Genomic DNA, 461,373 nt, shown 5'->3' with positions numbered 1-461,373 from the left:
CGTAGCGAATAATCTTACGCTTTGCCAAAGAAATAAAAGCATCATACAGCACCTTGCGTGTCACGTCGAGCTGATCAGCCAAGAAACCTTCGTCCACGTAAGCATCCTGCACGAAAATTCCGGCATAATTTCTCATCAGGAGAACCATAAGTCTTTCCAACAAGGGATCACCCGTCTCGAACTCGTACAACCGATCCCGTAACACGGTGAACATCACCCGGGAACGGGAATTTATATCCGTCGTGTACCCCAAGAACCCCGCGACCTCCAGAATACTGATGGCAGACATCACCCTCGCCTCGTTGAGTTTAAAATTACGGGCAAACAGTTTCAAATTGAACTCGAACGCCCGTCCCTGTCCTTCGCCCTCACCTAACTGGTAATAGTTCGCCAAGGCCTCGTACACCCTCAATATATAATCTTTCGGGGGAAAAGCATCATCAATCCGTTTTTGTAAACCACCCAAAGCTGCCCGGCTGGAAAGTAACACGGCGTATGCCCTTTTTCCATCCCGTCCGGCACGTCCCGCCTCTTGGAAATAGGCCTCCGGACTGTCCGGCACGTCATAATGCACCACCACCCGCACATCCGCCTTATCAATCCCCATCCCGAAAGCGTTCGTCGCCACCACCACGGGAACTTTTCCGCTTTTCCACGCCTCCTGCCGACGTGCCCGCTGCGCAGAAGACAACCCGGCATGATAAAAGTCAGACTTGATCCCCGACTTGTTCAGGAAAGCGGCAATCGAAGAAGCCTTCAACCGGGTACGCACGTACACGATCGCTCCCCCCTGCACCTTGGACAAAATATTGAATAATTCCAACGGCTTGGCCTCCGTGTCCCGGATCACGTAGGAAATATTTTCCCGCCGGAAACTTTTAGAGAGAACGTTCGGGGTCGAAAAGTGCAGCTGTTTCTGAATATCCTCCACGACCTCGGGGGTAGCCGTGGCCGTGAGCGCCAGGGTAGCCACCCCGGGAAAGAATTCACGCACCTCCGCTATTCGCAGGTACGGGGGACGAAAATCATACCCCCATTGAGAAATACAATGAGCTTCGTCCACGGTAATCAGACACACGTTCATCAACCTCAATTTTTCCCGGAACCGTTCCGAGTACAATCGCTCGGGCGACACGTACAAGAACTTAACCGTATCATATATACATTTATTAATGATCGACTCCACCCGGTCACGCCTCATCCCCGTGTAGATCGCCTCGGCTGGAATCTGCCTGTTCTTTAAATCCTCCACTTGATCCTTCATCAGGGCAATCAACGGGGTCACCACCAGACAGACACCCTCCATCGCTAGCCCGGACACCTGGTACGTGAGCGACTTTCCCCCTCCCGTGGGCATAAGGGCAAGCGTGTCCTTCCCGTCCAGCACGGAACGGATAATCTCTTCCTGTAAGGATCGGAAATCATCGTATCCCCAGTAAGTCTTTAATATCTCTTTTATATCACGGGTCATTCTTCGAATTCTATTCGCAAAAATACAAAATAGACGAAAAAACTCTCACAAACTCGTATATTTAAATCGCTTTTTATTATTTTCGCCCGAATATTAATCGCATAAAATCATGAAACTACAACATATACTGATTTTTATCCCCTTCCTATGGGCTTGTAACGATAAGTTCGCGAAAAACGAGCAACCCGTGGCAAAGGTTTTCGACAAATACTTGCTGAAATCGGAAGTTTCCGGCTTTATTCCCCAAGGAACCCCCTCGAAAGATAGTCTCATCATGGCACAAAGCTACGTGCGGAACTGGATTACCAAAGAATTACTGTTGCACAAAGCGACCCAGAACCTGAGCGACGAGGAAAAAAACATTCGGAAACAAGTGGAAGACTATTCCTCTTCTATCTTGATCCATAAATACAAGGAGAAACTGATTTCCCAGAAACTCAGCCGGGAAGTAAGCGAACGTGAAATCTCGCAATACTACGACGCGAACAAATTCAACTTCGTGCTGAACACCCCGGTCGTGAGAGCTTTGTTCGTGGTGATTCCCAAATCCGCCCCGAACATTGAAAATGCTCGTAAATGGTTCCGTTCCAAGGAAGCCAAAGACCAGGAAGCGTTGGAAGAGTATTGCATCACGTCAGCCAAGAAATTCGATAACTTCAACGACCAATGGATCGAACTGCGTAACCTGCTGAACCTCCTGCCCATCACGTCGGCAGAATGGGAAAGTAAATATAAAAACAAGGAGTCCATCGAGATCGAGGACGACGAGAATCACTATTTTCTCAAGATCAACGAGCTACGCCAAGCTCATGAAACGGCACCTCTCGGTTACGTGAAAAAAGAGATTGAGATATTGTTGCTGAACAAACGTAAAATCTCCTTCGAAGAGAATCTGGAAAAAGACATCAACACGGAAGGTCTTCGGAAAGATTACGTCAAAATATATTAACAGGATTAGAAAAATGAAAATAAAAATGCGAAAACGAACGGATTATTCGCGGATTTGAAGAAAAAGTATTAGTTTAGAGCGTTTTTATTGAGTATAACCTTATTCATAAATTATGAGATATTTATCACTGCTTGTACTGTTATTTTTAGCTAGTTACGCCTCGGCACAAAAAAACGTGATCGACAAGATTATCGCTGTCGTGGGTGAAGAAATCGTGTTGAAATCGGATATTGAGAACCAATTTTTACATGAACAATCCCAAGGATTAGTAAATTCTTCCGCCGACTCTCGTACCAGAATATTAGAAAATTTATTGGTCCAGAAACTGTTAGTGGCTCAAGCTAAGATAGATAGTATCGAGGTAACCGACACGGAAGTGGAAAACGCGTTGAATTCACAATTGGAGCAATACGTGCAACACATCGGTTCCCGGGAACGTCTGGAAACCTACTTCGGAAAATCATACGAGGACATCAAGAACGAAATGCGTAACCCGCTCCGCGAACAAATGATCACGCAACATATGCAATCCAAAATCGTCGGAAACGTTCGGGTAACCCCCTCGGAAGTCAGGTATTTCTACCGGAAATTCAACAAGGACAGTCTTCCGGAAGTACCCGATAAATACGAGATTCAACAGATCGTTATCAAACCGAGAATCAGCGATACCGAGAAGGAACGTATCCGTAACCGGTTGAGAGATTTCCGTGAAGAGATTCTTGCCGGCAAACAAACGTTCAACACGTTAGCTGTATTGTACTCGGAAGACCCCGGATCTGCCGCTAAAGGTGGTGAATTAGGTTACCAAACCAAGAGCGCGCTGGCCCCGGCATTTGCCGAAGCTGCCTTCAGCTTGAAACCCGGCAGGGTATCTAAAATCGTGGAAACAGAATTCGGTTTCCATATTCTTCAATACATCGACCGCCAAGGAGACAAAGTAAACGTGCGCCACATCCTGCTCCGTCCCCGGATTTCCGATGAAGAACGGCAAGAAGCAATCCAGCATTTGGACACCGTGTTGACTTACATCCACGACGGGAAAGCCACGTTTGAAGAAGCCGCGGCTTATTTCTCCATGGACAAAAAGACCAGAAACAACGGCGGATTGATTTTCAACGAGGAAGACGCTGATTCCAAACTCCCCAGAGAAACCATCGAAGGAGAAATGGCCCGTCAGGTAAACAAACTGAAAGTGGGTGAAATTTCCTCTCCTTTCTTGGATCAGACACGTACAGGCGAGGAATACAAGGTGATCAAAATCAAGGCTTACTATCCTTCCCACACGGCTAACCTAGACGATGACTGGATCAGTTTTGAAAACGGGTTGAAAAGCAAGAAACAACAGGAAGTACTTGATAAATGGATCAAGGAAAAACAAGCAAACACCTATATCCATATCGACGAAGATTACAAGAACTCCAAATTCCATTATGACGGATGGTTTAAGTAATTGACAAGCTAAGATTTACAATTAAAGATTGATGATTTTTCCGCGATGAGAGCAGGTTTATGGGTTGGGATATTATGTATTGTATGGGGACTATTCCCCTTGCATACAGTTGCACAGGGAAATAAAAAAGCTAAAGTCAAGATCGTTAATGCCGATAGTTTACTAGTGGGAACGCTGGGCAAACCGTCTAGGTTTATCGGGAACGTACACATGACGCATGAAAACACGCTCATGTGGTGCGATAGTCTCTACCAGTATGAACTACCGGACTCCAACTATCTTGAAGCATTCGGCCACGTGCGGGTGATCAAAAACGATAGCATCCGAATGTCCGGTGACTACATGTACTATGATGCCAACAAAAAACTGATTCAAGTCCGCCGGAACGTCACGCTGGAAGATCCCCAGATGATCCTGACCACCGATTTTCTGGATTATGACGGACTATTTGACATCGGGTATTACTTCAACTGGGGACAACTGAAAGATAGCCAGAACACGTTGGATAGTAAAAAAGGAAACTATTTTACCCAAACGAAGATAGCCCTCTTCAAAGACAGCGTGAAAGTGAATTCTCCCGAATACCTGATCTTCTCGGACACCTTGAAATATAACACGGACACCAAGCTGGTTTCCATTCTGGGCCCCACGAACATATACGGGAAAGGAGACGAAAATAACACCCTCTACTCCGAGGATGGATGGTATGACTCCAACTTGGGACACGCAGAACTGTACAAGAACAACCGGGTCACGCACCAGAGTTACGAGGGGGTGGCCGATACCATGGTCATCGACAGTATAACCGGGATGGCTTATCTCTACTGGAACGTCACGCTTGTGGACACCGTGAACAACGTGATTGTGAAAGGTGAATACGCGCAAATGGACCGGGAACAAAACAAGGCATTCGTCACCGACAGTGCCCTGTTAATCATGGTCGGAAAGCAAGATTCTCTTTTCGTACATGGGGATACCCTGTTCATGGATCAGGACTCTGCCAAGAACCAGATTTTACGGGCTTACTATAAAGTCAAGTTCTTTAGTCAGGACTTGCAAGGATTGTGTGATTCGATGGTCTACCTTTCTGTCGACTCCACCATCACACTCTACAATGAGCCTGTGGCATGGGCCAGTGGCAACCAAATGACCGCCGAAAAGATTTCCTTGCTCACGGGAAACGGAACGATTAAGGAATTTTATCTGAATACTAAGGCCTTCATGGTCTCTCGAAGGGAGGAAACCGAAATGTACGACCAGATCAAAGGGCGAAATATGACCGGTTATTTCCGAGATAACGAACTCTACATGGTGTACGTGAACGGTAACGGGGAAACCATCTACTTCCCCGATGATAAAGGAAACATCATTGGTGTTAACACCGCCAATAGCTCCAACATCCGTATCATGATCGACAAACGGAAAGTCACGGACATCGTCTTCATCAACAAGCCCGACGGAGAACTCAATCCCTTGTTCCTGGCCGATCCCGAAGAAGCCCGTCTGAAAGACTTCCGCTGGTTGAAATACATGCAACCATTGAATAAATTCGACATCTTCAAAGAAACCAAAGAACCCGACCCTGTCGAGAAAGAAGAGGAAGAAAAAGAATAATGTAATCAAATCAAACAAAGGATGCATTATGATGACAAACAAATCAAGATCATATAATTCCAAAGCCAAGAAACAATCATCACAGCATAAGCACCTTCAATCTATCAACACAAAGCACAAGAAGAGCATCAATCTTTATACCCAGCAAGCAATGATTGATGCAAAAGAAGGTAACACGATCAAATGTGATAACTTTGAAGATTATTTAAAGCATTTAAAATTCTCATAATCTTATCAGAATTCCCTACCGCTGTTCATAGTATATTTTTTTACATTTGTGAAAAATAAAACGATATGCAGCTCCGGAAAAACCTTAACCTCTACTTATCGGGCATCGTGGTCTTCATGCTGACCATACTCTTGTTGTCCACAGCCTTTGCCCTCGACGAGAGTTTAGGGAATCGGATAGCCAAAATCTTCTGGTTCTACAAAGTTATTATCGTGGCAGGAATTGCCTGCATACCGCTCGCATGGATGCGTCCTTTCCGTTTTTCGATAACAGACCTGCTGGTTCTCCTTTATGCGGGCTATACTCTCTGTAACGACTATTTCGCAGGGACAATCGCCCCCACCCGAACGAGCCTCTTCATCTTGATCATCGTCACGTATTTCATATTCCGACGGCTGACAACATTCGTCCCGCTCGGTTTCACGCACGCGGCACTCCTGCTCACCGGGGCAATAGAAGCCATCTGGGGACTCGCCCAACTATACGGTTTTACCCCCTCCCAACACAGCCGTTTCGAACTGACCGGATCATTCTTCAACCCCGGCCCCTATTCCGGATTTCTAGTTGCCATACTACCGTTAGCTTTATACTACACGCTTACTGCCTGCCGGATAGCCCGCATCCTGTCGGGAGTGATTCTCGTACTTCTCCTGCTCGTCCTGCCCGCCACGTTAAGCCGTGGGGCTTGGTTAGCCGCCATCGCGGGATGCGGAATTGTACTAGGTAACTACTTTCATCTCTATAACCGGTTGAAGTTTTTATTTCAAAAACATCGGCTCGCCTCCTTCATCGCAACGATCTGTATATTCCTCCTAGTCACCGGGACTCTCATCGGGATATACCAGTTAAAAAAAGAATCTGCCGATGGACGCCGACTCATCTGGAAAGTCTCGTCCACCCTCGTAGCCTCCCATCCGGCAACAGGCGTCGGGTTCGGGCATTTTGCCGGGGCCTACGGGGAAGCCCAAGCCGCCTATTTCTCTGCCACGGAGCGCTCTGCGGGAGAAGAACTCGTGGCCGATGCCCCCGAGACAGCCTTCAACGAATTCGTGCAAACCGCGACGGAAACCGGAATCATCGGTTTATTACTTTTCCTGACAATCATTTTTTGGGCCTTCAAAACCGCCCGGCATCCTGACAATAAAGTCACGGCAGGCGTGACCGGTTCGTTAGCCGCGTTCCTCGTTTTTGCCTGCTTCTCCTACCCGTTCAGCGTGTTGCCCCTTCTCGTCCTCTTCACGCTACTCTTGGCACAATGTACCTCGATACAACGGGGTTCCCGTTGGCTCTCCGGCATCTTCTACCTGTTCCTGCTTCTCCCGGTCTATTTCCTCGCCACCGGGCAACAGGAACGGGAACAAGCCTACAAATGCTGGAAATCCGAACAAATCTATTTTAACATGCAGATATTCGAACGCACCGTAGATAATTACAAGAAACTCTACCCTCTTCTGAAGGATCAACCCGCCTTTCTCTTTGAATACGGGCAATGCCTCTCCCGCACGGGACAACCCGAAGCCAGTAACCTCATCCTTAAAGAGGCTGCCCGCCTGTCTGCCGATCCCATGATCCGTAACATCATGGGCAAAAACTACCAAACCATGAAACAATATCCTCAAGCTGAATCTGCTTTCTTGAAAGCCTCCCACATGGTCCCCAACCGCCTCTACCCGCTCTACCTACTCGCCAAGATGTACCACGAAAGCGGCCAAACCGACAAGGCCATCGCCACCGCCCGCCTGCTACTCGAAAAAGCCCCCAAAGTCCCCTCTTCCGCCACCGAGGAGATGAAACGGGATATGCAAAAACTAATTAGAGATACACTTCACTTGACAAACTATTTCAAGATAGAATGTGATAATGTCGAAGATAAAAATACAATTGAAATATAGTACAAATATAGCAATTATTTCAAATACGATTGAAATATATTCCTTGAGTTTTGTCTTAATCATCAAATAAAAGCCATGAAAGCCAATCGTGCTAACCAAGGACTACATCATTGCCCTGCAACAAGACGAGGACACGGAACTACCCCGACCGGAACACACCAACGGAATCCGTGATTTTTCAAAAGTCCCCAACACGATTCTCGTGTACGATTACGAGTTCAACCTGCAAAAGATCATCAACATGAGTATGTCTATCCTGCGCATTGCGGGCAACTGCAATTCCAACACGCTATACGCAATAGGTATCGACTTGGACTTTTGCATCTTCACGTACGAAATATAAGCCCTTGTCATGATTGGAATATGTTGATACAGACCTTAAAATCTTATTCTCATTCTAAATCGCTGTTCCAATTCTTTCATCCGCCCTATGAGCTTATCAAACGAGATTGAGTCCCCGTAAATCATGCTCACTTGCATGTTGGTGTAGTCATTAAGCCATGTTTGATAATACACTGTCGGCGGAGTGAGCACAATACGATCTCGAATATCTGGAGTATAGTCCACATCGTGTATGTGGGTAAACACATCCCTGTGATGATGGATAGTATTCCAGAGATCATTGTCCTTCGTTGCATTTATTGCAAACTCTTTATCCATCATTCTTTCAAGGTCATAAAGGTGACGACTTTTGCGCTCAGCCTTATAGCAAGCATTAGTAGTAAACAACTCATGTAACAAGAATGCTTTCTCTAAAAATGTTTTGGCCGCTACAGCCGTTGTAATCTCTGTTTTCACAACCGAGGTATGTACTGTCGGGAACGCTGTTGTTACCATGCTGTTGATAGATACCTTTTGCGTGGGTTCAAACAACGAGCGGGCACCTATTTCAAGAATAATTTGCGGCTTAACGTATGATAATTCAGTATCAAACAACGATTTGTATTTGATAAAGATTTGTTGAGGTTCCGGATAAGTCTTATCACCTTCGCCATTTGGCTGCGCCTCAATGGTGAGGTAACTATCCAAACCGTATTGTTTGACGGCATTCTTTAACTCCTCACACAACTCATTACTAACAAATAGCGATGATACCTTGCGGAACTCCTTTAGTTGACGAATAGTTAAATCACCTTCAAGACCAAACAGGCCACGATCGACTGCAAGATCTATATCTTCGGAGAATCGGTCAATCACTCCCCATACCTTACTCAATGAAGTTCCCCCCTTGAAAACCAGCTTATCGGCAAACGGTAGTGAGAAAATAATTTCAAGCAATGTACTCACCCATAAGTCCTTTTCAATAATCTGTTTTGATAGCCCCCGTTCGAGTGCAGTTTGTTCAACTACGACTTTTTTAGAGGTTTCTGGTAATATATAAAAATTATTCATATAGTTTCGAAATTAATAGTTGTATCCAATTGGGCATCAAGGAATAATCTTTCTCGATAACGGATTTATCCTCATTCTTTAGGAGGTTGGCAATATACTGTTTTTGTTCCCCTGTAACGTTATTCTCTCCTATCTCTTTTAAAGCAAAAGTCAGTAACATAGCAAGCCTATTTTTGAAAGCAAGATTTTTCGGAGCAGTTTTTATAAACTTGATACCTCTACCCGATTTTAGGGTAATCTTTCGTGGGGAACCATCAGTAAGATAAACAATATTTGCCGGTACCTGAGTCGATAGTCCAAGTACGTTTAGAGCGTAACTGCCCGTAGGCACAATTCTCGCTTTATCACGCTTAGCAATGTACTGGGCGATTTCCTCAAATGCAGGATAGATGACACCTACTCCTAAAACCTTGTCAATTTTAGGATAACAATAGATGCCACGAGTGACACGTATAATTACCCCTGAGTTTGCCATTCTCTCTAACGCCTTTAGAACAGATTTAGGTTCTCCAAAGTTAGTAAAGTCGTTGGACGAAAATATCATACCTCTTCCGCATTTTTTAATCTTATTATATATCTTATCATCAATTGATTGCATATAATATTTTATTATATTTTGTCGTAAAAATAATCTTTTTTTGCGACAAAATACTCTTTCTCCTTGGATTATTTACGATAAATCTTAATTCTAGAATATTATTAAATTCCGACTTTCCCTATACACACATCTACCTCGCCCCCCTCGTCCGTCAACAAGTTGAGAGCAGGAACATCTTTACCAGTCACAATCTTTACCTTACCGTTCCAACACTTTGCGAGTAATTGCTCTACGTATTCGTTTCTATCTACTATCATAATAGTACCTTAGGATTGTTCTGAAATTTTAGTCGTATATTACAACTGTTTTGTCAGTACAAAAATATTTTTTCTTATGACTGACCAAAAAATGCAATAATAAATCAACATGAGTATGCCTATCCTGCGCATTGCGGGTAACTGCAATTCCAACACGCTATACGCGGTAGGTATCGACTTGGACTTTTGCATTTTAACGTACGAAATATAAATTTATTCCGGAGTAATTAATTGATAAAAACCTCCATATCCGCCACTTAACGTAATCGAATCATCCGGTTTTAAGAATTTCCGCAATTTGGACATATAAGTTGAGAGCTCATCTCTCTTTACTGCACTCTCACACCCCCATAACCTTTCGCATAATTCAATAGTGGAAACCTTTTCATTTTTTCGTGTACACAACATCCACATCACTTTCGCACACATGGGTTTCAGAAGATGCTTTTTCCCATCCACGATAAGAGTTCTTGTCACCCTATCATAAGTTGTCTTAGCCGACAATTTAAAAATCTGTTGCTCACCTCGCTCCACACGACTCAACGTATCCCGTAACCTTTTATTCAAACGGGTTACTAAAGTTTGATATGACCAATTTTTACTTACGAAGTCATCTGCCCCTCCATCCTCATCCAGCACGGAAAGATCATCCAGATTCAGCCCACTAAGAATCACGATAGGTACACGTCCCCCACTGTTACGAATTAACTTAATTACCCCTGCACCATCTATTTTCGGCATATCCATGTCCAACAAGACAATATCCCATCTCTCTTTTTGATAACAATCCCAAGCCTCCATCCCATCTTCAACAGCATGTACGTCAAAGCCTTTCCCCGACAGAATCCGCGTATAAAGTTCACGCATTGTCAATTCATCCTCTGCATATAAAAGCTTTATCTTTCTTTCCATGGTCATGTATTTTAATAGTAAATTTTGTACCACGTCCCAATGAACTCTCCACGAACACTTTCCCCCGGTGTCTCCGTACAATCTTCCTCACGGAAGCCAGTCCCAAACCATACCCGGTTGTTTTCTTTTCTTTACCAACCCGCCAATATTCCTCGAAAATATAAGGTAAATCCTTTTCAGCTATTCCTTTTCCCTGATCTGCCACGGTAATTATCAAATACTTCCTTTCCCGGTAAACAGTAATCGTCACCTCGGCTACATCTCCGGAATATTTCACCGCATTATCGACCAAATTACGAATAGCATAAACCAATTGCTTCGACAGTTTGAATTGTCCGGGCAAAGCATTAACATCTATATTCACCTTTTTTTTACCTCTATTAGCCAACTTAAACTCGCTAGCCAATTTATTCAATTCTTCCCGTAAATTCATTTCCTCCCACTCGACTCGTTTCGTGTACAACATGACTGCCATGTTCAAAGTTTCTGCAATCTCCTGTTTCACCATAACCGCCGTGTTCACCCCGGTTTCAAACCAACGCCTCTCATTTTCTTTCTTAAACACGTCAGGATTTTCTTCACGTATACTATGTAATATAACTTCAATAGCCGAAATAGGATTTCCTAAATCGTGTAGTCGCTGGCGAAACACTCTTTCTTGTAACATCTTCATTCGTCGGTGCTTTCTAATCTGCATCAAAAAAATAATAATCGACACATCAATGATACTCCCAACCACAATAACACCCAAGATTCCCCACCAAAACTGGTGTAAAAAATTCTTCCACGAATAGTTAAAAAGTACTCCAACCCTCTCCCCACTTATATATCCTAAACGTATATATCCAGCTTCTTCCATATCCATATAAGTAATATTTCCCCTCGGATATACCTCTCGAGTGTTTCCTAATGAATCAATCTTTCGAAAAACGATGGGAATATTTTGTGTTCTATTTTTCAATCGAGGTCTTACCAAACTATCCAAAATAGCTAATGTCAACGGATTTCTTAAATTCAAATCATAACTAACAATTGCTTCAACTTCAAAAGTACTTTCTAAAGAATCAATCTTAAATTTATACTTCTTATCTCCTAGATTTATAAACAACTCACGAGTTCTTCCAATATATCCGGAATTACGCGCAATTCCATCCGGACGATCCGCTTCTTTTCCACTCCAATAACCGATACACCATAAAGTAGTTTCGTACAATTCTTTCTGGATCATATATTTCTCTCTAGAAAACAATGTCTGAAGAATTGTAATTTGCAAAATAATTACGAGAATGACCATCATAATCGACATCACAACATATCCTTTTAGACAATTTTCTTTTATATGACTAAAAATTCTCATAATTCTATCAGAATTAAATTATTCACTTGTGAATCATTCTTCATATTTTTGTACACAACAACACCGATATTGGTGCAATGATAACATATATTTTTGAATTAAATAGCAATTATGAAAAGAATTTTATTATTAATCATCGGAACATTACTATTTGTACTATTCACAAGTTTCTCTACAACTATGGAAAATCATGAATTAACAGTACATAATATTGAAGCCCTTACGAAAGGAGAAAACACAGATACTCCACCAGATTGTGTAGTCGAAGAAGGTAGATGTAGAATTGGAAATACGACTCATCGAGGCATGACTTTAAAAAATTAATCCTGTTTATTATGAAAAAATACCTATTCATCTTAATTCATCTCTATTCATTTATATCTTGCACAATGAGTGACAACGCTATCTCTGTTGCTCCAGATATTCTTACACGAGGAAATGATGTTCCTTCTACTTATGTTGTTAACCTTTCTGATTACGGTATCAACACTCCCGTTAGGATTTCAAAACATGGGGACATTCTTGCCGTGGGACAGCGTTACGAACTTACAAACGTTCATCTTGTAAACCTTTCAACCCACTCCACACAACCTTGGCTACCCATGGGAGAAGGTCAAAACGAAGCGTACTCGATAGACAATCTTTCAATAAACAGTCATGGTGACATCTCGGCTTTTGACTTTGAAACAGGAAAATTACATCGCTGTAATCCATCCTCTTTAAGTCGTTCCACGACTCCTCCACTAACGTTAGCCAACACGGCTATCCACCTTTCGGCTGTTCAAGGTGACAATTTTGTCATTTCCACCGGATTGTACGAGCAAGGTCGTTATCGCTATTATTCTTTAGAAGACGAAAGTGAAGAATATTTTATTGATTACCCTGTTCATCCGGGGTACCCCGATCTATCCCCTTACTCGACCAGCATTCTTTGGGCAAGTACTGTTTTAAGCCTTCGCCCCGACAACCAGATGTTTGTCTGTACAGATATACGTAGTGGACAAATTGATTTTTGCCGGATCGAAGGGAAGAAAATTTCACTTGTTTGCCGCCATTGTTATTACTATCCACACGTGGATGCTCGTGACAAGGGAGATGTTCGTGTAGCGTACTACTCCGATAACATCACCGGATTCCGGGATGTCACGGTATCGGACGACCGGGTCTTCGTGCTTTATTCCGGGAAAACATACAAGGATGAAAAACAAAACATAGCAAACTGTTCAACCCTACTCGTCTTCGACTGGGACGGAACATTGCTGGAAACCCGCACTCTTCCCCAAATGGCAACGTTCATCTCTTACGACATGGAAGAAAACGCGCTCTACGGAACAACTCCCGACGCTCAACTGGTTCGCTATAATATATAGGTATAAAATCATGAAAAAGAATCACTCCATATTATTCATCACGTTAATGATTGCCTCCTTGGGTGTCATCACCACTTGGTTCGCGTTCACCACCCAACCCGACAACTTTAGTAATGCCCCGCTTACGACCATCGAAATCCCGCGGGATTCCATCAACCTGAAAACAATCCGCTACGATGAACAACCACAGGCTACCTTTACGTTGAAAAACACGGGAATGCATCCCCTTCTTATAAAAGACGTGCTTACCACCTGCGGCTGTACCAACCCGCGATGGGAAAAACGCCCCGTCCTACCCGGACAAACAAGGGAAATCATTGTCACGTTCAAGCCCAACTCGCTCGGACGTTTCACGAAAACAATACAGGTGTTATGTAACACCACGCTCAAGTTGCACGACCTGAAGCTAGAAGGTTTCGTGACAGAATAAGGAAGTCTAACGTTATTAAAACAATAAAAGGGGGTAAAATGGCAGTGCCGGAACAATCCTAGCAAGAAAGCCCCCCGACACCGCCTCATCTCCTAAAAAAGAAGAAAGTGTAAAGATAAAAAAAATTGAGACACACGTCATCTCTCTAGTTGAAAGGATATATACTTGAAAAAGGACGGAAAGGAATTTAAAATTATAAAATAATAACAGCTATGAAGAAAATACTTATCATTATTACTGGCTTCATATTCTCTATTGCCTTAGTTATGCAAATGAACATCACCCCCAATAATTCGTTTACTCTAATTTCATTAGACAATATAGAAGCACTTGCAAGCGGAGAAATAGACGAACCAGGTACAGGAACTGGAACAGAAAAAGTTCAATGTAACCCAGGTACAGTAACATTAAGTACAGCATTTCCTACTAAGAGATGGTGCGGAGACTGTAAAATGCATCGACTTGTTGTTAATGGAGATGGACATTGTAGTAAAATCATCTAAATATTACAACATATGAAAAAAGCACTTCTAATTTTAACATGTGGTTGTATTGCAGGTATAAACACAATCATATTATCTCCGTCAATTAAATCAAAATGTTATATTACATTCAATCAAATTGAATGTTTAGCTGATAAAGAGGAAGATGGAGGCGGTAAACCCTACATTAAATGCAACTCAGGAAGCTTAAATAATGGAATACATGGTGTATATTCTGTTGTATGGTGTGGTGACTGTCTAGCTCATCGAGTATTAATAACAGGCGATGGAGATTGTCGTATAAATTAAACATTATTTGAAGGATATGGAATTATTAATATGAATCCTACATATTTAATAAGTAACATATCCTTCCCTTTAAAATAACAAATATGGAAAAAACAATATATATATTTTTTTTATTTCTTCTATTGGCATGTGGTAAAGAAGAAAAAATCACACCATTAAACATTACACAAAATATTCAACCATCGAGAAAAATTCAAATACAAGAAAAATGTTTCTCAAATGGAGTATATCGTGATTCTGTTTTATTTTTTATTGCAGAATGTTCTCCTGAAGATCGTTATATTTATATGTTCAATGATTCTCTTCAAGAAATTTTCCGTTATGGAGAAAAAGGCCGATTATTCAACGAATTCAATATGCCTTTTTTTTACAGAAACTGTAAACTACACGAAGAAGATTCACTTATTCAAATATATGATCTTAATTTATTACATGAAAAATATTTGAATTGGCAACTTGTTAACACGGCTTATGATTTCATCAATGGGAGATACCTTCCATCAAAGTTATATTTCTCAGAAAATCTCAACCAAATTGATAGTAATACTATTATTGGTAATACAATAGAAGTAAATGATGGCATATTTTTCATTTACAATTATGATACAGATTCCATATATTGGGTTAATTATAATACAGGACTTTATTTAAAAAATCCTGAAATCGAATTTGCAGTTCATAAAAACATAACCTGTGCAAATTCTCAAAAAAAAGTCTTATATGTTGGATATAGATTCCTTGATCTTATCCAATTATATGACATAAATGGAACGTTATTAAAAAACATTCAATTTTCAAAATTGAAAAAACCATACCAATCCAAGCAATATACAGGAATATCATATGACAATCCCATATATATAATAGATATGTATGCAACTCCAGAATATTGTTATCTATTAAGAGTCAATATGCCCATTGAACAACTTAATGACAACCAAGATCATCCTTGCCAAATTCTTATCATGGACTGGGAAGGAAATCTAAAAAATGTACTGCAAATACCATTTTTTATAACTCCTTTAGTTGTCAATGAAGATAATACAAAATTATTTTCGATATATCCTAATACTAGCGATCCTGAATATGCATATTTAGTCGAATTTGATATTTAAAACATGAAAAACATATTATTAATCATTCTAATATTTTGCAATGTTAGTTTTATAATTATCAATTATAAACAAAAAAAGAATTGTGAAAACATTTCCACAAAATTAATTATTAAATACGAAACTCTTTTTAATGACTACAAAGGTTTTATCCATAAAACTTACAAATATGAAAATGTCGAATTAAACACAAATGATAGTACTTCAAAAATTTTATGTAGCTATATTGATAAATATGGAACATTACTCATATATAGAATTCCCTTTCCCTATTGTGAAAGTTGTATTATGCCAACATTGAAACAACTTAAAGAATTCACCCATGAAAATCAAATAGATAATATTCTTATAATCACATCATTTTTAGATATAAAAGCTTACAACAAATTTAGGCAAGAAATAGACACGAACAAATTCAATTATTTAAATATTTCCGAAATAGATTTAAATATAAATTCAAAAGAATCAGAAGGTTCATATACTTTTATACTTCAGCAATCAATGAAACCTCTATCTCTATTTTTCAATTCAAAATTCAACAACCAAATATTCGCATCATATCTAAACTCTATAAAAAATAAATTACAATAAGTATTATGCAATTTTATTATACTCCTATTTTTATATGTTTGACTTCTTTTTCGGTCACCAAAATAAAAGAGAAAAAGAAACCAAATAGTTTGATCCTTCAAAATCTCAAGACACATATGGTTATACGCATAGAGCGGCAGTACTCTTACCAAATATATGATACTGATTGTAAACATTTCCAATGGTCAAATTGTGCCCCAGCAACAGAAAAATACAAATAATGATATATAATACATTATTCTCCTATCCTCGCATAAAATCAAAAGATGATGCAAAACAAATATAATAAAATGGCTTAATCAAAAAAATTACACGACCCAAAGCTAGAAGGTTTCGTGACAAATAAGGAAGTTTAACGCTATTAAAACAATAAAGGGAAGATAAAGGCGGTACTGGAACAATCCTAGCAAGAAAGCCCCCGACACCACCTCATCTCCTAAAAAAGAAGAAAGTATAAAGATAAAAAAATTGAGACAAACGTCATCTCTCTCGTTGAAACGATATATACTTGAAAAAGGACTGAAAGAACTTAAAATTATAATAATAACAGCTATGAAGAAAAAAATAATTTGCATAATGGCTATTATCATTGTATCTATTGTAGGAGCAATGAACTTTAATGTATCGCTATCTTCTAACAGTTTACAATTGAAAAACATTGAAGCATTAGCTAATGGAGAAGACCACTCTGGTAGACACACTTGTTACGATGTTTTAGAAGGTAATAATGGTAATTCTGTACTATGCCGCGATTGTGGACTTCATACAGGAACTCCCCCATGGTTTGCTAAGGCAAGTTCTTGTATCTAGATACAAATATTCGCACAAAATGATACCATATATCTTGATGTTATTATATGGTATCATTTATACAAATATTTATTACAAGTATCATATCAAACAAATAAAATGAAAAAAATCATATACATCATACTAATATTATTAGCATATAATTGCCAAAATGAAGGAAAAAGTAATGAGAATATTTTTATTGGCGAAACTATTTTTATTGACAAGTTTCCTTTAGATCTTTCTCTGAAAGGAGAATACATTTCTCTCACTAGCTTAGGGGCTGAATCCATGTATTCTATTGATACATTTTTAATATTCATTAGTTCTAAAATAGATACCTTTTATTCTGTTTATTCCACAAAAACGGAGAAACATATTTTAAATCTCTTACCTAAAGGCCGTGGTATTAACGAGTTTAGTAATGCCAATAGTCCTTTATTTAATTGTATTGATTCAAATTGCATGAAAATTTATCTTTTTGATAGAACCCATTCATGTATAAGTACTTTGAATCTCACAAAATCACTTCAAAACCTTACTACGATATTAGATAGCAATACAATCGATCTGAATATTGAACCAGAAATAAAGGGAGCTTTTTTACTTAATGATTCTTCATTATTTTATCATTACTTCAGTTTTAGTAATAGAAACGAATATTATTCTATTTACAATAGAAAAACCAATACATTCATACAACAAGATTCTATTTATAGACATTCAATAAATAATATTGGAAATATTTTCCTATGGACTACCCATAGTTGTTACAATTTAGGAGAACAAAAATATGCAACAGCCATGGAATTTTTAAATCAAATCAATTTATATTCCTTACCTCAAAAGAAAGCGATCAGTTTAGTATATAATGGCAATATATCTGATCTAAAAAAAGTAGAAGAATGTCCTATGCCAGAAAAGTATACCTATTATGTGGATTTTACATCTACAACAAAACTACTTTTCGGACTTTATGCAAATCAAACACGAAAAGATTGGGCTCTAAAAGACAATATCACAACAGAAATTCACGTTATTGACTGGGAAGGAATTCCTAAATTTAAACTAAACATTCAAGAAAAACTTTCTAAAATTGCCATTAATGAAAAAGAAAAAATAATGTATGGCTTAACTCAAGAAGAAGAAGTTTATAAATACAATCTTGAAGAAATATTATAATTATGAAACTATTTCTATATACAATATTAATTTGTAACCTCATTTATAGCTGTTCATTCAATTCATCCAAGAATAAAATTGCATCTATAATAAAAAAATGGGAAAATAAAGAAATTATTTTTCCTCCTCAGTTAATTTCAAATTTTGAAAAACAAGATTCAACTTTTACATTAATGCTTAATAAACAATATAAAATACTTCACTTTATCGACTCGACAGGATGCACCCCATGCAAATTAACTTTATTTGAATGGAACCAACTATTGAAAGAATTTCCTAATAAAAATAAAATGGCATTCATCTTCATTATTTCAACTAAAGATAGTGTTACAATAGCCAAAACAAACCAGTGGAAACATCTTCATAAATTCATATATCCAATATTTTACGATATCAAAAATACATTCAATGACATGAATAAATTTAATGATGATCCTATGTTCCAAACATTCTTATTAGATCAAAACAATAAAATATTACTTATAGGCAATCCCATATATAACGCTGAAATTAAAACTTTGTACCAAAATATTCTAAACAAATAATATTGTGTAGAGGATTTATATATTTACAAATTATCCTCTACCCCATTTTGGTAAGATTGCAATAATAATTTTCTTGATATCGCTTATGAAATATATATTTAAAGACAGTATGAAAATTTACAAATACGATATTGGAGTACTTATTTTATATATATACATAAGACGGTATTTATTATTCATTCTCATCATTTTATCATGTTCAACCTCTCACAAAAAAGATGTTGCCACGATTACGATCAACTACGACCAAACCAACACTTACCTCTTGTCAGATTTCATTGCCAATTACAATATTATTCGATTGGAAATTTCGGATTCTATTCTAATCGGGGAAATCTCTGATATTGAATTCTACAATGACGATATAATCTTACTGGACAAAAAAAATAATACCATCCTACTCTTTAACCAACAAGGTGAGCTAATCCATCAACTTGCCAATTCAGGACGTGGTGCTGGAGAATACATATATCTCAACGATATAGCCATCAACTCGCAAGGCATATATCTTCTAGACTACTCGCAGCAAAAAGTTCTTATTTACGATCATGATTTAAAATTCAAGAAAGAATTTTATTTCCCGTTTTACGTTTCTGAAATGAAATGTATTAACGACCAGATGATCATTTATGCTGAAAGCAACGGGAAAACAGAAGATTATCAATTCTATCTTACAGATAATTGCGGGGAAACGCTAAACCGATACCTACCAAGAAATAAAATACTAGGTAATAATACCTTCATTTCCTCCAACGTGTTCACACAAAACAATGATTTACTTGTTTTTGCTCCAAGGTATAGTAATACGTTATATACCTTACACGATACGACAGTTATTCCAATATATTTCCTTGATTTTAAAGACAAAACATTTCCGGAAGAACATACAAGCATTACAAAATACAATATAAATGACAACAAATTTCCCTATATCGTCAGAAGAAACATATTTTTATGCAATAATTACCTGTTGATCGATTATATATACCAAGACGAACGCCACTTTTGTTTACACGACATGAACACCGGCGAATCTCGAAATGGATATATCACCAATGATCTTATCCATGACTTTCGCTTTTTCCCGCAATTCGTGAAAAGTAACAAGATCATCGACTGGATTGATGCTGCATCACTTATTGAATATTTTCCCCATATTGTCCAAACAATCCCCGTTCTAAACAATTTAAAAGAAACAGACAACCCGATTCTTTTCATTTATAATTCAAAATAGGAATATTAATCTACACCATAATTACCAGACTTATGAAATTAATCTATTCGCTTTTTATCATTTTCTCCGTTCTATCCTGCAAAAATTCTGAAAGGATCGAGATAGAAAAATTGCATATTGATAACATCATTCAAGTAAAAGGAGAAACCATTTCTCAAATCCCGGCAGGATGTTATATTGCAGGAATAATAAGAGATACATTCCTGTGTTTACAAAATGAATGTTTTGAAAAACGATTCCAAATTTTCAGTAACAACACCAAAAACATGCTGTACGAATTTGGCACTACCGGCAGAGGGCCTAATGAATATCAATTTCCGCTGATTATCAATAGTGATACTAATTCTTCATCCCTACTAATTCATGATTTAGTACAAAATCGTTTAACCCGGATTTATTTAAAAAATGACTCATCAATCTATACGACATTAGCCCCCGAACTAGCCAATTCTCAAAATCTAAACATCCTAGATTCAACCTTTGTCCTGTCTCCCATTGGTGAAGACAGCGCACTATTTTACCTTTATGATAAACACGTCGAGATCATAAAAAAGATCGATTACGAACCTCAATTTTATGTATCAAGGAGAGGCAATAAAAGCGATGCTTATTCTCATATACTTTCAGTAAATCCTCAACATAACAGTATCATCGCTGCATTCAGGTATATTAATTTGATTAATTTTTATCACCTTGACGGCTCCCTACAAAAAAGTCTTTCTCTTGACCTCGTAAATGACGAAGTTGACTACTCTGAATTTCAATTATCAGAGGATATGCTTGTTACGTCATACAAAATGTATTGCACTCCAAATTTTTGTTACATACTATGGTCTGGGTTATCCGTGAACGATGGCTATAATCGTCCTCCTTACATTCTAGTATTTACTTGGAACGGATCGCTAGAAAGAGTATATCAACTTGATACTTTTACAAATTTCATTTTCGTTGATGAAGCAAACAAGCAATTCCTAGGCGGTGTAGATTCTCAAAAGGAAGAACTGGTTGAAATCAAAAGATTCAAATATTGATACCATACAAATAAATGTCCCATGATCAACAAAATCTAATATTTAATAATCTTGATTCCTTAAAATAACATGAAAAAAAAGTTTCTCTTATACTCGTTGTGCTTATTGACACTCATAACTTGCAAAAGTGGTTCTACAGAGATTGAACGCCTAACATTATCTCCATCCTCCACAATCCAAGATAGTTTGTTTACACAACTACCCGGTTCATTAATTTTGTGCAACAATTATTTAGTTTGGGAAGATCCATTCAACCCTAATTATTTTTTACACGTTGTTGATATTAATGCAAAAAAAGAAATTGGAACGATGGGATTAATCGGACGAGGCCCTAAAGAATTTATTACGCCACTATCTATTAGCTCTATCGGTAATAAAATATTCACTTATGATCTTAACCAAAACAAGCAAGCCTATTATTCAATCGATAGTATGTTGGCAAATAAGGATCCATTTATTCTACTCCCGCCTTTACCCATCGAAGATTGCCTAGATATAGTTCAAATAGCAGAAGGAGAATTTATTTCAACACATCCTCAAAATGAACAACTCTTCCAATGGATTCATCAAGATTCAACTGTATCCTTTTTTGGCAAGAGTCCAATAAAAGAAAAACTCAAAGACTACTATAACTCTCGACAAGGAACTTTATTTTACAATCCATATAATCAAAAATTAATTTATAGTGCAAGCTTATTCCCTTACATTGCTTTATACGAAAAAGAAGGAAATAATTTCCAATTGAAATGGGAAAAAGTATCTTCTAAAAACTTTTATGAAATCAAAAACGGAAATATTCACTTTATTGAAGAAGCTCAAGTTCCCCACGAAATAATTCTTACAAAAGATTATATTATCACATTAGAAAAAGAAGAAAACACTCCTACCCCAACCAAACGTACAGCAGGTATTCGGGATCTTTCTCAAGTTCCTAATACAATATTTGTATACGATTACGATTTTAATCTAAAGAAAATCATTGATATGGGAATGCCTATTTTACGTATCGAAACTAAAGGAAACTCTAACACAATATATGCAGTAGGCATTGATTTAGATTTCTGTATTGTAACATATGAAATATAATATGACTATGTGAATTTATAGCAAGAACCGAACCCTAACAGACTCTCTAGAATCAAACCATATGAAAGCCCTAATTTATATCATAACAATCCTAACCGCACAATCTTGTACCCAACATGACATCATGCACGGTAAGAATATTCTTATTAAAGAATTTCCACAAGAAACCAGGTTTACAGGCGAAAAAATCGACATTGCAAGTATCGGGATTATCGGTTTACATGTTATCGACACGTTCTTAATATGCCATAAAGCAAATGGAGTCGATAATTTTTTTGATGTATATGATACCCAAACATTACGCCCATTAGGAAAATTTCTCCATGTTGGCAGAGGACCGAATGAATTCTTAAACGCTGTATATGAAGAACAATATTTTAAAGATTCCCTGAACACGTACATGTGGATCTGTGATGGCTCACTGATGAAATTAGTCTTGTTCAATTTAACGGAATCAATACGTCAACAAGAAACAATTCTTGACAGTTGTATTGATCTCCCGAAAGATTGTATCGGAAACCATTTCATTCTTGGAGACACGTTAATAAGTATTGTAAATTCTTCCGTCGGTCACACGTTAAGCACATACGATCTGAAAAAGGATATTCCATTACAACAGCCGATTGTCATGTTCAGCTTTCCATTTAATAACTGCACGTACGCTTTAAACATGGGCAACCGTTTACGTCCTGACCATGAAAAATTTGCATCGATCATGATATATTTCAACCAAATTAATATCTTTTCCCCCAGATTTACCGATGTCACGACGCTCTCCATCTATGAACCGACAGTTCCTATAAAGGAAATTAGCTTTACCCCGGAAAGAGAAAGAATCTGGTATTTTTCAGACCTAAGGGTTACCAATTCACACATTTACGCCCTATATATCAATAATCCAAGTCCTTATTTGCACGAATTCAACAAAAGAGTTGAAATACAGCAATTCGACTGGGAAGGAGCGCCTGTTCGTAAATTTACCATTTCCAACAGCCTTATTTCCTTCGCTCTCGACATGAATCATAAATGTATATACGGGAACACGATAAATGATGAAATCTATAAATACGACATTCAAAATTATTGTAATCAATAAAAAACACCCTACCATGAAACCCATCTTATACACCATCTTAATTTGTACCTTAGTACTCGCCTGCACCCGTTACCCGGCGGGAGTGGAAGAAACCCTGTCACAAGCCGGGAAAAACCGAAGTGAGCTGGAAAAAGTGCTGCGCCACTACCGGGAACACCCGGAGGATTCCTTGAAATACCAAGCCGCTTGTTTCCTAATCGATAACATGAAATGGCACTTGTCAACCGAACGGGCCGTTTTCCCCGATTCTTCCCTGTTCGAATGGCATACCCGTTTTGACAGCTTGTACACGAACATGATGGCCATAATTCCCGATACCGCCCTGTATTCCGACCGCCACCGGGAAAGATTCTGGCACTTCTCCTATGCGGCCCGGCAACTAGCAAGCGTGTTTCCTCCCGACACGCCCACGATCGTTAAAGGAACATTCCCTGACCCACAATATATACCTTCCACGTTTTTAATCTCTCACATAGAAAATGCCTTCCACGTGTGGCACGCCTCCCCTTACGCCTCCTATCTCACCTTCGAGCAATTCAAAGAGATGCTTCTCCCCTACCGGGCCGTAACCGGCTATTCCTTTTACGAAAACGGGCAAAAGCTGAACGATATGTTCAGCAAACACCTGAATAAAAGTGACGAAAAAACTTACGCCCGTTTCATCTCCCGCTACGACCACTACAAAGACTACATCCACCAAATGTATCCCTATTACCAACAGCTCCAACACGTGGGGACCTATGATATGTTTGTTGGTCAAAAATATGATTGCATATCCTTGGCCGACAATTTTTGTCACGTGTTCAGGGCCTACGGGATCCCGACCGTTGTCGATTGTAACATCTCTTTCCGGGAAAGAACGGGAAGACATTTTCACTGTACCCTGCTGGACAGCACGGGAAAATATTCCAAATACAACCAAACTAGAAATTATTCTGCCAGCAAGATTTCAACCGCAGCCTCCCCCAGCTTTTTCAGAAATACATTCGGCGCACAAGCCGACAGCCCGTTCATGCTGAAAGCGGAAGGGGAAACCCTGCCGGATTACTTCGACACCCCCTGCATCCGGGAAGTGACCGACGAGAACTACCGGGTAGCCCCGGTGCAACTCCCGATAGACAAAGAGCTATCCAATAACCTAGTTTACCTGTACACGTTCAATGTCTCGGAAGGTCTTGCTCCCGCCACGTGGGGAACGGTGGACCATCAACAAAAAAAGGCCTGGTTTAAAAACGTGGTCTATAACGTTCTCTACTTTCCCGTCTACCTGAAAGGCGACAGCATCATCCCGTTTGCCTCGCCCTTTTACATCACCTCGCCCGACACGCTCTACACTTCCGCCACGTTCGTACCCCTTTACCCGGAAGAACCGGAAAAAAAGGGAAAACTCCTTTTAAAACGTAAGTACCCGGAAAAAACAAGCCTCCAATACCGGGCAAGCCTCATGATCGGGGGACGTTTCGAGGCCGCCAACCGGGAAGATTTCAAGGATGCCGTTCTACTCGGCACCATCGAAACCACTCCCATCCTCAACTTGCAAGAACTGACACCCGAAATATGCCGCCCGTTCCGCTACTACCGCTACGTTGCCACGGACTCCTTCCCGACCAGCAACATGGGACTTCTGGAATATCTCACCGACGAGTACACCCCCGAAGATTCCCTCCCCCCGGCCACGGCTCTCCCCGTGTGTTCACCGGAGGAAATAAATCCTAACCGGACGGGAAAACGTTATTGTACGTTGCAGGTTGACACCAACAACTACCGTTACCTGCGATACTATTCCGCCTACAATCCCAACATGCAATACTCCTCTTACAGGAAAATAGACCTAATGCCGCTGAAACGGCCCATGAAAGTGAAAAAAATACGCTATGCCCCGGCAAACGCGGAAAATCATATCGTCGTGGGACATGCTTACCAGCTCATGTACTGGGACAACGGCTGGAAAAACGCCGGAACCCGACTGGCTCGCTACAACTTCCTGCAATTTGACAACGTGCCGCTCGACCGTATCTACTGGTTGCGAGACCTGACCGCCGGAAAAGAGGAACATCCTTTTTTCTACAAGGACGGGAAACAGCTATTCATCTACCATGATACCATCGTTCCCCGGGCGACTGAATTCTATCACATCGAGAATCATTTCTAATCACCCGACATAAATCCCTTTTTGCATCTAGTGATCCGGCAGGCCTACCCTCTTTCAGCCCCAAAACGCCGGATCACTACATGCACGACCGGAACACCTCCCACTCCATCTTCCCGTCACCGATTTTCACCCATTCCCATCAAATTTCCAGACATTACCTCAATTTTTCCATACCATCAACCCTATTGGCACGCTTTGGCACGGATTGACACACCTCGACCGTCACGCTCCCCGCCACGGTATGCCCTACCTTTGTCAACAGAAAATCACGAGATACCCGGCAACTCGAAAAGAGTTACGGGGGTGTTCAAGGAGAGATAAGGCACGACAAGGGAATGACGGACGTATCGCCCACGTTTCATAGCCGTTTGGCAACTGACTATGATCCCCCGGCGACACGTCAGCATGAAACCCGGGGAGGCCTTTTTCCTGCCGGATTGTCCCCATGATCCCGCGGATTTTCGGATAAACGAATGATGAACTTTAAAATTTTAATACCATGGCAAAACATTGCAACTCATTATTAAGAGGCCTGCGAGGCCGAATCGGTAACACTATTTTTTACCGGAATGGCGATCAGGATTGCATCCGCTCCTACCCGCTGGAATATCACGACGCAAACACGCCCGAACAACAAAAGAACCGGGCCCACCTGACCGTGGCCCTGCGTTTCTACCAACAGCTTAAAGAAACCTTGCTCAAAGAGGTGTGGAAAAGCGAAGGACATCGCCTGAAAACAAACGGCTACGCCCTCTTCATGAAAAAGAATTTCCACGTGTTCACCCCCGAAGGGAAAATTGCCGACTTCTCCCGCTTGCAAATCGGGATCGGCAGACGGCAAGATGTCAATAACATGACGCACTCCATTGCCCCGGACGACAAAGTTACCCTCCAATGGGACGACAACTCGGGTTCCCCGTCCGCCAAGGCTACCGACCGCCTGATCGTGGTCGTGTTGTACGGGAACCGCTCGTTTACCCCGGTCGTTCTCGACAAGCTCCCGTTCCTGCGGGAGGACGAGATCGCCACGTTCTCCCTGCAACGCAAAAAAGGGATCAAAGCACATATCTACTGCTTTTTCGCCTCGCAAGACTATAAACATTTTTCAAATGATAAATACTTTAAATTATGAATCAACACGAAATCTTAAAAGAGTACCTCACCGCCCTCTACCGGGCCGAAGTCGTGGTCACCGACAACCAGCTGGAACCCCTCTGTTTTAACGGGGTCCGTTCCCTGACCGATTACCGCATCCACCTGCTCGACGTGGAATTGCCCGCCATCGCCTGCCTGAGGGAGATCCGCCGGAAAGAAGAAGAGGACGACGTGCTGGCCGTCTCCGTGCGGGAAGCCCTTTTGGAACTGCAAACCATCTTCGGGGAAGAGGACGGACACGCCACCCACCGTTACCTGACGATCACGCACGAGGGGATGCCCGTCGAACGGGGCTACTTGGATTGCACGGAACGGGACCTGCTCGAAGAGTATCTCCGCCTGCAACAAGCCTCCTTTCTCCGGCAAAAGAAATGGTTTGAATCCCGGAAAATACCCCTGCCGTTTCCCGGCACGTTACCCGGGAACGACACGGACATCGCCGAGATCATGGCCCTGCACCTCCACACGTCACTAGCCATCACGCCCGACAACAAGTACCGCATCAAGGAATTCATCCTGTACTTCTGTCAAGTATGGAACTTGCCCACGGAGAAGGACTACTACACGCTGATCAGTCACACGCTGGCACGTCCCCACCCGACGGCTTACATTGAAAAACTATTGAAAGAATTACAGGAACACGTTGAACGACTAGACCGAAAAAGGAAATGATACAAACAGAAAACAACACGGACTCCATAGAAAAAATTGTCGCCATTCTATACCAAGTATCGGAACACCTTCAGGGTTTCACGCGAGAGTTCGCGGAAATCCGGGAATTCGTGAGAAAAGCCGCCGGGAACATTCCCCCGTTATTACTTGACAAGGAAACGCTGTGCCGGAAACTGAACATTGCCGAACGCACCTTGTACCGGGACATCAAAGACTACAACATTCCCGTCCACAAGCTCGGCAGCCGTCTCTATTTTTACTGGGAAGAAGTGGAACAATCTTTAAGTCGCGAAAAAGTATGAAAACGGTAACGAATCTGGTCAGCGCGGTAGGCGAAATCGTCGACCGCCTGACCCTCCCCGGAAGGGAGAAGAAACAACTGGAGACGGACATCCTGCAACTGCTGATTGCCGTCGAGGAAAAGACTATCACGGAACAGGCCGCCGCCATCCGGGAGGAAGCACGAGGCAACTGGCTGCAACGCTCATGGAGACCGATCGTGATGCTGGTCTTCACCCTGATCATTCTCGCCGGGACGTTCCTGAACCTGCCGATTCTCGCCGACACGTCCCGTTTCTGGGACCTGCTGGAAATCGGGCTAGGCGGGTACATCATCGGCCGAGGCAGCGAACAACTCGTCAGTTCCCTCCTCAAACGCCCCCGGCAATAACCCTCGTATTCATTCTAAATTTTAAATTCCAAATTCACCCCGTGGACATCCTAAACCACCGTCTGGTAGACTGCGAGGCAGTTCACCTGACATGCTCTAAAAACACCCGGCCGCTCGCGGCCCCGGACACCATCGTCCTACATTACACGGCCGGTTCGAACGGTCTAGCATCCGCTTACTACCTAACCCGACCGGACGTGGCGGCATCCGCCCATCTCGTGATCGACCGGAACGGGGACATTATCCAGCTCGTACCTTTCAACGTGGAGTCGTGGCACGCCGGGAAAAGTTTTCACCTCGGGAGGATTAACCTGAACCACTACTCCATCGGTATTGAACTCGACAATCTCGGTAAACTTCGTAAGGAGGGCAATACCTTCATCGCCGAATGTGGCAAGGAAGTACAACCGTCGGACGTGTTCGTCGACGAGGAGAACGGGCAACCCACCTATTGGCACCGCTACACGGACGAACAGCTTAAAACGGTCGTTCTCGTGTGCCTGCTACTAATGGACCGTTACCCGATCCGTTATCTCCTACGCCACTCGGACATCACTCCCCGGAAGATCGACCCAGGCCCGGCATTCCCGCAAGAGATACTGGAACTGAACCGGTAATTCAATAACGATAAACCTGCACCTCGAACGGGAGGCCCACGGGCGAGAGGCAAGGTCTATTTCCCAATTTATTCATCTTTAAATCTTAACATTATGGCAAAATTCAATTCTTACCTTTTAGGTAAAGTCAGAAAATCAGTAGGTAACATCACCACGTGCATTTTCAACAAGGAGAACATCGCTAAAGCCAAAATTTTCTCCCGGAAGGACGTGAAGACCCCGGAAATACTGGCGCAAAGGGCTAAAATGAAAGCCATCGTCAGCATTGCCCGCAAGTTACTCCCCGTCATCCGGAAAGGCTTTGTCGGCGTGGGACGAGGCACGACCTCGAACGCTTTTACCTCGCTCAACATGAGTAGGATTGAAGTCGACGAGAAATACTCCGCCACGGTAGATTTTGAACGTCTGCTCTGCGCTTCCGGCCCCCTCTACACGCCGAAAGTCAGCGTCAGTTACGACGAGTCGACCAAAATGTATTCCTTCACTCAAGAGATGCAGGACGACGAAGGTGACGGTTTCTCCTGCGCCAGCGACAAGGTGTACGCTGCCCTGTACGAGACCGCCCTCAGCCGGACAAAACTCGTGACTCTCCGGGAAAGAGGAGAAAACGGTAACACGAGCGTTAGCCTCCCGGAAGACTGGGACCCGGCCAAAGTTCACGCCTATTGTTTCGCCACGTCGAAAAACGGCCGCATGGCTTCCGACAGCCGACACTTGGCAATTTCTTGATTTATGATTTCAGATTAGATGATTTCCACTCTAAACTCTAAATTTTAAACTTTAAACTATTACCATGAACATTTACTTTTTAATTGGTATGTTTTCCACCTTAAGCCTGAACACGTTCCTCGCACAAGTATCCGACAGCCTGTTGGCCGGAACTGTGAGCCTGCTGGGCGGGGTGTTAAGTTCCATCATCGTCGCCTGGTTGAAGAATCGATGGCACGTGAAACGTTAGCACCCGTACCCTAGCGGCTACCCTCTAGAAGAAGGACCCCGAAAAGTTTTTAAGTGACTTTTCGGGGTTTATTTTTCCGAATCAACAAAAGCGTTTCGTGTTTTTGAGGTATTTCACTTCCTGTTTTTGAGGTTCGAATCAAATGTAAACTCTATCCTCCCATTTTTATATCAAAAAATATAAAATATTTGAATATTGTACCCATATTTTGATTATTTTTCATGCCACGTGAGAAATGGTCGTAACTAAAAAAAGAAGAAGATGTTATTCCATAAATATTGCACTATACTCCTGTTATTATCCGTTATTATCTCTTGTAAATCAAACCCTTCACGAGAGATGGAGAATTCTATCATCTGGAAAGTTGACCCACACACCAAACTATCCTCCTACATTGATTCAGTAGAATATATCGCGTTGGAAACACATCCGGACGGCCTGTTTAACATGGTCGAAAAACTCGTTGTGCAGGATGATAAAATATTTATTCTCGATTTCCGAAACTGCAAGCAAGTATTTGTATTCGATACCACCGGAAAATTCCTATTCCCGGTAGGAGCCTTGGGACGAGCCCCCGGAGAATTTCTTGAAACCCGCAATTTCACTGTGGATTCAAACTACATTTATGTCATTGATAACTTTCAGGCACGTCTATTACTATATGACTTAAACGGAACTTACATTGAAACCAAACAATTACCGGGAGTCTTCTACGACATCGCCATTCTGGGAAATGGCGACTACATGTTTAGCTGGCAACCCCTAAAAGACCTGCCAGTAAAAAAAGAGAATAAAATCACCATTACAGATAAAAACATGAACGTGAAAAAGGAATTATTACCCGCAAATGAATCCGATTGCTGTAATTCTACCAAGTTATCTTTTTTCACGCAAAATGCTGAAAACATCATATACCATACACTCTTATCCGACACGATCTACCTACTTGACCGTCACGATGCTTTCACATTCTCAACCTTGACGATAGATTTTACCAATCATTCCATTCCCATGAAATGGAGACAAGACTATTCTAAAGTCACTGAAAACTATCAATACCTATACACAACACCTTTTGTTACTCCAAAATACATTCTCGGAACTAACGATTCCGAACCATATCTTATTGATCGGAAAAATAAAAAAGTCATTTTGAACAGTAGAGAAAAAGATGATTATTTCCTATTAGATCCGGACTTCGTGGCAGGAAACAAAGTTTTCTCCTACCTCTTAAACGACACATACCAAGCCATGATAAAAGACGGTATGAAAAGAGCCCCAAAAGAAATAGAAGAAAAACTGGAAAAGGACCATTATGTCCTGATCAAATACATTCTCAAATAACATTAATCCTTCAAACATCCCAATGGAATAATTTTTACTCCATCTTCCCTTGTATATGCCAGTTCACCACCCGTCAAAATAATTAAAAGATCAGGAAGTCTCAACGGCATTTGCGTTTCTTTCTTGTTTCTTTCTATGATGAGATTTTTTAATTCAAGTAAATGCTTGGCACCATCCTCAATTTCACGGCTACCAAGTTTACATTCAATTAAAGCATATCGCCCATCATCCAAATGAAGAACGGCATCAGCTTCTAAACCATATCGATCATGATAATACGAGAGAGTGCCCCCCATTGCTTGTGAATAGATTCTTAAATCACGCACACACATGCATTCATAAATGAACCCGAATGTCTTCAAGTCCAGTTCGAGACTTTGCGGAGATGCCCCCATCGCCGCAACCGCGATGGAAGGGTCTACAAAGCAACGTTTTTTTCCAGTTCTAATAACTGTTGCAGAACGAATAGCCGGACACCAAGCCTCAATATCTTCAATGACAAACAATTTCTCCAATGCCTCCACGTAATCATCAAATGTTTTGGTGGAAGTTCCTTCCATTTCAACAGAAACATCTGCTAACATACTCGTCTTTTTGGCTAATGTACACAAATTCCTTGAATAAGAACGCAGGATTAGTTTCGCCAGAGCAGGATTACGTTGAACTTTATCTACTTTGGAAATATCTTCGCTACAAATAACATCTATATAATCTCTAGCAATCAACAATTTAGCGGCCATACTCATATCATCCAAAGAAGCCGGCCATCCTCCTCGACAAGCTGCAAAAATAAGCTCCTCTATAGACAAGTTCGACACTATTCCATCAATATCCAACTCCTTATTGTCAAAGAGTTCCCTTAATGAAATTTTCCCATTAGATTCTTTTGATTCATAAAGGCTCATAGGATACATTGACATTTTAGATATACGCCCTGTACCCGTATGCATAATTTCATCATCATCAATCACTGTTGAACCCGTCAATATAAACTGCCCCCTCAATCGTCTTTCATCCACAGCATGGCGAACAGCATCCCATAAAACGGGTGCAACCTGCCACTCATCAATCAATCTAGGTGTTTCTCCTTTAAGTAAAAGAGAAGGCTTGGTACGTGCAGCCGCCAGATACCCCTCTCGCGTATCCGGATCCTGCATTTTTATCACACTTTTGGCCTGCATCTCCGCCGTGGTTGTTTTACCACACCACTTGGGACCTTTTATCTGAACCGCTCCAAAAGCTTCAAGGCGTAGTTTCAACAGATCGTCAGCAATTCGTTTCAAATATTCCATAAGACAGGATTTTATTTTAAGCAAAAGTAGCTCATTTTTTTATACTAACAAAACCATTTCGTGTTTTTGAGGTATTTTACTTCCGTTTTTTGAGGCATTTCACTTCGTGTTTTTGAGGCGTTTCACTTCGTGTTTTTGAGGTAGCAACACTAAAGATAGCTGGAATTCGTTCCGACGGAAACATCCTTCCTTTGCCCACGATGTCGGGTAGAACCATAACCGAGGTGTAACCCGCGTACAAAAGATGCTCAAAGAAAACGGCAACACTCCGGCAATTTTTGATGTCAACACAATCACCGCTTTCCGCATGAACGTTTCGGCAACCGATGAATCTGACTTAGTCAAAAATCAAAAAGTAACTAAGTCAATGACTAAGTCAAAAAATAAATCCATTGAAGAGAGAATGGGGCTGAATTCTAAGTCTCATCAGCAACAGAAATAGCAGAATATATTGGTTTCCAACATCGTAGTAATTTCAAAAAACGATATATAAACCCATTATTAGGTAATCGGCTACAAATGACTATACCAGATAAACCAACGAGCCGTTTTCAAAAATATAAATCCATTAGATAGGAACGAACGTAATGCGTATATGCTATGTTTTCACAGAATACGAATAAAATGCACACCCCATTTACAAAGAAACCTCTATAATTGAATTACGATAAAATTCTCATAATTTTATCATATTTCCTTTGATTTTTCCAGAATTTTTAGTATATATTTGAGGCATTATCCACTTGAGGAAAAGCGTGAGACACCTGTATTGTAACTACATGTTATTTTTACTCTTGAATACGTGAAACATTGGATAAAACTATATTAATTTTATATGAATTTATCACTTATGAAAAAAGTCGTCTTCATTATAATCACGTTCTTTTGTATTGTTGCATGTTCATCAAACAAAGGACAAGATAATCTCATCACAATTCCCATAGACCCGACATCTAGCCAATCTGTGGACTGGGAACAATTATTCGACACGGCATCCATGCAGGTAATTCCACTTGAAACAACAGATCAATCTTTATTAGCATGGGTAGATAGAGTGATAATAACAGACACATTGTATTCCTTTTCCTCTGACAATAGCATATATACATTTAATCAAAATGGAAAGTTTTTATTCAAAATAGCCCATCAAGGAAGAGGTCCCGGGGAATATCTTGTACTAGATGATTTCTACATAGATGAAGATAATCATTATTACATACTTGACAATAACAGTTTCAAAATCATAGAATATTCCCCCAAAGGAGAGTTTGTAGATGAAATAAATACAGGACTATTCGGTCTCGCATTCACAAAAATATCCAATGATTTATGGGCCATATATATCGGCTCATCAAAATCTCCTAGCTCCCACTGCCGTTTAAATTACTTTTCTAAACAAGAGAGAAAAATCATACATGAATTTATCGAGATTTCGGACAATGAATTAAACTGGAGGCATTTTAAAGACAACAATAACTTCATACCCAGGGATTCAAAAAATTTATTTTTTACCTATTCCCTAAATGATACTATCTATCAATTAACGGAAAAAGAACTCATTCCCTGTTATCGATTTGAGTGTGGAAAACATCAAATGCCACAAAAAATGCTAAAAGACTCATACAATGATGTTACCGATTTCATCGAAACTATAAAAAATCATGATTACGTGGCCCGTATTACCCCGGTATTCCTCACGAACAAAGAAATCATGTTCGGCTTTCAATATCAAGACAATTATCTACATTCGCTTTATCAATGTCATGCGACAACAATCATAAATCACTATCGGAATTTCCTCGGGATTCCCCACTTCTCTATTTCAACCCGCGATGCAATTTTTCCCTCCGGGTATCAAAACGATTATTTCTATTATCTGATCGACCCCGCCTTTATTCCCGACAAATTTAAAAATGCTTTCTGCCAAGCGCATAATTTGTCACAATTAGATGAAAATTCAAATCCCATATTAGTAAAAGTCAAACTATTCACAAGATACCCATAATAAGTTCATGGTTCTATTATCAACATTTTTAATTTCAACGACATGAAAGTCTTTTACTTTATCATCTGTATTCTTATTTTCTATCAATGCAAAAATACAAAGAATATACAAGAATATCCCACACTTAATGTAACTGTAGAAGGAGACTTTCAAGGCATACCGGCCGATTCTCTTTTCTCGTCTGTAACTTATATTCCACTGGAAACATCAAAACATTCATTGCTTGCAAGCATGAATAAAGTTCAGATTCATGACAGCACCATATATATACTGGATAAAAAGCAAGAAATCATTTTTGCCTTCGATTCAGATGGAAAATATAAAAATAAATTAGATAAACACGGTAGAGGCCGTGGGGAATATCTTTCACTAGATGACTTTTTCATCACGGATAGCATCATTTACATTCTAGCATCCGATCAACAGAAAATATCCGTTTACAATTCAAATTTCGAGTTCAATTTCGATTTTCCTATCGCTACACACGGAACATCAATTACATTTAGTAATGACAGTTTATTCATTTTTACAAATTACTGTTCTAAAGAATTAAAAAATTTCTATATATACAACAGATTTACAGGAGAGTATTTAGACAAATTCGGAGATTTCTCCCAAAAACAGTTAGGAGTTGCATATAAACAGATGACATTTGCCAACTACCGGAATTCCGTGTATTGCTTTTTCCCGTATGACTACTCGATCTACAAATGCCATGGGAAATTAGAAAAAGTCTGTAACATCAATTTTGGAAAAAGTTACATGTACCCATCCGATTTAAAAAATTATTCAGATGAAGAACGTACAAACTATATAACGCGATATGCTGATCCTCTTCAACAGCCCATCGGAAGAATAAATAATCTATTTATATGCGACAATTTTCTCTTTTTCAATTTCGTGAAAGGCATCTTTCCATACATTTATTTCAAACATGCGAAACAGGAAGTAGCTCACGTTGGAAGTATTATCCATTCTCATCAATTTCCACTAATAAACAATGATTTTGTCTATATAGATGAAAATACATATATCTGCTTTTGTCAAGCAGAATCCATACTTTCCCTTGAAGAAAAACCTCACAATTTACAGTCCGTAAAAATAGACGATAACCCAATTCTTGGATTATACAAACTAAAATGTTATGAGATTGTTTACTCAAATCTACTTCCTCATTGTAAATGGAGTGGTTATCAGGACGATTATTGTCCATGGGAAAATTAAATTTTGTTGAGGATGATTTCAAATCATCCTCAATCTCAAAATGCTCAATACTAAAAATAAATTCATGAAAACTATATTATTTATATCAACAATTACATTACTTCTATCCTGTTCTAATTCACAAAATTCGAATTCAACTATTTCTATAGATTTAGATGCATCTAAATCTATATCTATCAATAATATATTTTCTAAAATGGAAATTATTCCATTGGAAACAAATGAAAAATCCATAATACAAAATATAGATAAAATTATTGAATACCAATCATTTATTTACATTCTTGATAGACGACAAAAAGCTGTATTAATATTTGACAGTCATGGAAAATTTATTTCAAAAATAAATACGATCGGTAGAGCTCCTGACGAATTTTATCTACTTGAAGATATTGTAATCAACAGATTTGCAAATACATTAGAATGCCTAGACCCCATGGGAAAAATTTTAACATATAGTTTACAAGGGCAATACCAGTCATCAATCTATTTACCCCACCCTCCTATGGCATATCATTATCTACATATCTTAAATCAAGACTCCATATTACTATATACAAACCCAACAAAATATAATGATTACACGTTTAGAATTTTCTCTCGACAACAAGATACTTTCGTATCTCAATTCATGAAACAAAAGAAAATTATAAATGGAGAATGTAGGCAGCCGATACAAGTCTATAAAGATTCAATCTATTTTACACAAGCATTTTCTAATGAAATATACAAAATCTCCAATGATACACTTTTACCAGCTTATCAATGGGATTTCGGAAAATATACATACAACTTATCAAAAATGAAATTTCCAGATTTAACAAATCCAGAAGAACAAATAAAATTTTACAAAGAAGTTATGTATTCTTCAAAAATACCATACACACTCGGATTTAATAGTCAAAACGATCGATATTTATTTTGTTCTTTATTTATGAAAAATAAAATTTTAAATATCCTTTACGATAAGACTACAAAAAGAAAAGTTGTATTTTCAAAATCAAAAGAAGATATAGGACTTTATCCTTTATACATGGATAATAATAAAATTATAGGTATAACTGATGAAACATTAGTTCCACTAGAACCTTTGGAAAATACTCAAAATATAGAAATAATAAAGAAAGAAATAATCTACACTTTAACAGATTATTCAAATCCGATTCTTATAAAATATATTTTCAAATAAAACCCTCTATTGAAAATTCTCATAATTCTATCATATTTCCTTTGATTTTTCCAGAATTTTTAGTATATATTTGAGGCATTGCTTTTACAGCTAAAAGATATAAGCAAATTTATAAATCCGAGAGTAAAGGCGATGCCGGGAAAGTCCATCGCAAAATGATCCCGACAATCGCCTGCCCTCTCCTAAACAATGAAAGGAGGTGAGACGAAGATAGAAAATTTCGAAAACTAAAACGAATTATATCTTCAATAATAAAAGAACTACATAAAAAATTAGAGACATATGTCATCTCTCAAGTTGAAAAGATACATACTTGAAAAAGACAATATCATTACTCCAAAAAAGAATAAATATGAAGAAAAAAATTTTAAGCATAAGTGCAATTTTTGCAACAGGGATTCTTATGTCTCTTATCTTAAATTACAAAGTAGAAAAAAATCATTCTAAACATCTATTTAACTTTGACAATATTGAGGCATTAGCTCGCGGAGAAGCGCCCGATGGTGATCACGTTGTCTGTCGTTGTTCAAGAATGACATCAGGAAGTTGTGCCGCCAATAACATGAGTAACGTATGCGGTGGTGGAGAAAACTATGATTGTTCTTTGCGTAATACTAGTTGTAATTAAGTCAAAAAATAACAATCAATATTTAACAAAGGAATAAGTTCAGTAAGTGGACTTATTCCCTTTAAAAATCTATATTTCCAATGAAAATTATACCAATACTAATTATTATTTTCCTATGTTCCTGTCAACAAGAGGATACAAACATATTTCCATTACCTCAAAATCATAGAAATATTCAATATCACCATCTTGATTTAGATACTCTAATTATGGAACATATTGAATCTTCTTATTTAGGTCTATCAGGAATAACCATTAATAATGAAATATATTTCATGGATACATATTATTGCTATTTCTTTAAATTTGATACGCTCGGCCATTTCAAAAATCGTTACCTTGGTCAAGGTCGCGCCCCCAATGAAGTCCCTGTAAGAAAAATTGCAGGCTGTGCCCCACTACCTAATAAAGGCTTATTTTTACTTGGATTTCAACTAGATCATTACATTTATGATTCAACATTTAATATCCAGAATTTGTTTTTTCTTAAAAGAAATGAAAGTAGCGATATAACAAAAACTTCAGCAATATATACACATCAATATGACCGATTAGTATGTAGGTATTATAAAGATAATATTTATTTTAACATGTATTCTGAACATCCTAATTTAGATTATATCGAACAAACAGATCGCTATATGAAAAAATGTAGGCACATCTCCGAAGTAAACATAGAAAAAGGAAAAGACGGGAGAATGTTAGGAGGAGGGTATCCTGAAATTTATCAACAAAACCCTCTAAAATATTTAATATTTTCTGGTGTCAACTTTGATATAGACCAACAAGGGAACTTCTATGTTTCATATGAAGCAGATTCTTTAATTTATAAATATGACTTCAAATATAATCCTATTTTATCATTTGGCTATTCTGGAAACAATATAAATACAAATTATAAAAAGATTCACAGCTATAAAGAATGCCGAAAATTCTATTATGACGAACGTGAGACTAAAGGTTATTATGGTTGGCTACAGTATATTAACGAAACAAACATATTATTCCGTTCATACTCAAAAGGGGACAAAGAGTCCACGGATGGATTACAAATCTATAAAAATTCAACATTATTAGGAGATATTGATGTACCCAAAAACTTTAAAATCATCGGATATATTAAACCTTATTATTATACTCAAGCAATAATCGAAGAAGAAGAAGAAAGAATAATTATATATCGATTTAAATTAAATAACCTATAAAGCTATCATGAAACTCTCAATATCCTATATCATCATATTAATGCAATGCTATTTTTTATGCTCATGTGATCATATTCAAAAAAAACAAATCACAACAAATTCTCAAGAGTCAATCCCTATATCAAATTTAAAATGGAAAAACAAGATTTATGATTTTCAAAAAGTTAGACAAGATACAATTATCACTGCCCGTTATACATTTTATAATACGGGTGATAAAGATTTGATAATACAATATGTCAATCCTGATTGCAATTGTACAACCTATCAATTATCAAAAAAAATGATTCCAGTAAACGATTCAGCATATATAGAATTGAGTTTAAACACGAAAAACAAAATAGGTAAACAACACCTTTACACAACAATTAAAGCAAACACGAAAGCTCAAATGTATAAATTAATTCTTAAAGGGTATGTTGAACATCATTAATATTAAAATTGCCTTTAAAAATTCTCATAATTTTATCATATTTCCATTCTTATTTCCAGAAAGTTTTCCCCAACTTTGAAAAATAATAAAGGATCGAAAATGTTTGTTATATGTATTATAGATTTATACTACCACTGACCCTCCTACTGTTGGCGTGCAACGGGAAAGAGAAACAGAAAGAAGAGAACGAGGATGAGCAATATGCCAAAATCGAACAACAAGACGAGAAGACGATCGTGAAAGTGCAGGTGGCACGGGAAGATCGGTTTAACTTGGAATTAGTGAGTAACGGGAAAGCCGAGGCGAATCGGAAAGCGGCTCTTAATTTCGAGGTGGCTGATGTCGTGAGAAAGGTGAACGTGAAAAACGGGGATCGGGTAAAAAAAGGGGATATTATTGCAGAAGTTGACGACGAAAAGGCCACGTTTGCACTGGAAGACGCTCGTTTGTCCTTACAGAAAGCCTTCCTCGATTTAAAACTGGCCATCATAAATGAAGGATTCAAAACATTGGATGACACCGTACAACTCCCCCCGCGACGCAAAGAAGCCATGTACTTGCAATGCGGCTACACGTCCAGCGTGAAAGCCTTCGAAAAAGCGCAAAAAGAGTATACCCTCGTAAAAACCAGAGCCCCTTTTGACGGGATTATCGCTGATCTTGAGGCCAAACCCTATAACCAAACCTCCGCCTATAAATCTTTATGCACGCTCATTGACGATTCGAAAATGGAAGTCGTGTTCAACGTGCTGGAAACCGAAATCGGAAATCTCCACTCCGGCATGGAGGTCGAAATAACTCCTTACGCTAATCACGAATATACCCTAACCGGAAAGATCATCGAAGTAAATCCCCGCATCGACGAAAATGGCATGGTTAAAGTGAAAGCTATCACGGATAACCACCAAGGGCTGTTGATAGACGGAATGAACGTGAGTATACTGATCAAACGACAAATCGATCACAAGATCATCATCCCCAAATCAGCCGTTCTTCCCCGACAAGGCAAAAAAGTCGTATTCGTCTGTCAAAAAGGAAAAGCAATATGGCGATACGTCACCACGGGATACGAGAACAGCATGGAAGTCAGCGTGGAAGAAGGCATCTCCCCCGGCGACACGGTAATTTACGAGAATAATCTTGGGTTGTCGCACATGAACACGGTGATAATTGAAAATTGAAAATCTAAAATCATAAATCATCAAATCTAAAATTAACATGCGTTTATCAGCTTTTTCGATTAACACGATATTTGTTGTCATGATGATTCTGGGGATCAGCTTGGTGCCGAGGTTGTCATTGCAATTGGAACCTTCGTCGAGGTCGAACAAGTTGAACGTCTCGTTTTCATGGACCAATGCTAACCCGGAATTATTAGAAACAGAAGTCACCACGAAACTGGAAGGAGCATTTGCCCGGATTCGGGGATTGAACGAGATACATTCCACCACGGGGAACGGTTACGGTGCCATCGAGTTGACCATTGACCCGAAAGAAAATATTGATGCCGTGAAATTGTACCTGTCCTCGATTATCCGTTCTGTCGCACCGGGCTTACCGGAGGATGTCCGTGTTTCGGGTGTCAGTGGCGGGGAAATACATGACGGACGGGTACAGGAAACAGAACGCCACCTATTGATGACATACGTGTTGACTGGTCCGGGCAACTCGAAAGAAGTGGGGAGTTTCGCGGAAGACCGGATCGTCCCGGTTATTTCCACCATGCCGGGAGTAGAAAGCATGAACGTAACCGGGATCGTCCCGTTCGAGTGGGTGATGCAATACGACCGGGAACTATTTGCCGACATCGGTCTCTCGGCAAACGATATATCCAACGCCGTTTCGGAATATTATTTCCGGAAAGACGGTGGAAAAATTCTCACGGAAACCGTCCCCGAAAAGAAATACTCGTACCTCGTGTTTAAAGGGAATTCGGATGATGACAAAACAGACATCATGAACCTGCCGATCAAGGTGATTAACGGTAAAATCATTTACCTGCACAATATCGTGACTCTGGATTACCAGGAAAGTGATCCCGGATCATATTACCGCATTAACGGGCTGAACCGGATAAACCTGAATGTATATGCCGAGAAGAACGCGAACATGATCGAACTCGCCGGACGGGTCAAAACAGAGATGGCACAACTGACGGAAAGTTTCCCGGCAAATTACTCGGTCAAACTCATCCGGGACAACAGCACCGAAATCAAAGACGAGTTGTCACAAATCCTCAACCGTACGGGAGTGACCATTCTGATCCTGCTCCTTTTCGTGTACCTCGTGAGCCGGGACTTCCGTTACCTCGGTATTATCAGCATCTGCCTGCTTGCCAACTTATCTATCGCCCTTGTGTTCTATTATTTTTTCAAAATAGAACTCCATCTTTACACGTTGGCAGGAATCACCGTGTCATTCGGTATCATCATTGACAGCGTGATCGTGATGACCGATCATTATCGCCATTTCCACAACCGCAAAGCCTTCCTCGCCGTACTGGCCGCCACGTTGACCACCGTGGGAGCGTTAACGGTGATTTTCAACATGGATAACAACATCATGAGAAACATGTGGGACTTTTCTGCCGTGATCATCATAAACCTAGGGGTGTCTCTTGCCGTGGCCCTCTTTTTCGTCCCGGCACTCATGGAAAAAATTCCGCTAAAACCACAAAATAGTAAACGCAAGATTCATCGCCGGAAACGAATTGTCCGTTTCAACAGAAGATACCTGCGTTTCGCTCGTTTCGCGAGGAAATATAAAAAAATCGCCATCATCATCACGATTCTCGGTTTCGGCCTTCCCGTGTTCCTACTCCCGTCAAGCGTGGATCGGGACAAATGGTACAGCTCGGCCTACAACACAGTTTTCGGCAGCGAAACCTATCTCACGATCAAACCCTATATCGACAAGACCTTGGGCGGGGCACTCCGTCTGTTCATGGAAGGAGGCGGTGACGCGTGGCTACAAAGCCGGAAAGCCGCGGAAAGCCAAAAAACACGGTTGACTTTAACCATGAGTATGCCACATGGGTCCACGATCAAACAGATGAACGAAGCTTTTGAAAAGTTGGAGAATTTTCTTTCCGGATTCGAATCGATTGCCACATTTACCTCCGACGTGTCATCAGCAAATCGAGGTGAAATGGCGATCACGTTCAAGGAAGAACACGAGAAAGACGGCTCCCCGGAACAGGTGAAAAACGAGCTGATACGCTTTGCCAACACGATCGGGAACGGGGACTCGGAAGTAAACGGCGTGGGACGGGGGTTCTCGAACCGGACAAGTGACGAGTTCCGGAGTGAAAGTATCAAAGTGATCGGTTACAATTACCGCAAGGTCCTGCAATACGCCGATATATTGAAACAACGTCTGGAAAAGAATATCCGGGTCAAGAAACTATACATCGGTAGCGACCGTTCGCCAAAAGCCAAAGCGTTCGCCGTGGAGGTCGATAAAGAAAAGCTGGCTCGCAACAATTCGAATATTAACAACCTGCTAGGTAATTTACACTCGTTGACCTATTCCGGCACCTCATCCACCCGGGCATACATAAATGACGAATACACCACGATTGACATCCGACCGGAGAAGAAAGTGGAGGCCAGCGTGTGGGACGTGAGGAATCGCCCCTTGCGGGGAGATAAATCGGTGTTCCGCTTGGAAGACGTGGGAGACATCACGGAAGAAAAGAATTTCGAGAACATCACAAAAAGAAATCAAGAGTACGAAGTTGAGGTTCAATACGATTTTATCGGGGCCTACCGCCTGTCGGAGAAGGTGAAAGAGCGAGAAATGAAAGCCATGAACCAGATGATGCCCGTGGGTTTCCGGGTGAAAGAAAGCAACGATTGGAAAAACTACTGGCAGAGAGACATCGGGGGAATTGATGCCCGCATACTTTATATATTGCTGGTCATCGGGATCATCTATTTTATTTGTGCTATCTTGTTGGAATCCTTGCGTCAGGCCGCTATCGTGATCTGTATCACACCCATCTCGTTTATCGGTTGTTTCCTAGGAGGCTATTTCTTCGGGGTCGGGTTCGACGAAGGTTGTCTGGCAGCCTTTATCCTGTTAAGCGGACTATCGGTGAATGCCGTGCTTTACATCCTGAATGATTACAACATCAAAGTCCGGGAAGGCGCTCCCCGGGGAATACAAACCTACATGAAAGCCTATAACGCCAAGATTATCCCGATCTTCCTGACGATAGCCTCGACCCTGCTGGGATTTATCCCCTTCCTGATCGGGGACATCAATCCCTTCTGGAAAAGTCTGGCCATCGGAACGATGAGCGGGTTAACCTTCTCACTCCCGGTTTTGATAATTTATTTACCGATGACATTCCGTTCGCCCGTAGCGAGTCACAAGTTAACAGGTTGCAAGTTACAGGTCAAGAAAAAGTGGTGGTTTGTGCGGCGAAATTTAAAATCTAAAATTTAAAATCTAAAATTAATCCATGGTCAAGTTTTTATTACAACGTCCGGTAGCAGTCATCATGAGTACGATAGCCTTTATCGTACTGGGAATCGTGGCCTCTTTTCGATTACCCGTGTCACTTATGCCGGAAATTGATATTCCGGAGATCACCGTACATTATACTTGGGACAACGCTTCGATCAACGAGGTGGAAAACACGCTCACGTCCGGACTACGGGGACAGTTACAACAAATTCCAAAACTGACGGAAATACAATCGGAATCCAAGGAAGGAAGCGGGCTGATCACGATGAAATTCGAGTACGGGACTTCACTGGATTACGCCTTTATCGAAGTCAACCAGAAAGTGGATGCCAGCGTGAACGGGTTCCCGAAAGAGGTGCAACGCCCGACGATCATCAAAGCCTCCACCTCCGACCTACCCGTGTTTTACATCAACATCAACCTGAAAGAAAACGATTCGGAGGAGAAATTCTTGGAATTTTGTGAATTCACGGATGCCGTACTGAAAAAAAGACTGGAACAGTTACCGGATGTCGCCATGGTAGATATTAGCGGGATGTACTCCCCCGAACTATATATATTCCCGGACGAGGCCAAGTTGAGAAGTTTGAAAATCACGCAGGATCAGCTAAAATCAGCCATAGACAATAATAACCAAGTTTCCGGAAGCCTCTCCGTGAAAGACGGGTACTACCAATACAGTATCAGTTTTGCCTCACAGATCACCTCCCCGGAAGAGCTGGAAAACGTTTACCTGAATATCAACGGCAGACTTCTGCAAATCAAGGATGTCGCCCGTACTGGTATCCGTCCGAGAGAAAAAAGAGGCATATTCTTTAACGGTGACAAACAATCCCTCTGCTTGGCCGTGATCAAACAATCCAATGCCCGGATGTCGGAAATGAAAGAAAAGGTCACGGGGCTACTTGACCAATTTCGGGAAGAATACCCGGACGTGGAATTTTCCGTTTCCCGGGATCAGGCACAATTACTGAATTACTCGATTGACAATCTGGTACAGAGCCTCTGGCAAGGAATTTTACTGGCCATCGTGGCCATGCTGTTCTTCCTGCAAGATGCCCGGTCACCCGTAATCATCGCGATCAGTATTCCCGTTTCGGTCGTGATCAGTATGTTATTTTTCCAGCTAATCGGAATCTCGATCAACACGATTTCACTATCCGGGTTAATACTGGGAGTCGGGATGATGGTGGATAACTCCATCATCACCATTGACAACATCAACCAACACCGGATGAGGGGGAAATCCCTGTTCCAAGCCTGTCTGGACGGGACAAACGAGATCATCACACCCCTCCTTTCCTCGGTACTGACCACCTGCGCCATATTTGTCCCGTTAATCTTCATGAGCGGTATTGCCGGAGCCTTGTTTTACGATCAGGCGATGGCCGTGGCAATCGGCCTGTTCGTTTCGCTGGCCGTTTCGATCACGATCGTCCCGGTCGTATTCCACCTGTTATTCATGTATGCCAAAGAAGGAAAAGCGACTCGCTTTATCCAACGAATCAGTTTCAAGCATCTGGATGATTACTACACGAATATATTTCATTTTATCTTTCATCACAAATTGATCGTCATGATCGGTTGTCTCGCGGTTCTTGTGCTGGGTTTCGTGTTAGCCTTTCAACTACGACTGGAACGTATGCCGACAATCGATACGAATGAGATAATCCTACGGGTAGATTGGAATTCCAGTATTCATATAGATGAAAACGAACACCGGGTAGAAGATATTATCAAACGATTTAGCGATAAATGCGAAGAAATCAGCTGTCACGCGGGAGAAAAGATGTTCTTCCTGAACCGGGAAAAGAACCAGAACATCAACGAGGCGGAATTTTATATACGTACCCTCCACGCCGAAGAACTGGAAAAGGTGATCTCTTCCATCCGGGAACACGTCAAAGCAAATTTCCCGATGGCAAAGGTCGATATCGCCAAAGTGGACAACCTGTTCGAACAACTGTTTAAGGACAACGACGTCCCATTGGTCGTGTACCTTAGCGGGGAATCCCGCCGGGGCGGTCCGGAACTGGATAGCGTGAACACGTTCATCGAATATCTTGATTCGCTCATGCCGACCTTACAATTGGATAAACCTTCAACGTCCGAACGCATCGTGGTCGAAATACTACCGGACAGGCTGGCCCTCTACAAAGTCAGTCAAGGTACCTTGATTAACGTGCTGGAAAAGAATATCAGTAAAATGAATATCGGGAAACTAAACACGGGTAGCCGGTATGTCCCGATCGTGATCACGGGAGAAGAAAAAACGATTCTGGACATCATCCGTTCCTCTTTCGTGAGTAATAACGATCAACTGGATATTCCCGTCTCGGCCCTGACCCGAATGGAAAAGAAACTGGATTACAAGAGTATCATCGGACGTAAAGAAGGGGTGGTCGTCCCGCTAAACGTCTATCACGTTGGTGATTCCACGGAACAAATCATACAGACCATAAAGACGGAAGCCGGAAACCGGAACTTAAACACCACGTTTGACGGACAATATTTTTCCGGTCAAGAAACCCTTTGGGAGATGGTCGTCGTGGTAATCGTGGCCATCCTCATGCTATATTTTATCCTTGCCGCACAATTTGAATCGTTGACCCTGCCGATAATCCTTCTCGTCGAAATCCCGCTGGACGTGGCTTTCACGATACTTATCCTGTGGCTATCCGGGATTTCCCTCAATTTGATGTCCATGATCGGTATCGTGGTGATGAGTGGTATCGTGATCAACGATTCGATCCTTAAAATTGACACGATCATACGTTTGCAACGATCGGGGCTTGCACTGGAAGACGCAATTCACGAAGGCGGGGTACGGCGATTAAAACCCATCCTGATGACCAGCTTGACCACGATTTTCGCCCTCGTCCCCATGCTGTGGGGAAATGACATCGGGACCCAGTTACAGCGCCCCATGTCGATCACGCTTATCGCCGGAATGACGGTCGGAACCTTCGTCAGTTTATTCATCATTCCCTTGTTTTATTACTATTTAGAACGTATTTTTATCTCAAGAAAAAAATGAAGAAAGTAATTAAATCCATATTCCAGTACGTGGGAGCCATCCTGCTGGCCATCGTGATTGCCGCCCTGTTGCGCTTTTTTATCGTGGACTTTTACAGCATCCCTTCCGACTCGATGTACCCGACGATCGAACCGGGAGATTTTATCGTGGTGAACAAAATGTACATGGGAGCCCGCTTTTACAAAAACTTCGATTTCTTGGACGGCGCACACCCGGAAACCGTGCGGGTACCGGGGTTCTCTTCACTGAAACGCAATGATGTGATCGTTTTCAACTTTCCCACGCACACGAACGGTCGCTGGGATATGGATTTAGGAACATTTTACGTGAAACGCTGTATCGCCCTTCCCGGAGACACGTTATCAATCATCACCGGAATCAATCATATCAACGGCAAAACCGGCTATGGGAACGTGGAAGAGCAACAACGCCTGCACCATTACCGCGGAGAATATGCCCCGGGAATTTACAACGCTTTTCCCTTCGATTACTGGCATCGCTGGAACATCCAAGATTTCGGCCCCCTGTACCTTCCCGCCGCGGGAGCCACGATCACCATTGACACGTTAAACTTTTCGCTATACCGCCACTTGATCGCTTACGAAACCCAAGCACCCGTACACTCACAAGATCGCCAACTCTACATCCGTGACTCCTCGATCCGTGAATACACGTTCCAAAAAAACTGGTACTTCGTAGCCGGAGACCAAATCTTCAACTCTAGGGATTCCCGATATATCGGTCCCATCCCCGAAGACTTTATCGTGGGCAAAGCCTCGTTCGTCCTCACGTCAAAAGATCCACACACGAAAAAATACGTGTGGCGACGCTTTTTCAAGAAAATAAAATGAGGATGTGTCAAAAGGTATTTTATCCTCAAAAAAACTCCTCCGTCACTTCGTGCCACCTCTTTCTTCCCCTGCCTGAGGGGAAGTACCCCGAAGGGGGGATGGGGAGGGAGAACAGAGGATGAGTTGGTGATTTATCCCGAATACAGGGAGTATTTCAGCTCTCCCTCTGTTTATAGAGGGAGCACCCCGAAGGGGGGAGGGAGTTTGAAAAATACCTTTTGTCCCCCCTCTATAAACTTATTTTTTTATCCCCAACTCCTCCCGCAAGAAAGGAGCCGTCACGGATTTTTTATTCCGAGCAACTTCTTCCGGGGTTCCGGTACAAACGACAGTTCCCCCCATTTTACCACCACCGGGTCCCATATCAATAAGATAATCGGCCACTTTTATCACGTCTAGGTTATGCTCGATGACAATCACAGTATTCCCTTTATCAACCAGCTTTTGTAGCACTCCCAACAATATATTTATATCCTCAAAATGTAGTCCGGTTGTAGGTTCATCCAGTATATATAGCGTACTCCCGGTATCTTTCTTCGAAAGTTCGGTAGCCAATTTAATGCGCTGGGATTCTCCCCCGCTTAACGTGGTACAAGGTTGTCCGATCTTGATATACCCCAACCCGACATCCTGTAACATCTTCAATTTGGATTGCAGGTGAGGCAGATTCTCAAAAAACTCTACCGCCTGATTGATCGTCAGGTTCAACACGTCACCGATGGACTTTCCTTTATAGCGAACCTCCAAGGTCTCTTTGTTGTAACGTTTACCATCACAAGCCTCACAATGCACGTAAACATCCGGAAGGAAATTCATCTCGATGGTCTTCACTCCCGCACCTTTACAAACCTCACAACGTCCTCCGCTCACGTTAAAGGAAAAACGTCCGGCCGTGTATCCCCGGATTTGTGATTCCGGTAACTTTTCAAATATCTTCCGAATATCGGTAAACAATCCCGTGTAAGTTGCCGGATTGGAACGAGGGCTTTTACCTAACGGGCTTTGATCCACCACCACGACCTTATCAATTTCAGTCATCCCTTCTATCGATTTATAAGGTAACGGTGCAGCCAAAGCATTATAAAAATAAGCACTCAATATCGGATGCAAAGTCCCGTTGACCAAAGAAGATTTTCCACTTCCGCTCACCCCGGTCACGCAAATCAATTTCCCCAGAGGAAAATCGACACTCACATTTTTAAGATTATTTCCGGTACATCCTTTCAGGGAAATCTTCTTTCCATTCCCTGCACGACGTTCCGCCGGGATAGCGATGACCTTCTCCCCTTTCAGGTACTGTGCCGTCAGACTATCACTTTTCAGAATATCGGAATACCCCCCGATAGCCGTGATCTCCCCTCCTTTTCTTCCCGCCTTGGGTCCCAGGTCCACGATATAATCGGCATTCTCCATCATCTCCTTGTCATGCTCCACCACGATCACCGAGTTACCGTTATCCCGCAATTCCTGCAAAGAATGAATCAACTTTCGGTTATCCTTCTGGTGCAACCCAATACTCGGTTCATCCAATATATAAAGGACGTTTACCAACTGTGAACCGATCTGTGTTGCCAGACGAATACGCTGAGACTCCCCTCCCGATAATGTCATGGACTGACGATTCAAAGCCAGATACTCCAACCCGACATCAAGCATAAACTTTAGGCGAGTCCGGATCTCTTTCAAAATCTCTCCCGCAATCTGTTTCTGTTTATCCTCTAAATGTTCCTCCACGTTACCGATCCACTCGTACAAATCAGATAACTCCATATTCGCCAATTCAGAAATATTCTTCCCGTTAATATAGAAATGCAGAGCCTCTTGGTTCAACCGTTGACCGTTACACACGTCACAGGTTGTCACGGAAATAAACTGTTCCGCCCATTTATTCGCTTTCTTGGAAGTCGAATTTTCCTCCTGCATGGTGACATACTTCAATATTCCCTCGTACGTCGTGAGGAAATTGGATGATACCCCGATCTCCGCATTCTCCAAACGGAATTGTCCCGGATAACCATACAGAATATCTGTCAAAGCCTCTTCGGGTAGGTCCCGAATCGGTTGTTTTATATCGGCACCATGTTTTCTCAGAATTGTTTCGATCTGGTAGAAAATAAGAGAAGCCTTATATTTTCCAAGGGGCAGGATTCCCCCGGCATGAATAGATAATGAATTATCCGGAATAATCTTTTCCATCGCCACCTCGTTGACAAATCCCAATCCCTTACATTTCTTACAAGCCCCGTGAGGCGAGTTGAAAGAAAAGGTATGCGGGGCCGGATCTTTATAAGAAAGCCCGGTATCCGGACACATCAAATGGCGGCTATAATATTTAATCTCGTCAGATTCGTAATCTTTTACCATCATCACACCCTTGCCGTGTTTCATGGCAGTACCCACGGAATTTTTTAAGCGTTTCAGATCAGCCTGATCCATGACAATCTTGTCCACCACGATTTCGATATCGTGCATCTTATAACGATCAACACTCATCCCGATCGTTATCTCCCGCAACTCTCCATCTACCCGTGCCGAAATAAAACCATTCTTCCGTAAATTCTCGAATAACTCCCGGTAGTGTCCTTTACGTCCTTTTACCACGGGAGCCAACAACAATACACGCCGTCCGGCAAAATCACGCTGCAACAATTCCAATATCTGTTCATCCGTATACTTTACCATCTTACTACCCGTGGCGTATGAGTAAGCAACACCCGCACGGGCATAAAGCAAACGCAAAAAGTCATAGATCTCAGTGGTCGTACCGACCGTAGAACGAGGATTTTTATTCGTGGTTTTCTGTTCAATTGAAATCACAGGACTTAACCCGGTAATCTTATCCACATCCGGACGTTCCATACCTCCCAGAAAACGACGGGCATATGCGGAAAAAGTTTCCAGATACCGACGCTGCCCCTCGGCATATATCGTATCAAAAGCCAAGGATGATTTTCCACTCCCGCTTAACCCGGTAATCACCGTCAACTTATCCCGTGGAATCGTCAGGTCTATATTTTTCAGATTATGCTCTCTGGCACCAAATATGGCTATATTGTTATCTTCTTCTTCTCTGTACTCCATGAATTCCTATTCCTTAAAAATCAACTTACAAAGATAGGGAAACTATTTCGAATGGAAGAAAAATTTATGATTTATGATTTACAATTTACGAATAAAAAGTGTAAACTTGATACCGTAAAAATCTAAAATCAGTAAATCTAAAATTCATGGAGTAATGTGTGGTAGGAATTTAAAATCGGAAATCAAAAATAAAAAAAAGGAGGGATTTCCTGTAGCGTCTTAAATGGAATACATTGGGACTGACGAAAAGATGTTGTATGTATGTGTGTGTGCGTGCGTCTGTGTGTGTGGTGTGTGTGCGTGGTGTCCCGTAGGATATATTCCAGTACTTTTAAGAACTCTATCAGAAAATCAGCTTAAACCCCAGTCAAAGCTATCCCCTCTCTTTATGCTAGATGATTCAATCTAATAACAGCTAAAAATAAATCATAAGTTCATCATCTATTCTACCTCTTTAACGTTACCGCTAAAGAAAGGTTTCGTTTTTTCTCGAAAAAAATCGAGAAATTTTATTTTTCAATTATTCAAACTAACTCTTCAGTTTTCAACCATCAAGAAGCATTCCTTGATTGTGAATACATAGAGTATAACGGGAATTATTGGGATAGGTTACACTTTTGAGTAAAAAAATCATGATTTTTTTTGTTCTGATGAAATTCGGAGGAAATATAAAGAGAAACTACCCCCTCTAACTCCCCCTTACACAGGGGGAGGACACGCTCATTGAAATATTGTGATGTTTGGTAATCAGCTCTCCCCCTGTGTAAGGGGGAGCTGGAGGGGGTAGTTCCCGAAACACACAAAAAAAAGAGCGCCTCACGACGCTCTTTCTTATATGAAGATTTTAAAATCTTATTTTTTCACGGCTTCTTTCACCTGATCGTTAGGAACCATTTGTTCCTTAAAAGTATAGGCACCGGTTTTTGGAGATTTCACCATTTTGATGATTTTTGCAAATCCCCTACCATCTGCTGTTTTAAGTGTTGCAACAACTTTCTTTGCCATAGCTTAATTATTTTATTTCTCTGTGTAAAGTTACTCTTCTCAGAATCGGGTTGTATTTACGCAACTCCATTCTCTCGGGGGTGTTCTTTCTGTTTTTGGTAGTGATATAACGAGACGTGCCCGGCATTCCGGATTCTTTGTGTTCCGTACACTCCAAAATCACCTGTATTCTGTTTCCTTTGCTCTTCTTTGCCATCTCTTCTTACTTTATACGTTCTTAATTAAACCATTGGCAGTAGCTTCCTTCAAACAAGCACTAATACCTTTCTTGTTGATTAGGCGCAATCCGGCTGCAGATACATTCAAACGGATCCATCTATCTTCTTCTGGCCAATAAAAATTCCTCTTAAACAGGTTGATCTCGAATGTTCTCTTCACTCTTCTTTTGGAGTGAGAAACATGGTTACCAACCATCGCTTTCTTTCCAGTTATTTGACAAATTCTTGACATCTCTCAATATTTTTATAAACGCTTTCCAAACAGGATGCAAATTACGCACTTTTTATTCAAACAATCAAATGTTTCGGTAAAAAAGTTTCAAGTTTTTTTTACCTCAATATAAAATATAATATCACGAGGAATATTGCCAAGGCAATAAATTCCCGGATCACTTTTTTCCTTCTCTCCGAACCCGCCTTTGTATCGGCCTTTCTCAAAATATCCAGCAACGCCCCGGTAGGACAAAAATAGTTACACCAAGGACGGGCAAAAAATACGGATAAGAGTAAAAATATGACAGCCAAAGCGATGACCCACCCCGTTGCAGCGGTCAATAAAAATGCCGGGAAGGGTTCCAACGATGCCAATTCCAACGGAATTCCCCACAACAACAGCGCGAGAATCACCATAAAATAGATCACGCGAGTATATTTAAATATATTCTTCCACACTCCCTTGGGGGCTATTTTTTTCTTACGAACTTTCCCTACCAATTCCTGCGCTGCCCCAAAAGGACATAGATACGCGCAATAATACCCCTTGTTCAAGAATAAGGGACAAGCCAAAGCCAGCACGGCAATCACGGGCAACAAAATACGAGCGCCCCAAGGTACCCCGTTCAACAACCAGTTAAATAACAACATTAGTGTCCACTAAAAAATCATAGTCGTTCTTTGAAATTGTTGAAATTCAGTTTGTTGTAATGGTATTTGGTGCGCAACGATTTGAAATTACTTTTGCAGTCTGAATCAGACTGTTATGAATAAAGACAAATATGTTTTTTCTCAATTAGTCACATTTCTTGATGAGTTCAAGTTCTTGCGTATCGTCAAGAAGTATGAAGGCAACAAATACATTAAAAGCTATACCTGTTGGAATCAGTTGCTTACGATGATGTTCGGTCAACTTTCCAACCGTGAGAGTTTAAGAGACCTCATCGTGTCACTGGAGGCTCACACCGGAAAACTCTATCATCTGGGAATCGGCAAGTCCGTAACACGAAGCAATCTTAGCAAGGCTAACGAGCAACGTGACTATCGCATCTTCCAGGAATATGCAACCTTCATGATAGCCGAAGCGCGCAAGCGTAGAATCGAAAGAATCTTTGAGCTTGACGGTCATGTCTATGCTTTTGATTCCACCACGATTGACCTTTGTCTGTCAGTGTTCGAGTGGGCTAAATTCCGCAAGCATAAAGGCGGAATCAAGATGCATACGCTCTACGATGTGGAAGCGGAAGTTCCTGCATTTGTGCATATTACTCCTGCTAATATTCACGATACAAAAGCGATGTCTGTGATTCCTTATGAACGTGGTGCGCATTATATATTTGACCGTGGTTACAACGATTTTGGCAACTTGTATACGATAGACCGCATAGGTGCTTTCTTCGTTGTACGAGCCAAAACCAATGTACGCATCAAGCCCAAAACGTGGAAGCGAAGATTGCCTGAAGGTGTCATTTCTGATGTCATCGGATGTTTTACGGTTTATAAAAGTTCCAAGGATTACCCCGATGAACTTAGAAAGCTCATTGTTGAAGACCCCGAAAGTGGCACACGATACATTTTCCTGACGAACAATCTTGACGCTTCGGCTGAGCTGATTTCTCGGTTATACCGAAATAGATGGAGTGTGGAGCTGTTTTTCAAATGGATTAAACAACACCTTAAGATAAAGAGGTTTTGGGGAACTTCGGAGAATGCTGTACGCATACAAATATATTGTGCCATAATTACTTACTGCCTTGTGGCGATAGTACAACACGATATGAAGTTAGAGCGAAGCATCTACGAAACCTTGCAAATACTCGGCATCTCGCTAACCGATAAAACTCATCTTAGAGATTTGTTCGACAAATCGAATTTCAAAAATATCAAAGAGCTAAATGATTCAAGTGAATCGAATTTATTTAATTTTTAACCGACTAGTGACCAAAAAATTTTTAGTGGACACTAGTGAAATAACAACTCTAATGAAACAAAGTACCCGGACCAGAAACCAAGAATCAACACGGAAGAAACCTGCAACACGTAACGCCAACGTTTCATCCGACTTCCCCAGAACATACTGGCTAACGCCAACAAAACCACAATTCCCCCCAAAGCGTGCTGTAACAATTTCATCCAATCCATGTCAAAACCACCCCCGTCACGTTCCAGGTAAAACTCCAGCGCTCTTTTCACACTCCCCCGGATGGCATCACTCGACATCGTGGCCCCACTCACGGCCTCCACGTTCAGTTGCTCGGCCTCCTCCAACGTCTTACCATCCCATGCCGAGAACAGATTCTTTTTCTCCAAACGCCTTAAAAACCCGGGCGACTCGCTATTATCTAACAGGGTAAGTCCTAAAATCACATCTTCCTCGGAAACCGCCAAGAACAAAGGCACATTCCCAGCATAACCGATCAGATCGTCCGCGATCGGGGTCGTAACAAGTAATTTACCAATCTCCTCCCCACCAGCTTTAACGGCATAATGTACTTCGTTCACTTTCTCAACGCTCGTACAAGTCGGAAAATATTTCTTCACCGCATCCAGCGGAACAACATTCGAAACCTCAGCTTTCACCTCTTGATTCTTCGGGGCCTCGTTGGTCGTCTTGAAATTCAACGAAATCAGGTAAATGATAACACACAACAAAATTACCTTAGGTAACTTCGTGATAAAAGTTGCAACATTTTCTTGTATATTCATATCAATCTTATCCATTTTTGAAAGACACAAAAATAAGGAGAAATTCATTCATTTGTATATTCTATCTGACTTAATTATATTTGTCACATTCTAAAACCAAATAATAAAATTCAAAATGAAAAAAGTCACTTACTTAGTTTGTTGCGTAGGACTAGCGCTGCAATCCTGCCAATCAGGGCAAGTGAAGAATGAAAATCCATTTTTCAACACGTATGAAACCCCTCACGAGGTTCCCCCTTTCCACTTGATTAAAAATCAACATTATCTTCCTGCTTACGAGGAAGGGATGAAACAACACCAAGCGGAAATCGACGCGATCATCAACAATCCGGAGGCTCCTACATTTAAAAACACGATCGACGCTCTCGAAACTTCCGGCGAATTACTGAACAAAGTAGCCTCCGTGTTCGGCAATCAACAAGGTGCGAACACGAACGATTCGATCAAGGCCATCGCCAAAGAGATTACCCCGAAACTCACCGCTCACTGGGATGCGATCAATTTAAATGACAAACTTTTCGAGAGAATCAAAACGGTATATAATAATAAGGAGAAAGAAAATCTGACTCCGGAACAATTGACTGTACTCGACAAATATTACCAAGGTTTCGTTCGGGGTGGAGCCAACCTCTCTCCCGAGGACAAGGAAACATTCAAGAAGTTGAACAGCGAACTATCTATGCTCAGCCTGCAATTCGGTGAAAACTTGCTGAATGAGACCAATAATTTCAAACTGGTCATTGATAACGAGAAAGATTTATCCGGTCTTCCCGAAAACGTGATTGCCACAGCTGCTACCGCTGCCAAGAATGCCGGATTGGAAGGGAAATGGGTGTTTACCCTCCACAACCCAAGCATGATTCCGTTCCTGCAATATGCTGACAACCGTGATTTAAGAGAAAAGATCTACAAGGCTTACATCAACCGTTGCAATAACGACAACGAGTACGATAACAAAGAGATCATATCCAAGATCACTTCCCTGCGAGTACAAAAAGCCCAGTTGCTCGGTTATGATACCCATGCGGCATTCATTCTCGACAACAACATGGCCAAAACCCCGGAGAACGTGTACGACCTCTGTAACCAAATTTGGAATGCCGCTCTCCCGATCGCTAAAAAAGAAGCCAAAGAACTTCAAGACATGATTCGCAAGGAGGGTAAAAACTTCAAATTGCAGCCTTGGGACTGGCGCTATTATGCTGAAAAAGTAAAGAAAGCCAAATACGGGTTAGACGAAAATGAACTTCGTCAATACTTCCCGCTAGAAAATGTCAGAGAGGGAGCCTTCTACACGGCCAATAAATTATATGGTATCACGTTCACGCAACGTACCGACCTACCCGTTCCCCATCCGGACGCTTTGGCATTCGAGGTGAAGGAAGCGAACGGAGACCATATCGGGATTCTATACATGGACTTCCACCCGAGAGAAAGCAAACGTTCAGGAGCATGGATGAATTCTTATCGCAAGCAATCCGCACTGGGTAAAAAAGTAACCCCGATCATCACGAACGTGTGCAACTTCACGAAACCCACGGGGGATGTTCCGGCATTATTGAGTTTTGACGAGGCACAAACCCTTTTCCATGAATTCGGTCATGCCCTTCACGGTTTATTGTCACAATGTACATATAATAAGGTATCAGGAACTTCTGTTCCTAGGGATTTCGTGGAACTCCCCTCTCAAATTATGGAAAACTGGGCCGCTGATCCCGAAGTATTGAAAGTTTACGCCCGTCATTACAAAACGGGAGAACCGATCCCGCAAGAGCTTATCGACAAACTGGAGAATAGCGGACATTTCAACCAAGGATTCGTCACGACCGAATTCATGGCAGCCGCTTTACTGGATATGGCTTACCACACGCGTAACACCACCGATCCCGTCAACCCGAACGAATTCGAAAAAGCCACGTTAGAAAAAATCGGACTTATCCCGGAAATCACGGTACGCTATCGCAGTCCTTACTTCCAGCACATATTTGCCGGAGGCTATTCTTCCGGGTATTACGCTTACACGTGGGCCGAAGTACTGGATGCTGATGCTTTCGAGGCATTTAAAGAAACCGGAAACATCTTCAATCCCGAAAAAACAAAAGCATTCCGGGAGAACATTCTTTCCAAAGGTGGCTCCGAAGATGCCATGACCCTTTACCAGAAATTCAGAGGTCAAGAGCCTTCTATTGATCCATTACTAAAGCGTAAAGGATTAAAATAAAAAAATTAGAGGATTGTGAATCACAATCCTCTAATTTTTTTATTTTTTCACGCAACCTTTTCAAAAATCCTGCATCTAATAAATAAATTCACACTAAGTAATAAAAACGGGTTTATTGCAAGAAAATGGATGCTCGAAGTAGTTCCAATTTTAGGGTTAGTAGTAAATAGTGAAAAAGCTGTCTCTCGTCAAGACAGCTTTTTTTGATTATATCTGCACCACTCGGCAATCCCACACTCTTCACACTTCGGCTTTCTTGCCACGCAAACATATCTTCCGTGCAATATCAACCAATGGTGAGCCGTGGACAGCCACTCGGCAGGAATATGCGCCACGAGTTGTTTTTCCGTTTCCAACGGGGTCTTGGCACCCGTTACCAGCCCGATACGGTCAGCTACCCGGAAAACGTGCGTGTCGACAGGCATAGCCGGACGCTTGAAAGCCACCGCTTCCATAACATTGGCCGTCTTCCGTCCCACCCCGGGCAACGTCTGCAATAACTCGAAATCATCCGGGACAATCCCATCAAAATCTTCCATCAGCTTTTTTGCCATCGCAGACAAATGCTTGGATTTATTATTCGGGTAAGAGATAGACTTGATCAACTCGAAAATCTCCTCCACGCTCGCCTTAGACATAGACTCCGCATCCGGAAATTGCTCGAACAAAGCGGGAGTCACCATATTCACCCGTTTGTCGGTACATTGAGCCGATAAAATCACCGCTACCAACAACTGGAAGGGATCATTATACTGTAATTCCGTGTCGGCTACCGGCATACGTTCCCGGAACCATGCCAACACCTTATCGTATCTTTCCTCTAATCGCATAATATTAATTTCTTTGCCTACAAAGATAAGTAAAGCTGAAAATTAAAAGCCTCTATTGCACTCTAATTTTCTCCCTTTTTTAATTTTGAGCCGATCAGTCCAGCCACCAATTGCTCTGTCTGAAGCCACAACTTCTGACAAGCCTCTGCATCAAGAACCGCTTTCGGTACCCCCACCTGACGTTTATTCCTAAAAAAGCCGCCCGATACATTCACGTACCGATCGGAAGTTGCCAAAAGTATAGCCGTCATCGCCCCTCGTTCCGGAGATTTAATAAACGGACGAAAAAAAACATCCGCCAAGGGATCGTACCATTTATGCATAGTAATCATTCCCGTGTTCACCACACCCGGATCAACCGCGTTCACGGTAATCGCACGCCCCTGTACCCGCCTTGCCAGTTCAGCCGTAAACATCAGTATCGCCAATTTTGAATTGGGATAAGCCTTAAAGCGACGGTAATGCTCCGGGTCCAATTCAAAGAAATGATCTCCGATCTCTCCCATCTTACAAGTAACCGATGATGTATTAATAATCCGGGTCTTCCCGGTTTTTCCCATATTCGGAAGTAACCAATTCGTCAACAACCAAGTCCCCACGTAATTCACCCCCACGGTCATCTCCAACCCGTCCTCGGTCGTCGTAAAATCCCGACACATGATCCCCGCGTTATTCACCAGCACGCTAACCTCCCGTCCGTTCAACCCGTCAACAAAAGAACGGATGGAAGCAACCGACGCCAAATCCAACTGATGCAACTCCACCCGACCGTTTCCCGTCTCCCGCACAATTTCATCCCTCACTCCTGCCGCCCGTTCAACATTCCGACAAGCCATAACCACGGGAACACCCGTCCCGGCTATCGCCTTCGTGATCGCCTTTCCCATGCCCCCATTGGCCCCGGTGATGATAAACAAACCTTTGTTCATTTTAGATCCTACGAATTATATGATTCTGCGATTTTCGATTAGATGATTATAAAATCACTTAATCATTAAATCGACAATCACTCAATTTTTTTCATTTTCAATTGCTTTTTTCACCTTCCTCATCACCCACCTCACTACCCCGTAAGGCAGAAAGAACAGGAAACCGATAAAGAAATAATTAATTACCCCGGGAATCATTTGGGATCGGTGACGGAACATCCCGTTAATTGCACGATGTGCAAGCGTGTCAGGTTTCATCATCACGCCGATTCGCACGGCCAAACGCTGCAAATGAAGAGGTAAATTATATAAATCGGTAGCGATCGCTCCCGGGCAAACCGTGGTAACGTTCACCCCATAATCAAGCATCTCCAAACGAAAAGCCCGGGAAAAACTCTTCAAAAAACACTTCGTGGATGCGTACAACGAAATTCCCGGATAAGGGAACCAAGCCGACATCGAAGACATATTGAGGATATACCCTTTTCCCCGTTTTCTCATATCCTCCCCGAAATAACGACAAAGCAAAACCACCGTGTTCATGTGCAACATCAGCATGGTTCGCACGACACCCACGGAAAGATTCACGATATGTTCGAACCGAAAAATACCGGCATTATTCACCAGCACCTCCACTTGTAACCCTAATGCCACGCAGAAACCATGCAGATGTTCCGCTGCATCAGGTAGTGATAAATCCATATAAAGAGGCCACGTCTGTACCTCGTACGTTTGTGATAACTCCCCGGCACATCGCGTAAGGCGCTCTTCCTCGTTACTGACCATCACGACATCATATCCCCGGGAACACAACTCCCGGGCATACTCCAAGCCGATTCCCGAACTGGCTCCCGTGACAATGGCCACCGGATGAACACTAGGCTGATCAATTACTTCCATAAATCATATTTCAATTTTTCTTGGAAGCCGATTCCAACTCCTTCAATAACTTCTTGGGTAAATCCGGAATATGCTTATGACAGGCCATCTCCCTAGAATACATACGGGCGATACAATAATTCGCATGTTCGCAAGCATTCCGGGCATTCTCTTCCCTCGCCATCCGGTTCACAAAATCCGGTTCATTCAACAAAGCACGAGCCATCGACACCCCGTCAAATCCGGCATCCAACACCATATCTATCTTTTCCCGGGAAACCAATCCCCCCACGTACACGAGAGGTAACTTCACCGCTTCCCGGAATTTCAATGCATCTTCGAAAAAATAAGCTTCTTTAAACGGTACCGTCGGAATCATCATATGCCCGGCAACCCGAACGCCTATCGGTAACCAGAATTGTTGCATATAATACGTCAGACTACGGATAGGCATGGCCCCCCTCATCACGTACATCGGGGCCCGACTGACAAAACCACCGCTCAAAATCAAGGCATGAACCCCTATCTCTTCCAGAGCCTTGGCCACCTCGATACATTCCGGCACCTCCATCCCACCCCGGAATCCATCTCGGGTATTCATCTTCACCAACACGGCCATGTCATCCCCCGCCGCTTTCATCACTTCCGCCATAGCCATACGCATAAACCGCATCCGGTTCTCCAGCGATCCCCCGAACTCATCCTTCCGGTGATTCGTGTAAGGGGAAAGGAACTGACTGATCAGATACCCGTGTCCGGCATGAACCTCCACGGCATCAAACCCTGCCTCCCTAGCCATATTCACCGCTTGTCCGAATGCCTTTGCCATCTCCACGATCTCCTCTTTCTTCATTCCCCGCACCAATGTCGGCGAGTAAATATTAAAACCACTCGAAGCGGAAATGGGCGTGCAGCCACAAATCCCCTTGTGCGACATATTCCCGCAATGCCCGATCTGTATGGATGCAGCCGCACCCGTGGCGTGTATATCATCCGTGAGTTGTCGTAATGCAGGAAGAATCTCCGGCCTTAACCACAATTGGTGGGGAAACGATAAACCGCTACGAACAATAGCAGCGTAAGCGATCGTCGTCATCCCGATTCCCCCCCGGGCCACCGAAAGATGATAATCATGTAACATTTCCGAAGGAGCATTCCCCGGACACATACCCTCGAATGCCGCGGCCCGTATGGTTCGGTTACGTAAAGTCAGCGGCCCTATCGTTAATGGCGTGAATAACTTGGATTCTCGTGTCATATCATTTTTCTTAATATATAAAAGGAATCACTCGTTTCAGACGACGTTTTTTCACCTCGTCCCCGAACATCCCCAAATATTTGTGATAAATTGTATTAGCTCTCGGTACTAAATTAGCGAACGTCCAGATGGCAAAAACTGCCCCGGAAAGCGACCATGTGAGAATGGCAAAACCGACCCATTCTACAATCTCGCCAAAATAATTTGCTGAAGTCACGTAACGAAACATCCCGCCCTTGGGTAAATAATGCCCCGTGTCACCGGGACGCCGCAAATGACGAATAATATGGTCCGACTGTATATTCGTGAACATCCCGGCAAAGAACAATACCGTTCCGATAATAAACTGCGGGGACGTCAACCACTCCGGGGTATAAAGATCCGACGGGGCGAAATAGAAAATCCACCCTCCCTGCATACACGCATTCAACACGTTAAACGTGATTCCCATCAACATGATTCCCATCGGCATTCTCCCCTTACCTTTCAGTAATAACGGGAAAATAAACGCACGCTGAAAATAATGTATCTCGAAAAAAATAAAGAAAATCAACGGCACCAACTCATACCCCCTATCCGAGAAATACCAGAAAAGTGCCATCGCGATAAAAACAGGAGCTTCCATCAGTACCCAGCCGATCCGGTTATCTATTGGTCGCCCCCACTTGGCATCGAAAAACATACCATAACCCGCTTTCACGAAGTACAGGGCTACAAAAACAATAACAGCAATTCCGGTCATCACGGCCAGAAAAATATGAAATGCATCCATCCTACAATTTTATTGATTACACGAATAATCAACAAATATCATGCCAACAAACAATAAATGTTAAGAACGATAGAAAAACTCAAATCCGATATAAAATACCTTTTCGTGGACGCTCACATATTCAGGTTCGGAAAACGAGGGTAATTCGGGAAAAGCAAAATCCCAAATAATGCCTCCCCTACTCCGCTCCTACCATAAATGCAAAATATTGTAATCAGATATTAGGTATTTATAAGTATATACCACCTGCTTTATAACATGGTCATAGTTATCTCGAATATAATATTCTCCCGATGAGTTAATTTGCAGATTCAGACCATTTTACTTTATCCCGCCATGCGGTCCCGGTAACCCGTCCCGGAAACGAATACTCACGTGCGTCCCGTCACAGAAAGGTTTGTTCGATGACGCCCCGCAACGACATAGTGTAACCCGGTTCCGAAGTTCGTACCTCACGCCCTCCGTGTCGTCAATCGGAATCCCGCCCCGTACGAACAAGGGACCGCTACAACGCTCCTGTGGGTCTTCCAACAGTACCAGTGATGGTTCCAGTTTATTTTCAATAAATTCCCCCTTATCCTTATCCCAAGCCTTCAAACGACCTGCCGGACAATAATTAGCCTCCCGGATCGTCAACTCCCTAGCCTCCGGATCATCGGACTCCTCCACGAGATTCCAAACCTTCCCGTAAGCATCACAAAAACGGGCAAAAGCACAATATTTCTCGTTATCCGTCAGTTCAAGCGTGGGCCCGTCAACCACATCGGCATCTTTCAATAAAGGAATATTATCGGCTGTCAGCGTGGGGTCCCAATTCGTGTTCAAGTGAGCCCCGTCGCAATACGGCTTATTGGCAGAAGCCCCGCAACGACATAAAGCCGTGGGTTCATCATTCATATCGTACTCAATCCCATCCCGATATGACCATGAACTTCCCTCGTCATTCTGCACGATAAACTGTTGTTTTAAAAGCGGATGACCATACACCAAGTAAGGCCCTTTTCTATCAACTACAATGGAATACTTTTTATTGATTTCAGGTGTTCCCGGTTCTATCTCTCGTTCTTTCATAGTTAAATCAGATTAATTATTACGGTTAGATATACCTACAAAAAGTCTTTTTTGTTTCTTCCCGGACCAAATATTTTAGAAAAAGTTGCAGACTGGGAGGCAACATGAAATATGTACCTGCAACTCTTTCTGTTTTACTTCTTTATTCGGGTAAAGAAATAACGTTCCTCGTCCGAGAGATCAGCATTAAACGTGTACCCATCCCAGTTGAAAGCTTTCAACTCCTCGGGTTCCTCAACACGATTCATCACGATATATCTCGTCATCGTCCCCCGTGCAATCTTGGCATAAGTACGAACTGTTTCGTATTTACCATCCCGCCATTCTTGAAATTCCGGTGTAATCACTCTCACCTGTTTCCTCAACTCGTCCATTTTCAAGGCTCCCTGAATATCCATACTGGCCAGATTCACCATAATCCCTCCAACCTTACGCACATCTTCCAATAATGGAGTCGTCAGCTTCGGAACCCAATAATCGTACAGGTTCGCCCCATCCAACTTCACGGCAAACGCGATCCGGTAGGCTTGGATCAAATCCAACGGACGCACCAAACCATAAAGTGTTGAGATAATCCGGACACGATCTTGAGCATACTTCAAGTCCTCTAAAGAAAAAGAATTCGGATCAATAGCTTTGAATACACTTCCGTTATAAGCCAACAATGCCTGTTTTCGAGGATTCGAAAGCGATCCGAACCTCTGATAACGTTCGTAATTCTCCGCCGCCAGCTTAGGACTGATCTTTAACATCTTTTCTAACTGGGATTCGGAAAAGCGGCGCATTTGCTCCGCCAGATATTCCGCCTCTGCCGTGTACTTCGGAGTGCTACCCGGAAACTCCTGTTCCACCACGGACATATCCATGGTCTTGGCCGGTGATAAAATAACTAACATCGTTTATCTGAACTCTTCAACTTTATACCCCGCGTTCTCGAACGCCTTCTTCACCGAGTGCGTATCTCCGGTCTTCAACATAACCGTCAGCACCTTGTCCGGATGTTGCAAATCCACGCTCCATTCCGTCACGTCTCTCAAACTATTCAAAAACGGAGTGACTTTCGATACGCAGCCACTGCATTTCAACGTTGTCTTAAATCTGAACTTTTTTTCCATGTTGCTTTCTTTTATTGGTTTATATAATAGCTACAATTTTTTCCATTTAATTCTCAAACTATTAGTCACCACGGACACCGAACTGAAAGCCATCGCGGCAGCCGCAATCATCGGGTTGAGTAAAAAACCGTTGATCCCGTACAACACCCCTGCCGCTAAAGGAATACCAATTATATTATAAATAAACGCCCAGAACAAATTTTGTCGAATCGCCCGCACCGTCTGATGCGAAAGCGCGATAGCACGGGGAATCACGTTCAGATCGGAAGTAATCAAAGTCACCTTTGCCACGTCCATGGCAATATCCGACCCTTTTCCCATGGCAATACTCACGTCAGCCTGTGCCAACGCCTGCGAATCGTTGATTCCGTCACCCACCATGGCCACCACTTTCCCTTCGTGCTGCAAGGCCTCCACGAAATTAGCCTTCTCACCCGGCATCACTTCAGCCTTAAAATGACGAATGCCTACCTGATCTGCCACGGCACGAGCCGTCAAGGCATTATCCCCGGTCAGCATATAGACATCAATTCCTTTTTCATGCAGCGTCGTAACCGCCTGACGAGAACTCTCCTTGATCTTATCGGCAATGGCAACCAATGCCAACACCCGACCCTCTCCGGCAAAAAAGACAACCGTTTTGCCGTCGCCTTCCCACCGGACAGCAAGCTTCTCGTTATCATCATCTAAAATAACATGACTCACTTCCAGCAAAGCCCGGTTCCCGACAAGGTATACCTTATCCCCGACTTTTGCCGTCACCCCTTTACCGGTCTGATTCTCGAAATCCGAAACCGATATTTCATTCACAACCTTCTCTTTAAACTTCTGCACCACGGCATCTGCCAGCGGATGTTCCGAACGCCGTTCGATCTCCAAGAGGATGGATGGATAACGCTCGTCTTCCGACCCCGGAGTCCAGTGAATATCCGTCACGACAGGTTTTCCCTCCGTGATCGTCCCCGTCTTATCCAGCACGATCGCGTTCACCCGGTACATCAGCTCCAAGCTCTCGGCATCCTTGATCAGTATATTATGTTCCGCCCCTTTACCGATCCCGACCATGATCGCTGTCGGCGTCGCCAATCCCAACGCACACGGGCAGGCAATAACCAACACCGTGATGGACGTCAGCAATGCATGAGTGAAAGCAAGGTCTCCACCTATCAGCATCCACACGATAAACGTGATTACCGCGATCCCCATCACTACCGGAACAAAAATTCCGGCAATACGGTCCACCAGTTTCTGCACGGGAGCTTTACTTCCCTGTGCCTCCTGCACCATCCGAATAATATTGGCCAAAACGGTTTCTCCCCCAACCTTATCGGCACGGAAACGGAAACTTCCCTTCTCATTTATTGTCCCGGCATACACGGGTTGTCCTTTCACCTTCTCCACGGGTATCGACTCCCCGGTAATCATACTCTCGTCGACAAAAGAAGACCCTTCCGTCACTTCCCCATCCACCGGAATCTTTTCCCCCGGTTTCACGACCAGAACATCCCCTACCGCCACCTCACGGATAGGCACCTCCTCTTCGCTGCCGTCGGCAAGAATTTTAGTCACCGTTTTGGGTTGTAACCCCATCAATTTCTTTATCGCGGTCGAAGTACTGAACTTGGCCTTTGCCTCCAGCAAACGCCCCAACAAAATCAGAGCAATAATCACCGCAGCGGCCTCGTAGTACACGTGAGCCTCCAATCCCCGACTCGTCCAATATTCCGGCCAAATCGTGTTGAACAGACTGAACAAAAATGCCACTCCCGTACTGACGGCCACCAACGTGTCCATATTCGCACGTCCGTGTTTCAACTGCATATAGGCATGGACAAAAAAGTCCCGTCCGAAAAATGCCATCACCGGAATGGTAAAAGCCAGCATAATCCAATTACCATAGGGCATATGCATAAAAAACATACCAATCACGAACACGGGTATCGCCAAAACAATAGCCCCGATCGTCTTTCGTTTTAACGCGAGAAACTCTTCACGCTGCAAACGATCCGCTTGATCCGTATCCTCCGTGTTTTCCACCACCAGTTCGTAACCGGCAGACTCCACGGCCTTTTGAAGTTCCACGGGTGTAATCACCTGCGGATCATAATCCACTAAAACGGTTGAACCGGCAAAATTTACCTTTGCCTCGTAGACTCCCTCTTGAGCACCGAGTGTTGTTTCCACATTCAAAGCGCAGACAGCACAACTCATGCCCAAAACTTGGAAAGTCTCTTTCGTATGAATTTCTTTTCCTGACATTTCACATTGTTTGAATATATGTTTACGGAATATCGTAACGTTTAGTTACAATCTTACCACTAACAACCCTTAACTTGCATCAAATCTTATACCAGCGAACTGTTTTATTTTAACATTTTCACAAGAAATGATCACGCACATTGACGAATTACGAGTATTTGACCTCCTCACTTACAAAAATAGCATTAAAATTACCTGTGCCATAATAACTCTCACGAACATCGTCAGCGGGTAAACCGTCGCGTAAGCCACCGAAGGCGTATCACTATCCACCGTGCTATTCACGTAATTCAACGCCATCGGGTTCGACATACTCCCGCACAACATCCCGGCCACCGAACCGAAATCAATTTTCATCCATTTAATAGACACGGCCGCAACAAGAATCACCGGAATCACCGTAATCGCAAATCCCAATCCGACCCACAACGCCCCTTCCGGACGGAACACGGTCTCGAAGAAATGAGTTCCCGCATCCAATCCCAAACAGGCCAAATACATGGAAAGTCCCAGCGCCCGCAACATCAGATTGGCACTTATTGTCGTGTAAGTTACCATGTGAATTCGGGGACCGAAAGCCCCCACGAGAATCCCCATTACAATTGGTCCCCCGGCCAATCCCAACTTTACCGGAAAACTGATACCCGGAATCGTCAAAGGAATTGATCCCAGCAACAACCCCAATACCATCCCGATAAAAACGGCCACCAGATTCGGCTCATCCAAATCCTTCACGGCATTCCCCACCACGTTCTCCACCTTTGCGATGGCCGATTCCTCCCCGACCACCGTCAACCGATCACCCAACTGCAAGGTCAAATCCGGCGTGGGCAACAACACGATACCCGCCCGGTAAATGCGGGTTATATTTATCCCGTATTGATTTCTCAACCGCAACGCTCCTAACCGCTTCCCGTTAATCTCCGGTCGGGTAATCACGATCCGGTGGGACACCAATTGACTATCAATAGCATCCCAGTCTATATCTTCCTTATTCCAATCCCTCGTATCCCGCTTCCCGATCAACATCGTCAGCGCCTCCACGTCCCCTTCCGTCGTGATCATCAACAAACAATCCCCCTCTCTCACCACGGTATCGGACGCCGGGATAATCACCTTCTCATCCCGCCACAACCGGGAAACCACAAACTTCTTCGACGATTGCCGGGCGATCTCTTGGATGGTTTTACCGGACACACCGGGATTGCTCACGAGAAATCCCATAACCACCGTCTTCTTGTGGCTATCTTCATCACTTTTCTTGAAAAATATACTGGATGCGAAAAGTTTACGTACAAAAATAATAGCCAGAATCACACCCACCACCCCTAACGGATAAGCCACGGCACACCCCAATGCCAGATCTGATTGTTGAATAGCGGGATCATTCAATTGTTTCAACGTCTGTTGAGCCGCACCCAAAGCAGGCGTATTTGTCACCGCACCACTCAGAATTCCCACCATATCCGGCAACGACACTCCCGTGGACCAATGAAATCCCAAGGTCATCACGATTCCCAACAAAACCACCAACATGGCCAGCATATTCAATTTCAGCCCTCCCTTTCCCAAGGAAGAGAAAAAACCGGGTCCCACCTGTACCCCCAAGGCATACACGAAAATAATCAACCCGAAACTCTCCGCGTAATTCAACATCTGCGGATCGATCGACAACCCGAAATGTCCTGCCATGATGCCCACGAAAAACACGAAAGTTACTCCCAACGACACGCCCCACATGCTGATTTTTCCTAAAGCCAGCCCCACCGCAGACACCAGTGAAACCACGATTACTGCCTGAATCACTGAATGTTCTGTTAATAAACTACTCAACCATTCCATAATCTTATCTTTGAACGCCAAAATTAATTAAAAAAACAGGAATACGTATCAAGAGCTATTTTGTTTTTAATTTCACTTTTCCTAACTTTGCAAACAACCAAAGCGGATTATGGAACGTGTGCAAGACAATAAACAAAGTAGCCTCGTGTTTGAACAATTATTCAAGCAACACTATCGTACCCTCTGTTTCCATGCCATGAGCTTGGTAAACGATCTGGATGCCTCCAAAGACATTGTACACGACGTGTTCCTCAGTTTATGGTATCACCGGGCCTCCATTGATTTCACCCGCCCCATATTTCCCTACCTGTTCAGCCTCACCCGTAACCGGGCGTTGAACTATTTGGAACATAAAAAAATCCAGAATAATCACGTGCGTCAACACCTTGCCGACGACCCGACTTACACGCTATCGGATGATTCCGCCCGGGAAGAATTGTTGGAACGCATTCTGGCCCGCATCGAACTCCTCCCCGAACGTTGCTCGCAAGTGATGAAACTCAGTTTTATCGAATGTAAAAAGTATAAAGAAATTGCCGAAGAATTAAATATTTCGGTGAATACCGTGAAAACTCACATCACGACAGGCCTAAAAACCTTACGGGACGAATTTCCCGCTTCTCTCCTGTTGCTTCTGTTCTCACATCCGCACCGGCATTTCGACTGATCCGGCATCAGTCATTCCCCTCGTTATTAAACACTCTAAACCTTTCTTTTGCCTTATCCAACTCTCCCTCATCGACCTCAATACCCGGTATAAAGAAAGAAGATTCTACCCCGAATTGTTTCTTCTTGGCTGCCTTATTCCAATTCCCGACAATCTTCCCGTTATGCAAAATCACCGGGTAGAAAATTCCAAAAGTATTAAAAGCCTTCCTATAATATTCCGGCGCTAATGCCATCGAACGATCTTTATAACTAATAAGATATTCATCATACGAGGGCAACAAATGTATAACCCGTTTCGCCCGTGCATTCCTTGTACATGAATGATGGATTAACCAGTCCGTCTCCCCGATTCTCTCCGTAATCAGTTCCGCATCAATCAACCCGACCGCCTGTTTTGCCTCCGTTATAGATAACCCCGACCACCAGATAAAATCCTGCAAACTGGCAGGGGAATGACTTCTGAAATATTTGATTGCCAATTTTGCTAAAGCCTCTTCCTTGTGTAACTCTTTCATCGGGGGCACCCGTTCATCCAGCAAAGCATACGTACGTTTATTTCCCTTATCCACGCCATTACAGATGATACTGTCAACTTCCGCCCTTCCCAGAAAATACCCGACCAGATCATCCCCCACGATAACACCCGCTCGGTTCAACTCCTCACCAATCTCCTGTCGGGTCAAGTAGCGATTCCCCTCCAAAGCCCTCACGATCACTTCAAGACTTTTGATATACAACTCTTCCGATATTCCATGATTTTTCCAATACGAATCGTACGCCAACTTCACCCGTCTGGCCGACAACTTCAACATCCATCGAATATCCTCCGCCACCACCAGATGCCAAGTCGGGCGCAACACGTGAGTCCGCAATATCTCCCCCTTCTCCAAAGCCGCCTCCACCTTCCGGATGTCCGGTTTCTTCAACCGTAACCCCACGGCCCACTTCGCCATACTATACTCCTGCCCCTGCAAAGCACCCATCCATGCTACAAGTTCCTTGGGATCATTAAAAGCCGGATTCACCAACTGCTGACTTCTCAAACGAATATCTGTAATCATATATTTGTATTTTTAGAACTACCTCGTTCATTTTTTCAAATATATAAAGAACTCTCTATAAAACAGCAGAACCGGGTAAAATAAAGTAAATATATCTTTCAATTAATATATCCTCACCCGTCTATCATTTTGATAAAACGTGCAGGAACACCGCCAACAATCGCATTCGCCGCCACATCTTTCGTAACGACCGCACCCGCACCGATAACAGCATTGTCACCAATGGTTACTCCTTGAAGAATTGTTGCGTTGGAACCTACCCACACATTTTTACCCAACACAATAGGAGCCGGATAAGTCGTTTTACGATCTTCCGGGGCTAACCCGTGGTTGAGCGTGGCGAAAACAACATTATGCCCAATTTGGCATCCATCGCCAATGGTCACCCCGCCATGATCTTGAAAATGACAACAGGCATTAATAAATACGTTCTCCCCAACAGTAATATTCTTTCCAAAATCCGCATAAAACGGAGGAAATACCCGAAGGGACGACGGCACTTGATAACCAAACAATTCGGAAAGCAACCCACGTACTTCGTCCGGTGTACGGTATGCCGTATTCAACAGGAATGTGATCCGTCTCGCCTCGTTACTCATGGCATCCATAAAACGATGTATTTCCTCTGTATTAAGCGCCTTACGCATCTTTACATACTCTTTAAATTCCTTCGTTGTCATATCTTTTTTTCCTTTCAAATCTTATGGGTACATCCCCATAGTACAAAATTAAAGTAGTATGGTAATTACATACTACTTTACAGTCCATGAAGGTAATGCTTGTTTTCATACTCAAACTCCTCCGTCACTTCGTGCCACCTCCTCTATAAACAGAGGAGGAGCTGATGACTCTTCCAGAAGATAGGAAGTATTTCAACTCTCCCTCTGTTTATAGAGGGAGTACGGCGAAGCCGGGAGGGAGTTTGTGTTCTGCAAATTCATATATAAGTTCCAATATTTATTATGCTTGGCATTCAATATTATAGAGTCGTTCCACTTCGGCCGGGGCGTGCAAATCAAGAATCGTGCTGCATCCCGTATCCATGGCATCAATTGCCGCCATATCCTCCACCGACAAAGTGAAATCTCCGATATTGAAATTCTCCTCCATCCGAGTCCGATGTACCGACTTCGGGATGGCAACAACACCGCGTTGCAAATGCCAACGCAGTACGACCTGTGCTGCCGATTTACCATATTTACGACCGATTCCGGTCAATATTTCATCGGTAAACAACCCGTTCCGTCCTTCGGCCAAAGGTCCCCATGCCTCCATCTGTACGCCAAGTTCCCCCATGATCCGCACCGCCTCACTTTGCCGGGTATAAGGGTGCATTTCAATTTGATTGACTGCCGGGATAACACGTACGTTGTGACACAAATCCAACAATCGATCCGGTTCGAAATTACAAACCCCGATGGCTCGTACACGGCCCGCCGAATAAAGTTCTTCCATTGCCCGCCACGCCCCGTAATAATCCCCCAAAGGCATATGTATCAGATAAAGATCAAGATAATCCAAACCTAAACGGGCTAACGAAACATCAAATGACCGTAACGTCCGTTCGTATCCCATCTCCGAAATCCACGCTTTGGTTGTAATAAACAACTCTTCCCGCAAAATACCACTGTTGCGAATAGCCGCCCCGACAGCCCGTTCATTTCCATATACCGACGCCGTGTCGATAAGCCGGTAACCGGTAGCGAGAGCATCGGTAACGACTCTCTCGCACTCGGTTGCATCGGGTACTTGGAAGACACCGAAACCTTGCATCGGCATCCTCACCCCGTTATTCAATTCCTTGAAATCCATAGTTACACAGGAATAATTATTTGGTCTGTTCGAGCTTGTTGTACTCTTCATCCATAACCGGTTCGAGCCATTCGTTGGAGGTTTTCTCTCCGGGAACCTCGAAAGCCAAATGAGCAAACCAACTATCAGCGGCAGCCCCGTGCCAATGTTTCACGTTCGCGGGAATATGGATGACCGTACCGGGCAGAATCTCCACGGGAGCCTTACCCTCTTCTTGATACCAACCCCGTCCGGCAACACCGATAAGCATTTGCCCGCCACCTTTCGTTGCACGATGGATGTGCCAATTATTGCGACAACGCGGTTCAAACGTAACATTGGAAATCGCAACTTGCTCACGAGAAACCGGGGCGAGGTAGCTATTACCAATAAAATACTTCGCGTATGCCGTATTCGGCTCGCCGATAGGAAAAATCATTTCACGTTGGAAAGCAGCTTTAGCATCATTACCTGTCGAATCTTCTGCCCACACTCCCTTGGCCAAATTAAATGCAGCCCACGCCTTCGGCCAACCGGCATAAAATCCTATATGGGTGATAATCTCGGCAATTTCAGTACGAGAGATTCCGTTCTTTTTTGCCGACTGAAGGTGAAAAACAAGCGAACTATCCGTAATACCTTGACTAATGAGGGAGGTAATGGTTACTAGACTGCGGTCACGCAGACCCAGTTTATCCGTGCGGCTCCAAACTTCACCAAAAAGTACATCATCATTAAGTTCCGCAAATTTAGGGGCAAACTCTCCGAGTTGATTACGCCCAGCCGTCTGTACGATCTTTTCTTGTGCCATAACATTGAATGTTAAAATACTGAATACTGAAAATAAGAGAAATTTATTCATAGCCGTTTTGTTTATTGAATGAAGTTATTAATTTGATTTGCAGGATTAAGGGGCGTCTGGTCAGAAAGCGTCAGTCTCTTAACCATGTGCAACGTTCCCTGTTTGTACTTTTGAAAATGTTTCGATGTGATATGTAACTCGTAAGCCTTTTGACTGGCATAGGTTTCGAGAATCGTTACCATACAGGGATTCTCTTTTTCGCTAACAGCATACATAGTCAACACCCCCGGTTCAGTGCGCAGGGAAACTTCGCCCACTTCCGTCGCGTATTTCATATACTCGTCAAGATACTCCGGATAAACCTCTATTTTCGACAGGCGCACAATACCATCGGCCGCCATCGGTTGTTTCGCACACATACCGGGTTCCTCATCCAGATTCAGACACTTCCCGATCACCTCCCCCGTGGCAAGGTAAGAGTAAGTCGGAAATTCAAACAACACAGGCTTTAACCGGGTATAGTCGAGTTTACCGTTATGATCAAGTACATCGGGAGTCGCATAGGTATTAACCACGGTGCAGATGAAATTATCAAACCCCTCGGTTTCGTAAATATCCACCACATTACACTCCATTGTCAAAGGCGACACGTCAATCACAGGCGTACCATTCTCCCCGATATGATAAGCGAACACGCTCGATTTATCAACCGTCTTCCCGCTCACACTACCCACATAATCCGCTTTAGGCAGCATCTCCCGGCTAACGAGATTAATGGAGAGTTTTTTCGATTGCTTAATTCCCTGATTGGAATAATGTTGTTTACTCATACTGACGAGTATGCGATCATGACCGATAACACCCGTATGTCCGACAACAAGCCAATTCACCTTTCCTTCCACCTTCGTACCAACAACTGTCATCGGCTTCGGATAGAGAGCCAACAGTTTGCCGAGATTTTTCTTTTCCACTTCCATTATATTGGGCTGGTCAGTATTCTCTTTCACTGTCGAGCTGCATGACAACATGGTAAGCAGCGCAAAACTCGATACTGTTTTCAAAAGGTTTCTCCCATCCATAATTTGCTATCTTTTATTGTTAAACTTCTGATGGCAAATTTACGGCAATGGAACAAGCGGGTTTGTATATGAATTACGGATATTCATACCCAAATTCCCGATTTTGTAATCACCCCCACGGGTGAATATGAATTTAAAAGGTGATCATGAATGATGTCCCCAAAGTAAGCGTATTCATGTATTCATTACTATTTTTACTATGCGACGGAAGTAAATTATAATCGAAGAAAAAACGGACTCCACAATATTCCTTTGCTTTGAATGTCAACGAAATACCACTTCCGAAACAAAACCCGTTTCTCGCGGGAACCAATCGGTCGGTGAGTTTCAATTGCGGATAATGTACATATCCTCCCAAAAGTTTACTGCCTATCAACCATCGTGAAGATAACGGATATGAAAAATAACTTCCCCCACAAAGCGATAAAGCATCGAACGTGTTATTCTCCGCCCGATCTTTATTGACTATTATTGATGTATTGGAGACCGTGAAGCGCCCACCAATACCCACGTACGGGTTGAAGAAATATGCCCCCTCCACACCAGCCGAACTACCCGATGAAGTACGGAACTCCGTTTGCTCGTCAATATCGTACCCACTTAACGGGATATTCAAACCGAGATACAGACTCACGAAAGAAGGCTTACCCATGCGATCGAACATATCTTCATTTGCAAAACGATTAATTCCTTTTTCCTTGAATATCAAATCCGCTAGATAATAACCTACCTCTGTTGAAAGTATACCAATACCCGCCCCGGTCAAGACATCACTCAACCAATGTTTGTTGTTTGCCATCCGCATCAATCCGGTAGCAGTAGCAACACCGTATGCCCCGATACCAACCCACGGACTCTTATGCCCGTATTCCTTATTAAACATGGTGGCAGTCATAAATGCCGTAGCGGTATGCCCGGAGGGAAAAGAGTGTTTATTTGACCCGTCCGGACGTTCAACATGAGTTGTTTGCTTCAATGAATTTACGACTCCCCCCATAAGAAGAATAGAAAAGGCATCGGAAACCAGCATCCTGTCCCATGAGCTACGACTTTGTACTCCTGCCACTTTCATGCCAAGCATTACCGCGGCAGGAGTATATTGTAGATAATCATCCAAATGTCGATCAAACTGCGGCAGATAAGTATCGCGCAAACCCCGAAAATGGTCGTCTTCACTTTTCACGATCAAGCCACCAACCACTAACGGCACACCGATATACGTCATTTGGTAAAGCCGGGAAGATGAGAACCTGTCAAGCCTTTTACTAAAGTTACTTGTCGCAGGAACACGCAAACTATCCTCTTCTACTAAATTTTGAGCCGATAAGAAAGCAAAGCTACAAATGCCAATGATACATAGTACAATCCTTTTCATGCTGTCATAATCTTATTGAATTAGGACCGTAAAAATATCGGACGATTTTGAAGAAAATTTGAAGATATATCTCGATCATGAATGAATCCTTGGGGATTAAATAAGGATTTTCTACTCTTAATCATGCAAATTACCAGGGAGTTACCAGACTATTGTCAGCCTGTTAGGCGCTCTCGCCGCATTGTCGCCGCCTTATCGCCCGATTATAGCCGCCATTTTAACAGATCATAAGTAAAGATAACATTTGCCTTATTTCTATTTCAACCTCTAACAAACAATCTACAAAGTAGCAAAAAGATTCATACACCCATATACTACCCCAAAGTAACCCTAGAATTAGGTATATCTATCGGAAGTAACAACATTTGTAATTTTCCTTTGAAAATATTTCATTTTTCACTCACCCATTTTTCAACCTCACCTGTGTATATAGTGTAAAAGATCAAACCAGAGACAAATGAAAGAAAAACTGGATAAAATAGAATTCATACTGGAACACCTCCGAGAACCGGAACGGCTACTGCAAGAAGAGTTCGTGAGCTGGTTGCAGGAAGAAGAGAATAAACACTTGTTCGAGGAAGTGACTACGAACCGGATGGCATTTTTGCAAAAAGAATACGGTCAACAAATAGAACCGGAACTGGAATGGCAAAAATTATGGCAACAAATGCAAAAGGATTCTCATACCCCCATTCCGGAAAAGAGAAAAATCAACCGAAGGGTATGGTATTCCGTGGCAGCAGGGGTATGCGTGCTGACGGCTTTAGCAGGAGGTTTGTTGTTACAACAAGGGAAAGAAAAAAAATCAGTTTCCCCTATGGTTCAAATTGAACACGTGGGAAAACGAAATGCCCAGTTGATCGTTTCCACGGGGGAAGTTCTTGATTTATCCCAAGAAAAAATTTACCAAAAAGCCGTGGACGGAACGTTGATCACGAATGACACGTTAAAACTACTCTCCTATCAAAGCAATGCAGGGGAAACATACACGACCGGAACCAATGCCCCGGAAAAGGTAAACAAAGAAACCGTGTATCACACATTACGTGTTCCGGCTGGTGCCGACTACCAAGTAACATTAGCAGACGGCACAAAAGTATGGTTGAATTGTGAATCGACGCTACGGTATCCCGTAGAATTCGGGGATGAAAAACGGGAAGTATACCTAGATGGAGAAGGATATTTTGAAGTAAACAAAGCCGCAGAGTGGCCCTTTATCGTCAACACGGAACAAATGCAAGTAAAAGTCACCGGGACAAAATTCAACGTGAAATCTTACACCACCGAACCCATCGTGCATACGACTCTCGTCGAAGGTTCTGTATGGGCTTACACCGATCAGGTACAAGTGGAATTAACCCCATCCGAGCAATTCCGATACGATAAGGAGACCGGAAAGACATCCGTACAAAAGGTTGACACGGAACTCTACACGGGATGGATTGAAGGTATGTTCGTGTTCCGGAACCAACGTCTGGAAGACGTGATGAATGACCTCGCACGCTGGTACAACATGACCATATTCTATTCCACGGCAGAAACCAAGGAAATCCGAATCTCCACGAATCTGAACAGGTACAAGAATATTGACGATCTATTGGTAATTATTAATGAAAGTGGTAAAGTGGTTGTCGCCCGCAAGGACAACACCATAACCATCCACGCCCGATAATAAGAAAGGATCGGGGCCTGCGCCAACATTTCCCGATCCTCTGTATTAATTAGTTATAATTAAAACATTTCAAAGGTATGAAAAAAAGATGGAAGAGTGATTTTCCGTTAGAGAGAAAATTGCAAAAAATTTTTAGATGTATGAAATTAACCTTTCTACTACTCACGTGTTTTGTCGTTCAGACTTTTGCTAGCCTGAATGCACAGACTGTCACGATCAAAAAACAAAACGCGTCACTGGAAGAAGTGATTTGGGAGTTAAAACAGCAGACCCGGTTCACGTTCATGTACAACAACGAAGACATTGCCCGGATAAAGGGGATCGATTTGAATGAAAAAGAAGTGGACGTGGAGAAGATTCTACAAAAATGTTTGAAAAACACGAATTTGGAGTATGTCGTGTTAAACAACGCCATTGTCATAAAACTTAAAATGGACACGTTGGACGAGAAAAAGTCCGTCACGTTAAAAGGTTGGGTTTATGACAAGAAAAAAGAACCCATTCCGGGCGTGACGGTCAAACTGACCAATATTAACCTCGGAACAGCCACCAATAACAAGGGATGGTTTTCACTTTCACTCCCGCTAACCAAAGGGACATTGGAATTTTCTTTCGTGGGCTTTAAAACCCAAAAAGTAAATTTCACGGAAAAGACAGATACCCTCCGGATCACTCTGGAAGAAGATATTCAAACACTGGATGAAACAGTGGTTGTCGCCTATGGAACAACCACCCGCCGGAAATCGACAGGTGCCGTTTCCGTGGTAAAAGCAGAAGAATTCAGAGGGATTCCTTCCGGTAACATTGCCAATCTTTTACAAGGTCGTGTAGCCGGACTGGACATTACAAATCTTTCCGGGGCCCCCGGAGGCGGTGACGTGGCTATTACCGTAAGAGGATATAACTCATTGGATGTAGAAGCCGGACGGAGATTCTCAAATCCGCTATGGGTAATCGACGGAGTACCTTTAAACACGTTTACTTCCCCGATCACAGGAACCAACCTACTCTCCGACTTGAACCCGGATATGATCGAATCCATACAAATATTGAAAGATGCCTCTTCAGCCGCCATATACGGTTCAAGAGCGGCTAACGGGGTCATCATCGTTACCACGAAAAAAGGAAGACAAAACCAAGATGCCACCTTTTCCGTGAATTTTTCAGAAACATGGAGTACACTCCCGGAATACCCGGCCTTGACGACAGGACGGGCTGAAAGATTGTTACGCTTGAAAAGTACGGAAAACAATTTTAGAGCCTATCTGGACAAGAAAACCAACAGTTACAAATACCCCCAAAGTCTGGCAGAACAATATGAAAACACGCAAAGCTATTATAACGGTTTCTGGCACCCGGACAAAAACAGTATGCCGGAAGGAAACGGGAGTATATATCAAGATAGTCTGAACTCATTCTACAATCATTCCACAAACTATTTCCCAATTTATTTCGAGACGGGAAAAATCACGAATGCGAATATACAAGCGTATGGTGGAAGTGAACGAATCACATACGGCATCGGACTAGGATATTACAATGAAACAGGTGTTTTCAAAGGCACCGGATTCAAACGAATTGATTTAAATTCTAACATGAGTGTCATTCCTATTCCCAAGCTAAGCGTTGACATTCGTTTCAACGCCTCGCTGGCACAAAAGAAAAGGGCATCATCCAGTGCCGACGACCACCTTCGTTTTAGTGGAGCTTTAGTCCCTATCGAAACCATTCCCGGAGAACCATATAAACTTTCATCTTTACTTCCCGGTGAAGAATCTGTCGTGTGGCAGGAAGTTCTGAAAGCATACAGAGGAACGAAAGAAACTAATCGAGCTATCCGTCTACGTAGTAATTTTCGTCTAGGGTACGATATTATTGACGGATTGAATATTTCCAGTTCTCTAGCCGCAGACTACGCTATAAGCCGAAGAAATTATTTCTCCCCTTCGTACATCGCAAGCGACAACAATTCTATCTCCATCGGAGAAACCGGGATCAACCTGATGGTGTTGAATGAAAACCTGTTAAGTTACAAAAAAACAATTCATGAAGATCATAACATTGAATTTATGGCAGGTTTTTCCTATCAATATGATCAAGAAGAATACAACGGAGGATCAGCCCGAAAATCCCCAAGTGACAAAATTTACTACGCTCCTTACGGTATGCCCGATCTGGAAACCGTTGGCTGGGGAGATTACGCAGAGATCCGGGCGCTTAAAGATTACCAGTCCGATATGCAGGAAAAAACACTGGTATCTTATTTTGCTCGCTTAGAATACGGTTTCCGGGAAAAATACCTCTTTTCAGCCAGTATCCGACGAGACGGGAGTTCCACGTTCGGGAAAAACAACCGCTGGGGAACTTTCCCATCTGTAGCCGCAGCATGGAGTTTCTCGGAAGAGCCTTTCGTGAGAGACAATCTCGGGTGGGTATCTTTTGGAAAAATACGAGCCAGTTGGGGACGTTCCGGGATGCACTTTTCCCAAAATTACTTAGCATTAGGAATTATGAACGTGGGAAGTACATCTTACCTCGGAAATAGTTATATCGAACCCCAATGGGGTGACGGGCTTTATAATGACAAATTATCATGGGAAGAAACGGACCAGTATGATTTCGGGTTAGATTTGGATATGTTTGATCACCGTTTAGGTATCACGATTGATTATTACTACCGTTATACAGACAAATTATTAGACCGGGTTCGCTTACCTAGTGCCGGGATAAACACCGGGTATGGTAGTCAATGGCGCAATGCAGCAGCCGTTTCCAACGAAGGTTTGGAAGTCATGGTCAAATACGAAATATTCAGGAAGTCCGATTTATATTGGAAAATATCCGTGAACGCTGCCCGTAATTGGAATCGTTTCGAAAAATCATATACTGGAAAAGATTTAGACTTGGTTCGAGTAATCGGAAAATCACTAAATGGAATATACGCCTTGAAAACAGACGGGTATATAGACTATCAGGATGAAGTCCCCGTTTTTTACAACCAAATAGGTATAAAAGCCCCTTTAGCATCTGAAATGGGAAGCTCCACGTTTTACAAACCGGGAGACTACAAATTCATTGACGTGGATGGAAATCGTAAAATAAATGCTTTTGACGATGAGGTATATTGTGGAAGTGCTTTACCGAAAGTCTCCGGGGGAATCGTGAATGAATTCCAATGGAAAAATTTCGATGTGAATATCCTATTAAGTTTCCAATTGGGACGACACATGTTGAACATCACCCAAACGAGGTGCCTATCTGGTTTTGGTGCGGCAGAATACCCGGCCATTGTCATGAACTTAAACAAAGTATCTTTCTGGGAGAAACCCGGCGATAATCCGGACTTCCCTAGATGGCAATATGATTGGGATACTTATTTATGGAGTGGACGATACGTTGATCGAAGGGTTGAAAAGGTCAACTGGCTGAAAATAAAAACAGTATCTATCGGTTACACATTGCCCAAAGCATGGATGCAAAAATGCGGGCTGGACGAGTTGAGGATCTTTGCCAGCGGGGAAAATCTACACACGTTCACCAATTACTCCGGTATTGAACCTGAAATCGTGGACATCCGCAATGGTGAAGACGTGGGGAGTTCCTACCCCTTAGCTCGCAAATTAACATTAGGTTTAACATTGAAATTTTAAGCGATGAAAAAACGATACTTATTTTTAACGCTAATCGGGGCATTCATGATGTGTGCCTGTGAAGAGTGGGTCGAATTAAAACCGGAAAACTCGGTCACCTTTGAAAACGCCTTTGACACGGAAAAAGACATAGAGGCAGCCTTATTCGGGGCAGAACAAAGTTTACGGGTAAACATGACCTCGGCCCCGTATTCACCGGAAATGCGAGGAGAATATTCAGACTATCGCCATAGTAATTCCTATGACTTTTTAAGAGAAGAAGATCCCGAAGCGTATGTCGCACAATGGAATTGGAATTACAACGTAATTGCAGCAGCCAATGTTGCTTTACCCTATATTAACAAAGTCGATATGCCACAAGAAAGACGGGACTTTTACAGGGGTGAGATCGCTTTTTTCAAAGCATTCGTTTACCTAGATCTAGTCCGTCGCTGGGGGGATTGCGTGATGATACAGGATGAAGTGGAGCTAAAACCTATCGGTAAAACAAACTGGCCCAAAGTGACGGATTACGCAATATCATTAGCAAAAGAGGCCGTACGCCTTCTCCCGGAATGGAACGAACTGAAAGAATCCAACGGAGCCTCCGTAACCCATAGGGCTCGCCCGTGCAAGGGAGCAGCCAACGCCGTGCTGGCCCATCTATGCGCTTGGAAAGCCGGATGTAAATATATGGCACAACCGCAAGACCGGGACTATGATGAACAACTATTATGGCGTATGGTTGATACAGCTTGTACGGCAATTATCAATAGACAGGATATTTATGATTTAGAATCAACACCTGACGAAGTTTGTACCAAAACATTCGTGGACGGTGGCAAAGAGTGTATTTTCGAAAGTGTATTTCGAGGATATTGGAATGAATTTGATGAAATGACAGAAAGTAACATGACCAACCTAGGCCGGCGCTACGAGGCTTACCCGGCTATTCCCGGTAAAAAAATCGGAGATAATAAAAAAACAGAGTACCGAATATTAAATTCAACCGTCCGGGAAATGTTTCAAGACTACACCGATGGAGGTACCCCTGTCACCGATTTACGCAGGGACGCTTGGTTTTACGAGTTCGAAACGATGGAACAAGAAGATGAAGAGATTACCGGCGGATACGCCTATCCTTACAAATGGCGCTATGCCCGAGTGGCCACGGACGGGTACATGGCCGGACAATTTATCAACTTCGACCAAAACAAAACATGGTGGAGACTGGCTGACATCTATCTATTACGTGCAGAATGTCGGGCCAGATTAAACGACCGGGCAGGAGCTATTGCAGACTTGAACAAAATACGCAATCGGGCAAAAGCTAAACGTTACAATGAATCCGAGTATGACGGCAATCTACGCTATGCCATATTCAAAGAACGAGAAAAAGAATTATTGATGGAAGGAACCCGCTATTTTGATGTATTACGGAACGGGTACTACAAAACGGAACTTTACGGAAACTTCCGAAATGTTTCTGACCAAGACGTGGTTGACGGAGTATTTTTCAATGCTTTGGAAAGCACCTTATACTGGGATAATCCATTAATGAGGCAGAATACCTATTGGCTAAAAAGACAATAAAAGAACACAAATAAAAATGAACATATCATGAAAACAGGAATAAATATATGGGTATACTTTCTGATTCTCGCGGGACTTTCCGCCTGTGATACAAAACAAGACTGGTTTGATTCCGGTATCAGTTCACCCTATCACGATTGCAGCATCATGGAATATTTACAGAAAGACACGGCCAACTGGAAATTAACCGTAGAATTAATTGAAAGGGCGGAACTCACCCAACTTTTCGAGGGGAAAGATCCAAATTACAAAGAAATCACGTTCTTTGCTCCCCCTTCCCTGTCCATTCTTCGTTACGTGTGGGATAAAGCTTCCGGAAAAGAACAATTTCCCGGAGAGCCTGAGCGTTGGAGAACGCTCTCAGAAGATGAAAAAAATCATCCGGAACATCTCGTTCAAGCTCTCGACAAAGATTGGTGCCGGGAGATGGTATTGCGCCACGTTATTAAAGGCAAACATTTGAAAGACGGAATTGCTTTCCGGGACCGGGATTACGAAATTGAATCAGAAGAACAAACCGGAGGAACAGATTTTACCTGCGAAAGTGGGAACAAATTACGGGCTTACCGAGAAAAAACAGATTATGGTGGTGTTAAGGATGCCGGAGCAATTTTCATGTACTTATACTCGTTTGATGTCATGGAAATGGTTCCATTAGCCTCCCCGGATATTCAACCGCTAAACGGGGTAGTACACGCATTGAACTATAATTATGTACTAGGTAAAATCTAACGTGGAACTTAAAATTTAAAATCATGAAGAATCTAATCATATTGGGAATATTCGTTCTTGCGACCTATCTGGGGTCGAGTTGCCAAGACGTAACGATCGGCTTTTTGCAAACAGAAGATGCCGGTTATAATCCCGACACGATGGTCGTTAAAAAAGAACTGGACACCACTCCCCCTCAATTAGAAGAAGTGGATAACCCGCTTTACTATGAATTACTGGCAGAAGACCCAAATTATTATACTCCGGAACTATTGATCAGTTGGGGCATCTTACCCACTCAAATTATAGAAGTTGGTGCCGGAGAAGATTATCAACGGGCCCAATGGGGCACGCCATGGGTAAGTAATCCAATCGAAGGAGTAGACGGAACTACCCAAATATACGTTTCCATAAAAGACATCAAAACGACAACGGGAAATGCCGAGAAGATGTGGGAATATTTGAAAGTATATGGTGACGGGACCTTCGAAGTGCCTTTAGAACATGATATTCCCACGGGACATTATTTAATTTCATTAAACTTCAAAAACGAGGGATATTCTAAAGACGTGAACGATTGTTTTACCATTATCGTGAAATAATCCTTCAAGTGTGTGTTTCAAGAATAGGTGGAAATTCTCCACCTATTCTCTTTTATACCTACATCACAAACTCGTCAAATAACTTATCAAAAGTAGCATCCGGATCAGTCAGAAAACCGGGATGCGGACGAGAGGTTTGGATAATCGTGCTACGAACGGCCGTCAGCCAACGAAAACGCTCCGGAATATCCAACCCGGCAATCGGTCCGCCATCACGAGAACCGGAACATATCCGATCGAAAATTTGCAGGTTCACCCGAATTTCTTCTATATCAATTTCCGGAAATAGCATCTTTAATTTTTCCTCGTGAAGCACGTACTTTGCCCGCAAAAATTTTTTCCGCTTGGAGAACAAAATGATCCCCACGTTAATAAATTCTTCCCGTTCCACCCGCGGGACAACCCGGATAACGGCATATTCATACAAGTATCTCTCTGGCATGTTGTGCTTCTTTTATAAATATTTCCGAATGTGCAACCCGTTCCGTTAAAAAACGAACATATGTCTCCCGTATTTCTTGATTTGTAATACCCAGATCATCCCAATTTAACCAATCCTCCGGGATCAACGCCACGATTTCCCTTATCTTTTCCGGGGTCAATCGAGCTTTCAATCCGGCATCGACTTCTGCCAGTTGACTTGCCCGAGGCAATAAAACATGATTCTTTATTTCCACAAAAGGACTCAAAGCGTGTTTCTGCCAATTTGTCCAAGAATAATGGAAATAGAGAGATGAACCGTGATCTATCAACCATAGTTCCTTGTGCCACATCAACAGGTTCGTGTTACGAACCGTGCGATCAATATTCGTCAGTAAAGCATCCAACCAAACGATTTTCGAGGCCAGTTCCGCATCAATCACGTTTACCGTGGGGTCAAATGCGAGAGCCCCGGATAAAAAGTGCAACCCGAGATTTAATCCCCGGCTCGCTTTCAACAAATCCTGTATTTCCTCATCTCCTTCCGCCTGCCCGAAAGCCTCATCCAGTTGTAGAAAAACCAGCTCCGGCACTCGTAACTCCAAAACACGAGCTATCTCCCCTCCGATCAGTTCGGCTATTAAAGCCTTCGTGCCATGCCCGGCACCCCGGAATTTCACCACGTACTTGAACCCATCCTCCGCCTCCGCCAATGCTGGTAATGAGCCGCCTTCTCGTAATGGCATGATGTATCTCGTCACATTTTCTGTTCGTAATTCCATTTCTATCTCCTTTTTACTTGAACAAAGATAATCAATAAAATCACAACACGCTATCTACATATCATGGGAATACACCCGGATAAATCCAATTCGCTCGACTAATGGAAGTATTGCGTCCCTACTCACGCAACACGTCCTACCGTTAACAAGGCCTGTTTATCCCCTATTAAATGAAATATACTAAATTTTCAACAAATATTATTCATACTTATATTATACCAACTCCCATTCAACTCCTATTCATTTCCAATTCAACTCCTATAAAAATAAGAAATAAATTATAACTCTATAATAATTATAAAATAAATATTATGTCATTACTATATCATATAATCAATTTATAATACACACTCAGGTATTAAATCCCCATATTTACCCGGTGAATACCCACGGATTACAGGTCATAGACAAAAATATCGTCCACGACCTCACTTGAAAAAAGAACCAATATTGATTTAGTAATTCACGATCAAATGATTAAACCTTCACTTCCCCTTTCACAATCAACTGGATCGTGGGTTGACGGGGATCGTTACAAAAGAGAGTGATGACTTTACGCTGTTTACCGTTTCGCCCGGCAGAGTGAAAGATGACATTCAAGTCCATTTCTTTACCGGGCAGAAGAACACGTTGACTGGGGAGTACCGCGGTACAACCGCAAGTGGTTTCTATTTTACGGATGATCAAGTTACGTTCTCCAACATTTTGGATTTTAAAAATCATCTTAGCCTCCTCTCCTTCCCGAAGTGTTCCAAAATCACGTTCCGTCGAATCCACCATGAAATGAGGGGCTTGTGCTTTTTCCTCTTCACTCCAATGTGCAAAATCCTCCCGTACAGGCACATCAATCATAAACCCGTAATCGTAATCCACCTCCCCGTTTATCATGAAACGCATCACATTATAATAATTACCTAACATGGACTCATTCTTTAAACGTAACGTCACGATTAACGTGTCACAAGTTCCGGGTTCTACGGTATATCCTCCTAGATTCCAATCTTGCTCAGAGTGCCCTATCTTCCGACAGGTGATCTCCGGGAAATGATTAAAACCTTCCAGACGAATCCCCGCTTTCGTGGGATTGTACACCAGCACCGTGTCGGCATACTCCTTATCGATATATACCTCACTCCAACTTGCCTTTTCCTTACTGAAAAATAAATCTCCTGCCGGGTAAATACACTTTTTAGAAGGCTTGTCCGAAGAACAGGCACCCATCAAAAGAGCAATAATGATTAACCCATATATTTTCATCCTCATGTCATATATCATTCACAAATTCAAAATTACTATTTAATTCTATTTTTTCTTCTTATACATGAATTTTTAATGCTAAAACGTACTTTTGTCCTGAAAAACAAGATCAATAACTGAAAAAAGGCAATAATTAATGATTTGTTAGCAGATTATTTATCGATCTGTTTACCCTTCGGGGATAAATTTGTTGATGGTAAAATGAATTAAAATCATTAATTATAAATATCAGTTCACTATGAAAACAAAACATCTATGCGTTGCATTCATTTTGTCCCTGCTCGCTTTTCAAGCCTGCACGACAGATGACGTATCATTTACCGAAGACTCCGGTCCGGATGACAAAAGCAATCTTTATACTATTAAAGATAACGCTTTCGGGGAGTATTTAAAATACCTGAAAGTGACAGGTGTTTATTCCCAAACCACTACGGAAGACGGAAATGCAGTGACCTCATACGTCATTGACACGGTAGAATCCAAAGAATTTACAGGAGATATTAATCTCAGTAAAACAGAGGCGTCTATCACAAAACTGCAAAAAGCCGGATTAACTACAGCCGCAGACAAGATTCAAGATGTTGATGGAATCCAATTCCTTACCGGACTTAATTCCCTTGCACTCACATCCAATAATATCACGTCACTCGATATAAGCAAACTGGTTAATTTAACCGAACTGAAAATGAACTTTAATAAAGTAGGTTCTTTGGATTTAACCCATAACACGAAACTCGTGACCTTCAATTATCGTGGTAGCGGTGAAGCGGCAGAAGGACAAAAACTGACCTCTATCGACCTATCAAAAAACACGGAATTAACCTCCCTCGATCTGCGTGTTCACGAATTAACAAATATAGATTTATCACAAAATAAAAAACTTACCTCGGTATCGTTATCAGATAATCCCGGTGCACCGTTTACAATTCCAGAAGAAATTTATAACAACCTAACGACAAAAGACGGTGTTGAAGGCGGTGATGTCCCAACACCCCCGGTAACTGACGAATACTATATTATTCCGGATAAGGCTTTGGGAGAATATTTAAATTATCGTCTCGAAGGTAAGGGGTTCGTGGTTGAAGAAAACGGTTCTTATAAAATAGACAAGAAAAAAGCAGCGACTTACACGGGAGAATTGGATTTAAGAAAGAGAAATGATGATAAGAAAGCTTTAGCCGCAGCAGGTTTAGCAACAGCACAAGATCCAATAGAAGATTTAAGTGGTATCGAATATTTCTCAAATGTAACCATATTAAGATTGGTTTCCAATAGTTTGACGAGCTTAGATATTACCAAATTGGTTGAACTCACGACATTGGATCTAAATAACAATCAGATTACATCTTTGGATTTAACCCAAAATACAAAACTGATAGACTTTAGTTACAATGCAAGCACTAAAACCGGAGCGAAGAAACTATCTAGTATAGACTTGACCAAAAATACGGAATTAACCACATTGTCAATGACAAATCATGAATTGACCACAATTGATTTATCCAAAAACACAAAATTGACTTCCATAAAATTAAGTGGTAACCCGGGAGCGCCGTTTACAATTCCGGCTGAAATATATGATAATTTATCCTCCAAATCTGACGGAGTACAGAAATAATTACAATCATGATTTACATAGGAGCACTTATATCCATTCAATTCATCGCCTTGACAGCTTATTGGCTGTTTAAGAAGTATCACGCCCAAGCGGTATTACTTTTCAGTGGACTGGCCATGTTGACATTGGCCTTAATCTTGGGATTTGACATCCCGGAACTGAAAAATGCCACGGGACTAAAAGAGTTCGACCTTTTCAAGGTGATACAAGAAATATTCAGCGAGAAAGGTGCGGGCGTGGGACTGATGATTATGACCATCGGGGGATTCGTGGCTTACATGAAACAAATCAAAGCAAGTGATGCTCTGGTATATGTTTCCATGCAACCGCTATCCATCTTCCGGAAGTACCCCTATCTGGCAGCATCGCTAGTGATCCCTATCGGACAACTTCTGTTTATCTGTACCCCCTCGGCCACGGGTTTGGGGTTATTGTTAGTAGCATCCATCTACCCCGTACTGGTAAGCCTAGGAGTCAGTAAACTATCCGCCGTATCGGTGATTTCAGCCTGCACGGTATTCGACATGGGTCCGGCATCGGCCAACACGGCCCGGGCATCGGAACTCGTGGGAATGAATAACGTGATGTACTTTATAGAACATCAAATGCCGCTGACGATCCCTATGACGATACTGCTCATGATCGTGTATTATTTCAGTAATCGCTATTACGACAAAAAAGACGCTTTGAAGAAACAAACAGAAGAAGTGAAACAGGAAGATTTCAAGGTTGACGTTCCGTTAATCTATGCCATTCTCCCGGTATTACCTCTGATTCTGTTGATCGTGTTCTCCAAATATATCCAGCTATTCAGTTTTTCGGTAGAACTCGACACAACAACAGCCATGCTGATGTCATTCTTCGTTGCCATCGTTTTTGAATTCATTCGTCAACGCAATATCAAACAAGTATTTGCATCTATCAAAACGTTCTGGGACGGGATGGGAAAAGTATTTGCCACAGTCATCACGTTGATCGTGGCGGCAGAAGTCTTTTCCAGGGGATTAATCAGCCTAGGGTTTATCGATTCACTCGTGATGCTTTCACAACACATCGGTTTTTCCGGTGCAGGGATCGCCATATTGATGACATTACTCATCTTCGCGGCCTCCATGCTCATGGGAAGTGGTAACGCATCATTCTTCTCTTTCGGTCCACTCGTGCCGTCTATCGCGGCAAAAGTGGGAGTTGAAGGGGTTCACATGATCCTACCCATGCAGTTGGCCTCCAGTATGGGACGGGCAGCCTCCCCCATCGCGGGTGTGATCATTGCAATATCGGAAATCGCGGGTGTATCTTCGTTCGATCTGGCCCGCCGGAATCTGATCCCGTTATCATTCACGATGGTTGTCATGCTAATTTATCACTTTTTTATTGCTTAAAATATGAATATAACAATCATAAAGAACGCAAATATATATGCCCCTGAAAAATTGGGGATAAAAGATCTGCTCGTGTGTAACGGGAAAATCGTTATGATTGACGATCAGATTGATTTAACGGGTGTAAAACACTCTATGATCGATGCCGGGGGCTTGATCGTGACCCCCGGTTTCATCGATCAACACATGCACATTATCGGTGCCGGAGGGAAAAGCGGCTACTTTTCCATCACCCCGGAAGTACAACCGAGTGAACTGATTCGCTGTGGAACAACCACGGTTGTCGGTATGCTGGGAACAGACGGGATCACAAAAGAATTGACCACGCTCTACGCCAAGTGTAAATCGTTAGAGCAATACGGTATCGGGGCATATATGCTCACAAGCTATTTTGCAGTACCACCCAAAACCATCATGCAAAGCGTTGCGGAAGATATGTTGTTTATCGACAAGATTATCGGTTGTAAAGTAGCCATCAGCGACGAACGGTGTTCATTCCCCACGAAACAGGAGTTACTGCGCCTAATCAACCAAGTACACGTGGGCGGTTTGACTTCCGGCAAAGGAGGGGTTCTGCACATCCACCTAGGCGCCTTACCTTCCCGGATGCAGATTCTCCTGGAAATTGCACGGGAATACCCGACTTTGGTAAAGCACATCTCCCCGACTCACGTGGGACGAACGACAGCACTTTTCGAAGAGGCCATTGAATTTGCCTCTTTAGGAGGAATCATCGATATATCCACGGGTGGGACCAAGTTCGATGAACCGTACAAGATTCTATTACACGGGTTGGAAAAAGGCGTGTCAATCGAACAAATGACCTTCAGTAGTGACGGAAACGCGGGAATGAGTAAAAAAGACCCGGAAACCGGAAATCTCATTTTCTACAAAGCTCCCTTACATCTGAATTTACAACAAGTACAGAAACTGGTAAAAGAAGGCGGTATGCCCATAGAGGATGCCATTCGCCCGGTTACAACGAATCCGGCTAAAAACATGACCCTACGGACGAAAGGACGTATCGCCCCGGATTACGATGCCGACCTGTGTTTCTTTGACAATGACTTGAACTTGCAAAATGTGATCGTGGGCGGTACCGTGTGGATGCAGGGAGGAAAATTAGTCAAGGCTGGAAATTTTGAATAGATAACTTGAAATTAAAAAGATGAAAAAATATAAGTTCATAGTCATGCTGTTCATCTTGATTCTGTGGTTCCCCGCTTTTTCTCAGGAAACGGATTCCGAAGATAGTGACACAGAAACTTTAACAGCAGATTCCGATGCAGCCAAGATCATCGTGAATAAATACCGTTTGGGAGACGGGATCACTTTCTCTGCCCCGGATGGTGGATATAATATAAACTTGAGAGGTTTCTTGCAAACCACGTTTGAAACCCGTAAATACGAGGGAGACGATCAGTTCTACTCCCGTTTTCGTATGAGACGTTTACGCCTACGCCTCTCCGGAGATGCGTGGGGTGGTAAAGTCAGCTACCGTTTACAAACCGACTTTGCACAAGCCAACGGGGGTGACGGTGAATTAAGCGGTATGTTACTGGATGCCTTTATTGCCTACAAACCCGTGAAAGGACTTACTTTAAGTTTCGGACAAAAATCCACGCCAACCGATAACCGCGAACTCGGAATCACTTCAAATACCTTACAACTCGTGGATCGCAGCAAACTATCCTCTTACTTCGGGTCCATCCGGGAAGTAGGTCTTTTCGTTGACGGATCATTCCGCATCGGTCATACGGCATACCTTCGTCCCTCTATTGTTATCACTGACGGTGACGGTAGTGCCACGTTTACCCGTCGTCACGGGGGACTCAAATACGGAGCCCGCATCAATTACCTGCCTTTCGGTTTATTCCGGGCATACGGGGAGAACCGGGGTGGAGACATGGCAAGGGAAGTTACCCCGAAACTCTCTGTCGGTACAACTTTTAGTTATAACGTGGGAATCAGTGACCGGAGAGGCCGGGAAAGCGGTTCCATTCTTTACCTGAATGACGAAAACAAGGAAGCCCTGCCGGATTACATCAAATTCGGTGCAGACTTCCATTTTAAATACATGGGTTTCTCCGTACTAGGAGAATTCGTGAAAACCTGGGCTCACGTTCCCAGTGAAATCACCCAGCGGGTGAGAAACGACGGGACCACGTCCACCGATTTCAGCGGAAACATGAAAGACTACGTGAAAGCCCGTATGATGCTGGGAACCGGGTATAACATTCAAGCGGGGTATATGTTCCAAAACCGCTTGTCTATCGACGCCCGCTACACACATTTCGACCCGGATAAAAACTCTTTCCTGCACAACGAACTCTATTTTAACCGTAATAACTTCTACGAAGTCGGTGTTTCCAAATACCTGACCAAATCATACGCGGTGAAAGTACAGGCCTCCGTCGTGTTCGTGGATGCCGAACCGGGAAGCAAGAACGTGAATAGCATCGTAACGGAAGGTAACGAGACTTTATTACAAGCCATGATTCAATTCTCATTCTAAAAACTGCAAAAGATGAATACAATGATAAAATACTTATTTACATTATTGATTCTCCTACAAGCAGGTGCTTTATGGGCCCAACAACCTGCCAAGGTGGCCAAAAAGTTCTTTGCCGATCCGGAAATGGATATTCACACGCCGTGGTTCCAGAAAGGGAATGTATGCACGACTTACGACGAAATGATGTCCTATATCAATAACTTGATTACCCGCCACCCGGAGACAGCAAGTTTGTCCTTTATCGGGAAAACCCAGAAAGGGGTAGAAATACCTGCCGTAAGAATTGCCGGAAAGACCCGAAATGTCAAATTACGAGTTTTATTTCTCGGCCGAGTACACGGTGACGAACCGGGAAGCACCGAAAGTATGCTCTACACAATGGATCGCCTATTAAACGATCCCGACTTGGCTTATTTGTTGGAACGCTTGGAAATCACCATTATTCCGATGGTAAACATCGACGGGGGAAGTCATTTGGAACGAGTGACAGCCAACACGCTGGACTTGAACCGGGATCAAAGTAAACTGGCTACTCCCGAGGCTGTTGTATTGAGAAATTTCTACAATCAATATGCCCCTCAAGTCGTTATTGATTTTCATGAATTTCAACCACTTCGTGCCGACTACACGCTAATCAGCACGGACAACATCACGAATTCATTCGATGCCATGTTCCTCTACACGGGTAACTTGAATGTTCCCCAAGAGTTACGGAACCTGACAGCCCAGACATTTGTCGGTAACGCCCGCAAAGCTCTGGACGCAAAACAACTGCGACACCACGACTATTTCACGACAGCCAAAAAGTTCGGAGAAATCATTTTCAACGTGGGTGGAATCAATCCCCGGTCAACAGCAAATGCTTTCTCTCTTGGAAACTCCGTTGCTATTTTGATGGAATTGAGAGGTGTGAAAATAGGTAAGACCTCTTTAAAAAGAAGAGTCTGCACGGCATTCACGCTGGCAGAATCTTACTTGAAAACAGCCTACGACCATGCTGATGAAGTAATGCGTGTCACCCGACAGGCCGCACAAACTCGGAATGACATTGTCGTTACCAGTTCTCCCAAGAGCGTGGATGACTACGTACTACCGTTTATCAGCATGAACACGAACCAAATGGTGAACGTGAAAGTATGCGCCAATCTATCTTTAGAGTCCACCCCTACTCTCGTTCGGAAACGCCCGGAGGCTTATTATATTTCAGCTCTCCAACCGGAGATCGCCCGGAAACTTCAGGAACTAGGAGTAAAGGTTGAAACATTGACCGTCCCCATGACGCTCGACGTTGAAACTTACACGGTGGATTCTTACAAAGAAGAATATTCACTATTTGAAAAATTCTACCCGGTAAAAGTAAAAACGACCGTGAACACGAAACAAGTCTTCTTCCCTGCCGGAACATTCGTGGTTCCCATGAACCAGAAAAATGGAAACGTGGCAGCCTCGGTTCTCGAACCGGAAGCCGCAAACGGATTTATCAATTACCGGATCTACGAAACAAAACAAGGAGAGGAATTACCGGTTTACCGAAAAATGAACAGTGACAAATAAGGGAATAACAGCATTATGAAAACATTATTTATAGCAATCATAACATTATTATCAGTAACCGCAACAATTGCACAGGATAATAAAAATACCGCCAAATTCGAATTAGGCAAAGGACTTGACATTAATTTGAATGGTGGCGAATATAACTTCAACCTAAACGGTTTTATCCAAGTTTACGGTGCCTACCGGAATGAAAAAGATGGCGAGGATGAATCATTATTCGGCGTGAAGAATGCCTTCTTCGGATTCAAAGGAGGTGCTTTACACAATAAATTCACGTTCATGCTGGAAGCCAATTTTGCCGACTCCAACCCTCTTATGGATGCTTGGGCTGCTTACAACCTAAAAGATTACCTGACCATTACCGTCGGGCAAAAACAAACATTCACCAATAACCGGGAAATGATCATGCACGAAAAGAACCTGAGCATGGCAGACCGTAGTATCGTGAGCCAGTACTTCTCAGGTACCGGACGTGAACTAGGACTCTTTTTTGAAAGCAAACTCTATCTTGGAAAAATAGCATTAAAACCTTCTATCGCCATTACCACGGGAGACGGAAGAAACTCTTTCGGTTCCAGTTCTATTGACGTCGATATGGGAGGTTTAAAATACGGGGGGCGTTTAGACGTACTTCCATTAGGAGAATTCAAATCAGGTAATGACGGTGTGGGAGCAGATTTTGCTCGTGAAGAATCACCGAAATTATTGGTTGGTGGAGCCATGAGTTACAATGACGGAGCAAGCAACAAAGTTGGTGAAGGACATGGAGATTTCGTTCTTTATGACAAAGACGGAAACTCTAAATTCCCGGCACTTCGCAAAATCGCTGCCGACTTATTATTCAAATGGCAAGGTTGGAGCATTATGGCCGAATATGTCAACGCATCGGCTACCGACTTGAAAGGTATTTACACAAAAAGCACGGGAGACCAACCCCTGCAACCGGAAGAGATTGCCAATTACCTAAATCTTGGAAACGGGTATAACGTGCAGGTGGGCTACCTTTTGAAAAGCGGTTGGGGATTCGATGCCCGGTTCAGCAAAGTGAAACCGGAATTCAAAGAAACGGAGACCTCCCCGCTTTGGGAGACCAATGAGTATGCAGTAAGCGTGGCAAAATATTTTATCGACAACCGCTTGATGTGTCAAGGAGCTTTTACCTACCTGAAGAACCCGAACTTCAAAACGGCAAACGAAAAGCTTAGCGCAGAATTTTCAGTTCAAATTATCTTCTAATTTCAGATACGATGAAAACCAATTTAATCATATCATTATTCATCACCTTCTTCTTGTGCAGTTGTGAATGGAAAAGTGACGTGGACGACCCGGTTTTAAATAAACTGGGTACGGGCCACGGGATTGTAACCTACACGGATTACGAGCCCCTGAAAGCGAAACCGATCAACCTGCATTTCTACATTCCGGAAGGAGACATCAAGACCATGCCGATCGTGTTTATCCTACCCGGAACCGGAAGAAACGCCAACGATTACCTGGCAGCGTGGATGAAGAATTTTAGGAGCAAGGAAGTTATTGCCATTGCTTTGGAATTTCCACAGGAATATTATTCCACCAGTGAATATATCGAAGGCAACATGTTCAAAAAGAACGAGGCTCTTCCCGAAGAGCAATGGTCTTTTTCCGTGATCGAGGCTATATTCAGTTACGTGAAGGCTGAAACCGGGAACCAAGTCAACCAGTACAGCCTGTTCGGTCATTCGGCCGGAGCTCAATTCGTACATCGTTTCGTGACCTTTAAACAGAACACGCATCTGAACAAGGCTGTTGCTGCTAATTCCGGCTGGTACACGGTTCCCGACGTACAGGTTGAATATCCCTACGGGTTGAAAAACTCTGGTTATACAGACAACACGACACTCTCCCACTTGTTCGGTTCGAGCCTCATTGTCGCATTGGGAGATCAGGACATTGATCCCAATGATAATTCCTTGCGGCATGACGAACAATCCGATGCCCAGGGATTGTATCGTTTTGCCCGCGGAGAATATTATTATAGCGAAGGCGAACGCATTAGTAAAGCCAACAATATGGTATTCAATTGGAAGAAAGTCATAGTCAAAGGTGTGGCACATGATTTTGAAGCTATGATGGTTCAAACCATAAACTATTTATTCTAGACTTTTTGCAACCAAAGTCTACTTGAGACTGCCCGACACCCCTCTATCTTTATTTGTCGGGCAGTCATTTTTTACTTTCGATTCTCGTCCGCAAATATTATATTTGCAGGGCATGAAAAAATCAAAGAAATATATAATTATAACAAATACCTATCTCGCACTATATAAACTATGCGTGAGCGTTTTAGTTATACTCCTGCTCGTTATTTCCAATCAAGTTACTTTATCCGCACAAACAAACAACAGCGAAACAGAAAAGAACGACACGATCCCGGCAGACAAAAACCGTTATATTTATTTGAAAAAACGTCTACTATTAGATTTTGATATTTTACTGCAACCTCGGCAACAAATTTATTTCGGGCCTATCTTACAGATCAAGTCCAATGAAAATGAATATTATAACGTATTTCTCGACTATCGCAGGGGAGAATTACAACAACTCATTGTTTATTCGAAAGAAAACCTAAGGAAACTTCCCATTCCCCAGTTTAAAACAACATCCGGAGAGCAGGAAATCAATATCAAGCTGACACTCTTTCAACAAAAGAAAGAGTTCATCATTCAACTCGGTGACACACTATACACCATCAACAACCTCGGTTTTAATCCCAAAGCCGGATATAAATTTACCTTTACCGCTGACAAGGAACAAGTGCTTGACCCGAGTGGAAATCCCGCTTTACAGATCAGCAATATCCGTTTCATTGAAACAACCGACAAACATATACCTAAAAGTATATGGTACTGGTTCGTGTTTATCTTGATTATCGATTTATTGATATTCAGCGGGGTTCATATCCGAAAGAAATTATTACGTCGGAAACAAACGGCCTCTGCTGTCCAACTGGAAAACGAACTGGAGACTATTCCTGATAGTCTGCCGGCCTACTCTCCCCGCACCACGAATGCCATCTACCTGTTTGGCGGGTTCCACATCTATGATGCGGAAGGAAATAATATTACCAAAAAATTCACCCCGCTCTTGAAAGAGCTGTTTTTATTGTTGGTGACCCACACTCCCGAAAAAGGAATCACCTCGGAACGCTTGAAAGAGATCCTTTGGTTTGATAAAACCGAACAAAGTGCCAAAAATAACCGGGCCGTCAACATTGGAAAGCTCCGGAGTATTTTGGACACCCTAGGTGAAAATGAAGTGAGTAATAAAACCGGAAGTTGGGAATTATTCTTAAACCCGGAAACCATCTATATCGATTATTATGACTACCTGACACTGTATAGCAAAGGAAAACTTTCCTCCCGGGAAGACATCTTGAAACTACTCCAACTCACCCGTCAAGGAGGTTTCCTCTCGGATACCGGATATGAATGGTTAGATCGTTTCAAAGCCACCGTGTCTGATTATATCATTGACACTCTTGTTAGTTACTCGACAATTTCCGTGAATACCATCATGGAACCGGATTTGGCATTACAAATCGCAGACTCCATATCCGTGTTTGACCAACTTAACGAACACGCACTTCAGTTGCGGATAAATGCCTATGCGGCTCTAGGGAAACACTCTTTGGCTAAAAAAAGTTACGAGAAGTTCACGAAAGAATATCTAAACGCATACGGGGAAAAATTCAACAAATCATTCACGGACTTCAGATAACACCTTGATTGACGCTTTTCTATTGGTATTCCCTATTTCTCGAAAAACTCAAGAAACACGGAGTGAAGGAAAGAAATCTTGAAAAAACGAAGGAAAGAGGCGGGATATAGATAAAAAAATCCTAATTTCGTGCCAATTTACATGACACAAAAATGCGTAATTACGATTATATCATTGTCGGGAGTGGTTTAGCGGGTCTTTACACGGCCTATCGTGCGTCTGCCTACGGGAAAGTTGCACTATTAACTAAATCAAACATCAGGGAAAGTAATTCTTATTTCGCCCAGGGAGGTATTGCGGCTGTCACCGGAGAAGATGACGCCCCGTTATTTCACTTTCAAGACACGATCACGGCAGGAAGAGGTCTATGTGACTATCCCGCAGTGAACGTACTGGTAAATGAAGGGCCTGCCCGCATACAGGAATTAATCAATGACGGTATGCACTTTGACACGGAAAACGGGGAGCTGGCTCTAGGGCTAGAAGGAGGCCACCACCAGAAACGAATTCTTCATGCCGGAGGTGATGCCACCGGAAGAATGATCACGAATTTCGTGATTGATAAAGTGGAGCATTGTCCTACCGTGGAAATATTCGATAATCATGCCGTCATCGCCCTGTTACAAGATGAACACGGATGTTACGGTGTCAGATGCTGGGATTTTAACGAGAACCGAGAAGAGATCTTCACGGGACACAACGTGTTCCTGACTTCCGGAGGGACCTCAGCCATCTATAAACGAACGACCAATCCTCACACGACCATTGGAGACGGTTTGGCTTTAACCTATAATGCGGGGTGCGAAATCGTGGACATGGAATTCATTCAATTCCACCCTTCCGCTATCTACACTCCTACCGGAGAGGCATATCTGGTGAGCGAGGCCGTTCGCGGTGAAGGCGCACACCTGTTGAACCAGCAAGGCGAACGCTTTATGGTGGGAAAACATGAATTGGCTGAACTTGCCCCGCGAGACATCGTGGCCCAGTCCATATTCCAACAAATGAAAGAACACCACGAGGACTACGTTTACTTGTCATTAAAACACCTTGACCCGGAAAAGATCAAGAAACGTTTCCCCAACATCTTCGAGAAATGTGCGGAATTAGGTATCGACATGACAGACCGTATTCCGGTGGCTCCTGCAGCACATTACACCGTGGGCGGGGTGAAAACGGATCTCACGGGACGTACCAATATCCCACACTTGTACGTATGCGGAGAACTCGCCTCATCCGGTATCATGGGTGCCAACAGACTGGCGTCTAACTCCCTGATCGAATGTTTGGTGTTCGGAAAACGTGCCGTGGAAGACTCCGTACGTAACCGACGGGAAGACCCGATTCCGGAAACCATACCTTCATTCTCCTTGGATCGAGAGAAACTAGATGCCTACCTGTCTTTAAAAAACAAGGTCGCCGACATCATGACTCAAGAGGCCGGGATTATCCGTACGGAAAACGGATTGCAGGAAGGATTGGAAAACTTGCTCCGTTTGGAACAAACCGAAATATTCGAAGAGAACGAATACTATTCGCTGGTAAGTAAAAACCTACTTACCGTCGCCGAATTAATCATCCGTTCCGCCCTCTTCCGTAAAGAGAGCCGCGGAGGTCATTTCCGTTCCGACTACCCCACCCCGAATGATGACTATGTTTGCCATATCATTCAACAGAAAGGCAAAGAGATCAAAACAACACCGGTAATCCTGAACAATTGAAAATGGAAAATGAAGAATTGAAAATGAGAACTCCTCCGCCCTTCGGGCACCTCCTCTATAAACAGAGGAGGAGTTTAGTTACTCTTCAATCTCAAGATGGTATTTTTAACTCTCCCTCTGTTTATAGAGGGAGTACGGCGTAGCCGGGAGGGAGTTTAATTTAAAATCATAAATCAAGAAATTAGTTGAATTTAAAATCTAAAATTAATATATGTACGATTCGCTCATAGACAGACTCATCGACCTTGCGATAGAAGAAGACATCGCAACGGGAGATATTACGACCAATGCCATTATCCCGGTACACGCTAAAGCGGTTGCCGAAATGAAAGCAAAAGCCGACGGTATTATTTCCGGACTGGAAATCGCGAAACAAGTATTTGAAAGATTTGAAAAAGATATAGTATGGGAGCCTCTCGTTACTGACGGGACTGCCGTAAAGAAAGGGGATATTATCCTGCGCATCGAAGCCAGCTACCGCACGTTACTTTGCGGGGAACGTCTATCATTGAATATCCTGCAACGAATGTCCGGTATCGCAACAGCTACCTCTCACTACATGAAAGAGCTGGCAGGAACGCATACCCAGCTATTGGACACCCGGAAAACAGCTCCTGGTTTGCGGGTATTGGACAAAATGGCCGTACACCACGGAGGGGGTTCCAATCACCGAATGGGACTTTACGACATGATCATGCTGAAAGACAACCATATCAAGATTGCAGGAGGTATTCCCAATGCAGTGAAAGCCGTGAAACAGAATCTTCCGTTAAGTATCAAAGTGGAAGTAGAAACCACCACCTTAGAAGAGGTACAACAAGCCATTGACGCGGGTGCAGACATTATCATGCTTGATAACATGAGTAATGAAACTATGGCCGAAGCAGTGAAACTTATTGCGGGCAGAGCAAAGACAGAGGCATCCGGAAACATGAGTATCCCCCGTCTCCAAGGTGTTGCCGCCACCGGAGTTGATTACATCAGTGTCGGTGCCCTCACCCACTCGGTTACAGCTTTGGATATTAGCATGAACATTAAGATGAACTAAAAGATTAAAACTAAAAGATAAAAATTGAGGATTATAAAACTTACTTTCGTAAGTTTCAATCTAAAATCATTAAATCTAAAATTATTATATCTTTGAAGTCTCAAAAAACAAGGTTATGACGCAGACAGAGATTATCGACAGGATAAAACAACTCAAGAAAGAGAAAAACGCCATCATTTTGGCGCACTACTATACTCGTCCTGAAGTACAAGACATCGCTGACTATTTGGGTGACTCTCTAGGACTTTCCCAGATGGCCGGAACCACAGAAGCCGATATTATCGTTTTTTGCGGTGTGCATTTCATGGCAGAAACAGCATCCATCATCTCCCCCAATAAGAAAGTGCTGATCCCCGCAGAAGGAGCCGGTTGCTCTTTAGCCGAGGGAGTAACCGGGTATGACTTGAGAGAATGGAAAAAAGCAAACCCGGATGGTCTCATTGTCAGCTACGTGAACACCACGGCTGAAGTCAAGGCTTACACGGACTATTGCTGCACATCTTCCAATGCCTTGAAAATAGTGCAAAGCCTGCCGAAAGACAAAAAAATTCTTTTCGTTCCCGACAAGAATTTGGGTGCTTATATACAAAAAGTTACCGGAAGGGAAATGGAAATTTGGAATGGAGATTGTTGCGTACATGACAAAATTGACACCCAGATGGTACTGGATAAATTGGAAGAATATCCCGATGCTGACGTGCTGATTCATCCCGAATCCAGTTGTTCGCACGACGACCGGGTATTAAATCATCCTCGTGCCTTCATGTATTCCACGGCAGGGATTATCAAACATGCCAAGGAATCCCCGAAACAACGATTTATCATTGCCACGGAATTGGAAACCATCCATAAACTCCAAGCGGACAACCCGACCAAAGAGTTCATCCCCATTCACCCGAAAACGATATGCGGACAGATGAAGAAGGTTACTTTGGAAAAAGTACTCGAAGCTCTTGAAAAAGAGCAATACGAAGTACGGCTCCCGGAAGACTTGAGAGAAAAAGCCTGGTTGCCCATTCAACGTATGTTAGACCTTAGTTAAAAGGATTCAGTGATTGACGATTAAAGACTAGGTGATTAACCTATGGGGAAAAATCACAGAATCAAGAATCAATAAATCACTCAATAAATAGAATCTAAAATTTAAAATCTAAAATTTAAAATCAAAATATGAACGTATCACTGAACTGGTTGAAAGACTATCTAAAGATCGACCAAAGCACTGAAGAGATTTGCAAAATTCTGACAAGTATCGGACTGGAAGTTGGCGGGTACGAAGAATTTGAGGCAATAAAAGGGGGATTAAAAGGATTGGTCATCGGTCATGTGTTAACTTGCGAGGCACATCCCGATTCGGACCATTTACACGTGACGACTGTTGATTTGGGAACGGGTGAACCGGAACAAATCGTTTGCGGGGCTCCTAACGTGGCTGCCGGACAGAAAGTAGTCGTTGCCACCGTAGGAACAACCCTTTACAAAGGTGATGAAGAGTTCGTGATCAAGAAATCAAAAATACGGGGTGTAGCCTCTAATGGTATGATCTGCGCCGAAGACGAAATCGGTGTCGGAACCGATCATGCCGGAATCATGGTATTACCCGAAAATACCCCGGTTGGAATACCAGCCGCAGACTATTTCAACGTTTACCGGGACACGGTTATCGAAGTCGATATTACCCCGAACCGGATTGACGGAGCCTCACACCTTGGTGTAGCTCGTGATTTAGCCGCTTATTTACAACAGACACAAGATATTCACTATACTCTTCCCTCCGTGGAAAATTTCCAACCGGACAGCACGGATGCTAAAATCACCGTACGAGTAGAACGTCCCGAGGCTTGCCGTCGGTACGCCGGAATATGTATCGAAGGAGTAACCGTTAAACCGTCTCCTGAATGGTTACAAAACCGAATGAAAGCTATCGGATTACACCCGATCAATAACATCGTGGACGTGACCAACTACATTCTTTTCGGTCTGGGACAACCTTTACACTCTTTCGATAAAGACAAAGTAAAAGGAAACGAAGTTATCGTGAAGAGTGTTGCCAAAGGAACTAAATTCACCACTTTAGACGGAGTAGAAAGAGAATTACACGAGGATGACCTGATGATCTGTAACACCGAGGCCCCCATGTGTATTGCCGGAGTATTTGGTGGACAGGAAAGCGGTATTTCGGACACAACAACAAACGTGTTCTTGGAAAGTGCTTGTTTCGACCCGGTATTCGTCCGCAAAACAGCTCGCCGTCATGGTTTGAACACGGATGCCTCTTTCCGTTATGAACGGGGAACAGACCCGAACATCGTGATCTACGCGCTGAAATTAGCCGCCATGATGATTAAGGAAGTTGCCGGAGGTAAGATTACTTGCGCTCCTATCGACATCTACCCGGAACCCGTGAAGGATTTCGAAGTGTCCATAAAATATGCTCACGTGGATCGATTGATCGGTAAAAAAATTGACCATGAGATAATCAAAAACATTCTCCGTTCTCTTGAAATAAAAATCGTGGAAGAGTGCGAAGAGGGTCTTTTATTGAATATACCCCCCTACCGTGTTGACGTGCAAAGAGAAGCTGACGTAATCGAGGATATTCTCCGCATCTACGGTTTCAACAACGTGGAAGTACCTGCCAGCGTAAGATCCACGCTAAGCTATTCCGAAAAGCCGGATGACTTCCAGTTGAAAAATATCATCTCAGACCTATTAGCAGCAAACGGATTCTGTGAAGTAATGAACAATTCATTGACGAAAGCTAGCTATTACGAGGACTTCAAGTGTTTCGATCCCACGCAGACGGTAATGTTATTCAACCCGCTTAGTGCAGACTTAGGAGCTATGCGTCAATCCTTGCTCTTCGGCGGACTGGAAAACATTGCTTACAACATCAACCGGAAAAACAACAACTTGAAATTATTCGAATTCGGTAAAGGCTACACCTTCAACAAAAAAGAAGGTATTGACAACCCGCAAAAACAATACAAAGAAGACAACTTGCTTTCTCTCTTCATCACAGGGAATAAAAACATGACCACCTGGAATGTCAAAGAGGCGAAAACTGACTTCTTCTATTTGAAAGCGTATTGCGAAATGATATTAACCCGTCTAGGACTTCACCCCGATAACTTGAAAATTGATGCCACTGACAAGGACATCTTCCGGGAAGGATTGACGTACAAAGCCGGGGATAAACATATCGTATCCATGGGTATCTTGAGTAAAGCCCCGCTGAAAAAAGCAGATGTTAATCAAGAAGTCTACTACGCTGAATTCTCGTGGGAAAACATTCTGAAAGCCATCAAAAACCTCAAGGTAACCTACACCCCGCTACCGAAATTTCCTTCTGTAAAACGGGATTTAGCCTTGTTGCTTGATAAGAAAGTCACTTTCAAGGAAATCAAAGAAACGGCGTTCCGTACAGAAAAATCATTACTGAAATCCGTCACGTTATTCGACGTGTACGAGGGAGAAAAACTCGGTGCAGACAAGAAATCCTACGCCGTCAGTTTCACCCTTCTCGATGAAGAGAAGACCCTCACGGACAAACAGATCGATAAAATCATGAACAAGTTGATGGGTACCTACAAACACCTGTTCAACGCTGAAATCAGATAGTTACAAGTTTACAGGCTACAAGTTATCATTCCACTTGTAGCCTGCTTTTTAATTTTCAATTCTCAATTTTCAATTGTATGAAGTCCCTTCTCCCCTCCTTTATCCTTATTCTTCTATACTTCATTGCCGAAGAGTTTTTTGGTCCGAAAGTCGGTTTGATAGCCGTAATCGTGTTAGGAGCCGGAGAGTTTTTCTATTCATGGATCAGGGAGAAACGTATCAACAAAATGACACTCTTCAACACCCTGTTCTTCATTGCCCTTGCGGCAGTCAGCGTGTTGCTCGAAGGAACTTCTTTTGAAAGGATACAACAAACCATCGTTGAGGCAGCCATGTGTGTACTAATCGGGATATTTGCATTTTCGAAAGCGGACATGACTCAGACATTGCCCGAATCATACCGTAAGACATTACAAATCACCCCGGAACAGCAACAAGCCATGCACCGGATGTTACGCCTGCTATTTTACCTGCTCGTATTGCATACAGTCCTAGCTTTCACTTCTGCCTTTATCTTTGACGAAGAAATACATCAATTCATAGAAGGACCTCTATTGTATATTCTGATTGCCCTGTTCTTCCTCACGTTATTTGTTAAGAACAGACTACTTGCCAAAGCAGCCAGTCAGGACGAATGGTTACCTATCGTGAACGAGAAAGGCGAAGTCGTCGGCAAAGCTACCCGTAGAAGTTGTCATTCCGGCTCCATGCTCCTGCATCCCGTCGTGCATCTCCACCTTATCAACGAACAAGGGGACATTTACCTGCAAAAACGCAGCATGAAAAAGAACTTTCTTCCCGGAATGTGGGATACTGCCGTGGGCGGACACGTCGCACTGGGAGAGAAAATAGAAGATGCCTTAAAACGGGAAACTTTCGAAGAATTGGGTATCACGAAATTCAAGGCCCGTTTCCTCGGTTCCTACGTGTGGGAGAGTTCCCGCGAACGAGAACTCGTATTCCCTTTTCTTTGTACCTCTCATGACGCCATTCACATCAATAACGACGAAGTAGACGAGGGGCGTTTCTGGTCACGCAAAGAGATCGAACAAAATGCAGCCGCCAACATTTTCACCCCGAACTTTTTACACGAATACAATCGTCTGTTGAAAAAGATCAAATAATCGATCAGCGTCCTAACTCCTGCAATTTGGTCTTCGCCCGATCCATACCTTGATCAGCCGCCTTGCGATACCATTTCACGGCCTCCTCAATATTCTTTGTCACACCGTAACCATATTCATATAGTAATCCCACGTTAAACTCTCCATACATGTTACCTTGTGCGGCAGCCTTACGATACCATTCCATTGCCTTACCATAATCTTGTGAAATCACCTCCCCGTTATAATACAGGTTTCCAAGACTATTCTGGGCAGAATCAAATCCTTGGTTAGCCGATTTTTCGTACCATACTTTGGCCATAGACAGGTCTTTCGAAACACCTTTCGCATACTGATACATCCGTCCCAAATTATATTGAGCATATTTGTTTCCCTTATTTGCGGCATTCCGATACCACCTTACCGCCTCCGTTAAATTCTGACCTACCCCGTTCCCATTCTCGTACAGGATAGCCAACTCATTCATAGCGGAAATATTCCCTTGATTAGCTGCCTTCAAAAGCCATTTAGACGCCTCTCTGTAATTCTGCGTTGTCCCCTTGCCATTTTTATACAACCATCCGACCATGTATTGGGCATAGGCATCATCATAGTCAGCCACTACTAAATAATTTTTTAGAGCCTCCGTGTAATTTTGCTCGTTATAATACTTAGCCGCCCGACTAGAATACTCCTTGAGTGCCGCTTCTGAAAGAGTTGCCCTTTCACCTGATAACAACTTCAGTCTTTCAGTAGCTTGCTCGTACCCTAACTCCGCAGCTTTCTCGTATAATGCCTTAGCCATATCTTTATCTTTACCAACCCCAACTCCAGTTTCGTACATCACACCAAGATTAAACAAGCCCCTGTTATATTCTTGATCAGCTGCTTTACGATACCACTTAACGGCTTCGGCTACATCCTCTTCAACACCCACTCCACACTGGTACATATATCCCAAACAGCACTGTCCTCTTGCATTCCCAAGCTCTGCCGATTTCCGATAACATCTCACAGCCTCAATCACATCCTTGACAACCCCTTTTCCCTCTTCATAAAGAAGACCTAGGTTACAATATGCTTCATCAAAATTCTGATCCGCCGCCTTACGAAACCACTTTGCAGCCTCCGCATAATTTTGAGCAATCCCCTCACCATCCTTGTACATTAACCCCAAATTATTCTGCGCATAAAAATCACCGTTCAAAGCAGCCTTCCGATACCATTTCACCGCTTCCGCGTTATTCTCCGGCACACCTAATCCTAAATCATATAGCAATCCGACCATATTCTGAGCTTCCGTATTCCCAGCATCTGCTGCCAAGCGATAGTATTTCATCGCCTCCCCGTAATTCTCCTCGTCGTAATGCTTCCCCGCTTGTTTCATCCAGTTTTGTACTCGCTCATCATCCTGCATGACCATACATCTTGCATGATTTTTACTTACATCATTTCCTGCCTCTCCGGCATATGAAACCGTGTTCACTCCCAGTAAGCACGACAACACACCTATCATACCTATTGTTCGATTTCCCATATCGTTCCAATTTTACACCTCTTTTTATATATATTCTCTTAATTTATAACCACGTAAACCTGCCCGGCCTGGTATTTAACCACCCGTACCACTTTTCCTCTCTCAATAAAAGCACCCGTGTCTGACACGGCGTCATACACCTCGTTTCCGATCATTACCTTCCCCGCCGGACGTAAATCTGTGAATGTAGTTCCCACCTTACCAATCTCCTCCTTTGCCGCCATATCCACGCCCACGAAACCATCCTCCACTTTCTGTTCTGCATGAAGAGCAAAATTCAATCGCCGGGAACCAAACAATTTTCGGCTCAACCAAATACTCCCGAATAGTGAAAGTAACGAACAACTCACCACGAAAAACAACGAGCGAATAATAGCACTTGTAAAATCCGGCAAGAAATCAAACGTGAAATCATCAATCCCCGCCAATACCAACGACGCCACCACGCAAACAATTCCCAGTACCCCAGTGACACCAAAACCCGGTATCACGAATATCTCCAGCAGCAACAGGATAATCCCCACCACAAACAGGATCATCTCCACGTAATTTGCCATCCCTTCCAAATACAACGGGGCAAAATACAACAAACACGCTGTTATCGCTGCTACCAAGGGGAACCCAACTCCCGGAGTCTGTAACTCGAAATAAATTCCCCCGATAATAATCATGATCAAAATCCCTTGCACGATCGGGCTAATCAGAAACCCTATAAACCGATCCATCGTCGTCGGTTTATACTCGTGCAACTCGTAATTCGTAATTCCCTCTTTCTGTAACACTTCCACCACGCTCTCCGCAATTCCGTCACAGAACCCGTATTGTATCGCCTCATGCGGAGTAAACGTTACCACTTTCCCGCTATCCGTTACCCCCTCAACTACAACCCTCTCGTCCACCATAGCTTCGGCAATCCTCGGATCCCGTTTCCAACGAATCACCCTTTGCCCGTTCTCTATCACAGTATCCTTCCCGTGCGCCTGAGCCGTGGCCCGAATCATCGATCGCATATATGACTGGTACTTATCGGGCATGGCATCCCCCGTTTGGTTCACGACTGTTGCCGCACCAATATTCGCCCCCTCCCGCATATAAATACGGTCACAGGCAATAGAAATCAACGCCCCCGCGGAGGCTGCATTATTATCAATAAACACCCACACCGGTTTCGGATAATTCAATATCAAACTACGCAGAGAATCGGCATATACTACCATTCCCCCGTACGTGTTCATGTGTACCAAAATAACATCTGCATTTTCGTCCGTGGCCCGGTCAAAAGACCTTTTCACCAACCGCCATATACTAGGACCAATCTCGTCCTTAATATCCACCTTGTAAACCAGTTCCCGATTCTCCCCCGAATCATTTTTTTCCTCCCCGGCAAACATCTGCAGGCTTCCCATCAACAAAACCAAAACAATCAACCACTTTCTCATCATGCTATATCTTTCAATTTTTGAATATTTTCCTCCCCCAACTGTTCCTCGACCACTACCGTTCCCGCCACTACTGAAAGTAACGACACGAAACTGCAAACCACGATACTCCCCCACGGGATCATCAACGACAAGGCAAACACAGTCCCGATAGCCGTCACGCTTCCCGCATTATGTCGCATATAACGAACACTCTCCTTTACCCGGAAACGCTTTCTCTCCACAGCATAATCCATAAAAGCGAACCCGTAGAAATAAGCCCCCACTCCAAAGGTCAGTACAGGCATAACCAATCCGGCCAAAGGAATAAAAGAGCCGAAAAACAACACAATCATCACGAGTAATTGCAGGATCATACAACGTAACGAAATCGCAATACCTCGTCCGATTTCCCAAACCAATTGTTTCAGGTTAAACGGGTACTCCCGTCCCGACACGATCGCTTCCGTCCGTTCCGAAAGCCACGAGTAAACGGGCGACATCACCACCATTACCACGTACCCCCCGAACGAAATAAATAGTATATAATACAGGAAACGGGTTAACAACTTTACCAAGAATCCGGCCACTCCCGACACCCATTCCAACCACGATATACCCTCGATCCACTCCGTCATTTTCGCCTCGATCACACCGGAAAGTCCGTCCCCCAAATACCCCACGGCATAATTACCGGCCACGAACAACACGATGACAATTACCACCGGGAAAAGCATAAAATACCACAACTTACTAGAAAACAACAAACTTATCGCCTTCCCGTATGCTCGTATTCCTCTCGAAAAATCTCGTGCAAAACCCATAAACAGTGCATTAAATTTCCCGTAAACTTAAACATTTTTTCGCAAACATCAAGGCAACGACGTGGCCTTAGAGTTCATAAAGTTTGTAAAGTCGAATCTTCGATTCTGAAAGTTCATAAAGTCCAAAATCACGGGCGTCCTCCGGACTGTATCTGTCGGCAGTTCCTGCAGCCATAGACAAAACGCCCTACTAGGAGTCCACAGACTTTACGAACCTTACGAACTTTATAAACTTTCCACTACTTTATAAACTTTACGAACTATTTTGTACTTTCGCGTGAGAAAGTAAATTCCTTGATTTAACAATAACGTGAAAAACAAATAACATATGCAAGCATTAACAGCAATTTCGCCGATTGACGGCAGATACAGGGACAAAGTAGATAGCTTGGCAAACTACTTTTCCGAGAGTGCCCTGATTCGTTACAGGGTAATGGTAGAGGTTGAATACTTCATCGCTCTCTGCGAGTTACCGTTACCACAACTACGGGGATTCGACCATGCGCTGTTTGACAACTTGAAAGAAATATACCTGGACTTTACCGTCGAGGATGCCCAAAAGATCAAAGACATCGAGAAAGTAACCAACCACGACGTGAAAGCCGTGGAATACTTCATCAAGGAACGGTTCGACGCACTGAACCTCCACGAGTACAAAGAATTCATTCACTTCGGGTTGACTTCACAAGACATCAACAACACGGCAGTACCCTGTTCTTTCCGTGATGCCATTCACGACGTGTACTATCCCGTGATTGACGAACTGATCGCCAAACTCGAAGAGCTGGCCGAAGAGTGGAAAGACGTACCCATGCTGGCAAAAACCCACGGGCAACCGGCATCCCCGACCCGATTGGGTAAAGAGATCCGTGTATTCGTCTATCGTCTGACCAAACAACTGGAACTACTGAAAAAAGTAGCTTGTTCCGGTAAATTCGGAGGTGCCACCGGGAACTTCAACGCCCACAACGTGGCTTACCCGGAGATCGACTGGACGGCATTTGCCAACAAGTTCCTTACCGAAAAACTGAAAATAGAACGGGAACAATACACCACCCAAATATCCAACTACGACAACTTTGCCGCCGTGTTCGACAACCTGCGCCGCATCAACAACATCGTGGTGGACTTGGATCGTGACTTCTGGACGTATATCTCCATGGCCTACTTCAAACAAAAAATCAAGGCCGGAGAAGTTGGCTCGTCAGCCATGCCCCACAAGGTAAACCCGATCGACTTCGAGAACTCGGAAGGCAACCTGGGAATAGCAAATGCCGTGCTTGACCACCTCAGCAACAAATTGCCAATCTCCCGTCTGCAACGTGACCTCACGGATTCCACCGTCTTACGTAACATCGGGGTACCCTTGGCCCACACGATCATCGCCTTCAAATCCACGCTGAAAGGATTGAACAAACTGATCATCAACAAGGCGGCCATCGAGGCAGACCTAGAGGATAACTGGGCCGTGGTAGCCGAGGCCATCCAGACCATACTTCGCCGCGAAGCTTACCCCAACCCGTACGAGGCGTTAAAAGCCCTTACCCGTACCAACAGCAAGGTAACACAAGCCTCCATTGCCGAGTTTATCGACACTCTTGACATATCTGCCGAGTTGAAAGAACAACTCAAACAAATCAGCCCATCAAACTACACGGGAAAACTATAAAACAATTGAAAATTGGAAATGGAGAATTGAAAATGTATTCTATTCTCATTTTCAATTTTCAACTTTCAATTTTCAATTATTATGCGTGATTTCATACAAATTTTGAAGAGGTTCATCCCTCCTTACAAATCCAGACTCGGAAAAAACATCTTCTACAATATTCTTTCCGCTGCTTTCGGCTCTGTTTCGTTCGTGCTACTCGTACCCGTGCTAAACATCCTTTTCAACGTGACGGAAGAAGTAACAGAACTCGTACCATTCGAACTAAACAAGGAGAGCTTGATGACGAACTTCAACTATTACGTCACGCTATCAAAACAACATTTTTCCGCATCAACCACCTTACTATTTGCTGGTGGTTTCTTCGTACTAGCCGCATTATTCAAAACGGGATTCTCCTATCTCGCCTCCTACGAGATCGTGTTCATCCGGAATGGTGTCGTGCGGGATATTCGTCGGAAAATATACCAAAAGATATTATCATTGCCTCTTCCCTTCTTCTCCGAAGAACGCAAGGGTGACATCATCGCCCGAACCACGGGTGACGTACAGGAAGTGGAGAACTCCATCATGAACTCGTTGGAAATGTTCTTCCAGAACCCCATCATCATCCTGATCTACCTCTCCGGAATGATCTTCATGAGCTGGCAACTAACCCTGTTCGTGCTGGTACTACTGCCCATCATGGGAACCTTGATCGGTAAGGTGGGAAAGACCTTGAAAAAGCGCTCCAAGGAAGGGCAGGACAAGATGGGTGAAATCCTATCCAACATCGAGGAAACCCTTTCCGGCCTCCGCGTGATCAAGGCATTCAACGCCGAGGATAAGATGGATAAGTTATTTACCTCGCATAATGAACAGTATCGCCAGATCATGAACCGCCTGATGTGGCGTCGTTCACTCGCTCACCCGATGAGTGAATTCCTCGGAACCATCGTCGTGGTAATCGTCGTGTGGTTCGGAGGCCTTCTTATTCTCGGGCAGACACCTCTCATGGATGCCTCAAGCTTTATCGCCTATATCGCTCTCTTCTACTCGATCATCAACCCGGCAAAACAATTCTCCACGGCACTATACAGCATCCAGAAAGGAGCCGCCGCCATGGACCGTATCGACCAGATACTAAATGCCGAATCAACCATACTGGAACCCGAACAACCGAAACCGTTAAACGGGTTCAATAAAGAGATCGAGTACCGCAACGTGAGTTTTGCTTACCGTCCGGACCGCGTCGTCCTAAAGGACGTGAATGTCAAAATAGGAAAAGGACAGACCGTTGCCCTCGTCGGACAATCCGGCTCCGGGAAGAGTACCTTTGTCGATCTCTTGCCCCGTTTCTACGACGTGATCAAGGGGGAAATCCTAATCGACGGCATCAACATCAAGGACGTGTCGTTACACGGCTTACGTGAACTCATGGGGAATGTGAACCAAGACCCGATCCTCTTTAACGATACTATCTTTAATAACATCGCCTTCGGCGTCGAATCGGCCACCCGGGAAGAGGTCGAACGGGCAGCCCGGATTGCCAATGCCCACGAGTTTATCATGCAAACCGAGAAAGGATATGACACCTGTATCGGGGACCGCGGGGGCAAATTAAGCGGTGGACAACGCCAACGCTTGAGCATCGCCCGGGCCGTGTTGAAAAACCCGCCCATCATGATCCTCGACGAGGCGACCTCCGCACTGGACACCGAGTCGGAAAAGCTCGTGCAGGAGGCCCTCGATAACCTGATGAAAAACCGCACCTCCATCGTCGTGGCCCATCGTCTTTCAACGATCCGCAACGCCGACATGATCTGCGTTTTCCACGAGGGTAAAATCGTGGAACGGGGACGCCATGAAGAACTGTTGGCTCTGGATGGCATCTACACGAAATTATACAACATGCAAAACTTCTGATCATGAGTATTGAATCCAAAGTCCTCGGCCAACAAGTTGCCTACCCGACCGATTATTGCCCGTCAATTCTCGTTCCGGTCCCGCGTAGCCTGAACCGGGAGATTTACGATATTCATACCCCGGAAGAATTGTTCTGGGGATTCGACACCTGGCACGCCTACGAGGCCGGATTCTTGGCCCGAAACGGCTTACCCGTGTGCGGCGTTCTAAAACTGGTATACCCAGCCAACAGCCCGTGTATCGTGGAAAGTAAATCGCTGAAACTATACTTGAACTCCTTAAACATGACCCGCCTCGGGGAAGACACTCCCTCGGGCGTAGAAACATACCTCCAAATCGTAAAATCGGACCTCGAACAAATACTGCAAACCCGTGTAGAAGCCACGTTTTTCCGTCAAGCCCCCGAAAAACCGTATTTCGATTTTCAAGATTACACGCTATTGGAAGCCACACCCGGCATCGAACGGGAAACCTTCACCGAGTACAATGAAAACCCGGCATTACTGGAAAGCCGGACAACCGGAAGAGGGGAAATCAAGGCATGTAGCCACCTGTTACGGAGTAACTGCAAGATCACGAAACAACCCGATTGGGGTAGCATCTACATCCACATACAAGCCGACTGCCTGCCGGATCATACCTCCCTCTTGAAATACATCGTCTCCCTGCGAAACGAGAACCACTTCCACGAAGAGATATGTGAAATGACCTACAAACGCTTGTGGGACCTCTTCCACCCGGAGATTCTCGCAGTATCCTGTATCTACACCCGTCGCGGGGGCATCGACATCTGTCCCTCCCGGGCCAACCAAGCGGAATATCTCCCGGAACACCTCCAAGCCCCGGAAACATTAACCCGGAAATTATTAAGACAATAGCAAAAGGACTGCCTAAACGATATTTAGACAGTCCCTGCAACCAGTCCCCACTTTACGGGTCTGACAACCACTTTACACTATCATTTTTTGATTCGTTAAACGAAGGTTTATAGAGATCGTCCAAAACGACTTTTAGAAAGTCATGTGCAAAGAACAATTACTATCGTTTAACCATTGATTACAAACATATTAAACCTTATGACAACTTTTTGGTAATTAAAAGAAATAACTACATTTGTAATATCAAAAAAGGTTCGTTAAATAATACTCGAAACAAGCCCTAGTTTCATACCTAAATCACACCTTCCAAGCCTCAAAATCAGTCATATTAATTATTCCCGTTGACTTACAAGCAACAATACGATATTAAATAAAAAGACCGCACCTGAATATTCAAAGTGCGGTCTTTTCAGTAAAACTCATCTATCTCACGTCATGAAACTTACGAGTTTCTATATTCCACAGTAAACGCCTAGAATTTCCAACCGGCTGATAACTGGAACACCCGATTCTGGTTATTACCACCGAATTTATCTTTCTCGATCACGTTCGTCAACCCCAAATTGTAACGGGCAGAAACGACCAATCCCATGTTGAAATCGTAAGACAACCCCATAGCAAAACTCAAATCCACCGTGTTTAAATGATCAATATCCGTTTTCACTTCCGTTCCCCCGGATTTTGTTTTATTCTTACCATTCAAGGCAAAACCCAGTTGCGGCCCGAGATCAACGCTAACCCCTTCCCAAACATAAAATTTAGCCAAAACAGGAATATTCAAATAATTCACGCGGGCCCATGTCTTCACACCCCCGGACTTTCCTTTATCTCCTTGACGAGAATAGATCAACTCCGTCTGCAAACCGAAAAGATCATTAAATTTAAACTCGGCAAAAGCTCCTAGATGGAAACTAAACTTACTCTTGTTCAAACCGTCACTGATACTTGCCACGTTAAACCCGAACTTCGGACCAAAATAGAATTCCGTCCCGGTTAAACCTTCCACCTTGTTTTTAAACGACGTTTGGGCCTGCACGCTACCTAACATGACCATGGCAAGCACCACTAATAAAAACTTCTTCATTCCACTAAATTTAAGGTTAATATGGTAGAACTGAAAAACGAGTTTTTCAGTTCGGTTACAAGTTAACAGGTTACAAGTTACAGGTTAAAATACCTCATACACGCCATAACTGTTAACATCAATAAATATTTGCAACAAAAAACAGGCCAAAGGGATGAACTAAAAAACAACTTTTTCAATTCGCTTACAAATTAACAGGTTACAAGTTGAGGCCAAAATATTCAAATCCCCGAAACCTGTAACCTGCCAACCTGCAACTTATCAAGTAACGTCCCGTTACTTGATAATCTTCCCATACGTCCCGTCATGCAATGCCTTCACGGCAGCTTTCAGTATCTTGTTCTCCTCGTTGGAGATTCGGTACAACTCGTTCATATTCCAAAGATCACGGGCAATCAGCGACTTCACGAACAACTTGATTTCCGGCACGATCGGGGTGAAAAGTTTCTCATCCTTCTTCACGCCTTGTTTTTCGCCGTTTTTCACGATCTCATCAATCATATCACTTGTCACCTGGAAATTCTTCTGGAACATCTCGAACTTCGGGTATTTCTTTTTAAGCGACTCCCGGTTCTTGTCCACGTAATTCAACACATATTCATTGATCACGCCCTTTGCCAGCAAACGATTAAAGTAGCTGTAATTGATCCCCGTGTCAATCGGTACAAACACGTCAGGAATAATACCACCCCCACCGTAAACCAGACGATGATCCTTCTTCGTGTAATATTTCGTGGAATCCGTCAACTCGATACTATCGGCACTGAACATCTCGCCACTATTATACCGTTCGAACACCTCGGCCTGATAATCCTTCCCCTTGTAAGGTTTCTGGATGCACCGACCCGACGGTGTGAAGTAATGCGACACCGTCAGACGAACCATAGAACCGTCCGTCAACGGGAACTGCCGTTGCACAAGTCCCTTACCGAAAGAACGACGTCCCACGATCAACCCACGGTCCCAATCCTGCACCGCTCCCGACACGATTTCGCTGGCAGAGGCCGAGTTCCCGTCAATCAACACGACCACCCGGCCGTCTTGGAACAACCCGGCCGGTGTGGACGACTCGCCCATACGCCCGAAAGCGGGACTATCCGTGTACACGATCAACTTCTCCCCGTCAAGCAAATGATCGGCCAAACCGATAGCGGCACCCATGTAACCGCCCCCGTTTCCTTGCAGGTCGATAATCAGGTCTTTCATACCCTGCGCTTTCAATTCGGTCACGGCCTTTTCAAACTCTTCCACCGTGGTTGCGGCAAAACGGGCAATCTTGATATATCCGATATTCTTATCGATCATGTAAGAGGCATCAACGCTATAAATCGGAATCATGTCACGCGTGATATTGAAATCAATGATCTCACTGCCTCTCTTCACTTTTACCTTCACGATAGACCCTTTCTCGCCTTTCAACCGTTTCCGCACGTCTGTGTTGCTAATCCCGATTCCGGCGATATTCTCCCCGTCAACGGCAATAATCCGGTCTCCGGCCAGCAAGCCCACCTTCTCGGAAGGTCCCCCGGCAACCACATCCACGACCAGCAACGTATCGTTAAGCACGTTAAACTGTATCCCGATCCCAAAAAAGCCCCCGTCCAGCGGTTCATTCGCTTCTTCAACCTCTTCTTTGGAAATATACACGGAATGAGGGTCCAAATCAGCCAGTACCTTCACGATGGCATCTTCCGTCAATTTCTTCAGATTCACGGTATCCACGTAAGCGGCATCAATCATTTGCATTAATCGCTGGTACTTAATCGCTTGTTCCTGCACCTCACGGGGCTTTCGTTGCGCATCAGCATTTTCCCAACTCAAACAGGCGATTAGCAATGCAACCGCCGATAGTAATACTCTTTTCATACTTTATTATATACTTTATGTTCTTCCTATTCTACGTGTAATTTGCACAAATGTAACAAACAGAAAGCATTAAATGTCCTAACAGACTCTTAAATTATTTATTTTTCTAACTCGATCAATTCAAGGTTTTCAATCCGTTCCCCGTTAATCTCGAAACGGGCTGCAGTCCGTACCGTGTGGAACCCGAATTTCCCGGCTGCCCCCGGATTGATATGCAAGCATCCCAACGCCTGATCATACTTCACTTTCGCAATATGCGAGTGACCGCACACGAAGAGCTGGGGACGTTCCCGCCGTAACGTCTCCGCGATCTTCCGGTCATAATGCCCCGGGTAACCTCCGATATGAGTGATGACCACTTTCACGTTCTCGCAATAAAACACCTCTTTTTCCGGGAATATCCGGCGTAATATACCCCCGTCAATATTCCCGTACACGGCGTGTAACGTGAACCGTTTCGCCAGTGCATCCGTAATCGCCACGTCCCCGATGTCCCCGCAATGCCACACTTCGTTACAATCCTTGAAAAACTCCACGATCTTCGGGTCCAACCACCCGTGAGTATCTGATAACAAACCGACCTTTACCATATTCAATTAAGTTTATAAAGTTCATAAGGTCCATAAAGTTTATAAAGTGACGGGTGTCCTTTGAACTGTGCTTATCGGCAGCTCAAGCTGCCGCCAGTAAAGCGCCCGCGGGGTCCATTAAACTTTATGAACCTTACAAACTTTACAAACCTTATGAACTCTTTCATTTTCAATTATCAATTATCACCACGCTCCCCCTCTCCACCGTGTTCTCCACGAATAAACACGCCGGAACCTCCTGCTGCATTTCCTCGACATGGGAGATCAGCCCGACCACCCGGTTCTCGGCCCGCAAGGATTTCAAGGTTTCGAAGACGACACTCAACGACTCCCGGTCCAGCGAGCCGAATCCTTCATCCAAAAAGAAAAAGTTCTGGCTACTCCCTGTCAGATGGCGGATATTATCCGTCAATGCCAAAGCCAACGATAACGAGGCTTGGAACACCTGTCCCCCGGAAAGCGTGCGGGCACTCCTCACCCGCCCCTCGTTCATGAAATCACGTACCACGAAATCATTTTCCTCGCTCAACTCCAGTTTCAAGCGCTGGCGGGTCATCCGGTAAAAACGCTCGTTCGCCGCATTACAGAGATTCTGTAAGTAAATCGACGAAACGAACTTCACGAAATCATTTCCCCGGAACAACCCCTTCAACATCTGCAAATTCGTCAACCGTAACTCCAAACCTTCCAACTCCCGCCCGATCTTCTCCCGGGCCGCCACACGGGTTTCCATATCCTTGATCTGGTTCCCTAAAGCTCCCTGTTCTGCCAGCATCTCCCGTTCCCGTACCAGCGCTGCCTCCACCCGTTGACATAGCGCAACGTGTTCTTCCTCGTTATAAGACACCCCAGCAAGCAACACCTCCAACTCCGCTTTCCGAACCTGCACGGCGTGAACCTGCTCCCGGTAACGATTAATCTCTCCCCGCACCCCGGGCAAATCCAGCTTAGCGGCTAGCACCTCCCGAACCGCTGCCAGATCGGGATAAGCCGAATCTTTCAACAAATGTTCCAACTCCTGTACTTCCTCTTCCAATTCCTGCTGCAAACGGGTCACCTCCTTACTTTTTTCCTCCACGCTCCCTTCCCACTTCCGGAAGTCCGCCTCGATCACCTGCAACCGTGCGGCATCCCGTTGATAATCCCGCCCGACCTGCTCAAAACGCTGCCTACATCCTTCCAGCTCCTTACCGACTTCCGTGTCGGGCAACCCCTCGTACTCCTTCCCATCGAACCCCGCCTGCTGCTCCCGCAACAATTCGGCCTGTGAATCCCGCTGCACGATCTCCCGGCTGATCTCGTCAAGACGGGCAACGTACTTTTCAAGATTCACTCGTTTCTGCTCGATGCTCTTCTCCGTGTTCCCGCACACCATCTCCCGCTCCCCTTCCTCCTTATTCAAGAGTGCCACCCGGTTCATCTCGTCTGTCAGGTGCTGCATATTATCGGGTGTAAACCCTTCCCACGCAAAACGGGTCAGATGCTCCCGTAACCGTTCCCGCACAACAGCCTGCTGTCGGGTGATTTGTTCTTTCCGTTCCCCTGCCAACCGCAACCGTTCCCCGATCACGACCAGACGGGACATCATCCGTTCCAACATCTTCCCTTCTTCCTCCAAGCCCGTGACACGGTCGGTCTTCTCCTTCAACTCACCCTCGACTTCCGTGGCGTGTAAGGGTGCGGGATGCGACAAGGCCCCGCAAAGGGGGCAAGGTTCACCCTCCGACAACTCCCTCGCAAAATCCACCAATCGCTGGCGGGTACTTAAATGTAACCACTCCTCCCGCGTCTTCTGCACGGTGGTGGCAAGTTGTTCCTGCCTCTCCCGGCAAGCCTTCTGCAACGCCTCGTATGTCATGGCCTGTAACGCCCCGAACGCGGGATATTGCTCCTGCACCATCCGCACCTCCCCTTCCTCCCGGGCGATTTCCTTATCCACCCCGACTAACTCCTCCTGCCAACGGGTCAACTCTTCCCGGAGATGCTGTTGTATATTATACCATTCCCGAATGTCCGATAACATCTTCATATCGGGAATCGACTGGTTTAACTGCTCTAACCTCTCTTTCTGTTCTCGTAACTGCTCCTGCAACACCTCGATCTCCCGCCTCGTCGCCACCACGATTTCTTCACCCTTACGGTGTCGCTCCTTCAGTTCATCCTGCTCCTTGCTTATCGTACGTAAATGCAGCAATCGTTCCAATTGTCCGGCACGCTCTTTCAACACATCCCGTCCCTCGTACGCCTGTTTCAATTGAGAGAATTGTCCGGAAAAACGGGTAAGCTCGGCCTGTTTAGCGGTCAGTTGCTCCCGGTAACCGGACAGCACCCGCACAGACTCTGCCAACCGCCGCCCCGTCTCGTCGTGGCGGCTCAACGGTTGCTGGAACTGTTGCAAACATCGCTCGTACTCGTCCACGCGAGCCTGCAAACCCGCCATCGCCTCCCGTCGTTCTAACAGCTTTCGTTCCTCTTCCTGTCGTGCCACCCGCTCGTCAGTGAGTTGTTTCACTTTCTTCCCCCTCTCCACTTGCTCCTGCCCCTCGTGAATCTCTTTTTTCACCCCGGCTATCTCTTCCTGCAAGGCCGCGTAACGCTGTTTCCGCTCGGCCAACTGCTCTCCGTTCACCTCGCCCAATCCCGTGAGTTGTCCCCGCAAATCGATCACCCGCCGGGTCGTCTCCCCCTCCAAGTAAGCCACCCGCCCACCCAGATCGTAGCGCCGGAGTTCTCCGAAAAGCTCCATCATCATATCGGTACGCTCCTTGTCCCGCAACATCAGGAACTCCTGAAACTTCCCCTGCGGGATAATCACCACCCGCTTGAAATTCTGTGCCGTCAGCCCGATCGCCCCGACCACTTCTTCCCGCGTACAGGGCAACCACTCGTCGCCCTCCCACACGTGGTAAAGGTATTTCGGCGAACTCACGTCAGCGAACCTCTTCTTGTTCCGCCTGCACTCCACCGTTGCCCGATACAATCGTCCGTCCTCTCCCGCCCGGAACTCGAAGTCCACGAACAGGCGGTCGGATTGCAGGTTCATCACGTTATATTTCACGTCATTATTCAAACGGTCAATCGTACCGTAAATGGCATAGATCATCGCCTCCAATATCGTTGATTTTCCACTCCCCACCGGACCGAATATCCCGAACAACCGGGCCTCCGTCAATCGAGTAAAATCTATCGTCTGGCGCTCCCGGTAGGAGTAAATACCTTCAAGGGTTAATTTAACGGGCAACATAGGAAATTGAAAATTAAAAATGATAGAACCTGTAACTTACCGAAGACAAACACGGGGGATAATTTAGAAAGTTTCATCTTTTAGTTTTTAACTTTTATCTTTTAACTGTCACTTTTCCTCGAATCGCCATCCATCGACAACGCTTCGCGGAAAAGTGACCTGATTTCTTCATTCGGTTCCTGTCCCTTGCGCTGGCGGAAGTACTCGGCAAAGAGGGCGTTAACGTCCGAGCGCAAGTCGTGGATAGAAGCCACACGATCGTTCACGAGAGAAGCGTCACGCACATCCGGGATGATACAAACAATACCGTCATGCGCGGCGTGCAGGGATTTTACTTCTTGCGCCGTGAGGAAAGTATCCGTGGCAACGGTCAGTTCCACCCACGTATCGGGATGTTCCGCAAGCCATTGCAAGGCTACCTCCACCCCCTCGAAACGACGACGCACCAAGGGACGCCCGCTCGTCAGCCGACGCTTCCTGATACGAGCCGGACATCCCGGTTCAAGGTCCACGAGCGTCACGTATTTATCCTGCTCGGCCTCGCTGAAACTGTAACTCAAGGGACTGCCGCTATATACTGCGGGACAAGGCTCCGTGTCCACCGTTTGCCGGCGATGCAAGTGTCCCAGCGCAACGTACTGTATGGCGGGGGGAATCAACGAAGTATAGACGACATCGGCACCACCGATATTGATCGGTCGCTCGTCCTCCGGCTCTTCGGGCAACTCACCGCCCTCCCTCGCCATGAAAAGATGGGCCACCAACAGGTTCACCCCCTCCGTGTCGCAATACTTGTCGGCCAACCCTGCCCAGTGATCCCGCAGGAAAACCCGCAACCCCTCGTCGACATCCTCTGCACCCATATAGCGTTTGGCCCGTTGCCCGTTCGTGTAAGGGGTAAGTAGCACCCGCAACGGGTAATCGAACCCCGGTAAGCGGAACTCGGCAAACCCCTCGTCCGACCGGACCAACGTCACCCCGCCTTCCGTTCGCATCTCCCGCAACACGATCATCGGGTTCCCGGCAAAGAAAATCCCGCTCTCCCGTGCCAGCACGTCGGGCGAATCCACCCGGTCCGGTGAATCGTGATTCCCGGCAATAGCCACCACCAGACGCTGCCCGCCCCGTGCCAACCGATGCAACGTGCGGTAAAGCAACTCGATCGCCTCCACGGGCGGGTTAAACGTGTCGAACAAGTCCCCCGCCACGATCACCGCATCCGCGGCCTCCTCGTCAGCCACCCGCACAATCTCGTCCATCACGGCCACTTGCTCCCCGGCACGCTCCCGGTCATTCAACCGCTTTCCAAGGTGCCAGTCTGAAGTATGTAATATTTTCATCCTCTATTTAATTAGAGCCTCCACGTTCCGGAGTCCCTCGTCAATACTCTCTTTCACGCCGGGCAAATCCCTAGCGTACTCTTCCGCGATCCTAAAATACTCCCTCGCCCGGATCAACACGGCCCGCGTCTTCCGGTTATAATTCAACAGGAAAACCGCCTCGTTATAGTACGTCACCGCCATCACCTCCTTGTTCCGCGAGTTAAAACGGTTCGCCCGCCGGGCAAAAAGCATCTGTCGTTCATCCCTCGGCAAGCGCCGGAAGGCCGCAATACTATCCGTGTAATTATAATAATCTCCCCGCTCGCCATCCGCCAAATTCCCCTCGATAAACGCATCCATGGCGTACGGCCTGTCGGTCAACTGCCACGCCGGATCAGCCGGCATGTGAGTGGTCAGAAATTGTTCACCCCGCGTCAACACGTACTCCGGGTTCCAGTGCCGTCTGAACACCCATTCCCCCGCCGCATCTCTCCCCAACGCTCCCACGGCCCACATCATATCGACGTGCCACCACTCTCCCGCCACTCGCACGGCGTTCCACACGTGATTCGTCCGGTGACACGTTTCCCCACGCTCCCGACCATCCTCCGCCACGTACCCTTCCACCCGCTCGTTCTCGATCCCCAACCTATTGCATAACTCCCCGAACAACCCCGTGAAATCCCCGCAAATTCCTTTCCTCTCCTTCAACACCTCGCGATAATCCCCGTCCGGCCCTCCCGTGAGGAACTTCCCGGCGTCAATCGCCATGTACTCACGGAACCATCCCGCCAGTACGATCACTTTCTCCCGTTCCGTCCGTCCCCACCGGGCCACGCTATCAACAAGCGCCTCCACGCTCACCTCACCGGGGAGGCGCCCTCCCCGTTCAAGCATACCCTCTTCCCCCGGCAAGACTTGTGCCACGAGAGGTACCCCAAAAAGGACAACCACCACCGTCAACAACCATTTCACAGACGCATGCATCGGTATCATTTCACGAAACCCTTCAACATCCGTATTTCCTCCGGCCACAACGCCTCGTCCGGCGTTTCCAGTATCAATGGAATACCGTCAAAGCGTTCGTCCTCCATGATCCACTTGAAAGGCTCTATGCCCAACGTTCCTTTTCCCAAACTATCGTGGCGGTCTACCCGTGAACCCAGCTCTTTTTTGGCATCGTTCAGGTGCATACCCCGCAGGTACTTGAACCCGATCACGTTGTCGAAATGCTCGAACGTCTCGGTGAATCCTCCCGATGTCGCCAAATCATAACCCGCAGCGAAAGAATGACAGGTATCAATGCAGACGCCCACCCGACTCTTGTCCTCCACCCGGTCAATAATATAGGCGATCTGCTCGAACGTGTAGCCGAGATTCGATCCCTGTCCCGCCGTGTTCTCGATCACCGCCGTCACGCCGCAGGTCTTATCCAGCGTCAGGTTGATCGACTCCGCAATCAGCGCCAGACATTCCTCGTCGCTGATCTTCTTCAACGTACTGCCGGGGTGAAAATTCAATCGATCCAGCCCCAACTGCTCGCAGCGTTGCATCTCGTCGAGGAAAGCCTCCCGCGACTTCTCCAACGCATCCGCGTCCGGGTTACCGAGATTAATCAAATAACTGTCGTGCGGCAATATCTGTCGAGGCGTGTACCCGAATTCCTCGCAGCGTTCTTTGAACAGTGCGATACTCTCCGCCGTCAGCGGTGCCGCCTTCCACTGCCGCTGGTTCTTCGTGAATAAGGCAAAAGCCGTCGCCCCGATCTCGTGGGCGTTCAACGGCGCATTCTCCACTCCTCCCGATGCACTCACGTGCGCTCCTATATACTTTTCCATAGCTTACTTTTTATATTATATGCAAAGCTACGATAAAGAATTGAAAGTAAAAATTCACCCCTGCCAAATTTTGGGTTACAAGTTGATACCTATCTCCTCCAAAATGAAGTACCCCCTGAAATTAGAGGAAGTGTAGCTTGTAGCCACTTCATAAGACTTGTTAGGCAACTTCTTTTTACAAAGAATCGAATAATAATTGAAATCGTTGTCCCCTGTTTTCTTTTATTTATTCGTTCTAGAAGAAGATTATAATTTTATCGTGATAATATAAACCAATAACTATGAAAAAAATCATTATTCTTTTGTTACTACCGTGGGTATTTTCATGTTCCAATGAAAATTCGTTCCCCTTCGAAGAAGAAATTATAGAAGAAAACGATGAAAGTCTATCTCGGTCTTATACCCTATATTGGGATATTTCAAATACTTGTGAATTAATTCTTCAAGAACCTATAAATGAAATTCTTTCTGAAATAATGAATATTCCAGAATATGAATATATGTATGATTTAATACTTATAAATAACACGAAAATAAACTATATTTATATATACCAAGACAACCATAATTCTGTTGCCGCTTACGAACCTAAATTCAAAATGATGTATTTCCGAGATGAATATGTTGTTCATGACGCTTTTCCTGAAGAATTCATACATTTTATACAAGATTTAGCTTACGATGGTATTTACGGAAGATCTAAAGCTGACATTGAATTTGAGGCAAAATTCTTCCAAGATTTATTAAATTTAAATAATGGTGCCGTTTTAAGAGGAACAGGGGATCAATATGGGGATTTATACACTAAGTGGATATTAAAAATCTATGACGAATTCTACATAACAGCATTTATTTATGATATTATAATGGAAGGAATATCTGGTCTTACCTATCATGAATTTCTTGAAGATTTTGCCGCAGCCAACACTTCTTATGGAACACCAGAGCATTTTGATCCTCAACTATTAAAATATTTATATTAATAATTTAAACCATATAACCATGAAAAAGATAATTTTACTATTTACCATCCTTATGACTGGCACCTCCGTTTTCGCACAGAAAAACAACGTGGAACGGGAACTAGATAAACGTTCAAAAATAAAGATCGAGAACACGGTCTATAAATACGACCGCACGCTAGAAATTTTACAAGACTCGACGAATGACGAGGCACGCTGGGTCATGAAACGCCGTGAACACTCTAACTTGGAACTAGCCACCGATCGTTCGACTTTTTTCCGTTCCGTGTTCACTGCCGAACGGATCAAGGAATTGAAAGGAAATCGTGTGTATATCAAGCTATTGCTTGATGACAAAGGCAACATCCTCGAGTTTAAGTTTTTCCTGTATAAAGCGCTGGACATCACCATCAATGACCTGCACACGCTAGCGAAAGCCCTAAAGAAAACGAAACTCTTCAAGACACGCCACGACACGGGAGCAGAGGAAGGCGGCGAGATCTGGGTCCTCCCTCTCGTCTTCGACGAACTATGACAGGATTGACACGTGATGCGTTGTCCCTGTCCCCAGGACAATGCGTCATATTATGATATTACCTGCAAAGCTACGATATTGATACCTATCTCCTCCAAAGACTTGTTAGGCAACTTCTTTTTACAAAGAATCGAATAAAAAATAGCAATCGTTGTACCCTGTTTTCTCTATTTATTCGTTTTAAAAAAAGATTGTAATTTTATCGTGATAATATAAACCAATAACTATGAAAAAAATCATTATTCTTTTGTTACTACCGTGGGTATTTTCATGTTCCAATGAAAATTCGTTCCCCTTCGAAGAAGAAATTATAGAAGAAAACGATGAAAGTCTATCTCGGTCTTATACCCTATATTGGGATATTTCAAATACTTGTGAATTAATTCTTCAAGAACCTATAAATGAAATTCTTTCTGAAATAATGTCTATTCAAGAATATAGATATATGTATGATTTAATACTTATAAATGACACGAGAATACAATATATTTATATATACCAAGATGACTATAATTCTGTTGCCGCTTACGAACCTAAATTCAAAATGATGTATTTCCGAGATGAATATGTTGTTCATGACGCTTTTCCTGAAGAATTCATACATTTTATACAAGATTTAGCTTACGATGGTATTTACGGGAGATCTAAAGCTGACATCGAATTTGAAGCAAAATTCTTCCAAGACTGCTTAGGTTTAAATGACGGTATTCCTTTGAGAGGAATAGGTGCTCAATACGGAAAATTGTACATGGACTGGCTATTAAAAATCTTTGATCAATTCTACGTAACGGCACGTGTTTACGATACCATAATGGAAGGAATATCTGGCCTCACTTATGACGATTTTCTTGAAGACTTTGCCACAAAAAACTCTTCTTATGGGATACCAGAGCATTGCGGGGCTCGATTATTAGAATATTTATACAATTAATAAATTACATATTATGAAAAAGACGATTCTACTACTTGCCATTCTTACGATTTGTGCATCCGTTCTAGCACAGAAAAACCGCATGGAACAGGAATTCGGTAAACGTTCAAAAGTAAAAATAGAGAACACGATTTACACGTACGACCGCACTCTACAAATCGTAGAAGACTCGACAAACAATGAGGCTCGCTGGGCCATGAAATGTCGCGAACATTCCAACTTAGAACTAGCTAAAGACCGCTTGGATTTCTTCCGTTCCGTGTTTACCACCGAGCGAATCAAGGAATTGAAAGGGAATCGCGTACATATCATGCTATTGCTTGATGATAAAGGCAACATCCTCGAATTTAGGTTTTTCCTGAGGAATGCACCGGATGTCACCCTCAAAGACCTGCACGCACTAGCAAAAGCCTTGAAAAAAACGAAACTCTTCAAGACACGTCGTGACACGGGCGCAGAGGAAGGCGGCGAGATCTGGACCCTCCCTCTTGTCTTTAGTGATCTGTAACAGGATACAAACGGTTCACGTTATCCCGGGTCTCCTAGTCCCGGGACAACTCTAGTTAATTTAAATAACTATACATAAATACTTTATATCCGTCGTGAACCCCATAGACTTTATTCCCGAGCGTTATAAACTTTCCGAAAAAAAAACTATCTTTGCACCCGCTAAAAAAAACACGTAATAAGCATGGGTTTCAAGGAAGAAATATTAAAACGACGCACGTTCGGTATCATCAGTCACCCCGACGCGGGTAAAACGACCTTAACGGAGAAATTATTGCTTTTCGGTGGCGCCATACACGTGGCAGGAGCCGTGAAGTCGAACAAGATCAAGAAAACGGCCACCTCCGACTTCATGGAGATCGAGCGCCAGAGAGGGATCTCCGTGGCCACCTCCGTCATGGGTTTCGAGTACAAGGACGTGAAGATCAACATTCTTGACACCCCTGGCCACCAGGACTTCGCCGAGGACACGTTCCGCGTGCTGACGGCCTGCGACAGCGTGATCATCGTCGTTGACTCGGCGAAAGGCGTGGAGACGCAGACCCGCAAGCTGATGCAAGTGTGCCGGATGCGCCGGACCCCGGTCATCGTGTTCATCAACAAGCTCGACCGCCCCGGTCAGGACCCGTTCGACCTGCTGGACGAGATCGAGAAAGAGCTGCAAATACAAGTCACCCCGCTAAGCTGGCCTATCGGTAACGGCGACCAGTTCAAGGGTATTTACAACATACACCGCGAGAACCTTTGCCTCTACTCGGCAAGCGTACAGACCATCCAGGATGGCATCGAGATCAACGACATCAACTCCGGCGAACTCGACGAGCATATCGGCGAGCGCCCGGCCGACAAGCTGCGAGAAGACCTCGAACTCGTTCGGGAAGTGTACCCCGCCATCGACCGGGAGGCGTACCTTAACGGGCAACTAGCCCCCGTGTTCTTCGGGTCGGCGCTGAACAACTTCGGTATCCGCGAGATGCTGGATTGTTTCATCGAGATCGCTCCCAGCCCGCTCCCCCGCGAGACGGACGAGCGTCTCGTGCAACCGGACGAGGAGAAATTCACCGGTTTCGTCTTCAAGATTCACGCCAACATGGACCCCAACCACCGCGACCGTATCGCTTTCGTGAAAGTGTGTTCCGGCGTGTTCCGGCGTAACACCAACTACCTGCACGTCGGCCTGGGCAAGAACCTCAAGTTCTCCACCCCCACGGCGTTCATGGCATCCAAAAAATCTATCATCGACGAGGCGTACCCCGGTGACATCGTGGGTCTTCACGACACGGGTAACTTCAAGATCGGTGACACGCTGACGGAAGGCGAGAAACTTCATTTCAAGGGTATTCCCAGTTTCTCCCCGGAACTCTTCAAGTACATCGAGAACGCCGACCCCATGAAATCCAAGCAACTGGCCAAGGGCGTTGACCAGCTCATGGACGAGGGCGTGGCCCAGTTGTTCACGAACCAGTTCAACAACCGCAAGATCATCGGGACCGTCGGCGCGCTCCAGTTCGAGGTCATCGAGTACCGTTTGCTGCACGAGTACGGTGCCGCCTGTCGCTGGGAAAATATCAATCTTTACAAGGCTTGCTGGATCGAGGCTCTCGACCCGAAGGAACTGGAAGATTTCCGTCTCCACAAGGCACAGTACATGGCCCGGGACAAGTGGGGCCGCGACGTCTTCCTCGCCGAATCGCAGTACATGCTGCAAATGGCACAGGTGAACTACAAGAAGCTGGTGTTTCACTTCACGTCGGAATTTTAGGGTTTATAAGGTTTATAAACCTTATAAACTAGGAAAACATTCAAGGCGCAATCTCACCCTAGAATCTCGTTGGCATCGCGGGCGACACGGAGATAGACGGAAGTGGAAAACTCGTCCTGCCCGGAACTCGCCACGTAGGGATAAAGGTGGACGATCTCGTCCGGGGAGAGGGGCTTGCCGGTTGCCGTCACTGGATCGGGCAGCGTGAATGTGGCTACCCGTCCGGCACGGGTGACGTTGGGCAAGTGAAGTACGCGGGGCGCATCGGGCAAGGAATCGTAGAAGTAGCCGATGACAAGCGTGTCTTTGTCCCTCGTCTCGTTGGGGACGCCGTGGGGTCGCCACTCGATGGTGATCTCCCAGCCGCGACGGGTGACGCAGGTGAAGAGCGGCACAGCGAGCCACCCGACGCTGAATATGAAGGCGCGGAAATTCGCCACGCCGTTCTCGTCGCACGCGGTGCCGTTGACCTTGTGGCAGAGATTCGCAGGAGTCATGTTCGTTGTCTTCGCGAGGGACACCCACGCATTGAGATCCTGCAGTTTTCGCGTGAGGATTTTCACGAGCCGCGACACGAGGGCGAACACGTTGGCCCGCTGGCGCTGGTTCAAGGTACGGGCGGCGCAGCGGCGGTCACGTTCCTCGCTCGACCCGGGGAAGCGTTTGCTACTGCAATGGCATACTTTACCTTTCCGGTAGTACGTGGTCACCCCGTCGCAACGGGTGGTTTCCGGTCGCTTGCCGGCCGGCCGCATGATTTTTTTCTTCTTTTTCATAACACCTCCTTGTTAAACGTTCCTGTAATCCTCCAATAATGCTTAAAGGCACCTTAACAACAAATATACTAAATTTTCGTTAAATTACCAAATCATGCATGGTAAGTGTTCGCTTCTGCATCGAACACTTGTCGAACACTTATCGAACACTTGTCGAACACTTACCGAATGACTACCGAAGGTGACGTTAACCTACAGTGAAGATAACCAGTATCTTACACGAGAACTGGCAGGAATCCCATTATTTCTTACTTTTGTCAAGAAAAAAGGCCCTATTTATACCCCCGCGCGTTCCTTGATTTCCCACCTTCATGCCCTGAAACGAAACGAGCCTGCACGAGCTGCTGTTATCGATAAATTTAATACCTTTACGCTGGAGCAAGAATTGAATATGGACGAAACATTACGGGAATTTTTCAACGACGTGTACGAGATCACCCGGCAGATCCCGCGGGGAAAAGTACTCACCTATGGCAGGATCGCCGCACTGGCGGGACGACCGCAACACGCCCGGTGGGTAGGCCGGGCAATGGCACAATCCCCGGACGACAAGACACTCCCCTGCCACCGTGTCGTGAACAGTGCCGGACAGACCGCACCGGGATGGACCGAACAACGGACGCTACTCGAAAACGAAGGGGTCACCTTCCGTCCCAACGGCCACGTGGATATGAAAAAACATTTGTGGGAAATCCTATCAGCCGATGAAGTCACAAGCTAAGGGGTATCATCTCCTGTAACTTTTTAATACTTGTCGTTGCAGGTATTAAAATTTATCCGTAGCTTTGTCATGAGATATTCTGAAGGGGTGCCTAAGAAGCGAGGGATTTTCCCGACACTTCTACCTGCCGCGAGAAGGCAGGGTAATACAACGGGCTGAGATTATACCCATGAACCTGATCCGGGTAATGCCGGCGGAGGGAAAGAGTTATAATACAAGCTGGATTTCATTGTAGACTTCCCGGAAGATTAAAAAAAGTTTAGAATTTAGAGTGGACTACCCCCTCTGGCTCCCCCTTGCACAGGGGGAGGACACGCTACATTGTAACATTGCGGCGTTTCTCGCGTCCGTTTCTCCCCCTGTGTAAGGGGGAGCTAGAGGGGGTAGTTGGAAATTAAAAATTTATATACAATGCAAGTATTTATAAACGATAAATCCTTCGAATGTGCCCCCGGCACGACACTCCCCGAAGTACTGGAAGCCAACGCCATCCCGACAGGCAACATTGCCATCGCCGTAGACTTCAACGTCATTCCCCGTCCCGACTGGGGAAAAACCGTGCTTCAAGATGGTAGCAAAATTATCATCATCAAGGCAGTACAGGGAGGGTGAAAGAAAAGATAAAAGTTAAAAACTAAAAGTTGAAAGATAAAATTAGTAAATTAATTAAGATATGAGCCAAGAATTTACCATTTCAAGCGGCCCGCTACCCGGGTCGGAAAAGATTTACGTGAAGGGTGAGATGTTCGACATCGAGGTGCCGATGCGCCGGATTAACCTCACGCCCACGGTTGACACGGACGGGACGAAGATCGAAAACGAGCCTGTCGTGGTTTACGATACATCGGGACCCTACACGGACCCGAACTACACGGTGGACTTGCACAAGGGACTGCCCAAGATCCGGGAACAATGGATTGCCGACCGGAATGACACCGTGAAACTGGAAGGACTGAGTTCCGAGTACGGCCGGGCGCGCCAAAATGATCGCTCGCTCGATGCCTTGCGTTTCGAACACGTGAACACCACGCCGAGAGTGGCGAAACCGGGACACCGCGTGTCGCAGATGTACTACGCCCGTCAGGGAATCATCACCCCGGAAATGGAATACATCGCCATCCGCGAGAACCAGATGGTCGACAAGATCCGGGAGGCCTACAAGAAAGAGAAAGGCGAGCCGCTGGGCGCGAACTTCCCGGAATATATCACCCCGGAATTCGTGCGTCAGGAAGTGGCCGCCGGGCGGGCCATCATCCCCGCGAATATCAACCACCCGGAGAGCGAGCCGATGATCATCGGGCGCAACTTCCTCGTGAAGATCAACGCCAACATCGGGAACTCCCCCATCACCTCGTCTATTTCCGAGGAAGTGGAAAAAGCCGTGTGGGCTTTCCGCTGGGGAGCCGACACGATCATGGACCTGTCAACCGGGAAAAACATCCACGAGACACGTGAGTGGATCATCCGTAACTCGCCCGTACCCGTGGGAACCGTGCCATTGTACCAAGCTCTGGAAAAGGTGCGGGGCAAGGTGGAAGACCTCACGTGGGAGATTTACCGCGACACGCTCATCGAACAAGCCGAGCAAGGCGTGGACTACTTCACGATCCATGCCGGGTTGCGCTGGCACCACGTGCCGCTGACACTGAAACGCCTCACGGGAATCGTGTCCCGCGGGGGAGCCATCATGGCACACTGGTGTACGACCCACAAACGGGAAAGTTTCTTGTACGAGCATTTCGAGGACATCTGCGAGATTCTCGCCAAATATGACGTCGGAGTATCCATCGGTGACGGGTTGCGTCCCGGTTGCATCGCCGACTCGAACGACGAGGCACAGCTTGCCGAGTTGAAAACGCTGGGAGAACTGGCCCGGGTGGCTTCCAAGCATGACGTGCAAGTGATTATCGAGGGACCGGGACACGTGCCGATGCAGAAGATCCGGGAAAATATGCGACTGGAACAGGAATGGTGTGACGAGGCCCCGTTCTACACCCTCGGACCGCTCGTGACGGACATCGCTCCCGGCTACGACCACATCACCTCCGCCATCGGTGGTGCCATGATCGGCTGGTTCGGGACATCCATGCTCTGCTACGTGACCCAGAAGGAACACCTCGGACTGCCAAACCGGGACGACGTGAAAGAAGGCGTGATTACCTTCAAACTCGCCGCCCACGCCGCCGACCTTGCCAAAGGCCACCCCGCCGCCTACTACCGGGATTACGCCATGAGCAAGGCCCGTTTCGAGTTCCGATGGAAAGACCAGTTCCATCTCGCACTGGATTCTGAAAAAGCCTTGCGTTTCCACGACGAGACGTTACCCGCCGAGGGACACAAAGAGGCTCATTTCTGCTCCATGTGCGGGGAACATTTCTGCTCCATGCGTGCCAGCGAGAAGTTGAGGAAAAAGATAAATGAACAGGAAGAATAAAGTTCATAAAGTCCATAAGGTTTATAAGGTTCGTAAGGTCTATGACGTACTTTGGTAACTTATATTGCTGACGAATGTTAAAACTACCCCCTCTGGCTCCCCCTTACACAGGGGGAGAAACGGATGCGAGAAGTCGCTCCAATGTGACAATGCAGCGCATCCTCCCCCTGTGTAAGGGGGAGTTAGAGGGGGTAGTTAAAACGTTGGCCTTGTGTGGCTGGAATCTAAAATCCCTAAATCTAAAATTAGTAAGGGGTAGTCAGCACGTGCAGAACCTTATAAACTTTATGAACCTTACAAATCTTACAAACCACATACACATGATCGTAATCATCACCCCTCCCCACACCCTGCCTGACGAAGAGCATATCGTGAACAGACTCTTTGAAAGCGGATTGCACTTGCTGCACCTGCGGAAGCCGGGAGCAGACCGGGACACGCTGGAACATTACATCCGGGGTATCCGGCCGCATTTCCGGGAACGTGTCGTCCTGCACGACCACTTCGAACTGGCTGAAGAGTACGGGTTAAGAGGGATTCACCTGAAATACAACGAGGCACGGACGTTCACCGGACGGGATCGACTCGCCCACGTGAGCGTGTCGTGTCACTCCTTCGAGGAAATCGACGCCTTGCCTTTCGAGCCGAACTACGTCTTTCTCAGCCCGGTATTTGACAGCATTTCCAAACCCGGATACCCGTCGGCCTTCGCCCCGGAATACCTGAAGGAAAACTTGCAAAAGAGACGCGTACCCGTGATCGCCTTGGGAGGTATCACCGCAGAAAAAGTCGCGGAATGCCGGAAAATGGGATTCCGCGGGGTCGCCTTGCTGGGACACGTGTGGGAACAGCCGTCGGAGGCCGTTGCCCGTTTCACCAATATCTTGCCCGACGAGGTGCTAAGTATTGCCGGATTCGACCAAAGTTCCGGGGCCGGGGTGACAGCTGACATCAAGACATTCGAAAGTTGCCGGGTATATGGACTTGGAACGAGCAGTTCCATCACCTTCCAGAATCAAAACACGTACCTCGGGACGAAGTGGCTCACGCCGGACGAGATCATCCGGCAATGCGAAGTCCTGTTCCGGGAGTTCAGCCCCGCTTACGTCAAGATCGGGTTGATCGAAAGTTTCGACACGCTGGAACAAGTGGTGAACTATCTCCGGACGGCTCTCCCCAAGGTAAGGATTATCTGGGACCCGATACTGAAAGCCAGCGCCGGGTTCCAGTTCCATGACGGGGAGAATTTAATACAGTTGCAGGATATACTTCGAGAGATATACCTGATTACCCCGAACACGGACGAGCTGAAAACACTTTTCGGGAATCACCCGGACGTGGAAAGCTTGCAAGCGCTAGCTCGCAGCCAGAACCTCAATATCCTCTGGAAAGGCGGTCATAACGACGGGGCGCTGGCCTCCGATCGACTGGTCACCCCGGACAAGGTGTACACCTTCTCGGTGACACGGGCAAGGCACGGGAAACACGGGACGGGATGCGTTCTCTCCTCGGCCATCGCCTCGTATCTCACGCTCGGCTACCCCCTCCCCGACGCTTGTCGGCTGGGGCAGCACTACGTGGCAGGATTTATCCGCTCCAACGACACGAACCTGGGGATGCATAACCGCGTGGAAAGTACCGCCCCGGAAGTTGACTTGTACCGGATTCCTTTGCAATACATCACCGACCACAAGGAGGGAGTTTCTATTCCCGAACAGGTGGAGGCCGTGTGCAAGGGAGGATGTCGATGGGTGCAACTACGGATGAAAGAGGCTGACAGGGAAGAATTTATCCGTGTCGGACGCACCGTGAAAGAGATTTGTAAACGTCACGGGGCCCTGTTCCTTGTCAATGACAACGTGGACATCGCCCTTGAACTGGATGCCGACGGGGTACACTTGGGAAAAGAGGACATGGATCCCCTCGAAGCACGCCGGATTCTCGGTTACTCGAAGATTATCGGGGGAACGTGCAACACGTTTGAAGACGTGGTGACCCGTTTTCGTCAACAGGTAGACTACATCGGTCTGGGACCATTCACGTACACCTCGACGAAAAAGCGTCTCAGCCCGGTCCTCGGTCTCGAAGGCTACCAAAAGATCATGGAGGCCTGCCAGGAAGAGGGTATCTATCTCCCCGTCCACGCCATCGGAGGTATCCGGGAGGACGACATTCAACCGATATTAAGCACGGGAGTAACGGGCATCGCCCTCTCTTCCCTGCTTAAAAACAGTGAGGATATAACGGGGAAAACGAGAGAAATGGTGGAACAATTGAAAATAAAAGAACTCCCTCCCCCCTTCGGGGTACTCCCTCTATAAACAGAGGGAGAGTTGAGTTACTCTTCATCTTTGGGAAGAGTCACCAGCTCCTCCTCTGTTTATAGAGGAGGTGGCAGCGAAGCTGACGGAGGAGTTCAATTTAAAATCTAAAATCTAAAATTAGTATGGCTTTAAAAATAGCAGACAAAGAATTTACCTCACGCTTATTTACCGGAACCGGTAAATTCGCGTCAAATCAACTGATGGAAGATGCCATTCTGGCATCCGAATCACAACTCGTAACCGTCGCGCTGAAACGCGTGAACATGGACGGTAAGAACGATGATATTCTGGCTCACCTGAAAGCACCTCATATCACCTTGTTACCCAATACTTCCGGCGTGAGAACCGCCAAAGAGGCCGTGTTCGCCGCACAACTGGCGAGAGAGGCTCTCGGCACGAACTGGCTGAAACTGGAAATACATCCCGATCCCAAGTACCTGTTGCCGGACCCGATCGAAACCCTGAAAGCGACCGAGGAATTGGCTAAACTGGGTTTCGTGGTATTACCCTACATTCAAGCCGACCCGGTACTTTGCAAACACCTTGAAAATGCCGGAGCCGCCACCGTGATGCCGCTAGGCGCACCGATCGGCACGAACAAGGGACTGGTGACTCGCGACCTGCTGGAGATCATCATTGAACAGAGTAACGTCCCGGTAATCGTGGATGCCGGAATCGGGGCCCCCTCCCACGCCGCCGCTGCCATGGAAATGGGTGCTGCCGCAGTGCTGGTGAATACCGCTATTGCCGTATCGCCTAATCCGGTAGAAATGGGACGGGCATTTAAACTGGCCGTGGAGGCCGGACGCATGGCATTCGAGGCAAAACTTGCCAAACAATACCGCCACGCACAGGCCAGCTCCCCGTTAACGGCATTTTTGGATTAAATGAGTTCATCAGGTTTATAAGGTTCGTAAAGTGACGGGTGTCCTTCGGACAGTGTTTTAACGGCAACTTATGTTACCGATAAAGATTAAACAACCCCCTCTGGCTCCCCCTTACACAGGGGAAGAAACGAACGCAAGAGGTCGCTTCAATATTTCAATGTAGCGCATCCTCCCCCTGTGTAAGGGGGAGTTAGAGGGGGTTGTTAGCACACGAAACAAAACCTTATAAACCTTATAAACCTTATGAACTTTACAAACTTTTAAACATCAAGTAAATGACTTCATTTTACGATACCTTGAAAACCTACGACTGGGACGATGTGAAACAGAACATCATGGATAAGTCGAAAAACGATGCTATCGCGGCAATCAATAACCCGCATCGCACGTTAGATGATTTTATGGCGTTGATCTCCCCGGCGGCAACACCGTTACTGGAGGACATGGCCGTGGAGGCTAACCGTCTGACTCTGGAAAGATTCGGGAACACGATCCAGTTGTACATTCCCTTGTACGTTTCCAATTACTGCACGAATTTCTGCGTGTACTGCGGTTTCAACCACGATAACGATATTCACCGGAAAATGCTTACTCTCGAAGAGGTACAGGCTGAAACCGATGTCATTACCGGATGGGGATTCAAGCATTTGCTGCTCGTGTCGGGCGAGGCGCCTGCCGTGACCACGGTGGACTACTACGAGAAAGTGATCCGTGCGGTACGGGACAAGTTCTCGCAGATCGCCCTTGAAGTGCAACCTCTCGACACGGACGACTACGCCCAGTTACACGAGGCCGGGTTGAGCTTCGTGTGCGTGTACCAAGAAACGTATAACGAACAACAATATCCCAAGTACCACCCCAAGGGACGGAAGGCAAATTACCGCTACCGTTTGGAAACTCCCGACAGGGTATGCACGGCCGGGGTTCAGAAAATGGGTATCGGGGCATTGCTCGGTCTGGAAGACTGGCGCACCGACTCGTTCTTCACGGCCCTGCACTTGAAATACCTGGAAAGAACCTACTGGCGTTCCAAGTACTCGATCTCTCTTCCCCGCCTGCGGCCACACGCCGGAGCCTTCATGCCGAAAGACCCGATCAACGACAAGCAGATGGTGCAACTGATATGCGCCTACCGTTTGCTCGACCAGCAGGCCGAAATCTCCGTATCCACGCGAGAAAGTCGGGAGTTCCGGGATCACGTGATGCACTTGGGAGCCACGTCCATGAGTGCCGGGTCAAGCACGGAGCCGGGCGGGTACGTCGTTCCCCACAAGGAACTGGAACAATTTGCCATCAACGATAACCGTACCCCGCAAGAAATGGTCGAGGCCATCAAAGCACAAGGTTATGAACCCGTGTGGAAAGATTGGGACGCTTGGATGTAGTTAACAATAATAGGGTTTGGTAGCCGCCAAACCTTATTATTATATGTTTGATAACTTCTTTTAACTTTTGAAAAACAATAAATATTCTTCTCCTTTTGTTACGTTTGTCTTTTTAATACTCTAAAATCATTTTAATTATGGTAGTTGCATATTTGCGAGTCAGCACAAACAAACAACATTTGGAAAACCAGCAGGAGGAGATCAAGAAATTTGCAGCCCACCGGGGACTTGATATTGACAAGTGGTATCATGACGTTGTCAGTGGAAAAGTACATAGTAATGACCGAAAACTAGGCGATCTTCTGGAATCTTTGCAGGAAGGTGATTGCCTTATCGTCACGGAAGTTTCGCGATTGAGCAGGACATTGATTGACATCATGAATATCATCAATACCTGTATTCAACGTAAAATTGTTCTTCATAGCACGAAAGAAGGGTACACTTTCGAGAATAACCTGAACAGTAAAATCCTGGGATTCGCATTCGGGCTAGTCGCGGAAATCGAACGTAATCTTATATCCATCCGGACAAGAGAGGCTCTCGCGGTAAGAAAGGCCGAGGGAAAAAAACTGGGGCGCCCGTATGGCAGTTGTCCGCAGTTGAACGTGTTGATACAAAACAAGGAGAAGATTATCGAACTCATGGATAACAGCGTACCTTACAAGAAAATAGCCAAGAAATACAAAGTATCCATCTGCACCGTCAACCGATTTGTCAAACAACACATTAACGAAAGCAAGTAACAAGAGTAGAATAAATTAGAATTTTCATTACCGATGCCACTGACCAATCAAGAACAAGAACGTTATAATCGACACATTATCCTACACGACATTAGAATTCAAGGACAAGAAAAAATTAAAGAAACGAGCATACTGGTCGTAGGAGCCGGGGGATTAGGCTCACCTATATTATATTACCTCACAGCAGCAGGAATCGGCCATATCGGCATCATGGACGACGATGTTGTTTCGGAATCCAACCTGCAACGCCAAATATTATACGACACGACTCACGTGGGAATTCCGAAAGTCACCGTCGCCGCCACGAAATTAAAACAATTAAATCCATTCACCCGGATTACACCATATTTTACCCGGTTATCACTGGATAACGCACTGGAAATCATTCCCGAATACGATATTGTCATGGACGCGACAGATAATCTCCACGCCCGTTACCTGATTAATGACGCTTGCGTGAAGCTGGGAAAACCGTTCGTTTACGGCAGCATTTGCGAGTTCAGCGGGCAAGTGTCCGTGTTTAATTACCAGAACGGCCCCACTTACCGGGATCTTTTCGAGTACAATGACGAGATCGAGAATTTCTCGCAACCGCTGGGTGTCATCGGGGCATTACCGGGAATTGTCGGTTCCCTTCAAGCGAACGAGGCAATTAAAATCATACTAGAGAAACCCGGCATACTTTCCGGGAAATTACTGACTATTGATATATTGAATAACACGTACCTTACTTTTGCCATCCGGAAGAAGGAACGAGGGGAGGAATCCCTGTTTAAATAAGTTTATAAAGTTTATAAGGTTTGTAAGGTAATGGACCCCTGGCGGGGCGCTTTGTCAATGTCAGCACGCGCTGACATTAAAACTACCCCCTCTAACTCCCCCTTACACAGGGGGAGAACACGTTCCATTGTAACATTGTAGCACCTTCTCGCGTTTGTCTCTCCCCCTGTGCAAGGGGGAGCCGGTGGGGGTAGTCCTTACAAACCTTATGAACTTTATAAACTTTTTATTTCTTCTCGTACCCCGGCTTACCCAGCAACATGAACATATTGTTCTTGTAGGCCTCCACGCCCGGCTGGTCGAAAGTGTTCACCCCGAGGATACCACCGGAGATGCCGCAAGCCAGTTCGTAGAAATAGAATAACTGACCCAAGTAATACTCCGTCAGTTCCGGAATAATAACCCGGATATTCGGTACCCCACCATCCACGTGGGCCAGTTGGGTTCCCAGTTCGGCCATCTTGTTTACCTCATCAACGCATTTACCAGCCAGATAATTCAGTTTATCAAGGTCATGGGCATCGCAAGGCACTTGCAAGCTGTATTTCGTTTTATCGATGGAAAGAACCGTCTCAAACAGATTGCGACGTCCTTCCTGTATATACTGTCCCATGGAGTGCAAATCTGTCGTGAAGTCAACGCTGGCGGGGAATATACCCTTATTCTCCTTTCCCTCACTTTCCCCGTAAAGCTGCTTCCACCATTCGGCAACGTAATGCAGTTTCGGGTTGAAGTTCACCGTGATCTCGATCACGTACCCCTTCTCGTAGAGGGCGTTCCGAACAGCAGCGTATGTGGCGGAAAGCTCTGCCCCGTTACCTTTGCTGTACGCCCGCATATCCACGGCCCCTTTGACTAAAGCCCGGACGTCAAACCCTGCAATAGCCACGGGGAGCAATCCCACGGGGGTCAGCACGGAATAGCGTCCCCCAACATTGTCCGGGATAACAAAAGTCTCGTACCCTTCCCGGTCCGACATCGTTCGCAAGGCACCCTTTTTCTCGTCGGTAATGGCCACGATTCTCTCCCTTGCCACGGCAACTCCCTCTTGCTCGATCAATTGATCCTTCAGTAAACGGAAAGCCACGGCAGGTTCGGTCGTGGTTCCCGATTTGGAAATCACGCATATACCGAATTTCTTATCTTTGAGGAACGCCTGTAACTCGTATAGATAGTCCTCGCTCACGTTATTTCCTGCGAAAACAACTTTCGTACCGGAATAAGCATCAAAACTACCGGACATGGCTTCGATCACCGCTTTGGCTCCTAGGTAAGACCCCCCGATGCCCACGATGACAACAACATCGGTTTGCTCCCTTAACTTATTGGCACAAGCGGAAATACGATTCAATTCATCATCCGTGATGTGGACGGGCAGATCGAGCCAACCCAAAAAGTCACTCCCTTTACAAGTTCCATCTTCCAAGTCCTTTAGAGCTTTTGTTGCTTTTTCTCGTTGCACGGTGATCTCTTCTTCCCCTACAAACGATAACACCTTCGAGTAGTCAAGTTTTATGCGATCCATTGTTTTCATGTTTTATATGTTATTCCTCCTTCCTGGCTTTCAGCATGTCCCTGAAGCGAGAGGCACTCTCGTAATCCTCGTTCTTCACGGCCTCATCCAGTAAACGGGTTAATTCTTCTATCGTGAAATTATACTCGGTTGTTTCGGATTTCTCCGGTTCAACAGGCTTTTGCCCACTAAATTCTCCCGCAGCAAGATCGGAGATCGGGATGGCTGTCTTGGCAATCACGCTGGCCGCAATGTAAATCGGACAATTATAGCGCAAGGCAAGGGCGACGGCATCAGAAGTACGCGAATCAATCTTCAGCAGTTCCTCGCCATTCCTGAAACGCAGTTCTGAGTAAAAGATGCCGGATTCCCAACGATATATATAAACCTCTTCCAGAACCACTCCCAGACTATCCGCCAGACTCTTCATCAAATCGTGCGTCAAGGGACGCTGCGAGTGCAGGTGTTCCATCTGTATGGCAATGGATTGAGCCTCCGCAATCCCGATAATGATGGGGATACGGAAGGCATCGTTCTCTTCCGCCAGAATCAGCGCGTACGCTCCGGTTTGTGACATACTCTGATAGGATAACCCGAAAACTTTTAACTTAATCCTGTCCATAAGCCTTGTATAACTTTAGATCTACGATTTTCTATTCTTAGTTGTTACAATTAATGTACCATTCCGGCTCGTCAGCCCCGAATTCAACGCTACGATTTTTTCAACGGAGCCCTGTATATACGGGCCAGACCACCGAGACTTGTCTCGCGATACTTGGCCTGCATGTCGCACCCCGTCTGCATCATGGTCTCCACCACGTCGTCAAAAGACACCTTGTGCCGGCCATCCGAGAACAAAGAATAGATCGCGCACTCCCGCGCTTTCTGCGAAATAAAGGCATTCCGTTCGATGCAGGGAATTTGCACGTAACCACCCACGGGATCGCACGTCAAACCTAAGTTATGCTCGAATCCCATTTCCGCGGCGTACTCGATCTGCATCGGGGAACCTCCCAGAATCTGGGCCGCCGCACCGGCTGCCATAGCGCAAGCCGTTCCCAGCTCTCCCTGGCATCCTACCTCGGCACCGGAAATGGAACCGTTGGTTTTCACGATGTTACCAATCAACCCGGCCGTGGCCAGACCTTTTATAATTCGTTTATCACTAATCTCCTGATCGTGTTTCAAAAAGAACAACACGGAAGGAACGACCCCGGCCGACCCGCACGTGGGAGCTGTCACGATCTTACCTCCTGCCGCATTCTCTTCGGCAACTGCCAAAGCGGCAGCAAATACCATTCCCATGTGGCGTAGGGTACCTGCCGATTGCTGGGCTCGCACGTGGTAGGAACAAGCCTTGCGTGCCAACCGCAGGTTACCGGGTAACACACCCTCGTTTTCCAAGCCGTTATGAATACTTGTAACCATCACTTTCCAAACCTCTTCGAGATAGTCGAAGATTTCCGGTCCCTCGTGCAGTTCCACGTACTCCACGAAAGAGCGCCCCTCGGCCTTGCACCAGTCCAGTATATCCGTCATTTTCGTGTCGGGATAGACATCTTCCTCCTTGAAGGTTCCCAGTTCATCCCATAAAGCACCACCACCGATACTGTATACCTCCCAACGATCCACGACTTCCCCGTTTCTTAAAGCCTCGAACAACATCCCATTCGGATGATGGGGCAGAGATTTCGTAGACTCCCATATAATTTCCGTGTCGTCCGGCCGATCGATCATCTTCTGGATGGCAACATCCGTTCCGTGCCCCACTCCCGTCAATGCCAGACTCCCGTACAAGGTCACCCGATAGCGCTCGGCATCCGGATTCTTTTCCTTGAAATAATACGCCGCCCGTCCCGGTCCCATCGTGTGACTGGAAGAAGGCCCGTACCCAATTCTAAATATTTCTCTGATTGATTTCACGTCCTAATTATTGTTATAGATTTTATTAATTTCCTGATTTATGATTTTAGATCAAGTGATTTCCACCTTATACCAATGTTTTTCTGAATCATAAATCGTAGTTCATAAATTGCGAATTAATCGGTTTTCAATAAAAAAAAGGCAGGCCTGTAAGCCGGGTTCTGTACCTTGCGGTTTCTATCATTTATCTACTCCGCGGATCACTCCGCAGCTCTAGCGACCTACCCCCTGGCATCGGTCGGGCAAACCTAAGCGCCAGTGTACATGGTCTTGCAACTCGTGAGGTGTACGGCTACCCCGATCACCCGGGATACCGGTGAGCTCTTACCTCACCTTTTCACCCTTATTCCGCGAACGGAACGGTTATTTTCTGTTACACTACTGCCCCCTCTCGGAGACCTTCCCGTTAAGAAGCACGATGCCCTGCGTTGCCCGGACTTTCCTCTCTCCCTCGCGGGACAGCGATAGAACGGCCTGCCTTTATATTTTAGATTTAATGATTTTAGATTTTAGATTCCAACCACACAAGGCCAACGCTTTAACTACCCCCTCTAACTCCCCCTTACACAGGGGGAGAACACACCACAATGTCACATTGTAGCGCCTTCTTGCGTTCGTCTCTCCCCCTGTGCAAGGGGGATCCGGTAGGGATAGTCCCCTCTAATCTCCAAACTCATCAAATCGTCTTCATTTTCAATTGTCAATTCTCAATTTTCAATTAATTAAGAATCGGGTCTTCCGGGAAATTCGCCCACAGCTTGTATCTTCCCCCCAGAGAACTCATGGCTTGTTCCCATAATCCCTCGTTCGGGATGGTAAACAGCGTGTCGGTAGGAATCGTCCCCACCATCCAAGAATTCTCCTTCAATTCATTCTCCAACTGGCTATCCGTCCAGCCACTATACCCTGCAAAGAAACGAATCTCTCCTTCCAATACCTTTCCGGCTTTCAACATCTCCGTCAAAGCCTTAAAATCACCACCCCAGTATATCCCCTTCGCAATCTCTTCCGAGTCCGGAATGTCATTTCGCCGATGGATGTAATACAACTGATTACGCTCCACGGGACCACCAATGTACACGGGGAAATGTACGCCTTCGAGTTCTTTTACCAACTCGGAAGTCGTGTAAGGTAACGGCTTATTCAATACAAAACCCACGCTCCCGCTCGGATCATGTTCCACCATGTAGACCACGGAACGGTTAAAATATTTACCTTCCAGAAAAGGTTCTGCAATCAACACCTTTCCCACCTCAACACGGTCATCATTGTGACGTATCTGAAACAGATCCTGAAATTCCTTTTCCACTAATTAATATTTTTACAAGTCAAATATATCTACTAACTTTGTATTGATAAAGCGTTAATGCAAAGATATAAAAATGTGCAAAATATTTATCATATCACTCCTATCTTTATTTATTAACAGCTTTGCAACAGCGCAGAGTGTTGTCCCGTCCGTGATTATGGGCAGTGATACCGTACCCCATGTTCTTCTCCATGAAGTAGATGTCGTCGCCCGATTGAAGAATCCCCGGAAATACGCTCGCCAGCAACAACGGAATCAAAGGATGGTTTATAACGTGAGAAAGGTGTTCCCGTACGCGAAAATAGCTGCCGCCAAGATCAACGAGATTGAAAATAAACTAGCGCAAACGGATTCCGAGGCAAAACGGAAGCAGATTATCAAGAAAGAGTACAAGGAACTCATGCACACGTTCAAGCAACCGTTGATGAAACTGACCGTCACGCAAGGGAAGATTCTCGTTCGCCTGATCTACCGGGAGACAAACAACACGTCGTTCAATCACATCAAGGAGTACAAGGGTACGGTAAATGCCTATTTTTGGCAATCGCTGGCCTTGTTGTTCGGGAATAACCTAAAAGCCGATTACGAACCGAACGGGCGGGACCGGGAAATCGAGCAGATCGTGCGCTCGATCGAAAAAGGAGGCCCTTCTCACATCACCCGGCGATAAATCCTGTTCTTGGCACTAAAATTACCACTCTTTGATATGATCAGAATTTAAAGTTTATTACTTTTGCCTTATGAAATACGAAGAGATAGTTGCAGATTTAAAAGCAGGGAAATATGCCCCGATTTACTTTCTATCGGGAGAAGAGTCCTATTTTTTGGACGATATAGCGACACGCATCGAGAAAAACGCCCTCACGGAGGACGAGAAGGCGTTTAACCAAACGATATTGTACGGGAACGATGTCTCCATGACCACCGTGACCGACACGGCCCGCCGCTTTCCCATGATGTCACAACGTCAGGTTGTCATAGTCAAGGAGGCCCAGAATATCCGGGATTTCGAGAATTTACTGCCTTATATTGATCATCTTCAACCGACAACGATCCTCGTGTTTCTCTATAAAAACAAGAAACCGGATAAACGTAAAGGAGTTTTCAAAAAATTAAGCAGTTCTTCGCATTGCATCTATTTCGAGTCGGCCAAACTTTACGACAACAAGATCCCGGACTGGATTATCTCGTACTGCAAAGACAAGAAATACATGATTTCTCTGAAAGCCGCGGGTATTCTCGCAGAAAGTCTGGGGAACGATTTGAGCAAGGTGGCCAACGAACTGGACAAGCTCATGCTCCTACTTCCCGGTGGCGGTGAAATCAAGGAGAATCTGGTGGAAGAACACACGGGGATTAGCAAGGAATTCAACACGTTCGAACTCACGGCGGCCATCATACAGATGGATCACCTGAAAGCAAACCGTATCGTGAATTATTTCGAGGCTAATCCCAAGAACAACCCTCTGGTTCTCACGATCAGTATGTTGTTCCGGTACTTTCTGAACCTGCTGACGTACCACTACCAGAAGAAAAGTACCCCAAACCAGCAAGAAATGGCCCGGTTACTGGGTATCAATCCCTATTTTCTGAAAGATTACACGGAAGGAGCGAAACGATATAACGCCATGAAATGTGCCAATATTATCTCTTGGTTACGGGAGTACGACCTCAAATCAAAAGGTGTCGGTAACGCTAACATTTCTGACGGCGAGCTTTTGAAGGAGTTAATATTTAAGATAATGCATTGAAATTCGCCACAGGTGAATTTTTGGTTACAAGTTGACAAGTTACAAGTTGGAAAGATAAAATCTAAAATGAACAAGGCTATATTTCTGGATCGGGACGGGACCATTAATTCTGATGAAGGTCATTATTACATATATAAGGTTGAAGACTTCGTTTTCAATCCCGGTGTTATCGACGGAATTCGTCGACTGAACGAGGCGGGTTATTTGATTATCGTGGTTACCAATCAAGGCGGGGTCGCTAAAGGGGAGTACACGATCGAAGACGTGGACAACCTTCACGTTCATATGTGCAAAGAACTGGAAAAACACGGGGCGCACGTGGATAAAATATACTACTGCCCTCATCACAGCAGCATTGCCCCCTGTAAGTGCCGCAAACCATCGCCTTACATGATCGAACAGGCTATCCGGGAGTTTGACATCGACAAATCTGCCTCGTGGTTAATCGGGGACGGTTCACGGGACATCGAGGCGGCGGAGGCTGCCGGAATCCGGGGAATTAAAATACCTAAAAACAGTGACTTAACCCCGGTTATAGACTCCATTCTCAAGCAATAAGAAGTCTAACGATACGTCATGTTCGAAATCTTGTTTGCCTTACTGCCAATGGTTATACTGGTCATATCCATGGGGATATGCAAGTGGCCCGGAGATAAGAGTAGTCTGCTTACCCTTGTTATTACCGTTATGTTGGCCACTTTCGCCTTTGGTATACCCGCGCAAGAGATCGGTTTCACTTTAATAAACAGTACCACACGTGCTTGTATCACCATTCTTTCCGTTATCTGGATGGCCGTGTTTAGCTATAATATTCTACTGGATTCCGGCAAGATTGAAGTGTTAAAAGACCAACTGGCAACGATTTCCACGGACAGGAGTGTACAGGTATTACTGATCACGTGGGGGTTCGGGGGGCTACTGGAAGGAATGGCCGGCTACGGGACCTCGGTCGCCATCCCGGCAGCCATACTCGTAACGCTGGGATTTCGCCCGTTGTTCGCCGTACTCGTGAGCCTCATCGCCAACAGTGAACCCACAACCTTCGGGGCCGTCGGTATCGCGGAAACCGTTCTCATGGAAGAGACCGGCTGCCCGTTACCTGAATTGTGTAAGGCTACCATTCAACAATTATATCCTTTTATATTCTTGATCCCGATAACTTTGGCTATATTGGCCGACAGACGCCGCCAAGCTTTACTCAAGAACATCTTGCTCGGTACGATTGTCGGGGGCGTATCCTTCCTAGCACAATACGCCACGGCCGTATATCTCGGTCCGGAGATGCCAGCCATTCTAGGCAGTATTTGTTCCATCATTATTATTATCGCATGGAGTAAATGGAACAAAAAAAGTGACACAATTCCCACGAAACACTCGCCCCGGCAAATATACCAAGCGTGGAGTGTCTACGGCCTTATCATTTTCTTTATATTACTAGCTATTCCCTTCAATTTCAAGGCAACGAGTTTATTGCTTTTTGCCGGAGCTTTTATCGGGGGACAAATACAGGGTATAACGACAAGCAGACAATTCACGTTACTAGGCCAAACTCTCGTACAAATCCGCAGTACCATTATTATGGTTATCGCCTTGGTCAGTATATCCGCACTCATGGAAATATCCGGCATGGTGCAATTACTGGCCAACACACTCACTTCCATCTCCGGGAAGTATTACGCTTTCTGGTCCCCTCTGGTCGGGGAAATAGGAACATTTATCACGGGTAGTGGTACTTCGGCAAACATTCTTTTCGGGAAGTTGCAAGCAGGAATCGCCGCAAACATGGACATCGCTCCTTCTTGGCTTGCCGCCGCCAACACCACAGGCACTACTGCCGGGAAAATTATCTCACCCCAGAGTATTGCCATTGCCGCCTCCGCATGTCAATTACAAGGCCAAGAAGGGGAAATCTTGAAACGAGCTTTTCCCTATGCACTGGTGTATGGAGTATTATTAGGAATTATAGTCTTTATAGGGTAATTAGAAAGCAGCCATCAATAAATCAATATCCCTGGAAACCAATCCATAGCGATCGGCAATCACCCGTTTCGTCAACACGCCATTATAAACATACACGCCATGCCGTAATCCCGCATCATTTTTTATGGCAGTATTAAAGCCTCCCGCCCGGGAAATCTTATCAAATAAAGGAGTGAATAAATTACTATAAGCGATAGATGCCGTACGAGCCACTCTCGACGGGACATTCGGGACACAATAGTGGATTACCCCGTTATATACATACGTCGGGTTCTCATGAGTCGTTGGCCCTGATGTTTCAATACATCCACCATGTTCAATGGACATATCCACGATCACCGCCCCCTGTTTCATCAACCTTACCTGTTCTTCGGACACGGTAATCCCGAAATCATCATCGAAGAAACGCAAAGCCCCGATCAGCACGTCGGCAGACAACAACGCCCGTTCCAAAACCGGCTTATGAAAAACAGAAGTATATACCCGTTGTCCCAGACAATGATTTATCCGGCGTAGACGCTCCAGCGAATGATCGAACACTTTCACCTCAGCCCCCAAAGCCAACGCCGTGCGAGCCGCATATTCCCCCAAAGTTCCGGCTCCCAAGATAACCACCTCGGCTGGAGTGATTCCCGTCACCCCTCCCAGCAAGATACCTTTCCCTTCCCGAGAATTGCTCAAGTACTCGCTGGCAATCATGATTGCCGAACTTCCAGAAATCTCACTCATCATCTGCACCACGGGATAAACCCCGTTCTCGTCTTTCAGAATATCGAACCCGACAGCCGTCACTTTCTTCTGCATCATCTCCACGACAGCCTCTTTTCGTAACTCGAAAAGCTCGATCGGTGACAGTATAACCTGCCGATCATGCATCATCTCCACGTCTGCCTGCATCACCGGAGTCGGTTTCAGTATAATATCCGCCGTGTACACTTCCTCGCAGGTATCCAACATCTGGGCTCCCGCATCGGCGTACTCCCGGTCATGGTAATGTGCTGCCTCTCCAGCTCCTCGTTGTATCATTATCGTATGCCCCATATCAACCATCATGGCCACGGCCTCCGGGGTTAAACACACCCGGTTTTCCCGTCGCTCGGTCTCGTTCGGTAAACCGATTGTCAATCGCTTCTGCCGGTATTCCCCGAATACCTCTTTTTCCTGATATAGAAACCACTCCCGATTAATTTGGGCTCCCAATAATTTACCCGAGTTATCCATAACCTACACTTTAAAGTTTTTCTTCAATCACCAATTCTCTCCGGCCATCTGCCAGTTCGGAAAACTTGCATATCAACGTGTTTTCCGGTAACAGAGGCTCCACCATCTCCGGCCACTCGATAAAACAACGATTCCCGCTATAAAAATATTCCTCGTAACCGAAGTCCATGGCCTCCTCAATATTCTTCACCCGATAGAAATCGAAATGAAAAACCGAGTCGCCCGTGGCCGTCAGATACTCATTTACGATAGCGAACGTCGGGGAATTCACATCATCCTCTATCCCCAAACACCCGGCTACCGCTTTCACGAAAGTGGTCTTTCCCACTCCCATCGGCCCGTACAAGGCATATATTGTGTTATTTCCGGTCCTTTCCAAAAACTCTTTTGCTACCCGATTCAAATCATCAACACCGTCAATTATCCAGCGCATAAACTTTCCTCTATTTTATGAATTGATTAATTACCTTTGTCATATACCCGATTGGAGTATACCACAAAGGTAATTATTAGTAAACGAAAAAACGAAACTAAAAGTTAGAATCTCCCCTACTTCTCAACTTCTTCAACGATCTCATCCTGTTGTCCGGCATCCGTGGTTTTCTCTTCCGTGGCGGCACCTTTCAGGAAAGTCGGTAGATTCAGCCCGGCCATGTTAAACAAATCATTCAACGGGGGAACTGATTTCATCATCCCCGAGATGAAGTTCGCCGTGGAGGTATTCCCGTTCCCGGCATTATTGCCATCCCAAACGGTAACCTTATCGATCTTGATATTCTTAACAGCCTCCACTTGTGTTCTCACCAGCTCCGGCAACTTATCGGTAATCAACATCATCACCGCCTTGTCGGGATCTCCGGCGGCGGCTTTCACGATTTGGGCATATCCTTCCGCCTGTTTTGTCAGCACCTCGTATAAACCTCGTGCCTCGGCATCCATCTTGGCAAAAATGGCATCAGCCTCTCCTTTCGCCAACCGGCGCAAACGTTCCGCCTCGGCCTCAGCATCTATAATCGCTTTCTCTTTGTCAATCTGTGCGGGAACCACGATATTAGCCGCTTGTGTGGCTTTTTCTCTTTCGGCACGAGCAATCTCGGCCTCTTTCTCTGCCATGTACGCCTCTTCCAAAGCCTTTGCAGCCTGCACTTTCTCTGCCGCGATAGCTTTACGGGCAGCCTCGGCCTCTCTCTCCCGACGGATGGCATCCGAATCGGCAATTAAAATCTTGGCATTGTTTTCTCCCTCCACCGCGGTTGCATTAGCCTCGGCCGTCCGGATACGAGTGTCCCGCACGGTTTCCGCAATACGAATATCTTTATCCCGATCTGCCTCGGCTTTACCGATCTCTCCAAATCGATTCTGCTCGGCCACGCTCTTCTTGGCATCATTGATCGCTTTCGCTGCTGCTTCTTTTCCCAAAGCCTCGATATACCCGGACTCATCCCGCAAGTCGGTCACGTTCACGTTGATCAGTTTCAAACCGATCTTCCGTAACTCGGCCTCCACGTTAGCACTCACGTTAGCCAAGAATTTATCCCGGTCGGAATTGATTTCCTCAATATCCATCGTGGCAATCACCAAACGTAACTGCCCGAAAAGAATATCCTTGGCCAAATCCTGAATATTTTCCTGCCGTTGCCCCAACAAACGCTCTGCCGCATTCGTCATGCTATCCGGTTCGGTAGAAATACCCACCGTAAAACGACAAGGCACATCTACCCGTATATTCTGTTTACTTAAAGCGTTCGTCAAATTACACTCGATAGAGATCGGAGTCAAGTCCAGAAATGAAAAACTCTGGAACACCGGCCAGATAAAAGCCGCCCCTCCATGAATACAACGTGCGGAACTCACTCCCCCGGTCGCATTCTTACCGGTCCGCCCGTACACGACAAGAATCTTGTCTGACGGACAACGTTTATAACGGGACAATATAGCCGCAAACGTAACAAATAACACCGCCACGATGGCGACAATCAAATACAAACTACCTTCCATACTTTCCATATATTCCTAAGATTAATAATAAATAGTCATTTAAAAACGCTCCACCAGTAAGGTGTTGTCGTTTATCACTTCCACGACCCGAATCGGGGCTCCCGTCTCCAATTCCTCGCCTGCTGTCAGGGCATCAAATTCCCGGATGGCTCCCTGTATCGAGATTTGTACTTTCCCCTCTCCCCGTTTTTCTCCCGGAATCTTCAGGTACACGTTCCCTTTGCACCCCACGGCATTTGCCATGTTGATCGTCCCGCTTTGTTCCATGCGGCTCATGAATCTGAAAATAGCCATCACGGCCATCACTAGCAACACACCGATCACGGCCGACACGAGAATCAACACGAACTGGTTTTCTATCGCTTTTTCAAAAGAGATGATCGACCAACCGAACCCCAGTAGGAAATTGATGAAATTACGGAAAGTAAATAACTGGAAAGGACCGCTATCCCCGTCAGTCGCTGTATCCGCACTCACGTCAACATCCATCCCCCCATCCGTATCCATCCCGATAAAAGTCATGATTGTCTGGATAACAAATACCAAACTGGCAAATAGCGTGATGCACCACACCGATTGCATAAATAACCCCAGAGAACTCCACCATTCTTCCATTACATTCAATTTTAATTAGACGATATTCACTAACTTCCCCACAAGCACACTACTACACAAATATAGACATTTTTACAGGACTTCCTACCCTCCATTAAAATTAAATATACATTCTACCGATCCGGGTAAAATACAAGATTAAATATCTAAAAATAAAAGAATAACAAATCAAAACTAGAGTTTAAAGTTTATTAACTATAAAAATTAGTTTTAAAACTAAATATTTTAGTTCTTTGTTGCAAAAGAAATAAACCATGAAAGGATTAACTAGCAAAGAAGAAGAAATCATGGGCTTTTTCTGGGAGAAAGGCCCTCTATTCGTGAAACAGATGCTTGCATTTTACGAAGACCCGAAACCGCATTTCAACACGTTATCCACCATCGTGCGCGGGCTGGAAGAAAAAGGTTATCTCGCTCACGAAGTTTACGGGAACACCTATCAATATTACGCAATCATTAGTGAGGAAGAGTTCCGCAAAGGCACCTTGAAGAACGTGATCAGCAAATACTTCAACAACTCGTACCTCAGTGCCGTATCTTCACTCGTGCAGGAAGAGGACATTTCATTGGAAGAATTGAAACAACTCATTTCCGAAGTAGAAAAAGCACACGATAAATAAACAATTTATGGGTACTTTCTTTGTCTATATACTAAAAACATCCATCTGTTTAACGGGATTCTACTTGTTTTACAGATTATTACTCAGCAAAGAGACTTTCCATCGTTTCAACCGGGTAGCATTACTGGGTATTCTACTGTTGTCCCTGCTTATCCCGTTCTGTGAAATAACCGTTCCCGAAGAATCGGAAGTACAACAAACATTAGTAACTATTGAACAGATTCTCACCCTGGCAGACCACGTTCCACAAACAGAAGTACAAGCCCTCCCTTCATCCATGCCGTTGTGGCTTCCCGTCCTACTGTGTATCTATTTACTGGGAATTCTTTTCTTCCTCGGACGTAATCTTTATTCACTGTTTCATATGCTCCGGCTATTGCATGGCGGAAGACAGGAAAAGTTAGAAAAAGGTATTACCCTCATCATCCATGACAAGAATATCGCTCCCTTCAGTTGGATGAAATACGTGGTCATTTCCGAGAAAGATTTGCAGGAAAATAGCAAGGAAATTCTCATCCATGAAATGGCTCACGTACATAATCGACATTCCATCGACCTGTTAATCAGCGATATTTGTATCATTTTCCAATGGTTCAACCCTGCCTCCTGGCTCTTGAAACAGGAATTACAGAACATTCATGAATACGAGGCCGATGAAACGGTTATCCGTCAAGGCGTCAACGCGAAACAGTATCAATTATTATTAATAAAAAAAGCTGTCGGCACAAGGCTCTACTCTATGGCCAACAGCTTTAATCACAGTAAACTTAAAAAACGAATAACTATGATGTTAAAAGAAAAATCCAGTCCTTGGGCCCGGATGAAGTACCTCTACGTACTTCCCGTTGCGGCAATCACATTAACCGCTTTCGCCCGTCCCGAAATCTCGAACGAACTAAACGAGATTTCAACTATCAAAGTTAATGATATTACTTCAATTCTCGATGCAAAAGAAGTAAATAATTCCCTTATGGCCGTTGATACGGCTCAAAAAACAGTAATCACAGAATCAACCTTTAAATCCACCCTGCCAGAGGATTCTATTCAAAGCAAAACACAACACTTCTTTTTGAAAATGGAAAAAACGAAAGCTACTTCAGTTCCTCTCAAAATAGGTCAAATAACACTCCAAGATTCATGTATTAGTACAATACCAGAGATTCCCGTTCTATTTATTGTCAATGGCAAAGAAGTTTCTGTCGATTCCGTGAAAATGATTGATCCAAACAAAATTGAAACGATCACGATTCTAAAAGATAAATATGCTATCACCCAGTATGGAGAAAAAGGGAAAGAGGGCGTTGTTTCAATTACTTACACTTCCGGGAGTCCGGACAAAAAAGTAACCTCTTATAAACTGGCAGACGGCACCACAGTCTATTTAGAATCAGAAACGTCAACAACCGGTTCCTACGCGATCATCCACTCTAAAGATACGTCCAGCCTTAGAACCGTGAAACTAAAAGGTGAAGCTCGATTCAAGATTGTCGAAAAAGATTCCATCATCGAGTATCAAGTCACCAGTGACACGTTAAAATACGGTATTCAAAAGAAAAAAGAGAAGTAGTATCGTACTTTCTTCTTGTACTGAGAATGTGAATTACCAAACAGTTTTTCATTTAAGGAAAGAACAGGAGAAAGTTATCTTTCTCCTGTTCAATCAGATAAAACGGTATATCCATATTACCTTTTAATCCTCTATCCGTGAAAACTTGTATGAAAGCGTGTAATTCCCTTTCATGGGTATATTCTTGTCAAAATTTCGATCTCCGGTATAGAACGGATCACTGACATAATCATAAGTTTCTTGCAAAAAGTCCAGGGGAATATATTGAACAATTCTCACTTCCAAAATATCACCATCTTCCAAAATTCGAAAATCTACCTCTGCCGGGGCATAATTCTGGTAGTCCGGGGAAAAATTCAGGTTTACCTTGCTGAAATCCGTTCTTAAAACAGAACGATGTAATCCCCATTCATTCATTTCCGACGGTAGATAGATTTGTTCATTCACAATATCTCGAACTGTCACCTCTGCCCCATCACAAAAATAGTTAACCAAATCACCCGTGAGTTTATTCGTCCGGATAACGTTCTTCCCCCCAGTATTCTCGAATACTAAAATATCGGTCGCTACACATTCGGGCAGATTTTTCACACCCTCCGTATCCCCGGCCATACTAGCTGTACTTGTCACGTAGTCCTTGCTCGAAAACTCCTTGAATTTCCATGATCCGACAAGATCATCAAAATTAACAGGCCCATTTATCGTGATATATGCCCGGTTATTAGAAAGTGAAATCATAAAATTATCTGTTTCCACGAGGCGAAGAACAACTTTATTTTTTCCTTCCTCTTTCTTTAAGAACTTCAGTTTCACCCGAGCCATATAGTCATCCTTCTGGTAAATAAACTGTTTTTCCCCTCCTTCTATTTCATAATGGGTTCCCAATACAGCCGTGGAGGCCGGATCAATTTCGAAAGGGATGGAAATATCGTAAGAAGGACTCGTGTACTCGCGTCCTCCGATATGCAACAAAGCAGCGACCTCCATTTCCGTGTATAAATTATACTCCGTGGAGAGAAAAGACGACGTGAATGGACTTTTAGTTTCAATCGGAATCATCGTTTGCCTGTAAATACCGGGTACATATCCGGTAACCTCTTGCAATGTCAAATGAATTTCCCTTCCCTCGGTCATGTTCGTCACCGGTGTTATCGTTATGATGGCCGAATCTAACCCGGCCTGCACGACAAATTCATGAGCAGAAAGCGAATAATCAATTCCTTCCTCTCCGGTTCCCGCCACAGTAAAAGGAACGGTAATATCTGCCGGTGCGGGTTCAGACAAACGAATCTCTACATTCAAAGATTCACTGGCTGGGAGAATATAATAGGGTCTTCTAAAAGAAACATCCGGGCCTTTATTATCATCGTCCGAGCAACCAGCCATTCCAACCCAGCAACTAATAACTATCAATATAAACAATATTTTTCGCATGACTTTCTGTTTTATAAATTCACAATTATTCTTCATCCGCCCGATCTGCCACGGCTTGGTTGAAAATTGCTCTTTCTACCTCAAGAGCGTCTTGTTCCTCGTAAGTTAATCGTGAAGTAGGAATAACGATACTTGTATCAATCACATCCTCTATACGGGGTGTCAACTCATCGCTATTATCACAAGCCGATAATAAAAGAGAAAACAAGAAAATGCATAATATATATTTCATACCTTATAATTTTTAAATTATTCATAACCTTCATTCTGCACCAAATTCGGATTAACACGTAAATCCTGTTTCCATAGAGGGAACGTGTACAGGTATTTCCATGTCGTGGATTTTATCCCGTTATATCCTACCCAAAACTCCGGACGTCCGTTCCGTTTCAGTTCAAACCAACGATCACCCTCCATGTACAACTCCTTGCGCCGTTCATTCAATATCGAGGCCATCAGAGGAGTCAAAGCCTTACCTTCCGCATCAACCGTCACTAAAGCAGAATTGTCAACTGCCGGCAAAGAAGACATCGTCAAAGGCACGTAATCCGTGATCCGTTTCGCCCGCAAACTATTCAAATACAACAAAGCATTATCCTCATCCTGTAAATGAGCGTAACTTTCCGCCATGATCAAACACATTTCAGCGGAACGAATTTGCATATTCAATCTCTTGGTATTCAAAAATGTCTTATCAAAGAATAATTTGTAACGAATATCCTTTTCTTTCTCCTTAAACAGTTCCGCAAATTTAAGACTCACGGGCCGACGACGTGAATCCGTGGAATAACGGGTTTTGAAAGCCGTAGACAAAGTTCCCCTGTTGTATGAACATAAAATCACGTTTCCCGGTTTCGTCGTGAAAGGCGGTGTTGACTGGATCATAGCCTCATACTCCTCTCCTTCAATCAACGGGTATTTATCTAAAAGTTCTTTGGCCGTCGCCACTGCATTTTTCCAATCTTGCGCCCAGAAATAAGTTCTTGCCAAATAAGCCTTGGCCACGTCAACCGTGAATATATATTCCTCGTCGATCTGATTCAAAGAGATGGCCCTTTTCAAATCTTCAATGATAAAATCCACGGTTTCCTGTATATTCCCTCGCCCCGGTTTTGCCTCCATATCGAAATGATCCACGATCGGGACACCCATGATTTCGGTTGCCCTTTGTTTTTCGTAAGGCTCGCACAATTCCCGCATCATATTATAATACAACACCGCACGCAAGGTGTAGGCTACTGCCGTGATCTTTTTATCCAACTCCGAATCCTTTTCTTTTACATTATCCAGCACGACATTCGCATCCCTCACAACTTGGAATAAATTATTAAACCGGTATATGGCAGAACCGATATAAGACCCCACGTAAATCGGAGTATACGAATTACTAACCGATTTAGAAAGGCTGGCATTCAGATTATCGGAAAAACATTCCCAGCGAAGTACATCATTAAAATTTCCCAGAATCTTATCGGATGTACTGGCCTCTATGTTATACAAATGCGTGTGTATCAAAGACGCGTAATCCTCCGTCGTCTCCGGTAATATCTCCCCGTAAGTCTTCGTTTCCAGATATTCATCACAGGACACGCAAAACCCGGAAAAAATCAGTAAAATATAAACAATATATCTTTTCATAACCTGCTATTTTTAAAAACCGATATTAATTCCCAATGCTATCGAACGCGTGATCGGATAAGTCGTTCCGGGAGTCTCCGGGTCAATACCCGAATAATTCGTGAACGTGAAGAAATTACTCATCATGAACGAAAAGCCCAACGACGATACCCCCACGTGGGTTAACCAGCGTTTCGGTAAGTTATAACTCAATGAAATATCCCGGATTCTCAAATAAGAAACATCTTCCAAGAAACTACCAAGTGTAACACTTGATGATGTCGGGTTATATTGATCCAGGTATAATTTATTCCCGAAAGGATCAATAATTCTGGGATACTTGGCATCAATATTATTCTTTGTCCAGCGATCCGTCATCTCCTTTCTCACGTTCAAGTGATTTCGATACAGATCACTATAAGCCGTCTGTGGTTTCTCCTGCGCATCATATGAACCGGAAACACTCTCGTAGCTCACGGGAGAAGAAATCTGGTTGTTAATCTTTGCCCCGAAAGAATAGGAACCTCCAACACTGCATGACAAATTCTTATAACTGAAACGTAGAGTAAACCCGCCCGTGATCGGGGCTATGGATGTTCCCAAATAATAACGGTAATTTACAAGAGATTTTAAATCAGAAGCCTCATTCACCACGGCGTCCGGACGCAATTTATACATATAAATCCCGTCATAGGGATCAATCCCCAGTTCTTTTCCACCAAAAATAGATTCCAACGGGTAACCGACATATTTCCCTTCACTGACGGTTCCCGATGGAGAAGAAAATTTTGACAACACGTTTCTGTTCCAAGCTATATTTCCAGAGAAACTCAACTTATAATCCCGACGATCGATAACCTTCACGCCTAAAGTCGCTTCCACCCCTTTATTCTCTATATCCGATGCGTTATAACTCTGAGCATTATACCCAGTTGAAGAAACGACCCGTACACGTGAAATTACATCCGTACTCTTCCGCCAGTACCCCTCAACTAACCCGGTAACACGGTCATCAAACAAACCAAAATCCAAAGCCACCTTCATATCCCTTGTCTTCTCCCAACGCAAATGGGGATTCGGGGCCTTATTAATTGATCCCATGATCAGATTATTCCAATATCTACTGGTGTTATACTTGATCACAAGTTCCTTCAAAGTTCCCTGCACGACATTTCCGGTAAATCCGGTTGCCACCCGAAGAGTCAACCGGCTTAACACCGGATGTAAAGATTGCATAAAATTCTCATCATCCACGTGCCAAGCAAATCCTAATGACCATGTCGGGTTAAACTGTTCCTTACTACCGAAATTATTCGAACCATCCGTACGGAAAGAGGCATTCAGTATATAACGTCCCAGGTAGGCATATTCTGTGGATGCGTAAAAAGAAGCATACTTATTCTCCGACCGGGACATTCCGGACAATCCATCGATCAAACTCGTGTACCAGCTCGATCCATAAGTATTATCATCTTCCGGTGGTTCAGGCATACTCGCCAATCCCGTTTTCTCATCATACCCGTAACGTTTCACCGCAACACGTTTACTTTTAGAACCGCGTAACTCGGCCCCGGCTAACACGTTAAGATAATGATCCTCAAACGTATTCGTGTATGAAAAATGTCCGCGTACGTTATATTGTTCCCCGTCCGTAGTAGACTGGGATATAGAACCGTATAGATTCTGGGTATTATTATTCTTGTCAAAACTCAACCGATCCTCGAAAGCGGCATACGACTCACGTCCCAAAATACTTTCCTCCCGGTTATTCGTGTAACCATAAGAAGCCAACCCGGAAAAAGTCAATGTTTTAAGAATTTCAACATCCAGGCTAAATTGTCCGGATACAGAGAATTTCTTTCCTTCACTGGAAGTTTCCTCCATCTCCCGCAATATATTAAACCCGGCCGTGGGTTGATTTTCCGGCGTTTTCGTACCTTCATTAATAGAAGTCAGATTAAAATAAGTCATATCAGGCCGAAAACTACCATCTTCGTTATATGGACGCTCGTACGGATTAGCAAAATAAGCGTATTTAAACGGATCAACATTCATACTGGGCCCATCAGATACAAGATTCGATACCCGTAAGCCCATTCCCATCTTTACCCGTGTCGATGGAGATGCATTAATTTTCAAATTCACCGTGTACCGGTCATAACTATCCTCTTTCAACAAACCATCTTGATGAGCGTACCCTACCGAGGCATAATAAGCAAGCATATTTCCACCCCCGGAAAAAGAAAAATTATGCGTCATATCAAAAGAATTTCTGAATATAACGTCAAACCAATCCGTGGAATGAGATGCCAAATCACGGATATACGCATCTTGCTCGCTCGCCGTCATCGGTTCGAAATCCTCATCGGTCCATAACGTCCCGTTACGTCCGAGTTTGTTGGAACGTAACATCCCGACAATACCGACTACCGGGTAGTGAGCCGCATCAGACACGTATCGATCTGCCGCAAACTCATCCCATAACTCCTGTTCCCACGCCAACTTTTCCGAGGCGTTCATCAATCCGGCATCCCGTTGAGGTTTCAAGCCGAGTCCGAAATGAGCCGAATAATTCATTCTCATTTTTCCCGGAGTCCCCTGTTTCGTCGTTACGACAATGACACCTCCCGCAGCCCGTGAACCGTAAATAGCGGCAGCGGCAGCATCTTTCAAGAACGTGATATTCTCAATATCATTCGGGTTAATACCCGCTATTCCATTCACGAAAATCTCGTTAAAGTTTTCCGACTTCACTTGATCCAACGAAATTTCAGGTAACTCATCCTGCACGGGAACCCCGTCAATTACCCACAAGGGTTCCGCGTTACCGGTAATCGTATTTGTTCCCCGAATCCTAATTTTAGCTGACGAGCCGGGACGTCCCGAACTTGCCGTCACGGCCACCCCGGCAACCAGACCTTGTAATAAATTATCCACGGATGTCGGAATCCGATTTTCCAGATCCTCTCTTCCCAACACGGCCACGGACCCCGCCGCACGTCGCTTGGTCGTCGTCCCGTAACCCGTGATAACAACCTCCTCCAATTCGTCCACTTTCTCTTCCATCACAACACGTACTTCTTTACGGACATCATTAACAGCAACCTCCTGGGACTTCATTCCGACAAAAGAAAATACAAGGACAACACTCTTCCGGTTCATAACAGGCAAGGTGAAACGTCCTGCCGTATCCGTCACGACACCCGAAGTCGTTCCCTTGATCAACACGGTCACTCCCGGTAAAACATTCCCGCGGGTATCCTGCACGATACCCTTTAGTAATTCCTGTTCAACGGTTTGACGACTTTCTCCCTTCACCCGAACGATGGCGATAACATCATTCACCAACTCGTAAGTATACCCGCTACCTTGCAATATACTTGTTAATAAATCACCTAAACTGACATTTTTCAAATGCAGGGAAACATTACCCACTCGTTCCAAATCATTTCCATTGTAAAGGAAACCTTTTCCTGTCAACTGTTCCACCTTCTTAATGCACGTTTTCAAATTGGCATTTTCCACCCTATACTCAGCGACTTGTTGAGCTTTTATCCCGGAAAATCCATTCAAATGAAACGCAAAAAGAAAAATCAGTAAATACTTCATGGCAAGAAATGTCCGATTTCCTCTCAAAGGAATGACTAATTCCCTACACCTTGTCTTTTTTTTCATAACTTTGTAGAGTTTACTTTGTTAAACATTACATGAGATTGGCAGAGGGTTGTGGTAAGCTATTCTGCCTTTCTCTCTTATTTATCTATATAAATTACTTTTCCATCCACTGTAATTTTCAAATCGGAAACCCGTTTTATTAAATCAATGATAATCATCATATTATCAAACCGAGGTAATTTACCAGTAAAAACTTCCTGCCTAGCCTCGGTATTAGCATAAAAAACCTGTACATTATACCATCTTTGTAATATCATAAAAACTTCCTCCACCGTGTGATTATCAAACTGGAAAAAGCCCTCACGCCAAGAAACGAACACATCGGTATCCACGTTCCGAATTTCCATTTTTCGGCTCTCCCGGTGAAACAATAACTGTTCACCCGGTAAAAGATCCTGCTCGTTTTCCGGATTCATACAGTCAGTCAACCGCACTTGCCCGCTGCAAAGCGTGGTTAGCGCTAACGGAGAATCCGCATAAGCCGAAATATTAAAAGAAGTTCCTAGTACACGTACGTTAAACTCATCCGTTCTCACGATAAACGGTTTATTTTTATTTTCCGCCACTTCGAAATAAGCTTCCCCTTTCAACTCGACTTCTCGCAAATCGCCACCGAAAGCCACCGGATAACGTAATTCAGACATTGCATTCAGCCAAACCTTCGTACCATCTGATAACGTCAAAGAATATTCTCCTCCTAACGGGGTTCGAATCATGTTATATTCGTCGATTGTCACACTATCTTTTTTCTCTTCGTAATAAACCACATTCCCCTTTACTTGGATATTGGAACTTCTTTCCCGCAATTTCATTTCCATCCCCTCATGCAGATCTACTTTTTGGCCATTTGCCAAAATCAATTCCGCATGTTTCCCCCCGGCCGACAAAACAACCGGTATCTCTTCCCGAACTTCCCCCGTATGATTCACCAATAAACAAACAAATACCCCGAACAAAAACAACACGGCAGCAACATATGGCAGATTCTTTTTCATTCTTCGATTCAAATCATTCTGATACAAACGGTGTTGATTTCGTCTAAAAGCTTCCTCAACATCCACGCTCTTGTATTGCTCGTATTTATGTTTCAACTCAATAGCAGAAGACAATTTCTGATAAAGAACTCGATTCTGGTCATTTCCCCGCAACCATTCTTGCAAGACAAGGTTTTCCCCTTCTGTCAAAGTCCCCAAAACAGACTTAACAATTATACTCCTAATCTTCTCGTTATCCACATTCATACCATCTTATATTTTTCATACATACACACGAAACGAGAAAACGTGCAAATCATTTCCCTATTTTTTCTGAAAAAATAATCTTCATTATTCACTACAACCATTAAAATCCTGATCTACAACGAAATAGATCCTAAATCTATACAATAACACATTATTCCCACAAATTCTATAATTACACCACATCAAGTGTAATAAAATGTTATAAAATTATGATCAAATTCTTATCATCATGTTACCCGCTCCCATTCCGCTCCCATTCCCGTCCTACTCCGCTCCTATTATTATAACAATATATTATACTTACATAGCAAATATTAACATGATAATAAGTATATAATAATAATTTGATGACATGATAAACACGACTTGTAAACTTTGACAAAATAGTCCGGACATTTATCTTTTTATGAACCTTCAATAAAAAAAAATGAACTCACAAATCACACCAATAACATATTACCCCCAAAACATAAAAACTGATAACATTATTTTGTAGTAACTCTTTACCTCTTCTCAACTGACTCCTGACGGTTTCCTCTGATATCTGAAGCTTATCAGCAATTTTTTGATTTTCTTCCCCGTCCAGTTTCAATAAAAAAATTTGGCGACAACGTTCAGGCAGTTTCTGAATAGCAGCATACAACTCTCTATACACCTCTTCTTCCATCATCTCCCGCAAGAAATCCTCATCAGATTGTTTTTCAAAACCTTCGATAGAAACAGAACGGGAATCTCTTAAATAATTTAACGAACGATTCCGCACAGAACTATAAATATAAGCATGAAAGGACTTGTCATTTATCAACCTCTTACGATCCTCCCACAAACGACAAAAAAAATCCTGAATAATATCTTCTGAGGCCTCCCGGTTCTTCGTGAATTTTATGGAATAAAATAATAAAGGTGTGTAAAATTCATGAAACAAAGTCGCATACGCCTTTCTATCACCATTTGACACTTGTTTCACTAATATTTTCATGGACTTCATCATAACCTTTTATTAAAATATCACACCCATCATCAAGACAATATCTGTCTAAAACCTCCAAATTTTTCTCTTGATATTAACAATTTTCGGATGCAAATATCAAATTTATTAATAAAAATGACAATCCCTATATATAATGAAAAAAGAAAGTCCACTCACAAACAATAGGGAAAACTCCTTCTTGTTATATAAAACAACGAACCACCCCTTACGGAGTGGTTCGTAATCTTTTTCATTTACCTGAATAAATCAATACTCGTCCTCGTTAAAGAAAAAGTCATCTTTACTCGGATAGTCTGGCCAAATATCTTCAATACTTTCAAATATTTCCTCATCATCCTCGATATCCTGAAGATTTTCGATCACTTCCATAGGTGCCCCGGAACGAATGGCGTAGTCTATCAACTCATCTTTTGATGCTGGCCAAGGCGCATCTTCCAATTTTGAGGCAAGTTCTAGTGTCCAATACATAGTTATATCGTTTTTAATGTAATTTCTTATTTTTGCCGCGAATATATAGTTTATTTCTAATAATACAACTTCTTTTTCCTAATAAGAAGTTATTTAGACACATTAAATCTAATGTGTCGCCATAAATAACGCAAAACGATTTAAATTGTTACACTAAAAACTATTCATCATCGGAGAAATGAATCAACACTTTTCGATACGTGTTGAATATCTTCGCTTTAGAAACAAAACCAATATATTTATGATCTTGAAGGACGGGTAGATTCCACGCTTTTGAATCCTCGAATTTCTTCATAACAACCTCCATCGAGTCGTTGATGTCAATCACCACGGAAGGCGTTGTCATGAAATCCCGCACGTAAGTTTTCGAATACAATTCTTGATTAAACATCACTTTACGAATGTCATCCAGCAAAACAATCCCCAGCAATTGCTGGTTGGAATTCAAAACAGGGAATAAATTCCGGCTCGATTTGGAAACCACCTTTACCAGATCACCTAATGTCGCGTCCACCTCGATCGTCTTGAAATCCGTTTCCACCACCTTGTTCAATTTCATCAAAGTCAACACGGCTTTATCCTTATTATGAGTCAACAGGTCTCCCTGCATGGCTAAACGACGGGCATAAATAGAATAAGGTTCCATCCCTTGACTGGTCAGGTAAGAAATAACCGAGGTCAGCATCAAAGGTAGAAATAAGGCATAACCTCCCGAAATCTCGGCAATCAAGAACATGGCTGTTAACGGGGCCTTCATGACCCCGGACATCGTTCCCGCCATTCCCGCCAAGACGAAATGACTGGGTTCCACGATACGGATTCCGCTCATATTAATCAACATCGCCAACAAATACCCGGCAACACCACCCGTGAACAAACTCGGAGCAAAAACACCACCAACACCCCCACTACCATTGGTTAAGGCCGTGGCAATCACTTTTACGAATATCAACCCGACCACGAAAAGAATCATCATCCAGGCACTATCCCGAAAACCGAAGAAATAGGTATTATTCAATAATTTATCGGAATGTCCGGCCATCATGTCATCCAAAGCCGTGTATCCTTCACCGTATAGAGGAGGAAACACGAAAATAATGACACCTAGCAAGGCTCCACCGATGGCTATTCTTTTCCATGTATGCTTGATACGCCCTAAGAATTGTTCTACCCGGAGATTCATCCGAACGAAATACACGGACAACACCCCGGCAAAGATTCCCAGTATAACGTAGTAAGGGAAATTGGCCATCACGAATTTATCCGTGATCTGGTAGGAAAACACGAAACCATCCCCCATGAGGAAGAATGTAACCACGTACGAGGTAATAGCCGTGAACATCAACGGTACCAACGAGGCCATCGTCAAATCAAGCATCAACACCTCCATCGTGAATACAATCCCGGCAATCGGAGCTTTAAAGATCCCGGCAATGGCACCTGCCGCACCACAACCGATCATCAAGGTCATCACCTTGTAGTTCATCCGAAACAAGCGTGCCAGATTCGAACCAATTGACGCCCCGGTCAACACGATGGTAGCCTCCGTCCCGACCGATCCACCAAAACCGATGGTCAGGGTACTGGCAATCATCGAGGTATAGTTGTTGTGCGGCTTGATCATACTATTGCGACGGGAAATAGCATACAATACCTTTGTCACACCATGACTGATTCCCTCTTTCACGAAAAATTTCACAAATAATGTCGTCAGCAATATTCCGATAAAAGGGTATATAAAGAAAAGCAAGTTACCACTGTCCACCTGCATCCGTTCCGTGAAAAACATATGAGTAAAATGTACCATATTTTTCAGCACAACTCCCGCCAAGCCGGTAACAATACCAACCAGAATACTCAGCATGACAATAAATTGCTTCTCTTTGATATAACGGACCCGCCACACCAAAAATTTCCCCAATAACCCCTTTTCGTTAATCGCCGCCATGATCTAAAAGTGTATCAAACTATTTTTTCATTATACCTTTTATAGAACCATATTGCGGGTAGAAATCAATAGAAATACCTTCGTTATTGATGACATCCAAAGGGAATTGCTTGATGAATCCGAGTTGTGGTATAACACACCGAACAGTCATCACGGTCTCTTTTCCTTTCAGCAAACACAAATCGGCAACAGCCGGTTCTCGATAAGAGAGAGACGGAACCGGACGGGAATTCCCTGCCTGTTGGGCATCTTTTTTCGGAACATAGATATTTTTCAATTCAACAATATAAGGGATAGCAGACACGTTATTTCTTGCCGTGATCCCGTCGTTCGCAGAAAAACGGAACAAAACAATCGATTCATCGGCTTTTTCCGGAACAAAAGAGATGGTTTTAACCACTTCACGGGTTTCCCTTTTTCCCATGAACAAACTCATGTAATTTGCCTCAAGTTCATCCAGAGCTTTTAAAGCTTCTGACGTGGCCGAACCTCCGGCCAGTAATTCCAATCTCTTTTTACGAATATTGAATATCTCTGACGTGATCTCATCCACGTAATCTTTATTTTCTTTTAACACGTGCCGTTCTATCGGGTCCCATACCCGGCGCATCTCACCTTCAACTTCCATCTCCGTGAAATTGGAATCAAGAACTTCCTTTTGGGTGGAACGAATACCGAAATACACGTAATTAATACCTGTTCCCACGCTTTTCTCCTTTTCCTCGTAAACAATCTCTTCGTCACGAGTTTGGTTCGTGATGCCACTTCCCACACCGGCTAAAAAGCCTTCAGGAGTTACATTCAATAAAATAGAGTTATATTCTCCGACAGCATTCACAGTATAAGAAGCTTTCGGATCAGGCAAGGCCCGCGGAATAAATTTGATGTTTTTAATCATCCATTCTTCGCCTTCACTCGTGATTTCCGGAGAAACACCTAACTGTTGTTCGGCATATTGTCGGAAAGGCCCCGGAATCAAACGACTACATTCCATCGTAACAACCACGTCGTAACTGATCTTTGGTAAAGTATAATCAACTGACACCTGCGTGGTCAATTCTCTCTTTTTCTGTCCCGAAACAGACAGGGATATTAATCCCACTAACCCGATTATAAAAAATAACTTTTTCATCTTTCTATCGCTGTTTAGCCATATTATATGTTTCCATCTTTTTCCACACCCAACCCAGTTTATCGGCAATGTCCCCGGCACGTGTACCTCTCATTCCCTGCTCTTCCGCAACCAAATCACCAGCCCAACCGTGGGCATATACCCCGATTATCGCCGCATCCAATGACGAATGTCCACTTGCCAGTAAAGCCGCAATAATACCCGTCAACACGTCTCCTGCTCCCCCTTTAGCCATTCCCGGGTTACCTGTCATGTTAAAGTAACATTCACCCTCCGGGGTAGCTATTATTGTATGCGCACCTTTCAGCACGACATACACTTGGTGTAGACTTGCAAAGGTGCTTAATTTATTTAATCTATCAAAATCATTTACACTTTTTCCTGCTAATCTTTCAAATTCTTTCGGGTGAGGTGTCAGCACGGCTCCTTTCGGAAGCAGTTCCAGTAATCCGGAATCCGCTGCCAACAAATTCAAGGCGTCTGCATCCAACACGATCTTTCCTCGCCATACGGATAATAGCTGACGAATTCCTTCTGCCGTGACAGGTGAAGTCCCGATCCCCGAACCAATCCCAACCGCTTGGATACGGGAAAGATTGTCTACACCGGAAAAACAAAATTCATTCCGATCCACTTCAACCAGAGCCTCCGGCACGGAGAGATGAATCATTTCTTTCAACTTACGGGGAACATGCACGGAAAGCAGTCCCGTTCCGGACCGAATAGCCCCTTTGGCTGCTAACATGGCTGCCCCCATCATGGAATAAGAGCCTACTATTAATAAGGTATTACCCAAAGTCCCCTTGTGAGAGAACTTTCCCGGGATCAATAACCGGGATGCAACCACTTCTTCTGTCAGATAATAATAAGCAGCAGGATACTCCCGCAAGATAATCGGGTGTAAACGAATATCCAGCACTTCCCAATGTCCCACGTAAACTACATTTTCCGGGAACATAAAGGCTAATTTAGGAAATTGAAAAGTGAACGTGTAATCGGCCTTTATGATCGCCCCGTTATTTTCCCCGTTATCCTCTCCCATCAAACCGGATGGCATATCTATTGCTACAACCGGATGGGACAAACAATTTATCCGGTGAATTATATCTCCCAAAAATCCCGTTACCGGACGATTTAATCCGGCCCCGAAAATGGCATCCACCAGCACACTATTTTCGTCCGGCTGCAAATTATCCGGATTTTTCACCTCAATATAACATCCTCCCATATCAATGAAACGTTTCCTGTTCACGGCACAATCCGGAGAGAGACAATCGTTTTCATGCAAACCGAAAGCCTTGACATTCAATCCTTTTTGATGTAACAATCTTGCCACAACATACCCGTCTCCCCCGTTATTTCCGGAACCGGCCAGAATGTTAAAAATATGACTATTGGGAAAAAAAATCAATAATTTTTCTGTAAAAACAGTAGCCGCCCTCTCCATCAAATCTAATGATGTTACCGGCTCATTCTCAATCGTATATTTATCCAATTTTTGTAAATCCGATGTCTTGAAAATTTTATTATTCTTCAACATGACGATAGGTTTCAAACGTTTTCAATGACTAAAGATAAAAAAATAATTTATATTTGCAGACTATTAGCGTGAACGAAAAAATTTAATTATTTACCAATACAAATTAAAAACAAAAGTTATGTTCAAAAATCATCCTAAAGGGTTGCTCACCGCGGCTCTAAGTAATATGGGAGAACGTTTCGGCTATTACATCATGAATGCCGTGCTAGTGTTGTTCCTATGTTCTAAATTTGGTTTGAGCGAAGCCGCCAGTGGTACCATTTATTCCTTTTTTTACGCCGGCATATACATTTTAAGCCTTGTCGGAGGTCTTATTGCTGACCGCACGCAAAACTACAAAGGAACCATTAAGACGGGTCTTGTAGTTATGGCAATAGGGTACATTATCCTATCTGTTCCAATCCTCGCGACATCGCAAAATACAACTTGGTTATTAACTCTTACTTGTGTTGCTTTGTTCTTGATTGCATTCGGTAACGGTTTATTCAAAGGTAACTTGCAGGCAATTGTAGGTCAAATGTATGATAATTTTGAAGCCGAGGCTGCAAAACAAGGGCCAGAAGCTCTCAAAATTGCAAAAGACAAGAGAGATTCAGGTTTCCAGATTTTCTACGTATTCATCAACGTGGGTGGTCTAATTGCTCCGTTCATCGCTCCGGTTTTACGCCAATGGTGGTTGGGAGTAAACGGATTATCTTATAACGCACAGCTTCCTGCCCTTTGCCACGAGTACATTAATAATGCTGCAAACATGGCTCCCGAAGCTCTTGCTAACTTACAGCAACTTATGACTGCTGCCGGAGGAGCTATCACCGATATGACAGCCTCTTGTCTCCAATATCTGCAAATTTTTAATGAAGGTATTCACTACTCATTCATTGCTTCTGTTGCAGCCATGCTTATTTCTCTTGTAATTTTCTTTGTTTCGCAAAAAACATTCCCGAATCCGGCAAAGAAAGCCGTAACACAGAGTGTAACCTACACGGCAGAGGAAAAAGCTGCTATGGCTAAAGAGATTAAACAAAGAATGTATGCATTATTTGCTGTTTTAGGCATCGTTATCTTCTTCTGGTTCTCATTCCACCAGAACGGTATGTCCCTTTCATTCTTTGCCCGCGACTTCGTAGATTCTTCTGCAGTTGCTCCTGAAGTATGGCAAGCTATCAACCCGTTCTTTGTTATTGTCCTTACTCCAATGATTATGGCAATTTTCGGATTCCTTGCAAGACGCGGTAAAGAGATTTCAACCCCAAGAAAGATTGCCATCGGTATGTTCATTGCAGGTTTGGCATTCTTGTTCCTTGCTGTTTTCTCAATCATGAAAGGTTATCCTTCCGCAGACGCGTTCAGAGGTCTTCCTATTGCAGAACAAATGGCAGCAAAAGCTCATTGGTGGGTTCTTATCGTTACTTACTTCTTCTTAACAGTTGCTGAGTTATTTATCTCACCTCTAGGATTATCATTTGTATCAAAAGTTGCTCCAAAAAGTATGCTTGGCTTGTGTCAAGGTTTGTGGCTTGCTGCTACCGCTCTTGGTAACCTTCTACTTTGGATTGGTCCTCTCATGTACAACTCATGGCCGATCTGGCAATGCTGGTCAGTATTCTTGATCGTATGCCTTGTATCTATGGGTGTTATGCTTGGTATGGTGAAATGGCTTGAAAGAGTGACAAAATAACCTTATTTATCAACATATAAAAAAAGGGTTCAGAAATTCTGAACCCTTTTTTTATATCAAAATCAGCTCTTAGAAATTTATCTGAAGTCCCACTCCCAACACTTCTTTAAACTGTACTCTCGGACCCGCAGTACCGTCTTTTTGGGCGATCTTTACATCATTGTCATATAACAAGTTTGTTGACAAAGTCGTTGAAAACCATTTATTAATCGCCATATTTAATTGTACCTCCCAGCGAACATCCACGTTCTGAGGATCTTCCAGATAATTGGAATATAATTCCAAACGAGAATAAACCTTCATGTTAGGCAAAAACTCGTAATTCACCTCTGCTTTCAAGTTTGCACCAAACTCGGATAATAGATGTTTTCCTTTATCCACACCGAAAGCCCCTTCATCTGCCAAACGACTGTCGGCAACAATAGTTCCCCTCCAAGAGGCCGGAGTGAAAGTGGCAGTGAATATCTTATTCGGACTCCAAGTAACACCGGTACCAATCATCAAGTATCCCGGAGCCATAAACTTTGAGATAAAGTCAGAATCCTCGATGTTGTAATCGTATCCTTTCGCAAACTGTGTGTTGAAGTTCAATAAAGCACTCCAGTAAAGTGTCTTGTAAATCTGATACCCGTAAGTCGAGGCGAAGTATATCTTATCGTTTGTTTTCCGGGCACTCTTGCCATCATTTTTCGTCAAACCGTATCCCAGTTCCAAACGATTTTGCCACAACTGACGATCTCGTTTAAAATCGGCACTATATGTTATCTGGCTATCAAATGCCAAAGCAGACTCACCTCCGGCAGACCAACTACTCAAACTTACTTGCGTTAATTTTAACCCGAAGTAACCGGCTTTTGTCCATGCAGTATCTCTTACCGGTTGCGCATACAATTGTCCTAAACCCAATACAAATAGGGCAATAACAAAGAATCTTTTCATCATACTCTCATTAAATTATTTAGGTTTAAATTTTAATATCTTTTGACTGGTAAACGTAAAACAACAAAGATTTGTTATAAAAAAAGCAGGTTATTTTCTAACCTGCTTCAGAAGAAGTGTTTCTTCACTTATATTTTAGCACATAACTCGGAGATCTTCACAATCACGTTCACGATCTTCTCCATGGAAGACACGGGGATATACTCGTAACGTCCATGCCCGTTATGCGCCCCATTGGACAAATTCGGTGTGGGCAATCCCATAAATGACAATCTTGACCCGTTAGTACCACCGCGAATAGGAACAATCAAAGGTTTAATGCCCAATTCTGCCATGGCCTGTTTGGCTATTTCTACGATATATCTTACCGGTTCCAAACGTTCTTTCATATTCGCATACTGATCCTTCATTTCCAGAAGTACCGGTAAATCATACTTCTTTGAATATTCCCGAACTCCATTTTCAATGACGTCCTTTCTCCATTCAAAACGCTCCTTATCAAAATCGCGAATCAATATTTCCAACAAGGTTTCTTCTACCGTCCCTTTAATGGAATAGATATGAAAGAACCCTTCGTAACCGGAGGTATATTCCGGAGCATCTTTTTTAGGGAGACTAGCCATAAATTCATTAGCCACCTTGATTGAATTGACCATTTTATTCTTGGCATATCCCGGATGAAAATTACGCCCTTTAAACGTCAAACGAGCTAAAGCAGCATTAAAATTCTCACACTCTAACTCTCCGATCTCTCCCCCATCCAAAGTATAGGCAAATTTAGCCCCGAATTTTTTCAGATCAAAATGATCAACACCTTCCCCGATTTCTTCATCCGGCGTGAAACAAACTGCAATACGTCCATGCTTGATTTCCGGATGTTGAACCAAATACTCCATTGCTGTCAGAATTTCGGCGATCCCCGCTTTGTCATCTGCTCCTAAAAGCGTGTTACCATCCGTAACGATCAAATCCGTACCGACATAATTCATCAGTTCCGGAAAATCATCCGGTGACAGCGTGAATCCCTTTTCCTTGTTCAACAACACGTCATTTCCCCTGTAATTCTCGATAATCTGAGGTTTCACGTGTTTACCCGTCATGTCCGGACTGGTATCCATATGAGCGATAAACCCTATCGAAGGACACTCTCTATCAGCATTAGCAGGTACAAACCCCATGACATACCCGTAATCATCCACGGCAACATCCTGCATCCCTATTTTCTGCATCTCCTCGCAAAGAAGATAGGCAAACTGCAATTGTCCCGGAGTACTTGGAACTAAACCCGTCTCCCGATCCGATTCCGTGTGAATCTTAGCATACCTGATAAAACGCTCAACTACTGGCAGCATAAAATAATTTTAGATTTATGATTTATGATTAAGTGATTTATAATCCCGTAACGTGAATCACGCAATCATAAATCACACAATCATCAATTAGTAGGCTCTCGCAATCAACACCCTCTTATGAGAAGGTTTACCTGTTACCATACACTTACCCTCCTCATCGGGAGCATCGAATGGAATACAGCGGATGGTTGCTTTCGTTTCGTTCTTGATAAGTTCTTCAGTTTCCGGGGTTCCATCCCAATGACACAGGAAGAATCCGCCTTTCGTGTCCAACAAAGTCTTGAACTCCTCGTAAGAATCCACTTTTGTAATCAATTTAGAACGACGTTCCAAAGCCAGTTTGTATATATTTTCCTGAATTTCCTCCAACAACGTCTCGATATGTTGTTCCACGCCTTCCAATGGCAATGTTTCCTTGGTCAAAGTATCACGACGAGCCACCTCAATCGTACCATTTTCAAGATCACGTTCCCCCATAGCCAGACGTACCGGAACTCCTTTCAACTCGTAATCGGCAAATTTCCAACCTGGTTTTTGCGTGTCACGATCGTCAAATTTCACGCTGATTCCCGCAGCCTTTAATTTATCCATCAACCCGCTAACCGTTTGACGGATTTTTTCTAATCCTTCCAAACTCTTATAAATAGGCACTATTGCCACTTGCAACGGAGCTAACTTCGGAGGTAATACCAAACCGTTATCATCGGAATGTGACATGATCAGCGCTCCCATCAAACGAGTAGAAACTCCCCATGAAGTTGCCCATACATATTCCTGTTTTCCCTCTTTCGTGGCAAATTGTACATCAAAAGCCTTCGCAAAATTCTGACCTAAGAAATGAGAGGTTCCGGACTGAAGGGCTTTCCCGTCCTGCATCATCGCCTCGATAGTCAAGGTATCCAATGCCCCGGCAAAACGTTCCGTTTCACTCTTATGCCCCATAATCACCGGCATAGCCATCCATTTTTCGGCAAACTCAGCATATACACGAATCATTTTCTGAGCTTCCTCAATGGCTTCCTCTTTCGTCGCGTGAGCCGTGTGTCCTTCTTGCCACAAGAATTCAGCAGTACGCAGAAACATACGCGTACGCATCTCCCAACGCATCACGTTAGCCCATTGGTTACAGAGGATAGGAAGATCACGATAAGACTGAATCCAGTTTTTATAAGTATTCCAAATAATCGTTTCAGAAGTCGGACGAATAATATATTCCTCCTCCAGTTTGGCAGCAGGATCCACAACTACCCCACCTCCATTCGGATCATTTTTTAATCGATAATGAGTTACAACCGCACATTCTTTCGCGAAACCCTCCACGTGATCAGCCTCTTTTGAAAAGAAAGATTTGGGGATTAACAACGGGAAATAAGCATTACTATGCCCCGTTTCCTTGAACATCTTGTCCAATTGTTGTTGCATTTTTTCCCATATGGCATAACCGTAAGGTTTAATCACCATACATCCTCTTACAGCTGAATTCTCTGCTAATCCGGCTTTTACGACCAGATCATTGTACCATTGCGAATAATTTTCTTCTCTTGAAGTTAAAAACTTAGCCATCTCATTATTTTTTGATAAAACAGCAGCAAATTTAAAACAAAAACTAGGAAATCCGATTATTATTTTCTATTTTTATAACATAGAATACAAAACAAGCCGCATGGGATGCTTGTAACAGGGAAACACCGAATGAATGGTACGCATTTTGTTAGAAGTAAATAAACCAATAGTCAATGAATTTGTCATACAAGAAAGGAATTAATATTATTACTATGAAGATAGCATTATATTTTTCAGCATTAGCAGTCCTATTAGGCGCTTGCTCTTCCTCGCAAAACTTCACGCGAGCGCAGGAAGATGATATCTACTATGTTCCTGGTAAACGTTCCCTCTTCGCTCAAGAAATTAAAGACAAGACCGGAGTGGACATTACCTCGAATACTTCTTCTAGTTCTCAAATTAGTAAAAACACAAACAATGATAAAGTTTATCCGAAGGAAATAGATAACAGTGTAAACCCGAAATCTCATTCCATCGGTATGGCTCGTTATGCAACTGAAAAACAGGTGCAAAAAGAAGAGGCCAGAACCGGACAAACTGTTAACCGGGTTGCAGTTCCGGCAGATGACGGGTACTGGATCGGAGGCTTTAAAGGTAGTGAAAATGATTTGGAAGAGTGTGTCCGGATCATGAATCGTTACCCGGAAGGTTTCGCCTATTTTGGAAACGGGTACGAAATTGCCCAGAATCTCTCGTTCAGCTCCGACTGGAACGTGTACACGATTGACGGTCGCTACTGGTGGTTCCCCAGCAGTTCGAACGTGGGACTATACTCTCAATTAATTTTCGGTAATTACCCGAAATACATTTGGACCGTGATTTGGAACGATCCTCGTTTTGATAGTTTTGCATGGAGTAATAACGTAAGTTTCGGCTGGAACCGCTGGGGATGGGGAGCCTCGTTCGGTTGGGGTAACTCTTGGGGATGGGACCCATACTGGAACAATTACTATAGTTACGGTTATAATCCGTGGGGTTGGGGACATGGTTTCTACGATCCATGGGGCTGGAATCCTTATTGGAACCACTATTACGGTTATTATCCACACTGGGGACATCGTCCGGGACATGGACATCACGGCCCAAACTGGGGTAACCATCGACCGGACTGGGGTGGTGCCAGCAAACCAACTGTAACTACTCGGTATGCTCCTAAAAAGCAATACACGACGAATAGAAACGCCCGGTCATATAGTACCTATTCAAGAACTTCAAGAAGTTCCGCTATACAATCCAGGTCAAACAGCAGCCGCTACGAATCAGGCTCAAACTACAATCCATCGCATAACAACTCCAGCAATTCATCAGGAAGTTATTCCAGAGGAAACAGCACTGGCTCATATGGAAGTAGTTCCACAACGCGTTCTAGTAGTGGTAGTAGCAGTAGTGGCGGACGTGTTGAGCGTACAAGTACCGGACATAGAAAATAAATTTGTAGAATCAATATTTAGAATATGAAGATCGCATATATACTAACACTAATGCTCTTTTTCTCTCTTTTTGCCTCTGCACAAAATGAAGAAGATGCAATTAGATTCTCTCGAATCTCTCCTTTCGGAACAGCTAGATCAGCAGCAATGGGTGGTGCATTTGGTGCTTTAGGAGGTGATTTATCCACCCTAAGTACAAATCCGGGAGGAATTGGTGTATTTAGAAAATCAGAGGCTAGCTTCACATCCATGCTTGATTTTGCTCATGCAAAAACAGGAAAATTTGACTATGAAAAAAATATGTATTTATTGGGAGATTTAGGTTTCGTCCTGTCATTTACACCCATGAGTGACAAATGGAAAAACATTAATATCGGATTCAATTATACAAATCTTAATAATTTCAACAGGAACATTTATCAAGGTAATTTTATATCGAAAGGTTCTTCTATGATTGATGTATGGAAAGCAGAGGCTGATGGGAAGCCTGTAAGCGATTTAAATCCATTTACCACAAGACTAGCTTATGATGCTTACCTTCTTAATTTACCGGAAGGAAGTACGAACAACATATATGATATTCCAATAAATAACACCCATTCTGTAGAAGAGTTAAAATACACGAAAGAAAGGGGGTATCAGGCTGAATATGCAATCTCTGCGGGAGCTAATTATGACGACAAATTTTATTTTGGTGCCACGTTAGGAATTCAATCTCTTCATTTCAAATCCTATTCATATTACACTGAATGGGTTGTAGGAGATGAAATTGACAGCAAATTAAAGGGCTTCACTTTCGATCAAGATTTTACCACTAGTGGTACTGGAGTTAACTTTAAATTTGGAATGATTTATCGTCCTATACCAGCAATACGTATCGGGGCAGCTATTCACACTCCAACATATTATAATTTAGATGCCTATGCGATGAATTGGGTTTCATCAGAATTTGTAGAACTTCCGTTTGAAGGAGCTGATCCCGGAAATGATCTAACTTATGGAATGTATCAAGAAACCGATTATTCCTACAAATTAAAAACCCCATGGAGAGTAATAGGAAGTCTTGCAACAGTTCTCGGACAAAGAGCTATTATTAGTGCTGATTACGAATATATTGATTACACTTCGGCCAAATTTACCAATAGTGGCTCAGGTAACGAGTATGTCGCAACTAATGATGCCATAAAGACTATTTATAAAGGTACTCATAATTTCCGTGCCGGAGCAGAATATCGATTTAACAGCGTGTTCTGTCTACGAGGTGGTTATGCTTATTCTGCCTCACCCTACACGAAAGGAGAAATGAATGAAAAAAATGACATTCAAACAATCACTGGTGGTCTAGGATTAAATTTCGGAGTATTCTATGCAGACTTTGCTTATCTTCATAAGAATTCAAAGTTAAACGGTCTATTCTATTATTATGAAACTTCAAAGGGGGAAGTTATTGAATCACCCGAATTTCAGACAAAATTTAAAGATAACGAATTCAGACTAACATTAGGAATCAGATTTTAATAGACAAGAACGGGGACTATCAAAGTCCCCGTTTCTTTTTCGCTATCTGGCAAACTATTTCTTCATTTCAAATCCTAAAAGAATCTCATCATACCCATCTATTAATGAAGTAGTCGTTTTATCTGATTTTTTCAAAGCAGAGGATAATACACTAACAAAGTTCATAAGTTTTTCCGTATTGAAAAGCAATGATACCTGTTCTCCTGATTTCACTAACTGCACTTCCACACTTTTCACCGTGATCGTTTTTGCCAACACATAATGTAATGTCAATACACGTGTCTTCTCGTCCAAAGAATACGTTCCTTTTAATACCTTCTTCCCTATCGTATTTGTAAACGTACTATCACTATTAAACGTGTAGCTAAAATTCCCCGGTACAATCCCCAACTTTGTGTAAATATTCTCCATTTTTTTCTCTAACGCTGAGGTTACCAATGAACCACTCGCCTCTTTCAACAAATCCCCACTCGTCATTTTACAAGCAGGCTCCACGTAATTCCAAGTTCCTTGAAGATCCGACAATTTAATCACATTACCTGTTACAAGATTCACCACGTCCTTTACCTTCGATGAATTCAAAATGTCCTTCAATGATTGGGCTTGTACTAATTGTACTCCCCCAAAGCACATCAACACACAACAAATTACAATAACTCGTTTCATAAAATATAATATTAGATTAAGAATATAAAAAAGACTTGCATAATAATCAGCACAACACCATAAATAAAATTTCACAAATAATCCATATATTCATTTCAAAGCTTGCTTATTTTCCAATAAATAGCTATCTATCGCACATTCAAAATCCACTCGTAATTCATCAATGGTATTTCCCTCATAAAGAATTAAATCTTTACTAATCCCGAGTACTTTTCCAAAAAGACAATTATCTGCCTCACTATACTCGATAGAGCCTTTATAACCTTCATATTCCAAGTGGTCCATAATTTTATTGACTTACATAGCTTTACATCATCGGTTTTACAATATCAAATCTCAAACCGAGAGCACCAAGGATTCGGAGGAACAACATAACACCTAGTTCTATGGGTTCATTTTCTATCTTGGATATATAAGATTTATTCGTTCCTATTTTTTGAGCAAGCTCTGTTTGTATCATTTTTTTCTTGCTTCCTTGCATCATGAATAATCTGCCCCACATAGTGAGCATAAGCCTCTTTACGAAACTCTTCACGTTCAGGACTTCCAGGCTTACCGTATTGTTCATCCATCCATGCATCCACGTTGTAAATATCCTTACTGATTTCTTTCAAACTCATAATAGCCCGCTTCTTATTGATGTGCTAATTTAAGTTGTTCTTCTAAAGCTTGTTTGATATACCCGTTTATCGTAGTTCCTGCTTCCTGCGCAAGCATGGCAATCTTACTATGTATTTCCGGCGAGATTCGTATATTCAAAGTTCCACTATAAGGCTTACGAGGTTCAATTCCATCAGCCACACAACCTGCAATATAATTATCAATACCAGCCTCAAAATCTGCACGTAATTCATCAATAGTATTTCCCTCGTAAAGAATCAAATCTTTACTCATCCCGAGTACCTTTCCAAAAAGACAATTATCAGCCTTACTATACTCGACGGACCCTTTATAACCTTTGTATTCCAAGTAATCCATAATTTTCCCCGTTTCTATTTTATTAAACCATTACTTTTCAAATGTTGATATACCGTTTTCATCATCCACTCCTTCATTATACTACCTGGATTGGGTTTATGAATATCGATATACTGCCCTGTTTGTTCATTTTTAAATCGCACCCGAGCCCCCGAAGTCGCTCCTTTATTATGCTCATAATACCCAAAAATAGATAGTAATTTTAGAGTTTCCTCGTAAGTGAAATCTTTAGGTAGCTTTTTAAAACGTTCAACCAACTTTTCTTTAGTTCCCATGTTCTTTATTCTTATCACAAATGTAACTAAATTTAGTTACACTACAAAATACTACAACCAATATTTTATGGTTGCATATAATATTTATTTAATCTCCTATTTGAAATAACAAATCAATCATCCTCCTATTCGCTTGATCGATTCTAGTAAAATCTTTGTCAATATACACGTCAGCCATTTTACGAGCTTCATTCACGTGATTCAAACAAAGGTCAATATCATCTTTCGAGATATTCAACATATTCCTTGCAATAGTCGCCCACGAATGACGAACGGAATATGCTCTCGTATCTTCTGGTATTAAGAATTTCGTTAACTCTTCTTTCTCTTGCTTGCTTACTGCTTCTTTTATCTCCCATTCGACACTTTGATTCACTTCTTGTAAAATTCGCTTAAACCCCTTATTAACGGCCCCGTTAAATGTCGAGCTATCACTATATAATTTATACAATGAAAACAAACGAACCTTATCCGGATCGGCATATTTTTTCATTAATCTTTCCGCTTCTGGCTCTATTTTTATTGATATTTCGGCATTATCCTCCCTCCTATTTTTAGTCTTGCTCCTCTGATAAGTGCTTCTCCCATTCTTGCGACTTGAATAAGGCTCGTTGAACATGTCAACGGTATTCATCCCGACAAGGAAGAAAGAAAGCATGAAAACATCCCGGGCAAGTTCCTGACGCCTCAACCCATTTTCAAGATTCATGATTTTACGGATGTTCTCAAGATAGATATTCCGTTTCTTCAGGGGATTAGGCTTTACCACTTCAAACTTACGAAACGGGTAATGCTTGATCACCGGGTCTCCAAGTTCATCATCATTATAAAAATCAATAGCTTCGTTAAATACGGCACGAATATCCGCCATGTAGTCGTGAACCCCTGTATCTGTCAAAGGTTTCCTTTTAGTTGTCACTTCCCGCCCGAATTGATTTACTCGCACGATCGTCCGTTCTGAACGCAAAAACTCTTCAAACTTTTCCAAAAATTTAGACGTGACCTTCACTATATTCAATTCCTGCCCGGAAAAGTCAACAAGAGCGTTGAGTGTCGTCTGGATATGCTTTGCTCGCTTTTCCCTCCCTGTCTCGAACAATTTAGCGACATGTTTCTTAGCAAAAGCAATAAAATCAATACAACTAACCTCGTTCTGTTTCTTCTTTATAAACTCAACAATATCTTTAGCAGAATAATTACTCACATCATTCCCCAAACCACGAACAATAATATCCTCGCAATCCTCTATTTTCTCCAGTAACAATTTCAAGAGAGTTTTATCTTTTATCTCAAAATTTTTATTCAGTTGCTGAGACACAACATAGAAATCAGTTTTCAAATACGAATGTTTGCGATCCAGTGTCACTCTAATTGACACTGGATATTTGTCATCCTTTCTTTTTTGATCTTGGATATATAAATTTTAAACGTAGGCATTATTTCATGTAATTTCGTGTAACAATCATGTAACACGATCTCATAAAGGTACAAAAAACTATGCTTTTTCACACGAAAAAAGAGACCTAATCTCTTCGAAAAGGCCTCTTTTGTAGCTAACTTCTTGATTTTCAGCGGAGCCAATTTGGGGACTCGAACCCCAGACCTACGCATTACGAATGCGTTGCTCTACCAGCTGAGCTAAATTGGCGATAACGGGTGCAAATGTACGACTATTTTTGTAATTTGAAAACGATAAATCAATTTTTTTCAACTCAAAAACGTACATTTTTTATACATTTGCGGCTACATTTTAATTATCAATAAGATGAAAAGAAAACTGCCGACAATTATTTTTCAATTTACCATATCACTTTCACTATTTTTATTCTTCATCACGAACATTTCTGCACAAAAGAAGGCTGTTGAGACCTCCGGAGACGTTATATATTACGCAACTCCCGTCTTCTGTTTGACAACCTCTCTATTGAAAAAAGATTACCACGGAACCAAACAGTTTGTTTTTTCTGCTGTCACGGCTGTAGGAACAAGTTACATATTAAAACATACGATCCGCAAAAAACGACCGGATGGAAGTGATTACCATGCTTTCCCGTCCGGACATGCAACCGTCACCTTCCAAGGAGCTTCCTTTCTACAACGCAGATATGGCTGGAAATTCGGTATCCCTGCTTACCTTTTATCCACTTACGTCGTTTGGGGACGGACTTATTGTGATAAACACGATTGGTGGGATATTCTCTGTGGTGCAGCAATAGGTGTGGGGAGTTCCTATATTTTCACCAAACCCTACGGCCGTACACGGATCACACTCACCCCTACAGTACTCCAGAAACACCCTGGAATCCACGCTTGTATCACTTTCTAACAGACTTCTAAATATTTTGTTAAAATAGTATTTAAAGAAATCATAAACCCTTTTTTTATCATGGTACATCCATATTATATGTCTATTTTTGTTTAAATCAGAACAACAACATATAATATGCAACTTTATATTTACAAAATAATCTTTCTTTTGTTCATGTTGACCATACCCGTGACAATGTTTGCCCAAACGCAAAAGAGAGACACGATTAGAAAAGATACAACCACAATACCTGAAAAAAAGATTACCAAATACACACTAAAAGGTATTGTAACTGGAGAGACTGATGACGAGACTCTGCCAGGTGCGCATATTTATGTTGGAGAAGATAAAAAACCGACAACTGTAACCAATGCCATGGGAGAATTCACCTTAAAAGACCTTCTTCCAGGAGAGCTGGTCATTACCGCTTCTTTTGTCGGTTACCAAGCTACAAGCAAAAAATATCTGGTAAAAGCAGATACAAATGTCGGAATGATTAATCTACTTCCGGAAGTACTGGAAGAAGTTGTTATTACAGCCAAACCACCTTTGATTATCCAGAAAGGTGACACGACAGAATTCAACGCAAATGCATTGAAGGTCCCGGAAGATGCTGAATTGGAAGATTTGTTGAAAAAATTACCCGGTTTCCAAATCGTCGACGGAAAATTAATGGCGAACGGAGAAGAAGTCAAGAAAATATATATTGATGGAACCGAATATTTCCTCAGCAACCCGATGGCCGCCCTCCAGACACTTCCGGCCAGCCTTGTCAACAAAATAAAAATGTTTGACGGGAAAAGTGAAGAAGCTGATTTCTCAGGATATGATGACGGGAAAAGATTCCGTTCATTAAACATTGAAACCAAGAATCCCAACCAGTTGAAAGTATTCGGTAAAGCCAACTTGGGATACGGCATTTCAGAAGACCTAGAAGATTCATTTAAAGACAATAACTATAACCTGGGTGTTTCTGCTAACGCCTTTAACAAAAAGCAGAAATTCTCCATCCAAGGAAGCCTACGTAACACGAACCAAGGATCTGAACTCCCCAACGCACAATACCACGGGAAAGGTGGGAATAATCGAGGGAAAAATTACTCCGTGGACTTCGCCAATACATTCAGTAAAGGTACTGATATAGGTGGGAGTTACAGTGGTAGCAACAGCGAATCCTATTCTGCCAGTTCCAGTATACAGGAATATTTCCCTTCTGAAAGTTTCCAGAGCAACATTTATAATTCAGAATCACATTCTTGGTCTGAAAGTTCAAGTCATAACGTGAATACCCGGTTTAATTACTCCATGAACAAGAAAAACAGATTCTACTTCACCCCCTCTTTTTCATTTAGCAAATCAGATAGTCGATCATTGAACATGAATAGTAATATTCAAGACAATGACACGATAAATATCACGAACAGTAAAAGACAAAGTCACAATGAAAATCGTTCCTTCGGGGGTAATTTCTCATGGATGCACGCTTTCCAAAAAACGGGACGGACATTAACATTAAACGGGAACATAAATATCAGTAAAAATGAAAACAATAATACACAACAAGATAGTAGTATTATAAACAAAAGAGATACGTTGCGTAATCTTATCAATACCTCCGAAGGCATATCAAATTCATACACGGGTTCGATCTCTTATTCAGAACCTTTAACGGAAAAAGCCCGATTATCGTTCAATTACTCTTTCAGTTACAACAAGAATAGTTCGGACAAAGAAAGTATGTCATACAAAGACGCACTTTTCACGGAAGTCATTGGTATTGATACGGCCTTAACGAATAAAACCAGTACCATAAGAACAAGTAATAACCTAGGCATCCGTTATGGGTATAATCAAGAAAAATTCTATTTCAGTGCAGGTGGATCAATCAATCTATCAAGAGAAGAAAATAGATACGAATACTTGAACGCACCGGACTCTAACGTGAGAAACAATTATTTGAATCTCTCCCCTCAAATAAATTTCAGTTATAGTTTATCCAAAAGATCAACCATGACTTTTTATTATAACGGGAATACAGATTCCCCTAGAGCCGAGCAACTACAAGACATTCTTGACGTGAGAGACCAATTAAATATTTCAACAGGAAATCCGAACTTGAAAAAAACATTCTCGCAATCAGCCTCAATGTCTTTTAGCCGGAACATTGTCAGTGAAGAAAATTTCAGTTTCTTGAACGTTAATCTTAGTTTTCGAAACTCTTTCAACAATATCGCCACGGCAACACAATTTATCTCAAAAGACACGGTTATCAACGGTTACCAAATATTACAGGGAGCCCGTCTCTCCCGCCCCGTTAACTTAAACGGGCAATGGGGGCTTTCCATGAATTCCAGTTATTCTTTCGAGATCAAAGCATTAAAATTAAGATTAGGCCCTTCCTTATCTTATAGTTATTCTCGTACACCTTCTATCTACGATAATATAAAGAACTTGACCAGTTCCCATAATGCATCATTCGGACTTAATATCAACAGTAACGTATCTGAGAATTTGGACTACAATATATCTTCCCGTACTTCTTACACCAATTCCACAAGTACAACCACGGAAGGTTCCAGTTCTTTCTCTCAATCTGTTAATGCAAGTGCCAAATGGGTTTTCTGGAAAGGATTCATTCTTGCAGGAGACTATTCATATAATTACACGTTAAGTAAAAAAGGTGGAAACGTGAACCAATCCAACAGTCTTCTAAACATGGAGATCGGGAAAAAATTCATGAAAAATAAACAACTACAAGTTAGATTTAAAGCGATGGACATTTTACGTCAAAGGAACCTGTTAAATTACAGTATTCAAGACCTGTATACTCAAACTAGTTACAGCACAAACGAGCGAAACTACTACATGCTAACTGTTTCCTATCGATTTAATTCCATTGGTAAAAAGAAAGAAGGAAGAAATAGTCCGGAAGGGCCACCACCTCCCGGATTCTTCTAAAAAAATTTAACGGGAACCTAATTCCTTAGCTTGTTCGAGATACGCTGTATTTCGAACATCTCCTTTTTTATCAACACCATAAGCAATAACCTCCCCGACAGAATGCCAACGCATATATTCTGCCAAAATTCGATAGGACTCTTGCACCCCTTTTATTTCATTTTCAACATCAGTTGCTGCTGCAAGCAGCAAGACACACTCTTTACCTGTCAGACTTCGTTCGCTTTTCTCCACGGTATAAGGATACAAACGATCTATAACACTCTTCAACTGAGTTGGCCAACTAAAAAAATACAGAGGAGAAGCAAACACGATCATATCCGCCTGCTCTATTTCCGGAAAAATCTTCTCCATATCATCCGACTGCACGCAAGGAGTTCCCATGGACCAACACATACCACAGGCAAAACACCCGTTTACCTTGTAACCCGGAACTTTTATCACACTTACTTCATACCCCTTGGCCCTAGCACCCGTGGCAAAGGCCTCTGCCAGCATATCACTGTTCCCGTTTGGCCGGGGACTTCCCTCTAAAATTAAAATGTTTTTGCCCATAATTTATTGTTTTATGATATACAAAAATACGTATTTATTGCTTCACTAAAACCACAAAAGGAAAAAACTCCTTGATCACGTGTCAAGGAGTTTTCATTTTTTAATGTACATAACGAATCTTTATCCGCTCCTGTATCTGCGTTGGAGATAAATCCGTGTCAATCTTTATCTTATAACTCCTTCCCGGAATTACATCTATATAATTATCTGAAAAGAAAATCGATTCTCCCGGAATATAGAACATAACATTGCAAGCCAGTTTATCCGAGGAAACCCGAATAAATTTCTCTCCATTCTCCTCCCCTGCCTGTATCGAGAAATGAGGTGTCAGCAAATCTAAATCCTTATGATAAACGAAATAAACATTCTTTTCATCCAAGACCTGACCACCTTGTAAACGTACCACAAGCATCATCCCATTCTCAGAACCACCCGCAAGCAACGACTCCCGGTTCAATTTCCACAAAACCGTCGAAGTATTTGCCGGTATATTTACTCCTCTTTTAGTCAAGAAAATGAGATTACCATGAAAATCAAGAACCTCAATGCTCAATGTCCCATGAATAGCCTCCAACCTATCACTCACGGCATAAATTGCCAAGGAATCCCCCTCCCATTTCGGAGCAACGATCACCTCTTTAAAACAATCCCGCATCATGTAATGCGCCGCTTTCCATTTATGGTAATAATCCGTCGTCGACCAACTGGCAACAGGCCAACAATCATTAATCTGCCAGATCAGAGAGCCCATACAATAAGGCATATTCCGACGATGTGCCTCGATACCCATTTTCGTAGACAGTCCCTGCAACACGTGGGTCATGTAAATAAATTGTTCAAACTCTTCCGGAACCCGGTAATACATTTTCATATAATCCAGAATACGCCCGTTACCAATATAACTTCTTTGGTGTGATTTCATCACCTCCGATTCTATATCATAATCCTCCGGCAATGCATACGTTTCTATCGTACTCATCTCCGGAAAGGACTGAAACCCGTATTCACTGCAAAAACGGGTTGTCACCTCATCAAAGCTTTCAAATGGCCGGAAACCATGCCACACACCCCAATAATGTTGATCCCCCGAAGTCGTCCCGTCCAATCCATGTTGATCCGGTTCCGGTTCCGCCATCGGTGAGGAAGGCCAGTAGTCATCTCCATCCGTGTAATCCTTCACCACTTCGGGAAGTATCTCGTGAAAAACGGTATAGTAAGCCTTGAAAACTGTATCCTGTTCCTCTTTCGTGAAAGCGTTCTTCCATCCCCATCCCCCCGGCGCACCGTGTCGCCAAGCTAAAGCGTTTTCATTATTCCCACACCACAAAGCGATACTAGGATGATTCCGAATCCGAATAACATTATCAATAGCCTCCTGACGCACGTTATCCAAAAACTCTTGATTCCCGGGATACATCGCACAGGCAAACATGAAATCCTGCCACACCATGATCCCGTATTTATCACAGAATTCAAAAAATGCATCATCCTCGTATATGCCACCACCCCATATTCTGATCATATTCATGTTGGCATTCGCCGCATCTGCCACCATTTTCTCATACAAATCCGGGGTTACACGAGGCAGAAACACGTCATTCGGGATAGCGTTAGCCCCCTTGGCAAACACGGGGACTCCATTCAACTCGAAGCCGAAAGACTCTCCCCATTGATCCTTTTCTCGAACTAATCTCAACGACCGTAACCCCGTCGTTACCTTCTTTTCCGCCACAACTCCTTCCTCGCTAGTCACCAGAATCGTGAAATCGTACAAGTTCTGTTCCCCTAACCCGTTACTCCACCACAAGCGAGGATTCTGAATTACATAAGGAATAGATATTTTGTTTTCACCTCTTCTTAAATCTTTTTGCTCCTGCAACAATATCTTCCCCTCATTCATAATCACTATCGTGACACTCTGTTGCTTGTCCGAATTCACACAAACCTCCGCCACCAGTTGAGCCTTTTCCTTTGTTACGGAAGGCTGGCGAATAAACACATCCTCCACCTTCACGTCATTCCAAGCCTCCAGAATCACCGGACGCCAGATGCCGGAAGTCACCAAACGAGGCCCCCAATCCCAACCATAATGGTAAGGAGCCTTACGAGTGTACACGCTAACCCGGTCATTTCCCATCTCTCCCCGAACGCTCTGATCATTATCCGCGGGTAGTCTCAAACCGTAACGTTCCATCTCTTCCCGTCCCTTCAAAGTCGGGGAAGTAAACACGATATGCAACTCGTTACGACCAACTTTCAGTTTTCCTTCAACATCAAACCTCCACGTCCGGAACATATTATCCGTATTTCCCAATTTCTCCCCGTTCAAATAAACATCAGCATATGTATCCACCCCCGTGAACGTGATCCGTTGATTGACCTTTTTCCCTATTTCCTCCGAAACAATGAACTCCGTCCGGTACTCCCAATCCTTCTTATCAATCCATTGCAACCGCAATTCATTCATCCGGTAAAAAGGATCTTCAATCTTCCCGTTAGCCAACAAATCCGTGTGTACCGTACCGGGTACTGTTGCGGGCAACCACGTCCCCGAATCCCTCTGCCGGAATTGCCAACCAGAATTCAGCTCCGTACGAATCTCTTTTTCGGTTGAACACCCGATCATTCCCCAGGTGATACAACCGAAAAACAGCATCCAAACTATTTTATTCATTGGACTTTGACTCTTGTAGAATATGCTTTGCAAAATTATAACCTAAAGCCTCGTAACGTTGCGTCAACAACTTTGCCCGGTTCAGGAAATTCGAGTACTCTCTCGCCTCTTGCGGAGTCCATGCCACCTCTGCCAATGCAGCCATACGCGGCAATAACATATATTGAGCATGACTAAAAGTCGTGATGTACTCCGCCCACAAATTAGCTTGTACCCCAATAATTTTCTTTCCTTCCTCGGCCGTCAATCCCTCTGTCGGGTTCAAACTATATACTTTTGCTACATCAACAAAACCACCAATACTAAAAGGTTCCTTGTCAACATCCTTAGATTGATAGTAATCAAAATAAGCGTAGTCATTCGGCACCATCACCACCTCATTCCCTCTCTTTGCTCCTTTGATTCCGCCCGTCTTACCTCTCCATGACATGACAATTGCCGTTTTAGAAACATCTCCTTCCAATATTTCATCCCAACCGAGGATTCTCTTCCCCTTCTCTTTCAAATACGCCTCGATCCGGTGAACGGTATAATTTTGCAATTCACCCTCATCCTTCATCTTTTCCTGTTTCATCCGGGCCTGACATTTCTTACACTTTTTCCAAGCATCTCTCGGACATTCATCTCCCCCAATATGGATGATCTCCCCGGGGAACAATTCCGCTACCTCATCCAACACACCTTCCCAGAACTCAAACGTCTTCTCGTTACCGGGGCAAAATACTTCCGGGAACACTCCCCACATCTGGCATACCTCGTAAGGTCCACCCGTACATCCTAATTCCGGATAAGTAGCCAAAGCGGCAAGCGCATGTCCGGGAAGCTCTATTTCCGGAATGATCGTGATATACCGATCGGCAGCATATTGAATAACTTCTTTAATCTCTTCCTGCGTGAAAAAGTAGGGTCCGTATGGAGTCCCGTCATACTTTCCCGTATTTTTACCAATCACGGTCTGTTTCCGTTGACTCCCGATTTGCGTGAGTTCTGGGTATTTCTTGATCTCGATACGCCATCCCTGATCATCCGTCAAATGCCAGTGGAACACGCTCAATTTATGTAAAGCCAACATATCGATAAAAGTTTTCACCTCATCCACCGTAAAAAAATGACGACACACGTCCAGCATTGTTCCTCGATACCCTAACCGAGGCTCATCCTGAATCTGCACGTTTTGAATTCTGATCCGATCCATCTTCTCCCCTTTTTCCACGCCCACGGGCATCATCTGCCGTAAACTCTGCATGGCATAGAAAACCGCCTTTGAACTTCCTCCCTTCATATTAACCGCATTCTTCTCCACCGTCAAATCATAAGCATCCGCTTTCATAGAGGGGTCAACAAAAATATTTATCGCATTCTTTTTCGTTTCCCCATTCGCCACGGTTAAGGCCTTCCCGAAAGATTTTTCAACCAATGTACTCATAAAAGTACAAGCCGGTTGCAAATCATCCGCACCCTTCACCACGTTAATCACTGTTTTTGGAGATAGATAAAAACCGCCATCCGCAACTGTTACCTGCTGAGGCTGAGGAATAATATTCACCTCTTGATTTGGTTCACTGGCACATCCGCCAAGCAAAATAATACACAATACTACGATTGAAACAAAACTGATTTTTTTCATAAACGCATTTTTAAACACAACAGCCAAGATAAGTTAAAATTCGTTCCCGTGCAAATATTATAATTGTTCTATTTCTTCATTTGTTAAACCCGTACTACGAATGATGGAATCCAAAGGTACTCCTAGCTTTTTCAAATTACGAGCAACCTCAACAATTCCTTTTAATTTTCCTTCCACCAAACCTTCTGCCCGTCCTTCCACTCTTCCCTCCACCTTTCCTTCTTCCCTTCCTTCAGCTCTCCCCTCTGCTCGTCCTTCCACTAACCCCTCGAACTTGGCCGTTCCCAGCACGTCATTCTGGATCATGATCGCATCAACGTGACGATCGTATGCCGCACGCTCTGATGCATCCATGCTATAATAAATCAATTTTTCCCGTGCTTCTTTCAATCCCGGAGCCGTTGTATCCGGACGGATATGATCATTCTTCAGGTAATCCAACCATTCCTCCAACGGCGTTGTAGCCACTTGATTAAACTCGTTCAAACGAATCAAGAAATACTCCGGGAATATCTCCGAAGGTAGGCGACGCACCAAAGCATCCTTTTCCTTCACGGTCACCTGCAGACGATCCCCCGTGTGAACCCCCGTGAACGTGTTCTGCCCGTGATAAAGGTAATCATCCCCCTTACCTATATCAAAATAAAGAATACTAATTGAATATACTTTTTTCACCTCCGAATAGAGATTACCCAACTTGATATGTTCCGTGATCGCTTTCGCCGCCCCGTAAAGAATACGTTCAAGGAAATAAAGCTCCCGGGTTACCTGCACCTCCACGATAATGATCTCCCCCTCGCTATTCCGTGCCTTAATATCCACTCGGTTAAACTTATCATTATCACACTGCTGATTACTCTCACTTTCTAGAATTTCCATGATATGGATTTCCTTACCCAACAACACCGTGAGCAAACCTTCCAACACCCCAAAATTCGCTTTATCACGCAATAATCGTTTCACGGCCCAATCAAATCGTATATACCTATCCTTCTCCATAACACAGCCAATTTAGTTATTCTTCACAAAGATACACTTTTCCACGACAAACGTTCCTTTTTTCGGGGAGAATATATCATTATAGAGACGACACACCTAATATAATGATTTTAGCATGAGCAACCACATTGCCAGATAAAACGTAGCATCTGTCACTTTACATACAGAACCTCCTTATCCCTGTATTTTCCCATGTCCGAAATAATCACCTTCTCCCCGACCGTCAACCCCTGCAACACCTCCACGTATTCGAAACCACTCTCTCCCAGCATAACCTTCCTCTTTTCCACCCGCTCCCCGTTGACAACCCACAGGTCATAATCTCCCCGACCCATGTAATAAGCCCCTGTCGGCAAACGCAACGTTTCATCCTTTATGGCATGAGTAACATGCACATCCACTTTCAGCCCGGAGCGCAAACGAGTATTACTCTGATCATCCAGAAACACGACAAACTTGATGACACCGTTATTCACCGAGGGCGTGACATTCCCCACCGTGCCGGAAAGCTTCTCGTTCCCGATCACCACGTTCACCCGGTTCCCCGCGGTAATCTTATCTGCGTAACTATCGGCAATCTCGCCCTCCACCTTAAAACTCGACAAATCAGACAATATCGCCAAATTACTTCCCTGCGCAACAGAAGCCCCAACCTGATCATTAATCCAAGTCAACGTGGCGGCACGAGGCGCCATCACTTGAGCCTCCCCAAGTGTCTTGAACAACAAGTCCATGTTCCTCTTGGCAATCTTGTAATCCAACTCCAACGAGCGAATTTCCGATTGTGAAGTACTCTTTTTATTTTCAAACTTCCGTTTCAATTGTTCCAATTGCATTTGTTTCACCGTGTAATTCAATTCCGCCTCCCGCACCTTTTCCCTCGTACTGGCCCCGATACTATCCAGATAGCGCTCGTTATTCAGCGACACCAAAGTTCGTTTCAACATCATCTCGTCAATATCCACCTGCATTTTCATTTCCGCCAAATCACTCGCTATCGTTTTACGCTGTAAATCCAATTTATTCAACTGCATCTCCAACGACTCCTTCTTCGTTTCGTACTCCGTCCGTATCGTTTCCAAATCCAACTGTAACAACGGTTCATCTTTCTGCACCCGATCCCCCGACTTTTTATACACTTCCAGCACCTTCGAAGACACCGGAGAAGTGATGATTTCTTCTGCAAAAGGAACCACCTTTCCCGTGGCATACACGGAAACCTCCACTGCCCCCTCGTCCACCACACCGAAATTTACCTCTGCTCCCCGAATCTTAGGTTGAAACATATTCACCAAAAAAGAAAACACCCCCACGCATATTACCACAATCATAGTACCCCTTACGACCATTTTCCGTTTACGTCGTCTTTTTATCTCCGGAGATATTGCCTGATCCATAATCTAATATTTTTCTTGTTGATAAATTATATCTTCTCTCTTTTCAAAATCATACAAAGTCAACCTACGCAAGGCATAAAAATACACCCATGACGAATACAATTGACTCACATAAGTACGTCGGGCATTATCCTGCTCCGTCTGTGCGGCATTCAAATCCAGCACACTGATCTGCCCCAACACGAAAGTCTCGTATGCCGTCTTGTAACGCTTCCGGGCTACGGTATCCGCCAAACGCACGATCTCGTTCAGCCGATTCTGTTCCTGATACTGTTTTACCGCCGTCATCACATCTTGTTCGAAATTCAATGTTTCCTTCTCCACCTGTACCCGTGTGATCTCTGCTTGCGAGCGGGCCAACTCCACCTGTCCCCGTCCCTTTCCCCAATTCAATATCGGAATACTTATCCCCAAACTAACCGCCTCCCGATTTCGTAAATTCTGGTATGTCTCTTTAAAAGTCCTATCACTTCCAGTGAACCCGATCGAAGCATAAACGTCTGCCTTAAACCCTCTCCCGGCTTTTGCTTGTGCCACCTGCTGACGTGCTTGCAGCATCCGGCAAACCACATCATAACGGAAAGGATTATTCCTATTCGCCAGTTCCATAACCTCTTTAAACGTCACCTCGACTTCCGGACACTCTTCCGGCATATCAGGAACAATCACCACACGTTCATTATATCCCAGATAATTACGCAAAGCAAACATTTTCTGCTCGTAAGCCTGCTCAGTCTGGATCAGCGAAGACGAGGCATTCAAGTAATTCAACTTCAATTGCAACAAATCATTATCGGAAATCAATCCCCTCTCCCGTTTTCCTTGTGCTATCTGCATCAGTTTTTCCGAATTTTTCAAATTCTGCCGATCAATATCCACGTTAATCATCGCCAGCAACAAATCGAAATAATACGATATAGCCTGTACTGCCACGTTTTCCATGTTCACGGCAAACTGCTGCTGAGCTTGCTTGTACTTTTCCGGCTCAATCTTCATACTCCATTTCAAGGGATTCGCCGTGATCAACGGCTGTGAGAAAATCACGTTAAACGGCACGCTCATATACTCCGTCGTCTTGTCTCCATCCAACTGGTCCACCCGCTCCACCTGTGATTGTAAGGACAACGCACCTCCAGTCAGCGGGATATTCTGCGTCACCGACAACGCCAACTGCTCCGAAATCGAATTACTGGAAATATATTTGTACGTCCCATCTTCCTTCAAATAACTCGATAACGTCCGGTTAAAACTCGGTAATGTCCCCGTCAATGTCACGTTTGGCAACAAATCGGCCCTATAATTTCGATATTGCCAGTACGCTGATCTCAACTGACTCTTTGCCACCATCGCATCCAGCGACTGTTCCCGTGCCAGACGAATCGCCTCTTCCAAAGAAACAACCTTCTGTTCTTGCTGAGCCGTAACAGGTAAAACTGCCAATAAACACCACCATATAAATAATCCTTTCATCATAGCTCCATTTTTACTGTTACGCTTCTCGCATTGCCTCCACGGGATTCACCTGCACCACTTTATAAGCCGGCCACCAGGCACTAAATACCGCAAAAACAATCATCACGACCAAAGTCATCCCAATCGCAGCCACGTTTACCCCCGTCCATTCATACACGAAACCGAAAAGCACCATTCCCGGCAAGGCAGCCAAAACACTCAAAATTAAACTTTCCGTTACGACAAGACCTATCAAGCGCTGTTTCGTGGCTCCCACCACCAAACGCAAGGCAAATTCCACTTTCCGCTTTTTAGAATTTAGCCAAAACAAACCAAATGTTCCGATAAATGCGAAAAGTAACAAAAAAGCCGTAGGAATAGCCCGCATAGCAACATTGGAAACAACATCGAACATAGATTCTCTTTTCAACCCGCTCATTTCATAACAAAGCGATACCGCCTTTTCTGCTAACCCCAGTCGCTTATATTCCTTGCTAAAACAAGAGTGAAACTCATCCTCGTATCCTTGCTTGATCTTGGCACAACATTCCTCGTAAGAAGATAATTGTTCCTCATCCCTAGGAATGATTATCGCCGTAGGCATATCGGAAAAAACATTTTGTTTCACGCCGGGACTTATCCCCACGATAGTCAACGTACGTCCCCCTAGGTACAATCTTTTCCCTATCGCCTCACTCCACCCCAACTTATCCATCAACTGGCGAGTTATGACTGCCGGACGAGAGCCGTCCTCCAAAACATTATTCGTAAGCCACTCTCCTTCCTCCAATTTCGGTTGAAAAACACTCTCCGCCTCTTTATCAGCAAACTTTACAATAACTCCCACGGATTTCCCATCCGCCTTAACAGTGTCGGCAAACATCCCGTCATAATAAACATCCGAACGTAGATAAGGAGCCAAACCGTTACTCCGGGTTACCGCCACCACGAAGGGTTCCTTCCTCAATTTTTCAATAATAATATTCATTCCCTGTCCCACATCCCGCATATCATCTTGACTACCATTACCTCCACCATGCAACATATACCCGAAAACCACCACGTCATCCGTGTTTAGCAATCCGGGTTCCCGATATTTGTCTATCGCTCCAAACAAAGCCACCATACTCACCATCAGAATAATGAATATCAACACTTGCTCCATCAATACCCCGGCATATTTTTTTCGTTCCTGCCAAAGCATCTTTAATATATGACCAATCATTTAGAACCTCCTTTCAAAACCGTAGCTATATTTTTCCGGGCAATAATATATGCCGGAATTCCACCGGATAATAATGTAAACAACAACGAGAGAGGAAACACCCCGCATAGAATAACCAAATAATCCAAATCCTCTATCAACGATATTTGTCCCTCGTCTCCATTATCAAAAAATGACACGCTGATCCAATCCGCTACCGGGTACGTCAGGAATATACCTAAAATAGCCCCGACAATCACCAACAGGGCGATCTCGGTGATCACTTGCATGAACGAATCCCAAAGCCCTGCTCCCAAAGCTCGTTTCAACGCGATTTCATCCGAATAATTATCCACGTTCGCCATGTTCAAGGTAACAATATTTATTGCGGGAATAAGTAGCAACAAGAGAATAGCCACGGGAATCCCGTAAGCATACAAATCAGAACCGAAATTATCAATTCTTGCCTCCCGGAATGTATATAAATTCTCCGGTTTCACATCCACTTGCATATTCATCTGCCTCCAATAATCCCTGACCGCCACGGCAACATCTTCTTTCATATTTTGGACGGGGACATCCCGGGGAAACAGGACACCCAAATCGTAATACCCAAACCCACGAGGCGAAAAGCTATTAAAAACATGAGGTATCCATATCCCGTCCGCACGAATCGCATAGGTCGAAAAATTACGCACCACGCCGATAACCGTGTACTCTCTCCCCTGAATCTCCATTTTCTGCCCGACAGCACGCTCCCTCTTGAAAAACATCTCTGCCATATCCTCCCTCAACACGACATATGCGTCTTTATTCAGGCATTCCTGTTCCGTGAAAGGACGCCCTTCTATAAAATGGAACTGGTTAATTTTCCAATAACCTCCATTTACAAAAGCAAAAGAAAGTGTCTTACACGCATCATTCACGGCCACCTCCCCGACACTATTATAATACATGAAATAATCCTCTTTCGCCCGTACCCTTTCCATCAACCAAGCTGTCATCTTCGAGTATATACCTCCAACATCCCGTCCATTCATATCTTGAAAAGTGCTGAACACAATTGTCCTATCACCATTTACAAAAGGAGCCTTATTACTGGTTGTATCATACACGAGTTGGAGCATGATAATAATGAACACGAATGTAAACGCAGTACCAATCACGCAGAACAAAGCATACACTTTATTATGCCCTATACTACACAATGCTGATCTTAAATAATTCTTCCATTTATTCATAATCTCTTTATTTACTATTCCTCCCGCATCGCCTCCACGGGATTCATGCTCTTTTTCTTCACTTCAACGTCACCGCCGGGTTTACCTTCGTCACCCGGTAAGCCGGATACCAAGTACTCAACATCGAAAACATAACCATAACAAGCACCGTTATGCACACACCCGTCCATTCCGGCAAAGTATACTCATAAATAAACATGGACAAGAGAACTCCGGGCACACAGGCTAGTAAAGTAACAACAAAGCTTTCCAACATCACGAACACGAGTAACTTACGGGGAGTCGCACCCACGGCCAACCTCAAAGCAAATTCTCGTACTCGTCTTTCCGAATTCTGCATAAACAAGCCAAACGTACCGATAAATGCGAAAACAAACAGGAATATCGTGGGAACGGCTTGTAACATAATATTCACGAATGTTGTACTACATGCACCTCTTTTAGCTAACTCCATATTTATCGCAAACGGCTGAGCTTCTTGAACGGGTATCAATCGTTGAAATTCATTATAATAAGCCATAATAAACTCCTCCCCCTTGCCCGGCTCTACACGAACACAAAGTTCCCGAAACATATCATCATTCCCCATCGTATTACATGGTATAATGATCGTTGGATCAGAATCCAAAAAAAATCTTATGTTTTATTCCGGATAGCACCCCCGTCACCGTAAAATTATTTCCTCTCATAAAAATTTTACGTCCAAGAGTTTGCGTCCATTTTAATTTATCAACGAGTTGTTGCGTAACGACACAAGCGGACGATCCATCCGCCAATCTATTGTCCGTGAGCCATTCGCCCTCCACAATTTCCAGATGAAACACCTTACAAGCCTCCTCGTCTGCTCCTTTGTAATTCACACGATACATTTTTCCTTCAACACGAATACTGTCATACCAAGCATACTCTCCCACATAAGGAGTCATCGCCATACTTTGTGTAATCCCGACCACATAATCCAACTTCTTCAAATTATCTGCCACAACATCAATACATCCTCCGATCCCTTCCTTATCGCAATCTTCACTCGCAAGTACATAACCAAAACAAACCGTATTATCCGTATCTAGCAATCCCGGCGAATACATCTTATCCAAAGTTACAAAGACAGAAACCACCACCAGCATCAATACAATGCAAACCGTTACCTGCTCTATGAAAATCCCATAAAATAATTTCCACGAATTCCTGATAGTCTTAAACACGTGCCCGATCATTCAGCACCTCCTTTCAGTACCACCGCCATATTTTTCCTCACAGCCAAGCAAGCGGAACAACCGCCCGTCAGCAGTGTAAATACAAGCATTAGAGGGAAAATTCCACCCAGTATAACCAAGGAATTAATATCCGTAACCAAAGAATCCGTACCGCCCGTCACGCCATTAACACACACCTCCTCGATCCAGTAAACCATCGGAAAAAACAACAATAATCCAAAGAACACCCCAACAACCACAAGAATCAGATTCTCCGTCATCATCTGAAAGAAAAGGGCCGAACGAGGAGCCCCTATCGCTCTTCTTATTGCAATTTCCTCGGATTGTTTATTCGAATTCGCCACGTTCAATGTCATGATATTAATCGCCGGAATAACCAAAAGGAGCAAAAGCACAACAGGTACCCCATATGCCAACAAGCGGACTCCCACTCGGCGAATCAAACTCTCTCTCATCGTGTACAACGTTTCCGCGGAAACATCTACTTCCTCCCCTTGACGAGAATAATAATTCTTCACCACACGTACGATGCCCTGCTTTGCAGCAATCACAGGCATCTCATCCGGGAACAAAACATAAATCTCATAAAAACGATCCCCGCTAGGTGTAAATGTATTATACTTATCCGACAACCAGAACTTCCCGGATATTCCCGTTGTAAAAATAGAAACATCTTTCACCACCCCTGTGATTGTGTAAACGACCTTTTGACACTCTATTTTTTTGCCCACGGCACTCTCTTCCTTGAATAAAATATCTGCCATACTTTTATCTATCACGGCAACGGGTTGTTTCTTATCGAATTCTTGCCGTGAAAACGCACGCCCTTCTTGAAATTCAAACTGAAAAACATTCCAATAATCTGCATTCACGTAATTTACCGGGCGAGTAATAAATGTATGCTCACCAAAAACATCCGCAATCTCAGTGTGGCTGACTGCATACAAATCATATCCCTGTATTTCCTCCATAAAACCACTTACTTCCTTGGCAGAAATTTTATATAAAGGGTTACCTTGTGGATCTAAAAATTCATCAACACAAACAATCCGGTCCGCATTCACCATCGGCGGCTCGTTACCAACAACAGAATAAACGAGTTGCAACACGATCGCGATAAACACGAACGCCAACGCCGTACCCAACACGTAAAAAATTGCAAACGACAGGTTGTGCCGGATATGGTAAAACGCTGGAATTATATAATTTTTCCATCGATTCATAACACTAACTTTCCGTCAAACAAACGAATGATCCGTCCGGTTTCCTCCGCCAATCTCTCATCATGCGTCACCATCACGATTGTCGTCCCCTCCCGGTTCAATTGTACGAGTAAATCCATGATCTCCGTTCCCATCTTACTATCCAAATTTCCCGTCGGCTCGTCCGCCAGAATCACTTTCGGCTGCCCGATCAACGCCCTCGCTATCGCCACCCGTTGGCATTGTCCCCCGGACAACTGCGAGGGGAAATGTTTCAAGCGATGAGTCAACCCGACCTTTTCAATTAATTCCAGTGCCCTTTTCTTATTGGCCGATGCAGAACTTCCCCGGCGATACAACATCGGCAGCAACACGTTATCCAACACGTTCAACGATGGGATCAAATGGAAACTCTGGAAAATAAATCCTAGTTTCTGGTTACGAATCCTCGCCATATCCCGATCATACAAAGAATCTGCCCGGACATCATCAATAATCACCCAACCACTCGTTGGCTTATCCAACAACCCCATAATATTCAACATCGTACTCTTTCCACACCCCGAAGGTCCCATGATAGCCACAAACTCACCTTTCTCCACCGTCAAATTAATATCTTCCAATGCCCGTGTCTCCACTTCGCTCGTGTAAAACGTTTTATTAATATTTTCTAAAGTTATCATATGATTTAAGTATTAGTTGATTCATGATTTATTTTACCATTACAAACATAACGAACTCCCTCCTAGGAAACCTCCCCGAATTATTGTAAAACTATTGTAAAATTTCGCTCCCGACATATCGCTCAACCACAACTCCTTGTAAAATCAATTCTAAATACGTAATTTCGTCTCGTCTATGTGACGGCAACCATTCAACAAACGTGCATGTTGAAATGGTAAAAGGAAAGTGAATGAAACACGATTTAAGAATAATAGGTTATATCACGTTCACGATATTCATTTTATTGTGGATCAATCAATTATTCTCCGGTATTAAATTATACGAAACCGTCAAGACACGCTGGCAAATTCACATGGATTCTATTATCGAATCAGTTATTCCCCCATACATAGAAATATTACAAACGGACTCCGTTCAAGAACGAACCCATCTTTTCTCGTCATTAGACAGCATATTACGCCCCCAAGCACCCGATGCCGTTCATTTCACCATCGCACAATTAGACAGCACAAATCAAATCATAGTCCGGTTCCAGCATCACAAAACACGCACGCCCGACATAACACGAGGAAAAAACTTCCCGATAAATAATCTTTCCCACGAATCCTTGGCCATTTATTACAATTTTCCAATCTCCTTCTTTTTAGAGGAATCATGGCAAGACATCCTCGCCATTGTCGCGCTGACACTACTACTTGTTCTAGGTTTACAATACCTCTCCCACGCCCAACAACATCTATCCCGCCTTCAAGAAGAAATGATTAAACAAGTCGTGCATGACTGGAAGACCCCTCTTGCAAGTATCGTCACCCTGTCTGAACTTGTAGAAAAGAAATCCATCCCCGAGGATGACGAAAAGGGACGTGCGAAAATCCGGCTCATCCAAGAAGAAGCCAACCGACTGAAAACAAGCTCTCAGCAATTGCTTAAAACGTTAAGCGGGCTCGCCCACTTGAACATCACCCGGGACGAATTTAACCTGAAAAACGAGATACTCTCGTTATTCGAGAAACAATACCTCGCCAACCACGGACAAAAAAATATCCAGTTAAACTTGCGCTATCTCGTTGAATCCGAAACTGTTTATGCATCACATTTCTACCTACTCGGCGCTCTTCAAAATCTCTTGGATAATGCCGTGAAATACAGCGGAGAAACGCCACAGATCACCGTAATCTGTTACCAAAAAAGAGGAACCTTCGTTATAGAAATAAGGGACAACGGTCCCGGTATTCCCAAAAAGCAACAAAAATATATTTTCAACAAATATTATCAGGCAAACAAAGACTCTACCAATAAAAAAGGATACGGTTTAGGCTTGACATACGTCTACAACGTCATCAAAGCCCACAAGGGAAAAATCACGGTGGACAGCCCGCCGGGAAAAGGATGTACATTCACGATATACTTACGCAAATGGAAGAAAAAATAAATATACTCTATGCCGAGGACAATACCACGGCCGCCATGATATACACGGAAATCCTTGAAGAAGCCGGGTACACGGTAACCCTTGCCAAAGAGGGGAACAAGGCGTGGCAACTATACGAAACCGGAGCTTGGGATCTCCTGTTACTTGACATGGACCTACCGGGAAAAGACGGCCACGAACTGATTCGCCTCGTACGGGAAAAAGGGGATCAGGTCCCGATCGTGATTCTCAGTTCCGTCAATCACAACCATGCCCTGTACGAGGGAGCCGACGATTATCTCGTGAAAGGTTGTAGCGTGGACGACGTGAAAGCTCGCTTGGACAAGGCTATCGCCAGAACCAAACGATTGAACACGGAAAAAGAACAAGGCCTTTTCCGCATCTCTCCCGACACCACCTTCAACAAAAACAACCGACTGCTCACCATCTCCGGCAAACGAGAAGAGTTGAAAAGTATGGAATCAAACATCTTATGGCTATTCTGCCTGCGGATCAACGAGGTGATTCCCACCGTGGAAATGTGCGAAACGCTCTGGGGTGTCTATACCACAGACAAGGAAAAAGCCCTCACCAGATACGTCTGCCTGCTGAATAAAAAACTGAAAGCGGATAAAAGCATCGCCATCCAAAACGAATTTGCTCGAGGTTACAAACTCGTGAACGGCTTGTAGTATAAAAATTCACCCTAGGCCCTCAAATACATAAATGCAAATTAATGTCACAAAATGTGACATTATCACTAACATATTCTTACCAAATTGCGAGCCGCTCCCATTCCGGCCCTATCCCCCTCCTACAATCAAAATTAAATATTGCAATTAATTTGTTTTTTTAAAGTAATCTATCTACATTTGAAAACTCCTATATAGCATTATTTTAGTCTCAAAATAGGAGACTGACTCATAAACACGACCGAAAGGTCAACAAAATCAGAAAATACATGGCAACATTAAACGATTCGGTATTACAAGGAGCCTCCGGGAAAATCGGGGGATACGTGACTTACTCGGTAGGAAACAAAACGTATGCCCGAAAATTGGCAGACACCATCAGCAACCCGCGTTCGGAAGGACAAACGACACAACGTTCAAAGCTCCCCGGAGCCCAGACCATGTATCGTGCCACACGAGGAAGCATGCTGGAAAAAGTGTACGCGCTCGTGGCTCGGGAAGAGGAACGACGCTCCGGCTACCACTGGTTCCTTCACGCAAACATGAATATGTTCGGCCCGAATGACTACATCGATTACCCCCGGCTAGTCCTGTCGGATGGTAGCCTGCAATTACCTTTCGGGATGAAAGCCACGGCCATTCACGCAAACAAACTGGAACTGGAGTGGCTGGATAACACGTCAACCGTCACCGCACAAGCGACCGACCAACTGACCGTTGTCGCCATCTTTGACAACGAACCCTATCAACCCGTCGTGCTGGATGACACGGGATTCTGCCGATCAGATGGAAAAGCCATCGTACCCGTCCCGGAAGGAACATGGACAACAGCCCATTTATATTGCTTTTTCGCTGCCCAAGACGGGAAACGTTACTCCCCCTGCATGTATTTCTCTATTTCCAAATCTTAAAACACGAATATCATGGCAATCTTTAAACCGACCATATTTCAAGACATCTCCGGTTCCGTCGGCAACGTAACCTCCTACAAAGTGGGTAAAACTCAAATCGCGAGAGGAAAACCGGGTTTCGTGAAGGACGCAAAAACCCCGGAACAATTGAAACAACGTGCCAGACTTAGCCTGATCACGAAATTGCGTCGCCGTTTCCTCAAAATCCTATCCGTGGGGTATTGTTCCCCCTCCGGCAAGATATGCGCCAACTGCTTCACCCGTGACAATATTCACAAAGTGAACGCGGATGACGTGGAAAATCCCACCGTGGACCTGTTGACACTCTCGCTCTCCGGTGGCGGGTTACGCTTACCCCTCATCGAGGCAGAAGTGGACAAGGAAAAACGGCTGGTCACCTTCCGGTGGAAACAACAACCATTAATGCCTTTCATGGCAAAGGAAGACCGCTTGATGGGTGTAATTCACGAACGGGAAGAAAAGAAAAGCCGGCTCGTGGAACTCGGAACTAGAGGCACAAGCGGGGAAGAAGAATGGCCGTTACCGGAAGACTGGGACGTGAATCAACTAGTCGTGTACGGTTTCGCTGTCAGCGCAAACGGGCAGAACGCGTCGGGGACACTGGGATTACTCGAAACTAACGGGGACGCCTGATCACGAATCAATTTCCAGATTCGTGAAATCCCCCGTGATTTCAATTCTCGGTTCCGGATATTCAAAAAGGGCAAAACGGGATTCCGTGCGCCCTTCAGCATAATCCCACAACGAACTGTAATCCTCCACACGTTCACCCAACGCTTGCAATTGGCGTAAATAAGCCGCGATCGACTTGCTTTCCACGATATAAATCTCCCCCTCGTGATCCACTTGAGGGCTATGCCGTCGTCCCGCGTCCAGAGAAAAACGTAAAATACGCTTCCCCTCCTTTGTCATCCCGACCGTCTGGTACGTCATGCTCTTCCCGATTCCGGGCAGGTTCATCACGTTTCGATCCGTGGCCAGAAACGGTTGCCGGTATTTGTCCAACAAATCCGGTAATTCAGCGGGAATCCTTTCCGGGTATTCCAACAATTCCAAGACCTCCTTTTCCAGCTCCACGGGCAAATCCCCGTACACTTTTTCCTCCAACATCTCTTGTAGCGAACGACTATTCGGGACAAACAAGGCATAATTCTCCTCGAATCCCTTCACGGAAAAAGTGTAATACGTCAGAATACCGATTCGATTCAGTACCTCTCTCAACCTCGCCGTATGTCCCCGACGTGAAGCCGCCACCGTGAACACGGCCTGATTGGTGATAATCCATCCGGCCTCCAGCAAGCACCGGGTAGCCTGAATCACCTCCTCGGTCACTTCCAAAGGCGACTCGAAATGAGTCTGTATGAAAAATTGCTGAATCCCGACCTGTTCCGCCTTCTCCCGGAATCTTTTCAACACCTCGATCAACCCGTCATTTACACGACTGGGTAAATAAGCCAACAACCTCGAACCCAATCTCACCCGTTGAATCTCGGCATATTTTTCTCCTTTCCCACGTCGCTTGTTCAATTCTCGCTTGCGCACGGCCATACGGAAAACAGCATCCAAGATTTTTTCCAACGTCTGGTTTTGACTCATCAGTGCATCCCCTCCCGTAATCAAAATATCCCGCAATTGAGAATCATGCTCGTAATACATCATCAAGCGCTCCATCTTGACTTCCCACCCGTCTGTCGGTTTCAGCCGATCCAAGTTAAAATTCAAATGTCCTTTCTGAAAGTCGTACATACGCTGGCATAAAGCGCACAGCCCACAAGCCCGTCCCATCGAATCCGGGATGAAAATAGCCACTTCGGGATAACGACGATGAATATTCGTGGCATTGGGCAACAACCACCCGGCAGCATTCGGTTTTCCCGGTTCCACCACATCCTCTTTCTCCCACGCCCGGATCCGCCCAAAATTCTCCACCAGCTCCTCGGAATAGATCACGTAACTCCGAATCGTGGAATCATCGTACCCATCCGTCCGAACGCTCAACAAGGAAAGATAATAGGGTGTCACGAAAAACGGGATTCCTTTCTGTTTCGCCCGGTGTAAAAGCTCCATTAACTCCGGCGATAACGTGTCACCCATGAACAGATTCAACTCATCCGGTTCCCGGACGGCTAAAGCGAGATGAAATTTATAATCCCCCCACCATTCACCCACCAACTCCCGTTTTCTCTCCATGCTCATTCCCTCTTCAAAACGATAACGGGTATTCAACTTATCTCTCTTCTCTATTTTCCCAATCAACAAACCACGTATCCGCTCCCGGTTCTCCCGTCGCTCTTGAGTTACATCCTCATCCATCCCGGTTTTCCAACGTCCCCGCCATTGGTCACATTGCACCCGCTCCGGTAAAACGACTTCATCTGTCTGGTATTTCTTAAATAGATAATACCAATCCAACAAAAAATCCGGATGTATGCCATCCCCCTCTCCCCGTAAAGCTTGCCATAACCATTTAATCGGTTCATAACGAATCTTCTCCCCCGTGGAAAAATCACGAATATGCCGGGTCTCGTTCATAAACATCCGGAAAAATCGTTTTATAGACGAAGAAGTAGAATATTTTGTCAAAGCGGCACGCACGTACCCCTTCAGAAATTGTTCAAACTCTTTCCAATCCTTACTAAGGCTTGCACCTTGCATGATCGCCGGAAACTCCCGCTCAAATAAACTCACCAACTCTATACACGAAAAATTCAATACATCTTTCTCCTTCACATTTTCTCCTTATCTTAGATTAAACAAAAACGACAAACGGATATCGCCCAAACAAGTCCCCGGAAGTCAGGGTTTCGAATATTTATATAGGAAATAAATACTTGATGTTTACAAATTTAATAAAAAAAGAGAAAATTCGCAACCAACAAACAAAAAAAAGACGCCGCAACCTTGTGGACACGGCGTCTTTTTCAATATTTACGTGATCTTATTTAAGATCTTCTTCTGTCAGATTTTCCAACAATTTACCATACATCATTCCGGAACAACCCAATATCATGGCCATATAAATAACCATCAAACAAAATGCAATAATAACCCCGATAAACGGAATCCAAGTCAATAACAAGGAAGCTACTAAAAAGGCTATATAAACAACAAACATCACGGCAAAAATGATCCATTTGTTGCCATAAGTCATTTTATTACTCAATGATAAGGCTTTGGCCGGATTCACCCCCTTGTCCAGTACAAGATAAAGGGCTTGACTCCAAATAATCCCCAACACGATACCGGGTACAACAAGAAAAACCATGGCCATCAACACCCCTGCCGTGTACCACCCACAAGTCAAAAAGAACTCACCCATATAACGATAATATTGTTTCTCGAAAATACAGAGAGGGGAAAAAATCTCACCTTTACTGAATTTAATGGGGATCGTCATGATAGCTATCGTGGTTCCCACATTCACGTAAGGAATCCAGATCGTTAAAAGCCATAATACAATTGCTCCCAAAAGAGAAGGCAGATTTTTCATTCCCACCAAAAAACCTTGCGATAACACGCTACCAAAGTCTAATTTCTTTTCCATAGTTCTAAATTTAGGTTGAGTAATTAAATCCTACACACGACCTACCACGTTGTCATTCACAAATATAACAAATTTAAACGGAATAACAATTTCATTTAGAACACGAAAAAGAGAAGATATTAGAAAAAGGGAGTCAAAAAAATTGACTCCCTTTTCTAATATCTCGTTTTATTATTGGTTGTCTGCCAAAGCCTGAATTCCTCTCCCGCACCCTCTTCCCGTTTGTTCTCAAAAGGGATACAACGCATAGGCCCATCCAACACGATCTCTTTATAGATAAAAGAATCATCAAATCCACCGACAGCGGCATCCTCCTTCGTACAGGCATAATACACCCGTTCCGGTCTCGCCCAGTAAATCGCCCCTAAACACATGGGACACGGTTCACAACTGGAATAAATTTCACACCCCTTCAACTGGAAAGAATCAAGTTGCTTACAAGCCTTGCGAATAGCATTCACTTCCGCATGAGCCGTGGGATCATTATCCGGAACAACCGTATTCCCGGAAGTTGCGATAATCTTACCATCCCGCACAACTACCGCCCCGAACGGTCCTCCCGTCCCCTTCTCCACGTTCTCCACGGCAATACGAATTGCCTCCTTCATAAATTCCGGATTATAAGAGTTCGCCTCCGGCGAGTTGCAGGTTGATTGGTTACAAGTTACAGATTCTTTCATCTTTTAGTTTTTAACTTTTATCTTTTTCCCGCTTCTCCAGATCATGTAAATCCCGATCAGCACAAACGGAATACTCAACCATTGCCCCATATTCAAGGTCATGGCGTTTTCAAATTCTTCTTGGTTCTCTTTCACAAACTCGATCACAAAACGAGCGGTAAAGATCAGTACCAAAAACATTCCAAAAAGAAAGCCCTGACGATCTTTCGCTTTCGTCTTCCAATACAAATGCATTAAAACAGCAAAACTGATCAAATAACAAATCGCCTCGTACAACTGTGCAGGATGACGGGGAGTCATCGGATCAGGCATCCCGGAATGTACAAAACGGAATCCCCAAGGTAGCTCTGTCGGTAAGCCGACAATCTCCGAGTTCATCAGATTTCCCATCCGGATAAAGAAACCGGCCAATGCGATTGGAATTACGGCACGATCCAGAATCCAAAATATTGATTTCCTACTTACCTTCTTGGAATAGTACCACAACCCGGCAATAATACCGATTGCAGCCCCGTGGCTGGCCAACCCTTGGTATCCCGTAAAACGGAATTCCGGTTGAAACCGAACCGGTAGAATAATTTCAAACGGATGAGCGCTATAATATGCCCAATCATAAAAGAAACAATGTCCCAACCGGGCCCCGATCACCGTGGCAACCGCCACGTATATCCACAACTTATCCAACCACTGCTGGCTTAACCCTTCCGACTTGAACATCTTCTCCTCTACCTTATACCCGCACACGAAAGCCAAGGCGAATAATAACCCGTAATAACGAATCGAGAAACCACCTAAACTAATTAATTCGGGACTAACATCCCAATTGATAAATAATGAAACCAATGTCATAATTTTAAATTTTAAATTGTAGATTTTAAATTATCATGCAATAATCCAAAACCTACAATTATTAATTACTTTAGATTTTGAAGTCAAATTTTATCTTGTAAAACCCAATCTAAAATTTAAAATCTAAAATCTAAAATTATTCTATTCTTCCCCCTTCCCGTGGCAATTCTTGTATTTCTTACCACTTCCGCAAGGACACGGATCATTACGTCCTACCTTGGGGCCCACTTTCACGGGCTCGGTTTTACGGGGAGCTTGATTGGTCTGAGCGGCAGGAGCATCACTACGTCCCGTACGCATCTTACTTAAATCGGTTCGTTTCTCTTCAGCCTGTTTCACTTCTTCAGGAGCCTCAAAAGGAATTTGTCCCTTCATCAAAGTAGACACGACATTCTTGTTGATTTTGTCCACCATACTCTTGAATAAGTTGAATGACTCGAACTTATAGATCAATAACGGGTCTTTCTGCTCGTAAGTTGCATTCTGCACGGATTGTTTCAAATCATCCATTTCACGCAAATGCTCTTTCCACGCGTCATCGATATGAGCCAACATGATAGACTTCTCGTAAGCACGGATCAACTCCTCACCTTCAGATTTATACGTCTTCTCAAGATTAGCCACGACATTGTAAGCCCGTTTCCCATCGGTAAACGGTACCACGATATTCTTGAACATTTCTCCTCTCTGCTCGAAAACATTCTTGATCACCGGGAACGCCTGTTTAGCGATAGTCTCCGTCTTACGACTGAATGTATCCCGTACTTCTTTGTACAGTCTCTCCGTCAAATTGTCGGCAGAAGTCTTCTGGAAATCCTCCTCTTTTATATCAAAGTCTACGGCAAGATATTTCAACACATCCATACGGAAACCTTCTAAATCATTAGCCTCCTTGTGTTCTTCCACCAATGTCTCGCAAACATCATACATATTGTTGGCAATATCCACACCGATTCTCTCTCCCAGTAACGCATGGCGTCTCTTCTTGTAGATCACCTCACGTTGAGAGTTCATCACGTCGTCATATTCCAACAAACGCTTACGAATACCGAAGTTATTTTCCTCCACCTTACGTTGCGCACGCTCGATAGATTTGGTAATCATGGAATGTTGAATAACGTCACCTTCCTCATGTCCCAAACGGTCCATCACCCGAATGATTCTCTCGGAACTGAACAAACGCATCAGATCATCTTCCAATGACACGAAGAACTGAGAAGAACCCGGGTCACCCTGACGTCCGGCACGACCTCTCAACTGACGGTCTACACGACGAGAATCGTGACGTTCCGTACCGATAATGGCCAAACCACCCGCGGCACGTACCTCCGGACTTAACTTGATGTCAGTACCACGACCGGCCATATTCGTAGCAATCGTAACCACCTGTGATTTACCGGCCTCTGCAACAATATCAGCCTCCCGTTGATGCAATTTCGCATTCAACACGTTATGCTTAATACCCCGCAATTTCAACATACGGCTCAACAACTCGGAAACCTCGACGGAAGTCGTACCCACCAACACCGGGCGGCCTTCTCCAACCAATCGGGTAATCTCCTCGATCACCGCGTTATATTTTTCACGTTTTGTCTTGTACACGTAATCATTAGCATCCTTTCGGATCACCGGTTTGTTTGTCGGGATAACCACAACGTCCAGTTTGTAAATATCCCAGAACTCACCCGCTTCCGTCTCTGCCGTACCGGTCATACCGGCTAACTTATGGTACATACGGAAATAGTTCTGTAAGGTGATCGTGGCAAATGTCTGCGTGGCAGCCTCTACTTTCACGTTTTCCTTCGCTTCAATAGCTTGGTGCAAACCGTCTGAATAACGACGTCCTTCCATGATACGCCCCGTCTGCTCGTCCACAATCTTCACCTTGTTGTCGATAACCACGTATTCAACATCCAATTCGAACAACGTGTATGCTTTCAACAACTGGTTCACCGTGTGTACACGCTCAGATTTGGCGGCATAACTTTGCACCATCTGATCTTTTTTCTCCAGTTTCTCTTCCTCCGTCAGGTTCATCTTATCGATCTCTGCCAATTCAGAACCCACATCCGGCAAGATAAAGAAGTTCGGATCTTCACCCGCAGCCGTAATCGTATCATGTCCTTTATCCGTCAAATCGATAGAGTTCTGTTTCTCATCAATCACGAAATAAAGTTCATCCGTAATCTCCGGCATACGACGGTTATTCTCCTGCATATAAACATTCTCGGTTTTCACCAAGGTAGCCTTGTTTCCTTGTTCACTCAAGAACTTGATCAATGGCTTATATTTGGGTAATCCCTTATATGCTCTCAACAACAATATAGCCCCCTGTTCCTCTTGTTTCCGATCACCGCTAGCCAACAACGTTTTAGCTTCCGTGAAAATCCGGGCAACCAACTCACGCTGCATACGCACCAACTTCTCCACACGAGGTTTGTACTCGTCAAACATCTGAATGTCCCCCTTCGGAACCGGACCCGAAATAATCAACGGGGTACGGGCATCATCGATCAACACGGAGTCAACCTCATCGACAATCGCATAATGATGTTTGCGTTGTACCAGGTCTTCCGGGTGAATAGCCATGTTATCTCTCAAATAGTCGAAACCGAATTCATTGTTCGTTCCGAAAGTAATATCTGCCTGATAAGCTTTCCGTCTCTCCGGGGAATTCGGCTCCGTCTTGTCAATACAATCTACCGACAACCCGTGAAACATATAAAGAGGTCCCATCCACTCGGAGTCACGTTTTGCCAGATAATCATTGACCGTAACCACGTGTACTCCGCGACCAGTCAAGGCATTCAAGAATACAGGCAAGGTAGCCACCAACGTTTTACCTTCACCGGTAGCCATCTCGGCAATCTTACCTTGGTGTAACACGGAACCACCTATCAACTGCACGTCATAGTGAACCATGTCCCAGGTAACCTCGTTACCTCCGGCCAACCAAGAGTTGAAGTAAACGGCATCCTCACCGTCAATCTCCACGAAATCTTTCGTTACGGCCAAATCACGATCAAAATCGTTAGCCTTCACGACGATCTCTTTATTTTCTTTGAAACGTCTTGCCGTATCTTTCATCACGGCAAACGCCAAAGGCAATATTTCATTTAGAACATCCTCTAACTTCGTGTTAATCTGTTCTTCCAGCTTATCAATTCGGTTATAAATTTCCTCTCTTTCCTCGATCGAAGGTTTCTCATTCTCTACTTTTGCTTTCAAAGAAGCAATTTCATCCTCTTCTGCCTTCACGTGGGCATGAATCTTTGCTTTCAGATCAGCTGAAATCTGTCTCAACTCATCATGGCTCACGCCTTTAATCTTTTCCCACTCTGCATTTACTTTTGACGCGATCGGCAATAATTCTTTCAAGTCACGATCAGACTTGTTACCAAAAAGACTTTTTAATATATCGTTAAATCCCATAGTTTTATATAATTGAAAAATGAAAACAAATTAATTTATGATTTATGAATTACGATTTACGATTCAGAAAAACACTAGCTAGTAGGTAGAAATCACCTAATCTAAAATCACAAATCAAGAAATTAGTAGGATCGTAAATCTAAAATCATAAATCCGAAATCATTCCATTTTCCCGGGAGCCCGGATGGGATTTGCTGCAATTTCCGGGACTTTCCAACCCGGTAGAACGACAGACGAGTAAGTAGTATAAACTTTTACGGCATCCACGGTTTCCGCGTGACTCTGATTGTAGAAATCACCATAATCGAAATCCTCCGTGGATCTTTTCTCGGTAGAAACCGTGATAACCTTCTCGGTAGAAGAAACCAACAAACGATAGCAATCTGTCCTAACAGATACATTCCCCCCACGCACATTTATCGGCAGGGTTGCCACGCATCCGGCGACAACATACAAGGCTGCTATCAAATATTTGTTCATTTCCATACCGCCAAAGATAATGCTTTTCTCCTAACTTTCAGTTTTTATCTTTTAGTTTTTATCTTTTTAGATTCCGTGATTCCCTCCTACCATCCAATACTCTTTGTAATCACAAAATCATTTAATCGCCAATCACAAAATCTTACTCTTACAGCTTTTCCCCGAAAGCCAAATCTCCGGCATCACCAATTCCGGGATCAATATAACAACTCTCGGTCAGATGCTCATCCAATGCCCCCGTCCAGATCGTTACCGGCTCATCTTTCAAAGCCTCTGTAAGTTTTTCTATACCTTGACGACTGGAAACAATAGCCGCAATATGCGTGTGTGCGGGCCTTCCACCCTGTTTCAATAACTCGTGATAAGCCACCACGATTGAACCTCCCGTGGCTAACATCGGATCTACCAGCAATAACTGTTTTCCTTCCAAACTTGGCGTGTAAATAGAATCGAAACGAATTTCAAAATCAATATGATTTTCCTTATATTTTCTTCTTGCCGAAATAAAAGCACTCCCGGAACGATCGAAATAATTCAAAAAACCTTGATGAAAAGGTAATCCTGCACGCAACACGGATGCCACCACCACCTCTTCGTCTGCCAATCTGACATCAGCCACGTTAATCGGTGTCTGTACTTGCTGCGTTGAATAATGAAACGTCTTACTGATCTCGTAAGCCATCACCTCACCAACCCGTTCTAAATTCCGGCGAAAACGCAACGGATCTTTTTGAATCTCTTTATCTCTAAGTTCTGCTAAAAAACGATTATAAACCGAATCCTCCTTGTTAATAATATACACCATTTTATCTATTTCTTTTCTTAAACCTTTTCTATCACACGCACCTATCCTGTTTTAAAATCTAAAATTTAAAATCTTCATTTATTCTATTTCTTCATACTCCGCATCCTCAATCTCTCCGCCTCCCATCTTCTGCTGTTGTTCGGCCTCATGTGTCTCTTTACGCAACTGATTAACCTTATAATGATTAATCAAATCCGTTATCCCATAAAATATCGTAACAGCACCAAAGAAAGTTATAATTCCTTCTTTCGCCGAGAACGGATTAGCAAAAACAATCAATCCGGCCAACAAAATAATTACCGGATACACGTAACTCAACGGAGCGATATGCCCGAATTTCCTCGCAGAAGTCAACATCACCAACTGACCAATCCCCGCAACAATCAAGATAAATCCCAACAAATACATCAACATATTGGTGAAAAAATCAGCCATCGACCACAACAGAATACCCAAAATAATGCTTCCGATACCGTTAAAAGAAGTCAGTCCCCTGGCCGAACGCTCATCCTGATCCCGCATAGAGACCAGAAAGGAGATAATCCCGGTAACACAAAATACGGCACCGATAATTTTTACCGTGTAATTTAACACTTCAGTTGGCCACAGCACAAGTACAAGACCCAAAACAATCGCTACGATCGATTTGACGATGGTCCTTTTGTAATTTCCGGAAGTATAGATAATCTGCATAACTTCTATTTTTTAATTTATACGAAATTCGTCAACGAAAGTAGTGATTATTTTTGAAAAAATTAAGCCGGACGACTTGTCCGGCTTAATTTTTTATTTAATCAGTTCAACACTTCGCTTTACAAACTTATTCAGCGCCTCGCCTTTCAGCAGTCCGTTCGCCAATAAGGCCAAATCAATCAACTGACCAACAACCTTATTACCTTTTCCATATTCCTCCAATAACGAGTTCTTCTGCTTGTTCAGATCGGCAATCGTCTTGTTGTATTCACTCTTTCGATCTTTATCCACTTGAGGAATCTCTTCGTCTTTCTTACCCTTATTCAACTCGTCCAGCTCTGCCTGTTTCTTTTCAGTCTCCTTGATCTCGAAATTAATCGGCTCCAACTGGGCACTCATTTCCTTTTTCTCGTTTTCCAGGATTGCGTTCACCAACTTATGATCCGTGTTCACCACCAAAGTGTACTGATCGCCCATTGCCCCGTAGAATCCCATTCCCGGATTCATGGCAGCCATCTCTTTCATACGACGCATGAACTCAGAACGTGTCACGATCACCGGATCACCATTCTCACCCATCGCCTCAAAATTAACCATAAACATTCCTTCTTCCTTCGGTAACTGGGAAGTAAATACGGCACGCAATTCCTCTTGTTCCTCGTGACTCAAAGCAATCTCTTTCGTCTCTTCCTTCGGGATCAACTTGTCGATAACATCCGAATCCACCCGTACAAAACGGTGATCGGAATTCTTTTGTTCCAAATGGTTGATAAAGTGTGTATCCAACTGACCATCCATCAACAACACATCATATCCCTTACCCTTGGCAGTCTCGATATACGTGTATTGCTCTTTAGCATCCGTGGCATACAGGAACACCACCTTATTATCTTTATCCGTCTGGTTAGCTTTGATCAAGTTCTCGTACTCTTCATACGTGAAGTATTTCCCTTCCGTATTCTTGAACAAAAAGATACTCTTGGCTCTCTCGGCGAATTTTTCATCCGTCAACATTCCATATTGGATGAAAATCTTCAAATCATCCCACTTCTTCTCGTAGTCTTCCCGCTTATTCGTGAAAATATCATTCAAACTGTCAGCCACCTTCTTCGTGATGTGACTTGAAATCTTCTTCACGTTACGATCGCTCTGTAAATAAGAACGGGACACGTTCAACGGAATATCCGGAGAATCGATCACACCATGCAACAATGTCAAGTACTCCGGCACAATTCCTTCCACGGAATCCGTCACGTACACTTGATTACTATATAATTGGATCTTATTCTTCTGAATCTCGAACTTGTTGTCGATCTTCGGGAAATACAATATACCTGTCAGGTTAAAAGGATAATCCACGTTCAAGTGAATATGGAACAACGGATCTTGAGCCATCGGGTATAATTCACGATAGAATTTCTCGTAATCTTCCTCCGTCAGATCAGCCGGTTTACGGGTCCATGCCGGATTCGTATCATTGATCACGTTATCTTCCGTCGTATCTTTGTATTCCCCGTCCTTCCACTCTTTCTTCTTTCCTGAAATAATCTCTATCGGCAAGAACTTGCAATACTTGGTCAGCAACTCATTCACCTTAGCATCTTCCAAGAAATCCTTCTCTTCCTCGCTGATATACATGATAATATCCGTACCTCTCTCGGCTTTTTCCGTCTCTTCCAACGTGTATTCCGGATTTCCCTCGCATGACCATTTTACAGCCTTCGCCCCCTCTTTATAAGATTTCGTTACGATCTCCACCCGATCACTCACCATGAACGAAGAGTAGAAACCTAACCCGAAATGCCCGATAATAGCAGCAGCGTTATCCTTATATTTGTTCATGAACTCCTCCGCACCGGAAAAAGCGATCTGGTTGATATACTTCTCCACTTCCTCTTGCGTCATACCGATACCGTTATCCGATACCGTCAGCGTCCCTGCCGCTTTGTCAGCTTTCACCCTTACCTTCAACTCACCAAGTTCACCTTTAAACTCCCCGTTCGAAGCCAATACTTTCATTTTCTGAGAAGCATCCACCGCATTCGAAACAATCTCTCTCAAAAAGATCTCGTGATCCGAGTATAAAAATTTCTTGATAATCGGGAACAAATTCCCTGTTGAAACTCCAATCTTTCCTGTTGACATAACTCTATATTTTTAATTTAATTATATTTCAAATTTTACGACAACTAAATGACAATAGTTATGCCAAACCCAAATTCCTGCCGATTTGACAGCCGCTCCTTCACCTACAACAACTTTTTCATCATACAAAAATACCCCGGACTTTCATCCGGGGTACTATCTCTTTTTTAATCACGAAATCCTTACATCATTTAACGATCTTCATCAACGTCAAAAATATAATTTTAAAATACTCTTTCAAACATTGATTATCTATATACTTCATGTTATATCGTATCTTATCCGGCATAATTTGCTCCACGTAAGCCCGGTCCGGATCACTTGCTTGTCCCAAGATGGTATTTTCATCCGCATACTCGATAGAAGCATAATCCGTTATACCCGGAACAATCGCCAACACTTTACGCTGCTCGACAGTGTACATATCCACGTACTTCCTTACCTCCGGTCTCGGTCCCACCAAACTCATCTCTCCCCGTACCACGTTCAACAACTGCGGCAATTCGTCCAATTTATACTTTCTCAGGAAATACCCAACCCGTGTTACCCGTGAATCCTTTGCCCCCACGGTTATCAACCCCTTCTTATCCGCCCCGCTCGCCATGGACCGAAACTTAAACAACCGGAAATCCTTACCATCCCGCCCCACTCGCACCTGACGATAAAACACACCTCCCCGGCTATCCAACACGATACATAAAGCTATAATCACAAAAATGGGTGATAGAACTATCAAGCCCAATAAAGAAAAGAAAACATCACAAAAGCGTATCACGCCAAAACCTCTTCTACAGAACAAATAACAGCATCAATAACCGTTTTTACCATCTCCTCACTCAACCCATACCACACTGGTAAAGAAATCTCCCGGCAATAATTATCGTAAGCAACCGGATAATCTTCAATCTTATACCCCTTATTCTTAAATGCACTCAACAAAGGTAAGGGTTGAAAATGCACGTTTACCGAAACATCCTTGTCAAAAATCCGCTGAATAATCTCATCCCGTTGTTGCTCCGTAATTCCCTTCACCCGCAAACAGTACACATGATAAGAACTCTTCCGGTCTTCCGTTTCATAAATTGGTAATTCTGCCCATCCGTATCGGGCAAAAGCATCTGTATATTGATCATATATACACTTCCGATAGTGCAAAGTATCATCCTCGTAACGAGACAACTCCACCAAACCGATAGAAGCCATAATATCCGTCATATTCCCCTTAAAACCGGACACGAGCACGTCATAACGCCACGCTCCCTTTTTCGTCTTGGCCAGCGCATCTTTATTTTGTCCATGCAAAGTATATGTACACAAATACCTATACACCTCCTCGTTATCAAAAGGCTCAGGCAAATTCAACATGATCGCTCCACCCTCCGCCGTGGTCAGATTCTTCACCGCATGGAAAGAGAACACCGAAACATCAGCCAGGCATCCCGCTTTCCGCCCCTTGTATTCCGCCCCTATCGAATGAGCCGAGTCCGACAAAATCAAAATCCTTCCCAACTTCCCCTGCTCTTCCGTCTTCGCCTGAAATAACGTTTTCACATCCTCCGCCTCCACCAATTCAAACAACTCATCATACGCACATGGCATACCTCCCAAATCAACAGGCATAATCACCTTTGTCTTATCCGTGATCGCCTCCCTCACTTTCTCCAAACACACGTCAAAATCATCCGCATTCACATCCACCATCACCGGTTTCGCCCCACAATGCACGATCACATTCGCCGTGGCACAATACGTGTACGCCGGCACAATCACCTCATCCCCCTCCTGTACTCCAAACCACCGTAACACAACTTCAAGCCCCACAGTATTCGAGTTCACAGCCAACGTCGCCTTGTTTCCACAATACGCTGTCAACCTCCGTTCAAACTCCTTCGTCTTCGGTCCCGTCGTAATCCAACCGGACTTCAAGGTATCAACAACCTCATCAATGACCTTCTGGTCAATTCTTGGTGGTGAAAATGGTATCATAAAAATAATTTAATAATTACACGCCTTTATCATTTCACTTAAAAACAAATACAAGAATCAACTAAATATCTATCATTTAGCAAATTCATCCAAAAATTGTTTTGCCAAAATACCCCACTCTAAATTTTCTAATGCATATTTTCTCCCCCCCTCTCCCATTTTTTCTCTCTTCTCTCTAGTCATTCCCGTTAATTCCAAAATTGCATCTGCTACTAATCTTTCATTTTCAGCCTCAACACAAATACCACACTTAACTCTTTCAATCACTGAATTAGGTTCATCTATAGCCTGTATAATTGGTTTCGCAGATAGCATATAATCTGTCAATTTATTTGCAGAAGTTCCATATTTATGTAAAAAAGAATGTATTCCTCCAATAAATGCAACATCAAAATATGCTACAATACGAGGTATCTGTATCTTTTTTACTGCAGGCAAGAAAAAAGTATTAGCTAAAGAACGTTCCTTAACCAATTTTTCCAAATACTCTTGCTCTGGTCCTTTGCCAACAAGCACAAAAGCAAGATTATCATGCTCTTTTAATAAAGCCGCAGCTTTTACAAGTGTATCCAACGAACCAGAAGCCGCAAACCCACCTGCAAATCCTACAATAATTTTGTTTTCTAATTGTTTAAACAACAATTTATGTGTTTGCGGTATTTCTTCTTTTAAATTCAAATTCTCCCAATCTTCTTTGCAATAACCATTGGGAATACATTTAAATTTCCCCTCCGCTAATCCATGTTCTCTCATATGTTGTTCTGAATTCCACAACAATGATATTACTTTATCCACATGTTTATAAGCGTAATTTTCGGCCAATTGCATCACTATAATAAAAGGATGCCATGATGAATATCCGCCAATCAATTTGGGAGAAAGAGGCCATAAATCATGCACTTCATAACATAATTTTGCACCAGCTGTTTCTGCAATTTTCCTCGCCGGATAAATATCTAAAGGATATGTCGAAGACGCTACAACTAAATCAGGTTTTACAAATTCACTTATTTTCCTGGAATACTTCCACAACTTACAAACAAACACAAAAATATTTTGAATTCTTGCAAATGTCGATTCATAAGCGGGCGTCTTTATCCAAATATAATTTATTCCTTCAACTGTTTCTTCTTCAAAATCTTTATTTGTAGTAACAACAGGTTGCTGAATTCTTAAATGAGAAAACGATGCCCCAACCAAAGTAACCTGATGTCCCATTTTTACCCATTCTTTGGCTAAATAATATGGCCTATATTCCATACCATATTTCAAGCCACCCATGTAATGATTAATTAAAAGAATATTCATAAATCTACAGGAATAACCTTATAACTTCAAAAGCCTCAGCATATTCACTTCCAACTTGTACCCCTCTTGTTTTTGCTAAACTATAAATAAACTCATCTGACAAATAATCCCGTTTCCCTTGCGAGTGATACTCTTTTAAAGCCATAATTTTAGCTTTTATATCATCTTCCTGCAATCGTACAAAACATTGGGTATCAAACGAAAGATTATTCCAAATCAACTCATATCCTAATATCGTCGTATTCTTAAAAGCCCGCACACCTTCTTGGGCAATCGTCGTATGATCCTGATGAATGTCATGTAAGCTAGGGATAAAAACCAAATCATATTTTTCTCGCTTACGAATCTTTATTAATTCTTCCAATATCTCTTGACGTACATAATTCAATTTGCGTACTTGATAGCTATATATAATCAAATTTTCAGACTTTATTCCCAATTTAGCAGTAGCATTCCTAACTTCAGTTTTTAAAATATCTTTAGGGAATCCCGGAGGAACAGATTCTTCTGCTGTTGAAAAAGCAACATATGTAACTCGTTTACCTTCTGTTATAAGTTTATTAATTGTTCCCCCCAAACCTAATTCACCATCATCAGTGTGTGGAGCCAACACCAAAACATTTTTACAGTTTCCAATCATAATGACATGTATTTAACTACAGCAATTCCATCAAGAACAATGATATCATTTACAAAACATTGAGTCTCCAACATTATTATTAATTTTTCATGTTTAATATCTACGATTTTAACCTTTGCAACAACTTCTTCATTATGATATACAGGCTTTAAAAACTTTAAACTTTGACTCAAATATATAGAACCTGGTCCCGGTAACTTATTTGCAATTACAGCACTTATTAATGAAGAAGTAAGTAAACCATGAACAATCAAATCACTAAAGATTCCTTTTTTAGCATATTCCTTATCAAGATGAATCGGATTTCGATCTAAACTTAATTCCGAAAAGGCAACAACTTCATCAAAAACAAACGTTTTAGATATCGTCGCTTCTTGTCCTATATAAAAATCACTAAACATATTTATTTCATTAATTGTTTGGCTGGATTTCCAACCACAATAGTCTCTGCATTTACATTTTTTATGACAACAGCACCAATCCCGATATAACCTTTATCACCAATTACAGTTTTTTCCTTAACACAAACATTAGGGGCGATCCAACATTGTTTACCAACAATAACTCCACCACTAAAAATAACTCCCGCTGTAATCAGCGAAGATTCTCCTATAGTGTCATTATGAGCAATATGTACCAAATTATCAGTTTTTACATTGTCCCCTATTTTAGTAACACCTAGCGTTCCTCGATCAATCGTGTTATTTGCTCCAATATGAACATTATTACCTATTTCTATTGTTCCGAAATGTGGGAAATATTCAGGAATCCCGTCTGCATTTCTTTCGAAACCAAATCCTGTTTGCCCAATAACAGACCCAGACTTAAAATAACAATTATTCCCTATTATTGTTTTCCCATCTATTACAACATTAGGAGATATATATGTATTATCACCAATAATGACGTCACGTCCAATATAACAATTTGCACCTATAAATACATCTAAACCAAGTTGAGCCCCTTCTTCCACTACAGCAGTAGCATGAATTCCCTGTTCTTTTTTATTTTCATTAAAGAATTTCTTTAAAACTCGCAAATAATCCAATCGAGGATTTTCTGAAATAATATAGGAACAATCAATTTTCCCCTCATACTCTGGAGTAACAATCGCCAAAATAACTTTATGTTCATTTAAGACTCTCGCTAAATCAACAGAATACTTTTTGCAAAAAACAACACAATTATCATTCAATTCCGAAAGGGATGAAAATTTTGTTACCTCAATATTGGAACCAAACAATTGTTTATTTAGAAAAGTAGCAATAACAGAACTGTCCATAAAACCATCATTAAATAATAAATCAATTATATATATCAAATACTTTATTTACTAAATGAAGTCATCTAAACTTATTTACTTTTCCCACTTGTCTCAACAAGAGTATCGTAAAAGTTAAATAATTCCACTCTTTCCAACTTGACGCAGTCGTATCAAGTCTAGTTAGGATTAAACGAAAACTATTTATTCACGTATTAGTCCATTCAATAATCCAACATTCTTTATAAAATTCCGTGTCAAAGAGTTGTTCTTCTTTCGATTCACCATTACGTGGATTGGAGCAAACATTAGAGATTATCTTATGTTTTGTAAGGGCTTCCCGAAAGATCTTTCCATCAAATCCGGCATCGGTATTCTTAAAATAAATTGTCAAGATAATTTCAACTGTTCGAATTTGAGTTACCATTTCATCCACACGATTCTCTACTTCATAAAAATCTGTGTGATTCCCTTTTTGAGACTCAGACATCGCCAACGCTAATCCTTGACGATCTGTGAAATAAAGAGCATTGGTTGTTTTTCGCTTTTTTCATCCTTGATACTCTACTATTTCCCCGCCTCTGACTGCCGGAGTATGAGAACCGTTAATATGGGAGACGGACAATGCTCCCACATTAAAATACCTCATTATCTAAATTCCTTTCTATAATCTATTTCATTTTACTACATTTGATATAACTGCTTTAACTTTCCCGTTCTTACCAGCAGGTAATACACTAACATAATCAAATTTAACCGCAACTTTTCCAATTTGACTCTCTAAACGCTGACTGATTATAGCTTCTGCTTCATTCTTATTATAAAATAATTTTTCAACTATTAATTTAATTTCAAAATCGGTATAAGTAAGTTGTACCAATTGAGATTGAACCAAACCTTTAATCCCAATAAATAATCCATGAAAGCGAACCATTTTTCTTCCATCAACACCAACAACCACATCTTCCACCCGACCTATAATCTCATCTATTTTCGTCATTTGATGCTTCGTTTTCAAACTTTGATCCTTTGCGATTCTTACCATATCTCCAATTCTATAACGAATTAATGGTTGATCAAAATTAATCAAGCCCGTAGATACAATTTCTCCAACTTCTCCATTAGAAACCTCATTCCCATCTTCGTTTATAAATTCCATAATACCAGCATCGGGACTAACTAACAATTCACCTTCAGCAGATTCGGAAATTAAACCACACGCTTCGCATCCACTATAAGAATCAAAAACTTTACATCCAAAAACGGCAGATATAACCTCCCGCATTTTCTCTGTTAATTTTTCACTTGAAGTTATTACAGCCGTCAATTGCGGGGCTTTTAAACCTGTTTTACGAATAAAATCTGCAATAAAATAATTACTCATTGCATATCCCGTCATCCACTCGACCTTATTTTCAATAATTCCATTCAAATAATCCCCTATCGTTTGCTCTGAGATGTGGTAAGCTGAAAAATAAGTCTGTTTCTCAACAAAATTATAACGGTAAAATGGTGGTTCCATATGACTGTCCGGAATTATTCTTCTTCCACCAACCATTCCTCGTGGAGTTCTATAATCAACTCCAGCCCAATTTCTAACTCTATTTTCCATTAAAGCGGAAAAAGTTTGAGCTACATAATCCGGCATATAAATATGCACAGGAGTACCCGTAGAACCACTACTATGTTCAAAATTACCTTTCAACAATTTAGAAGACAACATTGTTGAATCCCCATATTTACGAAAATCTTCTTTTGTGGTATAAGGTAATAATTTTAACTCTTCTAATTTGATATTAGCCAAAAAACTTCGATCTATACCTAGAGAACGATATCTTTCACCGTAAAAAGGGACCGAATCAAACGCATGTATCAATAACTTTCGCAATACTTTCGTTTGATACCCCTTCCATTGTTCATAAGTATAAAATTCACGCTCACGAGCTGCTTTAACTTCAGGTAAAAAGATTCCTCCTAAACGGTGTTTTTTCCAAAAATAACCATAAACAGAAATTCCCATATTCTGCATAAACAATGGCATCCTAAAATAGAAAGATTCTAATATTTTGTTCATCACTAAATCTATAATCGATTGTATAAATCAATTAATTTTAACTCTTCTGAAGTCCAATTATATTTTTCACAGATCGCTCTTCTTCCATTACATCCTTTTTCTCGCGCAACATCTACATTATCAATCAAATAATCAATTGCTCCAGCAACCTCACTCAACACTAACGGATCAACTAATATTTGATTACAAAACTCATCATTAATCTCTTTATGCAAAGGCAAATTAGAAGATATTACAGGTAAAATATTTTGCATATATTCAAATAATTTTGTACTAATTGCCTGTCTCATAACAAAATTATCTCTTTGTAAAACAATGCCAATAGAAGCTCGTTGCATCAATTCTTGTACTTTCTGCTTTGAACAATACCCTAAAAAATCCACGTATTTCCAACCTCTAGATGACATTACTTTCAATCTATATTTTTCATCACTCCATCTCCCTGCAAGATACAACTTTATCTTATTTTTAGTTAAAGCCAATGACTCTACCATTTCATAAATACATAAATTTTCAGAAAGAATTCCTGCAAATACACAACAATTAGATTCTCTTTCTACATCAATATCTATTGGGTTTATTATCGGATAATTTTTTACTACAACAACATTTGAGTTTAAACTATAAAATCTTTTTGCTATAAAATCAGTAGCACAAACGACACCAGAAAATTTTTTCACACATACATCTTCATACCAACCAATTAATATATTCAATATATATCCTATTAGAGTTGGTATATATGGCTTTGAGGTCATCTTCTTTCTAATATCTTCATGAACATCGTAAATAACTTTTTTACCCGCTTTCATTAATTTCAAACCAACAGGCATTAATTCCGGATCATGAAAATGATAGATATCTGCATTTATTTCCAATGCTTTCTTATAAATAAATCGTGGAAAAATAAACATTCTATATAATCGTCCTTGTTTCTTACAATGAACCCCTATAATATGTATATTGTTTTCACATTTTTCTTCCACATTAGGTACAATATAAGATACATTAAACCCGTTTTTTAACAAAGAGAAACATTCTCTGTAAAATATCCGACTATCATTAATTGAGTGAACGCTAGTTAAATGGCAAATTTTTTTTTTCATCTAATCATAATTACAGCTATTATACCTAGGAATACATGCTAAAACAATCATCATTAACAATATCCCATTTGTTAACAAAACATTCGTAAAAGAAGCACTAGAAAACCAAGTTACACAAACAAATATTGGCAATGTCAATAATCTAAAATCCAATCCTTTAGCACAAGAATTTAGCAATTTAAATATATAAACAAGGATGAATGGAAAAACAAAAATACCTATAACTCCAAAATTTTTATACGCATCAGAAAACAATCCATTATTAGCACTATTATCTATATTACCATAATATTCATTCCCTATTATACGAGCAATATCTACTTTATATGGAGAAGAAACTCCAAACCAACGAAGAAAACTTTGCCTAAAATAATCAAATTCATGAGTTTGAAAAAAATCATAATAATAATAATCTATTTTACTTGGCGTAAATAATGATCTAATAACACCAAATCCTGCAATTAGATATGTATTAAAAAACTTATATTCAAATAATGCACTAACTAATATTAAAATAAAAACCCAAGGGAGCAATCTAATTTTATTTTCATTATAGAAATAATAACCAATAAAACACAAAACCAAAAAAAATAAAATACTCTTCATTCCATTAACAGAAAAATTTAATAGAATCACAAAAGTTAACATTCCGACCACGATTATTTTATTCTTTAACCAAAATAAAATCAAGAATATAGGAAGAATTGTCACCGCTGCTGGTAACAAATAAGTTAATATTACTGGTAAATCCCAAGACCTTGCTTCTAGTCTTAAGTCATAAACAGAACCAAGATCCAATCTAAGTCGAAATCCTGCATATACTCCAGAAATATATAAAACCGTACAACACAATATTCCCATAATAGCATATAATATTATAGGCATATGATTAGACATGTTATTATATACACGTGTTGGTCTTACAATATAAGAAGCAAAACAAATTAACAACCAATACAAAACGTAATACATCAACATATTTAAAGGCATAGGCATAAACGCCATCAAAGATGTTCCAGGAATAAAACGAATTAAAAAAATCAAACTCATTATATTAGCAAACAATCTTTCACTATTTTTCCATTTGAAAAAAGAAACAATAAACGGCAATAATAATAATAAGACACTCCATGAAATTATATAATTCACTGTAGAGAACTCGTTTTTATAATTTAAATATTCATAATATCTCGTAATAATAATAAGGTAACACAAATCCAACAATATTCGATATACGAAAATACTAACAATTAAAATAAAATTATTACAAAATCTCGTTTGCATATTTTCAATATTTAATGACCTAAAGTATATCTGTACGTCATAAAAATACTAATGAGATATACAAGACTTCTTCCACATACAAAACAAAGTAAAACCATTTTTATATCATTAAAAACATACACACCCAACCATAACGAAAATAAGGAACAAGAAAAATATGTAATCTGCCATTTCATTAAATCTTTCATCTTCTCCGCAATAAAAAACATGGCTGTACCTACTTCCGATACAAAACTAATGGCTAACATCGGTGACAAAACACGAGCGTAAACACCAGCCTCCTTCCATTGCTCTCCCAGTACAAATGAAAATACCCAGGGAGCAACAATGAATAACAAAGAAAATACCAATAAAGATACCCCGGCCAAAGGAATCAATATCCTTCTGTAAAGATCACTACAACATCCTCTTTCCATGTATTCAACAGAAGCTCTCTGACGGAAAACATCCCTAATTGCAATTCCGACAACCGAAAGAGGCAATGTTAAAAGCATCATTGTCATTGAATAATACCCCAATTCTGTCTTGGAAAAATAAGCCGCCAAAAAAAATACAGGTAAATATCCTCCAACAGTATTTAATAATTGAGCGGGCATAACATAAATGGGACATTCTTTATATCGCTTTAGCAAGAAAAGCATTCTTTGCACAGAGACCTCTCTAAAAACAGTCTTGTCTTTTTTCAATGCATGCAACGTACAAGCCAATGCCGAGAATAAACGCCCGACAAAATCTCCCCACACCAATCCTCCTGAAAAACACGCACTCCAGCCCAAGCAAACTTTCGATAAAACGATAGCTCCAGCATTAGTTATTTTGTTCCATGACAAATTTGCAAAATACTTGTACTTTACACACCATTCATTGTAACACTGGTATATTACAATACAAAAAGAAAGAATTGGACATAAAAATAACCAGTATCTTAACTCTGGATCATTGAATAAAACAGAAATCTCAGAAGAAAATATCCACATTAAAATTTCTGATATTAAAAGGGAACATAATGATATTAAAAGAATTGCAATCAATAAATTGGCAGTATCTTTTTTATCATCAACAATTAATACTATTGTTTCATATTTTCCTGTAACGATTACTGTAAGTACTCCTGTTATTGCCGTTATCGTAGCCAAGATTCCAAAATCTGCCGGGGAAAATAAACGGGTCAATACAGGATAAAAAATTAATGGCAACACCTGTGCTGCAATTGTCCCTAAAGTTACAATAAACGCGTCTGTAAGAAAACCTTTTCTTTTATAAAAGAAAACTTTTTTCATCCTTGTAAACATGCAATCATTCAAATTATAAATAACTCATATCCTTTTCTATAATTATTTATCACGCCTACAAGCCTCCTTTAAAATGAAATTAATTCTCTCCAATTGTAAAATTTATCAATAAACCTCTCTATTCTCCTTTATTTTCTATCTCATGCAAAAATTTACAAACTCCAATATTTTAACTCGTGAATTCGATCCCTGTACATTCCTTTCACGTCCACTAGCACAGCGTTATCGTAAGTCAATGATTTAAAATACTTCTCGTCCAAGTCTTTATAAGCATCATGAGAAACGGCCACGATCACGGCATCATAATTATTCCTCGGCTTTTCTATTAACCCGAAACCGTACATCTGTTTTACTTCCTCAGAATCGGCATAAGCGTCAACAACATCCACGTCGACACCAAAATCCTTTAACTCGTTAATTATATCAACCACTTTCGAATTACGTATATCCGCCACGTTTTCCTTGAACGTTATTCCCATAACTAACACACGAGCTCCTAGAATTCCTTTACCCATCCCGATCAACTTCTTCACCAGTTTTTTAGCGATATAGCCTCCCATCGTGTCGTTTATAAAACGCCCGGCACTGATAATTTGCGTGTGATATTTTAACTCGCTAGCCTTGTAAACCAAATAATAAGGATCAACCCCTATACAATGTCCACCCACTAACCCCGGGTAAAATTTCAAGAAATTCCATTTTGTTCCAGCGGCCTCCAGCACGTCATACGTGTTGATCCCGATACGACTAAAGATGATCGACAACTCGTTCATCAAAGCAATATTCACGTCCCGTTGCGTGTTCTCGATGATCTTGGCGGCCTCGGCAACCTTGATATTCGGGGCACGATGAACACCCGGTTTCACAACTAACTCGTAAACTTTAGCGATAATATCCAATGCCTCCCCGTCACAACCAGAAACGATCTTGATCGTGTTAGGCAAGGTATGTACCTTCTCCCCGGGGTTAATTCTCTCCGGCGAGTAACCGATCTTGAAATCAAGACCGACCTTCAAGCCTGAAATTTCTTCCAATATTGGCAAGCAATCTTCCTCCGTGCAACCGGGATAAACCGTTGACTCGTAAACCACGTAATCCCCTTTTTTCAAGGCGTGAGCCACGGAACGGGTTGCGCTCAACAACGGGGTCAAGTCCGGTTGATTATGCCTATCTATAGGAGTGGGGACGGCAACTATAAAGAAAGAGGCTTCTCGCAACTCGTCAATGGAAGACGTGAATTTTATATCCGCCCCCTCGAAGGCTGAATGTTCCAACTCCTTACACGGGTCTATCCCTTGACGCATCTTGGCTAGACGCTCCTCGTTTATATCGAAACCGATTACTTGAATCTTCTTGGCAAACTCTAACGCTATGGGTAAACCCACGTAACCCAAGCCAACCAAGGCCAGTTTGGCCTCTTTATTTAATAATTTTGAATACATTACAAATTGAAAATTGAACGATTAAAAAATAAATTTCTTTACCCGGTCTATCACGATATCTTGTTGTTCTCTTGTCAGTTCCGTGTGCATCGGTAATGAAAGTACAGAAGACGCTAGCCTACTTGACTCGGTTAAATCACCCGTGGATCGAGCTATTTTCCGGAATGCCTCTTGTTCCTGCAGGGGCAATGGATAATAGATCATCGAGGGGATTCCATCCTCCTCCAAGAATTTTTTCAAAGTATCACGTTTTCCACCCTCTACCTTTAGCGTGTATTGATGATAAACATGGGTACTATATGCTTTTTCTTCTGGAAACACGATACCTTCAACATCCTTCAACTGGATCGTATAGTAACGAGCTGCTTCATTCCTGGCCAAGTTATACTCGTTCAAGTATTTCAGTTTCACGTCCAAAATCGCGGCTTGAATCGTGTCTAAACGAGAATTACAACCTATCACCTCGTGGTGATATTTCACTTTCTGACCATGGTTGGCTATCATTCTAGCCCGGTCTGCCAGAACATCGTTATTCGTCATCAACGCGCCTCCATCACCATAACACCCTAAATTTTTAGATGGGAAAAATGAAGTGCACCCGAAATCTCCCATGGTTCCCGTTTGACTCCGTTTCCCGTTACGAAACGAGTAAATGGCACCTATCGCTTGAGCGTTATCTTCCACGATAAATAGGTCATGTTGTTGGGCAAAATCTAAAATTGCCTCCATGTCACAACTCTGCCCGAACAAATGTACAGGTATTATCGCTCTCGTTCTGGAAGTCAACGCTCGCTCTATATTTTTAAGAGTCACGTTAAAAGTTCCCGGATCCACGTCTACCATCACGGGGATCAAACCTAATAACCCTATCACCTCCGCACTTGCCACGTAAGTGAAAGCTGGCACTATAACTTCATCTCCCGGTTTCAAGTTTAAAGCCATCAAGGCTATTTGTAACGCATCCGTGCCGTTAGCACAAGGAATCACGTGTTTCGCTCCCGTGAATTCCTCCAGGTGACGAGCAAATTCCTTCACTGGCGTTCCATTTATGAAAGCGGCCGATTCTATCACGTTTTTTATACTTGCATCAATTTCATTCTTGATTCTTTGATATTGACCTTGCAAGTCTACCATCTGTAATTTCATACCTATTTTCATTATTATCTACTCCAGCCGAAAGGATGTTTCACGAGAGGTAATTTAGCCAGCGGGTGATAATCACCTTTCAAACCTATCGGTTCCGCGTTACGGATATGATGAACGATATTTATACAATTACGAACCTCGTCCAAGCCAAAGCCTTCACCGGAAAGAACGTGCTTGTAACTCTCCGTGTGCAACTCCGTGAAACCGTTACTAAACTCGAATTCCTCGCCCTCGATACGGATGGAACGATACGTGCGCTTTTCTCCCTCCACGGCATTCTCCGGTAGATTGTCGGCATTTATGCTCAGGAAATAACGAACACGTGCACGTTCTAGCTCCAAATACCCGGCCACCCGGTCATGGCTCTTCACGTGAACGATGTTCTCCTTAACCCCACCGAAAACCCAGGTCAACATGTCGTAAAAATGAACACCGATATTCGTTGCCACGCCTCCACTCTTACGCTCGTCTCCTTTCCAACTCGTGTAATACCAGTTACCGCGAGAAGTGATATAAGTCAGATCCACGTCGTAAACTTTATCTTTCGGACCCTCGTCTATTCGTTTTTTCAAGGCCTTGATCGAGTCATGCAAGCGAAGTTGAAGGATGTTGTTCACCTTGTGCCCGGTTTCCCGTTCCACCTCGGCCAAAGCATCGATATTCCACGGGTTCAACACCAGCGGTTTCTCGCAGATCACGTCAGCACCCAAGCGTAACCCGTAACGGATATGAGCGTCATGCAAGTAGTTAGGTGTACAAATGGAAACCATGTCTACCCGGTTATCATCTCCCTTTATCCGAGAACAATAACGATCGAACAATTCCATCTCCGTGAAAAAGGACGCTTCGGGAAAGAAACTGTCCATGATTCCCACGCTATCAAACTTGTCGTAAGCAGCGACCAAACGATTACCCGTGTCTTTTATGGCACGTAAATGGCGGGGAGCGATGTAACCGGCCACCCCGATCAAAGCAAAATTCTTCATGATATATTTAACGATTTCAATTATAATTCAAAACCTTTACCCTTCAATTCCCACATCCCCAATATCTCGAAACAAAAAGTTTCTTTACCCGCTATTCCGGCATTTTCTATAGAACCAATGATATTACTCAAAATCTCCTTCTCTTCTTTACTCCATCTCTCCAAAAATATCGTATCTTCTGACAAATTTTTAAAGCATCTCTCCGTCCGCAACCACTGCCACACTTGTTTTTGTTCCAGATTATCGTAATCTTCAGCAATCTCCTCCGCCATCTCCAGACACCACTCCTCCCCCGTAAAATAGTACCAATTACAAAGTAATCGACACACGTTAGGAGTTTTATCCGGTATCACGATCTCCCCTTGCTCATCCACGGTCAATACCCGATAAGCCATATCCAACGCCTCATTCAAAAAATCCATATCCGAATATGTCTGATAAGCATCCATCAAATCAGCCACGTACCCTATCCTTTCGTCCTCCTCGATAGATGTATCTTTCATTGCCTTAGACAATTCCTTGGCTATTTCACGTAACCGTTCATGAATTTCCTGCAATGTTCCATACTCCCGTTCTAAAACGGGAGAAACCCGAACCATCGCATACACGGACAAATAACCATGTAGCAAATGAGATAATGACATTGCAGAACAATCCCTTACTCGTACATCCCGAATGGCCATGTACAAGTCATGAAAAAAATCATTCTTCATTCTTCTATTCTATCTTTTCCAGAAAACTACCAGGAATATACGCTGTAGCTAAAGACACGACCCCTTCCAGCCTTACGACCACTCTTTTATGACCTTTCACCCGGATCAATTCACCCTCGATCCCGGCAAAATCCCCTTTTATGACACGTACTTTATCGCCTTTTTTCAGATTCTCGTTCACCACCTCCACCATTTCTTTGGAGAAGTCAAGCAAGAACATAAAATCATTCATCTGTTTATCGGGAACAATCAAAAAGTTACCCGTTTCCCGATCCCTCAAATAACGCATGTCAAAAGCATACTCTTGAATCAATGACATGCAAGATTTAAAGGTCGTATGAATAAATACCAGATTAGGAATAACCGGTACTTCAATTAATTTATCAACACCATGAATTTTTCGTGCAATTTGTTGGAACGGAATGAAATTCTCGATCCCCATGCTATCCAAACGCTGTTTTATCTTTTTCTCCTGACGACAAGTATTTGCAACATACCAATGTAGCTCGTTATCGGACAATTTAAGCATTACATAATTTTTATTCATTCATTCCAGGACAAAGCTGCGCCTCCTGATCATCCACGGAGTGATCTTTGCCCGAAGAATTAAATAAGACGCTCTTTTCCTAAACGTCCGCCTCTTAAACAGAGAGGACCATATTAGACAAATGAACGAGGCAAATGTAGTTCATAAAGAATTTCAATGCAAATTTTCAAATACATTTTTCCTCTAAACTTAATAAATTCCTGACTTTCAATACCCTTACATCTTTTCGATATACTATCGATGAACACATGCTCTATAGGAACGAATGGATAACGAAGAGATAACGACAACATATACACTATATGTATTTCCAAGACAAACGAAAATATGGTTTTGTATTTTTAAAAGAAAATAGAAAGCCCGTAGACTAAAATTCATTACCTTTGCCCCCTGCAAATAAAATCAGGAATGAAGGTAAAGAAATTTTATATCGAAACTTACGGTTGCCAAATGAACGTAGCAGACAGTGAAGTGGTTGCAGCCATCTTGGAAGACAAAGGATACCAACGGACGCAAGAAAAAAGTGAAGCAGACGTGATTCTGGTGAACACCTGTTCCGTACGTGAAAATGCGGAACAACGGGTTCGCGGACGGGTACAAGGATTTTCCGAGGTAAAGAAAAAGAACCCACACGTGCTGGTCGCCATCATGGGATGTATGGCAGAACGTTTGGGAGAGGCTCTTTTTGAACAGGAGAAGAACGTGAACATCGTGGTTGGTCCCGATGCGTACATGGATCTCCCGCTCTTGGTTGAGAAAGCCGAGAAAGGCGAGAAAGCCATCAACATTGAACTCTCTACCACGGAAACCTACAAGGACATCTGCCCTTCCCGAATTGACGAAACAGCCATATCCGGATTCGTTTCCATCATGAGGGGATGTAATAATTTCTGTACCTATTGCATCGTTCCGTACACCCGAGGACGCGAGCGTAGCCGAAGTCCCAGAAGTATTGTCAATGAAGTTCTAGACCTTCAATCCAAAGGTTACAAGGAAGTGACACTACTCGGTCAGAATGTAAATTCCTACCTCTGGCGGGGAGATAATCAGGAAGTGAATTTCCCGGCATTACTCGCCATGGTTGCCCAAACGGTACCCAACATGCGTATCCGTTTCGCCACGTCACACCCAAAAGATATGAATGATGACATTCTACGTGCGATAGCCACCCATTCCAATATTTGCAAACACATCCATCTACCCTTCCAATCCGGGAGTAATTCCGTACTGAAAGATATGAACCGAAAATATACCCGTGAATGGTATCTTGACCGGATTCATGCCATCCGGGAGATCGTCCCCGATTGTGGAATTTCCACGGACGTGTTCGTCGGGTTCCACAATGAAAGCGAGGATGATTATCAGCAGACTCTTGCCTTGATGAAAGAGGTGATGTTCGACTCCGCTTTCATGTTCAAATACTCGGAACGTCCGGGTACCGTGGCTTCTCGCAACTTGCCGGATAACGTGGACGAGGAAGTAAAAGGACGTCGTTTGCAGGAACTCATTGATATGCAGGTGGAGATTTCTCACCAAAGCAACTTGAAAGACGTGGGCAAAGTATTCGAGGTACTCGTAGAAGGGGTTTCCAAGAAGAAATCGGATGAACTTTTCGGTCGCAGCAGCCAGAATAAGGTGATCGTCTTCCCGGATAACGGAGCTAAAGTCGGAGAACTCGTTCAGGTTCGTGTCACGGAATGTACCCCTGCAACCCTTATCGGCGAAGCAATAAATCAATAACCCTAATCGAAAATACTCAATTTTCAATTAACATGTCTCGTAAACTCCTCAATGAAGAACTGAACCGACTCACCACGGAAGAGTATAAAGACGCTGAAAAACTCCCGATCGTGGTCGTACTGGACAACGTACGCAGCTTGAATAACATTGGTTCCGTGTTTCGCACGTCCGATGCCTTCCGGCTTTCCAAGATATATCTTTGCGGTATCACGGCAACACCTCCCCACCGGGAAATACACAAAACAGCACTCGGTGCAGAAGAAAGCGTAGACTGGGAGTATTTCGAGGAAACCACCGATGCGGTTCAGGCATTGAAAAATGAGGGGTACACCATTTTATCCGTGGAACAAGTAGAGAACAGTATTTCCCTAGAACAATTTACCATCAAAAGCGGACGAAAATATGCTTTCATTTTCGGAAACGAGGTAAAAGGCGTACAGCAGGAAGTGGTTGATCTTTCGGATGACTGTATCGAGATCCCCCAATTCGGGACCAAACATTCATTCAACATATCCGTCACCGCCGGAATCGTGCTATGGCAGGTCATCCATCCGCTATTTTATAAACAACTGAAATAAGTCATAAAGTTTATAAGGTTCATAAAGTCTTGTTTTATACAGACAGACTGCCCCCTCCAACTCCCCCTTACACAGGGGAAGGGCTAAAAGGTAGCACACGCTACCGTTGACAAAGCGCCCCGCAGGGGTCAATGAACCTTACGAACTTTATAAACCTTACGAACCTTCAAACTATACCAATTTTATAAACTCATTTTCATCGCCTCCACGATTTTCACGGCTTCCACGGCTTCTCGCACATCATGAACCCGGAGAATATGTGCCCCTTTCAACAGGGAGATCGTGTTCAGTACGGTTGTTCCATTTAATGCCTCTTGGGGTGTAACCTCCAGTAAACGCCAAATCATTGATTTCCGGGAGATTCCCACCAATAAAGGATAACCCAAATCCAGGAAGGACTCCATTTTATCCATCAACTCGTAATTATGGGCTACGGTCTTTCCAAAACCGAATCCTTGATCCAATATTATATTATTAAATCCCAGAGTATTTAAACGAGCAATCCGTTCCGTGAAAAACTCCCGAACCTCACGCACGACGTCATCGTAATGAGGATTAACCTGCATATCCTGAGGTGTTCCCTGAATGTGCATCATGATATAAGGAAGTCCTAATTCCGCCACCGTCTCGAACATCTTGTCATCCATTGTTCCCCCGGAAATATCATTAATGATTATTGGTCCGAGACAATGACTGATCTCTTTCGCCACGTCGGCCCGGAACGTATCGATCGATACCGGAAGATGCGGGTAGTACTTACGAATCAATTCCACGGCAAAACTCAACCGGGATAACTCCTCCTGAGCGTCCACGAACGCAGCCCCCGGACGGGTTGAATATGCCCCGACATCAATAATCCCGGCTCCCTGTTCCACGATCTCATCCACCCGTTCCATGATCTTCAACTCGCTCGTGTACTTTCCCCCGTCATAAAAAGAATCCGGTGTCACGTTCAATATACCCATCACCACGGGTTTCTCCAAGCTAACCTTTTCCGCTCCGATCGTTATATGTGTCATAATTTTCAACTTTCGATTTCCAATATTCAATTATTTGAGTACTTTTACAGGACAAATTAACAATTTATTTTTCAGATTTCATTATCAAAAATAAATAGAGTATGCCAAATACAGCACAAGAATATGATAAAGTGATAGATATATGTCAGGATATCTTCGTGAAGAAAATGCAGGACTACGGGACAGCCTGGAGAATACTCCGCCCGACCTCCATTACCGACCAGATCTATATCAAAGCAAACCGTATACGCAGTATTGAAGAAAAGGGGATTACGAAAGTCGGGGAAGGCATTGTTCCCGAATTTATCGGGATCATTAACTATTCCATTATGGGACTGATCCAACTCCAACTCGGACCGGGTAACGACACCCCCCAAGATGAAGTCCTTCGCCTGTATCAAAATTATTTTCATAAAGCGAAGGAACTGATGCTTGCCAAGAATCACGATTACGATGAAGCCTGGCGGGAGATGCGGGTCAGCTCGTACACCGACCTGATTCTGATGAAGATTAACCGTACGAAACAGATAGAAGATCACCAAGGTACCACGATCATATCGGAAGGTATCGATGCAAATTACTTCGACATGGTAAATTACGCCGTTTTCGGGTTGATTCGCCTTGTCGTGGAGCAAGAGTAAGGTCTAACTAGAAAATAAACAAACATGAGACTCGTCAAAAACCTGTGCAGGATTATTGTCGGGATAGTATTCATCTATTCCGGATTCGTGAAAGGAATTGACCCGTTAGGATCTGATTACAAATTCACTGACTACTTTAACGCTTTCGGCATGGGCTGGATGAATGCGACCACGTTGTTTTTCTCTTTCGCCCTCTCGCTGGCAGAATTTCTGATCGGAATTGCCCTGTTGTTTAATTTATGGGTATCCCGTATGGCATGGGGCTCTCTGTTATTCATGGCTTTTTTCACCCCACTGACCCTTGTGCTGGCACTGACGAATCCAGTAAGTGACTGCGGTTGTTTCGGGGATGCCATGATCCTAACGAACTGGCAAACCTTTTGGAAGAATATCATTTTGCTCTTGTTGGCCATCATGATCTTCGTGTACCGTAAGGAATACAAATCATCGCTTCCTTTGATGGGACAATTTTCGTTTCTCACCCTGGCAGGAGCTGGAATGCTATGTCTTTCCATCTATTGCTATCGTCACTTGCCCGTACTGGATTTCCGTCCTTACGCTGTCGGCAAGAACATCACGGAAAGCATGAGACTTCCCGAAGGAGCTGAACCGGATCAATACGAAGTCACACTAAAGTATAAGAACAAGCAAACCGGAGAGATCCGGTCTTTCACGGAAGAAAACTACCCGTGGCAAGACACGCTGAACTGGGAATACGAGAGTAGCTCTGAGCGACTGGTAAAGAAAGGATATATTACACCGATTCATGACCTTGTAATCGAACACCCCACGCTTGGTAACATCACAGAAGAAATTCTGGAAGACGATAATTACACGATCCTCGCCGTAGCATACAACCTTAACCAGAGCGATACACAATATCAACCCGCCATCAACCGACTGGCGGAGTACGCCCGGGAAAAAGGGATTCGTTTCTACGGATTAACCTCATCCTCGGAACGGGATATTGAAGCATATAAAAAGCGGAATCACGTTCCCTATGAATTTTGTACGGCTGACGAGATTCAGTTAAAAACCATGATTCGCTCTAACCCCGGCGTGATCATTCTCCGAGAAGGCACAATTCTCGACAAATGGGCTGGAAAAGATGTTCCCGACGTGAAAGAATTACAAGATACCGACTTGACAGCTTATTGCGTGTATTCAAGGGAACAAATGCAACGAATTTATTTGGTTTACTCCATTATCCTTCTTTTCTTTGTAGCATATTTACTGATTCCACGTAGAAAAGGGAAAAGAAACAATTAAGCACAAACAATTCAAAACATAAAGATATGAGAAAAAAGATTGTAGCAGGTAACTGGAAAATGAACAAAACCTTCGCTGAAGGAGTTGAATTGGCTAGAGAAGTGAATGATTACGTGAGATATAAAGAAGGCGGAGAAGGCGTTCTTGTTGTTCTCGGTACTCCCTTTATCCACTTGGCAAAAGTGGCTCATAACATCACAGAATCTTCCATCATGGTTGCTGCCCAAAATTGCGCAACGGAAAAAGCCGGAGCCTACACGGGTGAGATCTCAGCTGAAATGATAGCTTCCACTGGTGCTAAATGCGTGATCTTAGGACACTCCGAAAGAAGAAGCTACTATGGCGAAACAAGTCCTATTCTCGTGAAGAAGGTTGCACAAGCCCTAGACAGCAAGTTGGAAATCATCTTCTGCGTGGGTGAAGTACTGGAAGAAAGAGAATCCGAGAAACATTTCGAAGTTGTGAAACAACAGTTGACCGACGGTCTCTTCAATCTTACCCCGGAACAATTCGCTCATGTGGTAATCGCTTACGAACCGGTTTGGGCTATCGGTACCGGTAAAACCGCTACTCCCGATCAGGCACAAGAAATGCACGCCTTCATCCGTTCTGTTGTAGCAGAAAAATACGGACAAGCCGTAGCTGATGAAACTTCAATCCTTTACGGAGGAAGCTGTAACGCAGGAAATGCCGACGCTATTTTCTCCAATCCGGACGTAGATGGTGGACTTATCGGTGGTGCATCTCTGAAAGCGGCAGATTTCTTCGAAATCATCAAAGCGAGAGCAAGACATTAAATAAAGGGCGAAAAGCCCTTTTAGTTCATAAAGTTTATAAGGTTCATAAAGTCCAAAGTGACAGGTGTCCTTCGGACTGTGTTTAACGGCAGCACTAGCTGCCGTTGGTAAAGCTCCCCTCAGGAGTTCACGGACCTTATAAACTTTATGAACCTTATGAACTTTACAAACTCTTATTTCTCTTCCTCAAATCCCTTATAAAAGGTGGAACCAGGCACACGATTAGCTGTGCCCGAGGCCAGCGTAGACAACGCTGGAAACAGATCATCGCCAAGCCAATAAATAACGTAGCTCCCACGAGAACCTGCAAAGGCAACCAAAACAAACCTTCTTCGGGAATGATCATCGGAATCAAGGCAACAGCTCCTGCCGGGGCAAAGAACTTTCCTAAAAATTCAAATAAAGAAAACATACAAAGAAAAATCGGGAGTACGACTACAACTTCCGGTAAATGCAAGTACTTATGTCCCACGATCTGAAAAAACACGCCAATAACAGCCGCTGTGAACAAGACCAATAAAACTTGTACAGGACGATTGCGGAACCCGGCCTTCGAATTGGCAAACTCCACGTAAGTCACAATCAACGGAGGAAGAATGAAGTACAAATTTCTCGTGTAGATGGCCAATGCAGCAACCGCTATCACTGTCACCAATAAAAACAACCAACGTACCAAGCTATCCTTCCAATGGACAATCACGGGAGTATAAGTCACCCTCTCCCGCAATCCAACTTTCTCCATCCCCCATTGCCCACCAACAACAATAACCGACATAACAAGTACAGCTACCGGATAAACCCAACTTTCCGTGCCCAATAACACAGGTAACATACAGGCTGAAATCTGCGGTACCAAAGTTGCACGAAATAACGTGAGGCAGACTGCGGTAAAAATAAAGGCAAACGCCAGATTTACAAGCAAGGGGAAAGGAGAATAACGTACAATACACACACCCGTCACAGCTCCTAAAATCATGAGAGCGACCATACTTGCCCGACTCACCTGCCACACCCGTTTATCCACGATCCACATACCGATTGTCAAGGCTGCCATTTCCGGAAAGATAATTTCCCTTTCCATCAACAGTTCTGCAGCACCAATCATTAGCAAAATCATTAACAAGGCGTAAAAATAGCGTTTACGTCGAACTATATCCCCGAACATTTGCTTTCCACTTGCACTTTTCAGCATTCTAAAATCTCCCTTTATTCATTATTTTACGACAAAAGTACACAAAATAATCCGTAATTATCATATGTTAATTTTTCTCCGTTTTATTCGACCTACCTTTACCGAGCTAAAAAAATTATATATACATGCAACGAGACAGTATAGATTTTGGTTCAATGAAAGTCGGACAGTTGTTCTGTAAACAACTATTTCCGACCTTGCTGGGTATGGTTTTCTCGGCTTTATTCGTGATCACCGACGGGGTTTTCGTCGGTCGTGGAATTGGTAGCGACGCTTTAGCCGCGGTAAATATTGCCGCCCCATTATTCGTGTTCGCTGCCGGAATGGGATTAATGTTTGGTATGGGCGGGGCAATCGTGGCATCGATCAACCTGGCCCGGGGAAAAGAACGTGTGGCTAACATCAATGCCACGCAAGCAACGCTTGTTTCTTTTATCGGCATGACGTTAGTATCTATCCTTGTCATGGCTTTCCCGACATCTGTGGCTCGAATCCTCGGAGCACCCGAAGATATTATCGAGCTGGCACGGGAATACCTGATTGCTTATGCCGCTTTTGCCATGTTTCAGACGGCACTCTGTGTACTTACTTTCTTCACCCGCATTGACGGGCCTAAAATAGCCATGTGGTGTATGACGATCTCCACGGTAATCAACATCGTACTCGACTATCTGTTTATATTCGTGTATAAATGGGGATTGACGGGAGCTGCCGTGGCCACAGGTATCGGTGAAATCGTAGGTTGCCTTCTCATGGTTGTATATTTATTACGTTATTCGCCTCGTGTCCGTCTCGGCAAATTAAAGTTCAGCCGGAAGAGTATACAACTCACGGCACGTAATAGCGGATATATCATTCGTCTGGGATTCTCGGCATTCTTGGGAGAGGCAGCTATCGGTGTGATGATGCTGACCGGGAACTATGTGTTCGTGAGTTACCTCGGTACGGACGGAGTGGCGGCATTCAGTATCATGTGTTACTTCTTCCCGATCATATTTATGGTTTTCAATGCCATTATCCAGTCGGCCCAACCTATTATCAGTTTCAATCACGGATGTGCGGCACACGGTCGTGCACAGCAAGCACTCCGATTGGCATTGATAGCAACGATTGCAACAGGCTTGTTTTTCCTGGTTCTCACGATTTTACTACGGGAACAAATTGTGTCCTTATTCATCGCAGACCATACAAACAACGCTTGGAAATATGCCGTGTACGGGATTCCCTTTTTCTCGATATGCTATGTTTTCTTCGGAATCAACATCACCGCTATCGGGTATTACATGAGTATCGAAAAATCACGGTTGGCAACGATATTTACCGTTTTAAGAGGGATCATTTTACCTGTGGTTTGCTTCTTCCTCCTGCCATTATGGTTAGGAATCAAAGGGATCTGGCTAGCGGTAGCCGTGGCAGAATTTATCACATTTGCCGTGATTTGTATAAATGCGATGTGTAAAAGAGTTTGAAGGGAGTGTCCCCAAAGTCATTTTATTTCAAAAAACTCCTCCGTCACTTCGTGCCACCTCCTCTATAAACAGAGGAGGAGCTGGTGACTCTTACCGAAGACAGGAGGTATTTCAACTCTCCCTCTGCCAGAGAAAGATAAAAGTTAAAAGATAAAAACTAAAAGTTGAAAGTAGGAAATTTAGAAGCGTTGATTTTGTGGGTGGAAATCTAAAATCTAAAATCATTAAATCTAAAATTAGTTAGGGAGTCCCCCGAAGGGGGGAAGGAGTTTGAAAGGGGCTTTTTCAAGCCCCTTTCTCCATTATTTCGTTACCCGAACCCGTTTTGCAGTCTCACCTGTTTCATCCACAGCGTGAGCCACGTTACGAGCCAGTTCTATAAATGCCTGTCCGGTGACACTATCTTCATCCAACGCTACCGGGCTACCATTCTCGCCACCTTCCATAATACTCTGCACGATTGGAATTTGTCCCAACAGACGCAATCCCCTCTCGTCAGCCAATTTCTTGGCACCCTCTTTACCGAAGATATAATATTTATTATTCGGCAATTCCGCAGGAGTAAACCAAGACATATTCTCAACCAATCCCAACACGGGAACTTGTATTCCCGGAGATTCAAACATATTGATCCCCTTCACGGCGTCAGCCAAAGCCACCTGTTGTGGGGTACTAACCACGATTGCACCACTCAAAGCGACAGTTTGTACCAAAGTCAAGTGAATATCACTTGTTCCCGGAGGAAGGTCGATCAGCATAAAGTCCAGTTCGTCCCAGAAACCGCCTTCAACCATCTGTTTTAAAGCATTGGAAGCCATTGGTCCTCTCCATACGGTGGCAGAATCGGGGTCCACGAAGAAACCGATCGACAACAACTTCACCCCATACTTCACAACCGGCTCGATCAACTCCTTACCACCCACTTCTACCATGTAAGGACTGGCATCCTCACACCCGAACATTTTCGGCATGGAAGGTCCATAAATATCAGCATCCACCAACCCGACTTTATACCCCAATTTAGCCAAAGCTACCGCCAAGTTTGAAGCTACCGTTGATTTACCAACTCCTCCTTTACCCGAAGATACAGCAACAATATGTTTCACCTTCTCCAAGGCCAAAGGTTTCTCCAAGTCATGTACGAACACGGTTTCAATCTCCACGGTTGTATATCCTAATTTCTCTTTCAACAGAGATTCACATTTCTTTCTCACCGCTCCCACGAACGGGTCATTGGACTTTTGGAATACCAAGCGGAAATCCACCTTACCGTCCTCAGCCTTTATATTCTGCACCATATCCAGCGCAACGATACTCTTCGAAGTGCCGGGATATTTCACTTCCGACAAAACGTCACGTATCTCTTTTACTATCTCTTGCATAATATCTGTTTTTTATAAATCTTCCAGACAAAATTACTGTTTATAAATTAATTTCCCAACAAACATTCGTTTTGTTAAGGTCAACAGGCTTAAAGGTTACAAATTATTGTCATTATTCCATTGTCAATTGCATATACAAATCATAAGCCTTACGACTAAAACAAGCAACAATCACCCGCTCAAAATCCGGATGTGTCTCCAAGAAGGCCTTGATCTCACGCAAAGCAATCGGGGTTGCCTCCTCCAACGGATAACCATACACACCCGTACTGATCAGAGGAAAAGCGATGGTTTTCAAACCGTTCTCCACGGCCAAGACAAGACTATTCCGGTAACATGCCGCCAGCAACTCCGGTTCCCCCTGTCGCCCGTTAGAATAAACCGGTCCTACCGTGTGAATCACGTGACGAGCTTTCAGATTATACCCTTTTGTAATTTTCGCTTCCCCGGTCCGGCATCCGTTCAACATCCGGCATTCCGCCAACAACTCTTTGCCGGCAGCTCGGTGAATAGCTCCATCAACTCCTCCACCTCCCAGCAAGGAAGTATTCGCCGCATTCACGATTGCATCCACGTCCAACGTGGTAATATCCGCCTCAACGATTTCCAATCTATCCATATATTCTATAATTTATCAGGAATCAGATCCTGCAAACGCTTCAAGTCAAATCCCTTAAAATGTTCATCTAGTTCCTCGATCTCGTTCAATTGTAAATAAACCTTTAATGCCAGACGATGTAATGCCACCTGCAACACGTGTTCATGATCAAAAGCCAGAGAAGGCATATCCGACAAGGTAAACCATCGAGCATCTGCCGCATCGTCATATCCGGCCACGTTTATTCCCACGGGATTCACCAAAGCATAATAAGCCACCGTAATTGTCCGTCCCCGGGGATCTCGATCTACATCGGAGAAAGCCTGTAATTGCTCTACAAACACATCTCTCAAGCCCGTTTCTTCCTCCAATTCTCGCACGGCGCATTCATCCGTCGTCTCGTCCATATTCAAGAACCCACCCGGAAATGCCCAGCAACCTTTATAGGGTTCGCCACCCCGTTCTACCAATAACACCTTCAATATCTCTCCATCAAACCCGAAGATCACGCAATCCGTGGTCACCGCCGGACGAGGGTATTGATAACAATATTGTCCTTCCATTGTCTTCACTTATTTAAGAAATAACTACCAAATATAACGAATAAACCTCAAGCTGGATTCCTCTTTTCCCAACATTTACAAATAAATCAATAAAAAACGCCCGAGAACGTAACATTTGGCCACATTTCAGCATAAAACGTATATTAAAACTTACATCATGAAAAGAGTCGAAATGTTATTATTTATGTTGGGAATCGTGTTCATTCTCACGTTCTGGCTAGCAAGCCGTGAAGAAAAAATACCGTTCAAACTCTGGTATTATACTGACGTAACCTACGACGCAATTGCATACACCCGGGACACACTTTTTCCATCAACGCCCAAAAATTACTGGAATGATTCTTTTCAACCGTATGACATAACTCGTGCAGAATCACGTAATCAATAATCTCATCCGGCAATTTCATCAATTTCACGTTCAAGCTGATATTATCATCTGCCGAACAACTCCCCCAGTTCGATATATTATTCCGAAAAGACAATGCCCGGTAACGGAAACCAAACTGCCCAGCCAGTTCCCTTACGCGTCCCGGCAAGTAACGCTTACTCTCCATACGATAAATCTCTACCAAAAAATTCTCCACGTAGGGAGCAATTCTCGAGTATGCCGTACCACGGGGAATATACAGACGGATTTCCTTCCCCTCGATCTTATAGTATGGACGCAGTTCATCACAAGCAAGCACTTTCAGCACGTGGAACTTCGTCTTCACCTCGGAATCCATACCTAACCCCACCCCCGTGTCTTTTTCGTAAACTTTGATCTTCGCCAAATTCTGCACTATCCAGTCCCGTTGTGTATCCACGAATTCTTCTACCTGCCGTCCGCTTACCCCGAAAGGAACGTTTACCCACATGCCTCTACCCGGTGCCATTCGCACCGAGAGGAAACGGATATTCTTTCCCCGTCTCACCTTTATCTTGCCGATTCCCGGTAATACAATCTCGTCGTTCATCATCAAAAAGAGCTACCACAGAACGTGGTAGCTCAAACATTTGGGGGCAATCATCATTTAAGCGTTCTGTTTTACCAACTCGCTCAAACGGGTAAATTCTCCGTCTACTGTTTTCAATAGATCGATAGATATTCCTTTATAATAAGATCTAGCTTCTTTCTTATCGTTAAATGATTTACGAGCAGAAATTTTACTTCTCGTTTCATTTCTATATTCAACCATCTTTTTCACGATGTTAACAACTTCCGGCTCACTCTTCCCCACGCTAGAATTGTAATTCATACAATCGGCGATTACCGCGAAAGTCAAATAATCAACATCTTTCTTCAATCTTCTAATACTTGCCATAACACTGATATTTAATTTCCAACAAAATTAATAAAGAATATCATCCTAAACAAGCTTATTGTCAAAAAAATATTTACTTCTTTCATACCCGAGAGGGTACTTTCCCGGCCTCCAGCATCATATCCAATACCAGCATGGCAGCCATCGCCTCCACCACGGGAACCGCACGAGGCACCACGCATGGGTCATGACGTCCCCGGGCTATGAAAGTCACCTCTTTTCCGAAACAATTCACGGTTTGTTGCTCCTGCCCGATCGTTGCCACGGGCTTAAAAGCAACCCGGAAATAAATATCTTCCCCGCTAGTGATTCCTCCCAGAACTCCCCCGGCATGATTTGTCAAGGTCCTCACTTGCCCGTTTCTCATCATGAAAGCATCATTATGCTCACTCCCCCGCATACTTGCAGCATGGAATCCCTCGCCATACTCGAAACCTTTTGCCGCATTAATCCCCATCATGTAATATCCCAACCGGGCCTGAAAACGATCAAACACGGGTTCTCCCACTCCCACGGGAACTCCCCGGATAACACAACTCACGACCCCACCCACACTATCCTGTTCCTCCTGCACTTTTCGGATAAACAATTCCATTTCCCCCGCTACCACCGAATCAGGACAACGTACCACATTGGCATCCGTTTCCTCCAAATTTAGCTCGTGATAAGTTTTATTCAACACGATCGGCCCCACCTGAGACGTGTAACCATGAACGAAAATACCCAATCTTTTCAAAATCTGACGAGCCACAGCTCCCCCCACCACACGAACCACGTGTTCCCGGGCTGACGAACGTCCCCCGCCCCGGTAATCCCGGATACCATATTTCGCCTGCATCGTGTAATCGGCATGAGACGGACGGAATAAATCTTTTATCTCGTCATAATCCCGACTCCGCTGATCCTTATTCCGCACGATAAAACCAATAGGAGTCCCTGTAGTCACCCCTTCGAATACTCCTGAAAGAATTTCCACTCGGTCCTCTTCCGTCCTCGAAGTAGTCACGGAAGACTGTCCCGGTCTCCTTCGGTCCAGCTCATACTGAATCTCGTCCACCGACAAGGGAAGTCCCGCCGGACACCCATCAATCACTCCTCCCAGCGCCTCACCATGTGACTCACCAAAAGAGGTTAATGTGTATAACTTACCAATCGTGTTCATAACAATTGAAAATTGAAAATTGAAAATTGAAAATGAAGGAAAACAACACTTCAATATTCAAAGATCAACATGGATTAAACTTTTGGTCTGTATAAAAAATGGAAAACCAAGACTTGATCATCCCAATTTTCCATTTTCAATTTTTCATTTTCAATTAATTAGTGGCAGCAACCGTCACCGCAAGAGTGTTCTGAACCGCAACCGCCATCAGACCCACAACCGTGGCAACCGCCACATTTGTGCGAATGTAAGCTTTCCAATTCTTCATCAGTAGCGTCTCTTACTGCCAACACCTTACCCTTGAAAAACAAATCTTTGCCGGCCATCGGGTGATTGAAATCCATGGTCACCGTATCGTCACCCACGGTAACGATTGTCCCGTTCAGGTGCCGTCCCAAACTATCCTGCATTGGCAGCACGTTTCCGGGAATCAACTCTTCCGCCTCAACTTCTGCGAATATATCTTTAGGTAACTCTACAATCATGTCCTCGTTCACCTCTCCGTAAGCGTTAGCTGACGGGATATGAAAATCGAAAGAATTTCCCGTATTCAAATTCAACAGGTTCATTTCGAAATATTCCAGCGTTTGCCCTTGACCGCAAATAAACTCCAAGGGAGTTTTCTCGTCAGCTATCTCAATGGGTTCTGCATCCGCTGCCGTTCTCAACTCGTAACTCACGGTTACAAACTTATTCTTTGTTATCATTTCTCTGTTTTTTAATTATTCACGGGCAAAGATACAACTAATTAAGCGAAAAGCTGAAAGCGAAAAGCTAAAAGTTATATAAAACCGCAAGAGCAATAAAATAAGACCGGGATAAAAGTATCACCCTTTACCCCGGCCTCTAAAATGTATAAATGGTTAGTAGTTATGTAGTTTTAATATCATTCAACGATAACCACGCGGCTCAATTGAACTCCACCCTCGTAAAGATTGTCAACACCACCCTTGCCAACGACTTGCAATTGACTGGCCTTAACTCCAAATTTCTTCACTAAAGCGTCTGCCACGTTCTGAGCGCGTTTCTCGCTTAACTTCTGATTGTAAGCAGGAGTACCAGTTGCTTTGTCTGCGTATCCGGTAACTCTGTAAACTTGATTCGGATTGTTCTTGATAATCTCTGCGTAGTATTTCAAGTTAATCATTTCCTTGGCGGTAATGTTTGCTTTGTTGATATTGAAGAAAATAGCCAACGGGGCTGCTTTTACCTCTTTAACAACTTGCGGTTGAGCCTTACGAGCTTGATTCAACTCATCCTGCAAACGATCTGCCCGACGAATTTGCTCTGCCAATTTAGCCTCGGCAGCACTCAACATTTCTGGTGAAACTCCGGTAGAAATGATTTCTGTCGGTTTCTCTCTTCTAAAATTACGCTGGTTGAATTTATAAGTAAATCCGGCTGTTACACCCAAAATACCTTCTCCCTTGCTGCCGCCGGTATCACCGTCAAATGCCTGGGGAACCAAACTACCCTTGATTTCGATGTTAAAGTCAAAAGCGTTAGATAAACGCATCTTATTGATCAAACCTGCCACGAACATGAACTTCGTGTTGTCCACGGAAGAACAACCATGAATCATACCAAAACCGGCAAACGGAACTGCCTCGTAGAAACGATCCGTACGGTAACCACCGATCCAGTTAGAAAGATTCAATAATCCATCAACATGCACGTTAAACTGTTGCCATTTTTGTTTGTAATATCCGTCTACACGAGAAGGACCCTTAGCGTAAATATTAGCAGGATCAGCAGTCAAACCTTTTAACGTGAAACCACCAACTTGAGCCCGAATCCCTAATGTCGGCATCAGCCATTTCCCCACGGAGAAATCAAATGCCGGGGTAATCCGACGCCCGAAATCATCCTTACTATCACTTTCTCCAAAGTAAACTTGCCCACCGGCACCTATTGAAATAAACCAGTTATCCCAAAATTTATTGGTAACGAAGCCACGCCATGGAGCCGTAGATTCTTCTTCTACCACAGTCACTTTTACCTCTTCTTTTTGTGCACTAGCCAATAACGGCAAAATCGCTACAAATAACAAAATAAACGTCTTTTTCATATTCATCATCTGTTTGTTAACTATTGTTTGCTTGTTATATATCTAAGCTGATCTTAAATAACACTCGAAATACGGGACTTCGTTTAAAAATGTTACACTCCCATAGGAAAAAATCACACTAAAAATTTTAATTAACTTTATACCAATTCAAACAAGGAGATAATTAACAAATATTATGCCAAAAACAATATCTTTTTGTTAATAAAACACGACAATCGACATAAATATACCCATAAAGCTAAAATTAAGAACGTAAAAAAATTGCAAATCAACACACCTCTAACACGCACGCCTGCCTTATTGACAGACTACAATACAATCATCGCCATAGTATATGCCAAAATCCCAATCGCATGACAAAAGGTCTTAACGATATTCCACGAAAAACTTTTTTAACAACATCGAAAAAACCTTCTCGTCATCCCCGTACCTCTTTATCATCTTATCCCACGACTCCTTCGAATACTTGACTTTATTCCCCTTATTATCGGAATATTCTCTCTCATCAAAAATATTCTTCTTCAAAGTTGCACACTCTTTATAATTATGACGAAACTTTAAATCTCCGAATATATCCCGTTCTACACTCCATTTATTTCCCTTATTATCTTTCACCTGGAGATCTCCGAAAATATCTCTCCCGACATCCACTTTATTTCCCCTGCCATCATTTACCTGCACATGATCAAAAATATCCTTCCGGATAGAAAGACTTACCCCCTGGTTATCCTTATACTCGAAACCATCAAAAATATCTTTCTTTATCGAAACCCGACGTCCCTCGCTATTCTTGTATTCAACATTTCCGAATATATCCACGGTATACTCTTCCGTGTAATTTTTCTTTTTCCCGACATCTTTGGCTAATCCTAACAACAAAAACTCTTCGACATTCCTGTCTCCTCTATGCCTTCCTCTTCGGAACTTGTCAAGAAACTCTTTTGAATAGGTCACCTTATTTCCCCGGTTATCCTTGTATATTATATTATCAAAAATATCTTTTCCTAACGTGGCTCGAAACTCGTTACTGGAATATTCCAACTCCCCCATAATATTCCGCCTTAATGTCATGGATTGTCCCTGATTATTCCGGTATCGTGCATCTCCAAAAATATCGATTTCATACACCTCATGCACGTTTCTCCGATCCCGATATTTATGTATCAGTTCAGAGAACAAGAAATCTTCAAAATAAGGTCTATCCTTCCCCGGCACCTTCTCCCACATCGTCTTCGAATATTTCACCTCATTTCCCCGATTATCCTTGTAAACCTTATCCCCGAAGATATTCGTGGAAAGTGATGCTTGAAATCTATCCCGAGATTCATAACGCAAATCACCATGTATATCAACAAAATATTGTTCTCCACCCATCTGAGCGTAAGAAAACGACCAAAGAACAACGAAAAATAGTAACAATGTAAACTTTCTCATAGCAAAGATTTATTCCTCAAATATAACAAAATTCCTGCCAAACGCAAAAGAAAAGCGGGTGACCATCACGGCCCCGCTATTTTAGTGAAATTAGAATTTTAAAATTGTTACCCTACGAACAATATCAATATGTATTATTTACATTACATACAAAACATAAAAGCCTCCGGACTGTAAATTAAGATCTCACCCAAAATTTAACACTACGCATAGCCACGCACCGGAGGCTTTATAATACCTTCAGCGTTGCTACACGTTGTATTATTTTCTGAGTGAGATGTGCAAATGTAATTTATATTTTCGAAATAGGAACATGAAATACAAAAAAGTTTACCGAGACCCGCCTTTTTACTATGATTCACGACGGATTCACTTTATAAACAATTCATCTATTTACTGCCCCGTTACGCACTTCTTCGATAACCATTTCAATCGCCTTCATCGTGGCCTTACCAATATTTCTTTCACGGGTAAACGAGAACACGAACTTGCGAGCAATCGTTCTTTCCGGTCCGGCAACCCCGATCCACACGGTTCCCACCGGTTTCTCCGCCGTACCGCCAGTCGGCCCGGCAATTCCGGAAGTAGAAACGGCATAATCCGTCCCGATCAAACGGCGGGCTCCTTCTGCCATCTGCCGTACCACGGGTTCACTGACAGCCCCGAATTGTTCCAAACTTTCAGGACGAACTCCCAGCACCCGTTCCTTCACGTCATTGGCATACGCCACCACGCTCCCTCTAAAGTAGGCGGAAGAACCGGCTATCGACGTGAGCTGAGCCGCAATATTTCCACCCGTGCAACTCTCTGCCGTGGCAATCGTCTTTCCCTTCAACATCAGTAATTCCCCAAGCTCCCGTTCCGTCCCGCCATTCTCTCCTTCCGTGTAACGCTGGCCTTCAAGAGCCTCTTTCAAGCTATCGTAACGGGCATCCAGGTTAAAAACCTGATCCCCCTTAGCCGTCAGGCGCAACTTTACAAATCCCGGCGACGGCAGGTAAGCCAAGCTGAACCCTTCCGGCAAATGTTCTTCCCATTTCTCCAACAAAAGAGCCAACTCCGATTCCGGGATGTCATACACTTTCAACATCCTGTAATCCAGATGCAAATGCGGATACAAGCGCTGCAATTCCGGGATCACGCACTGGATCATCAAATCCTCCATCTCGAAAGGAACACCCGGCAGAGACACCAAAACCTTTCCGTCCCGTTCAAACCACATCCCGGAAGCCGTCCCTTTCCGATTGTAAAGAATTTTGGCCGATTCCGGTAGGATAGCCTGACTACGATTCCCCTCGTTCATCCTCATTCCCCCGTTCTCCAGCAACTTCCCGATCCATTTTAACACGTCTTCATTCATCACCAAACGAGTATCGAAATATTCTGCCAGCACCTTTTTCGTCACGTCATCCTTTGTCGGTCCCAATCCCCCGGTCACGATGATTAGTTCCGCCTGTTTCATCGCATAATCCACCCACTGCCAAATCTCCTCCCGCTGATCAGCAATAGACAAAATATCCGCCACCTCGGCCCCCAAACGGGTCAACTGCCTCGAAATATATTGTGAATTCGTGTCCAGAATCTGTCCTAACAGAATCTCGTCCCCGATAGTAATAATAATAGCTTTCATTCGTTTATATTTTTATTCGTGAATACGTTTTATAGCATCTATCCGTTTCAATAACGACGGATGAGAATAATAGATATACTCGTACAAGGGATGGGGCGTCAAATTACTTAACGACTTCACCGATATTTTCTTCAAACCGGACACCAAATAATCCCCCTTGTAATACCGGGCCGCAAAAGCATCCGCCTCGTACTCGTTACTCCGGGACCACACGTTCATCCCGACCCCCAAAATCAAATTCACGGGAGAATACAAAATGGCAAAAGCGATTAATCCCAGCTGGAAATATGCCCGGTCCCCGCCCAGCGCCTCTGACAAAGCCGCATTATTCACGCACAAGGAAAACAACCAGAAAAGCACTCCCATCTGTATCACGGAAACCACCATAGAACGTAACGTGTGTCGTTTCTTGTAATGCCCGACCTCATGAGCCAGCACGGCCACAATTTCCTCTTCCGTCAACTCGTCAATCAGCGTGTCATACAACACGACCCGCTTTTTAGGCCCCAGCCCCGTGAAATAAGCATTTGCTTTCGTGGAGCGTTTCGACCCGTCAATCACGTATATATTATCCAATTTGAACCCGACTTTCCCCGCAAAAGCCTGTATCTTATCCCTCAACGCACCTTCCTGTAAAGGCGTCTGCTTATTAAACAAAGGTACGATCAGTTGCGAGTAGAACATGGCCATAAACACGGAAAACAGGGTAACAGCACCCCAAGCGTACAACCAAAAATAAGTCCCCGCCCACGTGTAGAACCACACCACAAGTGCTAACAATACCCCTCCCAATACCAACGAAAGAACCAACTCTTTCACCGTATCCAACCAGTAGACCCGCCTCGTAGTCTTGTTAAAACCATACTTTTCCTCTATCCGGAAAGTCGCGTAATAATCAAAAGGTATATCCAACACGGAAGAGACCACGGAAAGCCCCACCACGAAAAGAATGGTCTGCCAAACCACACTATCCGTCAAAGAAACCACCCAACTATTATACCACCCGAAACCTCCTGCCACGAGAAACACGATCATCACGACAAAGCCGACCCCGGAACTCCAACTATCCAACCTCCCGTTTTCCCGCTTGTAGGATTGAAACCGACTGTATTCCTTCTCGTCATAAATTCCCTTCAGACTATCAGGTAACACGGGAGACATATGTTTAGAATTCAAAGACTCCAATACTCTCTCCAACACGAAATCCAAGCACAGGAAAACAACAATGATAAAAAATATGGTTTCGGAACTCATTTTATCTGTTTTTAAGATTCATTGCTTGCAAAGGTACAATAATAATCGTCTTTCGGATGAAACTTTAACAAAACGGTAAGATAAATTCGATTCTTTTTTACATACCTTCGCCCGCTGTTGAAAACGTTGCACATGAATATGTATGTACACAAATCTAATAAACGAGATATAATTAATTGATTAAACGAAGAGAACTATGAGGAAAATTTTACTCGCGGTTGTCGCCCTGTCATTACTTGCAGGGTCCACGGCACAAGCTTTCCCTTTCAAGAAAAAGAAGAAAAAAGCAAAAACCGAACAGACCGCAACACCTCCTGCTCCTAAAGAATCTGCTTTCGACAAGCAAGTGAAAGGAGCTAAACACTTACCGGGAGTTATTGATGCTTACTACACCCCGAAAGGAACCTTAATGTGGGCAATCCAGGCTCGTAACTTGGACAAGATCTACTTGATTGCCAATCGTCTTTCTGAAACCAGCGCCCCGACCGATTTCGTGGCAGGCCAGATGATCGACGATCCGTTCATGGTACGTTTCTCCACGGATTCCACGAACGTATACATGCACTCCGTGCTTTGTGAGGACGTGTTAAGAGAAGGTGATCCTATCGCCCCATCTTTCAAACGGAACTTCAATGACCCGATCATGAAGACCTTCGAGGTGAAAGCCACCAAGGGTGACACGCTGTTGATCGACATGACCGCGTTCTTCGGACGGGATGAAAAATGTATTACCCCGATGGGCTCCAGCCCGATGACGGGTAAAAAACCGAGCGCCATGTTCGACCCATCCGCATCTCGCGTGAAAGAGGTAAAGAACTTCCCTCGAAACATGGAAATCTCCTCTCAAATGAACTATAACGGACAAAGCGGTCCTCTTACCCTTGTTGTTCGTCGTTCTATTGTTGAACTGGATAAAGATCCCATGCCCATGCGTTACAAAGACAGACGTGTTGGTTATTTCAGTACTCCCCGGAACTTCTACACGAGCGATAAAGACCGTGTGGAAGATTTCGAATTCATCCACCGTTGGAGAATCGAGCCGAAAGATATGGCTGCTTACTTGCGCGGAGAACTCGTGGAACCGGTAAAACCGATTGTATTCTACGTGGATAATGCTTTCCCTGAAAAATGGAGAGGTGCCGTTAAACAAGGTATCGAGGACTGGAACATCGCTTTCGAAAAAGCAGGTTTCAAAAATGTAGTTATCGCCAAAGATTACCCGACCGACGATCCGAACTTTGACCCGGACGATATTCGTTACAATTGTGTGCGTTATGCCGTAACACCTACTGCTAACGCTATGGGACCGAGTTACGTGGATCCTCGTAGCGGTGAAATTCTCGTGGCAGACGTGATCTGGTATCACAACGTGATCTCTCTTGTACACGATTGGCGTTTCGTTCAGACGGGAGCCGTTGATCCTCGCGTTCGTACGGAAGTATTCAGTGACGACGTGATGAATGAATCTTTACGTTACGTGGCATCACACGAGATCGGACACACGTTAGGTCTGATGCACAACATGGGTGCAAGTTACTCTTTCCCCGTGGACTCTTTGCGCAGTCCGTCATTCACGAAAAAATACGGAACCACCCCGAGTATCATGGACTACGCCCGTAACAACTACGTGGCTCAACCCGGAGACTACGAACGCGGTGTAAACCTCGTTCCGCCAGTGCTAGGAGTATACGACATTTACGCTATCAACTGGGGTTACCGGATCATTCCGAACGCTAATACTCCGGAAGCCGAAGTCGCAACATTAAATAGCTGGATCGAAGAAAAATCTGACGATCCGATGTATCGTTTCGGGGCGCAGCAATTCCCGCAGACACTTGACCCGACTGACCAGACAGAAGATTTAGGGGATGATCACGTGAAAGCCAATTCACTTTGTATCAAGAACCTCAAGATCATCATGAACAACTTGGAACAATGGTGCAGCAAACCGGGAGCCTCGTATAAAGACATAAAAATGTACTACAATGGAATCCTGAGCCAGTACCAAAGAATGCTTAGCCACGTGTTGGCTTACCCCGGTGGTGTTGAATTCACGGACCTGGTACAAGACGGCAAAGGTGGTGTAGCTAAAAAATACATCCCGAGAGCCAAACAACAAGAAGCGATCAAATGGTTAGTAAACGAAGTAACGACCTGCCCGAAATGGTTGATCACGAATGACCTGAGAGAGAAATTGGAATTAAACCCGAATATGTACGATCAATTACAATACGCTGTGGTAGGTAAAATCTTCAATGCGGCTACTCTTGGTAGTATATACGAGGGAGAACGTTCCGGCCAAAAAGACGCTTATAAGCTTGATGCTTATGTAAATGACGCTTATAAATTACTTATGGCTCCGACCCTTGCATCCCGTTCACTTTCTCACGAAGAAATGAACTTGCAAGCTGCTTTAGTAACCATTGCCTGCCAAATGAGTGGTCTTCAAGCTACTCCTGCGGCCTCTGCACCGAAAAGACTTACTTCTATCGATCCGACCGAGGCATTGGCAACTTTAGAAAACAGTGTAAATAGCCAACATAAACTTTGTAGCCATGCGGCATGTAATCTGGGAGAATATGACTACTTCCGCATGACAATGAATGCTGCAACACTTCCTGCATCAGTAGGACGTCCTGCCATGTTATCATTGTTGAAAAAAGTACAAGCTCTTTACAAAGAAAAACGGGGAACCGGAAATGCCGCTACCCGCGCATTCTACGATTACCAAATCATGACTATTGACAAGTTATTCAAAGACTAGTCATTAGCCTAATATTCATAAAAGCCGGACCAAATTTGTCCGGCTTTTTTATTGGACTTCTCATTTATTAATTCTAATTTCGTTGCGACATATTAAAGAAATTTTTCCGTTATAGGAATAAAAATATTAACAACACTAAAACAATAAAGAATTATGGCAGAATTCAAGTATCAAGAACCATTTCCGATTCAAAAAGACAATACGGAATATCGCTTACTGACAAAAGACTACGTGAAAACCATCGAAGTTGAAGGACGTAAAATATTGAAAATTCAAAAAGAAGGGCTTGAATTACTCGCCCGTGAAGCCTATGCAGATGTTTCTTTTTACCTGCGTGCCTCTCACTTGCAGAAATTAGCTAATATACTGAAAGATCCAGAAGCCAGCGACAATGATAAATTCGTGGCCCATACCATGTTGATGAACCAAGTGGTTTCCGCCAAAGGCGAACTTCCCACCTGCCAAGACACGGGTACAGCCATCGCTATCGGTAAGAAAGGCGAAAACGTGTGGACTGACGGTAATGATGCGGAAGCCATCAGCAAGGGAGTTTTCGAAACCTATCGGGATCGTAACCTGCGTTATTCTCAAGTAGTTCCCTACACCATGTTCGATGAAAAAAACAGTGGTACAAACCTACCGGCTCAAATCGACCTGTATGCCACTCAAGGAAATAAATACGAGTTCCTGTTCATCACCAAAGGCGGTGGTTCTGCAAACAAGACGTTCCTGTACCAACAGACCAAAGCCTTGTTGACCGAGGAAGCACTGACCAAGTTCATCAAGGATAAAGTGAAAGACTTGGGAACATCAGCCTGTCCTCCCTACCATCTGGCAGTAGTCATTGGTGGAACCTCCGCCGAGGCCTGTCTGACAACCGTGAAGAAAGCTTCCGCAGGATATTATGACAATCTTCCGACCGAAGGAAATGATGGCGGTCAGGCATTCCGTGATCTGGAATGGGAGGCCAAAATTCAGAAAATCTGTCAAGACATGGGTATCGGCGCTCAATTCGGTGGTAAATACTGGGTACACGACGTGCGTGTCATCCGTATGCCTCGTCACGCGGCATCCTGCCCCGTGGGTATCGGTGTAAGTTGTAGTGCCGACCGGAACATCAAGGCTAAAATCACGGAAGACGGTATCTTCCTGGAACAACTGGAAAAGAACCCAGCTCGTTTCTTACCGGCAGAGAACCCTGCATTAGCCCCCGCCGTGAACATCGACCTCGACCAACCGATGGAAGAAGTATTGAAAGAACTAAGAAAATATCCGGTTAAAACCCGTCTGAACTTGTCCGGAACACTTATCGTTGCCCGCGATATCGCTCACGCCCGCATCAAAGCCATGTTGGATGAAGGCAAGCCCATGCCGGAATACTTTAAGAATCATCCGATTTACTATGCAGGACCGGCTAAAACCCCGAAAGGAATGGCCTCCGGAAGTTTCGGACCTACCACGGCAGGACGTATGGACCCCTATGTTGACCTTTTCCAAGATCACGGTGGTTCTATGATCATGGTTGCCAAAGGTAACCGCTCTCAAGCTGTTACAGATGCTTGTAAGAAACACGGTGGTTTCTACTTAGGATCTATCGGCGGACCGGCAGCTATTTTGGCTAAAGAAAGCATTAAATCAGTAAAAATCGTTGCCTTTGAAGAATTGGGGATGGAAGCTATCCGTAAAATACGGGTGGAAAACTTCCCGGCATTCATCATCGTGGATGACAAGGGAAATGACTTCTTTGCCGAATGGGCACATTAATAAAAATAGAGGCGAATCCTGAGATTCGCCTCTATTTTTATTAAGATAAAAGTTAAAAACTAAAAGATAAAAATGGAACTTTTTACAGCTTTCAACTTTTATCTTTTAGTTTTTATCTTTTAACTTCATTTACTCTTCCACCGGTTCGAAATCTTCTTTACCAACGCCACAAAGCGGGCAAACCCAATCTTCCGGAATATCTTCAAATGCGGTTCCAGGTGCGATTCCACCATCTGGATCACCTACTGCAGGATCATAAATATAACTACATACTGTGCAAATGTACTTTTTCATAGTCTTCATTGTTTTAAAGTTTCCAACAAATATAATAAACTCACCAGACATTACATGAATTTTTTCAATAAATTCAAGTGTTTATACGGGGCATAACGAAAATGGTTATCAAAAAATGTGAAAGATTTTACCACGGAACGTAAATTACTGAAAAGTTCAAAACTTGCTTTCCCGTGATACTTTCCGATTCCACTCATCCCCACACCCCCGAAAGGCAAACGGGGATTTGCCAGATGCACGATTGTGTCGTTCACACAAGCCCCTCCCGAAGAGGTTCGGTTTAAAACTTCACGAGCCTCTCGCTCGGTTCCGAAATAATACAGGGCCAAGGGTTTCTCCCGCTTATTCACGAAACGAATCACGTCATCTATCTCCCGGTAGGTCAGTACGGGTAGAATGGGACCGAATATCTCTTCCCGCATGATCGGACTATCAGACTCCACGTCAATCAGTACCGTAGGAGCAATATACTTTTCCTCCACGTTCACCTCACCCCCGACAACCACCTGTCCGGAAGAGTGCATCAAGCGCGCTAACCTTTCTGTCCCCTCCCGGTGAACAATCCGCGGATAATCAGGACTTTCATACGGGCAATCCCCATAAAATCGTTTCACGGCCAGTCTTACGGCCTCAACAAACTCTGTCCTTTGATCTTCATGCACAAACACGTAATCGGGGGCAACACACGTCTGCCCGGCATTGATAAACTTTCCCCAAGCCGTACGACGAGCCGCAATCTCCACGTTCGCACCACGCCCCACGATACAAGGACTTTTCCCGCCCAACTCTAAAGTTACCGGGGTTAAATGTTTCGCTGCCATTTCCATAACATATTGTCCGAAACGGGGACCTCCCGTGAAAAAAATATAATCAAAACGCTCTCTCAACAACTGCTCCACCACATCCCCTTCTCCATCAAACACAGATACATAAGCGGGTTCAAAAACTGCCGCAACAATCTTCTTTATAACCTCCGCCGTTGCCGGGGCAAAAGGAGACGGTTTCAACACGACACAATTCCCAGCAGAAATGGCACCAATTAAAGGTTCCAACAATAATTGAAACGGGTAATTCCAAGGGGCAATGATCAACACAACGCCATACGGCTCGTACATGATCCGGCTTTTCGAGGGCCAAAAAGCCAACGGGGTTGCCAGTCGTCGGGGTTTCACCCACCGTCTCAGATGTTTCACGTGATAATCAATCTCCCCCAACACCATACCGATCTCCGTCAGGTAAGCCTCTCCGCTCGACTTTCTCAAATCACTCCACAAAGCCGCATTTATCTCTTCCATCTGTCCGGTAATAGCCCGCCTCAACGCCCTCAAACGTCCTATCCTACAAGCGACCTCCCTTGTCATTCCCTTATCAAAAAACTCCCGTAAAGGAATCGTGTACTCCCCTTTTCTAGTTTCCGATTCTACCATATCTCAATCATTCCTGTATCATGTTGTTATAAATACTAAAACAAAGGTATATTTTATTTTGACAAAAAACCTTTTCTCCATCGAATCGTTATATCCGGAGAGAAACAAAAAACAAAATATGAAAATAGGTGCTTTATATGCCTTACTATCAGTCATAACATGGTCGATCATCAGTGTCATCACCCGTTTTTGCCTGTTAAACTACGAGGCCAACATTCTCGTGTTCGCCTCCATGCAGATTTTCGCCGGGGGAGTCGCGCTATTACTTATCCGAAAACCTGTAACCGCAGAAGGCTGGAAAGCAGGTGTCGGTTATTCATGGCTGTACACGTTACTGCAAATATTCCGGAATTTCTTTCTAGCCGCGGTTTACCTGTACATCACCAGTACCGAAACCAGCTTATTAATCAACATAGAAGTTGTCGTGACGGCAATACTGGCCTACATCTTTTTCAAGAGAAAACCCCACAGCAGTGACATCGTGGGGATGCTCGTGATCACGGTCGGCATTATCCTGTTTATCCGTACCCTCCCGGAAGCCATACAACTACGGGTCTCCATTCTCGTCTCCCTGGCAGTTCTGGCAAGCTGTACACGAGCCATCGTGGTAGAGAAGACCACTATCGCCAGTCCCAACACCTCCGTACGCCAAAAATGCGGGATCTCCGGATTCACCATGTTCTGGGGTGGCACGTCGGTCATACTTTTCTTAATCCTGATCGCCCTCGTGGAACACTATTTTGCCAAGGAACTTATGGCCATCCCGTTTTCAATGCTCTACCTGCCTAAGCTCACCGAGATATTCCACCCGATGACGATTATTGCCGCCTGCGTGACAGGTTTCCTACTCACCTCACTCTCCACGTACCTATACTACGCCACCCTGCAAACGGCAACTGCCGAAACCTTCATGACCTTCCGGGCCTTCCAGCCCATGCTAACCTTCGGGCTGGAGGCATGGATTGCAGTCTACTCCATCGACTTGCGCCCCGACTTGGACACGAGAGATTACATCTTGGCCTGCATCATCATCCTAGGTTCCCTACTCATCTTGATCATGCCTCCAAAACGAGTGGAAGAAAATCGCTCGAAACAATACATGACGGACTAAATAATTGAAAAGACTACCCCCTCTAACTCCCCCTTACACAGGGGGAGAAACAGACGCAAGAAAACACTACAACATAACAATGGAGTATATCCTCCCCCTTACACTGGGGGAGAAACAAACGCAAGAAAGCACTACAATGTAACAATGGAGCATGTCCTCCCCCTTTCCAAGGGGGAGCTAGAGGGGGTTGGAATTTAAAATTTAAAATCAACAAGACTTAAAAGAAAACGTTTGATTTCATCTTTTTGATCCGGATGGAACCAATGAATATCAGCGTCATTGCGATACCAGGTAAGTTGCTTTTTTGCATATCGGCGGGTATTTCGTTTGATGAGCCGGATAGCCTCTTCCCGGTCAAACTTGCCATCAAAGTAATCGAACCACTCCTTGTACCCTACCGTATTCAAGGCATTCAGGTGGCGTAAAGGATAAAGACTACGGGCCTCCTCCTCCATTCCGTCCTCCACCATCTGATCCACCCGGCGATTAATCCGGTCGAACAATTCTTCTCTTTCCCGGTTCAACCCGATCTTCACGATGTCAAACTCCCGCTCCTTCACGCTCCCGGTCAAAAAAGAAGAATAAGGCTTTCCGGTCATCAGGCAAACTTCCAAAGCGTGCATGATCCGTTTGGCATTCTTCAAATCCACCGTGGTATATGACACGGGGTCCAACCTTTTCAACAACATCCGCAACGCCTCGATTCCATCCCGTTCAAACATCTCTTTCACGGAAAGACGCACTTCCTCGTCAATCGTGGGCATCTCGTCAATTCCCTTGCACACGGCGTCAATGTACATCATGGAACCACCCGCCATGATCACCACCTCTTTCGTCTCGAACAACTCCCGGATCTTCCGAAGCGCTTGTTGCTCGAACTCCCAACAATTAAAATAATTCCGGACAGACTCCGTTTGTATAAAAAAATGAGGAACTGCCTCCAGTTGCTCTCGCTCCGGCACGGCAGTTCCTATATACATTTCCTTGTAAATCTGTCGGGAATCACATGAAATAATCGACGTCCCATACATCTTGGCCAACTCAATACTCAAATCTGTTTTCCCCACTCCTGTCGGTCCAAGCAATACGATTAACGTCCCCATGCAAATTTTCGATTTAATAATTTTAGATTTTAAATTAAAAAAAATAAACCTTGTCCGGCTGGAATCTAAAATTTAAAATCTAAAATCCAAAATAATTAAAGTCTATCTATATAATCATCCAAACTCTCATAGCGTTCGTCACGATAGTACTCATCATCACCACCCCGGTCTTGGCGATCCTCGTCGTCATAATCCCCGTTACCGAACTCTTCCATGAAACTATCGTCATAATCCCCCTCGTACTCTTCCTCCGGCTTGTCAAACTCCCAATCAGCATTCCCATCCTCGTAAGAGAATTGTTCCGGAATATCCCCCTCACAAGCAACGCATACCGGCATCACGTCGGAAGAGTCACGGATATATTCCCCGGCATACTCTACCTTAAAATATTTGTTAGAGAAGAAATCATACACGTACTCTAATTCAAGACACCCCGGTTTAATGATGTCACTGATTTTCGTGTTGTCCATGACGAGCGTTTCATTTTCCTCGTCCTCTGTCGTCATATCCATCAATGCAATTTCTTTCACCCGGTTTCCCATCCGGTCAAGCGTGAAAAAAGATGCCATTTGAGAGCTGTCATAATTCAACGTCTCAACTATTTTATCGTGAAATTGTTGAAACGTCTGTTCTCCACCAACAGCAATCTCACATCTAAAATCCGAACTAGTCGGTAAACTGATTTCAAATCTGTAGTCCATATGTCATTTTATTTTAACCTAGCATCAATGCCGATCCGACGCCCAGCGCCGTTACACCCAATATCACTAAAATCACGAAAGCGACAACAGCCAACGCCACGCAGATTCCAACAATACCACAAACCCGTCCGGCACTAAGATTCTTGTAGGAAGCCTCCGTGTACTCTTCCGGATGTTCCAGATAAGCTCTCCGGGGCCCGGAAGCAATGGCTACCGCCAGGATTCCCAGCACCAACCCCACGAACCCGTAACACCAGCAAAACACCAGAGACAAAATCCCTAAAACCAACACTGCCGTCGCGTTAGGAAGATCCTTTTTCTTCATTTCCATTATCTCCATGGTCGTAATTTTAATGAATTATTAATTTAAGCAAATATGAAATTAAAATTATTAGCAAGCAAACAAAACCAGCAAATTTTATTGCCCCGGGAGTAATTTTTTTCACCCCTACAAAATGCGCCATGGCAAGGCCGATAAACACAATCAAGGGGATCAACCCCGGATAGATTTTCACGGATTCCCACAACTCTCCTTTCAAGAGCAACAGTATCGCAGTCTGGAATCCACATCCGGGACACTCGATCCCGAAAGTGTCTTTAACCAGACAAGGCAGTTGATGCCCCTCCAGCCACGTCCAGATGCTCAATTCATACATTTATCGTGTTGAGCAAATGGGGTTTTACCGAAGCATATACAGCAAAAATGACGGCAAGAATAACCGCCAGCAGGATGAGCGCGCCGATACAAATCCCGATGATGCCACATATTCTCCCGGCATTCAAGTTCTTATAGGATACTTCCGTGAATCGCTCCGGGTTCTCCAGATAAGCCTTACGGGGAGCCGAGGCCAGTACCACCGCCAGAATACCGAGTACCAACCCGATGATCCCGTAGCACCAGCAAAACACCAACGACAGCGCTCCTAAAACAAGCGCTGCCGTGGCATTCGGTAAGTCTTTCCTTTCTCCGTCAAAATCTCCCATAATTTATACCTTAAATTTTAAATATCATGAACCACTGTTTCCAGTATATCCATTGCCTCCTTGATCAGGTTGATGTTTGCCTGGGAACCCATATGTCCGATCCGGAATACTTTCCCGGCCAATTTACCATAATTGCCTCCCACGACCATCCCTTGCACTCTCAATTCCGAATCCAAGCGCTCCCAAGTCATGTGTTCCGGCACGTAAACCGCGGTCACGGTCGGGGAACACACGGCTCCTTCCACGGGGTAGATCTTCAATCCCATCTCCTTAATCCGTTCACGGCAGTAGGCAGCCACCTTCTCGTGACGAGCGATGCAACTCTCCAACCCTTCCTCGAAAATCAGCTCGCAAGCCTTATGCAACTGGGCTGTTCCCTGCCAGTAGGGCGTGTACGGAAAGTACCCGGTTTCGGTTACATTCCGGAAAGGTAACAATGCCTCGTATCCAGCGTAATTTACCTCCTCCACGATCTTCCAAGCCTCCTCACTCACGGAAAGGAATGACATATTAGCCGGGGCCGAGAGACACTTTTGCGAACCACCCAAGGCGAAATCCACGTGCCAATCGTCCACGTGTATCGGGGTCCCGCCCAGACCGGAAACGATGTCCACGCAAAGCAACAGTACCCCGTGTTTCACTTTCAAATCACCGATTTCCTTGACCGGGTTCGTCGTCCCACTAGGCGTTTCGTTCTGCACCATCGTGATCATCTTCGGCTTGAACTCCACGATCGCTTTTTCCACGGCATCAAAGTCATGAATCGTCTCATCATAACCGAAATCCAGCACCCGAATCTCGCATCCCAGCGCCTTGGCCATATCGCCGAATCCCTCACCGAACAACCCGGTAGAAAGCACCAGCACTCGATCGCCCGGTTTCAACGTGCTTTTTAAAGCCGTCCACAACACCAACATACCTTCTCCAGTCTGAATCACCACCCGGTTACGGGTTTCCATCATCTTCTGCAACAATTTTTCCGTATCCTTGTACAAAGCCAGATACTCCGGCTCAAAATCGGCAGACCCGAAATTCGTGGCAGCAACTTTCAAAATCTCCTGAGGGACAGCAACAGGTCCCGGCACTAACGGTATCAGATATTTTTCCATCTCTTTTGAACTAATATTTAATTTTCTTAACTCTTAATCATTCTTTTTTCTATCCGACCTATCTCCTTACGCAAGGAGATAAACTAATAACAATCAATTAATTAGTAGCGAAAAACATCACCCAGCACCTTCAAATACCGGATTTATTTCCGCCATTCCAAATATAGTAATAATTTCACGTGTCATCCAAATTTCTAATAACTTCTCTACAACAAACGTACAAAACACTTTTACCACAACAGTCCTCATCAATACCCTATAACTAATTCTCGTAACGATTCAAGATGTCGATGATATCACCTTTATCATTCCGGACGGTATCACGCACCCACTTACCGGGTTTATATTTCTTGAAAGGTATTACAATCTTGTTTTTTTCTGCCCGTGATAATTTATCGTAATCTCGAATACCCATGCCAAGTCCGAAGGAAACATGAAAAACGGTCAAATTCTCCCAAAAAAATACTTTTGCAGAATATTCATTACAGAACGTTTCTTTTTCCATATCATAAGGATACTCCACCGTGTAATACACTCGCCCCACGTTTTTCATGGAAATCGATGGATGAAGATCAGGCGAATTTTTCCTCACTCGCCTGTATCTGATAACAGGTTCTTTACACTCTCGGTAATAATCCGGTCCATGTTTCAAAACAACCTGTTTTGTTAACTTAATCAGCTTCTTATCAAGTTTCATTTTAGCGATGCTATCTTTTATCACGACCGTGTCTTGCTCTTGAGAATAAGCCATTCCATTAATCCCTAAGAAACAAAATCCAACAAGCAACACGAATTCAATTTTTTTCATCTTTACATTATTTTAAGGTATTTCTCTTCTACTAGGTCCATAAATATACATTTTTTTTAAATTATTCGGCATATCCACCGAATCTCCCGCAAATACTGTTTGAGAATAATCATACACGATCCCTGGTAATTCGGCACTTTTATCATCCACAGATGGCCCAGGATCACGTTCAAGACCAGGTGCAGCCCAAATCATAGGATAATGGGAATGTATTGTTCCTACTATCAAATCAAAAGTTTCCCTAGGATCATAGTTTTGCGGAGAATAAACAAAATGAACAGTTCCTTTAACGGGGCCAGTAAGTTTCACTGGTTCTCCTGGTATTGTTGGTCCACAATGATATTCTCCTGTTCTCGTATTCAAATAGACAAAACAACCGAATTCGCATGTTTCATGAGTACTTTTATGTTGCCTACTATAATTCACAGTCTCATTCCACAATTCTATCGCACGATTTTGGACCACAGGCAAGTCTTTAAACTTGGAAATCGAAGGGCACATTTCTTTTATAGTAACCGTATTGGAAGATATCTTGTTTGTCGTTCCCTCAATTTGTATAACGGCAACAAATTCAAAGGTTCCGGCAGAAATAGCTTTACGTGTATATACCATGTCTATTGTCTCTCCCAAGGAACCGCCTTGTCCTGTGGTTGACCGACGAACAAAATATTCTATATTTTCGATATTAGGAATACGTCCCTGAGGATTAGTATTATAAATATCTAACATTAAATAATACACATCACCAATCTCAACTTGACCAGATAAGGAACTTGTCTTTAAATTTACCACAATATTATCGGGTACTTGCTTTTCCTCAGTCAATTCTGTTCCCGAAGAATGAGGAGAACCTTCAGAACTTCCTCCCATGCCACCTCCCATACCACCTCCCGTACCTCCTGGAGAACTTGTCATCCAAAGAAACTCAAAAGTAATTTCACAATGATGCCTATCCTGGAGATAAGAAACTAATTGATTATAAAAATATATAGCAACCTCTTCATGAGAAGTTATCACATAAATAACATCGTCACTATCATCGAACATTAGTTCCAGTTCTAAATGTCCTGGAAGAGTACCAGCGACATCATGTACAACCGCCTCTAACCGATCTTTATTCATTTCACTTATTACAGCATTTCCCTCATAATCTAAATAATTGTGAGCAATAAGAGTATAACGTGCTGGAAAAACACCTCCAGTACCCCTTGAAAGAGGTGTAAATTGAGTTAAATCTGATTGACTAACAATCAATTTTTCATCAACAACAATACCTTTTTCTTGCCATTTTGTAGAAACAGAAGATCTTAGTACCCCCTGTACAAAAGGAGTGGATTTAAACTCTTTTTTATCTATTATTACAGGGTTCTCAATAATACTTTCTGACAAATATTTATCATTTTCACCAACTTCAATTGGAAATATTACCATTCCTTCAAGTGCATTATCTTTTAATAATGGCAATACATACCGCCATCCACTATTTCCTTGGAAAATAAGCGCAACTTCATTGGGAGGGAGATCTCCTTGATGCATCAACTTTTTCCATTGCTGTTCTCCATTGGGACTGGCTAATAAATGATCCATAAAAGCCTTTCCAATCTCATCCAATTTCTCCATCTGTATGTCTTTCCCCAAATAATCGTCATTACAAGACAAGAATATGGTCAAAACAAAAAAAATACTGGATTTCAAAAATTTAAAAACGACCTTCCTTTTCATTATATTCAAATTTTAAACGTAAAATATTTTTTACATCTTCACTAACGAATAATGACAGGAAAATTATCCCCCTACACTTTCAATTTCCCCAATCCTCCACATACACAAATATACAAATAATTTTATACTTTATTACATTCCTAACTATTTTTCCTACACTAAAATAATCGTTTTACTTGCCGTTTCTATCCGAATTGCCTCACTGTTACCAGACTGTTGCCTGCCTGTTAGGCGCCTTCGCCCGATCATCGCCGCCTTATCGCCCGATTATCGCCGCCATTTTAACAGGATTTATACAAAGATAACATACACCCTATTCCTACTTTAACATGTAACACACGATTAATAATAGATCACCCCGTACCTAACCCCCAGACCTATCCTATATAATAGTATATTATTACCTTTAAAAAAGGATATTCATTTTTTACACGATCAATATCTTTCCAAGTAAAAATAAATAGCTAATTTTGAATAATCACAAATTCACAATGAACGATCTCATGCAGAACATACTGATTATAAACGGAAGCCCCCGGAAAAACGGGAACATCTCGAAAATGTTGGAGGCAATAAAAGAAGAAAGTGAAAAACAGGGAGCGAACGTTTCAGTCATCCACGTTCACGATTTACAAATAAAGCCCTGTAACGGGTGCATGAGTTGCCGGAAAAACTTAACTTGTGTTCTCCCAGAAGACGGGGCTCAAACCACTCTTCAATTAATAAACAAATGTGACGTGCTGGTCGTCGGCTCCCCGTGTTACTGGGGAAACCTACCGGGAGAATTAAAACTCCTGTTCGACCGCATCGTTTACGGGATGATGGGCGAAAGCCCGAAGGGAATTCCCCTACCGCTACACAAGGGGAAAAAAGCCATCATCGTGAGTACCTGCACGACTCCCTACCCGTTCAATATACTTTTCAACCAAACGAGAGGAACCGTCAAAGCACTAAAGGAAATTCTCAAATGGAGCGGATTCAAGATCGTCGCCACCGTCGAGAGAGGCGGTACGAAAAAATCCCCCTTGCAGGAAAAAGATTTCCGGCTTTGTCGAAAAATCGCCCTTAAAGCCCTGAAATAATTACAATACAAACTAATTAAGAAAAATAAACCATCCGGAAGTTCATCCCTTGTCATAAAAAACAGGACAAAAACCGAACTTATTTTATGCCAATTCGTCATAATAGCTGATAGCGGGAATTACAGGTACGCTTTTTGTATAAAAAACAGTGAAGTGTACTTACAAAACACGTTTGGATTAAATATTAAAATGTATATTTGTACCTTAATTAGAAATTAGTTTTTAAAGAATGAGTGGAGCAGAAAAATTAGTGGAACAAATTATTGAAACGCTGAACAAAAATAAAGGGGTTAATATTGTAAAAATTGATTTGAGAAGAATTGAGAACTGTTTCTGTAGTTTTTTCGTAATATGTCATGGAACTTCCAACACGCACGTGGCCAGTCTTACAGACTTTGTCTACGACGAAGCCAACGAGAAATTGGGAGAAAAACCATTACACGTGGAAGGAGAACAACAAGCCCAGTGGGTGGTGTTGGATTACGGAAATGTGGTTGTACATATATTTCAAAAAGAACAACGAGATTATTATCAAATTGAAGATTTTTGGGCTGACGCGGAAATAACGAATGTAGAAGAAAATTAAAATTAAATATGGCAGAAAATAACAAAAAGGATAGTTTCAACTTCCCTCCTGTCGGGGGAAAAAACAATAAAGGCCCGAAATTCGGCGGCTACTGGTCGTTTATCATCATTGCCGCTTTCATTATCGGGATTCAATTTTTCAGTATGCCTTCGAATCCGGAACGGATCTCATGGCAGAAGTTTAAAACAGACCTTTTAGCGAAAGGAGAGGTAAAGGATATTTACATCGTCAGAAATGGCGGTAAAGCCGAAATCACCTTGAAACCGGAGAAAGTGGAAACCCACAGCGATCTGGTGGCAAAAGGATTTAATCAGAAAAGTGTAGGTCCGCAATACTACGTACCTTTCGGAACGCTGGAGCAATTTGAAAAGAATTTACAAGATGCACAGAAAGAATACCCGGAAGAAGCATCCGACGTATTCATTGACTATAAAGACGATTTCAACTGGTGGGGAGAAGTCATTACATTATTCCTGCCCATCGCGATATTCGTGGGAATCTGGATATTCTTCATGCGTCGCATGAGCAAGGGAGCCGGCGGTGGTGGCGGCGGTGGCGGCATTTTCAATGTCGGGAAATCCAAAGCGAAATTGTTTGACAAAGAATCCAACATAAAGATTACCTTCAAAGATGTTGCCGGGTTAGCAGAGGCCAAACAAGAGGTGGAAGAGATTGTATCTTTCCTCAAATCCCCGGATAAATACACCAAACTGGGAGGTAAAATTCCGAAGGGAGCCTTGCTGGTTGGCCCTCCGGGAACCGGTAAAACCTTGATGGCAAAAGCCATGGCAGGAGAGGCAAACGTGCCGTTCTTCTCCATGTCGGGATCGGACTTCGTTGAAATGTTTGTCGGCGTGGGAGCTTCCCGCGTACGCGACTTGTTCAAACAGGCTAAAGAAAAAGCCCCCTGCATCATCTTTATTGACGAGATCGACGCTATCGGTCGAGCCAGAGGGAAAAACCCGAACATGGGAGCCAATGATGAACGCGAAAACACGCTGAACCAATTATTGACCGAAATGGACGGTTTCGAAACCAATTCGGGAGTAATCATACTGGCAGCCACGAACCGGGCAGACATCTTGGATAGCGCCTTGTTGCGTGCCGGACGTTTCGACCGCCAGATATACGTGGATCTTCCGGAATTAAAAGATCGGGAAGAGATTTTCAAGGTTCACTTGAAACCGTTGAAACTCGCCGAAGACATTGACTACGCCTTTTTGGCAAAACAAACCCCGGGATTCTCCGGTGCGGACATCGCCAACGTGGCAAACGAGGCCGCGCTGATCGCTGCCCGGAAAAATAAATCGGCCGTGGAAAAACAGGATTTCCTGGATTCTATCGACCGTATCGTGGGCGGACTTGAAAACCGCAGCAAAGTCATCAAACCGAGTGAAAAGAAAGCGATTGCTTATCACGAGGCCGGACACGCTACCGTATCGTGGTTACTGCAACACGCTCACCCGCTATTGAAAGTAACCATCGTGCCGCGAGGAAAAGCCTTGGGTGCCGCTTGGTACTTGCCGCAGGAGCGCCAGATTACCACGAAAGACCAATTACTGGATCAGATGTGTTCCGTGCTGGGTGGACGGGCTGCCGAGGAAATCGTGTTTGGGGAAATATCCACGGGTGCGCAAAACGACCTCGAACGTGCCACGAAACAGGCTTACGCCATGGTATCCATCTACGGGATGAGTGACAAGGTGGGAATGTTGAGTTATTATGACTCCACGGGTCAGAGCGATTTCAGCTTTACCAAGCCCTATTCCGAGAAGACTGCAGAATTGATTGATGCCGAGGTAAAAGATATGGTTTCTGCCGCTTACGAGCGAGCCAAACAGCTATTGAGCGATCATAGGGAACAACACCGACAGGTGGCAGAATTGCTGATCGAACGAGAAGTTATCTTTAGTGATGACTTGGAAAATATTCTCGGGAAACGTCCGTGGACAGAAGAAGAGGAGACACAACAGCCGGAAGAATTGTAACGGCAAGGCGGAAGGATTCCCGACAGGAAAAAACAGTATAAACTTAAAACCGATGACTATGGAAAATTGGGTATCTGTTTTCACAACAACAAGCGAACTCGAAGCAGGGATCGTGAAAGATCTACTGGACGAGGCGGGAATCCCGGCCGTGATTTTGAATCAAAAAGATTCTTCTTACCAAACCTTTGGCGACATCAGCGTGATGGTCAGCCGGGATGACCAGGAAGAAGCCAAGAAAGTTATTAAAGACTATTATGATCGTGAGTAATTTTTTAAAACGAGCAATCAGCGGCTTGCTGTTTGTCGTAGTACTAACAGGGTGTATTTTCATACACCCCATTTGTTTTTATATCCTGTTCTTTATCATCAACATTCTTGGCCTGATGGAATTCAGCCGGATGGCGAAACACATGAACATCCACGTGAACCTGTTCTTCTGCATCCTTTGCGGGAGCGTACTGTTCACCGTGGGATTCTTACATAATTACATCAATTACAAGGACGGCTATCTCTATTTTTTCCTGTTGACCTTCATCATGTCTATCTGTGAACTCTACCGGAAAAGGGGAAACGGGTTCCAGAACATAGCCTTCTCCTACTACGCCTTGTTGTACATCAGTTTACCTTTCACGTTGCTAATATACCTACCCTACATGACCTCGGGGAAATGGATGCCGGAAATCATCTTTTTCCCGTTCTTGCTCGTGTGGGTTAACGATACCTTCGCTTACCTCTCCGGTTCATTACTCGGGAAACATAAACTTTTCCCCAGAATATCGCCCAAGAAATCATGGGAAGGAGCCATTGGCGGGGGACTGATGACCATTATTGTCGGTTTGTGCGTGTCTCCATATATCGAGGGTTACACGATCCGGGACACTGCCATTATTTCATGTATCGTGGTTGTTTTCGGGATATACGGGGATTTACTGGAATCCCTGTTTAAACGTAGCATCGAGATCAAAGATTCCGGCAACATACTACCGGGACACGGGGGCATTTTGGACAGATTCGATGCAATTATATTCACAATTCCCGCTATTTTTGTTTATATGGAATTCATGTATTAACTTTGCCCGCTGTTTTACTAACGTAACGAAATTAATATGAAGATACATAAAGCAGGTCATATATTATTGTTCAAAGCATTCGTACTCTTTGCTTTCATCAATGTACTCGTGTATGCCTTCATCCCTAATATCATTGTTTTCCGGGCGGTACTGATCGTCAGCGGAATTTTGTACCTCTTGATGGTAAACTTTTTCCGTTTCCCCAACAGGCACATTGTCGTGAAGGATAACACGATCCTCGCCCCTGCCGACGGGAAAATCGTGGTCGTGGAAGAAACCTTCGAACCCGAATACCTGAAAAAACAATGTATACAGGTTTCCATTTTCATGAACATCTTCAATGTTCATATTAACTGGTTTCCTATCAACGGAATAATCAAATTTTTCAAATACCACCAAGGAAGATACATGGCGGCCTACCTGCCCAAGTCTTCCACGGAAAACGAAAGAACAACCATTGCTATCGAGGCAACCAACGGACAAGAAATCGTGATGCGACAGATTGCCGGAGCCATGGCTAAACGTATTGTTTCATACGCTCCGGTCGGGGGGAAAGCCCGCCAGAACGAACATGCCGGATTCATCAAATTCGGTTCCCGGGTAGATTTGTACCTACCGTTAGGAACTAAAATTGACGTGAAACTCGGCCAAAAAGTAACGGGGTCGCAAACCCTTATCGGAACATTTCAAGAACCCGAATCCAAGTAATCATACCGAGGATTCGTAAATCATTATTACTATGTCTGTTCAAAAGAAAGTAAAAAGAGTGACCACCCACGTGTTATCAGAAATGAAACTCAAGGGGGAAAAGATAAGTATGTTAACGGCCTACGATTTCTCGATGGCTCAAATTATTGACAATGCCGGGATCGACGTGATTCTAGTGGGAGACTCCGCTTCTAACGTGATGGCCGGAAACGAAACGACCCTGCCGATCACGCTGGATCAAATGATCTATCACGGGGCATCCGTGGTGAGAGGTGTAGATCGCGCGCTGGTTGTCGTGGACCTACCTTTCGGTAGCTACCAAGGAAACAGTAAAGAGGCACTTTGCTCGGCAATCCGTATCATGAAGGAAACAAGTGCCGATGCCGTGAAACTGGAAGGCGGACGAGAAGTCGTTGAATCCGTAACACGTATCCTGTCAGCCGGAATCCCGGTTATGGGACACCTCGGACTGACCCCGCAAAGTATCCATAAATTCGGTACTTACGTGGTACGCGCCCAAGAAGACGCAGAGGCTAAAAAGCTGATCGAAGATGCCCACCTTTTGGAAGAGGCCGGATGTTTTGCCATCGTGCTGGAAAAGATTCCGGCAAAACTGGCTGCCCAAGTCGCCAAAGAACTAACCATCCCGATCATCGGAATCGGTGCCGGGGGTGGCGTTGACGGACAGGTTCTCGTGATTCACGATATGCTGGGAATCAATCAGGAATTTTCTCCTCGTTTCTTACGTCGTTACCACAACTTATATGCTGAAATGACAGGAGCCGTGGGTAATTACATCAACGATGTAAAAAGCGGTAACTTCCCGAACGAGAGAGAACAATATTAAAATTTTAGATTTTATGATTTTAGATTTTAGATTAAAAATCACGAATCATAAATCGTAAATCATAAATCAAAAATACATGAAGAATCTGGAAATATTATACGAGGATAACCACATTATCGCTATCAACAAAAAGGTTTCCGATATTGTGCAGGCTGACCAGACGGGAGACGAACCTCTCAGCGAGCGTGTTAAGGCATACATCAAAGAGAAGTACAACAAACCGGGGGATGTTTACCTCGGAATTCCTCATCGGGTCGATCGCCCGGTTAGTGGAGTCGTATTGTTCGCCAAAACCAGTAAGGCATTGGTAAGGTTAAACAAGATGTTCCAGGAACATGATCAGGAAATCACCAAAATATACTGGGCGATTGTGGGTAATCTTCCCGAAGAAGATCATGCTAAACTAACCCATTACATGGTGCGGGATGCTGAAAAGAATAAATCCTATGCTTACAATAAACCCAAAAGTGGAGCGAAAGAGGCCATCCTGGAATATAAATTATTGGGATGCGGACAACGTTACTATTTGTTGGAAGTAAAACTTTGCACGGGACGCCATCACCAGATTCGTTGCCAGTTGGCAAAGATCGGATGCCCGATCAAAGGGGACTTGAAATACGGTTTCCCCCGTTCCAATGAGGGAGGTGGAATCAGTCTTCACGCTCGGTCAATCACGTTCACTCACCCGGTGAAACAGGAAAAGATCACGATCGTCGCCCCTCCACCTATGAATGATACACTTTGGAAATTCTTCTACGAGAGTTTAGAATCATAAAAAAAGACTGTCCAAAAAGTCATTTTATTTCAAAAAACTCCTCCGTCACTTCGTGCCACCTCCTCTATAAACAGAGGAGGAGCTGGTGACTCTTCCCGAAGACAGGGAATATTTCAGCTCTCCCTCTGTTTATAGAGGGAGTACCCCGAAGGGGGGAGGGAGTTTTGAAAAATGACTTATCGGACAGTCCCGTTCATCATTTACTATCCTTCAAAGACTTATTCAACTTCATCAACAACGATTGATAGTGAATCTTCGTGTCACCTGTCGCCCCCGCAATCTTGGAATTTAAAAGCCGTTGAGCCTTCAAAGCCATATCCTGCAAGTACACTTTAGAATTATCAATCTCTCCGGTATTCACTTTCCTCACGAAACCATATCCATAACCGAATTCATTTAACGCCATCTGTTGTGCCACGTAACCGGGGCCATGTTCTTGCTCCACTTGTCGGAACTGATCAAGATATTTGTTAATCAATCCGGTTTCATCCAACCCGTAAGCCGCAATCTCTTCCACGGAAGGCATATAAGCCGCATCCGTCAACATCCGCAACGCTCCCCCTCCGGCATCTTTCAACGAACTGGCGGAAACATCCACGATAAATTGTTGCAGCATCTTGTCGGCATCCGTCAAAGCACGTCCTTTCACCGTGTTTTCAAACGCACCATTATACAAGTCTGTCAGGAATTCCTGAATCGTGTATGGATTAGATGCGAGATGAGATGACAATATGATATTTCCGGTCAAACGTTCCAACTGGTCCAGTATTCTTTTTTGCAGTACCGGAGTCATGTCCACTCCCATGGCGAAATTCTTTTTCAAATCCGTCTTGCTCAACCAATCCGAAGACTTGAACTCTTTCAGTATCCACGCCAAAGAAGCCCGTTGTTTTTCCTTTGAAACCGGCTCATGACGCTGTCCCTTCGTACCGTCTTTCACTTCCGTCAAATAGATACCTCCCACGTTATACATCACGTTCATGATATAACGATAGTATTGATTCGCCAATTGTTTGTAAAGCTCTTCCCGGTGCGTGAAATCCGCATCGTCATTTACCCATTCTCCGAGATTAGACAAGATATATTTCAAATTCTTTATCCCGTACTCCCCGGCTTTCATCGGATCATCCCCCAAGTCCTCTTCAATAGCACTCGGATCATAACGGGAATAAATCTGTTGCCTTCCATAACGATAGCGAGGGTCTCCGGCTTTCTCGTCCACCCAACTTTCAAGAATAGCTTGTTCTTCCCATTCATCATTCACCTGTGGTAAGGGCTGATAGTTCCATTTCACTAGGAAACAATCATATACACCTAAATCCGGTGGGGTCAAACGTACGCCCTTGTCTCCGGGTTGAGCCACGTAATTAAAACGAGCGTAATCCATGATACAGGGTGTTGTCCCATACGTGTTGGTAAAAGATGCGGAACGTAACGAATCCACCGGGTAAGCGGCAGAGGCCGACATATTGTGCATGAAACCGAGGCAATGCCCCACCTCGTGAGCCACCACGTAAGCGATGGATTCTTTCACGATGTCATCTGGCATCTTCTTTGCCCGCACGGACGGGTCGATTTGTGCCGTCTGCACGAAACGCCAGTTATTAATCAAACGAATCACGTCGTTATAGACCAAAACAGAGGCATTAACAATTTCCCCGGTTGTCGGATCCACCCACGACGGTCCCATCGCATTTGCCGTCGAAGAAGGTAAATAACGAATACAGGAATATTTCAGGTTATCCGGATCAAATTCAGGATCATCCTTCGGAAAATCACGTACCTGCACGGCATTCTTAAAACCGATCTTCTCGAAAGCCTCATTCCACCGTAGCGTACCCTCCTTTATCGGTTGTTTCCACAATTCCGGAAAAGCATCATCAATATAAAACACGATCGGTTTCACGGGTTCCACAAGTTCCCCCCGCTGAAAAGCCGCCATATCTTTAGGCTCCATACGCCAACGGTTGGCCAGCGTGTAATCCTGAATCCCATCCCTCTCCGTGGAGACGTGTTGTTTACTCGTGATAAAAATACCTACCCGTGAATCGGAAATCCGGGGACGCATCTTCTCTTCCGGTAATAACAATAGAGAACGGGTCACCGTGGCCGTCAACGGCATATTATCCAAGAACGAGAACGACATGAATTTCAACGATACTTTATAAGATAACATGGACTTCACGCTCAAATTATCATCAAACGCCTTGACTTCCCCTAAAGCAACACAATCTTTGTTAAAGACAGAATTCAACTGGATCAATCCCATAATCGTCGTCGGAAGAAAGGCAAATTCTTTCATATCCGTCGTGAATATCGGAGTCACATCAATCACCACGGCCGTACTGTCCGGCGTGTAAGCTGCAATCTTGTACGAGTACAACACGGCATCCGCAAAGTTCTTGTCGATAGCCTTTTTCAGAGAAGGTTCTTTCGGATTCGAGGTCACGAAAGCATTTACCTCATTCAGGTAAATAGTACTGTCGATCTTCGTGAAACGCACGTGTAACGGGTCATTTTGCTTGTAACCCACGTCACAGAAATCATTACTGGAAGTCGAGGTCAACGTGGACGCGAACAACATTTCCCGTCCCAGATATTTCACCGGAATCTCGAAATACAATTTCCCATCCACCTTGTGCAAGGTGATGAAATTACTCTTCACCGTCTCACACGATTTTTTCTGAAATAATTTGTCATAAGCACTCTTCTTCTCCGCCACCTTAGCCGTCACGGCATTTTTACCTTTCTTCTTCCGCCCAGCTGCCTCGGCATCCCGCAAACAAGGTAGCACGAAAAGTGCCACGAACAATACTAGCATCCATTTTTTCATACTTTTCAATTTTATATTAAGACATTAAAAGAGGTTCTAAAGTTTGTAAGGTTTATAAGGTTCATAAAGTAACAGGCGGCCTTCGGTAACCAGAACAGCCATGAACAAAACTTCCCGTAGAGAGTTCATAAACTTTATAAACCTTACAAACTTTATGAACCTTATAAACTTACTCTTCGACTTTCGTGAAGTGGAACACCAACGGGTAAAGATCCTTCATCGGGAACTCGTCCGGTTCACCCCATCCGGGATGTAGCTGGTCGTAGTATGATCTCGTCAGGAAGTCCGTCGGTTCATAATCCACGATTCGCAATTCCAACGTGGTATTTTTGTTCAATAATCTCACTCCCACGAAAACCCTGCGTTCGTCAATGCTCGTTGCAGAATAATTCACGTTCGCCTTGCTCAAATACAAGGTAATCACGTCCCGAGACGGCATTCCGGTTTGTTCATATAGCCTCCAAGGACCTTCCTCCCCGAACTCGGCTTCACAATTCCGCAGATACTTCAACAGATCACCCTGTACTTGATCCACGTTTAACGTATTACTTGCTCCGGCAATAAATTGAATCACATCGGTGGACCTATTGTCTAATGGAAGATTATCACAATCATTCGGGTCAACGTACCCGGCCATACGACGAATAAAACTCTCGCTCGTGATCTCGCTGAATGCCCATTTCCCAACTAACGCTTTAAAAGTCGTGGGGCCGGAAACCGTGATTGTCGTGGCCGCATTATTTCCTCGTTCAAACAAGCCCCCTTCCTGCATACGGAAAATCACTTTATCTTTTCCTTCTTCATTTTTCAAGAAACGGAGCGTGACATCGGCCGTAGATTTATAGTTCCCAACCATCACTAACTCCTGTTTCCCTCCAACAATCTCATAATGTTCCCCTAATACCGCGGTTGATGCCGGATCGATCTCAAAAGGAACACGCACCTCGTCATTCCGGGTATAATACATCTTTCCATTTACCATTAATCCCATTTTGACAATCACCTCGTTTTTCAGATCATATTTAGAATCCTCAAAAGAACACGAGAAAACATCTTTCGTCTCAACAGGAATCATCGCTACCCGGTTATTCCAAAGTTGGAAACCGTTCACCTCTTTCAATGCCAAACGAATTTCCCGTCGGGTAGTCACGTTTTCCTTCGGGGTAATCCAGATCGTGTCAATCGTTTTCCCCGGTTCAAGCGTGAAAGCATCCGTCTCGATCGTGTAATCCTCATCCAATATAGCCGACCCCGAAATATCAAAAGGAACTCTAACAGACTCTGTCACGGGAACGGAAGAAATAACCTCCACGGCAAGAGGTGCCGCCGCTTTCAAAATATAGATCGGACGCCCAAAACTTAACGTCGGAGCGTTATTATCATCATCCGAACAAGCTGTCAGGAAACAGGTCGCCAGCATCAGTACATATATAAATAATATCTTTCGCATAACTCGCTATTTTATCATGTTAATCACCATAAGCTTCATTATAGGCATCTCTTTTAGCCTGCACCATATCACTCTCCGCATTCGTCAACTTCGGTGGAGAGGGTAACCGGAATTCATTGTTAACATCCGTCACGCGAGGCGGCATATCCTTCACGTTCTCGCTACATCCCATCAAGGAAAAAACAAGTACTATAATCGCGATTATATATTTTATTGTCTTCATATCTGTCTCATTTTAATTAATACACATCATAACCGGGATTTTGTTCCAATGCCGGATTCAACGCTATATCCGATTTGGGTAACGGGAAGGTGTACAAGAACTTCTGCGTCTCGTACTTCACCCCGGCATATCCCCACCAGAATTCAGGACATCCATTTCGTTTCAATTCAAACCAACGGTCGCCATTCTCCATATAGAACTCTTTTCTTCGCTCATTCAATATAGCGGCCAACAAAGGAGTTAAAGCCTTACCCGTGGCATCTGTTTGTATCAAAGCATTCTGATCTACAACCGGTAACGAGTTCTCCGTATAATCCGTGTAAGACGAAATCCGGTGCGAGCGAATGAGGTTCAGATAATAAAGGGCATCTTTCGTGTTATTCAAATGTGCATAACTCTCGGCCATGATCAGGCACATTTCCGCACTTCGGATCACGGACCGTAGTGCCTTGCGATTCAATAACTTTTTAGTAAAGAACAGATCAAACCGAATATCATTTTCCTTTTCCGTGAATAAATCAATCAACCCTTGTGACACCGGACGTCCTTGCACGTAACCGAATTCCAAATCCGTGTAACCCAAATGTTTTTTAATCCCCGAACGTAAAAGTTCATTCCCTTTCTGGTCAACTTCACTCTGCATCATGGCCACGTATTCTTCCCCTTTCACCAAAGGATACACGTCCAGCACTTCTTTGGCCGTGGCGGCGGCCAGTTCCCATTCCTGTGTCCAGAAATAGGTCCGAGCCAAGTAAAATTTCATCACGTTTACATCAAAACGATACTGTTTATCGGCCTGATTCATCTTGATTGCAGTGGTCAAATCATTGATAATAAAATCAATCGTCTCCTGCATCCTCGAACGAGCCGGTTTACCTTCCATGTCAAAGGTCACCACTAACGGAACCCCATTCATCGTGGAAACCTTCGCCTTATCGTAAGGTTCACAATAAGCCCGCATCAGATTATAGTAACAAATCCCCCGTAACGCATAAGCAATAGCCATCGTCTTTTTCCCTAATTCAGAAGTCTGATCCTCCAGATTATCAAGGATAATATTACAATCCTTGATGACAGAATAAAGCGTTCCATAACGGGTAGTCATACTATTGATGTCCGTCCCCACGTACAAAGGCACCCGATCCGTCGTGTTCAAATCTCCATCAAGATTATCGGAATACCCTTCATAGGAAACCGTGGTCGTGTAAGCCCCTAAAATCGCATAATCATTTCCTTCATCTATATTCCGCAAATGATTATGGATCAACGCAGAAAACTCCTCGGCTGTTTCCGGGATCACCTGTCCCTTATCCTTCACGTCCAAATATTCCGTACAGGACGTGAAAGCGAAAAACAGCGCTAAACCTATATATAAACTTACCTTTTTCATAAATCTATTTTCTATCATTTAACTTGTATACTTAGAAACCCACGTTTATACCCCAATTAATAGAACGAGTCAGTGGGTAAATTGCTCCCGAAGTTTCCGGGTCTATCCCCGAATAGTTCGTGAACGTGAAGAAATTATTAAACGTGAGAGATACCGACACAGAGGAAAGGCGCATATACCGCGTCCAGTCCTGAGGCAAATTATAGGACAAGGTAATATCCCGTATTCTTAAGAAAGAAACATTCTCCAAATAAGTTCCGTCCGTAATGTTTTGCCTGGTCACGTTATACTCGTCAAGCGAAAGACGTTGCCCCAAATAGTCAACAACACGGGGATATTTCACACCGGTATCACCTTCTTTTTTCCAACGATTGACCATGTCCTTTCTAACATTCAAGTGATTCCTGTACAGGTCACTATAAGCCGTTTGTGGCTTTTCACCCGTGATATAAGAAGTCACAACGCTATAACTGGCCGGGGAATTTATCTTGTTGATAATCTTCGCTCCCGAAGAGATATAAGCCCCCGCACTCAACCGGAAATTACGATAACGGGCCTCCAGGCTAAAACCACCTGTCACCGGAGCGATGGAAGTCCCCCGATAATAACGGTAATTATCGGCTACCTGTAAATCCGAGCCTTGATATATTTGTGCATCCGGGCGCAACTCGTAAGTGTAAACTCCATCCCGCGGGTCAATTCCCGTGTAACGTCCGGTAAACACGGCCTCCAACGGGTAACCTTCGTATGTTCCGTCTGTCATGATCCCCTCCCCGTCTCGTTTGAATTTAGTCAGTTTATTCCGATTCAATGCTATATTTCCTCCTAGAGTCAAACCGTACATTCTTCTGTCCAGTACTTTCACCCGTAAAGTTCCTTCCAAACCTTTATTCACGACAGTCGACGTGTTATAAGGCTGATTAATGAAACCAGTCGTGGAAAGCATATTCACGCTTGAAACTAAATCAGTACTTTTCCTGTAATATCCTTCAACCAACCCGGTAACCCGGTCATTAAACAAACCGAAATCAAGGGCCAGTTTCATATCTCTCGTCTTCTCCCATCGCACCTTAGGATTAGGAGCCGCACTTACCGTTCCCGTACGTAAACCTTCCCAGTAATTTGTCGAATAACCAAGCACCAACTCTTTATTCACGGATTTCACGATATTTCCCGTATATCCCATGGCTGCCCGCAAACTTAAGCGGCTGATCACCGGGGAAAGCGAATACATGAAAGACTCTCTGTCAATATGCCACAACAATCCCAAAGACCACGTCGGGTTAAACTGTTCGTCACTACCAAAATTATTGGACCCATCCGTCCTAAAGGTCAAACTCATCAGATAACGCTCCATGAACCCGTAATCCAGCGAGGCATAAAACGATGCGAAACGGTTCTCCGTGGTAGCTTCCCTAGACAACAAATCAATCAACTCGGCATAACGATTCACGTCATTTACCGATGGATTAGGTGGAAGAGGAATAGATGAATTTCCCGTAACATGGTCATACCCATATCGTTTTTGAGAAGTAGCTACCGTTTTATCTCCCCGTAACTCGGCTCCTGCCAGCAATGAAAGCCGATGACTGCCAAATATATCATCGTAAGTGAAAAATCCACGGGCACTATAACTATCGGCGTTAGACTCCGACCGTTCGATATTCCCGTAAGGAATCAATTCCCGGTTATTATCATCAAAATAAAGATGATCTTCAAAAGCCGCGTAGGAATCCTGTTTTTTAATATCCACCATGCGATTATTCGTGTAGGTGTACGAGGCCAGACCATCAAATCGAATCTTATCCGTAAACTGATATTTCAGATTTACCCGTACCACTACATTCGACTGGTCGGCATCCCCCGATGTTTCCCGCATCTCCCGCAGGATATTAAAACCATTGGCCGGCACAATTGGTATATTGGCACCCACCCCGTCACTCAAAGATCCCAAAAGGAAATAAGTCATATCAGCACGATAGCTGCCATCCTCGTTATAAGGTTTTTCGTAAGGATTAGCAAAATAGGCATACTGAAAAGGATTCACGTTCATGGAGGCCCCTCTGGATTTTTGTTTAGCCAAATCAATCCCGAAATCCAAGTCTATCCGTTTCGTCGGTTTCGTGTTCACCTTGGTATTAATACTATACCGCTCGTAATCGGTCTCCTTTACCAAACCGTTATTCTGATTATATCCTAACGAAACATAGTAAGTAACATCCTCGGAACCTCCCGAAAAAGAAATATTATGCGACATGGAAAATGAATTACGGAAAATCACATCAAACCAATCCGTCGAACTCTTCTTTAATTCCGTGATATAAGCATCCTGTTCGGCGGTTGTCATCGTCTCGAAATCATCATGTGTCCAAAGCGTGTTGTTCTTTCCTAACTTACCAGCCCGTAACATCCCGACAAGCCCCACGATAGCAACATGGTCTTTTCTGTTATTTTCGATATTGTTAGCGTAAGCATCTGCCGAGAATTCATCCCATAATTCTTGCTCCCAAGCCAGTTTTTCCGATGAATTCATCAGTTTTGCATCTCGTTGAGGTTTTAACCCCATGGAAAAATTAGCGGCATAATTAACGGTCATCTTTCCCGGTTTCCCTTTCTTCGTGGTGATAACGATAACTCCCCCGGCAGCACGGGAACCGTAAATTGCGGCAGCAGAAGCATCCTTCAGGATCGTCACGTTTGCGATGTCATTCGGGTTAATTCCCGCTACCCCCCGGACAAAAATATCATTCAGCCCCCCGGAATTAATACGGTTACTGGAGATCTTCGGAACATCTTGCTGCAAAGGTACCCCGTCAACCACCCACAAAGGCTCGGCATCACCACTCAACGTGTTCGTTCCCCGAATTCTCACCTTAGCAGACTCTCCGGGACGTCCGGAAACCGCCATCACACTCACTCCGGCAACCTGTCCTTGTAATAACATATCCACCGTGGGAATGGCCTTATTCGTAAAAGCCTCTTCTCCAATCGTGGCCGTCGATCCTGTCGAACGATCTTTCGTTGTTTGTCCATATCCCGTAATGATCACCTCCTCCAACTGGTCAACTTTCTCTTTCATCACCACACGCAACGGTTTATTCACGTCCGTCACCTTCACCTCTTGCGTTTCCATCCCCACGAACGAAAATAGCAGGAATATCTCCTTCTGTTCGGGAATCGTCATCTGAAAACTCCCGGAAACATCTGTCGTAACTCCCACATAAGTACCTTTTAACAGGACAGTTACTCCCGCTATCGGCACGGAATCCTTATCCATCACGATCCCCTTCAAGGTCACCTTTTTCACCTCTTGCTTGGCCGGACGATCCGGACGTATAATCACCACGTGATCCTCGATCTCGTAAGAAAATCCTGTTCCTTTCAGGCACTTGTCCAAAACCTCCCGGATAGATGCATCTTTCACATCCAGAGACTTCACCCGTACATTTTGAATGTCATCCAGATTATATACAAACGTGTAATCACTACTTTCCCGAATCTGGGAAAAGATATTGGTCAGACTAATATCATTCCCCTTCAACGTTAATTTTAACTCTTGCGAGTAAACACTTGCCGATAAAGCAGTGTTTTGCAAGAACAAGCACACGCATAGCAACTTCACGATTAACAATTTTCTCCACAGCTTGAATCTCCTCAAGCTGTTGGGGTTGTCATTTTTTTTCATACTTTTGCTTTTAGGTTTCACATTTCATTTAATGATGAGCTTAGTAGGCAGGTAATGGGGCTACATTACCTGCTTGCATCATTTTAAAGTTACATTACAATTTTTCGAATTCGATTATGCTAGTAAATTTTTGACAAAAGTAACCTTTGAAATCTGTTCTCTAAATCCCCTATTATAGGGATTTTCTTTTCAAGGTTCACTCTAGTAAATCGTAGGTTTCCAACCATTTATAAATATAAATACTTTTTCCTTGAATTAGAAACTTTACTTTTTGTGTCTTTTCAATTTTAGTTAATAAATCCTGAATATTATTATAGCGTTTCATTTCAACCGAATATCTCAACTGTTTCAATGCCTCATCATTAAAAATTATATTAACATCATACCATTGTGACAAACGCTCGGCAATCGTCTCCAAAGCCGCATTTTCGAAATAAAACACACCATCTTTCCATAACGTGAAATTCCTTGCATCCACCTCTCGCATCAAAATTTTTCCGGTCTCCGTGATCACCTCGGCCTGTCGGTCCGGTACCATAAGTACCGATTCATCCTTATACGTCAAGCAGACTTCACCCTCGACAAGAGTCGTAATCGTACGTCCCCGGTAAGTCATCACGTTAAAACTTGTTCCCAACACTTTTATATCCGCCCCATTCGCCAACACGTGAAAAGGTTTCCCCTCATCCTTTGCTACTTCAAAATAAGCCTCCCCTTCAATCTCCACGTTTCGCCTATCCCCGACAAACGTAACAGGAAAGCGCAACTCGGAATCGGAATTCAACCACACCTTCGTCCCATCCGACAATTCCAGCATATACTCTCCCCCGCGAGGTACAACCAACGTGTTGTACTCCTCCACCTTCGGGGTACTCGTTTCTTCTTCTATTGCCCGGTAAACAATTTTCTTTCCCGTCGCAACTACTTTTACCCCGGGTAAATCCAATTTCATATCTTCTTTTTGTTCCAATTTCAAGAATCTTCCGTCAGCCATAATTAACTGGGCTCTTCCTGTCCCCGGAACAATTTCCACGTTGTCAGCAATCATGACTTCCGAGGATTTCCACTCGGAAGACACGAAATACCCGCACACCAATAAAGGCATCACCATAATAGCCGCACACCGGCCTATTCTTCTCCAAATAACATACTTTCTGAAATGAACACGCTCAAATTTCCGCCACTCATTCTTTACTGTTTGTTTTTCTTTCTTCCTACGCTCGTTTTCCGTCATGATATATATCCGGATCTCATCATATTCTTTCGCATGGGCAGGGCTTTCTACACGCCATTGCTCCAACCGGGCTTGATTCTCTTTCGTAATCACCCCGGCAAACTCTTCCGCGATCAAATGAGCAATTTTAAAACGTCTTCTTAGCAAATTCATACGATTTAAATTTAGCGTTTATTAAGAAGACGATTGAGAAAAAAAAGTGGGTGAGTGTAAAAATAAATTATTTATCGACTAAAACGAACAAAATCATCAAAAGATCCTTTGACAGCAAGGTTCTTAACGTCACGTAAGCACTCTTTTTCAATGATTTAATTGTATTCACGGAAACACCTAACCGTTCTGCCACTTCCGTGTTGTTAAATCCTTTCAAGTTCAATAAAATAATCGAACGAGTCTGTGAAGGTAGCTTATCAACAGCATCGTACAATATTCGGGACACCTCCTGTCGAGTAACCTCCTTCAAAAAATCATATTCTTCGGGATCTTCCTCGTTTACCCGATTCTGGTACTGATTTTCTATCTTTTGATGCTTACAATGATCCAGATAGATACGACGGGCTACGGTGTACAAGAAAGCTTTGGCATTCTCTTCCGTCTCGAACTCTCCCCGATGCTCAAACACTCTCACGAATGCCTCCTGTGTGAAATCTCTCGACAATTCACGCTCGCCCGTGTAACGTTGCATCAACGTGTAAACGGGAATAAAAAAAGTCTCGAAGAAAGCCTTAAACTCTTTATGCGATACGATAGCCATAATGAAAAGCATTGTTCTTTCGCAAATATAAACATTTTATAATAATATTCCACACGACCACAATTGCTTATTCCACTCCTTCGCACGCAAAAAGTTTTGAAAAATATCACAAGGTTTATTTACAACAACCTTTGACCATTAATCACCAGTTCAAAACTGATATTCAAAAACTCGGCAGCCTTCCGGCTCAACATCATCCGCCCCAAAAAGATTTCGAAATAATCCATCACGGCCGAAATAGAAGTATCAATCTTCAAATCCAAAATAATAGCCGAATGATCTTCATTAAAATAAATCTTGGATTCTTCCACGGCATAATTCACCCGGTCATGAATATCAAAACTCGCAAAATCCTGATTACGCACCCGACTTCTCCGCACATCCGTTTTATCAGCCAAAATCAAGGCGGCGGCTATTGGATTCACGGCAGCAGCCGTACTCTCGTCATGATTACCGATAGCGCTGATGACCATTGCAATCTCCGCCGGATCCATCCCCATCCGGTCCAGCAATCGGAATGCCATTACCGCACCACTCTGTGCATGGTCAATCCGGTTCACGATATTGCCAATATCGTGCATATACCCGGCAATCTTGGCCAGTTCGGCCGTTCGCTTCGGGTAATTCAAAGTTAATAAAATCATCTCCGCCATCGTCGCCGCTTTCACCACGTGGGGGAATGAATGTTCTGTATATCCTAAAGCGGACAAGGCCTTGTCGGCCTCCGTGATATAACACTTTATACTCTCGTCATTCCGTATATCCTCGTACGTAACTAACATAAAAAACTATCTATTATTTTAACAATACCTTTTCCCACTCTTCCGGCTTGAATCCCACCAACACGAAATCCTCCCCGATAACCAAGGGACGTTTCACCAACTTCCCGTCAGATGCCAATAACTCCAATTGTTCCTCCTCGCTCATCCCGTCCAGTTTCTCTCTCAACTGCATGGATTTATACAACAACCCGCTCGTGTTAAAGAACTTCCGCAACGGTAAACCACTTCTCTCGAACCATATTTTCAACTCCTCCCGTGTCGGGCGTTCTTCCACGATATGCCGATCCGTGTAATCCACCTTTTGCTCGTCTAACCACTTTTTCGCCTTCCGGCAAGTACCACACGCCGGGTACTCCAAAAATAAATATCCTTTCATCATTTTAATCTTAACATTCTCAAACATAAATCGACCTCGTCCGGGTAACCCGTATGTTTTCCCTCTACATCCGACAACTTCACGGCAGGCAAAAACACCTCGCTCCCTTTCGGACGACATTCAAATAACTTGATTACCATATTTAATGGTGTGACCCCCACATCATTCGTGAGATACGTTCCGATTCCATACACGTCATGCAGACGTCCGTTCACGAAAGCCTTGATCTTTTTCACTCCCTCCAGATCCAACGCATCACTGTACACGATCGTCTTACTTTTCGGGTCCACCCGATGTTTCCGGTAATGCTCCAATGCTTTCTCCGTGAATTCAAAAGGATCACCACTATCCCAACGTAAACCATCAAACAACTTGGCATACTTCGTGTCAAAACTATTAAAAAAATTATCGGAAGTATACGTGTCTGTCAAGGCTATACCCAAATAACCGTCATAAACATCCACCCAATTTTCCAACGCCAAGGCATTCGCCGACCGATAACCGAAATGCGCCCCGTGATACATGAACCATTCGTGGGGATGAGTACCCATCGGAATCAAATCATATTTCATGGCAAAATAAACATTACTTGTCCCGTTCAACAAGCCCTTCATATTCTCTTTCAATATGCCGATCACTCGATCCTGCACGTCAAAGGAGTATCTTCTCCGGGTTCCGAATTCGGAAATTTCCGCTTTTATATCCGCAAAGGCTCTTGCTTTCTCCGTTGCATTTCGTTCCAAATCACGGGCAACCTGTCCCGTCATCCGGAAATATAATTCGGAGATCATCGCCATTAAAGGAACTTCCCACAACACGGTCCGGTACCACAAGCCTCGAATTTCCACATCTAGCTTTCCACCCTCCTGACTCACCTTCACCTCGGCAGGGTTAAAACGAAAACCTTTCAAAAGGTCGAAAAACACCGAATCAAAATAATAACATTTTGCTCGCATAAACTTCTCGTTTTCCTTTGAAAGTACCACTCCCGCCATAGCCTCCACCTCTTTTTTCAAAGCATCAGCAAAACCGGGAGGGAAACTCGTATTTCCCCTGTTCACGAAACGATAAACCACTTCCGAATCCGGAAACTTCTTTTGTATGGCATTCATTGCCGTGAACTTATACAAATCATTATCCAAAAAATCATGGATGATCATATTACCCCCTTTTTATGAAAACAATAAAGATTCCGACGTCTCAAAACGAGCCCCCATCCGGGCGGCCTTCTCGTAAATTGGAATAGCTAAATCCTCGCATCCCGAAATATTACCCATACAATCTTCCAGTATCACCAGTCGCTGAACTACCTCTGGATAATCAAACAACTGCCTCAACGTGTTTGCCACACAGTGACTTTTTGCCTCTCCGGCCAACCAGATCACGTCATACGACTCTAGCTCGTCCTTCAGTTTCATATTAAACTTTGTATCAGCAGCATAATCCAAAGGAATATTTGCCCGAAAAGCACCGAAAAACTCGGTTGAAGGATTCAAGCCCTTCTCCACCACCTCGTAATACTTTCCTTCTCTGGCCCAGCACGTCACGGCCTCCATCAACACGGGGGTTATGGCTGCCCCTTCACTCCCGTACAGACAATGTTCCGGCCAAATCATATGCTTATATTCCTCGTTTTCAATCAATCGACGTAAATAATCAATTACCTCTTCTCTATCCCCGAAAGGAATCCACTCTCCCGACAATACCTCCCACCATGAAATAGTTGTAAAAGGAGCCGGATGCTCTCCCCGCTTGTTCTTCCAATAGAACGGATGAGCGATGTCCATCACGTGATGTTCATCTGCCGTGAGAATAATCTTATCAATAACAGTCATTTTCTCCTTGATCAACCGACTTAACCTCTCCACGTCTTTCTCTGCCCCCGGCACGTAAAGCGAACCCGAAGGCAAACAAAAATCATTTTGCATATCCACTACCAACAATACTGTCTTCATCTTCTTACAACATTCCTAAATCATGAAACATCACCCGATATTCTGCCGCTTTATCCTCTAAAGGCTTCGGGTAAGCCCGTGAAGACGAAGGCATCCGGTACAACCGTAAAGCCCTCCCTTTATATTCAAAATCACTGAAACCTCCCACTTTAGGAGCCTCAGCCCCGACCAAGGCCAGCAAAGTATCTGTTGCTTTCTGTCCCGTGGTTACAATCGCCTTACATTCGGGAATTCGTTTCAGCACGGCATCCAAATCCACGGGAGTAACAATCTCCAAAAACTGATCGGACGCATTTCCCCGTTGACGAATCACCTCCATCGCCGTGTCAAACAAGGCAACCCCGGTTTCTTCCAAAAAAGCGACTAACCGTTCCCGGCTAAAGGCTTTCTTCCCCTTTTCTAAAAAATAATCTTTATCCCCGAAAAACAACACCCCATATATCCTCCACATATCATTTTGCAGATTCGGGTAATAAAACTCCATAGACCACCTCGCTCTTGGCGGTGGAAAACTTCCCAGCATCAACAACTTGGCATTTGCCGGCAAGAACGGCTCTAACGGATGCTTTTCTACTTCTATATGTTGATTCTTTATCTCCATTACCAACTTCTACGTTTTCTACAACATTTTTGTTAAAAAATGCCTTTCCTCTTTTATATTTTCTACAAAGGTAAAAGAGATTATGAATTTCACAACTCATCACGGAAACAATTATTCCGAGCATTTATTAATGAATTTAATTCATGTATCTCTCCATTTCTATCAATTTTATAACCAACCTCTTAAAATTTAATCTACCTTTGTAAAGTACCAATAAGAAGGAATAATGGACTCGTTCCACAATTTAAATCTGAAACAAATTCTTTCTTTATCACGCTTTGGAATTTAAATTATCCAGCAACAAAAGATGTCACAAAAGATGTCACAAAAGATGTCACAAAAGAACAAAAACAAGTTATTTTACTGATAAAAGAGAACCCGATAATAACAACAAATCAAATAGCCAATCAACTAAACCTATCACAACGTCAAATACTAAGACACATCAAAGAATTAACAACTCTTGGAATCATCAAGCGTGAAGGAGGTCGCAAAACCGGGTTCTGGGTTATCAAATAAATATCAAGACACTATTTATACCACAACTTAAACCGTACCAAAACAGTCCCCTGTAACTTGATCTTCTCAAAATCCACTCCGGCATCGGCACTTCCCCGACCGGCATCAAGAGCCACGTTCGACATATATTGGGCAGCCATCCCTCCCCAATGCTCTTCCCTGATATAAATAGCCTCTTTTATACTCTGACCGATCGCCGCGGCTAAGCCCATTGCTTTTTCCTTTGCCACCTTTATCGCATCCTCCTTAACCTCCCGACGCAATTTCTCAATCTGTGAATGATCCACCCGTTCCACTTCGGCCTCCACGCCACCCATCTGTTCCAATCCCGCAAAAACACGATCCAGCGTATTAACATCATGCAACAACAAAACGTACTCTTTTCTCAACTTCATAGCCCCGCTTTTCAATTTATAGCGATTCCCAGCCATATTCCTCACGGCTAAATCCTTCTTCACATCAATCCCTACTTTTTGCAACGTTTGGAACAACTTTTTCTCCTGTTGCTCCAACTCCGTCTTCCCCCTTTGATCCTTTTCCCTCAATATGATTTTCACGTAAATTTCATCCGGAACCACTTCCATCATGGCCGTCCCTGTTACCTCGATATAAGGCTGATCCAAAAAATCGTTTTCTTTACTTTGAGCCATCCCCAAAGCCAATGTTCCTAAAAATAACACGAGCAACAAAACCGTCTTTTTCATCATGCGGTAATTTTAAATGATTATTTCTTTTTCCTTTTCTTCTCCACAGACCACCCGAATTTACCAATTTTTTCTCCCAACTCAAAATATCCACCATGCAGATATACCAAAGGATCAGCATTCGCCAACTCAAACTTCCCGCTATCCTTATCCAGATAACGATCGTCCGCCTGCACGTTCACCACGTCAGCAATGAACACGTGATGTGACCCCAAAGGAATGATCTCCTTCACCCGGCACTCGATCGACACCGGAGACTCCTCAATAATCGGGGCCTTCACCACCTCTGCCTTTCCCGGAGTCAACTTCATCTCTTCAAATTTATTATAATCCTTCCCGGAACGTACCCCACACCAATCCGTGGCATACGCCATATCCTTCGTGGTCAAGTTTATCACGAACTCCCCGTTCTTCTGAATAATCGGGTACGAATATCGTTCCGGCCGCACCGAAATATAACACATCGGTGGATTCGTACACAACGTTCCCACCCATGCCACCGTCAGCACGTTATATTCACTCGGTTCACACCCGCAACTCACCAACACGGCAGGTAAAGGATAAATCATATTTCCCGGTTTCCAGTTATGTTTCATGTCAATCTATTTTATGCAGGCAAAGATAAAGGAAAAGATCAGCTAAAAAAAGACCGGGTTCTCACAAACCCGGCCCGTTCACTACTCACTCATACACAAAACAAGTAGCATGGATGAACCTTATTTCTTTATATATACCAAAGCGACACAACCGCTTCCGCTGCTCAACTCACCCCAACATTACGAACGAGCCGATATACAAAAGGAACCAGAGAACTGGAAAATTCCAACCGATCCCGTCCCACCCACACGGCCTCAAACACATTACTCACCACATCTCTAGCAAGTTCGCTATCATTCAGAAAACTAAGGGCATAATAATACAACCGGGTATAATTTTCCCGGAACAATTGTTCGAAATAACGTTTTTTATCCAATATAGTAAACATATGCCCCACGTTAAACGTTGGCAAATATAGGGCAAAAAATAAAAATATGAAACTATACCAAAATAATAACATTCAAATATTTCATTCTCGTATCCTGCCAATCCGACATCCGAAACCGCCAACTCGTCTCTTCGTGTCACTGACAGGCCGTTTGGCACACCCTTTGTTAATCCAGCCCGTGAATAGGACCAGCTATTTTTTAATAACCGATCTCTACTCATTTAATCACTTAAATATTTAACACTTAAATTATAGGAGATTTTATCATGGGTGCAGCCGGAAACAAAAAACCGAAGAAAAGCAAGAACAAAAAAGATGTTCCGTCTTATTTAGTCGAAGAAACGATACACGAAACACCTCTAAAAAACAAAAAGCACAAATAAAATATGCTTACGGGAAAACAGAAGAGGGGATCTTGGGATTTTCCCTCTTCTTTGCTATAATTACGTCCTAAGTTTCGCAATAGCTCTATCAAAAAAATTATCACTCGCCCGTGACCTTTCGTGTCACAATTATGCGTATATTTGTCATATATTCAAATAAAATACTTATCTGCCATGGCACGAGAAAATTATGTACGATTCGACTGGGCAACCAAACGATTGTTAAGACAAAAATCAAACTTCGTGATTCTCGAGGGATTCCTCTCCACGTTACTGGGAGAACGTATCAAAATTGATCGTATGCTGGAAAGCGAGGGCAACCAGCAACATGCTGAAGATAAATTCAACAGGGTCGACATGCTGGCTGAAAACAGTAAAGGTGAACTCGTTATTATCGAAGTACAGAACAACCGGGAGCTGGACTATTTTCATCGTATGTTGTATGGAGTATCAAAGGCTATTACCGAATACATCACGAAAGGAGAACCCTACTCGCAAGTTAAAAAAGTATACTCCATAAACATCGTGTACTTTGACCTAGGACAAGGGGAAGACTATGTATATCACGGGAACACTTCTTTCGAAGGAATTCATAAACATGATACACTTAAACTATCTTTACGACAACGAGAACAGTTCATCAGAGAGAATGCCGGAGATCTTTTTCCTGAATACTACGTGCTACGTGTCAACGAATTTGATAAACTAGCTAAAACTCCCCTTGACGAATGGATAGCTTTCTTGAAAACAGGTGAAATTGCCGACAACACAAAGACTAGCGGATTATCCGAAGCCCGAGAATTACTACGTCTTGACAATCTTAGTCCCAAAGAACGTGCCAGCTATGAAGCACATTTGAGCGCCCTACAATATCAACGCAGCGTGATCCAATCCGGCTGGATTGAAGGAAAAGCAGAAGGGAAGGCAGAAGGAAAGGTAGAAGGGAAAGCGGAAGGACTGATTGAAGGGAAGGCGGAGGGATTAGCGGAAGGAGAAAAAAAGAAGGCTTTGACGATAGCGAAACAAGCAAAAGAAATGGGTATGTCCATCGAAAATATTCTTTTACTAACAGGATTAAAAAAAGAAGAACTCCCATTTTAAACCAGAAATTTCACCCTCATTTCAAAGAACAACAACCAAAAAAACACGAATAACCAGCATATTAAAATCCCCGGACCAATAGATTCCGGGGATTTTCTACTTGATACGCCAAAGCTCCCACGATCTAAAACATTTAATCCCCTATTCTATAAAATATATGATATTTTACATGAATTTTTATCGTATTTTTAATATATCAACTCCCATTCAACTCCCATTCATTTTCTATTCAACGCTATTTATAATAAAAAATAAGTTATTATTTTATTGTTTTTATAAATATAATATATTATCTTTACATCGATTTATATACATATATAAATTACAATAAAGATTGAATCACCTTATGAACCGGGTTTGATCACGTTTATAAACCGAACTTGAAAAATAAAAAAGTATGGCATCATTGAAAGACTCTCTACTGGACGGTATGTCGGGAAAGCTGGATAAATACATCATTTACCGGGTGGGAAACGAAACGTTTATCCGGAAAAGGCCCAAAAAGGTAAGCAATCCTAAAAGCGAGAAACAACAGATGCAACGGGCAAAACTTCCGGGAGCGCAAACCATGTATAAAGCTCTGGAAGGTAGCCTGTTAAAAGAAATCTGCAATCTAGCAGCCCGGTATAACGAGAAACGTTCAGGGTATCACTGGTTCCTAGGTAAAAACATGAACCTGTTCGGGGCGAACAATTACATCGACTATTCCCGTCTGGAGTTTTCGGACGGTAGCCAACAATTGCCTTTCGGAACCACGATGAAACAGCCCCAACCCAATGCCGTGGAACTGCATTGGACAGATAACTCCAGCTCGATCACTGCACAATCCACCGATCGGTTAATGGTAGCCGTAATATTTGACAACGAACCTTATACCCCAGTATTACTGGAAGATACAAATACCCTACGAAAAGATGGTTACGCACGAGTTACTCTACCAGAAGGCGAATGGCAAACTGCACATCTATACTGTTTCTTCGGACGGGATGATTTGAAAAACTTCTCTCCCGGAATTCATTTTCAAGTGACGAAATCTTAACACGAAAGTATTATGGCAATTTTTGAATCTACTATATTCGAGAACCTATCGGGAACCGTGGGTAACGTGACCAGCTACAAGCTGAAAGACAAACAAGTGGCAAGAGCGAAAAATTTCTCCCGGAAAGATGCGAAGACTCTTCAACAATTAAAGCAAAGAACTCGCATGAAAACCATATCGCTCTTCAAACACCATCTGACCCCGATCTTACCCTCCGGATTCTGCACCTCTTCAAGAAAGGAGGCATCTAACCGTTTTTTGGCTCTAAATATGGGGAAAGTTGAAGTCGATGACGAGTTAAACGTAACGATTGACCCGCTACAACTGGCCATTTCCGACGGTCCCTTGGCTTTACCGGTAATCGAGGCAGAAATTGACCATGCCGGGCACCGGATCATCTTCCGGTGGAAAAAACAGCCGTTAATGCCTTATATGTATAAAAACGATTGTTTACACGGGGCTATCTATGAAACCCAGATGGGGCGGAGCCGGAAAGTGATATTGGGAACCAGAGCCGAGGCCGGAGAAACAACCTGGGAGCTGCCTAAAGATTGGGATTCCCATCATCTGGTAATTTATGGTTTCGCAACCACCGCAGACGGTCAAAAGTCCTCTCCTACCTTGGGTGTATTGAATAGTGAAGAGTAGTAACGATATAACCTTCCTGTAAGACCCACTTTATAAAATTAATCTTTTTTAAAGACATAAGGATAACCCTGCCCGATTTCGTGACGTATACGCCATAGAATTTGAATATTCTATTAGTCATTCTTTCAAGGACTAGCAGAAGATGGTGAGGGGATATGTCAATTCGTAAACTAAACTAATCAGAATAAAATAAAAAAGAGACGCTATGAAAAAAATTATTTTTTTATTGGCAATGACTACATTCCTGTTCAGTGATTTTGCAATGCAAGCACAAACAAAAAAAGAACTACGGGCTAAAAGAAAGGCTCACAGGGAATGCATGAGGATGCACAACAGAATGGTTCGCGAGCAACAAAACATGATCGCCTACCAAGATGCGGTTAAAGCACTTAAAAGTAACAGTTGGGTATTACAGGCCAACACATTGTTTAACAATTTCGGGGCAGCTATTCCCGTAACGAACAATTTGAACTTCGTGGCCATGGACAACAATCAGGTTTCATTGCAATTGGCATTCAACGGATTTAATCCCGGACCGAACGGTTTAGGTGGAATCACGCTCACCGGCTGGCCTTCCAGCATTAACGAAAGAGTTGACAAAAACGGAAATATCACTTACACGTTCAACGTGATGGGCGCCGCTTTATTCGCTCAAGTTACCGTTCGCCTCGGCTACGGGAGTAATTACTCGACAGTAACCGTAAGCTCAAACACAAATGGAAGAGAGTTGACTTTCTCCGGGAATTTAGTTCCTTACAGCCAGTCCAACATTTTCCAGAGTGGATTCAGTTTTTAAGTAAGCAATTAAAAAAACTCTCGTTTAATATTCAATTACTCAGTCACACTGATGTGAAAAAAGGTTCCCTTGGGAACCCTTTTTCTTTAGAAAAAATACAAACTTTATGAACATGCAGGGCAAAAGCCCGTTTTTTATTTTAATCGAGTCAGCACATTTCGTATTTTATCGCCTGAAGAAGGGCGATCTGCCTTGTACTGCATCAAAGTCCCGTCTTTACTATAAAGCAGGAAATGAGGTATTCCTTTGATGTTCATCATCGTGGCGAATTGATCTCCGGTCACGATATATTGATAACCATGCATCTTTAATTGTTTCATCTTTTTCTTCCATGCCTCTTTATTCGTATCGAGCGAGATACTGATAAATTCCACCGCCGGATTCTTTAATTGTTTTTCCAGTTTCTGCAAGTAGGGAACTTCCTGACAACACGGGGCACACCACGAGGCCCACAGGTCTATGTAAAGATATTTTCCTCGAAAATCCGTTAGTTTATGAACATGACCGTCCACGTCTTCCAATGTCACGTCGGGTAAAACCGCTCCTTCTATAGAATACTTTTTGGATTCGAAGTCTTTTACCAATTTTTGCCCTTCATCCCCTAAATCGGTTGTCATATTTTTCAAACGCAGCAAGCCTTCTTCAAAACCATTTTTGTAATTATAGTTTGTCACGAAATTTTGCACAATCAGCCGACTTACAGAGGCCACTATAGACGGAACGGTAAAACGTTCTTTCAATAGTTGAAGTTGTTCCTCCGGAGTCTCCCGTTCCCTTTTCAGGTAATTGAATACGAAAGTATTTGTGTTATAAAAAAACAAGGCGATCGGATTATCCAAGATTTCGTAAACTGGGGGTAAAAATTCATCCATTCCATCGGGTAACGTTTCTCCGTTACGGGAGTACATGTAAGTCACGCCATCCAAAGCCTGCATAAAAGATAAATATGCCTGTATCCGTAGATAGTTTTCCACCATATTCGCAGGGCGAAATTCTTCCATCACGTCATTTACACGAGTATAAATTTCACTCATGCTATTTTTCAATTCATTCGCCACGGGTGGATTTTCCCATATAGACCGACTTTTATCCAGGTAAAAACAATTATAAGTTATCAATGCCGCATTGTTCCGGTCCTTCTTATCAACCTCGATTTTCGCCCGTCTACTCTTAAATCGAATATCAAGCTTTACTTTTCCGCCCGGTTCAATATGCAACGCCTGTTCAAACGGCCACTTGTTTTGCTCGGTTCCCACAACTCCCATCAAGGTTACCATCCGAGGAGCATCACCATCCAGTTGAAGCGAAAAAAGTCCTGTTTGGCTATCAACCAACAAAGAATCCCTCTTATCCCCATCAACAATAAACAATTGAAACCCCGAGTATTCACCTCGATCCACCGATCCGGTGATCTCAGTGGGTCCTTTTTGCTTGCAACCGATAGCTGCAAGCAAAAGGAGGATACTGATTATATGTTTCATTTTACTTTATACATTATTTTGACTGGCTTGTAGGCTACGTTTTTATAAGAATCGATCAACTGACCCGTTCTCGTATCGTAGATATAGATATACCCGTTCTCTCCGGATTCATTCGAGCGGTAAGCCCCCACGTATATCTGGGATTCATCCGGACTGATCGCCATCGTCGTGATCTCTGCATTCGAGATATCGTCAATCACTGTCCACGATTCTGTCGGGAATGAAGTGGACGAATAGTACCAGCGATAAATCTTGTTACCCTGTGCATAGAACAAACACTGGTAAGAAGAACTGGCAACTTTCGGGTCTTCTTTCTTAAGTACCGGATTAGCAATCACTCGTTGTACATCACGATAATCAACACCAATTTTTTGATAATTCTCGTTAAGCTTATAAATTGTATTACTCAAAGAAGTTTTCCATATCTCTCCATTCAATTCGGTCAACACGGTAAAAGATGATTTTTTTTCGTTTTCAAAAATAGCGATCACCTCATGTGCCCCGTTCCAGATCGGTCCGAATTCTTGACAATAATTAGCCGTATAGCCATTGTAATAACAAATCGTATGCTGATTCACATCCCACAGGTAATAATAGGGATTATATCCCCCGAAGTAACTGTGTTGAACAGAGGAATAAGTCGAGGTCAACGTGGTATGGGTAAGGATCAAACCTTCCATACTGGCCAGATTATAAACCTTGCCATTCTCAGATATGGCAACTGCCGTACGAGCCGCATTATCCGGTAACATCATAGCCACGGGAAGGAAATCCGAAAACTCGGGAGCCTTCACGATATTCTCCAATTCAAACGTTTTGGCATTGATCACGTAAACGGAAGGATCATTTTTATAACTGATAAACAACTGAGATAATCTTTTTGCCATGTCCGTGGGAGATTTCGGGAATACTTCTCCGGGATTATTCATTGTCAAACAATGCGTTTCAAAATTTCCCATGATTCCGTCTGCCATCTGACGCATGAAAGAGAGCATTCCCGTCCCGTCGCCGCTTTCACTTAACACCGTAATTCCTTCTTCATAAGGAGAATTTATATGCAACTTGAACTCGTAGAACGCACTACTATGCTCGTTACTCACTTTCACCCGCATCGGGAAGGTTCCCAAATCCTGACAGTCCACGTACAGGACGGACGAATCCGAATAAAACTTGTAATCCATGTCCCACTGGAACGTCAACGGAAGGTCTTTTTCCTTCTGGGTCACATAAGGAGTGATGTCAATCACCAGAGTTTGATTTTTGTCCCTGTTATACTCTTTCTGTAAACTATTGGTATCAATGGCGATCTCGGAGATCCGAACCGTGTCAACAGTCGTGTCATCATCAAAACAACCGATTGCCAATAAGCCTATTAGCCATATATATAGATATTTCCACTTCATAATAATCTGTTTTTACTACATGAATAATTCATTTCATCAATACGGTTTCGGAATATCATTTTTCCCGCTTTGCAATAATTCCGGGTTCGCGGCAAAGAAGTCATACATCGGGGTCAGTATGTACTTGGTCGCGGCGTAATTATACTCGTCCATCCACCCGTATTGTACATTTTCCAGATTCGGCCCGTACATATCCACCATTCCTTTGTAAGTAGCCGGAACGGTCTCTTCCATTGCCCGAAAATATTCCATGAATTTAACCCATTTCACGGGATCCCATACCCCCAATTTATAATCCGGCCACGTGACCTTACCTGACCAATCTTTCCATTGCGGAGGTTCCACGACATTATTGAAAGAAGCGATAGACACGGTTCCGACCTCTGTCTCCGGTTCAAAATCATCCGTTGCCAGTAAACGGAAAGCCACCTGCCAATACCCGTCACTTCCCAAATGTTCACGCAATACCGTTACCGGTAACACACCATTCACGGAATCCGGTTCGATAATCAATTCGGTTGGCAAGGTATAGTGTACACCTGCCTCTGCCGTGGTCTTGGCTGCCACGACTTCCACCTTGAAAGAACGCACTTCTTTAACCGGAGCCCCCATGATTTTCATGGGGAGTTTCATCTCGTAGGAAGTAACTTCCAGTTTCGTCACCCCGAAAGAATATACCACGCTGTCTTCCGTGAAGTAAATTCCCGTACGGGAAGAATCGAACAACTTGTAATCCTGTTCATTGCAGGAGATCAATCCCATGCCGAATATCACGAACAGGCAACCGGTGAATATATATGTTATGTTTCTCATATGTTTTCTATTTACCATTTCATCTTCTAAATTCGAACTCTTGTGACGGGATGTCCACCACGTAAATTTTCTTGTCGGCAGTTACGGTCTGTCCCTCGACATTAAGAATATTCAGGTTCAATCGTTTCATGTGGTAGAAGGATTGTCCTTCCCCGACAAATTCTTTATATCGATCATCCGTGATTTTGTCAACGGTCAAGGTTTCAGCCGGAAGTCTATCGTCTAAAGCAACTAATCCCCGACTTTCCAACAACTCGTTAAAATAATCAAGAGCTTGATCGTAATTACCCAACTTCAAGGCACTCTCGGCCGCGATATAATACATTTCGGGTAAGCGTATCATGTTGATTCCGCGGATCTCACCTGCCGGACGGTTATATTCCGTGTTATTCAGCACGTAAGTATCTGTCAGTTTATCCAGTTTCCAGTATTTTCCCGTGTTGTTATACGTGTACCATGCACCCCAGCGGTAATCATTCCCGGCCCCGTCAATCTGGTATAATTGTTGAATATTATAACGCATTTCGAAAGAATACGCAGACTGGGAGTTGTGCAATATCTTAATCACCGGTTCGGCAAAATTCTTTGAATAAATTCCGAATACCGTTTCCTTGGATGACAATTTTCCCGCCAGATCTCCGGCAATATCCGTGTAATCCAACAGGGAAAGACCGGGAGCTTGTATCACTTGCTGCGCGTAATACAAGGCACTATCGAGTGTTCCTTCCGTCAAGTAAACCCTTGCCAGAGTCGCTTGCACGGCCTGCAAGTTAAAATGGATATTCTGGTCTTTCAAGAAATTAGCGTTCGAAGAGACTGACGCATACAGTTCCTCGTCATCCAATAATTGCTCTGCCGACCTCAAATCAGAAATAATCCGCTTGTACACGTCTTTAGATTTCAGAATGTCCGGGGCAAACAAGGAGAACCGGGTTGAATAAGGAATCCCGTCAGCACTTTCGTTCTCCGTGATTTGCTCGCTGAAAATACGCAACAGGTCAAAATGCATGAAGGCACGCAGCCCCAAAGCCTCTCCTTTATAGATATTGTAAAATTGCATATCCGAAGGGGAGAATTTGTCCAGATGTTCCAACACGTTATTCGCATAGGCGATATTGGAATACATATCACACCAGATATTATAAAAAAGATCTTCCGCTTTCGTATTCTTATAGTCATATTTTATAAGTGGTTCAACCTCTTCGTTATTTGTAGAGGTATAATATTGAGCCATCAAATCCAAGGCGGAATAACTCAGATTCTGCCCGTACAAGTTAGTTGCCCCCATCTTGGCATAGACCCCGTAAAGGGCATTCTCAAATCCCTTCGCATCTTTCAGTAAATCACCTTCCAGTACCTCACCTTTAGGTTGCACGTCCAAAAAACTGTCACAGGAACTTCCCCCAAGGAGTAAGGCTAAAAGTACCATTATATTTTTAAATCCTATCTTCATAATCTTTCCTTTTAAAATGTTGTACTAAGCGTGAATTCAAACCCGTTACTATATAGATAAGTGGTTCCCCGTTCTATTTTCACGTTTGACCAACGCACGATGTCCGTCAAGTTCACTCCGACACGTAAATTTCGTACCCCAATCTTGGAACAAATGTTCGGTCTGAATTCGTAACCGAAATTCACGGTTCCCAGCGTGAACACATTTTCTTTTTCCACGAAACGGTCTGTATGTTTCGGGTTCGACCCCCATCCTTCAGAATCTGCGATGTCCTTGTAGAAAGCAATATCGCCCGGATTTTTCCAACGACTGCTGAAAACTCGTTTATCTGCATTCTTTTTCGGGTCCGCACCCTCCACTTTCGTGGCACGAGTCGTGTTATACAAGTAAGCACCACATTCATACCGACCTAACAGATACAAGCTGAATCCCTTGTAAAACAAATTAGTTGAAACGGTTCCCCGGAATCTCGGTTCAGTATCCCCGATCACGAATTTATCATCCGCGGAGTACTCGAAGGTTCTCTCCCCGTTCAATTTAATAAATACTTCCTGTCCTGTCGCCGGATCAATTCCCGCTGATTTAACCACTTTCAATGCCGAGGTAGATTCACCTTCCTCATATTGTGCCAGCGGGGTCTTCGAATCTACCTTGTTAGCATCTTCATTCGCTTTCTTCAAGGCGCTGTTTATTTTCAAGATCCGGTTCCGGTTCATACTTCCGGTAGCCGCAACCTGCCAGTAAAAATCATTTCTCTGCACGAGCATACCATCCACCTGGAATTCCAGTCCCTTGTTTTCCATCTCCCCGATATTTTCTTTGGCAGAAGTTGTTCCGGTAGACGGCGCACGAGAGGCATCCAATACCAAGTCGGTTGTCTTTTTCAAGTAAACATCAAACGTGAAATTCAATCGACGATTAAAAAGACTGATGTCTGTTCCCACGTTATAGGAAAGTTCCCGTTCCCAACCTAAATCTTTATTACCGATTCCCTGCGGGATAGCTCCGATACCGTTCAAATATTCCAGATCACCGGAATATTGATACATGGTCATTGCTTGGAAAGGAGAGAAATTCACCTTACCCGTGTATCCCAAGCTACCCCGGATTTTCAGAATATCAATCTTACTTGAAGTAATGAAACTTTCGTTATGTATGTTCCATCCTAACCCGGCAGACCAGAAACTACCGTAACGGTTGTTTGCCCCAAATTTCGACGATCCGGTCACACGGTATACCACGTCAGCATAATAACGATTGTTATACATATAGTTTCCATTCACGAAAAATCCCAATTCCGTACTGACGGCCTGTGTTCCCGTCGGTTTTTGATCCGAATAACCAGCGGCCTGCCCCATGAAATTCAACGCGTCATCATAAAAGCCCACTCCTGTCATGGTGGAGGACTCGCTGGTTTCCTTCCGGATTTCCACACCCGCATTCACACTATACAAACTGTTATTATCGGTCATCAGGTTAAATGCCCCTGTCAAGGTTCCGGCGTATGACACGCCACTACCATTTTTCTGGGTCAAAGAACCTTTTTTAGAAAGTTCTGTCTCGTCTTTAAAATCTTGAGAATCGGGAGATTTAAACACCTCGTTATTAGAATCTGTTACCGTGATATTAAAGTTTCCCGACAAACGGAACATTTTGTTGATTTCCCAACGAAAATCCGTGGTATTCGAGATGGATTTATCCTTTGAAATATCATAATTACCCAAGCTCGCCTCATACAAAGGATTGTCCAAGTTCCAAGAAAGATTTTTATTATATTCCCCGTACTGGTCATAAATCCGGTCATAAGGATTCATTTCCACGTATTTAGAAAAAGCACCGTAAGGTGATTGCTTGTAATTCACCTCGCTATAAGTGGTACGATTCGCCATCGTCAACTTGTTCTGCACGTGATATTCCAATTTGAACCCCAAGTTATAACGACGACGGTAGTCCTCTTTCATAACTCCCTGCACGTTATTGAAACGTCCGGACAGTTCATAACGAATATTGGAGGCTCCACCATACAAACGCAAAGAGTGGTCGTGAGAAAAAGCCGTTCTGGCAGGTTGTGACAACCAATCGGTGTCTACTCCCCGCTGCACTTCTTGATAACGCTCGTTATATAATTTATCTAACGCATATTGCTCTCCTTCATTCGTGATATTTCCCCAAGCATCTTTTTTTACTTCCGACGTGTACAAGCCTGCTAAACGCTCGTATTCCAATTTCTGGGCCGCATTCAGCATATCATAATCTTTCAAATAAGGGAATTGCACGTTACCCGTAAAATTATAGGCTACTCGCATACTGCCTTCCGTCAGTTTCTTTCTTTCCACCACGATAACTCCACTGGCAGCACGAGACCCGTAAAGAGCCGTTGCCGATGCATCTTTTAACACCGTGATATTTTCGATCTCGTTAATATCCAAATCGTACAATTCCTGCATACTGATTTCAACTCCATCCAGCACGATCGTCGGTTGATTCACTTGGGTCGTCCCATCAGAGAAAGAACTCATACCGCGTAATAATAATTCCGGAACGTGATTCGGGTTAGACCCTAACTCACTTCTTTCTACCAGATTCAAACCGGGCGTTAAGGCTGCCAAAGCGGCAACCACGTTCGTACCGGAGATGGTTTTCAACTGCTCGGCAGTCACGCTCTTCACGGCTCCCGTGTAACTGGACTTTGATTTCGTGAAATAACCGGTCACAACAACCTCATCCACCTCGCTCACTTCTTCTTCCATACGTATGGTCATTTCCTTATCCAATTCTACCGGAACAATGGCCGTTTTATACCCTACAAAAGTAAACGTCAAGTCACGTATATCTGCAGGAACCACGATCTCGAACTTACCGCTCCCGTCGGAAGCCGCTCCCGTCACCAGAATTTCTCCCCGTTTGGCCACAACGGTTACTCCCGGAAGAGGTTCCCCGTGAGCATCCACGATGACACCTTTTATTTTATTCGTTTTTACCACACTGTCCCGCACGGCAACCGGACGGGCCGGACGGATTATCACGTAATTCTGTTCCAAGTCGAAATCCATGTTCGTACCTTCCAACACCTTACGAAATAATTCATTCAAAGTATATTTACGAACATCAAGAGTTATTTTACGATTCACATCTAATTCGTTATTACTGAACATGATCAACAAACCGGTCTGTGATTCGACTTGTTCAAATACAGTTTCCAAGGTCTGGTGCTGTTTTTCGATCTTCACGCTTTGTGCCACACCCGTTGCTGATAGCTGAAACACAAAACCGATCATAAGTAGTAATGTTAATCTCATGATACATAAACTTTTTTTACATGGTATTTTCCCGTAGCGATACCAAGTGTTTCTCTTTTTTTTCATACTTTTGTATTTGAAATTAGTACTCTCATGCTCTTGAAAAAAAGCATGAATCTTATTTAAACAAAGCGGGGAGTATGGCCGTACTTCCTGCTTTTTATTTTTCTTGTATTATTATATCCTTCTGATTTATAATAAATTTCACATTTGTCGTCCGTTCTATCAGACGGATAAATTCGTTAAAGTCCACGTCTTTACGGATTGCCCCGGTGAAACGATAATTTTTACAAACTTCATTCGAGAAAACAAAATGTACATCATACCAACGTTCCAATTTCACCGTCAATAAGTCCAACGGCATATTATGGAAACGGAACATTCCGTCAATCCATGAGGTATATAGTTTCACGTTTACAGGTTTCACTTCAATCTCTTCATTTGTCGTGTCTAATTCGAACTGCTCTCCCGGATGCAAAAGGTAGGTCTCGTCGTGATGTTTCACTTCCACGCCACCTTGTTCCAGGGTTACCTGTTCAAGAGAGTCTTCTTCATAACTGCAAACATTGAAAGAGGTTCCCAATACTTTCACGCTGGAGCGACAAGTACGCACGATAAAAGGCCATTCTTTACTTTTAGTAACATCGAAATAAGCCTCTCCTTTTAATTCAACCACCCGTTCTCCTTTTTCAAAGTTCATCGGGAATGTCAATTCACTCCCCGAGTTAATCCATACTTTCGTTCCATCACTCAAGACCACCCGGTATTCTCCCCCTTCCGGGACCCTCACGGTACTCCTTTGCTCGCTGTTACCCCCTTGAATTACCAGGGTATTCAAAGAGTCCTTACCAATCGTGGCACCCCCGCTGTTCGTGATATCACGTCCCAGGCTTTCGCTTAACTCATACTTCTCTCCACCTTCTAAAACCCAGACGGCTTTCAAACTCCCCGGGGTTATTTGCGCTAACTTCTCCGGCTCGGTTCTTACAGGTGATTGTCTAAACAAAAACCATCCCGCAGTCAACATAATCACTACCGTTGCAGCGACACTCCAACGAATAGTCAAATGACGTTTTCTCCAACCCGGTCGGGAAGAAAGTTTTTGTTCCATATTTTGCCAAGCATCTCTAATCTGAATATCCTCAAACAAACGAGCAGCCTGTACCACGGAACCACACTCTACCAACTGGTGAAATTCTTCCTGCAATTCCACGTTCTCCAAAAGCCACTGATCCAAAAACTCCCGTTCTTTTACAGTCAATCCCTCTTTACGAGATTTCAAAGCTAATTGTACTATATTTTCTGGTAACATGATGATTTATTCTCCATTGGTTCTATACTTATGACAGGAGAAAAGAAAAAATAGATGACAAGAATTCGAAGAAAAAATCAAAAAAATTATACGAAGAGTAACAATATCGAATATGTTTTTTCGCTTAACTCGGCTCGCAAAGCCGCTAATGCTCTCGCCAAAAGAGTTTTTACCGTAGTTACAGAAATTTCAAATTCTTCTGCTACTTCTTTATGCCGTTTCCCGTCCAGCACGATTCTTTTAAAAACTTCCCGCGTCCGATCGGGTAAACGATCTACCGCTTTATATAATTGATCAATACGGGTATTCCATTCCGACTCATCCAAATATTCATTCTCTGCCATATCCATGCCCGAGTTGATAGGTTCCGTAAGAACCACTTTTTTTCCTTCCAACAAATTCAAACAATAGTTACGCACGGATTGATACAAGTAAGGACGCAGGCTATTTTTTATAGCGTGAAAACGCTTTCCCTCCCAAAACTTAATAAAAACTTCTTGTACGGCATCCTCAGCCTCCTCTTGTTGCGCAAGAAAATTCATGGCATAAAATACCAATGGCTTATAAAAATGGTGGAACAATAGTTCTAACCCTCGTCGATCTCCTTTTTTCAAGAGTTGCAATATTTTATCTAACTCGTCCATCCATTACACCCCTAACTTCATTTATGTAAACTTCATTTTTAATAATATATACCCTCAACAAACGATCAATTATTGAAATACAAATTTACATTATTTTTTGACACTTGTAAAAGATGCTATTTTTTTAATGGCTAATTATTAATACGTTTGAAATTTGTCTTAACGATAAGAAAGTAATCTCTGAACATCATTAATTGATCGTTTATTTATATTTCACACCACTTGACTACTACATTCTTATTCTCCAAAAGATAAAACAATTTCCCAGTACTAATATCTATTAATACTCTTCATATATATATGGAAAAACACACTAAAATGTTTCAAATTCTCTCTTTTATTGACGTAAATCTTCTATTGTTACGTTTGTTGGTAAAAATTTATTGGCATTCCCTCCATTCATGAATATATCGCGCACGATGGTCGAACTGATAAAAGTATGTTCGGGAGAAGTTAAAAGGAAAACAGTTTCCACGGAAGAATCCATCGCTTTGTTTGCCTGACCGACAGCACGTTCGTACTCGAAGTCAGCGGCAGTACGTAAACCACGAATAATGAAATTAGCGCCCATTTGCTCGCAAAAATCTACAGTCAAACCGGAATAACTCATGACAATGACATTATCTACATCTTCGAAAACTTTACGAATAATGGCAATCCGGGTATCCACGTCCAAGAACTCTTTTTTAACCGCATTAATTCCCACGGCAATAACGATTTTATCAAACATTTTTAATCCACGTTTCACGATTTCTTCGTGTCCGATTGTGAACGGATCAAAGGATCCCGGGAATATTGCGATTCTTTCCATGACGTACTTATTAAATTTCACCAGAGTTACGGATAAAACATCCGATCTCAAGTTACAAATTAAAATCATATTTTTGAAGATTCAAAAAATTTGTTAGTTTTTCTCAGATATTTCAGGTATATTATTAGGAAAATTATTTTCTTTTGAATAGATTTGATCCAGAATTTAAAAGAACACATAACAATTAATTCTTATAAAACATGGCACGAAAATTACTAATTAGAGATCTAACACTTAGAGATGGTCAACAATCTTCATTTGCGACCCGAATGAACCAAAATCAAGTGGACCGCGTATTACCTTTTTACAAGGATGCCAAGTTCTACGCAATGGAAGTATGGGGAGGAGCTGTTCCCGACTCCGTAATGCGTTATTTGAACGAAAATCCATGGGATCGTTTGGAAAAAATTAAAGCCGTTATCGGTGATGTGTCCAAATTGACCGCCCTCTCCAGAGGTCGTAACTTATTCGGTTACGCTCCTTACACAGATGAAATTATCGAAGGTTTCTGTAAAAACGCTATCGAATCAGGTTTAGGAATCATGCGTATTTTCGATGCCTTGAACGATGTGAACAACGTGAAATCTACCATCAAATACGTGAAAAAATATGGTGGTATGGCAGATTGCGCTGTTTGCTACACGATTGACCCGAAATATCCGAAATTAAGTTTGATAGACAAGTTGAAAGGGAAAAAGAATCCCGAACCCGTGTTCACAAACGAATATTTCTTGAATAAGGCAAAAGAAATGGAGGCTCTCGGAGCTGACATGATCACGATCAAGGATATGAGTGGTTTGATTAACCCGGCTCGTATTTCCGAGATGATGCAGTTATTCAAGAGCAATTTGAAGATTCCGGTAGACTTCCATACTCACTGTACCCCGGGCTACGGATTAGGTGCCGTACTTTCCGCTATTGTACACGGTGTTGACATCGTTGATACCAATATCTGGAATTTCGCGGGTGGTCCTGCTGCTCCGGCTATTGAATTGATTTACATCTTCTGTAAGAAATTAGGTATCGAACTGGATGTAAACATGGAAGCTGTTGCCAAGATCAACAAAGAGTTGTACACGATTCGTAAAGAATTGGAGGCATACGATGCTGTTAAACAATTCCCGAATCCGTTCAACCCGCTTACAGATACACTTCCGGCTAACATTGACAAATTATTCGATGACGCTATCGCTGCTGCCAAGAGTAACAACGAAGAGGCATTGTTGGAAGCTTGTCATGCAATCGAAGCTTATTTCAACTTCCCGAAACCGAACGAACTCGTGAAGAAAGCCGAGGTTCCCGGTGGTATGTACACCAACATGGTAGCCCAATTAAAACAATTGAACTCAATGGATATTCTGGAAGATGCCATGAAATTAATTCCGACGGTTCGTTTAGCTGCCGGTCTTCCTCCTTTGGTAACTCCTACCAGCCAGATTGTAGGCGCTCAAGCCGTGAACTGTGCCTTGGACATCAAGAATGGTAAACCGATGTATTCTAACGTATCTAATCAATTCGTGGCTTTGGTAAAAGGTGAATACGGAAAGACTCCGGTACCTGTTGATCCGGAATTCCGTCTGAAAATTGCCGGAACCCGTGAAGAGACCCCGTATGATACGTCAAAATATCAAATGCAGGAAAATCCCGTGTTAACAGAATTCGGTGGGGTGAAATTGGCCGAGAACGAGAAAGAAGTCCTTTTGATGGAACTTTTCCCCGCTGTCGCCAAAAACTTCTTGACAAAACAGAAAGAAGCCCGTTATATGGCCACGCATAAAGGGGAACAAACACAACAAACCGCTGAAGTTCAAAAAGAAGAACCGATTACCGGAAAAGTGGTTGAAGCTCCGATGCCGGGTAACATCTTCAAGATCCTCGTGAAACCGGGTGATGTTGTAAGTAAAGGACAAAACGTACTTGTATTGGAAGCCATGAAGATGGAAAACAACATTACAAGTGATTACGCCGGAAAAGTAAAACGTATCCTGACTCAAGAAGGAAAATCCGTTACTGCCGGAGCTAAATTGATCGAGATCGAAATCTGATTGGATTAGCAATATAATAAAGGAAGAGTGGTAAAAGTCAATGAACTTTTACCACTTTTTTTATTCTAGCAACATACCATAAAAAAATTTACTCCTGCCATCATGACAGGAGTAATATAATTAAAATTCAAACCATTTTCTCTCGGATCAGCGAGGATTAATATTTAGGGAAACCGATCTCTTCCCCATTCTCTGCGATGTACTCGTCCAATGTCTCACAACCTGTATCCTCGTCTTCTTCGTACTCCATGGAGAGATTATTTACCCGGGCAAACTGATGACAACTTTTGAAATCAGCATATCGTTCCTCAATCTCATCTTTAAATAACGCAACCCGTTCGGTCTCCGGCATCTCTTCCAATTCCTCTTCATGCTCCTGCAAAATATCCAGAATAAATTCTGCCGCCCAACTACCCAATTCACGTTCCAACACCCAATCAGATGAATGTTCATCCAGTATACGGTATATTTCATGTAAATAGGGAGTATCCCCCCAATCTTCATATAGCTGAATCAGGTCGTCATCCTCCCCATATTCTTCTTTTAGCCTTTCTAACACCTCATTATTCATGTCTCTTAATTTATTGTATTCGACGGCTAAATTAAGAAAAAATATTAACATTACATCGGCCAGGCAGAATTTGGTTCAACTGCAGTCTCAATCCACATATACGACTCTCGATACCAAAGAATCGAATCTGTAAAAAAAGGCTGAAAATTTCACATGAAGTATAGTAAACAATTAAAAATAAGCACTTCAATACCACATTTGCAAATTCTCGTTAAAAGCCGAAGAACGTATGAAATATTTCTGTAACTTTGAGTGCGGCATAACTCTTCACGAGAAAGCCGATGTGCGATCTTTTATTAGTTTAGTTTAAAACACACATAAATTTGAATATCATGATGAAGAATTTATTACTCATTCTTTGCTTTTTTCCCATGTTGGCATTAGCCCAGGAAGAAGATCAAAGCAAATACATGGTCGGAGCCGTTCCGGAAGTAAACGGAAAAGTTGTTTTTTCACAGGAAATTAATGCTCCGAATCTTTCTAAAGACCAGATTTTCGATGCTATCCTGGCATGGGCGAATACCCGTTTCAAAACAGATAAAGGGAATTGGGGAATGGTTGCCTATTCGAACAAGGAAGAGGGACAAATTGCTTGCTATGGAAACGAATACATTGTTTTCGCAGATAAGACTTTTTCTCTGGACCGGGCAAAAATAAACTACCGGATGAATTTTGTTTGCACTCCCGGTAAATGCAACGTGGAAGTAACCAATATCACCTACCTTTACCCGGAAGATAGCCGGGAACGTCTGGCCGCCGAAGAATGGATCACTGACAAGCAGGCGATGAATAAAGATCAGACCAAACTGATCAACCGGATTGCAAAATTCAGAATCAAAACCATTGATCTGGTTGAAAGTTTGAACGAAGGGGCGCAAAAAAGTTTAGGCGCACAAAATGCCCCCGTAGCCACAACGACAACCACAACGACCCAACAAGTTGCTCCCGTGCAAACCGTTGCCACCATATCTGCCGCCCCGGGAGATGCTTTACAAGGCTACAAGCGTATCGCTCCCGACAAGATTCCGGGAAATATTATTAAAATGTTATCCGAGGACTGGATGTTAATCACGGCTGGAAACGACCAGCAGTTTAACCCGATGACGGCAAGCTGGGGAGGTCTCGGAAACCTGTACAACAAACCAGTGACATTCTGTTTTATCAATCCCGCTCGCTACACTTATGATATCATGGATAAAGGAGACACCTATACATTAACTTTCTACACGGAAACTTACCGGGAAGCTCTGAATTATTGCGGGCATAATTCCGGTAAAGACAAAAATAAGGTAAAAGAGGCCGGGTTAACCCCGATCACCACTCCTTCCGGTAGCAAGGCATTCTCGGAAGCCTGGATGATTATCGAGTGCCGCAAAATGGTTTCTCAAACTATCAACATTGACGGTATTTCTGACCCGGAACTAAGAAAACAATGGGCCGGTAAAGCCATGCACAAAATGTTTATCGGAGAGATTTTGAATGTATGGGTAAAATAAATCCATAACTGAATTATCTTACTTTTATAATAGCTTTGGAAAATCACGATAGCTAATCTATCGTGATTTTCTTTTTAAAATCGCCCCTACTACGAACAGTATCTTATCATCGGAATTAAAAGTGACAAGATTCCAAGAGTGGATATTCACGGGAAATTGACCTCAAACCGGGAAGATTTGTTCTCCCTGATAAAAAAATTCGAACAAGAAACTGAATAGTTTATTCCGGAATTTCAATCTTTTCGCCTAAATGACGAGGTTGTTTGTTGACAAAAAAATCGACAAATACTTTTACCCGGGCCAACAATTCCCGTATTTGCGTCTTTAGTCCCTCGTAAGCACTCACGTCTTTAGCATTATACCCGATAGCATGTATCCCGTAGTGACGAGCCAGATAGATCGCCCGTTCATTGTGAAATTGCTGAGAAATAACCGTCACGCTATCCTGTCCGAAAATCTCTTTCGAACGTACCATAGAATCAAGCGTTCGCAATCCGGCAAAATCCAGTACCAATGATTCTTTCGGGATACCTCTATTCACCAAAGAATCTTTCATGGCCTGAGGTTCATTATAATTATGGCGGCGGTTGTCTCCACTGATCAATATATACTTAATTTTACCCGATTCGAACAACTCCTCTGCCGCATCAATACGATTCTTGAAATAAGGATTAGTTTTTCCGCCTTTCACCCGGGGAGAAGTACCTAACAACAAACCAACTTTATTATAAGGTATGAATGTAGTATCTCCAAAGACTTTTCCTTCTCCGTATTTGGAAATCCGATAATTACAAAATAATATTCCCAGACAACACACGAACACAGGCAAAATAATACCATAAAAGAACACACGCCTCACCACTCTCCACCATTTATGAGCTTTCATCCGGGAAGGGCTGTCTGTTGAAATATGATCCTGCCGTCTTTTCAATACCATTTTTACCTTCTTTCCTACAAAGATACGGATTTATCTCACAACTCTCTCAATTTCTTATAAATAACCAAGCAAATTTTGAGATCATACAACATACCCGTCCATTCTTTCTGCAAAAATCTTTACTTACGTTCGATTTCATTTATGGGCTGCCCAAAAAGTCATTTTATCATCAAAAAACTCCTCCGTCACTTCGTGCCACCTCCTCTATAAACAGAGGAGGATCTGGTGACTTCTCCCGAAGACAGTGAGCATTTCAACTCTCCCTCTGTTTATAGAGGGAGTACCCCGAAGGGGGGAGGGAGTTAAAAAATGACTTTTGGGAACAGCCCCTTAAAATCAACCCGCAAGATATGGTTCGTCTCGTCCGGATTACTATTCTCCCGGATGAATGTTTCGTGTAAACAAACCGATCCGGTTTCCCTCGGTATCTAAAAAGTAAGCAAAATAATCTTTTGATTCCTCACAAGTTTCACAAGGTTCCGTGGCAATCTTTCCCCCGGCCTTCCTCACCAGGGATAAAGATTCATCCATATTTTCCGTGTAAAATGAAATCGTAATACTGTTAGAGGTTGGCAGGTATCCTTTTAAACTAAAAATACACCCGATCGGTTGCTGATTACCAGAAGAAATAAAAGCCATCTTCTCTTCCCCGTATTCGACAATCTCCAGTTTCTCTCCGAAAATTGTCCCGTAAAACTGAACAGCCCTCTCCATGTTGACAGCAGGAATCTCAAAAAAAGCTACGAATGTTTTCATGTTGTATTTATTTTATTGATTAACACAACAAAAGTACACCCTCATCATCCCTCAATTATTGGAAAAAAGAGACATTCTCAGTTCCGATAAAACTTTTATTTCCTTCTATGCACCTAGAAACCATTCAATACTCTCGACATCCTCGGAAAAACATATCAATCGAAAAAGAGTTGACGAAGTATGACCGGTTAAAGCCTTGATTTCATTCGCCAGATGAGCCGCATCGTAATATCCGGTATGGAAAGCCAACGTTGCCAAATCAACCTCCGGCATTCGATTTCGAAATTCCACGGCATACAGAAAACGAATCACCCGTAAGTATTGTTTCGGCATTAATCCCACGTAAGCCGCAAACACCCGTTCAAATTGCTTTCTACTCAAACAAGCATAACCGGCCAGTTGTTCCACATTAAACATTCCCCGACACTGTAATAAACGAGTCATGACCATCCGCATCCGGTTATTCTCAAATTCATTTCTTCGTTGCAAACGACCTAACAAAAATGTCTCCAAACTATCCACCCGTTCGTTAAAACCGGCAAGATTCATCATTTGTTCTTCCATATCTTTCCCCTCTCTTCCCAACGCCTCTTCCAGAGAAACGTATCGGTTTGTCAGCTCATTCAGCGGCAAATGCAAAATGTCCCGTACCCCCACAGGGGTAAACACGACCGACATCAGCCCCACCCTACCCGTGGGTAAAATATCTATAAATTCGGTTCGCTGCCCGTAAAGTGTCACCCGGGGATGAGATTCTTCTCCATCGGACCGAATAAGCTTGTACGAATCCCGATAATAAAAAACGATTTCCATGAATCCCTGCGGCGTAAGACGATGCGGCTCACACGATGGACATACATCCTCAAGATCCAGCATCCAATAATACTGGACATACCCGGATAATTCCCGACAAGGCGGTCTGTACTGGTATTTACTCATTCGAGGAGGAATAACACATGAACCAGTGCGTCACTTTCTCACTGTAAGTCTTTGAAATCGGAATATCGGGAACTTTCTCAACCCCAAATTCTAAATAGACCCCATCTTTCTCCCGACGAATCACTTTAACATGCTCGAAATTCACCATATAGGAACGATGGCACCTCAATACATTCGTCCCTTCAAATGTCTCTTCCATCGCCTTTAAAGTATTACGTAACATGAATTTTGTCACCACGCCTTTATTCAAATACCAAATCTGCACGTAATTATCTGCAGACTCGATATAAAGCAAATTCGAATGTTTAATTGATAAACGTAATTCACCTTTCTCATCCCGAAAAGAAATAACACTCGTCCCCCCGGTATCTCCCTTCATCTCTTCAAGCATCTGCAATTTCTGTTCCTTATCCCGCCAGGAAAAATAAAGCATTAAGATCGCATAAGGTAATAAAAGGATTAATGACGTGTTTTCAGAGGCCTCCCAAAAAGTTTCCATCACGTCCCTCTCCGGCCGTAAAAAACAAGAATAAACCGTGTAGAAAGTCGATAGAAAGAAAATTTCCAACACGATCCAAATGCCATACTCTAAATAATTAAGGGTATGTTTCTTCGTGTAAAAATACATGATCACACGACTGATCGCCACGGCAAGTACTCCGGTAAGAATGACCAGACTCGAAAAAATGAAAAACTTAAATTCCGATACAGGATACCACGTCAGAGAACTGAAAGGCTTGTAGATATTGATAAAAATCAGATCAAAAAAAGCAGTGAATAATACCAGGCGTATCAAATTTGATTTCTCGTAATAGTAAGCTGGTATTTTTCGGATCAACACGTTCATCTCTCTCTAATTTTTATAAATTTCAAACAAAGATACATTTTTCCCGTAAAAAATTTCACCCCTAAAGAGCAAATTTCATCCCTAAATATGAGATTTTGTCCCTTTAGGTCCAGGTACACACCATTAATTTTGAAAACAAAGAATTGTGGTGTTTGTTTGTATTAAAATTAATCGCAAGAGCTATGGAAATCTCAACTAGAACAAAACAATTAAAGGCTATTTTTTCTTATGACAAGAAAGTTATCCTAGAAGACCAACCACTGGAAATTCGTCCTTATCATTTTATCCAGAACATGGGAGTAAATGAAATAGAACAATTTCAGCAATTGATCCCGACAAGTGAATTTTGTTCTATCCCGGACAATAATATTCAGGAGAACAAGAGTTTTTCGTATACCATATTCACGCCTAAAGGATCACGAAAAACGAACCAGGCAATCCTGTTATTACACGGGCTGAACGAACGTAACTGGGACAAATACCTCACCTGGGCAGAATATTTATCCTTAGCCACGGGTAAAGCGGTTATTTTGTTTCCGATAGCTTTCCACATGAACCGTACTCCCGGTAACTGGTATAATCCAAGAGCCCTTATGCCTTGGGTGACTCGTCGTAAGCAAGAAGTGGAACATCTGGATAATTCCACGTTTGTCAACGTGGCATTAAGTTATCGCCTCTCGGACACCCCTTTGCGTTTTTACATATCCGGAAAAGAGTCCATGTTCAATTTATGGCAGTTATTCCGGGAAATAAAAACCGGCCAACACCCCCTATTTGAAAAAGATTCATCCATAAACATTTTCGCCTATTCCATCGGAGCGTTCCTGTCACAGATTCTGATGCTTGCCAACCCGGAACATCTATTGGATGACAGTAAACTATTCCTCTTCTGTGGAGGCTCCATATTCAGCCAAATGGACGGAAGTGCCCGAGATATTATGGATCGAGAGGCGTATCGAAGAGTTAAGAATTATTTTCTGAATGATTTTCTGACAAAAAATGATGAACAGCGAATGCTCCCCGTTTTGTATGAAGAGGATTTCATGGAAAAAGCATTTAAAGCGATGATACGTCCCGAGGTAATGAAGAATTACCGGGAATCATTTTTCGAGCGAATTCAAGACCGTCTACGGATTGTCACGCTCAAAAAAGATACGGTAATGCCAACACAAGGAGTTATTGAGGCTCTAGGCCCCAAATGTGTTGATACTATATTGGAAGAATTAGATTTTCCGTACGAGTATTCCCATCAAAATCCATTTCCCACCAACACGGGAGCCACACCTGAAACGCTTTATCAATCTTTTACCGGGATATTTAATAGGGTAGCAAATTTTTTGTAACAGAAAAGAAGATTCATACGCATATCTAAAGCCTGTTTAAATTTCGCATTGATAAGATAAAAAATTAAATGACCATGAATAAGATTTATCTAACGACCTTGCAGGAAGTGGGATTTTCGAGCCTATACGTCTTTTTTAAGATCAACTATCTCAATATAAGAAAGTTAATAACAACAAGTGCTTTACAACTTATCTAGTACGCTGTTACTCTATTGTTTAGCTAGGTCTTCTCCGTGCTTTCTCCGTGCTTTCTCCGTGTCACTTGCGAGTGATCGCCGGAAGAAATACATTTGAATGCGGCACGAATCGAAACGGAGACATATAGGAACACCAAAGGAACATCGAAGGAACATTGGCATGACCTAGAGGTAATCAAGCAACGCAAAGATTTTGTTCAACAAAATTTAAACAGACTCTTAAATTTATTAAATATATTTATCGTACTATTTTGCAGACAAATAAAATAGTACGATATTTGCACTATATAGTTTTATTCGTGCAACAAGTAAGTATAACATATAAAAGGATCAAGAAAATTGCAACAATATGCCTCGTTTTCATGGCATACCTTTCCACGACTCAAGCCCAAATCACAACGTCATCAATGAACGGATATGTTTCCGACGGCAAAAACTCTTTACCCGGAGCCACGGTAATCGCCACCCACTTGCTTTCGGGTTCCCGTTACAGCACGATCACCAACCAGCAGGGCTATTATCAATTACAAGGAATGAGAACGGGAGGGCCTTACCAAATAGACATCTCTTACGTGGGATTTCGTCCTTCCACGGGCAAAGGAATTTATCTTCAACTCGCGATCCCGTACACATATAACACCGTGTTAATTCCCTCGACAGACCTGGAAGAAGTCGTTGTAAAAAGTACTATATCAAAATATTCCAACGGAAAAACGGGAGCAAGTACTCATGTCGGTTCCGCCCAGATAAAGTTACTCCCCAATGTCACCCGGTCACTCACCGACATACTGAAACTCACCCCTTACTCCAATGGAAATGGTTTCGGAGGACGAGATCAACGCATGAACAACTTCAGTGTAGACGGGGCAAATTTTAATTACAACATGGGACTGGACGGAAAAGTTCTACCCGGGGGAGGTAGTCCGATCTCGATTGATGCCGTTGAGGAAACCATGATCAATATAGCGACTTATGATATTCGGCAAACTAATTTTATCGGTGCCGCTATTAATATCGTTACCAAAAGTGGGACAAATGATCTGAAAGGATCGTTATACACATATATAAAAAACGAACATCTAAGAGGTAATAACGTAGATGGTTACCATTTGGGAGAACGTGAAAAAGAAGCTCGTGATATATATGGATTTACATTAGGAGGACCTGTAATAAAAAATAAAATCTTCTTTTTTATCAACGGGGAGTATGAATATTCCCCCTTTCCTATTCATAAATGGAAACTTTCCACGGATGGACAGGAAGATCCGGTAAATCATATCTCCAGAGTAACCTCAAAAGACATGGAGCGTTTTTCCAATGATTTAAGGGAAATGTACGAGTACAACACGGGATCATGGACCAATTTTAACGGCCAAACAACTACCTGTCGTCTCTTGATGCGCGCGGACTGGAATATAAATGATCACCAGAAATTCATGATTAGATATAATTACACGACACAAAAGAAAGACAACAATCTCGTAGGCGCAGCTCTTGGCATTAAAGGAACCCCTGTAAGTCGTTATTCCATGAGTTTCCGGAATTCCATGTGGCAAGACATGAACGACGTACATTCTCTCACAGCAGAATTATTCAGTTATTTATCAAAAAACATAACAAACCAAATTCTCGTGAGTTTCACGTTCAACAATGGAAACAACCGGAAATGTAAAGGAGATTTCCCCACAATTGACATTATGAAACCGGATGATTCAGGTACCAATAGAGCTTTCATGAATGCCGGTTATGAACAACACGCATGGAACAATGGGATTACTGAAAGAGTCTGGGCAATTACAGACAACCTTTCATTTCAAATGGGACGGCATAATTTCACAACGGGAATGAGTTTTGAATCCCAAAACCTCTCAAATTGTTATTTACGTTACGGGGCTGGTTATTATCGTTACGCAAGTTACGAAGATTTTATAAATAAAGCCGCACCGGTTGCGTTCGCACTCGGCTATTCCCTTTCCAAAGACAAACGAGCCCCGGCTAAAGTAAATTACCGACAATTTTCCATCTACGCGCAAGATGATTATCAAATCACCCAAAATCTGAAATTCACATACGGGATTCGCGTGGACATTCCCATATACGCAAACAAACGTTACGAAAATCCTTCTATTGCGGAATATACTTTTTATGATACCAAATTAAGTACGGCCTACTGGCCCGAATCTTTTCCCCTCTTCTCCCCCCGGATTGGTTTTACTTACGATCTGTCAGGGAACAATATTATAATTCTCCGGGGAGGTTCAGGTATTTTCTCCGGACGCTTCCCCATGATATTTCTTTCTAAAATGCAAGAAGGCAGCGGTATGTTAAAAAACACCGTATCTACTCAAAAAAACGGAGATCCATTGTTGGCAGCTTTAGCCGGAGGGATACGCACCCGAGAAAAAATATTACAAGATATTGCCCCTCTGTTTCCGGATCGTTTCCCAACAGAACCCGGTGCCGTAAACAACATTACGACAATAGACCGCCATTTTAAGATGCCACAAGTTTGGAAAAGTTCATTAGCGGTAGATTACCAACTTCCCTTACCATTCCCTTCTCTACTCACACTAGAAGGAACTTTTATAAAAGATATTCATGCCATCATGCAAGAGGACGTGAATACAATTCATGCGGATGATCCTAGAATGACTCGTTTTATTGGTCCGGACAATCGCTACCATTACCCGGGAGATACCGAAAAACGCTACCATGAAGACATTACGAACGCAATTCTAATGAGGAATAGCGGGAAAGGATACAGCGCTAATTTCAATATCACATTAAACGCTCACCCCTGGAAAGATGTTGAGTTCATGGCTGCTTACACTTACAGTAAATCAAAAACAATAACGAGTAATAAAAGTAATCAAGTCGACAACGCTTGGACACAAGAACCATCCGTGATGGGCCCTAATTATCAAAAATTACATACAGCTCAATATTTACAAACCCCTCATCGGGTTATCGCACAATTCAGTTACACGAGACAATACGCCCGTCTCTTCAGTACCTCATTATCTCTTTTCTACACGGGAGAATACGCCGGTAATTATTCGTACTTGTATGATGGAGACATGAATAACGACGGAATCGAATACGACCTGATTTATATTCCGCGCACAAAAGAAGAGTTACACTTTGCAGACCGACAAACCGGAGAAATCACGTTCACGGCAGAAGAGCAGAAAGAAGCCTTTTGGACATTCATTAATCAAGACCCCTATTTGAAAAAACATAAAGGGGAATATGCTGAAGCGTATGCGGCCAATCTTCCCTGGTATGATCGGTTCAATTTACGTGTAGTTCAAGATTTCAAAATACAAACGGGTCAACACGTAAATACCATTCAATTTTCTGTTGATATTATGAACCTGGGTAATTTACTTCATAATTCATGGGGAGTAACACAAACGATCTCTGCGTGTAATAACGGCAAATTACTCGAACTAAAAGAGGTGAATGAAACGGGAGAACCTGTTTACACCATGTGTCCGATAAAAAAAGACGGACAAGATATTTTGCCAAACAAAACCTTTGAAACCAATCGTTCATCGGAAAATTGTTGGCAATTACAAATTGGAATTCGTTACATTTTTAACTAATGGTTATGAGTATTCAATTCAAAATTATATTATTTCTTTCACTCCTTTTCTTCGGATGTGGTAAACCGGAGAAAAGGATTCTCGTTATCCACTCGTACGAGGAAAATTTTTTTCAGTATTCCGAATACAATGAATTGATTACTAAAAACTTCAAACAGAAAGGTATAAAAACAGATATTAAAACTTTCTATCTGGATTGTGAAAAATACCGGGAACAAGAAGAAATTGATAGAATAAACCTTTTTCTGAATTCGATCTCCAACTGGCACCCGGATATTATTTTAGTTAATGAAGATCAAGCAACCTACTCGCTACTTAAAACCGAACATAAATTAGCCAAAAGTACCCCTATCGTTTTTGCCGGTGTAAATTATCCCAACTGGGACCTTATCCAAAAGTATCCCAATGTAACAGGACTTCATGACAAGATCGACATAATAAAGAACTTGGAAGTAATGGAAGAGCTGGATGATAAGAAAAAGTCTTTCACGATACTCGATTATACCTTCATCGACAAAAAAATCCGGGAAGATATAAAAAAACATCTTAATACGGACTCCCCTATCATCTCTAATATTGACGAGCAAATACCTCAAACCGATTATGAAACCAAATTCAAGGATAAACTTTTTTTACATATTCTTTCCGCCAGAAATAACCATCTCTACGACAAAGATTCTGTTCAAATTCCCCAACTCTCTCTTAAATTTCTGTGGGGAATAAGCAAATACAATGTTCAAATGCCCTACCTGCAATTAAAATATGATTTTACAACTGTCACTCTTGCAAATTTTCACATGACAAACCGATATTCAGCCATCTACGAAATGTTCGGGTGTGGGTTTGACTTTAGGGCCGGATACATGACCACGTTACCAACACAAGTGAAAGAAGAAGTTGACCTTGCAGCTAAAATACTAAACGGCATAAAACCGCAAGACTTACCTATCCGGGAAAGTGCCAAAGATTATGTCGTAGATTGGCAAGTCATGAAAAAACTAGGAATTAAACAAACAGAAATTCCTGCCAAATATCAAATGATCAATCTACCATTCAAGGAACATTATCCCGTAGCCTGGTACTCGATCATCATCAGTATAATCACGATTCTAGTCACTCTATTTAGCTGGTTGACCTATCTATACATACATGAAATGAATATGCGCCGTCAGACATTCTATGCCTTAGAAGAAGAAAGAGAATCTTTGGCATTAGCCATCGAAAGCGGTAACACATTTGCATGGAGATTTCAAAACGACTGCCTGCAATTCAAGAATTCTTTCTGGAAATCCATTAACATGAAAAATGTACCTCTATCGGTAGAAAAATTTACAAACTTTATTCACCCGGATTATCGTGAAACATTCAAACATCACTGGCAAGAAATCTTCATACAAGGTACTCATGCAATAGAACTTCTATGCGATTTCACCGGAGACGGTTATCAATGGTGGGAACTTCGTAGTAGTACAATGGAAAGCGTCTCCGGTCAACAAAGAACCACCGGATTAATATTGAATATCAATGAACATAAAAAACGAGAACAAGAATTAATAGAAGCCCGAGAATTGGCAGAAAATGCAGAATTAAAGCAATCCTTTCTAGCAAATATGAGCCACGAAATACGCACACCTCTTAATGCGATTGTGGGTTTTTCCAATATTTTGGCATCAGATTCGGAAATCCAGGAAGAAGAGAGGACAACATACATCAACACGATTAACACAAATAGCGAGTTACTTCTCAAACTCATTAACGATATATTAGAAATTTCCCGAATCGAATCCGGATATATGTCCTTCGAATACCAAAACTATTCCGTGAATACTTTAATAGATGAGGTCTACAACACACATCGGGTTATCCTCCCCTCTCATTTACAATTCCTAAAAGAAACGGCAGAAGAAGATTTGGAGATATACGTGGATAAAAATCGTTTAACTCAAGTTCTCACGAATTTCTTAAACAATGCCAGTAAATTCACCCCCTGCGGGTATATCAAACTAGGTTACCATTATTTACCGAAAGAACAACAAGTTCATATATTCGTGGAAGATAGTGGGAAAGGCATCCCTCAGGCCGAACAAAAAATGATATTCAGCCGTTTTTACAAGCAAGATGAATTTGCACAAGGTACCGGTTTAGGATTATCTATTTGCCAAGTGATTATTGAAAAACTTGGTGGGCATATTCATCTTTGGTCCGAACCCGGTAAAGGCAGCCGTTTCACCATTATCCTCAATTGCGAAGATCCATTAAAACGGAAACAATAAAGGCAACACAACAACCATCACGATACCCATAATCACCTGCAAAGGTAAACCAACCTTCACGTAATCCATAAACGTGTACTTCCCGGCAGACATCACCAGAGCATTAGGCGGTGTCGAGAAAGGAGATGCAAAACACATACTTGCTGCTACTGTCACAGCAAATAGGAATGGATAAGGACTTACTCCAATATCTAGTGCAGCTTTCAAGGCTATCGGAGCTAAAAGGACTGCTGTCGCCGTATTACTGATAAACATGGTTAACAACGAAGTTGTAAAGTAAATCCCCGCCAATAGGATAATAGGCCCGAAATCACCCAAATAACTGACCAAACCGGATGAAATCATAGCTGATGCCCCCGTTTTCTCCAATGCTAACGACATTGGCAACATGGCTGCAATCAACACGATACTTTCCCAATTAATCGTTTTGTAGGCATCTTCCACGTTACGTAAACATCCGGTCAATACCATCAATAAAGCAGCAACAATCACGGCAGCCACGGGAGCCACGGGAATGGAATCGAAAACCATCGCAACAATCATTAGGATCATAATCGTTGCCGCAATCGGGGCTTTGTGATCCAATGTCACTTTTGCGGCCTCTGCCAGTGGTTGACCGACAACAACCCATTCCGATTGCATTTCATTCAACCGGGCAATATCTTTCCACGTCCCCTGTACCAACAAAGCATCCCCCGAATGCATCTTTTCATCCTTCAAATCCTGTAAAAGATACTTTCCTCCCCGCTGGATTCCCAATATGTTAATATTGTATTTTTCCCGAAAACCAGAATCTTTTACAGCTCGATTGATCAATTGAGAATTCGGCATCAATAAAACCTCGGCAATACCGATCTCCCCGAACACCATATCCCGGGGAACTTTTTCTTCCGAAACTTCCGCCGTATGTGTATCCAATAAATCTAAATTATTATCTTTCGTCAATAATTCAATTTGAGCAAAAGCACCCAAAACATACAACACGTCACCTGTCTGCAAGGAAGTATTGGGGCCTGCCAGCTCTTGATCAATCGTCTTCATAAAAGGATTCTGAGACTTTGATTCTCGCCGGATTTCCAAAATTGTGACGTTATATTTCCCGGTTATATTCAATTCGGCCAATGTCTTTCCTCGAAATGTAGAGTCCGATTTCACTCCTACCCGGAACAGATTCTGAGCAATCTGGTATTCATAGGCCAAATCTTTTAGTGATTTTTTCCGTGCTTTTTTCTCCGTCTTCTTCTCGCCCTTCTTAACCAGAAATATCCGACTTAAAGGTATCAACACAACAATTCCAATCAACACGCAAATAATTCCAACCGGAGTAAACGAAAAAAATGACAACCCCTCAAATCCACCCTCTAACAAAGTATTTTGAATCACAAGGTTAGGCGGAGTACCTATCAGCGTCGCCATTCCTCCCATACTGCTCGCAAATGCCAAAGGCATCAAAAATCGGCTAGGACTAACATTCGCACTAACCGCCATACTGACTACAATCGGTAACATCAGAGCCACGGTTCCCGTGTTACTCACAAACGCACCGATGGCAGAAGTAACCAACATGATTAAAATAAAAAGCTTCAACTCGCTCTTACCTGCCAATTGAAGTATTTTACTACTGATCATTTTAGCCAATCCGGTTTGAAATATGGCACCTCCCACCACGAACAACCCCACCATCATAATCACGATGGAATTAGAAAAACCAGAAAGCGCCTCCTCCGGGGTTAATATACCACATAGTATCAAAAGTACCAACGCACAAAGCGCAACTACATCAGACCGAATTTTTCCATTTACAAAAAAGAAAGCAGATAATGCTAAAATAATCAGCGTTATACCCATAAATTAAACTATTATATCATAAATCACTCTATCGACCCACCCACAATGTCCATCAACTCGGCCGTAATATTCTGTTGTCTCAACTTATTGTATTCCAATTGCAAGTTTTTCAACAACTTAATAGCATTATCATTTGCCATTTGCATAGACAAGATACGAGAGGCCTGTTCAGAAGTCTGATTTTCCAGTAAGTACCGATACATCGTGGAATGGATAACCAACGGATAAATCGTCTCCAATATCTCTTCGCAATCCGGCTCGTAAATATATACTTTATTTCGTTCTTTATCCGAAAGAGCTTTCGTTTCCTGAGGTACCCACGGAAGTAACTGCTCCCGACTAATGATCTGTGTTCCCATACTCTTATAATGAGCATAAATAACTTCGACCCGATCCACATCCTTCTCCAAAAAACGACGAATTAATTCATCTGCCAATGCCGTTGCTCCTTCTGCATATTGTTTTTTTTCGAAAAGATCGGGGATCGGCATAACCTCCACCCCCCTCGTCCGTTTTATATCATTCACGAGCTTTCTCCCCACGGGATAAACGGAAATAGGCGATTTAACCTTACCATCATACTCTTTTAATGTCTCCAATAATTTCTTGTATAATAGCAGGTTAAAAGCGCCACATAAACCTTCATTGGCAGCAAAAATAACAATTGCGACCCGTTGAACCGGACGATCCAGACTCAACGGAGACTGATAATCATTAATTTCACTTGCAATATGATCCAGTATATTTTGCAACTGTTCCATGTAAGGACGGGCATGATTCAATGCATTCTCAGACTTCCTTAACCGGGCAGAAGAGATCATCTTCATGGCTCCGGTTATCTTTTGAGAAGAATGTACCGAACTTATCCTTCCTTTCAATTCACGTGTTGATGCCATAATTTTTACTTTATGAACTAATTAAAAGTCTGCCCCACTTCCGTGGCTACTTCTTCTAATAATTTAGATACATTTTCATCCAGAACCCCCTCCCGCAATGGCTCCAAAATCTCTTTTTGGTATTTGGATCGCAATATCTCCAAGAACATCTTCTCAAACTCGGCTATATGTTTCAACTCCACGTTACGCAACAACCCTTGTGTACCGCAATAAATCACGGCAATCTCTTCCTCCACGGGCATCGGTGCATGCTGGGGCTGAATCAATAACTGAGCGTTCTTACGCCCTTTATCGATCACCATCTCCGTCACAGAATCCATGTCTCCTCCAAACTTAGAGAAGGCCTCCAATTCCCGGTACTGGGCCTGATCGATCTTCAATGTTCCGGCAATCTTCTTCATAGCTTTCACTTGGGCATTACCACCGACACGAGATACAGAGATACCTACGTTAATCGCGGGACGTACCCCTTCGTTGAACAATCCGGCCTCAAGGAAAATCTGCCCGTCCGTGATAGAAATAACGTTGGTCGGAATATACGCCGACACGTCTCCTGCCTGAGTCTCGATAATCGGCAATGCGGTTAATGAACCACCTCCTTTGGCAGTGGGTTTCAACACATCCGGCAAATCATTCATCGTCTGTGCCATCTCATCACTGGATATAATTCGCGCTGCCCGTTCCAACAAACGAGAATGTAAATAGAATATATCTCCCGGATAAGCCTCACGCCCAGAAGGACGACGCAAAATCAAAGAAATCTCACGATAAGCGACAGCCTGTTTGGAAAGGTCATCATACACGACTAATGCGTGACGACCACTGTCCCGAAAATACTCCCCGATCGTCGCTCCCGCAAAGGGTGCATAATAACGCATAGCTGCCGAGTCGGATGCGTTTGCCGCAACAACGACCGTGTACTGCATCGCACCTCTATCCTGCAACGTGTTCACCAACATGGCTACAGATGATGCTTTCTGACCAATAGCCACGTAAATACAATAAATCGGATCACCGTTATCGAAATTTCTTTTCTGGTTCAAAATCGTATCCACGGCAATAGATGTCTTTCCGGTCTGACGGTCTCCGATGATCAGCTCCCGCTGTCCCCGTCCGATCGGTACCATGGAATCAATCGCCTTGATCCCTGTCTGTAACGGTTCTTTCACCGGTTGACGATAGATTACCCCCGGAGCCTTACGTTCCAACGGTAACTGTATTAATTCCCCTTCAATGGGTCCGGCTCCGTCGATAGGTTCACCCAGCGTGTTGACAACCCGTCCAAGCAATCCCTCACCCACCTTCACGGAAGCAATACTTCCCGTACGTTTCACCGTGTAATTTTCCTTCACCCGATCACCGGCATTCATCAGAATCACTCCCACATTATCTTCCTCCAAGTTCATTGCAACTCCACGAACCCCGTTCTCAAATTCCAGCAACTCGTTAGCCTGCACATTATCCAACCCGAACACGTGGGCCACCCCGTCACCAACCTCCATCACGGTTCCCACCTCTTCGAAAGCCATCTTCGTATCGACCTCCTTGAGTTGCATTTCTAAAATATCTGATATTTCATTCGCTTTCAACATAACCCTAAATAATTTTAGATTTAATGATTTTAGATTTTAAATTCCGGCCTCACAAGGCTAACACGTTCTTCTTGTCATCCTCCCGAAGGATTCATTTATAATCTAAAAATCCAAACTGGAGACTCATCTCCTTCAGCTCTTTCATCAGTGAGGCATCTAGTTGCCGGGATCCAATCTGTAATATAAAACCTCCGATAATCGAGGGATCAACCTTATGGACAAACTCTATTGTCTTATCAGTATGACGCCGCACGAACTCTTTGATCTTATCCATCGTCTCGTCCGACAACTCCATCGCCGTGATGATCTTCACCCGGATAATCCCGTTTGCAGCCCGGTAAATCTTCTGAAACATCAGGCAAATTGACCTGACATACATTTCCCGGTGGTTTCTTATCAACAAACGAATACCCTTGATGTATGCCTCTCCCGGTTCTATCCCGATAGCCGTGGAGAGCAGCATTTCCTTATCCTCGGGTGATAACAACGGATTTAACAAAGCTTTCTGCAAGTCGGGATGAGCGATATAATTTTTCTCGAATAATTTCATCTTCTCATACACTGCATCAGCAGCATTTAACTCCTGCGCGTATCGAAACACGGCCTTTGCATACCTTCGAGCAATCAATCCTTCGTCCATACTCTCCTCCTTTACTCTTTATTCTCAAGCTCGTTCAACAACTTACCGATCAGTTCCATCTGGTTCTTATCGGTAGCCAAGTCCTTACGCATCACTTTCTCTGCAACTTGCAAAGACAAAGATGCCACTTGTTTACGCAATTGTAATTCTGCTTCCCGTTTTGCCTGTTCTATCGACAAGTTGGCAGCTTCCCTCACTTGTTTTGCCTCGTTTTCTGCCGCTTTTCGGGCTTCCGCTATCATCTCCCGTTTCAGCCGTTCTGTCTGCTGCAATACCTCTAATTGTTGCTTACGGGCTTCCGTCAACAAATCTTTGGCATCCTCTTGCGCCTTTTCGCGATCTCTTTTAGCCTCCCGGGCATACTCTACGCCTTTATCAATAAAATCAGCCCGCTCGTCCATCATCCGGACAATAGCCGGCCAGGCGTATTTTGCCAGAATGCCGAAAAGAATCAAAAAGACAACCAGCATCCAAAACACTAATCCGAATTCCGGTGTAAATAATGACATAGCTTCTTTTTATACAAACAATGCTAATAAACAAACGATAATTGCGAAAAGAGCAACACCCTCGATCAAAGCCGCAATCACGATCATATTGGTTCTGATATTGTTAGTCTCTTCCGGCTGACGGGCAATAGCATCCATCGCCGAAGAACCGATCTTACCGATACCAATACCTGCAGCAATAGCTGCCAAACCAGCTCCAACACATGCACCTATCTTAGCCAGACTTAACCCGGCTGCTGCTACTTCCAATAAAATCAAACTTTCCATAACCTTATTTATTAATTTTAGATTTAATGATTTTAGATTTTAAATTCAAACTTTTAGATTTAAGTTTTTAGCTTTTAACTTTCCTCACTCTCGCCAACCCGATAAAGATTGTTGAAAGCAACATAAACACGTATGCTTGAATAAACCCGATCAACACGTGAATCAAGTTCATAAACACGGCAAACAATACTGAAAATACAGCTGTAACACCCAATACCACCTGTCCCATCACACTAAATAAAAAGATTAACGAAATCAGCACCAACACAATCAAGTGTCCTCCCAACATATTAGCGAAAAGACGAATCATCAAGGCCACCGGTTTCGTGAACACTCCGAATATCTCGATAACAGGCAATAAGGGTACCGGACATTTCAATCCCATAGGTACATCCGGCCAAAATATCTCTTTCCAGTACTCTTTCGTCCCGGAAACATTAATCACCACGAAGGTACACAATGCCAAGACTAGCGTAATTGACATATTTCCCATCACGTTCGCCCCACCTGGGAATACAGCTATCAACCCCATCATATTGGATACGAATATAAAAAAGAACAATGTCAACAGATAGGGTGCATATCGCTTAGATTCCTTTCCTAGCACACTGACAATAACTTCTTTATATAACATTTCGACGATCATTTCCAGACCACCCATTCCCTTACGCGGGGCCTTAAACTTTTTCCTTTTATAAAATCGAACTAACGAGAACACGATCAACATCGTGATCAGCCCGCTAATCATCACGGAAAAAGCGTTTTTGGTGATAGAAAAATCATAAGGACGATATTCGTTTCCGGTAGCATCTACCCCCACGATCTTCCCTTCATAAGCTCCTTCCCCGGCAATATGAAATCCTTTATATGTTTTCCCGTCTGCTAAACGTGAAGAACTGAAAAAATACCATTCCCCTCCATTATCCCGAACAATCACGGGCAGAGGTATGGTTACCTTTCCGATAATCGTCCATCCATACTCGTCCCCCAAATGCTCGAAAATAGTCCTTTTAGGGTCAAAAGCCTTATCCTCCCGTTCCTCCTGCTGCATCACGGAATCCACCCGCACGGCAAGCTCGTCCTCGACCTGTTGCGATTCTTCTCCGCTAACACCCGTTGCGGCCAGTCCAACCGCACCCGCAGTCAGTGTTCCGATCAATAGAATAAATGTCAACAATATATATTTCAAATCATTCTTCATAGGTGCATCAATTTATACAAACCACCACATTATTGTCCCGAACTTCCACAACACCCCCGCAAATCTGTACACTCTTTTCCTCTTCAACCCCTTTATAGATAATTTCTCCCGGAGTCAATGTAGATACTAACGGCGCATGATTTTCCAACACGGTAAACTGCCCCACCGTACCAGGCAATTTCACCATTTGCACCTCACCTTTATAAATCACTTTCTCCGGAGATACTATTCTTAAAATCATGACCTTAATTATTTTAGATTTTAAACTTTAGATTTTAGATCCTATCGATTAAGTGATTTAATGATTTTCGATTAAGTGATTTTAATCATCGAATCGGCAATCACGGAATCTTTTTCATTCTAAACTCTAAATTTTACATTCTCTAATTTCTTTTCTTCGCTTGTTCAATCATCTCTTTCCCTTTCTTGATCACATCATCAATGGTTCCGGTATTCATAAATGCCTGCTCCGGATATTCATCCATATCCCCATCGAGAATCATCTTGAAACCGCGAATCGTTTCTTCCAATGGAACCATAACCCCGGGAATTCCGGTGAACTGTTCTGCCACGTGGAAAGGTTGCGATAAGAAACGTTGCGCCCGACGAGCCCGTGCCACCACGATTTTATCCGAATCAGATAATTCATCAACACCCAAAATTGCAATAATATCCTGCAACTCGTTGTAATGCTGCAATAATTCGACCACTCTTTGCGCGGTTTGATAATGTTCTTCTCCAACAATTGCCGGATCAAGAATACGCGAAGAAGATTCCAATGGATCTACCGCCGGATAAATACCCAATTCGGTGATCTTACGACTCAACACCGTCGTGGCGTCCAAGAAGCTGAACGTTGTGGCCGGTGCGGGATCTGTCAAGTCATCTGCCGGAACATAAATGGCCTGAATAGAAGTAATTGAACCATTCTTCGTAGAAGTAATACGTTCTTGTAACTTACCCATCTCCGATGCCAATGTCGGCTGATAACCCACTGCTGACGGCATACGTCCCAACAGGGCCGAAACCTCCGACCCGGCTTGCGTGAAACGGAAAATATTATCAATAAAGAACAAAATTTCTTTTCCACCAGCATTCGAATCCCGAAACATTTCCGCAACCGTCAACCCGGACAAAGCCACTCGTAAACGAGCCCCGGGAGGTTCATTCATCTGTCCGAAAACCAATGTTGCCTGCGACTGGCTCACCTTCTCCATGTCCACGCTCTCCAAATCCCACTTCCCCTTTGCCATCTCCTCCTTAAACTTGTCACCATAGTTGATAACCCCCGATTCTATCATCTCCCGCAACAAATCGTTCCCTTCCCGGGTACGTTCTCCAACCCCGGCAAACACAGAATATCCATTATGTCCTTTAGCAATATTATTAATCATCTCCATGATTAACACAGTTTTACCAACTCCGGCACCCCCGAACAGACCGATCTTTCCTCCTTTAGAATAAGGTTCCAACAGATCGATCACCTTAATTCCCGTAAGCAGCAATTCCTCCTTAATAGACAAATCTTCAAATTTCGGTGCCTCTCGATGTATAGAACTCGTTTCTTTGTAATCCAATGGGGCTAGGTAGTCGATAGCATCACCTGTCACGTTCAACAAACGTCCCTTTATCTGGTCCCCCATGGGCATCGTCAAGGTCCGTCCTAAATCCAAAACCTTCATACCGCGATATAAACCGTCGGTTGTATCCATTGCTACACAACGCACTGTATCTTCTCCCACGTGTTGTTCCACCTCGACAATCAACTTCGAGCCATTCTCCCTCTCAATCTCCAGAGCCTCGTAAATAGGAGGTAAGTCAACCCCTCCACCTTCAAAAATGACGTCCACAACAGGACCAATCACTTGTGTCACGTATCCGACTTTCTGTGTCATAATATATGATTTAAACGTTCTTTAAATACTAACTTATAACTTTAACGTATATTCACTCGGAATAGTTTCCACCCAGCCATATTATATTCAGGCCATGTACTGAATTCCAATAATACGTTTATATGATTATTACAAATTAAATAATCATTTTATTCATCCAGTAAATATAAAATCCCTGGATATGTTTCATAGACAAGTAATCAAAGATTTCATCACGCCACGCGTCATGACTATTCTTTCCATCAATACCTTGTTTAAGAATCTCTTTCGCAGAACTCACCCGTTTGTCTTTTTGAATTTCTACATCCTCGGGTAAATCCACAATATCCGTCAACATAAATGACTTCTCCAGAAAATCATACACGTCCGTCAGATCAATTGCCGAAAAAGTAGCTGTAATCTCTGAACTATTCATCGATTCCCCGGTGGTCTCCACTCTTCTTTCTCTTGGCATGTCCTCCGGCATAGCCTGCCCTCCAAAACAAACCATCAAAAGTAAAATTGGTATCGCCCGCAAAATCCACTTCATAATTCAATCTATTTAAATATTCAATAAACAACTCTTCCGCTATAAAGCAATTTCCGTACCAAAACTTAATCTTTTACGAATACTAAATTTTCATTTTATTAAAATTGGGGATATTCTAATACAAGAATACCCCCACAATCGACACACTTTTACCGATTCACAGCTTAATACTCTCAAGAGCTTTCAGTGCCACCTCATCCTTGGCATCCAACGTTAATACTTTAGAGAAAAATGACTTTGCCTCCCCGTATTCTCCTTTTGCCGGATCAGGATTCCCATTATTTTTTGTGGTAATAGCATCAGCAATCACGTAATGATAATATCCCAAGTATTTATAACTTTCTATCAGTTCCCGTTTATAACGTTCCGGTTGTACTGATCCTATTTCTATCACTTTCTCATAATATGGTTTTGCCAACCCCTTCGTTGTTTCCGGATCAAGCATGGAATTTACCCGGGCCCGCCAAAAATAACTCACGTAACTATTAGGAACTTGGATACTTAACTCTTTGAATAAAGTATCTGCTTTTATCAGCTCTTCCTTTTGCAATTCCGGCACCGAATCCTGGCAAGCCAGATTATAGTAACATTTCCCCAGTTTCAACAAATCTTCCGCGGCCGGTTCCTCCACAAAATCAAAATATTGCTGATAATAGACCACGGCCGAATCCAAATCTCTATTTTTCACGAAAAGATCCGCAATATCTTTCAATAACTCCTGACGCTTGCAATCCGCATTCAATGCCTTTTTATAATAAGTAATTGCCTCATTATACTCTTTTTTCACGGTCAACTGTTCCGCGTAACAAAGATAATCCTGACAAATCTGACTCTCTTCAGGAGTAGATTCTATAAAATGCTTTATAGCCTCCAGACATTTTTCCCCATTCTCCCGTTTAGAAAGGCAATAAGCATATAAACGTTTTGCCACCAAATCTTCCGGCTTTTCTTTCAACACGGATTGAAGTACAGGCAACATCTTTTCATACTGTTTATCGAAATACAATATACCGGCATACCGCAACAAATGATCCTGATCATAATACCCTGACTGAATAAATTTAGAATAATTATCTGCAGCAGCCTTACTATCTCCGGCCATTTCATACAGTTCCCCTAATATACAATAGATACCACAAAATTCCGGGGATTCTTCCCGGGCCTTATCCAACTTTTCCAACGATAAGGAACGATTGGCCGACATGTACAAGCGAGCCTGTTTTAAGTATGCTCCCACACAATCCGGACTAAAATAAGCGGCCATTTCGTATTTGGCACAAGCCTCCCCAACTTTCCCCTGTGCAGCCAGAATATCTCCTTCCACCAAGTACGGCAACCCACTTTTAGCATCCAACTCTCTCGCCTGATTCACGTGTTCCATTGCTTTTGTCATATTACCTGCATACAAATATGCCCTGGCTATTGCCAACTGTACGCCGGCATCTTTCTTGTCTTTTTTGCTTGTAAACACCTCTTTGAACAACTCTTCACCGTCCACATCTTTCCCCAATTTCAACCCAACTACCCCGATCCGGTTGTAAGAATAGTCAGGCATAAACTCTATCCCTTTCTGGTAGTATATCCCGGCAGAATCACGAAGTCCCAACACCAGATAACATTCTCCCAGATAGTAACAGGTTTCTGCTTGCAAAACACCCTCTCGTTGTTGCTTCAAATTATCGAGGAAAAAAGCCTTGGCAGCCCCGATCATTCCCGATTCATAAAGATCTATTCCGACCTTATTGTCTGCTGCCTTCACGCTCGTCGCTGCCAGCAAGCAAAATAATCCGCATATAATTAATTTCGTTTTCATGATCTTATAAATTATTCATTAAAGTTGGTCCCTCACGTTCACGATATTCACGGGCATCGTGGCAGGTAACAATCCGGCTTTCAATATGATTCGCTGTCCTCTTGCTCCTGCAAAAAAGGAGGTTAACCCGGTTGGAAGCGCGCTCCGGGGATCATTCAGTAAAATGTATATATCACGAGATAATGGATATTGCCCCGTGTAGAGGTAATACTGGTAAGGCTGGTAACTATTCCCGTAAGTAGGTAACTCCGCACGACTGATCCGTGCCACCTGTATTTCTTTTCGAAAATCCCGGCATAAAGAATCCTGTTCGTCACTAATCCAATTGACCCCGATTACCCCCATAGCACCGGGAGTTCGAGTAACATACTCGATGACATCCCGATTCGTTCCGGCGGCATGACATCGATCAGACAAGTTACCCCGCCCGCATATCGAATCCAGCACGTAACGTACTGTGCTGGAATTCCGGTGGTCAAACACGACTTGTATTTCTCCCAATTTCGAGTCCGCCGACAATTGGTTCCAACGTGTTATCTCACCGGAAAATATTTTCTTTAAAGTACTCACGTTAAATATCGAATCGGCATTTTGCCTGTTTACAATCAAAGCAACACCATCAGTAGCTATCTTGATGGACTCCGGAAAAAACTTATTGCTGTGGAATGACTCTAATTCGTCCCCCGATAAAGGGCGTGTGGCCAACACCCAGCGCACGCTGTCGCATAACAACAGGGTTATTGCATCCACTTCACTCGTATATATCGGGACGATACCTGTCTGATTATATTGCGCTTCAAAAACTGCAATCTCTTCCTCGGCCAAGGGAGACAGCGTTTCGTCGACTGCAACTCGAATTACCCCGCTAAACAAGGTATCTTGTACTCCTGAAGTTTTCCCTTTACAAGCCACAAGGGAGATCAGGCATAACAGCCAAAAGCCGATTCGAATATTCATACCTTTTTAATTTTAGATTTACGATTTTAGATTTAGTAATTTTCACTCGCTATCCAACGCTTTCTTTTAATCACCTAATCGGCAATCACTAAATCACAGAATCATTTCTTTTATTGTTGTAATTTAAACGTGATCGGTAAAGTGAACCGCACGGAAACCGGTTCACCCCGCTGTCTTCCGGGAATCCATTTACGCATGGCCTTTACCACGCGAACGGCTTCTTTATCCAGCGTCGGGTCGACCGTACGCAACACTTGTACATCACGTACCGACCCGTCCCGTCCGATCACGAATTGTACGATTACTCTTCCCTCTATATTCATTTCTTGGGCAATAGAAGGATACTTGATCTCTTTACCGATCCATTTCATCAAGGCAGCCATACCTCCCGGATATTCGGGAGCTTGTTCCACCACTTGAAAGACCTCATCTTCACTTGCCACGATCAATTTATGGTCTTCCAGATCAGCAATATCCTTACCGTTTTCCTCGTCATTACCCTTCACGTCCGCCACGGAAATCGCCGCTTTCGCCTGGTTCACCTCATCCTGTGTTTTAATCTCGTCTTCCTCACGAACCTCTTCATCTTTCTTAATCACGGGAGCCGTGAACTTAATCGTTGTCTTCAACGTCGGTGGCGGCGGAACATTCACCGCCACGATCTTGTTCTCTTCCTTCACCTCCGGCAAATCCATCTTCAAATCAGACAATTCCGTCACCGTAACCATCTTTTCCTGCGCCTTAACGGGTGTCAGGAAACGAACAAAAGCCGGAAGAACCATTGCCAGAACCACACAACCTATAATCACGACATAGGCCGTCAAGTGACGCCGGGGAGAGTGTTTACGCAACTCGTAAGCCCCATAATCCTTATTCTTTCCTTCGAATATCAGATCACACCACTCTACCGAATTTACATTTATATCCTTTGCCATGGTCTTATTGTTTTAACTCCCGGTACTCGATGACTTCTTTCAAATCATCGGCATACCCGTCGTGTGTCTTATCCTGTAACAATCGCAAATCCCCCGGAGTTATATCCATGATCGCGTACCGTCCGATATTACATATCTGCATCTCATCGAGCACATCAATCAAATTTTTGTAATTCGCAAAATCGGTAGCCTTGATCAATATAACGGGAGAATCCTTATCTTTTCTGATCTCGGCAGCCTCTTTCAGGTATTCCTCGTTCGAGATCTCCAAGTTTGCTTTCTTTTGTTTCAACTCCCGGATCTTCTGCATCACCACCTGATTACGTCCTAACAAGATTGCACGCAAACCGTTCGGGGAAAAATCGGTTTCCTGCACCATATCGGGATTCTCGTAGTCCGGCTCTCCCATATAATAGTACACTCTCCCCTCCTTACCCAACAAAATAGTCATTGCCTTGGAAGCCTTCACCTTGTTCTGCTCCTGCTCATTCAACAAATCTTTCCTCGGCATACTGATTTCCATTGTCTGGGGTTTACTCATGGACGTGCAGAGCATAAAGAAAGTAATCAACAACATATTCATATCCACCATAGGCGTAAAATCCACCCGGATACTGAATTTCTTCTGTTTCCCTTTCTTGCGTTCCCCGCTATCCTTTTGTTGTATTTCTGCCATAATAAATAAATTACAAGTTATAAGGTTCTATCATACCTCCGGCATATTACGCAACGAAGTAATCAAGTTATAACGATTCTCTCGCAGATCCTGCAACGTTGCCATAATATCCTTAATCAACGGGTAAGGAGTTTTCTGATCCGCCTTGATAGCGATCACCAAGTCCTTGTTCACCTCCCGGGCAAATTGCATCCACGATTTAAACTGGTTATTCGTGCTATCACAAGGAATTCCATAATTCATGATCACTTTATCCTGTTCTTCCGATGATAATGCCAAGAATTGTTTCATTCCCTGAATAGGCACCCCGAATGAATTACACAGACTGAATTTTTTCAATTCCTGATCCGAAAATTCAATCTGATAACTCTCTCCCATCTTTTTCAACACCTCGATACGATCCTGTGGTTTATCCAGTCCCATGAACACCTTTCCCGTTGGCTCGACTAAAATAGAGACGATATTTGATTCGGGAATCTTGATCTCGGAAACCGACTGCGGCGGGTTCACCTGCACCGGTTCTTTCTGGATAAACGTGGAAGTCAGCATGAAAAACGTCAACAACAGTACCGTCACGTCGCTCATGGCCGTCATGTCGATGAACGTTGATTTCTTTTTAATTTTCTGACTCATAACGTATATATTAACAAGTGTATACTAGCGTTGTTTAATCGTGAAACTCTGTACCAAGTAAGCCCCGATCTCGTCAATACTATGCGTGATCCCGTCTATCTTACTAGTGAAGAAATTGTAAGCAATCACAGCACACGCCCCGGTTGCAATACCGAAAGCCGTGTTCACAAGAGCCTCCGAAATACCGGTAGAAAGGGCAATAGAATCCGTTCCCCCGGCAGAAGATAATGCCGCGAAAGACTTGATCATCCCGATTACAGTTCCGAGCAATCCCATCAACGTCCCTAAAGTCGTGATCGTGGCTATTACCCCCAGATTCTGTTCCATCGTAGGCAACTCAAGCATGGTAGCCTCTTCCAGATCTTTCCGTACTGCCAACTGTTTCTCTTCTTTCGACAACGTGTCACAAACTGACACCTGTGAATAAGTAGAAAGCGATGCTTTAATCACGTTTGCCACGGTTCCTTTCTGTTCGTCACAAGCTTGGCGAACAGCCTCAATATTCCCCTCCTCAAGATCACTCTTCACCTTCGTCACGAATTGTTGCAAATTCTTCTTTCCTTTTGCTCTTTTTAAGGCAATCAACCGCTCCACGCTTAAAGTCAATACCGTAAATAACAAGGTCTGGATAACCGGAACGATGATCCCCCCTTTATAAATCGTACCTAGCAAATTTCCCTGAATAGGATGATTATTCGGGTCATTATTAATAAAATTAGCCGGATTACCATACACGAAATGATAAATAACCATTGCCAGTATAAAACACAGAATGATTATCGGAAATGCAGAAATACCTAAACTTCTTCTTGTTCCTTGTTTTGTTGCTGTCTTTTTCATAGGAGTATTTTTTATATTTTAAACGCTTTAATATTATAATGCCACGTATAATGCCAAGAAAACCAAACCAAATATGACTAACATGATCACAATCGGGTACAATGTCTGAAATAATGCCGAGTTGGTAAAACCCTTGGCATTTTCTTTACTATTCTCCATAGGTCTACTATTATTATTCGTTTATGAATAAATTCAATTTTATAATACACTGAAAAATAAGGATATAATTCGTCCGTCCGTATCCGAAGAAAGATACCATAATTACATTAGTCACCTCTATACCAGCATGTCATATCAAAACACGCTTTCAATGAGCGAGTACAACTCACCGGTATCACCATTCGTGACACTGGACAAAACGGACCTAGGAATAGCTAAATAATGATTTTACACAAATCGAACACGTAGAAACCTTGAAGATGTCGAAGTCCCAGCAAATCGGAAAAATACCCGTAAGTCTTTTCTTCCATCATCCGGAATTCACTTCTACGTGACGCAAGTTCTGTTTTCCGATAGAACGAGAGGGAGAATTGTTCCCGACTTCCATTATTAACAATCTGCCGACTTGAAAACTCTAAAGTTCGTTCAAAAACTCCATGCTGATCAAACGGGGTAGTGGAAACCTGGAATTCTTCCGACGCTTTTTCTATGTTCTCCTTATCAGAAACAGGAATATTCCCCTTGGAACCTTCACTTCCAAAGAGATTTACCCCGATGACCAAAAAGAGGAGTAACAACGAAAAATATCGAAATATCAATCCTTTCATTTCTCTCTATTTACGAAACCAAAAATACACATATTTTCCAATTCTCGCAATTTTTTGACTTAATATATAGTTAAATTTCTCAAATTTTTGCGTTTCATTTATTCATTATACGGAAACGATGATTAATCTAGTTTCATTTCCCGCAAAAAGATTTCAACATTTTTATTTGTGACAATAAATGTACATCTTTGTCCCCGTTTTTAAAATTCAAGTCATGAGAATTAACTCACTGTATTACAAACAGAACATCAACATAGCCTTCCCGATCATGTTATCATTAGCCGGTCAGGCGATCGTACAAATGGCTGATAACATCATGGTAGGACAACTCGGAGCCCCGGAATTGGCAGCCGTGTCATTAGCGGGAGCAATTATCATGAACACGATGGTTGTCGGCATGGGTATTGCCACCGGCCTAACCCCACTTGTGGGCCAAGCTCATGCGCTTGATGATAAAGAACGTATAGCCGGATTTTTCCAAAATTCACTTCTACTGAACACAACCGTGTCACTCGTACTCACCCTTTTCTTGTTCATGCTCATGCCCTACCTTTCCATGATGGGACAACCCGCAGAAGTTGTAGAATTATGCAAAGGATATTATATCCTGACCTCATTCTCGGTCATCCCGTTCATCCTGTTCATGACATTTAAACAATACATGGAAGGAATTGGAAACACGAAGGTAGCCATGGTGATCACGATTTCATGCAATTTGATGAATATTTTCCTGAACTACATATTTATATATGGTAAATTCGGTGCGCCATTTCTTGGGGTAGCGGGTGCGGGACTAGCGACATTAATCTCCCGCCTGATGATGCCTATTGCTTTTTTTCTTTACATCCATCGTTCCCAAATATACAGTCCCGTATTTCGTTTTTTTCAATTTAGCAACACGAGCCGTCGGAAAATCAAACAACTATTACAAGTCGGCTACCCCATAGCCGGACAAATGGTCGTGGAATTTCTATCCCTCAGCCTCATCACCGTAATGATGGGATGGTTAGGCACCATTGCCCTTGCGGCAAATCAAATTGTCATGTCCATGATTTCACTTACATTCATGATCTCCAGCGGAATCGCCGGAGCCTCTACCATACTCGTCAGTCATGAATTCGGGCGGGGAAATATCGGGAAAATGCGTCGTTACGCCCATGCTTCTCTCCGCCTTGCCGTTATTTTCATGGCCGGAGCAGCCGTGATCTACGCCCTTTTCGGGGCCCCCATCGCATCCATTTTCACCCCTGATCCCGACGTGATAAAAGTGGCTCGCAACCTATTCTTCGTGGTTGCCGTGTTTGAAATCTTCGATGGATTACAAGTAACCGCACTCGGAGCCTTACGAGGCATCACTGACGTGCAGCGCCCCATGATCTATGCTCTCGTCTCCTATCTATTTGTCGCCGTACCGCTAGCATATATTGCCGGAATCCTGCTCGACTTCGGGGCTCCCGGACTACTCTCCGGATTCTGTGGCGGCCTCATGTTCGCTGCCACCCTCTTCATCCGTAGATTCAATAAATCTGTGAAAAACATTCGCCTGCGGCGAGTTACAAACTTATAGATTTTAGATTAAAAGATTAAGTGATTGCCGATTGAATGATTCTGTGATTCTATAACCACCTAATCGGCAATCACGAAATCACAGAATAAGCGCTTGCCTCGTGCGGTTGGAATCTAAAATTTAAAATCTAAAATCAGTAAGGGTTTTTAACTTTTTTTCTTGTTTATATCATGAATAAACCGTAACTTGCATCGTATAAACAGGTACGAATTAGATCCATACAATCATGAAAATAGAAGTATATAAAACTGCCGAAGAAACATTGCGTTCAATGACCGAAACTTTGATAACGGTGATTAAAAAAAGCAAATCGAAACCTTTTCATATCGCCCTGTCCGGAGGTTCCACGGCGCAACAACTTTTCAAATTATGGGTAAAAGAATACCGGAATAATATCCCTTGGGACATTCTTCGCTTTTACTGGGTAGACGAACGATGCGTGTCGCCGGAAGACGACGAGAGCAATTTCAAACATGCCGAACGCCTTCTTTTCATGCCTCTGGATATTCCTCAAAATCACATTCATCGCATTTGGGGAGAACAAGAACCTAAAGTTGAAGCTGAACGATATTCGGAAATGGTAAAATGGGAACTCCCCGGCTACTCGAATATGCCCCGTTTCGACTGCACGATACTGGGCATTGGGGCTGATGGACACGTGGCCTCCATATTCAGTGATTCGATGAATCTACTGACCGACCAACGAATTTATGCGGTTTCACACCACCCGAAGACCGGACAACAAAGAATTACAATGACAGGGACCGTAATTTTAAAAAGTTCGGCTATATTAATCCCCGTCATCGGATCTGATAAACAAGAAATCATGGAACATCTCGTGCAGAAACAAGGAGTATACCCGGCGTCCTATATCTTCTCTCATGCATCAACAGCAACCCTCTTCACAGATCGGGTTACAGAATAAAAAAAGGTGGTTAAAAAACCACCTTTTCTTATATCCAAAATATTTTAGAATCTTTTCTCGAAACTACGGCCACCACCGTTACTGCGACGATCACGACCGCCACCATTACGGTTAAAACCGCCACGACCACCGGCCGGACGATCGGTTCTCGGTTTTGCAACGTTCACGTTGATAACCTTACCATCGTACTCAGCTTGATTCAATTCATCAATAGCTTTTTGCCCTTGCGTGTCGTCAGACATTTCCACGAAACCGAAACCTCTTGATCTTCCGGTTTCTCTATCCATGATAACTTTTGCTGAAGAAACTTCACCGTACTCTTCGAATAATTCTCTTAAGTCACTATCATTCACGTCGTAACTTAAATTTGAAATGTAAATGTTCATTAATACAAACTTTAAAATTAATAATTTAAATACTTGAGGTTGGATCTTGTCTAGAAAAGTCTGCTTAACGATACATTTAAAATACGATGAAGGCAAACGCTCTGTAGCGATCAAATCAAAACTCAAAATCACGACAAATCTACGATAATATTTTTAATAAACAAACAATCCGGGCCGTAAAAATAACACGAGGGTAATAAAAACATATTACCCTCGAAAATAAGCACTAAATCAGTGACATATCCTTCTTCTAGGATGTCTTTTAGCCTCCCGTTCCTCGAATTCGGTCTTGTCAAATTGCTCTTGTTGCATCTGTTGTTCACCGACCCAACTTTTGTCTTGTTTTGAAGGAATATTCCGGGCGCGCCGGTCATCACTCGCCACTTTCTTCTTCTTTTCTTCACGTTCTTTCATAACCTTCTAATTTTTTTATTAATCCATGGGAGAAACTTCCCATCCTACCTATATTATACGTCCTCGAAAATAGAGGGTTACATACCGTATTCCCGATTCATCCTTGATATAAAAGTTTTACAAAAAAGAAGAATCTCACATCTTTTTTGTATGTTTGTATCGTTAACTCTATTATTCAACATGAAAGCACAACTCTGTATATAGCTACGCTCCTTGTATAGTATTCCGATTGCAGGCACAAGCCTGCCGGGGACAGAATATGTTTCCGGGAACAGAGTTTATACCCTTTTTTATTTACCGAACATAACAAGTGATCCACTCTTGTGGAAATAACTTGCTATGTGCTATTCAAGTTGAATAATGAATTTTACAAGCAAACAAATCTGGCTCATCAACTATCCAGTGATGATGAGCGTGTTAGTCGAACAATTAATAAATATCACGGATGCCATATTCCTCGGACATGTCGGAGAAACAGAACTAGGAGCCTCCGCCATAGCAGGAATGTACTACCTTTCCCTTTACATACTGGGATTCGGGTTCAGTCTCGGCTTGCAAGTAATGATAGCCCGCCGAAACGGTGAACAACGTCCTGCGGAAACGGGAAAAGTGTTCTTCCAAGGATTATTTTTTCTGACCACGCTCGCCGTCACGCTCTTCGGCCTGTCTAAAATATTCACTCCATTCATTCTACAACGATTACTGACTTCCCCGGAAATATACGAGGCTGTTATACAATATCTGGACTGGCGAACTTTCGGCCTGCTTTTCGCCTTTCCGATGCTGGCCTTCCGGGCATTTTTCGTGGGAATCACCAAAACCCGTATACTCACCGTCTCTGCCGTCACTCTAGCAAGTATGAACGTGTTACTGAACTATCTGCTGATTTTCGGTACCGGGAAGATTCCTGCCTTGGGCATATCAGGTGCCGCCATAGCATCCACGATCTCCGAACTGGGAGGATTACTCGTGCTGGTCAGCTATACTCGTTTCAAAATAGACAAACAACATTACGGTCTCTTCGCCATTTTTAACAAACGACTCATGGGACAACTTTTCCGCCTCTCCGTCTGGAGCATGATGCACTCCTTTATCAGTGTGGCACCCTGGTTCCTTTTCTTTATTCTCATCGAGCATCTCGGTACCACGCAACTAGCAATTGCCAATATCATCCGAAGTATATCCACGATCTTCTTCGTCATCGTGAGTTCCTTTTCCACCACCACGGGATCACTCGTCAGTAACTTGGCGGGAGCCGGGGAAAGAAAACAAATCATGCCCTTGTGTCGGAAAATCATTCGTCTCGGCTACATTCTTGGCACCCCGTTAATCGCGATTGCCCTGTTATTTCCCCACACGGTCATGGGCATTTACACCCCGGACAAGCAACTCGTGCAATTAGCTTTCTGGCCCTTTGTTGTTATGTTATCAAATTACATTCTCTCCCTTCCCGCACACGTATTCTGTAACGCAGTATCAGGAACAGGGGCTACCCGTGCTGCATTCATCTATCAATGTATCACGATCATCATATATCTTGTTTACCTCTCTTCTATCAACCGGATCGGAGAAGTCCCGCTAGCGGTGTACTGGACATCGGAACATCTTTACGTACTCCTTCTTTTTCTTTTTTCATGGTTTCACCTGAAAAGAACAAACGAAAAAATCGTGAAACTATAATAAGAAACGAACACGGTCATGAAAAACTTTTTCAGACCGCGTTCGTCATGTCCAGCACCAAACGGTGCTGGTCACTAAAGAAACGTACCCGTTCCTTCTCCCCGCTCACCGTAATCAGCGTGGACGAACGCTTTAACGAATTCATCCAGCTCTTCAACCGGTTGAACGTCTCCAAGTCAAAAGATGATATTACGTTCAATGTGAATGCCTTCAACATACTTAATTGATAATTCGGGCTACCCAGGTAACAGTAGCTAGTGTCAAGATTAATATTCGACAGATAAATATACATTTCGTTCCCCGTATCCTCATGCAATCCTTTCGCCGTGAAACGCTCCAACTTCTCCAGCAGCAAGATCAACTCTTCTTGCAACTCCTTCAACTCCTCGGGTGTAATCAAGTTAATACTGGCAAAGAACAACATATCCGTCACCAGATAATGAAACACCAGATGATCAAGAATATAAAAAGAGGATTTAACACACCGCATTCCATGTAAAAAGTCCTGTTGAATCCTAGCTAACCGATCGTTAATCACCACCTCACGAAAAGGTTTCACCGTATCCACGTTGCTATATTGATATAACCATTTAAATAAATAAAAACGTGTGATCCCGGGATAATAGTAGCAAAAAGACTTGGGAAGAGTGTTCGTCGAGAAACCGGCCTCCCAGTCCGGTTCATTCTCCGCACAAGCGAATATCTCGACGAAATCCTGCATCATCCGGAAATCCGCATCAAGCGGGTTCGCATACTCCACCAATTTCAATTGAAACGGACGACTCTTACATGTATCCGTTTCCGTCAGATTATCCAGAGAAATTCCCAACTCCTTGGTGATAGTCATAACCTCCATAAACGTGAACGGGACCTCGCCGCGCAACCGACGATAAACCGCTTCCCGTTCGATATACAACATATCAACCAAAGTATTTGTCAACTTAGCCCCTTGCGGTATTTTCTTTCGCAATTCCGCCAGGAAACTTTCATACAGTGAAACATCTTTCATACTTATACACTATTTTCATAAAGAACTCAAGTCAAAAGTATGGAAAATACTCCCAGATCCCCGAAACACAAGAAACATAATGCGACTATTTTTGACACGCACCTTCTCCATTTCCTCCCAATTCAAACATCCAACATTAGCACACCGTTCCTTCTTTTAAAAATAGCCATTTTTTCTCGCTCCTCTATTCTTCCCCACAACCAACAAGAACAAAAACAAGAACAATCTATTATTATTGTAAAACAACCAACATTCACATACAATTATAGGTTACTTGGATTAATAATAATCTTGTACCTTTACATCAACTTAATGAAACAATAATAAATAAATAAACTTAGAAATAACAGACATCGAGTAAAATCAGGTTCATTAAAACCATTTCTTTTTTTTTCATAATTCGTTAACTGTGGGATACGTCCCTTGTTTAACTAAAAAACAAAAGCTCGCAAACAGCTGACCGTGAGGGTCCCTAGAGCTATCGGGTCCGCGAAATCTTCAAAACAATAACCCAAATACACACACTATCAGGTCGCGGACCCTCTCTTTTTTAATCACACCATAAAACTTACCACGTGCTTTAACCCGGACAATTACGATCATTCGTCCCGTTCTGACGCACCAGCCAGTCAAACATGATCTGGTAGACCTTTCCCCGGACCTCCTTGCAGGATAGGACCAAATCGTGCAGACCACCCAAGACCGACACGATCTCCACCTGCCCCCGGATATTCCGTGCTACCTGCTGAATGTCTCTCACATTCAATATAGCATCGCGGGACTGCACTTGTTCCTCGTCCGAGAAACTCGAGACAGACCTCTCCGAATGTAAAACCAGCACGGGTTTTCGTACTTCAAAAGGCTGCCTCAACTCCCGTTGTGCTCTATGAATAGCCCGAACCCATCCCAAATTAATCCGGGGCGCAACATGCGGTTTCCAAGCCAAGTTATACTCCCACTCACCCCGACTCTCCCGGTGTAGGAATTTACCATATTGCTCCGTGAATCCTCCGGCAATCTTTATCCCCGGTAAAAAACCTCCCACGAACGAGGCAAACGGGATACACTTCTTCACAAACCAACTTTTATTAAAATCAAAGAAAGGACTGTTCAATATGATACCGTCAAAAAGAGAACTATCCCCGTGTTCTTTAGCGTAAAGCGTGGCAATCAACCCGCCCGTGGAATGTCCTAACAAAACGGTTATCCGGCTTCCCTCCTCCCGGATCATTTGCAAAGCGAGTGTGATCTCCTCGAAATAAGCCCGAATATCCCGGATGTCATTAAACTTTTGATGAGATAACCATGAACGCCCGTATTTTCGTAAATCCAGCGCATAAAAATGGAAACCCCGTTCATTCAAACGCCAAGCCATCTCCCGCTGGAAAAAATAATCATTAAAACCGTGAATATAAAGCACCGACCGACCGTTTCCCGTATCCGACAAACGGCGAACAAGCGTGGCAACCGCCGATCCCTCGTAATCATCCCGTAAAGAAAGTGTCGTTCGTTGAAACCCCTCTCCCAATATATCTTCCTCGTAAAAAGTGTCCATACACGTGCCTGTTTTTTGTTCTTCCGACCGGACAATCATCTACAAATATACCTTATGAACCCGGTCACTTTGCCATCGAAATTAAGTATAAATTTTCATACTTCTATAACATTCACCTATATTTTCAATATATCCCGCCACCCGGTAATCTCGAACTTAACGTACTCGGCCACGATTTGCTCAATTTCCTGATCCTCTATCTTATGCATGATAATTTCCTCGAACAAAGTAAACATCCACACGGAATGAAGATGGATAAAAAAATCGGAAACCGTCACGTTCAGAACGGGATACCTGTATTTCATTTCCGAAAACCACTCTTTCACCAACTCAGTGGAACGATCGGTAAAACTTTCCCGGAAATTCGCAAGGGATGATCCCTGAGCCCGGAACAACAACAAGATCATCAATTCCCGGTAGCGACGAATCAGCACGATATACTCGTCAACCGCCTCCCGAAGATAAACCTCGCTCAATATCTCCATCACATCAGCCCCGTAATGCCCGTGATGCTTTTCCAGCATCCGCTCAAAAGCATGGGTAACGGGATACACGATCGAGCAAAAAAGGTCATCCTTACCACTAAAATAATTATAAATATTTCCCAACCCGACTTGCGCCGTCTCGGCAATTTCACGCATGGACGTTTTCTGAAATCCTTTTCGTAGAAACAATTCTTCCGCGGACTTCAACAGCTCTCTTCTGATGTCATTCTTCAACTTTTGCATAGTTCGGTTCATTATTTAAATGTAAATAAACAAGTAATCACACATCCCGACAATCCCTAAAAATGATGATTTTACCCGTTCAGACTACTTGATATAGGGGGGCCCATATTTACTATGATTCAGAAATTTTCCATTAAAAATTCACTATTTTTAGGGATTGTCCCGTTCCTCCCGGAGTTGTAATTTTGTCTAAAATAAAATTCATATTACCACATGACGAAAAAAAAGACGAAAAGAAATGTTGACAAACAAAATATAACGCATCCCACAATCAAAATCACCCCACGGAGAGCTTGTAGAAATACAAGCTCTCTTTTTTTGAACGATTTTAAATATTGTTCTTTATTGAAAGACATCGAAAATTAATATAATAACCATGGAGAAGAAAGGATTTATCAACAAGTTTTTCCAAAACGCTGGAAAACCGGAAGGATTTCTCGGCAGAATGATATTAAGAGGTATGAACAAGGGACACGCCCCTCTGTCACGCTGGGCCAGATCCTGCCTAGTACGGCAACCGGAGCGGAACACTCTCGACATCGGCTGTGGCGGTGGGGCCAACTTATCGGAAATACTGAAACTATGCCCGCAAGGGAAAGTTCACGGCATCGACATCTCACAGGAAAGCGTGGCATTTGCCCGAAAGAAAAACATGAAACACCTTGGCACACGTTGTTTCGTGGATCAAGGGAGTGCCGACCGGCTCCCGTATGCAGACAATTCATTCGACGTTGTTACCGCTTTCGAAACAATCTACTTCTGGGGTGATCTTCACCGGGCATTTATTGAAGTGAAACGAGTGCTGAAAGACAACGGATTCTTTCTAATCTGTTGTGAGGCAAGTGACCCAACAAACGAAACCTGGACAAGCCGCATAGAAGGAATGGTAGTGCATCCAAGCAGCGAACTAAAATACATCCTTGCCCAATCCGGCTTTACCAATATCACCCTACACCGGAAGAACAAAGAAGATTTATGTATCGTGGCACAAAAGCAAAGTTCAAACAATTAAATAATATATCATGAATACATTAAAAAAACTTCAGCAGTACATGGGCAATCGAAAAGCACTTTTGCCCGTGTCCATGGCATTATCTGCCCTTAGTGCGCTGGCAGGTATGTTGCCGTACATACTGATCTGGTTTATTGTAAGAGAATTACTCGCCCCCGGCGAAACTATCGTTTCCGGCAATATAGAAACTTATGCGTGGTGGGCTGCCGGTCTAGCCGTGGGCAGCGTGATTCTTTACTTTGCGGCCCTGATGGCGTCACACCTGGCCGCATTCCGAGTTGAATCCAACCTGCGCCGTGAAGCCATGCGTAAAATCGTACAAATGCCCCTCGGCTTTTTCGATTACAACACCAGCGGGCGCATCCGTAAAATCATTGATGACAACGCGGGAATCACCCACAGTTTCCTGGCCCACCAAATGCCCGACCTGGCAGCCACGTTCCTCGTTCCACTCGTTGCGGCCATACTCATCTTTTCATTTGACTGGCGACTCGGCCTTGCCTGCATGGCTCCCGTCATTATATCCATGATCGTGATGGGATTCATGATGGGTACCAAAGGACGGCAATTCATGCAAAGCTACATGACCGCCCTCGAAGAAATGAACACGGAGGCCGTGGAATACGTGAGAGGAATTCCCGTGGTGAAAGTTTTCCAGCAAACCATCTACTCGTTCAAGAACTTTCACAAAAGCATCAAAAACTATAATAAAATGGTATTCGGCTACACTCGAATGTGGGAAAAGCCCATGTCATTCTACACCGTCATTATCAATGGTTTCGTGTTCTTTCTAGCCCCTCTGGCTATCCTGTTGATCGGGTACACGGGAAATCACGCCCCGGTGTTACTCAATTTTTTCCTGTTCGTCCTCATCACCCCAGTCTTCTCTCAAAGTATCATGAAAAGCATGTATTTAAACCAAGCCTTGGGACAAGCGAGTGAGGCTATCGGACGTCTCGAAGACCTAGTTTCTTACGAGAAACTCCCCGTTCCGTCCTCCCCGAAACCGTTAAAAGACTTCAGTATTCAATTTAATCAAGTATCATTCCACTACCCGGGAACGACACAAAAAGCAATCGACGGGATCAGTTTCAGAATTCCCCAGGGGAAAAGAGTTGCCCTCGTCGGAGCATCAGGCGGGGGAAAAACCACCCTGGCCCGACTCGTTCCCCGCTTTTGGGAAACCTCGGAAGGCCAAGTGATGGTGGGCAATATCAACGTGAAAGACATCGCCCCGAACGAATTGATGCAACATATATCATTTGTATTCCAGAACACGAAATTATTCAAAACGACCCTACTTGAAAACATTAAATACGGCAATCCCACGGCCACGCAGCCCGAAGTCGAGAAAGCCGTGGACATGGCCCAATGCCGGGAAATCATCGATAAACTTCCCCTTGGACTGAACACGAAAATAGGCTCGGAAGGGACATACCTTTCCGGGGGCGAACAACAACGTATCATACTAGCCCGTGCTTTCTTGAAAAACGCTCCCATTATCGTACTCGACGAGGCAACCGCTTTTGCCGATCCGGAAAACGAACACTTAATACAACAAGCCCTGAAAGAACTGACCAAAGGAAAAACCGTGCTGATGATCGCTCACCGTTTGTCGAGTGTAACCGATGCCGACAATATCCTGGTCATAGATAAAGGAAAAGTAGCAGAACAGGGAACACACACCGAATTAATCCAACAACAAGGGATTTACAATCATATGTGGAACGAATACCAGCAATCCGTTCGCTGGACTATTGGAAAGGAGATCACTCATGCTTAACACGATAAAAAAACGTTTCGCCCTTTCAACACAAGGAGCGAAAGACTTCTGTAAAGGAACATTTTTCACCGTCCTGCTTGACATCGCACTGATGCTGCCGGCCGTTTTCGTATTCCTGTTTCTCGAAGACTATCTTTGCCCGGTATTTACCCCATCAGCATCCGAGACACACGGTATTCTCTATTATAGCCTACTAGGGCTTGCCTTCATGATCGTCATGTACATCATCGCCGTTTTACAGTATCGTTCCACCTACACCACGGTGTACGACGAAAGTGCCAACCGACGGATCTCACTGGCTGAAAAACTGCGTAAACTACCCTTGTCATTCTTCGGGGAGAAAAACCTTTCCGACTTGACCGCCACGATCATGGACGACTGCACGGATTTGGAACACACGTTCTCTCATGCCGTTCCCCAACTATTTGCCTCTCTCATCAGCCTGTTACTGATCGCTATCGGAATGGCCTTCTACAACTGGCAATTAACCCTCTCCCTATTCTGGGTAGTCCCGCTGGCTATGGCTATTATTCTCTTCTCGAAAAAAGCAATCCTCAAAAGTAACGAAACCAATTATCTGAAAAAACGGGCCGTAACCGAACATATACAGGAAGGACTGGACACGATTCAAGAGATTAAGTCCTACAATCAAGAGTGTGATTACTTGAAAAAACTGGACGTAAGAATCGACACCTATGAAAAGATGCTGACTCGCAATGAATTGACCCTCGGCATCCTAGTAAACGGTTCCCAAAGCATCTTGAAACTCGGACTGGCAAGCGTGATAATCGTGGGAGCCAACATGCTGGCAAACGGCAGTGTAGACCTGTTCACCTACTTGATATTCATGGTGATCGGTTCACGGATTTACAACCCGTTAAATGAAGTCATGAACAATCTCGCTGCCTTGTTCTATCTGGATGTCCGTATCAACCGGATGAATGAAATGGAATCACTCCCGATCCAACAAGGAAACACGAACTTTAAACCTGAAAATTTCAATATAGAATTCCAAGAAGTTGACTTCTCGTATGAACAAGGGAAACCCATACTAAATAAAGTTTCTTTCACGGCAAGACAAGGAGAAAAGACCGCCTTGGTTGGCCCATCCGGTAGCGGCAAAAGCACCGCAGCCAAACTGGCTGCCCGCTTCTGGGATATACAATCGGGAAAAATAACCCTCGGCGGACAGGACATCAGTCGTATCGATCCGGAAACCTTGCTGAAAAATTACTCTGTCGTATTCCAAGACGTGGTTCTTTTCAACGCCTCCATCATGGACAACATCCGTATTGGAAAACGGGATGCTAGTGACGAGGAAGTACTACGCGTCGCACGGCTTGCCCAATGTGATGAATTCGTCAGCAAAATGCCCCAAGGCTACCAGACCATTATCGGGGAAAACGGGGAAACCCTGTCCGGTGGAGAACGCCAGCGTATCTCTATCGCCCGCGCCCTGCTGAAAGACGCCCCGATCGTCCTGCTTGACGAGGCAACCGCCTCCCTCGACGTGGAAAATGAAACCAAAATTCAAGCCGGAATATCCGAACTCGTTCGGGACAAAACGGTACTGATCATCGCCCACCGGATGCGTACCGTGGCTAATGCCGACAAAATAATCGTGCTGAAAGATGGTCAGGTAGTGGAAAGCGGATCAGCAGAATACTTGAAAAAACAAAAAGGAATATTCGCGAAGATGATTGAAAGACAGATTACGAGCATAAATTAATCCAACTTCGTGTTCCCTTTCGAGAGCAAGACAATCCCTCACCAGGGAACACGAAGTTCCTCAATCATATCTTTACAAAACCATCCACACACATCAATAATCCTCCTCGTTCACTTCCCGCTGACTTATTCACGAGGTTCCGCTAAGAATAATAAACGCCTCCTCTCCCCCTACCTCTCTATTTCTTTATCATCCGAGCAAATTTATTCATATAACAACACCCTATGGAGAATACAGAAAAGATTAGGTAACCTACAAGTAAGCTTAGTTTAGAGAATAACTATCGCTTCACCACGTTCCCCTCCGCATCAAAATAAATATTATGGTGACGTTTATACCCGAATGAATTTTTCCCGACACCACCAAACCTAACTTATAATAAAAAAACAAGGGAAATCCCACGGAAATCCTAGGGAAATAATCTCCCTTATTCGAAGATCATTCGAAGCTTCTTCGTGGCTCAAACATTACGGAATGACTAGGCTCCGGGTAAGCATCGAATGATCTCTGAGGGAGCGAGATTATTTGGGTTAAATTACTTCTTTATACGGGTTGGATTAGAGTAATATCACGGACGTGAATTTATATGGCTTTACCATTAGATGATCCCTTGTATCAGTCTCTTGAACAACTGCCACCCAATATTTTTATCGTATCAACACGAAATTTAAACAGGTTTTTAATATTATAGAAATATATTTAATTCTTCTACTAGTAAATAAACTATAGGATAGTGTTTCAAAAAGTGTGTAAATTCCGAATTGATTATTTTTGTAATGCAATTTTCAAAAATGAATAATTATGGAATTTACACATGAACAAATCTCGGAAATAATTTCCGAAATCACAAACGGTGAACTAGGTTTACAAGGCTTGGTTAAACAAGGTTTAGAGAGTTTAATGTTATCGGAACGTGATCTTCATAACGAGACACGTGGTGACGTGAGTAACGGTTTTCGTGGTCGTCGAGTATGTCATGGCGGTAAGGTCTTCGAGCTTCGGGTCCCGCGTAGTCGTAACAACCATTTTTACCCGATGTTACTGGGGGTGCTAAAAGACCAGGAAGAAGAGGCTCAAAAGCTAGTGAGTAGCCTTTATTGCAGCGGTTTAACCACGGAACAGGTGGGTAAAATTTACGAGCAATTTTACGGCAAACATTACAGTAAAAGCCAGGTTAGCCGCTTGTTGAACACGGCCCGCGAGGATGTAAATGCCTGGCTAGGTCGTGAACTGGATAATCGTTACCCGATAATTTACATCGATGCCACCTATGTCCTCACCCGTCGTGATGATTCCGTTTCCAACGAGGCTTACTACACGGTTTTGGGGGTGAAAGAAGACCGAACCCGCGAGGTGCTGGCCGTGGTGAATTTCCCCACGGAAAGTGCCACGAACTGGAAGGACGTGTTTGAAGACCTCAAGGAAAGAGGCGTGGCCGTGATTGATCTCCTGGTGTGTGATGGATTGCCCGGTATTGAAAACGTGCTGGCAGAAACCTTTCCAAAAGCAGATTTACAATTATGTACCGTGCACCTGAAGAGGAATATAGCTGGGAAAGTCAAGCCCAGGGACAAGAAACAGGTCATGGAAGAACTCAAGCAGGTTTGCGCTCCCGACCAGTGGGAGATCTCCCCGGAAAAGGCTTTCGAAAAATTTAAAGAGTTTATTGCCAGGTGGCAGAAAAGTTATCCCGTTTTGAAAAGATATTGCCACGACAGGTACAGGTTCTATTTCACCTACTTCAAGTACGAGAGGGAAATCAGGGGGATGATTTACACCACAAACTGGATCGAAAGGCTGAACAGGGATTACAAGAGGGTCATCAACATGAGGGGCGCCATGCCAAACCCCCAAGCCGTTATTCTCCTAATGGGAACGGTAGCCCAAAATGCAGATATTTATAAATATCCTATTTATAATTTTTTAGAATCAAGATTATTTTATTGAACTATTTATAATTTTGCAGTCATGAGAAAAGAAGGTATTTACACACTTTTTGAAACACTATCTTTCTTTGTATAAGCAAATGAACTATAAGATAACACCCTATAAAAATACAAAAAAGGTTAGGTAACCTATACCCAAACCGATTTCAATGAATAATTACTGTTTCACCACGTTCCCCTTCGCGTCAAAATAAATATTATGGTGACGTTTATGCCCGTATGAATTTTTCCCTACAATACCGACATCATATTTTACGATGCCTTTTTTCGTGATCTTGTTGGCACCCATGATCTTGTAACCCTCATAATTCTTCTTCAAATACTCCTTGATCACGTCGGGAATAGACTCGATCGTCAAGTCCTCTTTTGAATAAACGATCTTTCCTTCCGGGGTAATCTCCAACTTATATTCTAAATCATTGATTTCAAACTCCGCCTCGTAGACATTCTCATCTTCCTCAAAATCCCACTTGATCTTCTTCACTTCCGGGTACGCCTGTTTCACACATTCCTTTACTACCTTAGGCACTTGTGCCTCATCAATATCTCCGGCAAACACATGAATCCCCAAAACACAAATCATCAATAATAAGACGAATTTTTTCATACCAATAACTCAAATTTGACCATGTCTCAAAAAAGTATCACTCACGAAACCTGTATTACAACAAAAAAGAGACTAAAAATCAATAATTTAGTCTCTTTTCGTGATCCAGCTGGGACTCGAACCCAGGACCCCAACATTAAAAGTGTTGTGCTCTACCGGCTGAGCTACTGAATCCTTCAATTGTGTTTCTCAATTGCGGTTGCAAAGGTATATCTTTTTGTTTCTCTCACAAATTTATTTCGATTTTTTTTCACGCATTTTTTTCATGAAAAGAGTAAAAACTTCATTATGATTTAATTGAGTTTCCCGTTTCCTCGCCATAAATTCGGACAAAAGATAGGAATTGTCGGTATATTTTACTTATTTTACCAAACAATCACAAAAAAATCATTCATGAACACATCAAAAATTCTATTTTCTTTATTCCTTGTGCTATCTCTTTTAGTTTCCTGTGAAAAAGACAACAATCACTCGGAAGACAATGAATTAGCCACACGGATGAATCAATTCATTCAGAACAATTTATCTACATTCTACTTGTGGTATGACGAGATTCCGGACATTAAACCAGAATCAGAAAAAGACCCGAAAGAATATTTCAAGGCCCTCCTTTCCTCCAAAGACAAATGGTCCCTGATCACTGATGATGCCAACGGACTTCTAGAAGAAATGGCAGGAACAGGTGAAACTTACGGTTACGGGCTTGCTTACGGGCGATTCAAGGACAGTGATAAATGTTTTGCCGTTGTTCAATATGTCTATCCCGGTTCTCCTGCCGCCGAAAAATTGAAACGAGGAGACATTATCTTAGAATTGAACTCGCAAAGCTTTACAGAAAGCGACCTCAGCAAACTTACCAATCCCGGGACCCTCAACTTGGGAATGGGAAAACAAGAAGGGAATGTCATAGCTCCTTCGGGAAAGACTGTCACCATCACTTCCCGGAAAATGGATGCAGACCCCGTTCTTATAACCAAACTCTTCGAACGGGGAAACCACAAAATCGGCTACCTCATGTACACCAATTTCACGAAAACGTTCAATACTAGCATTGTAAAAGCCTTCAACGAATTTAAGGAAGCCGGGATTACCGATCTTATACTCGACCTCAGGTACAACCACGGAGGTGACGATGACGCCTCCACATTCCTATGCAGCGCGATTGTTCCCAAAGAAAAAGCCGTGGTAGGTACACTTCTCTCCAAAGAAACATGGAATTCGCCCTGCCAAAAAATATTCGAAAGTGATTCCCAATACGAAAACTTACTTAACAGGTTCTTCGTGGAAACCAATTGCAATCTGGATTTACCCTCCCAGAAAGTATATATCTTAACCTCTGGCGAGACTGTTTCTGCCTCCGAGTACACGATTGCCTGCCTTAAAGCATTTATGGATGTCGAACTCGTGGGAACAAAGACTTACGGAAAATACGTCACCATGTACGCTTTCTCCCCGCAATATGAAGAAAATGGGAAATTAGTGGCAGATAAAGAACTGGCCAACTGGTTAATATTTCCGGTATGCTCCCGATTCACCAATATCGACGGGTATCCCAACTCCTTGGAAGGCATGACACCCCAACACGAGGTTAAAGAGGATCTTTTCAACGGCATTCAACTTGGCGATGAAAACGAACCCTTACTGGCAGAGGCCCTATCCCTCATTTCCGGAACACGGCGAATGCAAGTAAAAGGCAGAAGCATTGAAACATCTCCTGTATTTAATATGCTCCCAAAAGCATTTAATGACATCAAAAGCAATCGGATAATTCACGTAAAATAATCAAATCAATATAGTAACTATTTAGTAAAATATTCATAACTTGTGATGGTGTTTATACAGCTAATATCACAACCATGTTTATCAGAAAATCGGAGAAAAAAGGAATTATAACATTGGGCATTCTTACCATGGCATTATTCGTGCTACCACGAACCATTCACAAGAGTGAATACCCGGTCTTCTTGATTCCCTATTCCCGACTTTCTGATACGACACAAACCGTCTCCCCAAAACCTCTTGTAATCGAACTCAATTCCGCCGACAGCACGGCATTGGTCAGTATCCGGGGCATTGGCCCGTACTACGCCAACAAAATCCTGCGTTACCGGGAACAACTGGGCGGTTTTCACGCCACCCGTCAACTCAAAGAAATTAAATTTCAATACCTGAACATAGATTCATTACTTCCCCATTTCTCCGTGAATCCCGCGCTGATCCGAAAAAAGGAACTGGACACCATGAGTTTTAAAAGCGTTTTACATCACCCCTATCTAGTGTACGAAGATGTTCAACTCATCTTCAACGCCAAACGAAAATTCGGTAAGATTGACTATTCTACCTTGGAATCCCAAAATATTTTACCATTATTTAAACTCAAAAAAATAAAACCTTACTTCAAATAATTTTGTATAACTTTGTATAGAACAATACATGATAGCTTGTCGTAAATAATTTACAACACTGTCATTTACAACGCAAACAACACACATAACTTATAGCGTATGAAAAAAGTATTTATAACACTAGCAATTATTATCGTGCTAATTATTGTCACACTGATGGTTATACCCGTCTTTTTCAAAAGTGACATCCTACGATTAATCGAGGAGAAATCCTCAAAATACATCCAGGCCGAACTGGCTATCGGGGACGTACATCTGAGCATGTTCAAAAACTTCCCGAACCTAAGCGTATCCTTGGATAATGTGGTCATTTCCAAGGAAGAAACGAACACACGGGACACTTTAATCAATATTCCTCTTTTCGAGGCATCCGTAAATTTACGTTCCTTAATTTCCGGTAAAGAAATCATAATCAATAACATTTTATTAAAAGATTGTGATTTTATGCCCAAAGTCAATGCCGAAGGAAAAGCCAACTGGGACATCATGGTTCCTTCCGACACGACAGAGGTGAAAACAGAAGAAACTCCCGTGGAAACCACGGAAGAGTCCGGTTCGGAAACTGCCATCGCTTTCAACAACATCGAAGTGCGTAATCTGATGTTAAACTACCAGGACGAACAAGCACAGACATTTGCCCGGGTTGATGCCGTGAACATGGCCTTACAAGGAAATTTTTCCGAGACCAACACCATACTAAACGTGTTATTGGAACTCAAAAACATATATTTGCGTCAAGGTAAGAGTGTGTGGGTAAACAACACTGATTTCAACTGGCAAGCCGAAATCGGTGCCAACTTGAAAGAGCTCCAATTCGATATCAAGAAAAATGATATGTCATTGAATGACTTGAAACTGGATTTAACCGGAAACATTGATATTGATGACGACAAATACACGATGGACTTGAATCTGAACGCACCCGACACGAAATTCGAAAGCCTGTTAGCGCTAATTCCCAAAGATTTCCAGAAAGAAATCGAAGGGGTCAAAACTTCCGGAGAATTCCAACTCAGCCTATCCGCAAAAGGGGAATATTACGAGAATCATCTTCCCGCTTTTGACTTGCGTTTCAACATTCTGAACGCAAATCTGAAGTACCCGGACCTTCCCGAATCGGTTGAAAAAATCAATCTGAAACTGGCAGTAACCAACCCCGGTGGAACCGTCGCGCAAACCAAGGCAGATTTAAGTACTTTGACCTTCACGGTTGCCAACAACCCGTTCAGCATGAACCTGCTTGTGGTCAATCCGGACGACCCGACATTAAAGGGCGGCATGAAAGGCGTTATCAACTTCGAGAGTTTGAAAAAAGCCTTGCCGTTAAAAGACATCACGTTAAACGGTATCTTAACAACCGATCTTTCCTTTGACGGGAAGTACCAATATATAGAGAAAGAACAATACGAAAAGTTCACGGCAAACGGTAAGATTGCCCTGCAAAACGTGCTGTTCAAGAACGCGGACTTCCCTGCCGGAATTTCTGTTCCCTCCGGAGAGGTAACCATCACACCCGCCCGGCTGAACTTGAAAGACTTGAAAGTAAAAATCAACTCTTCAGACTTCGCCCTAGCCGGCTATCTAGCCAACTACCTGCCTTACGTGTTCAAGGATCAGACCTTAAAAGGTAACTTCACCTTGAATTCCAACAAAATCGACTTGAATGAATTCATGGCAAACATGACGACCTCAGAGACCGACACGACACAGGCTGCAACAACACAAAGTTCGGCCCCGGCAGAAGAAACATCAAGTGTACTGGCTATTCCGAAAAACATAGAACTGGCCTTCGGCACAAACATCAAAGAAATTTTATTCGATAGCCTCGTGATAAACTCCGTCAAAGGAAACATCGAAACATCCGGTGGTATCGCCACGCTAAAGAATCTGAGCATGGATATGCTGAACGGGAACCTGATCATGAACGGGGCCTACAACACGGCAAACCCGGCCAAGCCTTCCGTGGACTTGAATTTACGGGTTACCGACATTGACATTCACTCGGCATACAACGCCTTCTCTTTCATCAAACAAAGCCTGCCGATTGCCATGAACTGCAATGGTAAAATATCCGCTACCATGAAATTCAGCTCGGATCTGGACAAAGAAATGAGCCCGATCATGACAACGGCCAATGGTAGCGGTAGCCTCTCAACCAAGGGATTTGTCCTGAATGATAATCCGGCCATGACCCAACTAGCCAGCCTATTGAAAAATGACGAGTTAAGCCGTTTAAGTATTTCCAACTTGAAAATAGACTTCAAGATTGAACAAGGAAATATTATTGTGGAACCGTTTACCACGAATATCGCGGGTAACCCGACCACCTTCTCCGGCAGCCAAACCGTTGATGGCAAAATGGATTACACGATGTCCATGAACATTGCCCGAAAATACTTCGGGAAAGACATTGACAACGTGTTGAAAGCCATCCCCGGAGCCAACAACATTCAATCACTGGACGTTGATGTCAAACTTGGTGGTACTCTGGATAAACCGACAATTACCCCCGATTTGTCTAAAGCATTGAAGAAAATAGAAAAAGAAGCCGGTAAAGAATTAAAAAATAACCTCTTGAAAGGCTTGGATAAACTATTCAAATAAAAAAAACGGAGGAGCGTAAAAAACATTCAAAAAAAGCAATTCTAAAAAGAATTACCACGCTCCTCCTATATATTTTTCCATCAATATCTCTTGCTGCAAGCTATGAATATCCCCGGCATAATAATCGACCAAAGCGGCATCACACAATTTTCGGGCTCCCATCATAGCCTCTTTGCCATAGAATCCTGCAAATGAAAGTATATTCACCTGCACCTTTCCACCTTTTTCTTTAAACCGCTCACAATACCGGACAATATCCTTCGCGTAAAACGGATACCGTTCCGGATGCGCCAGCACAGGACAAAATCCCCGTCCCTGCAAACCAAATAATATATCATCCACGTAATTAGATGGCCCGACAAAACTATGTTCAACCAACACTTCCCCCCGGTTCGATGCCATGATTTCCCCCCTTTCCAACAACTCCAGCATAAACTCCCCCATCCGGTATTCCGCCCCGGAATCCACCTCTACACGCACCCCCTCTTCCCGCAAGCGGGACTTCAACACGAACAACATACTCTCCACATCTTTCGGTGTATTTATCATAGCCGGGTAAGCCACGTGGGGCGTACACGTCAATCGTTTCAATCCCACCCGTTCCATTCGTTTCACGATCATCACGGCCTCATCCATCGTCTTCACCCCATCATCCAAACCGGGTAAAACATGAGCATGTATATCATTTTCATACTCGAAAAAATATCGTTTACGTCTATTAAAAAACAACATGATCAAGAAGTTTTACGATTCTTATTCCCGTAACCATAACCGTATTGATAGCCGTACACATAACCGTACCCGTACCCGCCCGATTCAACCTTTACCCCGTTGAGAACAACCCCTAAATCCGGTAGACGCTTATCTTTTTCCAGCTCGGATAAAAGTCTTAACGATTCCTTTCTCAGCACATTAGCCCTCACCACGTAAACACAGGCATCCGCCAACTTACTCAAAGTAAAACCTTCTGCCAGCACACCCAGAGGCGGTGTGTCCAGAATAATACAAGAATACTTCCCTCTCAGATACTCCAACAACTCCTGCATCCGTGGACTAGCTATCAATTGTACCGGATTAGGCGGTATAACTCCCCCGAACAAAACGTGTAACTCCTCGTTAACCCGCCAGATTAACTGCTCCGGAGTATCACACAATCCCGCCAAATAGGCAGACAATCCCTCCTGTCGATCGAAATCAAGAAAATTATGCAAACTGGGATTCCGCAAGTCACACCCGACAACAATCACTCGCCTCCCTGCCTTGGCATACGCATTGTCCAGATGAGTTGCAACCATAGATTTTCCTTCTCCGGGAATGGTAGAGGTCACCATAATCACCGGGGACTTTTGTTGTTTAAGGATATAATTCAATTTCTCCCGGATCAACTGCATCGATTCCGATTGAATAAAATCCTCTTCTCCAACCTTTACCTTTCCATTCCCGACCTCCGGGAAGGTTCCCAGCAAAGGCAAACGAACCACTCGTTCGAGATCCTCAACACTCCTCACTTTCGAATCCAACATATCCATTCCCAGAATAATCCCCACGGGTATACACACGCCCAACATACACCCCAATAACAAAATCAACGATTTCTTCGGGCTTACAGGCCCCTCTCCCGCATCAGGATCTTCGATAATCTTCGCTGTCGGCACATAAACCAGTTTCGCAATTTCCGCCTCTTCCCGCTTTTGCATCAGAAAAAGAAACAAATTCTCCTTCAACTCCTGCTGGCGGGCTATTGCCCGGTATTGTTTCTCCTGCGTGGGTACCGAAGTCAATCGTTCGTCCACCGAAAGACTTTCCCGTTCCAACCCTTTGATCTTTATAATCAATCCCTTTTCCACGTTTCCGATGGCCTCCCGGATACTACTTTTCACCCCTCGCAACTGCATATCCAACCCCGTCACGATCGGGTTATTCTCCCGGGCACTCAACAATAATTTCTCGCGTCGTAATATCATTTCGTTGTAACGGGAAAGAGCATTATTCAACCCGTCATCCGTCAACCCCATATTCTCCGGTAACAACGAGAACTCCCCATCCTCGTTCTTTTCCGTCAGCAATCGAATACTTCGCACCACGTCCAACTCCGTTTGAGCCTTTAGTAACTCCGTTCCGGCCAGCTTTTTCCTTTCCATGGCAAAAGCCGCGTCAGAAGTCAGATCCGTCAGCTTATTCGTGCGCTTAAAACGTTCGGCATCATTCTCTATTGTCCCCAATTCCCCGTTTATTACCTGCAAACGAGCATTAATAAACTCCACCGTCTTGGCCGAAACCTGTTGTTTATCCGTCACCCCGTTTTGGTTATAGCGATCCACCAAAGCGTGTATCAACTCAACTCCCCGACCCGGAATCGGATCTTTCAACATAATTCGCACGGCATTCGTATTTTTTTCCAGCGGCATGATACTCAAATTTTTATAAAAAACCTTCGTGGCCGTTTCGTATGAATCCAAGTTAATCCGGACTTCCCGTAATTCACTCCCCATGTAGTCCGCATTCTTTTCCACGGAGATACAATAATCCCCCATGGAAATACTCTCCGAGAAATGCCCTCGCCGGATCACCTCTCCCTTCGGATCGGTCACGACAATCTCGTCATTTGCAGCCAAAAGAACATACAGACAAGTATCTTTTATACCCTCCGGGTGATCAACCAATATCTTCACGGGAGAATCATTATAAAGTTCATGATCCCGGAAAAAACATTCTTGAGTATAACGTATATTTAACTCCAAATCCCGAACCACCTCCCGCATCAAATTCTTCGACTGCAATTCCACCATTTCATTCTCCACGTACACATCCCCCGCCCGGAACAACCCCAACTCCTTCATCATCACGTTTGTTCCCAACTCACCTTTTTTCGTGTCACTAATCATCACCTTCCCGTGAATATCATACACCGGCGTACTGATTAAACAATAAAATAGTGCCGCCGCCAGACACAGCGGCACCGAGATGATAAACCAACGCCACCGGACTAGAATCTTATAAAACAACTTACCCAAGTCAATGACATCTTCCTGATCAGACTGTATTTCTCTACTAACATTCTCGTTCATAAAATGGTTATTTTATAGATTCATAAATAGTTGCAACCAGCTCTTCCGGTCATCATCTTATTATTAAGGCCAGCACGGCCACGAAAGTGGATACACTTGATAATATATAAGGTAAGAAAGTTCCCGCGTTGCCTCCCACAATTCGACCCCGGCTCGGTTCAACATACACCACGTCATTTTGCTGTAAATAGAAAAACGGGGAATGTAACAACTCACTCGAAGTTAGATCGACACGGGAAAACACCTTTTCATTCCCATCCTCCCGCATCACCAAAACGTTCTTTCTCTTGGCATTAATCTGTAAATCACCCGCCATTCCCAAGGCATCAAGAATAGAGATTCGCTCGCTGTTCACCTTGTAGCTCCCGGGATTACGCACCTCCCCCAAAACAGTCACCTTAAAATTCAGGAATTGAATCGTCACGATCGGGTTCTTCAAATAGCCGGACAACTTCTCCTTTAACATATCGGCCAATTCATTACGAGAAATCCCGTCCACCTGCAACTTACCTAAAACAGGAAAATCAACATATCCCTCTTTATCAACTAAATATCCTAAGGCTGCTTGCTGGTTTCCCGAAGTGACCTCTTTCCCTAAACCGATCATCGGAGTATTGAATGGTAAGGCTGCCTCAATGTCATCACACGACACGATAATCGACAATAAATCATCAACGTGAATCACGGTTCGATACTCACATGCCGCCTTAACTCGTTTATCCACTTTAATATCCTGTAAATAAACGACCTTTTTACTGGATGCACATCCGAGAATGCACATTCCACACACCCAAACAATAAACAGCTTATAAACAGACATATACACCTCTCTTTTTATACATTCACGCTATCAAAAAACCAACGATTTTTGATAGCGAAAAAAGAAAGGTAAAATCAAATAATCACGAAAAGTCACCTAGTCATAAAGGTATGTGTATGAATGACTAAGCAAAAAACGTAAATAAAAAAGAAGAAGAGGATTTATAATATTAAGAATCGTTCGTTTATTTGATTACAAATATAGATATTTTTTCATACACCTCTAATCATTTTCAATATTTTTGTCAATCACCATAAATTTAGAAAATTTCACTCACACATTTCATAGCCGATTTCGACCTATTTAACACCACATTTTTAACAAAATAGTAAACACTTCACTCGTTCGAAAAACAGGTTATCTCACAACTATGTTATTATTCTCCCTCGAAATATACCGTTTTTCAATTTCACCCTGTACACGGATGATTCGTAAAAGAAAAACGGTATTTAAACATCAAACGCCCTACCTCAATTTACATTTTTATATTAACAATCAAAACCGGGTCTCTTAAAATAACGGGCTTTGGGAAAAAAGTGATCAATCTCCAAGCCCAATTGTTCCAAAACCACGATCAAGTGAGATATATTCGGTTCAAAACTTGATAAACGCTCCCTCAAAACCATCCACGCATTTTGAGAAATCTCGACAGCCAACAAGGCTACCTTCGCCGATCCATTATAATCATCCTCTTCCTGCGTGGCATTAATCTTATCCGAATAGATATAATACCCATACAACGCCCTCCTAATCTTGGAGTGAATCAAATCCAGATACCAATTTACCTCCAACAACGCATCCCCGACCTCTTTCGTTCTGGGAGCATCACCTTCTTTTATCCTGGCCTCGTCAAACCATTGATAAATACTCTCTTGGCATTTCTCGGCCAGAGTCTTATAAATCCGGTCACATTTCACAAGATCTTCCTGTTCTATCTGCCTGACCGCCTCTTCATCCTCATCTTCCAAATCCTCGTAATCCTCCCCCCAGAATCCCCGGTCCACCTTCTCCGAGGAATAAATATCCTCTATCCCCATACCTCTTTCCTCCGCCAACTCTCGCAACACGTCAAAAGTAGAATCAAAAATATTTTTCAGACGGGCTAACGCCGACTCGTCATCATCCGGCATCTCCTCTCCCAAGTTCACTTTCGTACGCTCCTTCAGCTTCTTCCCCATCATGTAACTCATGCAACGAAGCTGCAATGGACAACGTTCACACCATCTGTCGCAATAATTGTAGATACCCGGCACGAAACCGGTATCTACAATCTTTTTTTCTTTTTTCTTAGGCACGTCCTTATAATCTTAACCGATTAATTTTTTATAACGTATACGTTTCGGGGTAACATCTCCCAAACGTTTTCTCTTACTTTCCTCGTATTCGGAGTAACTTCCCTCGAAATATACCACTTTAGAATCACCCTCGAAAGCCAGGATATGAGTTGCAATACGATCCAGAAACCAACGATCATGCGACACGACCACGGCACAGCCCGCAAAGTTTTCCAATCCCTCTTCCAGGGCCCGTAACGTGTTCACGTCAATATCATTCGTGGGCTCGTCCAGCAACAACACGTTAGCATCCTCCTTTAATGCCAAAGCCAAGTGTAAGCGATTACGCTCCCCACCGGACAACACCCCGCATTTCTTTTCCTGATCCGTCCCGGAGAAGTTAAATTTGGAAACATAAGCCCGGGCATTCACTTCCCGTCCTCCCAGGTTTATCAAATCACTTCCCCCGGAAATCACCTGATAAACCGTCTTCTCCGGGTCTATTGCTTTATGCTGTTGATCTATATACGCGATCTTCACGGTCGGCCCAACTTCAAATGTCCCCTTATCCGGTTGCTCCACGCCCATAATTAAACGGAACAAAGTAGTCTTTCCCGCACCGTTAGGGCCGATCACCCCGACAATTCCGGCCGGAGGTAACTTAAATTCAAGATCATCGAACAACACTTTATCCCCGAAAGCCTTCGCCACATGCTCGGCCTCGATCACCTTGTTTCCCAAACGAGGACCGTTCGGAATAAATATTTCAAGCTTTTCTTCTTTCTCCTTCACGTCCTCATCCATCATCCGGTCATAAGCCTTCAAACGGGCCTTACTCTTTGCCTGACGAGCCTTAGGAGCCATACGTACCCATTCCAGCTCTCGTTCCAGCGTCTTCCGGCGTTTGCTGGCCTGTTTTTCCTCCTGTTCCAATCGTTTTGCCTTCTGTTCCAACCAAGAAGAATAATTTCCTTCCCATGGAATTCCCTCACCCCGGTCTAGTTCCAGTATCCAACCGGCCACGTTATCCAAGAAGTAACGATCATGCGTCACGCAAATCACCGTACCGGGATATTGATGCAAGTGTTGTTCCAACCATTCCACCGACTCGGCATCCAAATGGTTCGTCGGCTCATCCAGCAACAAAATATCCGGTTCTTGCAACAACAAGCGACACAAGGCCACCCGACGACGTTCTCCCCCGGAAAGGAACTTCACTTCCGCATCCGGTTCAGGACAACGCAAAGCATCCATAGCCCTCTCCAACTTCTGGTCAATCTCCCATCCGCCGTGATGCTCGATCAATTCTGTCAACTCCCCCTGACGAGTCATTAACTTATCCATCTCCTCATCACTCATCGGTTCGGCAAACTTCATGTTCACCTCCTCGTACTCCTTCAACAAATCCATCACCTCCTGAACACCCTCCTGCACGACCTCTTTCACGGTCTTGGAATCATCCAACTGAGGCTCCTGTGGCAAATACCCGATAGAATGTTCTTTCGACCAGATCACCTTACCCTCGTAATTCGGGTCTAACCCGGCAATAATTTTCAATAACGTCGATTTTCCGGAACCGTTCAAACCGATCACCCCGATTTTTGCCCCATAAAAAAAGGAAAGATAAATATCCTTTATAATCTTTCTTTGAGGTGGTATCGTTTTACTCACCCCCATCATGGAAAAAATAATTTTCTTCTCGTCTGTCATACCCATTAACTTACACGATATTATGTTTCACTTCTAGCACACAACTAATTATCCTTAAAATGGATACAAAGATATATTATATCTTCAAATTAAAAAAATATACTTAATCCGTTATACGAAACAAGCGTGTATTTTGTTTCAAAATTCTAAAAGAAATTCACAATTATTCTTTAACAAGACACTTGCCCCCTCATCAAACATAATTCATTCAAACATATAACAAACTAGCTATCATAGCCATTACACAAGAATCCCCGGGGGCCTTCTCTCTCCCGGGGATAAAAAAACACAAATCTCTATAAATTAATTAATCGAATAAATAATTCAATTTTAACACTAACAATCGATAATGTTCACGTGTTTTATCATTTCCTGTATTCATCCGACTTTTGGCCGTGTTGTATGTTTTTCGCAAATATTTCATCACGATCGGACGCTTATTTGACTTGTCAATTCTCGGAGATAACACAATTTCACCAAGAGCATCCACAGCATCAAAACTATGATGAGACTCGCAATAGGCATGACAACTACAAGTTGTCTTGTTCAACCATTCTCTCAACGAATTACTCCCGGCACTCTTGAACTCACCTTTATCCATGTACCCGGTCAGATTTTCCACGAAAGAATTCTGGAAAGCCATATCTGCCAACTGCAGATTACCGGTTTTCTTGGTAAACATCTCGTCAAAAATAATTCCCAGATATTCATCCAACGTGAATACATTCTTTCCGTCCACCTCGTTTATTTGCAAGCGCCCTAACGTCTCCCGGGTCAACATCTCGTTGAAGAATTGCGTTTGAGCCACGTAGTGCTTGGCTGTCGGGCCGATAATCGCGGTAATCTTATCATTAATAATCCAGTCCTGCAACTCGTTCAAATTCTTCAACACGAACTTCAACGCTGCGATCTGTTTCGCCTTGGGAACATACTGGTAAAGAGGTTCCGGATCACCATAATATTTCGGATTAATATACATTCCCCCGACACTCACCATAGCGTGATCCATAAACCGCACGAACTGACCGATAATCTCCTTATAAGTACTTTCAACAGCCGCGTACCCCTCATCATTTACAGCCATCCAATCCACAAAATTAGCCGCCACATATTTCAGATTTTTAAGACCATAAGTATTTGCTTTCACCACATCATCCCCTAAATCCTCTGCCATGGAACGAGGGTCAAAATTAAATTGAAACACCTGTTTCCCGTAAAAACACATCTTATTTCCGATCTGTTCTCTCACCCATCCCCGCAAAATTTCTTTCTCATCATCCGCACTCTTCACGTTCGGGAGTACCTGATACCCGTATTTAATAGCAAATTTATCATACTCGCCAATCAGAGGAGGAGTCAACTTTACACCTTTCTCCAAATCTCCGGGCTGTGCCACATAGTTAAACCGTGCGTAATCCATGATCGACGGGGTAGTCCCGTATTTTTGAGTAAACTCCGGGTCTCTCAACTTCTCTACCGGGTAAGCCGCTGATGCTCCAAAATTATGCATTAACCCTAACGTATGACCGATCTCGTGAGCCGCCACGTAACGCATGGCTTCTCCCATATTCTCGTCCGTCATCACGGGACAACGCACAGAAGGATCTACCGCCCCGGTCTGGATCATTCTCCACTTGTTCAGCAAAGTCACCACACCGTACCACGAAATCACGTCTCCACACAAAATTTCTCCAGAACGGGGATCAATCCACGACGGTCCCATTGAATTCTCTCTTGTCGATGCCACAAAACGATAACAATTATAATGAATATCATCCGGATCAAAATTCGGATCATCTGTCGGGTAATCTTTCACGACAATGGCGTTCTTAAAACCGATAGCCTCGAAAGCGATATTCCAGTCGGCAATACCCAACTTCACGTATTTCCTCCATTTCTCGGGAATCGCGGGGTCCACGTACCAAACAATCGGTTTCACTGGTTCTACTAACTCTCCAGCCAGGTACTTATCCATATCTTTCGGTTGCAAATCCCACCGATTGATAATCCCGTATTGTTGCAAACGATCATGATGTTCGTCAAATAATTTACGAGACTGATCAAAAAAGCCAATCCGTTCGTCCGCATAACGGGGAACCATCGGGGTCTCCGGCAAGATAATGATATTACGAGCCTCTATCGTGGTCAAAGGACCTTCTTTATCCGTCGTGTAAGTCATCATACTCTTCACGATAATATTATCTTCGAAAGCCTTGAATTCCTCAATCTTTGAACGGTCACTTTGAAAAGAGCCTCCAAACGGTATCATCATACGCACTTCAGCAGGAAGATCCGGGAATGGAGAAAATTCAGCAATCGAAGACAAGAACAACGGAGTAGCATCAATCACACAACTAGAAGAATCTTTTGACATCACCTCGATTTTAAACGCTTTCCAGATCGGCGGGTTACTGTGTCTCTTGTAAGCTTCGTACATTTCCGATGACTCTTTGCACACGTAATCCAAATGAGGAAAATGGATATACACCTTATTCTCATCGCATGAAAATGTTATCAGCAGAGGGTCACGATTGATTGTTCCCGGATCAATCTGCCACGTGCGACTCGTGGAAGAAACCCGCGAACTAATCAAGAAATCCCGGCTCATAATCGCCTTCGGAATCTCCAAATAAATCTTATCCTTCTTCTTAATCACGTTAAACATTCCCTTCTTTACCACCACATCCTTCATAAACTTCTCGTACTCGCTCGTAGAAGCCGCCTTAGAGGTGGAATCACTCGATTCCACCTTTTCCGTTCCGGCCTTCTTTTTCTTCTTTTTTCCCCAAGAAGAGTTTGAAGCATTTACACAAGTAACACTAAAACACAGTAATACCGTAATAATATATACAATACTTTTCATCTAATTATTAATTTATACCGTTAAAAAATAGTTTCTTGTAATCAATTCCTAAATTTGTCAAATCTGTTATGATTGCATCACATTTTTCTTTAATCTTCGGATAAGTTGTAGTCACTCTCGTGTATTCATCACTATCCTTTGTCAAGAAAAATATGAATGTATTTTTCAAATCGGTCGTTACCGATGGAAAATCCGTATATTTAGAACCTAACCAAGTAGTTCCAGTAGAAACTGTTACAAATCCTTCCGCGTACCCCTCTTCCTCTGTTAAGTGTTTATCATTTACCCGACTTTTCTTTTCATAAACAGACTCAAAAGTCTCACCAAAACTCATATCCTTGAATACACTGAGATAAGTGTTGAAGAAATCGTAATGTACTAAAGCCAAAAAGGCCTTTTGCTCCGCTAAATCTAAATTAGCTTTACCAGCCACGTTAACACCATAATAATTTATCCGAGCAATATTGTCTACAATCTTCGGGGTTAAATAAGTACCGGTATCATAAATAGTGTCTGCAATTATCACACTGTAAGGAAAATTCTCTTTTACAAACTCTGTCGTGTAGCAATCCAGAAAACCTGACTTAATAAGTTGAACTGTAGATAACAGATAATCTCTATTCGCATCACTCACGGGGTACATCTTCACGCCATTCTTTTCTGCAAAATTATACAGGTAATCGGATGAATCCGGATCTACAATAAATTCTTTTCCCGTATTAAAAAAGAATTCAGATACAATTTTCTTTACCGGATCAGTAGAATTTATATCATAATCACGACGTGGTCCCTCTTCTTCTACATGAATTTTCTCCTCGTCATCACAACAACAAAATCCCACCAAGAACATCAATAATATAAATATATTTATCGCTTTCATAATAATCATCTTATTGTTTGGTTTCTACTCGTTCAAATCTCTCGATTTTATCGTCACTACGTTGAATTTCCAATGGTAAACTCAAAACATAATTCGGACTTCCGGCCTTCAAAACATAATGATTTATAACTGTCGGAGTACTATAATCCTGATAAAGATGTTCTATTTCAAGTCCCCACCGACGAATATCAAACCAACGCAATCCCTCGAAACTAAATTCTAAACGTTTTTCCAAACGATAGAATTCCCTCGCCTCATCCACAGAATTTGCAACTAATTCATACTCTCCCTTAATTCTTTCCGCACGTATCGCATTAACATCATCCATGCCCAATTCATACTCACCCTTTTCTATATATGCTTCTGCCCGATTCAGATAAGCCTCTTCCAATCTCAACGCTTGATCGTACGCCTCATTAGCCGTTGACGCTTTACAATAATTTTTTGTCGCAACGTAAAATATACCTTCATCGTAATTATTAAAATCATATTTGTCATAATATCGAGAAAAACGAAGATCATTCCCCTCATCATACAACCCGATTAACTCGCTGGATACACAGAAAAAAGCTTTTGAATGTCTCATCAGATCATATCCAAAGCCAGTTGCATCAACATCTAATTTACCCCAAGAAAAAATCATTCCCGGATTGTTAGTATTATACACTTTATATACGACATCATCACTCGATATAAATTTTTCCAACGTGCTATAAGGAATAATTTCAGTCTCTGTCGTTTTAAGCAGATCATCAACAACCGTTATTACATCATCATATTTCTTCTGATATAAATAAACCCTGGATAGCAACAACAAAGCAGCATCCTTATTCGGCCTATAAATACCTCCTTTTTTTTGCCCTTTTTCAAAATAGGTGATTGCCGCTTTCAAATCCTCCTCCATCAACGTATAATTCTCGTCCAAAGTAGCTCTATTATAAACATTGGCTTCTACTCCAACATTTTCATTTATCGGAACACCCAACGCAGTCTTCGCCTGCGCAGCGCTTTCATAAGGTTCACCGTACAAGTTCACAAGATAAAAATAAGACAATGCACGCATAAACAGGGATTCTCCCAACAATCTATTTTTTACTCCTTCAATATCCTCATCTAATTCTTTGACTTGTTCAAATGTGATATTACACATCAATATCCGATGATAAAAAAAGCTCCATGCCTTATCATTTACTTCTACTTCATCTTTCCTCACCTGAGGCTCTTTAGCCCAAGTGAAATATGAAAACATCTCATCACGAAGATCTTCTTTCGATAGCCACATGGAAGACGATACGTAACTCATCGTTTCATCTGTCATATAAGATAAATAATTCATCAAAGAACCTTCCGTCTTATTAATAATTTCACCATAGACAAACTCGTCAAAATGAGATAATTCCTTCGGAATGATTTTATCTTTATCCTTGTATTCAAGAAAATCATCACATGAAGATAATCCTAATAACAATAATCCGATTATCAATATATTTCTCATTACTTCTATTATTTAAAATGACACATTCAAGCTAAAACTATACGTTGATTGCGGTGGGATTGCTCCAGATCCCAAAGTAGATTGTTCCGGGTCACGCCCCTTCAAATCCTTACTCTTAATTACAAATGGATTACTTACACCTAAACCAATAGATGCACTTTTAATATAACATTTACTCAAAAAACTTTTTGGTAAAGAATAAGTTAACGAAATAGATTTACATCTTAAAAAACTCCCGTCAACTACCCGTAAATCAGATTTATTATACATTTGCCAAATATTCGAAGCGATCACGTTAGTCCCTCCTTCCAAATATGCATATGAATTAATTGACGGAGAAACATCCGTTAATACCGGAATATCGGTGTATTTCTCGTCTCCTGGTTCTTTCCATCTATTCACGAATTCACTGGACATATTACTTTCCGGATAAGGAATACGTCCCCCACTCTCCTGGTACAAATCATTCAATCGTACCTTAGCCCCCAAAGACATTGCAAACAAAGTATTCAAAGAAATACTTTTCCATTTAAAATTCATCGACAAACCTCCCGTAAAATCCGGTTCTCGCTTACCACTATAAACAAACGCTGCTGCTAAAGCTTCCTCTCTGCTGGAAATAATCACGTTGCCCTCATCGTCAGTAGCCCTCACCCCGGCAAACGTTGGTAAACCGGATTCATCCAAACCGGTATAACGATAAGAATAGAAACTATTAATAGATTTACCATTACGAATTAACGAACCGTTTATATAATTATTGTATGTCTCCACACTCTCGTACTCGGAATTCGTTACCTTGTTATAATTTTTACTCGTGTTGAAACTAACACTCCATGCAAAATCTTTTGTTTTAACCGGAGTAGCCATGATCGATAATTCCCAGCCTTTATTACTCATCGTCCCGGCGTTCAACATCACGGATGTAGCCCCATTAGTTGAAGGTACAGACGCCGAAATCAACTGATCTTTTCCCTTCTTCGTGTAATATTCTACCGTGGCAGAAATTGCACCTTTGAACAGAGAAAAATCCAAACCCAAATTAATCGAAGTCGTCTTTTCCCATTTTAATCCCGGATTAGGTAAAGAAGACAATGTAGCAATATATTGCATTGATTTCGTATCCAACGATCCGAGGGAAATAATCATATTCGGATTATGGGCATCAGTTACATTCCCTTGCAAACCGTAAGAAGCCCGGAAAGACAAATCATTAACCCAATTCACGTTCTGCATAAAGGATTCATCTGCAACATTCCACCTACCCGAAAACGACCATATAGGTAAAAAACGAGCAGACTTATCTTGTCCTAATTTATTAGAAGCATCTCCACGAACATTAGCACTCAATACATATCTTCCCCGAAAACCATAAGCAAACGTGGCATAATAAGACATATTATTCGTCGTGTTATCCATGACCGTCGGAACATTGGATTTACTATAATTTGCATAACCCGTGTAGTCCACGGGATCAATCCCTATAAATTTTTTACCTCTATCATGCAAGTACCCATACGACTCACTATTAGTCCCGTCATACTTACTTCCCCGCACCTCCAATCCTGCACTAGCAGAAACGCTATGATCATTCCATAACTTATTAAATGATAAAGATGTTCGCACCGTATAAGATGTATTATTCGTGTAATCTTCATCTAAAATACCACCAAAAGGCAAGGAAGAATGAGATTTAAAATCTTTAAGATCATCGCCTTGGGGTTCATAACCGTAAGCTGTTCTCCTTAATGCCGAAACTTTATAACTTTTGTCTGTTGCCCAGTTATTTTGCTTATAAGCACTCGTATTGTAACCAACCACTGCATCCCAACTTAACCAATCCGTAAGTTTGGAACTCAAATTCATAGATACATTCAAACTATTAGTCCTATTTTTGGACCCGGTTTCATTCAACTCGTTTATAACATTATACATCAAATAATCAGAACCATACTCACCTTCTTTCATTGCATAGTAAGCTAATGTTCCATCCTCATTATAAGCAGGAATTGATCTTGAGGTTTCGAAAGCGTATTTATAAAGATCTATATAAGGTCTTGAACCATTTGTAGTTGATGCCGATAAACTAAGGCTAACATTTAATTTATCATGGAAAAGCCTTGCATCCAGATTAGACATGAAATTAAAACGATTACTACTTTCTTTTAATGAAGCTCCTTGTTGATCGGAAAAACCAAATGAAAAATAATAACCCACTTTATCCGTTGCTCCAGACAATGAAAGCGTGTGACTGTGACTGAAAGAATTCCGAAATAACAATTTATACCAATCTGTATTCATCTCTTTCAACTCCTTCACTCCGGCATCAAACTCAGAACGAGTAATTTCATTATGCCATAGCTGGTAAATCAATCCCTCGTAACCAATCGTTCCGATAGGAACACCACTAACAGTTTGTAATCCTCGATTTACAATTTCCTCTGAAACTTCTACCCTCTCTTTCGAATTCATCAATCGCATCATATCCGTAGTCGGACGAGCAATCAAACTCATGGAAGTCGTGTAACGAAGGACAGGTTCCCCCAATTTACCTCTTTTAGTTGTAATAACAATCACTCCGTTTGCAGCTTTTACCCCATATATAGCTGTTGCCGAAGCATCTTTCAACACGTCAATTCGTTCTATATCTTCCGGGTTCAGACCGGAAATAGCGTTACCAATCAAATTCACATTGTCCATACTATTCAACTCCGTCACGTCCAATGGTACCGGATCTTCCAGAATTATTCCATCTAAAACCCACACCGGCTCACGATTACCTATGATAGAAGAAGAACCACGAATACGAATCTTTGGAGAAGCTCCTACTGTTGAAGATTGTTGTAAAACAGCCATTCCCGGGATTTTCCCCTGCAACATCTGATCCAGACGATTACCTATCGGCTCGATAATATCCTCAGCTTTCATCGTTACGATCGAAGACGTTGATTCCCGTTTATTTATCTTTTGATAACCTGTAATCACAACTTCTTCCATTTCGTTCGTTTTCTCCTTCATTACCACCTGTATTGGTTTTTCCGACTCAATAAAGACAGTCTTTGTTTCCATCCCAAGAAAAGAAAAAATCAACGCACTGTTTTTAGCAACCTTTAGCTGAAAATTTCCCTTATTATCTGTCGCTGTTCCCGTCACAGTTCCCTTGATCAACACGGAGACTCCCGGAATCGGTTCCCCATTCTCATCCTTAACCACCCCTTGAGCTACAAGCGACTCATCCTTTTTCACCTCCTTAATCGTGATCAGATTTCCCTCGATTTTGTAAACCAGATTCGTTTCTTTAAAAATTTCATCCAATACCTGCGAAGGAGTAGCCTTCTTCATATCCAAAGTTATTTTCTTCTTGCAGGCATCAATAACGGCAGTGGAATACACCAAGCGATAATTATACTTCTTCAACACCTCCAAGACCTCCTTCACGCTGGCATCCTTCACGTTAATGTTTATTTTACCTTCTTCATTCTGAGCGTGAAGAGGCAAACTCAAACACAAGATAAAAAGACATAACAATCCTTGAAGGGGAATTTTTTTGACATGACTTCCCCAGGAATCAAACATTTTTTTCATACATTTGCGAATTAGAATTTAACACTTATGCCATTTTAGGCATGGGATGCAGCGAGTGTTGGTAGCACTCGCTTTCCTTATTTATATACAGTTACTACTTTTCCACTAATTTTAAATTTAGCATTACCAACATCAGAAATCACATCCAAAATCTTACCGACCTCGGCATATTTATCCACTCGAACAAAAAACTTCTCCTGCTTTACATCCGCATTCTCGTAGAATACCGTAAAGCCATACCATTCCGCCAATTGATCCAGAATTTTCTCCAATTCCACGTCCCGGAAAAAGAACATGTTATCCTTCCAGCAAACAATTTCTTCTACATCCACCTCGGTCACCGTGATCACGTTCATCACGTTAGCCACAACTGCATGTTGATTGGGTTTTAACACAACTTCCGCATCCTTCCTTTTCACTTGCACACTACCCTTCACCAAAGTCGTTGCCACCTTTTTATCCGGCAGGCACTTCACGTTAAACTCCGTCCCTAGCACTTGTATATCTCCATTCTCCGTGTGTACGATAAAAGGGTGTTTCTCATCTCTCGCCACTTCCAAATAAATTTCGCCCTTGCTCAAAAACACTTCACGGCTATCACCAACAAAATCTACGGGAAACCTCAATTGGGTCTCTTCATTAAACCAAACTTTTGTTCCGTCAGCCAACATCACGTGATACTCTCCACCCTTCGGAACCACCACGGTATTATACTCAACCACCACGTTATTCTCTGAAGAATCTTTCTTCGAATAAACAAGCTCATTTCCATTTGTGATGGCATTCGAGGTAACCTCTTTTTTACCCTCCACTCTCTGAAGTTGCAGGATAGAACCGTCTTCCAGAACCAGCATGGCCTGTTTACGAACCGGAACAGGTAATTTTTCTTCGACTTGATTTTGCACCACTATTTCCGGCTTTATTACATTTCCTTGATTTATGAAGATATAGGCAGCAACAGCCACGGGTAAAATCAGAATGGCAACGTAACGCATCATCTTTATCATCCGGCTCGGCTTTTTCCTTACCTCCATGATCCGATCGTGAACCTCCCGGCTGGTGATCATCTTTTTCATTTGCCTGTATGCCTCATCATCAATATGCAACTCGGCACGCAACTCTCGTAACCTCCCGGCATCCTCTTCCGACAAGCAATCAAAGATATCCTTCGTGATTAATTTATGTAGTTCCTTCATCATCCTTTTGTCTTATATCCATGTTACACATGAACAACAAAAATGTATGAAAGAAAGTTTACATTTAACTTACATTAACAATCGCATAATATACGAATATCATCTACCCAGTGAATGTGTGAACCAAAAACGAGAACCCTTTCCCGGCTCCGAATTCACCCCGATGCGGCCTCCCACCTGTTCCACGATACTCTTGCAAATAGATAATCCTAAACCTGTGCCATGAGCAAAACTATTCAATTTCACAAAACGGTCAAAAATCTGTTTCTGTTTTTCTTCTTCGATACCCACACCCGTATCTGTCACAGATATCTCGACCTCCCCATCCCTCAACATATATCCCACGGTTATTTTCCCGGAAGGTGTAAACTTGAAAGCATTATTCACAAAATTGGAAATAACCTGCCGTAACCGATTCTTATCGCTGTACACCCAACATTCCGACAAATTGGGAGCTATACACAAATCAACCCCGGCCGGCACCTTCACCCGGAGTGAAGTCACGACATCCTCGCACAACTGGCGCACGTCCACCCGATCATACACGAATTCAAAAGTCCCCGCCTCGATTTTCGATAAATCCAGAATATCCGAAATTAACTGCAACAACAACTCGTTATTCTCCTCCACGATACCAATATATTGCGTACGCTCACTTTCCTCTTGGGCATAAGCCAATAAATTGGAAAAACCTACAATCGCATTCAACGGAGTCCGAATCTCATGACTCATATTCGCCAAAAACGCCGACTTTAAACGATCCGATTCCTCCGCCTTATCCTTCGCTTTGATCAACTTCGCCTCGGTCTCCTTCAATTCTGTAATATCATAATTAATACAAATCATCTCGATCATTCCTTCCTGCGGGCGATAATCCCTCACCAACACGTTCACCCGCGTCCACGTGTAATGCCCATCAGCCCGTCGGATTCGCATATCATTCCGTAAATGCGTCCGCTTCCCGGCAATTACATCTGACAAAAAGGCAAGCATCATAGCCCGATCCTCCGGGTGAAAATGCGAGTGTACACCGATAATCTGCGGTAGAGGCGTCCCGATTTCTTCTCCCACATTCTTATACCAACTATCCAGACCGTACCCGTTACGAGTCAAGGCGTTAAAATGCGCATACCCGACTTGAGCATAATCCCCCACCAACGTGAAAAAATCCTTGAACTCCTGAATCTGGTTATACGCCTCCGTGGCTTCCGTCCGGTCCAGACTGATCAACAAATAATTGATCAAATTATTTTGTGCATCATACAACGTCGTCACCTTTGTCAGTAAATTCAACCTCCCCGTCTTCTTAGAAACATAGAGACCATTCAATTTCGAAAAATCATACACCAGAGAAAAACTCACATCCTCTCTTCTCTTCATCCTTTCCCTCATCTCCTCCGGTATAAGATGATTTTCAAACATATTAATTCCCAAAACATCCTCTTTCCTAACCAACCCGAACATCTCAAGATCTTTATCATTCAAATCGACAAGATACCCGTCTTTATCATACAACTCTATCCCGACCGGGATATTCTGATATATATTACGCAGCAAACGTTCACTCCGGTCCAACGCCTCGTGGGCTGAGAAGGTATCGGTCATATCCGAAAACATCAACACGACCTCATTCTTACAAGGAGAATACATCACGGCATGAAAATATTTATTTTTCTCTTCCAGATGATAATTTATATCCCGTACAACCCCGCTTCGCATCACCCGTTCCAGATCAGGCAGCCGTTCCACAAAATGCGGATCAACTTTACTAGCATATTTCCCGGTCCAACTATTCCCTCTCGTGTTGTAAAGAATCTGAGCCATCGTGTTCGAATCCATGAAATAATAATCCTTCACGTGTCCTTCCTCATCATAAAACAATTTCATCCGCACATACCCCACCGGCATATGTTTAAACAAATCTGCCAAGAACTTTTTCTCTTCCTGTGCCTTATCCTCCGACTTCCGGAGTTCCATGCAAATACTGATAATATTCACCATCGAGGCAAACCACTGGTAATCCTCATTTTTCCACACGTGAGGCTTATCCAAAATGTCGATACCGGCATACCCGGACACGCCGTCTTTTGAAAACATCGGGATAACAATAAGCGATTTCACCCCTTGCTCCGTCAGACGCCTTTTTTCCTCGCTTGCCTCTTCCGGTAACTCGTCCAAGCTGGCAAAAATAATCGGGGACGCATTCCCAGCCAACTGTTTCGTCCACCAGGGAATATTACTCATCGGGAACTTCTCCATGTAATTCTTTTTCTTAAAAGACTTGTAATTTCCCGCCTCGTAACGACACGTCTGCGTGCGATTTTCCCAATCGTACTCTATAATATAGGTACACCCCTCCGGATAATGCTGCATAATATCACCCAAAATCTTATTGATAACACTGCTCATATCCCCGGAACGAAGCAATGAAAGCAACGAGCGAGAGATACTATTTTGCTGGGCAAACAAATTGTTCACACGTTCCATCGCCGTTTCCTCCGTATCCATATTCTCCGGGACATCAAGACATTCCATGAAACCACAGGTTTTCATATTCCCCTCGGCATCCACCTCCTTGGAACACAATTTCACTCGTACCCACACGATTTTTCCTCTCACCTCGATCGGGTAAATCTGGTCATATATATTCTGGGTTTTTCCAAAACGAAATTCGTTCACCGTTCGCAAACGATAATCCTCCCGGATCAACTTACGAAAATCAACAAAACTGATTATCCCATCTTCGCCCAAGTCTAACAATTCTCGAAGAAAATCAGAACAGACATACTGCTTTTTAGAGAAATCAGCTTCCCACCAACCCATTCGTGCCTTATTCAATAAATCTTGAACACGTCCACTATTGAACCGACCATTATTATCCACGACCTTACAAATTTGATTATATTCAACGCCTAATCCCACAAAAATAGTAAAATATCCTTCACTCCGGCCCCCTTTTCAAAATAAAACAGGATATTAAATCTCGTTTTTCAATGCCTCTCGTATTTTAGCGTAAGCCTCTTTCTTGTAATGCCGCACGGTATTATACTCCATGCCAATTTGTTCAGCGATTTCCTTCGTGTCATATCCTTGTAAGGCTAATTCTAAAATACAACGCTCTTTTCGCGGTAAGCGACCGATCAGTTCGTACATATAATCATGAGTATCCACGACAACAAACTCGGTCATCAGCTCGGGGGATAAATCCATGTATACCGGACGAGAATTACGAATAAAATTCAGACACAAATTTTTTACCGTGGAATAAAGATAGGAACGCTGTTCCGATTCATTTCGTTCTTCCACGATTTTGTTATAACCGTTCACGAAAGCCTGATGTACTATATCCTCTGCCTCATCAGGACAATAGCGAGCAGCATAAACACGCAATTCATGCCTCAACTTGCAATATAGTCGAGCAATAATCTTCTCTTTCTCTTCCGTCATAAATGCCGATCCCTACGAAATCCCCCGTTTTCTCACATAATTTCAAAACAGGATTAAACCTTCGTTTAATAATCCTCAAAATAGTAATAATAGCACACAATTACCAAAATTGATGTATTTTTTATTCTTCCTCAAAATCAAAAACATACATCAAGGATTTTTCTTTAGAGTAACGCCCTGACGAAACAGAAATCAATATTATTAAACGAACCATTAATGCTTCTTTTATCAATGACACCTTGACATACATTGATTACGTACTTCCAGTTCATTTCAACCAAGAAGATTTTCGCTTTTAAACTTTTCACCATATATTTGTGTGGATAAAATTCCTGACATGAGCGACTCTATTAACGGTATAGATACATTTAAAGAACTGTACACGGATTATTTTCAAGCCGTGTGGGGATTCTGCAATACCTATCTAAAAGACAGGGAACAAGCCATGGACGCCACGCAGGAGACATTTTTCAAATTGTACGAACGCTTGGATGATTCCTACACCAAGCGAAACGCGGTTGCCTTCATTTATATCACGGCAAAAAACATCTGTATGGATATCTTGAGACGGAACAAATTTAAAACAGAAGATGCCGAACAGTTAAAGGATGAGTTACCCTCTGAAGATTCATTTTTAGAAGAAATTGCCACTCAGGAAATGATCCGGTGTGTACACTCCGCCATCAACCAACTCTCCGGACGTAGCCTCGAAATCGCCACCCTCGCATTAGAAGGCAAATCAAACCCGGAAATCGCGGACGTGCTGGGAATCTCTCTTAACTCCGTGAAATCTCTCAAAAAAGAAATGTACACCAAATTACGAAAGATTATCGGACACGAATATATTATCCTTTTTTTCGCCAAGCACTTACTACACGTGGATAAATAAATTCTGCAAACCCGTCATTTCCATATATTTTTTATAACTTTTGTCCTATCTCAAATCCAATTAATCAGGTTTTCAGAAAGCATTTCTACCCATAAAAATAATAAAAGAGTAATATCACAGGTATTATAATAGAATTACTATCTTCATATTTATTTTTTATTTTCAATCTGATTTCTATAATAATTAGTGTTGAATAGGAGATGAATGGGAGTTGAATAGGAGTTGGTACGATAAATATACATTAAATATAAGAAAAAATTATCTTATATAGGCATTAATATCTATATAACAGGGTTGAAAAAGTTTACCTGCTCCCGGTAAACTTTTTCCCAAAGAATATACCTGCATTTTTATCTTCTTTTCCTATCACGGAAAAGGAAAGCCCCGAACGGCAAACAGATTCCAGCAATAACGATCTGGTAAGCCCCGTATAAAACACGAGTGTCGTTAGCCAGCACGTTACCGGCAACCGACATACTCCCTCCTTCCTTGTCCAGACCGAGCGTGATCATCTGCCACAAAACCACGAAAGCGGCAAGCAACGAAAAAAATGATCCGAGGTATAGTAACCCCATGGACATATCCTGCTTTGCCTCTTTCCGCAAGCCAAAAAGAAAAACAAGGGCAAACATGATAAACGTAAACCAACCAACGGTTTGATACCCCATGATCATTCCCAAGCCACCGATTTCATACCAAGGTAGAAACGTCGCAATCATACCAATGATGGCGATCAAAAAAACGACAAATTTTTGCTTACTCATAATATCCGATATTTTTATTATCAATATAAATTTCACTCTTTCTAAATAGGGTTTACGTAACGAATAATGATGAAGTTATCAATACTTTATTTAAAACAAGTATAAACTCGTTTTTTTTGAAAATATTTACCGCTTTTACTTGAAAATCGCAAGAACAATGAGTAGTTTCGCGCATAAATATTGGAACGAGAGAAATATTCAAAGAAAGTGCGCTATAAATAAGCTAAATGATTAAAATATAATATCTAACTTTAATGTTTTTTTGTTATGAAACCAACACATATTGAACACATCGGCATCGCAGTTGCCAGTTTAGATGAAGCAATCCCATACTATGAAAAAGTATTAGGTTTAGAATGCTATGCTATTGAAGAAGTAAAAGATCAAAAAGTAAAAACAGCTTTCTTTAAAGTAGGACAAACTAAAATCGAATTACTGGAATCAACTGACCCGGAAGGCCCTATCGGTAAATTCGTTGAGAAAAACGGGGGTGGTATGCACCACATCGCTTTCGCTGTTGAAGATGTTCAAGCCGCATTGAATGATGCACAAGCTGCAGGTTGCCAGTTAATCGACAAAGCTCCGCGCGGAGGTGCAGAGGGATTGAGAATCGGATTCCTTCACCCGAAATCAACGTTCAGAGTATTAACTGAACTTTGCGGAACGAAATAATTTCTTTTAAATAATCAGCTCATATAAATTTTGATAATATGACAAATCAAGATAAAGTCAAAGAGTTAATCGAATTACGCGCGCAGGCAAAGCTTGGCGGAGGGGAAAAGCGTATAGAATCCCAACACAAAAAAGGGAAATATACCGCTCGCGAAAGAATCGCCATGTTGCTGGACGAAAATAGTTTCGAAGAGTTTGATATGTTTATAACACACCGTTGTTATAACTTTGGGATGGAAAAGACCAAATTCTTGGGTGATGGTGTGGTAACCGGACAAGGAACAATTGACGGACGTCTCGTATTTGTTTTTGCTCAAGACTTCACTGTTTTCGGAGGAGCGCTTTCCGAAATGTTAGCTCAAAAGATTTGCAAGGTGATGGACAAAGCCATGACCGTGGGAGCTCCCATTATCGGATTGAATGATTCGGGTGGTGCTCGTATTCAAGAAGGGGTTAACTCCTTAGCCGGATACGCGGAAATTTTCGAACGGAATATTCTCGCTTCAGGAGTTATCCCACAGATCTCCGCTATTTTCGGCCCTTGCGCCGGAGGTGCCGTGTACTCTCCTGCCTTGACGGACTTCATCCTGATGACTGACCAATCATCATACATGTTTGTAACCGGTCCGAAAGTAGTGAAAACCGTAACGGGAGAAGATATCACAACCGAAGAATTAGGAGGTGCAGAAGTTCACTCCACGAAATCCGGTGTTTCTCATTTCTTGGCAGAAAACGAGGAAGAGGGTATCTCTATCATTCGCGATTTGCTTTCTTATTTACCTTCCAACAACTTGGAAGAGGCCCCGATTGCCATATGCAATGACCCGATTGACCGTCTGGAAGATCGGTTAAACGAAATAATTCCTGATAATCCGAATTTACCGTATAACATGATGGATGTCATTGAAGCTATCGTGGATAACGGAAAATTCTTGGAAGTTCACAAACGTTATGCCCGTAACATCATTGTCGGATTCTGCCGTATGGGCGGACGTTCTGTCGGCGTTATCGCTAACCAACCGAACTTCTATGCCGGAGTTCTTGACATTGAAGCATCTCGTAAAGCTGCACGTTTCGTTCGTTTCTGCGACTGTTTCAACATTCCGGTATTGACCTTGGTTGACGTACCGGGATTCTTGCCGGGACGTGTACAGGAGTATGGTGGAATCATCACTCACGGAGCAAAATTAATGTTTGCTTACGGAGAAGCGACTGTGCCTAAAGTAACCGTTACTTTACGGAAATCTTACGGAGGTGCTCACGACGTGATGTCATGTAAACAATTGCGTGGAGACTTCAATTACGCTTGGCCCACGGCACAAATCGCCGTTATGGGAGCTAAGGGAGCCATCGAGGTGTTGTATGGTAAAGAATTGGCAGCACTCTCTGATCCCGAGGAAAAAGCTAAATTTATTGCCACGAAAGAGGAAGAATACAACTCGGCCTTCGCGAACCCGTACAAAGCCGCTTCATATGGATACATTGATGATGTTATCGAACCGCGTAACACGCGTTTCCGCATTATCCGTGCTTTCCAGTCTTTACAGACCAAGCGCGTTGTTAACCCGATGAAGAAACACTCAAATATACCGTTGTAATTCATATGATTACATTAGCAATTAACTGGGGTTACGCACTCCTCGTTACAGGCGTGGGGATGGTAACAGTATTTCTGCTATTGATTCTTTTGATCTGGATTATTAACTTACAGACCAAGTTGACGAATCAAGTAGAAGATCATGCGAAAACAGTTCAAGACACGGAAAAAGCAGTAGTGACAACGGATACCCATCCGACACCTCACGAACAAGCTGCCATCGCTATGGCTATGCATTTATATTTCAACTCTCATGACGAGGAACCTCACGTGATCACGATCGAAGAAGTTGAAAAACGTTATTCTCCGTGGAGTTCTAAAATTTACGGTATGAGAAACCTTAATAAGTAAAATAAACAGATTATGAATAAATTCAAAATCACCATAGACGAAAACAATTTCGATGTAACTGTGAATGTAACGGATCATGACAAAGCTACAGTTGAGGTGAACGGTATATCTTATGAAGTATCATACGAAAGCAAAAATACGGTTGCTACCACAGCTCCTCGTAAACCTGCTGCCATACCGACTTCAACTACCTACAAGAGTTCCGCTCAAAGTACATCTGCAACAAGTAACAAGACTACCTACATTAAAGCACCGCTTCCCGGAACGATTTCCGCTATTAGCGTGAAAGTTGGCAGTCAAGTAAAACGCGGAGATTGTCTATTAGTCATGGAAGCCATGAAAATGGAAAACAATATCGTGGCAAGTGTTGACGGTCAAGTGAAAGCAATACATGTAACAGCTGGTCAAAGTGTTTCTCAGGATGATCCGCTTGTTGATTTGGTTTAATTTACCGTAAAACAATTGAAAATGAGACAAGTGGAAAAATACCTGTTAAAAATAGCCTTATTACTCGGTATATTTATCATGCCTTTTGCCGCTAGTGCAGAAGAAATTGATATGGGCGAAAAAGTGTCTAAATTCTTAAATGACACGGGATTTGCCCAACTTTTCGCCGGGAATTGGCTATGCTTAGTCATGATAGTTGTGGCATGCGTGCTATTTTATTTGGCTATCGTGAAGAAATTCGAGCCGTTATTATTGTTGCCAATAGCTTTCGGTATGTTATTGACGAACTTACCCGGAGCCGGATTATTCCATCCAGAACTTTTTGATGGAGGACACGTACATTGGGCAAACTTCACTAATTCCAATAACGTTGGTTTGCTAGATTACCTGTACTTAGGGGTAAAATTAGGAATCTATCCTTGTATAATCTTTGTTGGTGTCGGAGCCATGACGGATTTCGGTCCATTATTGGCAAATCCTAAAAGTTTTCTTTTGGGAGCTGCAGCTCAACTCGGAATCTTCGCAACGTTCCTAGGAGCTCTCGCATTAGGCTTTACCTATGCTGAAGCTGGATCTATCGGAATTATCGGAGGGGCAGATGGTCCGACAGCTATTTACCTAACCTCAAAATTAGCACCGAGCTTACTTGGTCCGATCGCGGTAGCCGCCTATTCATACATGGCTTTGGTTCCTGTGATACAGCCACCTATCATGAAAGCGTTAACAACCCAGAAAGAACGGGAGATTGTGATGAAACAATTGCGTAAAGTATCTAAAAAAGAGAAAATCGTATTCCCGATCGTTGTAACCATATTTGTATCATTATTATTACCTTCTGCAGCTCCTCTAATCGGATGCTTGATGTTAGGTAACTTAATGCGTGAATGTGGTGTAGTTGAACGTTTGAGTAAAACAGTTCAAAATGAACTAATGAATATCTGTACGATATTCTTAGGTATCTCGGTCGGAGCCACGACTACGGCTGCTGCATTCTTGAATTTTCAAACATTAGCTATCCTGGTGATCGGAGTTCTAGCTTTCGGTATCGGTAGTGCCGGTGGTGTATTACTGGCAAAATTTATGAACTTGTTCACCAAGAACAAGATCAACCCGTTGATCGGTTCTGCCGGAGTTTCTGCAGTTCCGATGGCAGCCCGCGTATCACAGAATGTGGGACAAGAAGCTAACCCAGGAAACTTCCTGTTGATGCACGCCATGGGTCCGAACGTGGCCGGAGTTATCGGTTCTGCCGTTGCAGCCGGTATATTATTGTCATTCTTAGGATAACCTAATATTTCAGACTACCTCAAATTTACTTTGAGGTAGTCTTTTTATATTCTGTTCATTATACATTATTTTCTTTTAACCACAAACTAATTTATTCTATTCATGGGACTTAGAGGTTTCGGTAGTGACAATTTTTCCGGAGTATTACCGGAAGTATTTAAAGCACTGGAAGAATCAGCCTTCGGACATCAACATTCTTACGGGGAAGACAAATACACGGAAAAAGCCATCGAAGATTTCAAACAAATCTTCGGAGACGATGTTGACGTGTATTTCGTTTATAATGGAACGGGAGCCAATATATTGAGTCTCTCGGCTTTCACTCATTCATATAACGCGATCATTTGTGCGGAAACAGCTCATATTAACGTGGACGAGTGCGGGGCTATCGAGAAACAAACCGGCAGTAAGCTGTTGACCGTTCCCACATTTGACGGAAAACTCACCCTGGGATTGATACACAATCATATGCATGGATTTGATGATCAACACCACGCCCAACCGAAAATCATCTCGCTAACTCAGTGTACGGAACTCGGAACAGTCTACACGCATGATGAATTAAAAGAAATTTGTGACTTCGCCCATGCCCACGATATGTATGTTCACATGGACGGAGCCCGTCTGGCAAATGCCGTTGCATACCTGGGATGTACCCCGGCCAGCATCACGAAAGAAGTGGGAATCGACGTTTTAAGCTTCGGGGGAACCAAAAACGGCATGATGTTCGGGGAAGCTGTTGTCTTCTTTAACACCACGATGTCGAAAGAGGTTAAATATATCCGGAAACAGTTGATGCAGCTACATTCCAAATCGCGCTTTATCGCCGCCCAGTTCTCGGCTGTTCTAAAAGATAATTTATGGTTGAAATCAGCCGCACACGCAAATGCCATGGCACAAAAGCTCGCTAACGCGGCAGAGCAGATTCCTTCCGTGAGCATCACGCAGAAGGTTGAGGCAAACGAGATTTTCGCTATCATCCCGCGAGAAAAGATTACCAAACTTCAGGATGAATGTTTCTTTTACGTATGGGATGAAGATGCGGCCGAAGTAAGATGGGTTTGCTCGTTTGACACCACGGAAAATGATGTCATCGAATTCGCAAACCTATTGCGTCAAGAATTATGCTAGAAGATGGATAGAGAAATTATTACTACAGAAGACGGAAGTACCACCCTGTATATACCGGAACTGAACGAGCATTATCATTCCATTCACGGAGCCATACAGGAATCTACTCATATATTTATAAAAGCAGGCATTGAATACTACGGGCAGAAGAATATCCGGATTTTGGAGGCCGGGTTCGGAACAGGTCTAAATGCTTTTCTAACGTTGCTTGAGGCGAGGGATAATGAACGCAAGGTGGTGTTTCACACATTCGAGAAATACCCGCTGACACCTCAGGAGGTGGAACAGATTAATTATTCCGACCTCTTCACCCCGGAAGATGCTCTCCTGTTTCAACAATTACATAATGCGCCTTGGGAAGAGGATGTTGTCATCACCCCTTATTTCACGCTCCACAAGCATCGGGCAGATTTCGAAGAAGTTAATTTTCACGAATATTTCGATATGGTCTTTTTCGATGCTTTCGCCCCCGACGTACAACCTCGCCTATGGACGGAATCTATGCTTACCAAGTTTTACAAAGCGCTTAAACCGGAAGGAATTCTCACGACCTACTGCGTAAAAGGAACCGTGAAACAAGCTCTTCGTAATATCGGTTTTAACTTGAAACGCCTTCCCGGTCCCCCGGGGAAACGGGAGATGTTGAGAGCAGTGAAATGATTTCACGATTTAGCGATTTCATGATTTCCGATCAGATGTTTCTAAAATCACAGAATCATTGAATCGACAATCACAGAATATTTTAAATTTTGCCCCGTGTTTTCCAAAGACTTAAAACAATTACTTGACGAGAAGTATTTAGAATACAATAAATCGGAATTCTTTATAGAAACCGATCCGATTCAGATACCGAAGTGTTTCGAAGAAAAAGAGGACATCGAAATTGCCGGATTTCTGGCAGCATCATTAGCATGGGGACAGCGGCCCACGATTATCAAGAAATGCAAGGAGTTGATGCAATTAATGGATTATGCACCCTATGATTTCGTGATGCAGGCGGAAGACCAAGACTACGAACGTTTCTGCAATTTCAAGCACCGCACGTTTAATAGCTACGATTGTGTTTACTTTTTGAAATCGCTAGCGAATATTTATCGCCATCACGGGGGATTGGAAACCGTTTTCACACGGGCCTACCAAAAGCATCAAGATATGTTTGAAGTTCTAAAAGAGTGGTATTCTGTTTTCACCTCTTTACCTGCCGAGACAAGAGTACTGCGACATATCGCTAACGTGGAGAAAGGTTCAGCAGCGAAGAGGGTAAATATGTTTCTGCGCTGGATGGTAAGACACGACGGAGAGGTGGATTTCGGCCTGTGGAAAGATATTCCCACTTCTGCCCTATTGATTCCGCTTGACTTGCACACGGGTAACGTGAGTCGGCAACTAGGCCTGCTTACCCGTAACCAGAATGACCGGAAAGCCGTGGAAGAACTTACTGCACGTCTCCGGGAAATGGATCCTGTCGATCCGATTCGCTATGATTTTTCACTTTTCGGGTTGGGGGCTTTTGAGAAATACAACCGTTCTAATCTTTAAAACGTTTCAGGTTCGCTGAAGTAAATCTCCATTCCGGAGTCAAAATACAGCCCTCTCCCTTGAGGGTGTACCACGGGGATTTATCACGCTCTTTCGGGTTCTCCAGCACTTGAATATCTTGAGCCGGCATATAGCTTTGGGCCAGCAAATACAACTTTTCTCCTGTTGCGGGATTCTCTGCCATATCGACCACGATGACCGCGTGCCCGGGTGAACCGCCTTGAATAAGCACGTCCCCGATCTGCATGGAAGTCACCGGTACGGACGTTAATTCCTTCGCCAAAGATAAAGTCCCGGCATAAGCGAACACCACGTCCAGATAGGCTCTAAAAGTTTTATAAGAGTAGTCTTTTTCTTTGGATTTGTACCAGGAAACTTGATTTCCTTTCACGCTGATCCGGTAACCTTCTGCCCATTTCGTGTAATCGGCACGGAAACCGTTCGTGAAGTTAAAGTGGATCCGGTCATACGCTTTATGCTTATACAGATATTCCGCCCGCAAACGAATCACGGCATCGGCACATTGTTGCAAATCCCGCTTACCGATCTCCATATCCACCACGGCACAATACACGCTCCGGTTCCATTTCTCCCGGCCATCGAAATAATGCACTTTAGTCCCGTGAGAACGCAAAGGAAGGTTCCTCAGGTATTCACCAAAAGAACCTTCCTTCACGTTTACCCTCGCGTATCCCTCGGGGGGAACAATCCGGGTATGGATTTCTTTTCCATCCGCCCGGAGCAAAGTGTTCTGCCCTATCCCTTGCAGACAACAAAACAGGACGATGCAGAGGGTAATGCAATTTTTCATATTAATCCAGTAACATTCCAGCCGCAACTTCTTCAGCCACTTTCTTGGAAGTTAATTGCTCCAAAATAGCCAGACCGAATTTGAAAGCATACGCCGGACCTCTACCCGTGATCACGTTACCATCAACCACCACGCCATGAGGTTGCATTTCGGCACCCGGTAAATATTCTTCAAATCCCGGATAGCAAGTCATTGTATATCTTTTGTTCATTTTTATCTTACTCAACACCAAAGCCGGAGCTGCACAAATAGCCGCCACGTAACCACCTTTGTCAAAGTGTTTCTGAATCATTTGCACCAATGCCGTACAATCTCCCAGATTCTTGGCTCCCGGCATTCCGCCCGGACAAATCAAGAATTCCACCTCTTCTTCTTTCACGTCACTCAACAAAAGATCGGCCACCACAGGAACTCCATGCGCGCCTGTAACCTCTTTCTTATCGGAAATAGAAACCGTTTTCACTTCGATCGTTCCCCGACGTAAAACATCTACAACCCCGAGAGCTTCTACCTCCTCAAAACCATCCGCTAAAAATAAAAATGACTTTCTCATAATTCTTGTAGTTTTAAATGATTCTCCAAAATTACGAAAAATATAACAGGTTTCAAATCCTAAATGACAAACTACTCCTTCACACGCACCAGTTTCACGGCATCAGCAATGATCAGTTGCTTCTTAACTGGTAATTTATCATCCGGCACGCCATGAACTTGCACTAAACCGGCACTTTTATCCTCTGCATCAGCCTTGATCTCCCCACCCCTGTCATCCAGAATCACTTGAGCCTGCCCGACCGGAAAATCGAATTTTCCCAAGGAAACCCACCCGACCGGAATAATATCCGCTTCCACGATCACCTCTTTTTCCATCAAGCTATTACATACCTTGTAATGCAGCAAAGAACCCGTGAAAACGGAACTAATCGGGGGATAAGTAAGTGATGAAACCTGATGATAAAAAAAGACTTCATATTTCCCGGCTTCCTTTATATCTGCCGTCCAGATAGCCTTTCCCGCCCCGGTTCCGGAAACTTTACCAAAAGCACTCCGCACGGGGATTCCATAGCTTTCTGCCGTGAACATTTCTGTCCATTCCTTCTTCTCCAATGACGCCTTAAAAGTCGATTTACGCTCCTTTGTCAAGAACGGTAATCTTTTCCGCTCCCCGGAATCAATCAACTGGAATTGTTCACTCCGGTTATCAACAATGATCTCGCCGGAATTTTCGAAGAAACGACGATCAATATCCCAAATGCCCTCCATGCCTTCCCTTATTTTGGAAATTCCTTCTTTTACTAAAGGAATATTATAATCACCGGGAAAATTAGCCGCCAAATTCGTCCCGATGTAACCATGATCCCCGTTCATGATAAATTTTACCTCCTTGCATACCCCGGCCGGAATCATGTAATATTTCTCTCTCAGGGGCATATTAAAATCCACGGCAATGCCTCCTTCTCGTTTCGACATAAATTCATCCACCGTTTCATCATCAGCAAGAATTGATATAACCCCATCCATATCCGACATATTCCATACTTTAAAACCGACTTGATATTTCGGGAAGCCATCCGTAATAATTTGCTGCACCTGAATATCTCTTATATCAAAAGACGGGAGTCCCTCCCGTTGGTATAATTTATCCATAAACGGAAGTAAATCAACCCCTAGATCAGTCTGAAAATTCCGAGCGATCTGTTCTAAAGTAATTTCTTCAAATTGAGTGCCGGAAGAGAGCTGTTCCGAGAATTGGTACAACTTTTCGGGGGCAACAGAAGTAGATAAATAAGCTGCCAATGCTCCTGCTTCCAACTCGAAAATTCTTGCCTGTACTTTATCCGGTAACGAATCGTTAGAAAGAATTTCCTTCAAGCTGGCTTGCTTTAAACAATCAATAGCTAACATATCATCCGGTCTGAGACCGGTATTTCCTATTGTATATTTCTTTTTAGAAATAAACATTTTGCTAAGTAGCATATTGGCTGCCGGATAAGTACCTGAAGACAAGAATCCCGTGAAATCGTAATACATAGGCAAAATGTCATGTAACTTTTGTTGAAGCAACGTGACGTTAGATTGCAATCCCATACGTTCAACACTATAAATCCCTTCCGGATCATCCAAATTCTCCTGTCTTTCCTTTGCAAATTTTTTCGCAACAGTCATCGGAACGTAGGAAGGAATACTTGCTGCCCGTTCTCCCAAAAAAACAAATTCAGGCTGGACAAATTCGCTACCCGTTTTCCATTTCCGTAAAAAAGAAACAAACGAGAGAGGACTTTCTACCAACATCAATTTTTGAAACGGGTAGCCCCGCCCGATTCTTGCCTCCAAACGTCCTTTGAGCATGGCCAATACCTTGCTCAATTTCTCTCCCTGAATTTCAGTATACCCCTCGAAAAACAATTCATGGTCGGGGAAATAATAAAATTCCACATGAAGATTACCGATCTCGATTTCTTTCTTATGGTAGTTCCCGATACAAAGCGTTATCCCGGGTAATTTCTGCCGATTCTTGAAAAATACTTCACCTGTTCCGTATTCCGGCTCGCCTTGCGATAGAACCTGTTGTCCATCCCGTGTTTTTACCCGCAGAGTATATTCCGAAAAATTTATTTCACGAGCGTATGGTGATACCATATTGATCGGGGGGACAGCTACCGGGTACCAAAGAATTTCCGGGTGTAACAAGGTATAGTTTTCTCCCAGATAAGCAAAACGAGTTCCGAAATTGAATAATCCACGTCGCTTTCCGGGATCATACCTTCCTACATTATGCCGCTCTTCAAAAGGCACATCCAAGTAGCATATCGCCTCATCAATTTTACCTTTATAGGAGAGATGCAAAGAAATGGTATCACCCGGCAAAAGCTGGCGTTCAAGCACGACAACCTGCTGATCCCGGTGATAACCCATATCGTTACCTGCCTCCTTTAGAGAATAAATCTCTAACGAAGGATTCAGGTACAACACGATCTCCGAGAGCCTTTCCTGATTCCGATTCTGTAAGGTCATCCTGCTATCCAACCACATCTCTCCATCCTTCCACTCGTAGGAGATTTCATGGTTGGTAACCCGTGCTTTAGGTCGGGATTGATATTCGACATAAGCTTGCCTATACTCTTCTGAACGGCACTCCCTCTGCCGAATTGCATCCCAATATAAAAACAAACAGATCACGCTGCACAATACAACCACTCCCCCACTTCCCCATTGCAATCCTTGATGTTCTTTATGGTCCCGCAGACGTTTCATGTTAGCAACCCAGAATAAAACTCCGGCAACACCCAACCCGGTATAAGTCAAGCGATGCAGCAAATACCCCTTCAAATCAGGGTGTCCTACCACGTCCGAAAACATATTCGGCAAATTCCTGCCCCAAAAGTCAAACGCTCCAAACTGCCACTCATCCAAATAGAAATATACACCCAATCCCAAAAGTCCCAGAACTAAAACAGATAGCGGACGATTTTTGACCATTGCCGATATACTCAACGCACAGCCCAATACAAAAATTAAAGTCGGGATGGACAAAGTAAACAGATAGAAAACATAAATCCACACGTTAAAAGGGGCTCCTACAACCCAAAAGTTTATATACATACATACCAACAGCACGCATATATTCACGAAAAGGAACATCCTGAATATTCCTAGAAAACGACCGATGCAGTATTCACTGTTCCGAAACGGTCGGCACAGGAATACTTCCATCGCGTCTTTTTTCCTTTCCCGGTACACGACCTCCATGCACACAAACAAAGCAATCAGGACTTGTACCAGGTTATAGTAATACATACTAAAAAAAGGAAAAGAGGAAGGAAGAGCCACTTTATACCAAAACACATTTACTCTTCCTTGCTTTATCATCTGCCATAACGAAATACCGACAAGGGCAATCACTACAAATCCCAGAAAAACAATATCTCGTCTTAACAATTTAGACTCATAGCGAGCCACGATATTCACGTTACGCATATTCATTTTATCTACCCCTCCTACGGTGCCAGATTAATATTCCACAACCAATTAATAACAGGGGTAATATCCCCACGAACATCACTTTCACCCACTTCATAGATGACAATTCCAGTGAAATCGAGGTATCGGCAGAATCGGGACGACGGGTATTCACCGGGAATTCCCCATCCGTCAACCAACGGAAGGACTCCGTGATCAACGAGAAGTTGGACGCTTTGATACCCTTCCGGTACATCATCAGTTCGGAGTTACTGATACAATCCGCATCTCCCAACACGATAATCCGTTGTTCCCGGTCGCCCATCTTCCGGCTCAAAGCCAAGGCAATCGGGTAAACACCTTCTTTTTCCCCGACAACAGGGTTGAGTTCTACCGGCTCATTCAATAAATCCCGGGTTTCTATCTCGTTCCAACATCCCGTGTCACGCGTGGTCAAAACAGGACGCACCATAAAACCTTTATCCATTGTATAGTTTAACGCCGTGGCTCCGGGCATCGTGATCACCCGTTTTTTCTTCTGCAAATCGGCATAGTTAAGGGACATCTCCGCGGCATCTTTTGTCAATTCACCCCGAATCAGATCCGGATCGAAATCCCGACTAGGTTGTACCAGAACACCGGGCATAAACTGCACCCCGAAACGTTCCACCAAAGGATTCATTACTTCCTGACGCCCCGGTTCTCCCGCAATCAACAAATTTCCTCCACGGGCCACGTAGCGATCAATCTTTTCCAACTCGCTTTCGGTCAACGGTTGTTTCACATCAGCAATCACCAGAATACGAATATCTTCCGGAATCTCCTCCCCCTCGGTCATGCGATAGGCAATCACATCAAAACCATTATTTACTAAAGCATAACGAAAAGTCGGATTCTTGGCAAAAGCATAATAATCCCGATCTCCCACGTTGTTCATATCCCGCTCGCCATGTCCCGTAAGACAAGCCACCTTGGGTACCTCCATGATCAGGCGTTTCAGAGCCGCGGAAACCTCTGCCTCCATCGGATGTACAAACATATCATTATACAACCGCAGGAAAGTGGCAGAACCGTCGGGTAACACCAACTGCCGCACGAAACGATAACCTTCCGGAGCAAGGTCAATCTGGGCCTCGATCTCTTCGGGAGATAAAAACATTTTCAGATTCAATTTCATCTGATCAACATATTTTTCGGCCACCTCCCGGTCGCTCACGTCTGCATACCGTTCTCGTATGTAGGAAGACGCTTTTTTATAATAATACACATACTTCAGCTCGATATTCGATTTGAAACGGATGTATGGTTTGAAGTTTTCCATGTCACTCTTCAGGGAACGGGGCATCCCGTAAGAATAGTTATCTCCCAAAAGATTCACGTAAGTGACAATTGTCAAATCGTCTTTCATCCTTTCCAGTATACTTTGACTTTCTTTAGTCAATGTTTGCGTCTTACTCGCTGTCGCATCATAATACCATAAAAACGTGGGACGAGAAGTCATATACCCCAATGCCACGGTAACTGCAATCACAACAAGATAACGTCCTACCGTCATCACTTGACTCCGTTTTGCCCGGTGAGCCTCGATCTTCATGATTCCCAACGTCAGGAAAAAGAGAATGACCACGACAAAATACAGGAAGTCCTCACTACATATCAACCCGTCAATGAACACGGTTGCCCGCCCCTTGATTGACAACCAATACGTGATTTCACGCACGAAAGCTATATCCTGCCCCACACTACCGATGAAATTCAGCACGATTAACACGGCCAACGTTCCCACGGCCGCCACAACCTGATAAGAGGTCAGGCTGGACATATAAAGCCCGATTGCCGCGTAAGCACACATTAACAAATACAATCCGAGTAAACCCGATAAGGCCGCGGAAAGATCAAATGATTCCACCGTGCAACAAGCAAAAAGAACCAGAACCAGCAACACGCCCATCAATATCAACCCGTAAACCATCATCGAAAGGAATTTTCCCCAAATGATCTGTCCCGCTGTCACGGGGGACGAGTACAGGAGTTTAATCGAACCGCTACCAAATTCCCGGCTCATCAATCCCATCGTCAACAAGGGAACATATAGATACAAATATTGTTGTATCACCGTAAATGTTCCCGACATTCCTGTTAACAGAGCCGTCGTGATACTATATTCTATCGGTTCCCCCATAAATTGTTGTCGCAAAACACTCCGGAACAAGTCGGTAAAAGTCATTCCCGACTGAACGGCAAATATCACTAAAATAAACCAAGCCACGGGAGAACAAAAGAGAGCGCGCAACTCATTTCCCGCTATTTTCAATATCTTTCTCATTCGTTTACAATTACGTTATCTCCGTCTTCTTTTAAACCACACGCCAAAATACCCCAACGCGAACAAGATGGGTAATCCCCACGTGAAAGCAAATTTCGCATAAGGTACCGTGTCCTTACTCAATTCCAACACCGTATCCACGGGCGGTATATTCGACAAAACGATCGGGAATTCCCCGTAGCTCAACCACCGGAACATACCCGTGATTAAAGAGAAATTACTCGTTTTCATCCCAACTCTAGACATCAATAACTCGGCATTACTGATACAATCAACATCACCTAACACGAATATCCGCTGTTCCCGGTCTCCCACGTTACGAGTCAAGGCAAGCATCGTCGGGTAGGACTGTTCTTGCTCCCCGATTTCCGGATTTAATACAGCTTTTTCGTCCGTAAAATTTACGGTGGTTAACTCGTTCCAACTTCCCTCGTCTTTTGTCTTTAGCAACGGATACACGTTGAAACCATGTCCGTTTTTGTAACTTAACGCGGCTGCTCCCGGCATCGTAACCCCATATTTTTGTTGCCATAGTCCCCGCAAAGGAGTCACGACATTCACACCCTCCTCAACAAAAGAGCAAACCAGCAAATTATCATCGTAAGCTTTCGTCGGTTGTACTAAAGTTCCCGGCAGGAAACTCACGCCCAGAGAAGCCGTAAGAGGATTCATCAAATCCGATTTTCCCGGTTCCCCACCAATAACAATATTCCCGCCTTTCGCTATGTATTCTTCGAGCCGAGCCAACTCATCTGTTGACAAAGGACGCTGTAAATCTGCAACAACCAACACGTCAATATCCATGGGTATCGGCCGATCTCCCATCAAGGTAATACTATCCACGTCAAACCCTTGATTAATCAAAGAATGACGGAAGGTCGGGTCTATGGCAAACGTGTAGTAGTCCCGGTCTCCTGCCCGTTGAATATCACGTTCCCCGTGCCCGGTCAGAAAAACGACCTTGGGGGCTTTCGTCACCAAACGTTTCATGGCCGTGGAGATTTCTCCTTCCCTCGGATAAATGTAACTATCATCGAAAATCCGCAAAAAGGTCTTTTCCCCGCTTTCCCGTTCCAACAAACGCACGAAACGATATTTTTCACCCGAAAGATCAACCTGTTGAGCCACCTGTTCCGGGCTTAGGAACATCTCTATATCCAAATCTTCCATGACCGCCATTTTCCACGCTCGTTGTTGCGTGTTCAAATCGGGGAAACGATCTTCCAAAACCTCGTTTCCCGCGTCGGCATAGTAATACACGTAGTTCATCTGAATTTTCGGTTTGAAACGAATAAACTTTTTAAATCGATTTGCATCACTATTCCTCTCCGAAGGAGCCCCCCGGTAAAAATTACCTTCCAAAAGATTCACGTATGTCGTGATTGTCAGTCCTCCCTCCATTTTTTCCATAATCTCCTGACTGACCGGATTCAGACTATTCAGTTTAATGGACGAGGCATCGTAAGAACATTGCAATCCCGGCCGGGAGGTCACGTACCCCAACAGCATCGCCAACACGATCACCCCGGTATAACGGGTAAAAGCCATACTTTTTGATAACTTGCGTTTTCCCGACAAGATGACCATAATCGAAAGCGTCAGGAAAAGACCGATCACAATGAGGAAATAAAACACATCCTCACTGCTGATCAAACCGTTGATTAATTCGTCGGAACGTCCGGAAATTGACAGCCAATACGTGATGTCCCGAATAAAAGGAACTTCCTGTCCCATTCTTCCCACGTAATTCAGGAAAGCCAAAGCCCCTAACGTGGCAACAGCCGCTACCACTTGATAGGAAGTCAGACAAGACATGAATAATCCTATCGCTGCATAAGAACAGATCACCAGATAAATTCCCAGCAACCCCGATAAGGCCAACGACATATCAAAAGAAGGCACGTTCCATGCCGTGAACCCAACAAACAAAAAGAGAATACCCACCAGAATAAGGCTGTATATCATCATGGAAAGAAATTTCCCGAAGATAATCTGTATGCTGGACACCGGTGAAGAATATAATAATTTGATAGAACCGCTACTATATTCCCGGCTCATCAATCCCATGGTCAATAAAGGAATATACAGGTAAAGATGCACCAACATATTCGGGAACAATCCCATATTTCCCGTGTACATCTCTTTTGCTATACTATACCATAAAGGCTTGTTAAATTGCTGCATCAACATAATGTCCACTAAACGGAAATAGGTCATGCACGCCTGAACAGTAAAGATAATAAGGACTAACCACGCAATAGGGGAATAGAACAGAGTGCATAACTCTGTCAACGCTATCTTGAATATTTTTCTCATACTACACGAACTTATGATTCACGTTTACTTTTTCCCGACAAGCGAGCGAACACTTCATCCAGAGAACTCCGTTCCACGGAAACCTCGCTTAACTCCCATCCCCGGCTGACACTCTCGTGTACCATACGAGCTGTCACGTCATCATCCGTATCAAACCATACCCTGAAACTTTTCGAATTTATTGCCTCCACCCGACTAACTCCCGGCACGTGTTCCAACTCGGTCATTCTCGGCGGATTCTTCAGTACCACCACGAACGAATTCGGTTGGATATAATTGTTAAACTCATCCATCGTCCCCGCGAATACCAATTGCCCTTCCTCGATCATCTTGATGTGGTCACAGGTGGCCTGCACCTCCGACAAGATATGCGTGGAAAGTAGCACGGAACGATCCGTAGCAATCTCCTTGATCAATTCCCGAATTTCCAGGATCTGATTCGGATCAAGTCCATTCGTCGGTTCATCCAATACCACGAACTTCGGATTGTGTATGATTGCCTGCGCAATACCCACTCGTTGCTGGTAACCTCCCGATAAATGTTTCAGCAACCGTTTTCGGAAATGCGTGATCCCGCATTTCTCCATCGCGTAGTCCACCGAAGAACGAATCTTTTTAGGAGCGACCGAACGCAAATCCGCACAATAGGCTAAATACTCTTCCACGGTCAAATCCGTGTACAACGGGGGTTTCTGTGGTAGAAAACCAATATTCATTTTAGCCGCAATCGGGTCCTCCCGAAAATTAATCCCGTTAATATACACTTCCCCTTCTGTCTGGTTCAACACACCACACATGATATTCATCGTTGTCGATTTACCCGCTCCGTTCGATCCCAACAATCCCAATATTCCCTTCTCGTAAATCTCGAAATTAATATCCCGTATCGCCCATTGCACACTATAACGGTGAGACAAATGTTCCACCTTTACAACCGGATTCTCCATGTTATTCATTTTAAAAAATTAACTATTATGGCAGGTAAGGCTTTCGTCACACCTTACCCGCCTGTATTATTATAAACTATCTTCCTTGAGCTGTTATATCTGAAATCTTCCCGAAACCGTCATATTTCACCTGCTTTTCCTCATCCAAATTTCCCGTTCCCGGATCTTTTTGCGGAATCAGGTAAACATATCCTTCCGAATCCGATGCCTGCGTTGCCATCATCACGGCTTTCGTGTTCAACGGTAAGGTCAGCAAACTTTCCGTGTCACTGTCAAAGTCTTCCGAATTGACATTATATCTTCCCTGCGTGTAGAATTTCAGAATAGTGATATTCTCCCCCGCGGCCGCCGTGTATTTCAACGAGGAAGCAAGCGAACCGTCTATATTCAGACGAACTGCGTGAATCTCCCTAGCCGTTGCCACGTACATGATCGGGTCCACCGTACTGAAACAAATTGACACAGAACGATCCAGTAAATCCTTGATGGCTGCCGGAACCGAATACAAGTAACTCGGTGTCGGGTTAACCAACGTATAATCCTGATTCTTCGTGAAGAACGTATAGATTGAATACTCTCCCGACACTTTGTCCTTCAACACCATCACCAAAGAAGAGCTATTCATGAACCCTCCGGCCACGGCTTCTTTACCCGCCACAGCAGAAGGATCGAATGGGAAATTGTCGTCATTCTCAGAAGAGGAATACAACGAACATTTGTTCTGCGAGAAAGCCCCGTTAAAACGCCCGAAACGTCCTACCTGTGAATCATACCAGATTGACGATCCACTGGAATGAGTCCCATCGCCCGTGGCCGCGGCAACCACTCGATTATCCACGTAATTGGACTGCAAACCGCCCAAGTCGGAAACCACTTCCGGTTTGATGAATATCGCATCATTCTGACGAAGATGCTGGTACACCTGATTATTCATCACGAGAATCGTCGTTTGAGGTGCCAAATAGAAATGTCCGGAAGTATATGTCTCGGTCACAAAAGGAATAATTTTACCCGTTTCCAAGAAGGAATAGTCCCGGCAATCAGCCCGGAACAATCCATTCCTTCCTGCCATCCACAGGATATTCTGATAGGTACTCCATGTCGCTCCCGACACGGTATAAGCTACCTGATCAATCCAATCCTCCAAAGGTTCTCCCTTGGAGGTGAAAATATCATCATATTGTATTTTCTCCGTTCCCGCAAATCCCTTGGTAATGTCTTTATCCATGATTAACGACAAATCGGAAGTCACGCCATCACGAGAATGAGCCACGATAATGCCTTCCCCGAACTGGCTCTCCACGACCAGTGAAAAGACGGAATAATACTTAAGCGAGGACGCCTTGTCCGTCACTTCCAATGTCAGCGTGTAACCACTGGCTAGAATCGGCATGGCAGCAATTGTGTCAAGCACCCGCTCGTTCGACAACACTTCTCTTAGTTCCGCTGACGAACTTAACTCGATTTCCCATTTATATTCCAGGTCCGGATGATCCGGGATTCCGTTTTTTTTCACGGGAATATCAATATGCAACTTGCCCAAATACGCCACGTATTGCGTTTCCGACACACCATTCAAGTCTAATTCCACGTTAGGAATTTCTTTCGTATCATAGGTACTCTTGTCGTCATAACACGACATGAGGCCGCATCCCAACACGAACAACAACAGGTAATATATAGTTTTCATCTTCATCATCTTTAATCCGTTTTATCAAAACTTTCGAGCTTTCACAGGCTGGTTAATGGCAACACCTCCATCATGCAGTAACGGGGAGCCATGCTCCTGCTCGTAATCGTCCAGATATTTCTGTAACAACTCGTAATAAGCATTCGTGATTGCCGTATTATAGAACATATACCCATCCGGATCCATCCGGTTATACTGGGGCCACTGGTCCGCTTGCCACGGCCATCCTAAAGCTGCCAGTATCGCCTTATGCGCATTCCGGCTATAATGAGTGTAGGTTGCTAAATTCATACTTTGTCCCGCATTGATCAAGAAATTGTAAGTCCTGGCATAAAACGTTCCACTGGGAAGCATCGGTAACTGGTTGTCCCACGAAAACCGAACACGTGTATATTCCGGCGGTCCGGCTACGAAATATTCCGAGGCCCCCAGCATGATTTCCATCATACACGTCGTGTCTTCCAATTGAGCCAGTTTCGACAATTCCAACGTGAGATACCCGTAACGTTCCCCGGCAGGAATAACGGCATTCAACACCTTATACGATCCATCCAACAGCCGACTACTATCCCGCACAATCGTGTATCCTACCGTTCGGTCATAATCTCGTACATCTCCAACCAATTTTAACGGGATATTCACCACCATCGTCTCTTCTTCCGGATCACTCCAAAACGAATAAGTCTGATCAAAAGTCTTCGTTAAGGAGTTATATCCCGGATAAGTCCTCACGTCCACGCTATTCCATGGAACGGTTACCGTGGCCTGGGTCTCGTCAAATGTATCTATTCCCACTTTCGAGCAACCGCCGCATAGCAAACCGCTCAAAAGAAAACATATCGCATACAGAAAATTAAATCTGTTCATATCCTTTCATTTATAGCATTATTAATCATTATTGAACACGTCCCATTTCCCGTTCAATAGCGGGATAAGGCCACAAATATTTCTCGTCACTCATCCCAACCGTCGAGTTGGGAATATCCGCTGTCCCGATACGCTTGAAATAGAAGAAAGACACGCCCTCACACAGAAATTCCCGGCGATACTCATTCATCAGGCATGTTAATAATTCATCCCGTGTATAACCGCTAATATCAATATAATTCGAACGCTTCTCCCGTAATGTCTTCAAATAGGACACGGCCTCGGTCAAATCAATATTCGCTCCCCGTAAATAGCTCTCGGCCACGATCAGGTACATTTCCGGGAGACGGATCAAAGGCATTCGGTTCAATTTCAAATATCCCGATGAACGATCCTGCGCCAATTTCAACGGTGTGTAACTCCCGTTGGAATTCCTGAAGAATAACTTCTCCATGCGATAATCTGCATTCTCCCCGGTTCCGGTTTCATAATAAATATTCCCCAGACCACCTTCGCTCAACTTAATAGCGTTATACTCCGTTCCTTCCAGGAAATTATAAAGGAAATAATCAGACAAACGATCCGTAAATGCCGGAATATTTAAAGAAGTAATATGTTCCGTGGAATGAATCGGGTCCGTACTCACTACATCCGTCGTGATCCACTGGTAAAGTCCCAGTCGCTCTCCTTCACGTATCACGTCCAATGCCTCCTGACGAGCCAACGCTATGGATGCATTACTCCCTTCCCACATATACATCCTAGCCAGCAAAGCTTTCACGGCAAAATAATTCAACCGGAAAGTACGGTCATTAAAGAATCCGTCATCATTTAACGCATCATAATAATCCTCGGGATGTTTCCCCGTGATCGGTTCATCATCCAATAATTCCAATGCATCCGTCAAATCCTTAATCACCAGTTCAATAGTTTTATCGTATGTCTGCTGAAGAGTCATCTCTTTATCATAATCCGTCACGTACGGAATCGTCAGTCTTGTCGATTTATCTGTCCGGTTAGCTAAGTTTCCGTATCCGTATAAACGCATCAAGTCAAAATGTAACATACCGCGGATAGCCAGTAATTCCCCTTTGATCATCCGGTAAGAAACGGGATCCAGTACCCCCTGACGTTTATCTATAAATTTCAATGCATTATTGGCATTGGCAATTACATTATACGCTTTCTGCCAGACACTACCAAGTACAGCTAATGCCCGCTCAGTTGTATACTGGTACGTTCCCATAGCATACACTTGGGCTTGCGTATGAATAGTGTACTGTCCACTCTGCATTTCTACCGAATACCACGTGAGTTGTTTCCCGTATAAATCAACATCTGCCATACCGATATAGCAACCGATCAAAGCCTGCCGGAAACCGAACTCATTATCGAATTGATCTTCTTCCGGCACTTGCGAGGGAGGTGTCGTGTCCAGCCAACTATCACAAGCTACCATCGTGCATAACATCGCACACAACACGATATTTATTATTATTGTTTTCATATATAACTAATTAAAATGTTCCAATAAGCGAAAACGACATCGTTCTGGCAAAAGGATAATCAAACCCTCTTTCAGCCTTTATGGAAGAAATTTTCGCAATTTCTTCCATATAGAAAGAAACTCTCAACTGTTTCATCCGAAGGTGTTTAAGCAAATTCGGCTGAAGCTCGTAATACACGTTCAACGTTCCCCAAGTCACTTCTTTAGCATCCTGCACGAAACGGGAAGTAGCCCGTGTCATCTCCTGACGGGATAAAGGATCACCATCATACTGGAAATTTCCCAAACGTTTGAAAGGAGTTACTTGTCCCGGCTCTTTCCAGCGTCCGTACAATGCCCGCTTATCCACGTTATAATTCATGTCCACGTTCTCCACACGATCAATTAACGTCTGGTTATAATATTGATAACCGGTTTGATAACGGAATGTCGTACTGATACCAAATCCTTTATGCTCAAAAGTGAAACCGAAATTTCCCCTGTACTTGGGTAACGAATTTCCTACCGGATATAAATCCGATTCATAATACGTATAGGTCAACGAACCGTCCTGACGGATATAAAGTTCCTGTCCTGTCATCGGGTCTATCCCGGCAGAACGCACGGCCCAAATTGTTTCCATGGATTCCCCGTCCACGTATTTCAGCACCGGACGATTATTGGCTTTATCCGAAGCCATTTTATCCCGCAATTCGTTAAATGCACGCATACTTTCCGACAACCGGATAATTTCATTCTTGGTAGTCACCAACGAACCGAAAACTGTCAAGAAAGTCCGATTCTGTTGTAACACGCCATAAGAAAGATAAGCCTCGATACCACTATTTCGCACCAATCCCAAGTTATCTTTCACAGTCGTAAACCCCGAACTCGTCGGTACAGAAACGTCTGTCAACATATTTTCCGTATCGGCCCGGTAAAGATCGAAACGTAGAGTTGCCCTATGAATCGTGGCATCAAACCCCACGTTATAATCCTTTTTTTGTTCCCACTTCAACGAGGGATTTGCCAAACGGTCTAAATAAGATCCCGTCATTCCCAGATAATTCGCATCCGTATAATACTGGTAAGTTGCCACGGCCTCATTTGTATCAAAATTCTGATTTCCGGTCAACCCGATCGATCCCCTCACTTTAAATTGACGAACCAAATCCTTCCACGGGAAAAAATGTTCGTTATGCAAGTTCCACCCAACTCCCACAGACCACCCCGTGGCCCAACGATTATCATTACCGTAAAGAGAAGATGCACTGGTCTGCACGTTAAAATCCACGAAATAACGATCATCATAACTATACCCGCCTCCTAACACGAAATTAATCTCCCGGCGTAAAGACGATGACCCTTCCGGCCGACTATCCAACGCATATTGACGGGCAAACGTAATATCTGCCGATTGACTGTTCGGGAATCCCTCGGCCCTATGCACGTATGCCTCGTATGAATATTCGGATATTCCAAAACCACCCATTGCCAGGATAGAATGTTTACCAATAGCGGTTGCATAATTTCCATGTAAATCCGCAGACACGTTGCTACTCTTACCGTTATCCAAACGATAAGACCCTTTCCTTAATTGATCCTCTATCGGGGAATCTTTCGTGATATTTGCAAAACTTGAATGTGCTGCCGGCAAAAACTCGTCACCATCATTCCGTTTAAAAGACAACATCACACGTCCTCTTAGGATCAAGCTGTTCCACAATCTCCATTCCACTTGAAAATTATTCAGAAAACTCACGTAGCTCTCCTGTCTTAGAGTGCCAATCTCCGCGTCATACATCGGATTGGGAATTCTTTCTTCTGCCCAACGTAACACTTGTCCCGTTTCAGGATCTTTAGCCCGCCAGTAGGGATTCATTTTTGCGTAATCACTGAAAGCCCCATAAGGAGAATCATAACTTTTATTACTATTGACTGTCATCGTATTATTAAAAATCAAATCATTTCTCCGATAAGACAAGTCCAACGATCCGGAAATATTCCGTCGGTCAGATCCCTTCATCACTCCGATGACTTGATTATAGGACACGGACATCACGGCCCGCAAAATCTCCGCATCCCCCAATTCCACGCTCAAGTTATGTTTATGGCCCACTCCTGTACGTAAAGGTTTTGACAACCAGTAAGTATCTAACCCGGCCGCAACCAACTGTTTCCGTTGTTGATATAACATCTGTTTCTGCGTGTACAACAGGAAATTCGCATCATCATAAATCCCATCGATACGTTCTGCCCCCAGCTTCTCCTCCGCATCACACAAATTGTAACTGCTCAAATCCGGCATCTGTATATCTACACTTCCCGTATAAGTCACCCGTTGTTCATTACCAGCCAGGCGTTTCGTCGTGATCACAACAACCCCGTTAGCTGCTTTAGAACCGTAAATGGCTTTTGCAGAGGCATCTTTTAACAAGGTTACACTTTCGATCCGGTTCATATCCATATCCATCACCCGCTCTGCCGTCACCTCGAAACCATCAAGCATAAACAAGGGTTGATTCGGACTATTCTTGTAATTTCCTTTTAAGCGGACCCCTGTCTCTTCTAACGGGAAGCTCGATATTCCCCGCATTTTCATCTCCGGGATCGCATTCGGGTTGGAACCCATCTCCAAGTTATCCATAATAAATAACGACGGGTCAAGATTCTTCAGACTCTGAAACAGATTTTGATTTCCGGCCCGCATAATATCCTTGGCTGTCATCGTGACAACCGCTCCCGTGTAGCTACTCGCCTTACGGGTAAATATCCCCGTCACGACCACTTCGTCAACACTCTTCACCTCCTCTTCCAACACCACATCAATCTTCGTACGTCCTCCCACGGTCACTTCCTTCGGTTTGTAACCCACGAAAGAAAATATCAGCGTTGTCGCGCTTGTAGGAATCATCAACCGATAGCTACCATCGGCCCCCGCACTCGTTCCTATTAACAAAGAATCACCCTTCACGACTACCGTTGTCCCCGGTAAAACTCCACCATCCGTGTCCCGCACGGTACCCGTAATCGTAATCGCGGCCGGTTGTTGCCGGGGAGTCACGACAACCTTTCCCTCGAAATCCATACAAGTTAATCCGGTCCCCTCCACACAGGCCTCTACCGCTGCCTTAACTGTCACGTTCTTCAGGTCAACCGTCACTCGCTTCGTCTCCCGCTCCACCTCCTCTTTCTTAAATACAACCACATTGTCACTCAACCGGTTGATCTCGCGTAACGCCTCAAGCAAACTGGTCGTTTCAAGCTTTAAAGAAATTCTTTTCACATTCTGTTGTCCGTAGACCGGTGAGTGAGTAAACAACGTGGTTAAGGATAGTAATAACAATCCGCATAACGCACCACGCATCACCGAAAGTCCACAAAACACTTTTGCTTTGCAGTTTTTTTTCATAACTTTGTTCTGTTTTAATTAAACAAGTGCCTTGTTATCAACAAGGTCCCAAGCCGGAAATGCCTCCGAAACATTTCCGGCATTTCTTTTTCACCTTTTCTCTATAATATGTACAATTCCATCTTCCACCCTAAATTCCGGCCCTCCCGCCAGAGTCAATATTTTTAAAATAGATTCCAACTTCTCATCCTTACTCATCTTCCCGCTAAACGTGTGCCGCCCCTTTCTTTTCCCGTCATACACGAAACGAACCTCGTACCAACGGGACAACATCCGGGTCACCACTTCAATATCGTCCTCATCAAACACGAATTCCCCGTAACGCCAAGCTACCACATTTTTCGTGTCCACTTTCCGCACTGAAAATTCTCCCGTTTCCTTTTTCCAACAAGATTGCATACCCGGTCTCAACACCATTGACGGGATGTCGGACCTCTGATCCGTTAAACTGACCTGTACTTTCCCGGTCAGCAAGGTCGTGTAAACCGACTCCTCGTTTTCGTAAGCACTAACATTGAAAGCAGTCCCCAATACCCGGGTTTCAACATCCCGAACCTGTACAATAAATGGCCGGGCAGGATCATGTTTCACCTCAAAATATGCCTCTCCCTTCAACTGTACAACCCGGCGATCACCAATAAACTGTACCGGATAAACAAATTCAGACGTGGAATTCAACCACACCCGTGTACCGTCACTCAACACGACAAAGAAATCTCCCCCCACGGCTGTTTCTATTCGGTGGAATTCTTCCCGCTCCGGTACTGAATCCGTATTTGCCTCATAGTGTAAACCTCCTTTCGTACCAATCAAAGTTGCCTGTTCCAGTTTCAAACTATCGGGGACCTGTTTCACCAACCCGATACGCTCCCCATTTCCCAGTACGAGCATCACTTTCTCCTTCACGACCTTCATCTCTTTCAGTTCCCCCTGCACACTTATCGATTCGTGCACCTCCACTTTTATCAAAGGATGTAAAGCCACGAAAATCCCCACGAGACATGACGCAATTGCCCCGCTAACCACAACAATCCGTCTCAACGAGTACCGACGAGAACGATGCACGGCTAAACGTCGAGCCACTTCCTCGTACACCTTCTGAAAATCAGTGGTCTGGTTAATTTCATCTTCCAATCTTAACCTTCCGGCAATACTTCTTCCTCTAATAATATTTCTATACAACCTTCGATTAGCTACCTCTTCATCCAACCACTTTCCCAAAAGCTCCCGCTCCTCTTCAGTAGCCATTCCCAAGCGTACACGAATAATAACCCTTGCTAGTATTTGTTCTCTCTTCATCACCATATATCATCTTGCATTTGGTATATAGACACCACTAGTTGAACAACGGGATGAACCGGATTATACTTTTTTCTGCATTTTATATCAACTCTCATCAAAAATATAGCCACACGGGACGAAATCGAAAACCTTCAAAAAATACTTGAACTGATAAAATCATTATTAATAAAAAAACGGGATTTCATTCATCCCTCAAGATTTCGGGCGGTGTCTATAATAATATACCGTGTCGAACAAATATCCTATATTGTGTATGATAACACTTTCTACATTTAACACTTATTACAGATTGTCTGAGAATAGGCCCCAAAGCGTTATTTTCTATCATCCGTTTAAGAAAAACACCGTTACTAACCTTGTAACACTTTGTTCACACCGAATTTTTATCCAAATTGTATTATCAAGACAAATCTTACTTCATAACCCACATCCAATAAGAAATAAAAAAGGATATTTCAATCAACATGCTCCCATCGTTTCAACGATACCTCATGACGTAAACTCCACACGAACCATACCGTCCATATAAGTGTTACAAATTATGAGAGAAGATCAACAGCTAGAAATTTTCATTCGAAAACACTACTCATCCATGTGTGCTGTCGCCCTACGCTTTATCGGTTCTCCCGACATCGCACAAGACATCACTCAAGAAGTCATTATCAAATTTTGGAAAAACCGGGCAAACTATGAAAACATTAAATCCACGGATAACTTCCTATATACCATGATTAAAAATGAAGCCTTAAATTACCTGCGAGGCTCACAAAGAGAGAAACAACGTTACAACCATCTTGAGGTAGAGGAATTTGAACATCCAAAAGTACTTAATATGTTGATCGAAGAAGAGATCAATCAAATTTTGATACACGCCATCGATCTGCTACCCGTACAAAGCGCTCGTATCATGCGCCTCATCCTGTCAGGGTACGAGAACAAGGAAATCGCAAAAGTCATGGGTGTTTCCGTGAACACGATCAAAACACTCAAATATTCAGCGATCCGCAAATTGAGAGAATATTTCAATTCGAATGATTACGAGCTTGATCAGCCATGAAAGCGTATTTTACATAGGCACAAACATTTAACCCGGTTAAAATATTCACATTTCATTCATCCTCACTCGGTTCGAGTGGTGTCTTTTATTTAAAATCAAGCTGTTCCAAGTAACAGTCATGTTTAATTAAAACTCTACAACTATGAAATCTAAATTATTATCAAAACGAGTACTCGTACTATTCATTTTATTACTGGGATTCAGTCCGCTAAGCCAAGCATTCGCACAATTCGGGATCACGGGAACCGTAACTGACTGGGCCCGAAATCCGATCATCGGGGCAACCGTGGTAATTCAGGGTACCAACATCGGCACCACAACCGATTTCGACGGTCATTACACGATCTACGCCATACCTGGAGACACGCTCATATTTTCGTATTTAGGTATGAAAACCTTGAAAGTTGGAGTCAGAAGTTTTGGAAGTGTTATTAACGTGGTCTTACAGGACGATTCTTTTAACTTCGAAATCTCGCAAAACGATCCGGTAATAAACGAACCAACAATAGAATACAAGGCTATTTGCCCCTGGCACACACGTCTGTATTATATAGAGAAATCACCACGGATTCGGGTTACGCCCTCAAACAAATCTCTGAACCTCCGTATAGTATGACACAAATGAAGTGCCCCTAAAAGTTAGACACAAAACTTTTAGGGGGCACTTCATTCTATATCCTCCCAATTCTTAGACACCACTCAACAAATCTAGAGATGAACGATAACAAGAATAATTTAACCTTACTACACATTAAGTCATAAAAAAACAACATTTCATTCATCCCGGATGCCTTTCGACGGTGTCCTTTATTTAGAAACAATATCACCCAAACATTCGACCTATAAACCTTCAAAGTATTCGCTACAAGCAAGGGAACATGTGACGTTCCCTCGCCCCCTTTTCGTCAACACGCCGCAAACCGCCTTTCCCTTATCCCCGGAAATACTTGTCGCCGGAATAACACCGTCCATCCCTTGACATGAAATAACAATACAGGTGATAACATTTCGTAATTCCTTCCCTCAATTCGATCATTCCTATCCCTTCCGACCGGATTCCCGTCACATTTTCTGCCAGCAACGGACGCAAAGGCTCGTCATCATAAATCACCCCTGCACAAAGCCGATCCGTACCGGCATCAAGCGAAGTCTGCCATCCCGTATCCCAACACACTTTCAACTTGTTTCCCTTTCTTTCCCTAATCTCGAAACCCATAGGCACCTTCAAAACTCCTTTACTAAAATGAATCTCCTCGTAATTACTAATGCCCATCTCCCCGTTAAAAGCCTGGATATTCGAAGCGATAAAAGCATTTAGCCCATTCACGCTCATCAACTTACCTAACTTTTCCCAAATCGGTTTCAAACAAACTCCATTCAATGAACGATAGAACGAAATACAGGCACTGAAACGATTCTGCCATAATTGCTGGTTCTTGCTCCTCACCAACATCTTCCTATACGGTCGACGCCGTGCGTACAAATTCCCGTTACAATAATAATAAACTACATTCCCGATTTTCCCGGAAAAACCTCCTAAACAATTTCCCACTTTTGCCATAATTCTCTTTATTTTATTCATGAAATATTTGAATTCCCTCTCGTCATGCTACCCTCTCTCTATCTTAAAATATAGTTTTGGACAAAAATACCCCCTTTCTCAAACAAATATTTTTCTAGCGTCACTCGCAAGTGACACGGAGAAAGCACGGAGAAAGTACGGAGAAACCCTAGCCAAACAACGAGCAAACAGCATATTACAAATACACCGATCTACACGATGCTAGCGAATCAATGTATCTAACATTATTTAACTTTTACAACCGGGGTATTAAAACCATTTCCTATATTATATAAGAAAGGATCCTTTCAAATTAATAATCACTTAAAACCTAAAAGTTATGGCAGAATATCAAGCGCCAATGGCTGAAAAATTGAGAAAATCCGTGGGAAATGTAACGTATTACATCATGCACGGTAAAACATTCGCCCGGGCGAAAGTCGCACACGTAAAAAACGCGAAAACCCCGAAACAACTTCGTCATCGAGCAACCTTCACGATGCTCGTACAATTAGCACGGGTACTAATCGAAACGACTCGAACCGGTTTCCCTGAAAAAGCGAAGGGGCGTTCCTCGTCGAACGAGTTCGTGAGAGCAAACAAAAACTTCGTGGAAGTGGATGAAAACTACGAGGCCACGATTGACCTCGAAAAGCTACAGGTATCGGGCGGCAAACTGCCCTGTTTCTTCGAAGTCACGGTAACGTACAACGCTGATGGCAGGATGCTCACGTTCCAACAAGAAGCACAGTCGAACTCGTTGCTGAACAGCGACCCGAAGGATCTTCTCTACGCATCTATCCTCGAAACCAAGACAAATCTCAGCGGAATCGTATCATTAAGAGCGAGGGGAGAATCGGGGGTAACCTCGATCGAATTACCCGAGATCTGGACGGTGGAAAATTGTAACGTCTATCTTTTCGCCACTTCAGAAAATGGTTACTTGGCCTCTCCCTCCCAACACGTGAAAATAACAACCGCGTAAAACGGGAAGAAGCTGATTTTAGGAAGGATTGTCCAAAAAGTCAATTTTGAAAAACTACCCCCACTAACTCCCCCTTACACAGGGGGAGAAACCGCTTGGTAATCAACTCTTCCCCTGCGAATGGGGGGAGCTGGAGGGGGTAGTTTTAACACTGGATAAGACTTGTTAGACGACCTCTCTATGTGCATTAGATTTATAACGTAAAGTGAAACTGTCAATACTCTTGACCTATTAACGGAAACGATGTCAATAACAGGTCAATAAAAACATAAAAAAAGCGCCAACTGGCGCTTTTTATTTATCCTAGATAAGTTTTTAGTAGCTTACTTCTGGAAGAGTGTCGCAGACGGCGAATAGCCTTTTCCTTGATTTGGCGAACACGTTCGCGGGTTAACCCGAACTTCTCACCGATTTCTTCCAATGTCATCTCTTGACAATTGATGCCGAAAAACAAACGAATAATATCGCGCTCTCTTTCTGTCAACGTGGCCAATGCCCTCTCGACTTCCGTTGACAAGGACTCGTTAATTAACGTCTTGTCCGCGACAGGAGAATCATCGTTTACCAATACATCGAGCAAGCTGTTGTCCTCCCCCTCAACGAAAGGTGCATCCACGGAAATATGACGGCCGGACACTCTCAAAGTATCGGCAACTTTTTCAGCCGGTAAATCCAATGTCTCTGCCAACTCTTCCGGTGACGGGCGACGTTCATGTTCCTGCTCGAAACGAGAAAATGCTTTATTGATTTTATTCAAAGATCCAACTTGATTCAAGGGCAAACGCACGATACGCGATTGTTCTGCCAATGCTTGCAGGATAGATTGGCGAATCCACCATACGGCATAGGAAATAAATTTGAATCCCCTCGTTTCGTCAAACTTCTCTGCCGCTTTAATCAAACCCAAATTCCCCTCGTTGATAAGGTCCGGAAGGCTTAACCCCTGATTCTGGTATTGTTTTGCAACAGATACCACGAAACGAAGGTTTGCCCGAGTCAGTTTCTCCAAAGCCCGTTGATCTCCTTTCCGGATTCGTTGGGCAAGCTCAACTTCCTCTTCAACCGTAATCAAATCCTCCTTACCAATCTCTTGCAAATACTTGTCAAGAGAAGCACTCTCTCTGTTCGTTATAGATTTTGTTATCTTTAGCTGTCTCATAGTCTTCTAATATTCTCCCCCAAATATGTCGCAAAGGTAGAACAATTTATCCATAAACCAATATGTTAAAATCGACACCTTTCCAATATTAACGTTTTTTAATTCTGTAAAGATAAAGCGTAGTACTCGACACGTCCTCGCGGCGAGATAGTTGTCACAAGAACACCCTCATTTTCTGCCGCTTTCAGCGCCCGTACCAAATCGTCTTTATCATAAATCACCGTGTTATTAATTTTCACGATAATGTATCCTTCATCCAAACCAATCGCTTTAAAGGGGCCATTCTTTATATCTATAATTTTCACTCCCCCGTTCAAGCGATAGCGATAACGGTCCTCCCGACTCAACGGCTCCACCGTGGCTCCCAGTATTCCGGTATAATTCTTATCTACCAAGGCAACATCACCATACGTATTCTGGAGTACCACATCCAAATCTTTTAATTTTCCTCCACGACTCACGGTCACGGAAATAGTCGCTCCCGGGTGATATTTAGCCAATTGGCCCTGGAATTCCGGTCTTGTCTTTATCTCGATACCATTAATACGTTTGATTACATCTCCTTTCTTTATTCCGGCTTTAGCTGCCGCCCCGTTAGGTATCACGTCATATACATATATTCCGCTCACTTCATCCGTTCCCAGTTCTTTCGCCACGGCAGGCGTCAACTCGTCTCTCCACATGGATATTCCCATCATCGCTCTCTGAACCGTACCGAACTCCTTCAAATCCCCGACAACTTTACGAGCAATATTCGAAGGCACGGCAAACGAGTAACCCGAGTAAGAGCCTGTCGGGGATTCAATTGCCGTATTGATCCCAATCAATTCTCCCTTGGCATTCACCAACGCACCCCCACTGTTACCGGGGTTCACGGCAGCATCTGTCTGTAAGAATGATTCCAGACTCATCTGACTCCGGTTTATTCCCAACTCCCTCGCTTTGGCACTGATAATTCCCGCTGTAACCGTTGAGGTTAAATTATACGGGTTACCCACGGCCAAAACCCACTCTCCCAACTCCACGTCATCCGAATTCGCATACTCCAGATAAGGAAGTCCGTTTGCTTCTACTTTTAATAACGCAATATCCGTGCTAGGATCTGTTCCGATTACCTTGGCCTCGTATTCCGTCTTGTTATCTAAGGTCACCGTAATCTTGTCGCTCTTGTCGATCACGTGATTATTCGTGATAATATACCCGTCCTCAGAGACAATTACACCCGACCCAATACCCATTCTTTGCGGGGTTTCCCGTGTACGCGGGGCATAACCGTAAAAAAACTCCAATAGTGGGTTACCTATATATTCCCGTCCCATTTGTACTGTTTTGACATGAACAACAGCCGGAACTGTCTTTTTGGCAGCCTCCCTCAAATCCACGCTACCCGCTCCCCCAACAGGAAGAGCCGTGTTAGACGCGAGTGAAACAGGACGAACCGCCGCGGGAGATGCAATTTCCAATTGTGAAACCGGTGCAGCACTTTCCCCTCGAATGGCATCTATCGCCACGAAAGCAAGGCAACCGCCAACAACCCCCAGTCCTAAATTTAAAAATGATTTTCTCATTGCCATATCTTTATCTCCTTTATAGATTAAACGTAAAGTATCCACATTTTGTTTGTATATTACAATATTAGCAATATCCTTGCCAACTGACTATTAAGAAATTCTTAATTAATATACCTTAACTATGTTTTGAGGCGTGCCAAAATCTTTTCATTCCAAATCCTAAATTCTAAATTTTACATTTTGTATATTTGTACCTGCGATTTCGATAATTTCAATTTACATGATAACACGTATAAACAATAAAAAGAGTGGTAAAACACGTACCCCCTATTCCTTTAATTTTCTGAAGGATCCCCGGACACGTGTAGTTGTTGGGCTGATTTTTATGCTATTTTCCATTTACCTGCTGGTGTCCCTCGTCGGTTTCTTTTTCACCGGTGGCATGGACCAGAGTCTGATCGATAAAGAGACCCGGGAATTAATGACCAACCCGGATATTGTCGTCGGAAACCCGGGACGCAAACTAGGAGCGTTTCTTTCCGATTTGCTCATAAACCGGTGGTTCGGAGTTTCGTCATTCATATTCTGCTACTTGCTATTTATCATCGGGCTACGTATTGCCGGACGGAATATCAAGAAATTCGGGAAAAAGATCATCATTAGCTTTGTCCTAATCATCTGGTGCTCCTTGTTATTGGGATATATTTTCACGTTCTTACCCACAGGATACGTATTCCCGGGCGGGGCTCACGGTTATTTCGTGTGTTTTTGGCTTAACTCGTTTATCGGAGAGATTGGCTCATTCTTCCTGTTGATTGTTTCGTTTGCAGCCATTCTTTTCTTTGGCTTCGAAAACGCTTTCAACAAATGCGTGACCATGATCAAGAATTACTTCGCTCGTCGGGCTCAACTCAAGGAAGAAAGGGCCTTGGCACGAGAAGCCGCTCTTGCCCGGAAACGAGAAGAAATGGCAAAAACAGAAGAGCCGGAAGACCTGCAAGAAAAAGAAGAGGACATTGATACCGAAGAAAAAGAGAAATTGGATATCGAAACGGTTCCACTTGTTGAAGATGAACTTTTCCCCCGTCATGAGTTTGACACGACCGATCCGGATGAATCAGAAAAACTGGAATTGCATGATCCGGAAGAGGAATTCACGACAGAACATCACTTCGATTTATCCGTGGACAAGAACCCCGAAAATCAAGATGAACACAGAGAAGATACTCCCCCGCTCACCAATGACGATATTGAATTGACCGTTATGGCTGACAAGCTGGAAGAGCAATTAACCAAAAACTTGATGCCGGACACGGAGTACGACCCGACTCTCGATTTATCGAATTATCAATATCCCCCGCTGGAATTACTGGAAGAACACTCTTCCGGTTCGCAAAAAGTAACAGCGGAAGAACTCGAAGAGAATAAAAACACGATTATCGAGACATTGCGCCATTATAAAATAGAGATCACCAAGATCAAAGCGACCATCGGGCCAACTGTCACGTTATACGAAATTGTCCCCGCTCCCGGTATAAAAATCTCGAAAATCAAAAACCTCGAAGATGACATTGCGTTAAGCTTGTCAGCCTTAGGCATACGAATCATTGCCCCGATCCCCGGAGCCGGAACCATCGGTATTGAAGTGCCGAACCAGAATCCGGAAGTCGTTTCCATGCGGGGAATCATCGCATCCAAGAAATTCCAAGAATCCAAATATGCCCTTCCGGTAGCACTGGGACGAACCATCTCGAATGAACCTTACACGTTCGATCTGGCAAAAATGCCCCACTTGCTGGTAGCCGGAGCCACGGGACAAGGTAAATCCGTGGGCTTGAATGCCATTATCACATCGCTCTTGTACAAAAAACACCCGTCACAATTGAAATTCGTGATGGTAGACCCGAAAAAGGTGGAGTTAAGCATCTATTCCGTCATCGAAAAACATTTCTTGGCGAAGTTACCGGATGCAGAAGAAGCCATTATTACCGATAACGACAAAGTCGTGGCCACACTCAACTCTCTCTGCATCGAGATGGACAGCCGCTACGATCTGTTGAAACAAGCTCACGTGAGAAACATCAAAGAATATAACGAGAAGTTCGTGAAACGGCAACTGAACCCGAACAACGGTCACCGTTATCTACCTTATATAGTAGTAGTGGTAGACGAGTTTGCCGACTTGATCATGACCGCGGGTAAAGAGGTGGAACAACCGATTGCCCGTATCGCCCAGCTGGCTCGTGCCGTCGGGATTCACATGATCATTGCCACGCAACGACCTTCCACGAACATCATCACCGGAGTCATCAAAGCCAACTTCCCGGCACGAATAGCCTTCAAGGTGGCCTCCATGATCGACTCCCGCACTATTCTGGACTCACCGGGAGCCAACCAGTTGATCGGCCGCGGGGATATGTTGATTTCCAAGGATAGCGAGATGGTACGTGTACAATGTGCCTTCGTCGATACCCCGGAAGTAGATGCCATCACGAAATTCATCGCAGATCAACAGGGTTACCCGGAAGCCTACGCACTCCCCGAATATGTTTCCGACACGGAAAACGGGGTGAGTGGTGACATCGATCTCGGGGTAAAAGACCCGTTATTCGAAGAGGCCGCCCGTTTGGTAGTGAACACCCAACAGGGTTCAACCTCCTCTATCCAGCGACGTTTCTCCATCGGCTACAACCGGGCAGGAAGAATCATCGACCAACTGGAAGCGGCAGGCATCGTGGGACCATTCGAGGGTAGTAAAGCCCGTCAAGTACTTATCCCCGACGAGTACAGCTTGGAACACATTCTTAAAACCGTGGAGTTTTAAAAATTTAAAATGAAAAATTTAAAATTTAGAATGGAAAAAACTACCCCTTCTGGCTCCCCCTTACACAGGGGGAGTTAGAGGGGGTAGTTGGAAAGATTGAAGTTAAAAGATAAAAACTAAAAGATAAAAGTTGAATGTAGTAAATCTAGAAGGGTGATTTCGTGGGTGGAAATTTAAAATCTAAAATCTAAAATTTAAAATTAATAAGGTCATGTTTTTAGAAAAGTCATACAGAGGTAACAACAAATGGTATTTTTACATTCTCACGCTAATCATCGTGTTTGCTGCGGTACAAGTAGCGTCCATCCCGTTAGCAATTTACAGTATCATCATGAATCCCGAAATACTAAGCGGGGGAACGAATAACATTCTGGCTGTCACGAACACGAACCTGGGCCTGGCACTCATGCTATTCACGTTCGCCGGAGGCGTCATCGCACTTCTGTTATGCGTGAAATATTTCCATCACAAGAAACCGACGGATATACTCACGGGCCGAAATCGTTTTGACGTGAAACGGGTGTTCTTCGGGGCTGCCATATGGGGAATATTAACCATCGTCCTACTGGGTGCGCAATACGGATTCGGGGATACGTCCAACCTCGTGTTCCAATTCCAACCATTCAATTTCATCATGATGTGCATCGTTATCCTGATTTTCATTCCCTTCCAAGTGGCATTCGAGGAATTTATTTTCCGGGGATATCTGATGCAAGGCAGTATCCTACTTTTCAAATACAGATGGGTAGCCCTATTACTTACCGGTTTTGCCTTCGGATTACTCCACGGATCTAACCCAGAAGTGGATCGTTTCGGTTTCTGGGTAGCTATGCCGCAATACATTCTGATGGGATTACTCCTTGGACTGGTAGCCATCTGGGACGACGGGCTGGAATTGGCCCTGGGATTACACCTAGCCAACAACGTCATTTCCTCCCTCGTGGTGACACACGACGCCTCGGCCCTGCAAACACATGCCCTGTTCAAGGATATGGCGCCAACGGCCTCACACATGGATACCGTGGTCATGCTCGTGTGCGGGATCATTTTCCTTTGGGTTTGTAACCGGAAATATAAATTTTTCTCCAAAATCAACTTGTGGGGAAAAGTAGAACGGGAAGTCGTCGAGTAAAAGAAGTTCTTAAAATTTTCTTAATACTCGTGTCACTTTCATGACATTGCCAATAAAATAGTATCTTTGGCGGTAAACAAAAATACGATAGCAATTATATTAATCTATAAATCGAAGTTTCAAAAAAATGAGAAAAATTACATCTTTAATGTTCGCTCTCATCTTTGGGCTGTCTTTCTTAGCTAATGCTCAAGATGTTCAAAAGGACCAACCGAAAGGTTACCAATTCACTGATATTAAGAGATTACCGGCAACTTCTGTAAAGGATCAAGCTCGTGCAGGTACCTGCTGGTCATGGTCCGGAATCTCGTTCTTCGAATCAGAAATGATTCGTATGGGCAAAGAGCCTATTGATCTTTCAGCCATGTATATTGTAAGACACGCTTACAGCGACAAAGCAACCAAATTTGTTCGCCTGCATGGTAGCATGAACTTTGCTGTTGGTGGAGCTTTCTGTGACGTGATGCACGTGATCAAAAACTACGGTATCGTTCCGATGGACGTTTACATGGGATTGAACTACGGTGAACCAAACCACGCTTTCGGAGAAATCGACGACGTGTTGGCCGGTTATATCAATGCCGTTATCAAAAACTCAAACAAAAAATTAAGTACTGCATGGAAAAAAGGCTTTGACGGTATTCTGGATGCTTATCTTGGAGAAGAACCCGAAAAATTCGAATACAAAGGTAAAGAATATACCCCGAGAACTTTCGCTGACGAAGTTGTTGGCTTGAACATGGATGATTACGTGAGCTTGACCTCATTTACTCACCACCCATTCTATTCTCAATTTGCTATCGAAGTACCGGACAACTGGTTATGGGGAATGTCCTACAACTTACCGATAGATGAACTGGCACAAGTCATGAGCAACGCTATCGACAACGGTTACACTTTTGCCTGGGCTTCTGACGTGAGCGAAAGAGGTTTCCAAACCTCACAACCCGGAGTTGCCGTGGTTCCGACAACTGACACGAAAGAAATGAGCGGTGCCGAAATCGCTAAATGGGAAGCTATGCCTAAAGGAAACCAAACTCCGGATGCCTTCAGACAAGGTCCGGCTCCTGAAAAAGAGATTACGCAAGAAATGAGACAACAAGAGTTCGACAACTACTTGACCACCGATGACCACGGTATGCACGTGATCGGTAAGGCAAAAGACCAAAACGGTACGGTTTACTATATCGTGAAAAACTCTTGGAACAAGTATAACAAATTCGGTGGATACTTCTACGCATCCGAACCTTTCATGAAATACAAAACCATGAACATCATCGTTCACAAGAATGCCATCCCGAAGGATATCCGCAAAAAACTTGGAATCAAATAAATCCACTCTATAAGGAGTTCGAGAAAAACTATAAAAAAAGGCCGTTAATCCATCCGATTAACGGCCTTTTTTTCATAATTTCGCGAGAGCGAAAAAGAAATACATAAAATTATAATCAATATGAATCTAGCGAGAGAAATTAAGAAAGACATTTACTGGATTGGAGTCAATGACAGAAGAACGCATATCTTCGAAAATTACTGGCCTCTTCCCAAAGGTGTTGCTTATAATTCTTACATCATCGTGGACGAAAAAGTGGTAGTCATCGACACGATTGAAAGAAGCAAAATGGATGACTACGTGGAGAACATCGAACAGTTACTGAACGGGCGGAAAGTGGATTATCTCGTGATTAATCACATGGAACCCGATCACACCGGAGCCATCAAAGCTTTATTATGCCACTACCCGGACGTGAAAATCATCGGTAACGCCAAGACTTTCCCCATGCTGAAAAACTTCTACGGGGTTTGTGAAAACTTGATGGAAGTGAAAGAAGGCGATTCTCTCGACCTTGGAAAACATAAATTGAATTTCTACATGGCACCGATGCTGCACTGGCCGGAAACGATGGTTACTTTCGAATCAACCGAAGGTATCCTGTTCAGCGGTGACATCTTCGGAGCGTTCGGAACACTTGACGGTGGCATCTTTGATGACGAGGTTGACCTGGATTACTTGGAAGAGGAAATCAGTCGCTACTATTCCAATATTGTTGGAAAATACGGTCAACCGGCTCAAACTGCACTGAAAAAACTCGGAGGTCTTCCGATCAAAATGGTATGCGCTACCCACGGGCCGATCCGTCGTTCGCACATTGCCGACATCGTGGCTAAATATGACAAGTGGAGCAAGTACGACACGGACAAGGGTGTTGTGATCGTGTTCAGTTCCATGTACGGGAACACGGAAAAAATGGCTGATATAATCGCTCGTTTCTTGGCTGAAAAAGGAATCAAGAAAATCCGTATTCACGATGCATCCAAAACACACCCGTCATATATCATCAATGACATTTTCCGTTATAAAGGAGTTATCCTTGGAAGTTGCGCTTACAACGGTAACGCCTTCCCGACCATGGAAACCCTGTTGTTCGAACTGGAACACATGGGCGTGAAGAACCACGTGGTGGCCTTCTTTGGCGGAAAAGCATGGGCTGGCGGTGCAATGCCCCGTTTCAACCAATTCGCTGAAAAAATCAAATGGGAAGTGGTTGCTCCTTCTTGCGAGGCTTGCGGTTGCCCGAAAGATGAAGATTTCGAAACGTGCCGTAATATCGCCTACGCTATGGCAGATAAACTGGATGAAATCTGTTGATTTCAAACGATATGAAAAAGGAGAGCGGGTATTTCAAACATACTCGCTCTCTTTTTTTCTATACAAAAAAGAACAGCCCCATTCACCATGAGGCTATTCTTTTATAGGTAACAATAAATTCTATTCTAGTTCGCTTTGAACATCTCATCTATATGTTTGGCAGCCCGACGACCGTCACCCATAGCCAAAATTACCGTTGCTCCACCTCTCACAATATCCCCCCTGCAAAGAACTCTGACAAATTAGACTGCATCGTTTCGTCATTCACCACGATCGTACCTTTACGTGAAATTTCCAATCCTTTCACGGAGTTCGGAACAATCGGGTTAGGAGAAACCCCCACGGCTACAACCACCACGTCTGCATCAATCGTGTACTCGGAGCCTTCCACCGGCACGGGACTACGGCGTCCACTAGCATCCGGTTCACCCAAAGCCATCTTCTGCACCCGTACCTGTTTCACACGTCCCCGTTCGTCGGCAATATATTCCACCGGATTAGTCAACGTGATGAACTCGCATCCCTCTTCCTTGGCATGTTTCACCTCTTCCAGACGGGCAGGCATTTCCTCCTCGCTCCGACGATAAACGATCATGGCACGTTCCGCACCCAAACGTTTTGCCGTACGCACGGAGTCCATTGCCGTGTTACCACCACCCACGACTACCACGTTCTTTCCGCGATATACCGGGGTATCGGAATCTTCACTATCGGCACCCATCAGATTTACCCGAGTCAAGTACTCGTTGGAAGAAAGGATACCGTTATAATTTTCTCCGGGAATATTCATAAACCGGGGAAGTCCGGCTCCTGAAGCCACGTAGAAAGCCTTGAAACCTTCCGCCTTCAAATCTTCCACGGAATCCGTCATTCCCACGATAAAGTTGGTAACGAATTTCACGCCGATCTTCTTCAGATTATCAATCTCCACGTCTACCACACTATTCGGCAAACGGAATTCAGGAATACCGTATTTCAACACACCGCCGATCTCGTGCAATGCCTCGAACACGGTTACATCGTAACCCAATTTTGCCAAGTCTCCTGCACACGATAACCCGGAAGGTCCGGAACCGATAACGGCAACTTTAATTCCATTGGCATGGGCAACTTCCGGCACGGTAATATGCCCGGATTCTCTCTCGAAATCCGATGCAAAACGTTCCAGATAACCGATAGCAACCGACGGTTTCTTCAATTTCTGCAAATAAAAACACTTGGATTCACATTGTTTTTCTTGAGGACAAACCCGACCGCAAACTGCGGGTAAAGCACTCGTGCGTTTCAGCACGGCAGCGGCCTGCAAAAACTCACCTCTCTCAATGTTTTTCACGAATCCGGGAATATCAATGCCCACGGGACAACCTTCCATACAAGTCGGGGTCACGCAATCCATACAACGGGTAGCCTCCCGCATAGCCATATCGGCCGTCAGGCCTTGATTCACTTCTATACGTTGACTCTTGATACGTTCTTCCGGTGCGGTTTCGGGCATGTGAACACGTTCAATAGAAGTACGTTCCTTCCCAGCCACCTTCTGACGCAATTCCTGACGCCAAGGTTCGTTCCGGTCGCTCACGCCATGAGTATGTTCGGATTCCTCTTGTTTTACCTCAACATCATGCAATTTGGCCACCTCGGCATCCTTGAATCCACCTAACCGAGACAAGATCTCGTCAAAATCAATCAGGTGTGCATCGAACTCCGGTCCATCAACGCAAGTAAAGCGGGTCTTTCCCCCCACGGTTACCCGACAAGCTCCACACATTCCGGTTCCGTCCACCATCAACGCATTCAAACTGGCCACTGTCGGGATATCATATTTACGAGTCAGTCTCTCGCAGAATTTCATCATGATTGCCGGTCCGATGGTCACGGCCAAATCTACTTTCTCACGTTTGATCACCTCTTCCATACCTTCCGTGATCAGACCTTTTTTTCCATAGCTCCCGTCATCCGTCATGATAATCACTTCATCCGAAGAAGCCCGTATTTCATCTTCCAGAATCACCAGATCCTTATTACGTCCGGCAATTACTGAAACCACCCTGTTTCCAGCCTCCTTGAAAGCTCGCACGATGGGCAGTAGAGGAGCCACGCCAACACCACCACCGCAAGCCAACACTGTTCCTACCTTCTCGATATGAGTCGGTTTTCCGAGAGGACCTACCAAATCCGTGATATAATCCCCCACTTCCAAAGCGCACAATTTCCGGGAAGACACTCCCATCACTTGTACCACCAATGTAATACTTCCTCTTTCCAAATTAGCATCAGCAATGGTCAACGGCATCCGCTCGCCCTTCTCTCCCACGCGTACAATCACGAAATTACCCGGTTTACGGGCCTTTGCTATCAATGGTGCCTCAACTTCCAGCTTTACAACTTTTTCTGAAAAATAAGTCTTACTTAAAATTTTATTCATAGTCTATAGGTTAATCTATTCTACTTATTTCAACCCCGCTATCGTTTTCGATTTCAAGCCGCAAAGATAACGAACCCCTTGGAAAAAACAATTTTTATTTCGATTAATGACAAGATCAATTAGAAGTAATCAAAAGATCAAACGCCACCAGAAATTCACGCATACTTCCCCGATATTACAAAGCCAGTCCTCAAACGGCAATGAAACGAAGGGGGAACGTCTGTCATTCGCTTATCGTTCCTTATCTCCCGCTTAACTCGCCCCAAACCGAACACACAAAGTAAAGTAACTTCCTACAATCTGTCATATCGGAAAACTCACGCCATTTCGTGACAATCCGAGTAATATTGCTATTTTTGTTCCCGAAAACAAATTATACAGACATCATGGGCAATAAAAACGATAAAAAAGAGCGGATTAACGTGGTTTACTCCACGAATCCGAATTACCAATACGAATACAATCAAGAAGAAGAACAGGAAACCCTGGCCCCGGAAAAACAAAACCTGCGGGTGACTCTCGATTCCAAACAACGCAAAGGCAAAACTGTCACCCTCGTACAAGGTTTCGTGGGTACGGAAGAGGATCTGAAAGAACTGGCCAAGCTACTAAAAAACAAATGTGGCGTGGGCGGCTCCGTGAAGGATGGAGAAATTATCATCCAAGGGGAAGTAAAAGAAAAAGTGTTGACTATTCTCCGGGACAATAAGTACCGGGCAAAATAAAAAGATCGGCTAAGCAAGAGGGCTTTCCAGTTTATGAAAAGTGGAAAGCCCCGAGCTATTGAAAAATACAGATTATTATTCAAACACGAGAATATCCATAAGGGTTCCCTGCGTTTTCACGATCGGAGCAGAACTACATTGATTAGTTTTGCGATTATAGGTGAAAATTCCCGTTCCATTTTGTTCCGTTGCCAAACCAAAAAGAATGTCGTCCCCGTATTTATTTATTGCACAACTATATCCATTCGTGCGAGGAAGATTCAAGGCTTTCATCGTACAATTATATAAATCAGCTTTCAAACAGTAATTTGTCTTCTCGTTGATGTAATCAGGACTGGCACTAGCAAATGCCGGACAATAAGCTAAAACGTACAATTCTCCATTCCCGGCATAAAAGTTAGAAATAGAATATTGCAATTTACCCCCTTGAACTCCTTCCACGTTCATGTCACTCATATTAAAACAGTACTCCGGATCAAATTCCGTCGCTCCTTTTTTAATTCGTAACAATCCGAATTTCTGATCCGGGACATAACCATAAGATCCCCAACAAGTCACGTAAAGATCCCCTTTTTCATCAATAAACATACCGCAATCAAAAATAGATGCCGCGGAAAGTCTCGTGTCATGAATAATCTTTTCCGGCGTATCGGTTGCCTCATCAATGATCAAAATATGCGCACCACTTTTACAAATAGGCATCTGGTCGAATTCACCACACCCGACATAGAGTTTCCCATCCCGCAAGATCAGTCCCAGCGGGTTCGGAGTACTACTTCCGTCAAGCCCATACTCAGGCTTGGCAACATTAATTTCCCCTGTTTTTACCATGGTTGTTGGATTAAATATAATGATCTTGTTATCGTTCGGAGCGGATGCATAAGCTTTCGTAGTCGAAACGAAAGCAATAGAAGCACACATGGGAGCAGCCGTTGCCACTTCCAAACGTCCTTCCACTTTCAAGGTCCCATTATCTTGCCGGGAATATTTTATAATCGTTCCCTCCGAAGTCCCCGGCACGTAGAACACCCAATCATTATAAGACATCAAATAAGGAGTAATTTTGGTTTCAACCGCATTCGTGTAAGACATCGTTCCGACATTCATATCCTGTATCGGTACGATATATCCCATATCCGCCTGTGGCTGCATGTTAATACCCACGATGATCGACGCTTTACCATCGTTATCATCATCATTTTTGTTATCATCCGTACATGACGTTACAAACAAGGCTGTACATAGAAAAGCCCCCAGAATAAAGAGATTGTTTTTCATTGTGATTTACTTTATTTATATATTTCAATTAAAATCCTCAGGCACATCACCATTTTAACGTCGTGAACCGAATCTTAGCCATGATCGTCCGCCCCGCCAACGGGTAATTAAAATTAGTCATCTCATCCGTATCAAACAGATTATGACATTCCACGCCAAACAAAATTTTCCGGTTCATGATCCCGTACTCCATCCCGACCGTATGCAGGCAAGTAGAAGGTATTTTATAATCCTGATTGCGACTAAGCTCGTATCCATAATAGTATTTATCCGTGTAGCCGCCCTCGTAATACGCTCTGGCATACTGTCCTTTACCACCAAAGGGATTATCCTTCCGGTAATCCAGCATCCAGTTGAAAAAGAGAATCGGGATATGAGGCAATTGCATTTTATAGGTCTCACTCTCGGTGTTTGTTCCCGCTATATATCTTGAATAATCCAATGATTTCTGCCAGGTAGCATTAAATGATACAAACCAATTACGATTAATATCCCATTTGATTTCACCGTCCACCCCGTACAACAAAGCCTCACCCAGATTCTGGTATTTGGAATACCCCACAACAGAGGTCAAATACATCATGTTCTTCACTTTCATTATATAACCGTTCGACTCGAATTGTAAACGGGAATTCGCGTTATAATAACGGTCAAACATGATACCCAGATTATAATTATTAGCTTGTTCAGCTTTTAACTCCGTGCTTGTCAACGTCGTTACACGATCTCCCAAAGCCTCCTCGTAACGAGGAAGGCGAAAGTTATGTTCCAAGGCAAACTTCACCAGCCAATGAGAAGACAAATCGTATTTCAAAGCAAGACTGTATCCCCAATACTGATCAGATTTATCCGTCTCTGCCGGAACGGCATCCCCCGGATAAGCCAAGTTCACAGTTTTCCCCCCTAAATGATAATAATAATGCCGTCCCGTCAGAACTGACGTCAAACGTCCTTGAAACCACTTATTCTGTAAAGCGATAGAACTGATCATTCCCGATATATTTGATTTCAAACCGCTATAATCCTTTTTCAGAAATCGATCGGCAACAGTGTCCCGGGTTTCATTGCTCACGTAACGGAAATCATTATTAATATTGACCAGCATTTTGTTCGGGATCAAATGATATTGCAAGTTCAAGTTATAACGATAATCCATCATCCCGTCATCCGACAAGTTCGGGACATATCCCACTTCTCCGCCATACGTGTTGGGAACACGATCACCATAAAAATCATAAAGGAAGGACGAAGTATCGATTAAAGCAGTATGAGTATAAGTAACCATTCCATTGAATTTTAAATCCAATTTCTCATGCAAAAAATGTTTTTTCTCCAGCTTGGGATTTACACCGACTGTCCAGATTTTTGTCCGGGCATGACGGATATTTGTTTGTACTCCCTGGGTTTCTTTATAACTGTAATACCCGACAAATTCCAACTCGGCCTTGTCAAAATAATGATCCAGAAATTTAAGCGTCGCCCCGAATTCCCCCATTTTCAACTGGTCATGATCCCGTTTGATTTTCAAATCATTGACATAGGGAGAAGTGATCGTGTAATCATTTTTAGCAAAGGTTCCTCCCGCAAAAAGCGTAAAAGCCATATTCGCTTTATCAAAATAATGAGAAATACAAGCAGTAGGATTATGCACACCGTAAGACTGGTAGCTATACGACAAATCATAATATCCATGTTCGGCATCTATCGTCACCACATTAATCGCACTTCCTAATCCATCTCCCCCGAATTCAGGCGGAACAATCCCCTTGTATATCTCGATGCGATCGATGAATTGCAAAGGAATATCATTAATGGAAAAACTACCATCCGGGGTATTCAAGGCATAACCGTCCATGTATATCTGAACTCGATTTCCTTCCAATCCCCGGATATTAACTTTTGTTTGGTTACCGACACCGCCTGTTTGTCGTAATTTCACCCCTGTTTGGTGATTCAATACCTCCGTGATCGTGGTTCCACGTCCTGCCAACTGTTTTCCATCAATAACGGCAACTGGAGTCCCCTGACGTTTCACGTCATGGATCTCTTTTCTTTCCCCTTTAGCTGCAACGACCACTTGGTCTAGAGATTTCATATCTACCTGCATATAAACATCCAACTTCAATTCTTTGTTCGCCTCGACCTTCACTTTCTTGATGACATCTCTCATACCCACGAACGAAAAATGGAGTTCGTACTCCCCGGCAGGAATATTTTTAAAAAAGAACTCGCCCTTGGCATTTGTCCCCGTCCCCTTCTTTAGAGAATGTATAACAATATTTACTCCCGCGATAGGCGTGTTATCAGAGGAATCTTTCACGATCCCGGAAATCGTCTGCCCGTTAGAGAAAAGAATATTTCCAACAATAAAATAGACCCAAATATAAAAACACTTCATAACATACACGAATTAATTAATAATTAGTATTCTAAAGAATATTTTAATGAATGAACACTAAAAACATTAAATAGTCGTGCAAAAGTATACGGCAGATCAATTTACAACAATCCCTATTAATAGGGAATGTTTATCGTAAACTCCTTACTAATAAGGACAATTAAAACAAAATGCGGCTCCAAAGTCCTATATTGAACTTGGAGCCGCATTTTTATTAGTATATGCCCGATACTATCCTACACCCATTTCACCAAAGCAAAATCCTGTCTGTGAGGAAGTAATATATTCTTCGGGAATATTCTCAATCCCAGCATAAAGATTCCGGGATCATCGGGAGTCACTTCAATGGAATACATGGCCTTCCCGTTCTCGAAAGAGACGGGTACGAATTCCTGTGTGAAACACACCTCGATCTTCTCGTCCTTTTTCATCATGGCAACCAATTCGACCCCGATGTCATCAATAGACAACTCTCCCAGATCAAGTACCACTTTCCCCTGGTAAGATTTACCCAAAGAGATAATCTGTTTCGATTTATCGGGAAGAATCAATGCATCCACCTGCACGGATTCCCATTCCCGGCTAACTTTCCTCTTCCACTCTGCAATCTGCGTGGCTAAAGCATAGTTGTTCTCACTCAAACGATGGAAACGGCGAGACATCGGTATATAGAACTTATCCTCGTAATCCGTCAGCATCCGATTACTCGTGAAGTTTGATGCCACCTTAGCAATCGTGTTTTTGATGAATCCCGACCATTTACCGGAGATTCCGTTCTCTCCCCGATCATAGAACGCCGGGGCGATTTCCGATTCGATAATATTATAGATCAACTCGGCATCCAACTCGTTTTGGAATTCCTGGTTCTCGTAGGTCCTTTCCATCGGTAACGCCCAACCTGCATCTTTCTGGTAGCCTTCAACCCACCAACCATCTAACACGCTAAAATGCATGACTCCATTCATGGCAGCCTTCTCTCCACTCGTACCGGAAGCCTCCTGCGGACGAGTCGGGGTATTCATCCACACGTCCACCCCTTGCACCATACGACGCGCTAAGTCCATGTCGTAATTCGGAAGGAATAATATTTTACCCAAGAACTGCGGGTATTTGGAGATCTCCACAATCCGCTTGATCAAATCCTGACCGGCCTGATCTGCCGGGTGAGCTTTCCCCGCGAAAATAAACTGGACCGGACGATCCGGATTGTTCACGATCTCATTCAAACGATCCAGATTACTGAATAGCAAATGAGCCCGTTTGTAAGTAGCGAAACGACGAGCAAAACCTATGGTCAGAATATCATCCCGCAAGGTGTCTTGAATCTCCACGATTTGGCGCGGCGTGAAATAAGCCGTACTCTTCTCGTCAGCCAAACGATGTTTTATATGACGGATCAAGCGACTTCGTAAAACCATACGAACCTCTTTGATCATCTGATCCGGAATTTGGTAGATTCCTTCAAAACACGTTTTATCGTAATGATGAGTCTTGAATTTCTCACCAAACACGCTCATCTGTATTTTCTTCCATTCCGGAGCCGCCCAAGTCGGGTAATGCACTCCATTGGTTACATAACTGATGTGTAACTCTTCCGGCATATATCCCGGCCATAAATTCTTGAATATATCCCGACTGACTTTCCCGTGCAACCAGCTAACCCCGTTCACCTCCTGCGATAAGTTCGCTGCCAGAAAACTCATGGAGAATTTCTCGTTCGGATCATTCGCATTCACACGTCCTAACCCAAGCAACTGTTCCCACGTGATTTTCAAACGTTCAGCCACAAACCAGAAGTAGTTTTTCAACAGGTTTTCTGTAAATGAATCATGTCCTGCCGGAACCGGCGTATGCGTGGTGAAAAGCGAAGACGCCCGAACAACTTCCATGGCTTCGGTAAATGAAAGTTGATCTTCCGCCACGTATTCCCGCAATCTTTCCAACCCGGTAAATGCCGCGTGTCCCTCATTACAATGGTACACATCCGCCTGGATATTCAATTTCCGCAAGGCCCGGATTCCCCCGATACCCAGCAAAATTTCCTGTTTCAAACGATTTTCCCAATCCCCGCCATATAGGTAATGCGTGATACTCCGATCGCTTTCCTGATTATCCTCGAAATCCGTATCCAACAGGTACAATTCTACCCGTCCGACATTTACCTGCCAGATTCGGGCATACACCTCGCGTCCAGGAAATGAAAGACTGATTGTCAACCAATTGCCTTCAGCATCCCGAGCCGGAGATACCGGTATCTTCGTGAAATCCTGAGCCTCATATTCAGCCTCTTGATTACCCGCGGCAGAGAATTTTTGGGTGAAATAACCGTAACGATACAACAAGCCGATACCCGTGATCTTTGTTTTTTTGTCACTAGCCTCTTTCAAGTAATCTCCGGCCAACACGCCAAGACCTCCCGAATAGATTTTCAGAGAAGCGTGTAACCCGTACTCCATACTAAAATAAGCAATGGAAGGATCATTCATTTGCTTTTTCTCCTCCATGTATTGGGAGAATTTAGCGTACACGGCTGCCAGACGGGCAACAAACTCCTCATCATTCTCCAATTCTTCATAGCGATTCAAAGAAATCTTATCCAATAACGCTATCGGGTTATGCCGTGTCAACATCCATTGTAAAGGATCGATGCTTTTAAACAAATCAACAGCCTCCTCGTTCCAACACCACCACAAATTATTCGCCAACTCTTCCAAGGCACTCAATTTGACCGGAATTGAACGATGGATGATCACGCTGATCCAGTTCGGAACATTTGTTGCCGTCTTTTTCTCTATGAATGACCATTGTTCCTCTTCCACAACCGGAATTTCATTCACCCGTCCGTTTACTTTATCTATCGCAATCTGATAAGCCTTCTTGTAATATGAAACCAAATTTTCCCAAAGTGCAATCTTCGATACCTCTTTGGCATTCTTGGCTACAGCTTGGTACTCTTTTTTGTTTAGTCCGGCAATCGCTTTTATTTTATCGGCAATTTTCTCGACCACTTCTTCGTTATTCCGGTCATCCCGTTCAATCACCTCAATTCCCGGGTGTGCTTTTTTATAATAGGACTCAACCCACAAGCCGAAACCGGCCAAAGTTGTCGTGATCGTCGGAACTTTAAATGCCAGACTCTCCAAAGGCGTGTATCCCCAAGGCTCGTAATAAGAGGGGAAAACGGTCAAATCCATTCCCACAAGCAAATCATAATAAGGCATGTTAAACACACCGTCATTACCATTCAAATAGCTTGGAGAGAAAAAGACCTTCACCCGGTCCCCCGGTTGATTCGATAATTGTTGTTCCTCAATCTTACGCAATACCGGATCATTTTGCGGGTCCGATAATTCATGTGTCACGTAAGGATGTGTGATTTCGATCGCCTGGTAAGGACGTTCCAAATTATTCAGTAATTCCAGATTTGCCCCCTTATGTCCTGCCGGCACCAGAATAAACGCCAAAATATCCCGTTTATTATCTACATCCCGGTTCAAACGCCCCAGTGCTTCAACAAACACATCCAAGCCCTTATTTTTAAACTCGTAACGTCCACTGATACCCACGATTAAAGCATCTTCCGCAACCGCCCGGCCCAATAAAGCCTGCGCCACTTTCAACAGTTTTTCACGTCCTTGCTGACGCTTGGCGGGATAATCCTCCTCGCTGGGGGTGAAACTGTTCTCGAAACCATTCGGGGTGACAAGATCCACTTGCTTACCCAAGAAATGTTCACATTCTTTCGCGGTAATGTCACTGACCGTCGTGAAACAATCCGCCCATTCCGCCGCCTTACTTTCCAGGGATTGTTTGGAATCCACGCCAAAACGATGGGCCGTTTCCACCGGATTGTAATCCTTCATCGGATCATAAAGAGGCAAGCCGTTCCCGGCAATACTACGTCCTAACACGGTGGCATGAGTGGTGAACACGCATCCCACTTGTGGAAGGGCATTTTTCAGGTACAACATACCGCTTCCCGTCATCCACTCGTGGAACTGGGCAATAATACGCTGACGAGGAGATATATGGTAACGAACAAAACTCTCAATCACTTTTCCCGCCGTGTAACCGAATAACACGGGTTCGATGTAATCCCATTGTCCGGTTAACGAATCCACCTGAAACTTCTCCCAGAAAGAAGTCAATATCTGATCCTTCTGGGGAATAAAAGAGGTGAAATCTACCAAAATAGCCACAGGGTTACCGGCTACATTCCATCGCCCTACCTTAATACGCAATCCCTCCTGTGCCGCTTTCACCCGCCACGATTTAAACAAATGGGCATCTTCCGTGAATTCCGGATTCGGTTCATTATACCGCCACACGTCCGGGCCGATCAATATATGGTTGTTTTTGAATTCCCCGGCCAAACTCAACACCTTTGTTGAAATTACCGTGTGAATTCCCCCAACCTTATTACATACTTCCCAACTTACCTCGAACAAATAGGTGGGATCTTTCAATTCCAAATTACTCATATTTAATTTTTAATGTTTTGACTTCACTTGTTTCTCCTTAGTACTCACCTTTTTCGTCGCCTTCGCAGCACTCTCCGCACTTTTTACACGAGGAGTCCGTTTCTTTTTTTCCGGACTTTTCTCTTCTTCGGTGATTTTATTGCCCGCAATATTACGCATTTTTTCCATATCTTCCACACGTGCGACAAAATCACTCAACACATTCATATAATTTATGAATGTTTCATACGGGGTTTCATAAGGTGAAACGTAACGATGGTAGTCGTTATCGGAGAACAGTTTCGTCCTCATATAATAGAAATGATCACTAGCCTGCAAGCGAGAGTAATCCTCGTTCAGCTCCGGATCATTTAATGCTTCCACTTTAGGTTGTATTTTGAATAGCTCTTCAAAAGCCTCATTTTGTAACTCATTTCCCAACCATCCGGTAATATCCTTTTCTTCATCCGCCCATGAAATCGGGTAAGGCACGTGTAAAGGAGCCACCGGCTGATGTTTTTTCACCGCCTCACTCGGGGTCTGGAATTCAAAATCGGTTGTCGAGAATATATATTCGGGTAAAGAACGCATAAACTCGAAAATTCCGGTCTCTGCCAATTGGTTTTCACCAAACGTTTCGTAGTTCATAAACAAATTCACGATCTCACTATCTTGCGTGCTATCTTTTAACCAACGGGCATATTTATCTGCCGTGAGAGGCCATTCATGCCAGCTATGATCTGAAAAACGCAGGGTCAAGTCGTCGCTCAACCGGGAATTTTTCAATAACAGTTTCAACCGGGGATTCATCACGTTCGTGTAAACGAAATTCGGACTCTTCCACCCCGACACATGCTTTGCCCCATCAGTCAGCATAGATTCAAATCCCATGGCAGCCACTCGCTCCCCGATCTGATCGGAATAAATCAACGAACTATTTCGCAACGTCACCGGCTTCTGCCCGAACAACTCTTCCATTTTAGCTGCATGGCGCTGTACTTGTCTCTCGAATTCATCGGTATCAGACAAGGATGCCAAAGAGTGAGCGTATGTCTCGGCCAAAAACTCCACGCTACCGGTCTTTGCCAATTCCTTGAAACTTTCAATCACTTCCGGGGCATGAAGAGCAAATTGTTCCAATGCCGAACCGGAAATAGAAAAACTCACCTTAAAATTCGTTCCGTAACGCTTGATCAAATCCATGATCAAATGATTCATCGGCAAATAGCATCTCTCTGCCACTCGTCGTATCGTGGAACGATTCACATACTCGTCAAAATAATCATGACGTTTACCTATATCAAAAAAACGATACCTTCTTAATCTTACGGGTTGATGTATCTGGAAATAAAAACATAATGTCTTTTTCATAATTTTACATTTTAAATTTTAAACTCTAAACTCCCAATACGTCCTTGTACACTTCCTCTACTTTCAACGCTGCATTCTCCCATTTTAACTGGTTCACCTCGTCCAATCCTTCTTCTCCGGCCATTTTACCTAAAGCCGGATAAGCTAACAGACCATATATAGCATCAGCCAGTGCATCAACATCCCAATAATCAACTTTTATAGAATGTTTCAAGACTTCCGCTACCCCGGACTGTTTGGAAATAATCGTGGGAACTCCCGCACGCATCGCCTCCAATGGAGAAATTCCGAAAGGCTCGGACACAGAAGGCATCACGTACACGTCACTATACAAGAACATCTTCTGAACATCATCACCTCGTAAGAACCCGGTAAAGTGAAACTTCGTGGCTATTTTCAATTGTGCCACACGCCGAACAGAGCGATTGAACAAGTCACCGCTACCGGCCATAACAAACCGGACATTCGGGAAACGTTTCAATACCTTGTTCGCCGCTTCGATAAAATACTCCGGTCCTTTCTGGAAAGTAATTCTACCCAAAAAAGTAACCACCTTTTCTTTCACTCCACGATCAACTTCAACATCTTCACGTGTTTGAAAATCCACGGCGTTATGGACTGTCACTACCTTATCCGGATTAATCCCGTAACGATTGATCACGATATTTCGTGTCAGATTACTCACTGTAATCACCCGGTCGGCAGCCTCCATTCCACGCCTCTCTATATCATACACCTGCTGGTTGACATTCTCCCCACTTCGGTCAAATTCCGTGGCATGTACATGGATCACCAACGGTTTACCCGAAACTTTCTTCGCCACAATCCCGGCCGAATAGGTCAGCCAGTCATGCGCGTGGATAATATCAAAATCCTGTTGTGCCGCTATCGTCCCTGCCACCATGGCGTAACGGGCAACTTCTTCCATCAGGTTTGTTCCGTATTTACCGGAAAATTGGAACTTGTTACGGAAAACGATATGCTCTGAATGTTCCCCCGTCTTGATGGTCTCCTTTACCGTTCTTTCGAAGGTTTCCGGGTCCAGATAGGGAACAAGATTCGAACCGATCTCCATAAAGTTTACATTCTGCCAGTATTCATCTAAATTTGAATACTCGCTCATCATTTCGACATCACTCGCATTAATGATTTTCACGACGCTTTGATCCTCATCACCTCCGGCCTTCGGCATGACGAACATCACCTTGACGCCATGTTTCGCCAAGCCTTTCGTCAACCCGTAACTGGCCGTTCCCAAGCCCCCTGCAATATGCGGTGGAAATTCCCACCCAAACATCAATACTCTTATGCTCATAATATATTAATTTGCAAATTCGGAAATGGTCTAATTCGATTAATTTTCATATTTCCTTATCAATTTCATACTCCTAAGTACCTCTCCGACACTCCATGCCTGGGAAATACTTCCATTCGGATGATGTGGTGGATCGCCATCATACACTTCAGCAATCGAACACAAACCGTAAAGTGCCATATCTTCTTCAAATCCTTCCAACAATTCTTTTGCCTCCGGCAAGAACTGTTTCCCGTAAAGTTTAAGATTTGCCTCTATATACGCACCGATTAACCAAGGCCACACGGTTCCCTGATGATAAGCGTTGTCCCGCTCATCCTGATTGCCTTCATAATGCCCATGATATTTCGGATTTTTGGGAGACAAAGTTCGTAAGCCTTTCGGGGTCAACAACTCACGGGTAACCACTTTCAGAACCCTCTCCTTCATATCATCCGTGATCGGGGAATAAGTTAAGGAACAAGCAAATACCTGATTAGGTCTCACATCCAAATTCTGCCCTTTTTCATCCACATAATCAGCTAAATATCCCTTTTCCTCGTTCCAGAATGTTTCCACGAATGAAGTACGAATCAATTCGGGCATATCCTTCCATTCCTTTATAAAAGTATTATCTTTTGCCTCTTCAGCTAATTTCAGCATGTAACAAACCGCATTGTACCAAAGAGCATTGATCTCCACGGCATAACCGGCTCTCGGGGTCACGGGAACACCCCGCACAACAGCATCCATCCATGTCAGTGCTTTTCCGGGTTGTCGGGCCCAGATCAAACCATTCGCATCCATTCTCAACCCGGGATTCACACCCTCTCGAAAAGCTGTCAGGATTGATTTCATTTTACTTCCATAATTTTTCCATACCGTCCCCGGCTCTCCTAACGCTTTATCGTACTCCTGCACGGCCCAAAAGAACCACATGGGGGCATCTATCGAATTGTAAGCAGCCTTATCCCCTTTACCGATGTTCGGGAACAAACCATCGTGTAGCTGACGAACCATCGTGTCAAGTACTTCTTTACAATTTCTCAAATCTCCCCCGGCTGCCAATGTCAAACCCGGAAGGGCAATAAACGTGTCGCGTCCCCAGCGCCCGAACCACGGATAACCGGCAACAACCTCCGTATCTTTGCCTTCATGAACAATAAACTGGGACGCCGAATAAGTCAAACAACTTTCGAAATCATCCCGACGCTCCCGTTTATTTTCCATTTGCTGGAATTTACGTTTCAGCGTGGAAGGCTTTACCTCTTCGGTTGAGGCTGAAAATATAATGCTTTCCCCTTTTTTAATCGGTACCTCGAAATAACCGGGAACAAACAAGTCTTCCTTATAATCATATCCCCGGTTCTTTTCCTCCAAGTATTCTATATTATAATACCAATCAGGCACGGGGACAAACTCGTTCGCCTTGCTCAACTGCATATTCAAAGCCGGAAAACCGACATACAATTTCGAACGTATACCATTTTCCACGTGATCGAATTTCGTGTTTGCCATCATGTTCGCCTTGCTCAAAGCGTGAACGTTCCGGTAAGCCAGAAACGGTTTCAACCGCAAGTACGTTTCCGAATGAGCATCTTCCAATGTATAACGAATCATCAATTGAGCCTCATTATGCACCATCAGAATCTCTTTCTTCAACACAACGCCTCCCACCCGGTAAGTCAACGTGAATAGCGGATCGTATTCCAAATCCACGATATATTTATGTCCCCGCGGTTCATATACCCCGGGATATTTATGGATCCCCAAATTAAAAGATTGCCCGTGTTGAACAACCGTTTCATCCAAAGAGGAAAGTAATACATGATTCTCTCCCCCGAACTCCGAGATCGGCAATACAAGTAGTCCATGATACTTCCTCGTGTTACAGCATACGACCGTTGTCGAAGAATACCCCCCGGCTCTATTCGTTGATAAAACTTCTCTCTTCAAAGAATATTCCAGATTTACCAATTCTTCTTTGTTGAAATTTAAATAACTCATAATCTAATTTTAGATTTTAAATTTTAGATTTATGATTCAACAATTACCTCAACACCCCAATCGTAAATCATAAATCCCATATATTTATGAACGCTTTAATACAAATCCCGTCCTCGCGGGTATATACAAACTTAACTGTCCCCTGCCCGGAGAAACGTATCGGGTAAAGTGTTCAATCTTCTCATCAATTCGTCCCAATCCGTCAAAATTCCTGTTATCCGTGTTCAATATCATCGTGTATTTTCCGGAAGGTGCGTCAAAAACGTAATCCGGGAATGACTTTTCCGGGTTAAAATTGAACACGAACAAATAATCTCCGCGGGTAAAAATCAGCACCTGACGCTCGTTATCCCGCACCAACGGTTCCGGACGCCAGTGAAAAACACGCGTATCATTCACCATCTGAATCATCGACTTATCGAACACATTCAAAAAGCGAAACCGAAGATTTTCATCATCTACCAGACTCCATAAACGCCGGGCATGATCGTAACTCCACCCGTTACCCTCTCTCGGGAAATCAATCCATTCCGGGTGTCCCCATTCATTTCCCATGAAATTCAAGTAACCGTCGGCAGCAGTTCCGATAGTAACCAAGCGAATCATTTTATGAAGTGACATTCCCCGATCAATAATCACGCTCTTGTCAAACACACTCATTGAGGTATATATTGCCTTATCCACTAAACGGAAAAATATAGTCTTGTCTCCCACCAACGCCTGGTCATGACTTTCCGCGTAACTAATTGTACGTTCCTCTTCCCGCTTGTTGGTCAACTCGTAAAAAAGATCTCCGACGTGCCATTCCTCATCCCGTTTCTCTTTCAATAGCTTGATCCAGTAATCCGGAGTTCCCATATTCATCCGGTAATCGAAACCCATACCGCCATATTCCAAAGGACTGGCAACACCCGGCATCCCACTCATGTCTTCGGCAATCGTGATCGCCTCAGGATCGACTTGATGAATCACCCGGTTAGCTAATGCCAAATAGGTAATTGCACTCTCGTCCTGGTTTCCATCATAATACAAGCTATACTCCGTGAAATCCTTATTGATTCCATGATCCCAGTACAACATACTGGTAATCCCGTCAAAACGATAACCGTCGAAACGGAATTCCTCTAACCAATATTTACAATTCGAGAGTAAGAAATTCAACACTTCATGCTTTCCGTAGTCAAAACAACGAGACCCCCACAAAGGATGATACCCTCTCTCGCCCGGGTAAAAATATTGATCGTAACTACCATCAAAGCGGCTCAATCCTTCTTCCTCGTTATTCACCGCATGCGAATGGACAATATCCATAATCACCCGGATTCCCATACTATGAGCAGCATCAATCAAGGCTTTCAACTCATCCGGTGTCCCGAAACGGGAACTCACGGCAAAGAAATTCGCCACTTGATAACCGAACGAACCATAATAAGGATGTTCCTGCACGGCCATCAACTGTATGGTGTTATAACCTAGATCAACAATACGCGGTAGCACAAATAAACGGAATTCCGTAAAAGTCGATACTCTCCGATGCTCTGTTGACATCCCGATATGAGCCTCGTAAATTAACGGATAATCTGTTCGTTTGGGTCTTTCATGACGCATCTGGTAGGGATTCAATGGGTCCCATACCTGCGCACTGTATATTTTCGTGTATTCATCTTGAATCACTCGTCGCACATGAGAAGGCAACCGCTCCCCGCTCCCCCCGTTCCACTCCACGAGTAAACGATAAAGCATCTCGTGAGCCAACACTCCCAGAGGCAGTTTAATCTCCCAATTTCCATCTCCGACCTTGGTCAAGGCATAATCAGGATGCTTTCTCCAATCGTTAAACTCGCCTAACAAATAGATTGCCGTGGCATTCGGCGCCCATTCTCGAAACACCCACCCCTCATTCGTTCGATGCAACCCATAATACAAATAAGAATTACACGAATCGGACAAACGAGTCGTCCGATAAGTAAATTCTCGTTCCATCGCCAATACTTGCTGGTGTCTTTTTTCAATAATTCCTGCAAATGGCTTCAATAATTTATCTTCTTCTACGAGTTTTAGCATCATATATCAATTTTATTTCTATTTATCATGTAATAATACCCTTCCAAATGAACTACTTTTATATTACGTTCCGGTTGTGATACTATTACTAATTAGTTACGTAGAATTACGGCTTTTGTTCTATTGCAGGTCTTAAAAAATCCTCTCCTTTCTATATAATCGACCTGCGGTAGTTCGAGTCGAATACGACAACTTTCTATCCTGTTACAATATACAACTTTTGAACCACAAATCATACTTTTTGAGTATAAATTTGTTAATCATACAAAATATCACAGATTTTCAATTTATTGAAAAATTCTTATCTTTGCCCGGCTAATATAAATGGATCATGAGCAATATACTAATTAACACGGCATACTTTCCACCTGTTCAATACTTTACAAAAATAAACAATTGTACCGAGATATGGATTGAACAATACGAAAGCTATGGTAAACAAAGCTATCGGAATCGGTGTGACATCATGACTGCCAACGGGGTTATGACCTTGTCCGTACCCGTCGTGAAAGGCTCATCCATAAAAATATTGACCAAAGATGTACTGGTTGACTATTCCACGAACTGGCAGAAACTCCATTTCAAAGGAATCGAGTCCGCTTACAAAAATTCTCCCTATTACGATTATTACATCGACAACTTCATCCACTTTTTCGAACGGAAAGAAAAATTCTTGTTAGATCTCAATACCAAGATTCTAAAAGAACTCATGGATAACCTGCAACTCCAACGGTCAATTAAATTCACAGAAGACTATTATCCGACATACGATACCCTCACAGACTTGCGGGATGTTATTCACCCCAAACCTTCCCGCCGCCGTGTAGAAGATCCTTTCGTCGCCAAACCTTACCACCAAACCTTTGCCGAAAGATTCCCTTTCGCCCCCAACCTCAGCATCCTCGACTTATTATTTAACATGGGGCCGGAAAGCCAAGGATATTTATGATTTATGATTTAATGATTTTAGATTGAAGAAGAACTTGTAACCTGCAACTTTTTAATTCGTCTTCAGCGAATTAAAAAATCTGCCTCACCACCTTCAGTGTATGCGTGTAACGTTTCAAATCTTCATTGAAAATGCCGTGATGATCAATTTTATCCACCCGGACTTTTCCCGAGGCATGGATAATTCGTCCCTGTTCCCACAAGATACCGACATGAGTAACAGCACCGGAAGAATCACCAAAGAAAGCAAGATCCCCCGGTTGCGCTTCTTCCAGAAAAGACAAAACTTGTCCCTCGCCGGCTTGTTGCTCGATATACCGCGGGATAGTAATTCCCGCCAAACGATACGCCATTTGCACCAATCCGGCACCGTCTACACCATTGGGAGTTCGCCCTCCCCAACGATAAGGAGCATTATAGAACATCAACGCGTATTGAATCAATAATTCCCGCAGACTTTCAATCCCTACTTCCCGTAAAAAACCCTTCACAACATACTCCTCATCCCCGATCATCAATTTTTTAGTATATGCATCGTAGAAAGGCAGCACACTCCCCGCCACGACCATCTTGTTCTCCCAATCCCCTTTTTTAACCACCAGATTAAACACCTCACTCATGATCAATTGATCGGAAGCCCGGTACTTTTCCGCGAACTCTTCACTTACCTCTTTGTAAGTTTTACGATCAATCCATCCACAACAACAATCATGTAACAAGCGAATATTAAGCCATTTATCCTCCTCCTCCAGTACCTCATACACCTCCCCGAACAACAACTGAGAAACCATTTCGCTCCGTTCCGATTTTTCCCGTCGCATGGGGATAACACTTAAATCCGCTATACCAAAAGTCATACCATACAAAATTGAAAATTGAAAGTTACGAAAATAGAGTTTTTTTATCTAACTTGCAATCGAATTCAATGATTAAAATACAATCTGATTATGAACAAGTTAGTCGTTTTAACAGGAGCCGGTATGAGTGCCGAAAGTGGAATTCGTACCTTCAGAGACAGCGACGGCCTATGGGAAGAATACAATGTTATGGACGTTTGTACCCCGGAAGCATGGCAACGTGACCCGGAATTAGTGAACCGTTTTTACAACGAGCGTCGTAAACAACTCTACGAGGCCCAACCAAACGCCGGGCATTACGGGCTTGCCGAACTCGAAAAAGATTTCGATGTCCGGATCATCACGCAAAACATTGACGACTTACACGAACGTGCCGGAAGTACTAACGTATTACACCTTCACGGTGAACTTAAAAAAGTCAGAAGTAGCCGGAATCCGGACCTAATATACGACCTTGACGGTTGGGAATTAAAGCTAGGAACAAAAGCCGAGGACGGTTCTATCCTGCGCCCTCACATTGTTTGGTTTGGGGAATCCGTTCCGAACATCGAACCGGCCATAGAACTCGTTCAACAAGCCGATATTCTCGTGATCATCGGGACCTCGCTAGCCGTGTATCCGGCTGCCAGCCTGTTACACTATGCACCTGCCGGTTGTCGCATCCTGTTGATCGACCCGAGAATTCCGGAAAGTGTCAAAAACAGTAAGATCGAGTTCATTGAAAAAGGCGCCTCCGAAGGTGTCAAAATCCTGAAAGAAAAACTGAAAAACAAATAAATTAGGTGATTTCCGATTGAACGATTCTGCGATTCTAAATCACCTAATCAAAAATCATGAAATCACTTCATTGATCAGATCTAAAATTTAAAATCTAAAATTAATATGGCTCGTGGTAAAAAGCCCTTACTGGAAAATATCGAAATAAAAAAAATAGCCGCGGAAGGAAAATCCATCGCTTACGTGGATGAAAAGGTATTATTCGTACCGAACACCGTACCCGGTGACATCGTTGACGTACAGGTCACCCGGAAACGTAAAAGTTTCCTGGAAGGCTTTATTGTTAACGTACGGAAATACTCCGACATTCGTACGGAACCCTTTTGTTCGCACTTCGGAATATGTGGCGGATGCAAATGGCAAAACCTGCCTTATCAATTACAAACCGAGTTCAAACAACAGGAAATCATCGACAACCTGCAAAGAATCGGTAAGGTAGAACTACAAAATGTATCCCCGATCATCGGTTCACCCAAAACTACCTACTACCGGAATAAGCTGGAATACACCTTCTGTAACAAACGCTTTCTGACACGGGAAGAAATTGCCAACGGTCAGGATATAGACCGTACCCCGGCAGTAGGCTTTCACGTACCCGGTTTATTTGACAAAGTTATTGATATCGAGAAATGTTATTTACAGGCCGAACCTTCAAATGGCGTTCGTAACTTTATTCGGGAGTACGCTATCAAACATGAATTAAGTTTTTATGATATTCGTGAACAGGCAGGATTCCTACGTACCCTTATCATCCGTACCTCTTCTACTGGAGAAGTCATGGTAATCGTTACGTTTGGGGAAGAAAATCGGGAGGCACGGGAAGGTTTACTGAATGCTATCGTGCAACAATTCCCCGAAATCACCTCTTTAATGTACGTCATCAACGAAAAGATGAACGACACGATCACCGATCAAGAAGTGATCTGTTTCCACGGAAACGACCACATCTTCGAACAAATGGAAGATTTAAAATTCAAGATCGGTCCGAAATCTTTCTACCAGACCAACTCCGAACAGGCCTACAATCTGTACGCTAAAACAAGAGAGCTGGCAGGATTAACCGGAAATGAAACCGTGTACGACCTTTACACCGGAACCGGAACCATTGCCAACTTCGTGGCTCGCAATGCCCAAAAAGTTATCGGTATCGAATACGTCCCGGAAGCCATTGAAGATGCCAAAATCAATTCGGCACTCAACAATATCCACAACACGGTATTCTACGCCGGAGATATGAAAGACGTGCTAAACGAAGAGTTTATCCGTCGTCACGGTCACCCCGACGTGATCATCACGGACCCACCTCGTGCCGGAATGCACAAAGATGTCGTGGATACTATATTAAAAGCCGCTCCCGATCGAATCGTTTACGTGAGCTGTAATTCTGCCACCCAAGCACGAGATTTGGCACTCATGGATGCAGACTATAAAGTAATGGCCGTTCAAGCGGTAGATATGTTCCCCCACACGCATCACGTGGAAAACATTGTATTGTTACATCGTAGATAAAAATAAAAAAAGGGCTGTCCAAAAAGTCATTTTTTAACTCCCTCCCCCCTTCGGGGTACTCCCTCTATAAACAGAGGGAGAGTTGAAATACTCCCTGTCTTCGGGAAGAGTCACCAGCTCCTCCTCTGTTTATAGAGGAGGTGGCACGAAGTGACGGAGGAGTTTTTTGAAATAAAATGACTTTTTGAATAACCCCTTTTTATTTTATCTTCCTATTTCACTACTTCCCTTTTCTTCGAATCAAAACAACAGCCCCTATCAAAAGAAGTAACGCCGGAAATATCCATTGTAAAACAATCTTCAAAGTAGCACCTGTTTCCATCCCGATAGTCAATGCATTATCAATAGCACTCGGACGGGAAACATCAATCGGCAATTCTCCATAAGAAAACCAATCAAACATCGCCATGATTAAATTTCCATTGGCAGAACGTATTCCGCGTCGGGAAGTGGAAAATTCGCCCATACTGAAACAATCAGCATCCCCTAACACGATAATTCGTTGCTGAAGTCCGGCTTGTTCTCGTTCCAACCCCAGCATCGTTGTCTTTACCCCGGCTCTCTCGCCCACTAGGGGATTCAATCGGGCCGTATCGTTAACAAAATCAATAGTTTCAAGTTCATTCCAAGCAAGGGAATCCCGACTCGTCAGCAAAGGCGTCACTTGAAAGCCCTTATCTGACACCTGTTCTACGGCCACACTTCCCGGCATGACTAACGAATAACGCCTGCGCTCATCCCGATGGGTAATCTGGTACAGATTTTTCCACAACCGGGAAATATTCCGAGCGCTATCCGTAACCGTGCAAAGCATCACATGAGCCGGAAATTCATCAATCGGCTTTTGAACCAGCATACCCGGCTCAAAACGCAATCCCAAATACGCCATCAGGGGCGTAAGATAAGAGTATGTCTTCGGTTTTCCTGCCACGAGTAAATTCTTTCCACTCTCCACGTATCGATATAGAATATCCAGTTCCTCACCAGTAAATGGCTCTCTAGGTTCTGCAATAACCAGCACATCCAAACTATCCAGTATCTTCGGATTATTTTTCAAACTGACATCCCTCACATCAAACCCTTGATTAAGCAACGCCTCTCGGTTAGTCTTCTCTGTCACCATATGAGAATAATCCCGATTCAAGGTTCCAACCATCGAACGAGCCTCGTAATCCGAAAGGAAACCCACGCAAGGCAACTTCATGGCAATTCTTTTCAATGCTGCCGAAATCTCTGTTTCATTAGGAACACGCCTCATATCCCAATAAACCCGCAAAAAGGATCTTTGTCCCGATTCCCGTTCAATTAATGTCACGAATCGGTACCCTTCCTCGCTTAAGTCTATCCCTTTAGCAATCTCTTCTTTGGCAATCTCTTCCGGTGTCAAATATTTACCCAAACGAGTATTTTGTAATTTTGCAGCATCTCTCGCTACTTCCAAAAAGGTCTTTTCCGGGTAATGCTTTTTAAAAGCTTCTGTTGTCGTATCCGCGTAATAATAAAAAACATAATCCATTTTTGTTTCCGGCTTGAAACGAATGTACCGTTCATAACGATCTATGTCTCTTTTTATTCCTTTTGTTGTTGTATTATAAATATCCCCGAATAAATTCACGTAAGTAGTCATCTTCAATCCCCCATCCAGTTTAGCCATAATGTCCTGACTGGCCTGAGTCAACGTGTTCGCTTTTGTATAAGTCGAATCGTGATAAACCTTCATCACCGGACGAGACGTCAAATACCCCAAAAATATCGCAATCACGAACACGCCCAAATAACGAACAGCTTTACCCGCGAAAGAGCAACTTTCCCGCAATAACTCCAACTTCAACACGGCAAAAGCCAAAAACATGCTACTCATGATCACGAAATAAAGTATATCCTCGCTACATATCAATCCTTTAATAAAAGAATTCACACGTCCCCCAAGCGATAACCAGTAAGTAATTTCCCGTGTAAAAGCATACTCTTGCCAAATACCAGAAATTAAACTCAACAAACTCAATAAAGCAAGCATCCCGATAGCGGCAACAATAGGATAATTCGTTAATGTTGACATAAAAAGACCAACCGCGGCATACAGACCATATAATAGATAAAGTCCTAGAAGTCCGGTTAATACTGCGGACCAGTCAAAAAATTCCACCGCATAGCCCGCAACCACGACAGCAACCAACTGTATTCCGACCACTAACAACCCATACAACATAATACCGAGATATTTCCCCAATACAATATGGAAACCTGTAATGGGTGCGGAGAAAAGTAATTTAATCGAACCTCGGCTAAACTCTTGGCTAATCAATCCCATCGTCAGCAAAGGCATTAACAAATAAAACCATTGACTGACTTGGGGCCAAAGGCCTTTAGGTGAATAAAATAAATTTTGCGACACGGCATATAAACCCCGAGTACCCAATTCCTGCTGCCGGGCAAAACCTTCCAGCGCCCCCGCGAACGTCATTCCCATCATGAACGTGAAAAAAATCAATAATAACCAAGCCACCGGTGAGTAAAAAAGATTCGATAACTCTAGGCGGGCGATTTTATATATTGCTCTCATAATATTTTCTTTAACAATGATTTACTTTCCTGATAACTTTGCAAAAACAGCTTCCATCGAACTTTTCTCGGACCGGATCTCTGTCATCTCCCATCCCCGAACCATACTTTCCCGGATCACCTGCTTAATCGTATCCCGTTCCCCGTCATACCACAAACGAACGCCATGACCGCCCACCATCTCAACTTTTTTAATTCCGGCAATCATCAGCAATTCATCCGGTAAAGGTGGTAAATCGAATACGGCATAAAGCGTATTCGGCTCGATATAATTATCAAACTCCTCCACGCTACCGGAAAAAACAACCCGCCCGTGTTCGATCATCTTAATCGTTGAACAAGTAGCTTGTACTTCCGACAAGATATGCGTTGAAAGCATCACCGTACGATCTTCTGCAATCTCACGAATTAATTGTCGAACTTCCAGAATTTGGTTCGGGTCCAACCCGTTCGTCGGTTCATCAAGAACCACAAATTTCGGATCATGCAAAATAGCTTGAGCAATACCTACTCGTTGCTGATACCCCCCGGAAAGATTTCTCAACAACCGATCTTTCATGTGCGTGATCCCACAACGTTCCTCGGTCTCCCCAACAGCAGCATTAATTTTTTTCCGTTCCATCCAGTGTATTTCTGCACAAAACCGCAAATATTCATCCACGGTCAAATCCGGGTATAACGGTGGTTTTTGTGGTAAAAAACCTATATATTTCCGAGCCGCCACGGGATTTTTTAACGTGTCGATACCATTAATATACACTTTCCCCCGGGTCTGTTTCAGCACGCCACAAATAATGTTCATTGTTGTTGACTTTCCTGCACCATTGGACCCAAGCAAGCCAATGACTCCGTTTTCCTCAATCTCAAAATTAATATCCTCGATAGCCCATTGTGTCGCGTAACGATGATACAAGTGTTCTACTTTTACAATTAGATTTTCCATACATACGATTTTTTAGTCATAAATACTGCATGACGTCACGTTTAGTGACATCTATCTTTAAATAAACCTATGCAGGAGAGCCGGTTTCCATCTTCGCACCCAAACAGTCACCGGTTCTCCTTGCCTTTCGGTTTTCAATTATACAATTCGCCGATCGCCTGTAGATCTATCCCTAAGCGTTTGAATTCATTCATCAATATGTCATACTTTTTTCGAATCAGACCATTTATATCTTTCTTGGGATGCAAAATTCCGGTAAAATCATTGGCATTATAATTCCCGTTGGCCGGTTCTGCCGTCAACTTTTCGTAAGAATTTCCCATGATCAGCGTTAAATAATTTGCCAGATCAGTCTTTAAAATTGTAGTCAAAATAGTTGTTGTCGGTCTTATCACGAATCCTAATCCATAACATTGTCCTGTTGAAGGACGAGCTGAAGACGCCCCTCCCGCCCAAGAATAATCCGACACCAAGTTGAACTCATCCAACGAATACATGGACTCGATTCTTTCCGTGATAAACCACGAATGAACATCATTTTTAATTTTATTCTTTCCACTTGCAAGTAAATCATCCAAGGATTCATCGCCATGACTGAATATCAAGTTATGGAACGAGTAATAGTATGAATATTCCTTCAAACCATACATATACATGGAATTCGTGTACCACAAATTTCGTCCCAATATAATTTTCAAAGGTAAGGCAACCCGAAGTATTGTATCCGGATAAAAATTCAAAAACATCTCTTCCACCCATTCGAACTGCTTTCCTACATATTCATTTTTCGCCTCATTCACGTTTATACTATTTTTAGTGAGAGTCACCGTGTAAGCACGCACATATATATCCCCGTCATCCGTCAAGATCACCTCTCGTTTAAGCGTGGTAAAATCTTCACCATCAGTTGTACCGATAGGATATTTTGTACCTTGGATATAGACATAATCACCTTCCACGTAAATATCATCCCCATTGGGTGTATAAGTCTGACTTGTTATAATCGTATCCACAAGATTTTCTTTCCATGCATTCGACCCGTCAAAATACACCTCTCTAGGCTCGAATTGGTAAAGGACATATACGCCCGTACGATTATAAAAATCCTCTATTTTTTCATCGTAAACATTATTTCCCGAAGCAAGAACCGGTTTCCATTCTTCCATATCCGAAGGAGTAAGCGTTTCCGAATCATCGCTACAACTCTGCCACCCGATCATCCCGATGACAACAAATATCCATAATATATACTTTATTTTCATATCTCTATACTTTAAACATTGATCAGTTTTGCACCAAATAAGGATTTTGTTCCAGAACAAGTTCCGGGATGGGCAGTACATAATGTCTCATGTCCTGTGAATACGTCTGCCCTTCCGGCTTTAACACGTGAGTAACCGTCAATCCATAACGACGCAAATCACACCATCGATGGTTTGTCTCACCACATAACTCCCTGAATCTCTCATCAATAATAAATTCCAACAACTCCTGACCGTCTGTAATATTCAATTCGTCTGCAGGAAATTCCTTATTGAAACGATATTTTCTCAACTTATTCAAATCAGTCAATGCCTGATTACGATAGGCGTCATTCCCTTCTTTCAAAAATTTTTGCGTATAAGCCTCGGCCCGATTCAAATAAAGTTCGGCAGTACGAATGCCTTGAATGTAACTACTGGATCCACCTTTTGCAATACTTTCTCGCATATCCCCTTGGAAACCCCATATATCCATTCCAAAAGTAAAATAAAAAAAAGCCCTCAAATCACGCACCCTCTTCGCTGATATATCAGCGAAAGCACCTTGTTCATAACGTCCTATCAACTCTTGAGAAACGACAAAAGGTCCTATTACCCATGCTATCACACTCGAAGACAGCGAGTAACCAGTTAGATAATTCCTCGCCCATATAATTTCATCCGGAGCGGTAGCCAAATAAACCGAACCCGTACCAGATGTATTATATACGTCCATACTGAAATTATTCAGATCCAGCAAATCAGACTTCAAGATGAGGACTGAATCAGCGTATGCCAAAGCTTTATCCCAATTTTCCATGTAAAGATATACCCTTGACAACATCGCTTTCGCTGCAAGATGGTCTATCCGGTAAAATGTACGTTCATACCTGTTTTCCATTAACAAACGATTTCCATCAAGTAAATCCTTTTCTATACGGGCATACACTTCCGCAACCGTGTTACGAGTATAAAAATCACCGTTAACCGTAGCGTCCAATTTTAGTGGAACCCCCAAATCCGTTGACGGATTACCTTGACTATAAGCAATACCAAACATATTCACCAAATGGAAATAATTCCATGCACGCAGCACCAGAGCTTCTCCCCGTAAACTCTCCCGCAACACTTCTTTCCCTGCCATCTCGTCCAAGTAATCCAATACCAAATTACAACCTAAAATACGCCTGTAAGGCATCTCCCAAAAACAATGAAAGTATCCTGCCCCGGCATCCGTGAACATATCCTTATTCCACGTGTAAAGCCATTTTAACTCATCATAAGTGGATTGAAAAGATTCATCATCCAAATTCGTACTTGCCTGTTCATCCGTGAATATAGTTGTACTATAATAAGGAGATCCATAACCATCACCCAGCAATATCTGCTCTAGGTCTGTCACCTGAGAGGGACGTACCAAATCCTGACTTGTCTCCTCCAGAAAATCTTTACACCCTACAAGAGACAAAAGAATGATTAATAAATATATATTCTTCTTCATCATTATCGCTTTTATCGTTAAAAACTTACATTTATACCGAATGAAAAATTCTGAGAACGAGGCTGACTTCCTAGCGCAACCTCAGGATCACGTCCTTTAAAATCTTTACTCTTTATCTGTAAAGGATTTGTTACCGTGCAAGAAAGTGCCACGCTCTTCGCGAATCCTTTTATCCACTTATCCGGAAGATTATATGAAAATCTGAAATCATTAAAGCGAATATACCAAGCATTCACCACCCTGACATCAGAATATTGCCAAGCATCCAACGGATAAAGAGCTACTCCATTTTCAAAAGGATAAAGAGGTTGGCAATTCTTCCCTACCGGAATAGAAGGAATGTTCGTGCGAGTTTCGTCCCCCGGTTCACGCCATCGATCGTTCAACTCGTTAGAAGCATTCTTAAATTCACTCAACATCTCGTAACCATTCTCGTAAGGAGAATCAAGAAATTCATAATTACCCCGACTAATATAAAAATTCAACGGGAAAGAAAAACGTTTCCACCGAAACACCATATTGATTCCAACCGTGAATGTCGGTTCGCGGGTACCCATATAAATCATGTATTCCGTGGCATCTTCCGCAGCCTTACTCGTGTTGGCACGTGAAAGATCAAAAAGCGGTCCCCCGTTCTCCGGATCTAATCCGGTAAACTTGAATGCCCAGAAACTACCCACCGGATACCCGGCTTTAGCGATTGATCCATCTGTCGCGTGTTTCCATGTCCCATTCTTTTCTACCTCGGATTTAACATTATTACTATTACCGGAAAAGCTCGTACCCAAACTCCACATGAAATCCTTCGTCCGGATAGGGATCACGGTAAAAGACAAATCCCAACCTTGATTGGACACCTCGCCATCATTAACATACATACTCGTAGTCCCTGTCTCGTAAGGCACTTTTGCCGAAGTAATCACATCCACGGTCTTTTTATAATACCAATTAAATGTACCGTTCAGTTTATTTCCCAATATGGAAAAATTTGCCCCCAGGTTAACCGTAAACGTCTTCTCCCATTTCAAATCAGGATTCGGCAAGCTTTTCCAAGTCATCTGGTATTCCCCCGTTTTCGAATCCACGGCCAAAACCTTAGCGATAAAATCAGGACTAATATTTTCCGCCACGTTTCCCTGATACCCCAACGAGGCAACAAAAGCCAGCGTATTCACGAACTTCTGATCGGCCATCCAATGTTCATCCGTTACATTCCAGCGTAATCCGGCTGACCATACCGGCTGAAACTTGGCGGTCTTACCAAAGGTATTCGAACCATCCCCCCTCACGGATAAATTAATCGAATAACGATTATCATACATATAACTTGCCGTGGCATAATAAGAAACGTAATTCGAAACCTTATCCGTTATTGTCGGTTTGGTTCGGGCATACATTGTATTTAATTTCCCCGCGGGGGTTTCCAACGGAACATCCGTGAAAGTTTTACCACGATCGGGCATATACCCCCAGTTCGTTTGCGAATAACCATCATATTCATTGCTCCGACTCTCTATTCCCGCCATCAGGTTCACTGAATGTACCCCTTTTAACAACTGCACGTACTCGAACTGCACCCGAGCCGTGTAACTAAAATTACGGCTCTCGGAAGTAGTCAACATCCCCCCGTAAGGTAAGAATGAGTTTTGAAACTCCGTGGTCGTCGCCCCGTACTCTCCAAACTCATAGCCACGGACAGATGCTATTTTATGAGAACGTTCCGTAAACCATGACTCGGCAAAATACGACGAAGTTGAACCACCCAAAGTTGCGGCTAACGTGAAATTTTCAGAGAACCGCCAACGAGCGCTCAAATTCAACTTTAAACTCTTGGTTGTATTTTCATTATTCGAATTAGACAACTCATTTATTATATTATATTTATACTTACCTTTCGTGTAATAAAACAATTCCCCCTCTTCATCGAAACAACCGATGACCCGACTCGTATTGATCGCGTAATTAAAAGGATCTACACCGGCAGCAAAAGCCTGTGTCTTCACGTGGCTACCTGACAAGCCTGCCGTCACGGTCAATTTTTTCCAAAAAATAAAACTCGTGTTCAAACTACCTGTATAAGTCTCCTGTTCATTCCCTTTTGCGGTATTCTTCACGTTACTATAACCGAAAGAAGCCCGGTAAGTAGCGTCATCATTTCCACCGGAAAAACTAAGCGAGTGAGACTGGCTAAACGGTGTCCGATAAAGAATATCAAACCAATCGGTATTCGTAGCCTCTAATTTTTTTACTCCGGTATTAAATTCTTCCCAACTGATTTTCCGTTCAAGATAAGCGTAAGCTAACGCGGAATATCCCACCGTTTCCTTTCCAACCCTCGCTCCCCGGGAGAAAGCTTCCCTCGAAAGATCAACACGTTCTTTCGAGTTCATAACGTCCTGCCGCTTGTAATTCATCTTTTGACTCGTCGAAAAACTTCCCGAATAATTCACCGACATCGAACCTCTTTCACCTCTTTTCGTCGTGATCAAAATTACCCCATTAGCTGCCTTCACCCCATAAATCGCCGTGGCAGAAGCATCTTTCAATACAGTAATATCTTCAATATCATTGGGATTCAACCAAGAGACCGCTCCCCCGATAAAATCTTTCATCATATCAAGATTACTATCCCCGATCGCTCCCAATTCACTGGTTTCGAAAGGAAGATTATCCTCCTGTATAATTCCATCCACCACCCACACCGGTTCGGCATTACCCACCAAGGTTGAAGTACCCCGTACCCGGACTTTTTGTCGAGTTCCTGTCAACCCACTCTGATTAATTACCACCATCCCCGGAACCTTTCCCTGTAACATGGATTCAATAGTCTCATTTCCAGTCATAACAAGTTCCTCGGCCTTCACTTTAGAATAAGATCCCGCCATAGCCTTTTCTTTAATCGCCTGATAACCGGTCACGACAACTTCCTCTATTGCTTTCACGTCTTCTTCCAGCACCACTCGCAGCGTATCCGTTTTTTCTGAAAAAGCGACTCGCTTATTTTTGAACCCCACAAAAGTGAACTCCAAAGTCCCCTGCTGTATGGGAAGTTCTATTGAAAAATACCCACGGGCATTTGTCGCTGTCCCTAAAGACACTCCGACCAATTTTACGGTTACCCCCGGCATCGGGTCTTTATTTTGATCCGTCACGAAACCTTTTAACGTAATCGATTTTACCGTTCCTGTATTCATCTGCCGGGGTACAATCAAGATTACATCTCCATGTACAATTGCCACCAAACGGGTTTCTTTCAACACGGTTTCCACCGCTGCCAACACCTTAGCGTCTTTCAAATTCACCGTAACCCGTTTACTCTCTTTCTCAAGTTCCTCTTTCTTGTAACTGATCGAATTTCCACTCTGACGATTAATTTTCTGAATCGCGTCAAGTACACTCTCTCCATCTAATTTCAACGAAATCAGCTTGTCTTTCTGCTGTCCGCGAGCAATCGTAGGGGCAAACATGATCCCGATCAACAGGATAAAGCCGCTCGCCAATAATAGCTTGCACGAAACAGAAAACATCCTCGAATGTTTCATTTTACAATTTTTTTTCATAGATTTGTAGAACATTTAAATTAATAATGTCCTGGTTTACCAGGAGATTGAATGACCGGTAACATCTTCCATATGTCACCGGTTATTTTTTAATAGATATACACGGTCGTTCCCTTGATCTCGAAACGAGGTCCACCTAACAAAGTCAACATACTCAACACACTGGCCAAATCATCATTACGGTTAATCCTTCCCGTAAAAGTATGCCTCTCCCCACGATCACCTTTCCATTCGTAGGTCACATCATACCAACGAGCCAACATTCGCATCACGCTCTCAAGCTCATCATCATCCAACACGATAATTCCATCACGCCAAAGAGACCGTAGGTCAGAATTTATTTCCCTCACGGAAATGTCTCTTGCTCCATCCGTCCAGCTTGCCTGCATTCCAGGAGTCAGAATTTTTTTCAATAAAGAATGCTCAACAGATACCTCCACCCGCCCGGTAAATAAAGTGGTCTCTATTGCCGGTTCATCGGCATAAGCCAGTATATTGAAAGAAGTTCCGAGAACCCGTGTCCGAACCTCCCCGGCTAACACGATAAAGGGACGCAACGAATCAGGTGTCACGTTAAAAAAAGCCTCTCCTTTCAAACGAACTTCCCGGTTTCCCTCGCCAAATCTTACAGGATAATGTAGTTCTGAATCGGAATTCAAAAAAACTTGTGTTCCGTCGCTCAAAATCAAAGAATAAATTCCACCCCGTGGGACAACGATCGTGTTGTATTCCATCGGCACCTCTTCCCGCCCCACATTCTTCTCTTTATAGGAAACTTGTCCCGTCGACACGGAAATATTCGAAGTGGCTGCAGAGATCAGCGTATCGCCTTTTTCCAAGGCAACCTTCTGACCATCATTTAAAATCAAAAATCCCTGAAACTTTCCCGGCTCGATCACCGCCACTTGCATAACAGACTCTTTTCCTACTCTATCCCGCAACCCGAACCACAAGCCCAAAGATACTAAAATGATAATCCCTGCCGCGTAAGCCATCCACGTTCTCCAATTCACCACGTTCCCACCTCTTAACCCAGATTCTAAGCGTTTCCATTGCTCCTGTTGATCCGATACTCGAATGATTTCCTCAAACTCCTCATAAGACGTCTTTTCTTGATATGATCTAAACCATGCTCGATGCTCCTCCGATTCATCCAACCATTCCTGCAACATCCCCTCCTCTTTTTCCGTCATCTTTTCTCCGGAAAATAATTTTCGGGTAATAATATCCGCGACTTTTATCTCTTTTTCTACAAGATTCATCATGCACTTATTTTTCTGAATTACACCATATAATTTCGTGAATCCGGAAAACGGGTGAATGGAAAATCACTTTTTTTCAAAAAACATCTTCTTTTTACTCGATTAACCCATGAATAAAAACGGCAACAACACCCTCAAATGTTTCAACTTCTCCCTCAGAGCTTGGTATCCTGCTTTTTTTAGCGTCTTCACTGTATTAGGTGAGATTTGCATGACTTCGGCAATCCTTTCAACCGTCATATCCTCCATGCTCAATTCGATCACCCGACGAGTCTGGGGCGGCAATTCTCGAACAGCACGCTGTACTCCACCGCAGATTTCGGCCGTGATTAACAGGTGATCTCCCGTCTCGCCCTCTTCCCGTTCGATACGGTCCAAAATACGCTTACGATTGGCCACATCCCGAATCTGCGCCATGACTTTATTTCTAACAATGGAAAACAAATAAGCTTTGACAGCTAACAGGCTATTAAAATTCACACGATTTCCCCAGTATAAAACAAATGCCTCCTGAATAATATCTTCCGATTGTTCTTTATCGTGCAACATCTTATACACATAATAAAACATCCGTCCGTACAACTCCTCGTGTAGCTCTTTAAAAGCGACACGATTCCCCCTAGCAATTTGTTCTACATGTAAATTATCGAGCATCAATGAATTAAATATTGAATTCCATCAATACAAATATAAAAGAAAAAGTGAGATAAAATCTCACTTTCTATTATTAAATCTTAATCTTTAACTTTTGTCCCGGTTTTAGATTCTTTGCCGATCGATCAGTCAACCCGTTCCATTTCATGATGTCCCGGTTCGACACGCCCGGATATTTCTTAGCAATCGACCACAGATTCTCGCCTCGCTTGATCGTGTAGTAGAAGAACTCGCCTTCTGTTAAAGGTTCTGCCTCGACTTCCGCATTCGCGGCAACCCCTGCATACTTGGCATCCACTTTGGACTTATAGTAATCAACCTTATTATTCGGCACGTAAACCGTAAGTTTCTGCCCGATATTAATTCGGTCTTTCGTCATCCCGTTCCAATACTTCAAATCGGATAAACGCACGTTAAATTTTTCGGCAATCTTCCCGATCACGTCCCCGCTTTTCACCGTGTAAACCAATTTGGCTTTATTGCTGGGGACAGCATGGGCATGAGCGTATTTCTTGAAACGATTCTTCGGATCGGCCGTACGGTCACTATCATTAAAATAAGTCGTCCGGTTATAAGCAAAGATCGTATCTTGTTTATCAATAAACTCTCCAACATGATTATAAGGAACCTGCAAAGCGTAACTCTTCCCGAATCCGGCAGGCACAATATCCGAACGATATTGCGGGTTCAAATCCCGAATTTGTTCCACGGATATATCCATCAATTTGGCCACCTGCTCGAAATGCAAGGCATCGGCAATCATGATCGTGTCACACATCGTGGGCAACTCATTCTCTAACGGGAAAATATTATGCTCTTTATGGTAATTGAACGTGTACATGGCAGCGATAAAAGCCGGCACGTAACCACGCGTCTCCTTCGGCAAATGGAAATAAATATCCCAATAATTCTTTTTACTTCCCGACCGTCGTATGGCCTTGTTCACGTTACCCGGCCCGCAGTTGTAAGCCGCGATCACCAGAATCCAGTCTTCGTAAATCTTATACAAATCTTTCAAGAAACAAACGGCAGCCTCCGTGGATTTTACCGGATCACGGCGTTCGTCAATAAAAGAATTTATTTCCAACTTGTACATCTTCCCTGTTCCGTACATAAACTGCCACAAGCCACAGGCTCCCGCACGGGAAAATGCCCGCGGGTTCAAAGCACTCTCAATCACGGGCAAGTATTTCAACTCCTGCGGCAATCCCTCCCGATCCAACACTTCTTCAAAAATAGGGAAATAATAGGAACTCAGTCCCAACATCGTTCCCACTTGGGCTCGACGTCTCACGGTATATAATTCAATATAATTCCGTACAATATCATTGTAGGAAAGCTTTATCGCTGAATTTAATTTATCCAAGCGTTGTAAATACACCGAATCCGGAACAGCCGGCCCGGTCACCATTTCGGTCAGGTACACCGAATCCACGTAATTGCCTTCCTCCAATCTGGAAACGTACCATTTACTATATAATTCATCCAATCGCTCGATAAAAGCTCCCGGAATAGAATCTGTCAACAATACCGGCGCCCCTAAATTTAACCGGGGCGCACCCAATCGTACTTTCAACGAATCCCGATCACTCTCACCATATACTACACCTGAAAATAAAATCGCACATAGCCACAAAAACACAAAACGCATGGTTATTCCTTTAAAAATTAAAAGTTAATGTCAAACCCACGGTTCCCCCGCTGACAGGAGAAAATCCGGTTGAGGGACGAAGATTCATCGACAAATCGTCGTTAATCTCGAAATCATAAAAATGGGCAAATACCGTAGCATCAATAATTTGTATTGCGTATATAGCACCCGACACGATATACAATAAGTCCCGATTCCGTTTATAATTATCTTTCTTTGTTTTCAACTGCTCTTGTAAACGCTTTTGCATGGATGCATTGTAATTCTCTGCCGTTTTACCCGGTAACATCAATTTATCCCAACTGGAATTGGCCGGGTAAGGCGTTTCCGGATCAGCCTCCAAAGCGTTCAGATAAGCCGTGTAATCCACGAATGCAGTACGGTATTTCTTGTAATACTTCATGTTCCACGACAACCCGTACACGGTAGCCCCGATACCCCCGTACAAGATTGGTAACTTCCACCATTGACGGTTATAAATCTGTCCGGAACCCGGTAATACCATCGCCATGATCGTTGCCCGATGCGGGGAATGGGGTTTACCGTTATCTCTTTTTCTCGCTTTACTTTTCAACACTTCCTCTTTTCCCGTGAACGTCAAGGAATCCGTGTGAATGATCGTGTCTTGCAAGAATACAGGGAAATCCGAACGATACTCCGACGCCGTTACTCCCGTACAAATAAGCAAAACCGGGATAATCAAAACTATTTTCACTAAAATACTTCTCACTACAAAGTTTATTTCTTATCCACCTTATCCAATAACTCAACAATTCGCTCCAGATCGCTATCCGATTTAAAAGAAATCACGATCTTCCCTCTTCCCTTCTCGTTCCGTTTCAGGTCAACCTTCGTGTCAAAATAACGAGCCAGATGAGTTTGTAACTCCATGTAGTCCTCGATAGGTTGACGTTTCCTCTCGGCTTTTCTCTCTTTTTCCTCTTCCGGTTTCATCAACTCCCGAACGATTTCCTCGACTTTTCGCACGGAGAAATCGTATTTCATGATCTGTTCGAAAACCATGTACTGGGTTTCCGGATCTTCTATATTAATAATAGCACGGGCATGCCCCATGCTGATTTTCCGTTCCTTGATTGCCAACTGTATCGGGGCGGGCAACTTCAACAAACGCAAATAATTCGAAATCGTTGTTCTCTTTTTACCTACCCGTTCGCTCAATGCATCCTGTGTCAGGTTGCACTCGTCAATCAAACGCTCGTACGAAATTGCAATCTCGATAGCGTTCAAATCCTCCCTCTGGATATTTTCAATCAATGCCAATTCAAGCACGGACTCTTCTTCCACCTTACGAATATAAGCGGGAATAGTTTCCAACCCTGCCATCTTCGATGCCCGGAACCGACGTTCTCCGGCAACAATCTCGTACTTCCCGTCTTCCACTTCTCTCACGGTGATGGGTTGCACGATGCCGATAGCCTTGATCGAAGAGGCCAACTCTTGCAATGCCTCCTCATCGAAAACGGTTCTCGGTTGGTTCGGATTCGGGCGAATATCACTCAATTTCAATTCTTCCTGTAACGCCGATGAGGCCGTCCCCCTTGGCTTCGCCTCCTCTGCCGCATCCGACAATAACGCTCCCAATCCTTTACCTAATGCACTCTTTTTCGCCATCTCTTATTAATTTTAGATCCTATTAATTTAGTGATTTAATGATTTCAGATTAAGTGATTTCTTCCCTCCCGCTCTATTTCCACCTATTTTTAATCACTGAATCATTGAATCAGCAATCACAGAATCTTCTAAATTCTAAACTATTTCTTGTTTTTCTCCAGCAATTCGTTTGCCAAACTCAAATAATTCACGGAACCGCGACACTCGGCATCGTAGAGGATAACCGGTTGTCCGTAACTCGGGGCCTCTGCCAATTTCACGTTCTGTTGAATCAACGTGTCGAAAACCATCTCCTCGAAATGTTTCCGCACCTCGGCTACCACTTGGTTCGACAGACGGACACGCCCGTCATACATGGTCAGCACGAATCCTTCAATTTCCAGAGCCGTGTTCAGACGTTTCTGGATAATCTTGATCGTATTTAATAACTTACCCAATCCCTCCAATGCAAAATACTGGCATTGCACGGGGATCATCACCGAATTGGCCGCGGCCAATGAATTCACGGTCAACAAACCCAATGAAGGCGAACAATCGATTAAAATATAATCGTAGTCATCTTTCACCTTTGCCAACACTTTTGCCATTACACTCTCTTTCTCCTCGAAATTCAACATCTCCAACTCGGCTCCCACCAAATCTATATTGGAAGGCAACAAAAACAAATTCTCAATATCCGTCTTCAGGATCGCCTCTTTCGGCTCCAACCCGTCCACCAGACATTCGTAGATAGTCGCCTTCAATTCCTTTAAATCATATCCCACTCCCGTTGTCGCGTTCCCTTGAGGATCAGCATCAACCAACAACACTTTCTGTTCCAGTACAGCCAAACTAGCCGCCAAGTTTACAGACGTCGTTGTCTTTCCAACACCCCCCTTTTGGTTCGCGATAGCTATAATTTTTGACATAAATCCACGTTTTTCGATTATGTGGTAAAAATACAATTAAAAAGAATACGTCCCCCATTTTTATTCAATTTTTTAATAACAACGCCTACTTTTTTACTAACAATAATTACCTTTACACCGGGAACTAAAGAACTGAGGGAAAGATGAAAAATTCAACGAAAGAAATTATAAATGAAATAAATACATACCGGGACGAATCGAAAGCGGCTTTCCTGCCCCGTTTCTTCAAAACGGGTAAAGGGGAGTATGGTGAAGGGGATCAATTTATCGGGGTGGTCGTTCCGAATTTGCGTATCGTTGCCAAAAAACATTTTGACGCGGACTTCGACACGCTCCGGGAACTACTCGCCTCCCCGTACCACGAGTATCGCCTGACGGCCCTCCTGGCATTAACCTATCGTTACGCCAAACTCAAAGACCATGCGTCCAGAGAGACTTGCGTGAATTTCTACGTGAGTCAGGTAGACTCTATCAACAACTGGGATCTCGTTGACCTTAGCTGTTACAAGATTTTGGGGCATTGGCTTTTCGACAAGGACAAACAACTCCTTTACGACTGGGCAAAAGAAAATCACCTCTGGAAACAGCGCATCGCCATGATCTCCTGTATGCATTTCGTGAAACACGGTGAATTTAAAGATGCTCTCGCCATTGCCGACCTTCTCCAGCACCACCCTCACGACCTGATCCATAAAGCCGTGGGCTGGATTCTTCGTGAAATCGGCAAAGAAGACGAACAACTTTTAGTCGATTATCTCACCCCTCGCTACAAAGAAATGCCCCGTACCATGTTACGGTACGCCATCGAACGTTTCGAGGAAGGGAAACGGAAAGCGTTTTTAAATTCGGAGATTTAAAAGAAGTTTAGAGTTTAAAGTTTAGAATGAAAAATCAACTACCCCCACCAACTCCCCCTTACACAGGGGGAGAGACGAACGCAAGAAACCGCCACGATGTAACGCCGCCGCGTGTTCTCCCCCTGTGTAAGGGGGAGTTAGAGGGGGTAGTTTAAGTGCAAGCCTCGTGCGGTTGGAATCTAAAATCATAAATCAAGAAATCCCAAATCAACAATATAGCATGATTAGTTTTTTACAAGTCGAAAATCTCAGTAAACGTTTCGGGGAACAACTCCTGTTTGAAAATATAACTTTTGGAATCGGCAAAAATCAAAAGGTAGCTTTAATTGCCAAGAACGGGATGGGAAAATCCACCCTATTACGTATCATCGCGGGCAAAGACTCCGCGGACATGGGTTCCGTGATCTTCCGTAATGACATTTCAATCGGTATTCTGGACCAAGACCCGGAACTTAACCCGGAAAATTATGTGTTTGAAGAGGTGTTCAACTCGGAGAACCCGACCTTGAAATTAATCAAAACATACGAGCAAGCCGTGAAGGACAACGACGCGTCGGCTCTCGAAGAACTCATCCCGCAAATGGACGCTCTCGCCGCGTGGGACTACGACACGCAAGTGAAACAAATCCTGTCGGAACTCAAGGTCGACAAGTACAGCCAGCGGATTAAGGAGCTATCCGGGGGACAGCGCAAACGTGTCGGGCTGGCCAAAATATTGATCAGTAACCCCGATTTCCTGATCCTTGACGAGCCTACCAACCACTTGGACGTGGAGATGACTGAATGGCTGGAAGAGTACCTCGAAAAAACGAATGCCACCCTGCTCATGGTGACACACGACCGTTATTTTCTGGATCGGGTGTGCGACAAGATCATCGAGATTGACGATTTCGGTTTATTCGCCTACGAAGGAAACTACTCCTACTATCTTGAAAAGAGAGACGAACGGATTGAGGCCCGAAACGCCTCGATAGACAAGGCCAAGAACCTGCTCCGCACGGAACAGGAATGGATGCGCCGGATGCCGCAGGCCCGCGGGCATAAGGCGAAATACCGGATCGACAATTTCTATAAAATAAAAGAAGTCGCCTCTCAAAACACGACAGAGCAACAACTGGAACTCGATATAAAAGGACAACGCCTCGGTAAGAAGATTCTCGAACTGGAACACGTGAACAAGAGTTACGGGGATTTCCGCGTGTTACGGGATTTCTCCTACAAATTCATTCGGGGGGAAAAGATCGGTATCATCGGGAAAAACGGGGTCGGAAAATCGACCTTCCTGAATATCATTACCCGCCAGATCGAGCCGGACAGCGGAACCATCGAAATTGGTGAAACCGTGGTTTACGGTTATTATAAACAAGACGGGATCAGTTTCAAGGAAGACGATCGCCCCATAGACATCGTGAAAAACATTTCCGAGAAAATCGACCTCGGTAATGGACGGGTGATGTCGGCATCGCAATTTCTTGAATATTTTCTTTTCCCGGACAAGCTGCAATATTCCCTCGTGGCAAAACTCAGCGGGGGCGAACGACGGAGACTTTACCTGCTGACTGTCCTCATGAGCAACCCCAACTTCTTGATTCTCGACGAGCCGACGAACGATCTCGACATCATGACGCTGAACGTGTTGGAAGATTATCTGAAATCTTTCCAAGGCTGCCTGATCATCGTGTCGCACGACCGTTTCTTCACGGATAAAGTGGTGGATCGGGTGTTCGCTTTCGAGGGTGACGGCGTGGTGAAAGACTTCCCCGGTAATTACACCCAGTATAAGAATAAAAAAGAAGAAGAGGAGCTGCTGCGGAAACAGGAAGAGAAGAAAATCCCTGTCGCACCCAAACCCGTGAGAGAAAAGGAGAAAGTCCGTAAACTGACTTTCAAGGAAAGACTGGAAATGCAACAACTGGAATCCGACATGGAAAAACTGAACACGGAAAAAACAGAGCTGGAAACAGCCTTGAACTCCGGGACTCTTGATACGGATGAACTGGTGAGATCTTCCCAGCGAATTGCCGAGATCATTGATTTGTTGGACGAAAAGGAAATGCGCTGGCTGGAACTTAGCGAGATTGAATAAAAAGACATTAAAATAAACTCCTCCGGCCTTCGGCCACCTCCTCTATAAACGAGGCCACTGAAAAAGTCCCCTTCTGGGGGACTTTCTCCAAAATATTTATTTTTTACTTTTAACTTTTTTCAAATAAGTTTATCTTCGAGGGCTAAAACAATGTATGATGTTACCACGCCAAACCTCTCTTTCTTTCAGCGTTTATTCAGACTTGTATGATAAACTAATCCCCCGGGATAACAAGCTTCACCAGCTCAACGACCTGGTGGACTTCACTTTTGTTTACGATGAATTATCCTCGAGATACTGCCAGACGAACGGTCGCGTGGCTATAGACCCCGTCCGGGTCTTCAAGTACCTTCTTTTGAAAGTGATCTTTGACCTCTCGGATGTTGACGTTGTAGATCGTTCGCGTTACGATCTTTCTTTCAAGTATTTTCTAGATTTAGCCCCCGAGGATGACGTTCTCGATGCCAGCACGCTGACCCGTTTCCGTCGCCAGCGTCTAAAAGACATGAACTTGCTGGATCTCCTGGTGAGTAAAACGGTAAGTCTTGCCCGCTCCCGCGGTGTTCTAGAAGGGAAGGCGATAATCCTCGATGCCACCCACACGCTTTCCCGTTATAACTTGTACTCGGCCAGGGTTGCCTTGCAAGGTCGTCTCCGTCACCTTCAATCCACGATCCGGCAGGCCCCTCTCCCGGCCGGGGAAATCAACGATATTCTCTCGACGGTTTCCCCCGGGGAAACGCTGGAGCAAACCCGGGCGGCTTGCACGAGTTTGGTACAACGGGTTCGTTCCCACGGGGGACTGTCTTCCCTTCCGCTGGTGAACGAGCGAGTCAACCTTCTCGAAGAAACCCTTGAAGACGTCAAGGATTCCGTCTCGTTTTCCGTTGACAAGGAGGCCCGGGTCGGGCACAAGGCGGTGAACAAGTCCTTTTTCGGTTACAAGACACACGTTGCCATGACTAGCAACGGGATCATCACGGCGGCCCTTGTAACCACGGGGGAGAAAGCGGACGGGCAATACCTGGAACCGCTCGTCGAGCGAAGCGTGGAGAACGGGATGGAGGTGGACACGGTAATCGGTGACATGGCTTACTCGGGCCGGGATAATATCATGTACGCCACGGGGCATGACGTTCAACTGGTATCGAGATTGAACCCGGTGCTGGACGGTGTACGCGGGGAAACGGGATTCGTTTATAACAAGGACGAGGCGATGATGGTTTGCCCCGCAGGGCACCTGGCATACAAGGAATGCTACCTGAAGCCGGAAGGTAACAAGAACGCCCGCCGGGTGTACTTTTTTGACGTGAAGCGATGCAAGGAGTGCCCCCTTTGCGAGGGATGTTACAAGGAAGGGGCAAGGAAGAAGACGTTCTCGGTGATGATAAAATCTGACGAGCATGTCGAGCAAAGGAAATTTCAAGAAACGGGTGTTTTTCGAGCGAATGCCAGGTTACGTCCCCGCGTGGAGGCTAAATTCGCGCAGCTCAAGAACGTGTTCGGGTATGACAGGGCCGTGTCATGTGGCCTTGATTGTATGTCCATGCAAGGAGCGATAACCATATTCGCCGCCAACATGCTGTAAATATTAACGTTAAGTAAAAACGTGCTGTAAAAACCGGGCATAACCCGTGAAACAGGCAAATTATCTCCTCTAAATCGAATTTGGCGACTAAAAAATTGAATCAACAGGTTTATATTAAAAAAAAATCCTGGAGTGATGGAGAATCCCGTCGTCTTTTTATCGCGAGTGTTTTTCAAAAGAAAAAAGTCTTTCAGAAAAAGAAAGACTTTTTCAGTGGCCTCATAAACAGAGGAGGAGCTGGTGACTCTTCCCGAAGAAAGGGAGTATTTTAACTCTCCCTCTGTTTATAGAGGGAGTACCCCGAAGGGGGGAGGGAGTTTGAAAAATACCTTTTTGGACAACCCATTTTCAATTACAAGAGTTTAAATCCCTAGAAGATCTGAATATCAGTAAAAACAAAAGAAACAAAAACATACCTCCCCAAAACAAAGACGACATGAACTCGGCTTCATCTCAGCTTTAACTCAGCTATATCTCGTCTGTAAGCCATTAACAGGGTATTATCAGAGTTTGAAAACGGTTAGATTAAGGACATAAAATTAGGATTTAGACAGGGATTCATTCACCCCGTTCTAAATCCTAACCCATCGAATGAATCTTGCCGATTATTCCGCTTTCAACATCTCTATCATAAGGTTCATTTCCTCTGCCAAAGCCGAAGGACTTCCCATATAACCACCAATACTCCAACGCAATTTTCCGTTCCCGTCAATAATCATTTTATGAGGAATACCGGAAAACTTAAAAGCTTTACAATAAGTATCATAAACAGCCGACTGCTTTTTCGTTTTCGGGTTCACGTTATCACAAAGCACCTTCAGCGTGTAATTATGCTCCTTCATGAATTTCCGAATCTGTTCTTTAAAATCAGCCGCCGTCTCCATCGTGGAAATAAAGAAAAACACCACGTTCGGATCATTTTTATACTTATTTACGGCCATTTGCATTCCCGGTAAAGAGGCTTTACAAGGAGCGCACCAAGTCGCCCAAAAATCCAACACGATAATCTTCCCCTTCATCTTCGAAAGATCAACCTTTTTCCCGTCCAGATCTTCCATAGCAAAAAGTTCAATATCCTTGTTAATCATCGTCTCCTGCAAATGTTTTTGCAACTCTTGTTGTTTCTCTTGTGATTTCAACGAACTGACATAAGCCTCAAAATCTTTATCGTTTTTATGTTGTTTCACGTAATCTTTCCGCAAGATTTCCAACATTTCGGGAGTAACCGCATCTTCCCGTACACTAGCCACGATCGTGGGAATTACCATCGATTGATAGCCATTCTTCTCCAACAAACGAACATATTGATTGTTATATTCTGCCGATTTGAAATTATATTTCCCTTTAATTTCTTCCATCAACTCCAATGCCTCGGCAGAAGAACCGGTAGCATCCAACACGAACGCGTGCTTCAGAATCATATCTTTTCCCCTCGTTAGCAGATAATCCTTCCACTCCCGTTCTGAATACACTTGATCAGCTCCTGCTTGAGGACGAGTCATCACCTCATTGTAAATAACCTTAGCAAAAGGTAACACCTGTTCCGGGGTTCTCTGATTCGTGTTCAACGGCACTTGTACCATGTGCCAGTAGAAAGTCAGCAAATAAAGATGGGGAACATCATGAAGGTACTTGTACAAGAAACTATAATCATTTTTCTTGATGATGGGCTGATAAACTACCGCTTGAAAGATTTTACCCAGATACATGGATGATGTTTCCGTCTCTATATCTTTAAACTTTTCCGTCGGGAAACGTTTCAGGAAAGCATCTAATTCAGGAGCTTTCGCATCGGCATCCATGATTCTGAAAATCCGCCATATCTCTTGGTCCCTAGCCAAAATCCCGTTCGGGTAATCTTTTAAAATCCGGGTTTCTACTGCCGCCGCTTTCGTACTGTCTTTCACGATATTCTTAGCAACTTCAAGTGCCTTCAACAACGTCTCTTCATCCACATCCGGTAAATTCAGTATAAAATCCACGTCTCCCAACATCTGTTCATGTTTTTCTCCCGGCATCATTTTATTCAACAACTTCGCCGCATAATAGAATACGTATTTCCGGGCTCCGGGATCTTTCAAAAGCTGTTGGTTCAGCCAAAAACGCATAACTTCATCATCAATATACGCGTCCTCGTCACAATATTCCGGTAAAGACTCCAACGTCTTGTTCCGCAACATTCCCCACGCCATATAAGCAGTCGATAAATTCTGCCCGTTCTTGTTAAAGGTCATTGTCGTGTACGTGGACCGTCCCCCTGTATCCTTTTTGTCCCCAGCGTAAAATTTACATGATACCAACGCACAATTTTCAGGCACACGACAAGTGGCCTCCCATGCCGTATCATTCTTCACCAACTTCAAATCTTCCGCCCTCCAACACAAATTTTCCCAGTAATAAACCGTTCCGTAAATCGTTTCCTCATCAGCCAGTGACGTCAGCGAATTATCATACGTGAACTTCACATCCTGACCGGCAACCGGCACCAATGGAATAATGTGAAAAGGTTTACGATCCTGTGCCTTAACCACACAAGAAAATAACAGAAGTACAACGATACTTCCTAACAACGTGATTTTTTTCATACAATACGATTTAATAATTTATAAAGTTGGTAAGGTTCACAAAGTTTATAAAGAACCTTATAAACCTTATAACTTTATGAACCTTACGAACTCTTATTTAATTTGTCCGATCTCCGGATTTTCTTCCAAATATTTTTCTCCCATTGGGAAAGTATACCGCACGGCACCGGGTTCTAATGTATAAGTCGTTCCCTTGAATACCCGAGTCACCGTCTGTGTCGGAAAATCCGGATCATTTGCCAAACGACGTTGATCCATCCAACGTAAACCATGACACGTTAATTCTCTACGACGCTCCTGTAATACATTTCCTAAAGCCTCTTTAGCTGTTGCGGCACTCAACGAATAGTCCTCACCCGCAACGTAACGATACTCTCTCAATTTATTCACAATATTCATGGATTCCGTCGTGTTTCCCTCGCGAGCCCAACATTCTGCCTCAATTAGCATCATTTCCGGCACACAAGGCCCCATGTTACGTCCCTCGTTCTTTTTCCAGTCATAAGGATAATAATTGTCCTTAAAATATACCCGCCCGGAATAAGTCATACCTAAATCATCTACCATGGAACGAGTAAAATAAAAATAACGCAAATCTTTTTCCTGATCAAAAGTATTCAGCAGATCATCACTTAACACAAGGCCAGCCGTGGAATATGATGCCATCGAAAATGTAGTTACGGGCATTTTAGCAAAAATAACTTCCTTATCTTTCAATGTTTCCACGTAATTTTTCCTTCTCACACTTTCCTCTGTACTCGCCAGATCAACATAGTCATTCAGATTTTCCAATGTACTCTTTAATTTAAGTGCCTCTTGAGCGTTCTTTTTCGCCTCCGTGTAATTACCCATCAACAGATAGGCTCTTGCTCGCAATGCATAAATAGCACATTTACCCGGATAGAAATTAAATTCTGCCACATCGGGCAAATACTCGAAAGCATCATCCAAATCTTTAAAAATTTGCTCGTACACTTTTTCGACAGATGCACGTGGCAGAGCCCCTTCTACACGAGGGGTAGTTAACAAGGGGACTCCTTGATCCGTGGATGCCGTTGCTGCATTATACGGAACACCATACACGTTCACTAACGTCAAATATGCCTCGGCTCTATGTACAAGAGCCTCAGCCCGAATCTCCAACTTCTCCTCGTTTGTCCCGTTCTTACTATCCATCACCTCATCAATCACCACGTTACAATTATAGATAACCTGGTACACTTTGTTCATCTCCGTGTCATTTTCAGACTGGCTATAAATTTCGTCGGCCCAAGTATATACCGGGATAAATTTATTCGTTTCATAGATCGCCTCTTGTTGAGCCGGATCAGAAATATCAATATCATCCGATGCCACATCATGGTAAGAAAGTGTCCAGCGGAAATTTTCCGTGTTATTCATCAAGTAACGGTAATTTTCCGTCTCCTCCGGAACCAATGATCCTTTAGTCTTGACATCCACCCAATCGGAACAAGCGGAGAAACAACAGGAAAGTCCTATAATTACACTAAATATTTTCTTGTTCATATCTATCACGTTTTAGAAATTAAGATTTAACGAGAAATTATAAGAAGGTGTCGGCGCCATCCGCAAATCTCTCGTGTTCGGAATAAAATCAGGATCTATACCGACATTATTCTTTTTCCAAATCAATCCCAGGTTTGTTGCAGTAAACCCGATATTAGCACTACCAAGCATGATTTTATTTACCCATTTAGACGGGAGTTCATAAGTCAACGATATTTCTTTCAAACGGATATGATCTCCTTTTTGGACATGAATATCAGCACCTCTATATCGTTGAAAACTATTGTTATCCGTTCCCAAACGGGGTACATCGGTTTTAGCCTCATCACCCGCCTCTCTCCAACGTTTTGCCATATCTTCATTAATTTCATAATTAGCACCACCGTATCTACTTGCAGGCTGTTGTGAAATCGTCGGTTTCTGGAAAATATACCCTAACTTATAGGTGATCCCCACGTAAAGAGACAATCCTTTATAAGTGAACGTATTAAAAAATCCACCAAAGTACTTCGGTGTCAATGTTCCCATATACACCAAATCATCATTCGTAATATTTTCCGTAGATTTTATAATTTCCCCGTCCGCATTGTACACCAGAGCATTTCCCTCTTCATCCAAACCGGCCCAACGAGTAGCCCAGAAGTTATTCATATTATACCCTTCTATCATACGACCACTTCCTCCTCCACTAGATGCAAAACTGGAATATAGTTCATAAGGAGAAGATTTTACTTCATTCGTGTTATAAGAGAAAGTTAAACTGGCTCTATAATTAAAATCGCTTTTCTGTACAATCATTCCATTCAAAGCGATGTCCACTCCTTTTCCATCCACCTTAGCTGCATTACGAGTAAGCGTGTAAGATCGGGTCGAATTCGCTCCGAATATCGGGTTTATCGTGTACTCTGCAAACAAGTCTCTCGAATATTTGCGATACACTTCGATAGAACCGGAAAGACGATGATTCAATACTGCAAAATCCAATCCAAAATTCAATACACCTGTCTTCTCCCAACGAATTGAAGGATTGGCTGCAGCAGTAATACTTGATGAAGGCAATTGAGTAAAACCATCATTACTCGTGGATAACGATATGTTCGTGAAAGGATACTGGCCCGGATCAATATTTCCATTATACCCGTAAGTCGTTCTAAATGTCAATTGATTCAACCATCCTACATTATCCATGATAAAATCTTCCCGGCCAATATGCCACGAAAATCCGGTTGACCACATCGGAGTCGCCCGGTATTTCCGGTCAACACCAAAATTATTGTAATCATCATAACGCACACTTCCAGATAATACGTATTTATTCATCAAAGTATAAGACAAATTCCCGTCATAAGACAAGTATCGCCGTTGATAATCAGTTTCCGGACTAGCATCTGTCAAATAACTATTATATCCCCAGATATTTATATAAGGATTCGGCAACTGACTGCCGGCAATCAGTGTTTTTTCGTTATAACCATAATACCTAGCCCCATTCGCCCAATCTCTCGTCTCACGGATTTCCATTCCAGCCAATGCTGTAATTTGATGAATTTCATCAATAACCCCATCGTAATTGATCTGTCCCCGAATACTGTAATTCTGGGAATTACCATTAGTCACGTTCAAGATACCTCCCCACGGAAGATTATTGGTCAGCGCACCCGTATTTGCATCATAAGTCGTGGCTAGGTTATAAAGATCTCTAGCCTCGAACGTATTCTCGTTAGCAAAAGTACGATTCTTGGTATTCTTCCTTTCAAACATGAATTGTCCGTCTAATGACAACCCTTTTACTCCCGGAATTGGAATATTCAATCCCACAGTCATCGCGAAAGTTTGCTCTTTACGGGTATCATCTTTGTTATCCAGTTCGTCCAAATAATTATACTTCCAATTTTTATATCCCAATGCTTCTTTTTCCGTTACAAAATCTTCATTGTACGTCTTATAGTAATCAACCCGATTACCATTCTCATCCACGAATTGGTTATAAGGTAACAAGATCAAACCGCCGGATGCCTGTATCATGGAAAGTCCTAAAGCATTATTTTTAATATTAAACAAAGTAGCTCTTAACCCCGTGGTCAACGTAGCCCAATTCAATATTTTAAAATTCATGTTGGAAGTCAACGTGAAACGATCACCTTCTTCACCCTTCATGTTAGATCTCTCGTTTGCATAAGATGCGGAAAGGAAATAAGACATCTGATCAGACGCCCCACTAAAAGATAAATTATATTGCTGTGAAAAAGAAGGTTGCAACAGATACTTTTTCACATCACGATAAGCCTTCCGACCAGCTAATTCATTCAGCATGGCATCCGCATCCGCCTGGTTAATAAGCCCGTCCTTAGCGTCCAAAATCAATTTAGCAGCTTGTGAAATCGGGGCCCCTGCCGAATAAGCGGAATTCACGGGTCTCGTGATATAACCTTTCTCGACCATTTC

The 461,373-nt window shown here is 43.3% G+C and carries 383 protein-coding genes, 2 tRNA genes, 1 other RNA gene and 3 pseudogenes (2 of these 389 only partly in view); 152 read left to right on the top strand and 237 right to left on the bottom strand.

What is annotated here, in order from left to right:
- Window positions 1-1,471: the 5' portion of a RecQ family ATP-dependent DNA helicase gene (locus F1644_RS22315; protein ID WP_118302618.1), read on the bottom strand. Its footprint begins 440 nt before the window's first position; the window shows 1,471 of its 1,911 coding nt (coding positions 1-1,471); its start codon is at window positions 1,469-1,471; its stop codon lies beyond the left edge, outside the window.
- A gap of 109 nt (window positions 1,472-1,580) precedes the next feature.
- Between F1644_RS22315 and F1644_RS22310 the strand changes: the two genes are divergently transcribed.
- The 5 genes from F1644_RS22310 to F1644_RS22290 all read left to right on the top strand — a co-directional run bounded on the left by F1644_RS22310 (window position 1,581) and on the right by F1644_RS22290 (window position 7,948).
- Complete coding sequence (locus F1644_RS22310; protein WP_087420071.1) at window positions 1,581-2,420, top strand: peptidylprolyl isomerase; 840 nt, start codon at window positions 1,581-1,583, stop codon at window positions 2,418-2,420.
- 112 nt (window positions 2,421-2,532) lie between these two features.
- The gene (locus F1644_RS22305; protein WP_118302620.1) at window positions 2,533-3,870 is read left to right on the top strand and encodes a peptidylprolyl isomerase; all 1,338 of its coding nucleotides are present in this window, start codon (window positions 2,533-2,535) and stop codon (window positions 3,868-3,870) included.
- Between the two features lie 45 nt (window positions 3,871-3,915).
- Window positions 3,916-5,484, top strand: a complete 1,569-nt coding sequence (locus tag F1644_RS22300; protein WP_118302622.1) for an OstA-like protein — start codon at window positions 3,916-3,918, stop codon at window positions 5,482-5,484.
- Between the two features lie 294 nt (window positions 5,485-5,778).
- Window positions 5,779-7,605: an O-antigen ligase family protein gene (locus F1644_RS22295; protein WP_118302627.1), complete on the top strand. Its 1,827-nt coding sequence runs from the start codon at window positions 5,779-5,781 to the stop codon at window positions 7,603-7,605.
- Window positions 7,606-7,693: 88 nt separating this feature from the next.
- Window positions 7,694-7,948 (top strand): hypothetical protein, encoded by a 255-nt coding sequence (locus F1644_RS22290; protein WP_118302629.1) that lies wholly within the window; start codon window positions 7,694-7,696, stop codon window positions 7,946-7,948.
- Window positions 7,949-7,983: 35 nt separating this feature from the next.
- On the opposite strand, the gene F1644_RS22285 is transcribed toward F1644_RS22290, so the two are convergent.
- From F1644_RS22285 to F1644_RS22265, 5 genes are all read right to left on the bottom strand, one after another.
- Window positions 7,984-8,997, bottom strand: a complete 1,014-nt coding sequence (locus tag F1644_RS22285; RefSeq protein ID WP_118302631.1) for a nucleotidyl transferase AbiEii/AbiGii toxin family protein — start codon at window positions 8,995-8,997, stop codon at window positions 7,984-7,986.
- Entirely contained in the window at window positions 8,990-9,595 is a 606-nt protein-coding gene (locus F1644_RS22280) for a DUF6088 family protein (RefSeq protein WP_118302633.1), read from the bottom strand. The genes F1644_RS22285 and F1644_RS22280 overlap by 8 nt, the downstream gene beginning before the upstream one ends.
- Window positions 9,596-9,696: 101 nt before the next feature.
- Window positions 9,697-9,852: a hypothetical protein gene (locus F1644_RS22275; protein ID WP_158571823.1), complete on the bottom strand. Its 156-nt coding sequence runs from the start codon at window positions 9,850-9,852 to the stop codon at window positions 9,697-9,699.
- A 213-nt stretch (window positions 9,853-10,065) separates the two neighbouring features.
- Window positions 10,066-10,764, bottom strand: coding sequence for a response regulator transcription factor (locus F1644_RS22270; protein ID WP_158571822.1), 699 nt, complete (start codon window positions 10,762-10,764; stop codon window positions 10,066-10,068).
- Complete coding sequence (locus F1644_RS22265) at window positions 10,727-12,121, bottom strand: sensor histidine kinase (protein WP_118302637.1); 1,395 nt, start codon at window positions 12,119-12,121, stop codon at window positions 10,727-10,729. The genes F1644_RS22270 and F1644_RS22265 overlap by 38 nt, the downstream gene beginning before the upstream one ends.
- A 111-nt stretch (window positions 12,122-12,232) precedes the next feature.
- Here F1644_RS22265 and F1644_RS22260 point away from each other — a divergent pair, with 111 nt between their 5' ends.
- The 15 genes from F1644_RS22260 (at window position 12,233) to F1644_RS22190 (ending at window position 25,530) form a co-directional block, all read left to right on the top strand.
- Window positions 12,233-12,445 carry a hypothetical protein gene (locus F1644_RS22260; RefSeq protein WP_147344445.1) on the top strand — a complete coding sequence of 71 codons (213 nt, stop codon included), beginning with the start codon at window positions 12,233-12,235 and terminating at the stop codon, window positions 12,443-12,445.
- A 65-nt stretch (window positions 12,446-12,510) separates the two neighbouring features.
- Window positions 12,511-13,491 (top strand): BF3164 family lipoprotein, encoded by a 981-nt coding sequence (locus tag F1644_RS22255; RefSeq protein ID WP_158571821.1) that lies wholly within the window; start codon window positions 12,511-12,513, stop codon window positions 13,489-13,491.
- Window positions 13,492-13,501: 10 nt separating this feature from the next.
- A complete protein-coding gene (locus tag F1644_RS22250) occupies window positions 13,502-13,921 on the top strand; it encodes a DUF1573 domain-containing protein (protein WP_118302641.1) in 420 nt (139 codons plus the stop codon).
- 212 nt (window positions 13,922-14,133) lie between these two features.
- The gene (locus tag F1644_RS22245; protein WP_118302643.1) at window positions 14,134-14,424 is read left to right on the top strand and encodes a hypothetical protein; all 291 of its coding nucleotides are present in this window, start codon (window positions 14,134-14,136) and stop codon (window positions 14,422-14,424) included.
- Between the two features lie 12 nt (window positions 14,425-14,436).
- Window positions 14,437-14,712 carry a hypothetical protein gene (locus F1644_RS22240; RefSeq protein ID WP_147344444.1) on the top strand — a complete coding sequence of 92 codons (276 nt, stop codon included), beginning with the start codon at window positions 14,437-14,439 and terminating at the stop codon, window positions 14,710-14,712.
- A gap of 83 nt (window positions 14,713-14,795) precedes the next feature.
- On the top strand, window positions 14,796-15,827 hold the full coding sequence (locus F1644_RS22235) for a hypothetical protein (RefSeq protein ID WP_118302645.1): 1,032 nt from the start codon (window positions 14,796-14,798) through the stop codon (window positions 15,825-15,827).
- Between the two features lie 3 nt (window positions 15,828-15,830).
- Window positions 15,831-16,415: a hypothetical protein gene (locus F1644_RS22230; protein WP_118302647.1), complete on the top strand. Its 585-nt coding sequence runs from the start codon at window positions 15,831-15,833 to the stop codon at window positions 16,413-16,415.
- 552 nt (window positions 16,416-16,967) lie between these two features.
- Window positions 16,968-17,225 (top strand): NVEALA domain-containing protein, encoded by a 258-nt coding sequence (locus F1644_RS22225; protein WP_147344443.1) that lies wholly within the window; start codon window positions 16,968-16,970, stop codon window positions 17,223-17,225.
- 99 nt (window positions 17,226-17,324) lie between these two features.
- Window positions 17,325-18,386 (top strand): BF3164 family lipoprotein, encoded by a 1,062-nt coding sequence (locus F1644_RS22220; RefSeq protein ID WP_118302651.1) that lies wholly within the window; start codon window positions 17,325-17,327, stop codon window positions 18,384-18,386.
- 2 nt (window positions 18,387-18,388) lie between these two features.
- The gene (locus F1644_RS22215) at window positions 18,389-18,931 is read left to right on the top strand and encodes a redoxin domain-containing protein (RefSeq protein ID WP_118302653.1); all 543 of its coding nucleotides are present in this window, start codon (window positions 18,389-18,391) and stop codon (window positions 18,929-18,931) included.
- Between the two features lie 109 nt (window positions 18,932-19,040).
- Complete coding sequence (locus F1644_RS22210; RefSeq protein WP_158571820.1) at window positions 19,041-20,165, top strand: 6-bladed beta-propeller; 1,125 nt, start codon at window positions 19,041-19,043, stop codon at window positions 20,163-20,165.
- Window positions 20,166-20,197: 32 nt separating this feature from the next.
- Entirely contained in the window at window positions 20,198-21,196 is a 999-nt protein-coding gene (locus F1644_RS22205) for a BF3164 family lipoprotein (RefSeq protein ID WP_118302657.1), read from the top strand.
- A gap of 69 nt (window positions 21,197-21,265) precedes the next feature.
- Window positions 21,266-22,282 (top strand): hypothetical protein, encoded by a 1,017-nt coding sequence (locus F1644_RS22200; protein ID WP_118302659.1) that lies wholly within the window; start codon window positions 21,266-21,268, stop codon window positions 22,280-22,282.
- 61 nt (window positions 22,283-22,343) lie between these two features.
- The gene (locus tag F1644_RS22195) at window positions 22,344-23,378 is read left to right on the top strand and encodes a TolB-like 6-bladed beta-propeller domain-containing protein (RefSeq protein ID WP_118302661.1); all 1,035 of its coding nucleotides are present in this window, start codon (window positions 22,344-22,346) and stop codon (window positions 23,376-23,378) included.
- A gap of 13 nt (window positions 23,379-23,391) precedes the next feature.
- Complete coding sequence (locus F1644_RS22190) at window positions 23,392-25,530, top strand: hypothetical protein (RefSeq protein WP_118302663.1); 2,139 nt, start codon at window positions 23,392-23,394, stop codon at window positions 25,528-25,530.
- 255 nt (window positions 25,531-25,785) lie between these two features.
- On the opposite strand, the gene F1644_RS22185 is transcribed toward F1644_RS22190, so the two are convergent.
- Entirely contained in the window at window positions 25,786-25,977 is a 192-nt protein-coding gene (locus F1644_RS22185) for a hypothetical protein (protein WP_118302665.1), read from the bottom strand.
- A gap of 52 nt (window positions 25,978-26,029) precedes the next feature.
- Here F1644_RS22185 and F1644_RS22180 point away from each other — a divergent pair, with 52 nt between their 5' ends.
- From F1644_RS22180 to F1644_RS22145, 8 genes are all read left to right on the top strand, one after another.
- Window positions 26,030-26,662: a DUF6266 family protein gene (locus F1644_RS22180; protein WP_118302667.1), complete on the top strand. Its 633-nt coding sequence runs from the start codon at window positions 26,030-26,032 to the stop codon at window positions 26,660-26,662.
- Complete coding sequence (locus F1644_RS22175) at window positions 26,659-27,357, top strand: hypothetical protein (protein WP_118302669.1); 699 nt, start codon at window positions 26,659-26,661, stop codon at window positions 27,355-27,357. The genes F1644_RS22180 and F1644_RS22175 overlap by 4 nt, the downstream gene beginning before the upstream one ends.
- Entirely contained in the window at window positions 27,354-27,659 is a 306-nt protein-coding gene (locus F1644_RS22170) for a MerR family transcriptional regulator (protein WP_118302671.1), read from the top strand. Before F1644_RS22175 ends, F1644_RS22170 begins: the two co-directional genes overlap by 4 nt.
- A complete protein-coding gene (locus F1644_RS22165) occupies window positions 27,656-28,027 on the top strand; it encodes a 3TM-type holin (RefSeq protein ID WP_118302673.1) in 372 nt (123 codons plus the stop codon). The genes F1644_RS22170 and F1644_RS22165 overlap by 4 nt, the downstream gene beginning before the upstream one ends.
- 41 nt (window positions 28,028-28,068) lie before the next feature.
- On the top strand, window positions 28,069-28,644 hold the full coding sequence (locus tag F1644_RS22160) for an N-acetylmuramoyl-L-alanine amidase (RefSeq protein WP_118302675.1): 576 nt from the start codon (window positions 28,069-28,071) through the stop codon (window positions 28,642-28,644).
- 93 nt (window positions 28,645-28,737) lie between these two features.
- Window positions 28,738-29,373, top strand: coding sequence for a DUF6266 family protein (locus tag F1644_RS22155; RefSeq protein WP_118302677.1), 636 nt, complete (start codon window positions 28,738-28,740; stop codon window positions 29,371-29,373).
- 64 nt (window positions 29,374-29,437) lie between these two features.
- The gene (locus F1644_RS22150) at window positions 29,438-29,602 is read left to right on the top strand and encodes a hypothetical protein (RefSeq protein ID WP_158571819.1); all 165 of its coding nucleotides are present in this window, start codon (window positions 29,438-29,440) and stop codon (window positions 29,600-29,602) included.
- A gap of 339 nt (window positions 29,603-29,941) precedes the next feature.
- Window positions 29,942-30,946: a 6-bladed beta-propeller gene (locus tag F1644_RS22145; protein ID WP_229782497.1), complete on the top strand. Its 1,005-nt coding sequence runs from the start codon at window positions 29,942-29,944 to the stop codon at window positions 30,944-30,946.
- Between the two features lie 2 nt (window positions 30,947-30,948).
- Here the strand turns inward: F1644_RS22145 and F1644_RS22140 are convergent, their stop codons facing one another.
- Together F1644_RS22140 and F1644_RS22135 are read right to left on the bottom strand one after the other, a co-directional pair.
- A complete protein-coding gene (locus F1644_RS22140; protein WP_118302681.1) occupies window positions 30,949-32,238 on the bottom strand; it encodes an ATP-binding protein in 1,290 nt (429 codons plus the stop codon).
- 99 nt (window positions 32,239-32,337) lie between these two features.
- Entirely contained in the window at window positions 32,338-32,583 is a 246-nt protein-coding gene (locus F1644_RS22135; protein ID WP_147344442.1) for a hypothetical protein, read from the bottom strand.
- A 93-nt stretch (window positions 32,584-32,676) separates the two neighbouring features.
- On the opposite strand from F1644_RS22135, the gene F1644_RS22775 reads away from it, so the two are divergent.
- From F1644_RS22775 to lepB, 11 genes are all read left to right on the top strand, one after another.
- Complete coding sequence (locus tag F1644_RS22775) at window positions 32,677-32,814, top strand: Fic family protein (RefSeq protein WP_368260997.1); 138 nt, start codon at window positions 32,677-32,679, stop codon at window positions 32,812-32,814.
- A gap of 274 nt (window positions 32,815-33,088) precedes the next feature.
- A complete protein-coding gene (locus tag F1644_RS22130) occupies window positions 33,089-34,243 on the top strand; it encodes a 6-bladed beta-propeller (RefSeq protein WP_158571818.1) in 1,155 nt (384 codons plus the stop codon).
- Between the two features lie 42 nt (window positions 34,244-34,285).
- Window positions 34,286-35,467 (top strand): 6-bladed beta-propeller, encoded by a 1,182-nt coding sequence (locus tag F1644_RS22125; RefSeq protein ID WP_118302685.1) that lies wholly within the window; start codon window positions 34,286-34,288, stop codon window positions 35,465-35,467.
- A 64-nt stretch (window positions 35,468-35,531) separates the two neighbouring features.
- Window positions 35,532-36,656: a 6-bladed beta-propeller gene (locus F1644_RS22120; protein WP_158571817.1), complete on the top strand. Its 1,125-nt coding sequence runs from the start codon at window positions 35,532-35,534 to the stop codon at window positions 36,654-36,656.
- Between the two features lie 352 nt (window positions 36,657-37,008).
- Entirely contained in the window at window positions 37,009-37,284 is a 276-nt protein-coding gene (locus F1644_RS22115; protein ID WP_118302689.1) for an NVEALA domain-containing protein, read from the top strand.
- Window positions 37,285-37,364: 80 nt separating this feature from the next.
- Window positions 37,365-38,489 carry a hypothetical protein gene (locus F1644_RS22110; protein WP_118302691.1) on the top strand — a complete coding sequence of 375 codons (1,125 nt, stop codon included), beginning with the start codon at window positions 37,365-37,367 and terminating at the stop codon, window positions 38,487-38,489.
- Window positions 38,490-38,496: 7 nt separating this feature from the next.
- Window positions 38,497-38,922, top strand: a complete 426-nt coding sequence (locus F1644_RS22105; protein ID WP_118302693.1) for a DUF1573 domain-containing protein — start codon at window positions 38,497-38,499, stop codon at window positions 38,920-38,922.
- A gap of 110 nt (window positions 38,923-39,032) precedes the next feature.
- On the top strand, window positions 39,033-40,103 hold the full coding sequence (locus tag F1644_RS22100; RefSeq protein ID WP_118302695.1) for an efflux RND transporter periplasmic adaptor subunit: 1,071 nt from the start codon (window positions 39,033-39,035) through the stop codon (window positions 40,101-40,103).
- Window positions 40,104-40,140: 37 nt separating this feature from the next.
- Complete coding sequence (locus F1644_RS22095) at window positions 40,141-43,371, top strand: efflux RND transporter permease subunit (protein WP_087420030.1); 3,231 nt, start codon at window positions 40,141-40,143, stop codon at window positions 43,369-43,371.
- 16 nt (window positions 43,372-43,387) lie between these two features.
- Window positions 43,388-46,429, top strand: a complete 3,042-nt coding sequence (locus F1644_RS22090; RefSeq protein WP_118302697.1) for an efflux RND transporter permease subunit — start codon at window positions 43,388-43,390, stop codon at window positions 46,427-46,429.
- Window positions 46,426-47,280, top strand: coding sequence for a signal peptidase I (gene lepB / locus F1644_RS22085; protein WP_118302699.1), 855 nt, complete (start codon window positions 46,426-46,428; stop codon window positions 47,278-47,280). The genes F1644_RS22090 and lepB overlap by 4 nt, the downstream gene beginning before the upstream one ends.
- Before the next feature lie 237 nt (window positions 47,281-47,517).
- Here the strand turns inward: lepB and uvrA are convergent, their stop codons facing one another.
- The 5 genes from uvrA to F1644_RS22060 all read right to left on the bottom strand — a co-directional run bounded on the left by uvrA (window position 47,518) and on the right by F1644_RS22060 (window position 52,448).
- Window positions 47,518-50,361, bottom strand: a complete 2,844-nt coding sequence (uvrA, locus tag F1644_RS22080; protein ID WP_118302701.1) for an excinuclease ABC subunit UvrA — start codon at window positions 50,359-50,361, stop codon at window positions 47,518-47,520.
- Window positions 50,362-51,213: 852 nt separating this feature from the next.
- Window positions 51,214-51,366, bottom strand: coding sequence for a DUF4295 domain-containing protein (locus F1644_RS22075; RefSeq protein WP_072025905.1), 153 nt, complete (start codon window positions 51,364-51,366; stop codon window positions 51,214-51,216).
- A 7-nt stretch (window positions 51,367-51,373) separates the two neighbouring features.
- Window positions 51,374-51,562, bottom strand: a complete 189-nt coding sequence (gene rpmG, locus F1644_RS22070; protein WP_027202636.1) for a 50S ribosomal protein L33 — start codon at window positions 51,560-51,562, stop codon at window positions 51,374-51,376.
- An 11-nt stretch (window positions 51,563-51,573) separates the two neighbouring features.
- The gene (gene rpmB, locus F1644_RS22065) at window positions 51,574-51,816 is read right to left on the bottom strand and encodes a 50S ribosomal protein L28 (protein ID WP_027202637.1); all 243 of its coding nucleotides are present in this window, start codon (window positions 51,814-51,816) and stop codon (window positions 51,574-51,576) included.
- Between the two features lie 98 nt (window positions 51,817-51,914).
- Window positions 51,915-52,448, bottom strand: coding sequence for a 4Fe-4S binding protein (locus F1644_RS22060; RefSeq protein ID WP_168044190.1), 534 nt, complete (start codon window positions 52,446-52,448; stop codon window positions 51,915-51,917).
- Window positions 52,449-52,563: 115 nt separating this feature from the next.
- Here F1644_RS22060 and F1644_RS22055 point away from each other — a divergent pair, with 115 nt between their 5' ends.
- Window positions 52,564-53,727: an IS4 family transposase gene (locus F1644_RS22055; protein WP_008666211.1), complete on the top strand. Its 1,164-nt coding sequence runs from the start codon at window positions 52,564-52,566 to the stop codon at window positions 53,725-53,727.
- 32 nt (window positions 53,728-53,759) lie between these two features.
- Here the strand turns inward: F1644_RS22055 and F1644_RS22050 are convergent, their stop codons facing one another.
- Complete coding sequence (locus F1644_RS22050) at window positions 53,760-54,503, bottom strand: FMN-binding protein (protein ID WP_168044412.1); 744 nt, start codon at window positions 54,501-54,503, stop codon at window positions 53,760-53,762.
- Window positions 54,504-54,618: 115 nt separating this feature from the next.
- Between F1644_RS22050 and F1644_RS22045 the strand changes: the two genes are divergently transcribed.
- On the top strand, window positions 54,619-56,724 hold the full coding sequence (locus F1644_RS22045; protein ID WP_118302705.1) for a M3 family metallopeptidase: 2,106 nt from the start codon (window positions 54,619-54,621) through the stop codon (window positions 56,722-56,724).
- A gap of 188 nt (window positions 56,725-56,912) precedes the next feature.
- Here F1644_RS22045 and nth read toward each other — a convergent pair whose 3' ends face one another.
- The 10 genes from nth to F1644_RS21995 form a co-directional block, all read right to left on the bottom strand.
- On the bottom strand, window positions 56,913-57,554 hold the full coding sequence (gene nth / locus F1644_RS22040) for an endonuclease III (RefSeq protein ID WP_118302707.1): 642 nt from the start codon (window positions 57,552-57,554) through the stop codon (window positions 56,913-56,915).
- A gap of 62 nt (window positions 57,555-57,616) precedes the next feature.
- Window positions 57,617-58,483, bottom strand: a complete 867-nt coding sequence (locus F1644_RS22035; RefSeq protein WP_229782441.1) for an SDR family oxidoreductase — start codon at window positions 58,481-58,483, stop codon at window positions 57,617-57,619.
- An 81-nt stretch (window positions 58,484-58,564) separates the two neighbouring features.
- Window positions 58,565-59,383 carry an SDR family NAD(P)-dependent oxidoreductase gene (locus tag F1644_RS22030; RefSeq protein WP_118302709.1) on the bottom strand — a complete coding sequence of 273 codons (819 nt, stop codon included), beginning with the start codon at window positions 59,381-59,383 and terminating at the stop codon, window positions 58,565-58,567.
- Window positions 59,384-59,393: 10 nt separating this feature from the next.
- On the bottom strand, window positions 59,394-60,620 hold the full coding sequence (locus F1644_RS22025; protein WP_118302711.1) for an NADH:flavin oxidoreductase: 1,227 nt from the start codon (window positions 60,618-60,620) through the stop codon (window positions 59,394-59,396).
- Window positions 60,621-60,630: 10 nt separating this feature from the next.
- Window positions 60,631-61,392, bottom strand: a complete 762-nt coding sequence (locus F1644_RS22020) for a DUF1295 domain-containing protein (protein WP_229128174.1) — start codon at window positions 61,390-61,392, stop codon at window positions 60,631-60,633.
- Window positions 61,393-61,713: 321 nt separating this feature from the next.
- On the bottom strand, window positions 61,714-62,463 hold the full coding sequence (locus F1644_RS22015; protein ID WP_118302713.1) for a CDGSH iron-sulfur domain-containing protein: 750 nt from the start codon (window positions 62,461-62,463) through the stop codon (window positions 61,714-61,716).
- A gap of 134 nt (window positions 62,464-62,597) precedes the next feature.
- On the bottom strand, window positions 62,598-63,359 hold the full coding sequence (locus tag F1644_RS22010) for a YaaA family protein (protein ID WP_118302715.1): 762 nt from the start codon (window positions 63,357-63,359) through the stop codon (window positions 62,598-62,600).
- Window positions 63,360-63,362: 3 nt separating this feature from the next.
- Complete coding sequence (locus F1644_RS22005) at window positions 63,363-63,578, bottom strand: heavy-metal-associated domain-containing protein (RefSeq protein ID WP_027202647.1); 216 nt, start codon at window positions 63,576-63,578, stop codon at window positions 63,363-63,365.
- Window positions 63,579-63,608: 30 nt separating this feature from the next.
- A complete protein-coding gene (locus F1644_RS22000; protein WP_189021503.1) occupies window positions 63,609-65,837 on the bottom strand; it encodes a heavy metal translocating P-type ATPase in 2,229 nt (742 codons plus the stop codon).
- Between the two features lie 171 nt (window positions 65,838-66,008).
- Window positions 66,009-67,679, bottom strand: a complete 1,671-nt coding sequence (locus F1644_RS21995; protein ID WP_118302719.1) for a putative transporter — start codon at window positions 67,677-67,679, stop codon at window positions 66,009-66,011.
- Between the two features lie 109 nt (window positions 67,680-67,788).
- Here F1644_RS21995 and F1644_RS21990 point away from each other — a divergent pair, with 109 nt between their 5' ends.
- Complete coding sequence (locus F1644_RS21990) at window positions 67,789-68,346, top strand: RNA polymerase sigma-70 factor (protein WP_118302721.1); 558 nt, start codon at window positions 67,789-67,791, stop codon at window positions 68,344-68,346.
- A 7-nt stretch (window positions 68,347-68,353) separates the two neighbouring features.
- Here F1644_RS21990 and F1644_RS21985 read toward each other — a convergent pair whose 3' ends face one another.
- The 6 genes from F1644_RS21985 to F1644_RS21960 form a co-directional block, all read right to left on the bottom strand.
- Window positions 68,354-69,409 carry a winged helix DNA-binding domain-containing protein gene (locus F1644_RS21985; RefSeq protein WP_118302723.1) on the bottom strand — a complete coding sequence of 352 codons (1,056 nt, stop codon included), beginning with the start codon at window positions 69,407-69,409 and terminating at the stop codon, window positions 68,354-68,356.
- 113 nt (window positions 69,410-69,522) lie between these two features.
- Entirely contained in the window at window positions 69,523-70,089 is a 567-nt protein-coding gene (locus tag F1644_RS21980) for a sugar O-acetyltransferase (RefSeq protein WP_087420015.1), read from the bottom strand.
- Window positions 70,090-70,369: 280 nt separating this feature from the next.
- Window positions 70,370-71,221 (bottom strand): aldo/keto reductase, encoded by an 852-nt coding sequence (locus F1644_RS21975; protein WP_118302725.1) that lies wholly within the window; start codon window positions 71,219-71,221, stop codon window positions 70,370-70,372.
- Between the two features lie 16 nt (window positions 71,222-71,237).
- Window positions 71,238-72,062: a carboxymuconolactone decarboxylase family protein gene (locus tag F1644_RS21970; protein WP_118302727.1), complete on the bottom strand. Its 825-nt coding sequence runs from the start codon at window positions 72,060-72,062 to the stop codon at window positions 71,238-71,240.
- A gap of 11 nt (window positions 72,063-72,073) precedes the next feature.
- Window positions 72,074-73,081 (bottom strand): flavin reductase, encoded by a 1,008-nt coding sequence (locus tag F1644_RS21965; protein WP_118302729.1) that lies wholly within the window; start codon window positions 73,079-73,081, stop codon window positions 72,074-72,076.
- Between the two features lie 133 nt (window positions 73,082-73,214).
- Window positions 73,215-74,456, bottom strand: coding sequence for a phosphatase PAP2 family protein (locus F1644_RS21960; RefSeq protein ID WP_118302731.1), 1,242 nt, complete (start codon window positions 74,454-74,456; stop codon window positions 73,215-73,217).
- 457 nt (window positions 74,457-74,913) lie between these two features.
- On the opposite strand from F1644_RS21960, the gene F1644_RS21955 reads away from it, so the two are divergent.
- From F1644_RS21955 to F1644_RS21935, 5 genes are all read left to right on the top strand, one after another.
- The gene (locus F1644_RS21955) at window positions 74,914-76,128 is read left to right on the top strand and encodes a FecR family protein (RefSeq protein ID WP_118302733.1); all 1,215 of its coding nucleotides are present in this window, start codon (window positions 74,914-74,916) and stop codon (window positions 76,126-76,128) included.
- Between the two features lie 140 nt (window positions 76,129-76,268).
- A complete protein-coding gene (locus F1644_RS21950) occupies window positions 76,269-79,778 on the top strand; it encodes a TonB-dependent receptor (RefSeq protein ID WP_168044410.1) in 3,510 nt (1,169 codons plus the stop codon).
- Between the two features lie 3 nt (window positions 79,779-79,781).
- Window positions 79,782-81,350, top strand: a complete 1,569-nt coding sequence (locus F1644_RS21945) for a RagB/SusD family nutrient uptake outer membrane protein (RefSeq protein WP_168044408.1) — start codon at window positions 79,782-79,784, stop codon at window positions 81,348-81,350.
- 27 nt (window positions 81,351-81,377) lie between these two features.
- Window positions 81,378-82,082 (top strand): hypothetical protein, encoded by a 705-nt coding sequence (locus F1644_RS21940; protein ID WP_118302737.1) that lies wholly within the window; start codon window positions 81,378-81,380, stop codon window positions 82,080-82,082.
- A 23-nt stretch (window positions 82,083-82,105) separates the two neighbouring features.
- The gene (locus F1644_RS21935; protein WP_168044406.1) at window positions 82,106-82,663 is read left to right on the top strand and encodes a hypothetical protein; all 558 of its coding nucleotides are present in this window, start codon (window positions 82,106-82,108) and stop codon (window positions 82,661-82,663) included.
- Between the two features lie 58 nt (window positions 82,664-82,721).
- On the opposite strand, the gene F1644_RS21930 is transcribed toward F1644_RS21935, so the two are convergent.
- From F1644_RS21930 to F1644_RS21920, 3 genes are all read right to left on the bottom strand, one after another.
- A complete protein-coding gene (locus tag F1644_RS21930) occupies window positions 82,722-83,105 on the bottom strand; it encodes a DUF3037 domain-containing protein (RefSeq protein ID WP_087420004.1) in 384 nt (127 codons plus the stop codon).
- Window positions 83,083-83,865 (bottom strand): HipA family kinase, encoded by a 783-nt coding sequence (locus tag F1644_RS21925; RefSeq protein WP_168044404.1) that lies wholly within the window; start codon window positions 83,863-83,865, stop codon window positions 83,083-83,085. The genes F1644_RS21930 and F1644_RS21925 overlap by 23 nt, the downstream gene beginning before the upstream one ends.
- Before the next feature lie 477 nt (window positions 83,866-84,342).
- Window positions 84,343-85,128, bottom strand: coding sequence for a DUF1573 domain-containing protein (locus tag F1644_RS21920; protein WP_118302743.1), 786 nt, complete (start codon window positions 85,126-85,128; stop codon window positions 84,343-84,345).
- A gap of 232 nt (window positions 85,129-85,360) precedes the next feature.
- Between F1644_RS21920 and F1644_RS21915 the strand changes: the two genes are divergently transcribed.
- The 13 genes from F1644_RS21915 to F1644_RS21855 all read left to right on the top strand — a co-directional run bounded on the left by F1644_RS21915 (window position 85,361) and on the right by F1644_RS21855 (window position 103,464).
- Window positions 85,361-86,740: a leucine-rich repeat domain-containing protein gene (locus tag F1644_RS21915; protein WP_168044402.1), complete on the top strand. Its 1,380-nt coding sequence runs from the start codon at window positions 85,361-85,363 to the stop codon at window positions 86,738-86,740.
- An 8-nt stretch (window positions 86,741-86,748) separates the two neighbouring features.
- Window positions 86,749-88,122, top strand: a complete 1,374-nt coding sequence (gene dcuC / locus F1644_RS21910) for a C4-dicarboxylate transporter DcuC (protein WP_087420000.1) — start codon at window positions 86,749-86,751, stop codon at window positions 88,120-88,122.
- A 3-nt stretch (window positions 88,123-88,125) separates the two neighbouring features.
- Window positions 88,126-89,271 carry a beta-aspartyl-peptidase gene (iadA, locus tag F1644_RS21905; RefSeq protein ID WP_118302747.1) on the top strand — a complete coding sequence of 382 codons (1,146 nt, stop codon included), beginning with the start codon at window positions 88,126-88,128 and terminating at the stop codon, window positions 89,269-89,271.
- Between the two features lie 19 nt (window positions 89,272-89,290).
- Entirely contained in the window at window positions 89,291-90,637 is a 1,347-nt protein-coding gene (locus tag F1644_RS21900; RefSeq protein ID WP_168044400.1) for a porin, read from the top strand.
- 12 nt (window positions 90,638-90,649) lie between these two features.
- On the top strand, window positions 90,650-92,191 hold the full coding sequence (locus F1644_RS21895; RefSeq protein WP_168044398.1) for a M14 family metallopeptidase: 1,542 nt from the start codon (window positions 90,650-90,652) through the stop codon (window positions 92,189-92,191).
- 15 nt (window positions 92,192-92,206) lie between these two features.
- The gene (locus F1644_RS21890) at window positions 92,207-93,430 is read left to right on the top strand and encodes a porin (protein WP_168044396.1); all 1,224 of its coding nucleotides are present in this window, start codon (window positions 92,207-92,209) and stop codon (window positions 93,428-93,430) included.
- An 11-nt stretch (window positions 93,431-93,441) separates the two neighbouring features.
- Window positions 93,442-94,332 carry a hypothetical protein gene (locus F1644_RS21885; protein WP_168044394.1) on the top strand — a complete coding sequence of 297 codons (891 nt, stop codon included), beginning with the start codon at window positions 93,442-93,444 and terminating at the stop codon, window positions 94,330-94,332.
- 112 nt (window positions 94,333-94,444) lie between these two features.
- Window positions 94,445-95,950, top strand: coding sequence for a hypothetical protein (locus F1644_RS21880; RefSeq protein WP_168044392.1), 1,506 nt, complete (start codon window positions 94,445-94,447; stop codon window positions 95,948-95,950).
- Window positions 95,951-96,102: 152 nt separating this feature from the next.
- Window positions 96,103-97,671 carry an L-aspartate oxidase gene (nadB, locus tag F1644_RS21875; RefSeq protein WP_168044390.1) on the top strand — a complete coding sequence of 523 codons (1,569 nt, stop codon included), beginning with the start codon at window positions 96,103-96,105 and terminating at the stop codon, window positions 97,669-97,671.
- Window positions 97,672-97,882: 211 nt separating this feature from the next.
- Window positions 97,883-98,719, top strand: coding sequence for a carboxylating nicotinate-nucleotide diphosphorylase (gene nadC / locus F1644_RS21870; RefSeq protein ID WP_168044388.1), 837 nt, complete (start codon window positions 97,883-97,885; stop codon window positions 98,717-98,719).
- Window positions 98,720-98,834: 115 nt separating this feature from the next.
- Entirely contained in the window at window positions 98,835-99,761 is a 927-nt protein-coding gene (gene nadA, locus F1644_RS21865; RefSeq protein WP_168044386.1) for a quinolinate synthase NadA, read from the top strand.
- 128 nt (window positions 99,762-99,889) lie between these two features.
- A complete protein-coding gene (gene pheT, locus F1644_RS21860; protein ID WP_168044384.1) occupies window positions 99,890-102,340 on the top strand; it encodes a phenylalanine--tRNA ligase subunit beta in 2,451 nt (816 codons plus the stop codon).
- 572 nt (window positions 102,341-102,912) lie between these two features.
- On the top strand, window positions 102,913-103,464 hold the full coding sequence (locus F1644_RS21855; protein ID WP_229782451.1) for an NUDIX hydrolase: 552 nt from the start codon (window positions 102,913-102,915) through the stop codon (window positions 103,462-103,464).
- Between the two features lie 4 nt (window positions 103,465-103,468).
- Here the strand turns inward: F1644_RS21855 and F1644_RS21850 are convergent, their stop codons facing one another.
- The 3 genes from F1644_RS21850 to F1644_RS21840 are packed head-to-tail and all read right to left on the bottom strand — an operon-like array spanning window position 103,469 to window position 107,222.
- Entirely contained in the window at window positions 103,469-104,980 is a 1,512-nt protein-coding gene (locus F1644_RS21850) for a tetratricopeptide repeat protein (RefSeq protein ID WP_118302767.1), read from the bottom strand.
- 38 nt (window positions 104,981-105,018) lie between these two features.
- Entirely contained in the window at window positions 105,019-106,419 is a 1,401-nt protein-coding gene (locus F1644_RS21845) for an NfeD family protein (protein ID WP_118302880.1), read from the bottom strand.
- On the bottom strand, window positions 106,419-107,222 hold the full coding sequence (locus tag F1644_RS21840; RefSeq protein ID WP_118302769.1) for an EI24 domain-containing protein: 804 nt from the start codon (window positions 107,220-107,222) through the stop codon (window positions 106,419-106,421). The genes F1644_RS21845 and F1644_RS21840 overlap by 1 nt, the downstream gene beginning before the upstream one ends.
- Window positions 107,223-107,550: 328 nt before the next feature.
- Between F1644_RS21840 and purB the strand changes: the two genes are divergently transcribed.
- From purB to F1644_RS21825, 3 genes are all read left to right on the top strand, one after another.
- Complete coding sequence (gene purB, locus F1644_RS21835) at window positions 107,551-108,891, top strand: adenylosuccinate lyase (RefSeq protein ID WP_087419987.1); 1,341 nt, start codon at window positions 107,551-107,553, stop codon at window positions 108,889-108,891.
- 81 nt (window positions 108,892-108,972) lie between these two features.
- The gene (locus tag F1644_RS21830; RefSeq protein ID WP_118302771.1) at window positions 108,973-110,796 is read left to right on the top strand and encodes an ABC transporter ATP-binding protein; all 1,824 of its coding nucleotides are present in this window, start codon (window positions 108,973-108,975) and stop codon (window positions 110,794-110,796) included.
- 2 nt (window positions 110,797-110,798) lie between these two features.
- On the top strand, window positions 110,799-111,674 hold the full coding sequence (locus tag F1644_RS21825) for an NADPH-dependent 7-cyano-7-deazaguanine reductase QueF (protein ID WP_118302773.1): 876 nt from the start codon (window positions 110,799-110,801) through the stop codon (window positions 111,672-111,674).
- A gap of 472 nt (window positions 111,675-112,146) precedes the next feature.
- Here F1644_RS21825 and F1644_RS21820 read toward each other — a convergent pair whose 3' ends face one another.
- The 7 genes from F1644_RS21820 to nfo all read right to left on the bottom strand — a co-directional run bounded on the left by F1644_RS21820 (window position 112,147) and on the right by nfo (window position 121,618).
- Window positions 112,147-112,758 (bottom strand): porin family protein, encoded by a 612-nt coding sequence (locus F1644_RS21820; RefSeq protein ID WP_087419984.1) that lies wholly within the window; start codon window positions 112,756-112,758, stop codon window positions 112,147-112,149.
- Between the two features lie 276 nt (window positions 112,759-113,034).
- Complete coding sequence (locus F1644_RS21815; RefSeq protein WP_118302775.1) at window positions 113,035-114,624, bottom strand: S41 family peptidase; 1,590 nt, start codon at window positions 114,622-114,624, stop codon at window positions 113,035-113,037.
- A 98-nt stretch (window positions 114,625-114,722) separates the two neighbouring features.
- Complete coding sequence (locus F1644_RS21810) at window positions 114,723-115,214, bottom strand: metallophosphoesterase family protein (protein WP_087419982.1); 492 nt, start codon at window positions 115,212-115,214, stop codon at window positions 114,723-114,725.
- Window positions 115,215-115,383: 169 nt separating this feature from the next.
- Window positions 115,384-118,458: an AAA family ATPase gene (locus F1644_RS21805; protein ID WP_118302777.1), complete on the bottom strand. Its 3,075-nt coding sequence runs from the start codon at window positions 118,456-118,458 to the stop codon at window positions 115,384-115,386.
- 101 nt (window positions 118,459-118,559) lie between these two features.
- Window positions 118,560-119,798 carry a metallophosphoesterase family protein gene (locus F1644_RS21800; RefSeq protein WP_118302779.1) on the bottom strand — a complete coding sequence of 413 codons (1,239 nt, stop codon included), beginning with the start codon at window positions 119,796-119,798 and terminating at the stop codon, window positions 118,560-118,562.
- 3 nt (window positions 119,799-119,801) lie between these two features.
- Window positions 119,802-120,776 (bottom strand): transglutaminase domain-containing protein, encoded by a 975-nt coding sequence (locus F1644_RS21795; RefSeq protein ID WP_168044382.1) that lies wholly within the window; start codon window positions 120,774-120,776, stop codon window positions 119,802-119,804.
- A complete protein-coding gene (nfo, locus tag F1644_RS21790) occupies window positions 120,773-121,618 on the bottom strand; it encodes a deoxyribonuclease IV (RefSeq protein WP_118302782.1) in 846 nt (281 codons plus the stop codon). Before nfo ends, F1644_RS21795 begins: the two co-directional genes overlap by 4 nt.
- Window positions 121,619-121,899: 281 nt before the next feature.
- Here nfo and F1644_RS21785 point away from each other — a divergent pair, with 281 nt between their 5' ends.
- From F1644_RS21785 to F1644_RS21765, 5 genes are all read left to right on the top strand, one after another.
- The gene (locus F1644_RS21785) at window positions 121,900-122,601 is read left to right on the top strand and encodes a hypothetical protein (protein WP_168044380.1); all 702 of its coding nucleotides are present in this window, start codon (window positions 121,900-121,902) and stop codon (window positions 122,599-122,601) included.
- Window positions 122,602-122,620: 19 nt separating this feature from the next.
- Complete coding sequence (locus F1644_RS21780; protein ID WP_118305854.1) at window positions 122,621-123,115, top strand: hypothetical protein; 495 nt, start codon at window positions 122,621-122,623, stop codon at window positions 123,113-123,115.
- A 226-nt stretch (window positions 123,116-123,341) separates the two neighbouring features.
- Complete coding sequence (locus F1644_RS21775) at window positions 123,342-124,046, top strand: hypothetical protein (RefSeq protein WP_118594252.1); 705 nt, start codon at window positions 123,342-123,344, stop codon at window positions 124,044-124,046.
- A 13-nt stretch (window positions 124,047-124,059) separates the two neighbouring features.
- A complete protein-coding gene (locus F1644_RS21770; protein WP_087419976.1) occupies window positions 124,060-124,554 on the top strand; it encodes a hypothetical protein in 495 nt (164 codons plus the stop codon).
- 183 nt (window positions 124,555-124,737) lie between these two features.
- Window positions 124,738-126,315 carry a peptide chain release factor 3 gene (locus F1644_RS21765; protein ID WP_118304977.1) on the top strand — a complete coding sequence of 526 codons (1,578 nt, stop codon included), beginning with the start codon at window positions 124,738-124,740 and terminating at the stop codon, window positions 126,313-126,315.
- A gap of 53 nt (window positions 126,316-126,368) precedes the next feature.
- Here the strand turns inward: F1644_RS21765 and F1644_RS21760 are convergent, their stop codons facing one another.
- Window positions 126,369-127,091 (bottom strand): hypothetical protein, encoded by a 723-nt coding sequence (locus F1644_RS21760; RefSeq protein WP_147344440.1) that lies wholly within the window; start codon window positions 127,089-127,091, stop codon window positions 126,369-126,371.
- A 391-nt stretch (window positions 127,092-127,482) separates the two neighbouring features.
- On the opposite strand from F1644_RS21760, the gene F1644_RS21755 reads away from it, so the two are divergent.
- The 8 genes from F1644_RS21755 (at window position 127,483) to F1644_RS21720 (ending at window position 136,365) form a co-directional block, all read left to right on the top strand.
- Complete coding sequence (locus F1644_RS21755; RefSeq protein WP_118305091.1) at window positions 127,483-127,812, top strand: MGMT family protein; 330 nt, start codon at window positions 127,483-127,485, stop codon at window positions 127,810-127,812.
- 411 nt (window positions 127,813-128,223) lie between these two features.
- Window positions 128,224-128,424: a sulfur carrier protein ThiS gene (gene thiS / locus F1644_RS21750; protein WP_087419968.1), complete on the top strand. Its 201-nt coding sequence runs from the start codon at window positions 128,224-128,226 to the stop codon at window positions 128,422-128,424.
- A 61-nt stretch (window positions 128,425-128,485) separates the two neighbouring features.
- A complete protein-coding gene (thiC, locus tag F1644_RS21745) occupies window positions 128,486-130,246 on the top strand; it encodes a phosphomethylpyrimidine synthase ThiC (protein WP_118304979.1) in 1,761 nt (586 codons plus the stop codon).
- A gap of 320 nt (window positions 130,247-130,566) precedes the next feature.
- A complete protein-coding gene (locus F1644_RS21740; protein WP_118304980.1) occupies window positions 130,567-132,567 on the top strand; it encodes a thiamine phosphate synthase in 2,001 nt (666 codons plus the stop codon).
- 125 nt (window positions 132,568-132,692) lie between these two features.
- Window positions 132,693-133,457, top strand: a complete 765-nt coding sequence (locus F1644_RS21735) for a thiazole synthase (RefSeq protein WP_118304981.1) — start codon at window positions 132,693-132,695, stop codon at window positions 133,455-133,457.
- Between the two features lie 275 nt (window positions 133,458-133,732).
- Complete coding sequence (gene thiH / locus F1644_RS21730; RefSeq protein WP_118304982.1) at window positions 133,733-134,842, top strand: 2-iminoacetate synthase ThiH; 1,110 nt, start codon at window positions 133,733-133,735, stop codon at window positions 134,840-134,842.
- Between the two features lie 137 nt (window positions 134,843-134,979).
- A complete protein-coding gene (locus F1644_RS21725; RefSeq protein ID WP_027202688.1) occupies window positions 134,980-135,585 on the top strand; it encodes a recombinase family protein in 606 nt (201 codons plus the stop codon).
- 33 nt (window positions 135,586-135,618) lie between these two features.
- A complete protein-coding gene (locus tag F1644_RS21720) occupies window positions 135,619-136,365 on the top strand; it encodes a HesA/MoeB/ThiF family protein (RefSeq protein ID WP_118304983.1) in 747 nt (248 codons plus the stop codon).
- Window positions 136,366-136,591: 226 nt separating this feature from the next.
- Here the strand turns inward: F1644_RS21720 and F1644_RS21715 are convergent, their stop codons facing one another.
- The 5 genes from F1644_RS21715 to F1644_RS21695 all read right to left on the bottom strand — a co-directional run bounded on the left by F1644_RS21715 (window position 136,592) and on the right by F1644_RS21695 (window position 141,110).
- Window positions 136,592-137,890: a glucose-6-phosphate isomerase gene (locus tag F1644_RS21715; protein ID WP_118304984.1), complete on the bottom strand. Its 1,299-nt coding sequence runs from the start codon at window positions 137,888-137,890 to the stop codon at window positions 136,592-136,594.
- A 19-nt stretch (window positions 137,891-137,909) separates the two neighbouring features.
- Window positions 137,910-138,500 (bottom strand): bifunctional nuclease family protein, encoded by a 591-nt coding sequence (locus F1644_RS21710; protein WP_118304985.1) that lies wholly within the window; start codon window positions 138,498-138,500, stop codon window positions 137,910-137,912.
- Between the two features lie 89 nt (window positions 138,501-138,589).
- Window positions 138,590-139,801 carry an L-serine ammonia-lyase gene (locus F1644_RS21705; RefSeq protein ID WP_118304986.1) on the bottom strand — a complete coding sequence of 404 codons (1,212 nt, stop codon included), beginning with the start codon at window positions 139,799-139,801 and terminating at the stop codon, window positions 138,590-138,592.
- Window positions 139,802-139,935: 134 nt separating this feature from the next.
- Window positions 139,936-140,282, bottom strand: an RNA gene (gene rnpB, locus F1644_RS21700) — RNase P RNA component class A.
- A gap of 237 nt (window positions 140,283-140,519) precedes the next feature.
- Entirely contained in the window at window positions 140,520-141,110 is a 591-nt protein-coding gene (locus tag F1644_RS21695; protein ID WP_087419959.1) for a YqgE/AlgH family protein, read from the bottom strand.
- Between the two features lie 73 nt (window positions 141,111-141,183).
- Between F1644_RS21695 and F1644_RS21690 the strand changes: the two genes are divergently transcribed.
- The 4 genes from F1644_RS21690 (at window position 141,184) to F1644_RS21675 (ending at window position 144,841) form a co-directional block, all read left to right on the top strand.
- Complete coding sequence (locus F1644_RS21690) at window positions 141,184-141,780, top strand: DUF4294 domain-containing protein (RefSeq protein WP_118304987.1); 597 nt, start codon at window positions 141,184-141,186, stop codon at window positions 141,778-141,780.
- Window positions 141,781-141,850: 70 nt separating this feature from the next.
- A complete protein-coding gene (gene holA, locus F1644_RS21685; protein ID WP_087419957.1) occupies window positions 141,851-142,861 on the top strand; it encodes a DNA polymerase III subunit delta in 1,011 nt (336 codons plus the stop codon).
- A gap of 66 nt (window positions 142,862-142,927) precedes the next feature.
- A complete protein-coding gene (locus F1644_RS21680; RefSeq protein WP_118305092.1) occupies window positions 142,928-143,419 on the top strand; it encodes a D-glycero-alpha-D-manno-heptose-1,7-bisphosphate 7-phosphatase in 492 nt (163 codons plus the stop codon).
- Window positions 143,420-143,437: 18 nt separating this feature from the next.
- Entirely contained in the window at window positions 143,438-144,841 is a 1,404-nt protein-coding gene (locus F1644_RS21675; RefSeq protein ID WP_118304988.1) for an L-lactate permease, read from the top strand.
- Here F1644_RS21675 and F1644_RS21670 read toward each other — a convergent pair whose 3' ends face one another.
- From F1644_RS21670 to F1644_RS21655, 4 genes are all read right to left on the bottom strand, one after another.
- Complete coding sequence (locus F1644_RS21670; protein WP_087419955.1) at window positions 144,842-146,062, bottom strand: alanine dehydrogenase; 1,221 nt, start codon at window positions 146,060-146,062, stop codon at window positions 144,842-144,844. It lies immediately after the preceding gene.
- A gap of 10 nt (window positions 146,063-146,072) precedes the next feature.
- Complete coding sequence (gene tsaE / locus F1644_RS21665; RefSeq protein WP_087419954.1) at window positions 146,073-146,495, bottom strand: tRNA (adenosine(37)-N6)-threonylcarbamoyltransferase complex ATPase subunit type 1 TsaE; 423 nt, start codon at window positions 146,493-146,495, stop codon at window positions 146,073-146,075.
- Between the two features lie 116 nt (window positions 146,496-146,611).
- Window positions 146,612-148,060 (bottom strand): flotillin family protein, encoded by a 1,449-nt coding sequence (locus F1644_RS21660; protein WP_087420613.1) that lies wholly within the window; start codon window positions 148,058-148,060, stop codon window positions 146,612-146,614.
- 39 nt (window positions 148,061-148,099) lie between these two features.
- Entirely contained in the window at window positions 148,100-148,675 is a 576-nt protein-coding gene (locus tag F1644_RS21655; protein ID WP_118304989.1) for an NfeD family protein, read from the bottom strand.
- Window positions 148,676-148,929: 254 nt separating this feature from the next.
- Here F1644_RS21655 and F1644_RS21650 point away from each other — a divergent pair, with 254 nt between their 5' ends.
- Together F1644_RS21650 and F1644_RS21645 are read left to right on the top strand one after the other, a co-directional pair.
- Entirely contained in the window at window positions 148,930-149,295 is a 366-nt protein-coding gene (locus F1644_RS21650) for a BlaI/MecI/CopY family transcriptional regulator (protein WP_027202699.1), read from the top strand.
- 7 nt (window positions 149,296-149,302) lie between these two features.
- Window positions 149,303-150,862, top strand: a complete 1,560-nt coding sequence (locus tag F1644_RS21645; protein ID WP_118304990.1) for a M56 family metallopeptidase — start codon at window positions 149,303-149,305, stop codon at window positions 150,860-150,862.
- A 123-nt stretch (window positions 150,863-150,985) separates the two neighbouring features.
- On the opposite strand, the gene F1644_RS21640 is transcribed toward F1644_RS21645, so the two are convergent.
- The 10 genes from F1644_RS21640 to F1644_RS21595 form a co-directional block, all read right to left on the bottom strand.
- Window positions 150,986-152,296: a DUF4843 domain-containing protein gene (locus F1644_RS21640; protein WP_118594251.1), complete on the bottom strand. Its 1,311-nt coding sequence runs from the start codon at window positions 152,294-152,296 to the stop codon at window positions 150,986-150,988.
- A gap of 25 nt (window positions 152,297-152,321) precedes the next feature.
- A complete protein-coding gene (locus F1644_RS21635; protein WP_087419950.1) occupies window positions 152,322-152,528 on the bottom strand; it encodes a hypothetical protein in 207 nt (68 codons plus the stop codon).
- 17 nt (window positions 152,529-152,545) lie between these two features.
- A complete protein-coding gene (locus tag F1644_RS21630) occupies window positions 152,546-153,934 on the bottom strand; it encodes a RagB/SusD family nutrient uptake outer membrane protein (protein WP_087419949.1) in 1,389 nt (462 codons plus the stop codon).
- 12 nt (window positions 153,935-153,946) lie between these two features.
- The gene (locus F1644_RS21625) at window positions 153,947-157,588 is read right to left on the bottom strand and encodes a SusC/RagA family TonB-linked outer membrane protein (RefSeq protein ID WP_229782442.1); all 3,642 of its coding nucleotides are present in this window, start codon (window positions 157,586-157,588) and stop codon (window positions 153,947-153,949) included.
- Window positions 157,589-157,665: 77 nt separating this feature from the next.
- Window positions 157,666-158,829, bottom strand: coding sequence for a FecR family protein (locus F1644_RS21620; protein WP_118304993.1), 1,164 nt, complete (start codon window positions 158,827-158,829; stop codon window positions 157,666-157,668).
- 433 nt (window positions 158,830-159,262) lie between these two features.
- The gene (locus F1644_RS21615) at window positions 159,263-159,820 is read right to left on the bottom strand and encodes an RNA polymerase sigma factor (RefSeq protein ID WP_087419946.1); all 558 of its coding nucleotides are present in this window, start codon (window positions 159,818-159,820) and stop codon (window positions 159,263-159,265) included.
- A gap of 246 nt (window positions 159,821-160,066) precedes the next feature.
- The gene (locus F1644_RS21610) at window positions 160,067-160,288 is read right to left on the bottom strand and encodes a DUF2795 domain-containing protein (RefSeq protein WP_009135471.1); all 222 of its coding nucleotides are present in this window, start codon (window positions 160,286-160,288) and stop codon (window positions 160,067-160,069) included.
- 160 nt (window positions 160,289-160,448) lie between these two features.
- The gene (locus F1644_RS21605) at window positions 160,449-162,236 is read right to left on the bottom strand and encodes a chloride channel protein (protein ID WP_087419945.1); all 1,788 of its coding nucleotides are present in this window, start codon (window positions 162,234-162,236) and stop codon (window positions 160,449-160,451) included.
- A gap of 19 nt (window positions 162,237-162,255) precedes the next feature.
- A complete protein-coding gene (locus F1644_RS21600; protein ID WP_118304994.1) occupies window positions 162,256-163,368 on the bottom strand; it encodes a DUF4831 family protein in 1,113 nt (370 codons plus the stop codon).
- Window positions 163,369-163,372: 4 nt separating this feature from the next.
- Entirely contained in the window at window positions 163,373-164,908 is a 1,536-nt protein-coding gene (locus F1644_RS21595) for an NAD(P)H-hydrate dehydratase (RefSeq protein WP_229782443.1), read from the bottom strand.
- A gap of 118 nt (window positions 164,909-165,026) precedes the next feature.
- Here F1644_RS21595 and F1644_RS21590 point away from each other — a divergent pair, with 118 nt between their 5' ends.
- Window positions 165,027-166,586 carry a peptide MFS transporter gene (locus F1644_RS21590; protein WP_087419943.1) on the top strand — a complete coding sequence of 520 codons (1,560 nt, stop codon included), beginning with the start codon at window positions 165,027-165,029 and terminating at the stop codon, window positions 166,584-166,586.
- Window positions 166,587-166,655: 69 nt separating this feature from the next.
- On the opposite strand, the gene F1644_RS21585 is transcribed toward F1644_RS21590, so the two are convergent.
- From F1644_RS21585 to proS, 3 genes are all read right to left on the bottom strand, one after another.
- The gene (locus tag F1644_RS21585; protein WP_168044418.1) at window positions 166,656-167,525 is read right to left on the bottom strand and encodes a DUF3078 domain-containing protein; all 870 of its coding nucleotides are present in this window, start codon (window positions 167,523-167,525) and stop codon (window positions 166,656-166,658) included.
- Between the two features lie 128 nt (window positions 167,526-167,653).
- Window positions 167,654-168,874 carry a peptidase T gene (gene pepT / locus F1644_RS21580; RefSeq protein WP_204247532.1) on the bottom strand — a complete coding sequence of 407 codons (1,221 nt, stop codon included), beginning with the start codon at window positions 168,872-168,874 and terminating at the stop codon, window positions 167,654-167,656.
- Window positions 168,875-168,964: 90 nt separating this feature from the next.
- The gene (proS, locus tag F1644_RS21575) at window positions 168,965-170,440 is read right to left on the bottom strand and encodes a proline--tRNA ligase (RefSeq protein WP_118304996.1); all 1,476 of its coding nucleotides are present in this window, start codon (window positions 170,438-170,440) and stop codon (window positions 168,965-168,967) included.
- 212 nt (window positions 170,441-170,652) lie between these two features.
- Between proS and F1644_RS21570 the strand changes: the two genes are divergently transcribed.
- Both F1644_RS21570 and F1644_RS21565 read left to right on the top strand, forming a co-directional pair.
- On the top strand, window positions 170,653-171,870 hold the full coding sequence (locus tag F1644_RS21570) for a hypothetical protein (protein ID WP_147344439.1): 1,218 nt from the start codon (window positions 170,653-170,655) through the stop codon (window positions 171,868-171,870).
- A gap of 24 nt (window positions 171,871-171,894) precedes the next feature.
- The gene (locus F1644_RS21565) at window positions 171,895-173,388 is read left to right on the top strand and encodes an OmpP1/FadL family transporter (RefSeq protein WP_118304998.1); all 1,494 of its coding nucleotides are present in this window, start codon (window positions 171,895-171,897) and stop codon (window positions 173,386-173,388) included.
- A 54-nt stretch (window positions 173,389-173,442) separates the two neighbouring features.
- Here F1644_RS21565 and F1644_RS21560 read toward each other — a convergent pair whose 3' ends face one another.
- The 7 genes and pseudogenes from F1644_RS21560 to F1644_RS21530 all read right to left on the bottom strand — a co-directional run bounded on the left by F1644_RS21560 (window position 173,443) and on the right by F1644_RS21530 (window position 176,955).
- The gene (locus F1644_RS21560) at window positions 173,443-174,054 is read right to left on the bottom strand and encodes a DUF4923 family protein (protein ID WP_118594250.1); all 612 of its coding nucleotides are present in this window, start codon (window positions 174,052-174,054) and stop codon (window positions 173,443-173,445) included.
- Between the two features lie 90 nt (window positions 174,055-174,144).
- Entirely contained in the window at window positions 174,145-174,339 is a 195-nt protein-coding gene (locus F1644_RS21555; protein WP_229782444.1) for a hypothetical protein, read from the bottom strand.
- A gap of 22 nt (window positions 174,340-174,361) precedes the next feature.
- Window positions 174,362-174,674, bottom strand: a pseudogene (locus F1644_RS21550) (helix-turn-helix domain-containing protein).
- Window positions 174,675-174,687: 13 nt separating this feature from the next.
- Window positions 174,688-175,032, bottom strand: a complete 345-nt coding sequence (locus tag F1644_RS21545) for a type II toxin-antitoxin system HicB family antitoxin (RefSeq protein WP_118305000.1) — start codon at window positions 175,030-175,032, stop codon at window positions 174,688-174,690.
- Between the two features lie 14 nt (window positions 175,033-175,046).
- A complete protein-coding gene (locus F1644_RS21540; protein WP_118305001.1) occupies window positions 175,047-175,307 on the bottom strand; it encodes a type II toxin-antitoxin system HicA family toxin in 261 nt (86 codons plus the stop codon).
- An 88-nt stretch (window positions 175,308-175,395) separates the two neighbouring features.
- Window positions 175,396-176,577 (bottom strand): site-specific integrase, encoded by a 1,182-nt coding sequence (locus F1644_RS21535; RefSeq protein ID WP_158571813.1) that lies wholly within the window; start codon window positions 176,575-176,577, stop codon window positions 175,396-175,398.
- Between the two features lie 305 nt (window positions 176,578-176,882).
- Window positions 176,883-176,955: transfer RNA gene (locus F1644_RS21530), tRNA-Thr, on the bottom strand.
- Window positions 176,956-177,072: 117 nt separating this feature from the next.
- Here F1644_RS21530 and F1644_RS21525 point away from each other — a divergent pair.
- On the top strand, window positions 177,073-177,633 hold the full coding sequence (locus F1644_RS21525) for a phosphatase PAP2 family protein (protein WP_118305003.1): 561 nt from the start codon (window positions 177,073-177,075) through the stop codon (window positions 177,631-177,633).
- Window positions 177,634-177,750: 117 nt separating this feature from the next.
- A complete protein-coding gene (locus F1644_RS21520) occupies window positions 177,751-180,573 on the top strand; it encodes an outer membrane beta-barrel protein (protein ID WP_118305004.1) in 2,823 nt (940 codons plus the stop codon).
- A gap of 6 nt (window positions 180,574-180,579) precedes the next feature.
- Here the strand turns inward: F1644_RS21520 and F1644_RS21515 are convergent, their stop codons facing one another.
- From F1644_RS21515 to F1644_RS21460, 12 genes are all read right to left on the bottom strand, one after another.
- Window positions 180,580-181,128, bottom strand: a complete 549-nt coding sequence (locus F1644_RS21515; protein WP_087419934.1) for a flavodoxin family protein — start codon at window positions 181,126-181,128, stop codon at window positions 180,580-180,582.
- Between the two features lie 100 nt (window positions 181,129-181,228).
- The gene (locus tag F1644_RS21510; protein WP_118305005.1) at window positions 181,229-183,802 is read right to left on the bottom strand and encodes a beta-mannosidase; all 2,574 of its coding nucleotides are present in this window, start codon (window positions 183,800-183,802) and stop codon (window positions 181,229-181,231) included.
- Window positions 183,795-185,429 (bottom strand): beta-N-acetylhexosaminidase, encoded by a 1,635-nt coding sequence (locus F1644_RS21505; protein WP_118305006.1) that lies wholly within the window; start codon window positions 185,427-185,429, stop codon window positions 183,795-183,797. Before F1644_RS21505 ends, F1644_RS21510 begins: the two co-directional genes overlap by 8 nt.
- A gap of 57 nt (window positions 185,430-185,486) precedes the next feature.
- Complete coding sequence (locus tag F1644_RS21500) at window positions 185,487-186,428, bottom strand: PD-(D/E)XK nuclease family transposase (protein ID WP_087419931.1); 942 nt, start codon at window positions 186,426-186,428, stop codon at window positions 185,487-185,489.
- 152 nt (window positions 186,429-186,580) lie between these two features.
- Entirely contained in the window at window positions 186,581-187,825 is a 1,245-nt protein-coding gene (locus F1644_RS21495; RefSeq protein ID WP_118305007.1) for an efflux RND transporter periplasmic adaptor subunit, read from the bottom strand.
- A 3-nt stretch (window positions 187,826-187,828) separates the two neighbouring features.
- Window positions 187,829-189,298: a TolC family protein gene (locus F1644_RS21490; RefSeq protein WP_230328304.1), complete on the bottom strand. Its 1,470-nt coding sequence runs from the start codon at window positions 189,296-189,298 to the stop codon at window positions 187,829-187,831.
- 16 nt (window positions 189,299-189,314) lie between these two features.
- Window positions 189,315-190,502, bottom strand: coding sequence for an ABC transporter permease (locus F1644_RS21485; RefSeq protein ID WP_118305008.1), 1,188 nt, complete (start codon window positions 190,500-190,502; stop codon window positions 189,315-189,317).
- Window positions 190,499-191,722, bottom strand: coding sequence for an ABC transporter permease (locus F1644_RS21480; RefSeq protein ID WP_118305009.1), 1,224 nt, complete (start codon window positions 191,720-191,722; stop codon window positions 190,499-190,501). Before F1644_RS21480 ends, F1644_RS21485 begins: the two co-directional genes overlap by 4 nt.
- Before the next feature lie 58 nt (window positions 191,723-191,780).
- Window positions 191,781-192,350, bottom strand: a complete 570-nt coding sequence (locus F1644_RS21475) for an ABC transporter permease (protein ID WP_118594249.1) — start codon at window positions 192,348-192,350, stop codon at window positions 191,781-191,783.
- A complete protein-coding gene (locus F1644_RS21470; protein ID WP_158571812.1) occupies window positions 192,340-192,927 on the bottom strand; it encodes an ABC transporter permease in 588 nt (195 codons plus the stop codon). The genes F1644_RS21475 and F1644_RS21470 overlap by 11 nt, the downstream gene beginning before the upstream one ends.
- Before the next feature lie 8 nt (window positions 192,928-192,935).
- Window positions 192,936-194,162: an ABC transporter permease gene (locus F1644_RS21465; protein ID WP_087419925.1), complete on the bottom strand. Its 1,227-nt coding sequence runs from the start codon at window positions 194,160-194,162 to the stop codon at window positions 192,936-192,938.
- Window positions 194,159-194,824 carry an ABC transporter ATP-binding protein gene (locus F1644_RS21460; RefSeq protein WP_087419924.1) on the bottom strand — a complete coding sequence of 222 codons (666 nt, stop codon included), beginning with the start codon at window positions 194,822-194,824 and terminating at the stop codon, window positions 194,159-194,161. Before F1644_RS21460 ends, F1644_RS21465 begins: the two co-directional genes overlap by 4 nt.
- Window positions 194,825-195,054: 230 nt before the next feature.
- Here F1644_RS21460 and F1644_RS21455 point away from each other — a divergent pair, with 230 nt between their 5' ends.
- The 4 genes from F1644_RS21455 to F1644_RS21440 all read left to right on the top strand — a co-directional run bounded on the left by F1644_RS21455 (window position 195,055) and on the right by F1644_RS21440 (window position 198,493).
- Complete coding sequence (locus F1644_RS21455) at window positions 195,055-196,257, top strand: sensor histidine kinase (RefSeq protein ID WP_118305012.1); 1,203 nt, start codon at window positions 195,055-195,057, stop codon at window positions 196,255-196,257.
- Entirely contained in the window at window positions 196,242-196,928 is a 687-nt protein-coding gene (locus F1644_RS21450) for a response regulator transcription factor (RefSeq protein ID WP_158571811.1), read from the top strand. The genes F1644_RS21455 and F1644_RS21450 overlap by 16 nt, the downstream gene beginning before the upstream one ends.
- A gap of 269 nt (window positions 196,929-197,197) precedes the next feature.
- Complete coding sequence (locus F1644_RS21445; protein WP_118305014.1) at window positions 197,198-197,839, top strand: DUF6266 family protein; 642 nt, start codon at window positions 197,198-197,200, stop codon at window positions 197,837-197,839.
- 12 nt (window positions 197,840-197,851) lie between these two features.
- Window positions 197,852-198,493: a DUF6266 family protein gene (locus tag F1644_RS21440; protein WP_118305015.1), complete on the top strand. Its 642-nt coding sequence runs from the start codon at window positions 197,852-197,854 to the stop codon at window positions 198,491-198,493.
- Here F1644_RS21440 and F1644_RS21435 read toward each other — a convergent pair whose 3' ends face one another.
- From F1644_RS21435 to F1644_RS21320, 24 genes are all read right to left on the bottom strand, one after another.
- Window positions 198,494-200,590, bottom strand: coding sequence for a KamA family radical SAM protein (locus F1644_RS21435; RefSeq protein ID WP_118305016.1), 2,097 nt, complete (start codon window positions 200,588-200,590; stop codon window positions 198,494-198,496).
- A 208-nt stretch (window positions 200,591-200,798) separates the two neighbouring features.
- The gene (locus F1644_RS21430; RefSeq protein WP_087419918.1) at window positions 200,799-201,404 is read right to left on the bottom strand and encodes a hypothetical protein; all 606 of its coding nucleotides are present in this window, start codon (window positions 201,402-201,404) and stop codon (window positions 200,799-200,801) included.
- Window positions 201,405-201,559: 155 nt separating this feature from the next.
- Window positions 201,560-202,084 carry a nucleoside deaminase gene (locus F1644_RS21425; protein ID WP_148333141.1) on the bottom strand — a complete coding sequence of 175 codons (525 nt, stop codon included), beginning with the start codon at window positions 202,082-202,084 and terminating at the stop codon, window positions 201,560-201,562.
- A 3-nt stretch (window positions 202,085-202,087) separates the two neighbouring features.
- Window positions 202,088-202,933: a prolipoprotein diacylglyceryl transferase gene (gene lgt / locus F1644_RS21420; protein ID WP_209279537.1), complete on the bottom strand. Its 846-nt coding sequence runs from the start codon at window positions 202,931-202,933 to the stop codon at window positions 202,088-202,090.
- A gap of 141 nt (window positions 202,934-203,074) precedes the next feature.
- Complete coding sequence (gene secA / locus F1644_RS21415; RefSeq protein ID WP_118305017.1) at window positions 203,075-206,365, bottom strand: preprotein translocase subunit SecA; 3,291 nt, start codon at window positions 206,363-206,365, stop codon at window positions 203,075-203,077.
- Window positions 206,366-206,524: 159 nt separating this feature from the next.
- Window positions 206,525-206,851, bottom strand: a complete 327-nt coding sequence (locus F1644_RS21410) for a hypothetical protein (RefSeq protein WP_087419915.1) — start codon at window positions 206,849-206,851, stop codon at window positions 206,525-206,527.
- Window positions 206,852-206,993: 142 nt separating this feature from the next.
- Window positions 206,994-207,650: a uracil phosphoribosyltransferase gene (upp, locus tag F1644_RS21405; protein ID WP_087419914.1), complete on the bottom strand. Its 657-nt coding sequence runs from the start codon at window positions 207,648-207,650 to the stop codon at window positions 206,994-206,996.
- Window positions 207,651-207,728: 78 nt separating this feature from the next.
- Entirely contained in the window at window positions 207,729-208,343 is a 615-nt protein-coding gene (locus tag F1644_RS21400; RefSeq protein ID WP_118305018.1) for an HdeD family acid-resistance protein, read from the bottom strand.
- A gap of 93 nt (window positions 208,344-208,436) precedes the next feature.
- Complete coding sequence (htpG, locus tag F1644_RS21395; RefSeq protein WP_118305019.1) at window positions 208,437-210,488, bottom strand: molecular chaperone HtpG; 2,052 nt, start codon at window positions 210,486-210,488, stop codon at window positions 208,437-208,439.
- Window positions 210,489-210,675: 187 nt separating this feature from the next.
- A complete protein-coding gene (locus tag F1644_RS21390; protein WP_118305020.1) occupies window positions 210,676-211,263 on the bottom strand; it encodes a sugar transferase in 588 nt (195 codons plus the stop codon).
- On the bottom strand, window positions 211,260-212,474 hold the full coding sequence (locus tag F1644_RS21385) for a DegT/DnrJ/EryC1/StrS family aminotransferase (RefSeq protein ID WP_118305021.1): 1,215 nt from the start codon (window positions 212,472-212,474) through the stop codon (window positions 211,260-211,262). Before F1644_RS21385 ends, F1644_RS21390 begins: the two co-directional genes overlap by 4 nt.
- A 72-nt stretch (window positions 212,475-212,546) precedes the next feature.
- A complete protein-coding gene (locus F1644_RS21380; RefSeq protein ID WP_158571810.1) occupies window positions 212,547-213,755 on the bottom strand; it encodes a glycosyltransferase family 4 protein in 1,209 nt (402 codons plus the stop codon).
- A gap of 31 nt (window positions 213,756-213,786) precedes the next feature.
- Window positions 213,787-214,422, bottom strand: coding sequence for a PIG-L deacetylase family protein (locus tag F1644_RS21375; protein ID WP_118305023.1), 636 nt, complete (start codon window positions 214,420-214,422; stop codon window positions 213,787-213,789).
- Window positions 214,419-214,823 (bottom strand): MaoC family dehydratase, encoded by a 405-nt coding sequence (locus F1644_RS21370; protein WP_118305024.1) that lies wholly within the window; start codon window positions 214,821-214,823, stop codon window positions 214,419-214,421. The genes F1644_RS21375 and F1644_RS21370 overlap by 4 nt, the downstream gene beginning before the upstream one ends.
- 2 nt (window positions 214,824-214,825) lie before the next feature.
- On the bottom strand, window positions 214,826-215,704 hold the full coding sequence (locus tag F1644_RS21365; protein ID WP_118594248.1) for a UDP-3-O-(3-hydroxymyristoyl)glucosamine N-acyltransferase: 879 nt from the start codon (window positions 215,702-215,704) through the stop codon (window positions 214,826-214,828).
- A 655-nt stretch (window positions 215,705-216,359) separates the two neighbouring features.
- Window positions 216,360-217,757 carry a phenylacetate--CoA ligase family protein gene (locus F1644_RS21360; protein ID WP_118305027.1) on the bottom strand — a complete coding sequence of 466 codons (1,398 nt, stop codon included), beginning with the start codon at window positions 217,755-217,757 and terminating at the stop codon, window positions 216,360-216,362.
- 8 nt (window positions 217,758-217,765) lie between these two features.
- Window positions 217,766-218,863, bottom strand: a complete 1,098-nt coding sequence (locus F1644_RS21355) for a glycosyltransferase (RefSeq protein ID WP_118305028.1) — start codon at window positions 218,861-218,863, stop codon at window positions 217,766-217,768.
- Window positions 218,864-220,012 carry an O-antigen polymerase gene (locus F1644_RS21350; RefSeq protein WP_147344437.1) on the bottom strand — a complete coding sequence of 383 codons (1,149 nt, stop codon included), beginning with the start codon at window positions 220,010-220,012 and terminating at the stop codon, window positions 218,864-218,866.
- Window positions 220,013-220,158: 146 nt separating this feature from the next.
- A complete protein-coding gene (locus tag F1644_RS21345) occupies window positions 220,159-221,427 on the bottom strand; it encodes an oligosaccharide flippase family protein (protein ID WP_168044378.1) in 1,269 nt (422 codons plus the stop codon).
- 164 nt (window positions 221,428-221,591) lie between these two features.
- Window positions 221,592-222,881, bottom strand: coding sequence for a nucleotide sugar dehydrogenase (locus F1644_RS21340; protein ID WP_118305031.1), 1,290 nt, complete (start codon window positions 222,879-222,881; stop codon window positions 221,592-221,594).
- 21 nt (window positions 222,882-222,902) lie between these two features.
- Window positions 222,903-224,027 (bottom strand): DegT/DnrJ/EryC1/StrS family aminotransferase, encoded by a 1,125-nt coding sequence (locus tag F1644_RS21335; RefSeq protein ID WP_229782445.1) that lies wholly within the window; start codon window positions 224,025-224,027, stop codon window positions 222,903-222,905.
- A gap of 14 nt (window positions 224,028-224,041) precedes the next feature.
- Entirely contained in the window at window positions 224,042-225,013 is a 972-nt protein-coding gene (locus F1644_RS21330) for a Gfo/Idh/MocA family oxidoreductase (protein WP_118305033.1), read from the bottom strand.
- A 20-nt stretch (window positions 225,014-225,033) separates the two neighbouring features.
- Entirely contained in the window at window positions 225,034-225,726 is a 693-nt protein-coding gene (locus tag F1644_RS21325; RefSeq protein WP_118305034.1) for a hypothetical protein, read from the bottom strand.
- A gap of 4 nt (window positions 225,727-225,730) precedes the next feature.
- Window positions 225,731-226,255 (bottom strand): UpxY family transcription antiterminator, encoded by a 525-nt coding sequence (locus tag F1644_RS21320; protein ID WP_118305035.1) that lies wholly within the window; start codon window positions 226,253-226,255, stop codon window positions 225,731-225,733.
- Window positions 226,256-226,681: 426 nt separating this feature from the next.
- Between F1644_RS21320 and miaB the strand changes: the two genes are divergently transcribed.
- Together miaB and F1644_RS21310 are read left to right on the top strand one after the other, a co-directional pair.
- Window positions 226,682-228,013, top strand: coding sequence for a tRNA (N6-isopentenyl adenosine(37)-C2)-methylthiotransferase MiaB (miaB, locus tag F1644_RS21315; RefSeq protein WP_118305036.1), 1,332 nt, complete (start codon window positions 226,682-226,684; stop codon window positions 228,011-228,013).
- A gap of 32 nt (window positions 228,014-228,045) precedes the next feature.
- Window positions 228,046-228,591 (top strand): RNA methyltransferase, encoded by a 546-nt coding sequence (locus F1644_RS21310; protein ID WP_087419893.1) that lies wholly within the window; start codon window positions 228,046-228,048, stop codon window positions 228,589-228,591.
- 182 nt (window positions 228,592-228,773) lie between these two features.
- On the opposite strand, the gene folP is transcribed toward F1644_RS21310, so the two are convergent.
- The gene (folP, locus tag F1644_RS21305; protein ID WP_118305037.1) at window positions 228,774-229,610 is read right to left on the bottom strand and encodes a dihydropteroate synthase; all 837 of its coding nucleotides are present in this window, start codon (window positions 229,608-229,610) and stop codon (window positions 228,774-228,776) included.
- A gap of 101 nt (window positions 229,611-229,711) precedes the next feature.
- Between folP and F1644_RS21300 the strand changes: the two genes are divergently transcribed.
- The 3 genes from F1644_RS21300 to tpiA are packed head-to-tail and all read left to right on the top strand — an operon-like array spanning window position 229,712 to window position 232,317.
- Window positions 229,712-230,251 (top strand): DUF1599 domain-containing protein, encoded by a 540-nt coding sequence (locus tag F1644_RS21300; protein WP_027201166.1) that lies wholly within the window; start codon window positions 229,712-229,714, stop codon window positions 230,249-230,251.
- A gap of 24 nt (window positions 230,252-230,275) precedes the next feature.
- On the top strand, window positions 230,276-231,520 hold the full coding sequence (locus tag F1644_RS21295; protein ID WP_118305038.1) for a BT_3928 family protein: 1,245 nt from the start codon (window positions 230,276-230,278) through the stop codon (window positions 231,518-231,520).
- Between the two features lie 26 nt (window positions 231,521-231,546).
- Window positions 231,547-232,317, top strand: coding sequence for a triose-phosphate isomerase (gene tpiA / locus F1644_RS21290; protein ID WP_087419890.1), 771 nt, complete (start codon window positions 231,547-231,549; stop codon window positions 232,315-232,317).
- Between the two features lie 163 nt (window positions 232,318-232,480).
- On the opposite strand, the gene F1644_RS21285 is transcribed toward tpiA, so the two are convergent.
- Complete coding sequence (locus F1644_RS21285; RefSeq protein WP_229782446.1) at window positions 232,481-233,509, bottom strand: HPP family protein; 1,029 nt, start codon at window positions 233,507-233,509, stop codon at window positions 232,481-232,483.
- Between the two features lie 125 nt (window positions 233,510-233,634).
- Between F1644_RS21285 and F1644_RS21280 the strand changes: the two genes are divergently transcribed.
- Window positions 233,635-234,978 (top strand): MATE family efflux transporter, encoded by a 1,344-nt coding sequence (locus tag F1644_RS21280; protein ID WP_118305039.1) that lies wholly within the window; start codon window positions 233,635-233,637, stop codon window positions 234,976-234,978.
- Window positions 234,979-235,280: 302 nt separating this feature from the next.
- On the opposite strand, the gene F1644_RS21275 is transcribed toward F1644_RS21280, so the two are convergent.
- From F1644_RS21275 to F1644_RS21225, 11 genes are all read right to left on the bottom strand, one after another.
- Window positions 235,281-236,360 (bottom strand): Mrp/NBP35 family ATP-binding protein, encoded by a 1,080-nt coding sequence (locus F1644_RS21275; protein WP_087419888.1) that lies wholly within the window; start codon window positions 236,358-236,360, stop codon window positions 235,281-235,283.
- A gap of 112 nt (window positions 236,361-236,472) precedes the next feature.
- A complete protein-coding gene (locus F1644_RS21270; RefSeq protein WP_118305040.1) occupies window positions 236,473-236,979 on the bottom strand; it encodes an O-acetyl-ADP-ribose deacetylase in 507 nt (168 codons plus the stop codon).
- A gap of 5 nt (window positions 236,980-236,984) precedes the next feature.
- Window positions 236,985-237,521, bottom strand: a complete 537-nt coding sequence (locus tag F1644_RS21265; protein ID WP_118305041.1) for an NUDIX domain-containing protein — start codon at window positions 237,519-237,521, stop codon at window positions 236,985-236,987.
- A gap of 245 nt (window positions 237,522-237,766) precedes the next feature.
- Window positions 237,767-238,477 carry a M48 family metallopeptidase gene (locus F1644_RS21260; RefSeq protein WP_118305097.1) on the bottom strand — a complete coding sequence of 237 codons (711 nt, stop codon included), beginning with the start codon at window positions 238,475-238,477 and terminating at the stop codon, window positions 237,767-237,769.
- Between the two features lie 57 nt (window positions 238,478-238,534).
- Window positions 238,535-238,825, bottom strand: a complete 291-nt coding sequence (locus tag F1644_RS21255; protein WP_027201158.1) for a hypothetical protein — start codon at window positions 238,823-238,825, stop codon at window positions 238,535-238,537.
- Between the two features lie 82 nt (window positions 238,826-238,907).
- Window positions 238,908-239,987 (bottom strand): chorismate synthase, encoded by a 1,080-nt coding sequence (aroC, locus tag F1644_RS21250; RefSeq protein ID WP_118305042.1) that lies wholly within the window; start codon window positions 239,985-239,987, stop codon window positions 238,908-238,910.
- Window positions 239,988-240,145: 158 nt separating this feature from the next.
- Window positions 240,146-240,694 (bottom strand): FKBP-type peptidyl-prolyl cis-trans isomerase, encoded by a 549-nt coding sequence (locus F1644_RS21245; protein WP_027201156.1) that lies wholly within the window; start codon window positions 240,692-240,694, stop codon window positions 240,146-240,148.
- Window positions 240,695-240,873: 179 nt separating this feature from the next.
- Window positions 240,874-242,055, bottom strand: a complete 1,182-nt coding sequence (locus tag F1644_RS21240; RefSeq protein WP_229782447.1) for an OmpA family protein — start codon at window positions 242,053-242,055, stop codon at window positions 240,874-240,876.
- Between the two features lie 366 nt (window positions 242,056-242,421).
- Window positions 242,422-243,489, bottom strand: a complete 1,068-nt coding sequence (locus F1644_RS21235; RefSeq protein WP_118305043.1) for a hypothetical protein — start codon at window positions 243,487-243,489, stop codon at window positions 242,422-242,424.
- A 385-nt stretch (window positions 243,490-243,874) separates the two neighbouring features.
- Window positions 243,875-245,119 carry a competence/damage-inducible protein A gene (locus tag F1644_RS21230; protein ID WP_118305044.1) on the bottom strand — a complete coding sequence of 415 codons (1,245 nt, stop codon included), beginning with the start codon at window positions 245,117-245,119 and terminating at the stop codon, window positions 243,875-243,877.
- A gap of 12 nt (window positions 245,120-245,131) precedes the next feature.
- Window positions 245,132-246,373 (bottom strand): M48 family metallopeptidase, encoded by a 1,242-nt coding sequence (locus F1644_RS21225; RefSeq protein WP_118305045.1) that lies wholly within the window; start codon window positions 246,371-246,373, stop codon window positions 245,132-245,134.
- Window positions 246,374-246,569: 196 nt separating this feature from the next.
- Between F1644_RS21225 and F1644_RS21220 the strand changes: the two genes are divergently transcribed.
- Window positions 246,570-249,137 (top strand): zinc-dependent metalloprotease, encoded by a 2,568-nt coding sequence (locus F1644_RS21220; RefSeq protein ID WP_118305046.1) that lies wholly within the window; start codon window positions 246,570-246,572, stop codon window positions 249,135-249,137.
- Window positions 249,138-249,290: 153 nt separating this feature from the next.
- Window positions 249,291-250,901 (top strand): fumarate hydratase, encoded by a 1,611-nt coding sequence (locus F1644_RS21215; RefSeq protein ID WP_168044376.1) that lies wholly within the window; start codon window positions 249,291-249,293, stop codon window positions 250,899-250,901.
- A gap of 129 nt (window positions 250,902-251,030) precedes the next feature.
- Here the strand turns inward: F1644_RS21215 and rd are convergent, their stop codons facing one another.
- Both rd and F1644_RS21205 read right to left on the bottom strand, forming a co-directional pair.
- Window positions 251,031-251,195, bottom strand: coding sequence for a rubredoxin (gene rd / locus F1644_RS21210; RefSeq protein WP_065219960.1), 165 nt, complete (start codon window positions 251,193-251,195; stop codon window positions 251,031-251,033).
- Between the two features lie 50 nt (window positions 251,196-251,245).
- Window positions 251,246-252,622, bottom strand: coding sequence for an aldehyde dehydrogenase (locus F1644_RS21205; RefSeq protein ID WP_118305048.1), 1,377 nt, complete (start codon window positions 252,620-252,622; stop codon window positions 251,246-251,248).
- Window positions 252,623-252,740: 118 nt separating this feature from the next.
- Between F1644_RS21205 and F1644_RS21200 the strand changes: the two genes are divergently transcribed.
- A complete protein-coding gene (locus tag F1644_RS21200; RefSeq protein WP_087419878.1) occupies window positions 252,741-253,733 on the top strand; it encodes a DMT family transporter in 993 nt (330 codons plus the stop codon).
- Between the two features lie 194 nt (window positions 253,734-253,927).
- On the opposite strand, the gene miaA is transcribed toward F1644_RS21200, so the two are convergent.
- The 8 genes from miaA to F1644_RS21160 all read right to left on the bottom strand — a co-directional run bounded on the left by miaA (window position 253,928) and on the right by F1644_RS21160 (window position 260,160).
- Entirely contained in the window at window positions 253,928-254,836 is a 909-nt protein-coding gene (gene miaA, locus F1644_RS21195) for a tRNA (adenosine(37)-N6)-dimethylallyltransferase MiaA (protein ID WP_118305049.1), read from the bottom strand.
- Window positions 254,837-254,931: 95 nt separating this feature from the next.
- The gene (locus F1644_RS21190; protein WP_087419876.1) at window positions 254,932-255,537 is read right to left on the bottom strand and encodes an IS1096 element passenger TnpR family protein; all 606 of its coding nucleotides are present in this window, start codon (window positions 255,535-255,537) and stop codon (window positions 254,932-254,934) included.
- Between the two features lie 13 nt (window positions 255,538-255,550).
- Entirely contained in the window at window positions 255,551-255,877 is a 327-nt protein-coding gene (locus F1644_RS21185) for a CCC motif membrane protein (RefSeq protein WP_087419875.1), read from the bottom strand.
- Between the two features lie 10 nt (window positions 255,878-255,887).
- Window positions 255,888-256,193: a DUF2752 domain-containing protein gene (locus tag F1644_RS21180; RefSeq protein WP_087419874.1), complete on the bottom strand. Its 306-nt coding sequence runs from the start codon at window positions 256,191-256,193 to the stop codon at window positions 255,888-255,890.
- Window positions 256,186-256,521, bottom strand: coding sequence for a CCC motif membrane protein (locus tag F1644_RS21175; protein ID WP_087419873.1), 336 nt, complete (start codon window positions 256,519-256,521; stop codon window positions 256,186-256,188). Before F1644_RS21175 ends, F1644_RS21180 begins: the two co-directional genes overlap by 8 nt.
- 17 nt (window positions 256,522-256,538) lie before the next feature.
- Entirely contained in the window at window positions 256,539-257,630 is a 1,092-nt protein-coding gene (locus F1644_RS21170) for a pyridoxal-phosphate-dependent aminotransferase family protein (RefSeq protein WP_118305050.1), read from the bottom strand.
- Between the two features lie 262 nt (window positions 257,631-257,892).
- The gene (locus tag F1644_RS21165) at window positions 257,893-258,438 is read right to left on the bottom strand and encodes a hypothetical protein (protein WP_118305051.1); all 546 of its coding nucleotides are present in this window, start codon (window positions 258,436-258,438) and stop codon (window positions 257,893-257,895) included.
- A gap of 12 nt (window positions 258,439-258,450) precedes the next feature.
- Entirely contained in the window at window positions 258,451-260,160 is a 1,710-nt protein-coding gene (locus tag F1644_RS21160) for a hypothetical protein (protein WP_118305052.1), read from the bottom strand.
- Window positions 260,161-260,651: 491 nt separating this feature from the next.
- On the opposite strand from F1644_RS21160, the gene F1644_RS21155 reads away from it, so the two are divergent.
- The 8 genes from F1644_RS21155 to F1644_RS21120 all read left to right on the top strand — a co-directional run bounded on the left by F1644_RS21155 (window position 260,652) and on the right by F1644_RS21120 (window position 267,216).
- On the top strand, window positions 260,652-261,242 hold the full coding sequence (locus F1644_RS21155; protein ID WP_317147139.1) for a flavodoxin family protein: 591 nt from the start codon (window positions 260,652-260,654) through the stop codon (window positions 261,240-261,242).
- Window positions 261,243-261,471: 229 nt separating this feature from the next.
- Window positions 261,472-261,828, top strand: a complete 357-nt coding sequence (gene rsfS / locus F1644_RS21150; RefSeq protein WP_087419871.1) for a ribosome silencing factor — start codon at window positions 261,472-261,474, stop codon at window positions 261,826-261,828.
- Between the two features lie 8 nt (window positions 261,829-261,836).
- On the top strand, window positions 261,837-263,816 hold the full coding sequence (gene ftsH / locus F1644_RS21145; protein ID WP_118305053.1) for an ATP-dependent zinc metalloprotease FtsH: 1,980 nt from the start codon (window positions 261,837-261,839) through the stop codon (window positions 263,814-263,816).
- Window positions 263,817-263,874: 58 nt separating this feature from the next.
- Complete coding sequence (locus F1644_RS21140) at window positions 263,875-264,084, top strand: putative signal transducing protein (RefSeq protein ID WP_087419869.1); 210 nt, start codon at window positions 263,875-263,877, stop codon at window positions 264,082-264,084.
- A complete protein-coding gene (locus F1644_RS21135) occupies window positions 264,071-264,886 on the top strand; it encodes a phosphatidate cytidylyltransferase (RefSeq protein ID WP_087419868.1) in 816 nt (271 codons plus the stop codon). The genes F1644_RS21140 and F1644_RS21135 overlap by 14 nt, the downstream gene beginning before the upstream one ends.
- Window positions 264,887-264,922: 36 nt before the next feature.
- Window positions 264,923-265,594: a phosphatidylserine decarboxylase family protein gene (locus F1644_RS21130; protein WP_087419867.1), complete on the top strand. Its 672-nt coding sequence runs from the start codon at window positions 264,923-264,925 to the stop codon at window positions 265,592-265,594.
- A 31-nt stretch (window positions 265,595-265,625) separates the two neighbouring features.
- Window positions 265,626-266,441, top strand: coding sequence for a 3-methyl-2-oxobutanoate hydroxymethyltransferase (panB, locus tag F1644_RS21125; protein WP_087419866.1), 816 nt, complete (start codon window positions 265,626-265,628; stop codon window positions 266,439-266,441).
- Between the two features lie 85 nt (window positions 266,442-266,526).
- On the top strand, window positions 266,527-267,216 hold the full coding sequence (locus tag F1644_RS21120) for an RluA family pseudouridine synthase (protein WP_118305100.1): 690 nt from the start codon (window positions 266,527-266,529) through the stop codon (window positions 267,214-267,216).
- Window positions 267,217-267,412: 196 nt separating this feature from the next.
- Here F1644_RS21120 and F1644_RS21115 read toward each other — a convergent pair whose 3' ends face one another.
- From F1644_RS21115 to F1644_RS21060, 12 genes are all read right to left on the bottom strand, one after another.
- Window positions 267,413-270,049: a zinc-dependent metalloprotease gene (locus F1644_RS21115; RefSeq protein WP_118305054.1), complete on the bottom strand. Its 2,637-nt coding sequence runs from the start codon at window positions 270,047-270,049 to the stop codon at window positions 267,413-267,415.
- 169 nt (window positions 270,050-270,218) lie between these two features.
- Window positions 270,219-271,499, bottom strand: coding sequence for a hypothetical protein (locus F1644_RS21110; protein WP_118305055.1), 1,281 nt, complete (start codon window positions 271,497-271,499; stop codon window positions 270,219-270,221).
- 19 nt (window positions 271,500-271,518) lie between these two features.
- A complete protein-coding gene (locus F1644_RS21105) occupies window positions 271,519-271,722 on the bottom strand; it encodes a hypothetical protein (protein ID WP_087419863.1) in 204 nt (67 codons plus the stop codon).
- Window positions 271,723-271,738: 16 nt separating this feature from the next.
- A complete protein-coding gene (locus F1644_RS21100; protein ID WP_118305056.1) occupies window positions 271,739-273,112 on the bottom strand; it encodes a RagB/SusD family nutrient uptake outer membrane protein in 1,374 nt (457 codons plus the stop codon).
- A gap of 31 nt (window positions 273,113-273,143) precedes the next feature.
- Window positions 273,144-276,797: a SusC/RagA family TonB-linked outer membrane protein gene (locus F1644_RS21095; protein ID WP_118305057.1), complete on the bottom strand. Its 3,654-nt coding sequence runs from the start codon at window positions 276,795-276,797 to the stop codon at window positions 273,144-273,146.
- Window positions 276,798-276,993: 196 nt separating this feature from the next.
- On the bottom strand, window positions 276,994-278,184 hold the full coding sequence (locus F1644_RS21090) for a FecR family protein (protein ID WP_118305058.1): 1,191 nt from the start codon (window positions 278,182-278,184) through the stop codon (window positions 276,994-276,996).
- A gap of 67 nt (window positions 278,185-278,251) precedes the next feature.
- Entirely contained in the window at window positions 278,252-278,785 is a 534-nt protein-coding gene (locus F1644_RS21085) for an RNA polymerase sigma factor (protein ID WP_118305101.1), read from the bottom strand.
- A gap of 119 nt (window positions 278,786-278,904) precedes the next feature.
- The gene (locus F1644_RS21080; RefSeq protein ID WP_087419859.1) at window positions 278,905-279,567 is read right to left on the bottom strand and encodes an HD domain-containing protein; all 663 of its coding nucleotides are present in this window, start codon (window positions 279,565-279,567) and stop codon (window positions 278,905-278,907) included.
- 13 nt (window positions 279,568-279,580) lie between these two features.
- The gene (locus F1644_RS21075; RefSeq protein ID WP_162613711.1) at window positions 279,581-279,943 is read right to left on the bottom strand and encodes an arsenate reductase family protein; all 363 of its coding nucleotides are present in this window, start codon (window positions 279,941-279,943) and stop codon (window positions 279,581-279,583) included.
- On the bottom strand, window positions 279,943-281,103 hold the full coding sequence (gene pncB / locus F1644_RS21070; protein WP_087419857.1) for a nicotinate phosphoribosyltransferase: 1,161 nt from the start codon (window positions 281,101-281,103) through the stop codon (window positions 279,943-279,945). The genes F1644_RS21075 and pncB overlap by 1 nt, the downstream gene beginning before the upstream one ends.
- A 12-nt stretch (window positions 281,104-281,115) precedes the next feature.
- On the bottom strand, window positions 281,116-281,898 hold the full coding sequence (locus F1644_RS21065; RefSeq protein WP_087419856.1) for an isochorismatase family protein: 783 nt from the start codon (window positions 281,896-281,898) through the stop codon (window positions 281,116-281,118).
- A 4-nt stretch (window positions 281,899-281,902) separates the two neighbouring features.
- Window positions 281,903-282,499 (bottom strand): uracil-DNA glycosylase family protein, encoded by a 597-nt coding sequence (locus F1644_RS21060; protein WP_118305059.1) that lies wholly within the window; start codon window positions 282,497-282,499, stop codon window positions 281,903-281,905.
- A gap of 192 nt (window positions 282,500-282,691) precedes the next feature.
- Between F1644_RS21060 and F1644_RS22770 the strand changes: the two genes are divergently transcribed.
- Window positions 282,692-283,018, top strand: coding sequence for a winged helix-turn-helix transcriptional regulator (locus F1644_RS22770; protein WP_118305102.1), 327 nt, complete (start codon window positions 282,692-282,694; stop codon window positions 283,016-283,018).
- Window positions 283,019-283,029: 11 nt separating this feature from the next.
- On the opposite strand, the gene F1644_RS21055 is transcribed toward F1644_RS22770, so the two are convergent.
- The 3 genes from F1644_RS21055 to F1644_RS21045 form a co-directional block, all read right to left on the bottom strand.
- Window positions 283,030-283,722, bottom strand: a complete 693-nt coding sequence (locus F1644_RS21055; RefSeq protein ID WP_158572030.1) for an SIMPL domain-containing protein — start codon at window positions 283,720-283,722, stop codon at window positions 283,030-283,032.
- A gap of 20 nt (window positions 283,723-283,742) precedes the next feature.
- Entirely contained in the window at window positions 283,743-284,318 is a 576-nt protein-coding gene (locus F1644_RS21050) for a flavin reductase family protein (RefSeq protein WP_118305061.1), read from the bottom strand.
- Between the two features lie 164 nt (window positions 284,319-284,482).
- Window positions 284,483-284,707, bottom strand: a complete 225-nt coding sequence (locus F1644_RS21045) for a sigma factor (RefSeq protein ID WP_158572031.1) — start codon at window positions 284,705-284,707, stop codon at window positions 284,483-284,485.
- A gap of 557 nt (window positions 284,708-285,264) precedes the next feature.
- Between F1644_RS21045 and F1644_RS21040 the strand changes: the two genes are divergently transcribed.
- The 4 genes from F1644_RS21040 (at window position 285,265) to F1644_RS21025 (ending at window position 288,674) form a co-directional block, all read left to right on the top strand.
- Window positions 285,265-286,191 (top strand): Rpn family recombination-promoting nuclease/putative transposase, encoded by a 927-nt coding sequence (locus tag F1644_RS21040; RefSeq protein ID WP_168044374.1) that lies wholly within the window; start codon window positions 285,265-285,267, stop codon window positions 286,189-286,191.
- Between the two features lie 397 nt (window positions 286,192-286,588).
- The gene (locus tag F1644_RS21035) at window positions 286,589-287,230 is read left to right on the top strand and encodes a DUF6266 family protein (protein ID WP_118305064.1); all 642 of its coding nucleotides are present in this window, start codon (window positions 286,589-286,591) and stop codon (window positions 287,228-287,230) included.
- A 12-nt stretch (window positions 287,231-287,242) separates the two neighbouring features.
- The gene (locus F1644_RS21030; RefSeq protein WP_118305065.1) at window positions 287,243-287,878 is read left to right on the top strand and encodes a hypothetical protein; all 636 of its coding nucleotides are present in this window, start codon (window positions 287,243-287,245) and stop codon (window positions 287,876-287,878) included.
- Between the two features lie 205 nt (window positions 287,879-288,083).
- Window positions 288,084-288,674 carry a DUF4251 domain-containing protein gene (locus tag F1644_RS21025; RefSeq protein WP_087419841.1) on the top strand — a complete coding sequence of 197 codons (591 nt, stop codon included), beginning with the start codon at window positions 288,084-288,086 and terminating at the stop codon, window positions 288,672-288,674.
- A gap of 134 nt (window positions 288,675-288,808) precedes the next feature.
- Here F1644_RS21025 and F1644_RS21020 read toward each other — a convergent pair whose 3' ends face one another.
- The 8 genes from F1644_RS21020 to coaD all read right to left on the bottom strand — a co-directional run bounded on the left by F1644_RS21020 (window position 288,809) and on the right by coaD (window position 299,890).
- The gene (locus F1644_RS21020) at window positions 288,809-290,155 is read right to left on the bottom strand and encodes a TlpA family protein disulfide reductase (protein WP_118305066.1); all 1,347 of its coding nucleotides are present in this window, start codon (window positions 290,153-290,155) and stop codon (window positions 288,809-288,811) included.
- Window positions 290,152-291,558, bottom strand: coding sequence for a YncE family protein (locus tag F1644_RS21015; protein WP_118305067.1), 1,407 nt, complete (start codon window positions 291,556-291,558; stop codon window positions 290,152-290,154). The genes F1644_RS21020 and F1644_RS21015 overlap by 4 nt, the downstream gene beginning before the upstream one ends.
- A gap of 36 nt (window positions 291,559-291,594) precedes the next feature.
- On the bottom strand, window positions 291,595-292,371 hold the full coding sequence (locus F1644_RS21010; protein ID WP_158572032.1) for a DUF4843 domain-containing protein: 777 nt from the start codon (window positions 292,369-292,371) through the stop codon (window positions 291,595-291,597).
- Window positions 292,372-292,390: 19 nt separating this feature from the next.
- Window positions 292,391-293,824 carry a RagB/SusD family nutrient uptake outer membrane protein gene (locus F1644_RS21005; RefSeq protein WP_118305069.1) on the bottom strand — a complete coding sequence of 478 codons (1,434 nt, stop codon included), beginning with the start codon at window positions 293,822-293,824 and terminating at the stop codon, window positions 292,391-292,393.
- 11 nt (window positions 293,825-293,835) lie between these two features.
- A complete protein-coding gene (locus F1644_RS21000; RefSeq protein WP_118305070.1) occupies window positions 293,836-297,189 on the bottom strand; it encodes a SusC/RagA family TonB-linked outer membrane protein in 3,354 nt (1,117 codons plus the stop codon).
- Window positions 297,190-297,283: 94 nt separating this feature from the next.
- On the bottom strand, window positions 297,284-298,435 hold the full coding sequence (locus tag F1644_RS20995; RefSeq protein WP_118305071.1) for a FecR domain-containing protein: 1,152 nt from the start codon (window positions 298,433-298,435) through the stop codon (window positions 297,284-297,286).
- 86 nt (window positions 298,436-298,521) lie between these two features.
- Window positions 298,522-299,049 (bottom strand): sigma-70 family RNA polymerase sigma factor, encoded by a 528-nt coding sequence (locus tag F1644_RS20990; protein ID WP_229782448.1) that lies wholly within the window; start codon window positions 299,047-299,049, stop codon window positions 298,522-298,524.
- 367 nt (window positions 299,050-299,416) lie between these two features.
- A complete protein-coding gene (gene coaD / locus F1644_RS20985) occupies window positions 299,417-299,890 on the bottom strand; it encodes a pantetheine-phosphate adenylyltransferase (RefSeq protein ID WP_027202944.1) in 474 nt (157 codons plus the stop codon).
- Between the two features lie 200 nt (window positions 299,891-300,090).
- On the opposite strand from coaD, the gene F1644_RS20980 reads away from it, so the two are divergent.
- Window positions 300,091-301,935 carry a biotin/lipoyl-containing protein gene (locus F1644_RS20980; protein WP_168044372.1) on the top strand — a complete coding sequence of 615 codons (1,845 nt, stop codon included), beginning with the start codon at window positions 300,091-300,093 and terminating at the stop codon, window positions 301,933-301,935.
- 157 nt (window positions 301,936-302,092) lie between these two features.
- Here F1644_RS20980 and F1644_RS20975 read toward each other — a convergent pair whose 3' ends face one another.
- Window positions 302,093-302,506, bottom strand: a complete 414-nt coding sequence (locus F1644_RS20975; protein WP_118305073.1) for a hypothetical protein — start codon at window positions 302,504-302,506, stop codon at window positions 302,093-302,095.
- A 332-nt stretch (window positions 302,507-302,838) separates the two neighbouring features.
- Here F1644_RS20975 and F1644_RS20970 point away from each other — a divergent pair, with 332 nt between their 5' ends.
- The gene (locus F1644_RS20970) at window positions 302,839-304,002 is read left to right on the top strand and encodes a DUF4468 domain-containing protein (RefSeq protein WP_087419831.1); all 1,164 of its coding nucleotides are present in this window, start codon (window positions 302,839-302,841) and stop codon (window positions 304,000-304,002) included.
- Between the two features lie 220 nt (window positions 304,003-304,222).
- Here F1644_RS20970 and F1644_RS20965 read toward each other — a convergent pair whose 3' ends face one another.
- The 4 genes from F1644_RS20965 to F1644_RS20950 all read right to left on the bottom strand — a co-directional run bounded on the left by F1644_RS20965 (window position 304,223) and on the right by F1644_RS20950 (window position 307,481).
- Window positions 304,223-304,861, bottom strand: coding sequence for a SanA/YdcF family protein (locus F1644_RS20965; RefSeq protein ID WP_370819164.1), 639 nt, complete (start codon window positions 304,859-304,861; stop codon window positions 304,223-304,225).
- Between the two features lie 450 nt (window positions 304,862-305,311).
- A complete protein-coding gene (locus F1644_RS20960; RefSeq protein WP_118305074.1) occupies window positions 305,312-305,695 on the bottom strand; it encodes a VOC family protein in 384 nt (127 codons plus the stop codon).
- Window positions 305,696-305,800: 105 nt separating this feature from the next.
- On the bottom strand, window positions 305,801-306,634 hold the full coding sequence (locus F1644_RS20955; protein WP_118305075.1) for a helix-turn-helix domain-containing protein: 834 nt from the start codon (window positions 306,632-306,634) through the stop codon (window positions 305,801-305,803).
- Entirely contained in the window at window positions 306,627-307,481 is an 855-nt protein-coding gene (locus F1644_RS20950; protein WP_189021504.1) for a LytR/AlgR family response regulator transcription factor, read from the bottom strand. The genes F1644_RS20955 and F1644_RS20950 overlap by 8 nt, the downstream gene beginning before the upstream one ends.
- Before the next feature lie 182 nt (window positions 307,482-307,663).
- Here F1644_RS20950 and F1644_RS20945 point away from each other — a divergent pair, with 182 nt between their 5' ends.
- From F1644_RS20945 to F1644_RS20935, 3 genes are all read left to right on the top strand, one after another.
- Window positions 307,664-308,824 carry a DUF6051 family protein gene (locus tag F1644_RS20945; protein ID WP_118305076.1) on the top strand — a complete coding sequence of 387 codons (1,161 nt, stop codon included), beginning with the start codon at window positions 307,664-307,666 and terminating at the stop codon, window positions 308,822-308,824.
- Window positions 308,825-309,299: 475 nt separating this feature from the next.
- A complete protein-coding gene (locus F1644_RS20940; RefSeq protein WP_147344503.1) occupies window positions 309,300-312,626 on the top strand; it encodes a TonB-dependent receptor in 3,327 nt (1,108 codons plus the stop codon).
- A 5-nt stretch (window positions 312,627-312,631) separates the two neighbouring features.
- On the top strand, window positions 312,632-314,899 hold the full coding sequence (locus tag F1644_RS20935; RefSeq protein ID WP_087420601.1) for a sensor histidine kinase: 2,268 nt from the start codon (window positions 312,632-312,634) through the stop codon (window positions 314,897-314,899).
- Here F1644_RS20935 and F1644_RS20930 read toward each other — a convergent pair.
- The 18 genes from F1644_RS20930 to F1644_RS20845 all read right to left on the bottom strand — a co-directional run bounded on the left by F1644_RS20930 (window position 314,882) and on the right by F1644_RS20845 (window position 330,897).
- A complete protein-coding gene (locus F1644_RS20930; RefSeq protein ID WP_118305078.1) occupies window positions 314,882-316,747 on the bottom strand; it encodes an SLC13 family permease in 1,866 nt (621 codons plus the stop codon). The two genes, F1644_RS20935 and F1644_RS20930, sit on opposite strands and share 18 nt — an antisense overlap.
- Window positions 316,748-316,770: 23 nt before the next feature.
- On the bottom strand, window positions 316,771-317,643 hold the full coding sequence (gene atpG / locus F1644_RS20925; RefSeq protein WP_118305079.1) for an ATP synthase F1 subunit gamma: 873 nt from the start codon (window positions 317,641-317,643) through the stop codon (window positions 316,771-316,773).
- 17 nt (window positions 317,644-317,660) lie between these two features.
- Entirely contained in the window at window positions 317,661-319,235 is a 1,575-nt protein-coding gene (gene atpA / locus F1644_RS20920; RefSeq protein WP_168044370.1) for a F0F1 ATP synthase subunit alpha, read from the bottom strand.
- 91 nt (window positions 319,236-319,326) lie between these two features.
- Complete coding sequence (locus F1644_RS20915; protein WP_027202957.1) at window positions 319,327-319,875, bottom strand: F0F1 ATP synthase subunit delta; 549 nt, start codon at window positions 319,873-319,875, stop codon at window positions 319,327-319,329.
- Window positions 319,876-319,886: 11 nt separating this feature from the next.
- Window positions 319,887-320,384 carry a F0F1 ATP synthase subunit B gene (gene atpF / locus F1644_RS20910; RefSeq protein ID WP_027202958.1) on the bottom strand — a complete coding sequence of 166 codons (498 nt, stop codon included), beginning with the start codon at window positions 320,382-320,384 and terminating at the stop codon, window positions 319,887-319,889.
- Between the two features lie 9 nt (window positions 320,385-320,393).
- Window positions 320,394-320,651 (bottom strand): ATP synthase F0 subunit C, encoded by a 258-nt coding sequence (gene atpE, locus F1644_RS20905; RefSeq protein WP_027202959.1) that lies wholly within the window; start codon window positions 320,649-320,651, stop codon window positions 320,394-320,396.
- 67 nt (window positions 320,652-320,718) lie between these two features.
- A complete protein-coding gene (gene atpB / locus F1644_RS20900) occupies window positions 320,719-321,852 on the bottom strand; it encodes a F0F1 ATP synthase subunit A (protein ID WP_168044368.1) in 1,134 nt (377 codons plus the stop codon).
- A 7-nt stretch (window positions 321,853-321,859) separates the two neighbouring features.
- Window positions 321,860-322,093 (bottom strand): ATP synthase F1 subunit epsilon, encoded by a 234-nt coding sequence (gene atpC / locus F1644_RS20895; protein ID WP_027202961.1) that lies wholly within the window; start codon window positions 322,091-322,093, stop codon window positions 321,860-321,862.
- A 142-nt stretch (window positions 322,094-322,235) separates the two neighbouring features.
- The gene (gene atpD / locus F1644_RS20890) at window positions 322,236-323,747 is read right to left on the bottom strand and encodes a F0F1 ATP synthase subunit beta (RefSeq protein WP_087419819.1); all 1,512 of its coding nucleotides are present in this window, start codon (window positions 323,745-323,747) and stop codon (window positions 322,236-322,238) included.
- Between the two features lie 136 nt (window positions 323,748-323,883).
- Complete coding sequence (locus F1644_RS20885; protein ID WP_087419818.1) at window positions 323,884-324,276, bottom strand: hypothetical protein; 393 nt, start codon at window positions 324,274-324,276, stop codon at window positions 323,884-323,886.
- Window positions 324,277-324,433: 157 nt separating this feature from the next.
- The gene (locus F1644_RS20880) at window positions 324,434-326,089 is read right to left on the bottom strand and encodes a tetratricopeptide repeat protein (protein WP_118305081.1); all 1,656 of its coding nucleotides are present in this window, start codon (window positions 326,087-326,089) and stop codon (window positions 324,434-324,436) included.
- A gap of 18 nt (window positions 326,090-326,107) precedes the next feature.
- Window positions 326,108-327,046 (bottom strand): PstS family phosphate ABC transporter substrate-binding protein, encoded by a 939-nt coding sequence (locus tag F1644_RS20875; protein ID WP_168044366.1) that lies wholly within the window; start codon window positions 327,044-327,046, stop codon window positions 326,108-326,110.
- A 110-nt stretch (window positions 327,047-327,156) separates the two neighbouring features.
- The gene (locus F1644_RS20870; protein ID WP_087419816.1) at window positions 327,157-327,981 is read right to left on the bottom strand and encodes an energy transducer TonB; all 825 of its coding nucleotides are present in this window, start codon (window positions 327,979-327,981) and stop codon (window positions 327,157-327,159) included.
- A gap of 4 nt (window positions 327,982-327,985) precedes the next feature.
- On the bottom strand, window positions 327,986-328,657 hold the full coding sequence (locus F1644_RS20865; protein WP_027202967.1) for an ExbD/TolR family protein: 672 nt from the start codon (window positions 328,655-328,657) through the stop codon (window positions 327,986-327,988).
- Window positions 328,658-328,687: 30 nt separating this feature from the next.
- The gene (locus tag F1644_RS20860; protein WP_027202968.1) at window positions 328,688-329,290 is read right to left on the bottom strand and encodes an ExbD/TolR family protein; all 603 of its coding nucleotides are present in this window, start codon (window positions 329,288-329,290) and stop codon (window positions 328,688-328,690) included.
- A 24-nt stretch (window positions 329,291-329,314) separates the two neighbouring features.
- Window positions 329,315-330,130: a MotA/TolQ/ExbB proton channel family protein gene (locus F1644_RS20855; protein WP_027202969.1), complete on the bottom strand. Its 816-nt coding sequence runs from the start codon at window positions 330,128-330,130 to the stop codon at window positions 329,315-329,317.
- Between the two features lie 33 nt (window positions 330,131-330,163).
- Window positions 330,164-330,289 (bottom strand): hypothetical protein, encoded by a 126-nt coding sequence (locus F1644_RS20850; protein ID WP_255378860.1) that lies wholly within the window; start codon window positions 330,287-330,289, stop codon window positions 330,164-330,166.
- 215 nt (window positions 330,290-330,504) lie between these two features.
- Window positions 330,505-330,897: a hypothetical protein gene (locus F1644_RS20845; RefSeq protein ID WP_118305082.1), complete on the bottom strand. Its 393-nt coding sequence runs from the start codon at window positions 330,895-330,897 to the stop codon at window positions 330,505-330,507.
- 214 nt (window positions 330,898-331,111) lie between these two features.
- Between F1644_RS20845 and F1644_RS20840 the strand changes: the two genes are divergently transcribed.
- Together F1644_RS20840 and pgl are read left to right on the top strand one after the other, a co-directional pair.
- Window positions 331,112-332,464, top strand: a complete 1,353-nt coding sequence (locus F1644_RS20840; protein ID WP_158572033.1) for an MATE family efflux transporter — start codon at window positions 331,112-331,114, stop codon at window positions 332,462-332,464.
- A 226-nt stretch (window positions 332,465-332,690) separates the two neighbouring features.
- Window positions 332,691-333,389 (top strand): 6-phosphogluconolactonase, encoded by a 699-nt coding sequence (pgl, locus tag F1644_RS20835; RefSeq protein WP_118305084.1) that lies wholly within the window; start codon window positions 332,691-332,693, stop codon window positions 333,387-333,389.
- A gap of 44 nt (window positions 333,390-333,433) precedes the next feature.
- Here the strand turns inward: pgl and F1644_RS20830 are convergent, their stop codons facing one another.
- From F1644_RS20830 to F1644_RS20825, 3 genes and pseudogenes are all read right to left on the bottom strand, one after another.
- Window positions 333,434-333,775: an RNA recognition motif domain-containing protein gene (locus tag F1644_RS20830; RefSeq protein WP_027202973.1), complete on the bottom strand. Its 342-nt coding sequence runs from the start codon at window positions 333,773-333,775 to the stop codon at window positions 333,434-333,436.
- A gap of 51 nt (window positions 333,776-333,826) precedes the next feature.
- A pseudogene (locus tag F1644_RS22765) lies at window positions 333,827-333,907 on the bottom strand (hypothetical protein); the annotation flags it as partial.
- A 99-nt stretch (window positions 333,908-334,006) separates the two neighbouring features.
- On the bottom strand, window positions 334,007-334,189 hold the full coding sequence (locus F1644_RS20825; protein WP_087419812.1) for a hypothetical protein: 183 nt from the start codon (window positions 334,187-334,189) through the stop codon (window positions 334,007-334,009).
- Window positions 334,190-334,549: 360 nt separating this feature from the next.
- Between F1644_RS20825 and F1644_RS20820 the strand changes: the two genes are divergently transcribed.
- Complete coding sequence (locus tag F1644_RS20820) at window positions 334,550-335,869, top strand: MATE family efflux transporter (RefSeq protein WP_118305086.1); 1,320 nt, start codon at window positions 334,550-334,552, stop codon at window positions 335,867-335,869.
- Between the two features lie 31 nt (window positions 335,870-335,900).
- On the opposite strand, the gene F1644_RS20815 is transcribed toward F1644_RS20820, so the two are convergent.
- From F1644_RS20815 to F1644_RS20805, 3 genes are all read right to left on the bottom strand, one after another.
- Window positions 335,901-336,878: a hypothetical protein gene (locus F1644_RS20815; protein ID WP_087419810.1), complete on the bottom strand. Its 978-nt coding sequence runs from the start codon at window positions 336,876-336,878 to the stop codon at window positions 335,901-335,903.
- Between the two features lie 580 nt (window positions 336,879-337,458).
- On the bottom strand, window positions 337,459-338,433 hold the full coding sequence (locus F1644_RS20810) for an alpha/beta hydrolase (protein ID WP_229782450.1): 975 nt from the start codon (window positions 338,431-338,433) through the stop codon (window positions 337,459-337,461).
- A gap of 116 nt (window positions 338,434-338,549) precedes the next feature.
- Window positions 338,550-339,161, bottom strand: a complete 612-nt coding sequence (locus F1644_RS20805; RefSeq protein WP_087419807.1) for a TetR/AcrR family transcriptional regulator — start codon at window positions 339,159-339,161, stop codon at window positions 338,550-338,552.
- Window positions 339,162-339,537: 376 nt separating this feature from the next.
- On the opposite strand from F1644_RS20805, the gene F1644_RS20800 reads away from it, so the two are divergent.
- The 4 genes from F1644_RS20800 (at window position 339,538) to F1644_RS20785 (ending at window position 345,632) form a co-directional block, all read left to right on the top strand.
- On the top strand, window positions 339,538-340,173 hold the full coding sequence (locus tag F1644_RS20800) for a class I SAM-dependent methyltransferase (RefSeq protein ID WP_118305089.1): 636 nt from the start codon (window positions 339,538-339,540) through the stop codon (window positions 340,171-340,173).
- A gap of 10 nt (window positions 340,174-340,183) precedes the next feature.
- The gene (locus tag F1644_RS20795; RefSeq protein WP_087419805.1) at window positions 340,184-341,956 is read left to right on the top strand and encodes an ABC transporter ATP-binding protein; all 1,773 of its coding nucleotides are present in this window, start codon (window positions 340,184-340,186) and stop codon (window positions 341,954-341,956) included.
- A complete protein-coding gene (locus tag F1644_RS20790; protein ID WP_118305090.1) occupies window positions 341,949-343,685 on the top strand; it encodes an ABC transporter ATP-binding protein in 1,737 nt (578 codons plus the stop codon). The genes F1644_RS20795 and F1644_RS20790 overlap by 8 nt, the downstream gene beginning before the upstream one ends.
- An 801-nt stretch (window positions 343,686-344,486) precedes the next feature.
- Window positions 344,487-345,632: an IS256 family transposase gene (locus tag F1644_RS20785; protein WP_273493712.1), complete on the top strand. Its 1,146-nt coding sequence runs from the start codon at window positions 344,487-344,489 to the stop codon at window positions 345,630-345,632.
- Between the two features lie 156 nt (window positions 345,633-345,788).
- Here F1644_RS20785 and F1644_RS20780 read toward each other — a convergent pair whose 3' ends face one another.
- Window positions 345,789-346,238 (bottom strand): PepSY-like domain-containing protein, encoded by a 450-nt coding sequence (locus F1644_RS20780; protein WP_087419803.1) that lies wholly within the window; start codon window positions 346,236-346,238, stop codon window positions 345,789-345,791.
- A 101-nt stretch (window positions 346,239-346,339) separates the two neighbouring features.
- Window positions 346,340-346,412 (bottom strand) — tRNA-Lys (locus tag F1644_RS20775).
- A 219-nt stretch (window positions 346,413-346,631) separates the two neighbouring features.
- Here F1644_RS20775 and F1644_RS20770 point away from each other — a divergent pair.
- The 3 genes from F1644_RS20770 to F1644_RS20760 all read left to right on the top strand — a co-directional run bounded on the left by F1644_RS20770 (window position 346,632) and on the right by F1644_RS20760 (window position 351,247).
- The gene (locus F1644_RS20770; protein ID WP_147344517.1) at window positions 346,632-348,020 is read left to right on the top strand and encodes a S41 family peptidase; all 1,389 of its coding nucleotides are present in this window, start codon (window positions 346,632-346,634) and stop codon (window positions 348,018-348,020) included.
- A gap of 74 nt (window positions 348,021-348,094) precedes the next feature.
- Complete coding sequence (locus F1644_RS20765; RefSeq protein WP_118304045.1) at window positions 348,095-348,643, top strand: ComEA family DNA-binding protein; 549 nt, start codon at window positions 348,095-348,097, stop codon at window positions 348,641-348,643.
- 99 nt (window positions 348,644-348,742) lie between these two features.
- On the top strand, window positions 348,743-351,247 hold the full coding sequence (locus tag F1644_RS20760; RefSeq protein ID WP_118304047.1) for an AsmA family protein: 2,505 nt from the start codon (window positions 348,743-348,745) through the stop codon (window positions 351,245-351,247).
- A gap of 51 nt (window positions 351,248-351,298) precedes the next feature.
- Here the strand turns inward: F1644_RS20760 and F1644_RS20755 are convergent, their stop codons facing one another.
- The 12 genes from F1644_RS20755 to F1644_RS20700 form a co-directional block, all read right to left on the bottom strand.
- Window positions 351,299-351,979 (bottom strand): tyrosine-protein phosphatase, encoded by a 681-nt coding sequence (locus tag F1644_RS20755; protein ID WP_118304049.1) that lies wholly within the window; start codon window positions 351,977-351,979, stop codon window positions 351,299-351,301.
- Between the two features lie 2 nt (window positions 351,980-351,981).
- Entirely contained in the window at window positions 351,982-354,315 is a 2,334-nt protein-coding gene (locus F1644_RS20750) for a GumC family protein (RefSeq protein WP_168044270.1), read from the bottom strand.
- Window positions 354,316-354,367: 52 nt separating this feature from the next.
- Complete coding sequence (locus F1644_RS20745) at window positions 354,368-355,135, bottom strand: polysaccharide biosynthesis/export family protein (protein ID WP_118304053.1); 768 nt, start codon at window positions 355,133-355,135, stop codon at window positions 354,368-354,370.
- 488 nt (window positions 355,136-355,623) lie between these two features.
- Window positions 355,624-356,430, bottom strand: a complete 807-nt coding sequence (locus tag F1644_RS20740; RefSeq protein WP_118304055.1) for a hypothetical protein — start codon at window positions 356,428-356,430, stop codon at window positions 355,624-355,626.
- Window positions 356,431-356,442: 12 nt separating this feature from the next.
- Window positions 356,443-358,119: an energy-dependent translational throttle protein EttA gene (ettA, locus tag F1644_RS20735; RefSeq protein WP_087422501.1), complete on the bottom strand. Its 1,677-nt coding sequence runs from the start codon at window positions 358,117-358,119 to the stop codon at window positions 356,443-356,445.
- Between the two features lie 307 nt (window positions 358,120-358,426).
- A complete protein-coding gene (locus F1644_RS20730) occupies window positions 358,427-360,982 on the bottom strand; it encodes a zinc-dependent metalloprotease (RefSeq protein WP_118304057.1) in 2,556 nt (851 codons plus the stop codon).
- 7 nt (window positions 360,983-360,989) lie between these two features.
- Entirely contained in the window at window positions 360,990-361,862 is an 873-nt protein-coding gene (locus tag F1644_RS20725; protein WP_147344518.1) for a hypothetical protein, read from the bottom strand.
- A 10-nt stretch (window positions 361,863-361,872) separates the two neighbouring features.
- A complete protein-coding gene (locus F1644_RS20720) occupies window positions 361,873-363,357 on the bottom strand; it encodes a RagB/SusD family nutrient uptake outer membrane protein (protein ID WP_118304061.1) in 1,485 nt (494 codons plus the stop codon).
- Window positions 363,358-363,369: 12 nt separating this feature from the next.
- Window positions 363,370-366,942 (bottom strand): TonB-dependent receptor, encoded by a 3,573-nt coding sequence (locus tag F1644_RS20715; RefSeq protein WP_051466073.1) that lies wholly within the window; start codon window positions 366,940-366,942, stop codon window positions 363,370-363,372.
- A 77-nt stretch (window positions 366,943-367,019) separates the two neighbouring features.
- Entirely contained in the window at window positions 367,020-368,141 is a 1,122-nt protein-coding gene (locus F1644_RS20710) for a FecR family protein (RefSeq protein ID WP_168044266.1), read from the bottom strand.
- A gap of 96 nt (window positions 368,142-368,237) precedes the next feature.
- Window positions 368,238-371,021: a sensor histidine kinase gene (locus tag F1644_RS20705; RefSeq protein ID WP_229782410.1), complete on the bottom strand. Its 2,784-nt coding sequence runs from the start codon at window positions 371,019-371,021 to the stop codon at window positions 368,238-368,240.
- Window positions 371,022-371,114: 93 nt separating this feature from the next.
- Window positions 371,115-371,585, bottom strand: a complete 471-nt coding sequence (locus tag F1644_RS20700; RefSeq protein WP_027202992.1) for an RNA polymerase sigma factor — start codon at window positions 371,583-371,585, stop codon at window positions 371,115-371,117.
- 337 nt (window positions 371,586-371,922) lie between these two features.
- Between F1644_RS20700 and F1644_RS20695 the strand changes: the two genes are divergently transcribed.
- The gene (locus F1644_RS20695; protein WP_027202993.1) at window positions 371,923-372,474 is read left to right on the top strand and encodes an RNA polymerase sigma factor; all 552 of its coding nucleotides are present in this window, start codon (window positions 371,923-371,925) and stop codon (window positions 372,472-372,474) included.
- A gap of 350 nt (window positions 372,475-372,824) precedes the next feature.
- On the opposite strand, the gene F1644_RS20690 is transcribed toward F1644_RS20695, so the two are convergent.
- A complete protein-coding gene (locus F1644_RS20690; protein WP_027202994.1) occupies window positions 372,825-373,238 on the bottom strand; it encodes a hypothetical protein in 414 nt (137 codons plus the stop codon).
- A gap of 267 nt (window positions 373,239-373,505) precedes the next feature.
- On the opposite strand from F1644_RS20690, the gene mce reads away from it, so the two are divergent.
- The 8 genes from mce (at window position 373,506) to F1644_RS20650 (ending at window position 380,262) form a co-directional block, all read left to right on the top strand.
- A complete protein-coding gene (mce, locus tag F1644_RS20685; RefSeq protein WP_087422294.1) occupies window positions 373,506-373,910 on the top strand; it encodes a methylmalonyl-CoA epimerase in 405 nt (134 codons plus the stop codon).
- 38 nt (window positions 373,911-373,948) lie between these two features.
- Entirely contained in the window at window positions 373,949-375,508 is a 1,560-nt protein-coding gene (locus F1644_RS20680) for an acyl-CoA carboxylase subunit beta (protein ID WP_118304065.1), read from the top strand.
- A 5-nt stretch (window positions 375,509-375,513) separates the two neighbouring features.
- Window positions 375,514-375,858, top strand: a complete 345-nt coding sequence (locus F1644_RS20675) for an OadG family transporter subunit (protein ID WP_087422296.1) — start codon at window positions 375,514-375,516, stop codon at window positions 375,856-375,858.
- Window positions 375,859-375,870: 12 nt separating this feature from the next.
- The gene (locus tag F1644_RS20670; protein WP_087422297.1) at window positions 375,871-376,305 is read left to right on the top strand and encodes an acyl-CoA carboxylase biotin carboxyl carrier protein subunit; all 435 of its coding nucleotides are present in this window, start codon (window positions 375,871-375,873) and stop codon (window positions 376,303-376,305) included.
- 21 nt (window positions 376,306-376,326) lie between these two features.
- Window positions 376,327-377,592: a sodium ion-translocating decarboxylase subunit beta gene (locus F1644_RS20665; protein ID WP_118304067.1), complete on the top strand. Its 1,266-nt coding sequence runs from the start codon at window positions 376,327-376,329 to the stop codon at window positions 377,590-377,592.
- A 102-nt stretch (window positions 377,593-377,694) separates the two neighbouring features.
- Window positions 377,695-378,723 (top strand): threonine aldolase family protein, encoded by a 1,029-nt coding sequence (locus tag F1644_RS20660; protein ID WP_087422299.1) that lies wholly within the window; start codon window positions 377,695-377,697, stop codon window positions 378,721-378,723.
- 3 nt (window positions 378,724-378,726) lie between these two features.
- A complete protein-coding gene (gene mnmD / locus F1644_RS20655) occupies window positions 378,727-379,383 on the top strand; it encodes a tRNA (5-methylaminomethyl-2-thiouridine)(34)-methyltransferase MnmD (protein WP_118304069.1) in 657 nt (218 codons plus the stop codon).
- Window positions 379,384-379,479: 96 nt separating this feature from the next.
- Window positions 379,480-380,262, top strand: coding sequence for a TIGR02757 family protein (locus F1644_RS20650; RefSeq protein WP_118304071.1), 783 nt, complete (start codon window positions 379,480-379,482; stop codon window positions 380,260-380,262).
- Here the strand turns inward: F1644_RS20650 and F1644_RS20645 are convergent.
- The 11 genes from F1644_RS20645 to F1644_RS20595 all read right to left on the bottom strand — a co-directional run bounded on the left by F1644_RS20645 (window position 380,252) and on the right by F1644_RS20595 (window position 399,382).
- Window positions 380,252-381,073 carry a DUF4846 domain-containing protein gene (locus F1644_RS20645; protein ID WP_118304073.1) on the bottom strand — a complete coding sequence of 274 codons (822 nt, stop codon included), beginning with the start codon at window positions 381,071-381,073 and terminating at the stop codon, window positions 380,252-380,254. The genes F1644_RS20650 and F1644_RS20645 overlap by 11 nt on opposite strands.
- A 1-nt stretch (window position 381,074) precedes the next feature.
- Entirely contained in the window at window positions 381,075-381,626 is a 552-nt protein-coding gene (locus tag F1644_RS20640; RefSeq protein WP_118304075.1) for a DJ-1 family glyoxalase III, read from the bottom strand.
- 71 nt (window positions 381,627-381,697) lie between these two features.
- On the bottom strand, window positions 381,698-385,051 hold the full coding sequence (locus F1644_RS20635; RefSeq protein ID WP_118594390.1) for an ABC transporter permease/M1 family aminopeptidase: 3,354 nt from the start codon (window positions 385,049-385,051) through the stop codon (window positions 381,698-381,700).
- A gap of 7 nt (window positions 385,052-385,058) precedes the next feature.
- Window positions 385,059-387,359, bottom strand: coding sequence for a Gldg family protein (locus tag F1644_RS20630; protein WP_118304079.1), 2,301 nt, complete (start codon window positions 387,357-387,359; stop codon window positions 385,059-385,061).
- A 15-nt stretch (window positions 387,360-387,374) separates the two neighbouring features.
- A complete protein-coding gene (locus F1644_RS20625; RefSeq protein WP_118304081.1) occupies window positions 387,375-389,675 on the bottom strand; it encodes a Gldg family protein in 2,301 nt (766 codons plus the stop codon).
- Between the two features lie 11 nt (window positions 389,676-389,686).
- Window positions 389,687-390,622, bottom strand: a complete 936-nt coding sequence (locus F1644_RS20620) for an ABC transporter ATP-binding protein (protein WP_027203008.1) — start codon at window positions 390,620-390,622, stop codon at window positions 389,687-389,689.
- Between the two features lie 76 nt (window positions 390,623-390,698).
- Window positions 390,699-392,321 carry a PKD-like family lipoprotein gene (locus F1644_RS20615; RefSeq protein ID WP_118594391.1) on the bottom strand — a complete coding sequence of 541 codons (1,623 nt, stop codon included), beginning with the start codon at window positions 392,319-392,321 and terminating at the stop codon, window positions 390,699-390,701.
- Window positions 392,322-392,336: 15 nt separating this feature from the next.
- Window positions 392,337-393,179, bottom strand: a complete 843-nt coding sequence (locus F1644_RS20610) for a DUF4843 domain-containing protein (RefSeq protein WP_118304085.1) — start codon at window positions 393,177-393,179, stop codon at window positions 392,337-392,339.
- A gap of 28 nt (window positions 393,180-393,207) precedes the next feature.
- Entirely contained in the window at window positions 393,208-394,686 is a 1,479-nt protein-coding gene (locus tag F1644_RS20605; protein ID WP_118304087.1) for a RagB/SusD family nutrient uptake outer membrane protein, read from the bottom strand.
- 10 nt (window positions 394,687-394,696) lie between these two features.
- On the bottom strand, window positions 394,697-398,077 hold the full coding sequence (locus tag F1644_RS20600; RefSeq protein ID WP_229782411.1) for a SusC/RagA family TonB-linked outer membrane protein: 3,381 nt from the start codon (window positions 398,075-398,077) through the stop codon (window positions 394,697-394,699).
- A 90-nt stretch (window positions 398,078-398,167) separates the two neighbouring features.
- Entirely contained in the window at window positions 398,168-399,382 is a 1,215-nt protein-coding gene (locus F1644_RS20595; RefSeq protein WP_118261400.1) for a FecR family protein, read from the bottom strand.
- A 538-nt stretch (window positions 399,383-399,920) separates the two neighbouring features.
- On the opposite strand from F1644_RS20595, the gene F1644_RS20590 reads away from it, so the two are divergent.
- Window positions 399,921-400,436, top strand: a complete 516-nt coding sequence (locus tag F1644_RS20590; protein WP_087422312.1) for an RNA polymerase sigma factor — start codon at window positions 399,921-399,923, stop codon at window positions 400,434-400,436.
- A gap of 142 nt (window positions 400,437-400,578) precedes the next feature.
- A complete protein-coding gene (locus F1644_RS20585; protein ID WP_118304089.1) occupies window positions 400,579-401,052 on the top strand; it encodes a carboxypeptidase-like regulatory domain-containing protein in 474 nt (157 codons plus the stop codon).
- 315 nt (window positions 401,053-401,367) lie between these two features.
- On the opposite strand, the gene F1644_RS20580 is transcribed toward F1644_RS20585, so the two are convergent.
- Window positions 401,368-401,997 (bottom strand): hypothetical protein, encoded by a 630-nt coding sequence (locus F1644_RS20580; protein ID WP_118304091.1) that lies wholly within the window; start codon window positions 401,995-401,997, stop codon window positions 401,368-401,370.
- A 340-nt stretch (window positions 401,998-402,337) separates the two neighbouring features.
- On the opposite strand from F1644_RS20580, the gene F1644_RS20575 reads away from it, so the two are divergent.
- Window positions 402,338-402,982: a DUF6266 family protein gene (locus F1644_RS20575; protein ID WP_118260983.1), complete on the top strand. Its 645-nt coding sequence runs from the start codon at window positions 402,338-402,340 to the stop codon at window positions 402,980-402,982.
- A 298-nt stretch (window positions 402,983-403,280) separates the two neighbouring features.
- Here the strand turns inward: F1644_RS20575 and F1644_RS20570 are convergent, their stop codons facing one another.
- Window positions 403,281-404,141 (bottom strand): sigma-70 family RNA polymerase sigma factor, encoded by an 861-nt coding sequence (locus F1644_RS20570; RefSeq protein WP_026207779.1) that lies wholly within the window; start codon window positions 404,139-404,141, stop codon window positions 403,281-403,283.
- 98 nt (window positions 404,142-404,239) lie between these two features.
- Window positions 404,240-405,709, bottom strand: a complete 1,470-nt coding sequence (locus F1644_RS20565; protein WP_229128293.1) for a trypsin-like peptidase domain-containing protein — start codon at window positions 405,707-405,709, stop codon at window positions 404,240-404,242.
- A gap of 223 nt (window positions 405,710-405,932) precedes the next feature.
- Here F1644_RS20565 and F1644_RS20560 point away from each other — a divergent pair, with 223 nt between their 5' ends.
- The 4 genes from F1644_RS20560 to F1644_RS20545 all read left to right on the top strand — a co-directional run bounded on the left by F1644_RS20560 (window position 405,933) and on the right by F1644_RS20545 (window position 412,258).
- On the top strand, window positions 405,933-408,476 hold the full coding sequence (locus F1644_RS20560) for a DNA translocase FtsK (protein WP_118304093.1): 2,544 nt from the start codon (window positions 405,933-405,935) through the stop codon (window positions 408,474-408,476).
- 211 nt (window positions 408,477-408,687) lie between these two features.
- Window positions 408,688-409,608, top strand: a complete 921-nt coding sequence (locus tag F1644_RS20555) for a CPBP family intramembrane glutamic endopeptidase (RefSeq protein WP_168044262.1) — start codon at window positions 408,688-408,690, stop codon at window positions 409,606-409,608.
- A 127-nt stretch (window positions 409,609-409,735) separates the two neighbouring features.
- Window positions 409,736-410,941, top strand: a complete 1,206-nt coding sequence (locus F1644_RS20550; protein WP_087422318.1) for a C1 family peptidase — start codon at window positions 409,736-409,738, stop codon at window positions 410,939-410,941.
- Window positions 410,942-411,061: 120 nt separating this feature from the next.
- Window positions 411,062-412,258 (top strand): FprA family A-type flavoprotein, encoded by a 1,197-nt coding sequence (locus tag F1644_RS20545; protein WP_027203024.1) that lies wholly within the window; start codon window positions 411,062-411,064, stop codon window positions 412,256-412,258.
- 125 nt (window positions 412,259-412,383) lie between these two features.
- Here F1644_RS20545 and F1644_RS20540 read toward each other — a convergent pair.
- Window positions 412,384-414,683, bottom strand: a pseudogene (locus F1644_RS20540) (bifunctional dihydroorotate dehydrogenase B NAD binding subunit/NADPH-dependent glutamate synthase).
- A 106-nt stretch (window positions 414,684-414,789) separates the two neighbouring features.
- Between F1644_RS20540 and F1644_RS20535 the strand changes: the two are divergent.
- Complete coding sequence (locus tag F1644_RS20535) at window positions 414,790-414,939, top strand: hypothetical protein (protein WP_158571967.1); 150 nt, start codon at window positions 414,790-414,792, stop codon at window positions 414,937-414,939.
- A gap of 130 nt (window positions 414,940-415,069) precedes the next feature.
- On the top strand, window positions 415,070-415,408 hold the full coding sequence (locus F1644_RS20530; RefSeq protein WP_087422320.1) for a translation initiation factor: 339 nt from the start codon (window positions 415,070-415,072) through the stop codon (window positions 415,406-415,408).
- Window positions 415,409-415,483: 75 nt separating this feature from the next.
- Here F1644_RS20530 and F1644_RS20525 read toward each other — a convergent pair whose 3' ends face one another.
- The 7 genes from F1644_RS20525 to F1644_RS20495 all read right to left on the bottom strand — a co-directional run bounded on the left by F1644_RS20525 (window position 415,484) and on the right by F1644_RS20495 (window position 430,283).
- On the bottom strand, window positions 415,484-416,686 hold the full coding sequence (locus F1644_RS20525; protein WP_118304097.1) for a YncE family protein: 1,203 nt from the start codon (window positions 416,684-416,686) through the stop codon (window positions 415,484-415,486).
- A 46-nt stretch (window positions 416,687-416,732) separates the two neighbouring features.
- Window positions 416,733-419,084 carry a TonB-dependent receptor gene (locus F1644_RS20520; RefSeq protein WP_118304099.1) on the bottom strand — a complete coding sequence of 784 codons (2,352 nt, stop codon included), beginning with the start codon at window positions 419,082-419,084 and terminating at the stop codon, window positions 416,733-416,735.
- A gap of 236 nt (window positions 419,085-419,320) precedes the next feature.
- Window positions 419,321-423,565: an alpha-glucan family phosphorylase gene (glgP, locus tag F1644_RS20515; RefSeq protein ID WP_168044260.1), complete on the bottom strand. Its 4,245-nt coding sequence runs from the start codon at window positions 423,563-423,565 to the stop codon at window positions 419,321-419,323.
- Window positions 423,566-423,574: 9 nt separating this feature from the next.
- Window positions 423,575-424,915: a glycoside hydrolase family 57 protein gene (locus F1644_RS20510; protein WP_168044258.1), complete on the bottom strand. Its 1,341-nt coding sequence runs from the start codon at window positions 424,913-424,915 to the stop codon at window positions 423,575-423,577.
- Between the two features lie 25 nt (window positions 424,916-424,940).
- Complete coding sequence (locus F1644_RS20505; RefSeq protein WP_316242667.1) at window positions 424,941-426,224, bottom strand: glycosyltransferase family 4 protein; 1,284 nt, start codon at window positions 426,222-426,224, stop codon at window positions 424,941-424,943.
- A 45-nt stretch (window positions 426,225-426,269) separates the two neighbouring features.
- A complete protein-coding gene (locus tag F1644_RS20500) occupies window positions 426,270-428,216 on the bottom strand; it encodes an amylo-alpha-1,6-glucosidase (RefSeq protein ID WP_027203030.1) in 1,947 nt (648 codons plus the stop codon).
- Between the two features lie 84 nt (window positions 428,217-428,300).
- A complete protein-coding gene (locus tag F1644_RS20495; RefSeq protein WP_118304105.1) occupies window positions 428,301-430,283 on the bottom strand; it encodes an alpha-amylase family glycosyl hydrolase in 1,983 nt (660 codons plus the stop codon).
- A gap of 328 nt (window positions 430,284-430,611) precedes the next feature.
- On the opposite strand from F1644_RS20495, the gene F1644_RS20490 reads away from it, so the two are divergent.
- Window positions 430,612-431,229: a WbqC family protein gene (locus F1644_RS20490; protein WP_087422327.1), complete on the top strand. Its 618-nt coding sequence runs from the start codon at window positions 430,612-430,614 to the stop codon at window positions 431,227-431,229.
- Between the two features lie 70 nt (window positions 431,230-431,299).
- Here F1644_RS20490 and F1644_RS20485 read toward each other — a convergent pair whose 3' ends face one another.
- The gene (locus F1644_RS20485) at window positions 431,300-432,085 is read right to left on the bottom strand and encodes a C40 family peptidase (RefSeq protein WP_087422328.1); all 786 of its coding nucleotides are present in this window, start codon (window positions 432,083-432,085) and stop codon (window positions 431,300-431,302) included.
- Window positions 432,086-432,175: 90 nt separating this feature from the next.
- Between F1644_RS20485 and F1644_RS20480 the strand changes: the two genes are divergently transcribed.
- Window positions 432,176-432,862, top strand: a complete 687-nt coding sequence (locus F1644_RS20480; protein ID WP_118304107.1) for an SIR2 family NAD-dependent protein deacylase — start codon at window positions 432,176-432,178, stop codon at window positions 432,860-432,862.
- 105 nt (window positions 432,863-432,967) lie between these two features.
- The gene (gene rlmD / locus F1644_RS20475) at window positions 432,968-434,371 is read left to right on the top strand and encodes a 23S rRNA (uracil(1939)-C(5))-methyltransferase RlmD (protein WP_118304109.1); all 1,404 of its coding nucleotides are present in this window, start codon (window positions 432,968-432,970) and stop codon (window positions 434,369-434,371) included.
- A 220-nt stretch (window positions 434,372-434,591) separates the two neighbouring features.
- On the opposite strand, the gene F1644_RS20470 is transcribed toward rlmD, so the two are convergent.
- The 11 genes from F1644_RS20470 to F1644_RS20420 all read right to left on the bottom strand — a co-directional run bounded on the left by F1644_RS20470 (window position 434,592) and on the right by F1644_RS20420 (window position 450,285).
- A complete protein-coding gene (locus F1644_RS20470) occupies window positions 434,592-436,934 on the bottom strand; it encodes a Gldg family protein (protein ID WP_118304111.1) in 2,343 nt (780 codons plus the stop codon).
- A gap of 21 nt (window positions 436,935-436,955) precedes the next feature.
- Entirely contained in the window at window positions 436,956-437,876 is a 921-nt protein-coding gene (locus F1644_RS20465; protein ID WP_118304113.1) for an ABC transporter ATP-binding protein, read from the bottom strand.
- A gap of 134 nt (window positions 437,877-438,010) precedes the next feature.
- Entirely contained in the window at window positions 438,011-439,138 is a 1,128-nt protein-coding gene (locus tag F1644_RS20460; RefSeq protein WP_118304115.1) for a hypothetical protein, read from the bottom strand.
- Window positions 439,139-439,160: 22 nt separating this feature from the next.
- On the bottom strand, window positions 439,161-440,618 hold the full coding sequence (locus F1644_RS20455) for a RagB/SusD family nutrient uptake outer membrane protein (protein ID WP_158571968.1): 1,458 nt from the start codon (window positions 440,616-440,618) through the stop codon (window positions 439,161-439,163).
- A 17-nt stretch (window positions 440,619-440,635) separates the two neighbouring features.
- On the bottom strand, window positions 440,636-444,160 hold the full coding sequence (locus F1644_RS20450; protein WP_168044257.1) for a SusC/RagA family TonB-linked outer membrane protein: 3,525 nt from the start codon (window positions 444,158-444,160) through the stop codon (window positions 440,636-440,638).
- A gap of 107 nt (window positions 444,161-444,267) precedes the next feature.
- Window positions 444,268-445,443, bottom strand: a complete 1,176-nt coding sequence (locus F1644_RS20445) for a FecR family protein (RefSeq protein WP_168044256.1) — start codon at window positions 445,441-445,443, stop codon at window positions 444,268-444,270.
- Window positions 445,444-445,542: 99 nt separating this feature from the next.
- On the bottom strand, window positions 445,543-446,094 hold the full coding sequence (locus F1644_RS20440; protein WP_118304121.1) for an RNA polymerase sigma factor: 552 nt from the start codon (window positions 446,092-446,094) through the stop codon (window positions 445,543-445,545).
- 73 nt (window positions 446,095-446,167) lie between these two features.
- Window positions 446,168-447,745: a lytic transglycosylase domain-containing protein gene (locus tag F1644_RS20435; protein ID WP_118304123.1), complete on the bottom strand. Its 1,578-nt coding sequence runs from the start codon at window positions 447,743-447,745 to the stop codon at window positions 446,168-446,170.
- A gap of 10 nt (window positions 447,746-447,755) precedes the next feature.
- Window positions 447,756-448,475, bottom strand: coding sequence for a DUF5683 domain-containing protein (locus F1644_RS20430; RefSeq protein ID WP_229782412.1), 720 nt, complete (start codon window positions 448,473-448,475; stop codon window positions 447,756-447,758).
- 8 nt (window positions 448,476-448,483) lie between these two features.
- Complete coding sequence (locus tag F1644_RS20425) at window positions 448,484-449,377, bottom strand: ParB/RepB/Spo0J family partition protein (RefSeq protein WP_118304125.1); 894 nt, start codon at window positions 449,375-449,377, stop codon at window positions 448,484-448,486.
- Between the two features lie 140 nt (window positions 449,378-449,517).
- Window positions 449,518-450,285: a ParA family protein gene (locus F1644_RS20420; protein WP_087422340.1), complete on the bottom strand. Its 768-nt coding sequence runs from the start codon at window positions 450,283-450,285 to the stop codon at window positions 449,518-449,520.
- 143 nt (window positions 450,286-450,428) lie between these two features.
- Here F1644_RS20420 and F1644_RS20415 point away from each other — a divergent pair, with 143 nt between their 5' ends.
- The 3 genes from F1644_RS20415 to F1644_RS20405 all read left to right on the top strand — a co-directional run bounded on the left by F1644_RS20415 (window position 450,429) and on the right by F1644_RS20405 (window position 454,816).
- Window positions 450,429-451,142 (top strand): DNA alkylation repair protein, encoded by a 714-nt coding sequence (locus tag F1644_RS20415; RefSeq protein ID WP_118304127.1) that lies wholly within the window; start codon window positions 450,429-450,431, stop codon window positions 451,140-451,142.
- Window positions 451,143-451,362: 220 nt separating this feature from the next.
- Window positions 451,363-453,228, top strand: a complete 1,866-nt coding sequence (locus F1644_RS20410; RefSeq protein WP_118304129.1) for an ABC-F family ATP-binding cassette domain-containing protein — start codon at window positions 451,363-451,365, stop codon at window positions 453,226-453,228.
- 157 nt (window positions 453,229-453,385) lie between these two features.
- Complete coding sequence (locus F1644_RS20405; protein ID WP_118304131.1) at window positions 453,386-454,816, top strand: IS1182 family transposase; 1,431 nt, start codon at window positions 453,386-453,388, stop codon at window positions 454,814-454,816.
- A gap of 605 nt (window positions 454,817-455,421) precedes the next feature.
- Here F1644_RS20405 and F1644_RS20400 read toward each other — a convergent pair.
- The 3 genes from F1644_RS20400 to F1644_RS20390 all read right to left on the bottom strand — a co-directional run.
- The gene (locus F1644_RS20400) at window positions 455,422-457,401 is read right to left on the bottom strand and encodes a TlpA family protein disulfide reductase (protein WP_118304135.1); all 1,980 of its coding nucleotides are present in this window, start codon (window positions 457,399-457,401) and stop codon (window positions 455,422-455,424) included.
- Between the two features lie 93 nt (window positions 457,402-457,494).
- Entirely contained in the window at window positions 457,495-458,928 is a 1,434-nt protein-coding gene (locus F1644_RS20395; RefSeq protein ID WP_118304137.1) for a RagB/SusD family nutrient uptake outer membrane protein, read from the bottom strand.
- Window positions 458,929-458,940: 12 nt separating this feature from the next.
- A protein-coding gene (locus F1644_RS20390; RefSeq protein ID WP_168044255.1) for a SusC/RagA family TonB-linked outer membrane protein crosses the window boundary here: on the bottom strand, window positions 458,941-461,373 show its 3' portion. Its footprint extends 1,158 nt past the window's final position; 2,433 of the gene's 3,591 nt are visible here — the last part of the coding sequence; its start codon lies beyond the right edge, outside the window; the stop codon is at window positions 458,941-458,943.

Origin of the sequence: Butyricimonas paravirosa, from assembly GCF_032878955.1 — a bacterium.
GTDB lineage: Bacteria > Bacteroidota > Bacteroidia > Bacteroidales > Marinifilaceae > Butyricimonas > Butyricimonas paravirosa.
This window is presented reverse-complemented; position numbering and strand designations above follow the sequence as displayed.

Bases quoted from the DNA above. Each gene is read 5' to 3' on its own strand.
- F1644_RS22310 (WP_087420071.1), top strand. From the start codon at position 1,581: ATGAAACTACAACATATACTGATTTTTATCCCCTTCCTATGGGCTTGT.
- F1644_RS22305 (WP_118302620.1), top strand. From the start codon at position 2,533: ATGAGATATTTATCACTGCTTGTACTGTTATTTTTAGCTAGTTACGCC.
- F1644_RS22300 (WP_118302622.1), top strand. From the start codon at position 3,916: ATGAGAGCAGGTTTATGGGTTGGGATATTATGTATTGTATGGGGACTA.
- F1644_RS22295 (WP_118302627.1), top strand. From the start codon at position 5,779: ATGCAGCTCCGGAAAAACCTTAACCTCTACTTATCGGGCATCGTGGTC.
- F1644_RS22285 (WP_118302631.1), bottom strand. From the start codon at position 8,997: ATGAATAATTTTTATATATTACCAGAAACCTCTAAAAAAGTCGTAGTT.
- F1644_RS22280 (WP_118302633.1), bottom strand. From the start codon at position 9,595: ATGCAATCAATTGATGATAAGATATATAATAAGATTAAAAAATGCGGA.
- F1644_RS22275 (WP_158571823.1), bottom strand. From the start codon at position 9,852: ATGATAGTAGATAGAAACGAATACGTAGAGCAATTACTCGCAAAGTGT.
- F1644_RS22270 (WP_158571822.1), bottom strand. From the start codon at position 10,764: ATGGAAAGAAAGATAAAGCTTTTATATGCAGAGGATGAATTGACAATG.
- F1644_RS22265 (WP_118302637.1), bottom strand. From the start codon at position 12,121: ATGAGAATTTTTAGTCATATAAAAGAAAATTGTCTAAAAGGATATGTT.
- F1644_RS22260 (WP_147344445.1), top strand. From the start codon at position 12,233: ATGAAAAGAATTTTATTATTAATCATCGGAACATTACTATTTGTACTA.
- F1644_RS22255 (WP_158571821.1), top strand. From the start codon at position 12,511: ATGAGTGACAACGCTATCTCTGTTGCTCCAGATATTCTTACACGAGGA.
- F1644_RS22250 (WP_118302641.1), top strand. From the start codon at position 13,502: ATGAAAAAGAATCACTCCATATTATTCATCACGTTAATGATTGCCTCC.
- F1644_RS22245 (WP_118302643.1), top strand. From the start codon at position 14,134: ATGAAGAAAATACTTATCATTATTACTGGCTTCATATTCTCTATTGCC.
- F1644_RS22240 (WP_147344444.1), top strand. From the start codon at position 14,437: ATGAAAAAAGCACTTCTAATTTTAACATGTGGTTGTATTGCAGGTATA.
- F1644_RS22235 (WP_118302645.1), top strand. From the start codon at position 14,796: ATGGAAAAAACAATATATATATTTTTTTTATTTCTTCTATTGGCATGT.
- F1644_RS22230 (WP_118302647.1), top strand. From the start codon at position 15,831: ATGAAAAACATATTATTAATCATTCTAATATTTTGCAATGTTAGTTTT.
- F1644_RS22225 (WP_147344443.1), top strand. From the start codon at position 16,968: ATGAAGAAAAAAATAATTTGCATAATGGCTATTATCATTGTATCTATT.
- F1644_RS22220 (WP_118302651.1), top strand. From the start codon at position 17,325: ATGAAAAAAATCATATACATCATACTAATATTATTAGCATATAATTGC.
- F1644_RS22215 (WP_118302653.1), top strand. From the start codon at position 18,389: ATGAAACTATTTCTATATACAATATTAATTTGTAACCTCATTTATAGC.
- F1644_RS22210 (WP_158571820.1), top strand. From the start codon at position 19,041: ATGAAAATTTACAAATACGATATTGGAGTACTTATTTTATATATATAC.
- F1644_RS22205 (WP_118302657.1), top strand. From the start codon at position 20,198: ATGAAATTAATCTATTCGCTTTTTATCATTTTCTCCGTTCTATCCTGC.
- F1644_RS22200 (WP_118302659.1), top strand. From the start codon at position 21,266: ATGAAAAAAAAGTTTCTCTTATACTCGTTGTGCTTATTGACACTCATA.
- F1644_RS22195 (WP_118302661.1), top strand. From the start codon at position 22,344: ATGAAAGCCCTAATTTATATCATAACAATCCTAACCGCACAATCTTGT.
- F1644_RS22190 (WP_118302663.1), top strand. From the start codon at position 23,392: ATGAAACCCATCTTATACACCATCTTAATTTGTACCTTAGTACTCGCC.
- F1644_RS22185 (WP_118302665.1), bottom strand. From the start codon at position 25,977: ATGGGGACAATCCGGCAGGAAAAAGGCCTCCCCGGGTTTCATGCTGAC.
- F1644_RS22180 (WP_118302667.1), top strand. From the start codon at position 26,030: ATGGCAAAACATTGCAACTCATTATTAAGAGGCCTGCGAGGCCGAATC.
- F1644_RS22175 (WP_118302669.1), top strand. From the start codon at position 26,659: ATGAATCAACACGAAATCTTAAAAGAGTACCTCACCGCCCTCTACCGG.
- F1644_RS22170 (WP_118302671.1), top strand. From the start codon at position 27,354: ATGATACAAACAGAAAACAACACGGACTCCATAGAAAAAATTGTCGCC.
- F1644_RS22165 (WP_118302673.1), top strand. From the start codon at position 27,656: ATGAAAACGGTAACGAATCTGGTCAGCGCGGTAGGCGAAATCGTCGAC.
- F1644_RS22155 (WP_118302677.1), top strand. From the start codon at position 28,738: ATGGCAAAATTCAATTCTTACCTTTTAGGTAAAGTCAGAAAATCAGTA.
- F1644_RS22150 (WP_158571819.1), top strand. From the start codon at position 29,438: ATGAACATTTACTTTTTAATTGGTATGTTTTCCACCTTAAGCCTGAAC.
- F1644_RS22145 (WP_229782497.1), top strand. From the start codon at position 29,942: ATGGAGAATTCTATCATCTGGAAAGTTGACCCACACACCAAACTATCC.
- F1644_RS22140 (WP_118302681.1), bottom strand. From the start codon at position 32,238: ATGGAATATTTGAAACGAATTGCTGACGATCTGTTGAAACTACGCCTT.
- F1644_RS22130 (WP_158571818.1), top strand. From the start codon at position 33,089: ATGAAAAAAGTCGTCTTCATTATAATCACGTTCTTTTGTATTGTTGCA.
- F1644_RS22125 (WP_118302685.1), top strand. From the start codon at position 34,286: ATGAAAGTCTTTTACTTTATCATCTGTATTCTTATTTTCTATCAATGC.
- F1644_RS22120 (WP_158571817.1), top strand. From the start codon at position 35,532: ATGAAAACTATATTATTTATATCAACAATTACATTACTTCTATCCTGT.
- F1644_RS22115 (WP_118302689.1), top strand. From the start codon at position 37,009: ATGAAGAAAAAAATTTTAAGCATAAGTGCAATTTTTGCAACAGGGATT.
- F1644_RS22110 (WP_118302691.1), top strand. From the start codon at position 37,365: ATGAAAATTATACCAATACTAATTATTATTTTCCTATGTTCCTGTCAA.
- F1644_RS22105 (WP_118302693.1), top strand. From the start codon at position 38,497: ATGAAACTCTCAATATCCTATATCATCATATTAATGCAATGCTATTTT.
- F1644_RS22100 (WP_118302695.1), top strand. From the start codon at position 39,033: ATGTATTATAGATTTATACTACCACTGACCCTCCTACTGTTGGCGTGC.
- F1644_RS22095 (WP_087420030.1), top strand. From the start codon at position 40,141: ATGCGTTTATCAGCTTTTTCGATTAACACGATATTTGTTGTCATGATG.
- F1644_RS22090 (WP_118302697.1), top strand. From the start codon at position 43,388: ATGGTCAAGTTTTTATTACAACGTCCGGTAGCAGTCATCATGAGTACG.
- lepB (WP_118302699.1), top strand. From the start codon at position 46,426: ATGAAGAAAGTAATTAAATCCATATTCCAGTACGTGGGAGCCATCCTG.
- uvrA (WP_118302701.1), bottom strand. From the start codon at position 50,361: ATGGAGTACAGAGAAGAAGAAGATAACAATATAGCCATATTTGGTGCC.
- F1644_RS22075 (WP_072025905.1), bottom strand. From the start codon at position 51,366: ATGGCAAAGAAAGTTGTTGCAACACTTAAAACAGCAGATGGTAGGGGA.
- rpmG (WP_027202636.1), bottom strand. From the start codon at position 51,562: ATGGCAAAGAAGAGCAAAGGAAACAGAATACAGGTGATTTTGGAGTGT.
- rpmB (WP_027202637.1), bottom strand. From the start codon at position 51,816: ATGTCAAGAATTTGTCAAATAACTGGAAAGAAAGCGATGGTTGGTAAC.
- F1644_RS22060 (WP_168044190.1), bottom strand. From the start codon at position 52,448: ATGTTGTTATTTAACTGGTTGTTGAACGGGGTACCTTGGGGCGCTCGT.
- F1644_RS22055 (WP_008666211.1), top strand. From the start codon at position 52,564: ATGAATAAAGACAAATATGTTTTTTCTCAATTAGTCACATTTCTTGAT.
- F1644_RS22050 (WP_168044412.1), bottom strand. From the start codon at position 54,503: ATGAATATACAAGAAAATGTTGCAACTTTTATCACGAAGTTACCTAAG.
- F1644_RS22045 (WP_118302705.1), top strand. From the start codon at position 54,619: ATGAAAAAAGTCACTTACTTAGTTTGTTGCGTAGGACTAGCGCTGCAA.
- nth (WP_118302707.1), bottom strand. From the start codon at position 57,554: ATGCGATTAGAGGAAAGATACGATAAGGTGTTGGCATGGTTCCGGGAA.
- F1644_RS22035 (WP_229782441.1), bottom strand. From the start codon at position 58,483: ATGAACAAAGGTTTGTTTATCATCACCGGGGCCAATGGGGGCATGGGA.
- F1644_RS22030 (WP_118302709.1), bottom strand. From the start codon at position 59,383: ATGGAAGTAATTGATCAGCCTAGTGTTCATCCGGTGGCCATTGTCACG.
- F1644_RS22025 (WP_118302711.1), bottom strand. From the start codon at position 60,620: ATGACACGAGAATCCAAGTTATTCACGCCATTAACGATAGGGCCGCTG.
- F1644_RS22020 (WP_229128174.1), bottom strand. From the start codon at position 61,392: ATGGATGCATTTCATATTTTTCTGGCCGTGATGACCGGAATTGCTGTT.
- F1644_RS22015 (WP_118302713.1), bottom strand. From the start codon at position 62,463: ATGAAAGAACGAGAGATAGAACCGGGAACACCTGAAATCAATAAAAAG.
- F1644_RS22010 (WP_118302715.1), bottom strand. From the start codon at position 63,359: ATGTTAGTTATTTTATCACCGGCCAAGACCATGGATATGTCCGTGGTG.
- F1644_RS22005 (WP_027202647.1), bottom strand. From the start codon at position 63,578: ATGGAAAAAAAGTTCAGATTTAAGACAACGTTGAAATGCAGTGGCTGC.
- F1644_RS22000 (WP_189021503.1), bottom strand. From the start codon at position 65,837: ATGTCAGGAAAAGAAATTCATACGAAAGAGACTTTCCAAGTTTTGGGC.
- F1644_RS21995 (WP_118302719.1), bottom strand. From the start codon at position 67,679: ATGGAATGGTTGAGTAGTTTATTAACAGAACATTCAGTGATTCAGGCA.
- F1644_RS21990 (WP_118302721.1), top strand. From the start codon at position 67,789: ATGGAACGTGTGCAAGACAATAAACAAAGTAGCCTCGTGTTTGAACAA.
- F1644_RS21985 (WP_118302723.1), bottom strand. From the start codon at position 69,409: ATGATTACAGATATTCGTTTGAGAAGTCAGCAGTTGGTGAATCCGGCT.
- F1644_RS21980 (WP_087420015.1), bottom strand. From the start codon at position 70,089: ATGACAACGAAGGAATTTAAAGAGTATGTAAAGATGCGTAAGGCGCTT.
- F1644_RS21975 (WP_118302725.1), bottom strand. From the start codon at position 71,221: ATGGATTTCAAGGAATTGAATAACGGGGTGAGGATGCCGATGCAAGGT.
- F1644_RS21970 (WP_118302727.1), bottom strand. From the start codon at position 72,062: ATGAATAAATTTCTCTTATTTTCAGTATTCAGTATTTTAACATTCAAT.
- F1644_RS21965 (WP_118302729.1), bottom strand. From the start codon at position 73,081: ATGGATGGGAGAAACCTTTTGAAAACAGTATCGAGTTTTGCGCTGCTT.
- F1644_RS21960 (WP_118302731.1), bottom strand. From the start codon at position 74,456: ATGAAAAGGATTGTACTATGTATCATTGGCATTTGTAGCTTTGCTTTC.
- F1644_RS21955 (WP_118302733.1), top strand. From the start codon at position 74,914: ATGAAAGAAAAACTGGATAAAATAGAATTCATACTGGAACACCTCCGA.
- F1644_RS21950 (WP_168044410.1), top strand. From the start codon at position 76,269: ATGAAATTAACCTTTCTACTACTCACGTGTTTTGTCGTTCAGACTTTT.
- F1644_RS21945 (WP_168044408.1), top strand. From the start codon at position 79,782: ATGAAAAAACGATACTTATTTTTAACGCTAATCGGGGCATTCATGATG.
- F1644_RS21940 (WP_118302737.1), top strand. From the start codon at position 81,378: ATGAAAACAGGAATAAATATATGGGTATACTTTCTGATTCTCGCGGGA.
- F1644_RS21935 (WP_168044406.1), top strand. From the start codon at position 82,106: ATGAAGAATCTAATCATATTGGGAATATTCGTTCTTGCGACCTATCTG.
- F1644_RS21930 (WP_087420004.1), bottom strand. From the start codon at position 83,105: ATGCCAGAGAGATACTTGTATGAATATGCCGTTATCCGGGTTGTCCCG.
- F1644_RS21925 (WP_168044404.1), bottom strand. From the start codon at position 83,865: ATGGAATTACGAACAGAAAATGTGACGAGATACATCATGCCATTACGA.
- F1644_RS21920 (WP_118302743.1), bottom strand. From the start codon at position 85,128: ATGAGGATGAAAATATATGGGTTAATCATTATTGCTCTTTTGATGGGT.
- F1644_RS21915 (WP_168044402.1), top strand. From the start codon at position 85,361: ATGAAAACAAAACATCTATGCGTTGCATTCATTTTGTCCCTGCTCGCT.
- dcuC (WP_087420000.1), top strand. From the start codon at position 86,749: ATGATTTACATAGGAGCACTTATATCCATTCAATTCATCGCCTTGACA.
- iadA (WP_118302747.1), top strand. From the start codon at position 88,126: ATGAATATAACAATCATAAAGAACGCAAATATATATGCCCCTGAAAAA.
- F1644_RS21900 (WP_168044400.1), top strand. From the start codon at position 89,291: ATGAAAAAATATAAGTTCATAGTCATGCTGTTCATCTTGATTCTGTGG.
- F1644_RS21895 (WP_168044398.1), top strand. From the start codon at position 90,650: ATGAATACAATGATAAAATACTTATTTACATTATTGATTCTCCTACAA.
- F1644_RS21890 (WP_168044396.1), top strand. From the start codon at position 92,207: ATGAAAACATTATTTATAGCAATCATAACATTATTATCAGTAACCGCA.
- F1644_RS21885 (WP_168044394.1), top strand. From the start codon at position 93,442: ATGAAAACCAATTTAATCATATCATTATTCATCACCTTCTTCTTGTGC.
- F1644_RS21880 (WP_168044392.1), top strand. From the start codon at position 94,445: ATGAAAAAATCAAAGAAATATATAATTATAACAAATACCTATCTCGCA.
- nadB (WP_168044390.1), top strand. From the start codon at position 96,103: ATGCGTAATTACGATTATATCATTGTCGGGAGTGGTTTAGCGGGTCTT.
- nadC (WP_168044388.1), top strand. From the start codon at position 97,883: ATGTACGATTCGCTCATAGACAGACTCATCGACCTTGCGATAGAAGAA.
- nadA (WP_168044386.1), top strand. From the start codon at position 98,835: ATGACGCAGACAGAGATTATCGACAGGATAAAACAACTCAAGAAAGAG.
- pheT (WP_168044384.1), top strand. From the start codon at position 99,890: ATGAACGTATCACTGAACTGGTTGAAAGACTATCTAAAGATCGACCAA.
- F1644_RS21850 (WP_118302767.1), bottom strand. From the start codon at position 104,980: ATGGGAAATCGAACAATAGGTATGATAGGTGTGTTGTCGTGCTTACTG.
- F1644_RS21845 (WP_118302880.1), bottom strand. From the start codon at position 106,419: ATGAGAAAGTGGTTGATTGTTTTGGTTTTGTTGATGGGAAGCCTGCAG.
- F1644_RS21840 (WP_118302769.1), bottom strand. From the start codon at position 107,222: ATGGGTTTTGCACGAGATTTTTCGAGAGGAATACGAGCATACGGGAAG.
- purB (WP_087419987.1), top strand. From the start codon at position 107,551: ATGCAAGCATTAACAGCAATTTCGCCGATTGACGGCAGATACAGGGAC.
- F1644_RS21830 (WP_118302771.1), top strand. From the start codon at position 108,973: ATGCGTGATTTCATACAAATTTTGAAGAGGTTCATCCCTCCTTACAAA.
- F1644_RS21825 (WP_118302773.1), top strand. From the start codon at position 110,799: ATGAGTATTGAATCCAAAGTCCTCGGCCAACAAGTTGCCTACCCGACC.
- F1644_RS21820 (WP_087419984.1), bottom strand. From the start codon at position 112,758: ATGAAGAAGTTTTTATTAGTGGTGCTTGCCATGGTCATGTTAGGTAGC.
- F1644_RS21815 (WP_118302775.1), bottom strand. From the start codon at position 114,624: ATGAAAAGAGTATTACTATCGGCGGTTGCATTGCTAATCGCCTGTTTG.
- F1644_RS21810 (WP_087419982.1), bottom strand. From the start codon at position 115,214: ATGGTAAAGGTCGGTTTGTTATCAGATACTCACGGGTGGTTGGACCCG.
- F1644_RS21805 (WP_118302777.1), bottom strand. From the start codon at position 118,458: ATGTTGCCCGTTAAATTAACCCTTGAAGGTATTTACTCCTACCGGGAG.
- F1644_RS21800 (WP_118302779.1), bottom strand. From the start codon at position 119,798: ATGAAAATATTACATACTTCAGACTGGCACCTTGGAAAGCGGTTGAAT.
- F1644_RS21795 (WP_168044382.1), bottom strand. From the start codon at position 120,776: ATGATACCGATGCATGCGTCTGTGAAATGGTTGTTGACGGTGGTGGTT.
- nfo (WP_118302782.1), bottom strand. From the start codon at position 121,618: ATGGAAAAGTATATAGGAGCGCACGTGAGTGCATCGGGAGGAGTGGAG.
- F1644_RS21785 (WP_168044380.1), top strand. From the start codon at position 121,900: ATGAAAAAAATCATTATTCTTTTGTTACTACCGTGGGTATTTTCATGT.
- F1644_RS21780 (WP_118305854.1), top strand. From the start codon at position 122,621: ATGAAAAAGATAATTTTACTATTTACCATCCTTATGACTGGCACCTCC.
- F1644_RS21775 (WP_118594252.1), top strand. From the start codon at position 123,342: ATGAAAAAAATCATTATTCTTTTGTTACTACCGTGGGTATTTTCATGT.
- F1644_RS21770 (WP_087419976.1), top strand. From the start codon at position 124,060: ATGAAAAAGACGATTCTACTACTTGCCATTCTTACGATTTGTGCATCC.
- F1644_RS21765 (WP_118304977.1), top strand. From the start codon at position 124,738: ATGGGTTTCAAGGAAGAAATATTAAAACGACGCACGTTCGGTATCATC.
- F1644_RS21760 (WP_147344440.1), bottom strand. From the start codon at position 127,091: ATGAAAAAGAAGAAAAAAATCATGCGGCCGGCCGGCAAGCGACCGGAA.
- F1644_RS21755 (WP_118305091.1), top strand. From the start codon at position 127,483: ATGGACGAAACATTACGGGAATTTTTCAACGACGTGTACGAGATCACC.
- thiS (WP_087419968.1), top strand. From the start codon at position 128,224: ATGCAAGTATTTATAAACGATAAATCCTTCGAATGTGCCCCCGGCACG.
- thiC (WP_118304979.1), top strand. From the start codon at position 128,486: ATGAGCCAAGAATTTACCATTTCAAGCGGCCCGCTACCCGGGTCGGAA.
- F1644_RS21740 (WP_118304980.1), top strand. From the start codon at position 130,567: ATGATCGTAATCATCACCCCTCCCCACACCCTGCCTGACGAAGAGCAT.
- F1644_RS21735 (WP_118304981.1), top strand. From the start codon at position 132,693: ATGGCTTTAAAAATAGCAGACAAAGAATTTACCTCACGCTTATTTACC.
- thiH (WP_118304982.1), top strand. From the start codon at position 133,733: ATGACTTCATTTTACGATACCTTGAAAACCTACGACTGGGACGATGTG.
- F1644_RS21725 (WP_027202688.1), top strand. From the start codon at position 134,980: ATGGTAGTTGCATATTTGCGAGTCAGCACAAACAAACAACATTTGGAA.
- F1644_RS21720 (WP_118304983.1), top strand. From the start codon at position 135,619: ATGCCACTGACCAATCAAGAACAAGAACGTTATAATCGACACATTATC.
- F1644_RS21715 (WP_118304984.1), bottom strand. From the start codon at position 137,890: ATGGATCGCATAAAACTTGACTACTCGAAGGTGTTATCGTTTGTAGGG.
- F1644_RS21710 (WP_118304985.1), bottom strand. From the start codon at position 138,500: ATGGACAGGATTAAGTTAAAAGTTTTCGGGTTATCCTATCAGAGTATG.
- F1644_RS21690 (WP_118304987.1), top strand. From the start codon at position 141,184: ATGTGCAAAATATTTATCATATCACTCCTATCTTTATTTATTAACAGC.
- holA (WP_087419957.1), top strand. From the start codon at position 141,851: ATGAAATACGAAGAGATAGTTGCAGATTTAAAAGCAGGGAAATATGCC.
- F1644_RS21680 (WP_118305092.1), top strand. From the start codon at position 142,928: ATGAACAAGGCTATATTTCTGGATCGGGACGGGACCATTAATTCTGAT.
- F1644_RS21675 (WP_118304988.1), top strand. From the start codon at position 143,438: ATGTTCGAAATCTTGTTTGCCTTACTGCCAATGGTTATACTGGTCATA.
- F1644_RS21670 (WP_087419955.1), bottom strand. From the start codon at position 146,062: ATGGATAACTCGGGTAAATTATTGGGAGCCCAAATTAATCGGGAGTGG.
- tsaE (WP_087419954.1), bottom strand. From the start codon at position 146,495: ATGCGCTGGATAATTGACGGTGTTGATGATTTGAATCGGGTAGCAAAA.
- F1644_RS21660 (WP_087420613.1), bottom strand. From the start codon at position 148,060: ATGGAAGGTAGTTTGTATTTGATTGTCGCCATCGTGGCGGTGTTATTT.
- F1644_RS21655 (WP_118304989.1), bottom strand. From the start codon at position 148,675: ATGGAAGAATGGTGGAGTTCTCTGGGGTTATTTATGCAATCGGTGTGG.
- F1644_RS21650 (WP_027202699.1), top strand. From the start codon at position 148,930: ATGAAAGGATTAACTAGCAAAGAAGAAGAAATCATGGGCTTTTTCTGG.
- F1644_RS21645 (WP_118304990.1), top strand. From the start codon at position 149,303: ATGGGTACTTTCTTTGTCTATATACTAAAAACATCCATCTGTTTAACG.
- F1644_RS21640 (WP_118594251.1), bottom strand. From the start codon at position 152,296: ATGCGAAAAATATTGTTTATATTGATAGTTATTAGTTGCTGGGTTGGA.
- F1644_RS21635 (WP_087419950.1), bottom strand. From the start codon at position 152,528: ATGAAATATATATTATGCATTTTCTTGTTTTCTCTTTTATTATCGGCT.
- F1644_RS21630 (WP_087419949.1), bottom strand. From the start codon at position 153,934: ATGAAAAGATATATTGTTTATATTTTACTGATTTTTTCCGGGTTTTGC.
- F1644_RS21625 (WP_229782442.1), bottom strand. From the start codon at position 157,588: ATGAAAAAAAAGACAAGGTGTAGGGAATTAGTCATTCCTTTGAGAGGA.
- F1644_RS21620 (WP_118304993.1), bottom strand. From the start codon at position 158,829: ATGAATGTGGATAACGAGAAGATTAGGAGTATAATTGTTAAGTCTGTT.
- F1644_RS21615 (WP_087419946.1), bottom strand. From the start codon at position 159,820: ATGATGAAGTCCATGAAAATATTAGTGAAACAAGTGTCAAATGGTGAT.
- F1644_RS21610 (WP_009135471.1), bottom strand. From the start codon at position 160,288: ATGTATTGGACACTAGAACTTGCCTCAAAATTGGAAGATGCGCCTTGG.
- F1644_RS21605 (WP_087419945.1), bottom strand. From the start codon at position 162,236: ATGGCGGCGATTAACGAAAAGGGGTTATTGGGGAAATTTTTGGTGTGG.
- F1644_RS21600 (WP_118304994.1), bottom strand. From the start codon at position 163,368: ATGAAAAAGTTATTTTTTATAATCGGGTTAGTGGGATTAATATCCCTG.
- F1644_RS21595 (WP_229782443.1), bottom strand. From the start codon at position 164,908: ATGTTGAAGAATAATAAAATTTTCAAGACATCGGATTTACAAAAATTG.
- F1644_RS21590 (WP_087419943.1), top strand. From the start codon at position 165,027: ATGTTCAAAAATCATCCTAAAGGGTTGCTCACCGCGGCTCTAAGTAAT.
- F1644_RS21585 (WP_168044418.1), bottom strand. From the start codon at position 167,525: ATGAAAAGATTCTTTGTTATTGCCCTATTTGTATTGGGTTTAGGACAA.
- proS (WP_118304996.1), bottom strand. From the start codon at position 170,440: ATGGCTAAGTTTTTAACTTCAAGAGAAGAAAATTATTCGCAATGGTAC.
- F1644_RS21570 (WP_147344439.1), top strand. From the start codon at position 170,653: ATGAAGATAGCATTATATTTTTCAGCATTAGCAGTCCTATTAGGCGCT.
- F1644_RS21565 (WP_118304998.1), top strand. From the start codon at position 171,895: ATGAAGATCGCATATATACTAACACTAATGCTCTTTTTCTCTCTTTTT.
- F1644_RS21560 (WP_118594250.1), bottom strand. From the start codon at position 174,054: ATGAAACGAGTTATTGTAATTTGTTGTGTGTTGATGTGCTTTGGGGGA.
- F1644_RS21555 (WP_229782444.1), bottom strand. From the start codon at position 174,339: ATGGACCACTTGGAATATGAAGGTTATAAAGGCTCTATCGAGTATAGT.
- F1644_RS21545 (WP_118305000.1), bottom strand. From the start codon at position 175,032: ATGGATTACTTGGAATACAAAGGTTATAAAGGGTCCGTCGAGTATAGT.
- F1644_RS21540 (WP_118305001.1), bottom strand. From the start codon at position 175,307: ATGGGAACTAAAGAAAAGTTGGTTGAACGTTTTAAAAAGCTACCTAAA.
- F1644_RS21525 (WP_118305003.1), top strand. From the start codon at position 177,073: ATGAAAAGAAAACTGCCGACAATTATTTTTCAATTTACCATATCACTT.
- F1644_RS21520 (WP_118305004.1), top strand. From the start codon at position 177,751: ATGCAACTTTATATTTACAAAATAATCTTTCTTTTGTTCATGTTGACC.
- F1644_RS21515 (WP_087419934.1), bottom strand. From the start codon at position 181,128: ATGGGCAAAAACATTTTAATTTTAGAGGGAAGTCCCCGGCCAAACGGG.
- F1644_RS21510 (WP_118305005.1), bottom strand. From the start codon at position 183,802: ATGAATAAAATAGTTTGGATGCTGTTTTTCGGTTGTATCACCTGGGGA.
- F1644_RS21505 (WP_118305006.1), bottom strand. From the start codon at position 185,429: ATGAAAAAAATCAGTTTTGTTTCAATCGTAGTATTGTGTATTATTTTG.
- F1644_RS21500 (WP_087419931.1), bottom strand. From the start codon at position 186,428: ATGGAGAAGGATAGGTATATACGATTTGATTGGGCCGTGAAACGATTA.
- F1644_RS21495 (WP_118305007.1), bottom strand. From the start codon at position 187,825: ATGGATCAGGCAATATCTCCGGAGATAAAAAGACGACGTAAACGGAAA.
- F1644_RS21490 (WP_230328304.1), bottom strand. From the start codon at position 189,298: ATGATGAAAGGATTATTTATATGGTGGTGTTTATTGGCAGTTTTACCT.
- F1644_RS21485 (WP_118305008.1), bottom strand. From the start codon at position 190,502: ATGATTGGTCATATATTAAAGATGCTTTGGCAGGAACGAAAAAAATAT.
- F1644_RS21480 (WP_118305009.1), bottom strand. From the start codon at position 191,722: ATGAATAAATGGAAGAATTATTTAAGATCAGCATTGTGTAGTATAGGG.
- F1644_RS21465 (WP_087419925.1), bottom strand. From the start codon at position 194,162: ATGAATCGATGGAAAAATTATATAATTCCAGCGTTTTACCATATCCGG.
- F1644_RS21460 (WP_087419924.1), bottom strand. From the start codon at position 194,824: ATGATAACTTTAGAAAATATTAATAAAACGTTTTACACGAGCGAAGTG.
- F1644_RS21455 (WP_118305012.1), top strand. From the start codon at position 195,055: ATGAAACACGATTTAAGAATAATAGGTTATATCACGTTCACGATATTC.
- F1644_RS21450 (WP_158571811.1), top strand. From the start codon at position 196,242: ATGGAAGAAAAAATAAATATACTCTATGCCGAGGACAATACCACGGCC.
- F1644_RS21445 (WP_118305014.1), top strand. From the start codon at position 197,198: ATGGCAACATTAAACGATTCGGTATTACAAGGAGCCTCCGGGAAAATC.
- F1644_RS21440 (WP_118305015.1), top strand. From the start codon at position 197,852: ATGGCAATCTTTAAACCGACCATATTTCAAGACATCTCCGGTTCCGTC.
- F1644_RS21430 (WP_087419918.1), bottom strand. From the start codon at position 201,404: ATGGAAAAGAAATTAGACTTTGGTAGCGTGTTATCGCAAGGTTTTTTG.
- F1644_RS21425 (WP_148333141.1), bottom strand. From the start codon at position 202,084: ATGAAAGAATCTGTAACTTGTAACCAATCAACCTGCAACTCGCCGGAG.
- lgt (WP_209279537.1), bottom strand. From the start codon at position 202,933: ATGACATTGGTTTCATTATTTATCAATTGGGATGTTAGTCCCGAATTA.
- secA (WP_118305017.1), bottom strand. From the start codon at position 206,365: ATGGGATTTAACGATATATTAAAAAGTCTTTTTGGTAACAAGTCTGAT.
- F1644_RS21410 (WP_087419915.1), bottom strand. From the start codon at position 206,851: ATGGAAATGAACAAATATTTGATAGCAGCCTTGTATGTTGTCGCCGGA.
- upp (WP_087419914.1), bottom strand. From the start codon at position 207,650: ATGGTGTATATTATTAACAAGGAGGATTCGGTTTATAATCGTTTTTTA.
- F1644_RS21400 (WP_118305018.1), bottom strand. From the start codon at position 208,343: ATGCAGATTATCTATACTTCCGGAAATTACAAAAGGACCATCGTCAAA.
- htpG (WP_118305019.1), bottom strand. From the start codon at position 210,488: ATGTCAACAGGAAAGATTGGAGTTTCAACAGGGAATTTGTTCCCGATT.
- F1644_RS21385 (WP_118305021.1), bottom strand. From the start codon at position 212,474: ATGATACCATTTTCACCACCAAGAATTGACCAGAAGGTCATTGATGAG.
- F1644_RS21380 (WP_158571810.1), bottom strand. From the start codon at position 213,755: ATGGGTGGCTTGAAATATGGTATGGAATATAGGCCATATTATTTAGCC.
- F1644_RS21375 (WP_118305023.1), bottom strand. From the start codon at position 214,422: ATGATTGGAAACTGTAAAAATGTTTTGGTGTTGGCTCCACACACTGAT.
- F1644_RS21370 (WP_118305024.1), bottom strand. From the start codon at position 214,823: ATGTTTAGTGATTTTTATATAGGACAAGAAGCGACGATATCTAAAACG.
- F1644_RS21365 (WP_118594248.1), bottom strand. From the start codon at position 215,704: ATGGACAGTTCTGTTATTGCTACTTTTCTAAATAAACAATTGTTTGGT.
- F1644_RS21360 (WP_118305027.1), bottom strand. From the start codon at position 217,757: ATGAACAAAATATTAGAATCTTTCTATTTTAGGATGCCATTGTTTATG.
- F1644_RS21355 (WP_118305028.1), bottom strand. From the start codon at position 218,863: ATGAAAAAAAAAATTTGCCATTTAACTAGCGTTCACTCAATTAATGAT.
- F1644_RS21345 (WP_168044378.1), bottom strand. From the start codon at position 221,427: ATGAAAAAAGTTTTCTTTTATAAAAGAAAAGGTTTTCTTACAGACGCG.
- F1644_RS21340 (WP_118305031.1), bottom strand. From the start codon at position 222,881: ATGTATTCAAAATTATTAAATAAAGAGGCCAAACTGGCCTTGGTTGGC.
- F1644_RS21335 (WP_229782445.1), bottom strand. From the start codon at position 224,027: ATGAAATTACAGATGGTAGACTTGCAAGGTCAATATCAAAGAATCAAG.
- F1644_RS21330 (WP_118305033.1), bottom strand. From the start codon at position 225,013: ATGAAGAATTTTGCTTTGATCGGGGTGGCCGGTTACATCGCTCCCCGC.
- F1644_RS21325 (WP_118305034.1), bottom strand. From the start codon at position 225,726: ATGAAGAATGATTTTTTTCATGACTTGTACATGGCCATTCGGGATGTA.
- F1644_RS21320 (WP_118305035.1), bottom strand. From the start codon at position 226,255: ATGCTTAAATTGTCCGATAACGAGCTACATTGGTATGTTGCAAATACT.
- miaB (WP_118305036.1), top strand. From the start codon at position 226,682: ATGAAGGTAAAGAAATTTTATATCGAAACTTACGGTTGCCAAATGAAC.
- F1644_RS21310 (WP_087419893.1), top strand. From the start codon at position 228,046: ATGTCTCGTAAACTCCTCAATGAAGAACTGAACCGACTCACCACGGAA.
- folP (WP_118305037.1), bottom strand. From the start codon at position 229,610: ATGACACATATAACGATCGGAGCGGAAAAGGTTAGCTTGGAGAAACCC.
- F1644_RS21300 (WP_027201166.1), top strand. From the start codon at position 229,712: ATGCCAAATACAGCACAAGAATATGATAAAGTGATAGATATATGTCAG.
- F1644_RS21295 (WP_118305038.1), top strand. From the start codon at position 230,276: ATGAGACTCGTCAAAAACCTGTGCAGGATTATTGTCGGGATAGTATTC.
- tpiA (WP_087419890.1), top strand. From the start codon at position 231,547: ATGAGAAAAAAGATTGTAGCAGGTAACTGGAAAATGAACAAAACCTTC.
- F1644_RS21285 (WP_229782446.1), bottom strand. From the start codon at position 233,509: ATGCTGAAAAGTGCAAGTGGAAAGCAAATGTTCGGGGATATAGTTCGA.
- F1644_RS21280 (WP_118305039.1), top strand. From the start codon at position 233,635: ATGCAACGAGACAGTATAGATTTTGGTTCAATGAAAGTCGGACAGTTG.
- F1644_RS21275 (WP_087419888.1), bottom strand. From the start codon at position 236,360: ATGCAAGAGATAGTAAAAGAGATACGTGACGTTTTGTCGGAAGTGAAA.
- F1644_RS21270 (WP_118305040.1), bottom strand. From the start codon at position 236,979: ATGGATAGATTGGAAATCGTTGAGGCGGATATTACCACGTTGGACGTG.
- F1644_RS21265 (WP_118305041.1), bottom strand. From the start codon at position 237,521: ATGGAAGGACAATATTGTTATCAATACCCTCGTCCGGCGGTGACCACG.
- F1644_RS21260 (WP_118305097.1), bottom strand. From the start codon at position 238,477: ATGAACGACGAGATTGTATTACCGGGAATCGGCAAGATAAAGGTGAGA.
- F1644_RS21255 (WP_027201158.1), bottom strand. From the start codon at position 238,825: ATGGCAAGTATTAGAAGATTGAAGAAAGATGTTGATTATTTGACTTTC.
- aroC (WP_118305042.1), bottom strand. From the start codon at position 239,987: ATGAACACGATTGGTAAGTTATACACATTAACCTCTTTTGGTGAGTCA.
- F1644_RS21245 (WP_027201156.1), bottom strand. From the start codon at position 240,694: ATGATAACAAAGAATAAGTTTGTAACCGTGAGTTACGAGTTGAGAACG.
- F1644_RS21240 (WP_229782447.1), bottom strand. From the start codon at position 242,055: ATGAAAAAGACGTTTATTTTGTTATTTGTAGCGATTTTGCCGTTATTG.
- F1644_RS21235 (WP_118305043.1), bottom strand. From the start codon at position 243,489: ATGAGAAAGTTTACATTGTTACTATTTTTCGTTGTTCTTTGGTCGTTT.
- F1644_RS21230 (WP_118305044.1), bottom strand. From the start codon at position 245,119: ATGAAAGCTATTATTATTACTATCGGGGACGAGATTCTGTTAGGACAG.
- F1644_RS21225 (WP_118305045.1), bottom strand. From the start codon at position 246,373: ATGAGTTCCGAAACCATATTTTTTATCATTGTTGTTTTCCTGTGCTTG.
- F1644_RS21220 (WP_118305046.1), top strand. From the start codon at position 246,570: ATGAGGAAAATTTTACTCGCGGTTGTCGCCCTGTCATTACTTGCAGGG.
- F1644_RS21215 (WP_168044376.1), top strand. From the start codon at position 249,291: ATGGCAGAATTCAAGTATCAAGAACCATTTCCGATTCAAAAAGACAAT.
- rd (WP_065219960.1), bottom strand. From the start codon at position 251,195: ATGAAAAAGTACATTTGCACAGTATGTAGTTATATTTATGATCCTGCA.
- F1644_RS21205 (WP_118305048.1), bottom strand. From the start codon at position 252,622: ATGGTAGAATCGGAAACTAGAAAAGGGGAGTACACGATTCCTTTACGG.
- F1644_RS21200 (WP_087419878.1), top strand. From the start codon at position 252,741: ATGAAAATAGGTGCTTTATATGCCTTACTATCAGTCATAACATGGTCG.
- miaA (WP_118305049.1), bottom strand. From the start codon at position 254,836: ATGGGGACGTTAATCGTATTGCTTGGACCGACAGGAGTGGGGAAAACA.
- F1644_RS21190 (WP_087419876.1), bottom strand. From the start codon at position 255,537: ATGGACTACAGATTTGAAATCAGTTTACCGACTAGTTCGGATTTTAGA.
- F1644_RS21185 (WP_087419875.1), bottom strand. From the start codon at position 255,877: ATGGAGATAATGGAAATGAAGAAAAAGGATCTTCCTAACGCGACGGCA.
- F1644_RS21180 (WP_087419874.1), bottom strand. From the start codon at position 256,193: ATGTATGAATTGAGCATCTGGACGTGGCTGGAGGGGCATCAACTGCCT.
- F1644_RS21175 (WP_087419873.1), bottom strand. From the start codon at position 256,521: ATGGGAGATTTTGACGGAGAAAGGAAAGACTTACCGAATGCCACGGCA.
- F1644_RS21170 (WP_118305050.1), bottom strand. From the start codon at position 257,630: ATGGAAAAATATCTGATACCGTTAGTGCCGGGACCTGTTGCTGTCCCT.
- F1644_RS21165 (WP_118305051.1), bottom strand. From the start codon at position 258,438: ATGAAAAAAATTGAATTCGTGTTGCTTGTTGGATTTTGTTTCTTAGGG.
- F1644_RS21160 (WP_118305052.1), bottom strand. From the start codon at position 260,160: ATGAAAAGGAAGGTCGTTTTTAAATTTTTGAAATCCAGTATTTTTTTT.
- F1644_RS21155 (WP_317147139.1), top strand. From the start codon at position 260,652: ATGAACGATCTCATGCAGAACATACTGATTATAAACGGAAGCCCCCGG.
- rsfS (WP_087419871.1), top strand. From the start codon at position 261,472: ATGAGTGGAGCAGAAAAATTAGTGGAACAAATTATTGAAACGCTGAAC.
- ftsH (WP_118305053.1), top strand. From the start codon at position 261,837: ATGGCAGAAAATAACAAAAAGGATAGTTTCAACTTCCCTCCTGTCGGG.
- F1644_RS21140 (WP_087419869.1), top strand. From the start codon at position 263,875: ATGGAAAATTGGGTATCTGTTTTCACAACAACAAGCGAACTCGAAGCA.
- F1644_RS21135 (WP_087419868.1), top strand. From the start codon at position 264,071: ATGATCGTGAGTAATTTTTTAAAACGAGCAATCAGCGGCTTGCTGTTT.
- F1644_RS21130 (WP_087419867.1), top strand. From the start codon at position 264,923: ATGAAGATACATAAAGCAGGTCATATATTATTGTTCAAAGCATTCGTA.
- panB (WP_087419866.1), top strand. From the start codon at position 265,626: ATGTCTGTTCAAAAGAAAGTAAAAAGAGTGACCACCCACGTGTTATCA.
- F1644_RS21115 (WP_118305054.1), bottom strand. From the start codon at position 270,049: ATGAAAAAATGGATGCTAGTATTGTTCGTGGCACTTTTCGTGCTACCT.
- F1644_RS21110 (WP_118305055.1), bottom strand. From the start codon at position 271,499: ATGCGAAAGATATTATTTATATATGTACTGATGCTGGCGACCTGTTTC.
- F1644_RS21105 (WP_087419863.1), bottom strand. From the start codon at position 271,722: ATGAAGACAATAAAATATATAATCGCGATTATAGTACTTGTTTTTTCC.
- F1644_RS21100 (WP_118305056.1), bottom strand. From the start codon at position 273,112: ATGAAAAAGGTAAGTTTATATATAGGTTTAGCGCTGTTTTTCGCTTTC.
- F1644_RS21095 (WP_118305057.1), bottom strand. From the start codon at position 276,797: ATGAAAAAAAATGACAACCCCAACAGCTTGAGGAGATTCAAGCTGTGG.
- F1644_RS21090 (WP_118305058.1), bottom strand. From the start codon at position 278,184: ATGAATTTGCTAAGAAGACGTTTTAAAATTGCTCATTTGATCGCGGAA.
- F1644_RS21085 (WP_118305101.1), bottom strand. From the start codon at position 278,785: ATGGCTATCGTATCGCATAAAGAGTTTAAGGCTTTCTTCGAGACTTTT.
- F1644_RS21080 (WP_087419859.1), bottom strand. From the start codon at position 279,567: ATGTTAGTTACGTACGAGGATATACGGAATGACGAGAGTATAAAGTGT.
- F1644_RS21075 (WP_162613711.1), bottom strand. From the start codon at position 279,943: ATGAAAGGATATTTATTTTTGGAGTACCCGGCGTGTGGTACTTGCCGG.
- pncB (WP_087419857.1), bottom strand. From the start codon at position 281,103: ATGATCATCCATGATTTTTTGGATAATGATTTGTATAAGTTCACGGCA.
- F1644_RS21065 (WP_087419856.1), bottom strand. From the start codon at position 281,898: ATGAAGACAGTATTGTTGGTAGTGGATATGCAAAATGATTTTTGTTTG.
- F1644_RS21060 (WP_118305059.1), bottom strand. From the start codon at position 282,499: ATGGAGATAAAGAATCAACATATAGAAGTAGAAAAGCATCCGTTAGAG.
- F1644_RS21055 (WP_158572030.1), bottom strand. From the start codon at position 283,722: ATGAAAAAGACGGTTTTGTTGCTCGTGTTATTTTTAGGAACATTGGCT.
- F1644_RS21050 (WP_118305061.1), bottom strand. From the start codon at position 284,318: ATGAAACATAACTGGAAACCGGGAAATATGATTTATCCTTTACCTGCC.
- F1644_RS21045 (WP_158572031.1), bottom strand. From the start codon at position 284,707: ATGTTTACTATATTGGATAAAAAACGTTATTTCGAACAATTGTTCCGG.
- F1644_RS21040 (WP_168044374.1), top strand. From the start codon at position 285,265: ATGGCACGAGAAAATTATGTACGATTCGACTGGGCAACCAAACGATTG.
- F1644_RS21035 (WP_118305064.1), top strand. From the start codon at position 286,589: ATGGCATCATTGAAAGACTCTCTACTGGACGGTATGTCGGGAAAGCTG.
- F1644_RS21030 (WP_118305065.1), top strand. From the start codon at position 287,243: ATGGCAATTTTTGAATCTACTATATTCGAGAACCTATCGGGAACCGTG.
- F1644_RS21025 (WP_087419841.1), top strand. From the start codon at position 288,084: ATGAAAAAAATTATTTTTTTATTGGCAATGACTACATTCCTGTTCAGT.
- F1644_RS21020 (WP_118305066.1), bottom strand. From the start codon at position 290,155: ATGAAACATATAATCAGTATCCTCCTTTTGCTTGCAGCTATCGGTTGC.
- F1644_RS21015 (WP_118305067.1), bottom strand. From the start codon at position 291,558: ATGAAGTGGAAATATCTATATATATGGCTAATAGGCTTATTGGCAATC.
- F1644_RS21010 (WP_158572032.1), bottom strand. From the start codon at position 292,371: ATGAGAAACATAACATATATATTCACCGGTTGCCTGTTCGTGATATTC.
- F1644_RS21005 (WP_118305069.1), bottom strand. From the start codon at position 293,824: ATGAAGATAGGATTTAAAAATATAATGGTACTTTTAGCCTTACTCCTT.
- F1644_RS21000 (WP_118305070.1), bottom strand. From the start codon at position 297,189: ATGAAAAAAAAGAGAAACACTTGGTATCGCTACGGGAAAATACCATGT.
- F1644_RS20995 (WP_118305071.1), bottom strand. From the start codon at position 298,435: ATGTTACCAGAAAATATAGTACAATTAGCTTTGAAATCTCGTAAAGAG.
- coaD (WP_027202944.1), bottom strand. From the start codon at position 299,890: ATGGAAAGAATCGCAATATTCCCGGGATCCTTTGATCCGTTCACAATC.
- F1644_RS20980 (WP_168044372.1), top strand. From the start codon at position 300,091: ATGGCACGAAAATTACTAATTAGAGATCTAACACTTAGAGATGGTCAA.
- F1644_RS20975 (WP_118305073.1), bottom strand. From the start codon at position 302,506: ATGAATAATGAGGTGTTAGAAAGGCTAAAAGAAGAATATGGGGAGGAT.
- F1644_RS20970 (WP_087419831.1), top strand. From the start codon at position 302,839: ATGATGAAGAATTTATTACTCATTCTTTGCTTTTTTCCCATGTTGGCA.
- F1644_RS20960 (WP_118305074.1), bottom strand. From the start codon at position 305,695: ATGAAAACATTCGTAGCTTTTTTTGAGATTCCTGCTGTCAACATGGAG.
- F1644_RS20955 (WP_118305075.1), bottom strand. From the start codon at position 306,634: ATGAGTAAATACCAGTACAGACCGCCTTGTCGGGAATTATCCGGGTAT.
- F1644_RS20950 (WP_189021504.1), bottom strand. From the start codon at position 307,481: ATGAACGTGTTGATCCGAAAAATACCAGCTTACTATTACGAGAAATCA.
- F1644_RS20945 (WP_118305076.1), top strand. From the start codon at position 307,664: ATGGAAATCTCAACTAGAACAAAACAATTAAAGGCTATTTTTTCTTAT.
- F1644_RS20935 (WP_087420601.1), top strand. From the start codon at position 312,632: ATGAGTATTCAATTCAAAATTATATTATTTCTTTCACTCCTTTTCTTC.
- F1644_RS20930 (WP_118305078.1), bottom strand. From the start codon at position 316,747: ATGGGTATAACGCTGATTATTTTAGCATTATCTGCTTTCTTTTTTGTA.
- atpG (WP_118305079.1), bottom strand. From the start codon at position 317,643: ATGGCATCAACACGTGAATTGAAAGGAAGGATAAGTTCGGTACATTCT.
- atpA (WP_168044370.1), bottom strand. From the start codon at position 319,235: ATGTTGAAAGCGAATGAAATATCAGATATTTTAGAAATGCAACTCAAG.
- F1644_RS20915 (WP_027202957.1), bottom strand. From the start codon at position 319,875: ATGGACGAAGGATTGATTGCTCGAAGGTATGCAAAGGCCGTGTTTCGA.
- atpF (WP_027202958.1), bottom strand. From the start codon at position 320,384: ATGTCATTATTTACACCGGAATTCGGATTAGTGTTTTGGATGCTGGTT.
- atpE (WP_027202959.1), bottom strand. From the start codon at position 320,651: ATGGAAAGTTTGATTTTATTGGAAGTAGCAGCAGCCGGGTTAAGTCTG.
- atpB (WP_168044368.1), bottom strand. From the start codon at position 321,852: ATGAAGAATGATTTGAAATATATATTGTTGACATTTATTCTATTGATC.
- atpC (WP_027202961.1), bottom strand. From the start codon at position 322,093: ATGATTTTAAGAATAGTATCTCCGGAGAAAGTGATTTATAAAGGTGAG.
- atpD (WP_087419819.1), bottom strand. From the start codon at position 323,747: ATGACACAGAAAGTCGGATACGTGACACAAGTGATTGGTCCTGTTGTG.
- F1644_RS20885 (WP_087419818.1), bottom strand. From the start codon at position 324,276: ATGAAGTGGATTTTGCGGGCGATACCAATTTTACTTTTGATGGTTTGT.
- F1644_RS20880 (WP_118305081.1), bottom strand. From the start codon at position 326,089: ATGAAAACGAAATTAATTATATGCGGATTATTTTGCTTGCTGGCAGCG.
- F1644_RS20875 (WP_168044366.1), bottom strand. From the start codon at position 327,046: ATGAATATTCGAATCGGCTTTTGGCTGTTATGCCTGATCTCCCTTGTG.
- F1644_RS20870 (WP_087419816.1), bottom strand. From the start codon at position 327,981: ATGGCAAAGGATATAAATGTAAATTCGGTAGAGTGGTGTGATCTGATA.
- F1644_RS20865 (WP_027202967.1), bottom strand. From the start codon at position 328,657: ATGGCAGAAATACAACAAAAGGATAGCGGGGAACGCAAGAAAGGGAAA.
- F1644_RS20860 (WP_027202968.1), bottom strand. From the start codon at position 329,290: ATGAGTCAGAAAATTAAAAAGAAATCAACGTTCATCGACATGACGGCC.
- F1644_RS20855 (WP_027202969.1), bottom strand. From the start codon at position 330,130: ATGAAAAAGACAGCAACAAAACAAGGAACAAGAAGAAGTTTAGGTATT.
- F1644_RS20850 (WP_255378860.1), bottom strand. From the start codon at position 330,289: ATGGAGAATAGTAAAGAAAATGCCAAGGGTTTTACCAACTCGGCATTA.
- F1644_RS20845 (WP_118305082.1), bottom strand. From the start codon at position 330,897: ATGAAAGGATTGATATTTCGATATTTTTCGTTGTTACTCCTCTTTTTG.
- F1644_RS20840 (WP_158572033.1), top strand. From the start codon at position 331,112: ATGAGAATTAACTCACTGTATTACAAACAGAACATCAACATAGCCTTC.
- pgl (WP_118305084.1), top strand. From the start codon at position 332,691: ATGAAAATAGAAGTATATAAAACTGCCGAAGAAACATTGCGTTCAATG.
- F1644_RS20830 (WP_027202973.1), bottom strand. From the start codon at position 333,775: ATGAACATTTACATTTCAAATTTAAGTTACGACGTGAATGATAGTGAC.
- F1644_RS20825 (WP_087419812.1), bottom strand. From the start codon at position 334,189: ATGAAAGAACGTGAAGAAAAGAAGAAGAAAGTGGCGAGTGATGACCGG.
- F1644_RS20820 (WP_118305086.1), top strand. From the start codon at position 334,550: ATGAATTTTACAAGCAAACAAATCTGGCTCATCAACTATCCAGTGATG.
- F1644_RS20815 (WP_087419810.1), bottom strand. From the start codon at position 336,878: ATGAAAGATGTTTCACTGTATGAAAGTTTCCTGGCGGAATTGCGAAAG.
- F1644_RS20810 (WP_229782450.1), bottom strand. From the start codon at position 338,433: ATGGACACTTTTTACGAGGAAGATATATTGGGAGAGGGGTTTCAACGA.
- F1644_RS20805 (WP_087419807.1), bottom strand. From the start codon at position 339,161: ATGCAAAAGTTGAAGAATGACATCAGAAGAGAGCTGTTGAAGTCCGCG.
- F1644_RS20800 (WP_118305089.1), top strand. From the start codon at position 339,538: ATGGAGAAGAAAGGATTTATCAACAAGTTTTTCCAAAACGCTGGAAAA.
- F1644_RS20795 (WP_087419805.1), top strand. From the start codon at position 340,184: ATGAATACATTAAAAAAACTTCAGCAGTACATGGGCAATCGAAAAGCA.
- F1644_RS20790 (WP_118305090.1), top strand. From the start codon at position 341,949: ATGCTTAACACGATAAAAAAACGTTTCGCCCTTTCAACACAAGGAGCG.
- F1644_RS20785 (WP_273493712.1), top strand. From the start codon at position 344,487: ATGGAATTTACACATGAACAAATCTCGGAAATAATTTCCGAAATCACA.
- F1644_RS20780 (WP_087419803.1), bottom strand. From the start codon at position 346,238: ATGAAAAAATTCGTCTTATTATTGATGATTTGTGTTTTGGGGATTCAT.
- F1644_RS20770 (WP_147344517.1), top strand. From the start codon at position 346,632: ATGAACACATCAAAAATTCTATTTTCTTTATTCCTTGTGCTATCTCTT.
- F1644_RS20765 (WP_118304045.1), top strand. From the start codon at position 348,095: ATGTTTATCAGAAAATCGGAGAAAAAAGGAATTATAACATTGGGCATT.
- F1644_RS20760 (WP_118304047.1), top strand. From the start codon at position 348,743: ATGAAAAAAGTATTTATAACACTAGCAATTATTATCGTGCTAATTATT.
- F1644_RS20755 (WP_118304049.1), bottom strand. From the start codon at position 351,979: ATGTTGTTTTTTAATAGACGTAAACGATATTTTTTCGAGTATGAAAAT.
- F1644_RS20750 (WP_168044270.1), bottom strand. From the start codon at position 354,315: ATGAACGAGAATGTTAGTAGAGAAATACAGTCTGATCAGGAAGATGTC.
- F1644_RS20745 (WP_118304053.1), bottom strand. From the start codon at position 355,135: ATGTCTGTTTATAAGCTGTTTATTGTTTGGGTGTGTGGAATGTGCATT.
- ettA (WP_087422501.1), bottom strand. From the start codon at position 358,119: ATGACAGACGAGAAGAAAATTATTTTTTCCATGATGGGGGTGAGTAAA.
- F1644_RS20730 (WP_118304057.1), bottom strand. From the start codon at position 360,982: ATGAAAAGTATTGTATATATTATTACGGTATTACTGTGTTTTAGTGTT.
- F1644_RS20725 (WP_147344518.1), bottom strand. From the start codon at position 361,862: ATGAAAGCGATAAATATATTTATATTATTGATGTTCTTGGTGGGATTT.
- F1644_RS20720 (WP_118304061.1), bottom strand. From the start codon at position 363,357: ATGAGAAATATATTGATAATCGGATTATTGTTATTAGGATTATCTTCA.
- F1644_RS20715 (WP_051466073.1), bottom strand. From the start codon at position 366,942: ATGAAAAAAATGTTTGATTCCTGGGGAAGTCATGTCAAAAAAATTCCC.
- F1644_RS20710 (WP_168044266.1), bottom strand. From the start codon at position 368,141: ATGATGAAGGAACTACATAAATTAATCACGAAGGATATCTTTGATTGC.
- F1644_RS20700 (WP_027202992.1), bottom strand. From the start codon at position 371,585: ATGACGGAAGAGAAAGAGAAGATTATTGCTCGACTATATTGCAAGTTG.
- F1644_RS20695 (WP_027202993.1), top strand. From the start codon at position 371,923: ATGAGCGACTCTATTAACGGTATAGATACATTTAAAGAACTGTACACG.
- F1644_RS20690 (WP_027202994.1), bottom strand. From the start codon at position 373,238: ATGAGTAAGCAAAAATTTGTCGTTTTTTTGATCGCCATCATTGGTATG.
- mce (WP_087422294.1), top strand. From the start codon at position 373,506: ATGAAACCAACACATATTGAACACATCGGCATCGCAGTTGCCAGTTTA.
- F1644_RS20680 (WP_118304065.1), top strand. From the start codon at position 373,949: ATGACAAATCAAGATAAAGTCAAAGAGTTAATCGAATTACGCGCGCAG.
- F1644_RS20675 (WP_087422296.1), top strand. From the start codon at position 375,514: ATGATTACATTAGCAATTAACTGGGGTTACGCACTCCTCGTTACAGGC.
- F1644_RS20670 (WP_087422297.1), top strand. From the start codon at position 375,871: ATGAATAAATTCAAAATCACCATAGACGAAAACAATTTCGATGTAACT.
- F1644_RS20665 (WP_118304067.1), top strand. From the start codon at position 376,327: ATGAGACAAGTGGAAAAATACCTGTTAAAAATAGCCTTATTACTCGGT.
- F1644_RS20660 (WP_087422299.1), top strand. From the start codon at position 377,695: ATGGGACTTAGAGGTTTCGGTAGTGACAATTTTTCCGGAGTATTACCG.
- mnmD (WP_118304069.1), top strand. From the start codon at position 378,727: ATGGATAGAGAAATTATTACTACAGAAGACGGAAGTACCACCCTGTAT.
- F1644_RS20645 (WP_118304073.1), bottom strand. From the start codon at position 381,073: ATGAAAAATTGCATTACCCTCTGCATCGTCCTGTTTTGTTGTCTGCAA.
- F1644_RS20640 (WP_118304075.1), bottom strand. From the start codon at position 381,626: ATGAGAAAGTCATTTTTATTTTTAGCGGATGGTTTTGAGGAGGTAGAA.
- F1644_RS20635 (WP_118594390.1), bottom strand. From the start codon at position 385,051: ATGCGTAACGTGAATATCGTGGCTCGCTATGAGTCTAAATTGTTAAGA.
- F1644_RS20630 (WP_118304079.1), bottom strand. From the start codon at position 387,359: ATGAGAAAGATATTGAAAATAGCGGGAAATGAGTTGCGCGCTCTCTTT.
- F1644_RS20625 (WP_118304081.1), bottom strand. From the start codon at position 389,675: ATGAGAAAAATATTCAAGATAGCGTTGACAGAGTTATGCACTCTGTTC.
- F1644_RS20620 (WP_027203008.1), bottom strand. From the start codon at position 390,622: ATGGAGAATCCGGTTGTAAAGGTGGAACATTTGTCTCACCGTTATAGT.
- F1644_RS20615 (WP_118594391.1), bottom strand. From the start codon at position 392,321: ATGATGAAGATGAAAACTATATATTACCTGTTGTTGTTCGTGTTGGGA.
- F1644_RS20610 (WP_118304085.1), bottom strand. From the start codon at position 393,179: ATGAACAGATTTAATTTTCTGTATGCGATATGTTTTCTTTTGAGCGGT.
- F1644_RS20605 (WP_118304087.1), bottom strand. From the start codon at position 394,686: ATGAAAACAATAATAATAAATATCGTGTTGTGTGCGATGTTATGCACG.
- F1644_RS20600 (WP_229782411.1), bottom strand. From the start codon at position 398,077: ATGAAAAAAAACTGCAAAGCAAAAGTGTTTTGTGGACTTTCGGTGATG.
- F1644_RS20595 (WP_118261400.1), bottom strand. From the start codon at position 399,382: ATGGTGATGAAGAGAGAACAAATACTAGCAAGGGTTATTATTCGTGTA.
- F1644_RS20590 (WP_087422312.1), top strand. From the start codon at position 399,921: ATGAGAGAAGATCAACAGCTAGAAATTTTCATTCGAAAACACTACTCA.
- F1644_RS20585 (WP_118304089.1), top strand. From the start codon at position 400,579: ATGAAATCTAAATTATTATCAAAACGAGTACTCGTACTATTCATTTTA.
- F1644_RS20580 (WP_118304091.1), bottom strand. From the start codon at position 401,997: ATGGCAAAAGTGGGAAATTGTTTAGGAGGTTTTTCCGGGAAAATCGGG.
- F1644_RS20575 (WP_118260983.1), top strand. From the start codon at position 402,338: ATGGCAGAATATCAAGCGCCAATGGCTGAAAAATTGAGAAAATCCGTG.
- F1644_RS20570 (WP_026207779.1), bottom strand. From the start codon at position 404,141: ATGAGACAGCTAAAGATAACAAAATCTATAACGAACAGAGAGAGTGCT.
- F1644_RS20565 (WP_229128293.1), bottom strand. From the start codon at position 405,709: ATGAGAAAATCATTTTTAAATTTAGGACTGGGGGTTGTTGGCGGTTGC.
- F1644_RS20560 (WP_118304093.1), top strand. From the start codon at position 405,933: ATGATAACACGTATAAACAATAAAAAGAGTGGTAAAACACGTACCCCC.
- F1644_RS20555 (WP_168044262.1), top strand. From the start codon at position 408,688: ATGTTTTTAGAAAAGTCATACAGAGGTAACAACAAATGGTATTTTTAC.
- F1644_RS20550 (WP_087422318.1), top strand. From the start codon at position 409,736: ATGAGAAAAATTACATCTTTAATGTTCGCTCTCATCTTTGGGCTGTCT.
- F1644_RS20545 (WP_027203024.1), top strand. From the start codon at position 411,062: ATGAATCTAGCGAGAGAAATTAAGAAAGACATTTACTGGATTGGAGTC.
- F1644_RS20535 (WP_158571967.1), top strand. From the start codon at position 414,790: ATGACAAGATCAATTAGAAGTAATCAAAAGATCAAACGCCACCAGAAA.
- F1644_RS20530 (WP_087422320.1), top strand. From the start codon at position 415,070: ATGGGCAATAAAAACGATAAAAAAGAGCGGATTAACGTGGTTTACTCC.
- F1644_RS20525 (WP_118304097.1), bottom strand. From the start codon at position 416,686: ATGAAAAACAATCTCTTTATTCTGGGGGCTTTTCTATGTACAGCCTTG.
- F1644_RS20520 (WP_118304099.1), bottom strand. From the start codon at position 419,084: ATGAAGTGTTTTTATATTTGGGTCTATTTTATTGTTGGAAATATTCTT.
- glgP (WP_168044260.1), bottom strand. From the start codon at position 423,565: ATGAGTAATTTGGAATTGAAAGATCCCACCTATTTGTTCGAGGTAAGT.
- F1644_RS20510 (WP_168044258.1), bottom strand. From the start codon at position 424,915: ATGAAAAAGACATTATGTTTTTATTTCCAGATACATCAACCCGTAAGA.
- F1644_RS20500 (WP_027203030.1), bottom strand. From the start codon at position 428,216: ATGAGTTATTTAAATTTCAACAAAGAAGAATTGGTAAATCTGGAATAT.
- F1644_RS20495 (WP_118304105.1), bottom strand. From the start codon at position 430,283: ATGATGCTAAAACTCGTAGAAGAAGATAAATTATTGAAGCCATTTGCA.
- F1644_RS20490 (WP_087422327.1), top strand. From the start codon at position 430,612: ATGAGCAATATACTAATTAACACGGCATACTTTCCACCTGTTCAATAC.
- F1644_RS20485 (WP_087422328.1), bottom strand. From the start codon at position 432,085: ATGACTTTTGGTATAGCGGATTTAAGTGTTATCCCCATGCGACGGGAA.
- F1644_RS20480 (WP_118304107.1), top strand. From the start codon at position 432,176: ATGAACAAGTTAGTCGTTTTAACAGGAGCCGGTATGAGTGCCGAAAGT.
- rlmD (WP_118304109.1), top strand. From the start codon at position 432,968: ATGGCTCGTGGTAAAAAGCCCTTACTGGAAAATATCGAAATAAAAAAA.
- F1644_RS20470 (WP_118304111.1), bottom strand. From the start codon at position 436,934: ATGAGAGCAATATATAAAATCGCCCGCCTAGAGTTATCGAATCTTTTT.
- F1644_RS20465 (WP_118304113.1), bottom strand. From the start codon at position 437,876: ATGGAAAATCTAATTGTAAAAGTAGAACACTTGTATCATCGTTACGCG.
- F1644_RS20460 (WP_118304115.1), bottom strand. From the start codon at position 439,138: ATGAAAATAAAGTATATATTATGGATATTTGTTGTCATCGGGATGATC.
- F1644_RS20455 (WP_158571968.1), bottom strand. From the start codon at position 440,618: ATGAAGAAGAATATATATTTATTAATCATTCTTTTGTCTCTTGTAGGG.
- F1644_RS20450 (WP_168044257.1), bottom strand. From the start codon at position 444,160: ATGAAACATTCGAGGATGTTTTCTGTTTCGTGCAAGCTATTATTGGCG.
- F1644_RS20445 (WP_168044256.1), bottom strand. From the start codon at position 445,443: ATGATGAATCTTGTAGAAAAAGAGATAAAAGTCGCGGATATTATTACC.
- F1644_RS20440 (WP_118304121.1), bottom strand. From the start codon at position 446,094: ATGCTCGATAATTTACATGTAGAACAAATTGCTAGGGGGAATCGTGTC.
- F1644_RS20435 (WP_118304123.1), bottom strand. From the start codon at position 447,745: ATGCGTTTTGTGTTTTTGTGGCTATGTGCGATTTTATTTTCAGGTGTA.
- F1644_RS20425 (WP_118304125.1), bottom strand. From the start codon at position 449,377: ATGGCGAAAAAGAGTGCATTAGGTAAAGGATTGGGAGCGTTATTGTCG.
- F1644_RS20420 (WP_087422340.1), bottom strand. From the start codon at position 450,285: ATGTCAAAAATTATAGCTATCGCGAACCAAAAGGGGGGTGTTGGAAAG.
- F1644_RS20415 (WP_118304127.1), top strand. From the start codon at position 450,429: ATGAAAAATTCAACGAAAGAAATTATAAATGAAATAAATACATACCGG.
- F1644_RS20410 (WP_118304129.1), top strand. From the start codon at position 451,363: ATGATTAGTTTTTTACAAGTCGAAAATCTCAGTAAACGTTTCGGGGAA.
- F1644_RS20405 (WP_118304131.1), top strand. From the start codon at position 453,386: ATGTTACCACGCCAAACCTCTCTTTCTTTCAGCGTTTATTCAGACTTG.
- F1644_RS20400 (WP_118304135.1), bottom strand. From the start codon at position 457,401: ATGAAAAAAATCACGTTGTTAGGAAGTATCGTTGTACTTCTGTTATTT.
- F1644_RS20395 (WP_118304137.1), bottom strand. From the start codon at position 458,928: ATGAACAAGAAAATATTTAGTGTAATTATAGGACTTTCCTGTTGTTTC.